General features: G+C 70.9%; 429 protein-coding genes, 3 tRNA genes and 4 riboswitches (1 of these 436 only partly in view). Of the genes, 130 read left to right on the forward strand and 302 right to left on the reverse strand.

Annotated elements, in window-relative coordinates; genetic code table 11:
- Positions 1-309: 309 nt before the first annotated feature.
- Together QFW96_RS06630 and QFW96_RS06635 are read left to right on the forward strand one after the other, a co-directional pair.
- Positions 310-2,673 (forward strand): ATP-binding protein, encoded by a 2,364-nt coding sequence (locus QFW96_RS06630; RefSeq protein ID WP_281454661.1) that lies wholly within the window; start codon positions 310-312, stop codon positions 2,671-2,673.
- Between the two features lie 129 nt (positions 2,674-2,802).
- Positions 2,803-3,606 (forward strand): transglycosylase SLT domain-containing protein, encoded by an 804-nt coding sequence (locus QFW96_RS06635; protein ID WP_281454662.1) that lies wholly within the window; start codon positions 2,803-2,805, stop codon positions 3,604-3,606.
- 98 nt (positions 3,607-3,704) lie between these two features.
- Here the strand turns inward: QFW96_RS06635 and QFW96_RS06640 are convergent, their stop codons facing one another.
- Complete coding sequence (locus QFW96_RS06640) at positions 3,705-4,397, reverse strand: FadR/GntR family transcriptional regulator (protein WP_281454663.1); 693 nt, start codon at positions 4,395-4,397, stop codon at positions 3,705-3,707.
- 169 nt (positions 4,398-4,566) lie between these two features.
- Here QFW96_RS06640 and QFW96_RS06645 point away from each other — a divergent pair, with 169 nt between their 5' ends.
- Positions 4,567-5,955, forward strand: a complete 1,389-nt coding sequence (locus tag QFW96_RS06645; protein WP_281454664.1) for a GntT/GntP/DsdX family permease — start codon at positions 4,567-4,569, stop codon at positions 5,953-5,955.
- 272 nt (positions 5,956-6,227) lie between these two features.
- A complete protein-coding gene (locus QFW96_RS06650) occupies positions 6,228-8,528 on the forward strand; it encodes a HelD family protein (RefSeq protein WP_281454665.1) in 2,301 nt (766 codons plus the stop codon).
- Between the two features lie 3 nt (positions 8,529-8,531).
- Here the strand turns inward: QFW96_RS06650 and QFW96_RS06655 are convergent, their stop codons facing one another.
- From QFW96_RS06655 to gltB, 3 genes are all read right to left on the reverse strand, one after another.
- Entirely contained in the window at positions 8,532-9,032 is a 501-nt protein-coding gene (locus tag QFW96_RS06655; RefSeq protein ID WP_281454666.1) for a hypothetical protein, read from the reverse strand.
- A 319-nt stretch (positions 9,033-9,351) separates the two neighbouring features.
- Positions 9,352-10,854 carry a glutamate synthase subunit beta gene (locus QFW96_RS06660; RefSeq protein ID WP_281454667.1) on the reverse strand — a complete coding sequence of 501 codons (1,503 nt, stop codon included), beginning with the start codon at positions 10,852-10,854 and terminating at the stop codon, positions 9,352-9,354.
- Positions 10,847-15,397: a glutamate synthase large subunit gene (gene gltB, locus QFW96_RS06665; RefSeq protein ID WP_281454668.1), complete on the reverse strand. Its 4,551-nt coding sequence runs from the start codon at positions 15,395-15,397 to the stop codon at positions 10,847-10,849. Before gltB ends, QFW96_RS06660 begins: the two co-directional genes overlap by 8 nt.
- 541 nt (positions 15,398-15,938) lie before the next feature.
- On the opposite strand from gltB, the gene QFW96_RS06670 reads away from it, so the two are divergent.
- The 3 genes from QFW96_RS06670 to QFW96_RS06680 are packed head-to-tail and all read left to right on the forward strand — an operon-like array spanning position 15,939 to position 18,710.
- A complete protein-coding gene (locus QFW96_RS06670; RefSeq protein ID WP_281454669.1) occupies positions 15,939-16,916 on the forward strand; it encodes an ABC transporter substrate-binding protein in 978 nt (325 codons plus the stop codon).
- A gap of 13 nt (positions 16,917-16,929) precedes the next feature.
- On the forward strand, positions 16,930-17,943 hold the full coding sequence (locus QFW96_RS06675; protein WP_425524723.1) for a FecCD family ABC transporter permease: 1,014 nt from the start codon (positions 16,930-16,932) through the stop codon (positions 17,941-17,943).
- Positions 17,940-18,710, forward strand: a complete 771-nt coding sequence (locus QFW96_RS06680) for an ABC transporter ATP-binding protein (RefSeq protein ID WP_281454671.1) — start codon at positions 17,940-17,942, stop codon at positions 18,708-18,710. Before QFW96_RS06675 ends, QFW96_RS06680 begins: the two co-directional genes overlap by 4 nt.
- On the opposite strand, the gene asnB (QFW96_RS06685) is transcribed toward QFW96_RS06680, so the two are convergent.
- Positions 18,707-20,209 carry an asparagine synthase (glutamine-hydrolyzing) gene (asnB, locus tag QFW96_RS06685; RefSeq protein WP_281454672.1) on the reverse strand — a complete coding sequence of 501 codons (1,503 nt, stop codon included), beginning with the start codon at positions 20,207-20,209 and terminating at the stop codon, positions 18,707-18,709. The two genes, QFW96_RS06680 and asnB (QFW96_RS06685), sit on opposite strands and share 4 nt — an antisense overlap.
- Positions 20,210-20,287: 78 nt before the next feature.
- On the opposite strand from asnB (QFW96_RS06685), the gene QFW96_RS06690 reads away from it, so the two are divergent.
- Positions 20,288-21,043, forward strand: a complete 756-nt coding sequence (locus tag QFW96_RS06690; RefSeq protein ID WP_281454673.1) for an IclR family transcriptional regulator — start codon at positions 20,288-20,290, stop codon at positions 21,041-21,043.
- A 256-nt stretch (positions 21,044-21,299) separates the two neighbouring features.
- Here QFW96_RS06690 and lgt read toward each other — a convergent pair whose 3' ends face one another.
- From lgt to QFW96_RS06720, 6 genes are all read right to left on the reverse strand, one after another.
- On the reverse strand, positions 21,300-22,421 hold the full coding sequence (gene lgt, locus QFW96_RS06695) for a prolipoprotein diacylglyceryl transferase (protein ID WP_281454674.1): 1,122 nt from the start codon (positions 22,419-22,421) through the stop codon (positions 21,300-21,302).
- A 49-nt stretch (positions 22,422-22,470) separates the two neighbouring features.
- Positions 22,471-23,250, reverse strand: a complete 780-nt coding sequence (trpA, locus tag QFW96_RS06700) for a tryptophan synthase subunit alpha (RefSeq protein WP_281454675.1) — start codon at positions 23,248-23,250, stop codon at positions 22,471-22,473.
- Positions 23,247-24,512, reverse strand: a complete 1,266-nt coding sequence (gene trpB, locus QFW96_RS06705) for a tryptophan synthase subunit beta (RefSeq protein ID WP_281454676.1) — start codon at positions 24,510-24,512, stop codon at positions 23,247-23,249. The genes trpA and trpB overlap by 4 nt, the downstream gene beginning before the upstream one ends.
- Positions 24,513-24,552: 40 nt before the next feature.
- Positions 24,553-25,365: an indole-3-glycerol phosphate synthase TrpC gene (gene trpC / locus QFW96_RS06710; protein WP_281454677.1), complete on the reverse strand. Its 813-nt coding sequence runs from the start codon at positions 25,363-25,365 to the stop codon at positions 24,553-24,555.
- Positions 25,366-25,631: 266 nt separating this feature from the next.
- Positions 25,632-26,237, reverse strand: a complete 606-nt coding sequence (locus QFW96_RS06715) for a Trp biosynthesis-associated membrane protein (RefSeq protein ID WP_281454678.1) — start codon at positions 26,235-26,237, stop codon at positions 25,632-25,634.
- Positions 26,221-27,783: an anthranilate synthase component I gene (locus tag QFW96_RS06720; protein ID WP_281454679.1), complete on the reverse strand. Its 1,563-nt coding sequence runs from the start codon at positions 27,781-27,783 to the stop codon at positions 26,221-26,223. The genes QFW96_RS06715 and QFW96_RS06720 overlap by 17 nt, the downstream gene beginning before the upstream one ends.
- 125 nt (positions 27,784-27,908) lie before the next feature.
- Here QFW96_RS06720 and QFW96_RS06725 point away from each other — a divergent pair, with 125 nt between their 5' ends.
- Positions 27,909-28,514: a TetR/AcrR family transcriptional regulator gene (locus QFW96_RS06725; protein WP_281454680.1), complete on the forward strand. Its 606-nt coding sequence runs from the start codon at positions 27,909-27,911 to the stop codon at positions 28,512-28,514.
- A 24-nt stretch (positions 28,515-28,538) separates the two neighbouring features.
- Here the strand turns inward: QFW96_RS06725 and hisI are convergent, their stop codons facing one another.
- Genes hisI through QFW96_RS06760 form a run of 7 tightly spaced genes read right to left on the reverse strand, consistent with a single transcriptional unit; the run spans position 28,539 to position 32,910 of the window.
- Complete coding sequence (hisI, locus tag QFW96_RS06730) at positions 28,539-28,886, reverse strand: phosphoribosyl-AMP cyclohydrolase (RefSeq protein WP_281454681.1); 348 nt, start codon at positions 28,884-28,886, stop codon at positions 28,539-28,541.
- Entirely contained in the window at positions 28,883-29,656 is a 774-nt protein-coding gene (hisF, locus tag QFW96_RS06735; RefSeq protein WP_281454682.1) for an imidazole glycerol phosphate synthase subunit HisF, read from the reverse strand. Before hisF ends, hisI begins: the two co-directional genes overlap by 4 nt.
- A gap of 24 nt (positions 29,657-29,680) precedes the next feature.
- Positions 29,681-30,412: a bifunctional 1-(5-phosphoribosyl)-5-((5-phosphoribosylamino)methylideneamino)imidazole-4-carboxamide isomerase/phosphoribosylanthranilate isomerase PriA gene (gene priA, locus QFW96_RS06740; protein ID WP_281454683.1), complete on the reverse strand. Its 732-nt coding sequence runs from the start codon at positions 30,410-30,412 to the stop codon at positions 29,681-29,683.
- Positions 30,413-30,460: 48 nt separating this feature from the next.
- The gene (locus QFW96_RS06745; RefSeq protein ID WP_281454684.1) at positions 30,461-30,661 is read right to left on the reverse strand and encodes a hypothetical protein; all 201 of its coding nucleotides are present in this window, start codon (positions 30,659-30,661) and stop codon (positions 30,461-30,463) included.
- A complete protein-coding gene (hisH, locus tag QFW96_RS06750) occupies positions 30,658-31,287 on the reverse strand; it encodes an imidazole glycerol phosphate synthase subunit HisH (protein ID WP_281454685.1) in 630 nt (209 codons plus the stop codon). Before hisH ends, QFW96_RS06745 begins: the two co-directional genes overlap by 4 nt.
- Before the next feature lie 4 nt (positions 31,288-31,291).
- The gene (locus tag QFW96_RS06755) at positions 31,292-32,212 is read right to left on the reverse strand and encodes a transketolase family protein (RefSeq protein WP_281454686.1); all 921 of its coding nucleotides are present in this window, start codon (positions 32,210-32,212) and stop codon (positions 31,292-31,294) included.
- Positions 32,209-32,910: a thiamine pyrophosphate-dependent enzyme gene (locus QFW96_RS06760; RefSeq protein WP_281454687.1), complete on the reverse strand. Its 702-nt coding sequence runs from the start codon at positions 32,908-32,910 to the stop codon at positions 32,209-32,211. Before QFW96_RS06760 ends, QFW96_RS06755 begins: the two co-directional genes overlap by 4 nt.
- 78 nt (positions 32,911-32,988) lie before the next feature.
- Here QFW96_RS06760 and soxR point away from each other — a divergent pair, with 78 nt between their 5' ends.
- On the forward strand, positions 32,989-33,450 hold the full coding sequence (gene soxR, locus QFW96_RS06765) for a redox-sensitive transcriptional activator SoxR (RefSeq protein WP_281454688.1): 462 nt from the start codon (positions 32,989-32,991) through the stop codon (positions 33,448-33,450).
- A gap of 119 nt (positions 33,451-33,569) precedes the next feature.
- On the opposite strand, the gene QFW96_RS06770 is transcribed toward soxR, so the two are convergent.
- Both QFW96_RS06770 and QFW96_RS06775 read right to left on the reverse strand, forming a co-directional pair.
- On the reverse strand, positions 33,570-34,250 hold the full coding sequence (locus QFW96_RS06770; RefSeq protein WP_281454689.1) for a response regulator: 681 nt from the start codon (positions 34,248-34,250) through the stop codon (positions 33,570-33,572).
- 16 nt (positions 34,251-34,266) lie between these two features.
- Positions 34,267-35,844 (reverse strand): sensor histidine kinase, encoded by a 1,578-nt coding sequence (locus tag QFW96_RS06775; protein ID WP_281454690.1) that lies wholly within the window; start codon positions 35,842-35,844, stop codon positions 34,267-34,269.
- Positions 35,845-36,000: 156 nt separating this feature from the next.
- On the opposite strand from QFW96_RS06775, the gene QFW96_RS06780 reads away from it, so the two are divergent.
- Positions 36,001-37,362: a cation:dicarboxylate symporter family transporter gene (locus QFW96_RS06780; protein WP_281454691.1), complete on the forward strand. Its 1,362-nt coding sequence runs from the start codon at positions 36,001-36,003 to the stop codon at positions 37,360-37,362.
- 167 nt (positions 37,363-37,529) lie between these two features.
- On the opposite strand, the gene QFW96_RS06785 is transcribed toward QFW96_RS06780, so the two are convergent.
- The 4 genes from QFW96_RS06785 to hisD form a co-directional block, all read right to left on the reverse strand.
- Positions 37,530-38,084: a phospholipase domain-containing protein gene (locus QFW96_RS06785; RefSeq protein WP_281454692.1), complete on the reverse strand. Its 555-nt coding sequence runs from the start codon at positions 38,082-38,084 to the stop codon at positions 37,530-37,532.
- A 135-nt stretch (positions 38,085-38,219) separates the two neighbouring features.
- Positions 38,220-38,840 (reverse strand): imidazoleglycerol-phosphate dehydratase HisB, encoded by a 621-nt coding sequence (gene hisB, locus QFW96_RS06790; RefSeq protein ID WP_281454693.1) that lies wholly within the window; start codon positions 38,838-38,840, stop codon positions 38,220-38,222.
- Positions 38,837-39,955 carry a histidinol-phosphate transaminase gene (locus QFW96_RS06795; protein ID WP_281454694.1) on the reverse strand — a complete coding sequence of 373 codons (1,119 nt, stop codon included), beginning with the start codon at positions 39,953-39,955 and terminating at the stop codon, positions 38,837-38,839. Before QFW96_RS06795 ends, hisB begins: the two co-directional genes overlap by 4 nt.
- Before the next feature lie 22 nt (positions 39,956-39,977).
- Positions 39,978-41,288, reverse strand: a complete 1,311-nt coding sequence (hisD, locus tag QFW96_RS06800) for a histidinol dehydrogenase (RefSeq protein WP_281454695.1) — start codon at positions 41,286-41,288, stop codon at positions 39,978-39,980.
- Between the two features lie 226 nt (positions 41,289-41,514).
- Between hisD and QFW96_RS06805 the strand changes: the two genes are divergently transcribed.
- Positions 41,515-42,780, forward strand: a complete 1,266-nt coding sequence (locus QFW96_RS06805) for a M14 family metallopeptidase (RefSeq protein WP_281454696.1) — start codon at positions 41,515-41,517, stop codon at positions 42,778-42,780.
- 73 nt (positions 42,781-42,853) lie between these two features.
- A complete protein-coding gene (locus QFW96_RS06810) occupies positions 42,854-43,528 on the forward strand; it encodes a YqeB family protein (RefSeq protein WP_281454697.1) in 675 nt (224 codons plus the stop codon).
- Between the two features lie 200 nt (positions 43,529-43,728).
- Here the strand turns inward: QFW96_RS06810 and QFW96_RS06815 are convergent, their stop codons facing one another.
- From QFW96_RS06815 to QFW96_RS06845, 7 genes are all read right to left on the reverse strand, one after another.
- Entirely contained in the window at positions 43,729-43,887 is a 159-nt protein-coding gene (locus QFW96_RS06815) for a hypothetical protein (protein WP_281454698.1), read from the reverse strand.
- Positions 43,888-43,954: 67 nt separating this feature from the next.
- On the reverse strand, positions 43,955-44,617 hold the full coding sequence (locus QFW96_RS06820) for an ABC transporter ATP-binding protein (RefSeq protein WP_281454699.1): 663 nt from the start codon (positions 44,615-44,617) through the stop codon (positions 43,955-43,957).
- Positions 44,590-45,555, reverse strand: a complete 966-nt coding sequence (locus QFW96_RS06825) for an ABC transporter ATP-binding protein (protein WP_281454700.1) — start codon at positions 45,553-45,555, stop codon at positions 44,590-44,592. The genes QFW96_RS06820 and QFW96_RS06825 overlap by 28 nt, the downstream gene beginning before the upstream one ends.
- Positions 45,552-46,418 (reverse strand): ABC transporter permease, encoded by an 867-nt coding sequence (locus tag QFW96_RS06830; RefSeq protein WP_281454701.1) that lies wholly within the window; start codon positions 46,416-46,418, stop codon positions 45,552-45,554. Before QFW96_RS06830 ends, QFW96_RS06825 begins: the two co-directional genes overlap by 4 nt.
- A complete protein-coding gene (locus QFW96_RS06835) occupies positions 46,411-47,418 on the reverse strand; it encodes an ABC transporter permease (RefSeq protein WP_281454702.1) in 1,008 nt (335 codons plus the stop codon). Before QFW96_RS06835 ends, QFW96_RS06830 begins: the two co-directional genes overlap by 8 nt.
- Positions 47,382-48,866, reverse strand: coding sequence for an ABC transporter substrate-binding protein (locus tag QFW96_RS06840; RefSeq protein WP_281454703.1), 1,485 nt, complete (start codon positions 48,864-48,866; stop codon positions 47,382-47,384). Before QFW96_RS06840 ends, QFW96_RS06835 begins: the two co-directional genes overlap by 37 nt.
- A gap of 301 nt (positions 48,867-49,167) precedes the next feature.
- The gene (locus QFW96_RS06845) at positions 49,168-49,836 is read right to left on the reverse strand and encodes a DUF2848 domain-containing protein (protein WP_281454704.1); all 669 of its coding nucleotides are present in this window, start codon (positions 49,834-49,836) and stop codon (positions 49,168-49,170) included.
- Between the two features lie 81 nt (positions 49,837-49,917).
- Between QFW96_RS06845 and QFW96_RS06850 the strand changes: the two genes are divergently transcribed.
- Positions 49,918-51,213, forward strand: a complete 1,296-nt coding sequence (locus QFW96_RS06850) for an MFS transporter (RefSeq protein ID WP_281454705.1) — start codon at positions 49,918-49,920, stop codon at positions 51,211-51,213.
- On the opposite strand, the gene QFW96_RS06855 is transcribed toward QFW96_RS06850, so the two are convergent.
- Positions 51,179-51,802 (reverse strand): GntR family transcriptional regulator, encoded by a 624-nt coding sequence (locus QFW96_RS06855; RefSeq protein WP_281454706.1) that lies wholly within the window; start codon positions 51,800-51,802, stop codon positions 51,179-51,181. The genes QFW96_RS06850 and QFW96_RS06855 overlap by 35 nt on opposite strands.
- Before the next feature lie 148 nt (positions 51,803-51,950).
- Between QFW96_RS06855 and QFW96_RS06860 the strand changes: the two genes are divergently transcribed.
- Positions 51,951-52,742: a carbon-nitrogen hydrolase family protein gene (locus QFW96_RS06860; protein WP_281454707.1), complete on the forward strand. Its 792-nt coding sequence runs from the start codon at positions 51,951-51,953 to the stop codon at positions 52,740-52,742.
- On the opposite strand, the gene QFW96_RS06865 is transcribed toward QFW96_RS06860, so the two are convergent.
- From QFW96_RS06865 to nadA, 4 genes are all read right to left on the reverse strand, one after another.
- On the reverse strand, positions 52,706-53,599 hold the full coding sequence (locus QFW96_RS06865; RefSeq protein ID WP_281454708.1) for a CPBP family intramembrane glutamic endopeptidase: 894 nt from the start codon (positions 53,597-53,599) through the stop codon (positions 52,706-52,708). The two genes, QFW96_RS06860 and QFW96_RS06865, sit on opposite strands and share 37 nt — an antisense overlap.
- Before the next feature lie 120 nt (positions 53,600-53,719).
- Positions 53,720-54,568, reverse strand: a complete 849-nt coding sequence (gene nadC, locus QFW96_RS06870; protein ID WP_281454709.1) for a carboxylating nicotinate-nucleotide diphosphorylase — start codon at positions 54,566-54,568, stop codon at positions 53,720-53,722.
- Positions 54,565-56,187, reverse strand: coding sequence for an L-aspartate oxidase (locus QFW96_RS06875; protein WP_281454710.1), 1,623 nt, complete (start codon positions 56,185-56,187; stop codon positions 54,565-54,567). Before QFW96_RS06875 ends, nadC begins: the two co-directional genes overlap by 4 nt.
- Positions 56,184-57,197, reverse strand: a complete 1,014-nt coding sequence (gene nadA / locus QFW96_RS06880) for a quinolinate synthase NadA (protein ID WP_281454711.1) — start codon at positions 57,195-57,197, stop codon at positions 56,184-56,186. The genes QFW96_RS06875 and nadA overlap by 4 nt, the downstream gene beginning before the upstream one ends.
- Before the next feature lie 146 nt (positions 57,198-57,343).
- Here nadA and QFW96_RS06885 point away from each other — a divergent pair, with 146 nt between their 5' ends.
- The 3 genes from QFW96_RS06885 (at position 57,344) to QFW96_RS06895 (ending at position 59,580) form a co-directional block, all read left to right on the forward strand.
- Positions 57,344-57,994, forward strand: coding sequence for an NUDIX hydrolase (locus QFW96_RS06885; protein ID WP_281455151.1), 651 nt, complete (start codon positions 57,344-57,346; stop codon positions 57,992-57,994).
- Positions 57,995-58,038: 44 nt separating this feature from the next.
- Positions 58,039-58,719, forward strand: a complete 681-nt coding sequence (locus QFW96_RS06890; RefSeq protein WP_406689160.1) for an LON peptidase substrate-binding domain-containing protein — start codon at positions 58,039-58,041, stop codon at positions 58,717-58,719.
- A gap of 81 nt (positions 58,720-58,800) precedes the next feature.
- Positions 58,801-59,580 (forward strand): DUF8017 domain-containing protein, encoded by a 780-nt coding sequence (locus QFW96_RS06895; RefSeq protein WP_281454712.1) that lies wholly within the window; start codon positions 58,801-58,803, stop codon positions 59,578-59,580.
- A gap of 83 nt (positions 59,581-59,663) precedes the next feature.
- Here QFW96_RS06895 and QFW96_RS06900 read toward each other — a convergent pair whose 3' ends face one another.
- Complete coding sequence (locus tag QFW96_RS06900; protein WP_281454713.1) at positions 59,664-60,287, reverse strand: DUF2567 domain-containing protein; 624 nt, start codon at positions 60,285-60,287, stop codon at positions 59,664-59,666.
- Positions 60,288-60,541: 254 nt separating this feature from the next.
- Between QFW96_RS06900 and QFW96_RS06905 the strand changes: the two genes are divergently transcribed.
- Positions 60,542-62,512 carry an arabinofuranosyltransferase gene (locus tag QFW96_RS06905; RefSeq protein WP_281454714.1) on the forward strand — a complete coding sequence of 657 codons (1,971 nt, stop codon included), beginning with the start codon at positions 60,542-60,544 and terminating at the stop codon, positions 62,510-62,512.
- Between the two features lie 13 nt (positions 62,513-62,525).
- Here QFW96_RS06905 and QFW96_RS06910 read toward each other — a convergent pair whose 3' ends face one another.
- Positions 62,526-63,761: a cytochrome P450 family protein gene (locus QFW96_RS06910; RefSeq protein ID WP_281454715.1), complete on the reverse strand. Its 1,236-nt coding sequence runs from the start codon at positions 63,759-63,761 to the stop codon at positions 62,526-62,528.
- A gap of 162 nt (positions 63,762-63,923) precedes the next feature.
- Positions 63,924-65,138, reverse strand: coding sequence for a cytochrome P450 family protein (locus QFW96_RS06915; protein ID WP_281454716.1), 1,215 nt, complete (start codon positions 65,136-65,138; stop codon positions 63,924-63,926).
- 183 nt (positions 65,139-65,321) lie between these two features.
- On the opposite strand from QFW96_RS06915, the gene QFW96_RS06920 reads away from it, so the two are divergent.
- Entirely contained in the window at positions 65,322-66,230 is a 909-nt protein-coding gene (locus tag QFW96_RS06920) for an AsnC family protein (protein WP_281454717.1), read from the forward strand.
- On the opposite strand, the gene QFW96_RS06925 is transcribed toward QFW96_RS06920, so the two are convergent.
- The 12 genes from QFW96_RS06925 to ftsZ all read right to left on the reverse strand — a co-directional run bounded on the left by QFW96_RS06925 (position 66,227) and on the right by ftsZ (position 79,016).
- On the reverse strand, positions 66,227-66,514 hold the full coding sequence (locus QFW96_RS06925) for a hypothetical protein (RefSeq protein ID WP_281454718.1): 288 nt from the start codon (positions 66,512-66,514) through the stop codon (positions 66,227-66,229). The genes QFW96_RS06920 and QFW96_RS06925 overlap by 4 nt on opposite strands.
- Positions 66,515-66,760: 246 nt before the next feature.
- Complete coding sequence (locus QFW96_RS06930; RefSeq protein WP_281455153.1) at positions 66,761-67,645, reverse strand: RluA family pseudouridine synthase; 885 nt, start codon at positions 67,643-67,645, stop codon at positions 66,761-66,763.
- Positions 67,646-67,686: 41 nt separating this feature from the next.
- On the reverse strand, positions 67,687-68,298 hold the full coding sequence (lspA, locus tag QFW96_RS06935; RefSeq protein ID WP_281454719.1) for a signal peptidase II: 612 nt from the start codon (positions 68,296-68,298) through the stop codon (positions 67,687-67,689).
- 57 nt (positions 68,299-68,355) lie between these two features.
- Complete coding sequence (locus QFW96_RS06940; RefSeq protein ID WP_281454720.1) at positions 68,356-69,678, reverse strand: aminotransferase class V-fold PLP-dependent enzyme; 1,323 nt, start codon at positions 69,676-69,678, stop codon at positions 68,356-68,358.
- A 34-nt stretch (positions 69,679-69,712) separates the two neighbouring features.
- A riboswitch (SAM riboswitch) is annotated at positions 69,713-69,828 on the reverse strand.
- 286 nt (positions 69,829-70,114) lie between these two features.
- On the reverse strand, positions 70,115-73,267 hold the full coding sequence (ileS, locus tag QFW96_RS06945; RefSeq protein WP_281454721.1) for an isoleucine--tRNA ligase: 3,153 nt from the start codon (positions 73,265-73,267) through the stop codon (positions 70,115-70,117).
- 256 nt (positions 73,268-73,523) lie between these two features.
- Positions 73,524-73,967, reverse strand: coding sequence for a hypothetical protein (locus QFW96_RS06950; protein WP_281454722.1), 444 nt, complete (start codon positions 73,965-73,967; stop codon positions 73,524-73,526).
- A gap of 96 nt (positions 73,968-74,063) precedes the next feature.
- On the reverse strand, positions 74,064-74,918 hold the full coding sequence (wag31, locus tag QFW96_RS06955) for a DivIVA-like cell division protein Wag31 (protein WP_281454723.1): 855 nt from the start codon (positions 74,916-74,918) through the stop codon (positions 74,064-74,066).
- 51 nt (positions 74,919-74,969) lie between these two features.
- On the reverse strand, positions 74,970-75,257 hold the full coding sequence (locus tag QFW96_RS06960; protein WP_093413156.1) for a YggT family protein: 288 nt from the start codon (positions 75,255-75,257) through the stop codon (positions 74,970-74,972).
- 19 nt (positions 75,258-75,276) lie between these two features.
- The gene (locus tag QFW96_RS06965; protein WP_281454724.1) at positions 75,277-75,933 is read right to left on the reverse strand and encodes a cell division protein SepF; all 657 of its coding nucleotides are present in this window, start codon (positions 75,931-75,933) and stop codon (positions 75,277-75,279) included.
- Positions 75,934-76,004: 71 nt separating this feature from the next.
- Positions 76,005-76,739: a YggS family pyridoxal phosphate-dependent enzyme gene (locus QFW96_RS06970; protein WP_281454725.1), complete on the reverse strand. Its 735-nt coding sequence runs from the start codon at positions 76,737-76,739 to the stop codon at positions 76,005-76,007.
- Positions 76,736-77,446, reverse strand: a complete 711-nt coding sequence (gene pgeF / locus QFW96_RS06975; protein ID WP_281454726.1) for a peptidoglycan editing factor PgeF — start codon at positions 77,444-77,446, stop codon at positions 76,736-76,738. The genes QFW96_RS06970 and pgeF overlap by 4 nt, the downstream gene beginning before the upstream one ends.
- Before the next feature lie 73 nt (positions 77,447-77,519).
- Complete coding sequence (gene ftsZ, locus QFW96_RS06980) at positions 77,520-79,016, reverse strand: cell division protein FtsZ (protein ID WP_281454727.1); 1,497 nt, start codon at positions 79,014-79,016, stop codon at positions 77,520-77,522.
- 490 nt (positions 79,017-79,506) lie between these two features.
- Between ftsZ and QFW96_RS06985 the strand changes: the two genes are divergently transcribed.
- Entirely contained in the window at positions 79,507-80,424 is a 918-nt protein-coding gene (locus QFW96_RS06985; RefSeq protein ID WP_281454728.1) for an SDR family oxidoreductase, read from the forward strand.
- Here QFW96_RS06985 and QFW96_RS06990 read toward each other — a convergent pair.
- The 13 genes from QFW96_RS06990 to QFW96_RS07050 form a co-directional block, all read right to left on the reverse strand.
- A complete protein-coding gene (locus QFW96_RS06990; RefSeq protein WP_343231360.1) occupies positions 80,415-81,377 on the reverse strand; it encodes a helix-turn-helix transcriptional regulator in 963 nt (320 codons plus the stop codon). The genes QFW96_RS06985 and QFW96_RS06990 overlap by 10 nt on opposite strands.
- A gap of 168 nt (positions 81,378-81,545) precedes the next feature.
- Positions 81,546-82,340: a carbohydrate ABC transporter permease gene (locus QFW96_RS06995; RefSeq protein ID WP_281454729.1), complete on the reverse strand. Its 795-nt coding sequence runs from the start codon at positions 82,338-82,340 to the stop codon at positions 81,546-81,548.
- The gene (locus tag QFW96_RS07000; RefSeq protein WP_281454730.1) at positions 82,333-83,211 is read right to left on the reverse strand and encodes a carbohydrate ABC transporter permease; all 879 of its coding nucleotides are present in this window, start codon (positions 83,209-83,211) and stop codon (positions 82,333-82,335) included. The genes QFW96_RS06995 and QFW96_RS07000 overlap by 8 nt, the downstream gene beginning before the upstream one ends.
- Positions 83,208-84,488, reverse strand: a complete 1,281-nt coding sequence (locus QFW96_RS07005; RefSeq protein WP_281454731.1) for an ABC transporter substrate-binding protein — start codon at positions 84,486-84,488, stop codon at positions 83,208-83,210. The genes QFW96_RS07000 and QFW96_RS07005 overlap by 4 nt, the downstream gene beginning before the upstream one ends.
- A 282-nt stretch (positions 84,489-84,770) precedes the next feature.
- On the reverse strand, positions 84,771-85,925 hold the full coding sequence (locus tag QFW96_RS07010) for a nitric oxide synthase oxygenase (protein WP_281454732.1): 1,155 nt from the start codon (positions 85,923-85,925) through the stop codon (positions 84,771-84,773).
- Between the two features lie 143 nt (positions 85,926-86,068).
- Complete coding sequence (locus QFW96_RS07015; protein WP_281454733.1) at positions 86,069-86,794, reverse strand: cell division protein FtsQ/DivIB; 726 nt, start codon at positions 86,792-86,794, stop codon at positions 86,069-86,071.
- Positions 86,791-88,248 carry a UDP-N-acetylmuramate--L-alanine ligase gene (murC, locus tag QFW96_RS07020; protein WP_281454734.1) on the reverse strand — a complete coding sequence of 486 codons (1,458 nt, stop codon included), beginning with the start codon at positions 88,246-88,248 and terminating at the stop codon, positions 86,791-86,793. The genes QFW96_RS07015 and murC overlap by 4 nt, the downstream gene beginning before the upstream one ends.
- The gene (gene murG, locus QFW96_RS07025) at positions 88,245-89,360 is read right to left on the reverse strand and encodes an undecaprenyldiphospho-muramoylpentapeptide beta-N-acetylglucosaminyltransferase (RefSeq protein WP_281455155.1); all 1,116 of its coding nucleotides are present in this window, start codon (positions 89,358-89,360) and stop codon (positions 88,245-88,247) included. Before murG ends, murC begins: the two co-directional genes overlap by 4 nt.
- A gap of 29 nt (positions 89,361-89,389) precedes the next feature.
- The gene (gene ftsW / locus QFW96_RS07030) at positions 89,390-90,811 is read right to left on the reverse strand and encodes a putative lipid II flippase FtsW (RefSeq protein WP_425524724.1); all 1,422 of its coding nucleotides are present in this window, start codon (positions 90,809-90,811) and stop codon (positions 89,390-89,392) included.
- 4 nt (positions 90,812-90,815) lie between these two features.
- Positions 90,816-92,261 carry a UDP-N-acetylmuramoyl-L-alanine--D-glutamate ligase gene (gene murD, locus QFW96_RS07035; protein WP_425524733.1) on the reverse strand — a complete coding sequence of 482 codons (1,446 nt, stop codon included), beginning with the start codon at positions 92,259-92,261 and terminating at the stop codon, positions 90,816-90,818.
- A gap of 178 nt (positions 92,262-92,439) precedes the next feature.
- Entirely contained in the window at positions 92,440-93,507 is a 1,068-nt protein-coding gene (mraY, locus tag QFW96_RS07040) for a phospho-N-acetylmuramoyl-pentapeptide-transferase (RefSeq protein ID WP_281454736.1), read from the reverse strand.
- On the reverse strand, positions 93,504-94,976 hold the full coding sequence (locus tag QFW96_RS07045) for a UDP-N-acetylmuramoyl-tripeptide--D-alanyl-D-alanine ligase (protein WP_281454737.1): 1,473 nt from the start codon (positions 94,974-94,976) through the stop codon (positions 93,504-93,506). The genes mraY and QFW96_RS07045 overlap by 4 nt, the downstream gene beginning before the upstream one ends.
- Positions 94,977-95,066: 90 nt before the next feature.
- Positions 95,067-96,713 carry a UDP-N-acetylmuramoyl-L-alanyl-D-glutamate--2,6-diaminopimelate ligase gene (locus QFW96_RS07050; RefSeq protein ID WP_281454738.1) on the reverse strand — a complete coding sequence of 549 codons (1,647 nt, stop codon included), beginning with the start codon at positions 96,711-96,713 and terminating at the stop codon, positions 95,067-95,069.
- Positions 96,714-96,975: 262 nt separating this feature from the next.
- On the opposite strand from QFW96_RS07050, the gene QFW96_RS07055 reads away from it, so the two are divergent.
- On the forward strand, positions 96,976-97,491 hold the full coding sequence (locus QFW96_RS07055) for a CHAP domain-containing protein (protein WP_281454739.1): 516 nt from the start codon (positions 96,976-96,978) through the stop codon (positions 97,489-97,491).
- Between the two features lie 201 nt (positions 97,492-97,692).
- Here the strand turns inward: QFW96_RS07055 and QFW96_RS07060 are convergent, their stop codons facing one another.
- Complete coding sequence (locus QFW96_RS07060) at positions 97,693-99,411, reverse strand: IlvD/Edd family dehydratase (protein WP_281454740.1); 1,719 nt, start codon at positions 99,409-99,411, stop codon at positions 97,693-97,695.
- 200 nt (positions 99,412-99,611) lie between these two features.
- Here QFW96_RS07060 and QFW96_RS07065 point away from each other — a divergent pair, with 200 nt between their 5' ends.
- On the forward strand, positions 99,612-100,934 hold the full coding sequence (locus QFW96_RS07065) for an MFS transporter (RefSeq protein ID WP_281454741.1): 1,323 nt from the start codon (positions 99,612-99,614) through the stop codon (positions 100,932-100,934).
- Between the two features lie 170 nt (positions 100,935-101,104).
- Here the strand turns inward: QFW96_RS07065 and QFW96_RS07070 are convergent, their stop codons facing one another.
- The 4 genes from QFW96_RS07070 to mraZ all read right to left on the reverse strand — a co-directional run bounded on the left by QFW96_RS07070 (position 101,105) and on the right by mraZ (position 105,407).
- Positions 101,105-102,946 (reverse strand): peptidoglycan D,D-transpeptidase FtsI family protein, encoded by a 1,842-nt coding sequence (locus QFW96_RS07070; RefSeq protein WP_281454742.1) that lies wholly within the window; start codon positions 102,944-102,946, stop codon positions 101,105-101,107.
- Entirely contained in the window at positions 102,946-103,770 is an 825-nt protein-coding gene (gene ftsL, locus QFW96_RS07075) for a cell division protein FtsL (protein WP_281454743.1), read from the reverse strand. The genes QFW96_RS07070 and ftsL overlap by 1 nt, the downstream gene beginning before the upstream one ends.
- The gene (rsmH, locus tag QFW96_RS07080) at positions 103,767-104,765 is read right to left on the reverse strand and encodes a 16S rRNA (cytosine(1402)-N(4))-methyltransferase RsmH (RefSeq protein ID WP_281454744.1); all 999 of its coding nucleotides are present in this window, start codon (positions 104,763-104,765) and stop codon (positions 103,767-103,769) included. Before rsmH ends, ftsL begins: the two co-directional genes overlap by 4 nt.
- 210 nt (positions 104,766-104,975) lie before the next feature.
- The gene (gene mraZ, locus QFW96_RS07085; protein ID WP_093413177.1) at positions 104,976-105,407 is read right to left on the reverse strand and encodes a division/cell wall cluster transcriptional repressor MraZ; all 432 of its coding nucleotides are present in this window, start codon (positions 105,405-105,407) and stop codon (positions 104,976-104,978) included.
- 508 nt (positions 105,408-105,915) lie between these two features.
- Here mraZ and QFW96_RS07090 point away from each other — a divergent pair.
- From QFW96_RS07090 to QFW96_RS07100, 3 genes are read left to right on the forward strand one after another with little or no spacing between them, the layout of a single operon-like run.
- The gene (locus QFW96_RS07090) at positions 105,916-106,947 is read left to right on the forward strand and encodes an AAA family ATPase (RefSeq protein WP_406689128.1); all 1,032 of its coding nucleotides are present in this window, start codon (positions 105,916-105,918) and stop codon (positions 106,945-106,947) included.
- 1 nt (position 106,948) lies between these two features.
- Entirely contained in the window at positions 106,949-108,217 is a 1,269-nt protein-coding gene (locus QFW96_RS07095; protein ID WP_281454745.1) for a DUF58 domain-containing protein, read from the forward strand.
- Complete coding sequence (locus QFW96_RS07100) at positions 108,214-110,463, forward strand: transglutaminase TgpA family protein (RefSeq protein WP_281454746.1); 2,250 nt, start codon at positions 108,214-108,216, stop codon at positions 110,461-110,463. Before QFW96_RS07095 ends, QFW96_RS07100 begins: the two co-directional genes overlap by 4 nt.
- Positions 110,464-110,588: 125 nt before the next feature.
- Here QFW96_RS07100 and QFW96_RS07105 read toward each other — a convergent pair whose 3' ends face one another.
- Together QFW96_RS07105 and QFW96_RS07110 are read right to left on the reverse strand one after the other, a co-directional pair.
- Complete coding sequence (locus QFW96_RS07105; RefSeq protein ID WP_281454747.1) at positions 110,589-111,008, reverse strand: DUF3040 domain-containing protein; 420 nt, start codon at positions 111,006-111,008, stop codon at positions 110,589-110,591.
- A 292-nt stretch (positions 111,009-111,300) separates the two neighbouring features.
- Entirely contained in the window at positions 111,301-112,029 is a 729-nt protein-coding gene (locus QFW96_RS07110) for a class I SAM-dependent methyltransferase (protein WP_281454748.1), read from the reverse strand.
- Between the two features lie 223 nt (positions 112,030-112,252).
- Here QFW96_RS07110 and QFW96_RS07115 point away from each other — a divergent pair, with 223 nt between their 5' ends.
- On the forward strand, positions 112,253-113,089 hold the full coding sequence (locus QFW96_RS07115; RefSeq protein WP_281454749.1) for a ParA family protein: 837 nt from the start codon (positions 112,253-112,255) through the stop codon (positions 113,087-113,089).
- 4 nt (positions 113,090-113,093) lie between these two features.
- The gene (locus tag QFW96_RS07120; RefSeq protein ID WP_281454750.1) at positions 113,094-113,873 is read left to right on the forward strand and encodes a DNA-formamidopyrimidine glycosylase family protein; all 780 of its coding nucleotides are present in this window, start codon (positions 113,094-113,096) and stop codon (positions 113,871-113,873) included.
- A gap of 155 nt (positions 113,874-114,028) precedes the next feature.
- On the opposite strand, the gene QFW96_RS07125 is transcribed toward QFW96_RS07120, so the two are convergent.
- The 7 genes from QFW96_RS07125 to rimO all read right to left on the reverse strand — a co-directional run bounded on the left by QFW96_RS07125 (position 114,029) and on the right by rimO (position 120,548).
- Positions 114,029-115,297, reverse strand: coding sequence for a uracil-xanthine permease family protein (locus tag QFW96_RS07125; RefSeq protein WP_281454751.1), 1,269 nt, complete (start codon positions 115,295-115,297; stop codon positions 114,029-114,031).
- Between the two features lie 160 nt (positions 115,298-115,457).
- Positions 115,458-116,270: a phage shock envelope stress response protein PspM gene (pspM, locus tag QFW96_RS07130; protein ID WP_281454752.1), complete on the reverse strand. Its 813-nt coding sequence runs from the start codon at positions 116,268-116,270 to the stop codon at positions 115,458-115,460.
- A 19-nt stretch (positions 116,271-116,289) separates the two neighbouring features.
- Positions 116,290-117,117, reverse strand: coding sequence for a PspA/IM30 family protein (locus QFW96_RS07135; RefSeq protein ID WP_281454753.1), 828 nt, complete (start codon positions 117,115-117,117; stop codon positions 116,290-116,292).
- Positions 117,118-117,426: 309 nt separating this feature from the next.
- The gene (locus QFW96_RS07140; protein WP_281454754.1) at positions 117,427-117,858 is read right to left on the reverse strand and encodes a helix-turn-helix domain-containing protein; all 432 of its coding nucleotides are present in this window, start codon (positions 117,856-117,858) and stop codon (positions 117,427-117,429) included.
- Positions 117,859-118,063: 205 nt separating this feature from the next.
- The gene (locus QFW96_RS07145; protein ID WP_281454755.1) at positions 118,064-118,555 is read right to left on the reverse strand and encodes a CinA family protein; all 492 of its coding nucleotides are present in this window, start codon (positions 118,553-118,555) and stop codon (positions 118,064-118,066) included.
- The gene (gene pgsA, locus QFW96_RS07150; protein WP_281454756.1) at positions 118,552-119,133 is read right to left on the reverse strand and encodes a CDP-diacylglycerol--glycerol-3-phosphate 3-phosphatidyltransferase; all 582 of its coding nucleotides are present in this window, start codon (positions 119,131-119,133) and stop codon (positions 118,552-118,554) included. Before pgsA ends, QFW96_RS07145 begins: the two co-directional genes overlap by 4 nt.
- Positions 119,130-120,548 (reverse strand): 30S ribosomal protein S12 methylthiotransferase RimO, encoded by a 1,419-nt coding sequence (rimO, locus tag QFW96_RS07155; RefSeq protein WP_281454757.1) that lies wholly within the window; start codon positions 120,546-120,548, stop codon positions 119,130-119,132. Before rimO ends, pgsA begins: the two co-directional genes overlap by 4 nt.
- A 132-nt stretch (positions 120,549-120,680) precedes the next feature.
- Between rimO and QFW96_RS07160 the strand changes: the two genes are divergently transcribed.
- The 3 genes from QFW96_RS07160 to QFW96_RS07170 all read left to right on the forward strand — a co-directional run bounded on the left by QFW96_RS07160 (position 120,681) and on the right by QFW96_RS07170 (position 122,534).
- Positions 120,681-121,181 (forward strand): amino-acid N-acetyltransferase, encoded by a 501-nt coding sequence (locus QFW96_RS07160; protein ID WP_281454758.1) that lies wholly within the window; start codon positions 120,681-120,683, stop codon positions 121,179-121,181.
- Positions 121,182-121,221: 40 nt separating this feature from the next.
- A complete protein-coding gene (locus QFW96_RS07165; protein WP_281454759.1) occupies positions 121,222-121,740 on the forward strand; it encodes an amino-acid N-acetyltransferase in 519 nt (172 codons plus the stop codon).
- Between the two features lie 287 nt (positions 121,741-122,027).
- Positions 122,028-122,534 (forward strand): phospholipase, encoded by a 507-nt coding sequence (locus QFW96_RS07170; protein ID WP_281454760.1) that lies wholly within the window; start codon positions 122,028-122,030, stop codon positions 122,532-122,534.
- 186 nt (positions 122,535-122,720) lie between these two features.
- On the opposite strand, the gene QFW96_RS07175 is transcribed toward QFW96_RS07170, so the two are convergent.
- Positions 122,721-123,968, reverse strand: coding sequence for a sialidase family protein (locus QFW96_RS07175; protein ID WP_281455158.1), 1,248 nt, complete (start codon positions 123,966-123,968; stop codon positions 122,721-122,723).
- A gap of 245 nt (positions 123,969-124,213) precedes the next feature.
- Positions 124,214-126,733: an FtsK/SpoIIIE family DNA translocase gene (locus QFW96_RS07180; protein ID WP_281454761.1), complete on the reverse strand. Its 2,520-nt coding sequence runs from the start codon at positions 126,731-126,733 to the stop codon at positions 124,214-124,216.
- Positions 126,734-126,916: 183 nt separating this feature from the next.
- On the opposite strand from QFW96_RS07180, the gene QFW96_RS07185 reads away from it, so the two are divergent.
- The 6 genes from QFW96_RS07185 to QFW96_RS07210 all read left to right on the forward strand — a co-directional run bounded on the left by QFW96_RS07185 (position 126,917) and on the right by QFW96_RS07210 (position 132,699).
- Positions 126,917-127,663, forward strand: a complete 747-nt coding sequence (locus QFW96_RS07185; RefSeq protein ID WP_281455159.1) for a lysophospholipid acyltransferase family protein — start codon at positions 126,917-126,919, stop codon at positions 127,661-127,663.
- A 125-nt stretch (positions 127,664-127,788) separates the two neighbouring features.
- Positions 127,789-129,363 carry an alpha/beta hydrolase gene (locus QFW96_RS07190; RefSeq protein ID WP_425524725.1) on the forward strand — a complete coding sequence of 525 codons (1,575 nt, stop codon included), beginning with the start codon at positions 127,789-127,791 and terminating at the stop codon, positions 129,361-129,363.
- 362 nt (positions 129,364-129,725) lie between these two features.
- Positions 129,726-130,046, forward strand: a complete 321-nt coding sequence (locus QFW96_RS07195) for a hypothetical protein (protein ID WP_281454762.1) — start codon at positions 129,726-129,728, stop codon at positions 130,044-130,046.
- Positions 130,047-130,083: 37 nt separating this feature from the next.
- Positions 130,084-130,650 (forward strand): DUF3558 family protein, encoded by a 567-nt coding sequence (locus QFW96_RS07200; protein WP_281454763.1) that lies wholly within the window; start codon positions 130,084-130,086, stop codon positions 130,648-130,650.
- Positions 130,651-130,677: 27 nt separating this feature from the next.
- Positions 130,678-131,871 carry a hypothetical protein gene (locus tag QFW96_RS07205; RefSeq protein WP_281454764.1) on the forward strand — a complete coding sequence of 398 codons (1,194 nt, stop codon included), beginning with the start codon at positions 130,678-130,680 and terminating at the stop codon, positions 131,869-131,871.
- A 3-nt stretch (positions 131,872-131,874) separates the two neighbouring features.
- Entirely contained in the window at positions 131,875-132,699 is an 825-nt protein-coding gene (locus tag QFW96_RS07210; RefSeq protein WP_281454765.1) for an ESX secretion-associated protein EspG, read from the forward strand.
- Between the two features lie 51 nt (positions 132,700-132,750).
- Here QFW96_RS07210 and QFW96_RS07215 read toward each other — a convergent pair whose 3' ends face one another.
- From QFW96_RS07215 to thyX, 5 genes are all read right to left on the reverse strand, one after another.
- On the reverse strand, positions 132,751-132,990 hold the full coding sequence (locus tag QFW96_RS07215) for a hypothetical protein (RefSeq protein WP_281454766.1): 240 nt from the start codon (positions 132,988-132,990) through the stop codon (positions 132,751-132,753).
- Between the two features lie 328 nt (positions 132,991-133,318).
- Positions 133,319-135,007, reverse strand: coding sequence for a ribonuclease J (locus tag QFW96_RS07220; protein WP_281455161.1), 1,689 nt, complete (start codon positions 135,005-135,007; stop codon positions 133,319-133,321).
- A 43-nt stretch (positions 135,008-135,050) separates the two neighbouring features.
- The gene (gene dapA, locus QFW96_RS07225; protein ID WP_281454767.1) at positions 135,051-135,983 is read right to left on the reverse strand and encodes a 4-hydroxy-tetrahydrodipicolinate synthase; all 933 of its coding nucleotides are present in this window, start codon (positions 135,981-135,983) and stop codon (positions 135,051-135,053) included.
- Between the two features lie 156 nt (positions 135,984-136,139).
- Complete coding sequence (locus tag QFW96_RS07230) at positions 136,140-136,766, reverse strand: TIGR03085 family metal-binding protein (protein ID WP_281454768.1); 627 nt, start codon at positions 136,764-136,766, stop codon at positions 136,140-136,142.
- A gap of 89 nt (positions 136,767-136,855) precedes the next feature.
- Positions 136,856-137,608 (reverse strand): FAD-dependent thymidylate synthase, encoded by a 753-nt coding sequence (thyX, locus tag QFW96_RS07235; protein WP_281454769.1) that lies wholly within the window; start codon positions 137,606-137,608, stop codon positions 136,856-136,858.
- 135 nt (positions 137,609-137,743) lie between these two features.
- On the opposite strand from thyX, the gene QFW96_RS07240 reads away from it, so the two are divergent.
- The gene (locus QFW96_RS07240; protein WP_281454770.1) at positions 137,744-138,373 is read left to right on the forward strand and encodes a toxin-antitoxin system HicB family antitoxin; all 630 of its coding nucleotides are present in this window, start codon (positions 137,744-137,746) and stop codon (positions 138,371-138,373) included.
- A 28-nt stretch (positions 138,374-138,401) separates the two neighbouring features.
- On the forward strand, positions 138,402-139,376 hold the full coding sequence (locus tag QFW96_RS07245) for a DUF4097 family beta strand repeat-containing protein (protein ID WP_281454771.1): 975 nt from the start codon (positions 138,402-138,404) through the stop codon (positions 139,374-139,376).
- A 201-nt stretch (positions 139,377-139,577) separates the two neighbouring features.
- Here the strand turns inward: QFW96_RS07245 and QFW96_RS07250 are convergent, their stop codons facing one another.
- The gene (locus QFW96_RS07250) at positions 139,578-140,801 is read right to left on the reverse strand and encodes a winged helix-turn-helix domain-containing protein (protein ID WP_281454772.1); all 1,224 of its coding nucleotides are present in this window, start codon (positions 140,799-140,801) and stop codon (positions 139,578-139,580) included.
- A 118-nt stretch (positions 140,802-140,919) separates the two neighbouring features.
- Here QFW96_RS07250 and QFW96_RS07255 point away from each other — a divergent pair, with 118 nt between their 5' ends.
- Together QFW96_RS07255 and QFW96_RS07260 are read left to right on the forward strand one after the other, a co-directional pair.
- Positions 140,920-141,483, forward strand: a complete 564-nt coding sequence (locus QFW96_RS07255) for a GNAT family N-acetyltransferase (RefSeq protein ID WP_281454773.1) — start codon at positions 140,920-140,922, stop codon at positions 141,481-141,483.
- 25 nt (positions 141,484-141,508) lie between these two features.
- A complete protein-coding gene (locus tag QFW96_RS07260; protein WP_281454774.1) occupies positions 141,509-142,000 on the forward strand; it encodes a hypothetical protein in 492 nt (163 codons plus the stop codon).
- A 115-nt stretch (positions 142,001-142,115) separates the two neighbouring features.
- On the opposite strand, the gene QFW96_RS07265 is transcribed toward QFW96_RS07260, so the two are convergent.
- From QFW96_RS07265 to QFW96_RS07290, 6 genes are all read right to left on the reverse strand, one after another.
- Positions 142,116-142,397, reverse strand: coding sequence for a hypothetical protein (locus tag QFW96_RS07265; protein ID WP_281454775.1), 282 nt, complete (start codon positions 142,395-142,397; stop codon positions 142,116-142,118).
- Positions 142,398-142,472: 75 nt separating this feature from the next.
- A complete protein-coding gene (locus QFW96_RS07270) occupies positions 142,473-142,664 on the reverse strand; it encodes a hypothetical protein (protein WP_281454776.1) in 192 nt (63 codons plus the stop codon).
- A 52-nt stretch (positions 142,665-142,716) separates the two neighbouring features.
- Positions 142,717-143,955, reverse strand: coding sequence for a YeeE/YedE family protein (locus QFW96_RS07275; protein WP_281454777.1), 1,239 nt, complete (start codon positions 143,953-143,955; stop codon positions 142,717-142,719).
- A gap of 11 nt (positions 143,956-143,966) precedes the next feature.
- A complete protein-coding gene (locus QFW96_RS07280) occupies positions 143,967-145,598 on the reverse strand; it encodes a hypothetical protein (RefSeq protein ID WP_281454778.1) in 1,632 nt (543 codons plus the stop codon).
- Between the two features lie 112 nt (positions 145,599-145,710).
- Positions 145,711-147,531, reverse strand: coding sequence for a hypothetical protein (locus tag QFW96_RS07285; protein ID WP_281454779.1), 1,821 nt, complete (start codon positions 147,529-147,531; stop codon positions 145,711-145,713).
- A gap of 361 nt (positions 147,532-147,892) precedes the next feature.
- The gene (locus tag QFW96_RS07290; RefSeq protein ID WP_281454780.1) at positions 147,893-148,465 is read right to left on the reverse strand and encodes a TetR/AcrR family transcriptional regulator; all 573 of its coding nucleotides are present in this window, start codon (positions 148,463-148,465) and stop codon (positions 147,893-147,895) included.
- Positions 148,466-148,565: 100 nt separating this feature from the next.
- On the opposite strand from QFW96_RS07290, the gene QFW96_RS07295 reads away from it, so the two are divergent.
- The gene (locus QFW96_RS07295; RefSeq protein WP_281454781.1) at positions 148,566-149,726 is read left to right on the forward strand and encodes an FAD-dependent monooxygenase; all 1,161 of its coding nucleotides are present in this window, start codon (positions 148,566-148,568) and stop codon (positions 149,724-149,726) included.
- 166 nt (positions 149,727-149,892) lie between these two features.
- On the opposite strand, the gene QFW96_RS07300 is transcribed toward QFW96_RS07295, so the two are convergent.
- The 10 genes from QFW96_RS07300 to QFW96_RS07345 all read right to left on the reverse strand — a co-directional run bounded on the left by QFW96_RS07300 (position 149,893) and on the right by QFW96_RS07345 (position 160,385).
- On the reverse strand, positions 149,893-150,339 hold the full coding sequence (locus tag QFW96_RS07300) for a hypothetical protein (RefSeq protein WP_425524734.1): 447 nt from the start codon (positions 150,337-150,339) through the stop codon (positions 149,893-149,895).
- 16 nt (positions 150,340-150,355) lie between these two features.
- A complete protein-coding gene (dapB, locus tag QFW96_RS07305) occupies positions 150,356-151,099 on the reverse strand; it encodes a 4-hydroxy-tetrahydrodipicolinate reductase (RefSeq protein ID WP_281454782.1) in 744 nt (247 codons plus the stop codon).
- Between the two features lie 215 nt (positions 151,100-151,314).
- Complete coding sequence (locus QFW96_RS07310) at positions 151,315-152,655, reverse strand: M16 family metallopeptidase (RefSeq protein WP_281454783.1); 1,341 nt, start codon at positions 152,653-152,655, stop codon at positions 151,315-151,317.
- A gap of 98 nt (positions 152,656-152,753) precedes the next feature.
- Complete coding sequence (locus QFW96_RS07315; RefSeq protein WP_281454784.1) at positions 152,754-154,997, reverse strand: polyribonucleotide nucleotidyltransferase; 2,244 nt, start codon at positions 154,995-154,997, stop codon at positions 152,754-152,756.
- A gap of 255 nt (positions 154,998-155,252) precedes the next feature.
- Positions 155,253-155,522, reverse strand: coding sequence for a 30S ribosomal protein S15 (gene rpsO / locus QFW96_RS07320; RefSeq protein ID WP_281454785.1), 270 nt, complete (start codon positions 155,520-155,522; stop codon positions 155,253-155,255).
- 151 nt (positions 155,523-155,673) lie between these two features.
- Positions 155,674-156,234, reverse strand: a complete 561-nt coding sequence (gene thpR / locus QFW96_RS07325) for an RNA 2',3'-cyclic phosphodiesterase (RefSeq protein ID WP_281454786.1) — start codon at positions 156,232-156,234, stop codon at positions 155,674-155,676.
- 219 nt (positions 156,235-156,453) lie between these two features.
- The gene (locus QFW96_RS07330; RefSeq protein ID WP_281454787.1) at positions 156,454-156,936 is read right to left on the reverse strand and encodes a helix-turn-helix domain-containing protein; all 483 of its coding nucleotides are present in this window, start codon (positions 156,934-156,936) and stop codon (positions 156,454-156,456) included.
- Positions 156,937-157,058: 122 nt separating this feature from the next.
- Positions 157,059-158,045, reverse strand: a complete 987-nt coding sequence (locus QFW96_RS07335) for a bifunctional riboflavin kinase/FAD synthetase (protein ID WP_281454788.1) — start codon at positions 158,043-158,045, stop codon at positions 157,059-157,061.
- A 76-nt stretch (positions 158,046-158,121) separates the two neighbouring features.
- Positions 158,122-159,030 (reverse strand): tRNA pseudouridine(55) synthase TruB, encoded by a 909-nt coding sequence (gene truB, locus QFW96_RS07340; RefSeq protein ID WP_281454789.1) that lies wholly within the window; start codon positions 159,028-159,030, stop codon positions 158,122-158,124.
- Between the two features lie 26 nt (positions 159,031-159,056).
- Entirely contained in the window at positions 159,057-160,385 is a 1,329-nt protein-coding gene (locus QFW96_RS07345; protein ID WP_281454790.1) for an MATE family efflux transporter, read from the reverse strand.
- A gap of 67 nt (positions 160,386-160,452) precedes the next feature.
- On the opposite strand from QFW96_RS07345, the gene QFW96_RS07350 reads away from it, so the two are divergent.
- Positions 160,453-161,031 carry a CGNR zinc finger domain-containing protein gene (locus tag QFW96_RS07350; protein ID WP_281454791.1) on the forward strand — a complete coding sequence of 193 codons (579 nt, stop codon included), beginning with the start codon at positions 160,453-160,455 and terminating at the stop codon, positions 161,029-161,031.
- Between the two features lie 9 nt (positions 161,032-161,040).
- On the opposite strand, the gene QFW96_RS07355 is transcribed toward QFW96_RS07350, so the two are convergent.
- The 7 genes from QFW96_RS07355 to rimP all read right to left on the reverse strand — a co-directional run bounded on the left by QFW96_RS07355 (position 161,041) and on the right by rimP (position 168,398).
- A complete protein-coding gene (locus QFW96_RS07355; RefSeq protein ID WP_425524726.1) occupies positions 161,041-162,084 on the reverse strand; it encodes a DHH family phosphoesterase in 1,044 nt (347 codons plus the stop codon).
- Positions 162,085-162,155: 71 nt separating this feature from the next.
- Positions 162,156-162,656: a 30S ribosome-binding factor RbfA gene (gene rbfA / locus QFW96_RS07360; RefSeq protein ID WP_281454792.1), complete on the reverse strand. Its 501-nt coding sequence runs from the start codon at positions 162,654-162,656 to the stop codon at positions 162,156-162,158.
- Between the two features lie 247 nt (positions 162,657-162,903).
- Positions 162,904-163,197: a DUF503 domain-containing protein gene (locus QFW96_RS07365; protein ID WP_281454793.1), complete on the reverse strand. Its 294-nt coding sequence runs from the start codon at positions 163,195-163,197 to the stop codon at positions 162,904-162,906.
- A 64-nt stretch (positions 163,198-163,261) separates the two neighbouring features.
- A complete protein-coding gene (gene infB / locus QFW96_RS07370) occupies positions 163,262-166,252 on the reverse strand; it encodes a translation initiation factor IF-2 (protein WP_281454794.1) in 2,991 nt (996 codons plus the stop codon).
- A 92-nt stretch (positions 166,253-166,344) separates the two neighbouring features.
- Positions 166,345-166,686, reverse strand: a complete 342-nt coding sequence (locus QFW96_RS07375) for a YlxR family protein (protein ID WP_343231361.1) — start codon at positions 166,684-166,686, stop codon at positions 166,345-166,347.
- An 87-nt stretch (positions 166,687-166,773) separates the two neighbouring features.
- Positions 166,774-167,844 carry a transcription termination factor NusA gene (gene nusA / locus QFW96_RS07380; protein ID WP_281454795.1) on the reverse strand — a complete coding sequence of 357 codons (1,071 nt, stop codon included), beginning with the start codon at positions 167,842-167,844 and terminating at the stop codon, positions 166,774-166,776.
- Positions 167,841-168,398: a ribosome maturation factor RimP gene (gene rimP / locus QFW96_RS07385; protein WP_281454796.1), complete on the reverse strand. Its 558-nt coding sequence runs from the start codon at positions 168,396-168,398 to the stop codon at positions 167,841-167,843. Before rimP ends, nusA begins: the two co-directional genes overlap by 4 nt.
- A gap of 310 nt (positions 168,399-168,708) precedes the next feature.
- Here rimP and QFW96_RS07390 point away from each other — a divergent pair, with 310 nt between their 5' ends.
- Positions 168,709-169,152 (forward strand): hypothetical protein, encoded by a 444-nt coding sequence (locus QFW96_RS07390; RefSeq protein WP_281454797.1) that lies wholly within the window; start codon positions 168,709-168,711, stop codon positions 169,150-169,152.
- Entirely contained in the window at positions 169,149-169,595 is a 447-nt protein-coding gene (locus QFW96_RS07395) for a ferritin-like domain-containing protein (RefSeq protein ID WP_281454798.1), read from the forward strand. The genes QFW96_RS07390 and QFW96_RS07395 overlap by 4 nt, the downstream gene beginning before the upstream one ends.
- A 48-nt stretch (positions 169,596-169,643) precedes the next feature.
- Here QFW96_RS07395 and QFW96_RS07400 read toward each other — a convergent pair whose 3' ends face one another.
- Together QFW96_RS07400 and QFW96_RS07405 are read right to left on the reverse strand one after the other, a co-directional pair.
- On the reverse strand, positions 169,644-170,483 hold the full coding sequence (locus tag QFW96_RS07400; protein ID WP_281454799.1) for a hypothetical protein: 840 nt from the start codon (positions 170,481-170,483) through the stop codon (positions 169,644-169,646).
- A 61-nt stretch (positions 170,484-170,544) separates the two neighbouring features.
- Entirely contained in the window at positions 170,545-171,570 is a 1,026-nt protein-coding gene (locus tag QFW96_RS07405; RefSeq protein ID WP_281455165.1) for an aminotransferase class V-fold PLP-dependent enzyme, read from the reverse strand.
- Between the two features lie 58 nt (positions 171,571-171,628).
- Here QFW96_RS07405 and QFW96_RS07410 point away from each other — a divergent pair, with 58 nt between their 5' ends.
- A complete protein-coding gene (locus tag QFW96_RS07410) occupies positions 171,629-172,039 on the forward strand; it encodes a secondary thiamine-phosphate synthase enzyme YjbQ (protein ID WP_281454800.1) in 411 nt (136 codons plus the stop codon).
- Between the two features lie 114 nt (positions 172,040-172,153).
- Here QFW96_RS07410 and QFW96_RS07415 read toward each other — a convergent pair whose 3' ends face one another.
- Together QFW96_RS07415 and QFW96_RS07420 are read right to left on the reverse strand one after the other, a co-directional pair.
- Positions 172,154-172,975 (reverse strand): phosphatidylinositol-specific phospholipase C/glycerophosphodiester phosphodiesterase family protein, encoded by an 822-nt coding sequence (locus QFW96_RS07415; protein WP_281454801.1) that lies wholly within the window; start codon positions 172,973-172,975, stop codon positions 172,154-172,156.
- A gap of 83 nt (positions 172,976-173,058) precedes the next feature.
- Complete coding sequence (locus QFW96_RS07420) at positions 173,059-174,804, reverse strand: proline--tRNA ligase (protein ID WP_281454802.1); 1,746 nt, start codon at positions 174,802-174,804, stop codon at positions 173,059-173,061.
- A 334-nt stretch (positions 174,805-175,138) separates the two neighbouring features.
- Between QFW96_RS07420 and QFW96_RS07425 the strand changes: the two genes are divergently transcribed.
- The 3 genes from QFW96_RS07425 to QFW96_RS07435 all read left to right on the forward strand — a co-directional run bounded on the left by QFW96_RS07425 (position 175,139) and on the right by QFW96_RS07435 (position 178,534).
- The gene (locus QFW96_RS07425) at positions 175,139-176,032 is read left to right on the forward strand and encodes an endonuclease domain-containing protein (RefSeq protein ID WP_281454803.1); all 894 of its coding nucleotides are present in this window, start codon (positions 175,139-175,141) and stop codon (positions 176,030-176,032) included.
- A 17-nt stretch (positions 176,033-176,049) separates the two neighbouring features.
- Complete coding sequence (yaaA, locus tag QFW96_RS07430) at positions 176,050-176,793, forward strand: peroxide stress protein YaaA (RefSeq protein ID WP_281454804.1); 744 nt, start codon at positions 176,050-176,052, stop codon at positions 176,791-176,793.
- 217 nt (positions 176,794-177,010) lie between these two features.
- On the forward strand, positions 177,011-178,534 hold the full coding sequence (locus tag QFW96_RS07435; RefSeq protein ID WP_281454805.1) for a DEAD/DEAH box helicase: 1,524 nt from the start codon (positions 177,011-177,013) through the stop codon (positions 178,532-178,534).
- A 227-nt stretch (positions 178,535-178,761) separates the two neighbouring features.
- Here the strand turns inward: QFW96_RS07435 and cobA are convergent, their stop codons facing one another.
- Genes cobA through QFW96_RS07455 form a run of 4 tightly spaced genes read right to left on the reverse strand, consistent with a single transcriptional unit; the run spans position 178,762 to position 182,517 of the window.
- Positions 178,762-179,973, reverse strand: a complete 1,212-nt coding sequence (gene cobA / locus QFW96_RS07440) for a uroporphyrinogen-III C-methyltransferase (RefSeq protein WP_281454806.1) — start codon at positions 179,971-179,973, stop codon at positions 178,762-178,764.
- On the reverse strand, positions 179,954-180,859 hold the full coding sequence (locus QFW96_RS07445; protein WP_281454807.1) for a sirohydrochlorin chelatase: 906 nt from the start codon (positions 180,857-180,859) through the stop codon (positions 179,954-179,956). Before QFW96_RS07445 ends, cobA begins: the two co-directional genes overlap by 20 nt.
- Positions 180,856-181,467 (reverse strand): precorrin-8X methylmutase, encoded by a 612-nt coding sequence (locus QFW96_RS07450; RefSeq protein WP_281454808.1) that lies wholly within the window; start codon positions 181,465-181,467, stop codon positions 180,856-180,858. The genes QFW96_RS07445 and QFW96_RS07450 overlap by 4 nt, the downstream gene beginning before the upstream one ends.
- Before the next feature lie 15 nt (positions 181,468-181,482).
- Complete coding sequence (locus tag QFW96_RS07455; RefSeq protein WP_281454809.1) at positions 181,483-182,517, reverse strand: HoxN/HupN/NixA family nickel/cobalt transporter; 1,035 nt, start codon at positions 182,515-182,517, stop codon at positions 181,483-181,485.
- 97 nt (positions 182,518-182,614) lie between these two features.
- Positions 182,615-182,739, reverse strand: a riboswitch (cobalamin riboswitch).
- A gap of 182 nt (positions 182,740-182,921) precedes the next feature.
- On the opposite strand from QFW96_RS07455, the gene QFW96_RS07460 reads away from it, so the two are divergent.
- Complete coding sequence (locus QFW96_RS07460) at positions 182,922-183,191, forward strand: DUF1876 domain-containing protein (protein ID WP_281454810.1); 270 nt, start codon at positions 182,922-182,924, stop codon at positions 183,189-183,191.
- Positions 183,192-183,513: 322 nt separating this feature from the next.
- On the opposite strand, the gene QFW96_RS07465 is transcribed toward QFW96_RS07460, so the two are convergent.
- On the reverse strand, positions 183,514-184,368 hold the full coding sequence (locus QFW96_RS07465) for a LysR substrate-binding domain-containing protein (protein ID WP_281454811.1): 855 nt from the start codon (positions 184,366-184,368) through the stop codon (positions 183,514-183,516).
- 92 nt (positions 184,369-184,460) lie between these two features.
- On the opposite strand from QFW96_RS07465, the gene QFW96_RS07470 reads away from it, so the two are divergent.
- Positions 184,461-185,348, forward strand: a complete 888-nt coding sequence (locus tag QFW96_RS07470; protein ID WP_281454812.1) for a DMT family transporter — start codon at positions 184,461-184,463, stop codon at positions 185,346-185,348.
- On the opposite strand, the gene QFW96_RS07475 is transcribed toward QFW96_RS07470, so the two are convergent.
- From QFW96_RS07475 to cobO, 9 genes are all read right to left on the reverse strand, one after another.
- Positions 185,327-186,751: an aminotransferase class I/II-fold pyridoxal phosphate-dependent enzyme gene (locus QFW96_RS07475; protein WP_281455166.1), complete on the reverse strand. Its 1,425-nt coding sequence runs from the start codon at positions 186,749-186,751 to the stop codon at positions 185,327-185,329. The genes QFW96_RS07470 and QFW96_RS07475 overlap by 22 nt on opposite strands.
- Before the next feature lie 39 nt (positions 186,752-186,790).
- On the reverse strand, positions 186,791-186,973 hold the full coding sequence (locus tag QFW96_RS07480; protein ID WP_281454813.1) for a DUF362 domain-containing protein: 183 nt from the start codon (positions 186,971-186,973) through the stop codon (positions 186,791-186,793).
- Entirely contained in the window at positions 186,963-188,717 is a 1,755-nt protein-coding gene (cobJ, locus tag QFW96_RS07485) for a precorrin-3B C(17)-methyltransferase (RefSeq protein ID WP_281454814.1), read from the reverse strand. The genes QFW96_RS07480 and cobJ overlap by 11 nt, the downstream gene beginning before the upstream one ends.
- A 185-nt stretch (positions 188,718-188,902) precedes the next feature.
- Positions 188,903-190,102 carry a precorrin-6y C5,15-methyltransferase (decarboxylating) subunit CbiE gene (cbiE, locus tag QFW96_RS07490; RefSeq protein ID WP_281454815.1) on the reverse strand — a complete coding sequence of 400 codons (1,200 nt, stop codon included), beginning with the start codon at positions 190,100-190,102 and terminating at the stop codon, positions 188,903-188,905.
- The gene (locus tag QFW96_RS07495) at positions 190,087-191,250 is read right to left on the reverse strand and encodes a cobalt-precorrin-5B (C(1))-methyltransferase (RefSeq protein ID WP_281454816.1); all 1,164 of its coding nucleotides are present in this window, start codon (positions 191,248-191,250) and stop codon (positions 190,087-190,089) included. The genes cbiE and QFW96_RS07495 overlap by 16 nt, the downstream gene beginning before the upstream one ends.
- Positions 191,234-192,517, reverse strand: coding sequence for a precorrin-4 C(11)-methyltransferase (gene cobM, locus QFW96_RS07500; protein WP_425524727.1), 1,284 nt, complete (start codon positions 192,515-192,517; stop codon positions 191,234-191,236). Before cobM ends, QFW96_RS07495 begins: the two co-directional genes overlap by 17 nt.
- The gene (cobI, locus tag QFW96_RS07505; RefSeq protein ID WP_281454818.1) at positions 192,511-193,248 is read right to left on the reverse strand and encodes a precorrin-2 C(20)-methyltransferase; all 738 of its coding nucleotides are present in this window, start codon (positions 193,246-193,248) and stop codon (positions 192,511-192,513) included. Before cobI ends, cobM begins: the two co-directional genes overlap by 7 nt.
- A complete protein-coding gene (locus QFW96_RS07510; RefSeq protein WP_281454819.1) occupies positions 193,245-194,603 on the reverse strand; it encodes a cobyrinic acid a,c-diamide synthase CobB in 1,359 nt (452 codons plus the stop codon). The genes cobI and QFW96_RS07510 overlap by 4 nt, the downstream gene beginning before the upstream one ends.
- Positions 194,597-195,211: a cob(I)yrinic acid a,c-diamide adenosyltransferase gene (gene cobO, locus QFW96_RS07515; protein ID WP_281454820.1), complete on the reverse strand. Its 615-nt coding sequence runs from the start codon at positions 195,209-195,211 to the stop codon at positions 194,597-194,599. The genes QFW96_RS07510 and cobO overlap by 7 nt, the downstream gene beginning before the upstream one ends.
- A 122-nt stretch (positions 195,212-195,333) precedes the next feature.
- Between cobO and QFW96_RS07520 the strand changes: the two genes are divergently transcribed.
- Positions 195,334-196,497: an MFS transporter gene (locus QFW96_RS07520; RefSeq protein ID WP_281454821.1), complete on the forward strand. Its 1,164-nt coding sequence runs from the start codon at positions 195,334-195,336 to the stop codon at positions 196,495-196,497.
- A gap of 354 nt (positions 196,498-196,851) precedes the next feature.
- On the opposite strand, the gene QFW96_RS07525 is transcribed toward QFW96_RS07520, so the two are convergent.
- The 3 genes from QFW96_RS07525 to QFW96_RS07535 form a co-directional block, all read right to left on the reverse strand.
- Positions 196,852-198,876 carry a putative cobaltochelatase gene (locus QFW96_RS07525; protein ID WP_281454822.1) on the reverse strand — a complete coding sequence of 675 codons (2,025 nt, stop codon included), beginning with the start codon at positions 198,874-198,876 and terminating at the stop codon, positions 196,852-196,854.
- 35 nt (positions 198,877-198,911) lie between these two features.
- A riboswitch (cobalamin riboswitch) is annotated at positions 198,912-199,084 on the reverse strand.
- Between the two features lie 260 nt (positions 199,085-199,344).
- Complete coding sequence (locus tag QFW96_RS07530; protein ID WP_281454823.1) at positions 199,345-199,827, reverse strand: GNAT family N-acetyltransferase; 483 nt, start codon at positions 199,825-199,827, stop codon at positions 199,345-199,347.
- 78 nt (positions 199,828-199,905) lie between these two features.
- Entirely contained in the window at positions 199,906-200,724 is an 819-nt protein-coding gene (locus QFW96_RS07535; RefSeq protein WP_281454824.1) for a S1 family peptidase, read from the reverse strand.
- A gap of 300 nt (positions 200,725-201,024) precedes the next feature.
- Here QFW96_RS07535 and QFW96_RS07540 point away from each other — a divergent pair, with 300 nt between their 5' ends.
- Positions 201,025-201,651, forward strand: a complete 627-nt coding sequence (locus tag QFW96_RS07540; RefSeq protein WP_281454825.1) for a LysE family translocator — start codon at positions 201,025-201,027, stop codon at positions 201,649-201,651.
- Here QFW96_RS07540 and QFW96_RS07545 read toward each other — a convergent pair.
- Positions 201,565-202,770, reverse strand: coding sequence for an MFS transporter (locus QFW96_RS07545; protein ID WP_281454826.1), 1,206 nt, complete (start codon positions 202,768-202,770; stop codon positions 201,565-201,567). The two genes, QFW96_RS07540 and QFW96_RS07545, sit on opposite strands and share 87 nt — an antisense overlap.
- A 76-nt stretch (positions 202,771-202,846) precedes the next feature.
- The gene (locus tag QFW96_RS07550) at positions 202,847-203,017 is read right to left on the reverse strand and encodes a hypothetical protein (protein ID WP_281454827.1); all 171 of its coding nucleotides are present in this window, start codon (positions 203,015-203,017) and stop codon (positions 202,847-202,849) included.
- 72 nt (positions 203,018-203,089) lie between these two features.
- Between QFW96_RS07550 and QFW96_RS07555 the strand changes: the two genes are divergently transcribed.
- Both QFW96_RS07555 and QFW96_RS07560 read left to right on the forward strand, forming a co-directional pair.
- Positions 203,090-203,683, forward strand: a complete 594-nt coding sequence (locus QFW96_RS07555; protein ID WP_281454828.1) for a hypothetical protein — start codon at positions 203,090-203,092, stop codon at positions 203,681-203,683.
- 237 nt (positions 203,684-203,920) lie between these two features.
- Entirely contained in the window at positions 203,921-204,817 is an 897-nt protein-coding gene (locus QFW96_RS07560; RefSeq protein ID WP_281454829.1) for a LysR family transcriptional regulator, read from the forward strand.
- A gap of 16 nt (positions 204,818-204,833) precedes the next feature.
- On the opposite strand, the gene QFW96_RS07565 is transcribed toward QFW96_RS07560, so the two are convergent.
- The 5 genes from QFW96_RS07565 to QFW96_RS07585 all read right to left on the reverse strand — a co-directional run bounded on the left by QFW96_RS07565 (position 204,834) and on the right by QFW96_RS07585 (position 212,521).
- On the reverse strand, positions 204,834-205,637 hold the full coding sequence (locus QFW96_RS07565; RefSeq protein WP_281454830.1) for a S1 family peptidase: 804 nt from the start codon (positions 205,635-205,637) through the stop codon (positions 204,834-204,836).
- A 243-nt stretch (positions 205,638-205,880) separates the two neighbouring features.
- Positions 205,881-209,558, reverse strand: a complete 3,678-nt coding sequence (cobN, locus tag QFW96_RS07570) for a cobaltochelatase subunit CobN (RefSeq protein ID WP_281454831.1) — start codon at positions 209,556-209,558, stop codon at positions 205,881-205,883.
- A 26-nt stretch (positions 209,559-209,584) separates the two neighbouring features.
- Positions 209,585-209,772: riboswitch (cobalamin riboswitch) on the reverse strand.
- Positions 209,773-209,821: 49 nt separating this feature from the next.
- Positions 209,822-210,733 (reverse strand): D-isomer specific 2-hydroxyacid dehydrogenase family protein, encoded by a 912-nt coding sequence (locus QFW96_RS07575; protein WP_281454832.1) that lies wholly within the window; start codon positions 210,731-210,733, stop codon positions 209,822-209,824.
- Between the two features lie 222 nt (positions 210,734-210,955).
- On the reverse strand, positions 210,956-211,549 hold the full coding sequence (locus QFW96_RS07580; protein ID WP_281454833.1) for a bifunctional 4-hydroxy-2-oxoglutarate aldolase/2-dehydro-3-deoxy-phosphogluconate aldolase: 594 nt from the start codon (positions 211,547-211,549) through the stop codon (positions 210,956-210,958).
- A gap of 3 nt (positions 211,550-211,552) precedes the next feature.
- Positions 211,553-212,521, reverse strand: a complete 969-nt coding sequence (locus tag QFW96_RS07585; protein ID WP_281454834.1) for a sugar kinase — start codon at positions 212,519-212,521, stop codon at positions 211,553-211,555.
- 193 nt (positions 212,522-212,714) lie between these two features.
- On the opposite strand from QFW96_RS07585, the gene QFW96_RS07590 reads away from it, so the two are divergent.
- The 3 genes from QFW96_RS07590 to QFW96_RS07600 all read left to right on the forward strand — a co-directional run bounded on the left by QFW96_RS07590 (position 212,715) and on the right by QFW96_RS07600 (position 215,791).
- Positions 212,715-213,260 carry a YbhB/YbcL family Raf kinase inhibitor-like protein gene (locus QFW96_RS07590; RefSeq protein ID WP_281454835.1) on the forward strand — a complete coding sequence of 182 codons (546 nt, stop codon included), beginning with the start codon at positions 212,715-212,717 and terminating at the stop codon, positions 213,258-213,260.
- A 120-nt stretch (positions 213,261-213,380) separates the two neighbouring features.
- Positions 213,381-214,379: a VanZ family protein gene (locus QFW96_RS07595; protein WP_281454836.1), complete on the forward strand. Its 999-nt coding sequence runs from the start codon at positions 213,381-213,383 to the stop codon at positions 214,377-214,379.
- 14 nt (positions 214,380-214,393) lie between these two features.
- Complete coding sequence (locus QFW96_RS07600; RefSeq protein WP_281454837.1) at positions 214,394-215,791, forward strand: mycothione reductase; 1,398 nt, start codon at positions 214,394-214,396, stop codon at positions 215,789-215,791.
- A 9-nt stretch (positions 215,792-215,800) separates the two neighbouring features.
- Here the strand turns inward: QFW96_RS07600 and QFW96_RS07605 are convergent, their stop codons facing one another.
- The 3 genes from QFW96_RS07605 to QFW96_RS07615 all read right to left on the reverse strand — a co-directional run bounded on the left by QFW96_RS07605 (position 215,801) and on the right by QFW96_RS07615 (position 218,442).
- Entirely contained in the window at positions 215,801-216,532 is a 732-nt protein-coding gene (locus QFW96_RS07605) for a Type 1 glutamine amidotransferase-like domain-containing protein (protein WP_281454838.1), read from the reverse strand.
- 44 nt (positions 216,533-216,576) lie between these two features.
- Positions 216,577-216,828: a type II toxin-antitoxin system Phd/YefM family antitoxin gene (locus QFW96_RS07610; protein WP_281454839.1), complete on the reverse strand. Its 252-nt coding sequence runs from the start codon at positions 216,826-216,828 to the stop codon at positions 216,577-216,579.
- A gap of 66 nt (positions 216,829-216,894) precedes the next feature.
- Positions 216,895-218,442, reverse strand: coding sequence for a cobyric acid synthase (locus QFW96_RS07615; protein WP_281454840.1), 1,548 nt, complete (start codon positions 218,440-218,442; stop codon positions 216,895-216,897).
- Positions 218,443-218,559: 117 nt separating this feature from the next.
- Here QFW96_RS07615 and QFW96_RS07620 point away from each other — a divergent pair, with 117 nt between their 5' ends.
- The 4 genes from QFW96_RS07620 to QFW96_RS07635 are packed head-to-tail and all read left to right on the forward strand — an operon-like array spanning position 218,560 to position 221,049.
- A complete protein-coding gene (locus QFW96_RS07620; RefSeq protein WP_281454841.1) occupies positions 218,560-219,003 on the forward strand; it encodes a YbaB/EbfC family nucleoid-associated protein in 444 nt (147 codons plus the stop codon).
- Entirely contained in the window at positions 219,000-219,311 is a 312-nt protein-coding gene (locus QFW96_RS07625; RefSeq protein WP_281454842.1) for a type VII secretion target, read from the forward strand. Before QFW96_RS07620 ends, QFW96_RS07625 begins: the two co-directional genes overlap by 4 nt.
- Positions 219,301-220,401 carry a WXG100 family type VII secretion target gene (locus tag QFW96_RS07630; protein WP_281454843.1) on the forward strand — a complete coding sequence of 367 codons (1,101 nt, stop codon included), beginning with the start codon at positions 219,301-219,303 and terminating at the stop codon, positions 220,399-220,401. The genes QFW96_RS07625 and QFW96_RS07630 overlap by 11 nt, the downstream gene beginning before the upstream one ends.
- Positions 220,402-220,410: 9 nt before the next feature.
- Complete coding sequence (locus tag QFW96_RS07635) at positions 220,411-221,049, forward strand: DUF6346 domain-containing protein (RefSeq protein WP_281454844.1); 639 nt, start codon at positions 220,411-220,413, stop codon at positions 221,047-221,049.
- 33 nt (positions 221,050-221,082) lie between these two features.
- On the opposite strand, the gene QFW96_RS07640 is transcribed toward QFW96_RS07635, so the two are convergent.
- The 8 genes from QFW96_RS07640 to dxr all read right to left on the reverse strand — a co-directional run bounded on the left by QFW96_RS07640 (position 221,083) and on the right by dxr (position 230,301).
- Positions 221,083-221,643 (reverse strand): hypothetical protein, encoded by a 561-nt coding sequence (locus tag QFW96_RS07640; protein ID WP_281454845.1) that lies wholly within the window; start codon positions 221,641-221,643, stop codon positions 221,083-221,085.
- 69 nt (positions 221,644-221,712) lie between these two features.
- A complete protein-coding gene (gene map / locus QFW96_RS07645; protein WP_281454846.1) occupies positions 221,713-222,570 on the reverse strand; it encodes a type I methionyl aminopeptidase in 858 nt (285 codons plus the stop codon).
- Between the two features lie 99 nt (positions 222,571-222,669).
- Positions 222,670-223,059 (reverse strand): type II toxin-antitoxin system VapC family toxin, encoded by a 390-nt coding sequence (locus QFW96_RS07650; protein ID WP_281454847.1) that lies wholly within the window; start codon positions 223,057-223,059, stop codon positions 222,670-222,672.
- A 406-nt stretch (positions 223,060-223,465) separates the two neighbouring features.
- Positions 223,466-225,250 (reverse strand): penicillin-binding transpeptidase domain-containing protein, encoded by a 1,785-nt coding sequence (locus QFW96_RS07655; protein WP_281454848.1) that lies wholly within the window; start codon positions 225,248-225,250, stop codon positions 223,466-223,468.
- A gap of 88 nt (positions 225,251-225,338) precedes the next feature.
- Positions 225,339-226,175 (reverse strand): GNAT family N-acetyltransferase, encoded by an 837-nt coding sequence (locus tag QFW96_RS07660; protein WP_281454849.1) that lies wholly within the window; start codon positions 226,173-226,175, stop codon positions 225,339-225,341.
- A gap of 153 nt (positions 226,176-226,328) precedes the next feature.
- The gene (gene ispG / locus QFW96_RS07665) at positions 226,329-227,483 is read right to left on the reverse strand and encodes a flavodoxin-dependent (E)-4-hydroxy-3-methylbut-2-enyl-diphosphate synthase (RefSeq protein ID WP_281454850.1); all 1,155 of its coding nucleotides are present in this window, start codon (positions 227,481-227,483) and stop codon (positions 226,329-226,331) included.
- A gap of 292 nt (positions 227,484-227,775) precedes the next feature.
- Positions 227,776-229,059 carry a M50 family metallopeptidase gene (locus QFW96_RS07670; protein ID WP_281454851.1) on the reverse strand — a complete coding sequence of 428 codons (1,284 nt, stop codon included), beginning with the start codon at positions 229,057-229,059 and terminating at the stop codon, positions 227,776-227,778.
- Positions 229,060-230,301: a 1-deoxy-D-xylulose-5-phosphate reductoisomerase gene (gene dxr, locus QFW96_RS07675; RefSeq protein WP_281454852.1), complete on the reverse strand. Its 1,242-nt coding sequence runs from the start codon at positions 230,299-230,301 to the stop codon at positions 229,060-229,062.
- 102 nt (positions 230,302-230,403) lie between these two features.
- Here dxr and QFW96_RS07680 point away from each other — a divergent pair, with 102 nt between their 5' ends.
- Both QFW96_RS07680 and QFW96_RS07685 read left to right on the forward strand, forming a co-directional pair.
- Positions 230,404-230,673 (forward strand): GlsB/YeaQ/YmgE family stress response membrane protein, encoded by a 270-nt coding sequence (locus QFW96_RS07680; protein WP_281454853.1) that lies wholly within the window; start codon positions 230,404-230,406, stop codon positions 230,671-230,673.
- Positions 230,674-230,877: 204 nt separating this feature from the next.
- A complete protein-coding gene (locus QFW96_RS07685; RefSeq protein ID WP_281454854.1) occupies positions 230,878-231,156 on the forward strand; it encodes a DUF2631 domain-containing protein in 279 nt (92 codons plus the stop codon).
- 200 nt (positions 231,157-231,356) lie between these two features.
- Here QFW96_RS07685 and QFW96_RS07690 read toward each other — a convergent pair whose 3' ends face one another.
- Both QFW96_RS07690 and rlmN read right to left on the reverse strand, forming a co-directional pair.
- Entirely contained in the window at positions 231,357-232,139 is a 783-nt protein-coding gene (locus QFW96_RS07690) for a CE1 family esterase (RefSeq protein ID WP_343231362.1), read from the reverse strand.
- A 302-nt stretch (positions 232,140-232,441) separates the two neighbouring features.
- Entirely contained in the window at positions 232,442-233,554 is a 1,113-nt protein-coding gene (gene rlmN, locus QFW96_RS07695) for a dual-specificity RNA methyltransferase RlmN (protein WP_281454856.1), read from the reverse strand.
- A gap of 99 nt (positions 233,555-233,653) precedes the next feature.
- Here rlmN and QFW96_RS07700 point away from each other — a divergent pair, with 99 nt between their 5' ends.
- Genes QFW96_RS07700 through QFW96_RS07715 form a run of 4 tightly spaced genes read left to right on the forward strand, consistent with a single transcriptional unit; the run spans position 233,654 to position 236,913 of the window.
- Positions 233,654-234,580, forward strand: coding sequence for a metal ABC transporter substrate-binding protein (locus QFW96_RS07700; protein ID WP_343231363.1), 927 nt, complete (start codon positions 233,654-233,656; stop codon positions 234,578-234,580).
- Entirely contained in the window at positions 234,577-235,338 is a 762-nt protein-coding gene (locus QFW96_RS07705) for a metal ABC transporter ATP-binding protein (protein ID WP_425524728.1), read from the forward strand. Before QFW96_RS07700 ends, QFW96_RS07705 begins: the two co-directional genes overlap by 4 nt.
- Positions 235,335-236,222, forward strand: a complete 888-nt coding sequence (locus tag QFW96_RS07710) for a metal ABC transporter permease (RefSeq protein WP_281454857.1) — start codon at positions 235,335-235,337, stop codon at positions 236,220-236,222. Before QFW96_RS07705 ends, QFW96_RS07710 begins: the two co-directional genes overlap by 4 nt.
- Before the next feature lie 4 nt (positions 236,223-236,226).
- Entirely contained in the window at positions 236,227-236,913 is a 687-nt protein-coding gene (locus QFW96_RS07715; RefSeq protein WP_281454858.1) for a metal-dependent transcriptional regulator, read from the forward strand.
- Positions 236,914-237,050: 137 nt separating this feature from the next.
- Here the strand turns inward: QFW96_RS07715 and QFW96_RS07720 are convergent, their stop codons facing one another.
- Positions 237,051-237,521: a hypothetical protein gene (locus QFW96_RS07720; RefSeq protein WP_281454859.1), complete on the reverse strand. Its 471-nt coding sequence runs from the start codon at positions 237,519-237,521 to the stop codon at positions 237,051-237,053.
- 160 nt (positions 237,522-237,681) lie between these two features.
- Between QFW96_RS07720 and QFW96_RS07725 the strand changes: the two genes are divergently transcribed.
- Positions 237,682-238,446, forward strand: coding sequence for a VOC family protein (locus QFW96_RS07725; RefSeq protein ID WP_281454860.1), 765 nt, complete (start codon positions 237,682-237,684; stop codon positions 238,444-238,446).
- Between the two features lies 1 nt (position 238,447).
- Here the strand turns inward: QFW96_RS07725 and QFW96_RS07730 are convergent, their stop codons facing one another.
- Positions 238,448-239,332 (reverse strand): sigma-70 family RNA polymerase sigma factor, encoded by an 885-nt coding sequence (locus tag QFW96_RS07730; RefSeq protein ID WP_281454861.1) that lies wholly within the window; start codon positions 239,330-239,332, stop codon positions 238,448-238,450.
- A 75-nt stretch (positions 239,333-239,407) separates the two neighbouring features.
- On the opposite strand from QFW96_RS07730, the gene QFW96_RS07735 reads away from it, so the two are divergent.
- A complete protein-coding gene (locus QFW96_RS07735; RefSeq protein WP_281454862.1) occupies positions 239,408-239,863 on the forward strand; it encodes a carboxymuconolactone decarboxylase family protein in 456 nt (151 codons plus the stop codon).
- A gap of 203 nt (positions 239,864-240,066) precedes the next feature.
- Here the strand turns inward: QFW96_RS07735 and QFW96_RS07740 are convergent, their stop codons facing one another.
- From QFW96_RS07740 to rpsB, 6 genes are all read right to left on the reverse strand, one after another.
- Positions 240,067-240,798 carry a class I SAM-dependent methyltransferase gene (locus QFW96_RS07740; protein WP_281454863.1) on the reverse strand — a complete coding sequence of 244 codons (732 nt, stop codon included), beginning with the start codon at positions 240,796-240,798 and terminating at the stop codon, positions 240,067-240,069.
- Positions 240,798-241,646 (reverse strand): phosphatidate cytidylyltransferase, encoded by an 849-nt coding sequence (locus QFW96_RS07745; protein WP_281454864.1) that lies wholly within the window; start codon positions 241,644-241,646, stop codon positions 240,798-240,800. The genes QFW96_RS07740 and QFW96_RS07745 overlap by 1 nt, the downstream gene beginning before the upstream one ends.
- 36 nt (positions 241,647-241,682) lie before the next feature.
- A complete protein-coding gene (gene frr, locus QFW96_RS07750; protein WP_281454865.1) occupies positions 241,683-242,240 on the reverse strand; it encodes a ribosome recycling factor in 558 nt (185 codons plus the stop codon).
- A 101-nt stretch (positions 242,241-242,341) separates the two neighbouring features.
- Positions 242,342-243,091 (reverse strand): UMP kinase, encoded by a 750-nt coding sequence (pyrH, locus tag QFW96_RS07755; protein WP_281454866.1) that lies wholly within the window; start codon positions 243,089-243,091, stop codon positions 242,342-242,344.
- 279 nt (positions 243,092-243,370) lie between these two features.
- The gene (gene tsf / locus QFW96_RS07760) at positions 243,371-244,186 is read right to left on the reverse strand and encodes a translation elongation factor Ts (protein ID WP_281454867.1); all 816 of its coding nucleotides are present in this window, start codon (positions 244,184-244,186) and stop codon (positions 243,371-243,373) included.
- 191 nt (positions 244,187-244,377) lie between these two features.
- Entirely contained in the window at positions 244,378-245,208 is an 831-nt protein-coding gene (rpsB, locus tag QFW96_RS07765) for a 30S ribosomal protein S2 (RefSeq protein ID WP_281454868.1), read from the reverse strand.
- A 370-nt stretch (positions 245,209-245,578) separates the two neighbouring features.
- Here rpsB and QFW96_RS07770 point away from each other — a divergent pair, with 370 nt between their 5' ends.
- A complete protein-coding gene (locus QFW96_RS07770; RefSeq protein WP_281454869.1) occupies positions 245,579-246,085 on the forward strand; it encodes a M23 family metallopeptidase in 507 nt (168 codons plus the stop codon).
- Positions 246,086-246,098: 13 nt separating this feature from the next.
- Here the strand turns inward: QFW96_RS07770 and whiG are convergent, their stop codons facing one another.
- The 23 genes from whiG to ftsY form a co-directional block, all read right to left on the reverse strand.
- On the reverse strand, positions 246,099-247,049 hold the full coding sequence (gene whiG, locus QFW96_RS07775) for an RNA polymerase sigma factor WhiG (protein ID WP_281454870.1): 951 nt from the start codon (positions 247,047-247,049) through the stop codon (positions 246,099-246,101).
- Positions 247,024-247,995, reverse strand: a complete 972-nt coding sequence (locus tag QFW96_RS07780; protein WP_281455169.1) for a tyrosine recombinase XerC — start codon at positions 247,993-247,995, stop codon at positions 247,024-247,026. Before QFW96_RS07780 ends, whiG begins: the two co-directional genes overlap by 26 nt.
- 211 nt (positions 247,996-248,206) lie before the next feature.
- Positions 248,207-249,367: a DNA-processing protein DprA gene (gene dprA, locus QFW96_RS07785; protein ID WP_281454871.1), complete on the reverse strand. Its 1,161-nt coding sequence runs from the start codon at positions 249,365-249,367 to the stop codon at positions 248,207-248,209.
- Positions 249,367-250,878: a YifB family Mg chelatase-like AAA ATPase gene (locus QFW96_RS07790; protein WP_281454872.1), complete on the reverse strand. Its 1,512-nt coding sequence runs from the start codon at positions 250,876-250,878 to the stop codon at positions 249,367-249,369. Before QFW96_RS07790 ends, dprA begins: the two co-directional genes overlap by 1 nt.
- On the reverse strand, positions 250,879-251,280 hold the full coding sequence (locus QFW96_RS07795) for a YraN family protein (RefSeq protein ID WP_281454873.1): 402 nt from the start codon (positions 251,278-251,280) through the stop codon (positions 250,879-250,881).
- A gap of 297 nt (positions 251,281-251,577) precedes the next feature.
- Complete coding sequence (locus tag QFW96_RS07800) at positions 251,578-251,901, reverse strand: DUF2469 domain-containing protein (protein ID WP_093413373.1); 324 nt, start codon at positions 251,899-251,901, stop codon at positions 251,578-251,580.
- Between the two features lie 33 nt (positions 251,902-251,934).
- On the reverse strand, positions 251,935-252,687 hold the full coding sequence (locus QFW96_RS07805; RefSeq protein WP_281454874.1) for a ribonuclease HII: 753 nt from the start codon (positions 252,685-252,687) through the stop codon (positions 251,935-251,937).
- A 7-nt stretch (positions 252,688-252,694) separates the two neighbouring features.
- Entirely contained in the window at positions 252,695-253,588 is an 894-nt protein-coding gene (lepB, locus tag QFW96_RS07810; RefSeq protein WP_425524736.1) for a signal peptidase I, read from the reverse strand.
- A 240-nt stretch (positions 253,589-253,828) separates the two neighbouring features.
- Positions 253,829-254,185: a 50S ribosomal protein L19 gene (gene rplS, locus QFW96_RS07815; protein ID WP_093413378.1), complete on the reverse strand. Its 357-nt coding sequence runs from the start codon at positions 254,183-254,185 to the stop codon at positions 253,829-253,831.
- Positions 254,186-254,394: 209 nt separating this feature from the next.
- Positions 254,395-255,186 carry a tRNA (guanosine(37)-N1)-methyltransferase TrmD gene (trmD, locus tag QFW96_RS07820; RefSeq protein ID WP_281454876.1) on the reverse strand — a complete coding sequence of 264 codons (792 nt, stop codon included), beginning with the start codon at positions 255,184-255,186 and terminating at the stop codon, positions 254,395-254,397.
- Positions 255,187-255,419: 233 nt separating this feature from the next.
- Positions 255,420-255,989 (reverse strand): ribosome maturation factor RimM, encoded by a 570-nt coding sequence (gene rimM, locus QFW96_RS07825; RefSeq protein ID WP_281454877.1) that lies wholly within the window; start codon positions 255,987-255,989, stop codon positions 255,420-255,422.
- A gap of 5 nt (positions 255,990-255,994) precedes the next feature.
- Positions 255,995-256,234: an RNA-binding protein gene (locus QFW96_RS07830; protein WP_093413382.1), complete on the reverse strand. Its 240-nt coding sequence runs from the start codon at positions 256,232-256,234 to the stop codon at positions 255,995-255,997.
- Positions 256,231-256,728, reverse strand: coding sequence for a 30S ribosomal protein S16 (rpsP, locus tag QFW96_RS07835; RefSeq protein WP_281454878.1), 498 nt, complete (start codon positions 256,726-256,728; stop codon positions 256,231-256,233). Before rpsP ends, QFW96_RS07830 begins: the two co-directional genes overlap by 4 nt.
- 255 nt (positions 256,729-256,983) lie before the next feature.
- The gene (locus QFW96_RS07840) at positions 256,984-257,793 is read right to left on the reverse strand and encodes a CPBP family intramembrane glutamic endopeptidase (protein WP_281454879.1); all 810 of its coding nucleotides are present in this window, start codon (positions 257,791-257,793) and stop codon (positions 256,984-256,986) included.
- Positions 257,794-257,911: 118 nt separating this feature from the next.
- A complete protein-coding gene (locus QFW96_RS07845; RefSeq protein WP_281454880.1) occupies positions 257,912-258,670 on the reverse strand; it encodes a CPBP family intramembrane glutamic endopeptidase in 759 nt (252 codons plus the stop codon).
- Between the two features lie 143 nt (positions 258,671-258,813).
- Positions 258,814-259,884, reverse strand: a complete 1,071-nt coding sequence (locus QFW96_RS07850) for a metal-dependent hydrolase family protein (protein ID WP_281454881.1) — start codon at positions 259,882-259,884, stop codon at positions 258,814-258,816.
- Entirely contained in the window at positions 259,881-261,437 is a 1,557-nt protein-coding gene (gene ffh / locus QFW96_RS07855) for a signal recognition particle protein (RefSeq protein WP_281454882.1), read from the reverse strand. Before ffh ends, QFW96_RS07850 begins: the two co-directional genes overlap by 4 nt.
- Before the next feature lie 124 nt (positions 261,438-261,561).
- Positions 261,562-263,304 carry a DEAD/DEAH box helicase gene (locus tag QFW96_RS07860; RefSeq protein WP_281454883.1) on the reverse strand — a complete coding sequence of 581 codons (1,743 nt, stop codon included), beginning with the start codon at positions 263,302-263,304 and terminating at the stop codon, positions 261,562-261,564.
- A gap of 299 nt (positions 263,305-263,603) precedes the next feature.
- Positions 263,604-264,185: an AAA family ATPase gene (locus QFW96_RS07865; RefSeq protein WP_281454884.1), complete on the reverse strand. Its 582-nt coding sequence runs from the start codon at positions 264,183-264,185 to the stop codon at positions 263,604-263,606.
- 420 nt (positions 264,186-264,605) lie between these two features.
- A complete protein-coding gene (locus QFW96_RS07870; protein WP_281454885.1) occupies positions 264,606-264,944 on the reverse strand; it encodes a P-II family nitrogen regulator in 339 nt (112 codons plus the stop codon).
- The gene (locus tag QFW96_RS07875) at positions 264,941-266,281 is read right to left on the reverse strand and encodes an ammonium transporter (protein WP_281454886.1); all 1,341 of its coding nucleotides are present in this window, start codon (positions 266,279-266,281) and stop codon (positions 264,941-264,943) included. Before QFW96_RS07875 ends, QFW96_RS07870 begins: the two co-directional genes overlap by 4 nt.
- A 122-nt stretch (positions 266,282-266,403) precedes the next feature.
- Complete coding sequence (locus QFW96_RS07880) at positions 266,404-267,624, reverse strand: CynX/NimT family MFS transporter (RefSeq protein WP_281454887.1); 1,221 nt, start codon at positions 267,622-267,624, stop codon at positions 266,404-266,406.
- Positions 267,625-267,866: 242 nt separating this feature from the next.
- Positions 267,867-269,333: a signal recognition particle-docking protein FtsY gene (ftsY, locus tag QFW96_RS07885; protein ID WP_281454888.1), complete on the reverse strand. Its 1,467-nt coding sequence runs from the start codon at positions 269,331-269,333 to the stop codon at positions 267,867-267,869.
- Positions 269,334-269,459: 126 nt separating this feature from the next.
- On the opposite strand from ftsY, the gene QFW96_RS07890 reads away from it, so the two are divergent.
- Complete coding sequence (locus QFW96_RS07890) at positions 269,460-270,635, forward strand: anhydro-N-acetylmuramic acid kinase (protein ID WP_281454889.1); 1,176 nt, start codon at positions 269,460-269,462, stop codon at positions 270,633-270,635.
- Between the two features lie 8 nt (positions 270,636-270,643).
- The gene (locus QFW96_RS07895; protein WP_281454890.1) at positions 270,644-272,140 is read left to right on the forward strand and encodes a sodium:solute symporter; all 1,497 of its coding nucleotides are present in this window, start codon (positions 270,644-270,646) and stop codon (positions 272,138-272,140) included.
- A 54-nt stretch (positions 272,141-272,194) separates the two neighbouring features.
- Here the strand turns inward: QFW96_RS07895 and QFW96_RS07900 are convergent, their stop codons facing one another.
- Positions 272,195-272,857 carry a hypothetical protein gene (locus QFW96_RS07900; RefSeq protein WP_281454891.1) on the reverse strand — a complete coding sequence of 221 codons (663 nt, stop codon included), beginning with the start codon at positions 272,855-272,857 and terminating at the stop codon, positions 272,195-272,197.
- A 133-nt stretch (positions 272,858-272,990) separates the two neighbouring features.
- Between QFW96_RS07900 and QFW96_RS07905 the strand changes: the two genes are divergently transcribed.
- Positions 272,991-273,317, forward strand: coding sequence for a zf-HC2 domain-containing protein (locus tag QFW96_RS07905; protein WP_281454892.1), 327 nt, complete (start codon positions 272,991-272,993; stop codon positions 273,315-273,317).
- Positions 273,318-273,367: 50 nt separating this feature from the next.
- Here QFW96_RS07905 and smc read toward each other — a convergent pair whose 3' ends face one another.
- Positions 273,368-277,024 (reverse strand): chromosome segregation protein SMC, encoded by a 3,657-nt coding sequence (gene smc / locus QFW96_RS07910; protein WP_281454893.1) that lies wholly within the window; start codon positions 277,022-277,024, stop codon positions 273,368-273,370.
- A 90-nt stretch (positions 277,025-277,114) separates the two neighbouring features.
- Positions 277,115-277,399 carry an acylphosphatase gene (locus QFW96_RS07915; protein WP_281454894.1) on the reverse strand — a complete coding sequence of 95 codons (285 nt, stop codon included), beginning with the start codon at positions 277,397-277,399 and terminating at the stop codon, positions 277,115-277,117.
- Positions 277,400-277,730: 331 nt separating this feature from the next.
- Between QFW96_RS07915 and QFW96_RS07920 the strand changes: the two genes are divergently transcribed.
- Complete coding sequence (locus QFW96_RS07920; RefSeq protein WP_281454895.1) at positions 277,731-278,210, forward strand: hypothetical protein; 480 nt, start codon at positions 277,731-277,733, stop codon at positions 278,208-278,210.
- Positions 278,211-278,213: 3 nt separating this feature from the next.
- Here QFW96_RS07920 and QFW96_RS07925 read toward each other — a convergent pair whose 3' ends face one another.
- From QFW96_RS07925 to kdpF, 11 genes are all read right to left on the reverse strand, one after another.
- Complete coding sequence (locus tag QFW96_RS07925) at positions 278,214-278,828, reverse strand: nucleoside/nucleotide kinase family protein (protein ID WP_281454896.1); 615 nt, start codon at positions 278,826-278,828, stop codon at positions 278,214-278,216.
- A gap of 277 nt (positions 278,829-279,105) precedes the next feature.
- Positions 279,106-279,960, reverse strand: a complete 855-nt coding sequence (locus tag QFW96_RS07930) for an ESX secretion-associated protein EspG (RefSeq protein ID WP_281454897.1) — start codon at positions 279,958-279,960, stop codon at positions 279,106-279,108.
- A gap of 2 nt (positions 279,961-279,962) precedes the next feature.
- Entirely contained in the window at positions 279,963-281,273 is a 1,311-nt protein-coding gene (locus QFW96_RS07935) for a PPE domain-containing protein (protein WP_281454898.1), read from the reverse strand.
- A gap of 9 nt (positions 281,274-281,282) precedes the next feature.
- Positions 281,283-281,882, reverse strand: coding sequence for a DUF3558 family protein (locus tag QFW96_RS07940; RefSeq protein WP_281454899.1), 600 nt, complete (start codon positions 281,880-281,882; stop codon positions 281,283-281,285).
- A gap of 11 nt (positions 281,883-281,893) precedes the next feature.
- Entirely contained in the window at positions 281,894-282,268 is a 375-nt protein-coding gene (locus QFW96_RS07945; RefSeq protein WP_281454900.1) for a hypothetical protein, read from the reverse strand.
- A 129-nt stretch (positions 282,269-282,397) separates the two neighbouring features.
- Positions 282,398-283,078: a response regulator gene (locus QFW96_RS07950; RefSeq protein WP_281454901.1), complete on the reverse strand. Its 681-nt coding sequence runs from the start codon at positions 283,076-283,078 to the stop codon at positions 282,398-282,400.
- Complete coding sequence (locus tag QFW96_RS07955) at positions 283,079-285,613, reverse strand: DUF4118 domain-containing protein (RefSeq protein ID WP_281454902.1); 2,535 nt, start codon at positions 285,611-285,613, stop codon at positions 283,079-283,081. It abuts the gene before it with no gap.
- A gap of 344 nt (positions 285,614-285,957) precedes the next feature.
- Complete coding sequence (locus QFW96_RS07960) at positions 285,958-286,560, reverse strand: potassium-transporting ATPase subunit C (RefSeq protein ID WP_281454903.1); 603 nt, start codon at positions 286,558-286,560, stop codon at positions 285,958-285,960.
- Positions 286,561-286,565: 5 nt separating this feature from the next.
- Positions 286,566-288,620, reverse strand: coding sequence for a potassium-transporting ATPase subunit KdpB (gene kdpB, locus QFW96_RS07965; protein ID WP_281454904.1), 2,055 nt, complete (start codon positions 288,618-288,620; stop codon positions 286,566-286,568).
- Positions 288,617-290,263 (reverse strand): potassium-transporting ATPase subunit KdpA, encoded by a 1,647-nt coding sequence (gene kdpA / locus QFW96_RS07970; protein WP_281454905.1) that lies wholly within the window; start codon positions 290,261-290,263, stop codon positions 288,617-288,619. The genes kdpB and kdpA overlap by 4 nt, the downstream gene beginning before the upstream one ends.
- Positions 290,263-290,358, reverse strand: coding sequence for a K(+)-transporting ATPase subunit F (gene kdpF / locus QFW96_RS07975; protein WP_281454906.1), 96 nt, complete (start codon positions 290,356-290,358; stop codon positions 290,263-290,265). The genes kdpA and kdpF overlap by 1 nt, the downstream gene beginning before the upstream one ends.
- A 385-nt stretch (positions 290,359-290,743) precedes the next feature.
- On the opposite strand from kdpF, the gene asnB (QFW96_RS07980) reads away from it, so the two are divergent.
- Positions 290,744-292,570 (forward strand): asparagine synthase (glutamine-hydrolyzing), encoded by a 1,827-nt coding sequence (gene asnB, locus QFW96_RS07980; protein WP_281454907.1) that lies wholly within the window; start codon positions 290,744-290,746, stop codon positions 292,568-292,570.
- Between the two features lie 43 nt (positions 292,571-292,613).
- Here the strand turns inward: asnB (QFW96_RS07980) and QFW96_RS07985 are convergent, their stop codons facing one another.
- The 4 genes from QFW96_RS07985 to QFW96_RS08000 form a co-directional block, all read right to left on the reverse strand.
- Positions 292,614-294,056, reverse strand: a complete 1,443-nt coding sequence (locus QFW96_RS07985; RefSeq protein WP_281454908.1) for a sensor histidine kinase — start codon at positions 294,054-294,056, stop codon at positions 292,614-292,616.
- 5 nt (positions 294,057-294,061) lie between these two features.
- Positions 294,062-294,778 carry a response regulator transcription factor gene (locus tag QFW96_RS07990; protein ID WP_281454909.1) on the reverse strand — a complete coding sequence of 239 codons (717 nt, stop codon included), beginning with the start codon at positions 294,776-294,778 and terminating at the stop codon, positions 294,062-294,064.
- Positions 294,779-295,023: 245 nt separating this feature from the next.
- Positions 295,024-297,201, reverse strand: a complete 2,178-nt coding sequence (locus QFW96_RS07995; RefSeq protein WP_281454910.1) for a glycosyltransferase family 39 protein — start codon at positions 297,199-297,201, stop codon at positions 295,024-295,026.
- Positions 297,198-298,454 (reverse strand): bifunctional glycosyltransferase family 2/GtrA family protein, encoded by a 1,257-nt coding sequence (locus tag QFW96_RS08000; protein WP_281454911.1) that lies wholly within the window; start codon positions 298,452-298,454, stop codon positions 297,198-297,200. The genes QFW96_RS07995 and QFW96_RS08000 overlap by 4 nt, the downstream gene beginning before the upstream one ends.
- A gap of 182 nt (positions 298,455-298,636) precedes the next feature.
- Between QFW96_RS08000 and QFW96_RS08005 the strand changes: the two genes are divergently transcribed.
- The gene (locus QFW96_RS08005; protein WP_281454912.1) at positions 298,637-300,745 is read left to right on the forward strand and encodes an ArnT family glycosyltransferase; all 2,109 of its coding nucleotides are present in this window, start codon (positions 298,637-298,639) and stop codon (positions 300,743-300,745) included.
- Positions 300,746-300,794: 49 nt separating this feature from the next.
- Here the strand turns inward: QFW96_RS08005 and QFW96_RS08010 are convergent, their stop codons facing one another.
- From QFW96_RS08010 to QFW96_RS08035, 6 genes are all read right to left on the reverse strand, one after another.
- Entirely contained in the window at positions 300,795-301,391 is a 597-nt protein-coding gene (locus QFW96_RS08010; RefSeq protein ID WP_281454913.1) for an RloB family protein, read from the reverse strand.
- Positions 301,392-301,393: 2 nt separating this feature from the next.
- Positions 301,394-302,734 (reverse strand): AAA family ATPase, encoded by a 1,341-nt coding sequence (locus tag QFW96_RS08015; protein ID WP_281454914.1) that lies wholly within the window; start codon positions 302,732-302,734, stop codon positions 301,394-301,396.
- 95 nt (positions 302,735-302,829) lie between these two features.
- Positions 302,830-303,714 (reverse strand): bifunctional DNA-formamidopyrimidine glycosylase/DNA-(apurinic or apyrimidinic site) lyase, encoded by an 885-nt coding sequence (gene mutM / locus QFW96_RS08020; protein WP_281454915.1) that lies wholly within the window; start codon positions 303,712-303,714, stop codon positions 302,830-302,832.
- 150 nt (positions 303,715-303,864) lie between these two features.
- Complete coding sequence (rnc, locus tag QFW96_RS08025; RefSeq protein ID WP_281454916.1) at positions 303,865-304,629, reverse strand: ribonuclease III; 765 nt, start codon at positions 304,627-304,629, stop codon at positions 303,865-303,867.
- Positions 304,630-304,643: 14 nt separating this feature from the next.
- Complete coding sequence (rpmF, locus tag QFW96_RS08030; RefSeq protein WP_093413438.1) at positions 304,644-304,826, reverse strand: 50S ribosomal protein L32; 183 nt, start codon at positions 304,824-304,826, stop codon at positions 304,644-304,646.
- A 2-nt stretch (positions 304,827-304,828) separates the two neighbouring features.
- A complete protein-coding gene (locus QFW96_RS08035; protein ID WP_281454917.1) occupies positions 304,829-305,401 on the reverse strand; it encodes a YceD family protein in 573 nt (190 codons plus the stop codon).
- A 279-nt stretch (positions 305,402-305,680) separates the two neighbouring features.
- On the opposite strand from QFW96_RS08035, the gene QFW96_RS08040 reads away from it, so the two are divergent.
- A complete protein-coding gene (locus QFW96_RS08040; RefSeq protein ID WP_281454918.1) occupies positions 305,681-306,226 on the forward strand; it encodes a hypothetical protein in 546 nt (181 codons plus the stop codon).
- On the opposite strand, the gene QFW96_RS08045 is transcribed toward QFW96_RS08040, so the two are convergent.
- The 4 genes from QFW96_RS08045 to rsmD all read right to left on the reverse strand — a co-directional run bounded on the left by QFW96_RS08045 (position 306,209) and on the right by rsmD (position 308,772).
- Positions 306,209-306,937, reverse strand: coding sequence for a DivIVA domain-containing protein (locus QFW96_RS08045; RefSeq protein WP_281455170.1), 729 nt, complete (start codon positions 306,935-306,937; stop codon positions 306,209-306,211). The genes QFW96_RS08040 and QFW96_RS08045 overlap by 18 nt on opposite strands.
- A gap of 211 nt (positions 306,938-307,148) precedes the next feature.
- Positions 307,149-307,565 (reverse strand): guanyl-specific ribonuclease, encoded by a 417-nt coding sequence (locus QFW96_RS08050; protein WP_281454919.1) that lies wholly within the window; start codon positions 307,563-307,565, stop codon positions 307,149-307,151.
- Between the two features lie 109 nt (positions 307,566-307,674).
- Positions 307,675-308,157 (reverse strand): pantetheine-phosphate adenylyltransferase, encoded by a 483-nt coding sequence (gene coaD, locus QFW96_RS08055; protein ID WP_281454920.1) that lies wholly within the window; start codon positions 308,155-308,157, stop codon positions 307,675-307,677.
- A gap of 54 nt (positions 308,158-308,211) precedes the next feature.
- Complete coding sequence (rsmD, locus tag QFW96_RS08060) at positions 308,212-308,772, reverse strand: 16S rRNA (guanine(966)-N(2))-methyltransferase RsmD (protein ID WP_281454921.1); 561 nt, start codon at positions 308,770-308,772, stop codon at positions 308,212-308,214.
- Positions 308,773-308,942: 170 nt separating this feature from the next.
- Here rsmD and QFW96_RS08065 point away from each other — a divergent pair, with 170 nt between their 5' ends.
- Positions 308,943-311,006 carry a HelD family protein gene (locus QFW96_RS08065; protein ID WP_281454922.1) on the forward strand — a complete coding sequence of 688 codons (2,064 nt, stop codon included), beginning with the start codon at positions 308,943-308,945 and terminating at the stop codon, positions 311,004-311,006.
- A 116-nt stretch (positions 311,007-311,122) separates the two neighbouring features.
- Entirely contained in the window at positions 311,123-312,466 is a 1,344-nt protein-coding gene (locus QFW96_RS08070) for an MFS transporter (protein WP_281454923.1), read from the forward strand.
- Here QFW96_RS08070 and QFW96_RS08075 read toward each other — a convergent pair whose 3' ends face one another.
- Positions 312,467-313,159 (reverse strand): GntR family transcriptional regulator, encoded by a 693-nt coding sequence (locus QFW96_RS08075; RefSeq protein WP_281454924.1) that lies wholly within the window; start codon positions 313,157-313,159, stop codon positions 312,467-312,469.
- 116 nt (positions 313,160-313,275) lie between these two features.
- Between QFW96_RS08075 and QFW96_RS08080 the strand changes: the two genes are divergently transcribed.
- Positions 313,276-314,841, forward strand: coding sequence for a thiamine pyrophosphate-binding protein (locus QFW96_RS08080; protein WP_281454925.1), 1,566 nt, complete (start codon positions 313,276-313,278; stop codon positions 314,839-314,841).
- Here the strand turns inward: QFW96_RS08080 and QFW96_RS08085 are convergent.
- Complete coding sequence (locus tag QFW96_RS08085) at positions 314,838-315,908, reverse strand: Ldh family oxidoreductase (RefSeq protein ID WP_343231364.1); 1,071 nt, start codon at positions 315,906-315,908, stop codon at positions 314,838-314,840. The genes QFW96_RS08080 and QFW96_RS08085 overlap by 4 nt on opposite strands.
- Before the next feature lie 36 nt (positions 315,909-315,944).
- The gene (locus QFW96_RS08090; RefSeq protein ID WP_281454927.1) at positions 315,945-316,688 is read right to left on the reverse strand and encodes a ribonuclease activity regulator RraA; all 744 of its coding nucleotides are present in this window, start codon (positions 316,686-316,688) and stop codon (positions 315,945-315,947) included.
- Positions 316,689-316,816: 128 nt separating this feature from the next.
- On the opposite strand from QFW96_RS08090, the gene araD reads away from it, so the two are divergent.
- Both araD and QFW96_RS08100 read left to right on the forward strand, forming a co-directional pair.
- Positions 316,817-318,547 carry an L-arabinonate dehydratase gene (gene araD, locus QFW96_RS08095; RefSeq protein WP_281454928.1) on the forward strand — a complete coding sequence of 577 codons (1,731 nt, stop codon included), beginning with the start codon at positions 316,817-316,819 and terminating at the stop codon, positions 318,545-318,547.
- Between the two features lie 50 nt (positions 318,548-318,597).
- The gene (locus tag QFW96_RS08100; protein WP_281454929.1) at positions 318,598-319,500 is read left to right on the forward strand and encodes a dihydrodipicolinate synthase family protein; all 903 of its coding nucleotides are present in this window, start codon (positions 318,598-318,600) and stop codon (positions 319,498-319,500) included.
- Positions 319,501-319,685: 185 nt separating this feature from the next.
- On the opposite strand, the gene QFW96_RS08105 is transcribed toward QFW96_RS08100, so the two are convergent.
- The 6 genes from QFW96_RS08105 to QFW96_RS08130 form a co-directional block, all read right to left on the reverse strand.
- Positions 319,686-323,063, reverse strand: coding sequence for a pyruvate carboxylase (locus tag QFW96_RS08105; RefSeq protein ID WP_281454930.1), 3,378 nt, complete (start codon positions 323,061-323,063; stop codon positions 319,686-319,688).
- A gap of 331 nt (positions 323,064-323,394) precedes the next feature.
- Positions 323,395-325,632: an ATP-dependent DNA helicase RecG gene (gene recG, locus QFW96_RS08110; protein WP_281454931.1), complete on the reverse strand. Its 2,238-nt coding sequence runs from the start codon at positions 325,630-325,632 to the stop codon at positions 323,395-323,397.
- A gap of 39 nt (positions 325,633-325,671) precedes the next feature.
- The gene (locus tag QFW96_RS08115; RefSeq protein ID WP_281454932.1) at positions 325,672-326,130 is read right to left on the reverse strand and encodes a hypothetical protein; all 459 of its coding nucleotides are present in this window, start codon (positions 326,128-326,130) and stop codon (positions 325,672-325,674) included.
- Between the two features lie 183 nt (positions 326,131-326,313).
- Positions 326,314-327,258, reverse strand: a complete 945-nt coding sequence (locus QFW96_RS08120; RefSeq protein WP_281454933.1) for a DUF1648 domain-containing protein — start codon at positions 327,256-327,258, stop codon at positions 326,314-326,316.
- The gene (locus tag QFW96_RS08125; protein ID WP_281454934.1) at positions 327,255-327,602 is read right to left on the reverse strand and encodes a GntR family transcriptional regulator; all 348 of its coding nucleotides are present in this window, start codon (positions 327,600-327,602) and stop codon (positions 327,255-327,257) included. The genes QFW96_RS08120 and QFW96_RS08125 overlap by 4 nt, the downstream gene beginning before the upstream one ends.
- Before the next feature lie 96 nt (positions 327,603-327,698).
- Positions 327,699-329,258: a DAK2 domain-containing protein gene (locus tag QFW96_RS08130; protein WP_281454935.1), complete on the reverse strand. Its 1,560-nt coding sequence runs from the start codon at positions 329,256-329,258 to the stop codon at positions 327,699-327,701.
- Between the two features lie 292 nt (positions 329,259-329,550).
- Between QFW96_RS08130 and rpmB the strand changes: the two genes are divergently transcribed.
- Positions 329,551-329,742 (forward strand): 50S ribosomal protein L28, encoded by a 192-nt coding sequence (gene rpmB / locus QFW96_RS08135; RefSeq protein WP_281454936.1) that lies wholly within the window; start codon positions 329,551-329,553, stop codon positions 329,740-329,742.
- 278 nt (positions 329,743-330,020) lie between these two features.
- On the opposite strand, the gene QFW96_RS08140 is transcribed toward rpmB, so the two are convergent.
- Positions 330,021-330,695, reverse strand: a complete 675-nt coding sequence (locus QFW96_RS08140) for a uracil-DNA glycosylase (RefSeq protein WP_281454937.1) — start codon at positions 330,693-330,695, stop codon at positions 330,021-330,023.
- Between the two features lie 361 nt (positions 330,696-331,056).
- On the opposite strand from QFW96_RS08140, the gene QFW96_RS08145 reads away from it, so the two are divergent.
- Positions 331,057-332,385: an MFS transporter gene (locus QFW96_RS08145; protein ID WP_281454938.1), complete on the forward strand. Its 1,329-nt coding sequence runs from the start codon at positions 331,057-331,059 to the stop codon at positions 332,383-332,385.
- Between the two features lie 59 nt (positions 332,386-332,444).
- On the opposite strand, the gene QFW96_RS08150 is transcribed toward QFW96_RS08145, so the two are convergent.
- Positions 332,445-333,434, reverse strand: coding sequence for a thiamine-phosphate kinase (locus QFW96_RS08150; protein ID WP_281454939.1), 990 nt, complete (start codon positions 333,432-333,434; stop codon positions 332,445-332,447).
- A 73-nt stretch (positions 333,435-333,507) separates the two neighbouring features.
- On the opposite strand from QFW96_RS08150, the gene QFW96_RS08155 reads away from it, so the two are divergent.
- On the forward strand, positions 333,508-333,741 hold the full coding sequence (locus tag QFW96_RS08155; RefSeq protein ID WP_281454940.1) for an Lrp/AsnC ligand binding domain-containing protein: 234 nt from the start codon (positions 333,508-333,510) through the stop codon (positions 333,739-333,741).
- Positions 333,742-333,788: 47 nt separating this feature from the next.
- A complete protein-coding gene (locus tag QFW96_RS08160) occupies positions 333,789-334,367 on the forward strand; it encodes a DUF3515 domain-containing protein (protein ID WP_281454941.1) in 579 nt (192 codons plus the stop codon).
- A 67-nt stretch (positions 334,368-334,434) separates the two neighbouring features.
- Here QFW96_RS08160 and QFW96_RS08165 read toward each other — a convergent pair whose 3' ends face one another.
- Both QFW96_RS08165 and pdxR read right to left on the reverse strand, forming a co-directional pair.
- Entirely contained in the window at positions 334,435-335,526 is a 1,092-nt protein-coding gene (locus QFW96_RS08165; RefSeq protein WP_281454942.1) for a D-alanine--D-alanine ligase family protein, read from the reverse strand.
- Positions 335,527-335,596: 70 nt separating this feature from the next.
- Positions 335,597-337,012: a MocR-like pyridoxine biosynthesis transcription factor PdxR gene (gene pdxR, locus QFW96_RS08170; RefSeq protein WP_281454943.1), complete on the reverse strand. Its 1,416-nt coding sequence runs from the start codon at positions 337,010-337,012 to the stop codon at positions 335,597-335,599.
- Positions 337,013-337,072: 60 nt separating this feature from the next.
- Between pdxR and QFW96_RS08175 the strand changes: the two genes are divergently transcribed.
- Entirely contained in the window at positions 337,073-337,717 is a 645-nt protein-coding gene (locus tag QFW96_RS08175) for a pyridoxamine 5'-phosphate oxidase family protein (protein WP_281454944.1), read from the forward strand.
- On the opposite strand, the gene QFW96_RS08180 is transcribed toward QFW96_RS08175, so the two are convergent.
- From QFW96_RS08180 to QFW96_RS08195, 4 genes are all read right to left on the reverse strand, one after another.
- Positions 337,718-338,155, reverse strand: coding sequence for a cysteine dioxygenase (locus tag QFW96_RS08180; RefSeq protein WP_281454945.1), 438 nt, complete (start codon positions 338,153-338,155; stop codon positions 337,718-337,720).
- 405 nt (positions 338,156-338,560) lie between these two features.
- Positions 338,561-339,667 (reverse strand): cystathionine gamma-lyase, encoded by a 1,107-nt coding sequence (locus tag QFW96_RS08185; protein ID WP_281454946.1) that lies wholly within the window; start codon positions 339,665-339,667, stop codon positions 338,561-338,563.
- Between the two features lie 46 nt (positions 339,668-339,713).
- A complete protein-coding gene (locus tag QFW96_RS08190) occupies positions 339,714-340,721 on the reverse strand; it encodes an NAD(P)H-dependent glycerol-3-phosphate dehydrogenase (RefSeq protein WP_281454947.1) in 1,008 nt (335 codons plus the stop codon).
- The gene (locus QFW96_RS08195; RefSeq protein ID WP_281454948.1) at positions 340,708-341,427 is read right to left on the reverse strand and encodes a lysophospholipid acyltransferase family protein; all 720 of its coding nucleotides are present in this window, start codon (positions 341,425-341,427) and stop codon (positions 340,708-340,710) included. The genes QFW96_RS08190 and QFW96_RS08195 overlap by 14 nt, the downstream gene beginning before the upstream one ends.
- A 181-nt stretch (positions 341,428-341,608) precedes the next feature.
- On the opposite strand from QFW96_RS08195, the gene cofC reads away from it, so the two are divergent.
- The 3 genes from cofC to QFW96_RS08210 all read left to right on the forward strand — a co-directional run bounded on the left by cofC (position 341,609) and on the right by QFW96_RS08210 (position 345,913).
- A complete protein-coding gene (gene cofC, locus QFW96_RS08200) occupies positions 341,609-342,253 on the forward strand; it encodes a 2-phospho-L-lactate guanylyltransferase (RefSeq protein ID WP_281454949.1) in 645 nt (214 codons plus the stop codon).
- A gap of 209 nt (positions 342,254-342,462) precedes the next feature.
- Positions 342,463-344,832 carry an RNA degradosome polyphosphate kinase gene (locus QFW96_RS08205; RefSeq protein WP_281454950.1) on the forward strand — a complete coding sequence of 790 codons (2,370 nt, stop codon included), beginning with the start codon at positions 342,463-342,465 and terminating at the stop codon, positions 344,830-344,832.
- A 106-nt stretch (positions 344,833-344,938) separates the two neighbouring features.
- Positions 344,939-345,913 carry an NUDIX hydrolase gene (locus QFW96_RS08210; RefSeq protein ID WP_281455171.1) on the forward strand — a complete coding sequence of 325 codons (975 nt, stop codon included), beginning with the start codon at positions 344,939-344,941 and terminating at the stop codon, positions 345,911-345,913.
- Positions 345,914-346,176: 263 nt separating this feature from the next.
- Here the strand turns inward: QFW96_RS08210 and QFW96_RS08215 are convergent, their stop codons facing one another.
- From QFW96_RS08215 to leuC, 3 genes are all read right to left on the reverse strand, one after another.
- A complete protein-coding gene (locus QFW96_RS08215; protein WP_281454951.1) occupies positions 346,177-346,884 on the reverse strand; it encodes an HU family DNA-binding protein in 708 nt (235 codons plus the stop codon).
- A 231-nt stretch (positions 346,885-347,115) separates the two neighbouring features.
- The gene (gene leuD / locus QFW96_RS08220) at positions 347,116-347,718 is read right to left on the reverse strand and encodes a 3-isopropylmalate dehydratase small subunit (protein ID WP_281454952.1); all 603 of its coding nucleotides are present in this window, start codon (positions 347,716-347,718) and stop codon (positions 347,116-347,118) included.
- Between the two features lie 26 nt (positions 347,719-347,744).
- The gene (leuC, locus tag QFW96_RS08225; protein WP_281454953.1) at positions 347,745-349,148 is read right to left on the reverse strand and encodes a 3-isopropylmalate dehydratase large subunit; all 1,404 of its coding nucleotides are present in this window, start codon (positions 349,146-349,148) and stop codon (positions 347,745-347,747) included.
- 89 nt (positions 349,149-349,237) lie between these two features.
- On the opposite strand from leuC, the gene QFW96_RS08230 reads away from it, so the two are divergent.
- Entirely contained in the window at positions 349,238-349,939 is a 702-nt protein-coding gene (locus QFW96_RS08230) for an IclR family transcriptional regulator (protein WP_281454954.1), read from the forward strand.
- Positions 349,940-350,013: 74 nt separating this feature from the next.
- Here QFW96_RS08230 and QFW96_RS08235 read toward each other — a convergent pair.
- The 5 genes from QFW96_RS08235 to gltX form a co-directional block, all read right to left on the reverse strand.
- Positions 350,014-350,086 (reverse strand) — tRNA-Glu (locus QFW96_RS08235).
- A gap of 486 nt (positions 350,087-350,572) precedes the next feature.
- A tRNA-Glu gene (locus QFW96_RS08240) sits at positions 350,573-350,645 on the reverse strand.
- A gap of 30 nt (positions 350,646-350,675) precedes the next feature.
- Positions 350,676-350,747: transfer RNA gene (locus tag QFW96_RS08245), tRNA-Gln, on the reverse strand.
- Positions 350,748-350,903: 156 nt separating this feature from the next.
- On the reverse strand, positions 350,904-351,731 hold the full coding sequence (locus tag QFW96_RS08250; protein WP_281454955.1) for an HAD family hydrolase: 828 nt from the start codon (positions 351,729-351,731) through the stop codon (positions 350,904-350,906).
- Between the two features lie 212 nt (positions 351,732-351,943).
- Entirely contained in the window at positions 351,944-353,452 is a 1,509-nt protein-coding gene (gene gltX, locus QFW96_RS08255; protein WP_281454956.1) for a glutamate--tRNA ligase, read from the reverse strand.
- A 95-nt stretch (positions 353,453-353,547) separates the two neighbouring features.
- On the opposite strand from gltX, the gene QFW96_RS08260 reads away from it, so the two are divergent.
- Positions 353,548-354,798, forward strand: a complete 1,251-nt coding sequence (locus QFW96_RS08260) for an FAD-dependent oxidoreductase (RefSeq protein WP_281454957.1) — start codon at positions 353,548-353,550, stop codon at positions 354,796-354,798.
- Between the two features lie 126 nt (positions 354,799-354,924).
- Here QFW96_RS08260 and QFW96_RS08265 read toward each other — a convergent pair whose 3' ends face one another.
- The 8 genes from QFW96_RS08265 to QFW96_RS08300 all read right to left on the reverse strand — a co-directional run bounded on the left by QFW96_RS08265 (position 354,925) and on the right by QFW96_RS08300 (position 364,719).
- A complete protein-coding gene (locus QFW96_RS08265; protein ID WP_281454958.1) occupies positions 354,925-355,707 on the reverse strand; it encodes a fumarylacetoacetate hydrolase family protein in 783 nt (260 codons plus the stop codon).
- 78 nt (positions 355,708-355,785) lie between these two features.
- Entirely contained in the window at positions 355,786-357,405 is a 1,620-nt protein-coding gene (gene cimA / locus QFW96_RS08270) for a citramalate synthase (RefSeq protein ID WP_281454959.1), read from the reverse strand.
- Positions 357,406-357,677: 272 nt separating this feature from the next.
- Positions 357,678-358,721, reverse strand: coding sequence for a 3-isopropylmalate dehydrogenase (locus QFW96_RS08275; RefSeq protein WP_281454960.1), 1,044 nt, complete (start codon positions 358,719-358,721; stop codon positions 357,678-357,680).
- A 282-nt stretch (positions 358,722-359,003) separates the two neighbouring features.
- Positions 359,004-360,599 carry a phosphoglycerate dehydrogenase gene (gene serA, locus QFW96_RS08280; RefSeq protein ID WP_281454961.1) on the reverse strand — a complete coding sequence of 532 codons (1,596 nt, stop codon included), beginning with the start codon at positions 360,597-360,599 and terminating at the stop codon, positions 359,004-359,006.
- Positions 360,600-360,866: 267 nt separating this feature from the next.
- On the reverse strand, positions 360,867-361,112 hold the full coding sequence (locus QFW96_RS08285) for a DUF397 domain-containing protein (RefSeq protein ID WP_281455172.1): 246 nt from the start codon (positions 361,110-361,112) through the stop codon (positions 360,867-360,869).
- 172 nt (positions 361,113-361,284) lie between these two features.
- Positions 361,285-362,280, reverse strand: coding sequence for a ketol-acid reductoisomerase (ilvC, locus tag QFW96_RS08290; RefSeq protein ID WP_281454962.1), 996 nt, complete (start codon positions 362,278-362,280; stop codon positions 361,285-361,287).
- A gap of 103 nt (positions 362,281-362,383) precedes the next feature.
- Positions 362,384-362,890 (reverse strand): acetolactate synthase small subunit, encoded by a 507-nt coding sequence (ilvN, locus tag QFW96_RS08295; RefSeq protein ID WP_093413489.1) that lies wholly within the window; start codon positions 362,888-362,890, stop codon positions 362,384-362,386.
- The gene (locus QFW96_RS08300) at positions 362,887-364,719 is read right to left on the reverse strand and encodes an acetolactate synthase large subunit (RefSeq protein WP_281454963.1); all 1,833 of its coding nucleotides are present in this window, start codon (positions 364,717-364,719) and stop codon (positions 362,887-362,889) included. Before QFW96_RS08300 ends, ilvN begins: the two co-directional genes overlap by 4 nt.
- A 388-nt stretch (positions 364,720-365,107) precedes the next feature.
- Here QFW96_RS08300 and QFW96_RS08305 point away from each other — a divergent pair, with 388 nt between their 5' ends.
- Positions 365,108-365,662: a PH domain-containing protein gene (locus tag QFW96_RS08305; protein ID WP_281454964.1), complete on the forward strand. Its 555-nt coding sequence runs from the start codon at positions 365,108-365,110 to the stop codon at positions 365,660-365,662.
- 195 nt (positions 365,663-365,857) lie between these two features.
- Positions 365,858-367,702: a dihydroxy-acid dehydratase gene (gene ilvD / locus QFW96_RS08310; RefSeq protein WP_281454965.1), complete on the forward strand. Its 1,845-nt coding sequence runs from the start codon at positions 365,858-365,860 to the stop codon at positions 367,700-367,702.
- Positions 367,703-367,870: 168 nt separating this feature from the next.
- On the opposite strand, the gene QFW96_RS08315 is transcribed toward ilvD, so the two are convergent.
- Complete coding sequence (locus QFW96_RS08315; RefSeq protein ID WP_281454966.1) at positions 367,871-368,617, reverse strand: DoxX family protein; 747 nt, start codon at positions 368,615-368,617, stop codon at positions 367,871-367,873.
- A gap of 113 nt (positions 368,618-368,730) precedes the next feature.
- Between QFW96_RS08315 and QFW96_RS08320 the strand changes: the two genes are divergently transcribed.
- Positions 368,731-369,717 carry an alpha/beta fold hydrolase gene (locus QFW96_RS08320; RefSeq protein WP_281454967.1) on the forward strand — a complete coding sequence of 329 codons (987 nt, stop codon included), beginning with the start codon at positions 368,731-368,733 and terminating at the stop codon, positions 369,715-369,717.
- A gap of 92 nt (positions 369,718-369,809) precedes the next feature.
- Entirely contained in the window at positions 369,810-370,961 is a 1,152-nt protein-coding gene (locus tag QFW96_RS08325; protein WP_281454968.1) for a PQQ-dependent sugar dehydrogenase, read from the forward strand.
- 104 nt (positions 370,962-371,065) lie between these two features.
- Here the strand turns inward: QFW96_RS08325 and QFW96_RS08330 are convergent, their stop codons facing one another.
- Positions 371,066-371,653, reverse strand: coding sequence for a TetR/AcrR family transcriptional regulator (locus tag QFW96_RS08330; protein WP_281454969.1), 588 nt, complete (start codon positions 371,651-371,653; stop codon positions 371,066-371,068).
- 90 nt (positions 371,654-371,743) lie between these two features.
- Here QFW96_RS08330 and QFW96_RS08335 point away from each other — a divergent pair, with 90 nt between their 5' ends.
- Positions 371,744-373,165 carry an FAD-dependent monooxygenase gene (locus tag QFW96_RS08335; protein WP_281454970.1) on the forward strand — a complete coding sequence of 474 codons (1,422 nt, stop codon included), beginning with the start codon at positions 371,744-371,746 and terminating at the stop codon, positions 373,163-373,165.
- Positions 373,166-373,444: 279 nt separating this feature from the next.
- On the opposite strand, the gene gatB is transcribed toward QFW96_RS08335, so the two are convergent.
- Genes gatB through gatC form a run of 4 tightly spaced genes read right to left on the reverse strand, consistent with a single transcriptional unit; the run spans position 373,445 to position 376,990 of the window.
- Complete coding sequence (gene gatB, locus QFW96_RS08340) at positions 373,445-374,950, reverse strand: Asp-tRNA(Asn)/Glu-tRNA(Gln) amidotransferase subunit GatB (RefSeq protein WP_281454971.1); 1,506 nt, start codon at positions 374,948-374,950, stop codon at positions 373,445-373,447.
- On the reverse strand, positions 374,947-375,144 hold the full coding sequence (locus tag QFW96_RS08345; RefSeq protein ID WP_093413503.1) for a hypothetical protein: 198 nt from the start codon (positions 375,142-375,144) through the stop codon (positions 374,947-374,949). Before QFW96_RS08345 ends, gatB begins: the two co-directional genes overlap by 4 nt.
- A gap of 35 nt (positions 375,145-375,179) precedes the next feature.
- Positions 375,180-376,691, reverse strand: a complete 1,512-nt coding sequence (gatA, locus tag QFW96_RS08350) for an Asp-tRNA(Asn)/Glu-tRNA(Gln) amidotransferase subunit GatA (protein WP_281454972.1) — start codon at positions 376,689-376,691, stop codon at positions 375,180-375,182.
- Positions 376,691-376,990, reverse strand: coding sequence for an Asp-tRNA(Asn)/Glu-tRNA(Gln) amidotransferase subunit GatC (gene gatC / locus QFW96_RS08355; protein WP_093413507.1), 300 nt, complete (start codon positions 376,988-376,990; stop codon positions 376,691-376,693). The genes gatA and gatC overlap by 1 nt, the downstream gene beginning before the upstream one ends.
- Positions 376,991-377,274: 284 nt before the next feature.
- Here gatC and QFW96_RS08360 point away from each other — a divergent pair, with 284 nt between their 5' ends.
- Complete coding sequence (locus QFW96_RS08360) at positions 377,275-377,928, forward strand: ACT domain-containing protein (RefSeq protein WP_281455173.1); 654 nt, start codon at positions 377,275-377,277, stop codon at positions 377,926-377,928.
- A gap of 178 nt (positions 377,929-378,106) precedes the next feature.
- Here the strand turns inward: QFW96_RS08360 and QFW96_RS08365 are convergent, their stop codons facing one another.
- From QFW96_RS08365 to QFW96_RS08395, 7 genes are all read right to left on the reverse strand, one after another.
- On the reverse strand, positions 378,107-378,586 hold the full coding sequence (locus QFW96_RS08365; protein WP_281454973.1) for a GNAT family N-acetyltransferase: 480 nt from the start codon (positions 378,584-378,586) through the stop codon (positions 378,107-378,109).
- Between the two features lie 34 nt (positions 378,587-378,620).
- Positions 378,621-380,792 carry an NAD-dependent DNA ligase LigA gene (gene ligA, locus QFW96_RS08370; protein WP_425524729.1) on the reverse strand — a complete coding sequence of 724 codons (2,172 nt, stop codon included), beginning with the start codon at positions 380,790-380,792 and terminating at the stop codon, positions 378,621-378,623.
- A 43-nt stretch (positions 380,793-380,835) separates the two neighbouring features.
- Positions 380,836-381,537 (reverse strand): hypothetical protein, encoded by a 702-nt coding sequence (locus QFW96_RS08375; protein WP_281454974.1) that lies wholly within the window; start codon positions 381,535-381,537, stop codon positions 380,836-380,838.
- Between the two features lie 50 nt (positions 381,538-381,587).
- Positions 381,588-382,574, reverse strand: coding sequence for a DUF6461 domain-containing protein (locus QFW96_RS08380; RefSeq protein ID WP_281454975.1), 987 nt, complete (start codon positions 382,572-382,574; stop codon positions 381,588-381,590).
- Positions 382,575-382,754: 180 nt separating this feature from the next.
- Positions 382,755-383,786 (reverse strand): methionine synthase, encoded by a 1,032-nt coding sequence (locus tag QFW96_RS08385; protein WP_281454976.1) that lies wholly within the window; start codon positions 383,784-383,786, stop codon positions 382,755-382,757.
- 55 nt (positions 383,787-383,841) lie between these two features.
- On the reverse strand, positions 383,842-385,371 hold the full coding sequence (locus QFW96_RS08390; protein ID WP_281454977.1) for a fatty acyl-CoA synthetase: 1,530 nt from the start codon (positions 385,369-385,371) through the stop codon (positions 383,842-383,844).
- 161 nt (positions 385,372-385,532) lie between these two features.
- Positions 385,533-386,060: a TetR/AcrR family transcriptional regulator gene (locus QFW96_RS08395; RefSeq protein ID WP_281454978.1), complete on the reverse strand. Its 528-nt coding sequence runs from the start codon at positions 386,058-386,060 to the stop codon at positions 385,533-385,535.
- Between the two features lie 87 nt (positions 386,061-386,147).
- Here QFW96_RS08395 and QFW96_RS08400 point away from each other — a divergent pair, with 87 nt between their 5' ends.
- Entirely contained in the window at positions 386,148-387,365 is a 1,218-nt protein-coding gene (locus QFW96_RS08400) for an FAD-dependent monooxygenase (protein WP_281454979.1), read from the forward strand.
- Here QFW96_RS08400 and QFW96_RS08405 read toward each other — a convergent pair.
- Positions 387,328-387,528 (reverse strand): DUF397 domain-containing protein, encoded by a 201-nt coding sequence (locus QFW96_RS08405; protein ID WP_281454980.1) that lies wholly within the window; start codon positions 387,526-387,528, stop codon positions 387,328-387,330. The genes QFW96_RS08400 and QFW96_RS08405 overlap by 38 nt on opposite strands.
- Positions 387,468-388,379: a helix-turn-helix domain-containing protein gene (locus tag QFW96_RS08410; RefSeq protein ID WP_343231365.1), complete on the reverse strand. Its 912-nt coding sequence runs from the start codon at positions 388,377-388,379 to the stop codon at positions 387,468-387,470. Before QFW96_RS08410 ends, QFW96_RS08405 begins: the two co-directional genes overlap by 61 nt.
- 99 nt (positions 388,380-388,478) lie before the next feature.
- Here QFW96_RS08410 and QFW96_RS08415 point away from each other — a divergent pair, with 99 nt between their 5' ends.
- Together QFW96_RS08415 and QFW96_RS08420 are read left to right on the forward strand one after the other, a co-directional pair.
- The gene (locus QFW96_RS08415) at positions 388,479-388,691 is read left to right on the forward strand and encodes an HC3 family zinc finger protein (RefSeq protein WP_281454981.1); all 213 of its coding nucleotides are present in this window, start codon (positions 388,479-388,481) and stop codon (positions 388,689-388,691) included.
- A complete protein-coding gene (locus QFW96_RS08420; protein WP_281454982.1) occupies positions 388,688-388,957 on the forward strand; it encodes a hypothetical protein in 270 nt (89 codons plus the stop codon). The genes QFW96_RS08415 and QFW96_RS08420 overlap by 4 nt, the downstream gene beginning before the upstream one ends.
- On the opposite strand, the gene QFW96_RS08425 is transcribed toward QFW96_RS08420, so the two are convergent.
- The 5 genes from QFW96_RS08425 to QFW96_RS08445 all read right to left on the reverse strand — a co-directional run bounded on the left by QFW96_RS08425 (position 388,954) and on the right by QFW96_RS08445 (position 394,038).
- Complete coding sequence (locus tag QFW96_RS08425; protein WP_281454983.1) at positions 388,954-389,727, reverse strand: alpha/beta fold hydrolase; 774 nt, start codon at positions 389,725-389,727, stop codon at positions 388,954-388,956. The two genes, QFW96_RS08420 and QFW96_RS08425, sit on opposite strands and share 4 nt — an antisense overlap.
- 57 nt (positions 389,728-389,784) lie before the next feature.
- The gene (gene mnmA, locus QFW96_RS08430; protein WP_281454984.1) at positions 389,785-390,873 is read right to left on the reverse strand and encodes a tRNA 2-thiouridine(34) synthase MnmA; all 1,089 of its coding nucleotides are present in this window, start codon (positions 390,871-390,873) and stop codon (positions 389,785-389,787) included.
- A gap of 3 nt (positions 390,874-390,876) precedes the next feature.
- Positions 390,877-392,103: a cysteine desulfurase family protein gene (locus QFW96_RS08435; RefSeq protein WP_281454985.1), complete on the reverse strand. Its 1,227-nt coding sequence runs from the start codon at positions 392,101-392,103 to the stop codon at positions 390,877-390,879.
- Between the two features lie 349 nt (positions 392,104-392,452).
- Positions 392,453-393,277 carry a lysophospholipid acyltransferase family protein gene (locus QFW96_RS08440; RefSeq protein WP_281454986.1) on the reverse strand — a complete coding sequence of 275 codons (825 nt, stop codon included), beginning with the start codon at positions 393,275-393,277 and terminating at the stop codon, positions 392,453-392,455.
- Positions 393,274-394,038 (reverse strand): GNAT family N-acetyltransferase, encoded by a 765-nt coding sequence (locus tag QFW96_RS08445; protein ID WP_281454987.1) that lies wholly within the window; start codon positions 394,036-394,038, stop codon positions 393,274-393,276. Before QFW96_RS08445 ends, QFW96_RS08440 begins: the two co-directional genes overlap by 4 nt.
- Positions 394,039-394,485: 447 nt before the next feature.
- Between QFW96_RS08445 and rnhA the strand changes: the two genes are divergently transcribed.
- Positions 394,486-394,932, forward strand: a complete 447-nt coding sequence (rnhA, locus tag QFW96_RS08450) for a ribonuclease HI (protein ID WP_093413535.1) — start codon at positions 394,486-394,488, stop codon at positions 394,930-394,932.
- A 57-nt stretch (positions 394,933-394,989) separates the two neighbouring features.
- Here rnhA and QFW96_RS08455 read toward each other — a convergent pair whose 3' ends face one another.
- Positions 394,990-395,940, reverse strand: coding sequence for an electron transfer flavoprotein subunit alpha/FixB family protein (locus QFW96_RS08455; protein ID WP_281454988.1), 951 nt, complete (start codon positions 395,938-395,940; stop codon positions 394,990-394,992).
- A gap of 30 nt (positions 395,941-395,970) precedes the next feature.
- Complete coding sequence (locus tag QFW96_RS08460; RefSeq protein ID WP_281454989.1) at positions 395,971-396,753, reverse strand: electron transfer flavoprotein subunit beta/FixA family protein; 783 nt, start codon at positions 396,751-396,753, stop codon at positions 395,971-395,973.
- 294 nt (positions 396,754-397,047) lie between these two features.
- On the opposite strand from QFW96_RS08460, the gene QFW96_RS08465 reads away from it, so the two are divergent.
- Positions 397,048-397,896, forward strand: coding sequence for a DegV family protein (locus QFW96_RS08465; RefSeq protein ID WP_281454990.1), 849 nt, complete (start codon positions 397,048-397,050; stop codon positions 397,894-397,896).
- Positions 397,897-398,204: 308 nt separating this feature from the next.
- Here the strand turns inward: QFW96_RS08465 and hrpA are convergent, their stop codons facing one another.
- From hrpA to QFW96_RS08485, 4 genes are all read right to left on the reverse strand, one after another.
- Entirely contained in the window at positions 398,205-402,113 is a 3,909-nt protein-coding gene (gene hrpA, locus QFW96_RS08470; RefSeq protein WP_425524730.1) for an ATP-dependent RNA helicase HrpA, read from the reverse strand.
- Positions 402,114-402,284: 171 nt separating this feature from the next.
- Complete coding sequence (locus tag QFW96_RS08475; RefSeq protein WP_281454992.1) at positions 402,285-403,463, reverse strand: THUMP-like domain-containing protein; 1,179 nt, start codon at positions 403,461-403,463, stop codon at positions 402,285-402,287.
- A 101-nt stretch (positions 403,464-403,564) separates the two neighbouring features.
- Positions 403,565-404,347 carry an enoyl-CoA hydratase/isomerase family protein gene (locus tag QFW96_RS08480; protein WP_281454993.1) on the reverse strand — a complete coding sequence of 261 codons (783 nt, stop codon included), beginning with the start codon at positions 404,345-404,347 and terminating at the stop codon, positions 403,565-403,567.
- 125 nt (positions 404,348-404,472) lie between these two features.
- A complete protein-coding gene (locus QFW96_RS08485) occupies positions 404,473-405,240 on the reverse strand; it encodes an ABC transporter ATP-binding protein (protein WP_281455176.1) in 768 nt (255 codons plus the stop codon).
- A 496-nt stretch (positions 405,241-405,736) separates the two neighbouring features.
- Here QFW96_RS08485 and QFW96_RS08490 point away from each other — a divergent pair, with 496 nt between their 5' ends.
- The 3 genes from QFW96_RS08490 (at position 405,737) to QFW96_RS08500 (ending at position 408,055) form a co-directional block, all read left to right on the forward strand.
- On the forward strand, positions 405,737-406,333 hold the full coding sequence (locus QFW96_RS08490) for a cysteine dioxygenase (protein ID WP_281454994.1): 597 nt from the start codon (positions 405,737-405,739) through the stop codon (positions 406,331-406,333).
- Positions 406,330-406,755, forward strand: a complete 426-nt coding sequence (locus QFW96_RS08495) for a rhodanese-like domain-containing protein (protein WP_281454995.1) — start codon at positions 406,330-406,332, stop codon at positions 406,753-406,755. Before QFW96_RS08490 ends, QFW96_RS08495 begins: the two co-directional genes overlap by 4 nt.
- A 160-nt stretch (positions 406,756-406,915) precedes the next feature.
- On the forward strand, positions 406,916-408,055 hold the full coding sequence (locus QFW96_RS08500; RefSeq protein WP_281454996.1) for a hypothetical protein: 1,140 nt from the start codon (positions 406,916-406,918) through the stop codon (positions 408,053-408,055).
- A gap of 64 nt (positions 408,056-408,119) precedes the next feature.
- On the opposite strand, the gene QFW96_RS08505 is transcribed toward QFW96_RS08500, so the two are convergent.
- On the reverse strand, positions 408,120-409,064 hold the full coding sequence (locus QFW96_RS08505) for an NADP-dependent oxidoreductase (RefSeq protein WP_281454997.1): 945 nt from the start codon (positions 409,062-409,064) through the stop codon (positions 408,120-408,122).
- A gap of 69 nt (positions 409,065-409,133) precedes the next feature.
- Here QFW96_RS08505 and QFW96_RS08510 point away from each other — a divergent pair, with 69 nt between their 5' ends.
- Positions 409,134-410,081: a GlxA family transcriptional regulator gene (locus QFW96_RS08510; protein ID WP_281454998.1), complete on the forward strand. Its 948-nt coding sequence runs from the start codon at positions 409,134-409,136 to the stop codon at positions 410,079-410,081.
- Between the two features lie 138 nt (positions 410,082-410,219).
- Here QFW96_RS08510 and QFW96_RS08515 read toward each other — a convergent pair whose 3' ends face one another.
- On the reverse strand, positions 410,220-410,792 hold the full coding sequence (locus QFW96_RS08515) for a TetR/AcrR family transcriptional regulator (protein WP_281454999.1): 573 nt from the start codon (positions 410,790-410,792) through the stop codon (positions 410,220-410,222).
- 105 nt (positions 410,793-410,897) lie between these two features.
- Here QFW96_RS08515 and QFW96_RS08520 point away from each other — a divergent pair, with 105 nt between their 5' ends.
- Positions 410,898-412,070, forward strand: coding sequence for an MFS transporter (locus tag QFW96_RS08520; protein ID WP_281455000.1), 1,173 nt, complete (start codon positions 410,898-410,900; stop codon positions 412,068-412,070).
- A 7-nt stretch (positions 412,071-412,077) separates the two neighbouring features.
- On the opposite strand, the gene glgP is transcribed toward QFW96_RS08520, so the two are convergent.
- Positions 412,078-414,627, reverse strand: a complete 2,550-nt coding sequence (glgP, locus tag QFW96_RS08525) for an alpha-glucan family phosphorylase (RefSeq protein ID WP_281455001.1) — start codon at positions 414,625-414,627, stop codon at positions 412,078-412,080.
- Positions 414,628-414,716: 89 nt separating this feature from the next.
- On the opposite strand from glgP, the gene QFW96_RS08530 reads away from it, so the two are divergent.
- From QFW96_RS08530 to QFW96_RS08540, 3 genes are all read left to right on the forward strand, one after another.
- The gene (locus tag QFW96_RS08530; RefSeq protein WP_281455002.1) at positions 414,717-415,937 is read left to right on the forward strand and encodes a neutral zinc metallopeptidase; all 1,221 of its coding nucleotides are present in this window, start codon (positions 414,717-414,719) and stop codon (positions 415,935-415,937) included.
- 285 nt (positions 415,938-416,222) lie between these two features.
- Complete coding sequence (locus QFW96_RS08535) at positions 416,223-417,647, forward strand: neutral zinc metallopeptidase (RefSeq protein ID WP_281455003.1); 1,425 nt, start codon at positions 416,223-416,225, stop codon at positions 417,645-417,647.
- A 44-nt stretch (positions 417,648-417,691) separates the two neighbouring features.
- A complete protein-coding gene (locus QFW96_RS08540; RefSeq protein ID WP_281455004.1) occupies positions 417,692-418,411 on the forward strand; it encodes a tyrosine-protein phosphatase in 720 nt (239 codons plus the stop codon).
- A gap of 95 nt (positions 418,412-418,506) precedes the next feature.
- On the opposite strand, the gene QFW96_RS08545 is transcribed toward QFW96_RS08540, so the two are convergent.
- Entirely contained in the window at positions 418,507-419,427 is a 921-nt protein-coding gene (locus tag QFW96_RS08545; RefSeq protein WP_425524737.1) for a tetratricopeptide repeat protein, read from the reverse strand.
- A 376-nt stretch (positions 419,428-419,803) separates the two neighbouring features.
- Between QFW96_RS08545 and QFW96_RS08550 the strand changes: the two genes are divergently transcribed.
- Complete coding sequence (locus QFW96_RS08550) at positions 419,804-420,058, forward strand: hypothetical protein (protein WP_281455005.1); 255 nt, start codon at positions 419,804-419,806, stop codon at positions 420,056-420,058.
- Positions 420,059-420,128: 70 nt separating this feature from the next.
- On the opposite strand, the gene QFW96_RS08555 is transcribed toward QFW96_RS08550, so the two are convergent.
- Positions 420,129-420,431, reverse strand: coding sequence for an MTH1187 family thiamine-binding protein (locus QFW96_RS08555; RefSeq protein WP_093413563.1), 303 nt, complete (start codon positions 420,429-420,431; stop codon positions 420,129-420,131).
- 101 nt (positions 420,432-420,532) lie between these two features.
- On the opposite strand from QFW96_RS08555, the gene QFW96_RS08560 reads away from it, so the two are divergent.
- Positions 420,533-421,033 carry a MarR family winged helix-turn-helix transcriptional regulator gene (locus QFW96_RS08560; protein WP_281455006.1) on the forward strand — a complete coding sequence of 167 codons (501 nt, stop codon included), beginning with the start codon at positions 420,533-420,535 and terminating at the stop codon, positions 421,031-421,033.
- On the opposite strand, the gene QFW96_RS08565 is transcribed toward QFW96_RS08560, so the two are convergent.
- From QFW96_RS08565 to QFW96_RS08575, 3 genes are all read right to left on the reverse strand, one after another.
- Complete coding sequence (locus QFW96_RS08565) at positions 421,030-421,389, reverse strand: DUF3817 domain-containing protein (RefSeq protein WP_281455007.1); 360 nt, start codon at positions 421,387-421,389, stop codon at positions 421,030-421,032. The two genes, QFW96_RS08560 and QFW96_RS08565, sit on opposite strands and share 4 nt — an antisense overlap.
- Positions 421,390-421,446: 57 nt before the next feature.
- Complete coding sequence (gene cutA, locus QFW96_RS08570) at positions 421,447-421,773, reverse strand: divalent-cation tolerance protein CutA (protein WP_281455008.1); 327 nt, start codon at positions 421,771-421,773, stop codon at positions 421,447-421,449.
- A gap of 80 nt (positions 421,774-421,853) precedes the next feature.
- On the reverse strand, positions 421,854-423,239 hold the full coding sequence (locus tag QFW96_RS08575; protein WP_281455009.1) for a glycoside hydrolase family 47 protein: 1,386 nt from the start codon (positions 423,237-423,239) through the stop codon (positions 421,854-421,856).
- A 383-nt stretch (positions 423,240-423,622) separates the two neighbouring features.
- Between QFW96_RS08575 and QFW96_RS08580 the strand changes: the two genes are divergently transcribed.
- The 8 genes from QFW96_RS08580 (at position 423,623) to QFW96_RS08615 (ending at position 430,963) form a co-directional block, all read left to right on the forward strand.
- The gene (locus tag QFW96_RS08580; RefSeq protein ID WP_281455178.1) at positions 423,623-424,597 is read left to right on the forward strand and encodes a LacI family DNA-binding transcriptional regulator; all 975 of its coding nucleotides are present in this window, start codon (positions 423,623-423,625) and stop codon (positions 424,595-424,597) included.
- A complete protein-coding gene (locus QFW96_RS08585) occupies positions 424,594-425,637 on the forward strand; it encodes a class I mannose-6-phosphate isomerase (RefSeq protein ID WP_281455010.1) in 1,044 nt (347 codons plus the stop codon). Before QFW96_RS08580 ends, QFW96_RS08585 begins: the two co-directional genes overlap by 4 nt.
- Positions 425,634-426,398 (forward strand): ATP-binding cassette domain-containing protein, encoded by a 765-nt coding sequence (locus QFW96_RS08590; protein ID WP_281455011.1) that lies wholly within the window; start codon positions 425,634-425,636, stop codon positions 426,396-426,398. Before QFW96_RS08585 ends, QFW96_RS08590 begins: the two co-directional genes overlap by 4 nt.
- A complete protein-coding gene (locus QFW96_RS08595; RefSeq protein WP_281455012.1) occupies positions 426,398-427,450 on the forward strand; it encodes an ABC transporter permease in 1,053 nt (350 codons plus the stop codon). Before QFW96_RS08590 ends, QFW96_RS08595 begins: the two co-directional genes overlap by 1 nt.
- A 77-nt stretch (positions 427,451-427,527) precedes the next feature.
- Entirely contained in the window at positions 427,528-428,505 is a 978-nt protein-coding gene (locus QFW96_RS08600) for an ABC transporter substrate-binding protein (RefSeq protein ID WP_281455013.1), read from the forward strand.
- 138 nt (positions 428,506-428,643) lie between these two features.
- Positions 428,644-428,826 (forward strand): hypothetical protein, encoded by a 183-nt coding sequence (locus tag QFW96_RS08605; protein ID WP_281455014.1) that lies wholly within the window; start codon positions 428,644-428,646, stop codon positions 428,824-428,826.
- 193 nt (positions 428,827-429,019) lie between these two features.
- Entirely contained in the window at positions 429,020-429,436 is a 417-nt protein-coding gene (locus QFW96_RS08610; RefSeq protein ID WP_281455015.1) for a TipAS antibiotic-recognition domain-containing protein, read from the forward strand.
- A 141-nt stretch (positions 429,437-429,577) separates the two neighbouring features.
- Positions 429,578-430,963 (forward strand): DNA polymerase IV, encoded by a 1,386-nt coding sequence (locus tag QFW96_RS08615; protein WP_281455016.1) that lies wholly within the window; start codon positions 429,578-429,580, stop codon positions 430,961-430,963.
- Here the strand turns inward: QFW96_RS08615 and QFW96_RS08620 are convergent.
- The 3 genes from QFW96_RS08620 to QFW96_RS08630 all read right to left on the reverse strand — a co-directional run bounded on the left by QFW96_RS08620 (position 430,893) and on the right by QFW96_RS08630 (position 434,141).
- Positions 430,893-431,618: a hypothetical protein gene (locus QFW96_RS08620; RefSeq protein ID WP_281455017.1), complete on the reverse strand. Its 726-nt coding sequence runs from the start codon at positions 431,616-431,618 to the stop codon at positions 430,893-430,895. The genes QFW96_RS08615 and QFW96_RS08620 overlap by 71 nt on opposite strands.
- A 90-nt stretch (positions 431,619-431,708) precedes the next feature.
- The gene (locus tag QFW96_RS08625) at positions 431,709-432,896 is read right to left on the reverse strand and encodes an acetyl-CoA C-acetyltransferase (protein WP_281455018.1); all 1,188 of its coding nucleotides are present in this window, start codon (positions 432,894-432,896) and stop codon (positions 431,709-431,711) included.
- A gap of 240 nt (positions 432,897-433,136) precedes the next feature.
- The gene (locus QFW96_RS08630; protein ID WP_281455019.1) at positions 433,137-434,141 is read right to left on the reverse strand and encodes a hypothetical protein; all 1,005 of its coding nucleotides are present in this window, start codon (positions 434,139-434,141) and stop codon (positions 433,137-433,139) included.
- A gap of 133 nt (positions 434,142-434,274) precedes the next feature.
- On the opposite strand from QFW96_RS08630, the gene mce reads away from it, so the two are divergent.
- Positions 434,275-434,724 (forward strand): methylmalonyl-CoA epimerase, encoded by a 450-nt coding sequence (mce, locus tag QFW96_RS08635; RefSeq protein ID WP_281455020.1) that lies wholly within the window; start codon positions 434,275-434,277, stop codon positions 434,722-434,724.
- A 76-nt stretch (positions 434,725-434,800) separates the two neighbouring features.
- On the opposite strand, the gene QFW96_RS08640 is transcribed toward mce, so the two are convergent.
- The 3 genes from QFW96_RS08640 to QFW96_RS08650 all read right to left on the reverse strand — a co-directional run bounded on the left by QFW96_RS08640 (position 434,801) and on the right by QFW96_RS08650 (position 438,427).
- Positions 434,801-437,104, reverse strand: coding sequence for a penicillin acylase family protein (locus QFW96_RS08640; protein ID WP_281455021.1), 2,304 nt, complete (start codon positions 437,102-437,104; stop codon positions 434,801-434,803).
- A 151-nt stretch (positions 437,105-437,255) separates the two neighbouring features.
- Positions 437,256-437,888, reverse strand: a complete 633-nt coding sequence (locus QFW96_RS08645; protein WP_281455022.1) for a TetR/AcrR family transcriptional regulator — start codon at positions 437,886-437,888, stop codon at positions 437,256-437,258.
- 155 nt (positions 437,889-438,043) lie between these two features.
- Positions 438,044-438,427, reverse strand: a complete 384-nt coding sequence (locus tag QFW96_RS08650) for an SPW repeat protein (protein ID WP_406688920.1) — start codon at positions 438,425-438,427, stop codon at positions 438,044-438,046.
- A 176-nt stretch (positions 438,428-438,603) separates the two neighbouring features.
- Here QFW96_RS08650 and QFW96_RS08655 point away from each other — a divergent pair, with 176 nt between their 5' ends.
- Together QFW96_RS08655 and QFW96_RS08660 are read left to right on the forward strand one after the other, a co-directional pair.
- Positions 438,604-440,160, forward strand: coding sequence for a coiled-coil domain-containing protein (locus QFW96_RS08655; protein WP_281455024.1), 1,557 nt, complete (start codon positions 438,604-438,606; stop codon positions 440,158-440,160).
- 104 nt (positions 440,161-440,264) lie between these two features.
- Complete coding sequence (locus tag QFW96_RS08660; RefSeq protein WP_281455025.1) at positions 440,265-440,438, forward strand: hypothetical protein; 174 nt, start codon at positions 440,265-440,267, stop codon at positions 440,436-440,438.
- Between the two features lie 3 nt (positions 440,439-440,441).
- Here QFW96_RS08660 and QFW96_RS08665 read toward each other — a convergent pair whose 3' ends face one another.
- On the reverse strand, positions 440,442-441,260 hold the full coding sequence (locus QFW96_RS08665) for an alpha/beta fold hydrolase (protein WP_281455026.1): 819 nt from the start codon (positions 441,258-441,260) through the stop codon (positions 440,442-440,444).
- A gap of 158 nt (positions 441,261-441,418) precedes the next feature.
- On the opposite strand from QFW96_RS08665, the gene QFW96_RS08670 reads away from it, so the two are divergent.
- Complete coding sequence (locus QFW96_RS08670) at positions 441,419-441,946, forward strand: GNAT family N-acetyltransferase (RefSeq protein WP_281455027.1); 528 nt, start codon at positions 441,419-441,421, stop codon at positions 441,944-441,946.
- A gap of 33 nt (positions 441,947-441,979) precedes the next feature.
- Here QFW96_RS08670 and QFW96_RS08675 read toward each other — a convergent pair whose 3' ends face one another.
- The 9 genes from QFW96_RS08675 to QFW96_RS08715 all read right to left on the reverse strand — a co-directional run bounded on the left by QFW96_RS08675 (position 441,980) and on the right by QFW96_RS08715 (position 450,562).
- Positions 441,980-442,729, reverse strand: a complete 750-nt coding sequence (locus QFW96_RS08675; RefSeq protein WP_281455028.1) for an alpha/beta hydrolase — start codon at positions 442,727-442,729, stop codon at positions 441,980-441,982.
- A gap of 63 nt (positions 442,730-442,792) precedes the next feature.
- Positions 442,793-443,107 carry a hypothetical protein gene (locus QFW96_RS08680; RefSeq protein WP_281455029.1) on the reverse strand — a complete coding sequence of 105 codons (315 nt, stop codon included), beginning with the start codon at positions 443,105-443,107 and terminating at the stop codon, positions 442,793-442,795.
- Between the two features lie 26 nt (positions 443,108-443,133).
- Positions 443,134-444,108 (reverse strand): DUF3558 family protein, encoded by a 975-nt coding sequence (locus QFW96_RS08685; RefSeq protein ID WP_281455030.1) that lies wholly within the window; start codon positions 444,106-444,108, stop codon positions 443,134-443,136.
- Between the two features lie 143 nt (positions 444,109-444,251).
- Complete coding sequence (gene dhaM / locus QFW96_RS08690; RefSeq protein WP_281455031.1) at positions 444,252-444,938, reverse strand: dihydroxyacetone kinase phosphoryl donor subunit DhaM; 687 nt, start codon at positions 444,936-444,938, stop codon at positions 444,252-444,254.
- Positions 444,935-445,573, reverse strand: coding sequence for a dihydroxyacetone kinase subunit DhaL (gene dhaL, locus QFW96_RS08695; protein ID WP_281455032.1), 639 nt, complete (start codon positions 445,571-445,573; stop codon positions 444,935-444,937). The genes dhaM and dhaL overlap by 4 nt, the downstream gene beginning before the upstream one ends.
- 14 nt (positions 445,574-445,587) lie before the next feature.
- Positions 445,588-446,583 (reverse strand): dihydroxyacetone kinase subunit DhaK, encoded by a 996-nt coding sequence (dhaK, locus tag QFW96_RS08700; RefSeq protein ID WP_281455033.1) that lies wholly within the window; start codon positions 446,581-446,583, stop codon positions 445,588-445,590.
- 197 nt (positions 446,584-446,780) lie between these two features.
- Positions 446,781-448,289 carry an aldehyde dehydrogenase family protein gene (locus QFW96_RS08705; RefSeq protein ID WP_281455034.1) on the reverse strand — a complete coding sequence of 503 codons (1,509 nt, stop codon included), beginning with the start codon at positions 448,287-448,289 and terminating at the stop codon, positions 446,781-446,783.
- Positions 448,290-448,554: 265 nt separating this feature from the next.
- Positions 448,555-448,812 carry a hypothetical protein gene (locus tag QFW96_RS08710; protein WP_281455035.1) on the reverse strand — a complete coding sequence of 86 codons (258 nt, stop codon included), beginning with the start codon at positions 448,810-448,812 and terminating at the stop codon, positions 448,555-448,557.
- A gap of 22 nt (positions 448,813-448,834) precedes the next feature.
- Positions 448,835-450,562: a sodium:solute symporter family protein gene (locus QFW96_RS08715; protein ID WP_406688909.1), complete on the reverse strand. Its 1,728-nt coding sequence runs from the start codon at positions 450,560-450,562 to the stop codon at positions 448,835-448,837.
- A 253-nt stretch (positions 450,563-450,815) separates the two neighbouring features.
- Here QFW96_RS08715 and QFW96_RS08720 point away from each other — a divergent pair, with 253 nt between their 5' ends.
- Entirely contained in the window at positions 450,816-451,007 is a 192-nt protein-coding gene (locus QFW96_RS08720) for a hypothetical protein (protein ID WP_281455036.1), read from the forward strand.
- 327 nt (positions 451,008-451,334) lie between these two features.
- On the opposite strand, the gene nucS is transcribed toward QFW96_RS08720, so the two are convergent.
- Positions 451,335-451,994, reverse strand: coding sequence for an endonuclease NucS (gene nucS, locus QFW96_RS08725; protein ID WP_281455037.1), 660 nt, complete (start codon positions 451,992-451,994; stop codon positions 451,335-451,337).
- Positions 451,995-452,114: 120 nt separating this feature from the next.
- On the opposite strand from nucS, the gene QFW96_RS08730 reads away from it, so the two are divergent.
- Positions 452,115-453,515, forward strand: coding sequence for an amino acid permease (locus QFW96_RS08730; protein ID WP_281455038.1), 1,401 nt, complete (start codon positions 452,115-452,117; stop codon positions 453,513-453,515).
- A 107-nt stretch (positions 453,516-453,622) separates the two neighbouring features.
- Positions 453,623-454,159, forward strand: a complete 537-nt coding sequence (locus tag QFW96_RS08735; protein WP_281455039.1) for an NUDIX domain-containing protein — start codon at positions 453,623-453,625, stop codon at positions 454,157-454,159.
- A 45-nt stretch (positions 454,160-454,204) separates the two neighbouring features.
- On the opposite strand, the gene QFW96_RS08740 is transcribed toward QFW96_RS08735, so the two are convergent.
- Together QFW96_RS08740 and murA are read right to left on the reverse strand one after the other, a co-directional pair.
- A complete protein-coding gene (locus QFW96_RS08740; RefSeq protein ID WP_281455040.1) occupies positions 454,205-454,528 on the reverse strand; it encodes a putative quinol monooxygenase in 324 nt (107 codons plus the stop codon).
- A gap of 143 nt (positions 454,529-454,671) precedes the next feature.
- The gene (gene murA / locus QFW96_RS08745; protein ID WP_281455041.1) at positions 454,672-455,928 is read right to left on the reverse strand and encodes a UDP-N-acetylglucosamine 1-carboxyvinyltransferase; all 1,257 of its coding nucleotides are present in this window, start codon (positions 455,926-455,928) and stop codon (positions 454,672-454,674) included.
- A gap of 172 nt (positions 455,929-456,100) precedes the next feature.
- On the opposite strand from murA, the gene QFW96_RS08750 reads away from it, so the two are divergent.
- On the forward strand, positions 456,101-456,673 hold the full coding sequence (locus QFW96_RS08750) for a cob(I)yrinic acid a,c-diamide adenosyltransferase (RefSeq protein ID WP_281455042.1): 573 nt from the start codon (positions 456,101-456,103) through the stop codon (positions 456,671-456,673).
- On the opposite strand, the gene QFW96_RS08755 is transcribed toward QFW96_RS08750, so the two are convergent.
- The 7 genes from QFW96_RS08755 to atpA all read right to left on the reverse strand — a co-directional run.
- Complete coding sequence (locus QFW96_RS08755; RefSeq protein WP_281455043.1) at positions 456,670-457,140, reverse strand: GNAT family N-acetyltransferase; 471 nt, start codon at positions 457,138-457,140, stop codon at positions 456,670-456,672. The genes QFW96_RS08750 and QFW96_RS08755 overlap by 4 nt on opposite strands.
- Before the next feature lie 29 nt (positions 457,141-457,169).
- A complete protein-coding gene (locus tag QFW96_RS08760) occupies positions 457,170-457,640 on the reverse strand; it encodes a GNAT family N-acetyltransferase (RefSeq protein ID WP_281455044.1) in 471 nt (156 codons plus the stop codon).
- A gap of 203 nt (positions 457,641-457,843) precedes the next feature.
- Positions 457,844-458,278, reverse strand: a complete 435-nt coding sequence (locus QFW96_RS08765; protein ID WP_281455045.1) for a DUF2550 domain-containing protein — start codon at positions 458,276-458,278, stop codon at positions 457,844-457,846.
- A 10-nt stretch (positions 458,279-458,288) separates the two neighbouring features.
- Positions 458,289-458,654 carry a F0F1 ATP synthase subunit epsilon gene (locus QFW96_RS08770; RefSeq protein ID WP_281455046.1) on the reverse strand — a complete coding sequence of 122 codons (366 nt, stop codon included), beginning with the start codon at positions 458,652-458,654 and terminating at the stop codon, positions 458,289-458,291.
- A gap of 167 nt (positions 458,655-458,821) precedes the next feature.
- Positions 458,822-460,252: a F0F1 ATP synthase subunit beta gene (gene atpD / locus QFW96_RS08775; RefSeq protein WP_281455047.1), complete on the reverse strand. Its 1,431-nt coding sequence runs from the start codon at positions 460,250-460,252 to the stop codon at positions 458,822-458,824.
- Between the two features lies 1 nt (position 460,253).
- Positions 460,254-461,174 (reverse strand): F0F1 ATP synthase subunit gamma, encoded by a 921-nt coding sequence (locus QFW96_RS08780; protein ID WP_281455048.1) that lies wholly within the window; start codon positions 461,172-461,174, stop codon positions 460,254-460,256.
- An 11-nt stretch (positions 461,175-461,185) separates the two neighbouring features.
- Positions 461,186-461,373, reverse strand: the 3' end of a protein-coding gene (gene atpA / locus QFW96_RS08785) for a F0F1 ATP synthase subunit alpha (protein WP_281455049.1). Its footprint extends 1,456 nt past the window's final position; the window shows 188 of its 1,644 coding nt (coding positions 1,457-1,644); the start codon falls outside the window, past its right edge — the gene reads right to left on this strand; its stop codon occupies positions 461,186-461,188.

Below are 461,373 nucleotides of genomic sequence, written 5' to 3' on the forward strand. Positions count from 1 at the left end.
GGTGAGCAGATCGGTCTGCGGCGGCAGCCCACCGGCAGGCGCGAAGTACGACGGCTCGCTCAACTCCAGCTCCCCACTCGCTTAAACATTTTGTTGAATTCACCGTCGAGCTTAGGCACCCGACGCCGATTCCGGAAGGGCTCCAGCAGACGCGCCTCGCACCCGGATCGCCACCGCGGAACCCCCGTCCGGGTGGAGTCCGCGACTACCGCCCGTCGGCTGATCTTCGAAATCCCCTCGAACGAGCGACAGCGGCCGCCGAGAACAAGATCCCAGGTCAGCGGCCGATTCGCGAGCTAAGCTCGAATCGTGGTCTCCACTGCCAACGCCCGCGCGGGCGAGTCCGCGGGCAACCTCCCGGCCGACGTGACGAGCTTCGTCGGCCGGCGTCGTGAGATCACCCTCACCAAGCGGCTGTTCGCCGAGGCCCGCGTGGTCACCCTCACCGGGCCCGGCGGCGTCGGCAAGACGCGGCTGGCCGTGCGCGTCGCCAACAACATGCGCCGGTCGTTCCGGGACAAGGCCTGGTTCGTCGAGCTGGAGAACCTCGACGACGGCGCGCTGGTGCTCGACGCCGTCATCGAGCAGCTCAGCCTCGGCGGACCGTCCTCGGCGGCGAGCCTGGAGACCATCGTCGACCAGCTCAAGAACCGCGAGATGCTGCTGGTCCTGGACAACTGCGAGCACGTCATCGAGGACGTCGCACTGCTGGTCGACGCCCTGATGCGCTGGTGCCCGGGCGTGCGCGTGCTGGCCACCAGCCGGCAGTCGCTGGGCGTGGCCGGCGAGTCCACCGTCGTCGTGCCGCCGATGCAGGTGCCCGACCCGGACCACCTGCCACCCGCCGAGGCCGTCGAGCAGTTCTCCTCGGTCCGGCTGTTCGTCGACCGCGCCAAGGCCGCCGTGCCGGAGTTCGAGGTCACCGAGGACAACGCGGGCGCGCTGATGCGCCTGTGCCACCACCTCGACGGCAACCCGCTGGCCATCGAGCTGGCCGCGGTCCGGCTGCGGTCGCTGTCGCTGCAGCAGCTGGAGGAGCGCATCGCCGAGCGCTACGACCTGCTCACCGAGGGCCGCCGCGGCGCTCCCCCGCGCCAGCAGACGCTGCGCGCGCTGATCGACTGGAGCTACGAGCTCCTCGACGAGCGCGACCGGCGGGCCTGGGCGCGGATGTCGGTGTTCTCCGGCAGCTTCGACCTCGCCGCCGCCGAGCACGTCGCCGGTGAGGGCAAGGGCGTGGACATCCTCACCGCCGTGCACTCGCTGGTCGACAAGTCGGTGCTGATGCGCGAGGAGGACGGCGGCGAGGTCCGCTACCGCCTGCCGCACACGCTGCGCGACTACGGCCTGGCCAAGCTCGCCGACCACGGCGAGACGGGCAAGGTCCGCCACCGGCACTGCGCGTTCTTCGCCGAGCTCGCCGAGCGGTTCGCCGCCGAGTGGATCGGGCCCGAGCAGGCGGCCTGGGTGCAGCGGCTGCGCCACGAGCAGGACAACCTGCGCGCGGCCCTGCGGTACGCCGCCGAGGGTTCGGAGACCGGCGGGACGGCGTTGCGCCTGGTCACCGACCTCTGGCAGTACTGGGGCATCCGCGGGCTCAACACCGAGGCGCGGCACTGGCTCGACGAGGTCCTCGACCACACCCCGCGCGACCTGCCGGAACGGGCGCGGGCGCTGCGGATCAGCGCCTGGTTCTCACTGCTGCAGGGGCACCTGGACAAGGCGATGCCGAAGCTGGAGCGGGCGACCGTGCTGGCCACCCAGCGCGGCGACGAGGTCGAGCGCGCCTACCTGACGCTGCTGCACGGACTCGTCGCGTTCTTCCAGGACGACCAGCGGCGCGGCGTCGACCTGGTCGGCGAGGCGCTGGAGAAGTTCCGCCGCACCGAGGTGCTGGCCGGTGAGCTGTGGTCGCTGCACGCGCTGGGCCTGATCAAGGGCATGGGCGACGACGCCGACGGCGGGCTGCGGCTGCTCGCGGAGTGCATCCAGCTCTCCACCGAGCACAGCGAGCTGTACTGGCGCTCCTACGCGCAGTGGGCGACCGCGCAGGTGCAGATGCGCCGGGATCGCGCCGATCGCGCGGAGAACTCGGTGAAGGAGGCGCTGCGGCTGCAGCGCGAGCTCGACAACCGGCTGGGCATCGCCTTCAGCCTGGACACCCTGGCGTGGATCGCGCACCGGCAGCAGCGCTTCGAGCGCGCGGCCCGGCTGCTGGGCACCTCGTCGGCGCTGTGGGACGCGGTCCGCTCGGCGCCGGGGTTCTGGGCGCGCTTCGCGGGCGACCACGACCAGCACCTGATGCAGATCCGCACGGCGCTGGGGCCGGAGGCGTTCGACGAGCACTACGAGCGCGGCCGGGAGATGTCGCTGGGGCACGCCGTGGACTACGCGCTGGAGATCAAGCGGCACAGCAGGCGCTCCACCGCCGAGTCCGCGGAGGACAACGTGCACCCGATGCCGCTGACCCGGCGGGAGCGGCAGATCGCCGACCTGGTCGCCGAGGGGCGCACCAACAAGGACATCGCCGAGAACCTGGTGATCGCCCAGCGGACGGTCGAGGGGCACGTGCAGAACATCCTGACCAAGCTCGACTTCACCTCCCGCGCGCAGATCGCGGGATGGGTCGCGGGTCAGCGTTCGGGTGACGGAGCCGACAGCCCGGCCCTGTAACGTTCTTGCCCACTATCACAACGGGTAGTCAAAAACGTTCTTGATGGCGCCCAAATGGCTCAATCTAGGTAGTCGACCCCGTAGAAACCACCATGCAGGGTAACTCTCCGTTCCGGAGTCTGGTTCCTCGTGACCCCCGACGAGACGAAGAACCCCGACCAGATCACCCCCGACACCCCGCAGGACCGGAAGACCGGTGGGCACCGTTGGGAGAGGACGGTGCCCTTCGGCAGCCGGCTGCGCGCGACCTTCCTCGGAGAGCGCGCCGACCGCGCGCACCGCGTCGCCCCCAAGGTGCGCTCGCTGCAGGTGGGCGCCGCCGTCGCAGCGTTCGGCGTGCTCGGCGTCTTCACCGCCGCCGCAGGTGGCGACGACGTGAAGACCGAGTCCGCGCCCGTCCACCAGGCCGCCGAGATCGCCCCGCTGGTCGCCCCGGCCCCGCAGGCGCACGTCCCCGCGCCCGCACCGGCCGTCCAGCCCCAGGCCCCCGCCCCGGCAGCTGCCCCCGCTCCGGCCGCCGTCCCCGCCCCGGCCGCGCAGCCCGCCCCCGCTGCGGTGCCGGAGGAGAAGCCGAAGGACCAGGTCGACGCCTGGATCAAGGAAGCCGTCAAGGTCATGGAGGCCAACGGCATCTCGCGCCACCAGATCGACCAGGAAGCCATCCGGACGATCATCATGAAGGAGTCGAACGGCGACCCCAGCGCCACCAACAACTGGGACTCCAACGCCGCGGCCGGCACCCCGTCGATCGGTCTGATGCAGACCATCGAGCCGACCTTCGAGTCCTTCGCGCTGCCTGGCCACCAGGACATCTACAACCCGGTCGACAACATCATCGCCGCCACCCGCTACTCGATCGACCGCTACGGCTCGCTCTCCGAGGTGCCGGGCATCGCGGGCCTGCGCTCCGGCGGCAGCTACCAGGGCTACTGATCCCACCCCGACGAGGGAAAATCCCGCAGTCGGATCCCCCGCAGTCGAATCCCCCGCAGTCCCTCCCCCGAGACCGCGGGGGATTCTCTTGCGCGGGCTCAGGAATCGAGGCCGGAGAGGGTGCCCTCCAGGGCTTCGGCGACGAGCTCGCGCATGGCCCACTCGGCGCGGACGCGGTCGCCCGCGCGGATGCACTCGGCGATCTCGCAGTGCAGCCGGACCGCGACCGGGCGCGGGTGGACCGGCATCAGGCCGTGCCCGGCGCGCCAGCGCAGCAGCTCCTCGACGACCTCGTGGAGCTGGGCGAACATCTCGTTGCCGGAGGCGGTCAGGATCAGCCGGTGGAACTCGACGTCGGCGTCCATGAACGCGTCCAGGTCGCCGGCGCGCGAGGTCGCCACCATCCGCTCGGACAGCGCGACCAGCCGGGCGACGTGGTCGTCGGCGGCGCGGTCGGCGGCGACCGCGGCGGCCACCGGCTCGACGGCGGTGCGCAGCTCGGCGAGGGTCTTGAGCTCGCCGGCGCGGTCGGCGGCCAGCCGCCAGCGGATCAGCATCGGGTCGAAGCTGTTCCACTCCTCGCGCGGCCGGACCACGATCCCGACCCGCTTGCGCCCTACGACGAGCCGGATCGAGGCGAGCGTGCGGACGACCTCGCGGGCGACGCTGCGCGAGATCCCGAACCGGTCCTCCAGCTCATCGATGCGCAGCACGCTGCCGGGCGCGTGGGTGCCCTCGGCGATCTCCTGGCCGAGCACTTCCAGCACCTTGCCGTGCAACCCGCCGCCCATCCGCACACGCTCCTTCGCCGGTGAAAAACGCGTTCGATCGATTCCCGAGAGTAGGGCCAGAACCCGGGTGACGGGTGTAACAGTCATACTTAATCGGTCAGGATAAGCAAAAAGTATGACTTAATGCTTAGGCTGTGGCGCGCACCAGCTGCTCAACGAGGAGCCCCTCATGCTTTCCAGCCTCTCCGTCCCGCTCGCCCAGGCCGCGACCTGGACCGCGCAGGACACGCGCCTGCTGAGCGCAGCCGTCGCGGGCATCGCCGTGATCGTGCTGCTGATCAGCTGGGCGAAGCTGCACCCCTTCCTGTCGCTGGCGCTCGGCGCGACCACGCTCGGCGTGGTGGCCGGGATGCCCTTCGCCGACCTGGTCGACACCTTCACCGAAGGCCTCGGCAAGACCGTCGGCGACGTCGGCCTGCTCGTCGCGCTCGGCGCGATGCTCGGCAAGCTGCTCACCGACAGCGGCGGCGCCGACCAGGTCGTCGAGACCGTCATGCGCCGCACCACCAGCAAGACCCTGCCGTGGGCGATGGTGTTCATCGCCGCGCTGCTGGGCCTGCCGATGTTCTTCGAGGTCGGCGTCGTCCTGCTGGTCCCGGTCGTGGTCATGGTCGCCGCCCGGACCGAGCAGCCGATGCTGCGGGTCGGCATCCCGGCCCTGGCCGGTCTGTCGATCCTGCACGGTCTCGTCCCGCCGCACCCCGGCCCGCTGGCCGCCGTCGACGCGCTGCACGTCGACCTCGGTCTGACGCTGGCGCTGGGCATCGTCGTCGCGATCCCGACCGCGATCGTGGCCGGCCCGGTGTTCGGGTCGTTCATCGCCAAGCGCGTCGACCTGCCGCCGGCCACCCACCTGCTGGGCTCGACGCCCGCGCGGGAGGAGCAGCAGCACCGGCCGAGCTTCGTGGCCGCCGTGGCGATGCTGCTGCTGCCGGTCGTGCTGATGCTGTGCAAGTCGGTCGCCGACCTGACGCTGACCGAGGACACGCTCGGTTACACGATCCTCGACACCGTCGGCACGCCGGTCGTGGCGATGATGCTGACCGTGCTGATCGCCATCGTGGTGCTCGGCCGCGGCGCCCGGTTCTCCCGCGACCGGCTCTCCGACGTCGTCGGCGGGTCGCTGCCCGCGATCGCCGGGATCATCCTCATCGTCGGCGCCGGCGGCGGTTTCAAGCAGACGCTGGTCGACTCGGGCGTCAACGACGTGATCACCGACCTGGCCGCCGGGGCGAGCCTGTCGCCGCTGGTGCTGGGCTGGCTGATCGCGGTCGGCATCCGCGTCGCGACGGGTTCGGCGACGGTGGCCACGATCTCGGCCGCCGGCATGGTCGCCCCGCTGGTCATGGGCCTGCCGCCCACCCAGGGCGCCCTGGTCGCCCTCGCGATCGGCTCCGGCTCGCTGTTCCTGTCGCACGTCAACGACGCCGGCTTCTGGCTGGTCAAGGAGTACTTCGGCATGACGGTCGGCCAGACCCTCAAGACCTGGTCGGCCATGGAGACGATCCTCTCCGTCGTCTCCTTCGCCGTCATCCTCCTCCTCTCCGCCGTCGTCTAGGCACCCCCGCGAAGAACCCCCGGGCCGCACCAGACCCGGGGGTTCTTCCCTGCCGTCACCCCACCCTCGCCTCGGGTGACCGGATTTCAACGGAAGTCGGGAACCCCATCTCCATTGAAATCGGGTGCCCGGTTTCCATTGAAATCGCGTCCGGCACCGGGCGGGCCGCTCCTGGGCGCGAGCCGGACCCCGACTTCGGGGGCGCGGTATATTGGCTGGTCGGGCCTTGGGGGTCCGGTTGTTCTGTCCGCGCCTGGTTTTGAGGTGGCTCATTGTCCGACGCCCGAGTTGATCGGGAAACCGCCCGCGCCGAGGAGATCGCGGCCGAGCAGCGCTACCTGAACGTGCTGTACGGCAAGCTCGACGATCTCCGAGCGGAGACCACCCAGCGGCTCAAGGCCACGCTGCGCGACAGCGGAGGACCACCGCAGGCGCGCACCGAGCGCGACATCTCCACCCGCATGTACACCGACAAGCTGACCCAGCTCAGCGCCGTCGAGCACGGCATGTGCTTCGGCCGCCTGGACCTCGACAGCGGCGAGACCTTCCGCGTCGGCCGTCTCGGCCTCTTCGACGAGGACAACGAGTACGAACCGCTGCTGCTGGACTGGCGCGCCCCGGCCGCGCGGCCGTTCTACCTGGCCACGGCCGCCGCGCGGGACGGCGTGCACCGCCGCAGGCACCTCAAGACCAGCTGGCGCAAGGTCCTGGACTACGAGGACGAGGTCCTCGACCTGGACGCCGCCGAGCAGGGCAGCGACCTGGGCCTGGCCGGTGAGGCGACGCTGCTGGCGCGGCTGGACGCCCGGCGCACCGGGCAGATGCAGGACATCGTCTCCACGATCCAGGCCGAGCAGGACCGCATCATCCGCGCGGGCATGAACGGCGTGCTGGTCGTGCAGGGCGGTCCCGGCACCGGCAAGACCGCCGTGGCGCTGCACCGCGCGGCCTACCTGCTCTACACGTTCCGCGAGCAGCTGTCCAAGCGCGGCGTGCTCGTCGTCGGCCCGAACCCGACGTTCCTGCACTACATCGGCCAGGTGCTGCCGTCGCTGGGCGAGACCGGCGTGCTGCTGTCCACTGTGGGCGGTCTGTACCCCGGGATCACCGCCACCGCGGTCGAATCTGCGCGCACCGCCGAGATCAAGGGCCGGGCGGGCATGACCGACGTGCTCACCGCCGCGGTCCGCGACCGGCAGCAGGTGCCCCGCGACCACGTCGAGGTCACCTTCGACCGCGAACCGCTGTTCCTCAAGCGCAAGGACGCCACCGCCGCGCGCACCCGGGCGCGCCGCACGCGCCGCCCGCACAACCTGGCCCGCCGGGTGTTCCAGGACGAGATGTACCGGTCGCTGACGCTGCAGGTCGGCGAGCGGCTGGGCCTGGACCTGCTGGACCGCCGCGACCTCGACGAGATCAACGCCGAGCTGCGCGCCGACCCGGCGGTGAGCACCGCGCTCGACGCCCTGTGGCCGGAGATGACCCCGCAGCGGTTGCTGGACGAGCTGCTGAGCTCGCCGGAACGCCTGGCCACCGCCACCGCCAAGGTCCTCGGCGTCGGCGCCGACGAGCGCGACGCGCTGCTGCGCGCGGCGGGCGAGCCGTGGACGCCCGCCGACGTGCCGCTGCTGGACGAGCTCGCCGAGCTGCTCGGCGAGGACGACGCGGCCGCGCGCGCCGAGCAGGAGCGCCAGGAGCGCGAGGAACTCGCCTACGCCCAGGGCGTGCTGCACATCATGGAGCAGGACGAGGAGATCGCCGACGAGGAGCGGCTGCGGGTCTCCGACGTCCTCGACGCGGAGCTGCTGGCCGAGCGGTTCCGCACCCGCAGCGACCTGTCGGCCGCCGAGCGGGCGGCCGAGGACCGCACCTGGACGTTCGGTCACGTCATCGTCGACGAGGCCCAGGAGCTCTCCGAGATGGCGTGGCGGGTTCTGATGCGGCGCTGCCCGAGCCGGTCGATGACGCTGGTCGGCGACGTGGCGCAGACGGGCGCGCTGAGCGGCACGAGCTCGTGGGACGAGGTGCTCAGCCCGTACGTGCAGGACCGCTGGAAGCTGGCGGAGCTGACGGTGAACTACCGGACCCCGGCGGAGATCATGGACGTCGCCGCCGAGGTCCTGTCCGACATGGACACCGAGCTGGAGCCGCCGCAGTCGGTGCGCACCACCGGGAACCCGCCGTGGTCGCAGCAGATCGCGCCCGAGGACCTGGTTTCCGAGCTCCCCCAGGTGGTTTCGGAGGAGCTGGCGGAGGTCGCCGACGGTCGCCTGGCGGTGCTGATGCCGCCGGAGCTGCTGGCCGAGATCGGGCCGCGGCTGGCGGAGTCGCTGCCGGAGGCGGTGGTCGGCACCCGGCCCGACGACCTGGAGTCGCCGGTGGTGCTGCTGACGGTGGACGAGGCCAAGGGCCTGGAGTTCGACGCGGTGCTGCTGGTGCGGCCGGAGGCCGTGGCCGAGGAGTCGGACCGCGGCCTCAACGACCTCTACGTGGCCCTCACCCGATCCACCCAGCGCCTCGGCATCGTCCACTGCGACGACCTGCCGCCGTCGCTGGCCCGGTCGTTCGAGTAGGTCTCAGCGCAGCACGGGTGCGGCGTACCGGCCCAGCGCCTGGGTGAGCTGCTCGTCGGACTCGCGGAGGTCGGACGTGTCGATCAGGCGGTAACCGGTCCAGCCGTCGTTCTGGAACATCCAGTCCTGCGGCACTCCCGGATTCAGGCCGCCCTGCGTCCACACCACCAGGTAGGTGGCGGTGTTCCGGTCGTCGCGGCGCTTGCGCAGCGTCGTCACCGAGACCCCGGCGACGTACTGCCAGCCCAGCGCCACCTTGACCCTCTCGGCCGGGTGCTCGATCAGGATGCCGCGCTCGTCGATGCGCATCGTCAGCCGCCGCAGGTTCTTGATCAGCAGCACCAGCCCCGCGATGACCCCGATGGGCGCCACGAAGAAGATGCCGTGGATCCGCACTCCCTCATCGCTGGTCAGACCGCCGACGAGCATCACCGTCCCGAGCACGCCGAGCGCGATCAGGATCAGCGGCGGGATCAGATTGATCCGGTTCTTGTGGAAGTCCACGCGTTCTTCCCATCCATTGTGGACGTTCAAGGGCCGTTCACGACCCGGGAGAAGACCCTAGAGATCAACACCGCGCGATGAACCCGATTCCCCGCGAAACCCCCGTGAACTACCCCACGTCCCCACCTCCAGACCCGACACACCACCCGAAGCCGGTCACGGGAACCCGGAATACCGCCGTAATCCGTCAACGGAATACCGCCGTATTCGGCTCCAACACGGATTACCGCCGTAATCGGGGACCGGAATACCGGAGTAATCCGGTCCCCGACGGCGGGGTGGGGTGGGGTTGGGGTGGAAGTGACTGTGGTGGAGGGGATCAGACCGCTAGGGGGAGGGCGGTCGGGTGGACCGGGTTGGGGAGTTCCGAGGTGCCCATGAGGTGGGCGTCGACGGCGTGGGCGACCGAGCGGCCCTCGGCGATGGCCCAGACGACCAGCGAGGCGCCGCGGTGGGCGTCGCCGCAGACGAACACGCCCGGGGCGGTGGTCTCCCAGTTCGAACCGGAACCGATGGTGCCGCGGCGGGTGAGCTCGATGCCCAGGCCGCCCAGCAGCGGCATGTGCTCGACGCCCTCGAACCCGATCGCCAGCAGCGCCAGGTCGCAGGGCAGCTCCTCGACCTCGTCGGAGACCGGAACCACCTGGCGGCGCCCGTTCTCGTCGCGGCGGACCTGCACGTGGCGCAGCCGCACCGCGCGCACGTTGCCGTCCTCGTCGCCCACGAACGACTCGATCGCCACCGCGAACTTCCGCTCACCGGCCTCCTGGTGCGCCGGGTAGGTGCGCAGGATGTACGGCCAGGTCGGCCAGGGCGAGATGTCGTCGTCGCGCTCGGTCGGCGGCTGCGGGTAGTTGTCCAGCTGCGTCACCGACAGCGCGCCCTGCCGGGTCGCGGTGCCGTAGCAGTCGGCGCCGGTGTCGCCGCCGCCGAGGATGATGACGTGCTTGCCCTCGGCCGAGATCGGCGACGGGCCGTCGCCCTCGACCTCCTTGTTGGCGGGCACCAGGTGCTCCATCGCCAGGTGCACGCCGCCGAGCTCGCGGCCCGGGATGGTGGTGTCGTCGCGGCCGCGCAGCGCGCCCACCGCCAGCACCACCGCGTCGTAGCCGGCGCGCAGGTCCTCGACGGTGAGGTCCGAGCCGACCTCGCAGCCGGTGATGAACTTCGTGCCCTCGTCGCGCATCTGCGCCAGACGCCGGTCCAGGACGGACTTCTCCATCTTGAACTCGGGGATCCCGTAGCGCAGCAGGCCGCCGATGCGGTCGTCGCGCTCGTAGACGGTCACCTCGTGGCCCGCGCGGGTGAGCTGCTGGGCGGCGGCCAGCCCGGCCGGGCCCGAGCCGACGACGGCGACGCGCTTGCCGGTGTGCTCCTCCGGCGTGCGCGGCGAGACGTAGTCGTTCTCCCAGCTGACCTCGGCGATGGTCTCCTCGACCCGCTTGATCGCCACCGCTCCCCCGGCCTCCGGCGAGATCGCCAGCACGCAGCCGGCCTCGCACGGCGCCGGGCACAGCTTCCCGGTGAACTCCGGGAAGTTGTTGGTGGCGTGCAGCCGGTCGCTGGCCGCCTCCCACTGGCCGCGGCGGACCATGTTGTTCCACTCCGGGATCAGGTTGCCGAGCGGGCAACCCGACGAACCCGAGTGGCAGAACGGGATTCCGCAGTCCATGCAGCGCGCGGCCTGGGTGGAGACCTGCTCGTTGCGGTCCTCCGCGGACAGCGCCGCGTAGACCTCGTGCCAGTCGCCCAGCCGGTCGTCGACGGGACGCTTGGGGGCCTCGGCCCGCGCGTACTTCAGAAAGCCCTTGGGGTCAGCCACGGGAAGCCTCCATGATCGCCTCGTTCACGTCCCGGCCCTCGATCTTGGCCATCCGCGTTGCGTCCAGGACCCGCTGGAAGTCGCGCGGCATCACCTTCGTGAACGCCGCCGAACGCCGCGGCCAGTCGCCCAGCAGCGACGCGGCCACCGCCGACCCGGTCAGCTCGTGGTGCCGCTGCACGACCTCGTGCAGCCACTTCAGCTCCTTGGCGCCGCACGGCTTGAGGTCGACCATCGCCGTGTTCACCCGCACCGGGTCCAGGTCCAGCACGTAGGCGATGCCGCCGGACATGCCCGCGCCGACGTTGCGGCCGGTACCGCCGAGCACGATCGCCCGGCCGCCGGTCATGTACTCGAAGGCGTGGTCACCGACGCCCTCGCAGACCAGCTGCGCGCCGGAGTTGCGGACGGCGAAGCGCTCGCCGACCTGACCGCGCAGGTAGATCTCACCGCTCGTCGCGCCGTAGCCGATCACGTTGCCCGCGATGACCTGGTCCTCGGCGCGGAACGTCGAGGCCGGGTCGGGGCGCACCACGATCCGGCCGCCGGACAGGCCCTTGCCGACGTAGTCGTTGGTGTCGCCCACCATGTCGAGCGTGATGCCGCTGGGCAGGAACGCGCCCAGCGACTGACCGGCCGAGCCCTCCAGCTCCACGTGGATCGTGTCGTCGGGCAGCCCGTCACCGCCGTAGCGGCGCGAGACCTCCGCGCCCAGCAGCGTGCCGACGGTGCGGTTGACGTTGCGCACCGGCAGCCGCAGCGTCACCGGGCGGGCGTCCTCCAGCGCCGCCTCGGCGAGCTGGATGAGCGTGCGGTCCAGGGCCTGGTCGAGGCCGTGGTCCTGCTCCCGCACCCGGCGGCGCACCGTCGAGTACGGCGTCCGCGGCTCGGCGAACACCGGCTCCAGGTCCAGGCCGCGAGACTTCCAGTGCTGCACGGCCTTGTCGCGCTTGAGCGCCGAGACCTGGCCGATCGCCTCGTCCAGCGTCCGGAATCCCAGCTGCGCCAGGTACTCCCGCACCTCCTGGGCGACGAACTCGAAGAAGTTCACCACGTGCTCGACCTGGCCGGTGAACCGCTTGCGCAGATCCGGGTTCTGGGTCGCGACGCCGACCGGGCAGGTGTCGAGGTGGCAGACGCGCATCATCACGCAGCCCTCGACGACCAGCGGAGCGGTGGCGAAGCCGTACTCCTCGGCGCCCAGCAGCGCGGCGACCACGACGTCGCGGCCGGTCTTGAAGCCGCCGTCGCACTGCACGGTGATCCGGTCGCGCAGGCCGTTGAGCAGCAGCGTCTGCTGCGTCTCGGCCAGCCCCACCTCCCACGGCGTGCCCGCGTGCTTGAGCGAGGTCAGCGGCGCGGCACCGGTGCCGCCGTCGTGACCGGAGATGAGCACGACGTCGGCGTGGGCCTTGGACACGCCCGCCGCGACCGTGCCGACGCCGACCTCGCTGACCAGCTTGACGTGCACGCGGGCCTGCTCGTTGGCGTTCTTCAGGTCGTGGATGAGCTGCGCCAGGTCCTCGATCGAGTAGATGTCGTGGTGCGGCGGCGGCGAGATCAGCCCGACGCCGGGCGTGGAGTGCCGGGTCTTGGCGATCCACGGGTACACCTTGTGCGCGGGCAGCTGGCCGCCCTCACCGGGCTTGGCGCCCTGCGCCATCTTGATCTGGATGTCGCTGGCGTTGACCAGGTATTCGCTGGTCACGCCGAAGCGGCCGGAGGCGACCTGCTTGACCGCCGAGCGGCGCTCCGGGTCGTAGAGCCGGTCGACGTCCTCGCCGCCCTCACCGGAGTTGGACTTGCCGCCGATGCGGTTCATCGCGATCGCCAGCACCTCGTGGGCCTCGGCGGAGATCGCGCCGTAGCTCATCGCGCCGGTGGAGAACCGCTTCATGATCTCCGAGATCGGCTCGACCTCGTCGATGTCGATCGGATCGCGCCCGCTGTCGAGCTCGAACAGCCCGCGCAGCGTGCCGCCCTCGGCCGACAGCCGGTCGCACTCGGCGGTGTACTCGCGGTACTTGTCGTACCGGCCGGTCTTGGTCGAGTGCTGCAGCAGGAACACCGTTTCCGGCGTGAACAGGTGCAGCTCGCCCTCGCGGCGGTAGGAGTAGTCGCCGCCGACCTCCAGCTTGCGGTGCACCCGCTCGGTCGGGTTGTCCGGGTAGGCGCGGCGGTGCCGCTGCGCGACCTCCTCGGCGAGCTCGTCGAGGCCGACGCCGCCGAGCTTGGAGGTGGTGCCCTGGAAGTAGGCGTCGACGACGTCCTGCGAGAGCCCGACGGCCTCGAAGACCTGCGCGGCGGTGTAGGCGCCGACGGTGGAGATGCCCATCTTCGACATCACCTTGAGCACGCCCTTGACCAGCGCCTGCACGTAGTTCCGGACGGCGATCTTGGGCCGCACGCCGGAGATCTGGCCGGTCGAGATCATGTCCTCGATGGCCTCGAACGCCAGGTACGGGTTGACCGCCGCGGCGCCGTAGCCCAGCAGGGCCGCGACGTGGTGCACCTCGCGGGCGTCACCGGACTCCACGACCAGCGCGACGCGCAGCCGCTCCTTGGTGCCGATGAGGTACTGGTGCACCGCCGAGGTCAGCAGCAGCGACGGGATCGGCGCCATCTCGTGGTTCGAGTCGCGGTCGGAGAGCACCAGCACGCGCGCGCCCTGGGCGATGGCCTCGGAGGCCTCGCGCTGGACCCGCTCGATCGCCTCGGCCAGAGCCGGACCGCCACCGTCCACTTCGTACAGGCCGGAGAGCACCGCCGAGGAGAACCCGGGCAGGTCGCCGTCGTCGTTGATGTGGATGAGCTTGGCCAGCTCGTCGTTGTCGATCACCGGGTTGGGCAGCACGATGTGCCGGCACGACGCCGGCGACGGGGTGAGCAGGTTCTGCTCCGGGCCCATGATCCGGGCGACCGAGGTGACGATCTCCTCGCGGATCGCGTCCAGCGGCGGGTTCGTGACCTGCGCGAACTGCTGCACGAAGTAGTCGTAGAGCATCCGCGAGCGCTGCGAGAGCGGCGCGGGCGGGGTGTCGGCGCCCATCGAGCCCAGCGGCTCGGCGCCGCCGGTGGCCATCGGCGCGAGCAGCAGCGCCAGCTCCTCCTCGGTGTAGCCGAACGACAGCTCGCGGCGCACCACCGACTCGTGGGTGCTGACCACGTGCTCGCGGTCGGCGAGCTCGTCGAGGTTGAGCAGACCGGCGTGCAGCCACTCGTCGTAGGCGTGCTCGGCGGCCAGCTCCGACTTGAACTCCTCGTCGTCGAGGATCCGGCCCTGCTCGGTGTCCACCAGGAACATCCGGCCCGGCTGCAGGCGGCCCTTGGCCACCACCTCGGACGGGTCGAGGCCCAGCACACCGGACTCGCTGGCCAGCACCACGCGGTCGTCGGCGGTCCGCCACCAGCGGGCCGGGCGCAGACCGTTGCGGTCCAGCACCGCGCCGACCAGCGCGCCGTCGGTGAAGGTGACGCAGGCCGGGCCGTCCCACGGCTCCATCAGGCTCGCGTGGAACTGGTAGAAGGCCTTGCGCTTCGGGTCCATCTCGGCGTGGTTCTCCCACGCCTCGGGCACCATCATCAGCACCGCGTGCGGCAGCGACCGGCCGCCCAGGTGCAGCAGCTCCAGCACCTCGTCGAACGACGCCGAGTCCGAGCCGTCGTCGGCGCAGATCGGGTACAGCCGGGACAGCTCGCCCGGGATGAGGTCGGAGGCCAGCAGCGCCTCGCGGGACCGCATCCGGTTGCGGTTGCCGCGAATCGTGTTGATCTCACCGTTGTGCGCGACGTAGCGGAACGGGTGCGCCAGCGGCCACGACGGGAACGTGTTGGTCGAGAACCGGCTGTGCACCACGGCGATCGCGCTGGCGATCCGCTCGTCGGTGAGGTCCGGGAAGAACGCGGGCAGCTGCGCGGTGGTCAGCATTCCCTTGTAGACGAAGGTGCGACCCGACAGCGACGGGAAGTACAGCTCGGAGCCCTCCCGCGCGGCCTCGCGCTCGGCGCGCTTGCGCAGGCAGAAGGCCAGCCGGTCCAGCGCCAGGCCGGACTCGCCGCCGTTGCCCGCGACCATCAGCGTCGCGAAGTGCGGCATGCAACCGCGGGCCGTGGTGCCCACGTCCGCCGCGTCCGGCGTGGTGGGCACGTCGCGCCAGCCCAGGACGGTGAGGTCCTCCTCGGCGGCGATGCGCTCGACCAGCGCCACGACCCGCTCGCGCTCGGCGGCGTCGGCGGGCAGGAAGGCCATGCCCGCCGCGTAGCGGCTCTCGCCGTCGGCGGTGGGCTCGGGGAGGGACACGCCCGCGGTGGCGCGCAGCAGGGCGTCGGGCAGCTGCAGCAGGATGCCCGCGCCGTCGCCGCTGGTGGGCTCGGCGCCGGCGGCGCCGCGATGCTCCAGGTTCGCCAGGGCGGTCAGCGCATCCGCGACGATTCCATGCGAACGCCGACCTCGAATGTCGGCGACCATGGCCACGCCGCAGGAATCCTGCTCGGCGGCCGGGTCGTACAGGCCCTGGGCCGCTGGGATCGCGGAGAAGACCACTGCAGACCTCCCTCGTCATGCTCGTGCTTGGAAGTCGGTGGTCGGCCGTTGACCTGACTTCTACGACTTCTGGGCACGGGACGGCATTGGCCCGCAGATAAAAGATCCGGTTGTGCCGTGGAAGATTTCGGGCGCGCTCGCCCGTTCGCTGTAACCGGAGCGTTTAGCAGACTTTAACAGCCAGGATACCCGGAAGCAGCAAGCCAAACGTGATGCTGACCATCTTGTTGTCACGCCACTCGCTGGGTACGCGCCCGCGATTCGGCTGGTTCAGCCCACCACGCGCACGAGCACGGCCGGTGTGGCGGCTGACCACATCGCACGGCCCCGATCCGACCGGCCCGCGGCTCGCGCAGGCGAACCGCACGTCGGCGGACACGGTCCGTCATCGAATCTACCCGCTGCGTCTACCGCTGGGTACCTCTCTCCGGACGATGCTCCCTCCGGCGGCGGCCCACGACGATCTTTGCTGATATCTTTCCTGCTCAGCGCCCCTCGCTACGGTGGGTGCTCGTTCGCCAGCTCCGACCCGAGGGAAGACATGACCGGGTTCCGCCGCCTCGCCGCCCTGATGATGGCCGCGTTCGCCCTGCTCACCCTGATGACGGCGTGCGCGACCCGCCAGCACTCCCCGGTTCCGGAGGTGCCCGACGATCCCGCCTCGGCGTTCCCGGCCAAGGTCTCGCTGCCCGGCGGGCAGCCGGTGACGCTGCTGCAGCAGCCCAAGCGGATCGTGTCGCTGTCGCCCTCGGCCACCGAGACGCTCTTCACGCTCGGCGCCGGCGACCAGGTCGTGGCCGTCGACCAGTTCTCGAACTACCCGGCCAACGCGCCGCGCACCGAGCTGACCGGCTTCACCGCCGACGCCGCGGCCGTGGCCGACAAGAAGCCGGACCTGGTCATCGCCCCCGACAACGCCACCCAGCTCGCCGAGGGCCTCAAGGTCGTCGACGTGCCGGTGCTGCTGACCCCCTCCGCCGCCAGCCTGGAGGACGCCTACCAGCAGATCCAGGTCATCGGGCAGGCCACCGGGCACGGCAACCAGGCCACCGCGATGGTGCAGAAGATGCGCGCCGACATCGCCGACATCGTGGCCAGGACGCCCAAGCCCCCGCAGCCGCTGACCTACTTCCACGAGGTCAGCCCCGATCTCTACACCGCGACCTCGCAGAGCTTCGTGGGCAGCGTCTACTCGCAGTTCGGCATGGTCAACATTGCTGACCCGGCGGGCGGGGCCGACCCGGCGGGCGGGGCCGACCCGGCGGGCGGGCCGTTCCCGCAGCTCTCGCAGGAGCACGTGGTGCAGGCCAACCCGAACCTGATCTTCGCCGCCGACACCAAGTGCTGCGGCGTCAACGCCGCCGCGATCGCCGCGCGGCCCGGCTGGAACACCGTCGACGCCGTGCGGCGCAACCACGTCGTCGAGCTCGACGACGACGTCGCCAGCCGCTGGGGTCCGCGCGTGGTGGACTTCGTGCGCGCGATCAGCGACGCGGTCGGCAAGGCCCAGCAGGGATGACGGGCCAGCAGGTTTGATCTCGGCCACCCGGCTTCGCCCGCGGCATCTCGCCGTCGGCGTGTCCGCGCTGGTGGTGGGCGTGCTGCTGTCGGTGCTGCTGGGCGCCGCCGAGCTCGGCTGGCAGCGGGTGCTCGGCGAGATCGTCGCGCAGCTGACCGGCGGGGTCTCGCCGCTGTCGGAGCGCGAGGCGGCGATCCTGTGGCAGCTGCGGGTGCCCCGCACCGTGCTCGGCGTGCTGGTGGGGGCCGCGCTGGCGGTGTCCGGCGCGGCGTTCCAGGGCGTCTTCCGCAACCCGCTCGCCGACCCCTACCTGCTCGGTTCCGCCGCCGGAGCGGGCCTGGCCGTCACGGCCGTGATCACCGCGGCCCCGCAGGCCGGGCTGTCGATCCCGGTGCAGGCGGCGGCGTTCGCCGGAGCTCTCGGCGGGGTCGCGCTGACCTGGCTGGTGGGCCGCTCGGCGGGCCGGGACACCGCGACGCTGGTGCTGGCCGGGGTCGCGGTGGGCGCGTTCCTCACGGCCGGTCAGACGTTCCTGCAGCAGCTGCGGGTGGACTCGCTGCAGCAGGTCTACCTGTGGATCCTGGGGCGGCTGTCCACCACCGGCTGGCGCGAAGTGCTGGTCGTGCTGCCCTACGTGGTGGTCTCGGCGGTGGTGCTGTGCCTGTGCGCGCGGCTGCTGGACCTGCTGGGCACCGGTGACGAGGAGGCCGCCTCGCTCGGCGTGCACCCCGGCCGGGTGCGGGCGCTGGTGCTGGTCGCGGCCTCGCTGGCCACCGCCGCGGCGGTGAGCGTCGCCGGGCTGATCGGGTTCGTCGGGCTCGTCGTACCGCACCTGGTGCGGCTGGCGCTGGGCGGCGGGTTCCGGATCATCGTGCCGATGTCGCTGCTGTTCGGCGGGGTGTTCCTGGTGCTGGCCGACATGCTCGCGCGCACCCTGCTGGCTCCGGCGGAGCTCCCCATCGGCGTGATCACCGCGTTCACCGGCGCCCCGTTCTTCGCGGTCCTGCTGCACCGGAGCCGGGGATGAGCCGCCTCGAAGTCCGCGACCTGGCGGCCGGGTACCGGCGCCACCGAGTCGTTTCCGGCGTCTCGACCACTGTGGACGGTGGCGGCTGGCTGGGCATCATCGGCCCCAACGGGGCCGGCAAGTCCACGCTGCTCAAGGCCATCGCCGGACTGCTCGCGCACACCGGCGAGGTGCGGGTGGGCGGCCGCGCGCTGGCGTCGCTGCCGCGCCGGGAACGCGCCCGCACCCTCGCCTACGCCCCGCAGATCCCGCAGCTGCCGATGGGGCTGACCGTCACCGACTACGTGCTGCTCGGCCGCACCCCGCACCTCGGCCCGCTCGGCCGGGAGGGCCGCCGCGACCGGGAGGTCGTCGAGGAGCTGCTCGCCCGCCTGGACCTGACGGACCTGGCCGGGCGCGCGCTGCGCACCCTCTCCGGCGGCGAGCGGCAGCGCACCGTCCTGGCCCGTGCGCTGGCGCAGCGCGCCGGGGTGCTGCTCCTCGACGAGCCCACCACCGGTCTCGACATCGGTCATGCCCAGGCGCTGCTCGACCTCGTCGACGAACTCCGCGCCGAGCTGGGCACCACGGTCATCACGACGCTGCACGACCTGACGCTGGCCGCCCAGTACTCCGAGCGCGTGCTGCTCCTCGACGACGGCGCGGTGGCCGCCGAGGGCACGCCGAGCGAGGTCCTCACCCCGGCGTCCCTCGCCGAGCGCTACGCCGCCCGCGTCACGGTCCTGCACACACCCGATGGCTCCCCCGTCATCGCCCCGACTCGCTAGGCCGTGGCGAAGCGGGTGAGGACCGCTTCGGGGCGGATCCCGTCGAGGTGTCTGCGGAAGGTGCGGTGGTAGGCCAGTTCCTCGCGGGTGCGCACCGGGGCGTCGGTGGCGGCGAGCTCGGACGGGGTGACGCGCTGCTCCCAGTACGGGGTGAGCAGGTCCTGGGCTCCGCTGCCGGTGCCGAACTGCGCCTTGCGCCGCCACAGCAGCTCCTCGGGCAGCCGGCCGGTGAAAGCCCTTCGCAGATGGGCCTTTTCGACGCCGCCCTGCAGCGCCTTGAGCTCCTCCGGCAGCGACATCGCGTGCGCGACGACCTCGGTGTCGAGGAACGGGACGCGGGCCTCCAGGCCGTGCGCCATCGTGATCCGGTCGCAGCGCTGCAGGTTGAGCCCGTGCAGCGCGCCGAGCGTGCGGGCGAGCTCGTCCTGCAGGTCCTCGGCGTGCGCGCGGTGGTAGTAGCCGTAGCCGGCGAACAGCTCGTCCGCTCCCTCCCCGGTCAGCACCGCCTTGACGTGCTGGGCGGCGAGCTCGGCGAGGAACCAGTTGGGCACGGCGCTGCGGACCAGGCTCGCGTCGAAGGACTCCACCGAGGCCACCACGTCGTCGAGCGCCGCCACCGCCCGCCGCGCGTCGAAGATCGCCTCGTGGTGCTCGGTCCCCAGGTGCTCGGCCGCAGCGCGCGCCGCGAGCAGGTCAGGTGAATCCGCGGTGCCGACCGCGAAGGTCTTCAGCCTCGTGCCCGCCTCGGCGCACTCGGCGGCGGCGATCGCGGCCACCACGCTGGAGTCCAGTCCGCCGGAGAGGAACACGCCTACCTCGACATCGGCCATCAGGTGCCGCCGCACCGAGTCGACCAGCACCTCCCGCGTCGCCTTCTCGACGACCTCCGGCGCCAGACCCTCCCAGCTCGGCAGCTCGGCGGGATCCGGCATCGGGTCGGCGAAGCGGACCAGGCCGTCCTCCGGGGTCCACCAGCAGCCGGGCGGGAAGGTCTCCACCGCGGGCCGCACGGCGGCCGGGAACGCCCGCAGCTCGGAGGCGAAGTACCGGACACCGCCGGACTCGGCCCAGTACAGCGGCTTGATGCCGAGCCGGTCGCGGGCGGCGACGAAGCGGCCGTCGGGCGCGGCCGCGCACAGCGCCCACATGCCCCGCAGCCGCGTCAGCGCGGCGGGACCGCGTCGGCGCAGCAGCACCAGCGCGGCCTCGCTGTCCGAGGACGTCCGGAACTCGTGCTCGCCGAGCTCCGCGCGCAGGTCGGCGTGGTCGTAGATCTCCCCGTTGCAGACCAGCGCCCACCCGTCGGCCGAGGTGAGCGGCTGCCGACCGCCGTCCAGGTCGACCAGCGACAGCCGGGTGTGCCCGAGCCACGCGTGCGCACCGACCGGCAGCTGAGCGCGGTCGTCCGGCCCGCGGTGCGCCAGCTCGGCGAGCATCCGCTCCCCGGTGGTCGCGGCGGGTCCGGTCTGCGGGTGGTGAAGGGCGGCGATTCCACACATGGGATCCGACCGTAGACAGGCCGGGCTCACTGAGCAACGCTTGTTGCTCCATGCGCACGATCATGCCATCGTGGGCCTGTGACCACCGAGAACTTGAGCAGCGTCCACCGCGCGCTCGACGTGCTGCGGGCCCTGGGATCCGGGCCGCTGCGCGTGCAGTCCGTCGCCGACGCGCTCGGCAAGGAGAAGACCCAGGTCTCCCGCACCCTGAAGGCCCTCGCCGAGAGCGGGTTCGTGGAGCGCGACCCCGACAGCCTGGAGTACCGGCTGGGCTGGCAGCTGTTCGCGCTGGCCGGAGCCGCCAGCGACAGCCGCCTGCTGCAGCAGGCCGCGCCCGTGCTGCGCTCCCTCGTGCGGGCGGTCGGCGAGGCCGCCTACCTGACCGTGCTCAGCGGCAACGCGGCCGTCACCGTGCTCGCCGAACGCCCCGGGCGCGCGCTGCAGGCGCACGAGTGGATCGGCCGCCTCTCCCCGCTCAACTGCACGTCCAGCGGCCGGGCCCTGCTGATCGGGCGCCCCGACGACGAGGTCGACGCCCTGCTCGCGGCCCAACCCGACCCGCTCCCCGGCACCGAGCGCGCCCCGCGCACCCCCGACGACGTCCGCGCCCGCATGGCCGTCGAGCGCGAGGCCGGCCACAGCACGGCCGTCGAGGAGACCGAACCGGGTCTCGTCGCCGTCGCCGCCCCGGTCCGCGACTTCACCGGCACCACGATCGCCGCCCTCAACATCTCGGGCCCGATCTTCCGCCTCCCCCCGAACGACCTCACCGCCGCCGCCACCGCGGTCACCACCGCCGCCAACAACCTCTCCCACGCCCTCGGCGCCCCCTGACCCCCACGCCCTCGCTCGGCCCCGGCATCCCGATCTCCACTGAAAACCGGAGTCCCGACTTCCACTGAAATCGGGTCCCTCGCGGCGTGAGTGGTTGGCAGGGGACAGTTTTAGCCAGAATCGCCCGGGAACTGAGGGGTCGAACCCCGGGCGATTCTGGCTAAAACTGTCCCCTCCGCGGCGTCACCGCTCCCGGGACCACGACGAAGAGGCCGCGGCTCCGCACGGGAGTCCGCGGCCTCTGCGGGTGCCGGGGTCAGGACTGGCTCTTGGCGTCCTTGTCGGATGGCGCCGACGAGGCCTCGTCCTCGTCCGAGCCGGAGCTGTCCTGGTCGGGCGAGGTTTCGCCCGGTGGTTCGGTGTTCGAGTCCTTCGAGTCCGGAGCGGCCTCGTCCTCGGTGGTCTTGGAATCGCCGGAGTTCGGCCCGCCTGACTTCGACTCCTCGGACTTCGACTCGTCCGACTTGGGCTCGACCGTGGAGGGGAGGTCCTCCGGGTAGGGCTTGCCCGCGAGGAGGGCCGGGTCCTCCCGCTTGCCCCGGACGACCAGGAGGTAGATGACGGCGGCGAGGAACACCAGCAGCGAGGTGAAGACGTTGATGCGGATGCCCAGGATGTGGGTGGCCTCGTCGCTGCGCATCATCTCGATCCACACGCGACCGGCCGTGTACCCGGCGACGTAGAGCGCGAACACGCGACCGTGGCCCATCCGGAACTTGCGGTCCGCCCACAGCACGAGCAGGAACACGCCCACGTTCCAGACCAGCTCGTAGAGGAACGTCGGGTGCACGACGGTGATCGGCGTCGGGTCGACGGCGACGCCCGCGATCGGGTCGGCCAGCCCGGTCTCCGGGTCGATGCGGCGGTAGATCTCCAGGCCCCACGGCACGGTCGTCGGACCGCCGTAGAGCTCCTGGTTGAACCAGTTCCCGAGACGCCCGACGGCCTGCGCGAGCACCAGGCCCGGCGCGACGGTGTCGGCGAACGCGGGCAGCGGGACACCGCGCTGGCGGCAGCCGATCCAGGCGCCCACGGCGCCGAGCGCGACCGCGCCCCAGATGCCGAGGCCGCCCTCCCACACCTTCAGCGCGTCCAGCGGGTTCTTGTCCGGCCCGAAGTACTTGTACCAGTCCGTGGCCACGTGGTAGAGCCGCCCGCCGATGAGTCCGAACGGCACCGCCCACACGGCCACGTCGACGACGGTGCCCTCCCGGCCACCGCGCGCGATCCAGCGGCGGTTGCTGATCCACACCGCCAGCACGATGCCGGCGATGATGCACAGCGCGTACGCGCGCAGCGGAATCGGACCGATGTACCAAACCCCCTGCGGAGGGCTGGGAATGTTGGCCAGGAAGGGACTCGCCGAGGCAGCACTCACGGTGCTTACGGTATCGGGCGCCGCACCAGCGGTGAGCACCCCCCGCGCGTCAGGCCCCGCGCACTCCCGCGGCCAGGTCCGCCGCCAGCGCCCGGACGCCGTCGGGGCCGTCCTGCTCGGCCCGGGTGACGAACGCCGAGCCGACGATCACGCCGTCGGCGAAGCGCGCCACCTCGGCCGCCTGCTCGCGCGAGCGCACGCCCAAGCCGACGCCGATCGGCAGGTCGGTGTGCGCGCGGGTGCGCTCCACCAGCCCGGCCGCGGCGGAGCCGACCGAGTCGCGCGCACCGGTCACGCCCATCACGGAGGTGGCGTAGACGAAGCCGCTGCTGGACTTGGCGGTCAGCGCCAGCCGCTCCTCGGTGGACGACGGCGCGACCAGGAAGATCCGGTCCAGCCCGTGCGCGTCGGTGGCGGCGATCCAGTCCTCGCCCTCGTCCGGGATGAGGTCCGGGGTGATCACGCCGAGCCCGCCCGCGGCCTTGAGGTCGCGGGCGAAGGCGTCCACGCCGTAGTGGTGCACCGGGTTCCAGTAGGTCATCACGACCGCCTGACCACCGGCTTCGGCGATGCTGGAGACGACGTCGAAGACCTGCCGCACGCGGAAGCCCGCCCGCAGCGCGGTCTCGCTGGCGGCCTGGATCGTCGGCCCGTCCATCACCGGGTCGGAGAACGGCAGGCCGACCTCGACGATGTCGCAGCCGCCCTCGACCATCGCCTTGAGCAGCTCCTGGCTGCCCTCGACGGTCGGGTACCCGGCGGGCAGGTAGCCGATCAGCGCTGCCCGCGACTCGGCACGGCACGCCTGGAAAACGTCACGCAGGCTCACGACTCTCCCCGCTCCTCGTCGACGAGCCCGAAGTACTTCGCCGCGGTGTCCATGTCCTTGTCGCCCCGACCCGAGAGGCTGACGACGATGAGCCCGTCCGGCCCGATCTCCTGGCCGAGCTTGATCGCCCCGGCCAGGGCGTGCGCGGACTCGATCGCCGGGATGATGCCCTCGGTCCGCGACAGCAGCTGGAAGGCCTGCATCGCCTCGTCGTCGGTGACCGAGCGGTACTCCGCGCGGCCGGTGTCCTTGAGGTAGGAGTGCTCCGGGCCGACGCCCGGGTAGTCCAGCCCCGCCGAGATCGAGTAGGCCTCGATGACCTGCCCGTCCTCGTCCTGCAGCAGGTAGGAGCGGGCGCCGTGCAGCGTGCCCGGGGTGCCCTCGCCGAGGGTGACGCCGTGCTCGCCGGACTCGATGCCGTGACCGGCGGGTTCGAAGCCGACCAGCCGCACGTCGGCGTCGTCGATGAAGCCGTGGAAGATGCCGATCGCGTTGGAGCCGCCGCCGACGCAGGCCAGGACCGCGTCCGGCAGCCGACCGGTCATCGCCAGGGTCTGCTCGCGGGCCTCGTCGCCGATGACCCGGTGGAAGTTGCGCACCATCACCGGGAACGGGTGCGCCCCGGCGGCGGTGCCCAGCAGGTAGTGGGTGTGGTCGACGTTGGCGACCCAGTCGCGCAGCGCCTCGTTGATGGCGTCCTTGAGCGTCGCCGAGCCGTTGGCGACCGGGATGACCTCGGCGCCCAGCAGCCGCATCCGCGCGACGTTGAGGGCTTGGCGCTCGGTGTCGACCTTGCCCATGTAGACCACGCACTCCAGGCCCAGCAGCGCGCAGGCCGTCGCGGTGGCCACGCCGTGCTGACCGGCACCGGTCTCGGCGATGACGCGGCGCTTGCCCATCCGCTTGACCAGGAGCGCCTGCCCCAGCACGTTGTTGATCTTGTGCGAGCCGGTGTGGTTGAGGTCCTCGCGCTTGAGCAGCACGCGAGCCCCGCCCGCGTGCTCGGCGAAGCGCTTGGCCTCGGTCAGCAGCGACGGGCGGCCCGCGTAGTTGCGCAGCAGCTCGTCGAGCTCGGCGAGGAACGCCGGGTCCTGCTGGGCCTTGGCGTACTCGGCGGCGAGCTCGTCCTGCGCCGCGATCAGCGCCTCGGGCATGAACCGGCCGCCGTAGTCGCCGAAGTGCCCGCGCCCGTCCGGATCGTGCCCCTCGGGCACGGGGGTGCCCTGGCGGTGGGCGCGCGCGGCGTCAGCCCCGACGGTCATTGCCTTACCTCCTGTGCTTCGCACGCCGCGCCGCCGAGCCTCAGCGGCTCGGACGCGGACATGCCGGGTGCGACCCGGCGGTCACCAGCTGGTTCACCGCCGACTTCGGGTTGTCGCTGGTCACCAGGCCCTCGCCGACCAGAACGGCGTCGGCACCGGAACCCGCGTAGGCCATCAGGTCGCTGGGTCCGCGCACTCCGGACTCGGCGACCTTGATGACGTCCTGCGGCAGCCCCGGAGCGATCCGGCCGAAGACGTCGCGGTCGACTTCGAGCGTATGCAGGTTGCGGGCGTTGATGCCAATGATTTTCGCGCCCGCCTCCAGCGCCCGGTCGGACTCCTCGGCGGTGTGCACCTCGACCAGCGCGGCCATGCCCAGCGACTCGACCCGGTCGAGCAGCGCTTCCAGCACGTTCTGCTCCAGGGCGGCCACGATGAGCAGCACCATGTCCGCGCCGTGCGCGCGGGCCTCGTGCACCTGGTACGGGCTGACCACGAAGTCCTTGCGCAGGACCGGCGTGCCCGGGACGCGCTTGCGCACGGCGTCCAGGTCGGCCAGCGAACCGCCGAAGCGGCGCTGCTCGGTGAGCACGCTGATCACCCGGGCACCCGCGTCGGCGTAGTCGGCGGCGAGATCGGCCGGTTCGGCGATCTCGGCCAGCTCGCCCTTGGACGGGCTGCGCCGTTTGACCTCGGCGATGACGCCGACGCCCTGCGCCTTGAGCGCGGCCAGCACGTCGTGCGGCGGCGCGGCGGCCGCCGACAGCTGCTTGATCTCGTCGAACGGAATCGCCGATTCGCGGACCGCGAGATCCTCGCGGACGCCTTCGATGATGTCTTCCAGAACGGTCACGCGAACACCTCGCCGGCTGTGCCCCGAACACTCACCCGCAATGCCCAGACCCTGCTGAATGCGCGGTTGAACTCATTGCGCTCGATCACGACACTCCCCTTCCCGCCGTGCCGTCGCATGGCCGATGCTAAACCTCACCAATCGACCCCCTTACCAAGGGGTGGGCCCGGAGTCCCAGCGCAACAAGGACCTTCGGCCCTGTTGCGATCCGGGGCGACCGGCTCCGGACGACGTCGAACAGCGGTTTTGGTGACGCTGGAGATCCTTCAGCGATCGTCTTCGTCCGTGGGATCGCGTCCGGCGTCCAGCTCGTTCCACAACCGCCTGTCCGGATCCTGGGACACCCGCTCCTTCGCGGCGCCCGGCGCGGCGTAGCGCGCGCCCATCGCCGGCATCCGACCCGCGCGCACCACCACCAGCACACCCGCGATCACCAGCAGCAACGCACCGAGCACCATCAGCAGCGGCCCGAACGGCGAGGTGGACAGCTCCCCCGCCGGAACGCTGCCCGCGGGCACGTCGAGGTCGCTGCCACCGCCGGTGAACTGCTGGAAGGCGCGCCAGACCAGCAGCGCACCGGCCAGCGCGATGAGCACGCCGACCAGGCGCCGCAGCAGCCCGCCGGTCGCCAGCACGGCGGCGACGGCGGCCAGCGCCGCCAGCGCCATCGGCACCAGCTCAGGCCGCGCCTCCGCACCGGTCGCGGCGCTGACCGTCTCGGTGCCGATCGGGGTGCGGAACGGCTGGCTCATCCAGGTCAGGCCCGAGGCGCCCCACAAAGCTCCGGCCCCGGCCAGCACCAGCAGCAGCACCGACCAGAGCAGGCCCTTGGACCGGGTCGGGGCCGGGTCCTGCTCAGACGCGCTGGTCAAGGCGCGCCTCCTGCTCGGCGGGCGCCGTCAGCGTCCCGGCGGTGGCGACCGCGTTGAGCACCGCGCGGGCCTTGTTCAGGCACTCCTGGTCCTCGGCCACCGGGTCGGAGTCGGCCACGATGCCGCCACCGGCCTGCACGTAGGCGCGGCCGTCGCGCACCAGGGCGGTGCGGATCGCGATGGCGGTGTCGGCGTTGCCCGCGAAGTCCAGGTAGCCGACCACGCCGCCGTACTGGGCGCGCCGCGTCGGCTCCAGCTCCTCGATCAGCTCCAGCGCGCGCGGCTTCGGCGCGCCCGACAGCGTGCCCGCCGGGAAGCAGGCCGCCACCGCGTCGAAGGCGGTCTTGCCCTCGGCGAGCTGCCCGGTGACGGTGGAGACGATGTGCATGACGTGGCTGTAGCGCTCGATGCGGAAGAAGTCGACCACCCGCACCGACCCCGGCCTGCACACCCGGCCCAGGTCGTTGCGGCCCAGGTCGACCAGCATCAGGTGCTCGGCGCGCTCCTTCTCGTCGCTGAGCAGGTCCTTCTCCAGCAGCGCGTCCTCGTCCTCGTCCGCGCCGCGCCAGCGGGTGCCCGCGATCGGGTGCGTGGTGGCCTGCCCGTCCTGCACGGTGACCAGCGATTCCGGGCTGGAGCCGACGATGTCGAACGGGCTGCCGCCGTCGGGGTCGTCCAGCCGCAGCAGGTACATGTACGGGCTCGGGTTGGTGGTGCGCAGGATCCGGTAGATGTCCAGCGAGTCGGCGTCGGTGTCCATCTCGAACCGCTGCGAGACGACCACCTGGAACGCCTCGCCAGCGCGGATGGCCTCCTTGGCCTTCTCCACAGCCGCGTGGTGCTCCTCGGGCCGGCGCTTGCGGCGGAAGTCCGCGGCGGGCCGGGAGAACGTCGCCACCGTCGGCGCCGCCGGGGTCTGCAGCCGCTCGGTCATCTCGTCGAGGCGGCGCACCGCGTCGTCGTAGGCCGCGTCGACCCGCTCCGGGCTGTCGTCCCAGTTCACCGCGTTGGCGATGAGCGTGATCGTGCCCTCGTGGTGGTCCAGCGCCGCCAGGTCGGTGGCCAGCAGCATCACCATCTCGGGGATCTGCAGGTCGTCCTCGGTCAGGTTGGGCAGCCGCTCCAGCCTGCGCACGGTGTCGTAGCCCATGTAGCCGACCATCCCGCCGGTCAGCGGCGGCAGGCCGGGCAGCGGGTCGGTGTGCAGCAGCCGGACCGTCTCGCGCAGCGCCTCCAGCGGGTCGCCGCTGGAGGGCAGGCCGACCGGCGGCGTGCCGGTCCAGTGGGCCTCGCCGTCGCGGACGGTGAGGGCGGCGGCGCTGCGGGCCCCGACGAAGGACCATCGCGACCAGGAACGACCGTTCTCGGCGGACTCGAACAGGAACGTGCCGGGGCGGTTCCCGGCGAGCTTGCGGTAGACCCCCAGCGGGGTCTCGTCGTCCGCGAGCAACCGCCGCACCACCGGGATCACCCGGTGTTCCGCCGCCAGGCTCCGGAACTCCTCGCGTCCTGGGCTCACACTGCCGATCTCACCATCGCCGACCATGCCCGTCATTGTGCCGCGCAGTCCTCGGCGCCCGGTGCGGGACCTCCGCTTTGCCCCTCCGCCCTGCCCCTCCGCTTTGCCCCTCCGCTTTGCCACTGCGGCGTCGGTGCCGCGAGGATGGACGGGTGAGCACGACCGAACCGAAGCGGCGAGGCCGCAGGCCCCAAGGCGCCGACACCAAGGAGGCGCTGCTGACCTCGGCCCGCGAGGTGTTCGCCGAGCAGGGCTACGACGCCGCCACCGTCCGCGCGATCGCCGGCGGCGCGGGCGTCGACCCGGCGATGGTCAACCACTGGTTCGGCGGCAAGGAAGGACTGTTCACCGCGGCGGTGCAGATCCCGGTCAACCCGGCCGAGATCCTCCGCGAGGTGCTCGACGGGCCGCGCGAGCAGATCGGCGAGCGGATCATCCGGCGGTTCGTCGCCGCCTGGGACGGTGTCGGCGGCGGCCAGTTCGCGGCCCTGATGCGCAGCGTCGCCAGCAACGAGCAGGCGGTGGCGATGCTCCGCGAGTTCGTGCAGAACGTGCTGTTCAACCGCCTGGTCGCGGTCCTGGAGGTCGACCGCGGCGAGATGCGGGTGGCGCTGTGCGGCTCCCAGCTCGTCGGCCTCGGCATGGCCCGCTACGTCGTCCGCATCGAACCGCTGGCCTCGGCCGACGCCGACACCGTCGCGGCCACCATCGGCCCCAACCTCCAGCGCTACCTCACCGGGGACCTGGGCCTCGCCTGACCGCGCGGAGCCCGGAACCCCGGGTCAGTCCGCGGGCAGCAGGACGTCGGCGTCGAAGCAGGTTCGGTCGCCGGTGTGGCAGGCCGCGCCCTGCTGGTCGACCGAGAGCAGGATCGTGTCGCCGTCGCAGTCCAGTCGGACCTCGTGGACGTGCTGGGTGTGGCCCGACGTCTCGCCCTTGACCCAGTAGCTGCCGCGGCTGCGGGAGAAGTAGGTGGCGCGGCGGGTGGTGAGGGTGCGGTGCAGCGCCTCGTCGTCCATCCACGCCATCATCAGCACCTCGCCGGTGCCGCGCTGCTGCGCGATCGCGGCGACCAGCCCGTCGGCGTTGCGCTTGAGCCGGTCGGCGATCGCCGGGTCGAGCTCGCTCATCGGACCGTGATCCCTTCCGCGCGCATGGCGTCCTTGACCTCGCCGATGCGCAGCTGCCCGAAGTGGAAGACGCTGGCGGCCAGCACCGCGTCGGCTCCGGCGTGCACGGCGGGCGCGAAGTGCTCGACGGCACCGGCGCCACCGCTGGCGATCAGCGGCACGTCGACGACCTCGCGCACCTGGCGGATCATCTCCAGGTCGAACCCGGCCTTGGTGCCGTCGGCGTCCATCGAGTTCAGCAGGATCTCGCCGACGCCCAGCTCCTGGCCCTTGCGCGCCCACTCGACGGCGCAGATCCCGGTGCCCTTGCGGCCGCCGTGCGTGGTGACCTCGAAACCGGACGGCGTCGGCTGCCCGCCCTCGGGCACCCGCCGGGCGTCGACCGACAGCACCACGCACTGCGCGCCGAAGCGCTTCGAGGACTCGTTGAGCAGCTCGGGACGCGCGATCGCGGCGGTGTTCAGGCTGACCTTGTCGGCCCCGGCCCGCAGCAGCCGGTCGATGTCCTCGGGGCTGCGCACGCCGCCGCCGACGGTCAGCGGGATGAACACCTGCTCGGCCGTGCGGCGCACCACGTCGAAGGTCGTCTCGCGATCCGACGACGAGGCCGTGACGTCCAGGAAGGTCAGCTCGTCGGCGCCTTCGGTGTTGTAGGCCGAGGCCAGTTCCACCGGATCACCGGCGTCCCGGAGGTCGGTGAAGTTGACTCCCTTGACGACCCGCCCCTGGTCCACGTCCAGGCACGGGATCACACGCACAGCGACACCCATGCCCACCAGGGTAGAGAGCCGGGCTCAGCGGACGGCGGCGAGGGCTTCTTCCAGGGTGAAGTTCTGGGCGTAGAGGGCCTTGCCGACGATGGAGCCCTCCAGGCCGGCCGGGGCCAGCTTCGACAGGGCGACCAGGTCGTCCACGCTGGACACGCCGCCGGAGGCGATGACCGCGGCGTCGGTGCGCTCGCAGACCTGGCGCAGCAGCTCGGTGTTCGGGCCCTGCAGCGTGCCGTCCTTGCTGACGTCGGTGACGACGTAGCGGCGGCAGCCCGCGGCGTCGAGGCGGGCCAGCACCTCCCACAGGTCACCGCCGTCCTTGGTCCAGCCGCGGGCGGCCAGGCGGTGGCCCTGCTCGGTGATGCGCACGTCCAGGCCGACGGCCACGCGGTCGCCGTACTCGGCGACGACGCGGTCGGCCCACTCCGGGTTCTCCAGCGCGGCGGTGCCGAGGTTGACGCGGGCGCAGCCGGTGGCCAGCGCGGCCTCCAGGGAGGTGTCGTCGCGGATGCCGCCGGAGAGCTCGACCTGCACGTCCAGCTTGGCGGTGACCTCGGCCAGCAGCTCGCGGTTGCTGCCGCGGCCGAAGGCGGCGTCGAGGTCGACCAGGTGGACCCACTCCGCGCCCGCGCGCTGCCACGTCAGCGCGGCCTCCAGCGGATCACCGTAGGAGGTCTCGGTTCCGGCGGCGCCCTGCACGAGGCGGACGGCCTGCCCATCGGCAACGTCAACAGCGGGAAGCAGAGTGAAGCTCACGCCCACAACCCTAATGACGTCACCTCGGCGGCGAGCACCCGGGACCGCTCAGCGGCGTGACTTCTCGCTGCGCACGATCGCCACCACCGGCACGCCCAGGACCACCAGGCTCAGCGCGATCACGCCGAGCAGCGGCACCCCGGCCTGGATCAGGTAGGGGCCGCCGACGGTGAAGGCGATGCCGACGGCGAGCACCAGCGCGATGACGCGGACCGCGTTCGGGCCGAACAGGCCGTGCCGCCGGCTCACAGCACGTCCAGCCAGTTGCGCAGCAGCCGGGCGCCGGCGTCGCCGGACTTCTCCGGGTGGAACTGGGTGGCCATCAGCGCCCCGTTCTCCACCCCGGCCACGAACGGCTCGCCGTGCTCGGCCCAGGTCACCCGCGGCGGGGTGATCGAGTCGGAGCTCTCCAGCTCCCACTTGCGGACCGCGAAGGAGTGCACGAAGTAGAAGCGCGTCTCGGGGTCCAGACCGGCGAACAGCACGCTGTCGGTCGGCGCCTGCACGGTGTTCCAGCCCATGTGCGGGAGCACGTCGGCGTTGAGCCGCTCGACGGTGCCGGGCCACTGGCCGCAGCCGTCGGCCCGCACCCCGTGCTCGACGCCCTGGTCGAACAGCACCTGCATGCCCACGCAGATGCCCAGCACCGGGCGGTCCCCGGCCAGCCGCTGATCGATGATCTTGTCGCCGCCGACGCCCAGCAGCCCGTCCATGCAGGCCGCGAACGCGCCGACGCCGGGCACCACCAGACCCTGCGCCTCGACGGCGGCACGATGGTCGGCGGTCACCTCGACGTCGGCGCCCGCGCGCTGCAGAGCGCGCTCGGCGGAGCGGAGGTTGCCTGATCCGTAGTCCAAGATGACGACTCGTGCCACGCGCTCAGGCTACCGGGCTCGCGCCACCCGATTGGTCCTGCCCGCGCAGGAAGTGGGCGATCTCGCCCGCGAGCCCGCTCGGACCGAGGCCGTGGGCGGCCTCGTGCTCGTCGGCGGTGCCGTAGGCCCGCAGCTCGCGATCCCGCCGCACGCCCAGCGACAGGACCCGGTGCGGGACGTCGGCCAGCGCGGCGGTGACCTCGTGCGTCGAGGTGCCGCGCAGGTAGGGCTCGACGAGCACCACGTCCGGGCGCGCCGCGCGCACCGCGGCGCGCAACCCGCCGGTGTCGAAGGGCCTGATGGTGGCGGTGTAGAGGACGGTGACGTCCATCGCGGCGGTGGCGGCCAGCACCGGTGCCAGCATCGGGCCGACGGCCAGCACCACGCCCTCGCGACCGTGCCGCACCCGGCGCCAGCCGGGGCCGCCCACCAGCGGCTCGGCGTTGACCCGATCGGAAAGCCGCAGGTAGACGGGGCCGTCGTGGGCGAACTCGCGACTCAGCAGGGCGTCGACCTCGGCCGGGTGGCCGGGCACGTGCACGGTCCAGCCGGGCAGCGTGTCGATCAGCGCGACGTCGCCGGGAGCCATGTGCGTGCGGCCCGCCGTCGGGTAGTCGTAGGAGGCGCCGGTGCTGACCGCGATCGCCCCCACTCCCTGGTGGGAGAGGTCGAGCTTGAGCTGCTCGAAGGGCCGTTCCACGACGAAGGGCGTGATCGAGTGCAGCACCGGCCGCATCCCGGCCAGCGCCAATCCCCCGGCGACGCCGACCATCGCCTGCTCGCGGATGCCGACGTTGAAGATCCGGTCGGCGTGGCGGGGTTCGGTGAAGCGGTCGGACGAGATCTCGGCCAGCACCAGCGCGATCCTCGGATCGGCGTCCATCGCCTCGGTGGTGGTGCGCACGAACTGCTCGCGCATGCTCATCGGGTTCCTCCTCGCGGTTCGACCTCGGCGACGACCGCGAGCGGGCGGTCCTCGGAAGTGGCGGTCAGGGCCTGGGCCAGGGCGGTGTGGTCGCGACCGTCGACGACGCGGGTCGCCCAGCCCTCGCGGGCGAAGCGGTCGGCGATGCCGCCGGGCCAGCCGGTGCTCGACGAGCGGTTGTCGACCACCACGGTGGTCAGCCTTCCCAGCCCCCAGCGGCCGGCGACCTGGATCGCCTCGTGGTTGCTGCCCTCGTCGAGCTCGGCGTCGCCGACGAGCACCACCACGCGCGGCTCGTCGATCCCCTGCGCGCGCAGCCCGAGGGTGAGGCCGAGCGCGAGCGGGAGGCCGTGGCCGAGCGAACCGCTGCCGATCTCCACGCCGGGCACGAGCACCCGGTCCGGGTGGAAGCCGAGGCGGGAGTCGAACTCCCCGAAGCGGTCCAGGTCGGACGGGTCGAGGAAGCCCTTGGCCGCCAGGACCGCGTAGTAGGCCATCGGGCCGTGACCCTTGGACAGCAGGAAGCGGTCGCGCCGCGGGTCGTCGACGCGGTCCGGGCTCACCGACAGGACCTGGTCGTGGAGCACCCAGAGCACGTCGAGGGTGGAGGTGGCGGCGGAGTCGTGCTTCTCGTCGCCGGTCATCCGGGTCATCAGCGGACGCAGGTCCGCGTACTGGAGTTCCGTCGTGATCGCCATGCCGCCCAGGATTCAACTTCGAGTTAAGTCGAAGTCAACGGCTCCACCATTGTGGAGGTCTCGGCTAGCCTGGCGAACGTGACGAAACTACCCGCGCTGCTGACCATCGGGGAGGTCGCGCACCGCAGCGGTGTCGCCCAGACCGCGCTGCGCTTCTACGAGGAGCGCGGCCTGATCACCTCGACCCGCACCACCGGCAACCAGCGCCGCTACCAGCGAGCCGTGCTGCGCAGGCTCGCGTTCATCCGCGCAGCCCAGCGGGTGGGGCTGAGCCTGGAGCAGATCTCCGACGCCCTCGCCACCCTCCCCGACGACCACGCCCCCACCAAGGCCGACTGGACGAGGCTCTCGAAGCGCTGGCGCGACGAGCTCGACGCCCGCATCGACGGCCTGCAGCGCCTCCGCGACAACCTCACCGGTTGCATCGGCTGCGGCTGCCTCTCGCTGCGCACCTGCATCCTCCACAACCCCGACGACCGCTTCGCCGAACTCGGCCCCGGTGCTCCCCTCCTCCGGCCCAAATCCGACCCGAAGGCCTGACCACGCCACCCCTCCCGCGCGGTCCCCACGATTTCCATGGAAGTCGGGATCCCGATTTCCATGGAGATCAGGGGTCCGACTTCCATCGAAATCGGGTTCCTGGAGGTGACCGGGTGGGGTCAGGACTCCCCGACCCAGGTGTAGGTCATCTCGGGGCGGCCGACCGCGCCGTAGGTGGGGAGGCGTTCGACCATGCCCGTGCCGGAGAGGTATTCGAGGTACCGGCGGGCGGTGACGCGGGAAACGCCGGCGGCCTCGCCGACCGCGCCCGCCGAACCTCCGGAGGGCATGGCTCGGAGGGCGGTGATGACGGCGGCGAGGGTTTCCTCGCCCATGCCCTTCGGGAGCGCCTGGCGGTCCACGCCGCGCAGGGTGGAGAAGGCGCGGTCGATCTCGGCTTGGCCCTGCACCTCGCGGTCCTGGCCGAGGGTGGCGCGAAAACGCGCGTAGTGCTCCAGCTTCTCCCGCATCGCGGCGAAGGTGAACGGCTTGAGCAAGTACTGCACGACGCCGCTGGAGACCGCCGCGCGCACCACCTTCAGGTCCCGGGCCGAGGTCACCGCGATGACGTCGATCGGCAGTCCGGCGGTGCGCAGCGCGCGCGCCACCTGCAGCCCGTCCATGTCGGGCAGCCGCAGGTCCAGCAGCACCAGGTCCACCGAGGTGTGCTCGACGAACCGCAGCGCCGCCTGCCCGGTGCGCACCCGCCCGGCGACGCTGAAGCCCTCCACCCGGTTGACGTAGGCCTCGTGCGCCTCCCCGGCAACCGGGTCGTCCTCGACCACCAGCACGGAGATCATCGCGCCACCCCCGGGATCATCGCGCCACCCCCGGCAACCGCACGGTGAACACCGCGCCGTCCTCGCCGCCGACGTCGATGGTGCCGCCGTGCCGCCGCACGCTCTGCCCGACCAGCGCCAGCCCGAGCCCGCGGTCCCCGGGCTTCGTCGACCAGCCGCGCCGGAACAGCTCGTCGGCGTCGGCGGGCACGCCGGGACCGTTGTCGGCGACCCGGATCAGCACACCGTCCGATGTGGACCGCAACGTGACCTCGACGCGCGGGTTCGGCCGGTCGGCCACCGCTTCCACGGCGTTGTCGATGAGGTTGCCCAGGATCGTCACCAGGTCCCGGGTTTCGAGGTGCTCCAGCGCCGCGTCGTCGACCTCGGTGTCCTCGCCGAGCACGACCTCCACGCCGCGCTCCCCCGCCTCGGCGCTCTTGCCCAGCAGCAGCGCCGCCAGCACCGGCTCGCCGACGGCGCCGACGACCTGATCCGTGAGCCGCTGCGCGAGGTCCAGTTCGGAGGTGGCGAACCCGACGGCCTCCTCGGTGCGGCCGAGCTCGATCAGCGAGACGACGGTGTGCAGCCGGTTCGCGGACTCGTGGGCCTGCGAGCGCAGCGACTCGGCGAAGCCGCGCATCGAGTCGAGCTCGCCGCTGAGCGCCTGCAGCTCGGTGTGGTCCCGCAGCGTCACGACGGTGCCGAGCTCGCGGCCGTCGCTGCGCACCGGGGACACGTTGACCAGCAGCACGCGGTCGTCGGTGAGGTGCACCTCGTCGCGGACCGCGCGGCGGCCGAGGGCGTCCACCAGGGACGGCGGCAGGTCCAGCGCGGACACCTGCTCGCCCTCGACCTCGGCGGAATCCAGCGACAGCAGCACAGCGGCGCCATCGTTGCACAAGGTCACGCGCCCGTCCGGCGCCACCAGCAGCAGTCCTTCGCGGACCGCGTGCAGGATCGCGTCGTGGTACTCGTACATCCGGGACAGCTCCGCCGGGCGCATGCCGTGGGTGTGCCGCCGGATCCGCGCGTTCACCAGGTAGGTCAGCACCCCGCCGAGCAGCAGCGCACCGCCCGCCACGAGCAGCAGCACGGTCAGCTGCCTGCGCAGCTCGTCGGTGAGCACGCGCACGGTGATGCCGTCGGCCACCAGTCCCACCAGCCGGGAATCGCGGTAGACGGGCACGACCGCGCGCACCGACGGGCCGAGCGTGCCGGTGTAGGTCTCGACGAGCATCCGGGTCGGGTCGATGTTGCCGCGGAACGGCTTCCCGATCCGGGACGGGTCGGGGTGGGTGTAGCGGATGCCCTGCGGGGACATGATCGTGATGAAGTCGACCCGGGTGTCGGCGCGGATCCGCTCGGCCAGCGGCTGCAGGGTCGCGGTCGGGTCCGGCCCGACCAGGGCGTCGGCCACCGCGGGCTGGTCGGCCAGCGTGCGGGCCACGGCCACGACCTCGCCGCGCGCGGCCTCGGTGGTGCGGCGGTCGGCGTCGTACCAGGCCAGACCCGCTCCGGCGAGCACGACGACGGCCACGACGACGATCTGGAGCACGAACAGCTGGCGGGCCAGGCTCCACCTCGGGGCGAACCGGTTTCGGTATCTGGACATCACTCACTCATGTCGCCGGTGTGAACACAATGAACAGAAGCGAGACGGCGTTGATACAAAGCTCGCATAGTCTCCGACCAGATCTTCCCGTGACCTGGGACACGCACGGTGAGTCGTCCGTGACCCGGAGGCACCGGCCCCGCAAGGAGTTCAACAGTGGCAAGCAATGATGCTGCGCCGACGAAACGTCGGGACAGAACGCATTACCTCTACATCGCGGTGATCGTCGCCGTGGTGGCGGGCATCGTCGTCGGATTCGTCGCCCCCGACGTCGGCAAGGCCCTCAAACCGCTGGGCACCGGCTTCGTCAACCTGATCAAGATGATGATCTCGCCGATCATCTTCTGCACGATCGTGCTCGGCGTCGGCTCCGTCCGCAAGGCCGCCAAGGTCGGCCGGGTGGGCGGCCTGGCGCTCGCCTACTTCATGATCATGTCGGTGGTCGCGCTGGTCATCGGCCTGATCGTCGGCAACGTGCTGCACCCGGGAGAGGGCCTGCAGATCACCGACGCGCTGCGCGGCTCGGGCGCCGAGCAGGCCGGTGAGGAATCGCAGAGCACCACCGAGTTCCTGATCGGGATCATCCCGAAGACGCTGGTCTCGGCCCTGACCGAGGGCGAGGTGCTGCAGACGCTGCTGGTGGCGCTGCTGGCCGGGTTCGCGCTGCAGGGCATGGGCTCCAAGGGCGAGCCGATCCTGCGCGGCATCGAGCACGTCCAGCGCCTGGTGTTCAAGATCCTGGCGATGGTCATGTGGGCCGCCCCGGTCGGCGCGTTCGGCGCCATCGCCGCGGTGGTCGGCGCCACGGGCGTGGACGCCCTCAAGGGCCTCGCGGTGATCATGCTGGGCTTCTACACGACGTGCGCGGTGTTCATCTTCGTCGTGCTGGGCGCGGTGCTGTGGCTGTTCGCGCGGGTCAACATCTTCTCGCTGCTGCGCTACCTGGGCCGCGAGTTCCTGCTGATCCTGTCGACGTCCTCGTCGGAGGCGGCGCTGCCGCGGCTGATCGCGAAGATGGAGCACCTGGGCGTGAGCAAGCCGGTCGTGGGCATCACGGTGCCCACCGGCTACTCGTTCAACCTCGACGGCACGATGATCTACCTGACGATGTCGTCGCTGTTCATCGCCAGCGCCCTGGGCGACCCGCTGTCGATCGGCGAGCAGGTCGGCCTGCTGCTGTTCATGATGATCGCGTCGAAGGGCGCGGCGGGCGTCAGCGGCGCCGGTCTGGCCACCCTGGCCGGCGGCCTGCAGTCGCACCGGCCGGAGCTGCTAGACGGCGTCGGCCTGATCGTGGGCATCGACCGGTTCATGTCCGAGGCCCGCGCGCTGACGAACTTCGCGGGCAACGCGGTGGCCACGGTCCTCATCGGCTCCTGGACCAAGGAGCTGGACCGCGACCAGATGCAGCAGGTGTTCACCGGGAACTCGCCGTTCAACGAGCAGACGTTCGTCGACGACGGTGTCTCCGCCCCCGAGGAGAACACCCCGGAGGAGAAGACCCCCGAGAAGGTCTGACCCCCGACGTGGAACCGCCCCTCGCCTCCGCGTGGGGCGGTTCCACGTTTTCGGAGTTGCGGTCCCGCTGGTGGACCCCTCACCAGGGGACAGTTTTAGCCATAATTGACCGGATAAAACGGACTTCGATCATGGGTGATTATGGCTAAAACCGTCCCCTGGTGACGCTAAGCACCGAGGCCGGGCACCGCCTTGCCGAGGATCCTGCGGTGGAACGTCGCGTCCTCCGCCACCACCGCCTCCAGGTCGTAGTGACCGTGCGGCGCGGGCCAGAACAGCGGCAGCGCACCGCCCGCCGCGACCTGGACGTGCGTCTCGTGCTCGATGTGCGCGAGAGCCCGCAGCTCCAGCTGAACCTCGTGCGGACCGCCGTTGCGGAGTTCGAGCGCGAGCCCCCGCTCGGTGTGCCGGGCCTGGACGTCGACCGCGGCCGCGTGACCGCGCTGCGAGCCGCTGAGCTCCATCCGGATGCCGCCGGGTCCTTCGACCACGACGTGGTAGTCCCCGCCGAACCGGACGGGCACGTACTTCTCGCCGAGCACGTCCACGTGCAGCGGCTCAGCGGACCCGCCGCGAACGGCGAAGCGCGCGAAATCCGGCCCCACGTAGCCGAGGCGCAGCGCGACGACCTCCCCGTCCACGACACCACCGACCTGCGGCAACGACGCCGCCCCAGCAGCGGTGTCGAGGGCTGCGGGGTCGGGTCGGGAGGAACCTGGCACACCCCGATCGTCACCCCGTCAGGACACGCGGAAGCTGCCCGGAGGTGGCCGGGAGGTGAACCGCACCTCGACGAGGAACGACGTGACCCTCCGCCGCACCGCGGCCACCTGCGGTGATGGCCTGCGGCGGGGAGGTTACAGCGCGCCCTTCGTGGAGGGGACGACTCCGGCGAAGCGGGGATCGGGCTCGACGGCGGCGCGCAGGGCCCGGGCGATCGCCTTGTACTCGGCCTCGGCGATGTGGTGCGGGTCCCGGCCGTGGATCACCCGCGTGTGCAGGTTGATCTGCGAGTGGAACGCCAGCGACTCGAACACGTGCCGGTTCAGCACGAACGGGTAGTTCCCGCCGATGGTGAAGGTGTTGTACTCCTCCGGCTCACCCGTCATCACGCAGTACGAGCGGCCCGAGACGTCCACCGCGGCGTGCGCGAGGGTCTCGTCCATCGGGATCCAGGCGTCGCCGAAGCGGCGGATGCCCTTCTTGTCGCCCAGCGCCTGCCGCAGCGCCTGCCCGAGCACGATCGCGGTGTCCTCGACGGTGTGGTGCGCGTCGATGTGGATGTCACCGGTCGACTTGACCTTGAGGTCGAACGCCGCGTGCGTGCCCAGGGCGGTGAGCATGTGGTCGTAGAACGGGACCGTGGTGTCGATGTCGACCTGGCCGGTGCCGTCGAGGTCGAGCTCGACCAGCACCGACGACTCCTTGGTGGTGCGCTCGACGCGGCCGACCCGCGTGCCGGGCTGGAAAGTGCTCACCGTGCGATCTCCTCGATGACTGCCTTGCTCGCCGCCAGGAACGCGTCGTTCTCGGCGGGCGTGCCGATGGTGACCCGCAGGTGACCGGGGATCCCGACGTCGCGGATCAGCACGTCGGAGTCCAAGTAGCGCTGCCAGGCGCGGTGCGCGTCGGCGAAGCGCCCGAACAGCACGAAGTTGGCGTCGCTGGGCGCCGGGGTGAAGCCGAGCTCGGTCAGCGCGGCCACGACCCGCTCGCGCTCGTCGATCAGCGCCCGCACCGACCCCAGCGTCGCCTCGGCGTGCCGCAGCGACGCGCGGGCGGCGGCCTGGGTGACCGCCGAGAGGTGGTACGGCAGCCTGACCAGCAGCAACGCCTCGATCATCGCCGGCGCGGCGGCCAGGTAGCCCAGGCGTCCGCCGGCGAAGGCGAAGGCCTTGCTCATGGTGCGGCTGACGATGACCTTCGCCGGGAACCGCTCGATCAGCTCCACCGCGCTGGCCTGCGCGGAGAACTCGGCGTAGGCCTCGTCCACCACGACCACGCCCGGAGCGACCTCCAGGACCGCCAGCAGGTCCTCGGGCGCGATGGACTGCCCGGTCGGGTTGTTCGGGCTGGTCACGAACACCACGTCGGGCTGCTTCTCGGCGACCAGCCGGGCCGCCTCGGCACCGTCGAGGCTGAAGTCCTCCCGGCGCGGCGCGGGCAGCCAGTCGGTGCGGGTGCCCGCCGACAGGATCGGGTGCATCGAGTAGGAGGGCTCGAAGCCCAGCGCCGTGCGCCCCGGCCCGCCGAACGCCTGCAGGATCTGCTGCAGCACCTCGTTGGAACCGTTGGCGGCCCAGACGTTCTCGGTCGCCAGCGCGACGCCCGTCGCCTCCGTCAGGTAGGCGGCGAGGTCGGCGCGCAGGGCCGTGGCGTCGCGGTCCGGGTACCGGTGCAGGTCGGTGGCCGCCTCCTGGACCGCGGCGGTCACGTCGGCGACCAGCTCCGGCGGCGGCGGGTAGGGGTTCTCGTTGGTGTTGAGCCGGACGGAGACGTCCAGCTGCGGCGCCCCGTAGGGGCTGCGGCCGCGCAGGTCGTCCCGCAGCGGCAGGTCGGCCAGCGTCGTGTCGGCGCCGAGCACGTCACTCATGGGTGTCCTTCGGAGGGGGAGATCAGAAGCGGGCGGTCACGGCCTGGCCGTGGGCGGGCAGGTCCTCGGCGTCGGCCAGGGCGACGACCTGGTCGGCGACGTCGCGCAGGGCCTGCTCGCTGTAGGAGATGACGTGGATGCCGCGCAGGAAGCTCTGCACGCTCAGTCCCGAGGAGTGCCGGGCGCAGCCACCGGTGGGCAGCACGTGGTTGGAGCCCGCGCAGTAGTCGCCGAGCGAGACCGGGGCGTACGGGCCGACGAAGATCGCGCCCGCGTTGCGGATCCGCGCGGCGACCGCCTCGGCGTCGGCGGTCTGGATCTCCAGGTGCTCGGCCGCGTAGGCGTCGACCACCCGGACGCCGTCGTCGATGCCGGAGACGAGGATGCAGCCGGACTGCCGCCCGGTCAGGGCGGTGCGGATGCGCTCGACGTGCTTGGTCTGGGCGACCTGGCGCTCCAGCTCGGCGTCGACGGCGTCGGCCAGCTCCTCGGAGGTCGTCACCAGCACGCTGGCGGCCAGCGTGTCGTGCTCGGCCTGGCTGATCAGGTCGGCGGCCACGTGCACCGGGTCGGCGGTGCCGTCGGCCAGCACGGCGATCTCGGTGGGCCCGGCCTCCGAGTCGATGCCGATCAGGCTGCGCAGGTGCCGCTTGGCGGCGGTGACGTAGACGTTGCCGGGGCCGGTGACCATGTCGGCGGGCAGCAGCTCCGCGCCGTCGGTGTCGTGACCGCCGTAGGCCAGCAGCGCCACCGCCTGCGCACCGCCGACCGCCCAGACCTCCTCGACGCCGAGCAGCTGCGCGGCGGCCAGGATCGTCGGGTGCGGCAGGCCGCCGAACTCGGCCTGCGGCGGGCTGCACACCACCAGCGACTCGACACCCGCGGTCTGGGCCGGGACCACGTTCATGATCACGCTCGACGGGTAGACCGCCAGCCCGCCCGGCGCGTACAGGCCGACGCGGGCGACCGGCACCCAGCGCTCCGTGACGGTGCCGCCGGGCACGACCTGGGTGGTGCTGTCGGTGCGGCGCTGGTCGGCGTGCACCCGGCGGGCGCGCGCGATCGACTCCTCCAGAGCGGAGCGCACGGTCGGGTCGAGCTCGTCGAGCGCGCGGGCCAGCTCCTCGGCGGGCACGCGCACCCGCTCGGGGCGGACGCCGTCGAACTTCTCGGTGTGGTCGAGCACCGCGTCGACGCCGCGGTCGCGGATGTCGTCGATCACCGGCCGGACCCGATGCAGCACGTGCTCGACGTCCATCTCGGCGCGCGGCAGCGTGGCGCGCAGCTCGACGGTGGACGGAACACGACCGCGCAGGTCGGAGCGGGTGAGCATGAGCAACCTTTCCGAGCGGGGAACTACACCGACCAGGGTAATCGCAGCCCACCCGCGGTGTCCGCGAACCCGGCCCGGGGTCACACCGACACACCGGCGGCGTGTCGGGACCAGCTGTGAAATGGGAAAACGCTCAACCGGAGGCCATAGTTCGCCATGCGGTTGCCCTGGGCCCCCACCTCTTGGACTCTTCCGTGGTCACCTCCAGTGATCGATCGGAGTTCCGATGTTCAGTTCACGGCGCAAGGCAGCGCTGGTCGCCGCGGCGGCCGGGCTCGTCCTGCTGGCACCGGTTCAGGCCGGCCTGGCCGCAGAACCGACCGACACGTCCGCTCAAGAGCGGGCCGTCTACTCGGTCCCGCACACCGACAGCGCATCCCGGACGGAGATCAACCGCAGCGGCGCGGAGGTCCTCGGGGTCACCAAGGACCAGGTCGCCAGCGTGGAGGCGACGGCAGCGGAAGCCGAGCAGCTGCGCGCTCGCGGTTTCCAGCTCACCGAGCAGACCAAGGTCGCCGACTCGCTGCAGCGCCGCAACGGCGCGCAGCCCAAGGCCCCGGGCGACTTCCCGCCCGGTGATGAGGCGTACCACAACTACGACGAGATGGTCGCCGAGCTCGACAAGACGGTGGCCGACCACCCGGACCTCGCCGCGAAGGTCAGCGCGGGCAAGTCCTTCGAGGGCCGCGACATCCCGGTGCTCAAGATCAGCGACAACGTGGCCACCGACGAGGACGAGCCCGAGGTCCTCTTCGACTGCAACCAGCACGCGCGCGAGCACCTGACCACCGAGATGTGCCTGCACATCGCCCAGCGGTTCACCGACAACTACTCGGACCCGGCGGTCAAGGAGTCGGTCGACAACCGGGAGATCTGGATCATCCCGTCGGTCAACCCGGACGGCTCGTCCTACGACGTGGAGTCCGGTGAGTACCAGGGCTGGCGCAAGAACCGCCAGGCCCAGGGCACCGACATCAACCGCAACTGGGGCTTCAAGTGGGGCTGCTGCGGCGGCGCCAGCGACGACCCCGCCGACGAGACCTACCGGGGCACCGAGGCCTGGTCCTCGCCGGAGGCCGCGGCGATGCGCGACTTCATCGACTCCCGCGTGGTCGGCGGCGCCCAGCAGATCAAGGCGGCGGTGGACTTCCACACCTACTCCGAGCTGGTGCTGTGGCCCTTCGGCCACACCTCCGACGACGTCACCGAGGGCATGACCCAGCAGGAGTACGACCGCTTCGCCCGCGTCGGCACCGAGATGGCCGGCACCAACGGCTACACCCCGCAGCAGTCCAGCGACCTCTACGTCACCGACGGCGACAGCCTCGACTGGATGTGGGGGCAGCACAAGATCCTGGCGTTCACCTTCGAGATGTACCCGTCCAACGGCGGCGGTCTCGACGGCTTCTACCCACCTGGTGACGTGATCGAGCGGGAGACCGCTCGCAACGACGCCGCGGTGGACGTCCTGCTCCGGGAGGCAGGCGCCTGATCCGACCAGGAGGGGGATCAGGAGGGCCCGGGGTGTGCGCACCCCGGGCCCTTTCTCCCGCGATAATGGCGCCATGACCACCGCGACGACGATCCGCCCGCCCGCGCTGGTGCGCCGGGGCTCGTGGATCTACTGCCCCTTGCTCGGCGCGGCGGCGGGGTTCCTGCTGCGGGTCGTGGCGGCGTGGGTGGCGGGCCTGCCGTGGGCACCGTTCCAGGGCGTGTTCGAGCTCGCCGCCTCCGGCGCGGACCCGTGGGGGATGCTGGTGGCCATCGCGCTGGGCGCGCTCATCGGCCTGGGCTTCGCGGGCCTGTTCGCGCAGGAGCGGCTGACGGTGACGGTGGGCGGCGAGCAGGTGGTGCTGGCGACCGGGCGGCACGCGCACGAGATCCCCGGCGGCGACGTCGACGCGGTGTTCACCGAACGCGGGCACCTGGTCCTGCTGGACGACACCGGCGCCGAGCTGGCGCGCCGGAAGTCGGGCCTGGACCGGCTGGCGCTGCGCGACGCGTTCCGCGCGCACGGCTACGCCTGGCGCGATTCCGACCCCTACGCGGGCCGCTACGAGCTCTGGACCGAGGAGACCCCGAAGCTCTCGCTGCGGGTGAACACCCTCATGGCCGAGCGCGACCGGGCGTTGCGCAGGCGCGACCACAAGGAGGCCGCGCTACTGCGAACTCAACTAGCGGAACAGGGAATCGTCCTCCGCGACGGCCACAAGAAGCAGCACTGGCGCAAGGTCGACTGATCCGTCGGGCAAGCGGCGAAGCCGCTCTCTCCTTGCCCCGAGCGAGCAACCGGCACCGCCGCGGGTTCTGACACGTCTTCTGGTGAGGACAGCCGCAGCGCCGCGTACTGGACGTACATCAGTCGCGGATCCCGGAGCCGGAAGGCGTGTCAGGTTCCGCTACCCGCGCCGCCAAGCACATCGCTCGATTTGAAGAAGAATCAGGACAGCATCAGGACGATGGTGCCGACGAGGATCCCGGTGACCACGACAGCGGCCGCCACCATCATGATCAGGCGCATCTGCGGGTTGCCACCGTCGGATTCGGTGTGCACGCGCTCTCGCCACTGGACGAAGGTGGTGCCTTCTTGCTCGCTCACGTCATGCTCCTGAGGGTCGTTCGTACTTCTTCGAGCGGCTCCCCGAGCACCGCATTGCGCCACAATGTCATATCAACTCGGATACTTGAAGCACACGGTCCGCCCATCGGGTCAGCAGCGCCTCGTCGTGGCTGATGGCCAGCACCCCCGTGTCGTGTTCCCGGGTTTGCCGGTCCACGACGCGCACGAGAGCGGCGGTCGTGGAGGCGTCGAGCATGGCCGTCATCTCGTCGCACACCAGGTAGCGGGGCCGCGGGGCCAGCGCGCGGGCCAGGCAGGCGCGCTGCAGCTGGCCGTCGCTGACCTCGTGCGGCCGACGCGTGAGGAGCTCGTCGGTGAGGCCCACCTCGTCGGCGATCTCGGCGATGTCACCGGTTTCGCCGCGAGCGCGCAGCGGTTCGGCGATGATGTCGCGGAGCGTGAAACGGGGATCGACGGCCGGACGCGGGTGCTGGAAGACGATGCCGATCGCCTTTCGCGTTTCCGGAGGTGTGCGGTGCCGGAAACCCGTGATGTCAGCGCCATCGAGCGACACCCGTCCGGACCACGGCCGGTGCAGCAGCGCCAGCACGCGCCCCAGCGTCGACTTGCCCGACCCGCTGGGGCCCGCCAGCCCCAGCACCTCGCCCTCGGCGAGATCGATGCTCGCGCCGTCGAGGACCGGCCTGCCGCGCCGGTACCCGACCACGACGTCGGTGGCGCTCAGCACGGCGCGTGGGCGGCGATCCACCGCTCGCCGCGGTTGAGCAGTTCCGGATCTCCCGTGCAGGGCGCGAATCCGGGCTGGTCCGGACGGCGTTGGCAGTACACGCAGCCCCACTCCCCTTCGATGCGGTCGAGTTCGGTCAACGACGGCGGGTGGCCCGGGATCGGCTCGAAACCGCCCTCCGGCAGGGCCGCGAGCAGCCCCGCGGTGTAGGGGTGCCAGGGCTCGCCCAGCACCTCCTCGGCCGGTCCCGCCTCGACGATGCGGCTGGCGTACATCACGGCGACGTCGGTGGCCACGCGCCGCGCGGCGGCCAGGTCGTGGGTGATGAGCAGGACCGCGCGGCCGTCGGCGGCGGCCTCGGCCAGCAGGTCGACGGTGCGGTGCACCAGCGGCCGGTCCAGCCCGGTGGTCGGCTCGTCGGCCAGGACGATCCGCGGATCTCCGGCCAGGGCCAGCGCGAGCGCGACCCGCTGCGCCATCCCGCCGGAGAGCTCGTGCGGGTAGCGGTCCAGGTCGGCGGGGTCGAGGCCGACCCGGCGGGCGAGCTCGTCGGCGTCGGCGGGTCCGCGCAGCGCCTGCGCGGTCTCGGCGAGCTGGGCGCGCGCGGTCCGCACCGGCGTGAGGTGCGTGCTCGCCGACTGGGGCACCAAGCCGATGCGGCGACCACGGATCCTCCCGGCCAGCAGCGGTTCCGGGGCCGACAGCAGATCGGTGCCGTCGTCGAGCAGGGCCTGGCCGCGGGTTTCGGCGTTGCCGGGCAGCAGTCCCAGCAGCGCCGAGGCCAGAACCGACTTGCCGCAACCGGATTCGCCGACGAGCGCCAGCACGCGACCGGGCCGCAACCGCAGCGCGGCGTCGCTGACGGCGCGCACCAGCACCCCGCGCGGCAGCCGGAACCGGACCGAGAGGCGTTGCAGCGTCAGCAGATCCGTCGTCTCGGGGGCACGCAGGTCGGTCACAGCGACAGCTCCGATCGTCGACGCGGCACGATCCGGTCCCGCCAGGTCGCCGCCAGGCCGGACACCGCCAGCGTGGTGGCCACCAACAGGGCCGACGGGAACAGCACGATCCACCAGGCGCCCAGCAGCACGGCGTCGCGGCCGTCGCCGAGGAGGGTTCCGATGCTGGCCAGGTGCGGCGGCAGTCCCAGGCCCAGGAAGCTCAGCGCGGTCTCGTGCCACACGGCGTGCGGCACCAGCAGCACCGCCGAGAGCGCCGCCTGCGGCACGATCGCCGGCAGCAGGTGCCTGCGCAGGATCCGCGCCCGCGACGACCCGCCCGCGATGGCGGCGTCGACGTGCGGCCGCTGCCGCAGCGACAGCACCTCGGAGCGCACGACCCGCGCCACCGTGGTCCAGTGCGTCAGCGCGATCGAGCAGATCACCGCCACCAAGCTCCCTCGGTAGAGCGCGACGATGACGACGCCGAGCAGCAGGTGCGGCACCGAGTTCACGGTGTCGACCAGCCGCATCAGCAGCCGGTCGGGCCAGCCGCCGAGACCGCCCGCCACCACGCCGACCAGCGATCCGAGCACCGTGGACACCAGCGCGCTGAACGCGGCCACCAGCAGCGACACCCGCAGCCCGGCCATCGACTGGGCGAACAGGTCTCGGCCGTTGGAGTCGGTGCCGAAGGGATGCGCGAGGCCCGGTGCGAGGCGGATCTCCTCGTAGCTCACCGCCCGGCCGCCCAGCAGCACCGGCACGACCGCGGCGCCGAGCACCAGCAGCGCCAGGACCGCCAGCGACGCGCGCAACCGGGTGCGCGGGCGGGCGCGGGTGACGCCGGCGCGGCCCGCGGGTTTCCAGGTCAGCTCAGCCATCGGCGGCCACCCTCGGGTCGGCCGCGATCGCGGCGACGTCGGCCAGCAGCGAGCCCAGCAGCACCGCCGCGGTGGCCACCAGCGTGACCATCGCCAGCAGCGGGTAGTCCACGGCGGTCGCGGCGGTGACCACGGCTCCGGCCAGGCCCGGCCAGGAGAAGACCTCCTCGACCAGCACCGTTCCGGTGACCAGCTCCGGGATGCGGGCGCCGACGAGGGTCACGAACGGCAGCAGCGCGGTGGGCAGGGCGTGGCGCAGCACCACGACCCGCTCGGCGAGACCGCGCGCCCGGGCCCCGGTGACGTGGTCCTCGGCCAGCGAGCTCAGCATCGACTGCCGGACGTGCAGCACCAGCCACGGGGTCTGCGAGATCCCGAGCACCAGCGCGGGCAGCACTAGGTGCTCGGCGATCTGCGCGAACGTCGCCTGCTCACCGGCGTCGGTCAGGCCCGCCACCGGCAGCCAGCCCAGGCCCAGCGAGAACACCGCGATCGACAGCAGCGCCAGCACGAACGGCGGCACGCCCTCCAGGGCGTGGCCGACCGCGGTGACCAGCCGGTCGACGGCACCTCCCTGGCGCCAGGCCGCGATCGTGCCGCCGACCAGCGCGAACACCACCGCGAACGCGAGCCCGGTGGCCGCCAGCAGCGCCGTCCACGGCAACCGCTCGGCGACGACCTGCGCGACCGGTTGGCGCATCGACCGCGACACCCCGAGGTCGCCGGTGAGCACTCCGCCGAACCACTGCCAGAACTGCACCAGCACCGGCCGGTCGAGGCCGAGCTCGGCGCGCACCCGCGCCACGTCGGCGGCCGAGGCGGTGAACAACCGCACCCCGAAGTACTGGTCGACCGGGTCGAACGGCGAGGCCGCGGCGAGCAGGAACACGCCGAGCGCGACGATCACCAGCACCGGGACGGCGAACGCGAGGCGCCGCAGCACCAGGCGCCCGATGGCCCGGGTCATGCGCGCGGCTTCCAGGTCTCGACGTTCCACCACGGACCCCAGGTGGTGCCGTGGGTGTGCGGCTCGACCGGCGCCTGGTAGCCGGTGTGGTCGCCGTCGCGCAGCACGTAGCTGTGGTCGATGAACGCCAGGTACACCAGGCCCGGGTCGGCGACGTAGGCGCGCTGGGCCTGCCGGTAGAACTCGGCGCGGCGGGCCGGGTCCAGTTCGCGGCGGGCCGAGTCCAGCGCGGCGTCGACCTCGGCGTTGCGGTACTGACCAGGGTTGTTGTAGGTCCCGGTGCCGATCACCGAGGAGCTCAGGCTGGAGTACACCTGGGCGTCCGGGTCGATCGGGTTGCCGCCGCCGAGCACGATGCCGTCGGTGTTCAACCGGCCGGCGACCGCGGAGCGGTCCACCCCGGCGAGCTCGACCTCGATGCCGATCTCGCGGGCGTCGGAGGCGAAACCCGTTGCCAGGTCGCGGCGGAGGCTGTCGTCGGCGAAGTACAGGACGGTGAACTTCGCGCGGGTGCCGTTGCGCTCGCGGATGCCGTCGGAGCCGACGCGCCAGCCCGCGTCGTCGAGGATCCGGGCCGCCTGCCGCGGGTCGTGCGGGAAGGTCGCGGCGGGCTCGTGGCTGGCGCCCATCGACGGCGGGATCGGGGCGTGGGCGGGTTTTCCGTGACCGCCGAGCAGCGCCTTGATCATGCCCTCGCGGTCCACGGCGAGGTTCAGCGCCGTGCGCACGGCGCGGTCACCGGCGACGGGGTGGCCGTTGGGCAGCGCGATGCTGCGGTAGTCGGCGGTTTCGTGGTGCACGACGCGGAAGCCGTCGCGCGCGGCGGATTCGGCGAGCACCGGGGGCAGCACGGTGCCGTCGAACTCACCGGCCGCTAATCGCTGGGCGCGGGTGTTGTCGTCCTTGGCGAACACGACGGTGATGTCGTGCACGGCCGGCGGGCCGCCCCAGTAGCCGGGGTTGGCGCGCCAGGTCATCTGGTCGCCTTGGCGCCACTCGACGAGCTGGTACGGACCGGTACCGACGGGACGCGTGTTCAGCGGCGAGTTCTCCTGCGGGGCGGGGGTTTTCAGCGCCTCGTCCGGGAGGATGCCCAGCACCAGCTTCGACGGCCAGGCCGAGTAGGGGAACTTCAGGTCGAAGCGCACGGTGTGCGGGTCGACGGCCTGGACGTCGGCGAGCATGTCGTAGTCGGAGGACACGGTCGAGGCGTAGGCCGGGTCGATCGCGGCCCGGTAGGTGGCCACGACGTCCTCGGCGTCGAATGGGGTCCCGTCGTGGAACCGCACGCCGTCCCGCAGCTTCACGGTCCAGCTGGTGGCGTCGGCGTTGGCCTGCGGCGCTTCGGTCGCGAGAGCGGGCCGCAACTCCTCCCGCCCGTCGAAGGCCAGCAGCCCGTCGTAGAACTTCGCGGCCCCCTCGACCCCGTACCCGAGCAGCGGGTTCAAGCTCTCCGGCTCGTACCCGTCGGCCAGCAACATCGCCCCGGCCCCCTCACCCGATCCGGGCTCCGAAGGAACCGAACACCCGGCGACGACGACCCCCACCACCGATAACCCGACGACCCAACTCCGACGTTTCAGCACACACGCACCATAAGGGCTATTGCAAAACTTTCTCAATAACCATGAGATCTTCCTCCCCCAACCCCCGGCCGCGGGCGAGCGCCGGATTACTCCCGTTTTCCGGCCCCGGATTACTCCCGGAATCCGGGTCCGGAAAACGGGAGTAATCCGGCCACCGAGCCGGGGACGTTCCGAACAGGACTGATCGCGGGGACCGTCAGGCCACGGGTCGTGGCATCTGGTGCACCTCGTAGGAGCAGGTGATGGTGTCCGAGGTGCGGGGGTCGGTGAGGTCGACCCGCCAGGTGGGGGCGAACTGGTCGACGTCGGGGGTCATCGGGATGGTGCCGGAGATGAGGACGGTGCCGGGTTCGGCGAGACCCCGGGCGCGGAGCTCGTCGAGCCAGTAGCGCGGGGTGAGGAGGTCCGCGAGGGTGCCGTCCTGGATCTTCTCGCCGCCCGCCCAGGCCGTGAGGGTGATCTCGTCGAGGTGGTCCTCGACGTCGGCCAGGCGCCAGGCCTTCCGGCCGAGGACGTCGGGGCCGGCCTGCTTGCTCCAGGCGACTCCGTGCACCTCCAGCTCGCGGTCGGTGTGGTCGCAGGCGACCGTGAGCAGCACGTCGTCGTCGGTGATCACCAGCGCCCACTCGGCCTCGCCGGAGGTCCGGCCGTGCTGGACCGGGACCACGTCGGCCTGCATCGCCAGGTACGGCGCCACGGGGTACAGGCAGGGCGTGCGGGTCGGGGCGGGCACGCCGAGCTCGGCGAGCTCGGCGACGTGAGCGGCCACGTCCTCCTGGCTGCGACCGGCGTAACCGGCGTTGAGCAGCGTCTTCACCGTGACCTCGACGGTCCGGCCTGCGACGTCGAAACGAAGCGGAAACACAGCAACCCTCCCATTCGGCATACTTCTTGTATACAGTTCGTATCACACTTTGCCGGTGCACCTGGAAAATCGAGGGAGCCCATGACGAACGCGACAGCCGCCAGACCGGCGCGCAAGGACCTGATCAAGGCCTTCGTGGCGAGCCTGAGCGGAACGTCCCTGGAGTGGTACGACTTCGCCGCCTACTCCGTCGCCTCGGCCCTGGTGTTCGGCCAGCTGTTCTTCCCCAGCCACGACCCGCTGTCGGGAACCCTGCTGGCGTTCTCCACCTACGCCGTCGGCTACGTCTCCCGCCCGCTGGGCGGATTCGTCTTCGGCCGGCTCGGCGACGTCCTCGGCCGCAAGCAGGTCCTGGTGATCACGCTGCTGATCACCGGGATCTCCACCGTCCTCATCGGACTGCTGCCCACCCACGGCCAGGTCGGCGCGCTCGGCGCGGTGCTGCTGGTCGTGCTGCGCTTCGCCCAGGGCGTGGGCATCGGCGGCGAGTGGGGCGGCGCGGTGCTGCTGTCCAGCGAGTACGGCAGCGACGAGCACCGCGGCTTCTGGGCCTCGGCCGCCCAGATCGGCCCGCCCGCCGGGAACCTCCTCGCCAACGGCGTCCTCGCCGGACTGGCCGCGGGACTGACCTCCGAGCAGTTCATGTCCTGGGGCTGGCGCGTGGCGTTCCTGCTCTCGGCCGTGCTGGTGGTCTTCGGCCTGTGGATCCGCGTCAAGCTGGAGGAAACCCCTGTCTTCCAGGAGATCCAGCAGAAGGGCGAGCAGGCGGGAGCCCCGGTGCGCGAGGTCCTCACCCGCGAACCCCGCGCGCTGATCTCCGGCATCCTCTCCCGCGTCGGCCCGGACGTGCTCTACGCGCTGTTCACCGTCTTCGTGCTCACCTACGCCACCCAGCAGCTGGACGTGCCCAAGAGCTGGGCGGTCACCGGCGTCATGCTCGGCTCCTCGCTGCAGCTGTTCCTGATGCCGCTGGCGGGCGCGCTGTCGGACCGGTTCGGACGCCGGCGGATCTACGCGATCGGCGCGGTCGGCGGACTGGTGTGGCCGTTCGTCTTCTTCCCGCTGGTCGGCGGCGGTTCCGCCGGGCCGCTGATCTTCGGCGTGATCGTCGGGCTGATCTGGCACGCGCTGATGTACGGGCCGCAGGCGGCGTTCATCGCCGAGCAGTTCAGCCCGGAGCTGCGCGCCACCGGGTCCTCGCTCGCCTACACGCTGGCCGGGATCATCGGCGGAGCGCTGGCGCCGCTGCTTTTCACCTCGCTCTACGCCTACTTCGACACCTGGGTCGCGCCCGCCTGCTACCTGGCGGCGACCTGCGTGGTGACGCTGGTGGGCCTGGTGCTCAGCCGGACTGCAGCACCTGCCGGGTCGCGCTGAGGTGCTCGGTGATCGCCGCGGTCGCGGCCTCCGGGTCGCCCGCGGCGAGCGCCGAGACGATCGCCTCGTGCTCGGCCAGCACGGACTTGCGCCGCCCGTCGGACCGGAACAGCGCCTCGACGCCGGCCCGGACCTGGCGGGCGCGCAGGCCGTCGTAGGTCTTGGACAGCATCTCGTTGCCGACGGCCGCCACCAGCGCCGAGTGGAAGCGGTGGTCGTGGTCGATGAACTCGCGCGCCTGCTCCTCGCCGAGCTCGCGCTGCTCGTCGAGGTGCCTGCGCATCTCCTCCAGCGGCACCGCGTCGAGCTCGACGGCCCGGCGCGCGGCGTAGCACTCGATCATCGCCCGGATCTCGAACAGCTCGCCGATCTCCCGGCCGCCGACGGGCGCGATGTAGGCCCCGCGCTTGGGCACCAGCTGCACCAGCTCCTCGGCGGCCAGCAGCAGCAGGGCTTCGCGGATGGGCGTGCGCGACACGCCGATCTCGTCGGCGAGGGCCTGTTCGTTGACGAACTGCCCCTGCATGCTGGGGTCGCTCAGGACGGTGTCCTTGAGGTGGGCGTAAGCGACTTCACGTCCGGACGGCAACACGAACCCCTTGCTTGCATATCGTCGGTATACAAGCATCATATCGGCCTCAGAGCGGTACCACTCATTTTGCGTGCGAGAGCACTCGCCGAAGGAGAAAGTGGCTCCGCCACGTGAGAACAGACCTCGTCGAAGGATGGTTGTGGTTATGCGGATCGCGTTGTGCCAGATCGTGTCGGGTCCGGAGCCGGAGGCGAACCTGGAGCTGATCGCCGATGGCATCCGGCAGGCCGCGGAGGAGGGCGCCGATCTCGCGGTGTTCCCGGAGGCCGCGATGGCCTGCTTCGGCGTGAAGCTGGGGCCGCTGGCCGAGCCGCTCGACGGGCCGTGGGCGACGGAGGTCCGCCGCCTCGCCGACGAGGCCGGCATCGCCGTGGTCGCCGGGATGTTCACCCCCGCCGACGACGGCCGGGTCACCAACACGCTGCTCATCACCGGCCGCGGGCTGGACACCTCCTACGACAAGATCCACCTGTTCGACGCGTTCGGCTTCGCCGAATCCCGCACCGTCGCCCCCGGCTCGAAGCCGGTCGTGGTGACCCTCGACGGCGTCGGTGTCGGCTTCACCACCTGCTACGACGTCCGGTTCCCCGGCCTGTTCCAGAAGCTCGCCGACGAGGGCGCATCGGTGATCGTCACGCCAGCCTCGTGGGGTTCCGGCGAGGGCAAGGTCGAGCAGTGGGAGCTGCTGGTGCGCGCCCGCGCGCTGGACTCCACCTCCTGGATCGTGGCCTGCGGCCAGGGGGACCCGCGCAGTATCGGCCGCGAACCCTCCGGCAAGGCCCCGACCGGCGTCGGCCACAGCCTCGTCGCCACCCCGCTCGGCCTGGTCCACGCCCAGCTCGGCGCCGAACCCGAGGTCAGGATCGTCGACATCGACCCCACCTCGGTCGAAGGAGCCCGTCAGGCGGTCCCGGTGCTCACCAACCGGCGTTTCTGAAGGGCTCGGTAGGCCAGGACCGTCGTGGTGAGGAGGGCGGCCGTGGTGACGAGGCTGCCCTCGATGCCGAAGGCGCCGCCGGTGAGGAGGGCGGCGGCGCCCGGGAGCGGGTCGAGGCTCAGCAGCGTGGCCTGGATGTCCATCCCGGACACCTCGATCCCGGCCACGTTGCCCTGACACCAGTTCCACACCACGTGGAACGCGCACACGCCCCACAGCGATCCCTCCGCCACAGCCCACATCCCGAGCGTCAGCCCGATCAGCAGGATGTTGACCAGCGGCAGCACGCCGACCTGGAAGTTGGCGCCGTGCAGCAACGCGAAGACCACCGCCTGGAACACGAGCGCCGCGGTGAGCCCCCACTTCCGGTAGGCGGTCTGCAGCAGGTAGCCGCGGTTGAGGACCTCCTCCGTGCACGCCTGAACGGCGAACCCGACCAGCGCGAGCAGCACGGCACCCGCCTGCGCGAACCGGACCGGCCCGACCAGGTACTGGCCGGCGGCGAGGTTCACGACCACGGGGATCACCAGCAGCACCACGGCGGCACCGGCGCCGAACCCCAGGTGCGCGCCGATCCGGGTGGCCGGGAAGAACCCCAGGCTCGCCAGCGGACGTCTCTCCTTGGCCAGCACCCAGACGGCGAGCAGGCCGCTCGCTCCCAGGAAACCCAGCAGCAGCACCATCTGGGTCCCGATCGCCATCGGCCCGCCCACCAGGGCCATCGGCGACACGCCGAACACCGGCACCAGCGCCAGCGTCACCACCGCGGGCCCCACCAGCAGGCAGACGACGACCACCAGCAGCCCCAGCACCGGCCCGGTGGGGCGCCGCGCCGTCGACGCACCGTTCAAGACCACCGAATTCACCACGCACCTCCCCATCGCCGCCCGATCATGCCGGACCACCGGCGCTGCCCGGCGACTCCGGGCACCCGCGCGAGTCGTAGCAGGCCGGAGAGGCCGCGTGACGCTTTCGGGTCACATGTCGAGGCCGAGGTCGAGGGATGGGGAGGAGTGGGTGAGAGCGCCCACCGCGAGGTAGTGGACTCCGGTGTCGGCGTAGGCCCGGGCGACGTCGAGGGTGAGGCCGCCGGAGGCTTCGAGCTCCGTGCCCGGAGAGGTGGTTCGGGTGCGGGAGACCGCCTCGGCGCACTGGTCCGGGGTGAAGTTGTCCAGCAGGACCAGGGAGACGTCCTCCGCGAGGACCTCTTCGAGCTCGTCGAGGTCGCCGACCTCGACCTCCATCGGGAGATCCGGGGCGTGCGCGCGGCAGGCGCGGACCGCGGCGGCGGCAGAACCCGCGGCGACCACGTGGTTGTCCTTGATCAGGATCGCGTCGCCCAGCGCCATCCGGTGGTTCACGCCGCCACCGCAGCGGACCGCGTACTTCTGCAGGTCGCGCAGGCCCGGGAGGGTCTTGCGGCTGTCCCGGATCCGACAGCCCGTGCCGTCCACGGCGTCGACCCAGCGCGAGGTCGCGGTGGCGATGCCGGACAGGTGCGTCACCAGGTTCAGCGCCGTGCGCTCGGCGGTGAGCAGACCCCGGACCGGGGCCTTCACCCGCAGCGCGCAGTCACCCGGAGCGAGGCGGTCGCCGTCGGTTCGCTCGTCGAGGACCTGGTAGGAGTCGGCGCCCAGCACCTCGTCGAGGACCAGCCGGACCAGCGGAAGTCCCGCGAGCACACCGGCTTCGCGCGTGTTGAAGCCCGCTTCGGCGATCGCGCCGCCGGGCACCGTGGCCTCGGTGGTGGCGTCCGGGCCGTAGCGCAGGTCCTCGGCCAGGGCCGTGCGGACGATCTCGCGAGCCCCGTCGAAGTCGAAGGTCATGCCGCTGTCCTCGCAATCCCCGTCCCGGCGTGGAACAGCCACCCCGAGGCGTCCAGCCGGAGCACCGCGCTGCGCCGCCAGCGCAGGTCGTCGGTCTCCGGGAAATCCGTGCGGCGGTGGCATCCTCGCGATTCCTCGCGCAGCCGCGCCGCGGCCAGCAGAGCTTGAGCGGTCAGCGTCAGCGACGCGTCCTCGACCGCCTGGCGCGTCCGCAGCGGACGCACCACCGAGTTCCGGTCCAGCACCGCGCTCGCCTCGGCCATGCCGTCCTCGCTGCGCCCGATGCCCGCGTGCCGGCTCATGGTGCGCTGCAGCAGATCTCGCTCCACCACCGCGAACGCGGGCGGCTCGACCTCACCCACCGACGAGCGCGACAGCAGGCCGCGACCGAGGTCCTTGGCCACCGCCGACGCTGCCCTGCCGCCCACGACCAGGCCCTCCAGCAGGCTGTTGGAGGCCAGCCGGTTCGCGCCGTGCAAGCCGGTGCAAGCGACCTCGCCCGCCGCGTACAGACCGGTCACCGCCGTGCGCCCGTCCACATCGGACACCACGCCGCCGCACGAGTAGTGCGCCGCGCTGGCCACCGGGATCGGCTCGGAGCGCGGATCGATCCCCGCCTCGCGGCACGACGCGTGCACCGTCGGGAAGCGCTCGGCGAAACCGGGAATCCCGGTGGCGTCCAGGAACACGTGCTCGGCGCCCGTCTCGGCGGCGCGGCGGGTGATCGCCGCCGACACCACGTCGCGCGGCGCCAGATCGCCCAGCGGGTGCACCCCGTCCATCACGCGATCCCCGCGCACGTCGAGAAGCACCGCGCCCTCGCCGCGCACCGCCTCTGTCACCAGCGGACGCCGACCGCGCGCCTCCCCCGCCGCGTAGAGGACGGTCGGGTGGAACTGCACGAACTCCAGGTCCGCCACGCCCGCACCGGCCCGCAGCGCCAGCGCGACACCGTCCGCCGTGGACACCTCCGGGTTCGTCGTCGCCGCGTAGAGCTGCCCCAGACCACCCGTGGCCAGCAGCACCGCGGGCGCGTGCAGCACACCGGGGCGGCTGCGCGAATCCATCGCCAGCGCACCGGCGATCGCGCCGCCCTCACCGCGCAGCAGCTCGACCACGCAGTGCTCCTCCAGCACCGGGATGCCGCCGCCGCGCACCGCCGCGACCAGCGCCCGCTGCACCTCGGCTCCGGTGGCGTCCCCGCCCGCGTGGATCACGCGGAACGCCTGGTGACCGCCCTCCCGGGTGCGCGCCAGGGCGCCGCCGACGGCGTCAGACCCGGCGCGGGCCGCGCGGTCGAACTCGGCCCCCGCCGCGCGCAACCGGCCGATGGCCTCCGCGCCGTCGGCGAGGATCTCGCGCACCGCCTCCGGCGCGCACAGGCCGACCCCGGCGGTCAGCGTGTCCTCGACGTGCTTGTGCAGGCTGTCGCCGGGATCGAGCTCGTCGGGCCGGACCACGGCGATGCCGCCCTGCGCCCAGCCGGTGTTGCCCGCCGACACCGAGTCCTTGCTCACCACCAGCACCCGCAGCCCGGCCTCGCGGGCGCGCAGCGCGGCGGTCAGCCCGGCCACGCCGGTGCCGACGACCAGCAGGTCGGCCCCGGCCTCCCAGGTCACTCGCCACCGCCGGGCTTGCCGATGGCGATCATCCGCTCCACCGAGGCGCGGGCGCGGTCGGCGACGTCGGTGGGCACGTGCACCTCGTCGGCGCCCTCGCGCAGGCAGCGCAGCAGCGCCGCCGGGGTGATCATCTTCATGTACCGGCAGGAGGCGCGGTCGTTCACCGCGCGGAAGTCGATCTCCGGGGCGGCCTGCCGCAGCTGGTGCAGCATCCCGACCTCGGTGGCCACCAGCACCGACCTCGCGCCGGTCTCCTTGGCGGCGGTGAGCATGTCGCCGGTCGAGAGGATCTTCACCCGCTCCGGCTCCACGGTCCCCTCGCCCGCGAGGTAGAGCGCGGAGGTCGCGCAGCCGCACTCGGGGTGGATGAACAGGTCCGCCTCCGGCGAGGCGGCGGCGCGCTCGGCCAGCTCGGGCCCGTTGATCCCGGCGTGCACGTGGCACTCACCGGCCCAGATGTGCAGGTTCTCCCGGCCGGTCTCGCGCTTGACGTGCGCGCCCAGGAACTGGTCCGGGCAGAACAGCACCTCGCGGTCCTCGGGGATCGAGCGCACGACGTCCACCGCGTTGGAGGAGGTGCAGCAGATGTCGGTCTCGGCCTTCACCTCGGCGGTGGTGTTGACGTAGGAGACCACGACCGCGCCCGGGTGCTCGGCCTTCCAGGCGCGCAGCTGCTCGGCGGTGATCGAGTCGGCCAGCGAGCAGCCCGCCCGCTCGTCCGGGATGAGCACCGTCTTGTCCGGGCCGAGGATCTTGGCGGTCTCGGCCATGAAGTGCACGCCGCAGAAGACGATCGTGCTCGCGTCGCTGTTGGCCGCGATCCGGCTCAGCGCCAGCGAGTCACCGGTGTGGTGGGCGACGTCCTGGATCTCCGGCAGCTGGTAGTTGTGCGCCAGCAGCACGGCGTCGCGCTCCTCGGCGAGCCGCCGGACCTCCTCGGCCCAGGCGGCGTCGGCCTCGACGCCGGTGAAGCCGGCATCGGTCCGCTGCCACGTCGCAGTCGCCATCTCGTCCTCCTCGTCGGGCCCCGAGACGTTCCGGAGGCCCGCTTTCCACCCCGGATCAACGGCCCCGAGGTTTTCGCCTTAGAATCGAAAACGTGCCACATCGTAACACCGGAGCCGCGGCCGACGGCAGAGACGCGGGCCACGAAGTGCTCGCCGGAGTCCTGCAGATCCGCGACGAGCGGCTGCAGGTGATGCTCTGGCAGCGCGCCAAGGAGCCTGCCCTGCACCGCTGGTCGCTCCCCCGCGGATGGCTCGCGCCCGACGAGGACGTCGAGGAATCGATCCGGCGGCAGCTCGCCGAGAAGGTCGACGTGCACAAGCTCTCCCACGTCGAGCAGCTGTCGGTGTTCAGCGCGCCCGGCCGGGTCCCCGACCGGCGCGTCGTGGGCACCGCGTTCCTGTGCCTGGTGCCCGCCGACGTCGACCCGGAGGTCCCCGCCGACACCCGCTGGTTCCCGGTCGACGACCTGCCCGCGACCGCCTTCGACCACGAGGAGATCGTGCTCGCCGCGCGAGACCGGCTGCGCGCCAAGCTCTCCTACACCAACATCGGGTTCGCGCTGGCGCCCGCCGAGTTCACCGTCTCCGAGCTGCGCGGCATCTACTCGGGCGCCCTCGGCTACCAGGTGGCGGCCACGAACCTGCAGCGCGTGCTGTCCCGGCGCGGCGTCCTGGAGGCCACCGGCCGCACCGTCCCGGCCGGGCGCTCCGGCGGCAGGCCGCCCGCGCTGTTCCGCTTCACCTCGCGAGACCTGCAGGTCACGGACCCGTTCGCGGTCTTCCGGCCGCCGAGCTGAGGCAGAACGAGTCCCGAAGCGCTTTCTTGAGTAGTTTTGGGGACGTGTTGGACACGTTGCCTTTGTTCCCCCTGGGGTCCGTGCTGTTCCCGGGAGGGCACCTCCCGCTGCACATCTTCGAGCCGCGCTACCGCGAGCTCGTGCAGGACCTGCTCAACGAGGACGTGCCCGACCGCCGGTTCGGCGTGGTCACCATCCGGCAGGGGTGGGAGGTCGGCGAGGACAACGTCGACTCGATGTACGACGTCGGCTGCACGGCGGTGCTCGACCAGGCCCGCCAGCTGCCCGGCGGCCGCTACGACGTCACCGCCTTCGGCGAGCGGCGGTTCCGGCTGCTGCAGATCGACCGCGAGTCCGCCCCCTACCTGCTGGCCCGCGTGCAGTGGCTGCCCGACACCGCCCCGGAACCCGACAGCCCCGGACGCCGGGAGCGGCTGACCGCCGCGGCCCGCGACGCGCACCAGCGCTACCACGCCTCCGGGATGCGCAACGGCCCGCGCGAGGTCCCCGGCGAGGACGCCGACACCGGGGACCTGTCCTACCTGCTGGCCGACGACTGCGTGCTCACCACCGAGGACCGGCAGGACCTGCTCGCCGAGACCGACCCGCTGATCCGGCTGCGCAACGTCCGCAAGCTGCTGCTCCGCGAAGCCGAGTTCCTCCGCGAACTGCGCGCGGTCCCCGCCCCGCTCGCGGAGTTCGCCCAGCAGCCCAGCTTGAACTGAGAGCTGCTGCGGACTCGTCGCGCTCCTGGAGCAGGACCCAGCAGGGGTCGGTAGGGGGTGCTGCCGATCTAGGATCGGCGCATGTCCTCACCTGGCGACCCCCGGGGTCCGCAGCGGCAGCACCGGGGCTTCGGCGCGTTCCCGCAGCCCGAGCCGCCGCGCCCGAAGCGGCGGGGGCGGCTGATCACCGCGGTCGTGCTGGGCGCGGTCGTGCTGCTCGGCGCGATGGCCGCGGTGGTCGTCGTCGGGTTCCGGGGGCAGGACGTGCCGCCGGAGCCGGTCGCCGCCCCGGCGACCTCGTCCGGGGCGACGCCGCTGGTGCCCGGCTGGCAGGTGGTGGACGTCCCGAAGCGGCAGGCCGTCTACGACGTGCCGCAGGACTGGGAGCGCGACCCGAACCCCGACGCCGTGCACGCGGTCGGGCCGCCGGGGGACGCCATCGGGCTCACCGGGGTCGCGCACCGGCAGCGCGGTTTCTGCCCGGGGGACGACAACAGCTTCCGCGCGATGACCGGGGCCGGCGCCCGGCTCGGACCGGACAACAACGCGGTCGCGTCCGAGACGGCCGCGACGTTCATCGGCCACGCCTTCACCCGCGGCGGCCACGCCCCGGCGGTCGAGCAATCCCCGCCCGAACCGCTGACGCTCACCGGCGGAGTCCCGGCCGCTCGCGTCAACGCCCAGGTCACCCTGCCCGCCCCGACGGGATGCGACGCGAGGACCGTCGCGGTCTCGGTGGTCGCCACCAACAGCGACGGCCGCAGCTCGGTGGTCTTCGTCGCCGCCGCGGATCAGGGCATCCCGAACGCGGTGACCCCGGCGGCCCTGGACCGGGTCACCGCCTCGCTGCGCCCCAGGTGACGGTTCTTCCTCGAATCACCCATGATCGAAGTCCGTTTTATCGGGTTGATTCGAGGAAAAACCGTCCGCTGCCGGGGGGCGGCTCACCTGAGGCGTCGGCCGAGGTCGTCGAAGCCGTTCCAGGACGTGGCGATGCCGTAGCCGAGGGAGAGGGCGAGGGGCATCGCGACCAGCACCCACTTCGTGGTGATCTCCGGGGCGATGGTGATCAGGTCGCCGAGCTGCGGGTTCGGCGGCATCGGGTACAGGCCGGAGGCGAACGAGCCGCCCATCTGGATCCCCAGCCAGGACGCCACCAGCGATCCCAGCACCGCGCCGATGAGCAGCACCGGGCCGCGCCTGCCGCGCAGCCGCCACAGCACCGCCGCCGTGAGCAGACCCGTCGCGAAGGCCAGCAGCGAGAAGATCGCGATGCCGTCGAACTCGTGGTAGCTCTCCACCAGCAGCGGTGTCACCGAGCCGCCCTGGCCCAGCACGCTCTCCTGCGGCGGCGCCAGCCGCGACCACACCCATCCCACCGGCAACCCCAGCAACGCGATGAGCGAGATCGCGCTGATCGCCGGGAGCAGGTCCGCCTTGACCACGACCTTCGGCCGCGGCGGGGCCAGGACCGGGAACAGCGGGGCGTCCTCGGGCTCGATCCGCTCCGGGAGGGCGCGCGTCGTCGCGTCGCGCTCCGGCCCGCCGTCCGCCACCTCGCCATCCACGGTGCTTCCGTGCACTGGGCCGCCGTCCACTGGGTTGCCGTCCACTGGGCTGTCGGACACCCGCCGACCTCCTCCTCGCGTTCGCCGCCACCGGTCCGGCCTGCGAAATTTTCCGGCCACCATAGCGTTTCCTCGCACCCGTCCCCCTCACCCGCCGGGCGGGCACGGGTCGCACATCAACTATTCTGCGCGAGCCCTCATGTCGGCTACGCCGAAGGACGAGTGAAGTGGTGGGAATCCTGCCGTCTCCCCAGTTGACCGGACCGAGCCCGATCGACGAGCCGCGGCAGGCCTCGGCCGTTCGGCTCCCGTTGCGCACCACGGTAGCCGAGCTCCTGGGCGGTTCCGCGGTTGCCGTCGTGGTGAGCATGGTGCTGCAGTTCGCCGCCGCGCGGTTGAGCATCAGCGAACCCAGCTACGCGCCCGAAGCCCTCACGATGCTGTCCAGCACGCTGGTGCTGGCCGCGCTGTTCGTGCTGCTGGCCTTCGGCTACCGCGCCGCGCGCATCGGCCGCTGGGGCAAGGTGATCGCGACCTGGGTGGCGCTGAGCGCCTTCAGCACGCTGTCGCTGGCGATCCCGCTGCAGTCGACGCGCTTCTACTACGGCGGTTCCTCCACCGACAACGGCTTCCGCATGCAGCTCATGACGCGGATGGCCTCCGCGCTGAGCCTGTCGGACATGAACTACGCCGACACCGCGCCCTACTACCCCAGCGGCTGGTTCTGGCTCGGCGGCCGGTTCGCGAACCTCCTGGGCTGGGAGGGCTGGGCCGCCTACAAGCTCTACGCGCTGTGCTGGGTCGCGGTGACCACGGTCGTGGCGTTCACGCTCTGGAGCGTGGTGCTGCGCCGCAGGCTCGCCCTGCTGGCCGCGGTGGTGACCGCCCTGTCCGGCATGCTGCACGGCATCGTCGAGCCCTACGCGTGGCCGTCGGCCGCGTGGCTGGTCCCGGTCGCGGTGCTGGCCTGGACCGCTCTGCGGCAGGCCGACGGCGCGCCGCGCTGGACGCTGCTGTGCATCGGCGGCTACGTCGGGTTCGCCGCGATCACCTACACCCTGCACTTCGGCTTCGCCGTGGCGATGATCATGCTGATGGCGCTGATCACCGGCGTGGACCAGGTCCGGCGCGGTGCCCGCGTGGTCCCGGTGCTCAAGGGCCTGTTCCTGCGCCTCCTGCCGATCGGGCTGGTCAGCCTGGTCATCGCGCTGCTGGTGTGGCTGCCCTACCTGATCTCCACGAAGTTCCTGCTGGACAACCCGCGCAGCGCCGCCCAGCACTACCTGCCGGAGGACGGCGCGTTCCTGCCGGTGCCGATGACCCAGGCCTCCGCGTTCGGCGCGCTGTGCCTGGTGGGATTCGTGTGGCTGCTGCTGCGCTTCCGGCACAGCCGGATCGCGGCGGCGATGTTCGTGCTCGTGCTGGCCATCTACGGCTGGTTCGCGCTGTCCACGCTGGCCCTGCTGGCCAAGACGACGCTGCTGGCCTTCCGGCTCAACGTCGTCCTGGACCTGGTCCTGCCGCTCGCCGGCGTGCTCGGGCTGCTGGAGCTCATCGGCTACCTGCGCCACAAGGTCGACCCGCGCTACGGCGTCCAGATCACGCTCGTCGCCTGCGCGCTGAGCCTGGTCGGCGCGGTGAGCATCAGCCAGCAGGCGATCAACGAGAAGCTGCTGGGCTACACCGAGCAGGCCTACACCGACTACTACCCGACCGGTGACAACGCCAAGGGGCAGAAGGACCCGCAGCAGCGCGGCTCCTGGTTCGACGACGAGATCCGCGCGATCTCCTCGCTCACCGGCCGCCCGGCCGACCAGAACGTGCTGCTCAGCACCGACTACAAGGTGATGTCCTTCCAGCCGTACTGGGGTTTTCAGCAGGAGACCCCGCACTACGCCAACCCGCTGGCCGACTACGACGGGCGCAGCGCCGAGGTCCAGCGCTGGGCGAAGGCCAAGAGCCCCGACGAGCTGCTGCGGATGCTGCGGGACTCGGAGTTCAAGAGCCCCACGGTGTTCGTCCTCGACAACCCGCGGAGCCGGTACTCCCAGGTCGAGACCCCGCCGGAGCACGAGGGCGATCTCGCGCTGCAGCTCAAGGGGGACGCGTTCCCGCAGAACCCGAACGTGCGCGACTACTACGTCTACTTCGACCGCGCGGTGTTCGACTCCCCCGCCTTCGTCCAACGCGACGTCGGCCCGTACACGATCATCGCCCTCCGCTGACCCGGTGCGCCCCTCAGGAACCCGAGGGGCGCACCGGCAGCGACTGCAGGCCGTGGATGAGGCTGGAGTTGCGGCGGGTCAGGTCCTCCGGCGCGGTGGCCAGTTCGAGGCCGGGGAAGTGCGCGAGGAGACCGCGGAGCGCGACCTGGGCTTCCATCCGGGCCAGCGGGGCGCCGAGGCAGAAGTGGATGCCGTGGCCGAAAGCCAGGTGGCCCTGGGTGTCCCGGGTGATGTCGAAGGCATCGCCTTCGGGGAAGCGCCGCGAGTCGCGGTCGGCCGCGGCCAGGCCCGCCCACACGAACTCGCCGGCCGGGATCTCGGTGCCGCCGACGGTGATCGGTTCGGTGGTGAAGCGGAACGTGGTGTGCATGAGCGGCCCGTCGAACCGCAGCATCTCCTCCACGGCCGCGTCCACCAGGCCCGGGTCGGCGCGCAGCCGGGCGAACTGGTCCGGGTGGGTCAGCAGCGCCAGGACCCCGTTGCCGATCAGGTTCACCGTGGTCTCGTGCCCGGCCACCAGCAGCAGGAACACCATCGAGATCAGCTCGGCCTCGCTGAGCCGGTCCTCGTCCTCGGACACCTCGATCAACGCCGTGAGCAGGTCGTCGCCCGGGTGCTCGCGCTTGGTCGCCAGGAGTTCGGCGAGGTACTGCGCCATCTCGCTCGCGGCCTGCACCGAGGCCTCGGCGTCGAGGTCGTCGAGCAGCCGGTTGGTCCAGAGCCGGAAGTCGTCGCGGCGGCTCTCGTCCACGCCCAGCAGCTCGCAGATCACGCGGATCGGCAGCGGGAACGCGAAGGCGTCCAGGAAGTCCACTTCGGACTGGTCGGCCATCGCCGACAGCAGTTCCTCGGTGATCTCCTCGATCCGCGGGCGCAGCGCCTCGATGCGGCGGGCGGTGAAGGCCTTGACCACCAGCTTGCGCAACCGGGTGTGGTCCGGCGGGTCCATGTTGAGCATGTGCATGTCGAACCCGGCCCCGGCGAACCGGCCGTCATCCGACCCCGGCTGCTCGGAGTCAGGTGCGAAGCGGTCCATGACCAGCCGGAAGATGGTCTGCGCGTCCTTTCCCAGACGCGGATCGGCGAGCAGCGCGCGGGCCTCGTCGTAGCGGGTCACCACCCACACGGGGAGCCCGCTCTCGTTGACCAGCCGGTGCACCGGACCGGCCTCCCGCAGTTCCGCGTAGCGGGCGTGCAGGTTCTGCGCGAACGCCGAGTCGAACGGCACCGGGTCGGTGTGCGCTGTCATGGAACCCCCATCCACGAGACGTGGTTCCAGTAAACCTCGCCCGCACCGACCCGCGCCGGGCGTTTCGCCGATTCCCCGCAGATCCGATTTCAATGGAAACCAGGTCCCCGACTTCCGTTGAAATCGGGGACCCGACTTCCGTTGAAATCCTGGTGCTCGGGGTCAGCCCAACCGGACCGGGAGCCGCTGCAGGCCGTGGATCAGGGTCGAGAAGCGCCACTCGACGTCGTCGAGCGCCCCGCCCGCGCTGAGGTCCGGGAACCGCTCGGCGAGCTGGCGCACCGCGATCTGGGCCTCCATGCGGGCCAGCTGGGCGCCGAGGCAGAAGTGGATGCCGTGGCCGAACGACACGTGCCCCTGGGTGTCGCGGTGGATGTCGAACTTCTCCGGCTCCGGGAACTTCTCCGGGTCGTGGTTGGCCGAGGCCAGCCCGACCCACACGATCTCGCCCGCCGGGATCTCCACGTCGCCGAAGGTGACCGCGTCGGTGGTGTGCCGGAAGGTGCCGTGCATGACGGGACCGTCGAAGCGCAGCGCCTCCTCGACCACGCCGGTCACCAGCCGCGGGTCGGCCACCAGCTCCGCCCACTGGCCGGGGTTGCGCAGCAGGGCCAGCATCCCGTTGCCGATCAGGTTCACGGTCGTCTCGTGCCCGGCCACCAGCAGCAGGAACACCATCGAGATCAGCTCCGGCTCGCTGAGCCGGTCCTCGTCCTCGGACACCTCGATCAACGCCGTGAGCAGGTCGTCGCCCGGGTGCTGCCGCTTGGTGGCGACGAGCTCGATCAGGTAGGCGCCCATGGCCGAGGCTGCCTCGCCGCGCGACTCGTCGTCGGAGGCGTCGAGCAGCGTGTTGGTCCACCGGCGGAAGTCGTCGCGGCGGCTCTCGTCCACGCCCAACAGCTCGCAGATCACCTGGATCGGCAGCGGGAACGCCAGGGCGTCGAGCAGGTCGATCTCGTCGGATCCGGCCACCGCGTCGAGCAGGCCAGCGGTGATCTCCTCGACCCGGGGGCGCAGCGCCTCGATGCGGCGGGCGGTGAAGGCCTTGACCACCAGCTTGCGCAGCCGGGTGTGGTCCGGCGGGTCGAGGTTGAGCATCTGCTCGTTGAGGTCGTCGTTGAACGGGCGGCCGTTGCCGCCGGTCTTGGCGACGATGACCTCGCGGCTGCGGCGGAAGTCCTTGGCCAGGCGCGGATCGGTCAGCGCGGCCTTGACGTCGTCGTAGCGGGTGATCGTCCACACCGGGAGTCCGTGCGGGGTGAGCATCCGCTGAACCGGTGTCGCGGAACGGATCTCGCCGTAGCGGTCGTGCAGGTTCGCGACGAAATCGGCGTCGAAGGCAACGGGTTCGGCGTGCGCCTCAGTGGTGGGCATGGAGTTCCTTCGCGATCGTGGCGGGCGGTCCCCTCGCAATCCAGTGAACACCGTTCACACCGGCTTGTCACACGGGACTGAAGGCGCTCTCAGCGCAAACCCGACGAACCTCGCGTTCCTACCCTTGTCGAGAACCCGCGCCTGCGCCCCGCACGTCAGGGCGACCGGGTAGCGTGGCACGACGTGACTGGCCCTGATCCCGTGGACGTGCGACTCCTGAGCGCCGTCGCAGAGGTGGGCCGGGCGGCGGTCCCGGACATCGCCGGCCGGCTCGGCATGGACGTGCGCGAGGTCGCCGCGCGGCTCGCGGCGCTGTCCACGACCGGACTACCGCTGGTGGTCGGCGTCGAGTGCGACCAGCAGGGCATCCGCAACGCCGTCGCCGTCGCGCAGCAGTGGGCCGCGCAGAACGCCGCGAGCGGCCCCCACCCGACCGCCGGTTACAGCGGCCCGCACCCGATGTCCGGTCCCTACCCCGCATCCGGCCCCCACCCCGTGCCGGGCCCGCACCAGGGGCCGGTGTCCGGTCCCGCGCCCGTACCGGGCCCGCCGCCGATGCCGCAGCCTCCCGTCGCACCGCAGCCGCCGATGAGCACCTGGGGTCCGCCCGGATCGGCCGCGTGGGCGCGCGGCGACCAGCCCGCGCCCGTCCCGGCCCAGCCGCCGGCCGGCACGAGCACGATCGGCACCAAGCTGGACGTGCACGGCGTGTCGGGCGAGCGGATCAGCATCCAGCTCATCGAGGTCGTCGACCCGGCCGACTTCCTGTTCACCGCCGCCGGTCACGAGCTGCAGGAGGGTGAGCGCTCGGTCGTGGTGCACACCGAGCTGACCAACCACGGGCAGGTCCCGTTCTCGTCGCTGCCCGACATGTACCTGGAGCTGATCACCAAGGACGGCGCTCCGGTGACCAAGGCCCCGGTGTCGATGTCGTCCCGCCCGCCGCACCGGATGGGCGTGCAACCCGGCGAAACCGCGGGCGGCCACACGATCTACGTGCTGCCCGAGTCCACGGAGCTCTCGGCGGTCCGCTGGACCCCGCAGCCGGGAGATCAGCAGCGAACCCTGCTCTGGGACATCACGGGTCTCTAGGAATCGCGGCGGAAGAAGTCCAGCGGGTTGCGCCGCGGCTTCTCGTCGCGCTGCCTGCGGCGGTACTGCAGGGTCGGCCAGTCCCCCGCGTCGTCGCGCGGGCGCTCGGGTTCGGGCTCGCCGATGACCGAGGGCGTGGCCGGGCCGACGTCCTGAGCGCTGATCACGTCGCCGAGGCTGTGCAGCCCCTCCGGCGGGGTGTCCAGATCGGCCTGCGGGTCGATGACCGGCATGCCGCGTGGTGGGGTCGGTGCGTCCGAACCCTGAAACTCCTGCTGTGCCACCGGACCCCCTTCGTCGCGCGCCGATCCGATCACCACGGTACCCGGTCCAGCAGTGGAAACATGCGGCGAAGCCGCATTCTCTTCCACCACCCGAGCAACCTGCACCGCCGCGGGTTCTGAGCGCCTTCGTGGCGAGTACGCCGTGACGCCGCGTATTCACATACTCAAGGAGCGGCGCACGGAGTCCACGGAGGCGCTCAGGTTCCGCCACCCGCACCGCTGAGCAAAGCAACCACGAACCAGTCCCTACTCGTCCTGATCGCGCAATTCGTCCAGTGCGTGCTGCAGGTCATCCGGGTACTCGCTCTCGAACGAAACCCAGCCGCCCGAGGGGTGTTCGAAGGACAGGCTCCGGGCGTGCAGCCACTGGCGGCTGATGGCCAGGCGTCGCGCCAGCACCGGGTCGGCGCCGTAGGTGAGGTCGCCGACGCACGGGTGCTTGATCGCCGAGAAGTGCACCCGGATCTGGTGCGTGCGACCGGTTTCCAGCTTCACGTCGATCAGCGACGCGGCGCGGAACGCCTCCACCACCTCGTAGTGCGTGATGCTCGGCTTGCCGCCGGTGACCACGGCGAACTTGTAGTCGTGGCGCGGATGCCGGTCGATCGGGGCGTCGATGGTGCCTCGGCTCGGATCCGGCAGGCCCTGCACGACCGCGTGGTAGCGCTTCTCGACCGTGCGCTCCTTGAACGCGCGCTTGAGCACCGTGTAGGCGTGCTCGCTCTTGGCCACCACCATCACCCCGGTGGTGCCCGCGTCGAGGCGGTGCACGACGCCCTGGCGCTCGGCGGCGCCCGAGGTCGCGATCTGCACGCCCGCCGCGGCCAGGCCGCCGACGACGGTCGGACCCTCCCAGCCGGGGCTGGGGTGCACGGCGACGCCGATCGGCTTGTCGATCACGACGATGTCGTCGTCCTGGTGCAGGATCTTCATGCCCTCGACCGGCACGGCGACCACCTGGATCGGCTGCTCGGCCGCGGGCAGGGTCACCTCCAGCCAGGACCCGGCCATGAGGCGGTCGGACTTGCCCGCGGGAGCGCCGTCGACCAGCACGTCACCGGCCTCGGCGAGCCCGGCGACGGCGTTGCGGGACAGGCCCAGCAGCTTGGACAGACCGGCGTCGATCCGCATGCCGTCCAAGCCCTCGGGCACCGGGAGGGTTCGGAGTTCGCTCACGACCGGTCGGCCTTCTTCTGCTTGCGGTGGACGGTGCCGTCGTAGTCGCGCCCCAGCAGCGACAGCAGCACCACGAGGATGCCGCCGCAGGTGATGCAGCTGTCGGCGACGTTGAACACCGGGAACACCTGGCCGCCGGGGGCCAGGAACGACAGGAAGTCCACCACGTGGCCCTGCAGCGGACCGGGCGCGCGGAACAGCCGGTCGCCGAGGTTGCCGCAAGCACCACCGAGCACCAGGCCGAGGCCCACGGCCCAGCCCGGCGAGCGCAGCTTCGGCGCCAGCCACACGATCACGCCGACCACGGCGATCGCCAGCAGCGCCAGCAGCCAGGTCAGGCCGGTGGCCATCGAGAACGCGGCACCGGGGTTGCGCAGGACGTCCAGGTAGAACAGGCCGCCGAGCACCTTCAGCGGCGCGTTGCCCTCCAGGTGGGCGACCACGATGATCTTGGTGATCACGTCCAGGACCAGCCCCGCCGAGGCCACGCCGAACAGCAGCGCCAGCAGCTTCCCGGACCCGCCCTTCGGGGCGTCCGAGGCCGGGGTCGTCTCGGCGTCCTCCGACGAGGAGGCCGCCTGCTCAGGAGGGGGGTTCTCGGTGCTCACCCCGCCATTGTCCCCGACCCCGGCGACCGGCCGAGCACCAGGACCGCCAGTCGGACCTCACAGCAGGAACGGCGGCAGCGGGCGCGCGTCCTCGACGGGCTCCCAGCGGCCCTCGACCTTCCGGTACTGCGCCGCAGGACCGTCGCCGACCAGCGACTTCAGCGCCGCGACGAGGCGGTCGACGTGCTCGGTCGTGGTGCCCAGGCCGAGGCTCACGCGCAGCGCCCGCTCCGCGTCCGAGCCCGCCCTGCTCAGCAGGTTCCGGGTGCCGAGGTGGGCGCAGAACAGGCCGTCGCGGACACCGATGGCGTGCTCCGCCGACAGGGCTGCGGCCAGCAGGCCCGGGTCCTGGCCGTCGACGGTGAAGCTGACGACGCCGACCCGGTCGTGCTCCGGCCCGAACAGGCTCAGCTCGCGCAGGCCCGGGACCTCGGCCAGCCCGGCGCGCAGCCGCCGCAGCAACGCCGACTCGTGCTCGACGACGCCCTCCCAGCGGGAGGTGAACGTCCGGCAGGCCGTGGCCAGCGCGTGCACGCCGACGGTGTTCGGCGAGCCCGCCTCGTGCCGCTCGGGCCCGGTGGTCCAGCTGACCGCGCGCTCGTTGACCGCGCGCGTCGCGCCTCCCCCGGCCAGGTGGGGATCGGCGGCGTTGAGCCAGTCGGCGCGGCCGATCAGGGCGCCCGCGCCGAACGGCGCGTAGAGCTTGTGGCCGGACAGGGCCGCGTAGTCGACGTCGAGCTCGGCGAGCCGGACCGGCCGGTGCGGCGCGAGCTGCGCGGCGTCCAGCACCGTCCGGGCGCCCCGGCGGCGGGCGACGCGGGCCAGCTCGGCGACCGGCCACAGCTCACCGGTCACGTTGCAGGCCCCGGTGAGCACCGCCAGCCGCGGCCCCTCCGGGCACTCCGCCAGCGCCGCGTCCAGGGCGGCGACGGCGTCGGCGGGGCTCTCGGGAGCCGGGATCCGGCGCACGTTGCGCCAGGGCAGCAGGGCCGCGTGGTGGACGGTGTCGAACACGACCACCGACGTGCCGCGCGGCACCGCCGAGGCCAGCAGGTTCAGGGCGTCCGTGGTGTTGCGGGTGAACACGACCTCATCGCCCTGACGTGCGCCGACGAAGTCCAGCAGGACCTGCCGCGCGCCCTCGTAGACGCGGGTGCAGACCTGGGAGGCGAACCCGGCTCCCCGGTGGACGCTGGCGTAGTACGGGAGCAGCTCGTCGACCGCGTCCCGCACCGCCGACAGGCACGGAGCGCTCGCCGCGTGATCGAGGTTGGCGTAGTGCGCGGTGCCGCCGGTGACCAGCGGGACCCGCAATCCCGCTCCGACCACGCCGGGCACGGCGACGGACTGGCTCGGAACATCGATGACGGCTGAAGACATCGCGACCCTCCCGGGGCCTCAAGGGCCCTCGGCGGGCCCGCGCTTGCCGAGCCGCACCGCGCGACCGGCCAGGTCCTCACCCGGGGCACCCCACCGCGGTTGGAGGGTTGCCGGCCAGCAAGCCGGGGCTTCGCGCTGGCACTCATGACCTTCAGGTGGGGAGATTAGCGGGGTGTCTCGGGAGTTGGCAAGGGGGTTCCGCTTTGTGGGATGCCGCCCCAGGCGTCTTGTCCTTAAAAAGGACCACCTACGGGTACGTTTCGCCAGGCAGTGCCAATTTCGTACGAAATTGCCTACCACTCAACGCAACTCACGTCGTCAACGCGGGCAATTTCGTATGAAATTGGCACTCCGCACCCCAGCAGAAGGACCACAAGCCCAACCGCAGAGGGCCCTTCGGACGAAGTCCGAAGGGCCCTCTGCCGTAGTCGAGTCCTCAGACGCGAGTGACCGAGACCTTGATCTCGACGTTGTCGCCGACGGTCCCCGTCACGCAGTCGTCCGCGGTTCCCGTGGTGATCTCGTCCGCGAGGGTCTCGCCTGCGATGAAGTCGCGGTGGGTCGCCACTGCAGCAGCGACCTCGTCCGGGGCCTCGACGGTGACCTCGATGCGGTCCGAGACCTCGAAACCGGCGTCCTTGCGGGCGTTCTGGATCACTCGTACGACGTCTCGGGCCAGGCCCTCGGCTGCGAGCTCCGGGGTGACCTCCGTGTTGAGCACGACGAGGCCGTCGCCGTCCGGCAGGGCCGCCGCCGCGCCCGAGTCCGTCGAGACCAGCCGCTCGGTGAACTCGCCGTCCTGCAGCTCGATGCCTGCGGCGACCACAGTGGACCCGCGCCGCTCCCAATCACCGGACTTGACGGCCTTGATCACCTTCTGGACGTCCTTGCCCAGCCGCGGACCGGCCGCGCGGGCGTTCACCGCGATCTCGAAGCGGCCGTGGGCCGCCACGTCGGTGCTCAGCTCCAGACCCTTGACGTTGACCTCGTCGCTGATCAGGTCCGCGAACGGGCGCAGCGCCTCGGCCTCCGGCGTGGCCACCACCAGCGAGGACAGCGGCAGCCGGACCCGCAGCTTGTTGCCCTTGCGCAGCGCCAGCGCCGAGGAGCAGACCTGGCGGACCTGGTCCATCGCCGAGACCAGCGCCGCGTCCGCGGGCAGCTCGTCGACCAGCGGCCAGTCCGCCAAGTGCACCGAACGACCGCCGGTGAGCCCGCGCCAGACCGCCTCGGCGGTCAGCGGCAGCAGCGGCGCCACCACCCGGCAGGTCACCTCCAGCACCGTGTGCAGGGTGTCGATCGCGTCCTTGTCGCCCGCCCAGAACCGGTCCCGGGAGCGGCGGACGTACCAGTTCGTCAGCACCTCCAGGAACTCCCGCACGTTCGCGGTCGCGGTCGCCAGGTCCAGCGCGTCCATCGACGCCTGCACGTCGCCGACCAGCTCGTGGGTCTTGGCCAGCACGTACCGGTCCAGCACGTGCGCGCTGTCGGTGCGGAACTCACCGCTCACGCCCTCGGCGTTGGCGTACAGCGCCAGGAAGTACCACGAGTTCCACAGCGGCAGCACCGCCTGGCGCACCGCGTCCCGGATGCCCCGCTCGGTGACGACCAGGTCGCCACCCCGCAGGATCGGGCTCGACATCAGGAACCAGCGCATCGCGTCGGAACCGTCGCGGTCGAAGACCTCGTTGACGTCCGGGTAGTTCTTCTTGGACTTCGACATCTTCAGACCGTCGTGACCCAGCACGATGCCGTGCGCCACCACGTTGCTGAACGCCGGCCGGTCGAACAGCGCCGTCGCCAGCACGTGCAGCGTGTAGAACCAGCCGCGGGTCTGGCCGTGGTACTCCACGATGAAGTCACCCGGGAAGTGGTGCTCGAACCACTCCGCGTTCTCCATCGGGTAGTGGACCTGCGCGAACGGCATCGAACCCGACTCGAACCAGCAGTCCAGCACCTCCGGCACCCGGCGCATCGTGGACTTGCCGGTCGGGTCGTCCGGGTTCGGCCGGGTCAGCTCGTCGATCTCCGGGCGGTGCAGGTTCGTCGGCCGCACCCCGAAGTCGCGTTCGAGCTCGTCCAGCGAGCCGTAGACGTCCGTGCGCGGGTACTCCGGGTCGTCCGAGCACCACACCGGGATCGGCGAACCCCAGTACCGGTTCCGCGAGATGTTCCAGTCGCGGGCGTTCTCCAGCCACTTGCCGAACTGGCCGTCGCGGATGTGCGAAGGAACCCAGTTGATCTGCTTGTTCAGCTCGACCATCCGGTCCTTGAACTGGCTCACGGCCACGAACCAGGACGACACCGCCCGCTGGATCAGCGCGTTGTCGCAGCGCCAGCAGTGCGGGTACTGGTGGTCGTAGGTCTCGTGGCGCAGCAGCAGACCGCGGTCCTTGAGATCGCGGGCGATGTGCTTGTTCGCGTCGAAGACCTGCATGCCCTCGTACGGCGGCACCTCGGCGGTGAAGCGGCCGTGCGCGTCGACCGGCACGACCGGGACGATGTCGGCGGCGTCGGTGACGAGCTTGTCGTCCTCACCGAAAGCCGGTGCGATGTGCACGATCCCGGTGCCGTCGTCGGTCGTGACGTAGTCCGCGGCCAGCACCTGGTGCGCGTTCTCGCGACCCGCGAAGAAGTCGAACGGCGGCTGGTAGCGGGTGCCCAGAAGGTCCGAGCCCTTGTAGCGGGCCACCACGCGGTCGGCGACGTCCTCGCCCAGCTCGCGGGCGTAGGCCGACAGCCGCGCCTCGGCCAGCAGGTAGCGCTCGGTGCCCTGCGCGGGCGCGACCAGCGCGTAGTCGACGTCCGGGTGCACCGCGGCCGCCAGGTTCGACGGCAGCGTCCACGGGGTCGTCGTCCACACCAGCGCCAGCGCCCCGTCGAGCTCCGAACCCGGCGCGGTCAGCCGCAGGCCGACCGTCACCGCCGGGTCCTGGCGCGGCCGGTAGCCGTCGTCCATGCGGGTCTCGGTGTTCGACAGCGGCGTCTCGCAGCGCCAGCAGTACCAGAGCACCCGGTAGCCCTCGTAGACCAGACCCTTGTCCCACAGGGTCTTGAACGCCCACATGACGCTTTCCATGTAGTCCAGGTCGAGCGTCTTGTAGTCGTTCTCGAAGTCCACCCAGCGCGCCTGGCGGGTGACGTAGTCCTCCCACTCCGCGGTGTAGCGCAGCACCGAGGTCTTGCACGCCTCGTTGAACGCGGCGATGCCCATGCTGTCGATCTCGGCCTTGGAGGTGATGCCCAGCTGCTTCTCCGCCTCGACCTCGGCGGGCAGGCCGTGGGTGTCCCAGCCGAACCGGCGCTCGACGCGCTTGCCGCGCATCGTCTGGTAGCGCGGGACCGCGTCCTTGACGTAGCCGGTCAGCAGGTGGCCGTAGTGCGGCAGGCCGTTGGCGAACGGAGGACCGTCGTAGAAGACGTACTCGTTCGAGCCGTTGTGACCCGCCTCGCGCGCGTCGATGGAGGCGCGGAAGGTCTTGTCGTCGGCCCAGAAGTCCAGCACCTGGCGTTCGATCGCCGGGAACGCGGGCTGGGCCGCCACGCCGCGCTCGTCGGACGCGCCGAAGGAAACCTTGGGGTATGCCATCGCGGAGTGCTCCTAGCACTGAGTCGTTGCCGCCCAATTCTCGGACGGGGACGACTCCCGGACGCGCCGGGCACCGCGGTACCACCCCGCTTGCCGACGGCAGGAACGCCGACGGCCACTCGTTGCCGGCTGTGACGGGCCGGACCCGTCCGGTTCTACTGAGGCGCCCGCGAGCACCCGTTCTTCCGGAGGCTCCCCGGTGATGGCCGGATCAACGCCTGGTCCTATCAGAGTACCGGGATCGCGCCAGTGGTTTTCACCGGCTCCGGCGGGACTCCACCGCGATGGTCGCGTTGGGCGCGCACCGGGCGCACGGGGTGAACCCCAGTTCCCGCGCCTCACCCAGCTTCAGCGACAGCGTCTCGGCCTCGCCGAGCCACTCGCAGGTCCGCACGTGGTAGCGCGGACGTTCGTCGATCACCACGACCTCGGCGTCCTGATCGGCCGCCTCCGCCGCGTTGCTGCGCTCCTGCGCCGGCTCCGGTCCCGGAGCACCGGGCCGCTGCCCGGTTCGGTGCCGTCCGCCCCTGGCGGGTCTCGCCCCGCCCCGACGGGCCCTGATCCGGTCGACGACCAGCAGAGCCGCCCCGAGGGCGCTCGCCAGGACCGAGATCCACGCGAAGCCGGACCCCGCCCCGAGCACGGCGGCCACCAACGTCGCGGCGGCCACCAGGACCAGAAGCAGAACTACCAGCAGCACTCGTGTTCCCGTCTCTCGCCGACCCCCGCTCGGCAGAGACCGGCGGTGACGGGCAACGACCCATCACCGCCGGTTCGCCAAGTCTTGATCGGGGAATCAGCCCGCTTCGGCCGCCCTCGCCCCGAAGCTGTAGCTGGTGGCCTGCTGACCGGAGGAGCGGCTGCCGCTCCCGTTGCTCTCCGCCGGTGCGGCCGAGCCTCGGTCCTGCAGCTCTCGCAGCTGAGACTCCAGGTACGTCTGCAGCCGAGTGCGGTACTCGCGCTCGAACGTGCGGAGAGTCTCGATCTTCTTCTCGAGGGCGTTCTTCTCGTTGGTGATGTTGCCCATCACCTCTGCGTGCTTGCGCTGCGCGTCGCGCTCCAGGCTGGCTGCCTTGTCGCGCGCCTGCCGCTCCAGCGTCTCCGCCCGGGTGCGGGCGTCGTTGAGCATCGTCTCGGCACGGGTCCGGGACTCGTTGACCATGCTGTCGGACTTCGAACGAGCCTCCGACAGCAGCTGCTCGGACTTCGTCCGGGCCTCCGACAGCATGCCGTCGGCCTCGGCCTTGGCCTCACCGGTCAGCCGGTCGGCCATCTCCTGCGCGAGGCCGAGCACCTTGGCGGCCTGCACGTGGTGGTCGCCGCCGGGCGAGGTCTGCTCGGCAGCGGTCGGCGCCGGAACCGGGGTGAGCCGGCGCGGTTCCTCCGCGGGGGCGGCTGGAGCCGAGGCTGCGGCGGCCGACGCGGACGCAGCCTGGCTGCGAGCGTCGTCCAGGTCGACCTGGGCGGACTGCAGCTGGGTCTCCAGCTGCTCCACCTGGCCACGCAGGTCGTTGTTCTCCTCAACCAGCCGGGCAAGCTCGGCTTCAACCAGGTCGAGGAATGCATCCACCTCGTCCTCGTTGTAGCCCCGCTTGCCGATCGGAGGTTTGCTGAACGCGACGTTATGCACGTCGGCGGGGGTCAGGCCCACAAGATCACCTCACGCACTCCTTCGGCAGCTGCGGGTCGGTCGGGTTCCCCGTCACCCGGCCGGTTGCACCAGTCGCATCAGTATGAACACGACCAGCAGCAGCACCATAATCGATAGGTCCAGTCCGACGCCGCCGATCCGGACCGTCGGAATCACCCGACGCACCAACTTTACGGGTGGGTCGGTCACTGTGTAGATGCTCTCCAACGCGATTGCAACCCCCCCAACGGGCCGCCAGTCGCGAGCGAACACTCTAACGAGTTCCACCACGATACGCGCCGTGAGCAGGAGCCAGAAGAAGAACAGAACGTAGAACAGGACGATCTGCACCGGGTTCACGCCTCAACTGTGCCACCACTCACCCGTAGTTGAAAAAGGCCCCCTCTGCTAGCCGCCTCTTGTCCTCGGCCGCCACGTCCACATTGGGCGGTGAGAGCAAGAACACGCGGTTGGTGACCTTCTCGATCGAACCCCGCATCGCGAACGCCAGACCTGCGGCGAAGTCGACCAGGCGCTTGGCGTCGGCCTCCTCCATCTCGGTCAGGTTCATGATCACCGGCGTACCGTCCCGGTACTGCTCGCCGATGGTCCGCGCCTCGCTGTAGCTGCGCGGATGCAGAGTTGTGATCTTGCTCAAGTTGAACTGAGTACCGGTGTCGGTCACCGCCCGCAGACGCGAAACGCTCTCGCTTCGCGGCTGATCGTTGGGCAGAGTGCTGCGGGACGCCGTCTCCGGCGCCCACTGCCGACGGGGTCGCGGCGACTCGCGGAACTCCTCGGCGTAGGACTCGGTCTCCGCATCGGCCTGAAAACCGCCGCGGGTGCCCGCCGACCTGCGCCGGGGCGCACCCCGGTCGTCGTCGTACGCGGCCCGGTCGCCGTAGGTCGGACGGGAGTCGTACGCGGGACGGTCATCGTCGTACCGGTCCCGGTAGCCGATCTCGTCCTCGTACTCGTCCACCTCGTCGGCCGGGACCATGCCGAAGTAGGCCTTCAACTTGTGCAGAGCGCTCATCGGCATGCCCTTCCTCTGCGGCTCCCTGACACCGAGCACGAGGCGGCCGGCCTTCGACCCCCTTTTGACGGCTACGGCGAGGTTAACCGCCGCCCGCCGAGCAACGCGGTTCCGACACGCACCCTGGTCGAGCCGTGGGCAACGGCACTCTCCAGGTCACCGGACATCCCCGCCGACACCTCAACAGCTTCGGGGTGATCGACTCGCAAGCGCTCGGAGATCGACGAAAGTGTGGTGAACGCCACAACCGGGTCGCCTCCCAATGGAGCAACAGCCATCACGCCCCGCAGTCGAAGATCGCTCCTTCGAGCGATCATTTCTGCGAGCCGGTGAACGTCCTCGGGCGCGGCACCGCCCCGACCGGTCGTCCCGTCCAGGCTGACCTGCACCAACACGTCCAGCGGGCGCTCCCGCTCGCCCGCGTCGAGGGCGTTGGCCGCGGCGCGCGCGAGCGCCTCGGCGAGCCGCTCGCTGTCGACCGACTCGACGACGTCTGCCCACCGGGCCACCGCCCGCGCCTTGTTCCGCTGCAACTGCCCGACCATGTGCCAGCGCGACGCGGCCTCCGGACGCAGCTCCGCGAACTCGGCGACCTTGCCGCGCGCCTCCTGCTCCCGGTTCTCGGCGAACGCCGACAGGCCGAGATCGGAGAGAAGAGCCACATCGGATGCCGGGAAGGTCTTCGTCACAGCGAGCAGCTCGACCTCCTCGGGAGACCGGCCCGCGGCGCGGCAGGCCTTCGCGAGTCGCTCACGGACCTCCGCCAGCGACTCGGCCAGCTCGGCCCGGCGCTCCTCCGGAGTCACTCGTCCTCCATCCAGATCACCGACGCGAAGCGCCCGGTCCTGCCGTTGTCGCGGCGGTGGCTGTAGAGCTCCGGGGTCTCCATCGTGCAGCGCGGGTCGACGCCGATCTTGGCGATGCCGACCTGGGCGAGCTGCTCGAACAGCCCCGCGCGCAGGTCCAGTCCGGTGGTGCCCTTGCGGGTCTTGCAGGCGCTGCCCGGCAGGTGCTTCTCGACGTCGGCCTGCATCTCCGGCGGCACCTCGTAGCAGGCGCCGCAAGCGGCGGGCCCGATCAGCGCCTCCACCCGGTCGAGCCGAGCCCCGGCCTCGCGCATCGACTTCAGCGCTTCCAGCAGCACTCCCACGCGCGCGCCCACGCGTCCCGCGTGGACCGCGGAGATCACCCCGGCCTCGGGGTCGCCCAGCAGCACCGGAACGCAGTCCGCGGTCAGCGCCACCAGCGCCAGGCCAGGCCGCGCCGTGACCAGCGCGTCGGAGGCCTCCGCCGGGGCGTCCTGCGGACCGTCCACGGTGGTCGCGGTGCGGCCGTGGATCTGCTCCATCCACACCAGGTGGTCCTCGGGCAGACCGATGCCGTCGGCCAGCTTGCGCGTGTTGGCCGCGAGCGCCTCCGGCTCGTCACCGACCTTGCCGCCGAGGTTGAAGGAGTCGAACGGCGCCTTGGAGCTGCCGCCCTCCCGCGTGGTGGTCACGCGCCGAATCCGCACCTTGTCCATCCTCCTGAGAAAAGAAATCGACACCGGAGACGCTGGGTCTCCGGTGTCGATTCTCGCTCATCCGTCAGCGCCGCATGAACGGCGGAATGTCGACGTCGTCGTCGTTGTCGTCGCCCACCGGGACGGCCCGGTTCGGCAGCCCGCCCGAACGAGCCGGACCGGTCGAGTGCGTCGGGTAGCCGCTGGTGCGACCCGGCACCGACACGCCCTGCTGCCCGGTCGACGAACCGTCACCGCCGTAGGACCGCTGCTGCGGCTGGCTCGGCGCTGTCGGGTTCGACGGCTGGTAGCTCGACTGCTGCTGCGCCGACTGCTGGGGGGCCGCCTGCTGCTGCGCCGACTGCTGGGGCGCCGCCTGCTGCTCGACCTGCGGCGTCGCCGGCCGCTCCGGAACGGGCTCCGACTGCTGAACCGGCTGCGCGGGCTGAACGGGCTGAACCTGCTGAGCGGGTTGAGCCTGCTGCTCGGGCTGGGCCGGGACCGACTGCGCGGGAGCGCTGGTCGTGGTCTGCTGCGGAGCCTCGGTCGCGGGCTTGTCGGCCTTCGGCGCGGGCGCCTCGCCCTCGTCGCTGCGACCGCCGACCCGGGTCGGCTCGAGCTTCTTGTGCGTCGGCGTGCCGGAGTCGAAACCGGCCGCGATCACCGTGACCCGGACCTCGTCGCCGAGCGAGTCGTCGATGACCGTACCGAAGATGATGTTGGCCTCGGGGTGCGCGGACTCCTGGACCAGCGACGCCGACTCGTTGATCTCGAACAGGCCGAGGTCGGAACCACCCGCTATGGCCAGCAGAACTCCGTGGGCGCCCTCCATCGAGGCCTCCAGCAGGGGCGAGTTGATCGCCTTCTGCGCGGCTTCGACGGCTCTGCCATCACCCCTCGCCGAGCCGATGCCCATCAAGGCGCTTCCCGCACCGGACATGACGCTCTTGACGTCGGCGAAGTCGAGGTTGATCAGACCGGGCGTGGTGATCAGGTCGGTGATGCCCTGGACACCCGAGAGCAGCACCTCGTCGGCCGAGCGGAACGCGTCCATCAGGCTCACGCCGATGTCGCCGAGCTGCAGCAGCCGGTCGTTCGGGATGACGATCAGGGTGTCGCAGCAGTCGCGCAGCTCCTTGATGCCCTGCTCGGCCTGGGACGCGCGGCGCTTGCCCTCGAAGGAGAACGGCCGGGTGACCACACCGATGGTCAGCGCACCGAGCTTGCGCGCGATGTTGGCGACCACCGGGGCGCCACCGGTTCCGGTGCCGCCGCCTTCACCGGCGGTCACGAAGACCATGTCGGCGCCCTTGAGGACCTCTTCGATCTCCTCCGCGTGGTCCTCGGCGGCCTTGTGGCCGACCTCAGGCGCCGCACCGGCGCCGAGACCGCGGGTGAGCTCGCGCCCGATGTCGAGCTTGACGTCGGCATCGGACATCAGCAAGGCCTGCGCGTCGGTGTTCACCGCGATGAACTCAACACCTTTGAGCCCGACCTCGATCATGCGGTTCACGGCGTTGACGCCGCCGCCACCGATGCCGACGACTTTGATCACCGCGAGATAGTTGTGCGGGGGCGTCATCGGATCCGCCTTCCTGATCGTGGCTGGTGTGCTCTCTGCATCGACCGCCGGGACGGCCGCTGAGCCGGTGCCGCCGATGCGGCTCCCCCTGGTCGCCGGCACGGGAATTGCCGTACATCCGATCCCGTGCCCGGTCCGGACCGTAGGCGTGATCTCGCCCCTGCGTCCAGCAGCCACGCCGGTTTCGGTAGCAGCAGTTTTGTGCTGTGCACCTCGTCGTTTCCGCCCCGACGTCGTCCGTGTCGCTCAGCGGGTCCGCCCGTTGCCGCAGCGAGCCCAGTTTCTCGTTCCTCCCCGTGCGATGACCCCGTCGCGAACGTGATCACCACAACGAACACCGTACCTGGCCGCCCGCTCACCCGGTTGAGGCAGTCGCGAATCCACAACGCCTTTCTCGCAGCGGACAGCGCCGGAAATCCGGACCGCGGATGTCTGGTTGACCTGCCACCGTCGGCTCCGACGACGTGGAGAGAGCGGGAGGAACGCGGCCATGACCGGAGATCTGCGAGGAACCGTCGCCCTGGTGGCCGGCGCGACGCGAGGAGCTGGGCGCGGCATCGCCGTCGAGCTCGGCGCGGCGGGCGCGACGGTGTACTGCACGGGGCGCACCACGCGCACCCGGCGCTCGGACTACGACCGGCCCGAGACCATCGAGGACACCGCCGAGGCCGTCACCCGCGCGGGCGGCGAGGGGATCGCGGTCCGCGTCGACCACACCGTCCCCGACGAGGTGCGGGAACTGGTGCGGCGCATCGGTTCCGAGCGGGGAAAGCTGGACGTGCTGGTCAACGACCTCGGCGGCGAGCACCTGATGGACTGGGACAAGCCGATCTGGGAGCAGGACCTGACCAAGGGGCTGCAGCGGCTCCGCACCGGCATCGAGGCCCACATGATCACCGCCCACTTCGCGCTGGCGCTGCTGAGCGAGCGACCCGGTGGGCTGGTCGTGGAGCTCACCGACGGCACCGCCGAGGTCAACGACCGCTTCTACCGCAACGAGTGCGGCGCGTTCTTCGACATCGCCAAGACCGCGATGCACCGCCTCGCCCGCGCCGAGGGCGAGGAGCTCGCCCCGCTGGGCGGCACGGCGGTGTCGCTGACGCCGGGCTGGCTGCGCTCGGAGATGATGCTGGAGCACTACGAGGTCACCGAGGAGACCTGGCGCGAATCCACCATCGCCCCACCGGGTTTCGCGATCGCCGAATCCCCCGCCTACATCGGCCGAGCAGTGGTCGCGCTGGCGAGCGATCCCGAGGTGGCCCGCTGGAACACGCAATCGCTGTCCAGCGGTTTCCTGGCCCGGCAGTACGGCTTCACCGACACCGACGGCTCGCAGCCGGACTGCTGGCGGTTCGCGCTGGAGGTCGAGTGGGTCGGCGGCGAGGGGGACGCGGCCGACTACCGGTAGAGCGCCGCGAACCGCTCGGCGGCCCGGGCCAGGTCCTGGCGCAGCGCTTCCGGCACCAGGACCTCGGCTTCCGGCCCGAGCGCGAGGATCTGGGAGAACGCGACCTGCTGCGATTCGGCCTTGAAGGTGGTGCGGACCCAGCCGTGCTCGTCGGGTTCTCCGGCCCGCGCCTCGGCTCCGTCCACGGCGGCGGCGTCGATGGCGAAGCGCAGCCGGCGGAGTCCGGTGGGGCTCAAGCGAATCTCGACGTCGAGGGTGAGCAGCGAGCGCGCGAACTCCTCGGCGGTGCGCTCCCAGAACTCGGCCAGGTCGAAGGTCTCGTCGCGAGCGAACTCCTCCCCCGCTGCGACCTCGGCGAACCGGTCGACCCGGTAGGTCCGGAACCGCCCGTCGCAGCGCGCCGCGAGGTACCAGGTCCCGGCCTTGAGGACGAGCCCGTGCGGTTCGAGCTCCCGCCGGACGACCCGGTCTCCGCGCCGGTAATCGGCGGTGATCCGCAGGTCGCCCCACACGGCCCGGCCGATCTCGGCCAGCGCGGCGGGCGTCTCGGCTTCCCGGAACCAGCGGGGCGCGTCGAGGTGGAACCGCTGCCCCACCCGCTCCGGCGCGTCCTGGAACGGCGGAGCCAGCGCAGCCGCGGTCTTGCGACGCGCCGCCTCCACGGCCTCCCCCAGGCCCATCTCGACCGCGGCCCCGGGCACCCCGGACAGGAACAGCGCCTCGGCCTCCCGCCGGTGCAACCCGGTCAGCTTCGACCGGTACCCGCCGAGCAACCGGTACCCGCCGGCCCGCCCCCGCTCGGCGTACACCGGCACCCCGGCCTCGGCCAACGCCAGCACGTCCCGGGCCACGGTCCGCTCGGACACCTCCAGCTCACGCGCCAGCTCAGGCCCGGTCGCACACCCCCGCACCTGCAACAAGCACAACAACGACACCAACCGAGCCGCCCGCACACCCCCACGCTACGACCGACCCCCGACAGAGCGCGCCGCTCACCTCTCGAACCCCGATTACGCCGGTAATCGGGTCCCCGAATACCGCCGTAATCCGGTACCCGAATACCGCCGTAATCCGGTACCCGAATACGGCCGTAATCCGTGTTGTTGAGACTGCGTCGCTGTTCAGCGCAGGCCGGTGGTCTTGAGGGATTGGACGAGCCAGCGCTGCCCGAGGAGGAACACGAGGACCGTCGGCAGGGCGGCGAGAGCACCTGCGGCGATGACGTAGTGCATCTTCGAGGCGTACTGGCCTTGCAGGGAGGCGATGCCGACCTGGACCACGCGCAGCGACTCGTCCTGGGCGACGGCGAGCGGCCAGAGGAACGAGTTCCAGTTCGCCAGGAAGAACAGCACCGCCAGAGCGGCCAGCATCGGTCGGCTCAGCGGTAGGACCACGTGCCAGTAGATGCGCCAGTGGCCACAGCCGTCCAGCTGGGCCGCGTCCTCCAGTTCGCGGGGGATGCCCAGGTAGAACTGCCGCAGCAGGAAGACGCCGAAGGCGTTGAACAGGCCCGGCACGATCAGCCCCGCGTAGGTGTCGACCAGGCCCAAGGCCCGCACGACCATGAACAGCGGCACCAGAATCACCGGCAGCGAGATCAGCAACGTCGCCACCACCGAGGCGAACGCGACACCGCGTCCCCGGAACGACAGGCGGGCCAGCGCGTAGGCGGCCATCGAGTGCAGGAACAGGGCGATGACGGTGACCGTGACCGCGACGAACGCGCTGTTGGCGAGGTAGCGCAGGAACGGCACCTCGGTGAGCACGTAGGCGACGTTGGCCAGGGTGAGCTCGTGCGGCCAGCCGAGGCTGTAGAGCTCCGACTCCGGCCGAAAAGCGCTGAGCAGGAACCACAGCAGCGGCGCGACCGTGCCGAAGGCGATCAGGTACGCGGCGAGCACCCGGACTCTAGGCATCGAACCGCCCTCCCCTGGTCAGCGCGAACAGGACTCCGGTGATCGCTCCCAGCGCGACGACCAGCAGCGCGCAGATCGCCGAGGCGTAACCGAAGCGGCCGAACAGGAACGCCTGCTGGTAGGCGTAGTAGACGACCGTGGTGGTGGAGTTCGCCGGCCCGCCGGAGGTCAGCACGTAGACCAGGTCGAACACCTGCAGCCCGGTCACCGCGTTGATCAGCGAGGTGACCAGCACGAAGAAGCTAGTCGGCCGCAGCATCGGCCAGGTGACGTGCCGGAACCGCTGCCACGGCCCACCACCGTCCACAGTGGCCGCGTCGTAGTACTCGCGCGGGATGTCCTGCAGACCGCCCAGGAAGATGAGCATCTGGTAGCCCATCAGGAACCACACGCTGATCAGCACCAGCGTGAGCAGCGCCAGCGTCGGATCACCGAGCCAGGACACCTCGTCGAGACCGGTCAGCTTCGCCACCGCGCCGGTCTTGTCGGTGAGCAGGAACTGCCACAGCAGACCGATCACCACCAGGCTCACGGCGTTGGGCAGGAACAGCGCCGCCCGCACCACCGCCACGCCCGGGAAGTGGTCCGAGACGAGCAGCGCCAGGCCGAGCCCGGCGAAGAACGCCAGCGGCACGAACAGCACCGCGTAGCCGATCGTGATGCCGAAGCTCTTCCACAGCAGACCGTCCCCGATCATCAGGCGGAAGTTCTCCAGACCGGCCCACTCGATGTTGCCGAAGCCGTCGACCTGGAAGAAGCCCACGAGCAGCGCCAGCAGCGCGGGCAGGGCGATGAACAGCAGCAGCCCCAGCGCGTCCGGCGCCAGGAACGCGGCTGCGGCGGGGGCGTCGGAACTCCTCGTGCGGCTCAATTGATCTGCGCTCCGTCGTAGGTGGACAGGAACGTGTCGATCTGCTCGGCGGCCGCTCCGGCGGCTCCGGCCGGGTCACCGCCGCCGAGGTGGCAGGACTGCAGCGCGTCGGAGACGGCGCGGTAGACCTCCGGCGGGTAGCGCGGCTCCGGGCGGGCCTGCGCCATCACCTCGTCGGCGAAGACGCGCATCGGGCCGTCGTCGAACGCACCGCGCTCCTCGGCCGCGCGCCGCACGGAGTGGCGGGGCGGGATGTTGGTCTTGGCGACGGTGTTCCAGCGGCGCATCCGCTCGATGCACGACGGATCGGCCGATCCCAGCGCCCAGACGACGAACTCCGCTGCTGCGTCGGCGTTCTCGCTCATCGCGTTGGCGACCATCGCCCAGCTTCCCAGCGCGGTCGTGTAGGTGCCGCCCGGCGGGGTGGGCATGGGCAGGACGCCGTAGCGGAAATCCGGTGCCTGCTCGGCGATCTCGGCGATGCCCCAGATGCCGAGGTGCTGCATGGCGCAGTAGCCGTCGGCGATGTTGGAGATCGAGTCGTTGCCGCCGGTCCCCCGCACTCGACGAGGTGCGACGCCGCGAGTGACGGTGTCCTGCCAGAACTTCAGCGCCCGGTGGACTTCCGGGCTGTCGAAGGCGGAACTGCGGTGGTCGGGACTGAAGACTTCACCGCCGGCCATCCACATGGACTGGTAGAACGTGAAGTTTTCGTAGTAACCGGGGTTGGTCTCCAGGAGCAGGCCGAAGCGGTCCCGGTTCGTCAGGCGCTGGGACAGCTCCAGGAGCTGATCCCAGGTGCGCGGCAGGTCGCCTTCCGAGAGGCGTTCCTGCTCGAGGATCTCCTCGCTGTAGAACAGCGCCAGCGGCTCGATCTCCATCGGCAGCCCGTAGATCCGGCCGTCGACGAGCCGGGTCTCCATCACCTGCGGCAGGAAGTCCGCGCGCACCGCCGGGTCCAGGTGCGGGGTGAGGTCGGCGAGCGCTCCGCCGTTGTAGTAGCGCAGGAAATCGCCGGGGCTCAGCAGGAACACGTCCGGTCCGGCTCCGGCGCTGAACGACGTCTGCAGGGTCGGGCCGGACTTGTAGTCCTTGTTCGGGACGTAGCGCAGCCGGACCTTGATGTCGTGGGTGTCGTTCCACTCCTCGGCGAGCCGCACGAACCAGTCGCTCTGCGACTTCTGCTGCCCGCCGGGACCGTAGAAGTTCCACAGGCTCAGCTCGCGGGGTTTCGGCGCGCAGCTCACCAGCGCGGGCCCGGCCGCTGCTGCGGCCATGCCTCCTAAGAACGTCCGACGCCCCACCGATCCGGTCACTCGACCACCCCCAGCAGCCCAGCAAACGATTACCAGGCACGCTAGGTGGCCGCGATCACGCCGTCAATCCGCTCTCCGAGTGGGAGCCCTGCCGGGCCGCGGACAGTTTTAGCCATAATTGACCGGACAAAAGGGACATTGATCATGGGTGATTATGGCTAAAACTGTCCACTGGTGCGCACCTCGGGGCCCGGAACGCCGATGCCGACGGGATGGAGGCCGCAGCCGCGCACGAGCTTCGGCTCAGGCGAAGGCGGGTGGGCCTCCGGTGAGGGCTCGGTGGGTGGCGTCGTCGTCTCCGAAGTAGTTGGGGCCCGGGGCTTCCTCGTCGTAGTAGCGGTGGAAGACCGGGGTTTGGGAGCCCGACATCGGGGGGACGATCCAGGACCAGTCGACAGGGCACTTGCGGCCCGCCGACTCCTCCTTGGCCAGGTGCGTGAGGAAGCGGTGGGATTCCGTGTGGTGGTCGGTGATCGTCACGCCCGCCTGGTGGTAGGAGTGCAGGACGGCGCGGTTGAGCTCGACCACCGCGCGGTCGCGCCAGAGGGTGTCCTCCCGCGAGGTGTCCAGGCCGAGCCGCTCGGCCACCACCGGGACCAGGTTGTAGCGGTCGGTGTCGCCGAAGTTGCGGGCGCCGATCTCGGTTCCCATGTACCAGCCGTTGAACGGGGCTGCCGGGTACGAGATGCCGCCGATGCGCAACCGCATGTTGCTGATCACCGGGACGCCGTGCCAGCGCAGTCCGAGCTCGGCGAACCACGGCAGCTCCGGGTGCGTGATCGGCACCTCGTGCACCGCGTCCGGGGGCAGCGCGAACATGTGCGCGCCCTCCTCGCGGGTCTCCACCACCAGCGGCAGCGCGTCGAACCCGCTGCGCGCGGCCGGGGGCCGCCAGCCGAAGCCGGTGACGGCCTCGGTGAAGCGGGTGTAGCGGGGGTCGCCGAGCACCGATCCGTCGGAGTTGCGGTAGCCGGCGTAGCGGATGAGCTGCTCGTTCCAGATCCGCGGCGCCGGGCGCTGCGGGGTCTCCGGCGGGAAGACGCTGATCACCGGGCGGATCTTGCCGCCGTTGGTGGCCATCCGCAGGTGCTCGACGCAGTGCGCGGCCACACCGGAGACGGTGTGCACGTCGCGCAGGTCGCGGACCTTGAGGCTGCGCCAGTACAACCGGCCGATGCAGCGAGCGCTGTTGCGCCAGGCCACCTTCGCGCCGTAGGCCAGCTCGTCGGGGGTGTGCCGGTAGGTTCCGGTCGTGTCGACCTCGTAGCGCATCCGCGCGAGCCGCTGCTGGACCGGGGCGTCGACGCGGTTCTCGGCGTGGAACAGCCGCAGGAACTCCTCCGCCTCGGCGAGGTCGACCGCAGGCGCCCGGGGCGCGGGCGGCGGAGGAGGGGGCACGGGTCGTAAGCGGCGGGTTCGCTCCGCCGCACCGGCACCTCCGGAGAAGACCGCCTCCGGCGCTTCACCACTCACCCTGAACACGCTGCACACGGTAGCGCGAGCGGAACGATCTTGATCCGGTGCCGTTCGCTGACGGCCGTTCAGGCCACCGTGGGCAGCGCGGGCGTCGTAACGTCGTAGACCTTGCCGGGGCGGGTCAGCAGCGGCGGCAGGATCTGCGCCTTGCGCGCGGTCTCCTTCAGCGGGCCCCAGTCGACGCTGCGCCCCTCGGTGAGCTCCAGCTTCAGGTCGTCCGGGCCCTCCGCGACCACCGCGCGGACCTCCGCGCGCACCGGGACCGGCAGCGCGACCAGCACCGACAGGGCGGCGCGGGTGGTGGGGTCGTCGGCGGCGGCCTTCGGCGCGCGCAGCTCCGGGACCCCCGGAGGCGGGGCGGCGACGGTCTCGAACGGCACCCCGGCCACGTCGAGCAGCCGGACGCCGTCGGTGGCGCGGAAGTAGGCCGCAGGGACCCGCTCGGTGACCTGGATGCGGACCGTGGACGGCCAGTCCAGGACCGTCTGCGAGTCGGCGATCTTCGGCAGCGCGCGCAGGTTCTCGCGGATCTTCGCCGGATCCACCCGCAGCATCGGCGTGCCCTCGGTGACCTCCGCGGCCTGCAGCACCTTCTCGGAGTCCAGGCCCTGGTTGCCCTCGACCTGCACCGAGCGCACGCCCAGCAGCGGCGAGAAGTAGACGACGAGGAACCCGACGGTCGCCACCGCCAGCAAGCCCGGCAGCAGGAAGCGCCGCCAGGCCGGAGCGGGCGGCGCGCTCCGGCGCACCGGGCGGCGCCGCGCTCGCTCCGCCGCGCTCCGCTCGGTCACCCCTGCTCCTCCCCGTTGCCGTTGCCGCCGGAACCGGCGGCCCGGTCGAGTTCGCCGAGGATCTCGGGGCCGAGCATGGTCACGTCACCGGCGCCCATCGTCAGCACCAGGTCACCGGGCCGCACGAGGCCCGCGACGCGCGGTCCCGCGTCGGTGAACGACGGCTCGAAGTGCACGTGCTCGCCCGGCAGCGGGATGGCGTCGGAGATGAGCTTGCCGGTCACGCCCGGCTGCGGGTCCTCGCGGGCGCCGTAGACGTCGAGCACGACGACCTCGTCGGCCAGGCCCAGGGCCTCGGCGAACTCGGCCGCGAACGTCGCGGTGCGGGAGAACAGGTGCGGCTGGAACACCACGACGACCCGGCCTGCACCGGCGACCGGGCGGGCGGCGCGCAGCTGCGCGGCCACCTCGGTCGGGTGGTGGGCGTAGTCGTCGTAGACGCGGATGCCGTTGACGCGGCCCTTGAACTCGAAACGGCGCCGCACGCCGCCGAAAGCGGCGAGGCCCTCCAGCATGCCCTCGATCGGGGCTCCGAGCTCCAGACCGGCCAGCAGCGCGGCGACGGCGTTGCCCGCCATGTGCTCGCCGGGGACCGCGACCCGCACGTCGATCGGCTCGGGGGCCACGCCCACCAGCTCGACGGACACGACGCCGACGCCGTGCTCGGCGCGGTAGCCGGTCAGCCGCGCGTCGCCGTCGGCGCTGGCGCCGGAGCCGTAGCGGCGGACCCGCAGACCGGCGGATTCGGCCTTCCCGGCGAGGGTTTCGGCACCCGGGTCGTCGGAGCACACGATGAGCACGCCGCCGGGTTCGATGCGGCCGATGAAGTCCTCGAAGACCTTCGTGTAGGCCTCGGCGGTGCCGTGGTGGTCGAGGTGGTCGGGTTCGACGTTGGTCACCACGGCCACCGACGGCGCGAAGGACAGGAACGACCCGTCGCTCTCGTCGGCCTCGGCGACGAAGATGCCGCCGTCGCCGTGGTGCGCGTTGGCGCCGGACTCGTTGAGGTCGCCGCCGATGGCGAAAGACGGGTCCATCCGGCAGTGCTGCAGGGCGACGGTGAGCATCGACGTCGTCGAGGTCTTGCCGTGGGTTCCGGCGACGCAGGCGACGCGGTGGTCGGCCATCAGCCCGGCCAGCGCCTCGGCCCGGCGCAGCACGGTGATGCCGCGGTCCTCGGCGGCGACGAGCTCGGGGTTGTCCTGCCGGATCGCGGTGGAGACCACCACGGCGGTCGGTTCCTGTTCGAGCAGGTCGAGGTTCTCCGCGTGGTGCCCGATCCCGATGCCGGCGCCCTGGGCGCGCAGCGCCATGACGGTCCGGGAGTCGCGGGCGTCGGAGCCGGAGACCTGGCGTCCCCGGGCGAGCAGGATGCGGGCGATGCCGCTCATCCCGGCGCCGCCGATGCCCACGAGGTGGACCCGCTCCAGCAGTCGGTCCATGTCGGCGGTCATTGACCCGCCACCTCCATCACGATGCGGGCGAGCACCTGGTCGGCCTCGCGGTGACCGCTGCCCATGGTCGCCTGGCTCATCATCTGCAGCCGCTGCGGGTCGAGCGCCATCGGGATGATCTCGTCGATGACGCGCTGCGGGGTCAGTTCGCCGTCGGCGATGAGCCGGGCGCCGCCGTTGCTGACGACGGGCTGGGCGTTGAGCGCCTGCTCGCCGTTGCCGTGCGGCAGCGGTACGAACACCGCGGGCAGGCCGATGGCGGAGACCTCGGCGACGGTCATCGCGCCGGAGCGGCACACGACCAGGTCGGCGGCGGCGTAGGCGAGGTCCATCTGCTCCAGGTAGGGCACGGTCCGGTAGATCGGGGCGCCCATGACCTGCTGGATGGCGACGCTGTTCTTCGGCCCGTGCGCGTGCAGCACGCCGATGCCCGCGCGGCCGAGGGCCTGCGCGGCGCCGGAGAAGGCGGTGTTGAGGGTCTGCGCGCCCTGCGACCCGCCGAAGACCAGGATCGTCGGGGCGTGCGGGTGCAGCCCGAAGTGCTGGCGCGCCTGCATCCGCAGCTTCCAGCGGTCCAGGCGGGTGATCGACTCGCGCAGCGGGATGCCGATGGTCTGAGCGCCGGGCAGTCCGCTGTCCGGGGTGGCGGACAGGACTCGAGCGGCGAGCTTGGCGCCGACCTTGTTGGCCAGGCCCGCGCGCGCGTTGGCCTCGTGCACCACGATCGGCACCCGGCCGCGGGCGGCGAGGTAGGCGGGCAGCGAGACGTAGCCGCCGAAGCCGACGACCACGTGCGCCCCGACCTTGTCGAGCACGTCGCGGGTCTGGTGGACCGACTCGCGGACCTTCAGCGGCAGCTTGAGCAGGTCGGCGTTGGGCTTGCGGGGCATGGGCACCGGCGGGATCAGCTCCAGCGGGTAGCCCCGGGCCGGGACCAGCCGGTTCTCCAGGCCGCGTTCGGTGCCCAGCGCGGTGATCTGCGCGTCGGGGCGGACGCGTCGTACCGCGTCGGCCAGCGCCAGGGCCGGTTCGATGTGCCCCGCGGTGCCGCCTCCCGCGACCACCACCGACAGTCGGCGCGTGCCCATCGCAGCGCCCTGCGGCGCACCCATGTGCTGGATGCGGACCGTCTGGTCCCCGCTCAACGGTGTCCTCCTCGTGTCTGAGCCCGCGATCCGGGCCCGCTGCGCGCACCTCGTGCGCGGGGTTGTGCTCCGCTCCGGCGCGTTCCGGACGCGCCCGCGCTCTTGGCACCGGGCCGGGTCTTGGGAACGGGCCGGGAAGTCTTCCGCCTCGCCGGCGGACGGTAGGGCGCCGGGGTGGGCAATCGCAGCAGCCTGCCGACCCGCCCCGGTCCCAGAGACCGTAGCGCGGCGATGGCTTCGGGCTCGTGCCGGGCGAAGTTCGCGAGCAGGCCGAACACGAGCATGCTGGTGACCACCGAGGACCCGCCGGAGGAGATCAGCGGCAGCGGCAGTCCGGTGGTGGGCAGCAGGCCGACCACGTAGCCGATGTTGATCACGGCCTGGCCGATGAGCCAAGTCGTCAGGGTCGCCGCGACGAGCCGGATGAACGGGTCGGTGTTGCGGAACGCGATGCGCATGCCGACGTAGGCGGTGGTGGCGTAGAGCATGAGCACCACGGCGCAGCCGATGAACCCGAGCTCCTCGCCGATGACCGCGAAGATGTAGTCGTTGTGCACGTTGGGCAGGTACTGCCACTTCGACCAGCCCTGGCCGAGACCGCGTCCCATCAGCCCGCCGTCGGCGAGCGCGAACAGCGCCTGCATGGCCTGGTAGCCGTTGCCGGACGGGTCCGAGGCCGGGTCGAGGAACGACGTCAGCCGCGCCATCCGGTACTCGGCGATCATCGCCAGCATGATGCCGCCGGTGAGCGCGCCCAGAGCCATCATCCCGAACAGCCGCAGCGGCGCGCCCGCGAACCACAGCAGCGCGAGCAGCACCACGAACAGCGTGATCGTGGAGCCGAGGTCGGGCTGCAGCATCACGAGGGTGAACATCAGCAGCGCGGCGGGCACCACGGGCACCAGCAGGTGCCGGTACTGGGTCATCAGGCCGCGCTTGGTGACCAGCACGTGCGCGCCCCACAGCGCGAAGGCGACCTTGGCGAACTCGACGGGCTGGAAGGACACGCCGCCGACGACGAACCAGCTGCGGGCGCCGTTGAGCTCGGTGCCCACGCCGGGGATCAGCACGAACGCCAGCAGGCCGAGGCAGAAGGCGAGCAGCCCGAGGCTGTAGCGGCGCAGCAGCCGCACCGGCACGCGCAGCGCGATGTAGAACAGCACGAGTCCGGCGCCGCAGTACATGACCTGCTTGACGAACACGCTGTAGGACGAGCCGTCCTTGTTGAACGAGTCGACGCTGGACGCCGAGAGCACCATGACCAAGCCGAACACCGTGAGCAGGCCGAAGACGGCCAGCAGCAGGTGGAACGAGGCCAGCGGGCGGGTCAGCCAGGCCGTCAGGGTGGACAGCACGGTCACCCCGGCGCGCTTGCGGGGCTCTCGGTCGGCAGCGGTCTTCGTCGCGGCGGTGGCCACCCGATCACCCGCCGCGGGTCGTCGCCGGGGTTCCGGACAGCACCGCGCGCACCGCGTCGGCGAAGGCGCGACCGCGGTGGGCGTAGTCGGTGAACATGTCCATGGACGCGGCGGCGGGGGCGAGCAGGACCGCCGAACCGGGCCGCGCGTGGTCATGAGCGAGGCGAACCGCTTCGAGCATGCCCGCATCGTCCCCCGCTGCGACCTCGTCCACGGGCACATCGGGGGCGTGTCGGCCGAGTGCGGCGGAGAACTCGGCGCGGTCGCGGCCGATGAGCACCACCGAGGCGAGGCGGCCGGCGTTGGCGCGGACGAGCTCGTCGACGTCGGCGCCCTTGAGCAGGCCGCCCGCGATCCAGACGACCGAGTCGTGGGCGCGCAGGGCGGCGTCGGCGGCGTGCGGGTTGGTCGCCTTGGAATCGTCCACGTAGGACACCCCGGCGCTCTCGGCGACGACCACCGAGCGGTGCGCGCCGGGTTCGAAGGTGCGCAGACCCTCGGCCACGGCTTCGGGCGCGACGCCGTGCGCGCGGGCCAGCGAGGCCGCGGCCAGCGCGTTGGCGACGTTGTGCGGACCCGCCGGGCGGACCTCGGAGAGCTGGGCGAGCACGACGTCGGTGCCGACAGCTCCGGGACCGAAAGCGCGGTCCACCAGCCGGTCCTCGGCGACGCCGAGCTGCCCCTCGGCGGGGGCGTCGAGGGTGAACGACACGTGCCGCCCCTCGGCGGCGGCGACGAGCCGGGTCGACCAGGTGTCGTCGGCGTTGAACACCGCGACCTCGTTGCCCGCGAACACCTTCGCCTTCGCCTCGCCGTAGGACTCCAGCGAGCCGTGCCAGTCGAGGTGGTCGTCGGCGAGGTTGAGCACCGCGGCGGCCTTCGGGCGCAGCGCGGACTGCCAGTGCAGCTGGAAGCTGGAGAGCTCCACGGCCAGCACCCGGTTGCCGGCGCGGACCGCGTCCACCACCGGCAGTCCGACGTTCCCGCAGGCCACGACGTCCTCACCGGCGGCGCGCAGGATCGACTCCAGCATGCTCACGGTGGTGGTCTTGCCGTTGGTGCCGGTGACCGCGAGCCAGGTCGAGGGCCCTTCGGGCTTCTCCTGGTCGAGCCACCAGGCGAGCTCGACCTCGCCGATCACCTCGACCCCGGCGTCGGCGGCGGCCGACAGCAGCGGCGCGGTGGGCCGCCAGCCGGGGCTGGTGACCACCAGGTCGGTGCCCTCCTGCGGGGCGTCGAGGCCCGGAACCAGCCGCGCGCCCTGGGATTCCAGGGAGGCGAGGGCGGCGAGCCGATCGGCGGAACCGTCGGTCACCGTCACCTCCGCGCCCGCCGCCAGCAGCGCCTCCGCCGCCGACCGCCCGGACACCCCGGCACCGGCGACCAGCACCCGCTTCCCTCGGTACCGGCTCACGGCCCCGCCTCCCTGCTCGTCGAAAACCCGAACCATCGTCTTCAAGCGGCGAAGCCGCTCGGCACCACCCTAGGCACTCGCACCGCCGCGCGTTCTGAGCGGCTTCGTGGCGAGGACGGCCACTCCGCCGTGCATCGGACATGCATCAGGAGTGGCACCCGCGGTCCACGGAGCCGCTCAGGTTCCGCTGCGCAGGACGACCACGGACACATCATTACCGGGCCAGTGCCAGCCAGTCGGCGTAGAAGAGGCCGACGCCGAACATGCAGCTGATGCCCGCGAGCACCCAGAACCGGATGATGACCGTGGTCTCGGCCCAGCCCGCCAGCTCGAAGTGGTGGTGGAACGGGGCCATCCGGAACAGCCGTCGCCGGGTCGTCCGGAACACCACGATCTGCAGCACCACCGACAGCGCCTCGACGACGAACACACCGCCGATGATGATCATCAGCAGTTCGGTGCGGGTCGCCATCGACAGGCCGGCCAGCAGACCGCCCAGCGCCAGCGAACCGGTGTCACCCATGAAGATCTTCGCCGGTGCCGCGTTCCACCACAGGAACCCGACGCAGGCGGCCATCGCCGCCGCCGCGACCACCGCGATGTCCAGCGGGTCGCGGACCGTGTAGCAGCCCGGGGCCGGACCGGCGCCGAAGCAGTCGTTGCGCAGCTGCCAGAACGAGATCAGCACGTAGGTCGCCAGCACCATCGCCGCGGTGCCACCGGCCAGGCCGTCCATGCCGTCGGTGAAGTTCACGGCGTTGGACCAGCCGCTGATCGCGATGTAGGCGAAGATCACGAACCCGACCGCGCCGAACGAGATCACCGTGATGTCCCGCAGGAACGACAGGTCCACCGACGCCGGCGTGACGCCGTTGCGGTTCGGGAACTGGATCGCCAGGATCGCGAACAGCACCGAGGCCACCAGCTGGCCGACCAGCTTCGCGGTCTTGTTCAGACCGAGGTTGCGCTGCTTGCGGATCTTGATGAAGTCGTCGAGGAACCCGACGATGCCCAGCGCCGTGGTCAGCCCCAGCACCAGAAGCCCGGTGGCCGTGGGCTGATCGCCCATCACCAGGTGCGTCACCAGGTAGCCGCACCACATCGCGACCAGGATGGCCATGCCGCCCATCGTCGGCGTGCCGCGCTTGGCGGCGTGGGTGCCCTGCACCTCTTCGCGGATCTCCTGCCCGAAGCCCTGCCGGGAGAACACCCGGATCAGGTACGGCGTGAACAGGATCGAGACCACCAGCGCCACCGCGGCGGAAATCAGAATCGGCTTCACTGCTGCTGCTCTCCATTACCGCCATCGGCGAACAAGGCTTCCGCGACCCGCCACAGACCGGCGGAGTTGGACGCCTTGGTCAAGACCACATCACCGGGACGCAGCTCGGCGCGCAGCAGCGCGACGGCCGCGTCGATGTCCGGAACCAGCACCGATTCCTCTCCCCACGACCCCTCCAGCGATGCGGCCTGGTGCATCGCCTGGGCCTGTTCGCCGACCACCACGAGCCGGTCGATGTTCAAGCGGACGGCGAGCCGTCCGATCTCGTCGTGCGCCTCCACGTCGGCGTCGCCGAGCTCGGCCATCGGCCCGAGCACGGCCCACGCCCGCGCGGAGCGCCCCCGGGTCATCGCGGCCAGCGTCTTCAGCGCGGCGCGCACCGACTCGGGGTTGGCGTTGTAGGCGTCGTTGACGACGGTGACGCCGCCCGGGGTCTCGGCGACCTCCATGCGGCGGGCCGAGACGCGTTCGACCGAGCCGAGGCGCTCGGCGACCTGCGGCAGCGTCGCGCCGAGCTCCAGCGCGACGGCCGCGGCCGACAGCGCGTTGCCCACGTGGTGCTCGCCGAACAGCGGCAGCGTCACCCGCTCCTCACCGGCCGCGGTGACCAGCGTGAACGTGGGCCGCGCGAGCTCGTCGACGTCGATGTCCTCCGCGCGCACGTGCGCGTTCGGGGACTCGCCGACGAACACCACGCGCGCCCGGGTGCGCTCGGCCATCGCCGCCACCAGCGGGTCGTCGGCGTTGAGCACCGCGACGCCGTCCTCGGGCAGCGACTCGACGAGCTCGCCCTTGGCCTGCGCGACCGCCTCCTGCGAGCCGAACTCGCCGAGGTGCGCGTGACCGACGTTGAGCACCACGCCGATGCTCGGCGGCGCGACCTCGCAGAGCGCGGCGATGTGCCCGACGCCGCGAGCCGACAGCTCCAGCACCAGGTGCCGGGTGCTCTCGTCGGCGCGCAGCACGGTCCACGGGTGGCCCAGCTCGTTGTTGAACGAGCCGGGCGGCGCCACCGTCGGCCCCATCGGGGTCAGCAGCTGCGCGATCAGGTCCTTGGTGGACGTCTTGCCGGACGAGCCGGTGACGCCCACGACGGCCAGCTGCGGGAGCCGGTCCACGACGTGGCGGGCCAGCTTCGCCAGCCCGTTGAGCACCGCCGCTCCGGTGCCGTCGGTGTCACCCGCCAGCGCCATCGCGCCGGAGCGCTCCTCGACCGGTGCCGTCGGCACCAGCACTGCGGGGGCGTCCACCTCGCGCGCGGCGAGCACGCCGGTCGCGCCGTCGGCGATCGCCTGCGCGGCGAAGTCGTGCCCGTCGACGCGCTCTCCCGGCACGGCCACGAACAGCCCGCCCTCGGTGATCTTGCGCGAGTCGAACTCGACCCCGGCGCTGACGATCTCCGAACCTTCCGCACGGTGAAGCCTGCCGTCCACCGCCGAAGCGATGTCAGCGAGGCTGAGCCGGATCAACCTGCCTCCTCGGTGTTCTCGCGGGACACCCGCGCCCGGCAGGCCGGGTTCGCACCCGGCCTCCTGGTCTGCTGCCCAGCGTTGCGGCGCTCACGCGCCCGCTGTGGTGTCCCGCCCCCGACGATCTTGGGTTTCTTCGTTGCGGCCAAGCCTATGGCGCAGCGCGGCGGCCAACTCCTCCCGGTCCGAGAAGGGGTGCACCACGCCCGCCACCTCCTGTCCTGTCTCGTGGCCCTTGCCCGCGACGACCACGATGTCGCCGGGCTTGGCGCGTTCGACCGCGGCGACGATGGCCGCTCGGCGGTCACCGATCTCGATCACCTCACCACGCTCGCCGGTGGGCACCTCCTGGGCCCCCGCCAGCATCGCGGCCCGGATGTCGGCCGGGTCCTCGCTCCGCGGGTTGTCGTCGGTGACGATGAGCAGCGCGGACCGCCGTGCGGCGGCCTCGCCCATCAGCGGTCGCTTGGCGGTGTCGCGGTCACCTCCGCAGCCGAGGACGACGATGACGTCACCGTCGACCTGCGCCCGCGCGGCGTCCAGCACGGCCGAGACCGCGCCGGGCTTGTGCGAGTAGTCCACCACAGCGGTGAAGTCCTGCCCGAGCGCGACACGCTCCATGCGACCGGGCACGTCGACCTCGGCCAGGCCCTGCTCGATGGCGTCGACCGGCACCCCGGCGGCGTGCAGCACGCCGATCGCCAGCAGCGCGTTGGCCACGTTGAACGGGCCGGGCAGGCGCAGGCGGATCGGCAGCTCCAGGCCGTCGGGGCCGTGCGCGGTGAAGGTCTGCTCGCCGGTCGGGTACGCCGTGACGTCGGTGGCGGTCCAGTCGGCCTCACCGGGCTCGGTGGTGACGGTGATCGTGCCCGACTTGACCAGCCTGCGGCCCCAGTCGCCGTCCACGCAGACCACCTCGCGCTCGGCGCGGCCGTCGAACAGCAGCGCCTTGGCCTGGAAGTAGTCCTCCAGGTCGCGGTGGAAGTCCAGGTGGTCCTGGGACAGGTTGCTGAAGGCGCCGACGGCGAAGCGGGTGCCCGAGACGCGGCCCATCGCCAGCGCGTGGCTGGAGACCTCCATCGCGACCGCGCTGACGTCGTGCTCGACCATCACGGCCAGCAGCGCCTGCAGGTCGGGGGCCTCGGGCGTGGTGAAGGCGCTGTCCAGGCGCTCACCGGCGATGCGGGTCTCCACCGTGCCGATCTGGCCGGTGGTGAGCCCGGCGGCGTTGAGCGCGGACTCCAGCAGGTAGCTGGTGGTCGTCTTGCCGGAGGTGCCGGTGACGCCGAGGATCTGCAGCTTGCTGGACGGATCGCCGTAGATCAGCGCGGAGGCCGCGCCGAGGACGCCGCGCGGGTCGTCGTGCTCCAGCAGGGCGACGCGGCCCTCGCGCACGGCGGGGTGCTCGGTCAGCCCGGCGCGGAGGATGCCCTCGGCGTCGGTGAGCACCGCGTGCGCGCCCGCGTCCAGCGCCTGCTCGGCGAAGTCCGCGCCGTGCACGCGCACGCCGGGCAGGGCGGCGAAGACGTCGCCGGAACGCACGTGTTGAGCGCGGAGTGTGGCACCGGTGACCGCTACGTCGGCAGCGGGGCAACCGGGTGCGCGCACCACGCGCGCGCCGATCTCATCGGCGAGCTTTTTGATCGCCACCGGCTCGACGTGGGTGGGTCGAGGCGGGGCGGTCGCGACCGCGGAAGGCACGTCGCGCAAGGCTACCGGTACCACTGGCGGCCGCATCTCCATGGTCGCCCACCCGTTCGGCCGCCTCGTCGCTGCTCCGAAGCGAGCAACGCCCGGCCGGTCGCGACCCGGTTCGCGCGGCGGGTTTCGACACCCCGTGCACGACCGTTCCGAAGCGTGACCGGGCGAGCTCGTCGTGTCCGTTTCGCGGCTCGTAGGGGGCGTGGCGGGAACCTGCCGCACCCCTGGCTCGCGACATTCCGGACCTATAACGTTCCGGAGGACCGTGAGAGATTCACCGATCTCCGGGAGGCACTTCGTGAGAAGTCATCGAATCGGCCGGTGGGCGGCCACCTCGCTCGCCACCGCTCTGATCATCGCCCCGCTCGCCGCCGCACCGGCGCTCGCGTCACCCGCACCGGCCGTCCAGCCCGCTGCGCCCCAATCCGCCGGGGTCTTGCCCTTCTCCCCCGCCGACGGCACCGCGCAGGGCGCCGTCGAGTGGTTCGAGGCCAACGCCGGCAGCACCGACTACGAGGGGTTGTGCGAGATGGCCGCCGAGAACGCCTGGGGCGTCACCGGCGTCTGGCCCTCGGCCATCGATCACTGGAACGGCGCCGTCGCCGCGGGCAAGGCCCACACCGACGGTTCCACTCCCCCGGCAGGTGCCTTCGTCTACTGGAACATCAGCGAGTACGGCCACGTCGGCATCGCCGACGGCAACGGCGGCTTCCACTCCAGCAGCATCAACGGCGCCCTCGGCCACGCCGACAGCACCTCCTACTTCACCAACTACCTCGGCTGGAGCGACCCCCAAGTCCCCGCCGGATCCTGACCATCCCAGCGACCCCGCGGTCGAGAACCGCAGCTTTCGAGACGACGAAGCTGCGGTTGTCGGCACGACCGATCGCCGCGGACTTCGAACTCCCGATTACCGCAGTAATCGGGACGCGGAATACCGCAGTTCTCGGGCACCCGATTACGGCGGTAATCCGTCCACCGATTACGGCGGTAATCCGTGTCCTGGGGACGTGGGTCAGTGGCCGTCTCGGGGGACGTAGCGGCCGGACTTGCCGACGAGGAAGTCGAGGTCGGCTCCGTCGGAGGCCTGCAGCACGTGGTCGTAGTAGAGGCGCTGCCAGCCGCGCTCGTAGGGGTTGTCCGGGTCCTTCCACTCGGAGCGGCGGCGCTCCAGCTCCTCGTCGGGGATCTCCAGGTCCAGCGTCCGGTTGGGGACGTCGATGCTGATCGTGTCGCCGGTGCGGACGAAGGCCAGCGGACCGCCCGCAGCGGCCTCGGGCGTGACGTGCAGGATCACCGTGCCGTAGGCGGTGCCGGACATCCGCCCGTCGGAGATGCGGACGATGTCGTCGAACCCGGCGTCCTGCACCTTCTTCGGCACCGGCACGTTGGCGACCTCGGGCATGCCCGGGTAGCCCTTCGGTCCGGCGTTGCGCACCACCAGCACCGTGTTCTCGTCGACGTCGAGATCGTCGTCCTTGCAGACCGCGTAGTACTCGTCGACGTCCTCGAAGACCCGGGCCGTGCCCCGGTGCACCAGCAGCCTCGGCGAGGCCGCCGACTGCTTGATCACCGCGCCCCCGGGCGCCAGCGAGCCGCGCAGCACGGCGGTCCCGGTGCCCACGGCCTGGAACGGTTCGTCGAAGGACGTGATGACCTCGCGGTTGTGCACCTCGGCGTCGGCGATGTTCTCGCCCATCGTCCTGCCGTTGACGGTGATCGCCTCGCGGTCGACCAGGTCACCGAGCTCCTTGAGCACGGCCGGGAGCCCGCCCGCGTAGCAGAAGTCCTCCATCAGGAACTTGCCGCTGGGCTGCAGGTTCACCAGCGTCGGCACCTCGCGGCCGTCGAGGTCGAAGTCGTCGACGGTGAGCTCCACGCCCACCCGCTTGGCGATGGCGATCAGGTGCACCACGGCGTTGGTGGACCCGCCGATGGCGGCGTTGGCGCGGATGGCGTTGCGGAACGCCTCGCGGGTCAGCACGTCGGAGGGCTTGAGGTCCTCGGCGACCATCTCCACGATCCGCTGCCCGGTCTGCTGGGCGGTGGCGTAGCGGCGGGCGTCGACGGCCGGCCAGGACGCGGCGTAGGGCAGCTGCATGCCCAGCGCCTCGACGACGCAGGCCATGGTCGAGGCGGTGCCCATCGTCATGCAGTGCCCGTTGGAGCGGGACATGCAGCCCTCGATGAAGTAGCACTCCTCCTGGTCGATCTTGCCGGCGACCAGGTCGGCCTCGGCCTGCCACACGGCGGTGCCGGAGCCGATGTCGGTGCCCCGGTACTTGCCGTTGAGCATCGGACCGCCGGTGAGCATCACGGCGGGCAGGTCGACGCTGGACGCCGCCATCAGCAGTCCCGGCGTCGTCTTGTCGCAGCCGGACAGCAGCACCAGTCCGTCGAGCGGGTTGGCGCGGATGGTCTCCTCGGCCTGCATCGCCAGCAGGTTCCGGTAGAGCATCGTGGTCGGGCGCATCAGGGTCTCGCCGAGCGCCATGTTCGGGAACTCCAGCGGGAACCCGCCCGCCTGCCAGACGCCGCGCTTGACGGATTCCGCGATGCGCTGCTGGTGGGCGTTGCACGGGGCCAGTTCGGACCAGGTCGTGCCGATGCCGATGACCGGTCTCCCGTCGAACACCTCGTCGCTGTAGCCCTGGTTCTTCACCCAGGACCGGGCGGTCATGCCCGCGCGCCCGTGGGCCCCGAACCAGCTGGCGCTGCGCCGCGGCGTGCTCATCGCGTCCTCCCGTGCTGTGGTCTCCAGCGGATGTGGCCGACACAACCAGTTCGAACAGCCCCGCGCAATAGTTCATCCGCGATCTCGAACAGCGGTTGCCATTTCGAACACGGGCATTGACGCTGCTGATCGGCACTCCTACCCTCGTGATCCGCATCACGAACAACGTTCGGTATACCGAACCTCATCGAGGAGGCCGGGTGGAACCCGACACGCTGCAGTCAGCGGTACGGCGAGTCATGGTGCGGCTGATCCCGTTCCTGTTCCTCATGTACGTCATCGCGTTCCTGGACCGCGTCAACATCGGCTTCGCGAAGGAGGAGTTCCAGGCGCACGCCGGGATCTCCGACGCTGCCTACGCCTTGGGCGCGGGCCTGTTCTTCATCGGCTACGCGCTGTTCGAGGTGCCCAGCAACCTGATCATGACGCGGGTCGGCGCCCGCTGGTGGATGTGCCGCATCATGGTCACCTGGGGCGTCATCTCGGCGGCGATGTCGCTGGTCAACAGCGAGTTCCTGTTCTACCTGATGCGCTTCCTGCTCGGCGTCGCCGAAGCCGGGTTCTTCCCCGGCGTGATCCTCTACATCACCTACTGGGTCCCGCACGCGTTCCGCGCGCGCTGCAACGCGCTGTTCTACTTCGGCATCCCGCTGGCCTCGATGCTCGGCGCTCCGCTGTCCGGCGCGCTGCTGGAGCTCGACGGCGTCGCCGGAATCCTGGGCTGGCAGTGGATGTTCGCCGTCGAGGGCCTCATCGCCTGCGTCGTGGGCGTGTGGGCGCTGTTCTACCTCGACGACTCCCCCGAGCAGGCCGAGTGGCTCACCGAGGACCAGCGCAACGCCCTGCGAACCGCGCTCGACGCCGAGGCCGAGGCGAAACCCGGCCCGCACCGGCTCCTCTCGGGATTGCTCGACCCGCGGGTGCTGTACTTCTGCCTGATCTACTTCCTGATCCAGTGCAGTGTCTACGGCATGACCTTCTACCTGCCGACGCAGGTGTCCGAAGCCGTCGGCAGCGAGGTCGGGCTGCTGGTCGGTCTGATCACCGCGATCCCGTGGACGGTCGCGCTGATCGCCAACATCGTCGTCAACACGGCAGCCGACCGGCTGGTCCAGCCGAAGAAGCGGTTCGTCGCGGCGGCGAGCGTGGCGCTGGGTTCGGTCGGCATCGCGGCCTCGGCGACCTTCAGCAGCCCGGTCCTGGCCATCGCGGGCCTGTCGGTGGCGGCCGCGGGGTACATCGCCGTGCAGCCGGTGTTCTGGACGTTCCCCGCCGCCTACTTGACGGGAACCGCGGCGGCCGCCGGGATCGGCCTCATCAACTCCCTCGGCAACCTGGGCGGCTTCGTCGCCCCGGTCGCCAAGACCTGGATCGAGTCGACCCTCGGTTCCGACACCGCGGGCCTCCACCTCCTGGCCCTCTGCGGTTTCGCCGCCGCAGCCCTGTTCCTCACCCTCTCCCGGGCCCAGGACCCCTCACGCACCCCGAAATCCCAGGAGAGGGGAAGTTTTCATGAAAACTGACCCCACCCCAGAACCACCACCCCGACCAGCGACGTCAGGAAAACCCCAGCACAACCCGGGGTGACACCGTCCGTTCGGTCCTCAGGGGATCGAAGTTCTCATGAAAACTTCGACGGAGAGAGGTTCGTGGGTGGGGGAAGTTTTCATGAAAACTTCCCCCACCCACGGAGTCACTGGACCTGGAGCATCTGCACCGGAGACTGCTCCTTGGAGAGCGGGATCTGGTAGCGCTGGGTCAGGAAGCTGGCGATGGTGTTGAACAGCGGTGCCGCCGAGGTGGACTCGCGGGAGCCCGACGGCGCGTCGAGCATCAGGCCCACGACGAAGCGCGGGTTGTCGGCGGGAACCATGCCGGCGAAGGTGATCCAGTACTTCGACTGGCTGTAGCAGCGGCACGCCGGATCGATCTGCTGCGCCGTGCCCGTCTTGCCCGACACCTGGTAGCCCGGCAGCGCCGCGTCCGAACCCGTGCCGTCGTTGCGGCTGCCCGGACCGTCCTGCACCACCGCGCGCAGCATGTCCTTGACGGTGTGCGCGGTCTGCGGGCTCACCACCCGCACCGGCTCCGGGCGCGGGCGCTCGACGCGCTTGCCGTCCGGGCCGATCTCGGCCTCGATGATGCGCGGCGGCATCCGCACGCCGTCGTTGGCGATGGCCTGGTACATGCCCGCCATCTGCAGCACGGTCATCGACAGGCCCTGCCCGATCGGCAGGTTCGCGAACGACGACCCCGACCAGTTCTCCCGCGCCGGAAGGCTGCCGCCGCTCTCGCCGGGCAGCCCGATGCCGGTCGGCTTGCCGAGCCCGAACGCCTTGGCGAGGTCGTACCAGCGCTGCTCGCCGAGCTGCTGGGCCACCATCAGCGTGCCCACGTTCGACGACTTGCCCAGCACACCGGTGAAGGTCAGCCCGATCGTGCCGTGCTCCCAGGCGTCGCCGACCGTGCGGTCGGCGACCTTGATGTTGCCCGGCACCTGCAGCACCTGATCCGGCTTGACCAGGTTGTTCTCGATCGCTCCCGCCGCGGTGATCACCTTGTTCACCGAGCCGGGCTCGTAGGGCGTGGTCACCGCCGGGTTGCCGAGGTTGCCGACCCACGGCCCGCGCGGGTCGAAGGTCTTGTCGTTGGCCAGCGCGTAGACCTCACCGGTCTTGGCGTCGAGGACCACGGCGCTGGCGTTCTTCGCGCCCGCCCGCGCGGCGTAGTCCGACACCTCCCGCTGCACCATGTACTGCAGGTCCGAGTCCAGCGTCAGCTGCACGTCGGAACCCGGCGTGGCCGGTTCCAGCTCCCGCTCGGTGCCCGGGATGACCAGGCTGGAGCCCATCGCGGTGTCGGAGACCTTGGTCCCGTTGCGGCCGCCGAGGACGTCGTCCATCGCGGCCTCCAGGCCGATCTGGCCCTGGACCTTGCGCTCGTCCATCCGCCAGTTCGCGGCCCCTATGACGTTGGCCGCCAGGTTGCCCGCCGGGTACTCGCGGGTCGCGCGGTACTCGGCACCGATGTGCGGGTACTTCTCGGTGATCTGGTTGGCCTTGCTGGGGTCGATCTCCGGGCCGAAGTACGTGAACCCGGCGTCCTTGAACAGCGCGTCGAGCACTTCCTGCTCGGTGATCTGCCCGGGCAGCGTCTTGGCGATGAACCGGGCGATCTCCTGCTTGTACTGCGCCGACGTCGGCTTGCTCGGGTCCTTGGCGTGCTGTTCGTCGAAGGCCTTGGTGAGCTGGCGCGGGTTCGCGTAGAGCTGGCGCGCTTCGCTGGAGAAGGCGAGCACGTTGGTGTTGCGGTCCACGATGGACCCGCGGTCGGCGGGGATCGCGTCCTTGGTGATCCGCTGCTTCTCGGCCTGGCTGGACAGCGCACCGGCCTCCACGCCCTGGACCTGGACCAGCTTGGCGCCGGTCACCAGCAACGCGATGACCATGAGCAACCGCCCGACCAACAACCGCCGGTTGCTCCCGGCGACGTTGGTGCGGGCGGTGCGACCTCGTGCTTGGGGCCTGCGCGGCATCAGCGCCCCATCGCCTGCGCCGCGGCCGGGTCCTGCTGCGGAGCGGGAGCGGTCGGTTGCGCGGGCGCGGTCGGCTGGGCGGGCGCGGCGGGCGCGCCCGCCTGACCTGGGACGGGCTGGCCCGGCGCGGGCTGAACCGGCACGACCGGGGGCGCCGGCGGCGCGGGCGGCGGCGGGGCGACGGCCTTCTCCGGCTCACCCACGACCACGACCGAACCGTCCGGCTGCGGCACCAGGTGCGCGGGGGCCGGGGCCTTGACCATGCCCAGCTCCTGCTCCGCGCGCCGCTGGATCTCCGGCGTCGAACCCATCGTGCTCACGTCGCGCTGCAGCTGCTCCTTGTGCTCGTTGAGCGCGTTGAGCCGGGCTTCGCCCTCCTGCAGCCGGTAGCTGCCGGAGACCGCCGAGATCGACAGCCACAGGGTCGCGGCCAGACCGGTGGCCAGCACCACCATCACGACCACGACCAGCGGCAACCGGGCCAGCGTCGAGACGCGCTCGTGCACCAGCTGCTTGGCGCGCGGCATCGCCGCGACGGGGCGCCGCTCGTCGGCGCCCTGCCGGATCTGGCGCGGGCGGCGGGCCGACTGGTCGCGCCGCTCCTCGCGCCGCGCGTAGGCGCGCTCGGCGGCGGCCGAGCGGGTGCGTCGCTTGTCGGACTTCTTCGGCGACGGCTTCAGCCCCGAGGGCGGGGCACTCGTCTTCTCGTGGGTGCCCGTCTTCTCGTGGGTGCCCGTCTTCTCCTGGGTGCGGGTCTTCTCCGCGGTCTGGGCCTCGGCGGCCTCGGTTCGTGACGCCGCGTTGGCACGTGCAGGTGCAGTCATGTCGCCTCCTCGCCGTTGCCCCCGCGGATCCGCTCGGCGGCGCGAAGCCGCACCGAAGCCGCCCTGGGGTTGGTTTCGATCTCGTCGGCACCGGCCTGCTCGGCACCCCGGGTGAGCAGCCGGAACTCCGGCCCGTGCCCGGGGAGTTCGACCGGCAGGTCGACCGGGGTGCGGGACTTCACGCGATCGGCGAGCTCCCGCTTGGTGATCTTGTCCTCCAGCGAGTGGTAGGACATGACCGCGATCCGGCCGCCCGGGGCCAGCGAGTCCAGCGCCGCGGGCAGCGCCCGCTCCAGCACGTCGAGCTCGGCGTTGACCTCGATGCGCAGCGCCTGGAACGTCCGCTTCGCCGGGTGGCCGCCGGTGCGCCGGCTGGCGGCCGGGACCGCGCTGTAGAGCAGTTCGACCAGCCGCGCGCTGGTGCTGAAGGGTTCCTTGTCGCGCTCGCGGACGATCGCCGAGGCGATCTTGCCCGCGAACCTCTCCTCGCCGTAGACCCGCAGGATCCGCGCGAGGTCCTCGTGCGGGTAGGTGTTGAGGATGTCGGCCGCGGTGCGCAGCGCCCCCGAGTCCATCCGCATGTCCAGCGGCGCGTCCTGCGCGTAGGCGAAACCGCGTTCGGCCTCGTCCAGCTGCAGCGAGGACACGCCCAGGTCGAACAGCGCGGCGTCCACGGCGGACAGCCCGAGCTCGTCGAGCACCCGGTCCCACTCGTCGTAGACCGCGTGCACCAGGTCGATCCGGTCGGCGTACGGCGCGAGCCGCTCACCGGCCAGGCGCAGCGCGTCCGGGTCCCGGTCGAGCCCGATCAGGCGCAGCCCGGGGTGCGCGGCCAGCATCGCCTCGGAGTGCCCGCCCATGCCGAGCGTGGCGTCGACGACCACCGCCCCGTCCCGGGACAGCGCGGGCGCCAGCAGCTCCAGCGTGCGCTCCAGCAGCACCGGCACGTGCTTGTCGCGGGCGGAACCGCCCGTCTCATGCGGCTCGTCGGCCACTGCGGTCCCTCCCTCCCGCGTGCCGTTCTTGCTCAGAACCAGCGATCGGCGCGCACCCGTCAGTGCGCACCGACCGTCGTTGCGTAGATCCCCCTCCGGCGCCGGATCCCGTCAGGTCCCCGCCCGCCCGTCGCTTCCTGGTGCCGGGGAAGATGCACCAGGAGACGGAAGCCGAGCGGACCGAGGCCTCACGAAACCCGACCGTCACGCCTAGAACACGCCGGGCAGCACCTCCTCCTGCGCCTGGGCGTAGCCCTCCTCGTGCTCGTCGAGGTAGGTCTGCCACCTGTCCGCCTGCCAGATCTCCAGGCGGGTGATCGCGCCGATGACCACGCATTCCTTGTTCAGTTCCGCGTAGCGCCGCAGCTCCGGTGCGATGGAGATCCGCCCCTGCCCGTCGGGACGCTGCTCGTCGGTTCCGGCGAACAGGTACCGCTGGTAGGCGCGCACCGCCTCGTTGGTGAACGGAGCCTCGGCGACCTTGCGCGCCATCTGCTCGAACTCGTCGCGCGGGAAGACGTAGAGGCAGTGGTCCTGTCCCTTGGTGACCATCAGACCCCCCGCCAGTGCGTCCCGGAACTTCGCCGGCAGCGTCAAGCGCCCCTTGTCGTCGAGCTTGGGGTGATGGGTGCCGAGAAACATCCCGGTCCACCTCCCCCGGCCCGGATCCCCTCAGCCGACGACTGCTCCACGCGCCGGATCGACGCGGAACCAACTGCCGACGAAGGCAGCAGGACCCCCTTTTGCCCCACCGCGCCCCACAGTACCCCACTTCGCTCCACCGTCAACACGAAACGCCCCTCTCACCCCGGCGTGGTCGGAGACGTTTCCGCAGGTAGTGCGCCGTGGGGGCGAAGTGGGGGAAAACGGGGGCGCCGCGTCGCCCCCACCCCACCACGCACCACCACCGGCGCACCAGCCACGATGAGCGGGGATCTGGCGAAAACCGCCGGTCAGAACGCGTGTAGATCAACTGGGCGGGCGGCCGGTTATGCTCAGTCCGTTCGGGGCCCGGCAGCGACCGGACTCCCGTGGTGGGGTGAAGTGGGGCAGCGCGGCCCCGGCTCCGCCGGCCCGGTCCGGGTGTCCCTCCCGGCATCCCCGGTCCGCGGGCCCGACACGACCGGGAGGGCGAAATCCAGGAGGTGGCGTGACGCCGAAAACCCAGCTGACCGGTACCGCCGGTCCGACGACCGGCGCGTCAGCCCCGGCCGCGCCCGGCATCGACCGCGTGCACGGCACCATCCAGCGCATCGCCGCCAACGTCGAGCAGGTCCTCGTCGGCAAGCCCGAGGTGGTCCGGATCGCGCTGGTCACCCTGCTCGCCGAGGGCCACCTGCTGGTCGAGGACGTGCCCGGGGTCGGCAAGACCTCGCTGGCCAAGGCCCTCGCCCGCTCGATCGACTGCACCGTCAGCCGCATCCAGTTCACCCCGGACCTGCTGCCCAGCGACATCACCGGCGTGTCCATCTACAACCGGCAGACCGAGAACTTCGAGTTCCGGCCCGGACCGGTGTTCGCCAACGTCGTGGTGGGCGACGAGATCAACCGCGCCTCGCCGAAGACCCAGTCCGCGCTGCTGGAGTGCATGGAGGAGCAGCAGGTCACCGTCGACGGCGACACCTACGAGCTCGGCGCGCCGTTCATGGTCATCGCCACCCAGAACCCGGTCGAGATGGAGGGCACCTACGCCCTGCCCGAGGCCCAGCGCGACCGCTTCACCGCGCGGGTCTCCATCGGCTACCCCGACCGCAAGGCCGAGCTGGCGATGGTCGACGAGCACACCGGGCACGACCCGCTCGGCCAGCTGCGGCCGGTCGCCGACAGCACCGAGGTGCAGGAGCTGCTGCGCATCGTCGCCGCCGTGCACACCTCCACCGACATCCGCCGCTACGCGATCGACCTGGTCACCGCGACCCGCGAGCTCGCCGAGCTGCGGCTGGGCGCCTCCCCGCGCTCGACCCTGCAGCTGCTGCGCGCCGCCCGCGCCCAGGCCGCGCTCGCCGGCCGCGACTTCGTCGTCCCCGACGACCTGCAAGCCGTGTCGATCCCGGTGCTGGCGCACCGGCTGGTGCTGACCAGCGAGGCCCGCGCCGCCCGCCGCTCGGCGACCGACCTGGTGCGGCAGCTGCTGGAGCGCATCCCGGTGCCGCGCGGCGACACCCACGACGAACGAGGCTGACATGCTGTCCGGGCTGACCATCCGCGGCCGCTGCCTGCTGGCCGCGGGCGTGGCAGCCGGGATCTGCGCGCTGGTCCTCGACGAGCGGGACCTGCTGCGGGTCTCGGCCTTCGTGATCGCGTTGCCGCTGCTGTCGCTGCTGCTGTCCGGCCAGGTCCGGTTCGGCGTCGCCGCGCGCCGGGTGATCGACCCGCCGCGCGTTCCGGTCGGGTCGCGCGCCGACGTGGACCTGCACATCAGCGGCAGCGGCAGGCTGCCCGCCGACGGGCTGGTGCTGGAGGACGGCACCCCGCACGCGCTCGGCGACCGCCCCCGCTTCCGGCTACCCGTCGTGCCGCGCCACGGCGGCCAGGTGGTGACCTACCCGGTGACCCCGTCGCTGCGCGGCATCCACCACATCGGACCGCTGCGCACCTGGATCGTCGACCCGTTCGGGCTCGCCCAGTTCGAGCGCGAGCTGGCCGGGCGCTCCCGGCTGGTGGCCACCCCGCAGGTCGTCGAGCTGTCCGGGCTGCCCGCCGGTTCCGGGCTGGGCACCGGCGAGGACGGCACCGCGCGGTTGCGCGCCGGGCACGGCGAGGACGACGCGATGGTCCGCCAGTACCGGCAGGGCGACGACATCCGCCGGGTGCACTGGAAGTCCACCGCGCGGCGCGACGAGCTGATGGTGCGGGTGGAGGAGCGCCCCTGGCACGGCGGCGTCACGGTGCTGCTGGACCGCCGCTCGGCCGCGCACCGCGGCAACGGCCCGAACAACAGCGTCGAGTGGGCGATCTCCGCGGTCGCCAGCATCTGCCTGCAACTGGCCCAGCACGGCCAGCAGGTCCGGCTGGTCACCGAGGACGGGCAGCCGCTCACCCGCGACATCGGCGGTGACGGCGGCGCCCGCGACGAGGTGCTGCTCGACTCGCTGGCCGCCGTGCGCCCCTCCCCGCAGCGCGACCTGCAGTGCAGCCGCGACCCGGGTGACGGGCACGAGCTCATCGCCGTCCTCGGCGAGGTCACCACGGCGGGCGTGGCCGAGCTGACCAAGCTCCGCCCGCAGGAGACCCGCAGCCTCGCGGTGCTGCTGCAGGTCCGCTCGTGGAACGGCGACGGCGTCGGCGTGGACGTCGAGGACGCGGCGCGCACGCTGCGCGCCGCGGGGTGGACCGTCGTGGTGGCCGACGGGCCCTCGACCCCGATCTCCGAGGTGTGGCGGGATCTGTGCGGGCAGACCAGGTCGGTGGAGAGCACCTCGACCACGGACGGCACGGGACTGATGGCGTGAGCGCGGACAAGACCGGTTCCCTCGACACCTCGCTGGTGGCCGCGGCGGCCGCCGCGGTGGCGGTGCTGTGCGCCTCGGCGTCGTTCGCCGGGGTGCTGGCCGACGCGCGCTGGTTGCCTCCGGCGCTGGTCACCGTGCTGATCGTGGTGGGCGCGGGCGCGCTGGGCAGGCATCTGGGCTGGCCGACCGTCGGCGCGGTCGCCGCTCAGCTGGCGTCGCTGCTGATCACCCAGACGGTGCTGTTCGCCGGGTCGAGCGCGGTGCTGGGCGTGCTGCCCGGTCCGGCCGCGTTCGTCGAGCTGTCCCGGCTGCTGGGCGGGACGGGTGAGCTGATCCGCACCGGTGTGCCCCCGGTCCCCGCCGATCCGCCGCTGCAGGCGCTGGTGTGCCTGGGCCTGGGCGTGGTGGCGCTGCTGGTGGACCTGATCGCGGTGAGCATCGGGACGCCCGCGGTGACCGGGCTGGTGCTGCTGTGCGTGTTCGCGATCCCGGCGTCGCTGGCCGACAGGATGCTGCCCTGGTGGTCGTTCGCGCTGGGCGGCGCGGGCTACGCGCTGCTGCTCGCCGCCGGTGGTCATCACCGCAGGTGGCGGCGCTACGAGGAACCGGACCGGGTGGCCTACGCGCTGTTCGGGCGGACCACGGCGGTCGTCGCGGGCACCGCCGGGGTGATCGCGGTGCTGGCCGGGTCGGTGTTCACCGGGGTCGGCACCGAGGGGCGGCTGCCGGGGTCGGTTCCGGAGGAGTTCGGCGGCACCGACGGCATCGGTCTGCAGCCGTTCACCTCGCTGCGCGGGCAGCTCAACCGGGACCGGGTGGTGGAGCTCTTCCGGGTCCGGGGCCTGCAGCAGGACAGCTACCTGCGGGCGATGACGCTGCGCAAGTTCGACCCGCGCACCGGGTGGCAGCTCGACGGCCTCACGCAAGGCGTGGACGCCGGTGCCCCGCTGCCGCTGCCGGAGGGCACGACGATCGGGCGCGGCAGGCCCGAACGAATCGAGGTCCAGCCGATCGGCTACCGGGACCCGTGGCTGCCGGTGTTCGGAACCCCGGTCTCGGTGACGGGCATGGGCCGGCACTGGCGCTACGACCCGGCCGCCGGGATCGTGTTCACCCAGACCAACCAGGAGACCCGGCCCTACACCCAGCAGGTGATCGTCCCGGATCCCTCACCGGACGAGCTGCGCCGCGCGCGCGGGCCGATGCCGATCGACCCCGCCTACGTCGACGCATCCGGCATCTCGCCGCAGGTCGCGCAGCTGGCGCAGCAGCTGACGGCGGACGCGCCGACCGAGTTCGACAAGGCGGTGGCGGTCAACCGGTACTTCACCGATCCGGCCAACGGGTTCCGCTACGACCTGTCCACCGCGCCCTCGACCGGGCAGGACGCGCTGAGCGACTTCCTGTTCCGGGGCAAGCGCGGGTTCTGCGAGCAGTACGCGTCGTCGATGGCGGTGCTGCTGCGCTCGGTGGGCATCCCGTCGCGGGTGGCGGTCGGTTTCACCGCCGGGTACCAGGACGGCACCGAGCAGGTGATCACCACCGAGGACGCGCACGCGTGGGTGGAGGCCTACTTCCCGGGCTGGGGCTGGCAGACGTTCGACCCGACGCCGCTGAGCGACGGGCGCACGGCCCTGCCGCAGTTCCTGGACACCGCGCTGCACCCGCCGCAGGCTGCGGCGCCGGTGCCCGGTCAGCCGCTTCCGGCGCCGCAGCCGGGTGCGCCGGTTCCGCCGGCGGCCGGGGTGCCCGCCGACCAGCCCGACGTCCGCGACGTGCCGGAGCAGCGCCGCGAGCCCGCGGATCGCGGCTGGTCGGTGACGCTGCTGGTGCTGGTGGTGCTGCTGGCGTGCGCGGGCGCGGCGACGCCGCTGGCGGTCCGGGAGATCCGGCGCGGCCAGCGGCTGCAGGCGATCACCGAGGGCCGCGAGGGCGCGGCGAGCACGGCGTGGCGGGAGGTGCTCGACGAGTTCCGGGACCGGGGCGACCGGCCGCGCCCGACGGACACGGCGCGGCAGCTCGCGGACCGGCTGGTGGCCGACCACGAGCTCGACGCCACCGGCGCGGACGCGGTGAAGAACCTGGTCGCGGCCGTGGAGCGGGAGTGGTACGCCCCGGCCTCGCAGCCCGACGGCACGCTCGCGGAGACGGTCAAGACGATCACGGCGAGCCTGCGGGAGAGCGCGCCGCTGGACCTGCGGTCCCGCCTGTTCCCGCGGTCCGCGCTGCCGCCGTGGCGCAGCTGATCAGCCTCGGGTGATGCACCCCCGCCCGGTGAGCCCCGCCCGGTGAGCACCGCTGAGGTTCCGCGCGCATGAAGATCGCCGCCGGGTCCTCGCGGGCCCGGCGGCGATCTCGTAGAAGTGCGGTTCTACTGGTCGAAGCGCTTGCGGAAGCGCTCTTCCATGCGCTGGGCGAGGGAACCTCGCGCGGAGGAGCGACCGGAGCCGCCGCGCTTGGGCTTCTCGCCTCCGCCGCCGTTGTCCTCGGCCTCGGCCTCATCGCCACCACCGCGCAACGCGGACAGGACGATCACGGCTCCGCCGAACATCACGAGGAAGCCGACCACGCTCAGCACCGGGATTTCCGCCGGTCGCAGGGCGGGGATCACCGCGCCGACGACCAGCAGAGCAAGACCCAGCACGAAGACGGCGATGCCCTGCAGCCGCCGACGTCGAGATGGGCGTTGAAGCCGTCCTCCGCGCACGGTGGAGGCGAATTTGGGGTCCTCGGCGTAGAGCGCGCGCTCGATCTGCTCGAGCTGTCGCTGCTCGTGCTCGGAGAGTGGCATGACTCCTCCTCCGGCACAGGTAATCGGTGGCGCCGGGCTTGCCGACCGGCGAACGCTTGGGGGCGTCACCATCGAGGATACGGTTCCGGCGACGCGACGACTACCCGGTCCGGCCACCGGAAACCGGCGACATCGCGGACGTCATCGGATCGGGGCTGTGATCGACTTCGCGCACGGTGTCAACGACCAGCGGTAATCAACCGCCCCACCCTGGGTAGTCGCCGTCCGTGATCAATTTGTCACACCTGCGGCCGATCGGCGGAATTTCCGAAACCACCCGGTCCGCAGGGCCTCAGGCGGGCTTGCGGGCGATCGCGTGGAGGCGGGTGGCGATGTCACGCAGCGGTGAGCGGGTGGCCGCGGCCTGCTCCAGCTCCGCGACCGCGTCGGCGGTGCGCGGGTTGTCGTCGGTGACCGAGCCGGGCACGAGGTCGCTGAGCGCGCCCTGGCCCTGGATGACCTCGACGGTGAAGCCACCGGCGGCCAGGGTGTGCTGCAGGCCGTCGGAGTCGAACCGGCGCTGCAGGGTCTCGGACCCGGCGTCGAGCACGCCGTCGGCGTCGTTGAGCAGCCGCAGCGCCTCGCTCACCCGGCCGGCCAGCGCGCGGGCCAGCACCGCCGCGTAGCGGTTGGCGACCAGCACGGAGACGGCCCCGCCGGGAGCGGTGGAGGCGGCCAGCGCGGCGATCGCGGCCTCGACGTCGTCGACGACCTCCAGCAGGCCGTGGGCCAGCACGAGGTCCGCGCCGCCATCGGGGCTGAGCGCCGCCAGCGCCTCGGTGTCGCCCTGCAGCGGCGTCACGCGGTCGGCGACTCCGGCGTCCTCGGCGCGGCGCTGCAACGTCGCCAACGCGTTCGGGCTGGGGTCGATCACGGTCACCGCGCACCCGGCCTCGGCCAGCGGCACCGCCCACACCCCGCTGCCACCGCCGACGTCGAGCACGCGCGGGCGGCGACCCAGCCGCTCCGCCGCGCGGGCGATCTCGGTTTCCAGCACCTGGTGGACGGCGTCCGATCTCATGCCCCAAAGCGTAATGCCGCCGCACCCGCCCCTCGCACCGACGGGTCCCGACACGCGCACGGATCCCCGCGTCGAGAACCCGGTTTTCGTCGGGTCGATAACCCGCAGTTCTCAGCCCGGTGAAAACCGGGGTTCTTGACGGCGGGAACCAGGTGACGGAGGTGATGCGGGGAAATCTCGGACAGCACTGCTGCGGGGGAAGCAGGTTCCGTAGGCTACGTGCGTGCAGACGGTTGCGGTGCTGAGTCTCAAGGGTGGCGTGGGCAAGACGACCGTGGTGCTCGGGCTCGCCTCGGCGGCCATGCGGCGCGGCGTCCGGACGCTGGTGGTCGACCTCGACCCGCAGTGCAACGCGACCGCCGCCCTGGAACCGGAGAAGACGGCGAAGGGTCTGAGCGACGTCCTCGCCGACCCCCGCCCCGAGGTGGTGCGCGCGGCGGTCACCGGGAGCGCCTGGGGCGAGGAGGTCGACGTGCTCGTCGGCTCCGAGGACGCCGAGAACCTCAACGGGCACCAGCCCGACGGCGGCCACCTGTCCCGGCTCGACGAGGCGCTGTCCGAACTGGACGATCTGATCGCCGAGGGCGAACTCCCCTACCAGCTGGTGCTGCTGGACTGCCCGCCGTCGCTGGGCAGGCTGACCCGCTCGGCGCTGGTCGCGGCGGACCGGGCGCTGCTGGTGACCGAGCCGACGATCTTCGCGGTCTCCGGCGTGCAGCGCGCCTTCGAGGCCGTGCAGGCCGAGCGCAGCAACAACCCGGACCTGCAGCCGCTGGGCGTGATCGTCAACCGGGTGCGGCCGCGCTCGCACGAGCACCAGTACCGCATCGACGAGCTGCGCGACATCTTCGGCCCGCTGGTGATGCCGGTGGCGCTGCCGGACCGGCTCGCGGTGCAGCAGGCCCAGGGCGCGTGCATGCCGATCCACCAGTGGGGCACCCCGGGCGCCCGCGAGGTGGCGCTGGCGTTCAACCTGATCCTCGCCCGCACGCTGCGCGCGGGACGGCTCCGCCGCCCGGATCCGGAGGACGACGAGGACCTCGTCGAGGAAGCCGAGTGACCCGGTGCCCGAGGGCGACACGGTCTTCCTCACCTGCCACCGGCTGAACGAGGCGCTGGCGGGCCGGGATCTGGTCCGCGGCGAGCTCCGGCACCCCCGTCTGTCCACCGTGGACCTCGCGGGCCGGGTGGTGAGCGAGGTCCGCCCGGCGGGCAAGCACCTGCTGATGCGCTTCGAGCACGGCCGCACGCTGCACCACCACCTGCGCATGGACGGCTCCTGGCACCTCTACGCCCCCGGCGCGCGGTGGCGGCGTCCCGGGCACCAGGCCCGCGCGGTGCTGGCGACGGCGGAGCAGGTCGCGGTCGGATTCGCGCTGCACGACCTGCGCTGGATCCCCACCTCGCGGGAGTCGGAGCTCGTCGGCCACCTCGGCCCGGACCTGCTCTCGCCGGACTGGGGCCCGGACTCGGAGGCCGAGGCGGTTCGCGGGCTCACCGCCGACCCCGGACGCGAGATCGGACTGGCGCTGATGGACCAGCGGATCATGGCCGGGGTCGGCAACCTCTACAAGACCGAGGTGTGCTTCCTGCTCGGCCGCTCCCCCTGGACACCGGTCGCCGAGGTCGACGCGCGCGAGGCGGTCCGCCTCAGCCACGAGCTCCTGCTGCGCAACGCCTGGCACCCCGAGCAGACCACGACCAAGAGCCTCCGCCGCGGCGACCAGCACTGGGTCTACGGCCGGAAGTCCTGCCTCCGATGCGGGGGTCCGGTCCGCCGAGGCACCCAGGGCACTCCCCCGGACTCCCGCACCACCTACCACTGCCCCCGCTGCCAGCCCTGACCTCGCCGGTTTCGCACCGCTCGGCAGGGGACGGTTTTTCCTCGAATTGACCGGACAAAAGGGACATTGATCATGGGTGATTCGAGGAAAAACCGTCCCCTGGTGACGAACCCGCCCACCGAGGCAGAAGCGACGGCGCGGGACGGAAGACCGGGTCAGGGGAGGTTGCGGAGGTCGGCGAGGTTCCGCAGGAGGGGGTAGACGATGACGATGCCGATCGAGCCCCAGACCAGCCCGGTGATCCGGAGGTCACCGACCGAGAGCGTGAGGTCGCCGACGCCGGCGATGACGGCCGTGCCGAGGACCGCGAGGTTGACCGGATCGGCGAAGTCGACGCGGGCGTCCAGCCAGATGCGGACCCCGACCAGCGCCAGCATCCCGAACAGCACCAGGGTCGCGCCGCCGAGCACGCCCAGCGGCACCGTGTTGATCAGCGCGGCGAGCTTCGGCGAGAACGACAGCACGATCGCCGCCACCGCCGCCACCAGGCAGGACGCCGTGGAGTAGACGCGGGTCGCGGCCATCACGCCGATGTTCGCCGCGTAGCTGCTCACCGCCGAACCGCCCGCCGAGCCCGACAGCATCGTGGCCAGCCCGCCGCCGATCAGCGCGTCCCCGACGTAGGGGTCGAGATCGCGGCCGGACACCGCGGCGGTGGCCTTGAGGTGCGCGACGTGCTCGGCGACCAGCACTATCGCCAGCGGCAGCACGAACGGCACCACCGAGACGTGTATCTGCGGCGTGATCAGCTCCGGGAACCCGATCCACGGCGCCGCCGCCAGCTCGGCGACCCGCTCCGGCACCAGCTGGCCCATCATCGCCGCGTAGGTCCAGCCCACCAGGACCCCGATGAGCACCGACACCCGTCCCGCCATGCCGCGGCTGATGACGGTCAGCAGCACCACCGTGCCCAGGGTCAGCGCGGCCGGCACCCGCTGCTGGTCGAACGACGCCACCGACTGCGGGGCGAGGCTCAACCCGATCATGAGCACGATCGCGCCCGTCACCACCGGCGGCATCGCGGTCTCCATCAACCGCACGCCCAGCGCCTTGACAGCCACCCCGAACGCCAGCACCACCAGGCCGACCACCATGATCCCGCCGAGCAACGCCGCCGGACCGGCGCCGACCTCGCTGACCGCCGCGCTCATCGGCACCACGAACGCCACCGACGAGCCCAGGTAGCTGGGCACGCGGTTGCGGGTGATCATCAGGAAGAGCAGGGTTCCGATGCCGGAGAGCAGGAGCGTGGTGGCGACCGGGAAGCCGGTCAGCAGCGGCACCAGCGTCGTCGTGCCGAACATCGCGAGCAGGTGCTGCACGCCGAAGCCGATCGTGAGCGGCCAGCTCAGCCTCTCCTCGGAGGACACGACGGAATCGCGCAGCAGTCGTCGACCGTTGCCGTGCACGGCCCACAACGCCACACTGGCCTCCCCGAGCCACCCGATCAGGCGGATTCACTGTCACGGCATGTGATGACTGGGGAAAGATTACTATTCCGCATCGCGCAAGCAAGTCACCCGGTCCGTCGACCTTGAAAATATCGACTACCGCTAGTGACCCGCCTGCAGCGCGTCGTGAAAATCAGTGCTGAGCGGACCCGTCCGCTTCGCCGAAGACCTCGCGCATCCCGGCGGCCAGACCCGCCAACCGGTCGGTGGCGTCCTGCAGCTGGTGCCGCTGCTCGCCCGCACCGCTCGCCGCGACCGCCTTGCCCGCCGCGGCGACCACTCCGCCGTAGCTCGCCACGCCCTCGTCCAGCTCGGCCCGCAGCCGGTCGACGTCGGCCTTCAGATCCCGCTGCTCGGCCGGCGGCGCGTAGCGCATCGCCGACTCCACCGCGACCAGCCGCTGCGCGCCCCGGCGCAGCTCCCCGGCCGCTGTGTCGGCCGTCGCCCGCGCCTCCGCCGCCGACGCCCCCGCACCGGCCGAGGTCAGCTCGGCCAGCGCGGAGTGCAACGTCCGCTCGGCCTCCAGCAACCGCTGCATCGGCGGTCGCGCAGCCGAACCCGGTGCCGGGAGCAGCTCGGAGGCGCTGGGCTCCGGCAGCGGCGTGTTCTTCAGCTTCCGGTACTTCAGCCCGGCCTGGACCGCGCCCACACCGCCGACCACGGCGACGCCGCCGAGCCCGACGGCCGCCGTCTCCCCTGCGTACTGCCAGTAGAAGATCGTGTCCAGGACCGGCGTCATCCACGAGGCGACGGCGCCGAGCCCGAACACGCCAGCGGTGGCCGCGCTACCGCTGGCGATCCCCTTGGCGGTCCGGCGCCGCCGGATCAGCCGTGCCCGCGGATCGCGCCACCCCGCCCACTTGCGCCGCACCTCGGTCGCCACGGGCCCGCGCAGGGTTTCCAGAGCCGCCTCGCCCAGCTGCGCGAGCTCCTGCTTCCGCGACATGGCGCGCCCTCCGCCTCGGTCAGGCCTGGTCGGCCTGCGGCTTCTCCTGCTTCTTGGTCTCCGCCGGGGTCTCGCCGCTGGAGATCTGCTGCTGCGCACCGCCGGTGACCTGCTGCTGGTCGCTGCTGCTGCCCATCGAGGCGCGCAGCTGCGCGAGGCGGTTCGAGCCGGCGGCGTCGATCGAGGCCTGCTCGACCTCCATCATCCGCCCCTGCACGCTGTTCTGCGCCAGCTCGGCCTCGCCGAGGGCCGTGGTGTAGCGCTGCTCGATCTTGTCCCGGACCTCGTCCAGCGACGGCGTGTTGCCGGGGGCCGCGACCTCGGTCATCGACTTCATCGACGCCGAGACCTGCTCCTGCATCTTGGCCTGCTCCAGCTGGCTGAGCAGCTTGGTGCGCTCGGCGATCTTCTGCTGCAGGACCTGCGCGTTGCGCTCGACGGCCTGCTTGGCCTGCTCGGCGGCGCCCAGCGACTGGTCGTGCAGCGTCTTGAGGTCCTCGACGCCCTGCTCCGCGCTGACCAGCTGGCTGGCCAGCTGGGTGGCGGTCTCCTCGTACTTCTGGGCCTTGGCCTCGTCACCTTCGGCGCGGGCCTGGTCCGCCATGACCAGCGCCTGCTTGGCCGATGCCTGCAGCTTCTCGACCTCACCGAGCTGGCGGTTGAGCTTCATCTCCAGCTGACGCTGGTTGCCGATCACCGAGGCGGCCTGCTGGGAGAGCGTCTGGTGCTGCCGCTGGGCCTCTTCGATGGCCTGCTGGATCTGCACCTTCGGGTCCGCGTGCTCGTCGACCTTCGACGAGAAGGACGCCATCAGGTACTTCCAGGCCTTCACGAACGGGTTGGCCATCTCCTCCGCCTGCCTTCTTTCCGCTTGCCTGCCACGTGGCACTGCGAGCCGTCTGCCCCCAGCCGATCTCTCGCCGATACAACGCACCAAGAGCCCCGGCTGGTTCCATCGTGTCAGGTAGTCGTGTCCGCTTCCACCAAACACGGCAGATCTCCGGGTATTTCCCGGAGCGCTCAGCGTTGATCGAACCAGGCACGTCCGAACGCCGCCGCTCCGGGTGCATAACGGACATAGAACCGTGATCAACAAAAGCCGACCGCCCCGCGAACCGGCTGGTCACGCGGGGCGGTCGGGGTGTCGTCTAGTCGTTCAGGCGGCCACTACCTGCTTGCGCACCGGAGCGCTGATGCGCTGGCTGAGCACCGGCTGCAGCCCCGCGCGGGTCTCACCGGCTTCGGCGAACTGCTGCTCGGCGTCGGAGAGCTCGGCACCGATGAGGCTCGGCACCAGCTGACCGCCGTCGAGGTCCGCGGTCGCCGGCTCGTCGACCACCGATGGCACCACCATCGTCCTGTCGAGGTCACCGGCCACGGTCACCAACAGCTCTGGCAGCGGCAGGTCCAAGGCATCACAGATCGAGGACAGCAGCTCACTGGACGCCTCCTTGCGGCCCCGTTCGACCTCGGACAGGTATCCGAGGCTCACCCGGGCAGCGCGCGAAACGTCCCGCAACGTCCGAGACTGTGCGGTCCGGGCGCGGCGCAGCCGTTCACCGACCGCCTCCCGCAACAATACGGTCATCGCGCGCCTCCCTTCCTTCGTCGCCTTCCGCGTGCACTACGCGTGAACGCCCCCTACGTTACTCATCGATGGGCCGGAACGAGAACGATCGAGCGGAAGTCCGCCCAGGGCGAACGGTTCATGATCGATCGGACTAGTCCTCGCTGGGCCATGTTCACGCAGCGCACAGCGCAGCCGGACACATGACGGGCCCCTTGCAAATTGTTCAACGCAGCATCCCGGCGAAGTGTTCCAGAGCCACCCGAACGGCCGCCGAGCGCACCGCGTGACGATCACCGCCGAGCACCTCGGTGCGCACCTCAACACCTCGCGGCCCGGAGAACCCCAGGTGAACGGTGCCGGGCGCGACTCCGTCCTGCGGATCGGGCCCGGCGACGCCGGTCAGCCCGACGCCCCAGTCCGCGCCGCAGCGACCCGACGCGCCGACGGCGAGTTGGGACGCCACGTCCGGGTGGACCGCGCCGTGCTCGGCGAGCAGCTCAGGATCGACCCCGGCGAGCCGGTCCTTGAGGTCGGTGGCGTAGACGACCAGGCCGCCGCGCACCACCGCGCTCGACCCGGGCACCTCGGTCAGCGCCGCCGAGACCAGCCCGGCGGTCAGCGACTCGGCTGTCGCGACGGTCTCACCGCGCGCCCGCAGGGCGTCGATCAGCCCCGCTACCTGCGAGAACGGCAGGTCCAGCGCGTCGAGGATCATCGCGCACCCCCGGCCGCGCGCATCCGCAGCGCCCGGATCACGTAGTCCAGACCGGTCACCACGGTGGCGATGAGGGCGGCACCGAGCACGACCCAGCGCGGGATGTCGGCCCAGGAGCCCAGCGGCATCAGGTAGAGCCCGATGGCGATGGCCTGCAGCAACGTCTTGATCTTGCCGCCGTGGCTGGCCGCGATGACGCCGTGCCGGATCACCCAGAACCGCAGCAGCGTCACGCCCAGCTCGCGGACGATGATCACCCAGGTGGCCCACCACCACAGGTCGCCGAGCATGCTCAGCCCGACCAGCGCGGCACCGGTGAGCGCCTTGTCCGCGATCGGGTCGGCGATCTTGCCGAAGTCGGTGACCAGCCCGCGCCTGCGCGCCACCTCGCCGTCGATGCGGTCGGTGACCGAGGCCAGGACGAACACGCCGGTGGCGATCCAGCGCCACACGGTGTCGTGGCCGTCGGCCCAGAACAGCGCGACCAGGAACACCGGCACCAGCAGCAGCCGGGACATGGTCAGCACGTTGGCGATGTTGAGGACGGGGACCTGCGGTGCCTGCCCTTCGGCCGTCATGGCTGCTCCCCGGACTTCTCCACGGGGCGCACCACGAGGTCCACGCCGTCGCTGTCGATGACCTCGCAGCGCACCAGCTCGCCGACGGCCAGGTCGTCGGTGTCGACGATCAGGCACTCGCCGTCGACCTCGGGCCCCTGGTGGTCGGCGCGGCCGATCACGTCGTCCTCGTCGAAGCGCTCGACGAGGACGGTGACCTCGGTGCCGATCCGGTCCTCGGCGCGCTGCGCGATGAGCTCGTCGGCGAGGGCGGTCAGCTGCTCGACGCGCTCGTCGACCACGTCCTGGTCGAGCTTGCCGTCGAAGCCCTCGGCCTCGGTGCCGTCCTCGTCGGAGTAGCCGAACACGCCGACGGCGTCCAGCCGGGCCTCGGTCAGGAACTCCTGCAGCTCGGCGAAGTCGTCCTCGGTCTCACCGGGGAAGCCGACGATGAAGTTGCTGCGGATGCCCGCCTCCGGCGCCAGCTCCCGGATCTGCTCGATGAGCTGCAGGAACGACTCGGTGGAACCGAACCGGCGCATCCGGCGCAGCACGGACTCGCTGGAGTGCTGGAAGGACAGGTCGAAGTAGGTCGCGACACCGGGCGTGGTGGCGATGGTGCGCACCAGGTCGGGACGGGTCTCGGCGGGCTGCAGGTAGGACACCCGGACCCGCTCGACGCCGTCGAGCTCGGCCAGCTGAGGCAGCAGCGTCACCAGCGCGCGCTGGTCGGAGAGGTCCTTGCCGTAGGAGGTGGAGTTCTCGCTGACCAGGAACAGCTCCTTGGCGCCGTTCTTGGCCAGCCAGGCCCCTTCGCCCAGGACCTCTTCCGGCGGGCGGGAGAGGAAGGAGCCGCGGAAGGACGGGATCGCGCAGAACGAGCAGCGGCGGTCGCAGCCGGAGGCGAGCTTGAGCGCGGCGACCGGCGAGTCGTCGAGCCGGCGGCGCGAGATCTCGCGCGCGGCAGGCACCCAGCCGTGACCGGGCACCGCGACCTCGGCCGCGGCGGCAGGGCGGGACACCGGGCTGATCGGCAGCATCTTGCGCCGGTCCTGCGGCTGGTGGGATTCCAGCGCGCGGCCGGCGAGGACGTCGTCGAGCCGGTCGGCGAGGTTGCCGTAGTGGTCGAAGCCCAGGACGGCGTCGGCTTCGGGCATCTGCTCGGCGAGCTCGGCGCCGTAGCGCTCGGCCATGCAGCCGACGGCGACGACCTTCGCGCCGGTGTCGGAGGCGGCGAGCAGCGTGTCGACGGAGTCCTTCTTGGCGGACTCGACGAAGCCGCAGGTGTTGACCACGACCACTTCGGCCTCGTCGGGATCGACGAGATCCCAGCCGCGGCCGTGCAGGTTGCCCGCCAGCTCTTCGGAATCCACCTCGTTGCGCGCGCAACCGAGCGTGACCATGGCGACTCGGTGGTGTTGCTGCTCGGTTGACATGGGTCGAGCCTAACGTCCCTGCTGTCGCCCTCCGGCAACGAGCCTGCCACCCGGAAATGCGCCCGGGCGGTGGCCGAGATTACGGCCGTCCGGACGACCATCTTCCCGTTGTGATGGTTAGGCTTACCTAACGTGAATGCCATCGAGGTGCGACCGGCCCGAGTCCGCGACGCGCGAGCGATCAAGTCGTTGGTCGACCACTACGCGGGCAAGGTGGTGCTCGGCAAGGAGCTCGTGACCCTCTACGAGGACATCCAGGAGTTCGTGGTCGCCGAGGACGGTGGGAGCATCATCGGCTGCGGCGCGCTGCACGTGCTGTGGGAGGACCTCGCCGAGATCCGCACGGTGGCCGTCGACCCGATGGAGAAGGGGCGCGGCGTCGGGCACCTGATCGTGGAGCGGTTGATCGAGCACGCCGCCGAGCTGGGACTGTCGCGGATCTTCGTGCTCACCTTCGAGACGGACTTCTTCGGCCGCCACGGATTCCGGCCGATCGCCGACACCCCGGTCCCGCCGGAGGTCTACGCCGAGATCCGCCGCTCGCCCGACGAGGGCGTGGCGCAGTTCCTGGACCTGGCGCACGTCAAGCCGAACACCTTGGGCAACACCCGGATGCTGCTGCAACTGGCGTGACGGTCGCGCTGGGGCCCCGGCGCGGCGCTACGATGGATGCATGAATGGTTATGCGCCGTCGGAGATAGTGATTCGGCGGGCTCGGATCGCCGACGTCCCGACCATCAAGGCGCTGGTCGACACCTACGCGGGCGAGGTTCTCCTGGAGAAGGAGCTGGTCACCCTCTACGAGGACATCCAGGAGTTCTGGGTCGCCGAGGACGGCGGGCGCGTCGTCGGCTGCGGCGCGCTGCACGTGCTCTGGGAGGACCTCGCCGAGATCCGCACCGTGGCGATCGACCCGGCGGTCAAGGGCCGCGGCATCGGGCACCGGATCGTCCAGCGGCTCATCGGACTGGCCACCGACCTGGGTCTGACCAGGCTGTTCGTGCTCACCTTCGAGACGGACTTCTTCGGCCGCCACGGATTCCGCACCGTCGACGGCGCCCCGGTCAGCCCCGAGGTCTACGAGGAGATGCGCCGCTCGGTCGACGCCGGCGTCGCCGAGTTCCTGGACCTGGCCAACATCAAGCCCAACACCCTCGGCAACACCCGCATGCTCCTCGACCTGTCCCACTGAGCAGGTCTTCTTCAATCCTCATGCGTGGGCCCCAGCCTGCACCGCCGCGGGTTCTGAGCGGCTTCGTGGCGAGCACGCCGCGACTTGGACATGCATCAGGAGCGGCGCGCGGAGTCCACGGAGCCGCTCAGGTCCCCCTACCCGCACCGCTGAGCAAGGCGAGTTCGGCCCTCCGTTTCTGGTCGTTTATCAACCGTTCGCTTCGCAAGTTCGCAACTCTCTCACCGGTCACTCCGGGAACGGTTATAAACACCGGTGGTCATTCGTTCCACCCAGAGGAGACCACCTTGGAACGCACCCGTCGTCGCGGCCTCGTCGCCGCCGTGGCCGCCACCGGAGCCCTGCTGCTGAGCGGCGGCACCGCCTTCGCCGCCGACCTCACACCCGAGGAGCTGCAGAAGACCACCGACAGCTACCTGTTCGAGTACTCGCTGGACGAGTTCACCCAGACCAGAGGCGAGCAGCCGTACGCCGACCAGCTCGACTGGTCCTCCGACGGCTGCTCCTACTCCCCCGACGCGCCGTTCGGGTGGGAGTTCAAGGAGAGCTGCGACCGGCACGACTTCGGCTACCGCAACTACAAGCTGCAGGAGCGGTTCTCCGAGGACAACCGGCTGAAGATCGACGACAACTTCCGCGACGACATGTACTCGGCCTGCGACGGCGACGGCGCCTGCGAGGCCACCGCGGACCTCTACTACCAAGCGGTCCGCCAGTTCGGCGGCTCCGCCTCCTCGCTCGCCGAAGCCGTGGAGATGGCCGAGCTGCCGGACAAGGCCCGGGCTCAGCAGTGATCACCAGGTGACAGTTTTAGCCATAACTGACTCCGGCAAAACGGATATTTCACCTGATTTCCGGCGGGCAGTTATGGCTAAAACTGTCCCGACGCGGAGGACCCCCGCCCGGAGGGAGGACCATCTCTCCGGGCGGGGCGTTCTTCCCCCCGGGGCGGCCCCGGGTGCCAGAGGCCGATTCGGGTGTCAGCGGCCGATTCGGGTGTCCATCGGACGGGCTTCGGTCTGGGCCGTGGCCGCCGTGCCGGACTCGTCGATCGGGCCGACGCCGTAGAAGGCCTCGCAGGGACCGCCGATGTAGTGCTCGAAGTCCGTGGTCACGTGGATCATGGACTTGCCGTCGGAGGTCGGCAGCAGGGTCGGGCTGAAGTTCCGGCAAACGCTGCCCTGGTTGTAGCTGATCTGCACCGGTGCCGGGATCTCCTTCCACGGCCCGTCGAGCTTCCCCGGATCGTCGTTGACCATCACGGTCTTCCCGTTGCCCGGAGCCCAGCCGCCCTGGTCACCGCCGAGCATCTGGTAGCCCAGCAGCAGCCGTCCGTTCGGGTTCGGCCCCGGCGCGAGCGCGATGGTCGGCGTGCCGAGCGGCTGGCCGCCGGTGTCGGAGACGATCTCGGTGCCGAGGTCGTAGGGGTCGCCCCAGTCCCAGCCGTCGGAGGATTCGCGGATCCAGATCGTGCAGGTGTGCACCGGGTCGTAATTGCAGACCTCGTACACCATCACGTAGGTGCCGTCGGGCAGCTTGCGCACTCCCGACATTCCCGGGCGGACCCGGAACTCGTCGTTCTTCAGCATCTCCTTCGAATCGGTCCAATTTCGACCATCCGAAGAACGCACCTGCATCAGTTTCTGATCGTGCTTCGGGTCGCCGTCGTCGGAATAGAAGGCGACCAGATCACCCTGCTCCGAAACCGTGAACTCGGGTTCCCACACACCCGGTCCGACCGGGGCCCGCACGATGTCGGAGAGGTAGCTCCAGGTCTTGCCGTGATCGTCGCTGCGCCACACGCGGATGCTGGCCTGCCGCTCCTCCTCATCGGCGCCGACACCGGCCGTGCCCGCCCACAGCAGCGTCCCGGCGGGCATGTCGCCGACCTGCTGCGGCAGCTCGTACAGCGTCGAGCAGCACATCCCCTTGGTGTCCTCACCTGCGGGATCGTGGATCTCGGCGAGCGGTTGGAAGGTCTTGCCGTCGTCGCGGCTCTCCTGGATCGTCGCGAAGCCGGCGTTGTCGCGGTAGGTCGTCATGCTCGCCAGCACGCGGCCGTTGGCGTCCCCGGAGTGCTCCAGGCGCACCAGCCTCGGGTAGCTGGACCCGCCGACCCTGAGCAGCTCGCCCTTCTCCACGTCCTGCGTCCCGACGTCTCCGGGAGCGGGCGCGGATAACGCCATCTGCTGGAATCCGGCGGCGACCAATGCCGCCGAGAACAGCACGACCAACAAAGCGCGAACTTTTCGCACGACCATGCGCAATACCCCTCAACCGCAGGCGGATCAACCGTCAGCGGCGGAGAGGTTATCGCAGAAAACTTCTGAATCGAGCCCTCTGAGAATTCCGTTCAGAGCAATTGTCAGGTCGCAAACGGAGCAGTGGAAACAATGCGAAACAAATGGTGATGAACAAACGTGAAAAGTGCGGAGAAGAATCGGGCCCGCGGTGCGCACCGCGGGCCCGGGGATCACTCCTCCTCGTCGGGCGAGGGCCCGCCGCGGATCGCGTGGAGCGCGTTCTCCAGCTCGTCGGGCTTGACCAGCACGTCGCGCGCCTTGGACCCCTCCGAGGGACCGACGACGCCGCGCGATTCGAGCAGGTCCATCAGGCGACCGGCCTTGGCGAACCCGACGCGCAGCTTGCGCTGCAGCATCGAGGTCGACCCGAACTGGCTGGTCACGACGAGTTCCGCGGCCTGGAGCAGGACATCGAGATCGTCGCCGATGTCGGAGTCGATCTCCTTCTTGTCGCCCGACTTGCCCGCTGCGGTGACGCCGTCGGTGTAGTCCGGCTCGGCCTGGTCCTTGGTGTAGGCGACGATGCGGTGGATCTCGTCGTCGGCGACGAACGAGCCCTGCACGCGCACCGGCCGCGAGGCGCCCATCGGCAGGTACAGCGCGTCACCCATGCCGATCAGCTTCTCGGCGCCCGGCTGGTCCAGGATGACCCGCGAGTCGGTCAGCGACGAGGTCGCGAACGCCAGCCGCGACGGCACGTTGGTCTTGATCAGACCGGTGACGACGTCCACCGAGGGCCGCTGCGTGGCCAGCACCAGGTGGATGCCCGCGGCGCGGGCCTTCTGGGTGATCCGCACGATCGCGTCCTCGACGTCGCGCGGGGCGGTCATCATCAGGTCGGCGAGCTCGTCGACGATCGCCAGGATGTACGGGTAGGGCTTGTACTCGCGCTCGCTGCCCAGCGGCGCGGTGATCTCCCCGGAGCGCACCTTGGCGTTGAAGTCGTCGATGTGCCGAACCCGGTTGGCCTGCATGTCCTGATAGCGCTGCTCCATCTCCTCCACCAGCCAGGCCAGCGCGGCGGCGGCCTTCTTCGGCTGGGTGATGATGGGCGTGATCAGGTGCGGGATGCCCTCGTAGGGCGTCAGCTCCACCATCTTCGGGTCGATCAGGATCATCCTGACCTCCTGCGGGGTGGCCCGCGCCAGCAGCGACACCAGCATCGAGTTGACGAAGCTCGACTTACCGGAACCGGTCGAACCCGCGCACAGCAGGTGCGGCATCTTGGACAGGTTCGCGGTGACCATGTGGCCCTCGATGTCCTTGCCCAGGCCCATGACCAGCGGATGCGAGTCCTTGGCCGCCTCCGAGGACCGCAGCACGTCACCGAGCCGCACCATCTCCCGGTCGCTGTTGGGCACCTCGATGCCCACCGCGGACTTGCCGGGGATCGGCGCCAGCAGCCGCACGTTGTCGGTCGCGGCGGCGTAGGCGATGTTCTTGGTCAGCGCGGTGATCTTCTCGACCTTCACGCCCGGGCCCAGCTCGACCTCGTAGCGGGTGACGGTCGGGCCTCGGGTGAAGCCGGTGACCTGCGCGTCGATGTTGAACTGCTCCAGCACGGCCGTGATCGCCTCGATCATCGAGTCGTTGACCTTGCTGCGGCTCTTCGGCGGGTCGCCGTCGGTGAGCACGTCCAGCGGCGGCAGCTGGTAGTCGCCCTCGACGTCGCGGCTGATCAGCGGCGCGTCGCTCGTCTTCGCGGGTTTCTCGGGCTTCTCCGGCTTGGCGGCCGGGACCTCGGCGGCCTTCGGCTTGGCGGGCTTGGCCGGGGGTTCCCCGGGCACGTCGTCGAGGGAGAGCTGCTCGTCCTGCTCGGACATCGCCGCCTGGCGGCGCCGGGACGGGCGGCGCAGCTTGACGGTCGACGGGTCGCCCTCCAGCTCGGCCTTGCTGGGCGCGGGCTCGAAACCGTCCTCGTCGTCGTAGTCGTCGCCGCGCATCTTGGCGAGCACGTCGCGCACCGACGACCCGGTGAGCACGAGCAGTCCGAACAGCCCGGCGATGATCAGCACGGGGACGGCGACGTAGCCGGTCAGGCCGTAGGCCAGGGCGCCCCCGGCGACGAATCCGAGCGCGCCGCCCGCGGTGGGCCATGCTTCGGACTCCAGCGGGGCACCCGAGAGGACGTGGATGGTTCCCAGCGTGGCGAACACCAGCAGCACGGTCCCGATGACCACGCGCGGCCGGGCTTCGGGGCTGGTCTCGGTGCGCATCAGGATCACCGAGGTGATCAGCAGGACGATGGGCAGCACGACCGCGCCGATGCCGATGACCGAGCGCAGCGCCCAGTCGAACCAGTGACCGACCGGCCCGCCGGCCTGCCACCAGACGCCTGCGGCCACGACGACGGCCAGCGCGAGGTAGATCAGCGCGATCCCGTCGCGGCGGTGCGCGGGGTCGAGCTCGTGCGTTCTGCCGACCGCGCGGACCACGCCGCCGAGTCCGCCACCCCGCTTCCGGGTGGCAGGGGTCTTCTTGCTGCTCTTGGCGGGGGTGCGCTTCGCGGGCGTCTTGCGGGGCGCGTGCGTCGACCCGGCGCGCGGCTTGCTCTGCCCGCCGCCCTTGGATCCGCTGCTGGTCTTGGTGGACGCGGTGCTCTTGCCACGCTTCGCGGCGGTGCCGCTACGCTGCGTCGCCGCCTTGCCGCGCGACGAGCCCCGCCCCCCGTTCGATGTCCGGCTCGCCATGCCCCACACGGTATCGGCACCCGCCTCTCCCGTCACAACAACCACGGGGGTTTGCGCCCGCTGAACGCACGAGTCGTGAGACTCTTACCCATCATGGTTGCCCTGCCCAGCGGTCCGGAGCCGACACACCGGAGCGATCGCGAGACGCTGTTCCGCGCCACCCCGAGGCTGTGGCGCGCGCTGATGCGCGTGGACCGCGCGGTGATCGCGCTGACCGGACGACTCGTCGTCACCGGCGACGTGCCGGATGACCTGCGGGGACAGCCGGTGCTGATGGCGGCCAACCACATCGGCAACCTGGACCCGCTGGTGCTCATCGCCGCGTGCCGGCATCGGCGGATCGCGCCGCGCTTCGTCGCGACGGGCGGCCTGTTCGACGCGCCGGTGCTCGGTTCGATCATGCGCGCGGGACGGCACGTGCGCGCCGATCGCGGCAAGGCGACGGCGGCCGAGGCGCTGGACAAGGTCGTCGCTGCGCTCGCCGACGACGCGAACCCGGTTCTGGTCTACCCGGAGGGGCGGATCACGCTGGAGCCGAACATGTGGCCGGAGCACGGCAAGACCGGCGTGGCGCGGATGGCGCTCGCGGCGGGCACGAAGGTCATCCCGGTCAGCCAGTGGGGTGCGCACGAGGCCATGTGCTACGGCATGGTGCGCGTGGAGAGCGCCCGCGACCTGTGGATCCTGTTCTCCTCGTGGCTGCGGGCGATCGCGCGCAGGCCGACGATGCGGGTGCACTTCGGCGCCCCGGTGGACCTCTCCGACCTGTCGGCCGACCGCGTCGGCGACGCCGCGCGCGCCCGCGACCGCATCATGCGCGCGATCACCGAAGGCCTGGTCCGGCTGCGCGTCGACGAGCCCGACGCCCCGCTGCACCAGGACCGCACCCGCCCGGTCAGCGACAAGCGCTCGCCCTGGTTGGCCCGGTAACCGAACCGAAACGCGGTCGGCGCGACCATTTCTCGCCAACGCCGCGCCACGTTCTCGTCCGACCTCGTTAACTGTCCACACTGCATCGCCATCACCGGCGACAACCCGGACAGACGAGGACGATCGTGAGAAAAGCCGCCACCACCGCGCTGGCGCTCGGGCTGCTGATCGGCTTATCGCCGTCGGTCGGCTCGGCGTCGGCCGCACCAGCGCCCGAATTCACCCCTGCCCCGATCCAGTGGGGCCCGTGCGACAGCGAGACCCTGCAGAAGGCCGGTGCCGAGTGCGGCACGGTCTCGGTCCCGATGGACTACGCGGACCCGGCGGGCGAGCAGATCAAGCTCGCCGTCTCGCGCGTCAAGGCGACCGTTCCCGCCGACCAGTACCAGGGCGTCATGCTGGTCAACCCGGGTGGACCCGGCGGTTCCGGGCTGAACCTGAGCGTGCTCGGATCGGCGGTGCCGAAAAACGCCGGTGCCGCCTACGACTGGATCGGCTTCGACCCGCGCGGTGTGGGCAGCAGCGAACCGGCGTTGTCCTGCGACCCGAACTACTTCGGCTACAACAGGCCGCACTACGTGCCCGACGCCGAGCTGGAGAAGACCTGGCTGGACCGCGCCGAGGGCTACGCGAAGGCCTGCGGCAACGCGGGCAAGCTGCTCGACCACCTCAAGACCACCGACTCGGTCGAGGACATGGAGAGCATCCGCAAGGCCCTGGGTCAGGAGCAGATCAACTACTACGGCTTCTCCTACGGCACCTACCTCGGGCAGGTCTACGGCACCCTGCACCCGGAGCGGATGCGGCGGCTGGTGATGGACGGCGTGGTCAACGTCAACGACGTCTGGTACCAGGCGAACCTGAACCAGGACGTGGCCTTCGACCGCAACATCAAGATCTTCTTCGACTGGGTCGCCCGCAACGACGCGACCTACCACCTGGGCACCACCGCGGACGCCGTGGAGAAGCAGTACTACGACCAGCTCGCGAAGCTCGACGCGCAGCCGGCCGGTGACGTGATCGGCTCGGCGGAGTGGACGGACCTGTTCCTGCAGGCCGGGTACTCGACGTCGGTGTGGCCGGAGCGCGCGCAGGCGTTCTCCGCGTGGGTCAACAACGGCGACTGGGCCCCGGCCAAGGCGCTCTACGACGACACCAACGCCCCCGGCGACGACAACGGCTACGCGGTCTACACCGGCGTGCAGTGCACGGACGTGCAGTGGCCGACGGACTGGGAGCAGTGGCGCACCGACAACTGGGCCACCCACGAGAAGGCACCCTTCGAGACCTGGGGCAACGCCTGGTACAACGCCCCGTGCCTGACCTGGCCCGCGAAGGCGGGCAAGCCCGTCGAGGTCGACGGCAGCAAGGTCGAGGGAGCCCTGCTCATCAGCGAGGAGCTCGACGCGGCCACCCCGTTCCCGGGCGCCCTGGAAGCCCGCAAGCGCTTCCCGAACGCGAGCCTCATCAGCCTTCCCGGCGGCACCACCCACTCCGGCTCGCTGAGCGGAAACGCCTGCGAGGACGACAAGATCGCCGACTACCTGCTCACCGGCGCGCTCCCGCCCCGCCAGGACGGCGACGGCCCCGACACCACCTGCGAACCGCTCCCGCAGCCGACCCCGGACCAGGTCGGCACCCAGGCCACCCGCGGCCAACCGGCGGTCCTGCAGGAAGCCCTCCAGTCCAACCACCGCTGACCCGCTGACGAGAACGGGCCGGACTCCCCTGGGAGCCCGGCCCGTTCTCACTGCGCAACGCGCCCGGCGCTACAGAATCCCCGGTGACCTGCACGAAGACCTTGTCTCACTGCTCCACATCCAGTAGGAGACCGGGTCGCCCGCCACAGCCGCACTCCAGCACTGCTCAAGCACCGTGCTCCCTGAGCCGGCCACGTACCTGGGCGTTGCTACATACAGGTGATGGTTCGGGTGAAAGCGGTCGCTCAGTAGGGTGATCGCATTCATAATGTGCGCCGGTTCAAAACGCTGTGATCACCACCGGTGATCACCGAGGATGGACCGGAAGCCAGACGTCAGCCTGAAGTAGGGGGAACACCGCCGTGGCCGGGTTCGTAGTCGATCCTGCGGGACTGCAGAGCGCGATCAAACGCTTGGAGAAGATCCGGGATGACGCGCTCGCGATGGTCGACAGCGCGGCACGTGTCGAGCCTGGTGAGCTGACGGCCAAGGACAGCTACACGAACAAGGCGCGCCTGGCGATCACCGAACGCGCGGCTGGTGAAACGGGTTCGCTGCGGATGACTGCGCACGACCTCACCAAGAAGCTGCAGGAGAAGATCGACGCCTACAACGCGGTCCTCGCCGAATACCGGGCGGCCGACGAGCACGGGAGTGACGTCCAGCGCCATGTCGCGAGCTAATGTGCCGGACGTGATCCGAACCGTGACGAGGAGTGAAGTGGTCAAGCGCAGCGCGATCCTCTGTGCAGGTGCGGCTTTCGCCGGTGTCCTCACCGCCTGCGGTGGTGGCGGGACCGACGGCGCCCCGGCACCGGAGCCGCAGCAGCCGAGCGGGGTCACGATCGACGCCCCGAAGGACGCGATGGCGAAGGACCGATGCGGTCTGCTGCCTGCTGACGCCGCGGCCGGTCTGGGTCTCGCCGCGCAGGGCGAGGAGCAGTCGGATCCGCTGGACCCGGAGGCTCCCTCGCCGTGCGTGTGGAACTCCGCGGACGGCAAGAACCGCCTCTCGCTGACCCCGCTCGAAGGCCGCTCCATCCAGGCGTACTACGACAACAAGGCGAAGTACGCCGACTACCAGGAGCTCTCCATCGCGGGACACCCCGCCGCGCGAGCGAACCAGGGAGATCCCAAGCAGGACGGAACCTGCGACATCTTCCTCGCCACGAAGAACGACCAGATCCTGTCCGCGCAGGCCCACGTGATGGATACCAACCAAGACGCCTGCGGCATCGCGCAGAAGGCGCTCGAAGCCGCAGTTCCAACCCTGCCTGCTGCGCAGTAGTCACTGGGGGACAACACGATGCTCGACATGTGCTACGCGAGTAGCGCCAAGGAGTACCGCAAGCAGATGGGCGGCTCCCCGGACGCCGCCAGCCTGCCCGCGCCGACCGATGAAGGCGTCAAGCGCTGGGAGAACGCCGCGAAGGCGTTCGACCAGATGGTGGACGACATCGCCTCGGCGCTGCGGGACGCGGAGGCCGCCCACACCGGTGCCGCCGCCGACGCGGCCAAGTCGTCCATCGCCGAGATTCAGCCTCTTGCGAGGGCTGCTGCTGAGACTTCGCGTGGTGTGAAGGCGGCGTTGGAGGAGCAGAACTCCTACCAGCGGGAGGCTTTTCAGGCTCTTCCGATGAAGGACGACCCGTTGCCCAGCGGGCAGGGGGCTTTGCTCGATCCGCCGGAGAAGGGGTGGGTCGAGGACTGGGGGCTCGACTCGAACCCGGTGACCGGGTGGATGTCGGACTACGAAGAGCGCCAGCAGGCCTACGTGGACACCAACCAGCAGGCCAACCAGGTCATGGAGCGCTACAGCCAGCAGACCGAGGGCGTGATCGCGCGGCTGCCCGAGTTCCAGCCCGCCGACCAGCCGCCGCCGGCCGCTCCGCCCGCTGCGTCGTACCCGACGGCGAGCACGTATTCCGCTGGTGACGGCGGTTCTTCGCACTCGGGTGGCGGCTACTCCGCGCCCGCGAGCACGTCGTCCGCGTGGGCTTCGGCCCCGGCCGCCGCGCCCGCGCACGCTCCGTCGGCTCCGCCCGCCGCGTCGAACCCGTCGTGGGCGACTCCGTCCGGTCCCGGGCTTCCGCCCGGCGTCGTGCGCGGTCCCGACGGGACGCTGTTCCGGCAGAACCCGCAGACCGGGGCGTGGGAGCGGCAGAACCCCTACAACGGTCGCTGGGCTCCCTCCCCCAACGGCGGCCCGCGTGGCGGTCGCAGCGGCGAAGGCGCAAGTGCGCCGGTGGGTCGCGGTGCCGGTGGCCGGGCCGGGATGGGCGGTCTCGGTGGCTCCAGCGCCGGGAGCGGTGCCGGTGGTGCCGCCGGTGGTCGCCCCGGTCAGAACGGGGCTCCCGGTGGTGCCGGGGCCGGTCGCGGCAAGCAGGGCGAGGACGACGAGCAGGAGCACCAGCGCCCGGGCTGGTTGGTGGAGCAGGACGACGTGTTCACCAACGACATGCAGCGCACCGCTCCCGCCGTCTTCGGTGACGCCGACGCGGGCCGGTGATTCGTGGCCAGGCGTGAACTGAGCCTGCCTCCCGCCGCGGCGAACTACCTCTGCACCCGATTCGACCTGCAACTCCACCCGCTGCTGCGGGTGGGCTGGCTGCCGCTGGACGCCACCGAGTCCGACCGCCGCGAGGCGGCCGAGCTCGGTCGGCGCCAGCTCGTCCAGCAGAGCCTGTTCGACGGCGACGAGCTGCACCCGTTCGTCGAGGACGCCGTGCGCCTGCTCGCCCGGCCGCCGCTGGCGGTCGGCGTCGCGGTCCACGCGCGCGAAGGCGAGAACTTCAACGCGGTGCTCGTCGAATACGGCCGCAGCACGGTCCAGGCCTACCAGGCCGACGGTGAAACACCCGACGACCTGCGGGAAATCCGCATCAAGCGGCACGAGCACGGCGGTCCGGCGGGCAACGCCGTCAACCTGCTCGGCAAGATCACCGCCGCCGACGACGTCTCGGTGTCGCTGCCCTACGCGCACCTGGAGCAGGTGATCAAGCGGATGGGCGACTCGGCCCGGACCATGTCCGCGGCCCTGGGCTATGCGGGAGTGCGCGGGGCGCAGGGGAAAACGCTGATGCGGGCGTTCACCGCCAAGCGCAGCCTGGAAGGTCTCATCACCGCGCGGGCCTACGACCAGCAGGTCCGGCGCACCCGGTCGCTGCCGTTCAACGTGCAGTTCTTCGCCACCGAAGCCGGCTGCTACCTGGCGCAGCGCAAACCCGGCCGGGACGGCCAGGACTGGTACACGCTGGCACCGGCCGACTCCCGCAAGCTCATCGGCACCATCAACGAGATGATCCGGCTGCTCACCCACCCGGCCGCCCGCGTCTGAACGCGGAGGAGGGCCGGCCCCACCCCGGGGCCGGCCCTCCTGCCGAGCAGATCAGCCTTCCGTGATCGGCGCGTTCACGCAGCTGCTGTTCTGCGGGGACGCGATGGGCGCCGTGATCCCCAGCACCGCGGCGTTGTTGCCGCACAGCTGAACCGGCAGCACGCTCGCGTTGTTGTCGTTCAGCAGGTTGACCCCATCGTTGTCCGCGCTGTCAGCGAACGCCGGGCCGCCGATGGCCATGAGTGCCGTCGCCGCAGCGGCAGCGCCGAAAAGTCGAGCGGAAGTACGCACCTTCAGACCCCAATCTTGCGAGTGGTTTTTCCAGCGGAACGAAGTAGCTCGAACCGGCGAGATTCACCGTGGCAGCGGATCTGTCCGACAGCGCGGTGGGTCATTCCAAAGTGGCATGCCGTCCACCCGTGAGGTGTTCGAAACCACCCAGGGTGCACGGGAGAAACGGACATTCCCCGAGAACGACTGGCACGTCCGGGTAACGAGTGATCGGAAACGGGTACGGAAGCGGATCTTCGATCCCTCGCAGGCGGCTACCCGCGGTGATGCGAGAACGCGAACGGGGTGGCTCGGAAGGATTTCCGAGCCACCCCGTTCCAGCGAGAGATCAGGATCCGACGGGAAGCACGTTCGGCACGATCATGGGACGGCGGCGGTACTTCTCGGCGACCCAGCGGCCCACCACCCGGCGCACCGACTGCGCGATCCGGTGCGTGTCGGTGATGCCCTCGGCCTCGGTGCGCGCCAGCTCCATCTCCACCAGCGGCACCACGTCGTCCAGGGCCTTCGGGTCGTCGGAGAACCCGCGACCGGAGATCGTCGGCGGCGAGACCGCGCGCCCGTTCGTCACGTCCACCGCGACCGTGATCGCGATGAAACCGCCCTCGCCCAGCACCAACCGGTCCGACAGCGTCGACTCGCCCACGTCGCCCACCGACAGGCCGTCGACGTAGACGTGACCGACCTCGACCCGACCCGCGATGCTCGCGATGCCGTCGACCATGTCGACCACCACGCCGTCCTCGGCGATGACCACGCGATCCGCGGGCACCCCGGTCAGCCGGGCCAGCTCGGCGTTCGCGCGCAGGTGGCGCCACTCGCCGTGCACCGGCATCACGTTGCTCGGGCGCACCGCGTTGTACAGGTACAGCAGCTCACCGGCCGAAGCGTGCCCGGAGACGTGCACCTTGGCGTGCCCCTGGTGCACCACCTGGGCACCCAGCCGGACCAGGCCGTTGACCACGCCGAACACGGCGGTCTCGTTGCCCGGGATCAGCGAGCTCGCCAGCACCACCGTGTCACCGGCGCGGATGCCGATCTGCCGGTGCTCGCCCCGAGCCATCCGCGACAGCGCCGACAGCGGCTCGCCCTGCGAACCCGTCGAGACGAACGCGACCTCGTGCTCCGGCATCTCCAGCGCCTGGTCGAGGTCGACCAGCAGGCCGTCCGGCACGTTGAGCATGCCCAGATCGGCGGCGATGCCCATGTTGCGCACCATCGAACGGCCCACGAAGCAGACCTTGCGGCCGTGCGTCTCGGCGACCTCCAGCACCTGCTGCACGCGGTGCACGTGGCTGGCGAAGCAGGCCACGATGACCCGCTGCGTCGCCTTGCCGATCACCCGGTCCAGCACCGGGCCGATCTCGCGCTCCGGCGTGACGAAACCGGGCACCTCGGCGTTGGTGGAGTCGACCAGGAACAGGTCCACGCCCTCGTCGCCGAGGCGGGAGAACCCGGCCAGGTCGGTCAGCCGGCTGTCCAGCGGCAGCTGGTCCAGCTTGATGTCACCGGTGTGCAGCACGACCCCGGCGGGAGTGCGGATGGCGACCGCCAGCGCGTCCGGGATCGAGTGGTTGACCGCGAAGAACTCCAGCTCGAAGGCGCCGTGCGTGCTGCGCTGGCCCTCGGCGACCTCGATCAGCTCCGGGTTCAGCCGGTGCTCGCGGCACTTGGCCGCCAGCAGCGCGAGCGTGAACTTGGAGCCGACCACCGGCAGGTCCGGGCGCAACCGCAGCAGGAACGGCACGGCACCGATGTGATCCTCGTGACCGTGCGTGAGCACCAGGGCGTCGATGTCGTCCAGCCGGTCCTCGATCGCGCCGAAGTCCGGCAGGATCAGGTCGACGCCGGGCTGGTCGTCCTCCGGGAACAGCACGCCGCAGTCGACGATCAGCAACCGGCCCTCGTACTCGAAGACCGTCATGTTGCGGCCGACCTCGCCGATGCCACCGAGCGCGACGACCCTGAGACCACCTTCGGCCAACGGGCGTGGTGGTGCCGACGAAGTCGGCGTCACCGGGTGGTACTCGGTGGCTGTCGCCTGTGCGCTCAACGCTGTGTCACCTCTGTGCTGCGTCCGGGTTGACCAATACCAGGCCAGCATCCCACAGGTCGCTGGTGATCAGACGCACCTGCTCCTCCGTGGCGGCCGGCAGCGGCAGCCGCGGCTGGCCGGTCTCGTAGCCGCACAACCGCAGCGCGGTCTTGGCGAAGATGACGCCACCGACGAAGTTCATCGACCGGTACACCGGCAGGAGTCCCTTGTGGACCTCCATAGCGCCTGCGACATCACCGGATTCGTAGGAGTCGAGCATCTTGCGGAGCCGGTCGCCGACCACGTGACCGATCACGCTGACGAAGCCGACCGCGCCCACCGACAACCACGGCAGGTTCAGCGGGTCCTCGCCCGAGTAGTAGGCCAGCCCGGCGTCGTTCATCGCCTCGCTGCCCGCCCACAGGTCGTGCTTGGAGTCCTTCACCGCCACGATCTGCGGGTGCTCGGCGAGCCGCTTGAGGGTGTCGACCTGGATCGGCACGACGCTGCGCGGCGGGATGTCGTAGAGCATCACCGGCAGCTCGGTGGCGTCGGCGACCGTCCAGAAGTGCTGGTAGAGGCCTTCCTGCGGCGGCCGGGAGTAGTAGGGGGTCACGACCAGCAGGCCGTGCGCACCGGCCTTCTCGGCGGAGCGCGCCAGCTCCACGGAGTGCTCGGTGTTGTTCGTGCCGGCACCGGCGACGACGGTCGCCCGGTCGCCCACGGCCTCGACCACCGCGCGGAGCAGCTGCTCCTTCTCCTGGTCGGTCGTGGTCGGGCTCTCACCGGTGGTGCCGTTGACGACCAGCCCGTCGTTCCCGACGTTGTCGACCAGGTAGGCGGCGAGCTCCTGCGCCACTTTCAGGTCGACCTTCCCGTCCTCGTCGAACGGCGTGACCATGGCGGTCAGGACGCGGCCGAACGGGCGGCCCGGAATGGCGGTGGGGCAGTCGGTCATGGCCCTGACGCTACCTGGTCAGACGCCCGCCGAAGACAGCCGGACCGGGCTGAACCGAGCCCGCCGGAAAGGTGATTCCGACGAGCTCGAACAGACGTGTTTCTTTCGGTCTTCCAGGGCCCTGACGAGCAGTTCTTCAGATCGGCGGGCGGTTCTTCAGAACGAGCGGCGCAGGTCCTGCATCGCCATGATGTCGGCCTCGTTCCCCTCGAAGGTGACCTTCGCTTCGCTGCGGCCGAACGCGTAGAGCAGGAGCTCCGCGGTCTCACCGACGACGCGGACGGTGCGCGGGCCGCGCTTGGCCTGGATCTCGGTGCCGTCGGTGCGGCGCAGCACCACGCCCACCGGGCTGCGGCCGTAGAACATCCGCGCGACACGGCCCAGCGACTTCCACAGGACCTCGTCGCGCGTCTCGTCGGACGGGCGCGGCTGCCAGTTCGGCTGAGCGCGGCGGACGTCCTCGTGGTGCACGAAGAACTCGGCGGCGTTGACCGTCTCGTCGACCCCGCCGATGCTCATCGGGTTCCACTTCGGCGGTCCCTGCCGCACCTGGTCGACCAGCTCGGGCCAGGCCAGCTCGCGCAGCTCCTGCTCGGCGCGGTCGCCGCGCTCGGCCAGGGCCTTGATCAGCTTGCCCGCGAGTGCGTCCGGTCGGCGTTCGCGCACCACCAGGTGCACCGCGAGGTCCCGGGTCGCCCACCCCTCGCAGAGCGTCGGCGCGTCCGGGCCGACTCGCTCGAACAGCTCGCACAACAGCTGGCGTTCATCGCTGGCGACACCCATGGGCCCACTCTAAACGCCGATCAAGCCGAGCGGCCGCCGCATCGCGGATCGAGACGAAAACGGCACCCGGGGTTTCCCCGCCGGTGTGCTCAGCCCTCGGTGACCAGCGGGCTGGAGGCGACCTCGGTGCCGTCCTTGAGGGTGGTGATCTCGAAGTCGCTGAAGACGTTCGGCGCGGCCTTCTGCAGCTGCTTGAGGCATTCCACCGCCAGCGCGCGGATCTCCACGTCGGCGTGCTCGGAGGCGCGCATCGCCACGAAGTGCCGCCAGGCGCGGTAGTTGCCGGTGACGACGATGCGGGTCTCGGTGGCGTTGGGCAGCACCGAGCGAGCGGCCTGCCGGGCCTGCTTGCGGCGCAGCGTCATCGTCGGGTCGTCGGCGAACTTGTCCTCCAGCGCGGCCAGCAGCTCGGTGTAGGCCTGCGCGCTGGCCTCGGTGGCCTTCACGAACCGCTCGTGCAGCTCCGGGTCCTCGGCGATGACGTCGGGCTCGACCATCGCGGCGTCGCGCTCCGGGACGTAGCGCTGGGAGAGCTGCGAGTAGGAGAAGTGCCGGTGGCGGATCAGCTCGTGGGTCAGCGAGCGGGACATCCCGGTCAGGTAGAAAGACACCGACCCGTGCTCCAGCACGGACAGGTGACCCACCTCCAGGATGTGCTTGATGTAGCCGTCGTTGGTGGCCGTCGCCGGGTTCGGCTTGTGCCACGACTGGTAGCACGCCCGGCCCGCGAACTCGGCCAGCGCCTGCCCGCCGTCGGCGTCGGTGGACCAGTCCACGTCCTCCGGCGGGAAGAACTCGGTCTTGCCGACCAGCTGCACGTTCGGCCGCACGATCTCGGTCACGACGGGCGCGCCCCTTTCCTGCTCTCACGACTCCCCTGCCCGGAAGCCTAACGACCGGCGGCGACGCGATCGCCTGACGTCGGTTGACACCATCGTGTCGTTGCATGACGTCATCGATGACGGCATAGTGGTGTCATGGATCTGAACCCGTACATCGACCAGCTTCGCGAAGACCTCACCTCCGCCGCTGCCGCAGGCGACGACCAGACGCGGCAGACCGCGGCGGTGCTGTCCGGCGCGATCGAACCGGCCGCGCGGCTGGCGATCATGAACGCACTGTCCGACCTCGCCGCAGAGGTCACGACGAATCTCGACGGGCAGGTCGTCGACCTGCGACTGGACGGCCGCGACCTGCGCGTCGTGGTCAGCGGCGGAGGCACTCCGCCGAGCACCGAGACCGAGAGCGAACCACCACCTCCCCCGCCGCCCAGCGGCGACAACGGCGACATCAGCCGCATCACGCTGCGGTTGATGGAGGAGATCAAGTCCCAGGCCGAGCAGGCCGCGTCCGCCCAGGGCGTCTCGTTGAACACCTTCGTCGCGCAGGCGGTGCAGGGCGCGCTGCAGGGACGCGGCCGCGGCGGGCCGTGGGACCGGCCGCGACGCGGGCGCGGCGGTCGCGGACATGGCGGCCCCGGACATGGGGGTCACGGGCACGGCGGCCACGGCCGCGGGCGCGGCGGGCCGTGGGACGGCCCCGGCTTCGGCGGGTGGCCCGGCGGCGAGGGCGGCGGCTCCCGCATCCACGGCTGGGTGCAGGGCTGACCGGGCGATGGCGGAAAGGCGACTGGAGATGACCGACAACAACGAGGACCCGGACCTGGACCAGGAGTGGTCCGAGGCCGAGGAAGAGCTGACCGACCTGCTGCGCAGTCAGGACTTCGACACCGATGGCCCGCTGCGCATCGACATCGGCAACAACCGGGGCTCGGTCGTGGTCGAGCTGACGGACACGGCGGTCACGCACGTCGACGTCCGGCACGACCCGTCGTCGACCGGGCAGGACTGGCAGAACGGGCTGTCCGGGCTGCTGAGCTGGGTCAGCGAGCAGTTCGGCGCGAACGTTCCCGGCGGCGCGCGCGGAGTCGACCTGGGTTCCCTGCCGCGGGAGCCCCTCGTCGAGGCGGTGCGCCGCACGCGGATCGACCTCAGCGGAGGCCGGCTGGTCGTCCGCGCTCCGTCCACGGCGCCGCTGCGCGGGGTGCCGCTGGCGGTGCGGGTGACCGCGCCGACCGGCTCGGAGGTGAGCGTGCAGGGCGGTGGCTCGGAAGTGTCGCTGACGGGCACGGCCGGGAAGGTCAACGTGCAGGCCGGGGCGGGAGCCGTCGCGGTCGAGGAGGCGACCGACCGGGCCACCGTGCGCAGCAGTTCCGGGCACCTGCGGCTGGGTGCCATGCGCGGCGGGGTGCACGTGCGCTCCGGGCGCGGTGACATCGAGGTGGGCTCGCTCGCGGCGGCGTCCTCGGTGGGCAGCGGGTCCGGCAACATCTGGCTCGGCGAGGTGTCCGGCGACGTGCTGGTGCGCACCGGCAGCGGTGACATCACCGTGGCAGACGCCGTCGACGGGCAGGTCGAGCTGATCACCGGGTCCGGCGAGCTGCAGGTGTCGCTGCACCGCGGCACGGCCGCCGAGGTCGACCTGACCTCCTCCACCGGCACCGCGCGCAGCGACCTGGACGTGTCCGATCAACCACCGGAAACCGAACCGACGCTCAAGGTCTTCGGACGCACCGGCAGCGGTGACGCGGTCCTGGCCACCGCGAGCTGAGGGTCAATGGCCTGCGGTCGTCTTGCGCGGCGGTGCCGGTAGCGGAACCGGAGCGCCTCCGTGGACTCCCTGCGCCGCTCCTGACGCATGTCCAACGCACGGCGCCCCGGTGCGCTCGTCACGAAGCCGCTCGGAACCCGCAGCGGTGCCAGTTGTTCGGGCGGTGGAAGAGAGTGCGGCTCCGCCGCAGACTGAAAACCGCTACGTCGCAGCGAGTTCCGCGTTGAGGGGGCGGATGAGATCACCTCGTTCGCCCACCACGACGTCGTCGAGTCCGAGCCAGCCGGCCATGTCGCGCAGCGCGGCGGCCAGCTCGGGTGCGACGCGGGTGGCGTCGTGGCCGGGTTCGAGGAACGCGCCGGGGACCCGGAGCACGCCCGTGTTGCGGTCGGCCTTGATGTCCACGCGACCGACCAGCTCACCGTCGAGGAGGAAGGGGAAGACGTAGTAGCCGTACTGCCGCTTGGGTTCCGGGACGTAGATCTCGATGCGGTAGCGGAAACCGAAGATCCGCTCGGCGCGGGAACGCTCCCAGATCAGCGGGTCGAACGGGCACAGCAGAGCGCGGCCGGTGACCTTGCGGGGAACGCGGGCGTCGGTGTGCCGGTAGGCGGGCTGCCGCCATCCGTGCACCACCAGCGGTTCCAGCACGCCGTCCTCGACGAGCTCGGCGACCGCCTGCTTCGACTGCTCCGGCGACAGCCGGTAGTAGTCGCGCAGGTCGGTCTCGGTGCCCACGCCCACCGCCTCGGCCGAGCGCTCCACCAGGGCGCGGACGGCTTCGGCGTCCTCGGGTTCGTGGGCCAGGACCTCGGCGGGCAGCACGCGTTCCGGCAGGTCGTAGAGCCGCTCGAAGCCGCGGCGGGTTCCGGTGGTCAGCTCCCCCATCGCGAACAGCAGCTCGCAGACCCGCTTGGTGTCGGTGCGGTTCCACCACGGTCCGCGCCCCTGCCGCTCGCCACCGCCGAGCTCGCGCTCCAGCCGGCCTGCGCCGATGGGTCCCAGCTCCTTGACGGCGTTGAGGACGTCGTTGACCAGCTCGGGGTTCTGCTCCAGCAGGTCGCGGGAGCGCTTGCGCCACGCGCCGCCGTACTCGCGCATCCGCCACCGCAGCAGCGGCCAGTCGTCGACGGGGATCAGCGACGCCTCGTGCGCCCAGTACTCGACGAGCATCCGGGGCTGCCGGGTGGTGTGCGACCAGGCAGCGGTGTCGACCAGCTCCGCCGGGTAGGCGCCGAGCCTGCTGAACAGCGGCATGTAGTGGGCGCGCACCGCGACGTTCACCGAGTCCAGCTGCAGCAGCTTGGTCCTGGACAGGGCGCGCTGCAGGTGCCGTCGGGTCACCGCGCCTCGCGGCCGGGGGTCGGCGAAGCCCTGCGCTGCGAGGGCGATTCGGCGTGCCGTGTCGTTGCTGATGGTCTGCACCCGAGGAATCGTGCCAGCCGCCCCCGACAGCCCGACGACCAGCGACCACCTGCTGCGGCCTCCCACGGTGACGGGCTGGGTGCCCGGCGTGATCGCACGACGCGTTAGGTTGGCGCGCATGGCAGAAGCCGACGTGCGCGACGCGGTGGCGTCCGACGCCGCCGAGATCGCGCGCATCCAGGTCGAGACGTGGCAGACCGCCTACGCCGAGATCCTCCCGCCGGCCGTGCTCGCCGGGCTGGACAGCGCGGCGGCCGAGCAGGAGTGGCGCGAAGCCGTCACCTCGGGCTCGGCGACCGTGCTGCTCGCGATCGAGGGTCGCTGGACGGTGGGTTTCTGCGCCGCGGGTCCGGCGCCGGAACCCGAGGTCGCCGCGGCCGACGGGTCGCTGCCCGCGGACGCGTCGACGACGGTGCTGGTCAGCGCACTGCTGGTGGAGCCGCGCTGGGGTCGGCGCGGGCACGCCGGACGGCTGCTGGGCACGGTCGGGCGCCGGTACGCCGCAGCCGGTGCCACGCGCGGCATCGCCTGGGTCCCGGAGTCGGACTCGGCGTCGCTGTCGTTCTACCGCGCTGCGGGATGGTCACCGGACGGTACGGTGCGCACGTTGGACGCGGGTGGGCGCCCGCTGCGCGAGATGCGCCTGACCGGTCCGCTGGACTTCGAGTTCGAGCACCACTGACGCCTGCCCCCACCAGGAGCCGACCGTGCTGACCATCATCGGGTTGCTCTCCACCACCTTCGGAGTGTCGGTGGCCTCGGCGCTGCTCCCGCTGATCAGCGTCGAGCTGTTCGTGGTCGGGCTGGTCCTCAAGGAACCCGAGATCCCGTGGTGGGTGCTGGCGCTGGTCATCGCGGCCGGTCAGATCGGTGGCAAGCTGCTGCACTACTACGCCGCGCGCGGCAGCATCCGGCTTCCGGGGCTCGTGCGCCGCGAGCGCGAGGCGCCCAAGACCCGGGGACGCTGGCGGGCGTGGCTGGAGTCGTTCCGGGAGAACTGCCGCAGCCGCCCGGTCTGGGCGGGTGCGGTGCTGCTGATCAGCGCGGTGGCGAGCCTCCCGCCGTTCGCGGCGGTGGCGTTCGTCGCCGGGTGGGCCAAGGTGCCGGTCACCACGTTCCTGCTCACCGGTTTCGTCGGCCGCTTCGCCCGCTTCGGCGTTCTCGCCGCGGCTCCGACGGCGATGACGACCTGGCTGTGAACACCTCGGCCCGTGAAGTGCCCTCACGACGAGCGACCCGGAAAAGGGGACGTCCCCTCGCCGTGGGGGACGAGGGGACGTCGGGGGAGCCTGCTCCGCGTCAGGAACCTCTGGCTCAGAAGCTCGGCAGGCTGGGCAGCGCGGGCAGGCCGAGCCGTCCCGGGATTCCCAGGACCGAGTCGACCAGGCCGAAGACCGGGACGCCGATCGGCGCGAAGGTCCACTTGTCGTTGAGGTCGCCGGTGTCGGGCTCGTCGACGATCGCCGGCCCGTCCTGAGCCACGACGGCCGCCGGTGCCGGGGCCTCGGGACCGGCCAGGGCCGCCGGTGCGGTGGTGCACAGGGCCGCTCCGGCCAGGACGGCGGCGGTGATGGCGCGGGATGCGGTGCTGTTCATGCTGGTTCCCTTCGTTGGAGCCGACCTGCCGCGCGGTGCGCGGGCCGCGCAGCGGGTTGCGGACGCACTACCTGATCAACCCGCCAGCAGGGCGACGACCGGGGCGAGCAGCTGCGTCGGCAGCTGCACGGTCGGGGTGAGCACGGCACCGAGGTCGACCCCGGGCAGGACCCAGATCGCTTCGGCCTGGGCGACCCCGCCGGTGAGCAGGGCGGCGCTCACGGCCAGGGCCACCGCGGTGGCGGCGCGGCGGACGGATGCGGACATGTTCGTTCCTCCTTCTTCCTCACCACCGGCCGCGACCGCAGCCGGTGGACGATCAGCAGACGGCGTCCGACGGCTTGGGATTGCCGAGTCCGAACAGCGGTCGCAGCGCGACGCCGGCGTAGGTGCCGACGATGGCCATCACGCCCCACAGCCAGCCGTGCAGGCTGAACGAGGCGACCCCGGAGAAGTAGGCGCCGATGTTGCAGCCACCGGCGAACCGCGCGCCGATGCCCATCAGGATTCCGCCGAGGACGGCGCCGACGGCCATCTTCCAGGGGATCTTGCGGTGCAGGGTGAACGCACCGGCGAGCGCGGCGGCGACGAGGGCGCCGACCATGATTCCGAAGTCCATCACCGAGATCCGGTCGGTGAGCACCGACGAGGCGAGCTTCGCGGCGTTCTCCGGGTTCTGCCAGAACGGGGCGCCGGAGATGTCGACGCCGACCCAGCCGAGGATCTTCGCGCCCCACAGGCCGAACGCGGAGGTGATGCCCCAGGTGCCGCCGGAGACGAACAGCGTCGCGGCGTTGAGCGCGGCCAGCAGGACGGCGCCGACCCACAGCGGCCACGAGCCGCGCAGCGCGCGCAGGATGCCCTTGGCGACCGGCGGCTGGTCGATCGGCGGGGGCGTGCGGCGTCGCTCGACCAGCAGCGAGATCCCGACGACGGCGCCGATGATGAGCAGCGTGAACAGCACGCCGCCCGCGTAGCCGAGCGGGGTGTCGGCGAGCGAGACCGTCGGGCCGATGTTCTGCACGGTCTTGATGAACGGCGAGATGAACGCGGTGAACACCGAGCCGACGATGAAACCGCCGAGGGTGAACAGGATCGCGGTCTGCCCGCTGCCGACGGCGAACAGCGTGCCGGAGGCGCAGGAGCCGCCGACCTGCATGCCGACGCCGAACAGGAACGCGCCGAAGACGACGCCGAGCCCGGCGGGTTGGAGCTGCGCTTCGGGTGTGCCGGACAGCGAGAAGCCGCTGCCGAGGATGCCCGCGAACAGCACGGCGGCGACGCCGAGCATCAGCATGTGGGCGCGGATCGCCCGGCCCTGCCCGACGGTGATCAGCTGCCGCCAGGCGGAGGTGAAGCCGAAGCGGGAGTGGAACAGCACCAGGCCGAGCCCGAGGCTGATGAGGTAGACCACCAGCATCTTCCAGCCGGCCGCGTTGACCACGGCCAGGCCGAGCACGACGGCGACGGCGATGCCGATCGCGACGACTCCGCGTTGCGCGGGCGGCGCGGTGCGCACCGGTGGCGGTGCCGGTCTTTCAACGTCCACAACAGACATGTGCTGCTCTCCTACTTCTCCGTGAGCGGGCTCGACACGGCCACGATGGTCCCCTGCGGGATCCACTGGCCGCTGTTGCCGCCGTGCTGGTGTCCGCCCATCTGCATGACGTCGACCTGGGCGGACGCGTAGATGGTGACCTCTCCGCTGAGGTTCTCCCCTAGGACCCTCGCCCACTCCCGGTATCCGGACAGCGACGGCGGGTCGCCGAAGGCGCTGGACTGGGTCATGCCGTAGGTGAGGGCGTTGCGGTCGCGCGGGTCGAAGCGCAGCGGCACGGCCACACCGGGGGCCGAGGTGACCACCGGACCGTGCAACAGCCAGGGCGCGACGTGAATTCCGTACACGAACCACGCCCGTTCCAGATTCTGGGACGCCTGCGCCCAGCCGGAGACCTGCAGCAACGCGCCCTCCGAGCTGCCGCTCAGCGGTACTCCGCGGCGCGCGGCCTCGGCGCGCACGACCTCGACGGCGGCCTTGCTGCGGGGCGTGTCGTCGCCGTCGACGGCGAGCGAGGGCACCTTCATGTCGGCGAGGAAGGCCACGTTCTTGCGCAGCGCGTCGGCGTCCTCGGGCAGCAGCGCGGTGTCGGGGCAGGTCACCGGCGCGGGCGCGCCCGCGGCGACGGTTCCCAGCGCGGCGCTGGCGCATTCGGGTTCGGCGGTGCCGGGGACCTCGGGCAGGTCGCCGGTGTCGACGTCGACGCTGCCGGTCTCCTCGCCGCGCTGGATCACCAGGTCGCTGCGGCCGGGCGGCAGGTCGACCACGGCCCAGGTGCCGCTGGCGCCGGGCTTGGGTACCGCGCGGGAGATCGTGCCGCCGTGCTCGATGGTGATGCCCTGCCCCGCGCTCTCCGGGAAGTGCACCAGGTTGCGCCCTACGCGGTTCGGGCTGACCAGCACCGGGGTTCCGGCGGCCTGGTCGAGCCGGGCGACGCCGGGAACGGGCAGGTCCTGCGGCAGCGGCAGGCCGGGCAGGGTGGCCCAGGCCAGCACGACGGCGAGGACGCCGACGGCGCCGAAGCGGTAGGTGCGGCCGTCGTCGCGGATGACGAGCGTCACGGCGAGCACCGCGATCGCGCCGATCAGCAGCACCAGGACGGCGATGCCGTGGCCGGTGCTGAGCAGTCGGCGGTCGAGCAGGCCGGACAGCACCAGCTGCCCGATCCCGACGCCGAGGAGGGCGATCGCGGCGGTCAGCGCTATGGGCCGGGGGCGCAGTCCGCCGTCGGGGTTCCAGCTCTTGGCCAGGGCCAGGCCGAACCAGACGACGGCGACCGCGACGACGACCGTGTCGAGGAGGAAGGGGAGCGAGGTGTGGCCGAGGGCGGCCTCGGCGATGAGCAGCAGCGCCAGCCCGAATCCGAGGAAGGCGGCGGGTCCGCGCCAGCGCAGCGCGAGCGGCACCGCGATGGCGAGCGCGACGTGCGCGACCGCGAAGCCGGTGTTGATGTCCAGCACGACGGCCGACACCGCGGCCAGCGCGGCGGTGACGCCGCCGCAGGCCCAGGCGAGCAGCGGTCGCATCGCGGCGCCCGCGCGCAGCAGGCCGATGCCGGCGACGAGCGCCGTGCCGGTCAGCAGCAGGACGCGCAGCACCAGCGCCAGGTAGTCCACACTGGACACTCCGGTGTGGGTGTGCATGTCTTCCACGCTCGCTCTCGGTCGGGGGGCAGGGGTGGGTGGCCGCCGCAGGACGGCGGCCACCCGGTTCGCCACTGCGTCCAGGAATCCGGTGACGGCTCTTGAGAACCGGTTACTTCAGGTCGTTCTCGGCCACCACGAACAGCTGCGAGTGCGGTTTGGCGTTGCCGAACTCCCCGTGCGGCCAGGACCGCCGGTTGAAGTTGACGCCGACCTCGCCGGTCACCTCGTCGCGGAAGGTGTCGTCGACCTGGACCTTCCCGTCCGGCCCGAGGGTGACCATGTTGACCTTGTGGTCACCGTCGTTGCCGGTGCGCGCGACGAAGTAGTTCGACACCGCGAGCCGGCCCGGGACCTGGGTCTCGGCGTACTTGCCGTCCGGGCCCAGCTTGAAGTTGTCGTAGGCGCCCCAGTGCGGGCCACCGGTGGCCTTGCCGGGGTTGATCGGAGTCGTGCCCGCCACCGTCGGGCAGTCGGCCTCGGCGCCGCCCTTCTGGGATTCCTCGATGGTGTCGATGTTGCACTGGTAATCGGTGCCGGAGTTCACCAGCTTCTGGATGTCCAGCGTGTACACACCACCCGTGGTGCCCGGGTCGTCCTTGCCGAACGTGCCAGGCGCGCGCCCCTGGATCGCCCGGTACAGGAACCGGTCGTCCGGGCTGGTCTGCAGCCAGCCGCCGTTGGAGCTGCCACCGTTGGCGTCGTTGGCCGGGTCGAACCGCACCGCGGCGGCACCGTCGTCGAAGACCTGGCGCCAGTGCGGTTCCGGCGCGGTGATGTCCGGCGTGTAGAACACCGCACCGCCCTGCATGGTCTGGGCGAAGGCGCCCTTGTGACCGGGCAGGTTGGTCACCGTGGTCTCCATCGCGGCACGACTCTCGTTGTGCAGCGGGTCCTTCGGGTTCGCGCGCGGACCGTCGGGCAGGTAGGAGACCGCCTTGAGCTTCGGGTGGTTGCGGTCGGAGATGTCCCAGGTCCGCACCGTCGGCCGCCGCAGGTACGGCGACGGGGTCTTGACCGGGTCCAGGATGATGTTGCGCGGCTCGGCGTAGTCCGAGGTCACGAGGGTGTTGAGATCCTCGCGGGCCTGGACGCCGTGCGGGTTGGCGCAGGTCGGCGTGCCGATCCGCGGCAGGTTGTCGCACAGCTTCGCGTTGTCCCCGCCCGGCGTGGCCGCCGGGGATTCCGAGAGCACCTTGCCGTTCGGGTCGAACCGCACGACCTCACCGGGGCTTCCGGCGAAACCGTTGCCCAGGTGCGTCGATCCGTCGGAGTACCGGTACGGGCCGGGGACGACCGGGCCGCCCATGTAGGTGCCGTAGGCGGTGCCGTCCTTGAGCGTCCAGTAGGCGTCGGGGACGGAACCACCGGGCGTCTGGGTGGGCAGGCTGACGCCCTTGAGCTTGACGTTCGGCAGCGCCGAGACATCGAACGCGTAGGTGGCGCCGAGGAACAGCGCACCGGCGTAGATGGTGTCGCCCTTGTGCCACACGTACTGCATGTGGTGCGGCTCGTTCTCCACCAGCGGGCCGACCGTGATCGTGTTGACCACCTGCCCGTAGCCGGGCGAGCCCTTGGTCGCGTCGATGACGGCCAGGAAGTCCGGCCCCGGCAGGGCGTTGGCGACCTTGCCGGTGCCGCCCTTGAGCGAGCCGGGAAGGTTGCGGACGTCGGAAACCGCGGTGTCCGCGATGTTCTCGTCACCCGCCCAGACGACCAGCCACTCCTTCGGCTTGCCGTCCGATGTGGACTTCTCGAGCGCGCTCTTCACGACGTGGTTGGTGACGGTGTAGTCCTTGCCGTCGGCGCCCTTGACCGACTGCGTGGACACGTCGACGTCGGCGTGGGCGTCCGGCACCGGCAGCGTGATCGCGCTGACGGCCAAGGCTACGGCGGCCAGCCCGATGGGCAGCCGTCTCAGACTCTTCTTCATGTGTACTCCGGATTTTCGTGGAGAATTCCGAAATCGGGCACGGCGAATCGAGCTCGCCCGGAATTGCGCGAGTTTCCGGGCGAGCTTCGTCGTGAACTACTCGGAGGGAGAGAACGCCGTGCAGCGGCGGGAGAAAGAGGTCCTTATGCGTGACAGAGCGCGCTGGCCTGCTGTCGGAGATCGACGTGCAGGCGAGTCACCAGAGAGGCGAACCTGGACATGGCAGAAATGATCGGGAACTTCCCGAGACGTGTCAACGTTCAACCACGTTGTGGGAAACCATCCCACGAGCATTCTGAGAATCCCCTGGTAAGGAAGATCAGTAGACCGAACGGCGGTATGCGCCGAATCCGGTCCGGACTTACTCTTTCCGGTTCTCCACCGCCGTGGCCGCGCGGATGAGCGTTCCCGCGGCGCCCTCGATCCGCTCCTCGTCCCCGGTCACGATGCGGTCCTGGCACAGGCCGCGCAGACCCGAGATGAGCAGGCTCGCGCGAGAACGCGCCTCGGCCTCACCGAATCCGAGCTCTCGGAAGACGGGCACGAGCGGCTCCACCATCGCGGTGACCGCGTTGGCGGCGAGCGCGGCGTAGCGCTCCGGCTGCGTGGGGGCCAGGCTCAGCACCTGGAACAGGATCCGGATCGGGCGCTGCTGGCGACCTCGGGTGATGGCCTCCCACAGCTGCCACGCCGCCCGCTCCAGCTCGTCGGTGTCACCGACGTCGCGGAACAGGTCCGCGATGTCCGGGCGGCTGGCGGCGATCGCCTCGGCGATGAGCGCGTCGCGGCTGCCGAAGTAGTACAGCAGCATCCGCTTGCTGGTCCCCAGCTTCTCGGCCGTGGGCGCCAGCGACAGATCGGCGATGCCGTGCTCGGCAAGGTGGTCGACAACCCTGCGCAGCAGGTCAGCGCGCTTGTCGCCTCGTGAGCTCACCTCTTGACCGTACCGATCGGTACAACTAGCGTGCAACTCGCCGTACCGATCGGTACAACGACGACCGCAGGGGGCGCGCATGACGACGAGGACACCATCGGTGGCGATCATCGGAGCCGGGATCGGCGGGCTCACGCTCGCGATCGCACTGCGACGGCGGGGAATTCGCGCCGCGGTCTACGAGCGGGCCGACGAGCTGCGGGAAGTCGGCGCCGCGGTCGCGCTGTCGGCCAACGGCACCCGCGTGCTGCACGCCCTCGGACTCCGCGCACCCCTGGACGCCGCGAGCGCGGTGCCCACCGAGCTGATCTACCGGCACTGGCGCGAGGGCGGTCGCGTCGCCTCGTTCACGGCTGGCGAGGCGTACGCGGAGCGGTTCGGATCGCCCTACTGCGGCGTGCACCGGGCCGACCTGCAGGCCGTGCTGGCCGAGGCCTGCGGGCCGCAAGACCTCCACCTCGATCACCGGCTGGTGGGCATCTCGACCGAGAACCGGGGCCACGAGCTGGAATTCGCCAACGGCGTCGTCGCGCACGCCGATCTCGTCGTCGGGGCCGACGGCGTGCACTCCACCACCCGCCGGTGGGTCGCCGACGCCGAACCCGCCGCGTACTCCGGCACCAGCGGTTTTCGCGGGCTCATCCACCGCGAGGAGATGCCCTCCCTGCCCGATCCCGACGCCATCCAGTTCTGGATGGGGCCGGGCGCGCACGTGCTGCACTACCCGATCGGCGACGGCTCGTTCGTCAACTTCCTCGCCGTGGTGGACGATCCGGCCACCTGGCCGGGTTCCAGCTGGGTCGCCGACGTCTCACCGGACCTGCTCCGCGAACCCTTCACCGGATGGCACCCGGGCGTGCGCGAGATGATCGAGGCGACGAGCCTGCACAAGCGCTGGGCCCTGTTCGGGCAGAGCCCGCTGCGCCGCTGGCACCGGGACGGGATCGTGCTGCTCGGCGACGCCGCGCACGCGATGCTGCCGCACCACGGCCAGGGCGCGAACCAGTCCATCGAGGACGCGGCCACCCTCGCCTCGCTGCTGCACCGCTTCGCGCCGGAGCAGGCGCTCCCCCGCTACGAACGGCTGCGCCGCGCCCGAACCCGCGCGGTCCAGCGCAGTTCGTGGGTGGCCTCAGCCCTGCTGCACCTGCCCGACGGACCCGAGGCCGACGAACGCGACCGGCGGCTGGCCGCGATCCCGGACACCCTCCAGTGGATCCACGAGCACGACGCCGAAGCCGCGGCGAACGCCTGCGGCTAGGGGCTGTTCAGATGCGGCGGAGCCGCACCACCCGAGCAACCTGCACCGCCGCGGGTTCTGAGCGCTTTCGCGAGCACGCCGGGACGCCGCGTCGCGCATCAAGAGCGGCGCACGGAGACCGCGGAAGCGCTCGGTTTCGCCACCCGCAGAAGGACCACAAGGGTCCTCAGCGGTCGTCGCGTTCGAGCTCGATGGCCTTGCGCATCGCGCGGCGGCCGCGGTTGCGGTCGCCCGCCAGGTCGTAGGCCTGGGCGAGGGCGAACCAGCGGCGCCAGTCCTGCGGCGAGGACTCCAGCTCGGTCTGCTTGGCGTCGAACCACGCGTCGGCCGCGTCCCGCTCGACCCGGCCCGACGGGCGGCGCGGCAGGTGCGAGACGTCGGGCAGCGCGCCCTCGTCGTCGAGCCTGCGGGCCAGCCGCTCGGTGGACGCGCCGAAGCGCAGCTGGTCGGCGACCAGCACCGCGCCCAGCACCGGGAACACCAGGATCGCCAGGCCCAGCGCGATGAAGACCGGCTCGCCGCTGCTGATCATCGTGATCGCGCGGCCGCCCATCAGCACCAGGTAGACCAGCAGCACGAGCGCGACCACGAACGCGGCGGTGCGCGCGGTCAGCAGCGGCTTGGCCACCTCAGATCCCCATGAGCGAGTCGAGCCCCACGGTCAGGCCCGGCCGGCCACCGACTTCGCGCACGCCCAGCAGCACGCCGGGCATGAACGAGCGGCGGTCGTAGGAGTCGTGCCGGATGGTGAGCGTCTCGCCCTCGGTGCCGAAGATGACCTCCTGGTGCGCGACCAGGCCGGTCATCCGCACCGCGTGCACCCGCACCCCGTCGACCTCGGCGCCGCGAGCGCCGTCAGGGTCCTTGGTGGTGGCGTCGGGCATCTCGCCGAGCCCGGCCTCCTGGCGGGCCTGGCCGATGACGTGCGCGGTGCGGGCCGCGGTGCCCGAGGGCGCGTCGGCCTTCTTCGGGTGGTGCAGCTCGACGATCTCGGCGGAGTCGAAGTACTTGGCGGCCAGCTCGGCGAACCGCATCGACAGCACCGCGCCGATGGCGAAGTTCGGCGCCACGATCACGCCGACCTCCGGCTTGTCGGCCAGCCAGGAGCGGATCGAGTCCAGCTCGGCGGGGCCGAGACCGCTGGTGCCGACCACGACGTTGATGCCGTTCTCGACGCAGAAGCGGATGTTGCCCAGCACCGCGTCGGGGTGGGTGAGGTCCACGGCGACCTGAGCGCCGGACTCGACGAGCCGCTCGATCGGGTCGTCGTGGTCGACCTCGGCGACGACCTCGGTGTCGGCGGCCTCGCCGACGGCTCGCACGGCCTCGGACCCCATCCGCCCGCGGGCGCCCAGCACACCAACCTTGATCACCGTGGATACACCTCTCCGCAACGACGCTGCCGCCCCGGAGTCTAGGCACCCACCCCTCGCACGCCCGACGACCCACCCCGCGTGGTGACCGACACCATCTCGTGTGGGCCGACGTGCGCGCGCTCCTCCAGCATCGGGACGGTTTTAGTCATAATTGACCAGACAAAACGGACATTGATCATGGGCAATTATGACTAAAACTGTCCCCTGGTGAGCTACACGCCCTCCGGGAGGTCCTCTGGAGTCTTGTACGGCCCGACGACTGCGGTGGTGAAGGGGCGGTTGAGGAGGTCCCTGGCCAGCGCCGCGACATCGTCGGGGGTGACCGCCTCGATCTTGGCGAGGGTCTCCTCGACGGTGTAGTGGCGGCCGTAGTTGAGCTCGGTCTTGCCGATGCGGCTCATCCGGGCCGCGCTGTCCTCCAGACCCAGGACCAGACCGCCGCGCAGCTGACCGCGGCCGCGGTCGACCTCCTCCGGCGACAGGCCGTGGGCGGCGACGTCGGCGAGCACCGCGCGGATCACCGAGGCGACCTCGCCCAGGCGCTCCGGCGTGCACCCGGCGTACACCGAGAACGTGCCGGCGTCCGAGAAGGCCGAGCTCGACGAGTACACCGAGTACGCCAGGCCCCGGCTCTCCCGGATCTCCTGGAACAGCCGCGAACTCATGCCCCCACCCAGCGCCGCGTTGAGCACGCCGAGCGAGAACCGCCGCTCGTCGTAGCGGTCCAGCCCGCGGCAGCCCATCAGCAGGTGCGTCTGCTCGGTGTCGTCGGGGTGCAGCACCAGCGGTTCCTGCTTCGGCAGCCGCGCCCGTCCGCCGCGCGGCTCCTCCGGGTGCTCGTCGCCGGCCAGCCGGTCGCCCAGGGCCTTGCGGACCAGCCGCACCACCGTGGCGTGCTCGATGTTGCCCGCCACGGCCACGACCATCTTCGGCATCCGGTAGCTGCGCCGGTAGAAGCCGTGGACCCGGTTGCGGGTCATCTCGGTGATCGACTCCTCGGTGCCGAGCACCGACCGCCCCAGCGGGCTGTCGCCCAGCACCGCGGTGGAGAACAGCTCGTGCAGCAGGTCCTCGGGGTCGTCGTCGCGCATCGCGATCTCCTCGAGCACCACGCTGCGCTCGACGTCGACGTCGGCGGCGTCGTTGATCGCGTCGAAGACCACGTCGCAGAGCATGTCCACCGCCAGCGGCAGGTCCTCGTCCAGGACGTGCGCGTAGTAGCAGGTGTGCTCCTTGGACGTGAAGGCGTTGAGCTCACCGCCGACCGCGTCGATCTCCTGCGCGATGCCCACGGCGGTCCGCTTCGCGGTGCCCTTGAACAGCAGGTGCTCCAGGTAGTGCGCGGCACCGGCCTGCGCGCGGGTCTCGTCCCGGGACCCGACGCCGACCCAGATGCCCACCGACGCCGAGCGGACGCCGGGCACGGGTTCGGTGACCACCCGCAGCCCGCCCGGCAGGACCGTCCGCCGCACTTCGGCGGTCCCGTTGTGCCCGAGGACCCGGGTCGTCCCGGGACGTTGCAGGTGTCCGGCTGTCTGCTTCTGCTGCTTCATATCCCTGTTTCATCGCCTCTGCGCGCACCCCGCGCACCCACGACAATACGGCCCGCCCCGGCTGACCGGGACGGGCCGTATCGACGGATTTCAGCGGATCATTCGGCCGCGGTGGCCTCGGCCGGAGCCGCGTCGCCCTCCGAGGACTCCTCCTCGTCGTTGACCACGATGAGGCTGATCTTGCCGCGGTTGTCGATGTCGGCGATCTCCACGCGCAGCTTGTCGCCGACGTTCACGACGTCCTCGACCTTGCCGATGCGCTTGCCGTTGCCCAGCTTGGAGATGTGCACCAGGCCGTCCTTGCCCGGCAGCAGCGAGACGAACGCGCCGAAGGCCGCGGTCTTGACCACGGTGCCCAGGAAGCGCTCGCCGACCTTCGGCAGCTGCGGGTTCGCGATGGCGTTGATCTTGTCGATCGCCGCCTCCGCGGACGGGCCGTCGGCCGCACCCACGTAGATGGTGCCGTCGTCCTCGATGGTGATCTCGGCGCCGGTCTCCTCGGTGATCGAGTTGATCATCTTGCCCTTCGGGCCGATGACCTCGCCGATCTTGTCGACCGGGATGTTCACCGAGGTCACGCGCGGGGCGTGCGGGCTCATCTCGTCGGGCTTGCCGATCGCCTCGGCCATGACCTCCAGGATCGTGAACCGGGCGTCGCGCGCCTGGCCCAGCGCCTGCGCCAGCACCTCGGACGGGATGCCGTCCAGCTTGGTGTCCAGCTGCAGGGCGGTCACGAAGTCCTTCGTGCCCGCGACCTTGAAGTCCATGTCGCCGAACGCGTCCTCGGCACCGAGGATGTCGGTCAGCGCCACGTAGTGGGTCTTGCCGTCGACCTCGTCGGAGACCAGACCCATCGCGATGCCCGCGACCGGGGCCTTCAGCGGCACACCCGCGTTGAGCAGGGACAGCGTCGAGGCGCAGACCGAGCCCATCGAGGTCGAACCGTTGGAGCCCAGGGCCTCGGAGACCTGCCGGATGGCGTACGGGAACTCCTCGCGCGAGGGCAGCACCGGAACGAGCGCGCGCTCGGCCAGCGCACCGTGGCCGATCTCGCGACGCTTCGGGCTGCCCACCCGGCCGGTCTCACCGGTCGAGTACGGCGGGAAGTTGTAGTGGTGCATGTACCGCTTCGTCGTCTCCGGGGAGAGCGAGTCGATGGTCTGCTCCAGCCGCAGCATGTTCAGCGTGGAGACGCCCAGGATCTGGGTCTCGCCGCGCTCGAACAGCGCCGAACCGTGGGTCCGCGGGATCACGCCGACCTCGGCGGACAGGCTGCGGATGTCGGTCAGGCTGCGGCCGTCGATGCGGACCTGGTCGCGGATGATGCGCTGCCGGACCAGCTTCTTGGTCAGCGAGCGGAACGCCGCGCCGATCTCCTTCTCGCGGCCCTCGAAGGCCTCGCCCTCGCCGGTGCCGACCTTCTCCAGCAGCGACGCCTTGATCTCGTCGAGGCGGGTCTCGCGCTCCTGCTTGCCGGCGATCTTCAGCGCCTCGGCCAGCTCGGTGGAGGCGGCCTGCTCGACGGCGGTGAACGCGTCGTCCTGGTAGGCCGGGAAGACCGGGAAGTCCTGGGTCTCCTTGTTCACGGCCTGGGCCAGCTGCTGCTGGGCGACGCACAGGTTCCGGATGAACGGCTTGGCCGCCTCCAGACCCGCGGCCACGATCTCCTCGGTCGGCGCCTGGGCGCCGCCGTCGACGAGCTCGGCGGTCTTCTCGGTGGCCTCGGCCTCGACCATCATGATCGCGACGTCGTCACCGACGATGCGGCCCGCGACGACCATGTCGAACACGGCGCGCTCGAGCTGCTCGTGGTTCGGGAAGGCCACCCACTGGCCGTCGATCAGCGCCATGCGGGTGGCACCGATCGGGCCGGAGAACGGCAGGCCCGAGCCCTGGGTGGACGCCGACGCGGCGTTGATCGCCAGCACGTCGTAGAGGTCGCCCGGCTTGAGGCTCATGACGGTGACCACGACCTGGACCTCGTTGCGCAGGCCGTCGACGAACGACGGGCGCAGCGGACGGTCGATCAGGCGGCAGGTCAGGATCGCGTCGGTCGACGGACGCCCCTCGCGGCGGAAGAACGAGCCGGGGATGCGGCCCGCGGCGTACATCCGCTCTTCGACGTCGACGGTCAGCGGGAAGAAGTCGAAGTGCTCCTTCGGCTGCTTGGAGGCCGTGGTGGCCGACAGCAGCATGGTCTCGTCGTCGAGGTACGCGACGACGCTCCCGGCGGCCTGCTTCGCGAGCCGGCCGGTCTCGAAACGGACGGTACGGGTGCCGAACGCGCCGTTGTCCAGCACGGCGGTCGACTCGTACACGCCCTCTTCGATCGCTTCAGTCAAGGTGACTCCCTATCGTCACAACGCCCACGGCAGGAGCATCCGGATCGGTGATCCGACAAGGCCGGCCATCGATCGAAGCTCCCGGGACCGTCTCGTGACGACTTGCCCGGCAGCCACTACCGAGGACCGGCGGACGCCTGCACCCAGTGCTTGCCACCGTGAGCGCTCTATTGAGTTGCTGACGGCGCCGGTGAGGCACCGCCCGGTTTTACGCACCGGGGGGAGCGGCCCGCGGCCACTCCCCCCGGTGTCACGTCAACGACGCAGACCGAGTCGCTGGATCAGCGAACGGTAGCGTTCGATGTCCACCTTGGTCAGGTAGTTGAGCAGACGACGGCGGCGACCCACCATCAGCAGCAGGCCACGACGCGAGTGGTGGTCGTGCTTGTGCTGCTTGAGGTGCTCGGTGAGACCGGTGATCCGCTTGGTCAGCAGGGCCACCTGGGCCTCCGGCGAACCGGTGTCGCCGTCCTTCAGGCCGTACTCGGCCAGGATCGTCTTCTTCTCTTCAGTGGACAGCGCCACGAAATGCTCCTTCTCACGATGTCCCGTGTCGGTGGGCGGTGAACCGCCCGGGAGGAACCGCGCCACGAGGGCCGGTCACCTCGGAATTCGGCCACCACGGACTGCAGCCGATCCACAGGCCAGGATAACAGGGAAGCCCTGCTCGCCCCTGTTACCCCGACTCCTCGCGCGTCAGCGGCGCGCGGTGCACCACCCGGTGCACCGGAGCGCTTCCGCCCAGGTCACTGCGCATCACCGCGAGTTCGCCGGCCGTCCACCACGGACCCCGGTAGCCGGCCAGCAGGCCCGCCAGCGACCGCCGGTCCGCGCGACCCGCCGACCACCGGGCGACGGTCAGGTGCGCCCGGAACCGGGTCGGGTCGCCCCCGGCCGCGCCGACCAGCGCGCGCAGCGCCCGCCGATCCCCGTCGGTGGCCGGTTCGACCCCGGCCCACAGCACTCCCCGGAACGCGCCCGCCCCGCTCAGGCGCAGCGAGAGCGGCCCGGTGGCCACCCGCGCCAAGCGGCGGTCGAGGCGGTCGGCGACCTCCTGCGGGTCGGCGTCGTCTCCGTGGAACCGCAGCGTCAGGTGCCAGCGCTCGGCGGCGGTGAAGCGGAACCCGCGCAGACCCGCCGTCACCTCGCTCACCCGGACCGGGTCCAGGTCCGCGATCGTCCCGGCGAGGTGCCGCACCGCCTCCTCGGACGGTTGCAGCGCGGTGAACAGCCGCATCCGGCGAGTATCGCGCCTTGGAGCCGTTGAGCGATGCGGCGGAGCCGCATTCTCTTCCACCACCCCGGCAGCTCGCACCGCCGCAGGTTCTGATCGGCTTCGTGGCGAGCACACCGGGAGGCCGTGTATCGGCACACATCAGGAGCGCCGCACGGAGTCCACGGAGCCGATCAGGTTCTGCTGCCCGCACCGCCGAGCAAAGCAACTCCCGAACAGCCCTCACTCGCTGTCCGCGGCCCTCCGCAGCAGGCCCGCCAGTCTCGGGTAGCGGCCCTCCAGCAGCGAAGCGGCTGCCTCCAGCTCGGTGGGCTTGGCGGCCTCCAGCAGGACAGGCCAGGCGATCTGCTCGCCGTTGGCCACCTGCTTGACCGGCAGGTTGTCGCGCCCCACGGAGGGCTGCGACTGGCGCACGTCCTCCAGCGCCTGCTTGATCGCGTCCGACTCGCCCGCCGCCACGCCGGGGATGAGGACCTTGCGCTCCAGCATCACCAGCCGGGCCAGCACCTGCGGGTTGCCGATCTTGGCGCGGCGACCGCTCATCACCTGGCTGAGCATGGGCGCGCTGATGCCGAGCACGTCGGCCAGCTGGGCCTGCGAGATGCGGAAGGCCACGACCAGACGGCGCACCCGGTCCCCCAGCGGTTCGCCGTACCACTGCCGCTGCAGAGCCAGGTTCCGCTGGACGCTGCTGCTCTCCGACACCTTCACTCCCCCTGCGTGACCACCCGCCCGGCGAACCCGGACCGATTCGGACTCGAATCCTGCCAGCTCACCGGCCGCGCGGGGTCGAGAATCCGAAAACCTCTTCACCCGGGCGGCGGAGCTCACTCCCGCACCCCGAGGATCCGGCGGGTCTCGGCGACGTCGGCGTTCATCTGCTCCACCAGGGCCTCCACCGAGTCGTAGCGCTCCATCGGGCGCAGCCGCTGCACGAAGTCGAGGTCCACGTGCTCGCCGTAGAAGTCGGCGTCCACGTCGAGCACGAATGCCTCGACGGTGCGCTCGGTGCCGGAGAAGGTCGGGTTGCTGCCCACCGACACCGCGGCGGGCATCGCCGGGCTCGGCTGGTCGACACCGCGCGTGCGGTGGGTGAACCAGGCCGCGTAGACGCCGTCGGCGGGGATGGCGGAGTAGTCCGGAGTGGACAGGTTCGCGGTCGGGAAGCCGAGCTCCTTGCCGCCGCGGCCCGCGCCGCGCACCACGATGCCCTCCAACCGGTGGTACCGGCCCAGCGCCGAGGCCGCCGCGACGACGTCCCCCGCGTCGATGCAGGCGCGGATGTAGGTCGAGGAGAACGTCACCGAGGTCCCGTCGGAGGCGTCGGAGCGCTCCACCGGGCCCGAGACCAGCGCGTCGGAGGCGACCTCGAAGCCGAACCGCTCGCCGAGCTTGGCGAGCAGGTCGATGTTGCCCGCCGCCTTGTGGCCGAAGGTGAAGTTCTCGCCCACCACGACCTCGGCCGCGTGCAGCTTCTCCACCAGGACCTCGTGCGCGAAGCCCTCGGCGGGGACCTTCGACATCTCGCGGGTGAAGGGCAGCACGCAGAACACGTCCACACCGAGCTGCTCGACGAGCTCGGCCCGCCGCCGGAGGGTGGTCAGCTGCGCCGGGTGGCTGCCCGGGCGCACCACCTCCGCCGGGTGCGGGTCGAAGGTCATCAGCACGCACGGAACTCCGCGCCGCCGAGCCTGCTGCACCGCGTGCGCGATGAGTTTCTGATGCCCGCGGTGCACCCCGTCGAAGACACCGATGGTGACCACGCAACGGCCCCAACCACCGGGAAGCTGCTCCAAACCACGCCAACGCTGCACGGTCCAGAAGCCTACTTGCCGAGCCGAATCGAGCACCGAGCGGTGGACCACACCGAACGAACGGCCGACCTCGTGGTCAATTGCCCGGAACGATCACGAGGACTGCCTTGGCTGTGCGGCCGCGATCGCGCACGAGCGCCACGGCGCGGCCTTCGGGGTCGAACATGCCGTAGGTGCCCTCCACCCCGGCGGCCGTGACGACCTGGCCGTGGGACAGCGCACGAGCCGTCCTCGCGTCGACGTTGCGGCGCGGGAAGGCGGTCTCGACGGCCTGGTCCAGGCCCATCGAGAGCTCGGGGGTCTCCTCCAGCTGGTCGAGCGTCCGGGCCGTGGCCAGGCCGAACGGGCCGACGCGGGTGCGGCGCAGGGCCGTGAGGTGACCGCCGACTTCGAGCGCCTCGCCGAGGTCGCGGGCCAGCGCGCGCACGTAGGTGCCGGAGGAGCACTCGACCAGCACGTCGAGCTCGGTGGTCCGCTCGGTGCGGCGCAGCGCGAGCACGTCGAAGCGGGAGACGGTGACCGGCCGGGCGTCCAGTTCGACGGTCTCGCCGCTGCGGGCGATCTCGTAGGCGCGCCGCCCGTTGATCTTCACGGCGCTGACCGCGCTGGGCACCTGCTGCAGGTCGCCGGTGAGCGCGGCGACGCCCTCGCGGATCGCGGCCTCGTCCACCTCGGCGGCGTCGGTCGTGGACAGGACCTCGCCCTCGGCGTCATCGGTGCTGGTGGCGGCTCCGAGCGTGATCGTCGCCAGGTAGGCCTTGGTGTCCAGCGCGAGGTGGCCGAGCAGCTTGGTCGCCCGCTCCAGGCCGAGCACCAGCACGCCGGTCGCCATCGGGTCCAGCGTCCCGGCGTGCCCGACCTTGCGGGTGCCCATGATGCGGCGGACTCGGGAGACGACGTCGTGCGAGGTCATCCCCGCCGGCTTGTCGACGATCAGCAGGCCGGGAGGAACGGCGGGGCTCTGTTTGCGGGATTGCGCGGACACGGCGGACCATCATTCCCGACCACCGATCAGGCCGGTGCGGCGGCCTCGCGGGTCGCGCCGGTGACGGCCCACTTGCCGGAGCGCGCCCGCAGCAGCAGCGTCACCATCCGCAGCACCATGAACAGGCTCAGCCCGGTCCAGATCCCGGCCAGCCCCCAGCCGAACGCCAGCGCCAGCCAGATCAGCGGCAGGTAACCGATCACGGCGCTGAGGATCGTCGCGGTGCGCAGGTAGGCGGCGTCGCCCGCGCCGAGGAACACGCCGTCGAGCGCGAACACCACGCCCGCCACGGGCTGGACCGCGACGAAGAACCACCAGGCGTGCGGCATCTCGGCGAGCACGGCGGTGTCGGTGGTGAACAGCGACGGCAGCACCCCGGACACGGCGGTGAAGAACAGCGCCAGCCCGCAGCCGAACACCAGGCTGTACCAGGTGACCTGCTTGGCGACGGCCTTCGCGCGCGGCACCGATCCGCTGCCCAGGGCGGCTCCGACCAGCGACTGGGCGGCGATGGCCAGCGAGTCCAGCACCAGCGACTGGAACATCCACAGCTGCCAGACGACCTGGTGCGCGGCGGCGGTCTCGGCGCCGGTGCGCGCGGCCACCGAGGTCGCCGACAGGAAGCACACCTGGAAGGCCAGGGTGCGCAGCACCAGGTCGCGGCCCATGCCGAGCTGCGCGCGCATCTTGGCCCAGTCCGGGCGCAGCGGCGCCTTCTCGACGAGCAGGGCGCGGATGAACAGGGCGGCGGCGATGGTCTGGCCGATCAGGTTCGCGATCGCCGAGCCCTCCAGGCCCAGGCCCATCGGGTAGACCAGGATCGGGCAGAGCACGGCGGAGACGCCGTTGCCGATGAGCGTGTAGCGCAGCGGGCGGACGGTGTCCTGCACCCCGCGCATCCAGCCGTTGCCGGCCATCGTGATCAGCACGAGCGGGGCTCCGCACAGCGCGATGCGCAGCCAGGTCCCGGCTGCGTCGGCGACCGGGCCGGGCCCGGCGAGCAGCTCGGCGACGGGCGTGGCGACGAGCTGGGCGAGCAGCGAGAGGATCACGCCGACGGCCACGCCGAGCCAGGTGGCCTGCACGCCTTCGGCGACGGCCTCGGTGCGCCGCCCCGCGCCGTGCAGCCGCGCGGTGCGCGCGGTGGTGCCGTAGGTGAGGAACGTCAGCTGGCTGGAGATCAGCGTGAACAGGGTGCCGCCGAGCGCGAGACCGGCCAGCGGGACGGCGCCGAGGTGGCCGACCACAGCGGTGTCGACCAGCACGTACAGCGGCTCGGCGGCCAGCACGCCGAGCGCGGGGACCGCGAGTCCCAGCACCTTGCGCGGTGACACCCGTTCCCCGGCCTCGGACACGTCGCCTCCCTTGTAAGCTGCGATGGATGGGTTCGCCCCTGACACAGGGTAGCGGTAAGGAGCGTCAGTGGATAGCGCCGATTACACCGAGGTCGCCCTCCGGCTCGCCAACGCCGACCTGACCGACGTCGAGTCCGTCCGCGCCGCGCTGCACGAGGAGCCCTGGTGGGCCGACCGCGTCCGCGACTCCGACCTCCCGCTGCTGCGCGAGGTCGCCGAAGGCCTGCGCCGCGCGCTGTCGGCGATGGTCGACGCCCCGGATTCCGCCGACACCGACCCCGAGAGCCCCGACCCCGACGGCCCCGACCCCGACAACGCGGTCCGCGCGGAGGTCAACGCCCTGCTCGCCGCCCACCCCCCGCGCCCCCGGCTCTCCGGCCACGGCGGGCGCGACGGCACCCCGAACTGGCACGTCCACGTCGCGGGCCCGGACGCCCCCGCGGTCGACGAGGTCGTCGCCGCCGCGGCCTGGGGCCTGGCCCAGGGCATCGTCCACCACGGCACCCGGCGGTGGGGCCGCTGCCAGGCCGAGGACTGCCGGACCTACTTCCTCGACACCTCGACCAACCAGGCCAAGCGCTTCTGCTCCCCCCGCTGCGCCAACCGGGTCCACGTGGCGGCCTTCAGAGCCCGCAAACGCGCCTGATCGGCCGGGTCACGGGAGCAGCGGGGCCTCGTCGAGGGCCTTGCGGATCGCGGCGAGGATCTCGTGCTCCTCGCCCCGGGTGGTGAAACCCGCGGCGAGGCGGTGGCCACCGCCTCCGCAGGCGTTGGCGGCGCGGCTGACGTCGATGCGGCTGTCGGCGCGCAACGAGACCGACCAGTGGCCGGTGCCGATCTCCTTGAGGACCGCCGCGACCTCGGCCTCGGCGGTGGTGCGGATGATGTCGATGACGGTGTCGACGTCCTCGCTCCCCAGCCCGGCCGAATCGGCCTCGCGGACGGTGGCGTGCACGAAGCCCAGGCCGCGAGCGCCCGACGGCTCCAGCTCGGTCCTGCTCAGCACCCCGGCCAGCATCCCCATGAAGCCGAACGGATGGGTGTCGAGCAGCGGTTTCGCGGTGGCCTCCGGGTCGACGCCGGCCTCCAGCAGCCGGGCGGCGACCCGGTGCACCTCGGCCCCGGCGTGCCGGAACGAGCGGGTGTCGGTGACCAGCCCGGCGTAGAGGCAGCGGGCGATCGGCAGGTCCAGCTCCGCGCCGAGCTCGTCGAGCAGGCGCAGCACGATCAGGACCGTGGCCTCGGCGGACTCGTCGACGACGTGCAGCGTGCCGAAGCGGGTGTTGGCGACGTGGTGGTCGAGGACGATCACCTCGCCACCCGCGGCGATGGTGCCCTCGACCCGGTCGGCGAGCCCGCCCAACCGGCCCAGGCTGCCGGAGTCGCACACCACCAGCAGCGGCGGCGCGGCCGGCACCTCCGCAGGGGGCACGATCAGCCCGTCGACGTCGAGGTCGCGCAGCGAGCGCGCGGGCTTGTCCGGATGCCCGAACGACACCCGCACGGTGCTGCCGCGCTCGTGCAGCGCCCGGCCCAGCGCGAGCGCGCTGCCCAGGGCGTCGGCATCGGGGTTGACGTGCCCGAAGAGGGTCACGTCGGGTGCTGCCGCGAGCTTGGCCGCGACGGCCGCGAGGGACTCCGCCGGAGCCGCGCCCTCGGGGCTGTCCGGCGGTCCCGCGGTCTCGGGTTGCCCGCGCACACGTCACCTCCACGTCGTCGGCGACCTGATCGGGTCACCGACGACCAACGCACCCCATTCAGCGCCGCGACTCAACCACCTTGTGGGCCACGACGCACATCGGCGTCGGAAAAGTCCTCGTCATCGGCACCGTCGGTGTCCTCGTCGTCATCGTCGGTGCTCGTGCGGTACGGGTCGGCGTCACCGGCCGGAACGGCGCCCGAGGCGAGCCGGGCGACCTCGTCGTCGGCCTCCTTGGCCTTGGCGAGCAGCTCCTCCATCCGGCGGGCCTGGTCCGGGACGGTGTCGGCGACGAACGTCAGCGTCGGGGTGAACCGCACGCCGGTCTGGTCGCCGACGCGGGAGCGCAGCACGCCGGTGGCGCTGTTGAGCGCAGCCGCCGTCGACGCGTAGTCGGCGTCGTCGCCGAACACGGTGTAGTAGACCGTGGCGTCCCGCAGATCCGGGGTGACCCGCGCGTCGGTGATCGTCACCATCGCCAGCCGCGGGTCCTTGACCTCGTGCTCCAGCCCGGACGCCACGATCTGCGCGATGCGCTTGGCCAGCCTGCGGGCGCGCGCCGTATCAGCCACGACGCACCTCCTTCGTGCAAGAAAGCTTCGACACCCGCGGTGATCCGGCGGGCGGTCCTTCTCTTCAAGTGGCGAAGCCACTTTCTCTTCTCGGTGAGTGCCCCAGCAGCTGGCACCGCCGGGGGTTCTGAGCGGCTTCGTGGCGAGCACGCCGCGACGCCGTGCATCAGGAGTGGCGCGCGGAGTCCGCGGAGCCGCTCAGGTTCCCCCACCCGCACCGCTGAGCAGAGCAACCCCGGTACATCCCCTAGTCCTCCGGCCCCAGCATGCGCCGGCGGGCGGAGAGGAGTTCCACCTCTGGGCGGGCGGCGACCAGTCGCTCGCAGGCGTCCAGCAGGTCGCGGACGTGCGAGGCGTCGCCGGAGACCGCCGCGACTCCCAGCAGGGCGCGGCGGTGGAGGTCCTGGTCGCCCGCCTCGGAGACGGCGACCTCGAAGCGGCGGCGGAGCTCGGCCAGGATCGGCCGCACGACCGCGCGCTTCTGCTTCAACGAGTGGACGTCGCCCAGCAGCACGTCCAGCTCGAGTGCACCGACGTACATGGGCACATCCCCCGGCCGTTCCCGCGCAGGGGGCCCGATCCGGGCCCCCTGCGCAGGTTCGGTGTCAGGCGCGCGGCTTCTCGCGCATCTCGTACGGCTCGATGATGTCGCCGACCTTGAGGTCGTTGTACGACCCCAGGGTCAGACCGCACTCGAAACCGTCGCGGACCTCGGTGGCGTCGTCCTTGAACCGCTTCAGCGAGTTGATGCTGAGGTTCTCGGCGACCACCACGTTGTCCCGCAGCAGACGCGCCTTGGCGTTCCGCTTGACGATGCCGTCGGTGACCATGCAACCGGCGATCGTGCCGACCTTCGAGGACTTGAAGACCTCGCGGATCTCGGCGCGGCCGAGCTCGACTTCCTCGTACTCGGGCTTGAGCATGCCCTTGAGGGCCTGCTCGATGTCCTCGATGGCGCGGTAGATCACCGAGTAGTACCGGATCTCGACGCCCTCGCGGTTGGCGACCTCGGCCGCCTTGCCCTCGGCCCGGACGTTGAAGCCCAGGACGATGGTGTTCTCCGCGGTGGCGAGGTTGATGTCGGACTCGTTGATGCCACCGACGCCGCGGTGGATGACCCGCAGCTCGACCTCGTCGCCGACCTCGATCTTCATCAGGGACTCCTCGAGCGCCTCGACGGTACCCGAGTTGTCACCCTTGATGATCAGGTTCAGCTGGTTGGTCTCCTTGAGCACCTTGTCCAGGTCCTCGAGGCTGACCCGCTTGCGCTTGGCGGCGTTCTGCGCCTCGCGGATGCGGGCCCCGCGGCGGTCGGCGATCTGCCGGGCGACCCGGTCCTCGTCGACCACCAGGAAGGAGTCACCGGCACCCGGCACCGACGTGAAGCCGATGACCTGGACCGGCCGAGACGGCAGCGCCTCGGTGACGTCCTCGTCGTTCTCGTTGATCATGCGCCGGACGCGGCCGTAGGCGTCGCCGGCGACGACCGAGTCGCCGACCCGCAGCGTGCCGCGCTGGACCAGGACCGTGGCCACCGGGCCGCGACCGCGGTCCAGGTGCGCCTCGATCGCGACGCCCTGCGCCGACATGTCCGGGTTGGCCCGGAGGTCGAGCGAGGCGTCGGCGGTCAGCAGGATCGCCTCCAGCAGACCGTCGATGTTGGTGCCCTGCTTGGCGGAGATCTCGACGAACATCGTCTCGCCGCCGTACTCCTCGGCCACCAGGTTGTACTCGGTCAGCTGCTGGCGGATCTTGTCCGGGTTCGCGCCCTCGACGTCGATCTTGTTGACCGCGACCACGATCGGCACACCGGCGGCCTGGGCGTGGTTGATCGCCTCGACCGTCTGCGGCATGACGCCGTCGTCCGCGGCGACCACCAGCACGGCGATGTCCGTCGACTTCGCACCGCGGGCACGCATGGCGGTGAACGCCTCGTGACCCGGGGTGTCGATGAAGGTGACGGGCCGCTCGTTGCCCTCCAGCTCGGTGACGACCTGGTAGGCACCGATGTGCTGCGTGATGCCGCCGGCCTCGCCGGCCTGCACGTTCGCCTTCCGGATGGTGTCCAGCAGTCGCGTCTTACCGTGGTCGACGTGACCCATGACGGTCACGACCGGCGGACGCGCCGCCAGCTCCTCGTCGGAGGAGCCCGGGTCGCCGTAGCTGATGTCGAACGACTGCAGCAGCTCCCGGTCCTCGTCCTCGGGCGAGACCATCTCGACCTTGTAGTTCATCTCCTGGCCGAGGAGCTCGAGGATCTCGTCGGAGACGGACTGGGTCGCGGTGACCATCTCGCCGAGGTGGAACATCGCCTGCACCAGCGAGGCCGGGTTGGCGTTGATCTTCTCGGCGAAGTCGGTCAGCGAAGCACCGCGGCGCAGGCGAAGGACTTCGCCGTTACCGCGCGGGAGGCGGACGCCGCCGACCGACGGCGCCTGCATGTTCTCCATGTACTCCTGGCGCTTCTGCCGCTTCGACTTGCGACCGCGCTTCGCGGGCCCGCCGGGACGACCGAAGGCACCCGCGGTACCGCCGCGACCACCGGGCCCGCCCGGACGGCCACCGCCGCCGGGACGACCGCGGAAGCCACCGCCAGCCGGAGCTCCACCCGGAGCGCCACCGCCGCCACCGGGGCGGAATCCACCGCCACCGCCGCCGGGACGACCGCCGCCACCGGGACCGCGGCCACCGCCGCCGCCACCACCGGGACCGCCGCGACCGCGACCGCCACCGGGGCCGCCGTTGCCGCTGCGAGCAGGGCGGGGCGGCATCATGCCCGGGTTCGGGCGCGGCGGCATCATGCCCGGGTTCGGGCGCGAACCGCCGCCACCGCCGCCTTCACCGCGCGGGGCGTTGCCGCCACCGGCGGGAGCGGTGCCGGCACCCTGGCCGCCACCACCGCGGCGCTGGTCGTCACGACCGCGACCGGGGCCCTGCTGGCCACCGCGGTCCTGACGCGGGCCCGGACCGGGACGACCCGGGCGCTGCTGCGGAGCACCCTGGCCGACGCCGAACGGGTTGTTGCCGACGCGCGGGGCCTTCGGACCCGGCTTCGGCGCCTTCGGGCGCGCGGCGTCGCCGTCGCCACCGGGCTTCGGACCGGGCTTGGGGCCCGGCTTCGGGCCCGGCTTGGGCCGGTCGCCCTGGGACTCCGGCTTGGGCTGCTCGGTCTTGGGCTGCTCGAACCGGGGCTCTTCGACCTTGGGGGCCTGCTGCTTCGGCTCGGCCTGGGCGGCCGGGGCCGGCTCGGCCTTCGGTTCGGGCTTGGGAGTCGGTTTGGGACCCGGCTTCGGGCCGGGCTTGGGTGCCTCGGCGCGCGGGCCGGGCTTGGGTCCGGGCTTGGGCGCCGGGGTTCCGGCAGCCGCCCCTCCGGTACTGACCGCCTTCGACTCGCCCTGAGCGGGCTTGCCGCTGTCGCCGCCGCTCTTCTTCGACGACTTCGTGTAGGCGTCGCGAAGCCTGCGAGCCACCGGGGCTTCCACGGTGGACGACGCCGACTTGACGTACTCGCCCTGCTCGGCGAGCTTGTTCAGTACTTCCTTGCTGGTGACACCGAGCTCTTTCGCGAGCTCATGTACGCGGGCCTTGCCTGCCACTGCTCTCCTCATCTGGGTGAGGCCGGGCGGCAGTCCCGCTCGACCTCGTCCTATCGCCGATGCGCGTTCATGGCTTCAGCTTCACGGCTGATTCATGACGGGTCGACCTGCTTTCCTTCGGTTGCCTGGCGCGGGACGGATCCCGCGTCGGTCATGTCTTGAGCCGCGACGGACGGTTGTCCGGCACTCAAGTGGTCCTGCACAGCTGAGGTGTCGAGAGATCCCGGCACGCGAAGTGCCCGCGGAAAAGCCCGGCGCCGTTCGGCCAGACGAAGGCAAGCCGGATCGGGATGCAACCAGGCTCCCCGACCCGCTCGCCGATGCCGCGGATCGGGAACCACGAGGGGACCCGAACCACCGACCTCAGCCACCACGCGTAGCAGCTCAACGGCCGACGTCCGAGTACGACAACCCACACAGGTACGAACCGGCACATGGCGTCCGCCATTCCCGGGTGCACTGGTGTGGATTGATCGCTCCCCTCGCGTCGAGCCTCAGCTATCGATTCTAACCCGACGGCGTCACTCGGCCGAACCCACGGTGGGCAGTCCCTCAACCGCCGGGTCCGGACCGGTCGGCTGCACGGGCGCCTGACCGCTCGTGGTGGTCGGCGACGACGGGTCGGCATCGCTGCGGATGTCGATCCGCCAGCCGGTCAGCCGGGCCGCCAGCCGGGCGTTCTGGCCTTCCTTGCCGATCGCCAGCGACAGCTGGAAGTCCGGCACGATCACCCGCGCGGTCTTGGTCCGCTCGTCGACCACCTCGACCGAGACGACCTTGGCGGGCGAGAGCGCGTTGCCGACGAACGTGGCCGGGTCGTCCGAGTAGTCGATGATGTCGATCTTCTCGCCACCCAGCTCGCTCATCACGTTGCGCACCCGCGCGCCCATCGGGCCGATGCAGGCGCCCTTGGCGTTGACGCCGCTGACCGCGGACCGCACCGCGATCTTGGACCGGTGGCCGGCCTCCCGCGCCACGGCCGGGATCTCGACGGTGCCGTCGGCGATCTCCGGGACCTCCAGCGCGAACAGCCGCCGGACCAGGTTCGGGTGGGTGCGCGACAGCGAGATCTGCGGCCCGCGGGCGCTGCGCGCCACGCCGTAGACGTAGCACTTGATCCGCGTGCCGTGCTCGTAGTTCTCCCCCGGCACCTGCTCGGCGCCCGGGATGACGCCCTCGCTGTCACCGATCTGCACGATCACCATGCCGCGCGAGTTGGCCCGCGCGTCGCGCTGGATCACGCCGCCGATGATCTCGCCTTCCTTGGCGGCGAACTCGCCGAAGGTCCGCTCGTGCTCCGCGTCGCGCAACCGCTGCAGGATGACCTGCCGCGCGGTCGTCGCCGCGATCCGCCCGAACCCCTCCGGCGTGTCGTCCCACTCCTCCGAAACGCTGCCGTCGGCGTTGAGGGAGTGCGCGATGACCCGCACGATGCCGGTCTTGCGGTCGACCTCCACCCGCGCGTGCGGCTGGTGCCCCTCGGTGTGACGGTATGCGGTGAGCAGTGCCGATTCGATCGCTTCAAGGACCGTCTCGAACGGGATGTCCTTGTCGCGTTCGATCGCCCGCAGCGCCGCGATGTCGACGTTCACCTCGACTCCTCCGTGTCTTCCCGGTCGTCCCCCTGCTGGGAAACGCCGCTCGCAGCCCGCTCCAGCTTGCGCAACTCCTCCGCGGGTGGCTGCTGGAACTCCACCTCGACCACCGCGCGCTCCACCTCACGGTAGGCCACCTGGCGCAGCTCGGCGCCCACCAGCACCTGCACGCTCTCATCGCCGGCGTCGCCGACCCGCGCCACCAGCTGCTCGCCGCCGGTCAGCCGGATCTTGACCAGCCGGTAGCGGGCGCGCTTCCAGTGTCGCTGCTTGGTCAGGGGCCGGTCCACGCCGGGCGAGGTGACCTCCAGCGTGTAGGAACCGGCCAGCACGTGCTCGTGCGCGTCCAGGACCTTGGCGACCGAGCGGCTCACCTCGGTGATGTCGTCGAGGCCGACACCGCCATCGGAGTCGATGACGACCTTGACCAGTCGGCGACGACCGGCCTGCTGCACGTCGAGTTCTTCGAGGTCGAAGCCCTGCTCGGCCACGGCCTCGGCGACGACGGGCTCCAGCTGCGCGGTGATCTCACCACGCGGCGGGCTGGACACGTTGGCACTCCTAGGTTTCGGTTCTGGTCTGGTTCAGACCCCATGCGTGGCGACCCGGGCTCGTCCGCGGGCGCGATCGGCCCGCGTCCGGTGCACCCCGGCCGCGGTCGCCCAGGGTATCGCGTCCGCCCGCACCCGAGCGCGACGTGGGACCCCAACGATCGGCGGATCCCGCACGACCCCGAACGGGTCACCGGTTCGACCGCTCCCGCGGTGGCACCCAGGGTGCGGGCGATGATCGCGGGTGCTGGCAGGATAGGTCGGCGTGGAACTCTCCCGCGCATCCCGTTCGGTCGTCGAGCGTCGGCGCGTGCTGCGGTGGATCGCGGCGGCACCCGCGGTGGCCGCGCTGACCGCCTGCGGCACCGGCTCCGACGAGCCCGATCAGCTGCTCCCGCTGGCCGCGGCCGCCAAGGCCGACGCCGCGCTGGCCGACGCGATCGCGCGGACCCACTCCGGACTCGCCGAGACCGCCCGCGAGCTGGCGGCCGCGCGCACCGCGCACGCCACCGCGCTGCAGCGGGAGATCGACCGCCTCGCCCCGCGCGACCCCGAGGACCCGCCGTCGGTGCCCGACCCGGCGCCGAAGAAGGCGCCCTCCTCGGCGTCCGCGGCCGCCGACGCGCTGCGCACCGCGGCGCGCGAGGGGCAGCAGCAGGCGGCGAACCTCGTTCCCGGGCTGCCCGGCTACCGCGCGGGCCTGGTCGCCTCGATCTCGGCCGGCTGCGCGTGCTTGCAGGAGGTGCTGGGATGAGCGAGCTGTCCGAGCAGGCGGGCAAGGCGCTCGGTGACGCGCTGGGCGCCGAGCACGCCGCGCTGTGGGTCTACGGCCTGGCCAACGCCTTCATCGGCGAAACGCGGGTGCGCGACGCGGTCGAGGACTCCGTCGACCAGCACGAACGGCTGCGCGACACCGCCGAGCAGGCGATGCGGGAGGCCGGCCTGACGCCCACCCCCGCGCAGCCCGCCTACGACGTCGGTGGCGGTGTGCAGAACCAGTCGAGCGCGATCGAGCTGCTCATCACCGCCGAGGGCGACTGCGAGGTCGGCTGGCGCTCGGTGCTGGACAACACCGAGGACCCGGGCCTGCGCCGGACCGCCCTGGACGGGCTGACGACCTCGGCCGCCCGCGCCACCCGCTGGCGGCTGACGCTGGGACGCCAGCCCGCCGTGGAGCACTTCCCCGGCCAGCGCTGATTCGGGCCCGGCTCACTCCGGGGCCCGGCTCTCACTCCGGGGCCCGGCTCACTTCGGGGCTTGGTCCTGGGGCCAGCCCAGCTTGAGGGCCTCGTTGGTGACGTCGCTCAGCGCCGGGTCCTTCTTCGAGGACTTGCCGAAGAACGCCGAGTCGCCGATCACCACGAGCCGGTCCTGACGTCCCGAGGCGTAGGCCGCGTCGTCGAGGTCGGGCATGTCCTTGGTGCCGTCGCGCTCGTCGTCGACCAGGTCCCGGATGTTGCCGGTGCCGTCCTTGGTGGTGAGCTCGTTGAGCTGGCCCGCGACCTGCGGCGTCGGCATCAGCACGGTGATCACCGAGGTGAGCACGCGGCGGCCGTCGGGCAGCGTCGTGGTGTACAGGGCGCGGGTGAGGTGGTCGCACTCCTGCTTGGCGAAGTACTTCTGGATGTCGTCGGTGGAGACGCCCTTGCAGCCCTGGAACGCCTCTTCCTTGCGGACCAGGGTGAAGTCGTAGCGCAGCTGCGGCGGCGCGGGCGCGGCGACCTCGTCGTCGGGCTTGATGGCGCTCCAGATCAGACCGGACACCACCGCGACGAGCACCAGGACGAGCCCGCGCAGGGCCCAGCCCATCGGCGTGACCCGCTGCTGCGGGCGCTGCTGCGGTGGCGGCGGTGGCGCGGGCTGTCTGCTGGTGCCCGGGTAGGACTGCTGCGGTGCCTGGTGCGGCGGCTGCTGCGGCGTCGGCGGGTGCGTGATCACCGGCCGGGTCGCGTGGTCCGGGGTCGGCGTGGCCACCTGGCGGTCCTGCCTGATGTAGGAGTTGTCCCGCCGCAGCGGCGCCGTCTCGCGCTGCGTGTTGCCTTGCGCTCCCGTCACGTCCTCGGGCACACCCTGTCGGTCTGACACGAGTGCCTACGGTAGCGGTTACGGATTACGGGACGGATACCCCGATGCCCGGTTGCGCTGATCAGAGCAGTGCGCGCACCGCCCGTTCGACGTCGTCGGCGGTGTTGTAGAGGTGGAAGGACACCCTGGTCCGGCCGCCCCTGCTGGCGCACGCCAGACCGGCCCCGGTGAGCTTGGCCACCGCGTCGGGCCTGGCCAACGACACGATCGCCGAGCCGGCGGGTTCCTCGCCGAGCTCGGCGAGGAACCCGTCCGCCAGTCCCGTGCAGTGCGCGGCGATCTCGGCGAGATCCCGACAGGCCAGCCACTCCATCGACGCGGCCGCACCGACCTGCGCGAGCCACACCGGGGAGAGGTCCAGTCCGCGCGCGTCGTCGGCCAACCGCAGCGGCAGGCCGTAGGTGGCCTCCCACGGGTCGTCGGCGGCGTACCAGTTGGCGCTGTGCGGCACCGGGCGCGGCGCGTCGGGGTGCACGGCCAGCCACGCCGAGCCGCGCGGCGCCATCAGCCACTTGTAGCCCGCGGCGGCGACCCAGTCGGCCCAGTCCAGGCTCAGCGGCATCCAGCCCGCGGCCTGGGTGACGTCGAGCAGGACCCGGGTGCCGTGCTCGCGCCTGGCGAGTTCGAGGGCCTCGAAGTCGGCGATGCGGCCGTCCTTGGACTGCACGGCGCTGACGGCGACGACGTCGAAATCCGGTGCGCGCGCAGCGATCTCGTCCAGCTCGACCTCGGTGACGGTGACGCCCCGGTCGGCCTGCGCGGCGAACGGGAACAGCACGCTGGTGAAGTCGTCGGTGGCCACCAGCACCCGCGCCCCGTCCGGCACGCTCGCGGCCACGAGGCCGATCACCTGGGAAGCGCTGGCCCCGATGGCGACCCGGTCGGCGGGCACGCCGACGAGGCGGGCGAAGGCGTCGCGGGCGGTGGCGACGTGCTCGTCGAAGTCGCCGGGCCGGTCCAGGCCGCTGCCCCAGCGCTGCACGGCTTCGGCGACCTTGCGCACGGTCTCGGTCGGCGGGATGCCGATGCTGGCGGTGTTGAGATACCCGTCGGGAACGTCGAAAACCGCGTCGAAGGCCTTCCGCATGGTCGACATCCTCGCACCGATCGGGCCGTCGCGGGGAGGTCGAGCCTACGGTTGGGACATGCACAGCGAAGAGATCGAGATCCGCACCGGGAGCCGCGAGGTGGTTCGCGACCTGCGCGACGAGTGCGCGCGGTTCCTCGCTTCGGCCGGTGCCGGCGACGGGCTGCTCAACCTGTGGGTGCCGCACGCGACGGCGGGCCTGGCGATCATCGAGACCGGCGCGGGCAGCGACGACGACCTGCTCACCGCCCTGCGGGACCTGCTGCCGGGCGACGACCGCTGGCAGCACCGCCACGGTTCCCCCGGCCACGGCCGCGACCACGTCATGCCCGCGTTCGTCCCGCCCTACGCCACGATCCCGGTCCTCGACGGCCGCATGACCCTCGGCACCTGGCAATCGGTCTGCCTCGTGGACACCAACATCGACAACCCCACCCGCAAGATCCGCCTCAGCTACCTCCCCGGCTGAGCGACCCCCGATCGAAAACCGCAACTTTCATCGCGTCGAAAACCCCGGTTTTCGCGCGACGAATGTTGCGGTTTTCGCGCGATGAATATGGGAGTTTCCGACGCGGGTCGGGTTTCAGCTGGTCAGGAACTCCTGGAGGCCGGCCAGGTCGTCGGAGTTGATGTGGTCGACGCCGACCTCCCGCAGGACGCTCCAGACGGCATCGCGTTCGGCGCCCTCGCTGTCGGGGGTCGCCCAGAAGCGGACTCGCTGTCCTGCGGCGTGGGCGTCGCCGACGATCTGCTCCAGCTTCTCGCGCTCCTCGGCGGGCATGTCGCCGGAGCCGTTCCAGCCGAACACCTCGGTCCAGTCGTCCGAGACCAGCGGCACCAGGTTCGGGTCGGCACCGATCGAACCGCCGGTGCCGCCGTCGAGGAACGCGTAGCGGTCGGTCTGGCCCTCGACGTACTCGGTGGGCTTCTCGCCCGAGATCACCACGGTCACCGGGCCCTTCGTGACGGTGCCGTTGTCGTAGTGGGTGAACAGACCCGCGTACTCGTCGTCGCGCATGATCTCGTCGAGCCGCTTGTAGCCGTCCTCGCCGAAGGTCTTGAAGTCGACCAGCAGCTGGAAGTCGACGTCGTGGCCCGGGTAGAGGCCACCCGCGTTGACGCGCTCCACCAGCGGGTCGAGGTAGAGCGACTCGATGGTCCGGTCGGGGCGGAGCTGGAACGGGTCGTGGCCCACCAGCAGCTGATCGCCCAACGGGTAGATGTCGGCCTCGACGCTGGTGAAGCCGTGGTCGAGCGCGTCCAGCAGCGGGCGTTCGTGCAGGTAGTCGTTGTGCGCGTGCGCCTGGGCCAGCGGCTCGACCTCGGCCGGAGCGGCGTGGGCGCTGGGGGCGAGCAGGGTCAGCGCCGCGACCGCGGGTAACAGGAAACGCGTGGGGGAACGCATGGAAGAAGGCCTCCGGTGGTGATCGGTCGATCACCACCGGAGGCTAGTGCGCTCGCCCAGCTCAGCGGGCTCGCTGACGTGATTTACCCACGCACGACGCCGATGAGGTGCGACACGGCCTCGTCCGCGGCGACCTCGGTGCGCTCACCGGAGATCCGGTCGCGGACCTCGACGACGCCGTTGGCCAGGCCCTTGCCGACCACCAGGATCGACGGGATGCCGACGAGCTCAGCGTCGGCGAACTTGACGCCCGGCGAGACCGTGCGGTCGTCCAGCATCACCTGCACACCGGCCCGGTCGAGCTCGGCGGCCATCTCCTCGGCGCGGGAACGGACCGCCTCGTCCTTGCCCGCGATGACCACGTGCACGTCGGCCGGGGCGACCTCGCGCGGCCACGCCAGGCCCATGTCGTCGTGGCTCTGCTCGGCGATCGCCGCCACCAGGCGGGACACGCCGACGCCGTAGGAGCCCATCGTGATGCGCTTGGGCTTGCCGTCCTGCCCGAGCGCGTCCAGGCCGAACGCGTCGGAGTACTTGCGGCCCAGCTGGAAGATGTGGCCGATCTCGATGCCGCGCGCGGCGACCAGCGTGCCCTGGCCGTCGGGCGACGGGTCGCCCTCGCGGACCTCCGCGGCCTCGATCGTGCCGTCCGGGGTGAAGTCGCGGCCGCACACCAGGTCCAGCACGTGGTGATCGGTCTTGTCCGCGCCGGTCACCCACGCGGTGCCGGTGACCACGCGCGGGTCGACGACGTAGCGAACACCGTTGTCCTGCAGGGCCTTCGGGCCGATGTAGCCCTTGACCAGGAACGGGTTGGCAGCGAAGTCGGACTCCTCCAGCAGCGCCACCTCGGCGGGCTCGACGGCCGCCTCGAGGCGCTTCATGTCGACCTCGCGGTCGCCGGGGACGCCGATGGCCAGCAGCTCCCACTCCTGCGCACCCGGCCGGCGGGTCTTGACCAGCACGTTCTTCAGGGTGTCGGCGGCGGTGAACTTGCGGTCGGTGTTGGCGTTGAGGAAGTCGACCAGCGACTCGATCGTCGGCGTGCTGGGCGTGTGGTGGACCTCGGCGGCCGGCTTGTCCTCGACGGACTCCGCGGGCGGCGCGGGCGTGACCACGGCCTCGACGTTCGCGGCGAAGCCGGAGCCGGTGCTGCGGACGAAGGTGTCCTCACCGGTCTCGCTCTCGGCCAGGAACTCCTCGGAGGCCGACCCGCCCATCGCGCCCGAGGTGGCGGCCACGATCACGTAGCGCAGGCCCACCCGGTCGAAGATCCTGATGTAGGCGTCGCGGTGCTTGCGGTAGGACGCCGACAGGCCCTCGTCGTCGATGTCGAACGAGTAGGAGTCCTTCATCACGAACTCGCGGCCGCGCAGGATGCCCGCGCGCGGCCGCTCCTCGTCCCGGTACTTGGTCTGGATCTGGTAGAGCATGACCGGGTAGTCCTTGTAGGAGCTGTACTCGCCCTTGACGGTGAGCGTGAACAGCTCCTCGTGCGTCGGACCGAGGAGGTAGTCGGCGTTCTTGCGGTCCTTGAGGCGGAACAGGTTGGGGCCGTACTCGGTCCACCGGTTGGTCGCCTCGTAGGGCTCCTTGGGCAGCAGCGCCGGGAAGTGGATCTCCTGCGCGCCGATCGCGTCCATCTCCTGGCGCACGACCTCCTCGACGCGCCGCAGCACGCGCAGCCCCAGCGGCAACCACGAGTAGATGCCGGGCGCGATGCGCCGCACGTAGCCGGCCCGCACGAGCAGCTTGTGGCTCGGCACCTCGGCGTCGGCCGGATCCTCGCGCAACGTACGCAGGAACAACGTCGACATCCTCGTGATCACGGCTACCGGCTCCTAGTTCGACCGAAGTAAGGGAATACAGGCAGGGTAGCGACCCCCGTCACCAGCACGGCTGCGCGGTCACCCCAACCACCACCCCATCCTCCCCACCCCCAAACAACCAGGTCAAACCCATTTCCTCCCCACCTCCACTCCCCACATGTCAAAAACTGCAACATCCACCGCGCGAAAACCGCGGTTTTCGACACGTCAAAAACCGCGACATTCGTCGTGCGAAAACCGGGGTTTTCGTTCGGAGGTCACACGTTGGTGGGGTTTCCGTGGGGAGTTTGGGGTTCGGTGTATCTGACGGGGGTGGTTTCACCTCATTAACTGCGTGAGGAAATCTGAGCAGCCGCCGATCATCCCGGATGGCCCGATCTTCGTCTTCCGACGTTGCGAGGCCATCGCCGCGGAACTGAAGGACCGACATCTCAAGTATTGGTTCCTGCGCGTCATGCAGGGCGTGTACACGACCAAGGACACACCGCTCACCCACGAGCTCAAATGCGCGGCGGTGGCGAAGACCCTGCCCGAAGGGTCGGTCATCACCGGCTTGTCCGCCGCGACCCTGCGAGGAGTGCCGTTGGCGGACTTCTCGACGCCGGTGGAAGTCATCGTGCCGGCGAACGCGTTGATGATGCGCAGGAAGGGCGTGTCCTGTTCGTCGGTTCGCATCGGTGAGGCCGAGCACTCGCCGTGGCGCGGGGTGGGGGTTGCGGGGTTCGCGCGGATCGCGTTGGACCTGCTCAGGCAGCGGTCGATCAGCAGGGCGGTCGCCCAGGTCGATGCCCTGCTGCACGCCGGGGTCATCGGGGTCGACGCGATCGTGGCGTTCCTGGCCGGCCGGCACGACGCCGGGATCCGGCGCGCCTGGCTGCACGTCCCGTACCTCGACGAACGCGCGGAATCGCTTCCCGAATCGGTCCTGCGGGTCGAGTTCAACCTGAGCGGACTGCATCCCGAACCGCAGGTGGAGGTCTACGACGGGAACCGGTTCGTCGCGCGGCTGGATCTCGCGTTCGAGGAGGTCAAGGTGGCCGTGGAGTACAACGGCGGACTTCACGCCGAGCCCGAGCGGGCCGCGCGGGACCTGGAGCGCTACCGGCGGCTGCACGCGTTGGGGTGGCTGGTGTTCGTGGTGACCAACGAGGACCTCCGCGGCGACCTCGGGAAGGTCATCGCCGAGGTGGCGGCTGCTGTGAGGTGGCGGGGAGGGGTGGCTGCGTGAGCGCTTACCCTGGTGGAGTGTTGGTTCTGCTGCCTCCTTCGGAGACCAAGGCCGCGGGTGGGGACGGTGCTCCGCTGGAGCTGGACGCCCTGTCGCACCCGGAGCTGAACGGGACTCGCCGAGAGCTCGTCGACGCTCTGTCCACTTTGGCTGGTGATGTGCCGCGAAGCCTTGAGGTGCTGGGGATTTCCGAGCGCCAGGTCGACGAGGTCGAGCGCAACGCCGAGCTGTGGACGTCCCCGACGACGCCCGCGCTGGAGCGCTACACCGGTGTGCTCTACGACGCCCTGGACGTCGGCTCGCTGGAGCCCGCGCAGCGCAAGCAGGCCGATGCGCGGCTCGCGGTGGCCTCGGCGCTGTTCGGGCTGGTGCGCGGTACCGACTCGATCCCCGCCTACCGGCTCTCCGGCGGAGGTTCGCTGCCGGGCATGGGCACGTTGCGCAGCGTGTGGCGGCCGGTGCTGGAACCGGTGCTTGCCGCAGCCGACGATCTCGTGCTCGACCTGCGTTCGGGTGCCTACGCGGCGCTGGCCAAGGTCCCCGGCGCGGTCGAGGTGCGGGTGCTGTCCGAGGACGCCGCCGGCAAGCGCAAGGTCGTCAGCCACCACAACAAGTCGCACAAGGGACACCTGGCGCGGGCGCTGGCCTGCGCCGCGGAGGAACCGGCCACCGTCGAGGACGTCCTGGAGGTCGCCGCCGAGGCGGGACTGCGGGTGGAGCGCGAGGCCGACCGCAAGCTGTGCGTCGTCGTCACCGCTTGAGACGTTCCGCACAGCCGACTCCTGCGGCCCGGCGGCCGCGGCCGGTCGGATAGACTGCGGGATGTCCGCGGCCGGAACTCGGCCGCAATGCGAGCGGCGTCCGCCGCGTTCGCCCACCCATCGGCGCGAGATCGCGCCGGGCTCGTCCTCGTGATCGCCCGCGGAATGGCCCGCGAAGCTCTCCCCGTGACGTGCCTACTTCCGGGGAGTGCTCTTCGTGCCTTCTTCTTCCGCCACGCCCGCACGCCGCAACCAGCAGGGACGTCCGCGTCGACGTCGCCCGCAGGCCAAGGCGGGCAACGCCAAGCCGGCGAAGCGCAGCCTGTTCGACGAGGTCGGCGTGACCGCCGTCGACCCGGCGCCGTTCGCCGACCTGGGCCTGCCGAAGCGACTGGTGCGCGCCCTGCACGACAACGGCATGCGGGAGGCCTTCCCGATCCAGGCCGCCACGATCCCGGACGCGCTGACCGGCCGCGACGTGCTCGGCCGCGGCCAGACGGGATCCGGCAAGACGCTGGCGTTCGGGCTGCCGCTGCTGGCGATGCAGACCGAGAACGCGCGCCCGATGCGGCCGCGCGCGCTGGTCCTGGTGCCGACCCGCGAGCTGGCCACGCAGGTCACCGATTCGCTCAAGCCGCTGGCCAAGTCGCTGGGCCTCTACGTCCGCGAGGTCGTGGGCGGCACGTCGTTCAACCGGCAGGTCGACACGCTGCGGCGCGGCGTGGACGTCCTGGTTGCCACGCCCGGCCGGCTCAACGACCACCTGCGGCAGGGAACCTGCGATCTGTCCGAAGTGGAGCGCACCGCGCTCGACGAGGCCGACCAGATGGCCGACATGGGTTTTCTCCCGCAGGTGCGGGAAATCCTCGACCTGGTGCCCTCCGACGGTCAGCGGCTGCTGTTCTCGGCGACCCTCGACGGTGACGTCGACAAGCTGGTCGAGCGGTACATGACCGACCCGGTGGTGCACTCGCTGGCGCCGCCGTCGGCGAGCGTGGACAGCATGGAGCACCACCAGTTCCTGGTGTCGACGACCGACAAGCAGTCGGTGCTGGCCCGCATCGCCGCGCGCGACGGCCGGACCATCATGTTCGTGCGCACCAAGCACCACGCCGACCGGCTCGCCAAGAAGCTGCGCGCGGTCGGCGTCGAGGCCGGTGCGCTGCACGGCGGGAAGGCGCAGAACGCGCGCACCCGCATCCTCGACGAGTTCAAGAACGCCTCGTCGAGCACGCTGGTGGCCACCAACGTCGCGGCGCGCGGCATCCACATCGACGACGTGAGCCTGGTGGTGCACGTCGAGCCGCCGGCGGACCCGAAGGACTACCTGCACCGCGCCGGTCGCACCGCCCGCGCCGGTTCCAGCGGCACGGTGGTGACGCTGGTGACCGACGACCAGAAGCAGGCGTTCCGCGCGATGGCCAACCAGGCCGGTGTCACGGCCATCACGACCGAGATCCGGCCGCACGACGCCGAACTCGCCCGCCTCACCGGCGCCCGCGAACCGTCCGGCACCCCGCTGGCCGTCCCGCAGCGCCAGCAGCCCAAGCCCGCGAAGTCCCGCGGCGAACACCGCCCCCAGCGCGCCCCGCGGGGCACCGAACCCTCCCGCCGGGGCGGAGATTCGCCCCGCCGCGGCACCGGCTCGGGCTCCGGGAACAACCGCGCCCGCCGAGGCGGCACCAACGGCGGCCGCACGGGGGCTCAGCAACGGGCTCGCCGCTCCAACTCCCCCCGCTGACCCCTCCTCACCAACACGGGCGACCACGAATGCCGTCGTGGTCGCCCGTGTCCTGCCCGCTGCTCGTGTTTCACGATTTCAACGGAAGTCGGAACCCCGATTTCAATGGAGATCAGGCGTCTGAGTTCCATTGAAATCGTGAAACCCGGTGCGGGATCCCGAACGGCAGATGTCCCTGGCGAGTGAGTGCTCGCCAGGGACATCTGCCGTTGGGATCCGTTGTGCGGTCAGTCCTTGAGGGCCGCTACCGGGCCGATGACGATGACCGCCGGGGGTTTGATGTCGTGGGCGCGGACGTCGTCGGCGACCTGGGCGAGGGTGGTCTTCAGGGAGCGCTGGGTGTCGGTGGTGGCTTCCTGGACGACCGCGACCGGGGTGTCGGCCGGGCGGCCGTTCTTGATCAGCACCTCGGCGAACGCCTCGATGCGCTGGACCGCCATCAGCAGCACCAGGGTGCCGCGCAGCCGGGCCAGGGCCTCCCAGTCGACCAGCGAGCGCTCGTCGTCGGGGGCGACGTGGCCGGAGACCACGACCGCCTCGTGCGCCACCCCGCGGTGCGTGACCGGCACGTCGGCCATCGCCGGGGCCGAGAACGCGCTGGTGATGCCCGGGACGACCGTCACCGGCACACCGGCTTCGGCGCAGGCCAGCAGCTCCTCGAAGCCCCGCCCGAACAGGTACGGGTCGCCGCCCTTGAGCCGGGCGACGAACTTGCCCGCGCGGACCTTCTCGATCAGCGTCTCGTTGATCACCTGCTGGCTCGCCGAACGCCCGTAGGGGATCTTCGAGACGTCGATGACCTCGACGTGCGAGCCCAGTTCCTCCAGCAGCTCGCGCGGCGCCAGGTGGTCGGTGAGCACCACATCGGCCTTGGCCAGCAGCCGCCGCCCGCGCACCGTGATCAGGTCGGGGGCACCGGGCCCGCCGCCGATCAGCGCGACGCCGGGGGCGTGCGGTTCGGGGTGCTCGTCGACGACGCCGGACTGCACGGCCTCCAGCAGCGCGTCGCGGACGCCGGCGCTGCGGCGCGGCTTGCCGCCCGCGAGCACGCCGAGCAGCAGCCCGTCGTGCTCGGCGACGGCGGGCGTGACGGCACTGCCCTCGGTGGCGTTGTCAGAGCGGACGCAGAACACCCGGTCGCGCTCGGCTTCCGCACCGACGGCCGCGTTGACCTCGTCGGACGAGGTCGCGGCCACGGCGTACCAGGCGCCGTCGAGGTCGCCGTCGCGGTAGTCGCGACGATGCCAGGTGATCTCGCCTGCGTCGGCGAGCGCCTCGACCGCGGGCGTCGCCTGCGGGGCGATCACCTCGACGGCGGCGCCCGCCTTGATCAGCCGGGGAAGCCGTCGCTGCGCGACGGGCCCGGCACCGACCACCACGACGCGGCGACCGGTGAGGTCGAGTCCGGCGAGGTAGTGGTTATCCGATGGAGTGGCCATGTGCGTGTCCGTGTGCGTGACCGTGTCCGGTCGGGTCGTCGGGGTGGTGGTGCGGCGTCTGCGGCGCACCCAGTTTGTCCTCGAATCCCGGCAGCAGCACCCGGTACGCGCAGGTGTCGCAGTTCATCCGGATGTCGCCGTGGAGGGCCTCGTGGTAGCGCTCCACGACGAGGTCGACCAGGGCGTCGCAGTCTCCCAGGTATCCGGCGACCCGGACGTCGATGTCCTGCGCGGTGTCGGCCCACTCGCGCGCCTGCGTCACGACGCGCTGCGGCAGCACGCCGTCGAACAGGAAGTACGGGGCCACCACGACGCGCTTGGCCCCGAGCTTGCGAGCCCGGTCCAGCCCGCCGGGGACGTCCGGCGATGCCAGGGAGATGAACGCGGTCTCAACAGTGTCGAAGCCGCAGGTCTCCTGCAAGAGGCGTGAGACCTTGCACACCTCGGCGTTGGCGTCGGGGTCGGTGGAGCCGCGGCCGACGAGAACCACTGCGGTGTCGGCCCATTCCTCGCGCGGGACCTGCTCGGCGATCCGCTCGGCGAGCAGGTCCAGCAGGATCGGGTGCGGCCCGAGGGGACGGCCGAAGACGAACGACGTGCCCGGGTGGCGGCGGACCTCGCGCTCCAGCGCGGCGGGGATGTCGCCCTTGCCGTGGCCCGCGGCGACGAGCACCAGCGGCACGGCGGCCATCCGGCGGTGGCCCTTGTCGGTGAGCTCGGCCCAGGACTCGGTGACCGCGGGGGCGGACAGCTCGATGAAGCCGCCGGAGGCGTCGACTCCGGCGGCGGTCATGCGCGCCTTGAGCCGCTCCAGGAAGGAGTGGAACTCGGCCACTCCGCGCTCGTCCACCGTGCCGTGGCCCACGACCAGCAGCGGTTCGGTCACCGGTTACCTCCAGGTTCTGCCCAGTAGAGCAGGGCGTTGACGGCGGCTGCGGCGATCGCCGCGCCACCGCGTTCGGTCAGGGTGCTCACGGCCGGCAGGCCGCTGCGCCGCAGAGCGGCCTTGCTGTCGACGGCACCGACGAACCCGACGGGCACGCCGATGATCAGCGCCGGTTCCAGCTCGCCGTGGTCGGCGAGCCGGAGGAGCTCGGTGAGCGCGGTGGGTGCGTTGCCGACCGCCCACACCGCGCCGCGCGGGTGCTCCCGGGCGGCCAGCCGCATCCCGGCCGCGGAGCGGGTGAGCCCGTCGGACGCGGCCAGGTCGGCAACGCCCGGGAAGTCCAGTCCGATGGTGACCTCGCGGGCGGTGACGCCGGAGGCGACCATGCGCACGTCGGTGATCAGCGGCGCGCCGGACAGCAGGGCCTCGCGGCCCTGCCGCAGGGCGTCCTCGTCGGCGACGACCTCACCGGTCCAGCTGGGGTCGGCGGTGGTGTGCACGACGCGTTCGACGACCGCGCGGGTCAGCGGTGCGAACCGGTCGAAGTCGGCTCGGGACCGCATGATCCGGTAGGACTCGGTCTCGATCGGATGGACTGCGCGCCTCATGGTCTTCCCTGTTCCCTATCCGATTTCCGCGCTTTTTCGTGCGGTGAACCGCCACCACATCGCCGCACCGCCCCAGACCAGCAGGAACAGCGCCAAGGTCAGGTAGCCGAGCAGCTCGAACTGGTCCGAGATGGCCGCGATCCCGCTCAGGAAGTCCACGCCCAGGTCGGCCAGCAGGCCGCAGAGGACGACGAAGGCGACCAGGGCGGCGAGCCCGACGGTCAGCGCGGTGGTGGTGACGTTCACCCACAGCCGCCGCAGCGGGCGGGCCAGCGACCAGGTGTAGGCGCGGGACATCAGCATTCCGTCCACGCTGTCCACAGTGCACATCCCTGCGGCGAACAGCAGCGGGAGGCTCAGCACGGCGATGGCCGAGAGGTTCGCACCCGGGGTGACCATCGCCAGCACGGTGATCTCGGTGGCGGTCTGCATCCCGAGGCCGAACAGCAGGCCGATGCCGAACAGGTGCCAGGAGCGGGCGACGCCCTGCATCCGGCCGCGCAGCACGCGCGCGAGCAGTCCGCGCCGTCCTAGGACGAGTTCGACCTCGTCCTCGTCGACGGCGCCGCTGCGGGCGCGGCGCAGCAGCCGCCAGGCGTCGCGCAGCACGAGTCCGTTGAGCACCGCGAGGGTGGTCAGCACGATGACGACGATCAGGTGGACGAAGGTGGCCATCCGCACGCCGGTCTGCTCGGCCCACTGCTGGGCGGCGGGTCCGGCGATGAACGCGACGGCGCAGGCCAGCAGCAGCACGACGCTGGCGTGGCCGAGGGCGAACCACATGCCGGTGGACACCGGGCGCCTGCCGCGCTGCATGAGCAGCCGGGTGGCGTCGTCGATGACGGCGACGTGGTCGGCGTCGAAGCCGTGCCGCAGGCCTAGCAGGTAGGCGGTGGTGCCGGCGGCGGCGAGGCCCCCGGCGGCGCTGAACGCCTGTTCGTGCAGCAGGTAGGCACCCCAGCCCGCGAGGTGCAGTGCTCCGATGGCGGCCAGCAGGGCCGCTGATTTCCGGCGCTCGCGTGCGCCCCAGCCGGCGGTGCGCCGGCTCACTTCGGTATCCCGACTCATGGGATCTCCGACCTCCTGGGTTCTCCCGCCCGGGGTTCGGTGGCCGCGCGCCGCGGGTTCGCGGCACGGGGCCGGCGCGCAGTGTCCTGACTCCCGGATCGGCGTGGTTCCCCCGCCTTCCAGCTGGTGGCAGCCGTGGCGATGGGTGGGGACCACTCCCCGGTCACAGTGGCGGGACCGTCCCGGATTCGCACCGGGTTCCTGCACTGTCGGCGACAGTCATCCTTGCCTGATCTACGGTCCGAGGTCAAACCTGGTGAAATCGATCACGTTGCGTGATCTAGTCGGCCGCACCCTTCGACCGAAGGCGCTTTCAACCGGCTCGATCGGGGTACTCGGTCGGGTGAGCCCGTTGCTCCGGCTCGACGCGCGTCAAGGAGGCCATCATGAACGAGACGCACTCGATCACGCTGAACATGCAGGTCGTGGAGGCGGGAGCGAAGACGACGGCCGACGTCGGACTCACCACGCCGAGCGGGCAGCCGCTGCACGGTCACGGCACGGCGCGCAGGCACCCCGACGATCCCGAGGTACCGCAGATCGGCGATGAGATCGCCATCGCCCGCGCCCTGTTCGAGCTCGGCCACAAGCTCCTCGACCACGCCTCCGACGACATCGGGGACCGCCTCCACCGGCGGGTCCACCTCCCGGCCTGAGGCCGGACCTCACCCCACCCACAACGCGAGGTTTTCATGAAAACCTCCCCCACCCCAGGAGGTGAAATCCCCTCACGACCCCCTCAGAAGATCGAAGTTTTCATGAAAACTGTCACCCCTCAGGAACCGGGAGGTTTTCATGAAAACTTCCCCTCTCCCTCGTGAACGGAAGTCCGTCGGGAGGTGATCACCCTCGGTGGGGGGACAGTTTTCATGAAAACCTCCCGTTCCCGAGGACGGGACAGTTTTCATGAAAACTTCGGGGTCTCGGGGTGGGGACAGTTTTCATGAGAACTGTCCCCATCGAGTTCTCGGGTGGGGGTCATGCGACTTCGGTTAGGACGTCGCGGACCACTCGGGCGGCGGCCGCGGGGACGTCCGGAGATAGGCCCGGGCGGGCGCGGACGCGGAGGTCGACCGGGTCGAGGCGGGGCAGGTCGCGGCGTTCGAGCAGCCCTACCGGCCGGGTGCGGGTCGACGGCAGGAGCGTCACGCCCAGCCCGGCGCGGGTCGCCGCGAGGACGCCGGAGAGATCGGCGGCCTCGCACACCAGGTCTGGGCCGCGGCCGAGCGCGTCCACCGCCGCGATCGCGTGCCTGCGCAGGGTGCACGGTTGGTCGAACACCACCATCGGCAGCGGCCGGTCCTCGGTCGGCGGCTCCCAGCCCGGCGCGGAGAACCACTCCAGCCGGAACCGGCCCGCGTCGATGCTGCGCTCGTCGACGGTGTCGTCGATGAGCAGCGCGATGTCGATGCCACCGCGATCGACGGAGTCGGCAAGCCGGGCCGTGCGGTCGAGGCGGAAGCGGATCTCGCGGTCGGGGAACGCCGCGCGCAGCCCGGAGGCCAGCTCGGGCAGGAAGCGGTCGGCGGCGTGCTCGGTGGAGCCGAACACGAGCGTGCCGCGCCCCTCCGCGCCGAGCCTGCGCACCGCGTCGTCGTGCACGTCGAGGATGCGGCGGGCCTCGGCGAGCAGCAGTTCGCCCTCGGCGGTGAAGCGGGCCTGCCTGCCCTCGCGGACGACCAGCTTGCGGTCCAGGGTCCGCTCCAGCTTGCGCAGGTGCTGGCTGATCGCGGACTGCGTCAGGTACAGCGCCGCCGCGGCCCGGTGGAACCCGCCGCAGTCGGCGACGGCCACCAGGCTGCGCAGCGCGACGACGTCGAGCACTGCACTCATGCACCCAGCCTAGACCGATCAGCATCCGCGATCGATCGCGATCGCTTATCGTTGTTGGACGCCGAGCTGTTCGGGGCCGGATTCTGTTAGCCATGCAAACCTCGCGGTCGATCCCGCTCTCGCTGGCCGCCCCGATCGTCTTCTTCTGGGCCAGCGGCTACCCGACCGGAGCGCTGGGCGTGGCCGCCGCGTCGCCGTTCCTGCTCACCGCCGTCCGGCTGACGCTGGCCGCGGCGATCCTGTCGGTGATCGCGCTGGCCGGACGGGCCGTGTGGCCCAGCGGCGGGGCCGTCGGGCACAGCGCCGTGGCGGGACTGCTGACGCACGCCACGCAGTTCGGCGGCTGCTACGGCGGCATGGCCGCCGGGGTGCCCGCGTCGGTGACGGCCCTGGTGATCTCGATGAACCCGGTGCTCACGGCCGCGCTGGCGGCGCTGCTGCTGCGCGAGCGGCTGAGCCGGTCCCGGCTGCTCGGGCTCGTGCTGGGCGTGCTGGCGGTGCTGGTCACCCTCGGCGGGCAGGTGGCGGCCGAGGGCGAGTGGAACCCGGCGATCCTGCTGACGCTGCTGGGGCTGCTCGGCTTCTCGGCCGGCGGCCTCTACCAGCAGCGCTACTGCGGCGGCATCGACATCCGCTCCGGCGCCGCCGTGCAGACGATCGCCGGGGCGCTGGTCATCGCCGCCATCGCGGTCGTCGAGGACGGCCACGTGACGCAGTGGGCCCAGGCGGGGGTCGCGGTGCTGTGGCTGGTGATCACCGGGTCGGTGCTGGGCGTGAGCTGCTACCTGCGGGCGGTGGCGGTCGGCGGGGCGGCGCGGGCCAGCGCCCTGTTCAGCGCCGTACCGCCGCTGACCGCCGTGATCGCCTGGCCGGTGCTCGGCGAAACCCCTTCGCTCGCGGTGCTGCTCGGCATCGCCCTGGCGACCGCGGCGTGCGTGCTGGGCACTCGCGCACCGGTTCAGGCGGTGCGGCGGATCTGATCCCAGGCCGCTTCGACGTGCCTGCGCTCGGTGGCGGGCGAGCCGATGGCCAGCCGCAGCCACGTCCGGCCGTCGATCTTGGTGTGGGTGAGGAAGAGCTCGCCGGATTCGTTGAGCGCGTCCATCACCCGGTGGGTGCGCGCGTTGGCCTCCTCGACCGCCAGGTCCGGGTAGCGCGGCCGGAAGCACACCAGCCCGAGCGGATGCGGCTCCAGCAGCGCGAAATCGGGGTCGTCGCGCACCCATCCGGCGAACTCCTGGGCGAGCGCGACGGTGCCGCGGATGTGCTCGCGCAGCCCTTCGGCGCCGTACCAGCGCAGCACCGACCACAGCTTCAGGGACCGGAACCGGCGACCGAGCGGCACCTGCCAGTCCCGGTAGTCGATCACCTCGCCGGATTCGCTGGCCGCGTTGCGCAGGTACTCCGGCAGGATCGACAGCGCCTCGATCATCGGCGCCCGGTCGGCCAGCCACAGCGCGCTGCAGTCGAAGTTCGTCAGCAGCCACTTGTGCGGGTTGGTGCAGTAGGAGTCGGCGAACTCGCCGACGCCGTCGTTGATCCAGCGCAGCTCCGGGCACACCGCCGCCACGCCCGCGTAGGCGGCGTCGACGTGCAGCCACACCCCGCGCCTGCGGCAAACCTCACCGATCTCGCGCACCGGGTCGATCGCGGTGGTGGAAGTGGTGCCGATCGTCGCGCACACCATCGTCGGCACCGCACCGGATTCGAGGTCGGCGGCGATGAGCTCGTCGAGGTGGCGGGCGTCCATGCCGAGCGAGTCCGGGGCGGTGTCGACCACGCGCACGTTGTCGGCCCCGATCCCGGTCATCCGCGCGGCCCGCTCCAGCGAGGAGTGGGTGTGCGCGGAGACGTAGAGGACGTGGCGGCGGGTGATGCCGCGCCGCGCGACGTCCTCACCGGTCCGCTGCAGCGCCGCCAGGCAGGCCACGAGCACGGCGCTGGACGCGGAGTCCTGGATGACCCCGCCCCCGGCCGCGTCGGTGCGGAAGTGCGGTGGCAGACCGAGGAGTTCGACCAGCCAGTCCATCACGACGGTCTCCAGCTCGGTGCAGGCCGGGCTGGTCGCCCACACCATGCCCTGCACGCCGAGACCGCTGGAGAGCAGGTCGCCGAGGACGGAGGGACCGGTGGCGTTCGACGGGAAGTAGGCGAAGAACCCCGGGTGCTGCCAGTGCGTCACCCCCGGCAGGAGGATCTCGTCGAGGTCCCGGAGGACCTGATCGAACCCCCCACCGCGCTCCGGCGGGTGCGCGGGCAACTTCGCCCGCACCTCCCCCGGCCCCACCTGCGACCGCACCGGGAACGACTCGATCCCCGCCCGGTAGTCCGCGATCCAATCCACGACCTGCTTGCCCCAACGCCGGAACTCCTCCGGCGACATCTCCCCGGTCACCGAACCACCCTCCCACCCCGAACGAGCTCAGCGCAGCAGGTCGATGGCGTCCCTGGGGCAGATCTCGACGCATTCCCCGCAGGACGTGCAGGCTTCGGCGACTACCCGGGGGCGGCCCGGAGCCGGGCGGAGGGCGTGTTCCGGGCAGGTGAGCAGGCACGCGCCGCAGGCGGTGCAGGCGTCGGTGATCGTCAGCGGGTCAACGGACATCGCCCGCCATCCAGCGGTAGCCGCGCGGGGTGACCATCCGGCGACCGACCACGGTGGACTGCGAGGAGCCGACGACGACCGTGGTGAACATGTCCACCTCGGCCGGGTCGAACTCGGCGATCGGGGCGCACCAGACCTTCTCGTCCGCGCGGCTGGCCTGGCGGACCGCGCCGACCGGGGTGGTCGCCGGGCGGTGCTCGGCGAGGATCTCCAGGGCCCGGCCGAGCTGCCAGTGCCGCTGCACCGAACGCGGGTTGTAGAAGCACACCACGAGGTCGCCCTCGGCGGCGGCGCGCACCCGGCGCTCGATCATCTCCCACGGCGTGTGCAGGTCGGACAGGCTGATCAGGGCGTGGTCGTGGCCGAGCGGGGCGCCCAGCAGCGACGACGCCGACAGCGCCGCCGTCACGCCCGGAACGCCGACGACCTCGATGTCCACGTCGGCCTTCTCCAGCGCCGGGCTGGCCATCGCGTACACGCCCGCGTCGCCCGAGCCGATCAGCGCGACCGCGCGACCCTGCTTGGCGAGCTCCACCGCCTCGGCCGCGCGCGCCTCCTCGGCGCCCAGGCCGGTGGCGCGCTCCTCGGTGCCGGGGCGCAGCAGGTGCCGGACCTGGTCGAGGTACTGGTCCAGGCCCACGACCACCGAGGCGCGGCGCAGCTCGGCGTCGGCGCGCGGGGTGCGCAGGTCGGGAGCGCCGGGCCCGATGCCGACGATGGCGAGCCTGCCGCGCGGGCTGATGCGGGCCGCGGCGACGGTGACGTTCTCGCCCTTGATCTTGTCGGCGACCAGCTCGACCGGAGCGCCGTAGGCGAGCTCGTCGGCCGCGTGCAGCGCGGAGGCCTCGGCGACGCTGGGCGTGCCGACCTCGCTGCGCACCACCTCGCTCGGGTTCGGCACCTCGACCCCGGCCAGCACGTCGGCGGAGTAGGTCAGCAGCGACAGCTCCTCGCCCTCACCGGAGTGCCAGAAGCCCAGGTCCTGCACGGCGTCGAGGATGCCGGCCTCGTCCGCCTTGAGGTCGACGCTGGCGAAGGCGCGGATGGCGCGCGGGTCCAGCCCGTGCTCGCTGTCGAGCCGGGCGATGGTCTCGGTGACCGCGGTGCGCGAGACGCCGCGCGCGGACCCGACGCCGACGACCAGGGTGCGCGGGATGAGGCGCAGCGTGCGCTCCTCGTCCTCGACCGGGCGGCGGTCGTCGATCACCACCGTCCACGCCGGGTTCGCCACGTCGGCGGCGACGTTGGACGGCAAGGCGGGCAGCGGGAAGCCGTGCGGGTTGACCAGCCGGACCGGCTCGCCGTCGAGGATCGCCACCCCGCAGGACGGCAGGTCCCCGTCGACGGTCGCGTCGAGCTGGTCGACGAGCTCGTCCAGCGCGGTCGTGCCGGTGGAGTCGGTGGCGGTGGTGATGACCGGGGTGCAGCCGAAGACCTCGGCGACCTGCTCCGCCAGCTCGTTCGCGCCGCCGCCGTGGCCGCCGGCCAGGGCGATGGCGAAGCGCTGCGCCTCGTCGACGCTGACGATGCCCGGGTCGGTGTGCTTGTCCTGCAGCAGCGGCGCGACCAGGCGGATCGTGGCGCCGCTGGCGAGGAAGAACACCGCCGCGTCGAGGTGGTCCCAGAGCCGGCGGACGGCCGGTCCGATCGGACCGTCGGCGACCAGGGCTTCCGGCCCCAGCCGTCCGGCGAGTTCGGCGGCCGCCCGCCGTCCCGCCGCGGTCACCGCGAACAGACCGATCACTGCTACTCCCCTACCTCGTTCGTCTCGTTCCCCGGATCGGGTGAAAACACCCTACGACACTCCGAGCCGGGGGCAGTTTTCGCCAGAACTGCCCATGATCAATGTCCGTTTTGCCCGGACAGTTCTCACTAAAACTGTCCCCTGGTGACCGAGGCACGCGCGGAACCCGGCTCCCCGGACGGGAGTCAGGGCTTCTTGGTGCCTGTGAGGAGGACCACGGGGTTGGCGGCTTCCAGGCGGGAGGAGCCGTCCGGGAGTTCCGCGAGGCGGGAGGACGCGAGCTGGACGCCCTCGACCGCGTAGCCCGCCGAGCGCAGCGTCTCCCGGGACGGGCCGACCCGGTCCAGGGCCGCCAGGGCCACCACGACGCGCGACGCTCCCGCGTGGGCGCAGGCGGTGACGACCTCGTTGCCGCCGCCACCGACGAAGATCGCGTCCGGCTTGGGCAGCTCGCGCAGCGCCTGCGGCGCCTTGCCCTCCTCGATCCGCACGTCCACGCCGTGACCTGCGGCGTTGGTGACCATCCGGACCACCTGCGCCTCGTCGGACTCGACGGCGATGGTCGCCGCGCCCATCCGGGCGCACTCCACGGCCACCGAACCCGAGCCCGCACCGACGTCCCAGACCAGCACGCCCGGGCGCGGGGCCAGCCGGGCCAGCGCCACGGCGCGCACCTCGGCCTTGGTGATCATGCCGTCGCGGTGCGAGAACTCGTCCTCGGACAGGGCCCACCCGGTCGCGGGCGGGACCGGCTCGCCACCGGCCATCCAGCCGCGCTGCGGCACCTCGTCGGCATCGGCCAGGCACAGCACCACGTTCGGCTCGAACCAGGTGCGCTTGGCCGCGTCGGCCGGGTCGATGGTCACCACCGACTCGTTCGGCCCGCCCAGGTCCTCGCCGACGATCATGGTGCGCCGCCAGCCCGCCAGCCCGGACGCGATCTGCGCCGGACCCGACTTCGGCGCGGTCAGCACCGCCACCGCCGGGCGCGCCCGGCAGACGTTGATCGCCGCGCCCAGGTCGCGCCCGTGCGCGCTGACCACCACGACGTCGTCCCAGGACCGGCCCGCGCGCGCCATCAGCCGCTGCACGCTGGACGTCGCGGGCAGCACCGCGCACCGGACGCCGCGCTCGCGCAGCGCGCGCACCGCGCCGAAGAAGCCCGGGTCACCGGAGGCCAGCACCACGCCCTGCTCGTCGCCGGAGAGCGAGGACAGCGCGTTGAGCGCCGGTTCCAGCGGTCCGAGTTCGAGCCGCTTCGCGTGCTCGGGCGCGTGCGCGTCCAGGTGCCGCTTGCCTCCCACGACCAGCCGCGCCTGCTCCAGGACCTCCGCGCCACCCGGCGGCAGCGCTGCCCCGTCGACCCCGATCACCGTGACTGCCACGTCACCCACCTCGCCTCGGTGGCCGCGACCACGTGCTCACCCTCGAAGTCGACCATGGCGACCCGAACACGCAGCCTGCGACCGCACTCCTCGCTGAACCGCTCCAATACTGCTGCCACCAGCTCGCACAACCGGTGCGCACACGCCGAGAAGAAGTCACCGCGCTGCCACACCTCGTACGCGCGGCGGGCCGTGGCGGCCTCGCTGACCTCGGCGACGTCCTGCTCGCTGCCGCCGAACTCCGCCGTCAGCCGACCGAGCAGACCGGTGTCCACCTTGGACCGCGTGTAGTGCGTCATCACCACGCCGGAGGCGAGCTTGGTGAGCTTGCCGATCATGCCGACGAACACGACCTCCTCCAGCCCGTGCTCCACCGCCCGGCGCACGGCGGCGCCGGTGAAGTCGCCGACCTCGATGAAGGCGACCTCGGGTTCGTCGGGCAGCAGCCGCATCGCGACCCGCTCGGTGCGCCCGCCGGTGGACAGCACCGCCACCCGGCCCCGCTGCGCGGACAGCACCGACACGGCCTGCTCGACGCTGGAGCGCCACGACGCGGTGGAGAACGGCCGGACGATGCCGGTGGTGCCGAGGATCGAGATGCCGCCGAAGATGCCCAACCGCCGGTTGGTGGTCTTGTAGGCCATCTTCTCGCCGCCGGGCACCGTGATCGTGACGTCCGCGCCGCGCTCGCCGAGCACCTCGCGGACCGAGTCGGTGATCATCTGCCGGGGCACCGGGTTGATCGCCGGGCCGCCGACCTCCAGCCCCAGGCCGGGTTTGGTGACGGTGCCGACGCCCTCGCCACCGTGCAGCACGACCTCGCCGTCCTCGCGGGACGTCACGGTGACCGTCAGCCGCGCGCCGTGCGTGACGTCGGGATCGTCGCCCGCGTCCTTGACCACCACGGCCGTGGCGGGCTCGGCGCTGCCGGAGTCGACCGGGAAGCGCCGCCGCTTGCCGTCCGGGAAACCGATGTCCACGGTGGCCGGGAGCTCGCCGGTGACCAGCAGCTCGGCCGCCGCCCTGGCCGCCGCCGCAGAGCAGGCACCGGTGGTGAAACCGGTGCGCAGCGCCTTGGGCCGGACCTTCGCGGTGCGCGGGAGGTCCGGCTCGCGCAGCGGCGGCTGCGGATCACTCTGACTGCTCATCCGGCTTCGCCGCGGGCTTGCGCTTGGCAGGCTGTTTGGACTTCGCCGCCGGCTTGGCCGGGGCCTTGCGCTTGGTCGTGCCGGACTTCGCGGTGCCGGTCGACTTGCGCGCGGTACCGGTCTTGGCGGCCGTGCGAGTGGTCGTGACGGTCGATTCCGCCTGCGGCGCAGCGGTTTCCGGAGCCGCCTGCTCCGGTTCGGCCGCGTCCTCCGCGGTGAACAGCTCGGACTGCGACTCGTCGGCCTGGCGGATCGGGATGGAGCGGTTCGCGCCGAAGCGCGCCGCGCCGCGCGCGGTCTCCTGCCAGTCGCGCACGGCCCACCAGGCCGCGTCGGACTCCTTGAGCTGCGTGGCGGCGTCCGCCGCGGCCACGTCGGCCTTCGCCGTCTCGGCCTTCGTCGGGGCGGTCTCAGCCTTCGCCGGGGCCGGGTCGGGCTCCTGCGGCTTGTCGGCCCGGCGGGAGGAGCGCTCGGCGCGCAGCGCGCGGCGGGCCTCCTTGTCGGCCTTGCGGAAGGTGTGGAAGTGCCCGGCGTGGTACAGGTGCGAGCGCGTGCCACCGGCGGTGAGGCCCTTGCCGATGATGAACAGCGTGTGCCGCCACAGCTTGTGCTTCTTGCAGTCGGCCTCCAGCTGACCCAGCGTGCTGCGCACCAGCAGCTCGTCCGGCCAGGTCACCTTGTAGGCCACCAGCACCGGGGTGTCGTCCGGGTAGCCGCCCGCGCGCAGCTCCTCGACCAGCTGGCCGGTGCGCGCGGCGGACAGGAACAGCGCCATCGTGGTGCCGTGCTTGGCGAACTCGCGCACCTTCTCGCCGTCGGGCATCGGCGTCTTGCCGCCCTCCAGGCGGGTCAGCACCAGCGACTGGGCGACCTCCGGGACGGTCAGCTCGCGGCCGATGGACGCCGCGGCGGCGGAGAACGCTGCGACGCCGGGCACGATCTCGACTTCCAGGTTCATCTTGATCGCGGAGTCGTACTGCTCCTGCACCGCGCCCCACAGCGAGGGGTCACCGGAGTGCACGCGGGCGACGTTGAGCTTGTCGCGCTCAGCGCGCCGGTAGATCTCCAGCGCCTGCTCGTGGGTGAGCCGGGAGGAGTCGACGAGCTCGGCGTCCGAGCGCGCGTGCTCCTGCACGCACTCCGGCGTGACCAGGCTCGCGGCCCAGACCACGATGTCGGCTTCGGCGATTCGCTTGGCGCCGCGGACCGTGATCAGGTCGGCCGCGCCGGGTCCGGCGCCGATGAACGAGATCCGGCCAGTCACCATTGCTCTCCTCTTCCGCCTCGGGGTGGCAGCACTACCACTGTCGACAAGTAAGGCGCATCGTCCACATCGGACACTTCAGCAAGCGGTAGTACCCGCGCATCCGGCGTGCCCAGGTGCTCGGCGTAGACCGAGCGGTCCAGAGCTCCGCTCTCGCCGATCGCGTCGCGCAGCTCACCCAGGCGTCGCCCGCCTTTGTAGGCAACGACCGTACCGCGCGACCGCAACGCCTCCCGCAGCGCGGTGACGTCGCGCAGCACCGGCATCACGGTGAGTGGTTCCGAGCCCTCGGTGAGCGCGATGCCCGCCTGCGACGCGGTCGCCTGCATCGCGGTGATCCCGGGCACCGTCGCGATCTCGACCTCGGGCAACAGCTCGGCGACGGCCGCTGCCAGATAGCTGAAGGTGGAGTACACGGCGGGGTCGCCCAAGGTGGCGAAGGCCACCGTGCCGCCCTGATCACGCAGTCGCTTCGCGACGGTCTCGGCCGCGTCGTCCCAGTGCCTGCGGCGGCGTTCCTGCGGCCCGTCGACCGGGTCGGCGAGCGCGAACACGAGCCGCTGGACGCGGGTGTCCGCTCCCAGGTGCGCGCGCACGATCGCCTCGGCGCGCCCCTGCTCCTCGGGGGCGAGGACGGGCACGTACACGGTGTCGGCGTCGCGGATTTCGCGCAGCGCCTTCAGGGTCAGCATCTCCGGATCGCCGGGTCCGACCCCGACTCCGACGAGTCTCATCGCAGGCACCTCTCGACGAATCGGGCCACCGCGCCGGGATTCCCGGCCGGGTGGGTGTGCAGGTAGGAGGCGTGCACCCCGCCGCGGACGAATCCCTCGCGGTGCGCGCCGGAGGGACCGCGCCAGAACCAGGCCGGCGGATCGCCGTGGCCGGGTTCGGTTGCGGTGCGGTGGAATTCGTGGCCGCTCACGCGGGCCCCCTCGGCGAACAGCGGGGATTCGCCCGCGGCGACGGCGTCGCGGTAGCCGAGGGTGAGCCGCGGCGACATGGCCGCGCGCACCGGCAGCGCCCCGCACATCGGCTCGCCGTCGAGGGATTCGCCGAGGTAGAGCAGCCCGCCGCACTCGGCGTGCACGGGGGCACCGGAGTCGGCGAAGGCGCGGATCTCGTCGCGCAGCGCGGTGTTCGCCGACAGCGCGGAGGCGTGCTGCTCCGGGAACCCGCCCGGCAGCACGAGTCCGGCGGTGCTCTCGGGCAGTCGCTCGTCGCGCAGCGGGTCGACGAGCGCGACCTCGGCCCCGGCGGCTTCGAGGAGTTCGACGTGCTCGGCGTAGCCGAAGCTGAACGCGCGCCCGCCGGCCACGGCGACCACCGGTCGCCCCTGCGGGGTGACTTCGGCGGCCGGGTCCCAGGCGGATCCGGGCAGGTCACCGGCGGTGCGGGCGAGCGCGGTGACGGCGTCGAGGTCGACCGAGCGCTCGACGACGTCGGTCATCGCCTCCACGGCCCGCAGCGCTTCGGCGCCGTGCTCGACTGCGGTCACCAGGCCGAGGTGCCGCGAGGGCACCTCCAGGTCGTCGGTGCGCGGGATGGCGCCGAGCACCGGTAAGCCCGCGTTGTCGGCGGCGGTGCGCAGCACCTCCTCGTGACGCGGCGAGCCGACGCGGTTGAGCAGCACCCCGGCCACCCGCACCTGAGGCCGGTAGGCGCGGAAGCCGTGCAGCAGCGCGGCGAGGCTGTGGCTCTGCCCCTTGGCGTCGACGACGAGCACCACGGGTGCGTCGATGAGCTGCGAGACGTGCGCGGTCGAGCCGAAGGCGACCTCCTCGTCACCCCCTATGCGGCCGTCGAACAGGCCCATCACGCCTTCCACCACGGACAGGTCGGCCCCGGCCGACCCGTGGTGCAGCAGCGGTGCGATGCGGTCCGCGCCGACCAGCACGGGGTCGAGGTTGCGCGCGGTCCGGCCGGCGGCGATCCGGTGGTAGCCGGGGTCGATGTAGTCGGGGCCCACCTTGAAGGGCGCGACGCGGTCACCGCGTCTGCGCAGCGCACCGAGCAGGCCGGTCACCGCGGTGGTCTTGCCCTGCCCCGATGCCGGGGCGGCGAAGACCACCCGATCGGGGTTCACCACTCGATGCCCTTCTGGCCCTTCTGCCCGGCGTCCATCGGGTGCTTGACCTTGCCGGTCTCCATCACGAGGTCGGCGGCGTCGATGAGGGCCTGCGGCGCGTAGCGGCCGGTGATGACGACGTGCTGGTGGCCTTCGCGCTCGCGGAGCTTGGCGACGACCTCGTCGACGTCGACCCAGCCCCAGTGCAGCGGGTAGGTGAACTCGTCGAGGACGTAGAGGCCGTGGCGCTGCTCGTCGAGGCGGCGGGCGATCTCCTGCCAGCCTTCGAGCGCGGCGGCGGCGTGGTCCTCCTCGGTGCCCTTCTTGCGGGTCCAGGACCAGCCCTCGCCCATCTTGTGCCACTCGACCGGTCCGCCTTCGCCGGTCTCGTCGTGCAGGCGGCCGAGCGCCCGGAACGCGGACTCCTCGCCGACCTTCCACTTGGCGGACTTGACGAACTGGAAGACGCCGATGTCCCAGCCCTGGTTCCAGCCGCGCAGCGCGAGCCCGAACGCGGCGGTGGACTTGCCCTTCATCTCACCGGTGTGCACCACGACCAACGGCCGGTTGCGGCGCTGGCGAGTGGTCAGTCCATCGGCTGGCACGGAAGAAGGCTGTCCCTGAGGCATGCACTGACCCTAACCAAGAGCATCCCCAGCGCACGGCCCCGCATGAGGTGGGCAACTTCACCGCCGCATCCGGCGTTCGAGGCGTGAAGATGGACGAGCGTCCCAGAACTAGGAGCCGCCGCATGCCCACCAGACCGCCTCTGGTGTTGTCCACAGCCTCGTTCATCAGCAGTTTCGACCGGTTCGCCGTGACCCCGATGCTGGTGCTGATCGCGCTGAGCATGCACGTCCCGATGGCTTCGGCGGTGACGGTGGCCAGCGGCTACTTCCTGGCCTACGGCCTGTCGCAGCCGGTGTGGGGCATCCTGTCGGACCGCTTCGGCCGCATCCCGATCATGCGCGCGACGCTGCTGGCGGCGGCCGCGACCGGCCTGATCTCCACGTTCGCCCCGTCGCTGCCGGTGCTGATCGCGGCGCGGGTGCTGGCGGGCGCGTTCATGGGCGCGGTGGTTCCGACGACGCTGACCTACGTCGGCGACACGGTCTCCCAGGAGCGGAGGCAGGGCGCGCTGTCGGACCTGATGGCCGCTCAGGCGCTGGGCACGGCGATGGCGATGGCGGTGGGTGGCGTCCTGGCGCACTGGCTGGACTGGCGCGTGGTCTTCGCGGTCCCGGCGGTGTTCGCGGCGATCTGCGCGCTGCTGCTGCGGAAACTGCCGGAGCCGCAGCGGGCGGCGGTCACCGGCGGTGTGGGTGCCCACATCGGCGGCGTGCTCCGCAACCGCTGGGCCCTGCTGGTCTTCGGCCTGGTCTTCGTGGAGGGCGCGGTGCTGCTCGGCACCATGACGTTCCTGGCATCGGCCCTGGTCAGCGCGGGCCTGGACGTGGCGGTCGCGGGCCTGGCCACCGGCGCCTACGGCGTGGGCGTCCTGGTCTTCTCCCGCGTCGTCAAGGCGATCAACTCGAAGCTCCCGGTCTCCCGCCTGATCGCCATCGGCGGCACCCAGATGGTCGTCGGCTACGCCCTGGTCAGCCTCGACACGAACCTCACCACGACGATCATCACGGCCCTCCTGCTCGGCGGCGGCTGGTCCTTCATGCACTCCTCCCTCCAGGCCTGGGCCACCGAGGTCGCCCCGGAAGCGAGAGGAACAGCGGTGGCCCTCTTCGCCTGCGCCCTCTTCCTCGGCAGCGCAGCAGCCTCAGCAGCAGCGGGCCCCCTTGCGGACCAAGGCAACTACACGATCCTCTTCGCCACAGCAGGAGCAGCAGCAATCCCCCTGGTAGCCACAGCCACCTACGCGAGAAACCGCTACAAGCACAAGAAAACCCCACAACCAGCCTGAACACCGTCAGGCAAGCGCCGCAGGCGCTTTCTCCTTACCCCACCTGAGCAACTGGCACCGCCGGGGGTTCTCAGACGTCGCCTGGGGAGGACAGCCGACGTGCCGTGTATTGGCATACATAAGCCTCGGATCCCGTAGCCAGGCGGCGTCTGAGGTTCCCCTACCCGCACCGCCAAGCAAAACGACCCGAAGAACAACAAGAAAAGAGCCCCGCGCTCAACCGGCCTGGGGGTCGCTGGGAGCGCGGGGCACTTTGGAGGTCCACCCCTGGGGGTCAGGTGGACTGGTCGTCACCGTACCAATCCGACCGAAGGGTCGGTACTCGCAGGGTTGAATCTCGTAACCAAAACGAGACTAAGCCGCCAACCCGCTGTCACCGCTGACGGCCCGGACGACTCCGGCGACGTTCTCGGCGGAGAGCTCTTCGAGCCGCAGGCTGGGCCCGCCCAGGGCTGTGGCCAGCTGGTTCGCGAGTCCGAGCTTGACGGCACCGTTCTCGCAGTCGACGACGACGGAGGCGGTTCCGGTGCTCGCGAGGACGCGGGCGGCGCGCAGGGAGTCGTCGACGGCCTGCTTGGTGCCGGTGGTCCCGCCGACGCCGACGGTGGCCTTGCCGTCGGTGAGCAGCACGACGAGGGGCCGGCGCTGCGGGTCGCGGGTGGCTTCGGTGCGGATGACGTGCTGGGTGCGCAGCAGCCCGTCGGCGAGCGGTGTGCGTCCGCCGGTGCGGAGGCTGCGCAGCCGGGCGGCGGCGATGTCGACGGACGAGGTGGGCGGCAGGGCGAGTTCGGCCTTGTCGCCGCGGAAGGTGATCACGCCGACCTTGTCGCGCCGCTGGTAGGCGTCGCGCAGCAGGGACAGGACGGCGCCGCTGACGGCGCTCATCCGGTCGCGGGCGGCCATGGAGCCGGAGGCGTCGACGGCGAAGAGCACGAGGTTGCCCTCGCGGCCTTCGCGCAGGGCCCGGCGGACGTCGTCGGAGCGCAGGACCAGACCGGGTCCGCTGCGACCGCGCGCGGCCTGGTGGGGCGCGGCGGCGGCGAGGGTGGCGGTGACGTGCAGGCCGTGGCCGTCGACGGTGGTGGCGCGGGTGGTGCGTCCGCTGCGGGAGCGGGCGCGGGACCGGCGTCCGGGCGCGCCTTCGCCGAGCCCGGGCACTTCCAGCAGCCGGGCGCGGAAGGACTGCCCGGCGCCGACCGGGGAGCGTTCGGAGTCCCCACCTCCGGGCTGTTCCTGCTGCTCACCGCCTCCGCCGCCGTTCGGTCCGGTGGGCTCGTCCTGGGGTTCGCCGCCTCCACCGGGGCCGCCGTCGCCGCCTCCGTCGGGGTCGTCGTCGGGGTCTTCCGGCGCCTGGTCGTCGGCCTGCTCGGCGGCGTCGGACATCGCCTGCTGGAGCTGGTCCTCGGCCATGCCGGGCTCGTCGAACGGGTCGCGGCGGCGCCGGTGCGGCAGCGCGAGCCGGGCGGCGGCCTCGACGTCCTCCTCGGCGACGGCCTCGGCGCCGCGCCAGGCGGCGTGGGCGACGGCGGTGCGGGCGAGCACGAGGTCGGCGCGCATCCCGTCGACGTCGAAGGCGGCGCACAGCGCGGAGATCCGGCGCAGTTCGGAGTCGGGCAGCACGACGGTCTCGACGCGGTCGCGGGCGGCGCGGATGTGCTCGGCGAGTTCGGCGTCGGCGTCGGCCCACCGGGCGGCGAACCCGGCGGGGTCGGCTTCGAAGGCGAGCCTGCGGCGGACGACCTCGGTGCGGGTGCTGACCTCGCGGCTGGCGGCGACCTGCACGGTGAGGCCGAAGCGGTCGAGCAGCTGCGGCCGCAGCTCGCCTTCCTCGGGGTTCATGGTGCCGACGAGCAGGAACGACGCGGCGTGCGAGACGGAGACGCCGTCGCGCTCGACGTGCGCGCGGCCCATGGCGGCGGCGTCGAGCAGCAGGTCCACGAGGTGGTCGTGCAGCAGGTTGACCTCGTCGACGTAGAGGACGCCGCGGTGGGCTCCGGCGAGCAGGCCGGGCTGGAAGGCGCGGACGCCTTCGGTGAGCGCGCGTTCGAGGTCCAGGGAGCCGATGAGCCGGTCCTCGGTGGCGCCGACGGGAAGCTCGACGAGCTGCGCGGGCTTGCGGGTGGCGGTCTCGCCGTGCGGGGCGTCCGGGCACTGCGGGTCGGGGGCGGTGGGGTCGCAGCCGAAGCGGCAGTCGTCGACGACGTCGAGCGCGGGCAGCAGCGACGCCAGGGCGCGCACGACGGTCGACTTGGCCGTGCCCTTCTCGCCGCGCACCAGGACACCGCCGATGCGCGGGTGCACCGCGTTGAGCAGCAGCGCGAGCCGCAGGTCGTCGTGGCCGACCACGGCGGAGAAGGGGAAGCGGGGGGCAGCGGACATGCCGGTGTGGTTCCTTCCTCGGGGTGCGGACGCCCCGCTGTCGGGAACAAGGGGCCGCAGTGTCCTGACTCCCGGATCGTCACGTCCCTCCGGCCTTCCCAGGTCACCCCGGTGGCTCGCGCGGGAGGTCCGCTCCTCGGTCACAGTGGCGCCGACCGTGCCGGACTCGCACCGGCTTCCTGCCAACACCCCTTGCAAACGGATTCACCGACATCGTTCCAGACGGAGATCAAGCACCCAACCGCCCAGCGCGGGAACTCACAGTTTGATGGCATGCGGCGCAGCCGCATTCTCTTCCACCACGCCAGCAACTGGCACCGCCGCGGGTTCTGAGCGCTTTCGTGGCGAGTACGCCGTGACGCCGTGTATTGGCATACATCAGGAGCGGCGCACGGAGACCACGGAAGCGCTCAGGTTCCGCCACCCGCACCGCCACGCAAAACGACCACGGAATTCCTTGAAAGGATCTCAGCGACTGGCGGTGACGCTTGCTCGGCGGGGTTCGCGGCGCATGTCGACGTGCGGGATGCCGTCTTCGAGGTATTCGTCGCCGACCTCGACGAAGCCGAAGGACGCGTAGAAGCCCTTGGCGTAGGTCTGGGCGGACAGCACCGCGGGCGAGTTCTGCACCTCGGCGACGGCGGCGCGCATGAGCTTGCGGGCGATGCCGAGGCCGCGGGCGCTCTTGGCGGTGCAGACCCGGCCGATGCGGTAGGTGCCGTCGGGGTCCTCCAGCAGCCGGAGGTAGCCGAGCACGTAGTCGTCGGCGGAGTCGACCCAGAAGTGGCGGGTCGAGTCCTCCAGGTCGCGGCCGTCGAGCTCGGGGTACGGGCACTCCTGCTCGACCACGAAGACGTCGACGCGCAACCGCAGCATCCGGTAGAAGTCCGAGGCGTCGAGGTCTGCGGTGTAGGCGCGTTGCACGGCTGTCGCGAGCGGCTGAAGGGTCACCCTTACCTGGATATCACAGGGCTTCCCCGATCCCAGCATTCGCGGGCGCCGGGAGTTGTGCAGACCACTCGCCGCGCATCACGGCGCGTAGCTGGCCAGGCGGGTGTAGACGCCGGGCGTTCCGGGACGGCCGCAGCCGGTGCCGTAGGACACCACGCCGATGAGCCTGCCGTCGGCGACGATCGGGCCGCCGGAGTCGCCCGCGCACGCGTCGCGGCCGCCTTCGGGGTAACCGGCGCAGAACATGCTGCGCGGGTCGTAGGTCGGGTAGGCGGAGCGGCAGGAGTCGTCGGGGGCGACGGGCACCTCCACGGAGCGCAGCGTGTCGGAGGCGGGCCCGTCCTCGCTGGTGCGGCCCCAGCCGTAGACGCGCGCCGAGGTGCCCGGCTGGTACGGCTCGGTGTCGCCGGGGGCGACGACGGGCAGCGGGCGCTGCGGCAGCGGCGTGGCGAGTTCGAGCACGGCGAGGTCGTCGCCGGTGGTGAAGTCCTCGTAGCCGGGGTGCACCTTCACCTCGTCGACCTCGGCCTCGGTGCCCTCGGTGCTGCGCAGGTCGGTGCGCCCGGCGATCACGCGGATGTCCTTCGGGGAGCGCTCGGCCCCGGTGAGCGGGTCGTGCGCGCAGTGCGCGGCGGTGATGACCTCACCGGCGCGGATGAGGGTGCCGCCGCAGTACTGGTTGCCGTAGCGGTCGGTGAGCGCGACTGCCCACGGCGCGTCCTCGGTGCTGGCGCCGGATCCGCCGAGGATCCGGGACTGCGGCTGGTCGTCGCCGGTGATCGCCGGCCCGGCGTGGGCGACGGGGCTCCCGACTGCCATCGCGGTGACGGTTCCGGCGAGGGCGAGCGCGCGCAGCGCCCGGTTCTTGTCGATCGGTCCGTGGTCGTCGCGGCCCAATGCGGGTGCCTCCAGCTGTCGCGGTGATCGTGCGGAGCGGACACACCGTAATCACCCGCACACCGAAACATCACGAGGCGCAACTCACAGGTTCGCGGGAAAATATTTCGTTAAACTTGGATTCAGAAACAAATCCTTTCGCGCTTGTCGCCGTCGACCGGCGCGCCTCCATCCCGCGGCGACGCGGGCCCGGGGTCCCTCCACCACCGGCGTCCGCCGATTTCGCCTGACCGGATGACGAGATGAACCTGATCAAGCGACGCAGCAGCGGTTGCTGCCCGATTCGGAGAGGACTCCGCCGTGCTCCTGGACCTGACGCCGTTGCCCGCCTTCCTGCTGGCGAGCGCCGTCGTGATCATCACACCGGGAGTGGACGTCTTCCTTCTGCTGCGCACATCGCTCAACCACGGCCGCAAGGCCGGGCTGCTGGCGCTGGCCGGCATCCACACCGCCAGCGCGCTGCAGGTCGCGCTGGTCATCTCCGGGCTGGGGGCGCTGATCACCAGCGCGCCGGGCGTCATGGTGGCGCTGAAGTGGGTCGGCGCGGCCTACCTGCTCTACCTCGCGGCGACGATCGTGCGCGGCTACTGGCTGACCCGCCGCGAGACCGGCTCGCTGGACGTGCCGCCGCCGGAGGACGCCAACCCCTACCTGCGGGGACTGCTCAGCAACCTCACCAACCCGAAGATGCTGCTGTTCAGCCTCGCGTTCTTGCCGCAGTTCGTCGGCGCCTCGACGCAACCGGCGCTGCAGCTGGTCGCGCTGGGCGCGGTGTTCCTGCTGCTCGCCGCGATCTGGGAGGTGACGATCGTGCTCTCGGCCGCCGGGATCGCCGACCGGCTAAAGAACCCCCGAGTCTCGAAGTCGCTGGACGCGCTGAGCGCGACGGCCTTCGTGACCATCTCCATCGGCCTCGTCGCGAGCTGACAGCAGCGTCAGCAGCGCGAGCCCGGCCAGCACCAGCAGCACGACCGGCACCGACACCACCCCGGAGAGCAGGCTGATGACGAACGGCGTGCAGAAGCCCAGGTAGGCCAGCACCCACATGATCGCGGTCAGCCCGGCCAGCTCGGCGGGCCCGGCGATCCGGCCGACCATCGTCAGGCAGTAGGTCGACACGAAGCCGTAGCCGGTGCCCAGCGTCAGCGAGGCCAGCAGCCCCAGCCACGGCTGCACCTGCCACGCCGCGATCGCCGCCAGCACCAGCCCGGCGGCGATCGCCGGGAGCCCGAACACGGCCGTGGCCCGCACCCCGTTGCGGGCGATCCGGCGCGCCCACGGCTGCACGACCGCCCCGAAACCCGGCGCGCACAGCGTCGACAAGCCCGCGTAGAGCACCTCGAAGCCGGGCGCGTGGGCGGTGACCTGCGCGGGAAGGACCGCGAAACCGACGGTCGGGCACAGGAAGATCCACGGCGCCACCGGCGCCACCCGCCGCAGGAAGCGCGGGTCGCGCGCACCCCGCCCGCGCGGCGCCCCGGCCTCGTGCTCGACGCGGGTCTCCGGGCAGCGCCACGCCAGCGGCAGCGTCACCGCGCACAGCAGCAGGTGCGGAACGTAGGCGCTGACCAGCGGGAACGGACCCCAGGTCGCGACCAGCGCGGAGGCCAGCCCGCTCACGCTGAAGCCGACGGCCAGCAGCACCCCGGCCCGACGAGCACCGGCCCCGTCCTCGGTCGCGGTCCCGAACGGCGGGTGCGACAGGTCCCGCACCCACGCGCTCCCGGCGGCCAGCACGGCCCCGGTGCTCACCCCCACCAGCAACCGGCCGATCACCAGCCCCGGCACGACGTGCGCCCCGAGCATCAGCGCGACGGTGGCCGCAGCGTTGATCACGATGGACCAGAGCACCACCGGCCTGCGCCCCCGCCGGTCCGCCAGCGGACCCCCGAACAGCAACCCGGGCACGAGCCCCACGACGTACAACGCCAACAACCCGGTCGCCGCCGAGGGGCTCAACCCCAGCTCACCCCGATAAGCCCCCAGCAACGGCGAGAACTGGTTAGCACCCCACCCGGCCACCATCAGCAACAGACCAGCAGGCACCCAAACGCTTCGCACCCCTAACGTTCTACGGCCCCGAACCACCCCAATGCCCCCACCGTTCGGTTTTCCCGAACGACTACGCCTCTCCAAGACGCTCCAAGGCGCGTGCGAATCGATCGAGCCCCTCGTCGAGAACGGAATCGATCCGTCTCATCACGTCCTCCAGTTGGGAACCGTCGGTTCGCGGGTTCTCCACGATCGGCTCAGCTTCGAAGCCGCTGAGCTTCTCGCCATCCTCAAAACTCACTGATCGTCCACTCCTCCGTCTTGCGCTGTCGCCGAAATGGGTAGCTGACCAGCGCGGTTCTACGCTCCCCAAGTGATCACCCCATCACCCGGCGGCCTTCAGGCCTTCGCCGACGAATCGTTCCGCGAAGCCGAACTCGGCGGTTTCTACGTTTTGGCCGCAGCCGTCTTCGAACCCGGCGCCGAAGATGCCGCCCGCGACGCCATGCACGTTCTGCAAGGCAAACGCGCTCCGCTGAAGCTGCACTGGAACGAGATGAACCAACAGCTGCGGCACAACGCCGTCAAAACCATCGCTGATCTCGACGGCTTCTACGTCGTGGCCGTGGGCTCACCGGTCCCGGCACGACGCCAAGAGCGTGCGCGGGCCGCGTGTCTGGTCCAACTCACACTCGAACTCCACGGCCTGGGAGTAACAGAACTGCACATGGAATCGCGGACTCCCGAGCTGAATCAGCGCGATGTCAACACCGTCCGCGGCGCCCGATTCTGCTTACCCCGCCGATCGGTCTTCCACATCGACCACATTCCGGGAAAGCGAGAAGCGCTGTTGTGGGCCGCTGACATCGCCGCCGGAGCTGTTCGCGCCCAGCACGAGGGACGTGCCGATTATCAGCCGCTGCTGGGAGAAAGCCTTCACGAAATCGCCGTCACGACCGACTGCTGACCTGGTCCTGACATGCGTAGAGGCAGGGTCCCGGTCTACCCCGGGTGCACCTGCCCCTGCGACTCGCCCGACACCCACGATGCCGAGCTCCTGCGGCGAGCTTATCGCACTGGCCCAAGCCCTTTCCATGACACGATCGACTTACTCCGCTGCTGCGGGGGTTCGTCGTTATGCGTGCCTCTTTCGCTGGTTTTGGGGTATCGGCGGTCGTAGCTTGCTCGTATGGAGTTTCGGCGGTTGGAGACTTTGCTCGCGGTGGCCGAGGAGGGGCACTTCGGGCGGGCCGCTGAGCGGTTGTTCCTGGCGAAGGCGACCGTGACCGAGCACGTCAAGCAGCTGGAGCAGGACTTCGGGGTGCCGTTGCTGGAGCGCGGGCCGGTGCGGTTGACGCCCGCCGGGCACCGGCTCGCGCGGCACGCGCGAGCGCTCCTGGCCGCCGCCGAGCTCGCCCGCGAGGACGTCGCCGAGGCGGCGACGGCGCAGCCGGGCGTGCTGCGGGTCGGCGTGATGGGGCACGGCTCGGCCGAGCTGACCCCGGCGACCGTGCGGGCGTTCCGGACCGCCCACCCCGAGATCGACCTGCGGCTGGTGCCGCTGGACTTCACCGAGCACGTGTCGGCGCTGCTGGAGCACCGGGTGGACGTGGCCTTCGTGCGCCCGGCGCCGGAGGACGAGCGCGTCGAGATCGACGTGCTCACCACCGAGCGGCGGATCGTCGTCGTCTCGGCCCGCTGGGAACTGGCCGACGCGCCCGAGGTGCGGTTGGCCGACGTGCTCGACCTGCCGTTCATCCGGCTACCCGAGCGCACGCCGCGGCCGTTCACCGACTACCTGTACTTCACCGCGGCGCGGGGCGGGGAAGCCCCGCGCCGCGGTCGGGACGACGCCGTCACCCCGCACGAGGTGCTGGCCACCGCGGCCGCCGGGCGCGGGGCGGGTTCGGCGCTGGAGTCCTTCGAGCGCTTCTACCCGTGGCCCGGCACCCGGTGCGTGCCGGTGGCCGACGCGCCGTGGGAGCACAGCGTGCTGGTCAGCCGCGCCGGTGACCCGGACCCGCAGGTCCGGGCCTTCCGGACGCTGGCCGCCGGCCTCGCCCGGGAACTCGGCCCCGGACTGCGGCTGACCCCGGCTTGATCAGCACGACCGGTGGTCAGCGCTGCGCCGTGAGCTGGGCCTGGATGTCCGGCTGGTAGGCGGCGGTGCGGGTGTAGATGCCCGGGTTTCCCGGCCGGGCGCAGCCGTTGCCGGTGGAGACGATGCCGACGAGCTTGCCGTCGACCACCAGCGGGCCGCCGGAGTCGCCCTGGCAGCTGTCCACGCCGCCTTCGGGGAACCCGGCGCAGACCATCGCCTTCGGGTCGTACTGCTCGTAAGCCTTCTTGCAGTCGGCGTCCGAGGTCAGCGGCACCTCGGCCTTCTGCAGGGTCTCGGAGGCGTCGCCGCCCTCGGAGGTGGCGCCCCAGCCGAGCACGGCGGCCATCTTGCCCGGCTCGTAGGCGGCGGTGTCCTCCGGCGTGGCGACCGGCAGCGGGGCCTGGGGCAGTTCCTGGTCGAGGGTCAGCACCGCGACGTCGGAGCCGGTGTTGGCGTCCTGGTAGCCGGGGTGCACCCAGATGTCGGTGACCGCGGCTTCGACGCCCTCGGTGGTGGACTTGTCCTCCCGGCCCGCGACGACCTTGACCGCCGTGGGCTGCTCGCCCTCGACGCAGTGAGCGGCGGTGATGACCTTGTTGGCCGCGCCGATCGTGCCGCCGCAGAACTGGTTGCCCTGGTTGTCGGCCAGGAAGACCACCCACGGGTGGTCGGCGATCGGGGCCTGCTGCCCGCCGACGATCGGCGGTGCGGCCGCGCCCTGCTCGGAGGCGTGCGCGCTGGTCGTCAGCAGCCCGCCGAGCAGGCTCATCGCCGCGAGCGTTCCGGCCGCCGCCCGCGCCCCGAATTTCGTGTCCGACATGGTTCGTCTCCTCCCCCGGAACCTCCCCGGCGGCCGTCCGACCGCCGCTCCGGCTCGTCCAAAGTGTCCACGAGTAAGAGGAGATGAACCCCCTGTCAGATACACCTCGACCGGGAGCACAACACGAACGAGTGGAATTCTGCGGGACTTTCCACTCGAACGGCCCACCACCTCAGTCCACTGTGGAGAGACAGGAGAAGGTACATTCCGCCCGGGACCGGCGCCCCGGTCCCGGGCCGACGATCAGTCCTCCAGCTGGCCTTCCAACTCCAGGTACACCGACCGCAGGTCGTCGAGGACCTGCTCGTCCGGCTCGGCCCACAGGCCCCGGTCGGCGGCCTCCAGCAGGCGCTCGGTCATGCCGCGCAGCGCCCACGGGTTGGAGTTGCGCAGGAACTGCTGCACCTGCTCGTCGAAGACGTAGGACTCGGCCAGCTTGGTGTACATCCAGTCGTCGACGACCCCGGCGGTGGCGTCGAAGCCGAACAGGTAGTCCACGGTCGCCGCGAGCTCGAACGCGCCCTTGTAGCCGTGGCGCTGCATCGCCGAGATCCACTTCGGGTTGACCACCCGGGCCCGGAAGACCCGCTTGGTCTCCTCGCCCAGCGTCCGCGTCTTGACCGCGTGCGGCACCGCCGAGTCACCCACGTAGGCGGCCGGATTCTGCCCGGACAGCGAGCGCACCATCGCGACCATGCCGCCGTGGTACTGGAAGTAGTCGTCGGAGTCGGCGATGTCGTGCTCGCGGGTGTCGACGTTCTTGGCCGCCACCTGGATGCGCTTGAACGCCGTCTCCATGTCGCCGCGCGCCTCGCGCCCGTCCAGGCCCCGCCCGTAGGCGTAGCCGCCCCAGGTCGCGTAGACCTCGGCGAGGTCGGCGTCGCTGCGCCAGTTGCGGGCGTCGATCAGCGGCAGCAGACCGGCACCGTAGGCGCCCGGCTTCGAGCCGAAGATGCGGGTCGAGGCCCGGCGGTCGTCGCCGTGCTCGGCCCTGTCGGCGCGGTAGTGGGCGGCGACGTAGTTGTCCTCGTCGGGCTCGTCGAGGACGGCCACGGTCTGCACCGCGTCGTCGATCAGCGACACCACGTGCGGGAACGCGTCGCGGAAGAAGCCGGAGATGCGCACCACCACGTCGATGCGCGGGCGCCCCAGCTCGGCGACCGGGACGACCTCGAAGCCGGTGACCCGCCGGGACGCGTCGTCCCACTTCGGGCGGCAGCCCAGCAGCCACAGGATCTCGGCGATGTCGTCGCCCTGGGTCCGCATCGCCGAGGTGCCCCACACGGTCAGGCCGACCGAGCGCGGGTTCTCCCCGGTGTCGGCGACGTGCCGGGCGATCAGCGACTCGGCCAGCGCGGAGCCGACGTCGAAGGCGTTGCGGGACGGGATGGCCTTGGGGTCCACCGAGTAGAAGTTGCGGCCGGTCGGCAGCACCGAGATCAGACCGCGGGTCGGCGACCCGGACGGCCCAGCGGGCACGAAACCGCCGTCGAGCGCGTGCAGCACGTTGTCGACCTCGTCGGTGGTGCGCGCCAGCCGCGGCACCAGCTCGGCGCAGGCGAACCGCAGGATGCGGCCGACGTCGGCGATCTCGGCGCCGATCACGCCGGTGACGACCTCCTCGGCCCGCTCGGCGTCCCAGCCGGTGTCGGCGAGCGCCTCGACGAGCCTGCGCGCCAACGACTCCAGCAGGTCCACCGCGTCCGACGCCGAGGCCGACGGGCCCTCGACGAGCTTCGTCAGCTCGGCCGGGACGTCCGCGCGCGCACCGGGTTCGGCCAGCAGCGCCTGCTCGTCGAGTCCGAAGTGGCCCGACAGCGCGGAGCGCAGGCCGGGCAGCGCGCCGACCGTGCCGCCGAAGACCTGCTTGGCGCGCAGGATCGCCAGCACGTCGTTGACCAGCTCCTCGTCGCGCGGCGCGCGGCCGAGGATGTGCAGACCGTCGCGGATCTGCACGTCCTTGATCTCGCACAGGTAGCCGTCGACGTGCATCACGAAGTCGTCGAAGGACTCCTCGTCAGGCTGACCCTCCTGGTGCAGGTCGTGGTGCAGCTCGGCGTGGGTGATCAGCTCCCAGATCTGGTTGCGCAGCGCCGGCTTCTTCTCCGGGTCCAGGTCCGTGACCAGGGCGTACTCGTCGAGCAGCTGCTCCAGCTTGGCGATGTCGCCGTATGCGTCGGCGCGCGCCATCGGCGGGATCATGTGGTCGACCACGGTCGCGTGGCCGCGCCGCTTGGCCTGCGTGCCCTCGCCCGGGTCGTTGACGATGAACGGGTAGACGAACGGCATGTCGCCCAGCACCGCGTCCGGCGCGCAGTCCGCGGCCAGGCCCAGGCCCTTGCCGGGCAGCCACTCCAGGGTGCCGTGCTTGCCGAGGTGGATCACCGCGTCGGCGCCGAACTCCTCGTCCAGCCAGCGGTAGGCGGCCAGGTACTGGTGCGACGGCGGCAGGTCCGGGTCGTGGTAGATCGCGATCGGGTTCTCGCCGAACCCGCGCGGCGGCTGGATCAGGATCACCACGTTGCCGAAGCGCAGCGCGGCGACGTAGAGGTAGCCCTCGTCGTCGACGTAGAGGCTGCCGGGCGGGGCGCCCCAGTGCTCGGTCATCGACGCGCGCAGCTCCTCGGGCAGCGCGTCGAACCACTCGCGGTAGCGCGGCGCCGGGACGCGGATCGCGGCCTCGGCCATCTGCTCCTCGGTCAGCCACTCCACGTCGTGCCCACCTGCGGAGATGAGCCGGTGGATGAGGGTGTCGCCGTCCAGGCCGGCCACGTCCAGCCCGCCGAGGTCGTAGCCCGCGGCCTCCAGCGCGCGCAGCAGCACCACCGCGGAGGCCGGGGTGTCCAGGCCGACGGCGTTGCCGACGCGGGAGTGCTTGGTCGGGTAGGACGAGAGCACGACGCCGAGGCGCTTGGCGGAGTTGTCGACGTGCCGCAGCCGCGCCAGCGACACCGCGGTGGAGGCCACCCGCGCCGCGCGCTCGGCGTCGGCGACGTAGACCGGGATGCCCTCCGGGCCCTCCTCCTTGAAGGAGAACGGGACGCTGATCAACCGGCCGTCGAACTCCGGCACCGCGACCTGCATCGCGGCGTCCATCGGCGACAGCGCGGCGTCGCTGTCGGCCCACACCGCGCGGCTGGTCGTCAGGCACAGGCCCTGCAGCACCGGGATGTCGAGCTCGGCCAGCGCGCCCGCGTCCCAGGAGTCCTCGTCGCCGCCCGCGCTGGCGTCGGCGGCCACGGCACCGCCCGCGGCCAGGACGGTGGCGATCAGGGTGTCGCAGCCGGCCAGCAGCTCGCGCAGACCGGCGGCGTCGGACAGGCCGCGCAGCGAACCGCAGAACACCGGCACGACGTTGGCCCCGGCGGCTTCGACCTGGTCGGCGAGGGTGTCGACGAAGGCGGTGTTGCCCGACAGGGCGTGCGCCCGGTAGAAGACCACGCCGATCGTGGGCTTCGACGGGTCGTGGGCGCGCTCGCCGTGCAGCCCGAACTCGGGCATCGACTGCGGCTCGGTGAACCCGGTACCGGTCAGCAGCACGGTGTCGGACAGGAAGTTCGCCAGCTGCGCGAGGTTCTCCGGACCGCCTTCGACCAGGTAGGCCAGGGCCTGGGTGGACACACCGGCGGGCACCGTGGACAGCGTCATCAGCTCGGCGTCCGGGGTGGCCTCACCGCCCAGCGCCACGGTCGGGAGGCCGGAGGCCAGCACGGCGTCCAGGCCCTCCTCCCAGGCGCGACGGCCGCCGAGCAGGCGCACGACCACGACGTCGACGCCGTCGAGCAGCGCGGGAACGTCCTCGGCGGCCACCCGGGAGGGGTTGGCGACGCGGTAGTCGGCCTCGGCGGCGCGGGCGGCCAGCAGGTCGGTGTCCGCAGTGGACAGCAGCAGAACTCGGGCGTCGCGGGCAGGCTCGCTCACGGTGATCCTCTCTCGGGGTGCGCGCCCCGGCGGGGGTCACGGCGGCAGGAGTTCCTGGCTCCCGGATCCTCGCGGGGTCCCCGCCTTCCAGCCCGTCAGGGCCGTGGCTGCCAGGGGCCCGCTCCCCGGTCACAGTGGCGCGACCGCCCCGGCCTCACACCGGGTTCCTCCACGTCACCGCCGTACTGGCGAAGCCATCCTATCGATCGAGGGACCCCTCACCACCCACCGCGCGATTTCGCGAGAAAGATCTCGTTCCCCGCTCAGTACCCGGCGGTCACGTCGACCAGCCCGAGGAGGGGCTGACCTGCGATGTGGCGGCGGACGTTCTCCTCGACGCGGCGGGCCAGGGCCGGCATCTGCAGGTGCGGCGGGTTGGCCGTGTGCGGGGAGATCAGCGCGCGCGGGTGGCCGAACAGCGGGTGGCCGTCGAGCAGCGGCTCCGGGTCGGTGACGTCGAGCGCGGCACCGCCGATGCGGCCCGCGTCCAGGGCCTCGACCAGCGCGTCTGTGTCGACCAGGGAGCCGCGCGCGATGTTGATCAGCCACGCGTCGGACTTCATGGTCTCCAGCGCGGCGGCGTCGACGAGCTTCGAGGTGGCCGAGGTCGCCGGTGCCGCGACCACGACGAAGTCCGACTGGGCGAGCAGCTCCCGCGTCCCGTCGGCGTCGTCGGCGGGCCAGGTCCGCTCGGCGCCCAGCACCGGCTTGCCGGAGCGGTTCACCGCCAGCACCCGCACCTGGAAGGGGCGCAGCATCTCGATCAGCGCCTTGCCGATGCCACCGGCCCCGATGATGCCGACCGTCGATCCGGTGAGGCTGCGCATGCCCTCGGGACGCTGCCAGGTGGTGGCCCGCGCCATCGCGGCGAGCTGCCGCGCGCCGGACAGCATCAGGCCGAGGGTGTGCTCGGCGACGGTCTGGGCGAAGGTGCCCGCGGCGGAGGTGAAGGTCAGGTCCTCGCGCAGCACCCCGGAGGCCACCCAGGACTCGATGCCGGCCGAGGGCAGCTGCACCCACTCCAGCCCCGGGCGGTCGTACTCGGCGAACCGGTTCGGCTCAGCACCGAACCACACCAGCGCGTTCGCGTCCTCGGCGGAGCTCAGCTCGGCCCCCGCCGCCACCACGGCGGCCTCCAGATCGGGCTGCGACACCGGACCAACGTGGACCTTCACGACTTCTCCTCCATCACACGACGTTCCCGAGACCCCACCACGACCGAGTTGTGGGGACGGTTCTCATGAAAACCTCCCCTCGCCCAGACACCGGGAGGTTTTCATGAAAACTTCCCCCACCCCGCGACGAGACCCTCCGTGAGGTGGGAGAACGCCACCAGGTGTTCCCCACTCCACGTCGCACTCATCCGGGGTTGGGGGAGGTTTTCATGAAAACTTCCCCTACCTCTCCATGAGGTCGGCGAGGGCGGGGAGTTGGGTTTCATCTTCCAGGGCCGAGCCGACTGCGACGACGTCGGCTCCCGCGGCCAGGAACTCGGGGGCGTTGCGGGCGTTCATGCCGCCGGTGGCGACCACGCGCAGCGCGGGGAACGGGCCCTTCATCGCGCGGAACCAGCTGCTGCCCAGCTCGGCGGCGGGGAACGCCTTGACCCAGCTCAACCCGAGGCGCAGCGCCTGCTGGATCTCGCTGGGGGTGGCGACGCCGGGCACGTGCGGCAGGTCGAGTTCGGCGCTGAGCCGCACGATCTCGGCGTCGAGCCCGGGCGCGATGGTGAAGGCCGCGCCCAGGTCGCGGGCGGTGCGCAGCTGCACGGGGGTGACGATGGTGCCCGCGCCGACCGGACGGCCGCGCTCGGCTCCGGCGCGCACGGCGGCGGCCAGCGACGGTTCGGCCTTCGGCGTCTCGATCGGCACCTCGACGGCGTCGATGCCCAGGTCCCAGGCGCGTTCGGCGAGTTCGACCGTCCGCTGCGGGTCCATTCCGCGCAGGATCGCCATCACCGGCCGGGCGAAGAGGTCTTCCAGGAAGGGCACTTCTCACTCGCTCCCGTCGAATCGCAGTGCGCCCCAGCGCTGTTCGTCGAGCCCCAGCCAGCGCTCCAGCGACTCGGCGTCCGGCGCGGCGGCGTGGTCCTCGGTGCTGCGCAGGCTGTGCGCGGCCAGCAGGTGGCCGCGGCGCAGGCAGCGCTGGTCGTCCTCGCCGCGCAGCACGCCGGAGAGGAACCCGGCGGCGAAGGCGTCCCCGGCCCCGACCGGTTCGACGACCTCGACGGTCGGCGCGGGCACGACGGTGTTGCGCTCGCCGAGCGCGTAGGCCGCCTCGGCACCGTCCTTGACCACGACCGTGACCGGTCCGTCGAGGAGTTCCCGCACGTCATCGGCGGTCTTCACGCCCCACAGGGCGGCGGCCTCGTCGAGGCCGACGAAGACCACGTCGGCGAGCTGGGCGAGCTCGGCGAGGACCGGGGCGGCCCGGCGGGCCGACCACAGCGCGGGCCGGTGGTTGACGTCGAAGGAGATCGGGGCGCGGCGCGGCCGGGTCAGCAACCGCCGGATCAGCCGGTCGCAGCCCTCCGACAGGGCCGGGGTGATGCCGCTGATGTGCAGGACGCGCGCGGCGTCGACGACCTCGTCGGCGAGGAAGTCCTCATCCATCGTGGAGGCGGCCGAACCCGCGCGGTAGTAGTGCACGCGGGTGCCCTCGGGCCGGGGGTCCTTGAAGTAGACGCCGGTGGGCGCGTCGGCGCGCACCTCCACCAGGCCGGTGTCGACTCCGGCGGCGGCGATCGAGGCGACCAGGCGGCGTCCGAGCGGGTCGTCGCCGACGCGGCCGGCCCACTGCGCGCGGTGCCCGAGCGAGGCCAGGTGCACGGCCACGTTGGACTCGGCTCCCCCGGCGGAGAGCGTGAAGGAGGGGGCTCGTTCGAGCGGCGCCGGGGCGGCCGGAGCGACCAGCGACATCGTCTCGCCCAGGCACAACACCTCGGCCTCGTTGCCCGGCTGCACCACGTGTCCTCCCGTTCATCACTGGGTCGGGCGACAGCTTAGCCACACCGCGATGCAGGATGCACACTCCCCATTGCGCATCGCGCAACGAAGCCGATAGATCCGGCGCGCTCGGCCCGCGTGGGTTCTCCTAGGCTGGGCCCGGTGATCGCCGACGATCACCCCCTAGCCACAGGAAAAGGAGGATGCTCGCATGAGTCTGGAGCGCCCGATCGATCCTGATCCGTACTCGTTCCTGCCCGCGGTCCCCGAGTTCACCGTCACCTCCAGCGACGTGGCCGACGGCCGGGCGATGTCGAAGGCCCAGGCCTTCGACGGCATGGGAGCGGACGGTCAGAACCTCTCGCCGCAGCTGAGCTGGTCGGGGTTCCCGGAGACCGCGAAGAGCTTCGTGGTCACCTGCTTCGACCCGGACGCGCCGATCCCGGGCGGTTTCTGGCACTGGATCCTGGTCGACGTCCCGGCCGACGTCACCGAGCTGGCCACCGACGCGGGCAACCGCAGCGGCCAGAACATCCCAGCCGGTTCGTTCCACGTCTCCAACGACATGGGCGAGCGCGCCTTCGGCGGAGCCGCTCCGCCGCCCGGTGACCGGCCGCACCGCTACTACTTCGTGGTGCACGCGGTCGACACCGACAAGCTGGGCGTGGACGAGAACGCCTCGGCGGCGGTGGTCAGCTTCAACCTGGCCTTCCACACCGTCGGTCGCGCCGTCATCACCCCCACCTACCAGCACTGAGGCCGGTCCTCGTCGAGCCCGCCCGGAACGCTCCGGGCGGGCTCGACGTCGTTTTCACCCGTTCGAGATGTATTTCCGGAGGGGGTTCGCGCCTCTTTACAAGTGGGGGAGGTGCGAGAGATGAGTCTGCTGCCGGGGTCCGCCGCCGTCGTGATCGCGACCGGTGTCGCCGCGCTGCTGTTCCCGTCGTTCGTCGCCGGTCAGCACCGGCGGCACGGCGAGCTGCGCGCGGGCGAGGCCGTGCTGCGCTTCGCGGCGCTGCTCTACGCCATCGCGCTGGCCTGCTACGTGCTGCCGCCCGCGGGGACGACCTGCTTCGCGGCGCAGCTGCGACCGCTGGCGGGGCTGTCCAGCGCGGTCGGGTTCGGGCAGTTCGCCTGCAACGTCGTGCTGTTCGTCCCGCTGGGCGCGCTGCTGCGGCGGGCACCACCGGTGGCCGTGCTGGCCGGGGCGGGCCTGTCGGTGTTCATCGAGGTCACCCAGCTGACCGGGCTGTGGTTCCGCTTCCCGTGCCCGGTGCGGGTGTTCGACGTCGACGACGTCCTCGCCAACACCCTCGGCGCGGCGCTCGGCGGCCTGCTGGTCCCGCTGCTGCCTCGCCCCTCCCCCGTCACGGGACCGGCCGAAGCGCCACGTCCGGTGACGGCCGGGCGACGGCTGCTGGGGATGAGCTGCGACGGCCTCCTGCTGTGGTGGCTGGGCGCGGTCTGCGCGACCGCGACCGGTGCCGTGCTGCGCTGGTCCGGGGTCGTGGCCACGCCGCTGCTGCAGGTGGGCGCGACCTGGCTCGCCCCCGCGCTGATCCTGCTGGTCGCGAGCCTACGCGCGGACGGCACACCAGGTCAGCGGCTCGTGCTGCTGCGCGTCCGAGCGCCGAACCGGCGGTCGGTGGTGCTGCGCTGGGCGCTGGGGACCGGTGGCCTCGCTCTGCTGCAGGCGGGCTGCGAGCTGGTGCGCGGTGCGCCCGGCGCAGCGCTCGGCGTGCTGTGGTGCGCCGCGCACGCGCTCGGCGCGCTCCGGAACCAGCGCGGAATCACAGATCCGCGTGGAATCACCGGCAGGCTCGCCGGGTTGGAACTGACCGACGTCCGCGGACCGGCGACGGCCCGCACCCCGTGAGGCAGGATGGAACCGTGCGGCACTTCGACCTAGTCATCATCGGCTCCGGCTCCGGCAACTCGATCCTCGACGACCGGTTCGCCGACTGGAACGTGGCCATCGTCGAGAAGGGAATCGGCCCGAACGACGCCTACGGCGGCACCTGCCTCAACGTCGGCTGCATCCCGACGAAGATGTTCGTGCACACCGCGGACATCGCCGGCGCCCCCGACGCCGGTGCCGGGCTGGGGGTCGACCTGGAGCGCCGGGGCGTGCGCTGGCCGGAGATCCGGGACCGGATCTTCGGGCGCATCGACCCGATCTCCGAAGGAGGTCGCCAGTACCGCGCGGAGGGCTCGCCCAACGTCACGCTGCTGACCGGCAACGCCCGGTTCACCGACGTCAAGCAGCTCACGGTGCAGACCGCCGACGGCACCGAGACGATCACCGCCGACCGGTTCGTGGTAGCCGCGGGCGGCCGCCCGGTCATCCCGGCCGTCCCGGGCCTGGACCAGGTGGAGGTGCGCACCAGCGACACCGTGATGCGCCTGGACGAGCTGCCCAGCAGCATGATCATCATGGGCACCGGGTTCATCGGCGCCGAGTTCGCGCACGTCTTCAGCTCCCTCGGCGTGCGGGTCACCATGATCGGCCGGTCCGGCCGCGTGCTGCGCGCCGAAGACGAGGACGTCTCGGCCCGGTTCACGGAGATCGCCGACGGGCGCTGGGACCTGCGGCTCCACCGCAAGGTCGTCGCCGCCGAGAAGGTCGGCGGGCAGGTCCGGCTGAAGTTGGAGGGCCCGGACGGCGAGGAGACCGTCGAGGCCGAGGAGCTGCTGGTCGCGGTGGGCCGCACCCCCAACGCGGACCTGATCGACGCGGCCGCGGGCGGCCTGGAGCTCACCGACGACGGCAAGATCGCCGTCGACGACACCCAGCTCACCTCGGTGGAGGGCGTGTGGGCGCTCGGCGACATCAGCTCCGACCACGAGCTCAAGCACGTCGCCAACCACGAGACCCGCGTCGTGCAGCACAACCTGCTGCACCCGGACGCGCCGATCTCCTCCGACCACCGCTTCGTGCCGCACGCGGTGTTCTCGGGTCCGCAGATCGCCTCGGTCGGCCTCACCGAGCAGGAGGCCCGGGACAAGGGCGTCGACTACGTGACCTCCACCCAGGACTACGCGGGCATCGCCTACGGCTGGGCGATGGAGGACACGACCGGTTTCGCCAAGCTGCTGGCCGACCCGAGCAGCGGGCTGCTGATCGGCGCGCACATCATCGGCCCGCAGGCGCCGACGCTGCTGCAGCCGATCATCCAGGCGATGCACTTCGGTCTGGACGCGCGCAGCATGGCGCGCGGCCAGTACTGGATCCACCCGGCGATGCCGGAGCTGCTGGAGAACGCCCTCCTGAACCTTCCCCTGGGCTGAACCTGCCGCTCAGCTGAGTCGTCGCACGTCAAGCGGGGTTTCGACCGCGGTCCCGTCGGGCCCGCGGTCGACCCGGTAGGCCCCGGCCCGGCCCCTTTCGGCGAGCGCTTCGACGAGCTCGGTGCCCCGGTAGAGCAGACCGGCCCCGTCGTCGGTGGCGTAGCCGGGCGGCAGCGCGCCCTCGGCGATGAGCCGCTGGAACAGCGGGCGCCGCTGCGGCTCGCTGTCGTAGTGCACGCCGTTGGAGTGCGGCAGCAGGCCGAGCCCGTCGGTGATCGGCCGCAGGTCGGGGCCGAACGAGTCGGTGGTGCCGCCGATGTGCCAGCAGATCGATCCGGCCGACACCCCGGTGAGCACCACCCCCGCCTGCCACGCCTCGCGGAAGATCTCGTCGAGCCCGTGCAGCCGCCACATCGCCAGCAGCCCGGCGACGCTGCCGCCCCACACCCACACGACGTCCCTGCTCAGCAGGTGTTCCCGCACCTCGGCCAGGTTCGGCATCGGGAACAGCGCCAGGTGACTGGCCTGCCACCCCTCGGCGGCCGCGTTGGCGTAGAAGGTGCTGATCGTCTTCGGATCGTCGCCGACGGCGGTGGCCAGCAGGCACACGCGCGGCGCGCGGCCGCTGGTCCCGGCGAGGTCGACGGCGTGCCGGGTGAGCGGAGCGACCTCCCACGGCAGGCGTTGCGCCGCGCGCAGACCACCGCTGGTGGCGAGGATCGTCGGGGCGTCAGCGGGCATGGGCGGAGGCTATCCGGCTCGACGGGAGCATCGGCGCCGCTCGCTCACGCGGTCCCCGGATCGGACCAGTAGTCGGTCCCCACGTCGAAGCTCCCGCCGTCGTGCGGGGCGACCCACGAGGCGGCGACGACGCCGGCGGCGAAGGCACCGCCGCGCTGCGCGGGCACGGGTGACGGCTCCAGCGACACGGCGGGCGCGCCGAAACGCGTGATCACGACGTGCTCGCCGGCCTCGGCGCGGTCGATCAGCTCGGTCAGCCGCTCGCGGGCTTCGTCCACGGAAAACTCAACAGCCATGCCGACAAGTTACCCGCATCACACGGATGTTGAGACCATTTCGAGTAGTGGTGTGGGCAGTTCTACCTAGCCCGAAACAGACGAACGCGACATCTGGCCCAGTGAAGCGCGCACCTGCGGCAGCCCCTTCGGCGGGCCGTCGTCGAGGAGCCTGCGCAGCGCGTCGGTGTCGAGGTGCCGGGCGACGAGATCGCCGAGCAGGTCGAGCTGGGCGGCGCGGATGTCCGCGAAGACCGTGTCCTCGGCCGCCCGGAACCCGTCGCGTCCGGCGCGCAGCGCCGCCCAGGTCAAGAACTCGCGGCGGAACGCGTCGTTCTCGAACAGGCCGTGCCAGTGCGTGCCCAGGACGGGACCCGAGATGCCGCCCTCCCCTTCACCGTCGGGCAGGGTCACCAGCGGCGGCAGGTCGCCGCGCCGGACCGCGACGCCGTGGTGGATCTCGTACCCCGCGACGGCCTCGCCGAAGGCGGCACCGCGCGGTGTGGCCAGGGTCTTGTCCGGCGCGAAGTCGATCTCCAGGTCGAGCAGGCCGAGGCCGTCGACCGCGCCGGTGCGGGACTCGACCTCGTCGTGGATGCGCTGGGACAGCATTTGGAACCCGCCGCAGATCCCGGCGACCGGCAGTCCGGCGCGCGCGTGCTCGCGGATCGCTTCGGCCAGCCCGGTCTCCCGCAACCAGGCCAGGTCGGCGACGGTCGCCTTCGATCCGGGCAGCACCACCAGGTCGGCGTCGGACAGCCTCGACGGCTCGGTCACGAACCGCACGGCCACGCCGGGTTCGGCGGCGAGCGCCTCGACGTCGGTGGCGTTGGAGATCCGGGGCAGACGGGGCACGGCGACCCGCAGCCACTGCCCGCCGCGCGGCGGTGCCGGTCGGCCCACGACGCCGTCGGCGACGTAGGACAGCGAGTCCTCGGCGTCGAGCCACAGGTCCTCGGCCCACGGCAGCACTCCGTGCACGGGCCGCCCGGTCAGCGCCCGCAGCTGGTCCAGGCCCGGCCGCAGCAGCTCGGGGTCGCCGCGGAACTTGTTGATCACGAATCCGGCGACCAGCGCCTGATCGGCGGCGTCGAGCAGCGACAGGGTGCCGAAGAGCTGCGCGAACACGCCGCCCCGGTCGATGTCGCCGACGACGACCACCGGCAGCCGCGCGGCCTGCGCGAGCCCCATGTTGGCGATGTCGCTGGCCCGCAGGTTGATCTCCGCGGGCGACCCGGCCCCTTCGCAGATCACGTGGTCGTAGTCGCGCCGCAGATCATCCAAAGTGGACGAGACGGTTTCCAGCAGCGCTGCCTTGCGCTCCCGGTAGGACATCGCGGTCACCTCACCGGCGACCCGCCCCAGCACCACGACCTGCGACTGCCGGTCGCTGCCGGGCTTGAGCAGCACCGGGTTGAACCGCACCGAGGGCTCGATCCCGCACGCCGCGGCCTGCACCGCCTGCGCCCGCCCGATCTCCCCGCCGTCGGGCGTGACGACGGAGTTGTTCGACATGTTCTGCGCCTTGAACGGCGCCACGCGAGCCCCGGACCGGGCCAGCCACCGGCAGATCCCAGCGGTCACCACGCTCTTCCCAGCATCCGACGTCGTCCCAGCGACCAACAGCGCATTCACAACCACGTTCCTACCCCATGCACCTGGCACGGGGACCAACCCCCGAAACCCGGACACGGGACGAATCGCCTCAACTACTCTCCCGGTTGGCCCGACCACTCCGACCCACGGATTCCGATGACCACACCTGACGACTGGCTGAGCGACTACAACGCCAAGCTGCAGAAGATCAAGACCGACACCGACCGCGCCCAGCAGGAACTCACGCAGGTCGGAGCGTCCGCGACCTCGCCCGACGGGCAGATCACCGTACGGGTCAACAGCAGCGGCGTGCTCGAGGACATCCGCTTCGGCAACGGCTTCCAGCATCCGAAACCGGACCAGGTCGCCACCGCGATCATGGCCTGCGTTCGCGACGCCCAACGCCAAGCCGCAGGTCAGATGGTCGAGGTCATGCAGCAGTTCGTCGGTGACGGCGCCGCCCTCGACTTCGTCAAGAACAGCCTCCCCCACGGCTACGCGGGCGACGGCATGGACGAGGACCAGCCGCAGGCACCCGCTCGTCCCGCCACCCCGCCCGACGACGATGACGACTACTCCAACGGGAGCTTCCTGCGATGACCGACGGATTCCGCGCCGACGTCCCGGTGATCAAGCAGCACAGCAACCAGGTCCAAGGCTTCGCCGACCGCGTCAAGACCGCCCACAGCGCAGCGGAAACAACGATGGACACCAACGCCTTCGGCATCTTCGGCCAGTTCCTGGCCGCGCAGTGCATCGCCCAGGCCGAGGTGACGAAGTCCGTGATCGAGACCGGCGGTAAGTCCCTGGACCAGATCAAGACGGCCCTCGACGAGACCGCCGCCGAGTACGAGCGCACCGACCAGGAGAACAGCTCCATCATCGAGGGGATCAAGATTGACTTCTAAGGATGACCTGGTCGTAACCGCTGAAGAATCAGTCAAGGACTCCGAGCAGAAGAACACCTCCAACCCGGCCAGTGGAGCTGGTGGCGTCGAGAACGTCGTAGGTATCGCGCAGTCGATCCAGAACGGCGACTGGGATTCCCTCGGCCTTAACGCCTTGGGTGCAGGTGTGGATGCCGTCGGGCTGGCTGCAGATCCGCTCGCCACACTTGCCAGCTGGGGTGTGGGTTGGTTGATCGAGACCGTGCCGTTCCTGCGCGAACCGTTCGATGCCCTGATGGGGAACCCTGACGCGATCTCCGGCATGGCCGACAGCTGGGGAAACATCGGCGAAGAACTCAAGGGCGTCGGAAATGAGTACGGGCAGGCCGCCCAAAGCACCACTGGTTGGGAAGGCAGGGCCGGGGATGCGTACCGCAAACTCGGAGCTGACACCACGAAGACCATCGACGCGCTCGGCGAGGCTTGCAACGGTATGAAGGGCGCCGTTCAAGGAGCGGGCGCCGTGGTGGGCGCGGTGCGCGGCATCGTCCGCGACATGATCGCCGGCGCTGTCGGCGAGATCATCTCGATCGTTCTCAAATGGGGGCTCGCGGCCGCGTGCACCGCAGGAATCGCGGCGGGTGGCATGGTTGCCGAGGTGGTGCAGACGGCGATCAGCTGGGCGAACAAGATCTCCGGCTGGATGCAGAAACTGGCCGACGTCCTCAAGAACCTCTCCACGCACCTCGACAAGCTCGGTTCGGCGGGCAAGGCGATGAAGACCAAGGTCGATGACTTCTTCTCCGGTCTTGCGAACCCGCCGAGCGCCAGCCTCGTCAATCCGAATGCGAACAAGGCCTTCGACGGCCAGAAGCTGCAGCAACTCGGCGAGAGCGCGCAGGGCTCCGGCAGCGGCGTCAAGGACGCCTGGCAAGGGTTCAAGAGCGGCGGTGCCGAGTACAAGCCGTGGGCACAAGGGGACCTTTTCAAGCCGTCGGTCGACATGGGCCCCGACAACGGCGCCAACAAGTTCGGGTACGAGGTGGTCAAGGAGTCGGCCAAGCTCGACGACGGCAAAGACGAAGTTGAGAAGCAGCAGGAAGAGAAGTAGGCGATATCGGTGTGGAAATCGGACAATCCGCTCGTCCGCGTCCTGCGCGTGCTCATCGGGTTCGCCATCGTCGCGCTCATCGCGCTTACCGCGCTCACCGTCATCTTCGCGTTCCCGGCGAAAACCGGCGGGAGCAACGCGACAGCCGTTGCGAGATCGTGCGAGGACTACGGCCCGATCAGTCGCCGCGGCTTCGGGCACCACTGGGGATGTACCGCTCAGATCCGCGACGACAAAACTGGTGAGACGTGGACCGACGTGGTTGACATGAACGTGCTCCAGCCTCAAGACGTCGGACGGCAGGAACGCATCACCTGGGGCTTCAGCGGCGGTCGGGTCGGCAAGTCTGAGAACCGCGTGTACCGGTCGCCCGACGGCTACTCGGACGGCGTCAACTTGGCTGTCACCGTGGTGGTCGGTTTCGCCGCGCTCCTGGCAATGCTCTGGTTCTTCGCGAAGGCCGTCGTCTGGGGATTCACGCAAGAGGGCCAGCGGAAATTCTGGGAGAAGATCCACGGCAGCAATTGGGAGCGCGCCGCGAAGAAGCAGCACGAGCTCGAAGAACGGGAACGCCGTCGGCAGCGTTGGGCCGAGGTCAAGGCGCACCGGGAACAGGTGAAAGAAGAGAAACGACGTTCAGGTCGCTGACTCCGTGGACGTCGTCCGGGCCCGCTCCGACCGCTAGCGGAGAAGGTCCGGGCGGACGTCCGCGATCGCCCGGGTTAGGCGTTGGACGGCTCGCTCGCTGGGGAGCTTCAAGCGTGGGAAGTCCGAGGGCTCGGGGGCTGCGAGTTTCGGGTGCCGAGAGAGGAATCCGCTGTCGGCAGGCTGGAACAGCAGCCCGGCCGGGATCGGCTTCGAGTCCGGGTCGTCCTTGACCTTGGGTTGCGGCAGCCGGCCCTGCAGCGCGCTGATCTCGGTCCAGGCGACGAGCTCGAACTTCCCGTTGTCACGCAGCCAGATCCCGCGTTCATCGACGTGGACGCGCTCTGGCTTGGCGACCATGACGAAACCGACGAAGATCATCAGGACGCCGGGAACGAAGACCAGCACGGTGAAGGTCCAGCCGATCACTGAAGCCACAGACGGCGGGCTTCTCAGCGCTTCATCAGGATGCAGAGCGATGTAGAGGAACGCGCTTCCCACCAAGACCATGAAAGCGCCGCCGCCCACGCAGCCGAAGCCCTCGCGGTAGCGGACGATCTTCGCCGAGTCGCTGGGAACCCACAGTTCGGTGTGCACGGCAGTCACCCTAGGGAAACGCCCTGGAGCAGTTGGGGCGGTTCCGGGAGAACCGCCCCCTCCGTCGGCTCAGGGTTGGGTGAGGATCTCGTTGCCGTCTTCGGTGATGAGGATGGTGTGCTCGAACTGGGCGGTCCAGCTCTTGTCCTTGGTGGTGACCGTCCAGCCGTCGTCCCACATGTCGTACTCGTGGGTGCCGAGGGTGATCATCGGCTCGATGGTGAAGGTCATGCCGGGTTCGAGGACGGTCTGCACCGACGGCTCGTCGTAGTGCAGGATCACCAGTCCGCTGTGGAACGAGCGGCCGATGCCGTGGCCCGTGAAGTCGCGGACCACGCCGTAGCCGAAGCGCTTGGCGTAGGACTCGATGACGCGACCGATCACGTTGAGCTGGCGGCCCGGCTTGGCGGCCTTGATGCCGCGCATCGTCGCCTCGTGGGTGCGCTCGACCAGCAGGCGGGCCTCCTCGGAGACGTCGCCCGCCAGGAACGTCGCGTTCGTGTCGCCGTGCACGCCGCCGATGAAGCCGGTGACGTCGACGTTGACGATGTCGCCGTCCTCGATGATCGTCGAGTCCGGGATGCCGTGGCAGATCACCTCGTTGATCGAGGTGCAGCAGGACTTCTGGAAGCCCCGGTAACCCAGCGTCGACGGGTACGCACCGTGGTCGAGCAGGTACTCGTGCACCACGGCGTCGACGGAATCGGTGGTCACACCCGGTTCGATCGCCTTGCCCGCCTCGGCCAGGGCCTGCGCCGCGATCTTGCTCGCGTACCGCATCGCCTCGATGACCTCGGGCGGCTGCACGTCGGGGTCGGTGTTGCGCCGGGGAGCCGGTTTGTCCACGTACTCGGGACGCTCGATGTGCGCTGGGACTTGGCGGCGCGGCGTCGCAACGCCTGGCTTCAACGGGGCTCGAACCGGCATGCCCCCACTCTAACCACGCTCACCGGACCCGACTCCGGGCGGTAACCGCGGGTGGGCGAAGTTTCAGCGGGAACTCCGCCCACGCGGTCGGAACGACTCTCAGGCCGGGGACGCGGTGGCCAGGCCCGCTTCCTTGGCCGCTTCCAGCAGCGCCGGGTCGTAGGAGACGTAGGTCACCGGCTCGTTGCGGATGCCGCAGGCCGAGGCGAGGTGGATGGCCTCCACCGGGCCGAGGTCCGCGCGCAGCTCGCTGGCGCTGTCGAGCACCTCCTGCTGCACCGGCAGCGTGTCGAGCTTCGACACCACGATCGAGGCCAGGTCCTCGGCCGCCGGGCCCTGCTCGCGGAAGTTGCGCAGCACGTCGACCTTGGACAGCGCGCTGGTCACCCGCGGCTGCTCCCAGCGGTCGCGGATCCACTGGCTCAGCGCCTGGCTCTCCGGTTCGGGGGCGATCATCTTGATCAGCGCGGAAGAATCGAAGTAGATCAAAACCACTCCTGTTCACACCTGGGCGGCGCCGGCGACCTTCGGGGGAGGCGTTGCCGGCACGGTTCGTCGGGGATGCCCGCCGCCGGCGGAGCGGCGGCGCGATGCGCGTCCGGACCAGGCCGGACACCGGGCCGCCGTCACCCACAGCCGCAACGCAGCGTGGCGGCCGGATCGCGCGTCAGTGGCGCTCAACCGGTGACGACCCCACCGAGAACAGCAACGAGACCCCGCTGCTGCGCTCGATGGGCTACAACCTAGCACCCAACTGACCCTAAGTGATCACCCAATCACGTGAAGCGACCGCGTTTCCCCGCACGGCGGTGCCGGGCGGGAGAACGACGACGCCGCCCGGCTCTCCGAGAACCGGGCGGCGTCGCGATGATCAACCCTCAGGGGCGACCAACGGTCACAGGCCGCCGAGGAACCTCTTCGCCGCGTCGACCGACGGGCCCGAAGCGCCCGCGTCGGTGATGAGCACCGCGAACGCGACGTCGTCGCGGTAGCCGACGAACCAGCCGTGCGAGTGCGTGCCGTCGCCGAACTGCGCGGTACCGGTCTTGCCCCGGACCTCGCCCGACCCGGCCAGGCCGCGCGCCGTCCCGCCGGTGACGACCTCGCGCATCATCGAGCGGAGCTGGTCCAGCGCCGCGGGCGAGACCTTCTCCGGGGTGGCGTCGGCCTTGGTCTCCTGGCCGCGCATCAGCGTCGGCGTCGGCATGCCGCCGTTGGCCACCGACGCCGCGGCCAGCGCCATCCCGAACGGGCTGGCCAGCACCTTGCCCTGGCCGATGCCGTTCGCCGCGTGCTGGGTGACGGTCTCGGCGTTGGTGACCTTGCCGGTGATCGTCGTCGCGCCGGGCATGTCGAAGTCCACGCCCAGGCCGAACTTCTTGGCCTCCTTCGGCAGCGCGTCGTCGGGCAGGTCCACCGACAGCTGCGCGAACGTGGTGTTGCAGGACTGGGCGAACGCCGTGTGCAGCGGCACCCGGCCCAGGTCGAACTCCTTGTCGTTGGGCAGGGTCATGCCGTCGAAGACCTTCTTCGCCGGGCACTCCACCGGGGTGTCGGCGCGGACCTTGCCCGACTCCAGCGCGGCCGCGCCGGTGACCATCTTGAACGTCGACCCCGGCGGGTACTGCCCGGACAGCGCCATCGGACCCTGCGCGTCGGCCGGGTCGTTCTGCGCGACCGCCAGCACCTCGCCGTTGGAGGGCTTCATCGCCACGATCATCGCGGCCTGCGGGATCGGGTCCAGCGCCTTCTCGGCGGCGCGCTGGGTGCGGTCCGACAGCGTCACCGAGGTCGGCGGGACCGGCTTCTCGGCGACGGTGTGCAGCTTGCGGACCTCGGTGCCCTTGTCATCGGTGATGGCCACCTGCCACCCGGCGTTGGCCTTGACCTGCTCGTCGACCTTCTTCGACACGCCCGCCAGCACCTGGGAGGCGTAGCCGCGCTCAGCGGCGAGCAGCCGCATCTGCGCCGGGAACCGCACGCCCGGCAGGTCGTAGATGCTCGCGCGCACCTTGTCGTAGTCGGCCTGCCGCAGCGTGACGACCTGGTACGGCTGGCCGGGCGGGGTCTTGCCGACTCCCTCGACGATGGACTGCTGGGTGATCGCCGGTTCGATCGGGCTCAGCGCCTGGGCCAGCTTCCCGGCCACGCCCGGCACGTCACCGGCCTCCTGGCCGTTGAGGCTGACCGTCACCACCGGCTCCGGCCCCATCAGCTGCCGGCCCTCGGATCCCGTCACGGCTCCGGGAGCGGGCAGCACCTCGCTGTAGGCGAGCGTCTGACCGGGCTTGAGGTCGGGGTGCAGCACCGACGGCGCCCACAGCACCTTCCAGCCCTCGGACTCGTCGACGAGCTGCACGGTGCTGGTGTAGCGCCAGACCTTGCCCTCGCCGAAGTCCCAGGAGAGATCGACCTTCGCCGACGCGCCCTGCTCGTTCTCGGTGACCTGGCCGAGAGCGGCGTGCGAAGCGGTCGGGGCGAGGGTCTTGCGCGCCTGCTCCAGCCCGCGGCGCGCGGCGTCGGGATTGTTGGTCTGGGCCGCCGCGCCCGCCGCGTCACCTGCGGCGACGGCGTTGACGAACGAGGTGGCCACGTCCTTCTCGGATGGTCCGGTGCTGCACCCCGCCACTGGAACCAGCAGCAGTGCGGTGAGCCCGACCATGATCCGCGAGGCAAGCATGCCCGCGAGTATGCCGAACCTTTGTGCGGCACCGAATCCGGGTTCCGGCACACCGGGCGAAAACCGTCACGGGGACGTCCGGTTCAGGTCACAGCAGGACGGTCGCGAACTCCCCGACCCGGCGGAAGCCGACCTTCTCGTAAGCGGCCCGGGCGGCGACGTTGAAATCGTTGACGTACAGGCTCGCGGTCCGCCCCAGCCCCCGCACCAGCCGGTCGGCGACCGCCGCGGTGCCCGCGGTGCCAAGGCCCGTGCTGCGGCGGTCCGGGTGCACCCAGACGCCCTGGATCTGGCCGACCGTCGACGACAGCGCCCCGATCTCGGCCTTGAACACGACCTCGCCGTCCTCGAAGCGCGCGAACGCCCGCCCGGAGGTGATGAGATCGGCCACCCGCGCCCGGTAGCCCGCACCACCGCCGTCGGTGGAGGGGTCGACGCCGACCTCCTCGGTGAACATGGCCACCGCGGCCGGCAGGTAGCGCTCCAGCTCCTCCAGCCGCACCGGGCGGACCAGCGGGTCGGGCTGCACGCGGGGGCGCTCGGAGAGCACCATGAGCGGCTGCTCCGCGCGGACCTCCCGGGCGGGCCCCCACTGGGCCTCGACCTCGTCCCACAGCATCAGCACCTGCTCGGCGGGCCCGACCAGCGAGGAGCACACCCGGCGGCGGCGCAGCGCGCGGTCGGCGAACGCCCGCATCGCGTCCGCGCCACCGCGCAGCGGGACCAGGTTCGCCCCGGAGAAGCACATGCCGGTCAGCCGGGTTCCGTGGCCCCAGAGCTCGCCGCCGAGGCGCAGCGGATGCACCCCGGCCTCCTCGACGCGCGCGGCGACCATGCAGGCGGCGACGGGCGCGGAGTCCAGCACGGAGCGGACCAGGTTCGCGTCGCGTTCCTCCAGCAGGCGGGCACCGGCAACCTTGAGCACCAGCCAAGACTGCCAGAAATGCCACGCGAACGGCTGACCGGTGGAGATCCACCACATCCGGCACGACCGCGCTCACCCGTTCGGAGCAGCGGAAACGCCGTGGAAACGGATCAGCCGCCCGGAGCGCGTCCGGACGGCTGATCGGTGCGGGAGTCAGCTGACGGTGACGGTCGGGCTCGCGCCCTCCTCCACGGTCTCGCCCATGTCCTCGGCGATGCGCATGGCCTCCTCGATCAGGGTCTCGACGATCTGGTGCTCGGGCACGGTCTTGATGACCTCGCCCTTGACGAAGATCTGGCCCTTGCCGTTGCCGGAGGCCACGCCCAGGTCGGCCTCGCGGGCCTCACCGGGGCCGTTGACGACGCAGCCCATGACCGCGACGCGCAGCGGCACCTCCATGCCCTCCAGACCGGCGGTGACCTCGTCGGCGAGCTTGTAGACGTCGACCTGGGCGCGTCCGCAGGACGGGCAGGAGACGATCTCCAGCTTGCGCGGCCGCAGGTTCAGCGACTGCAGGATCTGGGCACCGACCTTGATCTCCTCGACCGGCGGGGCCGACAGGGAGACGCGGATCGTGTCGCCGATGCCCTGGCGCAGCAGCGCGCCGAAGGCGGTCGCCGACTTGATGGTGCCCTGGAAGGCCGGGCCGGCCTCGGTGACACCGAGGTGCAGCGGGTAGTCGCACTGCTCGGCGAGGATCTCGTAGGCGCGCACCATGACCACCGGGTCGTTGTGCTTCACCGAGATCTTGATGTCGTGGAAGTCGTGCTCGGCGAACAGGCCCGCTTCCCACAGCGCCGACTCGGCCAGCGCCTCGGGGGTGGCCTTGCCGTACTTCTCCATCAGGCGCGGGTCGAGGGAACCGGCGTTGACGCCGATCCGGATCGGCGTGCCGTGGTCCTTGGCGGCCTGCGCGATCTCCTTGACCTTGTCGTCGAACTTCTTGATGTTGCCGGGGTTCACGCGCACCGCCGCGCAGCCCGCCTCGATCGCCGCGAAGACGTACTTCGGCTGGAAGTGAATGTCGGCGATGACCGGGATCTGCGACTTCTTCGCGATGGCCGGCAGGGCTTCGGCGTCGTCGGCGCTCGGGCACGCGACCCGGACGATGTCGCAGCCCGCGGCGGTGAGTTCGGCGATCTGCTGCAGCGTGCTGTTGACGTCAGCGGTGACGGTCGTGGTCATGGTCTGCACGGAGATGGGGCTCTCGCTGCCCACTCCGACCGGTCCGACCTGCAACTGGCGAGTCTTGCGCCGCTCCGCGAGCACCGGGGCGGGGCCCGCGGGCATGCCCAGATCGACGGTCATCGATACCTCTCCACCTCTTCTGGTGTGCTTCGGACGGTGTCCCGCCCGCATTCCACGATACCGGCGCACCTTCATCCGGCTGGACGTCCGGGCGTCTGACGGATCACGTTGGGTGATCGACATCGGCCGTTCATGTCCCGTTCGGCCCACGAATTCGAGCCGCGGATCACCCTATCGGTGATCTTGCGCTCACAACGACGCACCACTGCCGTCGCTGAGCCCGACGCGCCCTCCCCCGCTGTGAACCCCCTCCACCACAGCGGTGAACTTTCCAGGCGAAATCTCCCGGCGGCTAGTACAGCGTCACCGGGTTCACGATGTCGGCCACCAGCACCAGCAGCGAGTACGCGATGAACACGAGGCTGACCGCGTAGGCCAGCGGCATCAGCCGAGCCGTGTCGAACGGGCCCGGGTCGGGGCGCCTGACCAGCTTGGCGAAGCCGCGCCGGATCGACTCCCACAGCGCGCCCGCGACGTGCCCGCCGTCCAGCGGCAGCAGCGGCAGCATGTTGAACACGAACAGCGACAGGTTCACGCCCGCGAGCAGGTTGAACATCAGGATGATCCGGTCGTCGACCGCGATCTGGTCCGTGGCCAGCACCTCACCGCCGAGGCGGCTGGCGCCGACGATGCCCACCGGCGAGTCCTTGTGACGCTCGCCTCCGAAGATGGCCGAGACCAGGTCCGGGATCCGCTGCGGCAGCTCGACGATCTTCTGCGCGGTCAGGCTGACGAAATCACCGATCGTGTTGGCCACGCCGCCGATGTCCTGCTTGACCAGCACCGACGTCGGCGACAGACCCAGGAAGCCGACCGTCTCGTACTCGCTGGTCGAGTTCAGCTTGGGCCGCTCGGTCTGCATCAGGTCGGCGGTCAGCGTCTGCCGGTGCCCCTCGCGCTCGACCACCACCGGGACCGTGCCCTTCGAGGTGCGGATCTCCTGCTGGAGGTCCTCCCACGTCTGGAACGGCTTGCCGTTGAACTCCAGGATCCGGTCACCCGGCTTGAACCCGGCCGCGGCGGCCGGCGAGGGCTTCGCGCCGGGCGGGCACTTCTGCGTGTCGGGGGCGTCGGCGGGCAGCACGCACTCGCTTACCGTGGACACCGTCAGCGTCGGGGTGTTGAGGCCGTGCCCCATCAGGATCGCGGCGAAGATGCCGACCGCCAGGATCAGGTTCATCACCGGGCCGGCCATCATCACGATGATCCGCTTCCACGGCGAGCGCTGGTAGAACTGCCGGTGCGCGTCCTCGGGCTTGACGTCCTCGGCCGACATCTGCCGCGCGTCGTCGATCATCGCCCGGAACGGCGAGGACGAAGCGGAGCGGCCCATCTCCTCGTCCTTCTGCGGCGGGAACATGCCGATCATGCGGATGTAGCCGCCGAACGGGATGAGCTTCACCCCGTACTCGGTCTCGCCCTTCTTGCGGGACCAGATGGTCCGACCGAAGCCCACCATGTACTCGGTGACCTTGACGCCGAACATCTTCGCGGTCGCCAGGTGCCCCAGCTCGTGCCACGCGATGGAGAACAGCAGCCCGAAGAAGAAGATCAGAATGCCAACGACGACCAGCACTTACTCCGCCTTCCCTCCGGCCAGCTCACGCGCCCGGGTCCGCGCCCACTCCTCGGCCGCGAAGACCTCGTCGAGCTCCGACGGTGCGCCGCGCCACTGGTCGGCTGCCCCGAGCGTGTCACTGACAGTCTGCACGATCTGCGGGAACCGGAGGCGACCGTCGACGAACGCCGCCAGCGCCTCCTCGTTCGCCGCGTTGTAGATGGCGGGCAGGCATCCCCCGCCGGAACCGGCCGCCCGGGCCAGCTCGACGGCCGGGAACGTCTCGTCGTCCAGCGGCTCGAAGGTCCACTCCTGGGCGTCGGCGAAGTCCAGCCGCGGCGCGACGCCGGGGACCCGGCGCGGCCACTCCAGGCCCATCGCGATCGGGATCTTCATGTTCGGCGGGCTGGCCTGGGCGATCGTGGCCCCGTCGGTGTAGGTGACCATCGAGTGCACGATCGACTGCGGGTGCACCACCACGTCGATGCGCGGGTACTCGATGCCGAACAGCAGGTGCGCCTCGATGAGCTCCAGGCCCTTGTTGACCAGGGTCGCGGAGTTGATCGTGACGACGTTGCCCATCGCCCACGTCGGGTGCGCCAGCGCCTGCTGCACGGTGACCTCGGCGAGGTCGTCGCGCTTGCGGCCCCGGAACGGGCCGCCGGAGGCGGTCAGCACCAACCGGTCCACGTCGGCGTTGTCGTTGCCCAGCAGGCACTGGGCAAGCGCGGAGTGCTCGGAGTCGACCGGCACCAGCTGCCCGGGCGCGGCCTTGTCCAGCACCAGCGCACCGCCCGCGACCAGCGATTCCTTGTTGGCCAGCGCGAGCTGGGCGCCGGTGTCCAGGGCGGCCAGCGTCAGCCGCAGGCCGCGCGAGCCGTCGACGCCGTTGAGCACCACGTCGGCCGGGGCGGCCTCGATGAGCTCCAGCGCGGACTCGGGCCCGGCCAGCAGCCGGGGGAGCTTGAACTCGCCCTCGGCGTAGCCCCGCTTCTGCGCCTCGGAGTAGAGGGCGAGCTGGACGTCCTCGGCGGCTGTGCCCTTGGCCACGGCCACGACCGGGACCTCGAACTCCAGCGCCTGCGCGGCCAGCGCCTGCGGGTCGCTCCCGCCCGCGGCCAGCCCCACGACCCGGAACCGGTCCGGGTTGTCGCGCATCACGTCGAGTGCCTGGGTGCCGATGGAACCGGTCGATCCGAGCACCAGAACGGTGCGCGGGGTGTCGCTCTGTGTGCTGGTGTCCGCGTGCATCGACGCCATTGTCCCCGAAGGAGGTGAGCCGGTGCCCCTCGCGGTGCACAAATCACCTTCCGGCGTCACGATCGGGGTATCGGCGCTGCCTGACGAATGAAGGAGGCCGTCATGGGCATCATCGGATGGATCGTTCTCGGCTTGATCGTGGGGGCCATCGCGAAGCTGATCATGCCGGGCAAGGACCCGGGCGGCATCATCGTCACCATGCTGCTCGGAGTCGTCGGGGCCTTCCTCGGCGGACTGCTCGGCCAGTGGCTCTTCGGCATCGGCCTCGAGACGTTCTGGTCGCTGCAGACCTGGATCGTGGCGATCATCGGATCGGTCGTCGTCCTCGGCATCTACCGCGTGATCGTCGGCCGCAAGGCGGTCAAGGGGTAGTCACCGCTGCACCGTTCACCGGGGTGCCGCGCGAGCCGGGTTCGCGCGGCACCTTTTTCGCTGCTGATGCCGGGCAGGTGGCCGACCGGGCCCCGATCGGGTGTGCGAGGATGAGGGCGATCGTGGATCGCCGTCCGGCGGTGCGCGAAACCCAAGCAACAGGCTTTCCGGCCGCGGGTGGCCGGTGTGGCGCAGGAGGGGAACGTGGCGAGCACCGAGCTGGAGAAGAAGCCCAGCCAGGCCATCGACCCGGCCGAGGAACCGTCGGTCGAGTGGGGCTGGCACGGCGGTTTCCCGAAGGGCACCCAGATCGCCGGCTGGTTCTCGGTCGTCGCGATCCTGCTCATGCTGATCGGCAACCACCAGGGCATCCTCAGCGGTGGCGGGCACTTCAAGATGGAGGACCTCTGGCTGATCGGCACCGCCGCGGTGCTGGCCGTCGGCCTCTTCTACGACCTGGCCAAGAACAAGCGCCGCCGCTGACCGCAACTCCGCGAAGAGCCGCCCCTCGGTTTCGAGGGGCGGCTCTTCGCCGTTTCGCACCCCGCGCAGCTGCGCCTCGCGGCTGTGGACGGGGTATCGCGTTCCGCGGTGCTCACCAGCGGACAGTTTTAGTCATAACTGTCCGGGCAAAACGGACATTGATCATGAGTGATTATGGCTAAAACTGTCCCCTGCCGCGCTCAGCGCAACGAGTGGCGCGAGAAGAAGTCCATGATCAGCGGTGTCGCGTCGATCGGAGCGGGAGCGTCGGAGTCCGGGTTGGGGTGCGTCGCGGGCCAGTCGTGGGCGACGGAGTCCATCCGGTAGTGCACGATCTCCGCACCGCCGTCGCAGCCGCGGTGCTCGACGCGGTGCACCCCGTCCCCCTCGTCGCGGGTGACGGGCTCAGCCTGGCAGCCGTTGCGCTCGGCCCACCCGGCCAGCCAGTCCGGGATCGGCGGGAGCCCTCGTTCCTCGTCACCGTCGTAGGGGATCGTCTCGTCGACCGCCCCGTGGAAGTCGAGGATCGGCGCCGGGCGATCCGGGTCGCACTCCCCGCCCTGCGGGTAGAAGGCCCCGGACACCGGCGCGAACGCGGCGATCCGGTCGCTCATCCGGCAGGCCAGCACACCGGTGAACCCGCCGCCGTTGGACTTGCCCGCCGCGTAGATCCGCGCCGGGTCGACGCACAGGTCGCGCTCCAGCTCGTCGAGCACGTCCCCGGTGAACCGAACGTCGTCGACGTCGGCCGAGTACGGCGCGCCCTGCCAGGCGGTCTCACCGTCGGTCCCGACGAGCCCCTGCGGGTAGACCGCGATGACGTCGGTGCCGGAGAACTCCGACAGCTCCTCCTGGTAGGCCGAGTCCCGCGAATGGCCGTGGAACGACAGCACCACCGGCGTCGGCCGCTCAGGCGCGTAGCTCTCCGGCACGTGCAGCAGGTAGCTGCGGGCGACCCCACCGGAGACGATCTCCCTGCTCACCGTCTCCCCCGTCCGCACGTCACCGCTCCCGCACCCCGACGTCCCGGGTGCCCCGGGCACTTCGGCGTGGGCGGGCGCGGCGAGCAGCACCACCGCCGCCGCGACGATCGAATGAACCGCAATGCCACGAACTCTCAGGTCAGGCACCGTTGCCTCCCAGCTCGACCACTCGGACCTGAGGATCATCGACCACCGGAAGCCGGCTCACCCGCTTCTGTTCATTGCGGTCACGAGATCAGGGACCGGAGAAGTCGCTCAGCCGCCGGGTTCGTGGTCGCCTGGCCGCCGGCAGCGTGGCCGGGTCACTCCTCGGCCGCGAGCTGGCCGCAGGCCGCTGCGATCTCCTGGCCCCGGGTGTCGCGGACCGTGCAGGAGACGCCGGATTCGCGGACCCGGCGGACGAACTCGCGCTCGACCGGCTTGGGGCTGGCGTCCCACTTGCTGCCCGGGGTCGGGTTCAGCGGGATCAGGTTGACGTGCGCGAACTGGCCGAGGTGCTTCTTGAGCAGCTTGCCGAGCAGGTCGGCTCGCCACGGCTGGTCGTTGATGTCGCGGATCAGCGCGTACTCGATCGAGACCCGGCGGCCGGTGTGGTCGGCGTAGGCGCGGGCCGCGTCGAGGACCTCGGCGACCTTCCAGCGGTTGTTGACCGGCACCAGCGTGTCGCGCAGCTCGTCGTCCGGGGTGTGCAGCGACACCGCGAGGGTGACGTGCAGGTCCTCGGCCGTCATCTTCCGGATCGCCGGGACCAGGCCGACCGTGGAGACCGTCACCGAGCGCTGCGACAGGCCCAGGCCGTCCGGCGCCGGGTCGCAGATGCGGTGCACCGCGTCGATCACCCGGCGGTAGTTCGCCAGCGGCTCGCCCATGCCCATGAACACGACGTTCGACAGCCGCCCCGGTCCGCCCGGGACGTCGCCGTCGCGCATCATCGCCGCCGCCGAGCGGACCTGGTCGACGATCTCGGCGGTGGACAGGTTCCGCTGCAGCCCGCCCTGGCCGGTCGCGCAGAACGGGCAGGCCATGCCGCACCCGGCCTGGCTGGAGATGCACACCGTCGCGCGGTCCGGGTAGCGCATCAGGACGCTCTCCAGCAGGGTCCCGTCGTGCGCCTTCCACAGCGTCTTGCGGGTCGTGCCCTCGTCGGTGTCGAGGTTGCGGACCGGGCTGAGCAGCTGCGGCAGCAGGGCTGCGCCCAGCGCCTCGCGGCTGCCCGCCGGGATGTCGGTCATCGACTCGACGTCGGCGTTGAGCCTGCCGAAGTAGTGGTTGGCGAGCTGCTTGGCGCGGAACGGCTTCTCCCCCAGCTCGGCGACGACGGCCTTCCGCTCCTCGGCGGAGAGGTCGGCGAGGTGGCGCGGCGGCTTGCCGCGGCGCGGGGCGTCGAAGACGAGCGGCAGGGATTTCGTAGACATAGCGCCCCACAGTGTCCCACGTCGGCGAACGATCTCTCCGGGCAGCCGGGGCACCGTCCGCCGTTGGACATTCCGGTGCGCCGAGGTAGGGTTTTCGGCGTGGCGAAACCTGAACTCACGAGCCGCCGAAACATGGCCGTGCTGGCCGTGCTCGCGATGCTCGTGTCGGGCTGCGGCACCGGGCTGAGCCGGCCCGACGACGACCGCAAGCACGTGGTCACCACCTTCACCGTGCTCGCCGACATGGCCCGCAACGTCGCCGGTGACGCGCTGGTCGTCGAGTCCATCACCAAGCCCGGCTCCGAGATCCACGAGTACGAGCCCACCCCCAGCGACATGCTCAAGGCCGCCAAGGCCGACGTGGTGCTGGACAACGGCCTCGGCCTGGAGCGCTGGTTCGACCGGTTCGTGCAGCGCAGCGAGGCCCGGCACGTGACGCTGACCGAAGGCGTCGAGCCCATCCCGATCCGCAGCGGCGAGTACCAGGGCAAGGCGAACCCGCACGCGTGGATGTCGCCGCGCACCGCCGCCACCTACGTCACCAACATCCGGGACGCCTTCATCCGGCTCGACCCCGCGCACGAGGCGACCTTCCGCGCGAACGCCGACGCCTACCTGGCCCGGCTCGCCGAGATCGACCGCTACCTGCACGACGAGCTCGCGTCGCTGCCCGCCTCGCAGCGCGCGCTGGTCAGCTGCGAGGGGGCCTTCTCCTACCTCGCGCGGGACGCGGGGCTCTCCGAGGCGTACCTGTGGCCGGTCAACAGCGAATCCGAGGGCACCCCGCGGCAGATCCGGTCCACCGCCGAGTTCGTGCAGGCCAACCGGGTTCCGACGGTGTTCTGCGAGTCCACCGTCAACGACGGGCCGCAGCGCCAGGTCGCCCGCGAGACCGGCGCCCGGCTGGGCGAGAAGCTCTACGTCGACTCGCTGTCCGGCCCCGAGGGGCCGGTGCCGACCTACCTGGACCTGCTGCGCCACGACGCGCGCGCCATCGTCTCCGGCCTGCGCGGAGGAGCCCCGTGAAACCGACCGACGCCGTGAAACCGACCAACGCCGCGAGCCCGAACGCCATCAGCGCCCACCACGTCACCGTCCGCTACGGCGACGTCCTCGCTCTCGACGACGTGTCGGTGGAGGTCGGCGAAGGACGCATCTGCGGCCTGCTCGGGATGAACGGGTCCGGCAAGTCCACCCTGTTCAAATCCCTGATGGGCCTGGTCAAGCCGGACACCGGCGACATCCGGATCATGGGCCGGAACCGCAAGCGGGCGCGGCGCGAAGGACTGCTCGCCTACGTGCCGCAGTCCGAGGCCGTGGACTGGACGTTCCCGGTGACGGTCGCCGACGTGGTGCTGATGGGCCGCTACGGGCACCTCGGCCTCACCCGCCGTCCCCGCCGCGCCGACAAGACCGCGATGCGCGCGGCCCTGACCCGGGTGGGGCTCACCGAGCTCGCCGACCGGCCCATCGGCGAGCTCTCCGGCGGCCAGCGCAAGCGGGCCTTCGTCGCGCGCGGCATCGCCCAGGACGCTCGGCTGCTCTTCCTCGACGAGCCCTTCGCCGGGGTCGACAAGAAGTCCGAGGCCATGATCAGCGCCCTGCTGCGGGAGCTGCGCGACGAAGGGCGCACCGTGATCATCTCCACCCACGACCTGGCCAGCGTCCCCGAGCTGTGCGACGAGGCGGTCCTGCTGCAGCAGCGGGTGATCGCCCACGGCCCGATCGACGAGGTGCTGGCGCCCGAGACGCTGGCCCGCACGTTCGGGGTGGAGGCGCGATGATCGAGTTCCTGCTCGAACCCCTCCAGTTCGGGTTCATGCAGCGCGCGCTGCTGGTCAGCCTCGCCGCCGGGCTGGTGTGCGCGGTGCTGTCGTGCTGGGTGACGCTGATCGGCTGGTCGCTGCTGGGCGACGCCGTCTCGCACGCCGTGCTGCCCGGGGTCGTGCTCGCCTACGTGCTGGGGATGCCGTTCTCGGTCGGCGCGTTCCTGTTCGGCGGCCTGGCGGTCGGGTTGATCGCGGGCGTGCGCAGCACCACGCGGCTCAAGGGCGACGCGGCGATCGGCGTGGTGTTCACCGGCCTGTTCGCGCTCGGGCTGGTGCTGGTGTCGCGGATCCCCAGCCAGGTCGACCTCAACCACATCCTGTTCGGGAACGTCCTGGGCGTCACCGACTTCGACATCGCGCAGGTGCTGATCATCGCCGCGGCGGTGCTGGCCGTGGCGGTGCTCAAGCGGCGCGACCTGACCCTCTACGCCTTCGACCCCACCCACGCGCACGCGGTCGGCATCTCGCCGCGCCGGGTCAGCGCGCTGCTGCTGACGATGCTGGCGCTGACGGTCGTGGTCGCGCTGCAGGCCGTCGGGGTCGTGCTGGTCACGGCCATGCTGATCACGCCGGGCGCGACCGCGTTCCTGCTGACCAAGCGCTTCCCGAAGATGCTGCTGACGGCTGCGGGCCTGTCGGTGCTGTGCGCGATCACCGGCACCTACCTGAGCTTCCACATCGACACCTCGACCGGCGGGATGATCGTGGTCTGCCAGGCCGCGTTGTTCGCGCTGGTCTACCTGCTGGCGCCGACGCAGGGCGTGATCCCCCGTGCGCTGCGACGACGCACGCTGATCGCCGACCGGACGACCGCGGGCACCGGCGCGCCCGTATCGTGAAAGTATGCCGAGCGAAACCGAGCGACCCTCGTCTTCGGTGGAGGACTACCTCCGAGCCATCTACGGCCTCCGCGAACGGGGCGAACAGGTCACCAACGCGACGCTGACGGCTCGCCTGGGACTCAGCCCCTCCTCGGTCTCCGGGATGATCAACAAGCTGGATCAGCTGGGCCTGGTCACCCACGTCCGCTACCGCAGCGTCGAACTCACCCCCGAAGGGCTCCGGCTCGCGCACGCCGTGCTGCGCAGGCACCGGCTGATCGAGCTGTTCCTGGTCGAGGAGCTCGACTACAGCTGGGACGCCGTGCACCGCGAAGCCGACGCGCTGGAGCACGCCGTCTCCGACGAGCTCGTCGAGCACATCGCCGCCAAGCTCGGCAACCCCACCACCGACCCGCACGGCGACCCGATCCCCACCGCCGACGGCGAGCTCGCCGCGCCCCGCACGCGCCAGCTCGACCAGATCGAACCCGGCACCACCGGCATCATCGCGCGCGTCTGGGACACCGACTCCGAGCTGCTGCGCTACCTCACCGAGCACGGGCTCACGCTCGGGGCGCGCATCGAGATCGTGGAGCGCAAGCCCTTCGGCGGCCCGCTCGTGGTGCGCGTCGGCGACCCCGAGAAGGCCGAAACCCACTTCGTGGGCGACGAGATCGCAGCAGCGCTGTCGATCAGCGTGCAGAGCTGAGAACTGTTGAGGACTTGCTCTGCTCCTTGAGCATTCGAATACGCGGCGTCACGGCGTACTCGCCACGTAGGCGCTCAGAACCCGCGCCGGTGCAGGTTGCTCGGGTGGTGGAAGAGAATGCGGCTCCGCCGCATGGATCAACAACCCCTAGGGTCGGCCGTCAAGCGCGAACCGACCGCGTGCGAGGGGACCACCTGCTGCGCGGGGGCCTCCGGCTCGACCTGGGCGATCTCCTCGCCGTAGATCTGCTCGGTGATCAGCCTGCTGTGCAGCTCATCGGTGCGGTGCGCGCCGAGCACCGCCATGAGCAGGTCGAAGCGGCTGTTGGTCAGCGTCACCGCGACGTAGCAGAAACCGCCCATGCCCGCGAAGACCAGGCTCGCCACGATCCAGATGTCGAATCCCTGCGCCAAGGTCATCACCGAGGCGCCCAGGGCCACGGCGGAACCGAAGGCGACACCGCGCGCGATCAGCGCCTGCCGGAACATCGACCGGAACACCGGGTACTGGTGGCACAGCTGGCGCACCAGGCGCGCGCGCTCACCGCGATCGAGTTGAGCGAGCCGGCTCAGACCCGCGGTCACCGGCTGCGCCGCGCGGAATGACATGGCCGCTCCCGAAGAAGACCCGTGTGCGTGCAGACGACGCTTCCCAGTCGATCACGTGGTTCGGCGGCTATCAAGGCGTCATTCGGGGGCTTCGCATTGCGGGCGGGCGGTGCAGACGTGACGCTGCCTACAACGACAGGGTTTGGCGGGGGTGATCGTCGTGGGCATCGCACCGGGAGCGCCCGGATGGGCCGATCTGGCATCGCACGAGACCGAAGCCGTGCACGAGTTCTACACGGGGTTGTTCGGCTGGCGCTGGGTGCAGCGCTGCGACTGCTCGGTGGCCCTGGCCGGGGACGTCCCGGTGGCCGGGCTGGTGCCACCGGAATCCGACGACGTCCCGGCCGCGTGGACGCTGTACCTGGAGTGCGGTTCGACCCGGCGCGCGACCGAGCAGGTCCGCGCGCTGGGCGGCAAGGTCATCGTGCCACCGACCGAAACCCCTGGTGACGAGATGTTCCTCGTCGCCGAGGACCCGACCGGCGCGGTCGTGGGCCTGTGGGAAGCACCGGAGAACGCGACGTTCGGCTGGGAGCGCGCGGGCGCGCTGTGCTGGGCCGAGCTGCACACCCGCGACGCCTCGGCCGCCGACCCGTTCTACGCCGACCTGCTGGGATACCGGCAGCAGCAGATCGGCGAGCCGGGCGGCGCCTTCGACTACGCGGTCTGGCAGGTCGGCGACCGGCCGCTGCTGGGTCGCCTCGACGCGAGCTCGTCGCTGCCGGACGGCGTTCCACCGCACTGGCAGCTGTACTTCCAGGTCGACCCCGATCACGACGCCGACTCGGCGGTCGGCAAGGTGCGGGCGCTGGGCGGCGAGGTGCTGCGCGAACCCACCGACTCCCCGCACGGCCGGCTGGCGGTCGTGCGCGACGTGGTGGGCGCGAGCTTCACCCTCATCGACACCTCGCAGCGCAGCGGCTGACCTACTCCAGCACCAGCGGGTCGAGTTCGGCGATGTGGTCGCGATCGGCGATCACCTCGATCTCGGTGATCCGGCCGTCGCGGAAGGTCAGCAGGAACACCGAGTGCGCCTTGCCGCGCGGCGCGTAGGCCGCACCGATGGTGTCGGCGATCAGCGCCGGGCGGGCCAGCTTCGCCCCGCCGTGGAAGACCTCGGCCACCGCGTTCGCGCCGCGCGCCTCGGCGGCGAGGTCCGGGGCACCGGCCTTGCGGGCGCGGGCGGCCAGGTCCACGGCCTGGTCGTCGGCGCGCAGCACCACGTCCGGGTCGAGCACGTGGAGCAGACCCTCGAAATCGCCTTCCCTGGCCGCGCGCAGGAAGGCCTCGACGACCTCGCGCTGAGCGAGCAGGTCCGGTTCGGGGCTGCCGCCGCTGCGGACCCGGCGGCGGGCGCGGCTGGCGAGCTGACGGGTGGCCGCCGGGCTGCGACCCACGATCGCGGCGATGTCGTCGAAGGGCACCGCGAACATGTCGTGCAGGACGAACGCCAGGCGCTCGGCCGGTTCGAGGGTGTCGAGGACGACGAACAGCGCCAGCCCCAGCGAATCGGCCATCACCGCCTCGGACTCCGGTGTTGGCCCCTCGGAGCGTTCCGGCAGCTCCTCGGCGGGCTGCTCGGGCCGGGAGCGGCGGGCGCGGAGCACGTCGAGGCAGATGCGGCCGACGATCGTGGTCAGCCAGCCGCCGAGGTTGGCGACGTCGTCGGCGCCCGCCCGGTCCACCCGCAACCACGCCTCCTGCACCGCGTCCTCGGCTTCGGCGTGGCTGCCGAGCATGCGCAGCGCCACCGCCTTCAACCGTGCGCGGTGCTGCTCGAACCGCCTGGCCAGGAACTCGCTGTCGTCCATCGGTCACATTCCCTCGTCGTCGGCCGTCATGGGGGTGGACGAGCCGGACACGGCTCTTGTGACAGGGAGGTCCCCATGCAAGCACGAGTGAACAACCCGGCGATGCTCCTTCCGGGCGCGTTCGAGGCGATCCAGGCGTTGATGAAGACCATTCACGCGGCTGACGTCCCGGCGGAGACGCTGGAGCTGGTGCACCTGCGGTCGAGCCAGATCAACGGGTGCAGCTTCTGCGCGCACTACAGCTCGAAGCAGCTCAAGCAGCTCGGGTGCGACGACGACCGGCTGTGGGCGGTGGCGGCGTGGCGGGAGGCCCCGTACTTCACCGACGCCGAGCGCGTCGCCCTGGAGCTCGCCGAGGCCACGACCCGCGTCGCCGACCGCGGAGACCCGGTCGGCGACGACCTCTGGAACCGCGTCACCGATCACTACACCGAGGAGCAGATCGCGGCCCTCACCCTCATGATCGGGCTGTCCAACCTCTTCAACCGCGTCAACGCCGTCACCCGGCAACCCGCGGGCCAAACCTTCTGAGCCCTCCGCCTCTCAACCCCCGGGTGCCTCGCGCTCGGGGGACGAGGGCGCGGCAGGGGACGGTTTTAGTGAGAACTGTCCCGACATTTCGGACATTGATCATGGGTGATTCGAGGAAAAACTGTCCCCTGCCCGGAAGGGCTCCCACCGGAACCCCACCGCTCGACGCTCAGGGCTCCCGCCGGAACCCCAGGGCACGAAGGTCAGGGTGAGATCAGGCCCGCGGGTTTTGTGCGGGTTCGGAGGCGGTAGGTGACCGGGAGGGTGCGGCCCGGGGACTCGGCGACCGCGCGGGCGGCGGTCTTGGCGGAGAACTCGATGCGCAGCACCGCTTCGAGGGTCTCGCGGTCGTGGAAGCGCCAGAGCGTGGAGACCGTCGTGCTGGTGAAGTGGTGGCGGGTGAAGAACGACTCGATGGCCACCGGATCGATCTGCGGGGCGTCGGCGCGCATCCAGTCGCCGTACGGCCGGGACGCCGTGTCCAGGTCGATGATCGCGAGCGTGCCGCCCGGCCGCAGCACCCGCTCCGCCTCGGCCAGACCCGGCTCGCAGCCCGGCCCGAAGAAGTACGCCGTCCGCGCGTGCAGCAGGTCCGCGCTGCCGTCGGCCAGCGGGAGCCGCTGTGCGGGAGCCACGCGCACGTCCACGCCCGGCGTGCCGGACATGCGGGTGCGCGCGCGCTCGGCCAGCGGTTCGTGCGGTTCCACCCCGATCACCGAACGCGCGGTGGCGGCGAAGAACGGCAGGTGGAAGCCGTCACCGCACCCGATGTCGACGACGTCCAGACCGGCCCAGTCGCGCTCGGCGCGCAACGCCGCCCACAGCGCGCCGGTCGAGTCCTGGGCGCGGTTCTCCGCCTCGTAGACCTCCGGCCAGTTCCAGATGTTCGGGCTCGGAGTGACCTCGGGAACCCGCTTCTCGCGCCAGGCCCGCATCAGCTCGGGATGAGCCAGAACAGCATCATCCAGGCCAGCGGAGCCGACGGCAGCAGAGAATCCATCCGGTCCATCAGACCGCCGTGCCCGGGCAGCAGGTTGCCCATGTCCTTGATGCCCAGATCGCGCTTGATCACCGACTCCATCAGGTCGCCGATCGTCGCGCTGCACACCAGCGCCGCGCCGACCAGCGCACCCATCCACCACTGGCCGTCGAGCATCAGCCACACCGACAGAACACCGGCCAGCACACCGCCGACCATCGACCCGCCGAAGCCCTCCCAGGACTTCTTCGGGCTGATCACCGGGGCCATCGGGTGCTTGCCGAACAGCACCCCGAACGCGTACCCGCCGGTGTCGGAGGCGACCACGCAGATCAAGAACACCAGCGCCCGGAAGGCTCCGTCCTCCGGGCGCACCAGCATCGCGGCGAACGCCGTGAACAGCGGCACGTAGGCCGCGGTGAACACCGACGCCGTGACGTCGCGCACGTAACCGTCGACGCCGTCGCGGAAACGCCAGACCAGGCAGCCCAGCACCGTGATCGTGAACGAGATGAGGATGCCGCGCAGCCCGAACGGCCAGGACAGCCACATCATGGCCTGCCCGCCGACCAGCACCGGGACCAGCGAGACACGGATGCCCGCCGCGCGTCGCACGGCTTGGGCCAGCTCGACGGTCGAGACCAGAGCGGCCGCTGCGGCGATGCCGATGAACACGAAACGGACCATCAGCAACGAGAGGATGACGGCCGCCCCGAGCACGACCCCGACGCCGATGGCGGCGCGGAGGTCACGACCGGCCCGGGATGGACGCGAAGGCGGGTCCGGAATGCCGTCGGCCGACATTCCGGACTCGTCTGCACACTGGCCGGGCGTCACCACTCAGACCTCGAGGAGTTCCGCTTCCTTGTGCTTGAGCAGCTCGTCGACCTGACCGGTGTAGCGGTGGGTCAGGTTCTCGAGTTCCTTCTCCGCACGCGAACCCTCGTCCTCGCCGGCTTCGCCGTCCTTGACGATGCGCTCGATCTCTTCCTTGACCTTGCGGCGGATGCCGCGGATGGTGACCCGGCCTTCCTCGCCCTTGCTCTTGGCGACCTTGACCATCTCCTTGCGGCGCTCCTCGGTCATCTGCGGGATCGCGACGCGGATGAGCTGACCGTCGTTGGAGGGGTTGACGCCGAGGTCGGAATCGCGGATCGCCTTCTCCATCGCCTGGATCTGGCTGCCGTCGTAGGGCTTGATGACGACCAGCCGCGCCTCCGGGACGGAGATGCTGGCGAGCTGGTTCAGCGGCGTCGGCGATCCGTAGTAGTCGACGACGATGCCGGAGAACATCGCGGGGTTCGCGCGACCGGTGCGGACGGAGGCCAGCTCGTCCTTGGCCACCTCCACAGCCTTTTGCATCTTCTCCTCGCCTTCGAGAAGAGCTTCGTCGATCACGGCTGCTCCTTAAGTCTGCCGACCAGTGGACTTTGCAAGTGTGGCGTGTCGCTCGGCCGGCCGAACCGGCGGCCCCGCGACCAGATCAGGATCCAGCACCGTCACAGCTTCTCGGCGCCCGGGGTGCTGACCAGCGTGCCGATCTTCTCACCGCCGACCGCGCGGGCGATGTTGCCTTCCTCCAGGAGGTTGAACACCAGGATGGGCATGTGGTTGTCCATGCACAGGCTGAACGCCGTCGCATCGGCGACCTTCAGGCCCTTCTCGAGCACCTCGCGGTGGGTGATGTGCTCGAACAGCTTCGCGTCCGGCGTGGTCTTGGGGTCGGCGGTGTAGACGCCGTCGACGGCCTTGGCCATCAGCACCACCTCGCAGCCGATCTCCAGGGCCCGCTGCGCGGCGGTGGTGTCGGTGGAGAAGTACGGCATGCCGGTGCCGGCGCCGAAGATGACGACGCGGCCCTTCTCCATGTGCCGCATCGCGCGCCGCGGGATGTAGGGCTCGGCGACCTGGCCCATGGTGATCGCGGTCATCACGCGGGTGTCGATGCCGTGCTCGCGTTCCAGGAAGTCCTGCAGCGCCAGGCAGTTCATCACGGTGCCCAGCATCGCCATGTAGTCGCCGCGCGCGCGGTCCATGCCGCGCTGCTGCAGCTCGGCGCCGCGGAAGAAGTTCCCGCCGCCGATCACGATGGCCACCTCGACCCCGTCGGCGACGATCTCACCGATCTGCCGGGCCACGGTGGCGACCACCTCGGGATCGATTCCGACGCTGCCGCCGCCGAACATCTCGCCGCCGAGCTTGAGCAGCACGCGACCGTAACCGCGCTTAGCCGGGCCGTCGTCGGTCACTTGAATCCTCCCGCGAGGTCTTGATTGTGCACGTCATCAGGTGTTGTGCGGGTCGTGAACCGGATACCCGCCTCGTGAGCGACCGATACCCGTCGCGGCCCCGCCGAAGCGGGACCGCCGTGTCGTGAAGCGCCCGGAGGCGGCAAAAGTGGCCACCTCTGCAAAAGCGCCCCGCCTCCGGGCTGAAGGCGGGGCGCGGTGCCGTCTTGCACGGCCGCCGGGGCCGGGTGCGCCGGCCGGCCCGTCACCGGGCGCGGCCGGCCTCCGCCGCGGCGTGGATCAGGCCTGGCCGACCTCGAACCGGACGAATCCGGTCACGGTCACGCCGGCCTCGTCCAGCAGGGCCTTGACGGTCTTCTTGTTGTCCTGCACGGACGGCTGGTCCAGCAGGCAGTTCTCCTTGAAGAAGCCGTTGAGGCGACCCTCGATGATCTTCGGCAGGGCCTTCTCCGGCTTGCCCTCCTCCTTGGCGGTCTCCTCGGCGATCCGGCGCTCGTTGGCCTGGATGTCCTCGGGGACCTCGTCGCGGGAGAGGTAGGTGGGCTTGAGCGCGGCGACCTGCATCGCGGCGCCGCGGGCGGCCTCCGCGTCGTCACCGGTGTACTCGACCAGCACGCCGACCGCCGGGGGCAGGTCCGCGGAACGGCGGTGCAGGTAGGTGGCCACCTGACCGTCGAACTTCTTGACCCGACGCAGCTCCAGCTTCTCACCGATCTTGGCGGAGAGCTCCTGGATGACGTCGGCGACGGTCTTGTCGTCGAGCTTGGCAGCCAGCGCCGAGTCAACGTCGGTCGCGCCCGCGGCGGCCGCGGCGGCGACGACCTTGTTGGCCAGCTCGATGAACTCGTCGTTCTTGGCGACGAAGTCGGTCTCGCTGTTGATCTCGATCAGCACGCCGCCCTCGGCGACGACCAGGCCCTCGGCGGTCGCGCGCTCGGCGCGCTTGCCGACGTCCTTGGCACCCTTGATGCGCAGGCTCTCGACGGCCTTGTCGAAGTCGCCCTCGTTCTGCTCAAGAGCCTTCTTGCAGTCCATCATGCCGGCGCCGGTCAGCTCGCGAAGACGCTTGACGTCGGCCGCACTGAAGTTCGCCATCGTGCGTAGTCCGTCCCTGTTGATACGGAATTGGAAGATCTTTCCGAAATGTCGGACCCGACACCGCGCGATGCGCCGCGATCAGCGGCCGTGCTCTCGGCCCGGCGTGGGTCGGTTGCCAGTGTGACTGGCGGGCAGCCTGATCGCGCTGCGCACCCGCCGAAGGTTCAGCGGGTGCGCAGCGCGGGTGATCAGGACTGCGCGGGCTGCTGCTCGCCGCCCTCGGCAGCCTGGCCGGAACCGGCCAGGAGCTCCTTCTCCCACTCGGCCAGCGGCTCGCCACCGGCCGGCTTCTCCTCGCCGCTCTCGGCGGCGGGGGAGCCGTTGTTGCGGCCGGAGCGGGCCATCAGGCCCTCGGCAACACCGTCGGCGACCACGCGGGTCAGCAGCGCGGCGGAGCGGATCGCGTCGTCGTTGCCCGGGATCGGGTAGTCGACCTCGTCGGGGTCGCAGTTGGTGTCCAGGATCGCGACGACCGGGATACCGAGCTTGCGAGCCTCGCCGACGGCGATGTGCTCCTTCTTGGTGTCCACGATCCACACGGCGCTGGGCACCTTGGACATGTCGCGGATACCGCCGAGCGTCTTCTCCAGCTTGTCCTTCTCGCGGGTCAGCATCAAGATCTCCTTCTTGGTGCGACCCTCGAAGCCACCGGTCTGCTCCATGGTCTCGAGTTCCTTGAGACGCTGCAGACGCTTGTGGACGGTCTGGAAGTTCGTCAGCATGCCGCCCAGCCAGCGCTGGTTGACGTACGGCATGCCGACCCGCAGGGCCTGCTCGGCGATCGCTTCCTGCGCCTGCTTCTTGGTGCCGACGAACAGGATCGTGCCGCCGTGGGCGACGGTCTGCTTGATGAAGTCGAACGCACCATCGATGTAGGTCAGCGTCTGCTGCAGGTCGATGATGTAGATGCCGTTGCGCTCGGTGAAGATGTAGCGCTTCATCTTCGGGTTCCAGCGACGGGTCTGGTGCCCGAAGTGCACGCCGCTGTCGAGCAGCTGCTTCATGGTGACGACGGCCATGGCCTGTGTTCACCTCTTGAGTCGGGCGCATCCCGGTCCGGGGACGCGCGTTGGGTTGCCGCGACGAGCCGGGTGACTCGCCGCCCTGGTGCCCGGCCCGGCTCCCCCACCCGCCCTGGAAGGGGCGGGACCGCGAGGGACCCGGCTGGTCTGCCGCGGGGACCCCGGAACGATCCGGAGGACCTGCGCGGCGACGTACGCGCGGGCACGCGTAGTCGGTTCGTGCGCACACGAAACCGCGTGGACAGTGTACTGGACGCGCAACCCACCACCCGATCGCGCACCGGCAGTTGTCCACAGCCGCCCGGTTTGTCCACAGATTCGCCGTCGGTCCTGGTCATCGCCGACGCGCGCGGGTCAGGTTGGAGGCATGCGCATCCTGATCGCGATCCTGCTCGGCGCCGCCCTCGCCTGCTCCGCCGGACTGGCCGTCGCCGCCGCTCCTTCCGCGCCCCCGGAACCGTCCGGACCGGTGGCGCTCGGGTGGCCGCTGGAACCGCCGGAGGTCCTCCGGCCGTTCGACGAGCCCGGCTCCGCGTTCGGTCCGGGTCATCGCGGGGTCGATCTGGCCGGGCGGCCGGGGCAACCGGTGCTGGCCTCCGCCGACGGCGTCGTCGCGCACGCGGGGTGGCTGGTGGACCGCGGCGTGGTCTCCGTCGAGCACGCCGCGGGACTGCGCACCAGCTACGAGCCGCTCGCGCCGACCGTCTCCCCCGGCGACCGCGTCACGCGCGGGCAGGTGATCGGCCACCTCGAAGCCGGGCATCCCGGCTGCGCGGCACCGGCCTGCCTGCACTGGGGCGCGCGGGAGGGCGATCGGTACCGGGATCCGCTCGAACTCGTCGCCGGCTCCCGGGCGCGGCTGCTGCCCTGGTGACCCCTCCGGGCGATCAGACCTGCTCGGTGAGCTTGGTCCGCAGGCGCAGGACGGCGCGGGTGTGCAGCTGGCAGACCCGCGACTCGGTGACGCCCAGGACCCGGCCGATCTCGGCGAGGGTCAGGTTCTCGAAGTAGTAGAGGGTGACGACGACCCGGTCGCGCTCGCTGAGCCGCTCGACGGCCTCGGCGAGCTGGCGGCGGCTGTCGCGGTCGACCAGCGCGGCCACCGGGTCCTCGGCGCGGTCGTCGGGCAGCGTCTCGGCCAGGGAGGACTGCGCGTGCCCGGCGCCGATCAGGTCGTCCAGCGCGACGACGCTGGTCATCTGCAGCTGGGCGAACAACTCGCGCAGCTCCTCGATTGACAGCTCCAGCTCTTCGGCCAGCTCCGAGTCGGTCGCGGTGCGCTGCAGCTTCGCCTCCAGCCGCTCCAGCGCGCGCTCCACGTCGCGGGCGCGGCTGCGCACCGAGCGCGGCACCCAGTCCTGGGCGCGCAGGTCGTCGAGGATCGCGCCGCGGATGCGCTGCATCGCGTAGGTCTCGAACTTCAACCCGCGCTCGGGCTCGAACTTCTCGATCGCGTCGACCAGGCCGAAGATCCCGGACTGGATCAGGTCCGAAACCTCCACGTGCGACGGCAGACCGGTGCCCACCCGCCCGGCGACGTACTTCACCAGCGGCGCGTAGTGCAGCACCAGCCGGTCGCGCAGCTCCTGGGTGGGTCGTTCCCCGAACGCCTGCCACAGCGCGACGATGCCCGCCTCGACCTCGTCACCGCTGCGCTGGCCGCCTGCGTCCCACGCCGACTCGACGGTGGCCAGAGCCAGCGCACCGGGGAGCTTCGGTCGGTGGCCATTGGCCGCACCGCCGTGGTCGCGGGCGTTCACCGGTGCCGAGTTCGCACTCGCGGCCACCGTGTCGGCGCCGCCCCCGGCATGGTCAGGAACGGGGGTGGGTTCGGTCATGGATCGCCTTCAGCCGTTCAACGGTCACGTGGGTGTAAAGCTGGGTCGTTGCGAGCGTAGCGTGACCAAGCAACTCCTGAACGCTACGGAGGTCTGCCCCACCTTCCAACAAATGGGTCGCAGCCGAGTGCCGAAGTCCGTGCGGCCCGAGATCGGGCGCGCCACCGACCGCGCCGACGGCGTCGTGCACGGTACGGCGCACTGCCCTGGGATCGAGCCGTCCACCCCGGACTCCCAGGAACAACGCGGTGTTCGACGGTTCCCGCAGCAGTTTAGGCCTTCCGTCGCGGAGCCATCGATCGAGTGCCGCATCGGCGGGTACACCGAACGGCACAACCCGCTCCTTGTCCCCTTTACCGATCACGCGCAGGACCCGTCGTTCGCGATCCACATCACCGACGTCCAACCCGCACAGCTCGGCGACCCGAACACCGGTGGCGTACAGGACCTCCACGACCGCGTGATCACGGAGAGCGACCGGATCGCCCTGCTCGGCGCCGGACGCCGAGGCGCTCATCGCCTCGCCCGCCTGGTCGGCGCGCAGCACCGGCGGCAACCTGCGCGGACGCGACGGCACCGCCAATCGCGGACCGGGGTCGGCGGGCAGCAGCCCGGCCTTGAACGCCCAGGCCGTGAAGGCCCGCGCCGACGCCGTCCGGCGAGCCAGCGTGGATCTGCTGACGCCCGCGCCGTGCTGCGCGGACAGCCATTCCCGCAGCACCGACAGGTCGAGGCCGCTCAGGCCCGCGTCACCCGCGACCTCGGCCACGCGGGCCAGCAGCGAGACGACGTCGGCCACGTAGCCGCGCACGGTGTGGACGGACAGACCGCGCTCGGCGGAGAGGTGCCGCTCGAAGGAGTCCACAGCGGAGCCCAGTTGTTCGGGCAGCCCGGCCCGGACCTCGCCGAGGTCGGGCCGACTGGCTCGCGGGCGTCCAGCGGTCATACCTCGACGCTCGTCGCAATCGATTCTCCGGTCAAGCATCGCCACGCGAATTCCGCTGTTTCCGAAGTCACGTTGCGAAATGATGCCATTACATGTTGTCACGAAATGCGCTGGGCACGACGACCGTCCATGCTGGAACTCGCTGATCGGAGTCGGTTCTCCCTTCCATTCCCCGGAATCCCTTTCATCGAGCTTTCATCCGTCTTTCTCTTCACCTCTTTGTCGCAGTCCACCCGCTTTCCGTTCGTCGCGCGAAGCCGTCGAGTTCCAGTTCGGGCAGCACCGCGCGCACCCGGCCGAGCCGCAGCCCGCAGTCGCGGGCCAGTTCCTCGTCGCTCGCCGAGTCCATTCCGGTCATCGCGTCGAGCACCCGCCGCGCGTCCGGGTGCAGCCGGTCCGTGGCGCGCGAGCACCCCTCCCGCTCCTCGGCCGGCCGCACGCCCAGCGGGCTGAGCAGCTCCACGATCTCCTCGGTGCGCGTGACCAGCACCGCCTGCCCGGACCGCACCATGCCGTGGCAGCCCACCGAGTTCTGCGAGGTCACCGGCCCCGGCACCGCCAGCAGCGGTCTCCCCAGCAGGTCCGCGGTGTTGGCCGTGTTCGCCGCGCCGCTGCGCGCCCCCGCCTCCACCACCACGGTGGCCTGGCCCATCGCGGCGATCAACCGGTTGCGCACCAGGAACCGGTGTTTGCGCGGCGGCGTTCCCGGCGGGTACTCGCTGACCACCGCGCCCTGATCGGCGATCGCGCGCAGCAGCCTGCCGTGCCCGGCCGGGTAGTCCAGGTCGGCGCCGCAGGCCAGGAACGCCACCGTGCGCCCGCCCGCCGACAGCGCGCCGCGATGCGCCGCCCCGTCGATGCCGTAGGCGGCCCCGGAGATCACCGCGAACCCAGCCTGCGACAGCCCGTGCCCGAACTCGGCGGCCACGTGCTCGCCGTACCCGGACGCCGCGCGGGCGCCCACGACCGCCACCGCCCGCTCGGCGAGCTCGGAGAGCTCGACCCGGCCTCGCACCCACAGCGCCAGCGGCTCGGCCATGTCCGGCAGCTCCACCTCCCGCGCCCCGGCGAGCTCGGCGAACGCCTCCTGCGGCCAGCCAGGGCCCTCCGGGACCAGCAGCCGCAACCCGGCCTCCTCCCCGGCCCGCAGCACACGCTCACCGGAGAGCTCACCGCGCCGCGACTCCACCTCCGCCAGCACCTGCGCGGGCGCCCGCTCGCGCAGGATCGCGTCCACGGCACCGCGCGCCCCGCGCTCGGCGACGAACCCGGCCAGCGCCTGCGCCGGTGGCTCGGCCACCGCCGACAGGAACGCCCTCGCGCGCAGCAGTTCCTGCCGGGTCTTCTCGCCCAGCGACGCCCACCTGCCCATCAGGCCGCCCTCCTGTCCCGGAACTCCAGCGCGGCGGCGACGTGGTCGGCCGCCGGCCGCGGACTGCCGTCGAGGTCGGCCAGCGTCCAGGCCACCCGCAGGCAGCGGTCGGCGCCGCGCGCGGTGATCGCCCCCGCTTCCAGACCTCGTTCCAGCAGGGCCGTGGTCTCCTCCGGCAGCGCGAACTCCTTGCGCAGCACCGGACCCGGCACCTCGGTGTTGGTCTGCCAGCCGTGGTCGGCCCACCGCTCGCGCGCCACCTCCCGCGCCCGCTCGACCCGCTCGCGGACCACCGCCGTGCTCTCCGGCTCGGCACCGACCGCGGTGCTCATCGCCGAGATCGGCCGGGTGCGCACCCGCAGGTCCACCCGGTCCAGCAGCGGACCGGACAGCTTGCCCAGGTAGCGCCGCCGCTGCTGCGGAGCGCACTGGCAGTCCAGCTCGCGCGCGGGCGCGCACGGGCACGGGTTGGTCGCCAGCACCAGCTGGAAGCGCGCCGGGTAGCGCAGCGTGCCGTCGCGGCGGGCCAGCCTGATCTCGCCCTCCTCCAGCGCCGTGCGCAACGCCTCCAGCCGCTTCGGCCCCAGCTCGCAGGCCTCGTCGAGCAGGAGGATGCCCCGGTGCGCGCGGCTGACCGCGCCTGGGCGGGCCAGGCCGGTCCCGCCGCCGATCAGCGCCGGGATCGACAGCGACGGGTGCGGGGCGACGAACGGTGGTCGGCGGACCAGGAACTCGGTGGACTCGTCCCCCAGCGAGCGCAGAGCCGTGACCTCCAGCGACTCCGCTCTCGTCAGCTCCGGCAGCAGCCCGCACAGCCGCTTGGCCAGCATCGTCTTGCCCGTCCCGGGCGGCCCCACCATGAGCAGGTGGTGCCCGCCGGCGGCGGCGACCTCCAGCGCCCACCGGGCCTCCGGCTGGCCGAGCACGTCGGCCAGGTCCGGCACCTCCTCTACCCGTGCCTCGGTCGGCGGCGGCGCGTCCTCGCGCAGGTCGGCGAGCTCGCGCAGCCAGGCGATCACCTCCCGCAGGTGGTCGGCGCCGAGGATCTCGATGCCGTCCACCAGGTGCGCCTCGGCCAGGCCCTCGACCGGCACCACCGCGCGCCGCACGCCGTAGCGGCGCGCCGCCAGCAGCGCGGGCAGCAGCCCGCACACCCGGCGCAGCCGTCCGTCCAGGGCGAGCTCGCCGAACAGGACCGTGCCCTGCAACCGGTGCGCGGGGACCTGCTCGCTGGCCGCCAGGACCGCGCACGCCAGCGCCAGGTCGTAGGTCGTGCCGCCCTTGGGCAGCGCGGCCGGGGACAGCGCGAGCGTGATGACCCGGTCCACGGGCCAGTCCTCCCGGCAGTTCTGGATCGCCGCCGCGACCCGGTTCTTGGCCTCCTTCAACGCGTTGTCCGGCAGGCCGATGAGCTGCACCGAGGGCAGCCCCGAGCGCACGTCGGCCTCGATCTCCACCAGCACGCCGTCGACCCCGAACAGCGCGATCGCCCACGTCTTGCGCAGCGCCACTCAGAACACCCCCTCCAGGTGCTCGACGCGCGCGGGCTCGCCCGGTGGCCACAGCACCGACACGACGTCGAAGCGCACCCGGCAACCGACCAGGTCGCGCTCGGCCAGCCAGGCTCGCGCCACGCTGCGGACGCGGGCAACCTTGTCCGGTCCGATCGCGCCCAGCGGGCCGCCGTAGTCCATCCCCGATCGGGCCTTGACCTCGCAGAACACCACCAGGTCGCCGTCGGTGGCGACGATGTCGAGCTCGCCGCGCGGACAGCTCCAGTTGCGGTCGAGCACGGTCAGCCCGGTGCTCTCCAGCAGCTCGGCGGCGATCCGCTCGCCGACCCTGCCCAGCTCGTGCCTGCGCCCGCCCACCAGGTGGTCGGACAGCGGCGCGGTGATCTTGTCGGTGCGCACGAGAACCTCCCCCGGATTCGACACGACTCCCGATCCCGGCGGCCGAAAGGAGTTCGGCACCAACGATTCCGGGAACGGGATGAGCACCACGCTGCCCACCAGGACCCGAAATGCCAAGCAGATTTCCGAATCTGTGGATGAATTCGTCTGCTGTGGACAAACACCACTCACACCTACGTGTGGTGGATTTCGTGTATCCGGGTATTCGTTCATCGAATCCGATCGCGCTGCGCGCACGAAAAAGCCCGGGCGGCCGAATTCGACCGCCCGGGCATCACATCTCGTGATCCTCGTTCGTCAGGAACCGAAGGGACCGTTCTCCGGCAACCGGAGGTCCGGCTTGTCGAGCTCCTCGACGTTGACGTCCTTGAAGGTGATCACCCGGACGTTCTTGACGAACCGAGCCGGGCGGTACATGTCCCAGACCCAGGCGTCGGACATCGACACCTCGAAGTAGACCTCCGAGTCGGAGTTGCGCACCTGCACGTCGACGACGTTGGCCAGGTAGAAGCGCCGTTCGGTCTCCACGACGTAGGTGAACTGACCGACGATGTCGCGGTACTCCTTGTAGAGCTGCAGCTCCATCTCGGTCTCGTACTTTTCGAGATCCTCGGCGCTCATCGGTGTGCGAGCCCTTCTGCGTTTCCGGTCGGACTACAAGGCCACATTGTCCACCACATCCCCCTCCGAGGCATCGAACAGACCGGGCTTGCTGGTCACAGCGCGCGGCGAGCGCATCCCGTGCCGCGTCGCGGCGGCCACGACGTTGGCGTAGGACCAGCGGTGCTGGACCGACGGACCGTGCTCGGTCAACCGCGCCGAGTGCAGCGGCGTGCTGTAGCCCTTGTGCACGTCGAAGGCGTACTCGGGGAATCGTTCGTGCAGCTCACCGGCCATCAGCCGGTCCCGGGTGACCTTCGCCAGCACCGACGCCGCCGCCACGCAGGCCGCCACCAGGTCGCCCTTGACGACCGCGACGCTCGGCGTCGCCAGGCCCTGCACCTTGAAACCGTCGGTGAGCACGTAGCCGGGGTGCTCGGTCAGCTGCGCCACCGAGCGGCGCATGCCCTCCAGGTTGGCCACGTGGATGCCCAGCGCGTCGACGTCCTCGGCCGGGATGACCACCGTCGACCAGCTCAGCGCGCGGGCGGTGATGCGGTCGTGGAGCCGATCCCGATCGGCCTCGCTGAGCACCTTGGAGTCGGTCAGACCGTCGAACCGCTTCCCGTCGCCCGGCTTGAGCACGCACGCGGCCACCACCAGCGGCCCGGCGCACGCGCCGCGCCCCGCCTCGTCGACGCCGGCGACCGGGCCCAGCCCCCGGCGGTCCAGGGCGCTCTGCAGCGCCCAGTTGCCGCTGCTGCGCCGGATCACCGACCGGGGTGGCCGGAACTCCGTCACCGTCACTTCGATGTCACTCCGAGTGCCGTCGCTTGCTCGCTGCACCGAGAAGCCTACGACCTGCCCAGACCGCGGGGAACGCCGCGGCGAAGCCCACGCCCAGCGGCAGCCCGTGCTGCCAGGCGGGCGCGCCCAGCGCCTGCGACTGCGGGTTGGGCTCCGGGATGCTCTGCCAGCGGGTCGGCGGCAGCACGATGACCTGCGCCTTGCCGATCACGTTGTCCACCGGGACGGCGCCGTTGGTGCCGCCGCCGCCCTGCACGCGGGAGTCGGCGGAGTCGTTGCGGTTGTCACCCATCACCCACAGGTGCCCCGGGGGCACCGTGACCGGCGCGAACTCGTCCTGGCCGACCCCGCGACCCGGCTCCCAGTAGACGTAGGGCTCGGTGAGCGGCTTGCCGTCGACCAGCACCCGGTTCTGCGCGTCGCAGCACTCGACGGTCTGGCCGCCGGTGGCGATGACGCGCTTGACGAAGTCCTTCTCGTCCGGGGCGCCGAAGCCCAGCAGCGAGGCCGCGCCCTGGAAGAAGCCGGCGACCGGGTTGGTGGACTCCTGGGCGGTGAACTCGTTCTGCACCCACGGCTGCGGGCCGCGGAAGACCACCACGTCGCCGGGTTCGGGGTCGGAGAACCGGTAGGAGACCTTGTCGACCAGCACCCGGTCGTTGCTGCACCCGGTGCAGCCGTGCAGGGTCTGCTCCATCGACTGCGACGGGATCACGTACACCCGGGCGAGGAACGCCTGGATGAGCACGGTGAGCACCAGGGCGGTCACGATCAGGATGGGCAACTCCACCCAGAAGGAAGACTTCTTCTTCCCCTTCGGCTTCCGGTTCTGAGCCGCTTCGCCGGGAGCACCCTCACGGTGCTCCGAGTCGTGGGGCTCTTCCGCTGATCCGCTGCGCATGACGTCGGCCACCCGGCCAGGCTACTCGAACCGCCTGCGGGCCCGTCGCGCTGCCCCGGCGCGGCGGGACGGAAAACCCGCCCGGTTACGACCCGATGACGTGCTCTTTTCCGCTTGATCCCGTTCCACCGGCACCTCCCGCATCCGTTGGGCCTGCATTGATCACCCGAAGGTGGAACAGCAGGAGGGCCCGAGCGCTGATCGCGCCCGGGCCCTCCGGTACTGCTCGTCTCGCGTCGATCAGGACGCAGCGGTCTCCCGCTTCTCCTTGATCTTCGCCGCCTTGCCGCGCCGGTCGCGCAGGTAGTACAGCTTCGCCCGCCGGACATCGCCGCGCGAGACGACCTCGATCTGCGCGATGTTCGGGGTGTGCACCGGGAAAGTCCGCTCCACACCGACACCGAAGGAAACCTTGCGCACGGTGAAGGTCTCCCGGATGCCATCGCCCTGGCGGCGGATGACTGCGCCCTGGAAGACCTGAGTCCGCTCGCGCGAACCCTCGATGACGCGGACGTGAACCTTCAGCGTGTCACCGGGCCGGAAGGCCGGGATGTCGGAACGCAGCGACTGGGCGTCCAACGCGTCCAGGGTGTTCATCGGTGGTCCGTCCTCATCCGTGTCGAAGGCACCCGTGTTCTCACATGTCGATGACCCGACCTGGAAGGTGGGCACCGCCCGACACGGGGTGAACTTGCTCTTTGCGCATGTCGAACCAGGTGGCTCGACTGCATCAACCTGTCCAGTGTGCCAGATCCGCATCTCGGCGCCTGATCCGGCCCCCAGCAGAGGGTCTCTGGAGAGGGCCGTCAGCGCGACGCGTCCCCGGTCTCACCGGAACCGCCGGAAGCTTCCGACTCCCGCAGTTTATCGAGCTGTTTCCGGTCGGCTTTATCCAGGTCCCCCTCCGGCAGCGCCGCGAGGAGCTCCGGCCGCCGGTGGAAGGTGCGCTCCAGCGCCTGATCGCGCCGCCAGCGGTCGATCGCCGCGTGGTTGCCGGAGCGCAGCACGTCCGGCACCGGCCGGCCGCGCCACACCTCGGGACGCGTGTAGCAGGGGCCTTCCAGCAGCCCGTCGGAGAAGGAGTCCTGCTCGGCCGACAGCGGGTTGCCCAGCACCCCGGGCAGCAGCCGCACCACGGCCTCGATCATGGTCAGCGCCGCGACCTCACCGCCGACCAGCACGTAGTCGCCGATCGAGACCTCCTCGACCGGCATCCTGGCCGCGGCGTCGTCGATGACCCGCTGGTCGATGCCCTCGTAGCGGCCGCAGGCGAACACCAGCCACGGGTCCTTCGACCAGCGCACCGCGGTCTTCTGGTCGAACGGGCGGCCCGCCGGGGTCGGCACGACCAGCCGGGGCGTGGCCTCCTGGGGACTGCAGACCTCGTCGAGGGCCTCGCCCCAGACGTCGGGCTTCATCACCATGCCCGGGCCGCCGCCGTAGGGGCTGTCGTCGACCGCGCGGTGCACGTCGTGGGTCCAGTCGCGCAGGTCGTGCACGCCCACCGAGATGCGCTCGCGCTCGATGGCCTTGCCCAGCAGCGCTTCCCGCAGCGGGTTCAGGTAGTCGGGGAAGATCGTGATGACGTCGATGCGCATGAGATGGCCTCGTCTGGAAGTGCCCGAAGACGTGTGTCCGGCGGTGGACCTTGCAAGCGGCGGAGCCGCTTTCTCCTCCACCACCCCAGCAGCTCGCACCGCCGCGGGTTCTGAGGTGGTTCTCCTGCGAGGACGCCGCGACGCCGTGCGGCCACACATCAGGAGTGGCGCCCGGAGCAGGAGGGCCGCCTCAGGTTCCGCAACCTGCGCCGCCCCGCAAGGCGACCACAACCTTATGCCTGGTCCAGCAGGCCTTCGGGCGGGTCCAGAACGACCCTGCCGTTGTCGAGGTCGACCTCGGGGACGATGGCGGAGACGAAGGGGACCAGGGCCTCCCGCTCGCCCTTGTCGGCCTCGGGATCGGGGATGGCGATCGCGAGGAGCTCGCCGGCGGGCGAGTGCAGCACGTCGCGCACCACGCCCACCTCGTCACCGGAGACCAGCTGCGCGCGCAGCCCGATCAGCTCGGTGTCGTGGAACTCGTCGGGGTCCTCGGGGGACTCGGCCTCGTCGGAGGACACCGTGAGCAGGGCGCCGCGCAGCTCCTCGGCGGCGTCGCGACCGTCCACGCCCTCCGCGCGCACCAGCAGCCGCCCGGCGTGGTGCCGGGCGGCTGTCACGGTGAGGCTCTGCGCGCTGGACTTCCTGCCTTGACCGGATCGGCGCTTCAGCCCGAGCACCGATCCGGGAACGAACCGCAGCTCCGGGCTGTCGGTGAGCACCTCGACGACGAGCTCGCCCCGCACGCCGTGCGGCCGCACCACGCGCCCCACTGCGAGGGCCTCCGGCTGGAGTTCGTTCATGCCGGTCAGCGGTCGGTGTCGACCACGTCGACCCGGATGCCGCGACCACCGATACCGGTCATCACGGTCCGCAGCGCGGTGGCGGTGCGCCCGCCCCGGCCGATGACCTTGCCCAGGTCATCCGGGTTGACGTGCACCTCGAGGGTGCGACCGCGCCGGGTCGTCAGCAGCTGGACGCGGACATCGTCGGGGTTGTCGACGATGCCGCGCACCAGGTGTTCAAGCGCGTCCGAGAGGACCGTCACGCCTGACCGTCCTCGGACTTCTGCTCGTCGGCCTTCTCCTCGGCCTTGGCCTCGTCAGCCTTGGCGTCGTCGGCCTTGGCGTCGTCGGCCTTGGCCTCGGACTTCTTGCCACCCTTCTTCTTCGGGGTGGTGGCCTCGACGGTGGGCTCCTCGCCGGCGGCGGCCAGGGCCTCCTCGAACAGCTCCTGCTTGGACTTCTTGGCCTCGGCGACCTTGAGGGTGCCCTCGGCGCCCGGCAGGCCCTTGTACTTCTGCCAGTCGCCGGTGATCTCCAGGATGTTGCGCACCGGCTCGGTCGGCTGCGCGCCGACACCCAGCCAGTACTGCGCCCGCTCCGAGTCGACGATGATGCCGCTCGGGTTCTCCTTCGGGTGGTACTGGCCGATCGTCTCGATGACCCGGCCGTTGCGACGGGTGCGGGCGTCCGCGATGACGATGCGGTAGTGCGGCTCCCGGATCTTGCCGATCCGCGCGAGCTTGATCTTCACAGCCACGGGTGCTGGTGCTCCTCAGACTCTCATTGATGCTCCGGTGAGCCATGCGCCAACGCGTGGGGCAGCGATCCGCAGGACTCCAGGTCAAATCGCCGGACGAGGAGTGAGAGGGACTCCTCGCAGCGAACAGCAACCCATTCTGCCAGACAGTTTTCCTCGATGACGACGGGGTCGGCTGCTCAGCGGTGCGGGTGGGGGAACCTCAGACGTCCTCCGGGTCCGGAGAAAGCGGCCGCCGCTTGCCTGACGATCGACTCAGGTCGGCATCAGGCCCAGGGACACCAGCAGCAGGCCCAGGGCGGGCAGGAAGTTGTTGACCTGGTGGGCGATCACGCTGGCGGTGAGGCGGCCGGTGACCATGCGGGCCACGCCGATCGGGATGGTGATCACCAGCAGCAGCCAGGTGCGGGCCGGCTCCAGGTGACCGATCGCGAACACCGCCGTGCTCAGCACGAACACGTTGAGCTGGCTCCAGCCCAGCCGCTCCATCGCACCCCACAGCAGGCCGCGGTAGAGCAGCTCCTCGCACAGCGGTGCGATCAGCCAGATGTGCAGGAACACCAGCACCGCCACCACCGGCGGCAACCGGACGCCGTCCAGGACGCTGCTGACCGTCGAGGTCTGACCGGGATCGGCCCACTGCGTCCACAGCATCGTGGCGATCGTGGTGGTGACCAGCCCGACACCGCCGATGGCCAGCCCGATCCGCACGTCCGACCATCGCCACTGCAACCCGAAGTCCAGCATCGGGCCGTTGCCCCGCACCACCGTGATGAGCACCGCGAGCCCGCCGGCCAGCACGGTCGGCAGCACCAGCATCAGCACGATCGACCAGACCCCGGGCGCGCCGAAGGCCGCGGCCAGCACCACCGAGGTCAGCACGAACACGGCCTCGGCCAGGAAGAACGCGCCCAGCCCCCAGCGGTGCGTGCGAACCGGCGGCACGGCCACCCAGGTGCGGCCCGCGGGTTCCCCCGCGACGTCGGATTCTTGCGTTGAGTGCACGAGCGCCTCCGTGATGCCGAGCAGCGGGTCGACGACCCGCGTGACGATGTCGGCGGACACCGGCGGAGCCGTCAGGCTATACCGGTCCCCCGCCCCACCACGATCAACACGAGGTGCGGCGGAGTGTTCATCGGGCCACAGCCGTTCCTCCGGCAGCAGCGATCCATCGGGTGGCGTTTCATCTCGCGACGGCGAACAGCAGCAGGGCGGGCAGGAAGTTGTTGGTGGCGTGGGCGACCATGCTCGCCGAGACCCGTCCGGTGATCATCCGGGCCATGCCGATGGCCAGGCCTCCCACGAACAGCACCGGCGTGCGCCAGACCTCCTGGTGGATCAGCGCGAAGATCACCGAGGTCAGGACGAGGATCACCACGCGCGGGATCCGGTAGTGCTCCAGCGCTCCCCACAGGGCGCCGCGCATCAGCAGCTCCTCGGTCAGCGGGGCGCCGAGGAACGCGAACAGGGCGAACAGGAACAGCCAGACCGTCCGGTCGCCCTGCATGAGCCGGGCCAGGTCCGTCTCCGGTGGCGGGCCGGAGACCGCGATGATCACCAACGTCACCGTCCACGACCCGACCAGCGCGCAGAGCCCGCAGATCAGGCCGATCTTGAGGTCGCGGCGGCGCGGCAGGATGCCGAAGTCGGCGCGCAGGCCGTGCCCACGCCACCAGGAGAAGACCGCCGGGACGAGTCCGAGCAGGACGTTCGGGGCGAACGCGAGCAGCAGCAGCGGACCGGTGTTGGGCGGCTGCGACGGGTCGAATCCGCCGTGGGGGTGGGGGCGCAGGGCGCCGAGGACGACCACGGCCAGGTAGTAGCCGCCGTAGCCGACGAAGAAGGCCGCGAAACCCCAGGCCAGCGAACCGCGTCTGGCCGCCTCCAGCTGCGCCTCCCAGAACGGGGGGTGCGCGTCGACGGCGTCGTCCACCCGGCGCATCGGCTGAAGGTAAGGATCCCGCTTCTCCCCCACAAGACGCTCCCCTCGACCCTTCAACCCTAAGGGGTCGCACAGGCCGACGCCGCTTTCACCGACGAGCGGTGAAAACGATTGCGAGAGCCGTTTTCAGCCTGTTCGAAGGGCTAGAAGACCCTGCCACCCAGCAGGATCCGCTCGGGGGCTCGCAGGACGTCGAGGTCCTTGCGGGGGTCGGCCTGGTAGCAGACCAGGTCGGCGACGGCGCCGTGCTCGACGCTCGACCAGCCCAGCCACTCGCGCGCGCCCCAGGAGGCGGCGGCCAGCGCCTGCTCGACCGACATGCCCACCCGGTGCAGCGCGGCGACCTCGTCGGCCAGCACACCGTGCGGGACGCCGCCGCCCGCGTCGGTGCCCGCGTAGACCGGGATGCCCGCCTCGATGGCCTTGCCGACCGTGCGGTCGGCGCGCTCGTAGAGGTCGGTCATGTGGGTGGCGTAGTCCGGGTACTTCGTCGCGGCGGCCGCGAAGCCCGGGAAGTTCTCCACGTTGACCAGGGTCGGGACCAGCGCGGTGCCGCGGGCGGCCATCAGTTCGACGGTCTCGTCGGTCAGGCCGGTGCCGTGCTCGATGCAGTCGATGCCCGCGTTGATCAGGCCCGGCAGCGCGTCCTCGCCGAACACGTGGGCGGTGACGCGGGCGCCGAGCCGGTGCGCGGTGTCGATGGCCTCGGCCAGCACCTCGTCGCTCCACAGCGGCGCGAGGTCCCCCACCGAGCGGTCGATCCAGTCTCCGACGAGCTTGATCCAGCCGTCGCCGTAGGCCGCCTGCTCGGCGACCGCGGCGGGCAGGTCCTGCTCGTCGTCGAGGTCGTCGGACAGCTTCGGGATGTAGCGCTTGGGCCGGGCCAGGTGCTTGCCCGCGCGGATGATGCGCGGCAGGTCGTCGCGCTGCTGCAGCGGCCGGGTGTCGATCGGCGCGCCGCAGTCGCGGATGAGCAGGGTGCCGGCGTCGCGGTCGGTCTCGGCCTGGGTGACGGCCTCGTCGAGCTCGACCGGGCCCTGCGTGCCGATGCCGACGTGGCAGTGCGCGTCGACCAGGCCGGGCAGCACGTAGCCGCCGTCGAAGACGGTCTCAGCTCCGGCGACCGGCTCCAGGGAGATCCGGCCGTCGGCGATCCAGAGGTCCCGCTGCGCGCCGTCGGGCAGCACGGTGGCGCGCAGGTGCAGCGCCGTCACTGGTCCTTCTTGCCGAAGTTGAGCTTGGACGGGTCGAAGCCGGGCGGCAGCTGGTTCGCCGTCGGGTCCAGTTTGGACAGGTCCGGGCCCGCGCCCATGCCGGGCATGCCGCCCGGGGGCAGGCCGGGGAAGCCGCCGGGCATGCCCTTCATGCCCTTCGGCGGGGTCGGGCCGCCCTTGCCCTTCTTCCCCTTCTTCCCCTTCTTGCCCTTGCGGTTCTTGGAACCGCCGCCTCCGCCGCCGAAGCCGCCGAACTGGCCGGCCATCCGCTGCATCATCTTGCGGGCCTCGAAGAACCGGTTGACCAGGTCGTTGATGTCGCCGACGGTCACACCCGAACCGCGCGCGATGCGCTGGCGGCGGGAAGCGTTGATGATCTTCGGGTCGGCGCGCTCGGCGGGGGTCATGCCGCGGATGATCGCCTGGATGCGGTCGAGCTGCTTCTCGTCGAAGTTGGCCAGCTGGTCCTTCATCTGGCCCGCGCCCGGCAGCATGCCCAGCAGGTTCTGCAGCGGACCCATCCGCCGCACCGCCTGCATCTGCTCCAGGAAGTCCTCCAGGGTCAGCTGGCCGGTGCCCAGCTTCTCCGCGGCCTTCTCGGCCTGCTCCTGGTCGAAGGCCTGCTCGGCCTGCTCGATCAGGGTCAGCACGTCGCCCATGCCCAGGATCCGGTTCGCCATCCGGTCCGGGTGGAAGACGTCGAAGTCCTCCAGCTTCTCGCCGCTGGAGGCGAACATGATCGGCTGGCCGGTGACCTCGCGGACCGACAGCGCGGCACCACCGCGGGCGTCGCCGTCGAGCTTGGTCAGCACCACGCCGGAGAAGCCGACGCCGTCGCGGAAGGCCTCGGCGGTGGTCACCGCGTCCTGACCGATCATCGCGTCCAGGACGAACAGGATCTCGTCCGGCGAGACCGCGTCCCGGATGTCGGCGGCCTGCTTCATCATCTCCTCGTCGACGCCCAGCCGGCCGGCGGTGTCGACGATGACGATGTCGTGCTGCGCGCGCTTGGCCTCGTCGATGCTGTCGCGGGAGACCTGCACCGGGTCGCCGACGCCGTTGCCCGGCTCGGGCGCGAACACCGGGACCCCGGCGCGCTCACCGACGACCTGCAGCTGGTTGACGGCGTTGGGGCGCTGCAGGTCGCAGGCCACCAGCATCGGCGTGTGCCCCTGGCCGGAGAGCCACTTGGCGAGCTTGCCCGCCAGCGTCGTCTTACCGGCACCCTGCAGACCCGCGAGCATGATCACCGTCGGCGGGTTCTTGGCCAGCTCGATCCGCCGGGTCTCCCCGCCGAGGACGGTGACCAGTTCCTCGTTGACGATCTTGACGACCTGCTGGGCCGGGTTCAGCGCCTGCGAGACCTCGGCACCCTTGGCCCGCTCCTTGACACCCTTGATGAACCCGCGCACGACGGGGAGCGCCACGTCCGCTTCGAGCAGGGCGATGCGGATCTCCCGCGCGGTGGCGTCGATGTCGGCTTCGGACAGCCGCCCCTTGCCGCGCAGGTTCGTCAGGACCGAGGTGAGCCGGTCGGAGAGAGTGTCGAACACGGGTTCACGGGCTCCAGAGTCGAGAGGATGTACCTGGGTACCTGTGCGAGGGTAGCCGGTCCGCGCCAGGACCTGGCGCGGACCGGCTACCTCAGCAGGCCCCGATCAATTCAGAAGCGGTGCTTCACGCCCCGGTGTGCCGCATTTCGCGCTTGGGACCGCGGTGCTGCTGCGGGGAGCGCTGACCACCGGTGCCCTGGCCCTTGCGGTGCGGGCGCGGCTTGTCGCCGCGGTCCCGGTTCCCGGCGGGGCGGCGCGGGCGGCGGGAGATGATCTCGCCGTCGGCGCGGGTGATCTTCAGGCCGCGACCGGCGACCTGCGTGGTGCGCAGCTTGCTGAGCAGCTCCTCGGGCAGGTCCGCGGGCAGCTCGATGAGCGTGTGCTCGTTGCGGATGTCGATGTGCCCGATGTTCTTGCTGGGCACCCCGCCCTCGTTGGCCAGCGCGCCGACCAGCGCGCGCGGCGTGACCCGGTTCCGGCGGCCGACCTCGACCCGGTAGGTCTCGGTGTCGGCGCTGCTGGTGTGGAACATCGGGCCGTCCCGGCGCGCGGGCTCCGGCTCGGGCTCCAGCAGCAGCGGGCGGTCGCCCTGGGCCATCGCGGCCAGCGCGGCGGCGATCTCCGCGGCGGGCACGTCGTGGGTGCGCTCGTACTCGGCGACCAGCTCCTGGAAGACCTCCAGGCCGCCCTTGGCCAGCGTGTCGGTGATGCTCTGCGCGAACTTGGCGAGCCTGCGGTCGTTGACCGCGTCGATGCTCGGCAGCTCCATCTGCGGAATCTGCTGGCGGGTGGCCCGCTCGATGGCGCGCAGCAGGTGGCGCTCGCGCGGGGAGACGAACAGGATCGCCTCGCCGCTGCGACCGGCACGACCGGTGCGGCCCACGCGGTGCACGTAGGACTCGGTGTCGTGCGGGATGTCGTAGTTGAGCACGTGCGAGATGCGCTCGACGTCGAGACCGCGGGCGGCGACGTCGGTGGCCACCAGGATGTCGATCTTGCCGTCGCGGAGGTGCCCGATGGTGCGCTCGCGCTGGGCCTGGGCGATGTCGCCGTTGATGGCCGAGGCGCTGAACCCGCGCGCCTGCAGCTTCTCCGCGAGCTCCTCGGTGAGCTGCTTGGTGCGCACGAACACGATCATCGCGTCGAAGTCCTCGACCTCGAGGATGCGGGTCATCGCGTCCAGCTTGTTGGACGCGCGCACCGGCACGTGCCGCTGGTTGATGTTGGTTGCCGTGGAGGTCTTGGTCTTGACCGAGATCTCCGCCGGGTTGTTCAGGTAGTTCTGCGTGATCTTGCGGATGCCCTGCGGCATGGTCGCCGAGAACAGCGCGACCTGGCGCTGGGAGGGCACCGACTGCAGGATCTTCTCGACGTCCTCGATGAAGCCCATGCGCAGCATCTCGTCGGCCTCGTCGAGCACCAGGTTCTTCAGCCCGGTCAGGTCCAGCGAACCCTTCTCCAGGTGGTCGATCAGGCGGCCCGGGGTGCCGACGACGACCTGCGCGCCGCGGCGCAGACCGGCCAGCTGCGGGCCGTAGCCGGTGCCGCCGTAGATCGGCAGCACGTGGAAGCCGGGCAGGTGCGAGGCGTAGCGCTGGAAGGCCTCGGAGACCTGGATCGCCAGCTCGCGCGTGGGCGCCAGCACCAGGGCCTGCGGCTTGGTGGCGTTGAGGTCCATCTTGGACAGGATCGGCAGCGCGAACGCGGCGGTCTTGCCGGTTCCGGTCTGCGCCAGGCCCAGCACGTCGCGGCCTTCCAGCAGCAGCGGGATCGTCTGCTCCTGGATCGGCGACGGGGCCTCGTACCCGATCTCGGCCAGCGTCTTCTGGACGCGCTCGTCGAGGTCGAGTTCAGCGAAAGTAGGCATGCGGAACGCAGGTCTCCCTAGGTGGGTCGGCGGGGGGCTGATCGCGGAAAGAGGTCCGGCGCCCACCCCGCGCGTGCTGACGGGGCGTTGCGTCCACTCGGCGGCGTGCGGCGAACCTGTGTCGACTCCGCTTGCGCTTGACGAACCGCGCGCTCCACCCGACGCACACCCTGTTGCCAGTGACCCGCAGCTCGAAAAATCTCAGCCTGGTACCACGACATCCGGCCGTGGCACCGGACATCCAGGGTAGTCATCGCGATCAGTTGATGTCGGGGCGCCCCCGCCCAACGGGACGCAGGTCACGTCTCGACGTCCAACCGCAGGCCACCGGCCACCTGCGCGCGGGTGAACAGGTGCACCCGGCGCCACCCGGGCAGCGTCTCCCCGGCCAGCAGCCTGCGGTGCATCCGCTCGGCGCGCAGCACGTGCCGCCGGAACGAACCGGAGCGGATCAGCCTGCCCCGCGCGCGCTGCCCGTCCAGCGCCGAGCCGGCGTCGGCGTGCAGCCACACCAGCACGGTGCGCCGCCCGGTGAGGCGGGCGAACACCAGCAGCAGCATCCGGGTGCTGGCCCGGGTGGCGGGCTCGTGCGCCACCACCGGACCCCGCGCGACCAGGCAGGACCAGGCGATCCGGGAGCGGTGCGCGAGGTGCACCAGCGGCCGGTAGTAGCGGTAGGCGACGCCGGGCGAGAGCGCCCGCAACCGGGCGCGGACCTGCTCGGAGTCCAGCCGGACGACGTCGGAGCTCGCGCGCAGCTTGGCCAGCACCGTGCTCTTGCCCGCACCGGGCACGCCCGCGAGCACGACCAGCGTGCGACGGCCCACCCGCACCGAGGGCGTGGGGTGGGCGGAAACCGGGGATGCGTCCGAAATGTCCACGACCGCTCCAGATTACGCGGAACCGATCATGGACGGGCGAGATCGTGATCACGCACGAGAAGAGGCGGCCCGCTCCCCCAAGGGCGGGCCGCCTCATCGGAACTCCCGGTGCGTTACGGGGTCCCGCACCCGGTCACCGCGTGGGAGGCACGTTCCCACCGCCTCCCACGCTCCCCCGCGATCGCGGAGCCCCCGGAAAGCCCGCCCGACCCCCAGTGCGGGCGCGTTCCCCGGCTCCTCCCTGATCACCGCGTCGCACTGAAGAGTCTGCCCGGACCAGCGGCGATGCGAGACCGTGACAATGCCCGAGTAGGGCTGCGTAGTTGTACGCATTCCGCCCCCGGGAACCTGCTGAGAACGCGCGAAGGGGCGCCTCCCGACTCGATCGGGAGGCGCCCCTTCGCGGACTGCTCCGCGAGATCAGATCGCGGCCACGCCGGTCTCGCCGGTGCGCACGCGCACCACGCTCTCCACGGCGGTCACCCAGACCTTCCCGTCGCCGACCTTGCCGGTGCGGGCGGCGTTGACGATCCCGTCCACCACCTTGTCGACGTCGGTCTCGTCGACCAGGACCTCCACGCGGGACTTCTCGACGAAGTCCACCGAGAACTCGGCGCCCCGGTAGACCTCGGTGTGGCCCTTCTGGCGGCCGTAGCCCTCAACAGCGCTGACGGTCATGCCCAGCACGCCGAGCTTGCCGAGCTCCTCCTTGAGATCGTCCACCTTCTGCGGCTGAACGATCGCGGTCACCAACTTCATGCGCGGCTGCCCTCCAGCTTGCGGTCATCGACGTCGCCGGCAGAAGCCGAGGCGCGGCGGGCGGATCGGCCGTCACCGAAGTGGTACGCGGTCTCCGCGTGCTCGGTCTCGTCGATGCCCTCGGCCTCGTCCTCCTCGCTCAGCCGGAAGCCGATGGTCGCCTTGACGATCAGCGCCAGGATGAGGCTGAGCACGAAGGAGTAAATCAGCACCGCGAAGGCTCCGACAGCCTGTCGCCACAACTGATCCACACCGCCGCCGTAGAACAGGCCCGCGACGCCCGCCGGGGCCTCCGCCGAGGCGAACAGGCCGACCAGCAGCGTGCCCATCAGACCACCGACGAGGTGGACGCCGACCACGTCGAGCGAGTCGTCGTAGCCGAACTTGAACTTCAGGCTCACCGCCAGCGCGCAGACCGCGCCGGTGATCGCGCCGACCGCGATGGCGCCCAGCGGCGTCACCGACGAGCAGGCCGGGGTGATGGCGACCAGACCGGCCACGATGCCCGACGCGGCGCCCAGCGTGGTGGCGTGGCCGTCGCGGATGCGCTCGATGAGCAGCCAGCCCAGCATCGCCGCGCTGGTGGCGACCAGGGTGTTGACCAGGGTGAAGGCCGCGGTGTTGTCGGCGGCCAGGGCCGAACCGGAGTTGAAGCCGAACCAGCCGAACCACAGCAGGCCGGCGCCGAGCACCACGAACGGCAGGTTGTGCGGCTTGCCGACGCCCTTGGGCCAGTTCCGGCGCTTGCCCAGCACCAGCACCAGGGCCAGCGCGGCGGCACCGGCGTTGATGTGGACCGCCGTGCCACCGGCGAAGTCGATCGCGGCCAGGCGGTTGGCGATCCAGCCGCCGACCGCGGTCACGTTGCCCGCGTCGTCGGTGTCGTCGAAGTCGAAGACCCAGTGCGCGACCGGGAAGTACACCACGACCGCCCACAGCGCGGCGAACAGCAGCCACGGGCCGAAGCGCGCGCGGTCGGCGATGGCTCCGGAGATCAGCGCGACCGTGAGGATCGCGAACATCGCCTGGAAACCGACGAACGCCAGCGACGGGATCGTGCCGGACAGCGAGTCCTCACCCAGCAGCCCCGACAGGCCGAAGTTCTCGAAGGGGTTCGCGAGCAGGCCCAGACCACCGAGGTCGGTGGAGAACGCCATCGAGTAGCCGAACAGCACCCACAGCACGCCGACCACGCCGATGGAGCCGAGGCTCATCATCAGCATGTTCAGCACGCCCCGGGACCGGACCATGCCGCCGTAGAAGAACGCCAGACCTGGTGTCATCAGTAGGACCAGAGCGGCGCTCACGAGCACCCATGCGGTGTCGCCTGAATTCACATTGCCTCCCCGTGCGGACCGAGTTGCGCCGCATCTTGGGAAATGGCTGTTTCAGGCGCACCGTTCTGGTGTTACGGGGGCGTGAAAAGGGGCCTGCCCGCGGTTACGCCGATGTTGACGCGTCAATTCCGTGTTACGCGGCCGATCACGGACGGGACCTGGACCGGTCGCCCGACCGATAGTCCGCACGCCAACCAGCCCGCTGAGCAGGCCAGGATCAGCACCAGCGGCACCGTCCAGGCATCGGTGAGGTCGTGCAGCAGACCGATCAGCAGCGGACCCGCCGCGGCGATGAGATATCCCCCACCTTGTGCCATACCGGACAAGGCGGTCGTGGTGTCGCTGTCCGGGGAGCGCAGGCCCAGCAGCGTCAGCGCCAGACCGAACGCCGCGCCCTGCGCGAGGCCCAGCACGACCACCGCGGGCCAGGCCAGCGACGGCGGGCCCAGCAGGATGCCGCCGAAACCGGCCATGAGCATCAGCGCCAGCACCACGATGATGCCCCGCTGGTCGCGCAGCCTCCGGCACAGCACCGGGATCGACATCGACCCGATCGCCTGGATCGCCGCCTGCACGCCCAGCGCCAGCCCCGCCAGCTCCGGGCTCATGCCGCGGCTCTGCAGCATCGTGGGCAGCCAGCCGAACACCACGTAGGCCAGCGAGGACTGCAGGCCCATGAAGAAGGTGACCTGCCAGGCCAGCGAGCTGCGCCAGAGGATGCCCGGGCTCACCGGCTTCGGGGCGGCGACGGCGCTGCCGCGCACCGCGACAAGGCTGATCACCAGGGCGACGAGCACCGGTACGGCCAGCAGGCCCAGCGGCGCCCGCCACGCCGAGCCCAGCGCCTCCCCGATCGGCACCACGGCGGCCGCGGCCATCGCGCCGCCCAGCGTCAGGCACATCGTGTAGACGGCGGTGACCACCGGGACCGTGTGCGGGAAGTCGCGCTTGATCAGGCCGGGAACGGCGACGTTGGCGACCGCGATGCCCGCGCCGACGACGACCGTGCCCGCCAGCAGCGTCGCGACGCTGCCGAAGGCGCGCAGCGAGTTGCCGATCAGCAGCACCACCAGGCAGCCCAGCAGCACCCGCTCGTCGCCGAAGCGCTGCCGCAGCTTCGGCGCGATGAACGCGAACGCGCCCAGGCACACCACCGGCAGCGTGGTCAGGACACCGCTGAACGTGCCGGACACGCCCAGGTCGTGCTGGATGCGCTCCAGCAGCGGCGCCACCGCGGTGAACGGCGGCCGCAACGCCAGCGCCACCAGCACCACCACGATCACGGTCACGATCGCGGTGACCCGCTGGGTCCGCGGCGTTCCCCCCTGGACTCCCGTGTCCACGCAACATCCCTTCGATGAAAAGAGCTGGTCCGCGACGAGATCCGCTCCCGGCGGCGTCGCGGGCACAACTCAACTACATGGAACGGCCGTACCACAAACTCTCCCGCAGTGAACCTCTGCACACCTGCCGCGGGAATACCCCCGAACAGCCCAAAACCCCCTCACCAGCCACGACGCGTCGTCCCCCGGGCACGAGCGAGCCCCCGGCGACGGGTCGCCGGGGGCTCGCTCCGGAAGCGGGATCAGTTCAGCAGGGCGTCGACGAAGGCACCCGGCTCGAACGGGGCCAGGTCGTCCGGCCCCTCGCCGAGGCCGACGAGCTTGACCGGGACGCCGAGCTCGCGCTGCACCTGGAAGACGATGCCGCCCTTGGCGGTGCCGTCGAGCTTGGTCAGCACGATCCCGGTGACGTCGACGACCTCGGAGAACACCCGGGCCTGCATGAGCCCGTTCTGGCCGGTCGTCGCGTCCAGCACCAGCAGGACCTCGTCGACCTGCGCCTTCTTCTCCACGACGCGCTTGACCTTGCCGAGCTCGTCCATCAGACCGGTCTTGGTGTGCAGCCGCCCGGCCGTGTCGACCAGGACCGCGTCCACGGCGCTGTCGCTGCCCCGGCTGACCGCCTCGAACGCCACGCTGGCCGGGTCGGCGCCCTCGTTGCCGCGGACCACCTCGGCACCGACGCGCTCGCCCCAGGTCGCCAGCTGCTCGACCGCGGCGGCGCGGAAGGTGTCGGCCGCGCCCAGCAGCACCGTGCGGCCGTCGGCGACCAGCACGCGGGCCAGCTTGCCGGTGGTGGTGGTCTTGCCGGTGCCGTTGACGCCCACGACCAGCAGCACCGCGGGCTTGCCGCCGTCGGCGGGGTCGCCGTGCGGCAGGGCCCGAACCGAGCGCTCCATGTCCTGGCCGAGCGCGTCGACGAGCACCTCGCGCAGGACCGCGCGGGCCTCCTCCGGGCTGCGGACGGCGCGGGAGGCGATCTCGCCGCGCAGCCGCTCGATGATCTCGGTGGTGGTGGCCGCGCCCAGGTCGGCCATCAGCAGGGTGTCCTCGATCTCCTCCCAGGAGTCCTCGTCGAGGTCACCCGCGCCGAGCAGGCCCAGCAGGCTCTGCCCGAAGGTCGTGCGGGAGCGGGAGAGCCGTCCGCGCAGCCGCTCCAGGCGACCGCTGGTGGGCTCGATCTCCTCCGGCTCGACCGCGGGTTTCTCCGGCTCCGGCGGCGCGACCGGTTCGGCGGCCGGCTCGGTCCCGGTGGGCTCGGGTGCCGCGGGCTGGGCCGGGACCTCGGGCTCGGTGAGCGGCTCGGCCGTCGCGGTGTCACCGGAACCGGCGGGCTCCTCGGGGAGCTCGACGTCGACGATGCCGCGCCGCTCGGTGTCGCGCGGGACCGCCGCGTCGTCACCGACGCCCGGCTGCCCCTCCACCTCGGTGCGCTCCTCGACCGGGTGCTCGGGCGCAGCTGTCTCGGCAGGCCCAGCTGTTTCAGCAGGCCCGGCGGTCTCGGGTTCGGCGGTGGCGGCGCCGCTGGCGAAGCTGATGCCCCCGCCCGCCTGGTAACCGCCGCCCTTGACCTCGGGGCGGGCTTCGGCTTCGTCCTTCTCGCGGAGGCTGATCCGCCGACGGCGGTTGAGCACCACACCGGCGACCACGGCGAGAGCCAGCACCAGCGCGACAACGACGACGATCGCAATCAGGGTTGAGGTGGTCACCCGGCCATCCTCCCACCTGCTCTAACCGCCTCGACCAGGCACCTGCCAGGCGGTTCCGTGAGCAATTCACCAACAATGCGTGCCAAGTGCTTGCTTTTTCATGTCCGTGTGCAATACACCACAGGTATGCGCTGGTGGCGAGTGGTGGGACTGCTCTCGGGGACCTCGATGGACGGCATCGACGTGGTCGCCGCCGAGATGGCCCTCGACGGCGAGGCGATCCTGCTCCGGCCGCTCGGCGACACCACCCTCGACTACCCCGCCGACCTGCGCGAACAGCTGCGCGACGCGCTGCCGCCCGGTGACGTCGACGCCGCGACCCTCTGCCGCCTCGACACGCACGTCGGCCAGGCCTTCGCCGACGCCGCCCGCCTCGGCGTCGAGCTCGCCGGTGGCGAGGCCGATTTCATCGCCTCGCTCGGCCAGACGCTCTACCACTGGGTCGAGGGCGACCGCGCCCTCGGCACCCTGCAGATCGGCCAGCCCTCCTGGATCGCCGAGGCCACCGGGCTGCCGGTGATCTCCGACCTGCGGACCCGCGACGTCGCCGCCTCCGGCCACGGCGCGCCGCTGGCCGGAGTCCTCGACGCCCTCTGGCTCGGCGGAGCGGAAACCCAGGTCGCGGTGAACATCGGCGGGATCGCGAACATCACGGTGGTCGGCGGGCCCGAACCGCTGGCCTACGACACCGGGCCCGGCAACGCGCTCATCGACCTCGCCGCGCACCAGCGGACCGGCCGCGCGCAGGACACCGACGGAGCCCTGGCCGCCTCCGGAACACCCGACGAGGACCTGCTCAAGCTCCTGCTCGACGAGCCCTACTACGCGCTGCCCGCGCCGAAGTCGACCGGCAAGGAGCACTTCAACGCCGCCCACCTCGACCGCGCCCTCACCGAGCTCGGCAGGCCGATCGACGACGGCGACCTGCTGGCGACCCTCACCGAGCTGACCGCGGCCACCGTCGCCGACGCCTGCCGCGCCGAGGGCGCCCACCGCGTCGTCGTCTCCGGCGGCGGCGTGCACAACCCCGTGCTGCTGGCGGCACTGCGCCGACGGCTGGACGTCCCGGTGCTGGTCAGCAACGATCTCGGGATGCCCGCCGACAGCAAGGAGGCCCTGCTGACCGCGCTGCTCGGCTTCCTCACCTGGCACGGCCTGCCCGGCAACACGCCCGGGACCACCGGAGCGGCCGGCCCCCGAATCCTCGGCAGCATCACCCCCGGCCGCACCGCACTGCGGCTGCCGGAACCCGCCACCACCCCGCCCCGGCGGCTGATCGTGCGATCAGCCGCGACGAACTAGGAGGCCAGATGCGATCGCTCGACCTCGTCGTGATCGGCTTGTACCTGATCGCGATGCCGGCGCTGGGATTGCTGCTCAGCGGCAAGCAGAGGAGTTCGCAGGACTACTTCGTCGGCGGCAGGCGACTGCCCTGGTGGGCGGTGTGCTTCTCGGTGGTGGCCACCGAGACCTCCACGCTGACCGTGATCAGCGTGCCGACGGTGGCCTACCTCGGCAGCTTCACCTACCTGCAGCTGGCGATCGGCTACCTCATCGGCCGCATCATCGTCTCGTTCGTGCTGCTGCCCCGGTACTTCGCCGGGAACCTGGTCAGCGCCTACGCGTTCCTCGGGCAGCGCTTCGGCAACGGGCTGCAGGGCACGGCGTCGGTGACGTTCCTGATCACCCGGCTGCTGGCCGACGGTCTGCGGCTGTTCGCCACCGCCATCCCGGTCAAGGTGATGCTGGCGGCCTTCGACGTCCACCTGGCGTACTGGCAGATCATCGCGCTGCTGTCGGTGCTCACCGTCGTCTACACCTACTTCGGCGGCATCCGGGCCGTGGTGTGGGTCGACGCGATCCAGATGATCGTCTACGTCGGCGGCGCCGTCGTCGCCGGGATCATCCTGTTCGGCGAGCTGCCCGGCGACTGGTTCTCCACGGCGATGGCCGAGGGCAAGCTCCAGCTCTTCGACTTCTCCTCGTCGATCATCACCGACCAGTACGCGTTCTTCACCGCCGTGATCGGTGGCGCGGTGTTCGCGATGGCCTCGCACGGCGCCGATCAGCTCATGGTGCAGCGGCTGCTGGCCTGCAAGGACCTCAAGGACGGTCGCCGCGCGCTGATCACCAGCGGTGTCGTGGTCGCGCTGCAGTTCGCGCTGTTCCTGTTCATCGGCACGATGCTGTGGGCCTTCTACAAGGGCGCCACCCCGGACTCGATGGGCCTGTCCAGCTCCGACGAGCTGTTCCCGCAGTTCATCGTCAACGACCTGCCGCCGGGCGTCTCGGGCCTGTTCATCGCGGGCATCCTCGCCGCCGCGATGAGCACCCTCGCGTCGTCGCTGAACTCGCTGTCGACCTCCACGGTCAGCGACCTCTACCAGCGGCTCTCGAAGAAGCCGCTCGACGACGCCTCGGTGCTGAGGATGGGCAAGTTGTGGACCCTGGTGTGGGCGGTCGTGTTCGTGGCGTTCGCGTCGATGTTCACCAGCACCGAGAACCCGGTCGTCGAGGTCGGTCTCAGCATCGCCAGCTACACCTACGGCGCGCTGCTGGGCTCGTTCCTGCTGGGATTGCTGGTCAAGCGGGCCCGGCAGGCGGACGCGATCATCGCGTTCGTCGCGACCCTCGCGGTGGTGCTGTACTTCGTCATCGGGGTGAGCTTCCCCGACGGCGAAGGAGGCGAGACGTCGCTGGCGTTCCCCTGGTACACGCCGCTCGGCGTGATCGTCACCCTCGTCGTCGGCGGCCTGCTGTCGCTGCGCCACAGCGACGAGGAGGAGCGGACGCCGGAAACCGTCTGACCACGACGCGGAACGGCCCCCGGTGCGATCACCGGGGGCCGTTCCGCTCGTGCGTCAGAGGGCCAGCGGGAGCAGGCCGACGAGCAGGACCAGGACGAACACGGCGATGCTGACGCCGATGGTCAGGCCCATGCCCGGGGTCGCCTGCGGGGTCGGGCCGATCGCGCCGTCGACGAAGACCATCGCGGGCGCCCGGTAGAAGACGTCGAGCTGCTGACCCGCGCCGACCGGGATCACCGCGGTCGCGTGGCCGATCTTCCACAGGTAGTTCACGTGCACCTGGATCTGGTGCTGTCCCGGCGGCAGGTCGATCGGGTTCTTGCCCCAGGTCAGCACCGGCCCCGGCTGGCCGTTGATCGTCACCTGCGGCTTGAACAGCAGGAACGCCCAGCCCAGCCAGTGGAACGAGCAGTCGATCAGCAACCGGCCCATGCCCGGCGGGGGCGGCGGGAACTGCGGCGGCATCTGCTGCTGCGGGGGCATCTGCTGGGGCGGCGGCTGCTGGGGCATCGGGCCGGACTGCGGGTAGCCCTGCAGCTGGGGGTATCCCTGCGGCGGCGACGGCGGCTGCTGCGGGTACCCCTGCTGCGGATAGCCCTGCTGGGGGTACCCGGGCGGCTGCTGCTGGGGCATCGGCCCGGACTGCGGGTAGCCGGGCGGCACGCCCTGCTGCGGGTATGGCGACTGCCCTGGCGGCGGGCCGTACGGGTTGGTCATCACGATCTCCTAGTGCCACGACGCCTCGCGGGATGCCGGATCGAACCCATCTTCGCGCATGCGTTCGGCGGTTCCCGCACCCCCGTCCGCTACAGCTCTTCAGGTTCGCGGTTCGGAAGCCGATCAAGGGGCAATGGGGATGTTCGTCCGCAGGCGGATCGGAGCGGGGACCGACCACGGGGAGTTCCAGCGCAGGCTCGACGCCTACGCGGCCGGTGAGCTCGACGACGTCGACTGGCTGATGATGCGCACGCACCTCGCCGAGTGCGCGCACTGCCGATCCCAGCTGTGCCGGCCCGCGCTGCTCAACCGCGCCGCACCGCAGCGCATCCTCGCCGACCACGCGCCCGGTCGGAGAACCATGCGCGACACCGCCCCCGGCTGGACCATCGTGCTCGGCGTCGTCCTGGTCGCGGCCCTGGTCGCCTTCAGCATCGGGTACGCCCTCGGCGGCGTCTAGTCATGCGGCGGAAGCCCTCGGGGTCCGCCCCCCGACCCACGAACCGGTTCTTAGTCCAGAACCGCTGCGACGTCGCCTTCTTCCGGGGTGCCTTCTTCCGGGGCGCCTTCGGGTTTCGGTTCGCCGTCCGACTTGCCCTTGAGGCGTTGTGAGATGACCTGGGTGATGCCGTCGCCGCGCATGGTGACGCCGTAGAGCGCGTCGGCGATCTCCATCGTCGGCTTCTGGTGCGTGATGATGATCAGCTGCGAGGTCGTGCGCAGCTGGTCCAGCAAGGTGATCAGGCGGCGCAGGTTGGTGTCGTCCAGCGCGGCCTCGACCTCGTCCATCACGTAGAACGGCGAGGGCCGGGCGCGGAAGATCGCCACCAGCATCGCCACCGCCGTCAGCGACTTCTCGCCACCGGACAGCAGCGACAGCCGCTTGACCTTCTTGCCCGGGGGACGCGCCTCGACCTCGACGCCGGTGGTCAGCATGTCCTCGGGATCGGTGAGCGTCAGGCGCCCGTCACCGCCGGGGAACAGGACCTTGAAGACGACCTCGAACTCCTTGGCCACGTCCTCGAACGCCGACGAGAAGACCTCCAGGATCTTCTCGTCGACCTCCTTGACGACGCTGAGCAGGTCGCGGCGGCTGTCCTTGAGGTCTTCGAGCTGGGTGGACAGGAACTTGTAGCGCTCCTCCAGCGCCGCGAACTCCTCCAGCGCCAGCGGGTTCACCTTGCCCAGCAGCGACAGGTCCTTCTCGGCGCGCTTGGCGCGGCGCTCCTGGGTGGCGCGGTCGTAGGGCACCGGCGGCGGGGCGCTGACCTCGTCGCCGCGCTCCTTGGCGGCCTCGTACTCGGCGACCTCGGCGGGGCTCGGCGGGACCGGGACGGTCGGGCCGTACTCGTCGACCAGGTCGTCCAAGCCGATGCCGAAGTCCTCGATGATCTTGGTTTCGAGCTGCTCGATGCGCAACCGCTGCTCGGCCCGCACGACCTCGTCGCGGTGCACGGCGTCGGTGAGCTTCTCCAGCTCGCCGGACAGCTCGCGCACCCGCGCGCGGATCACGCCGAGCGCCTGCTCGTGCTCGCTCTGCTTGGCCTGCGCGACGTCGCGCTCCTCGGTCGCGGCCTGCAGCGACACCGTGATCCGCTCCAGCGCGGTCTCGGCCCCGTCGACGACGACGCGGGTGACGCGGGCGGCGCGCTCGCGGGCCTCGCGAGCCGCTTCGGCGCGGGCGCGGGCCTCCCGCTCGTGGCGAGCGGCGCGGCGCAGCTGGTCGGCGCGGCCCTGCACGGCGCGGGCGCGTTCCTCCGCTGTCCGCTGCGTCAGCCGCGCGTCCATCTCCTGCTGCCGCACGCCGGTGAGCTCGGTGGAGAGCCGGTCGCGCTCATCGGTGTCGGGCTCGGCGGCCTCCTCCTGCTCGTTCTTGACCGCGTCGAGCCGCTCCTCCAGCTCGGCGAGCTTGGTCAGCGACTGGTCGCGGGTCTGCTCGACCTTGACGCGCTGCTCGGAGATCCGCTCGACCTCGGACGTGGCGTTGCGGGCGGCGCGCTGCAGGCTGGAGAGCCGCTCGGTGCTGCGGGCGCGGGCGACCTTGGCCTCGTTGATCTGCTCCTGCGCGGCGCGGGCCTCGGCCCGGCGCGATTCCTCCTCGGCGCGAGCGCCTTCCAACGCCGCCGAGTGCTGCTCAAGGCGCCGCTCGGCGGCGGCGAGCTCGGCCTCGGCCTCGTCGACGGCGGCCCGGACCTCGATGACGCTCTGCTCGTCGTCGGAACCACCGGTGGCCCAGTGCGCGCCGAGCACGTCACCCGCCGAGGTCACCGCCCGCACGCTGGGCTGGGCCTGCACCAGGTCCTTCGCCGCGTCCAGGGTGTCGACCACCGCGACCCGGTCCAGCGCGCTGAGCACCGCTCCGCGCAGCTCGTCCGGCGCGCTGACCAGGTCGACCGCCCAGCGGGCGGACCCGGTCAGCTGCGGCCATTGCGAGCGGTCGACGTCGGCGTCCGACCCGACGACCACGCCGGACCGCCCGGCGTCGTCGGACTTGAGCAGTTCCAGCGCGGTAACCGCGTCGGTGACGCCGCGGACCACGACGGCGTCGGCGACCGAGCCCAGCGCCGCGGCGAGCGCCGCCTCGGCACCGGTCTCGACGGTGAGCAGCGCGGCGACCGACCCGAGCAGACCGGGCACCCGGTCCCCGGCCGCGAGCAGGGCGCCCGCGCCGTCCTTGCGCTGCAAGCCCATCGACAGCGCTTCGACGCGGGCCTTCCAGGACGCGATCTCCCGCTCGGCGGCCCGCTCCTGCTTGACCAGCTCCTCCACCCGGGCTCGGGCGGCGTCGCGGGCCTGCGCGGCGGCCTCGCGGCGCTCCTGCAGGCCGGCGTCGTCGGAGTCCTGGCCGCCGCTCTCCTCCTCGGCGTCGGCGAGCGCGCTGTGCGCCTCCTCCGCGCGGGCGGTGGCCTCCTCCAGGGACTCGGAGAGCCGCTCGATCTCGTCGGCGCTGTCGCTGACCTTGCCGCGCAACGACTCGACCTGACCGGACAGCCGCGCGGCGCCCTCGCGCCGGTCGGCGATGGCCCGGACCGCGGCCATGTGGGCCTGCTCGGCCTGCTTGAGCTGCGATTCCAGCTCGGAGCGGCGCTGCACCACCTCCTGGAGGGCTTCGCGCGCCTCCTCGACCTGCTCGCGGAGCTCGATCTCCTGCTCGGCGGCCTCCTCGGCCTCGGCGTCGAGCTGGTCGGGGTCCCGGCCGGAGCGCTGCTCCTCGCCCTGCTCGGTGAGGTGCTTGTGCCGCTCGGCGGCCAGCCGCAGCGTGCCGCGCAGGCGCTCTTCCAGCGCGGACAGGCGGTACCAGGTCTCCTGCGCCTTGTTCAGGCGCGGCGCGTCGGCGGCGACGGCCTCTTCGAGGGTCTTCTCCTCGGACTGGGCGAACTGCAGGGCACGCTCGACCTCGGTGCGCTTGGCGCGCGCGGTCTCCTGGTCCGCCTCGTCGCGGGCCAGGTCGGCGCGGGCGGTGACCAGGTCGTCGGCGATCAGCCGCAGCCGCGCGTCGCGCAGGTCGGCTTGCACGGTCTGCGCCTTGCGGGCGATCTCGGCCTGCTTGCCCAGCGGTTTGAGCTGCCGCCGCAGCTCGCTGGTGAGGTCGGTCAGACGCGTCAGGTTGGCCTGCATCGCGTCGAGCTTGCGGAGCGCCTTCTCCTTGCGCTTGCGGTGCTTGAGCACACCCGCGGCCTCCTCGATGAGGCGGCGGTTCTCGTCGGGCTTGGCCTGCAGGATCGACGCGAGCTGGCCCTGACCGACGATGACGTGCATCTCGCGGCCGATGCCGGAGTCCGACAGCAGTTCCTGCACGTCCATCAACCGGCACGAGTTGCCGTTGATCTCGTACTCGCTGGCGCCGTCGCGGAACATCCGCCGCGTGATGGAGACCTCGGTGTACTCGATCGGCAGCGCGCCGTCGGCGTTGTCGATGGTCAGCGTGACCTCGGCGCGGCCCAGCGGGGCGCGACCCGCGGTGCCCGCGAAGATCACGTCCTCCATCTTGCCGCCGCGCAGGTCCTTGGCGCCCTGCTCGCCCATCACCCAGCGCAGCGCGTCGAGCACGTTGGACTTGCCCGAGCCGTTGGGGCCGACGACGCAGGTGATGCCGGGTTCGAAGCGCAGCGTGGTGGCCGAGGCGAAGGACTTGAACCCCTTCAGCGTCAGGCTCTTGAGATGCACGGCTGCCGTCGACCTTTCCCGTCGGTTACGCGACCACGTCCGGGAGACTCTACCGTCGATCGACCTCGACTCGACGCAGAACCGCTGGTTCTAGCGCTCGACGAAGCCGTCCAAACCGCCCTTGGCTTCCATCCAGAGCTCGGCGACGTGGTCCACGCGGCCGGGCGTGCGACCGGAACGCAGGGCTTCCAGGAGCTTCTCGCAGTCCTCCCGGGGCCCCTCGGCGACGACCTCGACGCGGTTGGCGGGCAGGTTGGTGGCGCTGCCGACCAGCCCCAGCTCCAGCGCGCGCGAACGCGTCCACCAGCGAAAACCCACGCCCTGCACGTGTCCGTGCACGCGTGCGAGCAGTCGTACCGGCTCCTGTTCCGTCACGGTCCCCGATGATGCCGCGCGCCCTCCGAGGTCACATCACCGGCTGTTGATCGGGGCGAATCCGGCCCCCGGTATGATCCGCCAGATCCCGGCGCGCCGGGACACCGGGGGACGAGGACGAACCGACACGAGTTGGGGCACCGATGGACCCGTTAGACGTGGAAGACCCGGACGCCCGGCCGAAGCGCCTGGTGATGCTCGCCGCGTCCGGCATCGCCGTCGCCACGATCTTCGCCACCACCGCCGTCGTCGTAGCCGGCTCCAGCCAGCAGCGGGAATCAGCCCAACCGGGCATCACGCTGCACCCCAGCACCTCTCGGACCACCACGTCGTGGACGACGGCGCCGCCGATGCCGCCGGGCCCGCCGATCACCGGCACCACCAGCTCGGAGACGACCAGCAGCGAGAGGACGTCGGCCACCCGCACGTCGACCTCCACCAGCCCGTCGTCGACGCTGCCGCCGCCTCCGCCGCCCACGACCACGACGCCGTCGTCGCCGCGCCCGACGCCGACCCGGCCGTCCCCGACGCGCCCGTCGCCGACGCCGACGTCCACGACCGAGCCCACGACGCCGGAGCCGACGCCCTCGCCCGGCCCGAGCGCGAGCACGACTTCCCACTGATGTCGCTGGCGGTGCACGCGTGCCGGTCGCTGTGCTCCTGGCACCGGACGCCCAAGGAGCTCAACGGTCTTCCGCTGCTGGCCTGCCGCGGCTGCGGTTCGCAGTGGATCCGCAGCGAGGCGTGGACGCCGATCGACCACACCGGCCGGATCCCCGACGACGTCCGCGCCGAGCTCCGCGAGCGCTGAGGTTCAGCTCGGGTCGCCGTCGATCACCAGGTCCGCGCGGTCGCGCGTGGCGGCCACGATCGCGGCGTTGCGCTCGTCGCTGCGCTGCACCCACTCCGCGGCCTCCTCGGGCGTGCGGCCGTAGTGGACGTGCCGGTCGACGAGGCGCTGCACGCGCTGCTCGTCGTCGGGGGCGAGGAACCAGCACTCGTCGAGCAGGCCGCGCACCGGCGCCCAGGGCGGGGTGTCGAGCAGCAGGTAGTTGCCCTCGGTGATGACCAGCGGAACCTCGGGGTCCACGGCGATCTCGGCCGCGAAGGACTCCTCGATCTCGCGGTGGAAGTTCGGTGCGAAGACGGTCTCGGCGCCTTCCCGGATCCGCCGCAGCAGCGCGACGTACCCGGCGGCGTCGAAGGTGTCCGGCGCCCCCTTGCGCTCGGCCCGCCCCAACCGCCGCAACTGCGCGTTCGCCAGGTGGAACCCGTCCATCGGAACGAGAACCGCGCGGTCCCCGAGCTCGGACATGACCCGCTCGGCCACGGTCCCCTTCCCGGCACCGGGCGCCCCGGCGATCCCGAGGACCCGCCGCTGCCCACCATCAGCGAGCCGCTTCGCCCGCGAGATCAACTCCGAGTACACGCCCCCACCCTAGTTCGCGTCCCGTCCCCACCCGGGTCACCACAGGACAGTTTTAGCCACAACTGTCCAGACAAAACGGACATTGATCATGGGTGATTATGGCTAAAACCGTCCCCTGCCCACCACCACTCCCACCGCCACCACGACCCCACTCCCCACCCCGCGCGCGAAAACCCCGGTTTTCATCGCGCGAAAACCCCGGTTTTCGCGCGACGAATGTTGCGGTTTTCGCGCGACGAATGTTGCGGTTTTTGACAGGGGGATGGGTGATCGGGTGTCAGGAGAAGGTGGGGGTGGTGAAGTCGTGGGGTGTTGTTGAGCCGTGGGTGGTGGGGTCGTCCCAGACTTCGGTGAGGAGTTCTCGGGTGTAGGTGGCCAGGCGGGCGTTGTCGGCCGGGGCGATGGTGCTCCAGGCGCGGCCGTCGCCGCTGGGGCGGACGACGTGCAGGTAGCGGCCTCGGTCGGTGTCGTGGAAGGCGACGACCCGACCGGCGCGGTCCGGTTTGCCGCGACCGGGGTTGCCCTCGGCGCCGAACTGGCCGCGAATCCCCATGTTGTCGGCCATGTTCGCGACGTCCGCGGCGTCGTCGTGGCCGATACCCAGGATCCGCAGCTCGTCGGTGAGCACCAGGGGCCCGCTGGCACCCGCGACTTCGGATGCCTTGCGCAGCACGTCGTGGGGCAGGCTCACCGCCCGTCCCGGCCCGGGCGGCACGTCGCCGGCCACCGACACGGCTGCCTCCGCCAGCGAGCCGCCGCGGATCGGGGTCATCTCGACCACGTCGCCGTCGACGACCGTCAGCAGCCCCTCACCACCGTTGGCGCAGGCCAGCGCGCGGATCGAGCGGTCCGCCCAGATCCGGACGTCGACGCTGCGCTGCGGCCGGTCCAGCAGGCCGAGCAGGTCGGCGAACTCGACCTCCACCCGATCCCGCTTCGCCTCGGCAAGGCGCTTGTGCCGCAACGACTCCCACGCCTGCGCGACCAGTTCAGCGCGCTCGGTGAAGGTCCTGCCGGGGCTGGGCACGTCGAGGACGATGTGCCGCCGCGCGTCGAGTCCCGCCGCCTCGCAGACGACGTCGAACTCCAGGACCGACAGGGTGATCGACTCGGATTCGGCTCCAGGGCGCACCGTCAGTCCCGCTTCTCCGGTTCGTCGTCCCCGTCCTCAGCCCCGTCGTCGGCGGCGTCCTCGGCCTTCGGCTCGACGTGCCCGAGCACGGCGGGAGCGACCAACCGGTCGTCGTCGAACGGGGTTTCCTCGGCGGTGTACTTGTTCTCGTGCTCGGCGTCCTCACCGGGCTTCTCGCCGCGCGTGGCCGCCGGCGACATCATCGACCCCGGCGCGGGCCTGCTGCCCGGAGTCCCGCCCGCGGCCTTGCCCGCCACGGTGTCACCCGGACCGCCGCCGATCGTCCCGCCGCGCGTCGCGGGAGCCTTCGGCTCGGCCCCCGGGACGACCTTGGGCCCGGCGGTCGCGGGGGCGCGGCCGCCGAGGGCCCGGCTGGCGGCGTACGCGCCGATCCCGGCCACGGCCGCGCCACCGGCGGCGACGCCGAGTACGGTGCCGGTGCTGATCCCGCCACCGGTGTCCGCGCCCGCCTGCGGGTCCGGCTCGGTGTCGAACTCGGCGGCGTGCTCGTCCTCGCCGTGATCCGGACGCTCTTCACCCGGACGCCGCTCACCGGGTCGCTGACCGGAAGGTGGTTGTGCCACAGGGGTTTTCGGATCTACCGGACGTTCCCCGCTGACCCGGCCACCGCCGACGCTGCCACCGCCGACCCGGCCGCCGACCACGGACCCGGAGACGTCCCCGGACCCGCCCGGAGCGGATCCGAACGATCCGATCCCTGCCGAGGGGACCGATCCGGCCGACGCCGCGGGCGCGACCACGGCCGCGGGCATCGTCGGCAGCGGCTGGTAGGCCTGCGCCTGCTCGACCGAGGTGTCGCGGTAGTTCGACAGCGCCGCCTGCGCGGCCTGCTTCTGCGCCTCGATCTGCTTGGCCTCCTGGTCGTAGTCGCTCTCGTACCCGAAAGCGCCTCCGGCCCACTCGAAGACGTTCTCCGACCGGCTGTGCCGCAGCTCCTCGGCGTTGGGCAGCGTGTGCCGCGCCGACTCGTACCCACCGGCCTGCGCGTCGACGCTGCTCGCCGACACCGCGAGCGGGTCGGGCGCGTCGCCGAGGGCCACGCTCTGCTGCCGGGTCGCCTCAGTCGCGAGACTTCCCGCGCTGCCCTCCCACTCGACCTGCAGCTTCGCGAGTTCGCGGCGCAGCGTGTCGTCGAGGTCGACGACGACCTGCACGCACTTGTCGAGCGCGCGCACGGCCCCCTGCATCGCCTGGGTGCCCTGACCCTGCTTGATCTGGGCGATCCACTGCTGCAGCTCGGGGATGTCCATCCCCTTGAAGCGGATGTCGCGGATCGGATCGATGTAGGTCACGCCAGCCCCCTAGCTCTGAGCCTGCACCGTGCTGACGACGGAATGCGCCGCCGTCTGGGCCTTCTCGCACATCTGGTCGTTGTTCATGGCGTTCGGCGTCTGCAGCTGCATGTTGATCCACACCGTCTGGCCCTGCGCCGCGTCGACGAACGCATCGCACCCGAGGCTCTCGCCGCCGTTGATCTGGGACTGCACGGCGCTGAAACCGTTGAGCGCGTAGACCTGCCGGGAACCCGGACTGGAGTTGATCTTGTCGAGGAACAGATCGATCGGCTCCGGCACGATGCGCACGCCGATCGCGAACCGCGCCGGACCGGTATCACCGAGGAAACCGCACCCGTTGTAGTTGTCGCCGTCCTTGATGACCGGCTGACCGCCCGCGACCTGCAGCGATCGCTGCTGCTCAGCGCTCAGCCAAGTGCACACGTCGTCGTCCTGCTTGCCCGCGACCGCCAGGTCCTTCGGTCGCGGCGGCAGCTTCACGTCCTCGTCGGCGGCGGGAGCGCTGCTGGGTGCCGGAGCCGGATCGGGACCGTTCACGGTGCAACCGGTCAGGATCAGCAGAGCCGCGGCGACCGTCGTCGCAGCGGACCAGGTACGCACTAGCACCGGGGTCGTCCTCACTTCGCTCCTCGCGTCAGCTGGAAGGAGGCGCTGATCTCCTCGTCGGTGTAGCCGTACTGCTTGGCGGCCTCACCGAGCTGCTCCCCGAGCTTCTCGACGTTGTCGACGTACTGCATGAGCCTGTTGAAGTGCGAATCCTGGTTGCCCAGCAGGTAAGCCGTCCAGGTCGTCGCGGCGTGCTTGCTGACCTCGTCATCCCCGGGCGGGGTGACCTGCAGGCTGGCGGCGAGGCCGTACAGCCGCTCGCGCGCGTCCTCGGCCGCGGACAGGATGGTCTTGCGGACCTCGAGGACGTTGTCCTCGTTGACCGTGATGGTCTGCGCGGCCGCTCCCGAATCCGGCGCGGGAGGCGGCGGCACTGGCGTCGTCATCGCGGAAACCCCCAGGTCGCGGCGGCATCTGATCACCGGGTCGGGACCGACAGTAGCAGCGCCCGAAGACGCCGAGCACCGGGTTCGGCGAACTTCCCACCCCTATTCGCAACCGCGCATGCGACGTCCTCAGGGCTCCAGCCGATACCCCATCCCGGGCTCGGTCAGCAGGTGGCGCGGGCGGCTCGGGTCGGGTTCCAGCTTCCGGCGGAGCTGGGCGAGGTAGACGCGCAGGTAGTGCGTCTCGTTGGCGTACTGCGGCCCCCAGACCTCGTGGAGCAGCTGCTTCTGCGCCACGAGACGACCCCGGTTGCGGGCCAGCAGTTCCAGCATTCCCCACTCGGTCGGCGTGAGGTGGATCTCGATGCCGTCGCGGAGGACCTTCTTCGCCGACAGGTCGACGGTGAAGGTCGCCGTCTCGACCACCGGCTGATCGGCGTCGCCGGTGGTGCTGGCCCGGCGGACCGCGGCGCGCAGCCGCGCCAGCAGCTCGTCCATCCCGAAGGGCTTGGTGACGTAGTCGTCGGCCCCGGCGTCGAGCGCGTGCACCTTGTCGGTCGAGTCGGTGCGCGCGGACAGCACGATGATGGGAACCGTCGTCCAACCGCGCAGCCCGGCGATCACCTCGCTGCCGTCGATGTCGGGGAGCCCCAGGTCGAGCACGACCACGTCGGGTTTGCCGTCCCCGGCGGCGCGCAGCGCCGAGGCGCCGTCGACGGCGGTGAGCACCTCGTACCCGCGTGCGGAGAGGTTGATGCGCAGGGCGCGCAGCAGCTGCGGTTCGTCGTCGACGACCAGCACCTTCGTCATCTATTCCCCCTGTTCCGCCGCGGGCAGCGCGACCACGATCGTCAATCCGCCGCCCGGGGTGTCCTCCGCGCGGATGGTTCCCCGCATCGCGTCCACGAAACCCTGCGCCACGTTCAACCCGAGCCCGACACCGGCCGGTCCGGAGTCGCCGCGCTCGCCGTGCTCGCCGAGCCGCTCGAAGGGAGCGAACGCGGTGTCGGCGGCCCCGGCGGGAAGTCCCGGACCGTGGTCGACGACCCGCAGTTCCACTCGCGCGGCGTGCTCGCTGGCGCTGACCCGGATGCGCCCTTCTTCCGGCCGCCCGTACTTGAGCGCGTTCTGCACGACGTTGGCCACCACCCGCTCCAGCAGCCCGGTGTCGGCCCGGACGCGCGGCAGGCGTTCGGAGATGTCGACGTCGACGAGGTGCCGTCCGTCGAGCCCGGCCAACGCGCGGGCCACGACCTCGTCGTAGCCGACGGGGTGCAGCTGCGGGGTGACGGCTCCGGTGGCCAGGCGCGAGGAATCCAGCAGGTTGTCGACGAGCTCGGTGAGCCGGTCGGCGGATTCCTCCACTCCCGCCAGCAGTTCGGCGGTGTCGTCGGGCGAGAGCCGCAGGTCGGGGGCGCGCAGGCTGCTCACCGAGGCCTTGATCGAGGCCAGCGGGGTGCGCAGGTCGTGGCCGACGGCCGACAGCAGGGCGGTGCGCAGCTCGTTGGCGTCGGCGCGGCGCTGGGCTTCGCGCGCGTCGTCGGCCATCCGCTGCTGCCGCAGGGCCAGCAGAGCCTGCCCCGCCGCGCCTTCCAGGACCACGCGGTCGGCGGCGGGAAGCGGCCGCTCACCGGCGCGGCGCAACGACAGGTGGGCGTCCTCGGTCACCTCGATGTCCACATCGGACTCATCGGGTCGCAGGCACGGGTCGACGCCGGTGCTGGCCGCGACCATCCAGCCGCCCTCGGTGCGCTCCAGCAGCGCGACCGAGGTGAGGTTGAAGTTCTCCGCGACCTTCTCCAGCAACCGCGCCAAGGGGTCGGGATGGGTCAGCACTGTGCGCGCGTAGGAGGCGAGCAAGGCCGCTTCCGTGCCGGCGCGCGCCGCCTGCTCGGCCAGCCGCGCGGCGCGGTCGACGGTGAAGGCCACCAGCACCCCGACCACCATCATCGCCACCAGCATGATCACGTTCTCCGGATCGGCCACCAGCAGCGTGTAACGGGGCTCGGTGAGGAAGAAGTTCAGCAGCCCGCCCGCCAGCAGCGCGGCCGCGATGGAGGGCGCCATCCCGCCCACCATCGCCACCACGATCGTGGCCAGGAAGTAGCCGACGACGTCGGTGGACAACGACACGCTGCTCGACGCGGTGCCGAGAACGGTGACCAGCGAAGGCAGCAGCGCGGCCAGCGCCCACCCCCACAGCCGGCGGCCCGGCGACAGCGGGCTGCGGGCCGGGCTCTTGGCCAGCCGCCGGGTTCCCGCCTCGTCGTGGGTGACCATGTGCACGTCGATCGGCCCCGACTTCTGCACAGTGGTGGCCCCGATGCCCTCGTCGAGCACCCGCGCCCAGCGCGATCGGCGGGAGGTTCCCACCACCAGCTGGGTGGCGTCGGCGGCGCGGGCGAACTCCAGCAGCGCCTCCGGCACGTCGTCGCCCACGACGGTGTGGAAGCTGGCGCCGAGCGCGTCGGCGACCTCGCGGGCCTTGGCCAGCGCGCGCGGTGACGCCCCGGCCAGGCCGTCACCGCGCAGCACGTGCACGCACTGCAGCTCCGCCCCGGCGCGGGAGGCGATCCGGCGGGCCCGGCGGATCAGGGTCTCGCTCTCCGGTCCGCCGGTCACCGCGACGACCACGCGCTCGCGGGCCTCCCAGGTGGCGGTGATCTGCTCCTCGGCCCGGTAGCGGCGCAGCGCCACGTCGACCTGGTCGGCCAGCCACAGCAGTGCCAGCTCGCGCAGCGCGGTGAGGTTGCCGGTGCGGAAGTAGTTGCCCAGCGCGGCGTCGACCCGCTCGGCCGGGTAGACGTTGCCGTGGGCCATGCGGCGGCGCAGCGCCTGCGGGGTGATGTCGACCAGCTCGATCTGCCCGGCGCGGCGGACGACCTCGTCGGGGACGGTTTCCCGCTGCCGCACGCCGGTGATGGTCTCCACGACGTCGTTGAGACCTTCGAGGTGCTGGACGTTGACCGTGGAGAGCACGGTGATGCCGGCGTCGAGGAGCTCGTCGACGTCCTTCCAGCGCTTGTCGTTGCGGCTGCCGGGCGCGTTGGTGTGGGCGAGTTCGTCGACCACGGCGACCTCGGGGGCGCGCGCGAGCATCCCGTCCACGTCGAACTCGGTCAGCGCGACTCCGCGATGCGTCACGGTCGCCCTCGGCAGCTCGTCGAGGCCGTCGAGCAGTGCCGCGGTCTTGGGCCGCCCGTGGTCCTCGACGAACCCGACGACCACGTCGGTCCCGCGCGCGACCCTGCGGTGCGCCTCGTTGAGCATCGCGTAGGTCTTGCCGACCCCTGGCGCCGCCCCGAGGTAGATCCGCAGCTCACCGCGCTTGCGCCCCTGCTCCACGACTCCAGTCTCCTACTGCCCGCTGCTATTAACGACGATCATCACCCACTACCAACGCCCACGCCGCACCGGCACCGGCACCGGTACCGGCACCGGGGAGGGATCCTCCCGACCTGGTGGGAGGAATCCTGTCACGACATGAGGAGCGAAGTTTTCATGAAAACTTCCCCACCCCGAAGGGGGAATCCCGTCCCGGGTCGAGGCGGAAGTTCCCACGACACCCCGATTCCGGAGGAACTCCTGTCCGGAGGTGGGGAACGTTTTCATGAAAACCTCCCGTTCCGGAGGGACCTCACGTCTGATAATGGGTGGGGAAGTTTTCATGAAAACTTCCCCACCTCAGGTCAGCGGGTGGCCGCGTGGACCGCTGCGTTGAGGGTGGTGACGTTGACGATCCGGGGTGAGAGGAAACCTCCCTCCTCGTTGTCGGAGACGAGGGCCTGGACCTGCGTGAAGGGGAGTCCCGTCACGCGGGCGACGCGCGGGGCTTGGAGGGCGGCGTAGGCGGAGCTGATGTGCGGGTCGACTCCGCTGGCGGAGGCGGTGACCGCGTCGGCCGGGACCGCGTCGAGGACGACTCCCTCGCGGGCCGCGATCGCCGCGCGGCGCTCCTGGACGACAGCGAGGAGCCCTTCGTCGAAGCCGCCGAGGTTGGTGCCGCCGGAGGTGGCCGGGTCGCCGGGACCGAGGGAACCTTCCGCCGACGCCGACGGGCGGGTGTGGAAGAAAGGATCCCTTGCTCCGCTCGCGGGCACGGGGTCGATCCCGATCAGCGACGAACCGACGACGCGGCCGTCGGCGACGATCTGCGAGCCCTCGGCCCTCCCCGCCAGGCCCGGCAGGTGGCCGACTCCCCAGATCGCCAGCGGGTAGCCGACGCCGAGCAGGACCGTGGCCACCAGCAGGAGCCGGAGACCGGCCCAGGTCTGCCGCAACAACGCGTTCACTCCCTTCACCCGATTCCGGGGACGAAACGGATCACCAGGTCGATCAGCCAGATCCCGGCGAACGGCGCGACCACCCCGCCCAGGCCGTAGACCAGCAGGTTCCGCCGCAGCAGGACGGCCGCGGTGGACGGGCGGTAGCGGACTCCGCGCAGCGCCAGCGGGATCAGCGCGACGATGATCAGCGCGTTGAACACCACCGCCGACAGCACCGCCGAGTCCGGGCTGGCCAGTCGCATCACGTTCAGCGCGTCGAGCTGCGGGTAGATCGCCACGAACAGCGCGGGCAGGATCGCGAAGTACTTGGCCAGGTCGTTGGCGATGCTGAAGGTCGTCAACGCACCGCGGGTGATGAGCAGCTGCTTGCCGATCTCGACGATCTCGATCAGCTTCGTCGGATCCGAGTCGAGGTCGACCATGTTGCCGGCCTCCTTGGCGGCGGCCGTGCCCGTGTTCATCGCGACCCCGACGTCGGCTTGGGCGAGGGCGGGGGCGTCGTTGGTGCCGTCGCCGGTCATGGCCACCATCCGCCCACCGGCCTGCTCGGCCTTGATCAAGGCCATCTTGTCCTCGGGCCGGGCTTCGGCGAGGTAGTCGTCCACCCCGGCCTCGGCCGCGATCGCGCGGGCGGTGAGCTCGTTGTCCCCGGTGATCATCACCGTGCGGATGCCCATCGCGCGCAGCTCGGCGAAACGTTCCCGCATCCCCGGTTTGACCACGTCGGACAACCGGATCACGCCCATCACCCGGTCGTCCTCGGCGATGACCAGCGGTGTCGCACCGGCCGCGGCGATCTCCTCGGCGCAGCGCACGACCTGATCGGGAAGTTCCCCGACCTGCTCCGCGACCGCGCCGGTGGCTCCCTTGCGGATGCGGCGGCCGTCGAGGTCGATGCCGCTCATCCGGGTCTGCGCGGTGAAGGGAACCTTCCGCGCACCGACCTCGGCACCGACGGGACCTTCGGGCAGTCCGAACTCGGCGGCGCAGAAGGCCACCACGCTGCTGCCCTCCGGCGTGGGGTCGGCGAGGCTCGACAGGCGGGCGACGTCCGCGAGCTGCGCGGGCGTGACGCCGTCGACGGGGACGATTTCGGTGCAGCGCCGGTTGCCGAAGGTGATGGTCCCGGTCTTGTCGAGCAGCAGCGTGTCCACGTCACCGGCGGCTTCCACCGCGCGACCGGACTTGGCCAGGACGTTGCGCTGCACGAGCCGGTCCATGCCCGCGATGCCGATCGCCGACAGCAGCGCACCGATCGTGGTGGGGATCAGGCACACCAGCAGCGCGGTCAGGGTGGTGACCTCGATGAGCGACCCGGAGTAGGCCGCCATCGGCTGCAGGGCGACCACCGCGAGCAGGAAGATGATCGTCAACGTGGACAGCAGGATCGTCAGCGCGATCTCGTTGGGCGTCTTCTGCCGCTGCGCACCTTCGACGAGCGCGATCATCCGGTCCACGAAGGTCTCGCCCGGCGCGGCGGTGATGCGCACGACGATCCGGTCCGACAGCACGGTGGTGCCCGCGGTGACGGCGGAGCGGTCGCCTCCTGATTCGCGGATGACGGGGGCGGATTCGCCGGTGATGGCCGACTCGTCGACGGTCGCGATGCCCTCGACGACGTCGCCGTCGCCGGGGATGGTCTCGCCCGCCTCGACCACGACGTGGTCGCCGACTGCCAGTGCGGTGCCGGGAACCTTCCGCTCACCGCCCTCGACGAGCTTGCGGGCGACGGCCTCGGTCCTGGTGCGCCGCAACGATTCCGCCTGCGCCCGACCGCGTCCCTCGGCGACGGCCTCGGCGAGGTTGGCGAACAGCACCGTGAACCACAGCCACGCGGCGACGGCGATGGCGAAGGCGCTCGGGGAGAACGCGGCCAGCACTGTGGTGAGCACCGAACCGGCCCAGACCACGAACATCACCGGGTTGCGCAGCTGGTGCCGCGGGTCGAGCTTGCGCAGCGCCTCGGGCGCGGAGGTGAGCAGTTGTCGTGGCCGGAAGGTTCCCGCTGCGGCGCGCTTGGGCGTCGTGATGGGAACGTCGAGATCGGGTTCGAGGGTGGTGGTCATGCCAGGGCCTCCGCGATCGGGCCGAGAGCGAGCGCGGGCAGGAACGTCAGCGCCGCGACGAGAACGACCGTGCCGCCGAGCAGGCCGGCGAACAGCGGTCCGGTGGTGGGCAGGGTTCCGGCGGTGGCGGGAATCCGCTGCTGCTGCGCGACGCAGCCGGCGAGCATGAGCACCGCCAGGATCGGCACGAACCTTCCCAGCAGCATCGCGATGCTCAGCGCGACCTGGAAGAACGGGCTGGTGACGGTGAGTCCGGCGAAGGCGCTGCCGTTGTTGTTGCCCGCTGAGGCGAACGCGTAGAGCACTTCGGAAAGACCGTGCGCGCCGGTGTTGTTCAGCGCGTCGCGGGTGGCGGGAAGCGCCATCGCGAGCCCGGCGCCGAGCAGCACGACCGTCGGCATCGCCAGCACCGACAGGGCGGCGGCCGTCACCTCGCGGCGGCCGAGCTTCTTGCCGAGGTACTCCGGTGTGCGGCCGACCATGAGACCCGCGAGGAACACGGCGATCACCGCGAGCACGAGGATCCCGTAGAGCCCGGCTCCGACGCCTCCGGGCGCGACCTCGCCGAGGAGCATGGTGAGCAGCACGGTCCCGCCACCGAGCCCGGTGAAGCTGTCGTGCATGGCGTTGACCGCTCCGGTGGAGGTCCCGGTCGTGCTCACCGCCCACAGCACCGAGGCGTCGATGCCGAAGCGCGCCTCCTTGCCCTCCATCGCGGCTCCGGCGGCCAGGGCGGCGGGCCCGTTGGGGTGCGCCTCGGCCCACCAGGTCACCGCCAGCATCGCCGACCACAGGGTTCCCATCACCGCGAGCAGCGCGTGGCCCTGCCTGCGGTCGCCGACCAGGACGCCGAAGGTGCGGGTCAGCGACACGGGGATGACCAGCAGCAGGAAGTTCTCCAGCAGGTTGGACGCGCCGCCGGGGTTGGACAGCGGGTGCGCGGAGTTGGCGTTGAGCACACCGCCGCCGTTGGTGCCGAGCTCCTTGATCGCCTCCTGGCTCGCGATCGGCGCGGTGGCGATGGTGTGCGCCTGCCCGTCGAGCCCGGTGACCTCGATGCCGGGCGCGAAGCTCATCGCCACGCCGAGCGCGATCAGCACGATCGCGGCCGCGGCGGCGACGGGCACCAGGACGCGGGTGCAGCCGCGGGTGATGTCGACCCACACGTTGCCGATCCGTCCGGTCCCGTCACCGGTGAAGCCGCGCACGAGGGCGACCGCCACGGCCATGCCGACCGCGGCCGACAGGAAGTTCTGCACGGTCAGCCCGGCCATCTGGACGCCGTGGCCGAGGACTTCCTCGGGCGCGTAGGACTGCCAGTTGGTGTTGGTGACGAAGCTGACCGCCGTGTTGAAGGCCATCTCCGGCGGCACCGCGCCGCGCCCGAGGTTCAGCGGCAACAGCGGTTGCAGCCGCTGCATCGCGTGGAGCAGGGCGATGGAGGCCATCGAGAGACCGAGCACGCCGGCGGCGTAGCTGGTCCAGCGCTGGCGCGCGGTGGGGTCGACGCCGACCAGGCGGTAGACGATCTTCTCGATCCGCCAGTCGGTTTCGCTCGTGTAGACGCGAGCCATGTAGTCCCCGAAGGGCTTGTGCGCGATCGCGAGGGCGGCGACGAGCAGGCCCGCTTGCAGCAACAACATCAGAACCTCTCCGGGCGGACGAGCGCGACGAACAGGTATCCGATGAGCAGCAGCGCCAGCACTCCGCCGGCGGCGTTGGCGATCACGACGCTCACAACCGCTCCAAACCGCGCAGCAGCAGCGCCAGGATCAGGAATCCGCCGACCAGCAACGCCGCGAAGGCGAGATCGACCACGACCGGTTCTCCTCTCGGGTTTTCTTCCTCGTGGTCCAGCCAAGTCCTTCACGAGGTGCGCGGTCGAGGCCCATGACGAGTCCTTGACGCGGCGGTGGGAGGCCTTGACGCATTTTTGATGTGAGTCGCTTTTCTTCCGCTTTCGGTGAATCTGAACGATTTGTGAGTGGGTGACTTCACTCGGTTAGTTGGTTTCACCGATGCAACGATCTCGTTACTCTCGCTAACAAGCCGTGGCGCTGAAATCTTCTGGAAAAGCGCCTGAAAACGGTAGGAAACAAACGAGATTGGGGATACGTCCGGAAATGTGCGGAATCTCCGGCTGGATCGACTTCCAGCGCGACCTGACCCAGCACCGCGCCACCGTCGACGCCATGTGCGAGACCATGACCTGCCGCGGCCCGGACGCCGGGGACACCTGGGTCAGCGCGCACGCCGCGCTCGGGCACCGGCGACTGGCCATCATCGACCTGCCCGGAGGCGCGCAGCCGATGGAGGCCGAGAGCGGCCAGGTCGCCATCGTCTACAGCGGTGAGGCCTACAACTTCACCGAGCTGCGCGACGAACTCCGCCGCCGCGGCCACCGCTTCGACACCGACAGCGACACCGAGGTCGTGCTGCACGGCTACCTCGAATGGGGCGCGCAGGTCGCCGAGCACCTGAACGGCATGTTCGCCTTCGCCGTCTGGGATTCCCGCGAGGACAAGCTGCTGCTCATCCGCGACCGGATGGGCATCAAGCCGCTGTACTACTACCCGACCGAGGACGGCGTGCTCTTCGGCTCCGAGCCCAAGGCCATCCTCGCCAACCCGCTGGCCGAGAAGGTCGTCGACGCCGACGGCATGCGCGAGCTGTTCGGCATGGTCAAGACCCCCGGCCAGGCCGTGTGGTCGGGCATGCGGGAGGTCGAGCCGGGCACGATCGTCACCCTCGACCGCAAGGGCCTGCGCGAGCAGGCCTACTGGAAGCTGCAGGCCACCGAGCACACCGACGACCAGCAGTCCTCGGTGTCGCACGTCCGCGAGCTCCTCGACGACATCGTGCAGCGCCAGCTCGTCTCCGACGTGCCGCGCTGCGTGCTGCTCTCCGGCGGCCTGGACTCCAGCGCCATCACCGCGCTGTCCGGACTTCACCTGGCCAAGAGCGGCGAGCAGGTGCGCAGCTTCGCGGTCGACTTCCTCGGCCAGACCGAGAACTTCGTCCCGGACCCGATGCGCGCCACCCCCGACGGGCCCTACGTGCGCGACGTCGCCGAGCACGTCGGCTCGCAGCACCAGGACATCGTGCTGGACCCCGACACCCTCGCCGACCCCGACGTGCGCCGCGCGACGGTGCAGGCGCGCGACTTCCCGATGGGCCTGGGCGACATGGACCAGTCGCTGTACCTGCTGTTCAAGGCGATCCGGCAGCACTCCACGGTGGCGCTGTCCGGTGAGTCCGCCGACGAGGTCTTCGGCGGCTACAAGTGGTTCCACGACCCGGACGTGCGCGCGGCCGACACCTTCCCGTGGCTGGCCGCCGTGCAGAGCCAGGGCCAGGGCTACGACATGCTCGACCCCGACGTCGCCGCCACGCTCGACATCCCGTCGTTCATCGCCGACGGCTACCGCACCGCGATCGGCGAGGTCCCGACCCTCGACGGGGAGAGCGACCTGGAGCGGCGGATGCGGGAGATCTGCTACCTGCACCTGACCCGCTTCGTGCGCATCCTGCTCGACCGCAAGGACCGGATGAGCATGGCCGTGGGCCTGGAGGTGCGCGTGCCCTTCTGCGACCACCGCCTGGTCGAGTACGTCTTCAACACCCCGTGGTCGCTGAAGACCTTCGACGGCCGCGAGAAGAGCCTGCTGCGCCACGCCACCGCCGACACGCTGCCCCGGTCGGTCGTCGAGCGCGTCAAGAGCCCGTACCCGTCGACCCAGGACCCCGAGTACGCGGCGGTGCTGCAGCGCCAGGTCCGCGACCTGGTCAAGGCCGACAGCCCGGCGCTGTCGCTGCTCAACAAGCAGTGGGTCGCCGAGGCCGTGGAGCAGGACCCGGCCCACATCGAGATGGCCGCCCGCTACACCTTCGAGCGCGCCCTCGACCTGGCGATGTGGTTCGACATCCACAACCCCACGGTCAAGCTCTGACCTGAAAAACCCAGGGGGAGCCGTCTTCCGCGACGGCTCCCCCTCAGGTCAGGGGGAGCAGCAGGCGGAACGTGCTGCCGCCGCCGGGCGCGGCGTGCAGTTCGAGGCGACCGTTGTGGGCCTGGGCGAGGGCCGCCGTGATGGCCAGGCCCAAGCCGCTGCCACCCGCCGCCCTCGTCCGGCCGTCGTCGACGCGGTAGAAGCGGTCGAAGATCCGCGCCGCGTGCTCCGGCGGGATGCCCGGGCCGCTGTCGCTCACCGACACCGCCGCCATCCGCGTTCCCGGGCCCGGCTCGGCGCCGACTGCCGCGATCGCCCGGTCGCTCGCGGCTTTGTGGCCGACGTCGACGGTGATCGGCGAGCCCGCGGGCGTGTGCACCAGAGCGTTGTTGACCAGGTTGGTCAGCACCTGCCGCAACCGCGCCCCGTCACCGAGAACGCGCAGGTCATCAGGGCTGTTCAAGGTGATCTCGCGCTCCGGGTCGCGAGCCCGGGCGTCGTGCACCACGTCGTCGGCCAGCGGCACCAGATCCAGCTCGACCAGGTCCGCGGTGCGCTCCCGGTCCAGCCGGGCCAGCAGCAGCATGTCCTCGACCAGGCCGCCCATCCGCACCGACTCCGACTCGATGCGGCCCATCATCATCCGCACGTCCTCCGGCCGGTGCTCCTCGCTGCGCCGGTAGAGCTCGGCGAAACCGCGGATCGAGGTCAGCGGCGTGCGCAGCTCGTGCGAGGCGTCGGCGACGAACCGGCGCAACCGGTCCTCGGAGCGCTCCCGCTGCTGCAGCGCGTCGGTGAGCCTGCCCAGCATCGTGTTCAGCGCCTCGCCCAACCGGCCCGTCTCCGTGCTCGGATCCTGATCCGGCACTCGACGATCCAGCTGACCTGCGGCGATGGCGTCGGCGGTGTCCTCGATGCGCGCCAGCGGGCGCAGGCTCAGCCGCACCGTGACCGCCGCGGCCAGCGCCAGCACCAGCAGCACGGCCCCGCCCACGGCCAGTTCGATGACCACCAGCTGGTGCACGGTGGCCTGGGCGGTGCCCAGCGACAGCGCCAGCACAGCGGTCCGCCCGTCCGGCAGCGCCACCCGGCGCACCCGCCAGTCGGTGCCGCCCGCCTTGTCCGGCACGGTGCCCACCTCCGGGCCCCGCTCGGGGTTGAGCACCACCGGGCCGCCGGCCTCGCCGTCCTCGGCACCGATCATGCCGCCCAGCTGCGCACCGGAGGAGTCGAAGATCAGCACCCGGAACTCGGTCGGCAGCTCGCCGCGCGTCGGCCCGTCGGGATGCCTGCGCGCCGGGTCAGGAGGCGGCATGCGCCCCTCCTCCCAGGGCATCGACATCTCGGCCAGCCGGTCGTCGGTGCGCTCCACCAGCGACCGGTTGAGCAGCGCGACGCTGGTGAAGCCCATCAGCAGCAGGCCGACGACCAGGGCGCCGACCAGCACGAGCACCAGCCGCCCGCGGAGCGTGCGCAGGAACGTCATCGGCCTCACCGGTTCTCGGGAGGCAGTCGCAGGACGTAGCCGACCCCGCGGATGGTGTGGATCAGCGGCGGCGACACCGAGTCGATCTTGCGCCGCAGGTAGCTGATGTAGGACTCGACGATCCGGGAATCCCCGCCGAACTCGTAGTTCCACACCCGGTCGAGGATCTGCACCTTGCTGACCACCTTCTCGGCGTTGATGAGCAGGTAGCGCAGCAGCTTGAACTCCGTCGGCGAGAGGCTGACCAGCTGCCCGGCCCGGCGGACCTCGTAGGTGTCCTCGTCGAGCTCCAGGTCCTGGTAGCGCAGCGTCGCGCCGTCGTCCTGCTCGGGACGGACCCGGCGCAGGATCGCGCGCAGCCGCAGCACCACCTCGTCCAGGCTGAACGGCTTGGTGACGTAGTCGTCGCCACCGGCGGTCAAACCGGCGATGCGGTCCTCCACCGCGTCGCGCGCGGTGAGGAACAGCACCGGGACGGTGTTGCCGCCGCCGCGCAGCTCGGTGGCCACGGAGAAGCCGTCGCGGTCCGGCAGCATCACGTCCAGCACCACGATGTCGGGGTGGAACTCGGCGGCCGCCCGCAACGCCTCCGCGCCCGTGGCCGCGCTGCGGACCTCGAAGCCGCTCAGGCGCAGCGCCGCGGCCAGCAGTTCCAGGATGTTCGGCTCGTCGTCGACGACGAGCACTCGCGCTCCGTTGCTCTCCACCACGCCCTCCAGCATCCCCGAGCTCCCTGGGAAAACCCTGGAAACCCGCTGAACACCTCGCCCCGTGTCGCCCATCGCTCGAAGGGGTGAACCGTGGACGGTTTTAGCCAGAATTGACCGGACAAAACGGTCACTCGCCCCGGGCGATTCTGGCTAAAACTGTCCACGGCCCCCGAAACGTCCCTCCCGGAAGCCCCGGGGTGGCCGGATTGCCGCCGCAATCCGCTGACCGGAATACGGCGGCAATCCGCCTCACCGGCTCACCCGCAGACGTAGAGCTGCTGGGAGGAGTCCGTCGAACCGCCGTAGGCGGCGGGGTCGACGAGGGTGCAGTTCTGCTTCACCCAGTTCTCCCTCACAGTGGACTCCTGGCCACCGGGGCCACCGCCCTGCATTCCAGGACCGCCCTGCATTCCAGGACCGCCCTGGGCCTGCCCGTCCTGGGCCTGCCCGTCCTGGGCCTGCCCGTCCTGGGCCTGCCCGTTCTGGGCCTGGCTCCGCATCCCACCCGGGCCGCCGCCCAGCAGGACGAAGCCGAGCCGGCCGCTCTGCTTCCACTCGGTGAGCTGAGCGACCGACGGCGCATCATCGGACCCCGTGAAGCCGCCCATGCCGACCACCGTCAGATCGGTGTTGATGATGTAGCTCGCCGCGCCGTTGGCACCGCCCGACACCGCCAGCGGGATCTCCTTGCCGCCCGCGTTGGCCTCGACGTAGTCGACGAGCTTCTGCTGGTCGGAGCTGAGCGCGGCACCGCCCATGCCGCCAGGCCCGCCGCCCATCCGACCTTGATCACCGGAGCCCGAGGACGCCTGACCCGACATGCCGGGCGGCATCTGGCCGGACATGCCCGGCGGCATCCCGTTCATCCGACCCGCGCGGTCGCCGTCCTGGCGGCCTCCGGGGCCGCCCATCGACGTCTGCGGCCCGGCCATCGGGTTCGTTCCGCCCATCATCCCGGTCGACCCGCCGACCGCGCCGATCGCGGACCAGGCCGTGGGCACCGCGAGCATCGCTGCGAGCGCGAGGGCGAACCCGGTCTTGGCCAGGCCCGCACGACCGCGGCGGCCGAGCAGCAGCACCACCAGCGCCAGCACGCCGAGCCCGACCGCGAGATAACCGGCCCACGCGTTCCAGCTCAGGTCCCGCGCGACCAGGACCATCGCCCAGGCCACGGTGATCGCGACCCCGACGGGCAGCAGCAACCACGCCTTGCCGCCCGGCTGCCGGTACCACTGCCAGAACCGCACCAGCCCGGCACCGACCACCGCGCCGATCGCGGGTGCCAGCATCGTCGTGTAGTAGGGGTGCATGGTGCCCTGCGCGAAGCTGAACATCACGCCGATGACGACCAGCCATCCTCCCCACAGCACCCAGCCCGCCGTCCGCTCGCGCTGCAGCGCACCACCGGACCGCCAGTGCCGGACGCCCAGCACGAGCATCGCGACCAGGATCAACGCGCACAGCGGCAACAACCAGCTGATCTGACCGGCCAGCTGTTCGTTGAACAGCCGCAGCACCCCGGCGGTCCCGGAGAAACCCCCGCCCCCGCCAGGTCCGCCCCCGCCACCGGGTCCTCCGCCGCCGGGTCCTCCGCCACCGTTGCCCTCGCTGTTGCCGAGGATCCGGCCGAAGCCGTTGTACCCGAAGATCAGGTCCAGAGCCGTGCCGTCGGTGCTGCCACCGATGTAGGGCTTGGGGGAAGGCCACAGCATGGTCGCCACCACCCACCAGAACGAGCTGACCAGCAGCACCACGGCCGCCACGCCGAGATCGAGAACCTTGCGCCCCCAACCGTTGCGGCTGCCGATCAAGTAGGCGGCGATGAACGCCGGCAGCACCATCCAGGCCTGCAGCATCTTGGTCATGAAGCCGCAGCCGACCAGGAACGCGGCGAGCGCGATCCAGCCGGTCGAGCGGCGGTCGGAACTCGCCCGCGTCATCGCGTAGGCGGCGGCCACCACCAGCAGCACCAGCAAGGTGTCCGGGTTGTTGTCGCGGTTGATCAGCACCGTGATCGGGCTCAGCGCCAGCACCAGCGACGCGATCAGCGCAGCGTTCTCCCCCGCCCACCGGCGCACCGCGCGGTGCAGCAGGAACACCGCGGCAACCCCGCACACGACCTGCGGGAACAGCACCGCGAACTGGTTGAACCCGAAGATCTTCACCGAGATGACCTGCAACCACAGGGCCATCGGGGGCTTGTCGACGGTGATCACGCCGGCCGCGTCGAACGATCCGAAGAAGAACGCCTCGAAGTTCGAGGCCATCGACTTCACGGCCGCCGTGTAGTAGCTGTTGCCCCAGGAACTCCCGATGCCCCACAGGTAGAGCACGGCCGCGAGCGCGCAGGTCCCGGCCAGTGCGAGGCGCCGCCACATCGGGGGGCTGCCGCCGCTCTCCGCCGTCCGCGGCGCAGCCTCTTCGACTGCGATCATGACATTTCCTTTTCCTTGACCGGGGCCGCGAAGACCCACGAGCGGAGCAGTACGAACCGCAGAGCGGTACCGACCACAGAGGACAGAATCAGAACCAGGACCTCCAGCCAGCGCGACGGATCCGCCGAGTAGGCCTGCAACCCGAGCAGCGCGCCGGAGGTGACGACGTAGTACAGCGCGAACACGATCAGCCCTTGCGCGTGCACCCGGCCGGACGAGCCGCGCTGCTGCAGGAACGTGTAGCGCCGGTTGGCCTCGGTGTTCCAGAGCGTGGTGACGGTCAGCGCCACCAGGTTCGCCAGCAGCGGCGGCCACCAACCGCGCAGCACCGCGTAGAGCACCGAGGTGAGCACTGTGGACACCAGGCCGATCGCGCCGAACGAGACCAGTTGCCACAGCAGGCCGTTCTCCCGCTTGGCCAGCACGGCCTGCGGGTGCGCGGCGCGCGGCTCCGGGCGTTGCGGAAGACCCTCGACCCGCGCGGTACCGGTGATCTTCGCGCGCGCCACCCGCACCAGTCCGGCGATGTCGTCGGTGGCGGTGCGCACCACGTTCACCCGCGTGTCGACGTCCTCGACCCAGTCCACCGGCACCTCGTGCACCCGCAGGCCGTTGTGCTCGGCCAGCAGCAGCAGTTCGGTGTCGAAGAACCACGAGTCGTCGCGCACCTGCCGCAGCAGCGGGCGGATGACGTCGGTGCGCGCCGCCTTGAACCCGCACTGGGCGTCGGTGAACCGCGCGCCGTGGCTCCACCGGATCATCTTGTTGTAGCCGCGGGAGATCATCTCCCGCTTCCCGCCCCGCACGGTGCGCGCGCCTGGCGCCAGCCGGGAACCGATGGCCAGGTCGGAGTGCCCGTTGACCAGCGGCGCGACCAGCGGCAGCAGGGCGTCCAGCCCCGTCGACAGGTCGACGTCCATGTAGACCACGACGTCGGCGTCGCTGTAGCCCCACGCGGTGCGCAGCGCCAGACCGCGTCCCTTGCGGTCCAGGTGGAGCACCCGCACGTTCGGGATCGACCGGGCCATCCCGTGCGCCACGTCCAGCGTCGCGTCGGTGCTCGCGTTGTCGACGACGGTGATCGACCACGAGAAGGGGAACCCCTCGCCCAGGTACCGGCTCAGCACCTCCAGGCACCCGGGAAGGGAACGTTCCTCGTTGTAGACCGGGATCACCACGTCGACCGTCGCGGTCCGGTTCGACCCGGCACCACCTCGCGCCGTCTCGGCGCCGAGCTGCGGCACGGCACTCATCTTCCACCACCTCTCATCCGGTTCCGCATCCATCAAGCCGGACGCAGGTGCGAGCCCCGTTGACGGAACCTGGGAATCGGCTGGGAGTCGGCACTCGGCGGACGTGCAGCGGACTCACACGGTCCTCCCAGCCGGAGCCGCCACCCTCGTCGCGGGAAGGTCCGCTCCGGAGAGGAATTCGCATGTCCGCTGCTCCACCGCCCGCCCGCGCCGGGGAACCGAGGTGGTCGCGTCCCGCTCGCTGGGCGGTCCTGGCGCTGGCCGCTTTCCTCAACACGTGGGCGCTGTCGATCAACGAGTGGGCCAACACCTACTACTCGGCCGCGGTGCTGGGGATGACGCAGAGCTGGAAGGCGTTCTTCTACGGCGCGATGGACGCGGGCTCGTTCATCACGGTCGACAAGCCGCCGCTGGCCCTGTGGGTGCAGGCGCTGTCGGCGCGGGTCTTCGGGTTCAACACCTGGAGCCTGCTGGTGCCGCAGGCCGTCGCGGGCGTGGCCGCGGTGTGGGTGGTGCAGCACGTGGTGCGCCGCGGCTTCGGGCCCGTGGCCGGCGTGCTGGCGGGCTCGGCGCTGGCGGTGACGCCGATCGCGGTGGTGATGGCCCGGCACAACAACCCGGACATGCTGCTGACCCTGCTGCTGGCGCTGTCGCTGTGGGCAGCCTCCAACGCGATCCGGTCGGGAAAGCTGATGCCGCTGGTGTGGTGCGCGGTCGCGACCGGTCTGGCGTTCAACGTCAAGATGCTGCAGGCGTTCTTCGCGGTCCCGGTGATCGTCCTGGTCTACCTGGTGGCGGCCCGTCCGGCGTGGCCGCGGAAGCTGCTCAACCTGGTCGTGGCGGGCGTCGCGCTGGCGGCGGTGAGCCTGTGGTGGCTGGTGGTGGTCGACCTCGTGCCGAGCTCGGCACGGCCGTACGTGGGCGGCAGCAGGGACAACACGGTCCTCGACCTGCTGCTGGGTTACAACGGCCTCGGCCGCGTGGAAGGGCAGGCCCAAATCATGTCGCCCGGGATGATGGGCGGCGGCGGATCGCCCGGCGGCGGGATGCCCAATGGTGGAATGCCCAGTGGCGGGATGCCAAGTGGCGGGACACCTCCGGCCGGTGGCGTGCCCCCGGGTGGTGGCGGACCCGGCGGTGGCGGGATGGACGGCGCCGGCCTGGCACGGCTGTTCAGCGGCGAGGTCGCCCCTCAGATCGGCTGGCTGTACCCGCTGGCGCTGTTCGGCGCGATCGCCGTGATCGTGCACCTCCGGCGCCGACCCCGGCACGACGCCCAGCGCGCCGATTTCCTGCTGTGGGCCGGAACCCTGCTGGTCACCGCAGGTGTGTTCACCTTCGCCTCCGGCATCTGGCACACCTACTACACGGTCGCCCTGGCCGCCCCGCTGGCCGCGGTCGTCGGCACGGGCGTGATCGCGATGTGGCGCCTGACCCGCGACACCGAGTGGTGGGGTCTGCTGCTCCCGGCCTCGATCATCACCACCGGCCTCTGGAGCGCCCACCTGCTCGGCCAGGACGAGGACTTCCTGCCGTGGATGGGAACCTTCGTCGCAGTCGTCTCGGTGATCGCCGGTGTTGCGATGACGGTTCCCCTGCTCCTGCCCCGCGAGCGGCGCGCTGGGAAGAACCGTGTCATCGCCGCCGGTGCGCTGGTGGGAATCCTCGCGTCACTGGCGGGACCGACTGCCTACGCGGTGACTCCGCTGTCGACCCCCGTGCAAGCAACGTTCCCCTCCGCCGGTCCCGGCAACAGCGGTCCCGGCGGCGGTCCGGGTGGAGGTCCGGGCGGCGGCGGCCGCGGGATGCCCGACGGCACAAGGCAAGCGGGCGGGATGCCGCCGGACGGCATGAGCGGGAACCGGCCGGACGGAACGCGGGGCGAACGCGGAGAGCGGTCGAGCGGCGAGCAGGTCAGCCCGCAGCTCATGCGCTATCTCACCGACCACCAGGAGAACGAGACGTGGCTGGTCGCGGTGGTGGGATCGATGGTCGCGGCCCCGGTGATCCTGGAGACGGGTCGGCCGGTGATGGCCGTCGGCGGCTACAACGGCAACGACCCCACCCCGACGGTCGAGCAGCTCGAGCAGCACATCGCCGACGGGGAGCTCCGCTACGTCTGGACCAGCGGCTCCTCAGGAGTCCAGAGCATGGGCGGCGACGTCGACACAGCGGTCGTCGACACCACGATGTCCTGGGTCGCCCACCACTGCCCAGTCGTCAACCCCACCGACTACGGCGGCAACCCCACAACCACCACCCAACTCCACGACTGCCGCGGCGCGGTGTGAGGTCACACGCGGGCCGCGAGGGGTGCAACCGCCTCTCGCAGCCCTGCTCTCACCGATCCGAGAGCAGGTCGACGAGGACCGGCATCGCCGAGGACGGGTCCGGCCCCACTCGTCCGGCCCGCAACTCGGGGTCCGCGCGGTATCCGATCTCGCACGCTTCGCCGACCTGGTGGAACGGGAAGCTCAGCGACAGCATCTTGTTGTTGACCAAACCCAGCTTGGCGGTGCGCTGATCGAGCTGCGCGGAGGTCAGCGCAGATCGATTCCCCTCGGCATGCCATCGCAGCCACATCTCGAACTTCACGTTGGAGACCAGCAGCAGGATCGACTCGCGCTGAGCGCGTTCGCAGGCACTCGGCAGCGCCTCGTGCCGATCGACGTCCACCAAGCAGACGCAGATGTCGAAGGGCTTGTCATCCCTCACCGCCTTGTCCCGGATCTCGATGCACTTCCGGACGACTCGGAGCGGATCCCTCCCCACACCGACGGGTTTGACGACCGCCGTCGAACCTCTGCTGCGCAGAAAGCTGTTCAGGCGCTCGACGTACTGCGGCTCGGTGAGAGTTCCTTCGGTGACGACGAGGATCCGCTTGGCGAGCTGCCTCGCCGGACGCCCCCGACGCCGCCTGTTCGGACGATCGGCCACCGTCAGCCCGCCTCGGATCCCACGAGCACGGCCAGAGAGCTCGGCGAGAGCCGCGGTGTCCCGCCGTACCGCCCTGTCAGGTACCGCTTGGCCACGTTCGCGTCCGGATGTCTCGGGAAGTCGGCGAGGCAGGACAGCTCGGTGACGCCCTCCCAGGACTTGTCGGTGAACCACACCTGCTCGGGCTCGAGCGCGACCTCGCTCAGGGGCGAGAGGAGGTATGACTCGTGACTGGTGAACACGAGTTGCGCCTGCTCGGTGTTGACCACCGGATCCGCGAACGCGCCGAGCAGCACGTCCAGCAGATGCGGGTGCAGGCTCGCGTCGATCTCGTCGACCACGAGCAATCCCCCGCCGCGCAAGGCTTCCAGCGCGGGCACCGCGATGGAGAGCCAGGCGATGGTCCCATCGCTCTCGTCGTGGATCGAGAACGAGGGGCGTTCCTCTGCAGTGCCGCGATGGGTGAACACGAGGTGCCGGATGACCTGCGCGAGCTGGTCGTCGTCCAGCTCGTCCTGCTCCTCGCGGTCGCCCTCAGCACCACCGGTCGAAGCGGCGTCCGCATCGTCGCCGCCTTGAACGTCTCGCACCCATCGACGAAGCGCCCGGCGGATGTGCTCCGGAATCTTGGTCTCCTCGATGTCGACCTTCACGACACCGATGTCGGCGACTTGGAGCAGCGCCTCGAGGTCGGCGAAGGTGATCGCCCCTTCTGCGAGCGAATCGGCGATGTTGGTCAGCCGCGCTTCGCGGTGGGAGTCCTTCACGAGGACGTAGTCGAAGCTCGACGTCAGGTCCTGCGCGATGGCGTGCAGCGGGGAGTCGTGCAGGAGGAGCGAGCGGCTGAGCACGAGCTCGCGCTTCGTCACCTCGATTCTGCGGAGGCTCGGGTGGAACGTCAGGACGTCACCGTCTCGGTCACGGTCCAGCAGCGTGCGCCATCGCGAACTCGGTACATCGCGCAACCACTCGCGTTTGATGCCCTCAACGTCGACTTCGAACCCGTACCGGTGACGGCGTCCCTCGTGGACGAAGTCGAGCTCGTAGGTGCTCGACGACGTGCGCGCGTCCCCGTCCAGCAGGAACGGTGCGCGCCGCATCCCCTTCGCCGCCTGCCAGGTCGTCGCCGAGTGGCCGATCGCCGCGAAGGCGTACCGGATCGCATCGAGCACCGCCGACTTGCCGGTGGCGTTACCTCCGAAGACACCTGCGAGCGGATACGTCGCTCCGGCCCAGTCATCGCCCCGGGGCCGGAGCGTGCGCAGCGACGGGTGAGCGAGGTCGATGGTGACCTCGTCGCGGATGCTGTTGTGGTTCCGCACCGTGAAGCTCAGCAGGAGCATGGCGCAACCATAGCATCTGAGCTAGGAGATATTTGCGATTTCCGAATGAGGGGCATCGCTCAGCATGAGGTTGCGACCCGAGAGAGACGCGAAGACTACAGGTGGGCGTTGCGGGGTTTGGGTTGGCAGTGGGGGCAGGTGTAGGCGGAGCGGTTCATCCACGGGTCTCGGCGGATCGAGGTGCCGCATCGCGGGCAGGGGCAGCCGCCTTGGCCGTAGACCGCCAGCGAGCGGTCGAAGTAGCCCGACTCGCCGTTGACGTTGACGTAGAGGGCGTCGAAGGAGGTCCCGCCGGCGTGCAGCGCTTCACCGATGACGTCGGTGACAGCCTCCATCAGCTCGCGCACCTTGGGGCGGGTCATGGTCGAGGTCGGGCGGGCCCAGTGCAGCTTGGCGCGCCACAGGGCCTCGTCGGCGTAGATGTTGCCGATGCCGGAGACCAGGCTCTGGTCCAGCAGCGCGCGCTTGATGCCGGTCCGGCGAGCGCGGAGCCGCTCCGTCAGCCGCGCCAGGTCGAACACCGGCTCCAGCGGGTCCGGGGCGATGTGGGCCACCGGCTCCGGCAGCAGCACGCCGTCGACCTCGACCAGGTCGGCCAGCTGCAGGCCCCCGAACGTGCGCTGGTCGACGAACCGCAGCTCAGGACCGCCGTCGGCGAAGCGCATCCGCACCCGCAGGTGCTTCTCGTCGGGCGCGTCGACGGGCTGCACGAGCAGCTGCCCGCTCATGCCGAGGTGCACGACGAGACCTTCGCCGTCGGGGTGCCCCGAGCTGTCGCCGAGCTCGATCCACAGGTACTTGCCGCGCCGCCGGGCGGCGGTGAGCACCCGCCCGGCCAGCCTGGCCGCCAGGTCCTGGGCGCCGAGGACGTGGCGGCGCACGGCGCGCGGGTGCAGGACTTCGACGCTGGAGAGCTTCCGGCTCACGGCGTGTTCGGCGACACCGCGGCGGACCACCTCGACCTCGGGCAACTCGGGCACGAGCACATCCTGTCCCACGCCCCGAACGCCCTCGACACCGGGAGGGACGTGAAACCCGCTCCAGGACGCGAAAAAGGGACATGATCAGGGGCCGGGCGGTTCTGCGAACCGGTCCCTGATCATGTCCCTCTCAGGCGTTGCCGCCCGACCTCACGACGAGGCGTCCGCCGAGCCCTCTTCCGCCGCCTTGGCGGCGTTGACCTGCTCGTCGAGCTGGCGCCAGGCCGCCTCGGCGGCCTTCTGCTCGGCTTCCTTCTTGGTGCTGCCGTCGCCGCGACCGTAGGTCTGCCCGCCGACGGAGACGAAGGCGCTGAACTCCTTGCGGTGGTCCGGCCCCTCCTCCTCGACGCGGTACTCGGGCACGCCGAGCGCCGCGGAGGCGGTGAGCTCCTGCAGGCTGGTCTTCCAGTCCAGGCCGGCACCGCGCCGCGGCGCCTCGGCCAGCAACGGCTGGAAGAGCTTGTGCACGACGGCGCGTGCGACGTCGATGCCCTCGGCCAGGTAGACGGCGCCGAGCACCGCTTCCAGACCGTCCGCGAGGATGCTCGCCTTGTCCCGGCCCCCCGTGAGCTCCTCGCCGCGCCCCAGCAGCAAGTACTCGCCGAGACCGCCCTCACCGAGCCCGCGCGCCACTCCGGCCAGCGCGTGCATGTTGACCACGCTGGCGCGCAGCTTCGCGAGCTGCCCCTCCGGCAGGTCGGGGTGCTCGTTGTAGAGGTGATCGGTGATCACCAGTCCGAGCACCGCGTCGCCGAGGAACTCAAGCCGCTCGTTCGGCGGAAGCCCGCCGTTCTCGTACGCGTACGAACGGTGGGTGAGGGCAAGGGTGAGCAGCTCGGCGTCCAACTCGACGCCGAGCGCTGCCAACAACGGGGCCCGGTCGATCTGACGGGCCCTCGACTGCTTTCCCCCCACTACGTGACCGCCGCTCAGGCGGGCTGGACGACCTGACGGCCGTCGTACTGACCGCAGGCCGGGCAGACGACGTGCGGCAGCTTCTGCTCGCGGCAGGAGCGGTTCGAGCACTCGGTCAGCGTCGGCGCCGAGGTCTTCCACGACGAACGGCGGTGACGGGTGTTGGCCCGGGACATCTTGCGCTTCGGGACGGCCACGACTACTTCTCCTCTTCGGTACCGCCGAACCGCTCTTGAAGCGCGGCCCAGCGAGGATCAATGGTCTCATGCGTGTGCTCGGGGGCGAGTTCGGCCCACTTCACGCCGCACCCGGAGCACAGCCCCTGGCAGTCCGGCGAGCACAACGGTGCCGAGGGAAGCGACAGCAGCATCGCGTCCCGCACCACCGGTTCGAGGTCGATCAGGTCGTCCACGACCCGCTCCACCTCGTCGTCATCGGTGCTGGTGTCGGTGGCGCTGTCCGGGTAGGCGAACAGCTCGCGGACCTCGACCTCGATCTCCTCGGAGACCGGGTCCAGGCAGCGGGAGCATTCGCCGGACAGCTCGGCCGAAGCAGTGCCGGACACCAGCACGCCCTCCACCACGGACTCGGCCAGCAGATCGAGTTCGACCGGCTCGCCTTCCGGCACCTTGATCATGTCCAGCCCGAAGCCGGCCGGTGCCGGGGCGTTGCGCGTGTAGGCACGGCTGCTGCCGGCCCGGTGGCCGATTTCCCGGGTGTCGATCACCCAAGGGCCGGCTTGCGCGGTGCGCGTTTCATGGCTCTGAGACATCACGAGTTTCGGTGCTTGATGAACGGGCATGGGGCCGACGTTGGGAACGACCCCCGACAGGATCGGGCACTGCGCCCCAAGTCAGCCCTCCCAGCGTACGTGACGCCCGGCCGCGAACGACACCAACCCCTGTTCAGCGCACCGCCACCCCACCCGAGCGGTTGGACCGTTCAGCGGAGTCCCTCGACCGGCGGGCAGAACTTCCCCTCCCGCCATCAGCGGATTAGGGTGCTGGGAAATCCATCGGTCGGGGAATTTCACGAGGCATGGACTGACCCCATGAACGAGGACGGATCCCGACTCACCACGCCCGTCTACCGGTTCGTCGACCTCACGCCCGAGGAATTGCGGCGGATCCGGAGCCAGTGCACGTGGCTGGGCTCGATCGCGACCGCGCTGAGCACCGCGGTCGGCGCGCTGATCCTGACCTGCGGCTACGGCGTGCCGAGCGCCACGGTCGCCACCCAGATCCTCACCGTCGGCCTGGGCACCGTGGCCACCGTCATGTGCCTGCTGAGCGCGCTGACCCTGCTCACCGGCGGGCGCAACGTCCGCACCGGCCGCTTCAACGCGGGCGAGGCCGCGCAGGCGCGTCAGGTGACCGTGGCCTACTGGATGATGACGCTGCTGACCTCGACGGTCTCGGCGCTGTCGTTCCACAGCGCGGTCCGGGTCGACGGCATCGCCTACGGCCACCACCTGGAGTACACGGCACCGGTGATGGCCTACCTGATGCTGCTGATCTCCCCGCTGCTGGTGGCCACCGCCACCACCGTCGCGGCCCACCAGGTCCTCAGGGCGCCGACCTCAGTTGGCACCCGCTGAGGGCTGCCACTCCTCGTAGTCGAACGGGGCGCCCATCGGGCTGCGGAGCTGCTGGCGACCCTTGCCGACGGTGCGCAGCGTGCGGCCGAGCAGGTCCTCGAAGTCGGCCAGCCGGGAGTCGACGTAGGCGTCGCACTCGCTGCGCAGCCGCTCCGCCTCCTCGCCGGCCTCCTCCGCGATGCGCTTGGCCTCGTTGTTCGCGGCCTGCACGACCTCGGTGTCGGTGACCAGGCGGGCCTGCTCGGTCTTGCCCTCGTGCACCGACTGCTCGTAGGCGGCGCGCCCGGCCTGCACCATGCGGTCCGCCTCGGACTGGGCCCGGCTCACGTAGTCCTCGTACTCGCGACGACCGGCGGTGACGGCCTGCTCGGCCTGACCGCGCGCGTCCGACAGCAGGTGGTCGGCCTGCTCCCGGGCCTCGGCCAGCAGCTGCTCGGCTTCCGCGCGGGCCTCGGCCAGCGTGCGCTGCGCCTCGGACTGGGCCTCCGCGACCGACTTGTCGGCCTCGGTCTGCGCCTTGGTGACCACCTCGTCGCGGTGGTCCAGGACGTCCTGCGCGTCGTCGAGCTCCTGCGGGATCGCGTCCCGCACGTCGTCGAGCAGCTCCAGCACGTCACCGCGGGGCACCACACAACCCGAGGTCATGGGGACGCCACGCGCCTCTTCGACGATCGTCACGAGCTCGTCGAGGGCCTCGAACACCCGGTACACCATGATCTCCCTGCAGTCGTCCAGCGCCGCGCCGCTCAAGCATCTCAGAACACCGCGCGATGCCGATCACGGGCCGTTCCCCGTCCAGTCTGCCTGCACGACCCCCGTACCCGGCGGAAATCCACCATCCGCGTGTCAAGCCCCGGACGCGAGGAGGGGAACCTCCCCGCCACCGAGGTGGCGGGGAGGTTCCCCCGCTGCGGTCACGACCTCACGCGTTGATGTCGGTGATGGAGAAGCTCTCGTAGTGGTCGTCGGTCCAGAAGAACTCCCCGTTCTCGCCCACGACGAAGCGGCGGGCACCGCGGTCGTCGCTGCCGGGGGTCTCGACGGTGTACTCCTTGTAGTAGCCCTCCGCGCAATCGGGCAGCAGCCCCTCGCGGTTGCCGAAGGTCTGCCCGTCCTCCGGGTACGGGAACGGCCCTCCGGCCTGGATGAGCTCGACCGTCTCCGCGGCCTCCGGCGGCAGCGACGACAGCGCGACCTGCTCGAAACCGGTGGTGTCGCCGCACTCGGCCTGCGCGACGGCAGCAGGGGCGGGTGCGACGGAGAAGGCGCTGGACTGGAAGCCGACGAGCCCCGCCACGGCGAGCAGGGCGGCCAGCAGGATCTGCATGGACTTCTTCATGCCGGTGACGCTAACGGCGCCGACCCACCCACCAGCGGAAATGGCGGGAATGCGAAGGGATCACCGCACGATCAGCGGAAGTTCGCGCGACCGGCGGACGTCGCGGAGGTTAACCGTTCTCGGCGAGGCGCTCGCGCAGCCGCTGCTCGATCGTCGCCGGGAGCAGGTTGGAGACGTCACCACCGTAGGTGGCGACCTCCTTGACCAGCGACGACGCCAGGAAGCTGTAGAGCGGGTTGGTCGACATGAACATCGTCTCGACCCCGGACAGCTGCTGGTTCATCTGCGCCATCTGCAGCTCGTAGTCGAAGTCGCTGACCGCGCGCAGACCCTTGACGATCGCGCCGATCTCGTTGGCCTTGCAGTAGTCGACCAGCAGACCGTGCCAGGAGTCGATGCGCACGTTCGGCCACGGGGCCGTGACCTCGCGCAGCATGTCGAGCCGCTCGTCGACCGAGAACAGGCCCTTCTTGCTCTTGTTGATCAGCACCGCGACGACGACCTCGTCGAACAGGCCGGACGCTCGCTCGATGATGTCCAGATGACCGTTGGTGACGGGGTCGTAGGAACCTGGACATACCGCACGCCTCATGGCCAGGGACGTTAGCAGCCGGATCAGCGAACCCCCAGGATGACGTGGCCCGCCTCACCGCTGTTCGATCACGGCCCAGTGCACCGCCGTGTCGCCGTAGCGCTTCGAACGCAACCCCTCAAGGGGAGCCGGCCAGTCCGGATCCCCGCTGCGGACCGCGCGCTCGACGATCACCACGCTGCCCGGTTCCACCCAGCCGTTCTCGACGAGCCCGTCCAGCACCCGCTGCAGCAGCTCGGCCGAGAGGTCGTAGGGCGGATCGGCCAGCACCACGTCGAACGGCTCGGCCGCAGGCGAGGCCGTCAGCGTCTCGGCCTTGGCCTGCTCCACCCGCACGTCGCGAAAACCCAGCGAAGCCGCGTTGCGCTTGAGGATCTGCGCCGCGCGGCGATCCGACTCGACGAACGTGGCGTGCCCGGCACCGCGCGAGAGCGCCTCCAGACCGAGCGCCCCCGAACCGCCGTAGAGGTCGAGCACCCGCACCCCGTCGATGTCGAGCATCGTCTCCAGCGAGTTGAACAGCGCCTCGCGCACCCGCTCCGAGGTCGGCCTGGTTCCCTTCGGGGGCACGTCCAGGCGTCGTCCGCCCGCGCTGCCCGCCACGATCCGAGTCACCGTCACATCGTCGCGCACCGCCGGTGGGCAGGTGTTTCGCGGGTGGTGAGCCACCGCGGATTCTACGCCCGGCGGCCTCCCCCGACGGCAGGCGGGACGCGTGGGGCCGCCCGGGATCGCGCGTAGTCTGTTAGGTCTGCCCACCGCGCCAGACCGGGAGAAAGTCACAGGTGTCCGAAGCATCCGAAAAGCAGGCCGAGATCGCGGTCGAGCAGGAGCACGTGGACCGCGTCTACGCCCGGCTCGACGAGCTGCGCTCCGACGCCGAGGCGATGCGCGACAAGAGCTACGAGTACGGCAAGGAGGCCACGCCCGAAGCGCTCAACGAGCGGGACGTGATGCTCCACCACGCCAACCGGACGCTGCAGGCCCTCAACGCCGAGTCCGAGGGCCTGGTGTTCGGCCGGCTGGACCTGGGAACCGGCGACGCGGTGCACATCGGCCGCCTGGGCATCCGCGACCAGCGCTTCGACAACCTGCTGGTGGACTGGCGCGCCCCGCTGGCCGCCGCCTTCTACCAGGCCACCCCCGAACACCCGCAGGACGTGATCCGGCGCCGCGTGATCCGCTGCTCCCGGGAGAACGTCGTCGACGTCTCCGACGACCTGCTCGACCCCGACCGCGCGCCGTCGGACATGCGCGTGATCGGCGACGGCGCGCTGATGGCGGCTCTGACCCGCTCGCGCGGCGAGACGATGCGCAACATCGTCGCCACCATCCAGAAGGAGCAGGACGAGGCGATCCGCGCTCCCGAGAGCGGCGTCACCGAGATCACCGGCGGACCGGGCACCGGCAAGACCGCCGTCGCGCTGCACCGCGCCGCCTACCTGCTCTACCGGGAGCAGCGCAAGCTCGGCGGGCCGGGCGTGCTGGTCATCGGCCCGTCACCGGTGTTCATGAGCTACATCTCGCGGGTGCTGCCGTCGATGGGTGAGCACAACGTGGAGCTGCGCGCGCTCGGCGAGGTGCTCGACGGCATCAGCACCGCCCGGATCGACGACCCGCGCACCGCCGAGATCAAGGGTTCCTCCCGGATGGTCAAGGTGCTGCGCCGCGCGCTGCGCCTGCCCCCGCCGGAAGCCCCCGAGGCGCTGCAGCTGTTCTACCGGGGCGCGGTGCTCAAGCTGGAGGCCGACGAGCTCAAGCGGATCCGCCGCACCCTGCACAACAAGGGTGGCCAGCCCAACAAGTTCCGGATGAAGGCCGCCGACGCGCTGCTGGAAGCCCTGTGGCAGCAGGCCAAGGGCCTGGCGGGCGGCGACTTCCAGCCCGACCGGGACCGGCTGATCAGCGAGATCGGCGAGCGCATCGAGTTCCACCGCTTCCTCGTCGCCTGGTGGCCCGCGCTGTACCCGATGCAGGTGCTGCGCTGGCTGTCGGACCCGGAGCGCCTGTCCCGCGCGGCCCGGCGGCTGCTGGCCGCCGAGGAGGTCGAGCTGCTGGCGAAGTCCTGGGCTTCCCTCAGCGATTCGGACGTCACCGAGTGGACGGTCGCCGACATCGCGCTGATCGACGAGCTGCGGACGATGATCGGACCGCCGCCGAAGCGCCCCGTCCGCACCGAGCCGGACGCCGAGCAGCCGCGCCGCGCCGTCAACTACGACGAGTACGCCCACGTCGTCATCGACGAGGCCCAGGACCTCTCGCCGATGCAGTGGCGGATGGTCGGCCGCCGCGGCAGGCACGCGAGCTGGACGATCGTCGGCGACCCGGTGCAGTCGTCGTGGCCGGACCCGGCCGAGGCGGCGACCGCGCGCGAGGAGGCGCTCAGCGCCCAGCGCACCCACCGCACGTTCACGCTGCGCACGAACTACCGGAACTCGGCGGAGATCTTCGAGCACGCCTGCGACGCGGTCCGCGACCTGGTCGACCCGGACGACCTGCCGACGGCGGTGCGCGCCACCGGCGTCGAGCCCGACGTCCGCGAGGTCGAGGCGGAGGAGCTGCCGGCCGCGGCCCGCGAGGCCGCGCTCGACCTGCTGCAGCGGGCGGAGGGCACGATCGGCGTCATCACCACGATGTCGCGCCGGGACGAGGTCCGCGCCTGGTTGTCCGATGTGGACGACCCGAGGCTGCGGGTGGTGGGCAGCCTCGATTCCAAGGGCATGGAGTACGACGCGGTCGCCGTCGTCGACCCCGACGGTCTGGCCACCGAGTCGACCACCGGCCGCAGGGCGCTCTACGTCGCCCTCAGCCGCGCCACGCAGTTCCTGACCGTGCTCAAACCCGCCTGACCTCGTCGGCTTCGAGTCGGTTCCCACCGGCTCGAAGCCGCCACCCCGTTGACCGCGCACGATGCGGCCACCTACTTTGGAATATCAGATATCATGCGGCACGACGGGGTGGTTGCATGCACGAACCCGTTCCCACCGCTTCCGGCGTGGAGGAGAAGCGGTCCGCGGGCAAGCGTTCCCAGATCCGCTGGTTGATGGTCGTCCTCGTCGCCCTGGCGACGGCCATCGCCTACATCGACCGGGCGAACCTCAGCGTCGCCAGCGATTCCATGCAGCAGGAGCTCCAGTTCTCCGACGAGCTCAAGGGAATCATGCTGTCGTCCTTCTTCTGGACCTACGCGATCTTCCAGCTGCCCGGCGGCTGGCTGGTGGACCGCTACGGACCGCGCGTGCTCTACGCGATCGCGGTGGTGTGGTGGTCGATCGGCACCGCGGCGACCGCGTTGACCAGGGGGTTCGCCGGGGTGATCGGGTGCAGGCTGGCGCTGGGCGTCGGCGAGGCACCCGTGCAGTCGGCCAACGCCCGCGTGGTCTCGGAGTGGTTCCCGCGCAAGGAGCGGGCCTTCGCGTCCTCGATCTTCGACACCGGTTCGGAGTTCGGCAGCGCGCTGTCGGTGCCGCTGGTGACGTTGCTGATCGCGCTCGTCGGCTGGCGCGGCTCCTTCGTGGTCACCGGTGCGCTCGGGCTGGTCTGGGTCGCGGTGTGGCTGCTGGTCTACCGCTCGCCGCGCAAGCAGCGCTGGGCCAACCGGGCCGAGATCGACTACATCGAGCAGGGCGGTGGCCGCACCGAGGAGAAGGAGCTCGAGGAGGGCGGCAAGGAACCGATGAAGTGGCGCGACCTGTTCCGCTACTCCACCACCTGGGCGCTGGTCGCGGGCTACACCTGTCGCGGTGTGATCATCTACTTCTTCATCACGTGGTACCCGGATTTCCTGGTCGACCAGCAGGGTTTCTCGCTGCTGGAGCTCGGATTGTTCGGCGCCATCCCCGGTTTGGCGGCGATGGTGGCGAACTGGCTCGGCGGGCTGTTCTCCGACTGGCTCGTGCGGCGCGGCACCCCGCTGGCGATGGCGCGCAAGATCCCGTTGGTCATCGGCATGCTCGGGGCCTCCACGATCGCGTTGGCCTCGATCGCGCCGAACCCCGTGTGGGCGCTGGTGTTCCTGACCGTCTCCTACTGCAGCGCGGCGGTGTCCACGGGAGCGCTGCTGTCGCTGCCGGCGGACGTGGCGCCGACGCCGCGCAACGTGGCCTCGCTGACCGGCGTGCAGAACTTCGGGTCGCAGCTGGGCGGCATCATCGGGCCGATCGTGATCGGATTCCTGCTGGGAACCGGGCAGTTCGCCTACGTGTGGCCGCTGGTCTTCGCGGGCGCGATGTGCGTGCTGGGCGCGTTCTTCTACGCGTTCGTGGTGCAGGTCAAGCCCTTGGACGAGCAGCGGCCGATGTTCGGCTGATCAGGACTCGGACTTCTCGGCGGCTTCGAGGTTGGTGAGCGAGCGCTGGATGTGCTCGCTCACCAGCCGTTCGGCCTCGTCGGCGTTGCCGTCGTTGACGGCCGCGAGGATCTCCGCGTGCTCGACGAACTCCTCCCGCCAGGTGGGCCAGCGGTCCCACAGCAGGTTGACCACGCCGAGGGCGGTGAGGTCCTGCAGGTCGTCGAGCTGGTCGATGACCAGGGCGTTGCCGCAGCCCGCGTAGAGCGCCCGGTGGAACCGGCGGTTGGCCATGCTCAGGTCGTGGTTGTTGCCCGCGCTGAGCAGCCCGGCGGCCTCGTTGAGCGCGTCCTGCGCGCGGTGCACGACGTCGGCGGCACCGGCGGTGGTGGTCATCCGGGCGGCCCACGGTTCGAGCAGCCTGCGGACCTCGTAGACCTTGCGGACGTCCTCCAGCGAGAGCGTGCGGACGGTGATCCCCTTGTTGGGCACGACGGTGACCAGGCCGGTGTGGGCCATGCCGATGAGCGCCTCGCGCACCGGCGTCTTCGACACGCCGAGCAGTTCCGACAGGCGCCGCTCGACCAGCGTCTCCCCGGGGCGCAGCTCGCCGGCCAGGATCGCGGTGCGGATGGAGTCCGCGACCAGGTCGGTGCGGCTGGCGGGCCCGCTGAGGGGACGCAGTCCGGAGGAATCGCTGGCCAGCTGTGTCACATCACCGATGATATATCACCGCCTCCCAACACACCCGGGCGACCTGCTGATTCCACTCCTCCTCGGCCCGCTGGTGTATGATATCTCAGAATCGAACCGGACATTGCGAGGGAACCATGCGCACAGTCGCTCAGGCCGTCGCCCGCGTGCTCGCCGACGCGGGGGTCGAACACGGCTTCACCGTGCCCGGCGAGTCGTTCTTGGGCCTGCTCGACGCGTTCGCCGAAGCCCCGGAGCTGACCTTGGTGTCGACGCGGCACGAGAGCGGCGCGTCCTTCATGGCCGAGGCGTGCGGCAAGCTGCGCGGCGTTCCAGCGGTGGCGATGGCCAGCCGGGGCCCGGGCGCGACGAACCTGTCCATCGGCGTGCACACGGCGCAGCAGGACGGCACCCCGATGGTGGTGCTGCTCGGCCAGGTCCCCTCGACCAAGCTGGGTCGCGAGAGCTTCCAGGAGGTCGACCTCGCCGCGATGTACGCACCGCTGGCCACCTACGCCACCCAGCCCGCCACGGCCGCCGAGGTGCCGGGGGCGGTCGCGGAGGCGCTCGCGCGAGCCACCGGACCACGTCCGGGACCTGCGGTGGTGGCGGTGCCGAGCGACTTCTGGGACGAGCCCTTCCCCGGCCCGCTCCCGGTGCCCGAACGCGCCGCGGATCCGGAACCCGACGTCGCCGGAGTGACCGAAAGGCTCGGCGCCGCGCGCAGTCCCGTGGTGATCACCGGTGCTCGCGACCCGGAGAGCCACCGCGAGCTCGTCGCCACCGCCGAAGCGCTCGGCCTCGCCGTCTACACCGGTTTCCGGCGGCAGGACTCCTTCCCGGAGGACCACCCGCAGTTCGCCGGGCACCTCGGGCTGTCGGTACCCGACGCGCAGCTCAAGGCCCTGGAGGACGCCGACGTCGTGCTCACCGTCGGGATGCGGCTCGACGAGGTGACCAGCCAGGGATTCCGCTTCCCGCTGCCCGAGCAGGAGCACCTCGCGCTGCCGTCGTCAGCGCTCGCCGAGCTGCGCGCGAAGACCCCGGCGCGGCGGCGGGACTGGTCGGTCGCGCACGAGGCGGTCCGGGAGTTCACGACCGCACCGGAGTTCGCCCCCGGCTCTCCCCTGCACCCGACGGAGGTGGTGCGCGCGCTTCGCCGGCTCGCGCCGCGCGACGCGGTGGTCACCAACGACGCGGGCAACTTCTCCGGGTTCGCGCACCGCTACTGGTGCTTCACCGAGCCGCGCACCCAGCTCGGCCCGTGCAACGGGGCGATGGGCTACGCGGTCCCCGCTGCGGTGGCCGCCCAGCTCCTCGAACCCCGGCGCGCGGTGATCGCGATGGTCGGCGACGGCGGCGCGCTGATGACCGGCCAGGAGATCGAGACCGCGGTTCGGCACGAGGCCCCGATCGTCGTCGTGGTGTTCCAGAACGGCCTGTACGGCACGATCGCGCTGCACCAGGTCAAGAGCAACCGACCGATGTCGGCGGTGGACATCGGCGCCGTGGACTTCGCCGGGTGGGCGCGGAGCCTCGGGGCGGCCGGGCACACCGTCGACACCCGCGAGCAGCTGGAACCGGCGATCAGCGCGGCGCTGGCCGAGCGGCGACCATGCGTGCTCGACGTCCGCACCGACCCCGACGTGCTCACCGCCGAGGCGAGGCTGGGTGACTTCCTGGAGAGCGGGGCGACTTCCTAGAGAGCTGACCGCACGCCGGCGCGCTCGGCGACACCGCGCAGCTGCTCGACGAGCGCGTCCGGTAGCGGAATCCCGTTCCGGGACCGCTCTCGTCGAGCGGCGGCCTGCGGATCTCCCGCCACCAGAACGGGTTCGTCCTCCTTGAGCGGTGGTGCGGCGTGGAGCTGGTCGACGGCGTCGTCGAGGTCGGCCTCGAACTCGCCGGGCGGGCGGAACCCGCTCGGGTCGAGGGCGAGGAAGAAGTGCCCGATGTTGTGCGGTTCCCCGGGTTCCCGGCTCGCCGGGAACGTCCCGCCGCACAGCGTCGCGGCCAGGACGTGGGCCATCATGCTCAGCCCGTACCCCTTGTGCGAGCCCATCTCCGGTGTGCCGCCGAGCGGGGTCAGCCCGCCGATGTCGTCGTGGCGCAGGATGCCCAGCGCCTCGTGGGCGTCGGTCACGGGCCGGTTGGCGGCGTCGACCACCCAGCCCTCGGGGAGGGGTTCGTCGTGGAAGTCGTAGACCTTGACCTTGTTCACGGCCGCGGTGGTGGTGGCGATGTCGAGCAGGAAGTGCGGGTTGCGCAGAGCGGGAGCGGCGAAGGCGATCGGGTTGGTGGCCAGCATCGGCACCACCGATCCGGTCGGTGGCGAGGCGGGCAGGTTCGCCGAGCTGGTGACCAGGCCGATCAGTCCCTGGCGCGCGGCCATCTCGGCGTAGTGGCCGGCGGCGCCGAAGTGGTGCGAGTTGACCACCGAGACCACGCCGACGGTGCCGGTCTTCGCCTTGTCGATGGCCCTGCGCATGGCGAACTCGCTCGCCGGGTGACCGATGCCGCCGCGGGCGTCGACCAGTGCCGACGCGGCGTTCTCGCGCACCACGGCGGGTCTGGCGCGCAGGTCGATCCGACCTTCGGATCGGAAGTTCTCGTAGGTCATCAGCATCGACGCTCCGTGCGAGTCGATGCCCGCCAGGTCGGTCTCGGCCATCACCTCGGCCGTGATGACGGCCAGGTCGTGGTCCATGCCCCACGCGGTGAGGACCTGGGTGATCAGTTCGCGCACTGCCTCGACGGAAACCCGCACCACATGACTCCCAACATCCGACGATGAGAAGAAAGAGCGCTAATGCCAGGGATTCTCGGCCGCCCACCGCTCGTACTCGGCCCGGGTGGACTCGTCCGGCGGGTACGTGCCGCGAAGCGGCAGGCCGGAGTCCACTTTGGAGAGCACGAACTCCTCGAGGTGCTCTTGCGCGGCAGCGGCTTCGGCGACCTCGTCGGCCAGGTGACGCGGGATGACCACGACGCCGTCGTGGTCGCCGACCAGCACGTCGCCCGGGTAGACGGCGACCTCACCGCACCCGATCGGCACCTGCGCGTCCACGGCGTGGTGCTGGATCAGGTTGGTGTTGGCCGAGGGGTTGCGCGCGAAGGTCGGCATCGCCAGCTCGGCGAAGCCGTCCGAGTCGCGCACCGAGCCGTCGGTGACCACGCCCGCGCACCCCCGGTGCAGCAGCCGGGTCGCCAGGATGTGGCCGAGCGAGGCGGCGCGCTGCTGCCCGCGCGAGTCGATGACCAGGACCTCGCCGGGGTTCACCGATTCCACGGCCTTGCGCTGCGGGTGGTCGTAGTCCTGGAACACCGCGAGCACGTCGACGTCCTCGCGCGCCGGGATGTAGCGCAGGGTGAAGGCGACGCCGACCATGCGGGACTGCTCGGGGTTGAGGGCCCGCAAGCCCTGCACGAGCTGGTTGCGCAGGCCCCGGGAGAGCAGCTGCGTGGTGATGGTCGCCGTGCTGGCGTAGCGCAGGGCGCGCAGGGTGCGCTCCGGCAGCGGATCGGAAGCCTGGATCGAGCTGTCCACCATCTTCGGCCCTTCGCATCGTCGGACGTCTGAGATATCATATACCGGACTGGCAAGGGGGCGTCCCGGACGATCTCCAGCCAAGCCCTGCGAACAGCGAGGTTCCAGACTCCGGAAGGGAGTTCGCGGCCATGTCCCGTCCCAGGCTCACCGCCGAGCAGCTGCGCAGTCACCGCTGGTTCGGCGTGGACACCATGCGCTCCTTCGGGCACAAGTCCCGCGCCAAGCAGATGGGCTACGACGCCGAGGACTACTCGGGCAAGCCGGTGATCGGCATCGTCAACACCTGGAGCGAGATCAACCCGTGCCACCGGCACTTCCGGGAGCGGGCCGAGGACGTCAAGCGCGGCGTCCTGCAGGCGGGCGGGTTCCCGCTGGAGCTGCCCGCGATGTCGCTGTCGGAGCCGTTCCAGAAGCCGACGACGATGCTCTACCGGAACATGCTCGCGATGGAGACCGAGGAGCTGCTGCGCTCCTACCCGGTCGACGGCTGCGTGCTCATGGGCGGCTGCGACAAGACCACACCGGGCCTGATCATGGGCGCGACCAGCGCGGACGTGCCGTCGATCTTCCTGCCTGCCGGGCCGATGCTCAAGGGGCGCTGGAAGGGCGTGACGCTGGGCAGCGGTTCGGACACCTGGAAGTACTGGGCGCAGCGGCGCGCGGGCACCCTCGGCGAGCGGGAGTGGGGCGAGATCGAGGACGGCATCGCCCGCTCCTCCGGTCACTGCATGACGATGGGCACGGCCTCGACGATGACGGCCGCGGCCGAGGCCCTGGGGCTGACGCTGACCGGCGGGTCCTCGATCCCGGCGGCGTTCTCGCACCACCCGCAGCTGGCCGTGGCCACCGGGCGCCGGATCGTCGATCTGGTCTGGGAGGACTTCCGGCCGCGCGAGTTCCTCACCCGGGAGGCGTTCGAGAACGCCGTCGCGGTGGTGATGGCGATGGGCGGTTCCACGAACGCGGTCATCCACCTGGTCGCGATGGCCGGCCGCGCGGAGGTCGAGCTGCCGCTGGAGGTCTTCGACGAGCTGTCCCGGAAGGTCCCGGCGCTGGCCAACATCCGCCCGTCGGGCGACTACCTGATGGAGGACTTCCACGACGCGGGCGGGCTGCGCGGGTTGATGGCCGAGCTCGGCGAGCTGCTGCACCGCGACGCGATCACGGTCACCGGCCGCGCGCTGGGCGAGGACCTCGACGGCGCGGAGGTCCACGACGCCGACGTGATCCGCCGCCGCGACGACCCCCTGTCCGAGCAGGGCGGGCTGGCCGTGCTGCGCGGGTCGCTGGCACCCGACGGCTGCGTGATCAAGACCAGCGCGGCCAGCCCCGAGCTGCTGCGGCACCGGGGCCGGGCGGTGGTGTTCGACTCCTACGAGGACATGGAGGCTCGCGTCGACGCCGACGACCTCGACGTCGACGCGAGCTCGGTGCTGATCCTGCGCGGCGCGGGCCCGCTGGGCGGCCCGGGCATGCCGGAGTGGGGCATGCTGCCGATCCCGAAGAAGCTGCTGCGCGAGGGCGTCACCGACATGGTGCGGATCTCCGACGCGCGGATGAGCGGCACCAGCTACGGCACCTGCGTGCTGCACGTGGCTCCGGAGTCGTTCGCGGGAGGCCCGTTGGCGCTGGTGCGCGACGGCGACGTCGTCGAGCTCGACGTCGACGGCCGGAGGCTGGACCTGCGCGTCGACGAGGCGGAGCTGGAGCGCAGGCGCGCGGAGTGGACGCCACCGGAACCGGTCTTCGCGCGCGGCTACGGGAAGTTGTTCGCCCAGCACATCACCCAGGCCGACCGGGGCTGCGACTTCGACTTCCTCGAAGGCTCCGGCGGGGCGCCCGAACCGGCCATCCACTGAGACGACCAGACAACCGAGACGACCAGCCACTGAGACGAGCGGAGACGACGATGGCGACCAGCGTCGACGCGCTGCGCGGGGTCACCGCGATCACCGTGACCCCGTTCGACGGGGCGGGCGCCCCGGACTGGTCCGGCTACGAGGCGATCGTGGCGCGGATGGGTGAGGCCGGGGTGCAGGTGATCACGCCCAACGGCAACACCAGCGAGTTCTACGCGCTGTCCCGCACCGAGTGGCAGCGGGCCAACGAGGTCACCGCGGCCGCGGCGGGCGCGTCGGTGGTGATGCCGGGTGTCGGCTACGACGTCGGCACCGCCAAGGACATGGCGGTGGCGGTGCAGCAGCTCGGGGCGCCGCTGGCGATGCTGCACCAGCCGGTGCACCCGCACCAGTCGGTGGCCGGGTGGGTCGCCTACAACCGGGAGATCGCCCAGTCCGCGCCCGGGCTCGGGTTCGTGCTCTACGTCAAGGACACCCGGATCGGCTCCGACGCGCTGGGCTCGCTGTTCGACGCCTGCCCGAACGTGGTCGGCATCAAGTACGCGGTGCCCGATCCGCTGCGCTTCGGCGAGATCTGCGCGTCGCTGGGCACGGACCGGGTGGCCTGGTCGTGCGGGCTGGCCGAGCGCTGGGCGCCGTCGTTCTGGCCGCTGGGCGCGGCCGGGTTCACCTCGGGCGGTGTCAACGTCGCACCGAGGTTGTCGCTGGACTACCTGGCCGCGCTGCGCTCCGGCGACCAGGGGGAGGTCCGGCGGCTGTGGGCGTTGATCGCGCCGTTCGAGGAGCTGCGCGCCGAGGACGCCACGGCCCGCAACGTCGCGGTGGTCAAGGAGGCGCTGGCCCAGCAGGGCCTGTGCGGGGCGACGGTGCGGCCACCGGCTGGTGACCTGTCGCCGCAGCAGCGGGAGCAGGTCACCGAGATCCTCGCGTCCTGGGCCGAGGCGGGTTACTGACCGCCGATCCGCACGAACACCGGGCCGACGAAGGGCAATCGGTGTTGCCTGGGGCGCTGAGGGGCTGAGAAGCGTTCAGGCACAAGAAGCGGGCCGCTCCCTCGGGGGAGGGAGCGGCCCGTTCCGGGGTCCGGCTCAGGTTGTGCGGTGGGGGGCTTTCTCCTGGATCGTCCCCCACCCCGGGATCAGCCGAGTTCGATGATGAGGTCTCCGCCCTCGACCTGCTGCACCGCACCGATGGCGAGGCGCTTGACCTGGCCGCTCTGCGGGGCGGTGATCGCGGCCTCCATCTTCATGGCCTCGATCGTGGCGACGGTCTGACCCGACTCGACGGCGTCGCCCTCGGCGACGGCCAGCGTGACCACGCCCGCGAACGGGGCGGGCACGTGACCCGGGTTGCCGCGGTCCGCCTTCTCGGCGACCGGCAGGTCGGTGGCCACCGAGCGGTCGCGGACCTGGATCGGCCGCAGCTGCCCGTTGAGCACCGCCATGACGGTGCGCATGCCGCGCTCGTCGGGTTCGCTGATGGCCTCCAGCCCGATGAGCAGCCGCACGCCGGGCTCCAGGTCCACCGAGTACTCCTCCCCCGGCTTGAGGCCGTAGAAGAAGTCCTTGCTGCGCAGCAGCGAGGTGTCGCCGTAGGCGTCGCGGTGGTCCTGGAACTCCTTGGTGGGCTTGGCGAACATCAGCCGGTTGAGCGTGTTGCGCCGGTCGTTGACCAGCCCGTCGCGGTCCTCGGTGGACAGTTCCGCGATCTTGCGGGTGCTGGTGCGGCCTTCCAGCGCGCGGGTGCGGAACGGCTCCGGCCACCCGGCGGGCGGGTCGCCCAGCTCGCCCTGCAGGAACCCGATCACCGAGTCGGGGATGTCGAACTTGCGCGGCTCGGCCTCGAAGTCGGACGGGTCGACGCCCGCACCGACCAGGTGCAGCGCCAGGTCACCGACGACCTTCGAGGACGGGGTGACCTTGACCAGCCGACCGAGGATGCGGTCCGCGGCGGCGTACATGGCCTCGATCTCCTCGAACTTGTCGCCGAGGCCGAGCGCCACCGCCTGGGTGCGCAGGTTGGACAGCTGACCGCCGGGGATCTCGTGCGAGTAGACGCGGCCGGTCGGCGAGGCCAGGCCGGCCTCGAAGGGCTGGTAGATCTTGCGGACCGATTCCCAGTAGGGCTCCAGGTCGCACACCGACTGCAGGTCCAGGCCGGTGGTGCGCTCGGTGTAGTCGGTCGCGGCCACCAGCGAGGACAGCGCGGGCTGCGAGGTGGTGCCCGCCATCGACGCGGTCGCCGCGTCCACGGCGTCCACACCGGACCGGATGGCGGCCGTGTAGGTGGCCAGCTGCCCGCCCGCGGTGTCGTGGGTGTGCAGGTGCACCGGCAGGTCGAACTCCTTGCGCAGCGCGGTGACCAGCTTCTCCGCGGCGGGGGCGCGCAGCAGTCCGGCCATGTCCTTGATGGCCAGCACGTGCGCACCGGCCTCGACGATCTGCTCCGCGAGGCGCAGGTAGTAGTCCAGTGTGTACAGCTTCTCGTCCGGGTTGGACAGATCAGCGGTGTAGCACAGCGCGACCTCGGCCACGGACTTTCCGGTGTTGCGCACGGCTTCGATGGCCGGGCGCATCTGCTCGACGTCGTTGAGCGCGTCGAAGATCCGGAAGATGTCGATGCCGGTGTCGGTGGCCTCCTGCACGAAGTGCTCGGTGACCTCCGTCGGGTACGGCGTGTAGCCGACGGTGTTGCGGCCGCGCAGCAGCATCTGCAGGCAGATGTTGGGGACGGCTTCGCGCAGCTTGGCCAGCCGCTCCCACGGGTCCTCGGCGAGGAACCGCAGCGCGACGTCGTAGGTGGCCCCGCCCCAGCACTCCAGCGACAGCAGGTCGGGGGTCATCCGGGCCACGTGCGGCGCGACGGCCAGCAGGTCCTTGCTGCGCACCCGGGTGGCCAGCAGCGACTGGTGGGCGTCGCGGAAGGTGGTGTCGGTGACGCCGACCTGGTTGGCCTCGCGCATCCACCGCGCGAAGCCCTCGGGGCCGAGCTCGGTGAGCTTCTGCTTGGAGCCGGGCAGCGGCGTGGCGGTGAGGTCGACCTCGGGGAGCTTGAAGCTCGGGTCGGCGGCGCTCGGGCGCGGACCGTTGGGCTGGTTGACCGTGACGTCGGCGAGGTAGCTGAGCATCCGCGTGCCGCGGTCGGCGGAGTGCCGGGCGGTGAGCAGGTGCGGGCGCTCGCCGATGAACGAGGTGGTGACGCGGCCCGCGCCGAAGTCGTCGTCGTCGAGCACCGCCTGCAGGAACGGGATGTTCGTGGCGACGCCGCGGATCCGGAACTCGGCGAGGGCGCGGCGGGCGCGGCCGACGGCGGTCGGGAAGTCCCGGCCACGGCAGGACAGCTTGACCAGCATCGAGTCGAAGTGCGCGCTGATGCTGGTGCCGGCGAAGGCGGTGCCGCCGTCGAGGCGGATGCCCGCTCCGCCGGGCGAGCGGTAAGCGCTGATCATGCCGGTGTCGGGGCGGAACCCGTTGGCCGGGTCCTCGGTGGTGATGCGGCACTGCAGGGCGGCGCCGCGCAGCCGGATCTTGTCCTGGGTCATGCCCAGGTCCTCCAGCGTCTCACCGGCCGCGATGCGCAGCTGCGACTGCACGAGGTCGGCGTCGGTGACCTCCTCGGTCACGGTGTGCTCGACCTGGATGCGCGGGTTCATCTCGATGAACACGTGGTTGCCGCGCTCGTCGACGAGGAACTCGACGGTTCCGGCGTTGACGTAGCCGATCTTGCGGGCGAAGGCGACCGCGTCGGCGCAGATCCGCTCCCGCAGCTGCGGGTCGAGGTTGGGGGCCGGGGCGATCTCGATGACCTTCTGGTGGCGCCGCTGCACCGAGCAGTCGCGCTCGAAGAGGTGCACGACGTTGCCGTGCCCGTCGGCGAGGATCTGCACCTCGATGTGCCGCGGGTTGACCACGGCCTGCTCCAGGAACACGGTCGGGTCGCCGAAGGCGGACTCGGCTTCGCGCATGGCGGCTTCGAGGGCCTCGCGCAGCGCGGGGGGCTCGTCGACGCGGCGCATGCCGCGACCGCCACCACCGGCGACGGCCTTGACGAAGACCGGGAAGGTCATCTGCTCGGACGCGGCGAGCAGTTCGTCGAGGTCGCGGGACGGCGCGGAGGAGTCCAGCACCGGGACGCCGGCTTCGCGCGCGGCGGCGACGGCGGTGGCCTTGTTGCCGGTCATCTCGAGGATCTGCTGGCGCGGGCCGACGAAGGTGATGCCGGCTTCGTGGCAGGCCTTGGCCAGCTCGGGGTTCTCCGAGAGGAAGCCGTAGCCCGGGTAGACCGCGTCGGCGCCCGCCTGGCGCGCGGCCTTGATGATCTCGTCGACGGAGAGGTAGGCCCGGACCGGGTGGCCGGGTTCGCCGATCTCGTACGACTCGTCGGCTTTCAGCCGGTGCAGCGAGTTGCGGTCTTCATGCGGGAAGACCGCGACGGTCCCCGCCCCCAGCTCGTAGGCGGCGCGAAAAGCGCGAATCGCAATCTCGCCGCGGTTCGCGACGAGCACCTTGCGGAACATGCCGGCTCCCTCGGATAACAGGCGTCGGTCGGTGCAGGAGACACTACCGCGAAAATTCCCCGTTACGGGAGAACCCGTCAGGTGACGAAGACCTCGACACCCCTTATGACCAGCCCAAACGCCGGTTGTGCACAAGCTGTAGCGGAAAGAAAATCATGCGAATTTTCCGCTGGCGGAACTTTCGCTCACCTATTCGAGGCTTGGAGGCCGCCGCGAGGCCACTCGCCGACGATTTTCGCCGCAATCGCCCGGTGTCGATCTTTTCCAAGATTCGGGCAGTTCTCGCCAGAACTGCCCAGCATCCGGGATTTTCACCCGATTCGGAAGATGATCACGACTTTTCGAGGTACTCCGCGCGCTCCTCGTCGACCACCTCGGCCACCATCCGCGCCAGTCCCGGATGCTCCCGCAACTCCGGATCCACCGCCACCACGCGGTCCGCCTCGTCACGCGCCTGGGCGATCACGTCCTCGTCCCGCAGCAGCGACAGCATCTTCAACCCGGACTTGCGACCGGACTGGGCCGCACCCAGGATGTCGCCTTCGCGGCGCAGCTCCAGGTCCAGCCGCGCCAGCTCGAAACCGTCCGTCGTGGAGGCGACCGCGTCCAGCCGCTCCCGCGTGGTGGTGCCGCCCATCGCCTCGGTGACCAGCAGGCACAGGCCCGGCGCGCTGCCCCGGCCGACCCGGCCGCGCAGCTGGTGCAGCTGCGAGACGCCGAACCGGTCCGCGTCCATGATCACCATGACGGTCGCGTTGGGGACGTTGACGCCGACCTCGATCACCGTGGTCGCCACCAGCACGTCCAGCTCGCCCGCGGCGAACGAGCGCATCACCGCGTCCTTGTCGTCGGGCGCGAGCCTGCCGTGCAGGATTCCCAGCCGCAGCCCCGAAAGCGGACCCGCCGCCAGCTGCTCGGCCACGTCGATCACCGCGACCGGCGGGCGCCGCTGCTCCCCGCCGTCGTCGTCCGGCGGCGGCTCCTCGCCGTCACCGTCATCCACAGTGGACTTCTTCTTCGACTTCTTGCCCTTGCCCGAGGGCTCCTCGTCGTCGCCGATGCGCGGGCACACCACGTACACCTGGTGCCCGGCGGCGACCTCCTCGTGGATCCGCGCCCACGCGCGGTCCAGCCACGCCGGCTTCTCCGACACCGGGACCACGCTGGTGCTGATCGGCGAACGCCCTTGCGGGAGCTCGCGCAGCGCCGAGGTCTCCAGATCGCCGTAGACCGTCATCGCCACCGTTCGCGGGATCGGCGTCGCCGTCATCACCAGCACGTGCGGCGCGGTCTCGTCGCCCCCGCGCGCCCGCAGCGCGTCGCGCTGCTCGACTCCGAAGCGGTGCTGCTCGTCGACCACCACCAGCCCGAGATCGGCGAAGGACACCTTGTCCTGGATCAACGCGTGCGTGCCGACCACGATCCCGGCCTCGCCCGAGGCCGCCTCCAGCATCGCCTGGCGCCGCTGCGCGGTGCTGAGCGAACCGGTCAGCAGCGTCACCCGGGTCGCGTTCTCCGCCCCGCCCAGCTCACCGGCCATGGCCAGCTCGCCGAGCAGCTCGCGCAGCGACCGCGCGTGCTGGGCGGCCAGGACCTCGGTCGGCGCGAGCATCGCCGCCTGCCGACCGGCGTCGACTACCTGCAGCATCGCGCGCAGCGCCACGATCGTCTTGCCGCTGCCGACCTCGCCCTGGACCAGGCGGTTCATCGGGTGCGCGGTGCCCAGGTCTGCGGCGATCTGCTCGCCGATCTCCTGCTGCCCCCGGGTGAGCTGGAACGGCATCCGCTCGTCGAAGGCCGCCCGCACCCCGTCGTCGCGGCGCTCGCACACCGGCGCCGGGCGCTCCTCGATGGCGCTGCGGCGCTGGGCGAGGATCAGCTGCACGGCCAGCGCCTCGTCCCACTTGAGCCGGTCCTGCGCAGCGGCGACCTCGCCGAAGTTCTGCGGCCGGTGGATCTTGCGGAGCGCGTCCTCCAACGAGGACATGCCCAGGCGCTCGCGCAGCTCGGTGGGCAGCGGGTCATCGGTGCCGTCCCAGACGTCGAGGACCTGACCGACGCAGCGGGCGATCGACCACGACGGCAGTCCCTGCGCCGACGGGTAGACCGGCAGCAGCGCGGCCGCGAACTCCTCGGCCGCCGCCCCCACGTCGGTGGCCTCCGAGTCGAACAGCTGGTACTCGGGGTGCGACAGCTGCAGCTGCTCGCGGAACGCGGTCACCTTGCCCGCGAACATGCCGCGCTTGCCCGGGATGAGCTCCCGCTCCCGCCATGCCTGGTTGAAGAACGTGCACGACAGCGAGCGGTGCCCGTCGGTGATGCGGGCCTCGACGATGGTGCCGCGGCGGGACTTCATGGTCCGCTTGGTGACCCGCTCGACCTTGGCCAGCACGGTCGCGTGCTCGCCGAGCTCCAGCCCGGCGATCGCGGTCAGCTCACCGCGCTCGGCGTAGCGGCGCGGGTAGTGCCGCAGCAGGTCGCCGACGGTGACCAGGCCCAGCGCGGATTCGAGCGCCTTACCGGTCTTGGCCCCCAACAGCCGGTCGAGCTTGGCGTCCAATGTGGTCACTGAAAGTCCTCCGCCTGCGTCCTCGGATGGCACCGCGAGCTACTCGGCGGTGCCCGCGGTCTCCCGGCCGCCGAACCGCCAGCCCGCCCACGCCATGGGCAGCGCCCCGAGCAGCAGCCAGCCCTCACCGGAGAGCTCACCGGCGTCGCGGAAGTCCGGCGCGTCGACGTTGGCCCACGTCGTCAGCACCACGGTCCCCAGCATCACCCAGCCGAACACCGCGATCACGGCCCCCGCCACCGCCGTGGCACGCGTCCGCAGCACACCCCGCAGCACCAGCGCACCCCACACGGCGGCGACCACCAGCCACCACACCAGCTTGCCGACCAGGAAATCGCGCAGCGAACTCGACGTCTCCGGCGTCCCGGTCGAGGTCCACTCGACGGCGATCGGCTCGGGCAACCGAGCCCGCAGCGCCATCGGCACGGCGAGCATCAGCACGGCCACGAGCAGCGTCCAGCCGGTGATCAACCACAGGTACCGGCTCCGGATTCGCACTGCTGGCTCCCTCGACGACTCGCACCGAGATTAGCGGCACACCCCGACGACCCGTCCCACCACCCGCGACGACGCGCGGACGACGACAGAAAGGTTCCCATCCCCAGGTGAGAGGAACGCCCCCTCCGCGGGTGACAGGAAAGCTCCCCTCCTCCCACCGGCGTGACAGGAAGGTTCCCGTGCTCACATCGAGCGCTCCGCGAGCAGGGCGTTGACCAGTTCGGCTCCGCGTTCGGGCTTGTCGACGCTGATGACGAAGTCGCGGCCGGAGGTCAGGCGCAGGACCAGGCACTCGCCGCCGCGCAGCATGATCGCCGTGGTGGCGGGGAGGACGCGGTAGCCCCAGCCACCGACTTCCAGGGCGCGGTGGTTCGCGACGCTCGCGACGCGGATCTGGTCGAGGCGGATGCGGCGGACCGGGTAGCGCTGCAGACCGAACGCGACGTGCACGCCTCGCTCGTCGACCCGGACCCGGGCCGAGGACAGGGCCGCCACCAGCAGCCCGATCAGCAGCACCGGTACGCCGACGGGCGGGTTCACCAGCAGGATCAGTCCCACCGCGACGAGCATCGTCGCCGCACCGACCGCGATGAGCACCGGGCTGGACACCGGCGAGATCCAGACCTCGCGCCGACCGGGTGCCAGGTCGAGCTCGCCGGCCGCCTCGGGTTCGGCGCCGGGCTCGTCGGGTCCCCGGTTGCCGAGCAGCCAGCCGATCCACGCGGCGACCGCCGCCCCGCCCAGCACCGGGAGCAGGTGCCACATCGGCAGACGAACGTCCTGCCAGGCGACGTGGTCGAGGTTGACCCACACCGTCGAGCCCAGAATTCCCGCGAAGAACAGGGCACCGGCACCCAGTACCGCGGCGCTGCCGGCTCGATGGACGCGGCGCTCACCGGCGGTTCCGGCGATCACCGCGAACACCGCCAGCAGCAGCCAGCCCGGCATCATGACCAGCGGGAACCGGGCCAGCGGGATGGAGTCGTCGGCGACGCCGTCGAAGCTCCAGTGGCTGGCGATCGGATCCGGAAGCCGGTCGCGCAGCAACACCAGCGGCGTGATCAGGGCGACCGTCACGAGCACCGACCACAGCAGCGAGACGACCAGGAACGTCTTCCGGTGGTTCACGATTCCTCCTCGATCCACCGCACGAGGTCGGCGGCGGTGTAGCCGTGGCGGTGCGCTTCGGCGAGCAGTTCGCGCGCCCGGGACCGCAGTGCCACCTCCGGGTCCGGCTTGCGCAGCACCGTCACCCCGCGGCCGCGGCGGAACTCCAGCAGTCCTTCGGCCCGCAGCTCGCGCAGCGCGCGCAGCACGGTGTTGGCGTTGACGCGCATCGCGTCGGCGAGATCGCGCGCGGGCGGCAACCGATCGCCCGGCTCGACCTCCCCGTCGGCGATGGCGCGCCGGATCGCGTCGGCGGCCTGCTCGTGCAGCGGCCGCTCGTCCTCAAGATCCAACGAGAGCAACATGGTGCTAATGACACTAGCACCATCGATGTCATCCTGGAACGAAGACGAGGGAACCTTCCTGCCGTGACAGAAAGGTTCCCTTCCTCGCAGAACGGGCTACTCGATGCCGATCAGCAGCAAGGCGTCCAGGGCACCCGCGGGGTAGGTGGCCATCTCCACCTCGGGGTGGGCGCGGCGGAGGTGAGCGGAAAGTTCCCCGGGCAGGTCAGCGGGAGTGTTGTCGCCCACCAGGGCGGTCAGCAGCTCGCCGCCGAGCGCCAGCATCCGGGTCAGCAGCTCCTGGGCCGTGACCGCGAGGTCCTCGCCGATGAGCACGACCTCGCCGTCGATCAGACCGAGGATGTCGCCGGGACGGCAGCGACCCACCCACGTCAGGGCCTCCACGTCGGCGACGTAGAGCTCCCCGCGCCGGGTCGCCGCGGCGGCCTCGGCCATCGCGACCTGGTCGTCGGCGCGACGCCGGTACGCGTCGTGCACCGCGAGCGCGGCCAGGCCCTGCACCGGCGAGGCCGTCGGCACCACCACGACCTCCGGCGCTCCCTTGGGCAGATCGGTGACCGCGCGCTCCACCACCAGAGCCGTGTCCAGGTCGTTGGGCAGCACCACCACGTGGCCCGCGCCGGTGCCGGTGAATGCCTCCCGCCACTCGGCCGGGACCGGCATCGACTCCACGACCAGCACGTCCGCGCCCTCGGCGGCGAAGATCTCGCCCAGGGCCTCACTGGGCACGCACGCCAGCACCGCCACGTCGCGGGGGTAGGCCTCCTGCTGATCGGCGAAGCGCGTCACCTTGATCCGGTGCACCCGGCCCGACTCGACGCCCGCCTCGATCGCTCCCCCGATCTCGTCGCAGTGCACGTGCACCGCCCACGACCCGGACCCGTCACCCACGACCGAAACGCAGTCGCCCAACTCCCCCAGCCGCTCGCGCAGCGCCTCCGCGCAGCCCGCGTCGGTGTCGGCCAGCAGGTACATGACCTCGTAGTCGAAGCTCGACTCGTGCTCCAGCAGATCCGCCTCCGCCGGAACCGGGGAGCTCGGAGCCAGCCACTCGCCGTCCCGGACCACCGCGTTCAACGCGTCCAGCAGGACCACCACGCCCCGACCGCCCGCGTCCACCACACCCGCGTCCGACAGCACCGGCAGCTGCGCCGGGGTCGCGGCCAGTGCCTCGACCGCGGCCCGGGTCGAACCCCGCACCACCTCGGCCAGCTCGTCGGTGCCCCGGGCACCGTGCGCGGCCGCGCGCAGCACCGACAGCACGGTTCCCTCCTGCGGTTCCGCGACCGCGCGGCGAGCCAGCTGCTCCGCCCGCGTCAACGCCTCCCGCCACAGCGGACCGTCGGCCGTGACCGCGTCCCGCAGCTGCTCGGCCACGCCCCGCAACGCCTGCGACAGCAGCATCCCGGAGTTCCCGCACGCCCCGCCCAGCGCGCCCTTCGCCAACGCGTCCAGCACACCGCCGAGCGTGTCCGGCGCGGACTCGTCCAAGGTCAGCACCGCCGCCCGCATCGTCTGCAGCAGGTTCGTGCCGGTGTCGCCGTCGGCGACCGGGAAGACGTTGATGCGGTCGATCGACTCGCGCTCGGCGGTCAACGCCGACAGGGCCAGGTCCGCCCAGCGGCGGGCAGCCGCCGCGTTCAGCGTCCGCAACACCCGGGAACCTCCCACGCACGTTACGATCGGTTGGAACCGAGACTATCCGCAGTCGGCGCGCTCGCGGTGCTCCGCCGCACATCGGCCCCCACCTCGGAAGGAGCCGGTGGCGGTGGGCTAGACTGACCCGGTCCCAGGGTGGCGATGACCCCGGGCGACCGGGTTCTCCGGGCTCAGGCCGCCGCACGGCGGTGAGCAGGAAGCGCTCCCGCAGGTGCCTCTCCGCTTCGGCGTGGCACGACTGCAGAGCTCTCATCGCTGTAACCGTCAAGCAAAGTAAGGGGTGTCTGACGTGGCTGCCGTCTGCGACGTCTGTGGCAAGGGACCAGGCTTCGGCAACTCGGTCTCGCACTCCCACCGGAAGACCAAGCGCCGGTGGAACCCGAACATTCAGACCGTGCACGCCAAGATCGGTCTGTCCCAGCGCAAGCGCATGAACGTCTGCACGTCCTGCATGAAGGCCGGCAAGATCGTCCGCGGCTGAGGGTTTTGAGTCTGGGAGCCCCGAGGTGGTTGCGCCTCGGGGTTTTCTGCTGTTCAGGGCAGGAAGGACGAGCTCGTCAGGCAACCGGCGAAGCCGGTTCCTCCTTGCCCCACCCTGGCAACCCGCACCGCCGCGGGTTCTCAGACGTCTTCTGGGGAGGACAGCCGACGTGTCGTGTATCGGCGCATACATAAGCCTCGGATCCCGGAGCCAGAAGGCGTCTGAGGTTCCGCTACCCGCACCGCCAAGCACGGGGACCACAGAGTAGTTGCTCTAGATCAGGGCAACTTCCAATCGATCGGCTCCCAGCCCTTGCTCTCCAAGATCTCGTTGGTCCTGGAGAAGGGCTTCGACCCGAAGAAGCCTCGGTCTGCTGACATGGGGCTCGGGTGCGGGGATTCGACGCACTCCACGCCGGGCATCAGGGGCCGGAGGTCTCGGGCGTCGCGGCCCCAGAGGATCGCCACCAGGGGCTCCTCCCGGGCGGCGAGGGCCTTGATGGCCTGGGCGGTGACCTGCTCCCAGCCCTTGCCGCGGTGCGAGCCGGGCTTGCCGGGGCTGACGGTGAGGGAGCGGTTGAGCAGCAGCACGCCGCGCTCGGTCCACGGGGTGAGGTCGCCGCTGGACGGCTTCGGGTGGCCGAGATCCTCGCAGTACTCCCGGAAGATGTTGACCAGGCTGCGCGGCGGCGCGACGCCCGGGGCGACCGAGAAGCTGAGCCCGACCGGGTGCCCCGGCGTCGGGTAGGGGTCCTGGCCCACGATCAGCACCCGCACGTCGTGGAACGGCTGCTGGAACGCGCGCAGCACGTTCTCCGGGGCGGGCAGGTAGGTGCGGCCCTCAGCGACCTCGGCGCGCAGGAAGTCCCCCATCGCCGCGATCTGATCCGCGACCGGCGCGAGTGCCTCCGCCCAGCCGGACTCGACGGTTTCGTGCAGTGGACGTGCTGCCATGCCGAGCAGATTAGCGATCGACTCCGAGGCGGTCGCGCACAGCCCCACGACCACCCAGAAGTGTCACACGTCACATACCGATGACGTAACGATGATCGCGAGTTCGCTCACATGCGTAATCGGAACTACTCCGAAAGCGCCATTTTCGCCCGTCATCGCGGAAATTCGTCTGTCAAATCAGTGACGCTGCGACAGGACGTTTCCGGCGCTCGGACAGCGCCGTTCCGCGAAAAGGAAATAACAGCGGAATGCTCGATCCAGCAGTTTTGGTGGCCTCGCCCAAGCCACTCGGCTAGGTTCTGGCGAAGTTCCAAATCGACCACGGCCGTGGAGACAAACACCCGGAGGTGGGCCGCACGTCATGACTTCTCAGCAACCAGCCGAAACAGAGGCCGAGCAGAAGTCGTTGCTGCGCCGCGCGGTCGGCGCAGCGGCAATCGGTAACTGCACGGAGTGGTACGACTTCGGCGTCTACGCCTACGTGGCCGCCTACGTCGGTCACCAGTTCTTCCCCGGCCCTTGGGAGACCGTCTCCGCGTTCGGCGTCTTCGCCATCTCCTTCCTGTTCCGACCGCTGGGCAGCCTGTTCTTCGGCCCGCTCGGCGACCGGATCGGCAGGCAGAAGGTGCTCGCCGTGACGATTCTGCTCATGTCGGGTTCGACGTTCCTCATCGGTCTGCTGCCGACCTACGGCGCCATCGGCATCGTCGCGCCGATGCTGCTGCTGTTGTGCCGGTTGGTGCAGGGCTTCTCCACCGGTGGCGAGTACGGCGGTGCCGCGACTTACATCGCCGAGTACGCCCCGGACCGCAAGCGCGGTTTCTGGGGTAGCTGGCTCGAATTCGGCACCCTGGTCGGATTCGGATTGGGCGCGCTGGTGCCGACGATCCTGATCCTGACGCTGGACAGCACCTCGATGGAGACCTGGGGCTGGCGCATTCCGTTCCTCATCGCCGGTCCGCTCGGCGGTGTCGGTCTGTACCTGCGGTCCAAGCTGGAGGACACCCCGGCGTTCAAGCAGCTGGAGAACACCCACCAGGTGGCCAAGTCTCCGCTGAAGGACCTGATCCGCGAGTGGTGGCGCCAACTGCTGATCCTGATGGGCATCGTGGTGCTCATCAACGTCGCCAACTACACGATCCTCACCTACATGGAGACCTACCTGTCGGACACGCTCGAAGTGCCCGACGGGCAGGAGCACCAGGTGCTGGTCCCGCTGCTGCTGACGGTCGTGTTCATGCTGGTCATCATCACGCCGGTCGGCGCGCTGTCGGACCGCATCGGCCGCAAGCCGCTGTTCGTGTCCGCGGCCATCTGCTTCCTGATCCTGCCGGTGCCCGCGTTCTGGCTCATCGGCCAGGGAACGGTGCTGACCACGATCCTGGGCCTGGCGCTGCTGGCGATCGGGCACGTGCAGCTGATCGGACCGCTGGCCGCGACGCTGCCGGCGATGTTCCCGACCAAGGTCCGCTACGCGGCCTTCTCGGTCGGCTATAACATCTCCACAGCCGCCTTCGGTGGTACTGCGCCGCTGATCAACGACGCTGTCGTGACCAACACCGGCAACAGCTACTTCCCCGCCTTCTACCTGATGGGCGCGGCACTGGTCGCACTGGTGCCGATCCTGCTCATGAAGGAGACCGCGAGGAAGCCGCTCATGCAGGACGCCCCGGCGGCGACGGCGAGCTGACGCCGAACCCACCACAGTCGAGAACGCCCCCGGATCTCATCCGGGGGCGTTCTCCACGCTCAGCGCCAGTGCTCCCAGCCGGTGGGGCCGACGTAGGGGTTGCCGTCGATGGTCACGCCCGTTCCCTCGGTCACGACGCCGATCTCGCGGAAGTCCGGCGGCAGCGGGCGGTTGGCGGGGAACGTCGCGATCAGGGCCTGGTCCTCACCGCCGGTGAGCACCCAGTGGCGGGCGTCGGCGCCGAGCGCGGAGGCGACCTCGGTGAGCCGCTGCGGCACCTCCACCTGCTCCATGCGCAGGTCGACGGCGACGCCGGAGGCGGTGGCGATGTGGCCGAGGTCGGCCAGCAGCCCGTCGGAGGTGTCCACCATGGACGTCGCGCCCGCGACGGCGGCCTGCGGGCCGGCGCCGTAGGGCGGTTCGGGCACGCGGTGCGCGCCGACGACGGCAACCGGGGAGCGGAAACCGCGCCCCAGCACGGCTAAGCCGGCCGCCGACCAGCCGAGCCTGCCGGCGACCGCGACGACGTCGCCCGGTCGGGCACCCGAGCGGGTGACGGGTTCCCTGCCCTGCAGATCACCTAGGGCTGTGATCGAGATCGTCAGTGACGGCGACGACACCATGTCACCGCCGACGATCCCGATCCCGGCCTGCTGTGCCTCTTCCCACAGGCCGTCGGACAGCTCGTCGACGACCGCCGCCGGGGTGTCCGGCGGACATCCGAGGCCGACCAGCACTCCGGTGGGCACCGCGCCCATCGCGTTGATGTCGGAGAGGTTCACGGCGACCGCCTTGCGGCCCACCTGGTGCGGCGTCGACCAGTCGAAACGGAAGTGGACCTGTTCCACCAGCACATCGGTGCTGGCCACCACGCGACCGTCGGGAGCGGCGAGCACCGCGGCGTCATCGCCGGGGCCGAGCAGCGTGCCCGGTGACTGCTGACGGCCGGCCGTCACTCGATCGATGAGATCGAACTCACCCACCTGGGAAATGGTCTGTGGTTCCTGGGACGAGTCAGGACCCAACTGGGACCTTCCTTCCTTGAGCATCAGCTCGGTCAGATGGGGTAGCTTTCTGCCAGTTTCCTACCCCGAGCACATGGGCTAGACGAAGGGGCACGCCGTGGTTCAGGCATACATCCTCATCCAGACCGAGGTCGGCAAGGCAGCCGCCGTCGCGGGCGAGATCTCCGGGTCAGCCGGCGTCATCAGCGCCGAGGACGTCACCGGTCCCTACGACGTCATCGTGCGCGCCGAGGCCGAGAACGTCGACCTCCTCGGCAAGATGGTCGTCGCGAAGATCCAGAACGTCGAGGGCATCACGCGGACGCTGACCTGTCCGGTGGTTCACCTCTGAGCTGACCCCATCGCGGTCGGTGCGCGGCGTGGTGCTGTAGTGGGAACGTGGTTGAGCACGAGGGTTCCGGCGTCCCCAAGCCGGTTTTGATCGTCGCGATCGCGCTCGGCGTGCTGCTCGCGGTCGGCGTGGCCGGTGTCGGCGTCTACGGCTGGTACGGCGAGCACCGGGCGCGGGAAGAGGCCGAGGCCGCTCAGGCCGCCCGCCGCACCGGCCCGCTGGCGGCCGCACCGATCCCGGCGCCGCGGGCCGAGTCACCGGAGTGCGCCTCGGTGATGTCCGCGCTGCCCGCCGAGCTGATGGTCGGCGGAGCCCCGGTGCCGCGCAGGCCCCTGGCCCAGCCCGCCCCGGCCGCGACGGTGGCGTGGGGCGACGCCGAGCACGACCCGATCACGGTGCGCTGCGGCATCGACGCCCCCGCCGAGCTCACCCCGACGTCGCAGCTCATGGACGTCTCCGGGGTCAGCTGGCTGGAGATCAACCAGGGCGGCGACTCCTCCTGGCTCGCCGTGGACCGCCCGGTCTACGTGGCGCTGAGCGCCCCCGCCGACACCGGCACGGGCCCCCTCCAGGACCTCTCCAAGCTCATCGGCACCAAGCTCCCGAAACAGCCCGTCTTCCCCTGACCCGGTGTCCCACGATCGAAAACCCCGGTTTTCGTCGCGTGAAAACCGGGGTTTTCGACAGGAGGGGTCAGCGGAGGCCGGTGCCCCGGGCTTGGGCCGTGTCGATCAGGGTGGTCAGCAGGGTGGGGTAATCGATGCCGCTGTGAGCCCACATGCGCGGGTAGAGCGAGATCGGGGTGAAGCCCGGCATCGTGTTGACCTCGTTGATGATCAGCGTGCCCTCGTCGGAGAGGAAGAAGTCCACGCGGGCCAGGCCCTGGCACTCCAGGGCGGCGAAGGCGCGGACGGCCATGTCGCGCAGCTGCGCGGTGTGCTCGTCGCTGATCTTGGCGGGCAGGTCGAACTCGGTGACGTCGTCGAGGTACTTCGACTCGTAGTCGTACCAGTCGGTCTCACCGGTGACGCGCAGCTCGGCGGGCTGCGAGGCCTCGACGCGGCCGTCGGGGAACTCCAGGACGCCGCACTCGATCTCGCGGCCGCTCACCCCGGTCTCGATGATGACCTTCGGGTCGGTCTTGCGGGCTTCGGCGATCGCGGCGTCCAGCTCGGACCAGTCACCGACCTTGGTGATGCCCAGCGACGAACCGGCGCGGGCGGGCTTGACGAACACCGGCAGCGTCAGCCGCTCGCGCTGCTCATCGGTCAGCGTCCGCTGGCCGCGCCGCAGCACCTCGTAGGTGCCGACCTCGATGCCCTCGGCCGCCAGCAGCTTCTTGGTGTACTCCTTGTCCATCGACACCGCGCTGGAGAGCACGCCCGGGCCCACGTAGGGCACGTCGGCCATCTCCAGCAGGCCCTGGATGGTGCCGTCCTCGCCGAAAGCGCCGTGCAGCACCGGGAAGACGACGTCGACGCCGGAGAGCACCTCGCCGCCCTTCTCGGGTTCGAGCAGGACCAGCTCCTGGCGCGTCGGGTCGCCCGGCAGGGCCAGCGCGGTGCCGGAGACGACCTCGGGTTCCTTGCGGTCGCGGATCTCCAGCTGCTTCGGGTCGTCGGTGCCGAGCACCCAGGCGCCTTCCTGGGTGATGCCCACCGGCACGATCTCGAAACGGTCCTGGTCCAGGTGGGCGAGAACGCTGCCACCGGAGACGCAGGAGATGCCGTGCTCGGTGCTGCGCCCGCCGAAAACGACGGCCACCCGGGTCTTGCGCGAAGTCATGCGCCGGACCATACCCCGCGTGCGCTCAGGTCGTTTTACGAAGCCCTCCCGCTGACGACACGATGCGGTATCAGGGCGTTCCGCGGCACAACCGGGCCACGATCGGCAGGGCCGATCGGAGCTCATCGCGACTGCAGGCGGCGTAGCCGAGGACCAGTCCGCACCAGCGCTGCGGTCCGTCGTGGTGCCGTCGCAGCCCGTCGAGGACCAGCCCCTCCTCCGCGCCGTCGTCGAGGACGCGCCGCTCGGTGCCGGCGTCGGGCAGCGGCAGCACGACGTGCGCGCCCGCGCGGTCGCCGAACACCTCGACGCCCTCGGCCGCGAGGCTCTCGACGACCAGCGCCCGGCGCTGCGACAGCTCGCGGCGCAACCGCCTCAGGTGCCGGCCGAGGTCGCCGTGGCGGGCGAACTCGACCAGCACGCGCTGGCCCGCCAGCGCCGGTCCCTGGCCGATGCGCTCGCGGTGCCGCTGCACGGCGGTGGTGATCGGCTCGGCGGCCAGCATCCAGCCGACGCCGAGCGTGGGAGTGAGGATCTTGCTGGTCGTGCCCAGGTGCACCACGACGTCGGGGGCCATCGACGCCAGCACCGGCAGCGGGGCGACGTCGTAGCGCAGCTCGCCGTCGTAGTCGTCCTCGACGATCAGCCACCCCTCGTCGCGGGCGCGCTCGATGAGCGCGATGCGGCGCTCGGCGGGCAGCCTGCCGCCGATCGGGAACTGGTGCGCCGGTGAGCAGTAGACGGCCGCGATCCCGCCGGGGATGTCGTCGACGACGAGCCCGGAGTGGTCGACGGGCGCGGGCACGACCTCCACGCCCGCGGCCTTGAGGGCACCGACCGCGCGCTGGTAGCCGGGTTCCTCGACGGCGACCTTCGCGCCGCGCGGCAGCACGGCGGCGGCGAGTTCGCCGAGCGCGGTGCTGGTGCCGCCGGTGGCCAGCACGTTCTCGGCGGTCCAGCCGCCGACGACCAGACCCCGGTGCCGCAGCAGGTGTTCCACGACGGCCTCGCGGTAGCTGAGCAGCCCCGCCCGCTGCGGTCGCAGGTCGGGGGCGGTGTCGGCGGCGGCGCGCCACGCCCGGCGCCACGCGGCGCGGTCGATCCCGTCCGCCCACGGGACCCCGGCGAACAGCTGCACCATCGGGCGTTCGGCGTGCTTGCGCTCCAGCACCGGCGGCGCGACGGCGTCGCTGCGGGCACCGGGCGGGCTGGTGGTGACGAAGGTGCCCGATCCGCGCCGTCCGACGATCCAGCCCTCGGCGTGCAGCTGCTCGTAGGCGGCGGCGGTGACGGTGCGGCTCACCGACAGGTGCCGGGCCAGGGCGCGCGTGGACGGCAGCCGGTCGCCGCCGCGCAGCTGGCCGATCGTGGCCGCGTGCCGCAGGGCGTCGGCGAGCTGGACCGCGAGCGGCAGATCACCGTCCCGGTGCAGGTCGATGGCCAGCTCCAGCAGCGGGGAGCTCGCCGCGGGCACGTCATGTGGCATTCTGGAATTCTCGCAGATTGGCACTTCGATGAGGCCACTTGTCCGGGTGATGCTGGCGACGTGACTACGCAGCTCTCCCCCACGGAACGCTCCACCGTCCGCCGCGGCGCCCACCGGGCCAGCACCGACCGCGCCGACCTGCACGCCACCCTCGACGCCGGGCTGATCTGCCACCTGGCGATGGTCGTCGACGGTTCCCCGCGCGTGCTGCCCACCGGCTACGGGCGCCACGACGACACCCTCTACCTGCACGGATCGAGCGGGGCCCGCAGCCTGCGGGAGGCCGATGAGGTGTGCGCGTCGGTGACCGTCGTGGACGGCGTCGTGTACTCGCGGGCGATGATGCACCACTCGATGAACTACCGGTCGGCGGTGATCCACGGCCGCGCCCGGCGCGTCACCGACCCCGGCGAGCGCTGGGAGGCGCTGCGGGTGATCACCGAGCACCTCGCCCCCGGTTCCTGGGACCACGCGCGGCAGCCGAACAAGAAGGAGCTCGCCGCCACCGCCGTGATCGCCCTCGACCTCGGCGAGTCCTCGGTGAAGATCCGCGCCGGAGGCCCCGGCGACGACGCCGAGGACGTCGAGGCGAACGCGGCGTGGGCCGGGGTCCTGCCGCTGCACCGGACCTGGGGCGAGCCGGTGCCTGCGGCCGACCTCGTCACCGACCTGCCCGTCCCCGAGCACGTGCTGCGCCGGAGCTGATCAGCCCCGGATCGTGCGGTTGGCGCGCTGCGGCCGGTAGACGTGGATCGTCACCGCCGGATCGACGCCGAGGTTGCTGACCTGGTGGGCGTAGTGCGGGCCGAACACCCGCGACTGGCCCGCGCTCAGCGAGTGCAGCACCTCCGCGTCTCCGGCGCGGGCGACCCGCTCGGTCAGAACCCCTTGCACGACGGTGAAAGCACCGGTGGCGCCGCCGTGATCGTGCAGATCGGTGCGCTGGCCGGGCAGCCAGCTCAGCAGCCACGCCTCGTAGGCGTCGGTGCGGGCGAGCAGCCCGGCCCAGCGCTCATCGGCGTCGTAGCGCAGCAGGTGCGCCCAGGACGCGCGGTCGGCGGCGAACTCTCGGGCGATGCGGGCCGGGTGCGCGATGGTCAGGTCGGCAGGCGCGGCCACGGTGTTGGGCGGAACGGCGAACACGGTTGTGGTCCTTCGGAGATCGTGAACGAACCCCGGGGCGCAGGCGCGCGAGGACGCCGCGATCAACCCGGGAACTGGATGAGATCGATCAACACGAAGAACACGAACACAGCGCGCTGGCGACGCGGTGCAGGTCGATGTGACCCCGTCGGCCGGTGATTGCGCGCTTCAACACGCCCAGCACTCAACCAGTCCCCCACCCTGCCGTCAACCAACTCCCCACCGCACCCCCACACCCAGCGACCCACTTCACACCCGACGGAGTGAGGGTGACCCGATTACGGCGGTTTCCGGGCCCCGATTACGGCGGTAATCCGTCCACAACCCGGATTACCGCCGTATTCGGTTGACGGATTACCGCCGTAATCGGGTCACCCCGAGCCGGAGGCGAGGGGACGGGTGGAGTCAGGAGAGGGCTTGGAGGACGTCTTGGACGAGGTCTTGGGGGTCTTCGCAGCCCGCTGAGAAGCGGAGGAAGCCCTCGGGGACCTGGTCGCCCCACTGGGCTCGGCGGTCCGCTGTGGAGTGGAGGCCGCCGAAGCTGGTGGCCGCGACGACGAGGCGGGACTTGGCGATGAACGCCTGCACCGCCTCGGCGTCGGCGAGTTCGAAGCGGAAGACGCCGCCGAATCGCCGCATCTGCTTGCTCGCCAGCTCGTGCGCCGGGTCCTGGGACCAGCCCGGCCAGCGCAGACCGCTCACCGCCGGGTGTCCCGAGAGGGCCTCGACCAGGGCGGCGGCGTTCTCGGCCTGCCGGGAGAGGCGCAGGTCGAGGGTGCCCATGCTGCGGTGCGCCAGCCACGTCTCGAACGGGCCCGGGATCGCGCCGGACAGCGACCGGGCGCGCACCAGCCGGTCGGCGAGCTCGTCGTCGCGGACCGAGACGTGCCCCAGCAGGATGTCGCTGTGCCCCGCCAGCGCCTTGGTGTCGCTGGCGATCACGATGTCCGCGCCCAGCTCCAGCGGGCGCTGCCCCAGCGGCGTCGCCGTGGTGTTGTCGACCGCCAGCAGCGCGCCCGCGGCGTGGGCGCGCTCGGCGAGCTCGGCGATGTCGCAGACGTCGCCGCCCGGGTTGGACGGGGTTTCCAGCAGCACCAGCCGGGCGCCGTCGAAGACGTCGTCGGTCCACGGCCCCGGCGTGGGGATCTCGCGCACGTCCAGGTCCAGCTCGCCCATCTCGTCGGCGACGAACTGGCGGGACGCGTAGTAGCCGTCCGAGGGCAGGACCAGCTTGTCGCCGGTGCGCAGCACCGAGCGCAGCAGCGTGCTGATCGCCGCCATGCCCGAGGGCAGCAGCACGCAGCGCCCGCCGTCGAGCTCGCCGATCGCCGACTCCAGCGCTCGCCAGGTGGGGTTGCCCGCGCGGCCGTAGAAGTCACCGCTCGGTCCGGACTCGCCCAGGTGGTACGGCGCGGCGAACACCGGCCCCGGCAGCAGCGGAGTTCCCGCCTCGGGCTCCGGGTGCCCGCCGTGCACGACGCGCGTCCCGTCGCCGAAATCCCCAAGATTCACTGTGGTCACTCCCGCACTCGCGATCGACGCGAGCGCGGCGACCGGATCATTCGGCCTTGCGCTCGCGTCCCAGCAGCTCCGCCGTGGCCGGGCCCGGCTCCAGCCCCTCGTGGCACACCCGGTGCACCACGTCGGTGATGGGCATCTCCACGCCGTGCCGGTCGGCCAGCTGGCGGATCGAGGAGCAGGATTTCACGCCCTCCGACACCTGGCCGTGGGCGGCCTCCTGCGCTTGGGCCAGCGTCTCTCCCCTGCCCAGCCGTTCGCCGAAGGTCCGGTTGCGGGACAGCGGCGACGAGCACGTCGCCACCAGGTCGCCCAGACCGGCCAGGCCGGCGAAGGTCATCGGGTCGGCGCCCAGCGCCACCCCGAGCCGCGTCGTCTCGGCCAGCCCCCGGGTGATCAGCGACGACATCGTGTTGTGCCCGAACCCGAGCCCCGCCGCGATGCCGCAGGCCAGGGCGATGACGTTCTTGCAGGCGCCCGAGATCTCGATGCCGACCATGTCGGTGTTGGTGTAGGGCCGGAAGTACGGCGTGAAGCAGGCCTTCTGCAGCGCCACCGCCCGCTCCTCGTCCGGGCAGGCCACGACCGTCGCGGTCGGCTGACCGGCGGCGATCTCCTTGGCCAGGTTCGGCCCGGACACCACGGCGACCTGCTGCATCGGCACGTCGGCGACCTCGCCGACGACCTGGCTCATCCGCTTGAGCGTGCTCAGTTCCACGCCCTTGGCCAGGCTCACCAGCGTCGCCTCCGCCGGCAGCAGCGGCTGCCAGCCCGCGAGGTTCTCGCGCAGCGTCTGGCTCGGCACCGCCAGCACCACGAACTCCGCGGCGTGCACGGCCTCCGCCGCGTCGTCGGTGGCGCGCAGCCGCTCCGGCAGCTCGATGCCCGGCAGGTAGGAACCGTTGCGCCGGGTCTCGTTGATCTCCTGCGCCACCTGCGGGCGCCGGGCCCACAGCGCGACGTCGTTGCCCGCGTCGGCCAGCACCTTCGCGAACGTCGTCCCCCAGGATCCGGCGCCCAGCACCGCGATCCGCTCAGGCTGCGCCATCGGTTCCCTTCTTCTTCTTGCGGGCGGGGGCGTAGAACTCGGTGGGCGGCTGCTCCTCGCGGATCTCGCCGAGCAGGTCGCGGACCCGGCTCATCACGAGGTTCGTGACCTCGCGGATCGTCTCCACGTCCGGGTCGCCGCCGCGGTAGGCCGACAGGTCCAGCGGTTCGCCGAAGACGTAGTTCACCGTCTTGCGCGGGAAGGGCCGGAACTTCTTGTTGTAGTGGTCGTAGAGCTCGCGGGTGCCGTAGCGGGCGGCCGGGATCACCGGGATGTCGTTGGCCAGCGCCAACCGGGCCACTCCGACCTTCGGCGTCATCGGCCAGCCGTCGGGGTCCTTGGTGATGGTGCCGTCCGGGTAGATCACCAGGACCTTGCCGTTCTCCAGCCCCGCGTGCGCGTCGCGCAGGCTCTTCTGCGCGTCCGCGGTGCCCCGGTAGACCGGGATCTGCTCGACGCCGACCAGCACGTTCTTGAGCACCGGCACGTTCCACAGGCTGTTCTTGGCCATGAACCGCGGCACCCGGGCCGCGCGGTGCACGGTGACCGCGTCGAAGATCGGGTCGAGGTGGGAGACGTGGTTGAGCACGATCAGCGCGCCGCCCTCGGCCGGGATGTGGTGCACCCCGCGCACCCGGACGCGCGCCAGCAGGCAGGTCAGCGGGTAGAACACCCAGCGGGCCAGGCCCAGCCAGAAGATGCCCATCCCGTGTGCCTTCTCGCTGGTCGTCCTCCGCCGGCGTCGGAGGTTCCTCGGTTCCACCACGGCCATTCCTCCAAGTCTCGAGCGCCCGTCAAATTACCCGGCACGGGGCACCGGCTCGTCAACCAGGCGGCAGTTGACCGGCCCGCCACCGCATCGGCGGACGTTGACGCAAGATGGACCCGTGACCGCCGCCGACACGCCCGACAGCACCGGGGTGCACCTGCTCGTCCCGCTCAAGCCCCTGAACCGCGCCAAGTCCCGGCTGCTGGCCGGGCGCGGACCCGCCGGGCACGCCGAGCTGGTCACCGCGATGGCGTTGGACACCGTCGCCGCCGCCCGCCGCGCCCGCGGGGTCGCCGGGGTCGTGGTGGTCTCCTCCGATCGCGCGCTGACAGAGTCCTTCACCGCGCTCGGCGTCGAGGTCCTGCCCGACGAACCGGCCGACGGCCTCAACGCCGCGCTGCGCCACGGCGACGAGGTGCTGCGCGCTCGCGGCGCGTTCCGCGTCGGCGCGCTGCAGGCCGACCTGCCCGCGCTGCGCTCCGGCGAACTCGGGTGGGCGCTGCGCGCGGCGGGAACCGATCGCTCGTTCTGCCCCGACCTGCCCGGCGACGGCACGACGCTGCTGCTGGCCGAACCCGGCCTGCCGCTGGACCCGCGCTTCGGCCCCGGCTCCGCCGAGGCCCACTCCGAGTCGGGCGCGAAAACCCTGCTCGGCCCGTGGGAGTCGCTGCGCCGCGACGTCGACACCGAAGCCGACCTGACCTCGGCGAAGACCACCGGCCTCGGCCCCCGCACCCGCGCCCGGGTCGCGTCGGCGGAGTGAGCGAAAGGTTCCCACGCACCGCTCGCGACGGTGGTGACACGAAGGTTCCCCTCCTCGCGCCGACCGCGTGAAGCGTCCCCTCCGGAGGCCCGGCGTGACAGGAAGGTTCCCTCGTGCACGTCACGCACGGTGCGGCTGTGCTCAGACGAACATCGCGTGAACGTCCGCGGCGGTCGATCTGAAACGGTTTTTTGAGTGACAATGGGTCGGTGAGCACGAACAGCAGCGACCCGTCGCCGAAGCGGCCCGCCAAGCGCACCTCGTCGTCCAGCGGCAAGGCGTCGTCCAGCGGCAAGGCGTCGTCCAGCGGCAAGGCCTCCACCGGGAAGACGTCCAGCGGGAGGGCCTCCTCCGCCAGGAGGTCCAACGGCGGGGCGGCCAACGGCAAGGCCGCGAACCGCGCGCCGCGTCCTGCTCGCCGCGCCGCCGGCTCCGACACCGCGCCGCCTCCGCCGGCCAACGACGGCGCGCGGGTTCCCTCCGCGCCGCCGGCCGTCACCCGGGCGGCGGCGACCACCGACCTGCCGGAGGACCGCTACCTCAACCGGGAGCTGTCCTGGCTGGACTTCAACGCGCGCGTGCTCGCCTTCGCCGAGGACCGGTCGCAGCCGGTGCTGGAGCGGGCGAAGTTCATGGCGATCTTCGCCTCCAACCTGGACGAGTTCTACATGGTGCGGGTGGCCGGGCTGAAGCGCCGCGAGGAGACCGGGCTGTCGGTGCGCAGCGCGGACGGGCTCACCCCGCACGAGCAGCTGGTGCGCATCGCCGCCCGCAACCAGGACCTGATGGAGAAGCTCGGGCGCGTGTTCGTCGACGAGCTGCTGCCGGAGCTCGACGCGAGCGGCATCCGCATCCTGGACTGGTCCGAGCTCGACGCCGACGACCAGGTCAAGCTCACCCGCTACTTCGAGGACCACATCTTCCCCGTCCTCACCCCGCTGGCCGTGGACCCGGCGCACCCGTTCCCCTACATCTCCGGGCTGTCGCTGAACCTCGCGGTGACGGTGACCGATCCGGACGCCGGGCTGCGCCGCTTCGCGCGCGTGAAGGTCCCCGACAACGTGCCCCGGCTGATCCGGGTGGAGGCCGACCGCGAGAACGAGCTGGCCACCTTCCTGCCGCTGGAAGAGCTCATCGCCGCGCACCTGGGCAAGCTGTTCCCGGGAATGCGGGTCTCCGAGCACCACATCTTCCGCGTCACCCGAAACGCCGACCTGGAGGTCGAGGAGGACCGCGACGAGGACCTCCTGCAAGCGATGGAGCGGGAGCTCGCGCGCCGCCGGTTCGGGCCGCCGGTGCGGCTGGAAGTCACCGACACCATGAGCGAGAACATGCTCGAACTCCTGCTGCGCGAGCTGGAGGTCGACCAGCACGACGTGGTGGAGGTCAAGGGGCTGCTCGACCTGTCCTGCCTGTTCCAGCTCGACAAGCTGCAGCGCCCGGACCTGAAGAACTCGCCGTTCGTGCCCGCCACGCACCCCGCGTTCGCCGAGGGCCAGACGCCCAAGAGCATCTTCTCCACGCTGCGCGAGGGCGACGTGCTGGTGCACCACCCCTACGACTCGTTCTCCACCTCGGTGCAGCGCTTCATCGAGCAGGCCGCCGCCGACCCGCACGTGCTGGCCATCAAGCAGACCCTCTACCGCACCTCCGGCGACTCGCCGATCGTGAACGCCCTCATCGACGCCGCCGAAGCGGGCAAGCAGGTGGTGGCGCTGGTGGAGCTCAAGGCGCGGTTCGACGAGCAGGCCAACATCCAGTGGGCGCGCACCCTGGAGCGCGCGGGCGTGCACGTCGTCTACGGCCTGGTCGGCTTGAAGACGCACTGCAAGACCTCGCTCGTGGTGCGCCAGGAGGGTTCGACGATTCGCCGCTACTGCCACCTGGGCACCGGCAACTACAACCCGAAGACCGCCCGCATCTACGAGGACCTGGGCCTGCTGACGGCCTCGCCGGAGATCGGCGCCGACCTCACCGACCTGTTCAACGTGCTCACCGGCTACGCCCGGCACGGCGACTACCGGAGGATCCTGGTGTCGCCGCAGGGCATCCGCACCGGCATCGTCGAGCGCATCGAGGCCGAGATCGAGCGCGCCCGGCAGGGTTTGAGCTGCGGCGTGCGGATGAAGGTGAACTCGCTGGTCGACGAGCAGATCATCGACGCCCTCTACCGCGCATCGCAGGCCGGGGTGCCGGTGCAGGTCGTGGTGCGCGGCATCTGCGCGCTCAAGGCCGGTGTCGACGGGCTCAGCGACAACATCGAGGTCCGGTCCATCCTGGGGCGTTTCCTGGAGCACTCGCGGGTGTTCCACTTCGTCGGCATCGACGAGCACTGGCTGGGCAGCGCCGACATGATGCACCGCAACCTGGACCGCCGCATCGAGACCCAGGTCCGCGTCACCGACCCGAAGCTGACCGCCCAGATGGACGCGATGATGGACTCCGCGCTGCACCCCTCGACCCGCTGCTGGGTGCTCAACGCCAAGGGCGACTGGGAAGCCTCCCCGCGCAGCGGCGAACAGGTCCGCGACCACCAGACCGAAATGCTCTCCGGCCACGGCGCCAAGGTTTCCCAGTGATGCTCCGCCCAGCGGTGCGGGCAGGAGGACCTGAGCGGCTCCGCGGACTGCCGGCGACAACTCGTTCCCAGGCTCGTTGAGGAAGTAGATCGTGACCGACATCCCGGTGACCGAAGCGGTGCGCGCCGCGGGGGCCGTGCTGTGGCGCCCCGGCCCGCAGGGCCCCGAGGTGGTGCTGGTGCACCGCCCCCGCTACGACGACTGGTCGCTGCCCAAGGGAAAGCTCGACCCGGGTGAGCTCGCCGCGCACGCCGCCGTGCGCGAGGTCGCCGAGGAGACGGGGTTTTCGACCGCGCTCACCCGTCCCCTCACGCAGGTGCGCTACACGGCGCCCGCGCGCGGCGGCCGGACCGCGCCGAAGGTCGTGGACTACTTCTCCGCGCACCTGCTCGGTGGCGAGTTCACGCCCAATGACGAAGTGGACGAACTCCGCTGGCTACCGTTGAAGGAGGCGCGAGCGGAGTTGACCTATCCGCATGATGCGCGAGTGCTCGACGCATTCGCCGAGTCCCGCTCCGAAACGGCGACCGTATTGCTGGTTAGGCACGCAAAAGCGGGCAAACGATCCGAATGGTCAGGAGATGACGCTCTTCGTCCGCTCAGCGAAGCGGGGCGCCGACAACGGGACGCATTGCATTCCCTGTTGCCGTTGTTCGCGCCTTCCCGCGTCTATTCCGCGCCTCGCGTGCGCTGCGAACAAACCGTGGCCCCGGTGGCCCGCGACCGCGGAATCGACGTCGTGAGCGAACCGCTGTTCTCCGAAGAGGTCTATTCCGCCGATCCCGACGCGGGCGTGCGGGCGATGCTGGAGGTGGCCGGCCGCGGCGGCACCAGCGTGGTGTGCAGCCAGGGCGGGGTCATCCCGGATCTGGTGACGCGGCTGGCCGATTCAGCGGGTCTGCGCCTGGACGAGGTCGCTGCGCGCAAGGGCAGCGTGTGGACCCTCTCGTTCCGGCCCGGCGAAGTGGGGCCCGGCGAAGTGGAGAACGGTGAACTGGGGAACGGCGCGATCTCGGGGAACGGTCAGGCACCGAACCTGAGCCTGGCGGCGGCCGATTACCTTCCGGATCCGCAGGCATGACCGTGAAGAACCCCTGACGGGCGCTGATCGCGCCGCTGCGCAGCGCTGCGGTCGCGTCCGCCGCAGGGGTCCGGCAACGCCGTTTCCGGCGCTCTGCGCGCTTCTCAGCGCGTCAACTCGGAACGGGATGCGACCCCCGCCGCCCGCGGTGCGGCGGGTTCTCGCGCGTCCCGAGCGCTGTGAGCGGGCGGCTGCACGCCCCGAAAGACGGGGCTATGCGGCCGCCCGCCCGGTCCACCTGAGCTCGCAAGCGAGGCGAGCGGTCACTTCTTGGTGGACTTGCGCGTCGTCGTGGCCTTCTTGGTGGCCGGGCGAGTGGTCTTCGCCGTGGTCTTCGGCGCCGCCTTGGTGGTGGCCTTGGCGGTGCTGGCCCGCTTGGTGGTGGAGGCCTTCGCCGGAGTCGCCTTGGCCGTGGAGGCCTTGGTGGTGGCGCGCTTCGGGGCCGCCTTGGCGGTGCTGGCCTTGGCCGTCGAGGCCTTGGCGGTGCTCGCCTTGGTGGTGGAGGCCTTGGTGGCCTTGGCGGTCGAAGCCTTCGCGGTGGAGGCCTTCGCCGTGGTGCGGGTGGCGGTCTTGCTGGCCGCGGCACGCGTGGTGGTGGCCTTGCGAGCGGTCGTGGTCTTGCTCGCCGAGGCGGTGCGCGTGGTCACGCCGCGCGTGGTGGCCGCCTTGCCCGAGGTGGTCGCGCGCGGGAGCTTCCGCTGGCCGCCCACGACTTCCTTGAACTGGGTGCCTGCGCGGAACGCGGGAACGTTGGTCTTCTTGACCTTCACGCTCTCACCGGTGCGCGGGTTGCGCGCGACGCGAGCCGCGCGAGCGCGCTTCTCGAAAACGCCAAAACCGGTGATGTTGACCTTCTCGCCTTTGTTGACGTTGCGAACGATGATGTCGACGACGTCTTCCACGGCCTGGCTGGCGGTCTTCTTGTCTCCGAGGCGTTCTGCCAGAGCCTCGATCAGTTGGGCCTTGTTCACTTCAGTCCCTCCCAGGACACAACAACGGCCCCGTTGGGCCGACTCAATGTCAACGGTAAAGCCCCGGAACAACAAATGCCATTCGCCACGCCCCATTTTTTCCTTGGGGCGCGGGCATTCGAGTCCGGGCAACGGGGTCCGAGCAGTGCTCCGAGCGAGTCTGGAGTTGTCCCTCCCGGGACGGATTTTTCCTGCTGTGAAAGGAAAAACCCGTCCCGGGCCGGGTTGGCCTCAGCCCTGGCGGGCGGGCAGCGTGGCGGGCTTGAAACTCTGGCGCCCGCGCTCAAAAGTGTCGATCGTCTCGGCGTGGCGCAGCGTCAAACCGATGTCGTCGAGGCCTTCCAGCAGCCGCCAGCGGGTGTAGTCGTCGATGCTGAAGGGCACTGTGAGGTCCTTGGCGTGCACGGTGAGTGCTTGAAGATCCACCGTGACAGCGGTACCGGGTTCGTTCTCCAGCAGCTTCCAGAGCAGTTCCACATCGGACTGCTCGCACTGGGCGGCCAGCAGGCCCTGCTTGCCCGAGTTCCCGCGGAAGATGTCGGCGAAACGGCTGGAGATGACCACTCGGAAGCCGTAGTCCTTCAACGCCCAGACGGCGTGCTCGCGGGACGAACCGGTGCCGAAGTCGGGCCCGGCGACCAGCACGCTGCCGTTCTTGAAGGGTTCCTGATTGAGGATGAAGTCCTCGTCACCGCGCCAGGCGGCGAACAGCGCGTCCTCGAAGCCGGTGCGCGAGACCCGCTTGAGGTAGACGGCGGGGATGATCTGGTCGGTGTCCACGTTGGACCGGCGCAGCGGGACGCCGACCCCGGTGTGCGTCTTGAACGGTTCCATCGTCACTGCTCCTGGTGGTGGGGCGGTCAGTCGAGGTCTTCGGGCGAGGACAGGGTTCCGCGCACGGCGGTCGCGGCGGCGACCAGCGGGGAGACCAGGTGGGTGCGGCCGCCCTTGCCCTGCCTGCCCTCGAAGTTGCGGTTGGAGGTCGAGGCGCTGCGCTCGCCCGGGTCCAGCTGATCCGGGTTCATGCCCAGGCACATCGAACAACCGGCCGAACGCCATTCCGCTCCGGCGGAGGTGAAAACCTCGTGGAGGCCTTCGCTCTCGGCCTGCATCCGGACCTTCATCGATCCGGGCACCACGAGCATCCGGGTGTCGGCGGCGACCTTGCGGCCCTTGATGACCTCCGCGGCGGCCCGCAGGTCCTCGATGCGGCCGTTGGTGCAGGAGCCGAGGAAGACCGTGTCGACTCTGACCTCGCGCAGCGGCATGCCCGCGGTCAAGCCCATGTAGTCCAACGCCTTTTCGGCGGCGTAGCGCTCGCCCTCGTCGGCGATGGTCGCGGGGTCCGGCACGTTCTCGCCCAGCGGCAGGCCCTGACCGGGGTTGGTGCCCCAGGTGACGAACGGGGTGAGCTCGTCGGCGTTGAGCGTGACCTCGGCGTCGAAGGTCGCGTCGTCGTCGGTGCGCAGCGTCTTCCAGTACTCGACGGCGGCGTCCCACTCGGCGCCCTCGGGGGCGTGCGGACGGCCCTTGATGTACTCGAAAGTCGTTTCGTCGGGCGCGATCATGCCCGCGCGCGCACCGGCTTCGATCGACATGTTGCAGATGGTCATGCGGGATTCCATCGACAGCTGCCGCACGGCCTCGCCGCGGTACTCCAGGACGTAGCCCTGGCCGCCGCCGGTGCCGATCTTGGCGATGACGGCGAGGATGACGTCCTTGCTCGTCACGCCGGGGCGCAGCGATCCCTCGATGTTGATGGCCATCGTCTTGAACGGCCGCAGCGGCAGCGTCTGGGTGGCCAACACGTGCTCGACCTCGGACGTGCCGATGCCGAAGGCCAGCGCGCCGAACGCGCCGTGCGTGGAGGTGTGGCTGTCACCGCAGACGACGGTGGTTCCGGGCTGGGTGAGGCCGAGTTGCGGGCCGACGACGTGCACGATGCCCTGCTCGGCGTCGCCCATCGGGTGCAGCCGGATGCCGAACTCGTCGCAGTTCTTGCGCAGCGTGTCGACCTGGGTGCGCGAGACCGGGTCCGCGATCGGCAGGTCGAGCCCCACGGTGGGGACGTTGTGGTCTTCGGTGGCGATCGTCAGGTCGGGGCGCCGCACCTCGCGGCCGGCCAGCCGGAGCCCTTCGAATGCCTGCGGGCTGGTGACTTCGTGCACCAGGTGGAGATCGATGTAGAGCAGGTCGGGCTCGTGCCCTTCACCCTGGCGCACGATGTGCGCTTCCCACACCTTCTCCGCGAGCGTTTTTCCCATCACTGCTCCAGTCGAGCGCGCCGAGACCCGAGGAAGGGGCCTCTCCCACAGAGTGGACTTCCCAGATGCCGGGAAGTTAGTATCGGTACGTGGGACAGCATAGCGGCATCGGAGTATTGGACAAGGCAGTGGCCGTTCTGCAGGCGGTGGCTCAGGAGCCGTGCGGCCTGGCGGAACTGTGCAGCCGTACGGGGCTGCCGCGCGCGACTGCGCACCGGTTGGCGGTGGGTCTGGAGACGCATCGCCTGCTGCGCCGCGGTTCGGATGGCCGGTGGCGGCCTGGCGCGGCTCTGGCGGAGCTGGCGGGCGGCGCGGTGGATCCGCTGCTGGAGGCGGCGTCCACGGTGCTGCCCAAACTCCGGGATGTCACCGGGGAAAGCGTCCAACTGTACCGCCGGGACGGGATGCAGCGCTTGTGCATCTCCTCGGCGGAGCCGCCGAGCGGTTTGCGGGACACGGTGCCGGTGGGCACGCCGCTGTCGATGACGGCGGGTTCGGGCGCGAAGGTCTTGGCGGCGTGGGCGGATCCGGCGACGCAGCGCGCGGTGCTCGCGGAGGCGGTGTTCGGTGAGCGCACGCTCCTGGAGGTTCGCCGGAGGGGCTGGGCCCAGAGCGTCGCGGAGCGGGAGGCGGGCGTGGCGAGCGTCTCAGCGCCCGTGCGGGACTCCCAGGGCACGGTCATCGCGGCCATCTCGGTCTCGGGCCCCATCGACCGCATGGGGAGGCGGCCGGGTGCGAGGTGGGCGGCGGACCTGCTGGCAGCAGCGGAGGGCCTGCAGAACAGGCTGTGAGCGACCCGGGAGAAGAGCAGGAGCGAGAACGAGAAGAGGGGCCTCCCGGCGAACCGGGAGGCCCCTCTGCGTTGTAGTCCCGACGGGATTTGAACCCGCGCTACCGCCTTGAGAGGGCGGCGTCCTAGGCCGCTAGACGACGGGACCGCGCAACGAACATAACTTTACAACACCCCCGAACCCCCATGAACACCCCCCCACCCCAACCCCAAGACCAGCAAAAACAACAACCCGAGTGACCCGAACGACAAGAAGGAAAGAACAGGAACCCCGAGCACCAACGAGCCCAAGACCAAAGAACAAAAGACGCAAGGAGGAGAACAGAACAACCGAACCCAACAGCAACACCCGCAGGCAAGCGAAGCGCAGCCAAGAAGCAAAGAAGCAAAGAACCAACCGAGGGGCGAAGCCCGAGCAACAGAAGCACAGCAGAGCAGGAGCGCAGAGCAGCAGAGCAACGGAACGGAACCGAGGATGGCTGGTCGGCAACCCAGGCCGGGAACGCCACGACAACCGAGGAGCACTCCCCACGCCACCACCGCACCGTGGGGGGCTTGGGGGGTTCGACCCCCCAATACAATGACGAAGGAGGCGCGGCCTGCGAAATCCGCAGGCACACGCCTCCCACCTCTGTAGTCCCGACGGGATTTGAACCCGCGCTACCGCCTTGAGAGGGCGGCGTCCTAGGCCGCTAGACGACGGGACCGCGTGAGAGATCACCGAAGTGATCCGCTCGCTGGGGTACCAGGACTCGAACCTAGACTAACTGAACCAGAATCAGTCGTGCTGCCGATTACACCATACCCCATGGTGACCGACGGCCAGTTGTCTGGAATTCCGATCTCCGCTGGGAGTTCGGGCTCCGGACTTCTGTCCGCCGCGTTGGTGAATATATTAGACCACCGTTGAGAGGCCCTTCCCGGCACCCCCCTCTTTTGGGGTTGCCGCAGGTGAAGGGCCGTTTTCAGGGTGCTTGGCCGACGAGGTCGGCGAGGTGGGGCGCGGCGATCTCGGTGACGAGGAGTTCGGGGAGTTCGCGGAGTCCGGCGATGGTCGCGACTTCCCCGGCGTCATGGGTGTCGGCGTCATGGGAGTCGGCGGCGCTGGCGTCGGCGTCGCGGGTTCGGGGTGCGGGGATCTGGTCGCGGTTGAGCCAGATGCCGCGGAGGCCGGCGCGGGTGGCGCCTCGGGCGTCGGTGCTGAGCCGGTCGCCGACGTGGGCGACTTCGCTCGGCTGGAGGCCGAGGCGTTCGCAGGCGGTGTGGAAGATCCGCGGGTCGGGTTTGGCGATGCCGATCTCGCCGGAGATGACGACGGCGTCGAAGGCGTCGGCGAGTCCGACGGCGGCGAGCTTCTTGCGCTGGTAGGCGCCGGGGGCGTTGGTGACGGCGGCGAGCTTGAGGCCGGTGGCGCGCATCCAGTCGAGGGTGTCGACGACGTCGTCGAAGAGGCCCCATGCGCGTTGCATGGCGGCCATGCGCCGGGTTTCGCGGCGGCGGGCTTCGTCGTGGTCGATGCGTTCGCCGAAGGCGGCGAAGAAGGCGCGGGTGCGTTCGACGCACATGTCGTCGAAGGTGAGCTGCCCGGTGACGAATCGCCCGTAGTAGCGGTCGGTGGTGCGCTGCCACACCGGCCACGCCCGGTCGGTGCCGAGGAGCTCCCTGAGGGAGCTGCGCGCTGCGCTCCGGCTGTCGAGCAAGGTGTCGTCGATGTCGAGGCAGACGGCCTTGATCTGCGCCGGATTGATCTGGGCGGGATTGCGGGGATTCGATTCGTCAGCCGCGGATGTCACCCCGAGAGGCTAGGCGTTCACGGACCGCGTCCGACTCTGCCAACCTAGTGAAGTCTGGTGTGGGAGTGCGAACACTGTGCAACCACCGGCGGGACTCATTCCGTCTTAGCAGTCGGGCTCGGACGCGTGGTGGACGATTCCGCTGGTGAGACGACGACGCCGCCGCGCGCTCAGGTGAGCGGTGCGGCGGCGTCGTGGTGTCGCGGGTTCGTTCAGCCGAGCGCCTTGCGGAGCCGGGTGAGCGAGACGTCGCGGCCGAGCAGTTCCATCGATTCGTACAGCGGCGGCGAGACGGTGCGGCCGGTGATGGCGACGCGGACGGGCGCGAACGCCTTGCGCGGCTTGATGCCGAGGCCGTCGACGACGGAGACCTTGAGGGCCTCTTCGATGGCGGCGGTGGTCCAGTCCGGGAGCGCTTCGAGCGAGCCGATGGCGGCTTCCAGGACGGGCCGGGCGTCTTCGCCGAGGGCCTTCTGCGCGGAGGCTTCCTCGGGCTGGAAGTCGTCGCCGGCGAACAGGAAGCCCATCATGCCGACGGCGTCGGAGAGCACGATGAGCCGCTCCTGCACCAGGGGCGCGGCGGCGCGGACGGTGGCCAGCTGCTCCTCGGTGGGTTGTGCGGGCAGCACTCCGCCGTCGACGAGGTAGGGCACGATCCGCTCGACGAAGTCGTCGGGCGCCAGGGCGCGCAGGTGCGCGGAGTTGATGGCGTCGGCCTTCTTCTGGTCGAAGCGGGCCGGGTTGGAGCTCACGCGGGAGATGTCGAAGGCTTCGACCATCTCGTCGAGGGTGAACACGTCGCGGTCGTCGCCGATGGACCAGCCGAGCAGCGCGAGGTAGTTGAGCAGGCCCTCGGGCAGGAAGCCGCGGTCGCGGTGGTGGAACAGGTTGGACTGCGGGTCGCGCTTGGACAGCTTCTTGTTGCCCTCGCCCATGACGAACGGCAGGTGCCCGAACTCGGGGGTGAAGCCGGTGACGCCGATGCGCTGCAGCGCCTCGTAGAGGGCGATCTGGCGGGGCGTGGACGACAGCAGGTCTTCACCGCGCAGCACGTGGGTGATCTGCATGAGCGCGTCGTCGACGGGGTTGGTGAGCGTGTAGAGCGGGTCGCCGTTGCCGCGCACCAGCACCGGGTCGGGGACGCTGCCCGCGGGGAAGGTGATCTCGCCGCGCACCAGGTCGGTGAAGGTGATGTCGCGGGCGGGCATCTTCAGGCGCAGCACGGGCTTGCGGCCTTCGGCCCGGTAGGCGTCGCGCTGCTCGTCGGTGAGGTCGCGGTCGTGGTTGTCGTAGCCGAGCTTGGGGTCGCGTCCGGCGGCCTTGTGGCGGGCTTCGACCTCGTCGGGGCTGGAGTAGGACTCGTAGAGCTCCCCTGCGGCGAGCAGGCGCTGGGCGACGTCGGTGTAGATGTCGCGCCGCTCGCTCTGCCGGTAGGGGCCGTACTCGCCGCCGACCTCGGGGCCTTCGTCCCAGTCGAGGCCCAGCCAGCGCAGCGCGTCGAGCAGCGCCTGGTAGGACTCCTCGCTGTCCCGGGCGGCGTCGGTGTCCTCGATGCGGAACACCAGCTTGCCCTTGTTGTGCCGGGCGAACGCCCAGTTGTAGAGGGCGGTGCGGATCAGGCCGACGTGCGGCGTTCCGGTCGGCGACGGGCAGAAGCGGGCGCGAACCTGCCCCGCTGCCCCTTCCTTGGCTGCGTCTGTGCTGGCTTCTGGCGTGCTCATAACGGATTCAGCGTAGCCAGGCGCTTGACCGGGGCACCCGGTAGGTGCATGCTGAGTTTATTCAACGGGCGTTGAAAACTCGGGAGGGGATCGCGATGGAGCGCACCACCTGCTGCGTCGTCGGCGGCGGACCCGCCGGCATGGTGCTCGGACTGCTGCTGGCCAGGGCCGGGGTCGACGTCGTCGTCCTGGAGAAGCACGGCGATTTCCTGCGCGACTTCCGCGGCGACACCGTGCACCCCTCGACCCTGCAGCTGCTCGACGACCTCGGCCTGGCGGAGCGCTTCGAGCAGCTCCCGCAGAGCCGGATCACCAAGATCCAGCTGCCGCTGGGGCCGGACGGGGCGTTGTTCACGATGGGCGACTTCGGGCTGCTGCGGATCAAGTACAACTACGTCGCGATGGTTCCGCAATGGGACCTGCTGGACATGCTCGCCGAGGAGGGCAAGGCCGAGCCGACGTTCGGGCTGCGGATGAACACCGAGGCCACCGAGCTCATCCGGGAGGGCGGCCGGGTGCGCGGCGTGCGCTACCGCACCGCCTCGGGCGAGACCGGGGAGCTGCGCGCCGACATCACGGTGGCCTGCGACGGCCGCAAGTCGTTCGTGCGCGACCTGCCGGAGCTGGAGCTGCGGGACTTCCCCACTCCGATGGACGTCCGCTGGTTCCGCCTGCCGCGCCAGGAGGGCGACCCGAGCGGCATCGTCGGGGTGCTGCGCACGCGGGCGTTCCAGGTGCTCATCGACCGGCGCGACTACTTCCAGGTCGCCTCGATCATCCACAAGGGCACCGACGGCGAGGGCCGGTCGGAGCCGGTCGAGGACTTCAACGCCCAGCTCAGGCGGGAGATCCCGTGGCTGGGCGACCGGGAGCTGGTGCGGTCCTGGGACGACGTGAAGCTGCTGCACGTGACGCTGGACCGGTTGCGCAAGTGGCACGTGCCGGGGTTGCTGTGCATCGGGGACGCGGCGCACGCGATGTCACCGGTCGGCGGCGTGGGCATCAACCTCGCGGTGCAGGACGCGGTCGCGGCGGCCCGCCACCTGGCCCGCCCGCTGCGCGAGCGACGGCTGCGCCGCAGGCACGTGGCGGCGATCCAGCGCCGCCGCTGGCTCACCACGGTGCTGATCCAGGGATTCCAGCGGCTGGTCCACGAGAACGTGGTCGGTCCGGCGCTGCGCGGCGAGGTCGACCTCGGCGACTCGGCCCGGCTGCCGCGCCCGGTGCGCGCGATCTCGCGCGTGCCCTACCTCCGCCGGTTCCCGCCCTACCTCCTCGCCTACGGCGCGCTCCGCGAGCGCCCACCCCGCGACGCCCTCCAGGGGAGCGCGCTGCGGGGCGCGTGAGCTCGGCAGTGGACAGTTTTAGCCACAATTGACCGGACAAAAGGGACATCAAGCCCGGGCGGTTCTGGCTAAAACTGTCCACTGCCCCACATCGCCACCCGAAGGTGACCACGTGGGGGCGGGAAGTCAGGCGTTCTGGACGGGGTTCGTGAGGGCGCCGAGGCCGTCGATGGCGACGGTGACCTTCTGGCCGTCGGTCATCGGGCCGACGCCGGCCGGGGTCCCGGTGAGGATGACGTCGCCGGGCAGCAGCGTCATGATCCGCGAGACCCACGAGACCAGGCCGCCGATGCCGTGCACCAGCTGCGAGGTGCGGCCGTCCTGCTGCACCTCGCCGTCCAGGTCGGTGCGGATCGACAGGTCCGACGGATCGATCTCGGTGTCGATCCACGGCCCCAGCGGGCAGAACGTGTCGTAGCCCTTGGCGCGGGTCCACTGCCCGTCGGCCTTCTGCTGGTCGCGGGCCGTGACGTCGTTGGCGATCGTGTAGCCCAGCAGCACCTCGGTGCCGCGAGCCTCCGGGACGTCCTTGCAGGGCTGGCCGATGATCGCGGCCAGCTCGCCCTCGAAGTCCACCCGCTCGGAGTTCGGCGGCAGCTTGATCGGCGAGTTCGGGCCGATCACCGACGTCGAGGGCTTCATGAAGATCAGCGGGTTCTCCGGCGCCTCGCTGCCCATCTCGGCGGCGTGGTCGGCGTAGTTCTTGCCGACGCAGATCACCTTGCTCGGCAGGATCGGCGCCAGCAGCCGCACGTCGGCCATCGGCCACTTGCGACCCGTGTACGTGGGCGTGCCGAACGGGTGCTGGTCGATCTCGACCGCGACGATCTTCTCGCGCGGCGCAGCCGGATCCGGCTCCAGCGCCACGAAGGACACCCCGTCAGAGTGGGCGACACGAGCCAACCGCAAGACAAAACCTCCGCACGATCTGCTGTGGACTCCGCCCAACATACTCGGCCACGCGCGCCCACCACCGCATTCGGGGGTTCAGCGCGAGGCAGCGGTCACGTTCCGGCGCAACGACTTGTAGCTCAGCGCATCGGACAGCGCCAGCCAGCTGGCCTCGACGATGTTGGCGTGCACGCCGACGGTGGTCCACTCCTGCTCGCCGTCGCGGGACTCCACCAGCACGCGGGTGACCGCGTCGGTGCCGGGTTCGTCGACGAGGATGCGGACCTTGTAATCGGCCAGCTCAACCGATTCCAGCCACGGCAGGCGCGGCACGAGGGCCTGGCGCAGCGCCGCGTCGAGGGCGTTGACGGGACCGTTGCCCTCGGCGGTGGCGATCACCCGCTCCCCCGACACGCTCACCCGCACGGTCGCCTCGGACACCACCTCGCCGTCGTCGCGGTGGTCGAGCAGCACCCGGTAGGACTCCAGCTCGAACGGCGCGTCGAGCGCCGCGTCGCCGCTCTCGCGGCGCAGCAGCAGTTCCAGCGACGCGTCGGCGGCCTCGAAGGACCAGCCGCGCGCCTCCAGCTCCTTGACCTTGCGCACGGCATCGCCGACGGCCTCCGGCGACAGCTCCAGCCCCAGCTCGGCTCCCTTGAGCTCCAGGCTGGCGCGACCGGCCATCTCCGTCACCAGGACCCGCATGTCGTTGCCGACATCGACCGGGTCGAGGTGGTTGTAGAGCTCGGGGTCCACTTTGATCGCGCTGGCGTGCAGACCCGCCTTGTGCGCGAAAGCCGAGTGCCCGACGTAGGCCTGGTGAGTGTCCGGGGCGAGGTTGGCGATCTCGGCCAGCGCGTGCGAAACCCGCGTCAGCTCGGCGAGTTTCCCTTCCGGCAGCACGGGTTTGCCGAGCTTCGCCCCGAGATTCCCCAGCACCGCGAACAGATCCGCGTTGCCCGCGCGCTCCCCGTAGCCGTTGGCGGTGCACTGCACGTGGCTGGCGCCGGCCTGCACGGCGGCGACGCTGTTGGCCACCGCGCACCCGGTGTCGTCCTGGCAGTGGATGCCGACGCGCAGGCCCGTGCGCGCGATGACCTCCTCGACCGTCTCGGCGAGCTGCAACGGGAGCTGACCGCCGTTGGTGTCGCACAGCACCACCACGTCGGCTCCGGCACCGGCGGCGGCGTCGAGCACGCGCAGCGAGGTGTCGGGGTCGAATGCGTAGCCGTCGAAGAAGTGCTCCGCGTCGAGGAACACGCGCCTGCCGTGCTCGACGAGGTACCGGACGGTGTCGGCGACCATCGCGCAGTTCTCGGCGACGTCGGTGCGCAGCGCGCGTTCGACGTGCCTGCGGTCCGATTTGGCCACCAACGTCACCACCGGAGCGCCGGAATCCAGCAGTGCCGCGACTTGACGATCTTCCTCCACTGTGGACCCGGCTCGGCGGGTGGAGCCGAACGCGACGAGAGCGGCGTGGTCGAGCTCCAGTTCCCCTTGCGCCGCGCGGTGGAAGAACTCGGTGTCCTTGGGAAGCGCTCCGGGCCAACCACCTTCGATGAACCCGACGCCGAGCCCGTCGAGCAGACGCGCCACGGCGAGCTTGTCGGTCACCGAGTACGAGATCCCCTCGCGCTGCGCGCCGTCCCGCAGCGTCGTGTCGTAGACGTGGAAGTCATCGCCCAGGGGCGTGCCTGCCGGGTGGGTGCGGGTCACTGGATCGTCTCCCGTCGAGAGGGGTCGGTTCGGGGTGGACTTGCAGCGGGCAACAAAAAAGACCCCCCGCGGGATGCGAGAGGTCAGCGCGTCGGGATGCGGAGATGTTTACCCGACGCGCTCGCCAATAATGATCACACTGCGGAGAGCCACGACCCCATGCTGCACACCTCGCGCCCCGATGTCCATCGAACGCGACGGACTTCTCACGATCCGGAAAAGCCGAAGGGCGCCTTCCCCACGGGGAAGACGCCCTTCGAGCGGGAAGAACATCAGGGCTGGGGCGCCACCTCGCGGGAGGACACCAGCGCCGCCAGCCGGTCGCCGATGGCGAACGTGGCGCCCGGCGACGAGTGGTCGCGGGTCGCCAGGTCGAAGGCCACGGAGGCCTCGACGCGCTTGCTGGCCTCGGTCAGCCCGACGTGGTCGAGCAGCATGGCGATCGACAGCACCGCGGCGGTCGGGTCGGCCACGCCCTGCCCGGCGATGTCCGGGGCACTGCCGTGCACCGGCTCGAACATGCTCGGGTTGCGGCGGGTGGCGTCGATGTTGCCGCTGGCCGCCAGGCCGATGCCACCGGTGATCGCGCCGGAGAGGTCGGTGATGATGTCGCCGAAGAGGTTGTCGGTGACGATCACGTCGAACCGGCCCGGGTCGGTGACCATGTGGATCGTGGTGGCGTCGACGTGCTGGTAGGCCACGGTGACGTCCGGGTACTGCAGCGAGACCTCTTCGACCACGCGCGACCACAACGAGCCGGCGTGGGTGAGCACGTTGGTCTTGTGCACCAGGGTCAGGTGCTTGCGCGGCCGCGAGGCGGCGCGGGCGAACGCGTCGCGCACGACCCGCTCGACGCCGAACGCGGTGTTGATGCTGACCTCGGTGGCGATCTCGTGCGTGGTGTCCTTGCGCAGCAGGCCGCCGTTGCCCGCGTACGGGCCCTCGGTCCCCTCGCGCACGATGACCATGTCGACCTCACCCGGGTCGGCCACCGGGCTCTTCACGCCCGGGTAGAGCCGCGCGGGGCGCAGGTTCACGTGGTGGTCGAGCTCGAAGCGCAGCCGCAGCAGCAGGCCGCGCTCCAGGATGCCGCTGGGCACCGACGGGTCGCCGACCGCACCGAGCAGGATCGCGTCGTGCTGGCGGAGCTCGCCGAGCACGGACTCGGGGAGCAGCTCCCCCGTCGCGTGCCAGCGAGCGGCGCCGAGGTCGTAACGGGTGATCTCGGTATCCGGCACCACCTCGCCGAGCACCTTGAGTGCCTCGGCAACGACCTCCGGCCCGATCCCGTCGCCGGGGATCACAGCGAGCCGCATCTACACACCTCCCGAGAACCACCCCGAACTGCGGGGCTCGAACTGTTGAGCCGAAGGCTACCGGCATGGCCGCGCGGCACGGCACGCCGGGCCCACCAAGTGGATGATAAGTCCCGAACTGTGGGACACCCAGATGGGTGAAGCACTGTTTCGGTCCAGGTACGCGTGAGGGGCCGTCCCAGAGAATGGAACGACCCCTCTTCACGCTTCCGAGTTATTCAGCGTGCGAACTCGGCGTCGAGCACCTACGCAGCGACACCTCGTTGCGCGCTCAAAACCCGCTCACTCGAAGCTGACCGTGCGCACGATCCGGGCGCCCACGGCGGCCCCGATCGGCTCCAGCACGCCCTGCTCGACCGGGCGGTCCACGCGCAGCAGCATGATCGCTTCCGAGCGCTCGGTGGTCTGGCTGACCGTGGCGGCCTCGATGTTCACGCCGACCTCGCCCAGCAGCGTGCCGACCTTGCCCATCACGCCAGGGCGGTCCGGGTACTCCAGCAGCAACACGTTGCCCTCGGCCCGCAGGTCGAAGTGGCGGCCGTTGACCTCGACCAGCTTCTCCACCTCGTTCGGGCCCGACAGGGCACCCGAGACGACCGAGGTGGTGCCGTCGGCCATGTGCGCGCGCAGCGACACGACGCTGCGGTGGTTCGGGCTCTCCGAGGTCGTCTTGACCTCGACCTGAACACCCAGCTCCTCGGCCAGCTGCGGAGCGTTGACGAAGGTCACCTGGCTCTCGACCGCGCCGGAGAACACGCCGCGCAGCGCCGCGAGCTGCAGCACCGAGACGTCCTCGTCGGCGAGCTCGCCGCGGGCCTCGATGGTCACCGAGCTCGGGGTGCCGCCCTGCAGCGCGGCCAGCAGCTGCCCCAGCTTCTGAGTCAGCGACAGGTACGGGCGGACCTCCTCGCCGACCGCGCCGCCCTGGACGTTGACCGCATCCGGCACGAAGTCGCCTCGCAGCGCCAGCCGCACCGACTTGGCCACGTCGGTGCCCGCCCGGTCCTGGGCCTCGGCGGTGGAGGCGCCCAGGTGCGGGGTGACCACGGCGTTGTCCAGCTCGAACAGCGGGCTGTCGGTGATCGGCTCGGACTTGAACACGTCGATGCCCGCACCGGCGATGGTGCCGTTGCGCAGGGCCTCGACCAGCGCGTCCTCGTCCACCAGACCACCGCGGGCGGCGTTGATGATGATGAGGTTCGGCTTGGCCTTCTTGAGCTCCTCGGCACCGATGAGCCCCAGGGTCTCCGCGGTCTTCGGGAGGTGGATCGACAGCGCGTCAGCGCGGGTGAGCAGCTCCTCCAGGGAGACCAGCTCGATGCCCAGCTGCGCGGCGCGGGCCGGCGACACGTAGGGGTCGTAGGCGATGAGCTTGGTGCCGAAGGCGGCGACGCGGGCGGCGAACAGCTGCCCGATCTTGCCGAGGCCGACAACACCGATGGTCTTGCCGTTGAGCTCGACGCCGCCGTAGGAGCTGCGCTTCCAGGCGCCGCCCTTCAGGCTCGCGTCGGCCTGCGGCACGTTGCGGGCGACCGCGAGCAGCAGCGCCATGGCGTGCTCGGCGGCGGAGACGATGTTGGAGGTGGGGGCGTTGACCACCATGACGCCGCGCTCGGTGGCGGCGGGGACCTCGACGTTGTCGAGCCCGACGCCGGCGCGGGCGACGACCTTGAGGTTCTTGGCGGCCGACAGGACTTCGGCATCGACCTTGGTTGCGGAACGGACCAGCAGCGCATCGGCGTCGGCGACAGCGTCGAGCAGCGCCGGACGGTCGGTGCCGTCCACGTTGCGGATCTCGACCTCTTCGCCGAGGGCGTCGATCACGGACGGGGCCAGCTTCTCGGCGAGAAGTACGACAGGACGGCTTGCGTTGGTCACGGGCGAACTCCAAGCTGGAAGATCACGATCGGCACGACGATGTGCCCGGACGTTGGGAGTTTAACGGGAGATTGAGAAAGCGTTCACAAGGGTGTAGCTCGGATCACCGCTCGATCCAACTCCTCGGTACCGCCCGCTCTTCCAGCATTCTCGCAGATCACCCGCCCTGCGAGGGCCTTCCGTTCCAGAGTGCGAGAAATGCGATCGCCACCCGAACGGGCCCGCACCGCCCTCCCCGACGGCACGAGACCCGAGCGGCGGCCGGACTCACGGTTCGTCGAATTCGCCGTCCTTGGCTCCCGCGACGAACGCGTCCCATTCCTCGGGGGTGAAAACGAGAACCGGCCCTTCCGGATCCGCCCCGTTCCGCATCCCGATATAACCGTCGACGAAGGCGATCTCCACGCCCGGTTCGTCCGGATCGTCGGTGCTCGTGATCCACTCTGCGACCGAGAAGTCCAGCTGGTCACGAATGTGCGCTTTGTCGTCGACGATCTCGTTCTCTGCACTCACGATGCGTACCGTATCCCTCACTCCTAGCGATATCCCGTTGTGGGAGACCCGCCCGGCGGAAACCTACCCACCACACCCGCGACGCGCGAGGCCCGGTAAAACCTCTTTCACAAGGTTTCACCGGGCCACGCGGAACACGGCTGCCGAGCGCTGGGAGCGCCCCGCGATCAACTCACTTGTTGGTCCAGGACATCAGCGAGCGCAGCTTCTTGCCGACCTCTTCGATCTGGTGGGCGTTGCCCTCGGCCTGCAGCTTGGTGAAGTTCGGGCGACCCGACTCGTCCTCGGCCACCCACTCCTTGGCGAAGGTGCCGTCCTGGATCTCGCCCAGCACCTTGCGCATCGATTCCTTGACGTGCGAGTCGATGACGCGCGGGCCCCGGGTGAGGTCGCCGTACTCGGCGGTGTCGGAGCAGGAGTAGCGCTGACCGGCGATGCCGCCCTCCCACATCAGGTCCACGATCAGCTTGAGCTCGTGCAGGACCTCGAAGTAGGCGATCTCCGGCTGGTAACCGGCCTCGACCAGCACCTCGAAGCCGTTCTGCACCAGCGCGGAGGCACCACCGCAGAGGACGGCCTGCTCACCGAACAGGTCGGTCTCGGTCTCCTCCTTGAAGGTGGTCTTGATGACGCCGGCGCGGGCACCGCCGATGGCGGCCGCGTAGGACAGCGCCAGGGCCTGGGCGCTGCCCGAGGCGTCCTGCTCGACGGCGATCAGGCACGGCACGCCCTTGCCGTCGACGAACTGGCGGCGGACCAGGTGACCCGGGCCCTTCGGCGCGACCATCGCGACGTCGACGTCGGCCGGCGGCTGGATCAGGCCGTAGCGGATGTTGAAGCCGTGGCCGAAGAACAGCGCGTCACCCTGCTTGAGGTTCGGGGCGACGTCGTTGGCGTAGATCTCGCGCTGCTTGGTGTCGGGCGCCAGGATCATGATCAGGTCGGCCTCGGCCGACGCCTCGGACGGGGTCAGGACCTTCAGGCCCTCCTCCTCCGCCTTGGCGCGGGACTTCGAGCCCTCCGGCAGGCCGATCCGCACGTCCACACCCGAGTCCCGGAGGCTCAGCGCGTGGGCGTGGCCCTGGCTGCCGTAGCCGATGACGGCGACCTTGCGGCCCTGCACGATGCCCAGGTCCGCGTCCGCGTCGTAGAAGATTTCAACTGCCATGGTGATTCAGCGTTTCCTTTCGGGACTTCATCGGTTGTCGGCCGTGGCTGGCAACCGCTAGCTCATGAGCCTGGTGGGCCCTGTGTGGCGGGGTCGCCGGTTGTCAGCGCACTGCGGTGGCCGTGATGGAGCGGGGGCCTCGGCCGATCGCGATCGTTCCCGACTGCACCATCTCGCGGACGCCGTAGGGTTCCAGCATTCGCAGCAACGCGTCGAGCTTATCGGCGGTGCCGGTGGCCTCGATCGTCAGCGCCTCGGGCGAGACGTCGACCACCTTCGCGCGGAACAGCTGCACGGTCTCCAGGACCTGGCTGCGCACCGAGGAGTCGGCGCGGACCTTGACCAGCAGCAGCTCGCGCTGCACCGCGGCGTCGTCCTCCAGCTCCACGATCTTGATCACGTTCACCAGCTTGTTGAGCTGCTTGGTGACCTGCTCCAGCGGCTGGTCGCTGACGGCGACCACGATCGTCATCCGGGAGATCTCCGGGTGCTCGGTCGGGCCGACCGCGAGCGACTCGATGTTGAAGCTGCGCCGCGAGAAGAGACCGCTCACCCGGGCGAGGACACCGGGCACGTTCTCGACCAGCACGCTCAAGGTATGCCTAGTCACGCCTCGTCCTCCTCGAAAAGCGGGCGGATCCCGCGTGCCGCCATGATCTCGTCGTTGCCGGTGCCCGCGGCCACCATCGGCCACACCTGGGCGTCCTTGCCCACCACGAAGTCGATCACGACCGGTCGGTCGTTGATCTCCATAGCCCGCTGGATGACGCTGTCGACGTCCTCTTTGGACTCACACCGCAGGCCTGCGCACCCGTAGGCGTCGGCGAGCAGCTTGAAGTCCGGGATGCGGTGCTTGTGGGTGCCGAGGTCGCTGTGTGAGTAACGCTCGGCGTAAAACAGGTTCTGCCACTGCCGGACCATACCGAGGTTGCCGTTGTTGATGACGGCGACCTTGATGGGGATGTCCTCGATCGCGCAGGTGGCGAGCTCCTGGTTGGTCATCTGGAAGCAGCCGTCGCCGTCGATCGCCCACACGACCTTGTCCGGCTCACCGGCCTTGGCGCCCATCGCGGCCGGGACCGCGTAGCCCATCGTGCCCAGGCCACCGGAGTTGAGCCAGGAGCGCGGGTTGTCGTAGCCGATGAACTGCGCGGCCCACATCTGGTGCTGGCCCACGCCCGCGGCGTAGATCGCGTCGGTGCCGGCGATCGCGCCCAGGCGCTCGATGACGTACTCCGGCGACAGGCTGCCGTCGTCGGGCTCGCTGTAGCCCAGCGGGAACCGACCGCGGATGTCGTCGAGCATCTCCCACCAGGGCTTGAGGTCGGCGGTGCCGTCCTCGGCCTCGGCGGCCTCGAAGGCGTCGGTCAGCTCGGCGATGACGTCCTTGCAGTCACCGACGATCGGCACGTCGGCGTAGCGGTTCTTGGAGATCTCGGCCGGGTCGATGTCCGCGTGCACGACCTTGGCGTCCGGCGCGAACGACGAGAGCTGCCCGGTGACCCGGTCGTCGAACCGGGCGCCCAGCGCGATCAGCAGGTCGGAGCGCTGCATCGCGGCCACCGCCGCGACCGTGCCGTGCATGCCCGGCATGCCCAGGTGCTGCGGGTGCGAGTCCGGGAACGCGCCGCGCGCCATGAGCGTGGTGACCACCGGGATGCCGGTCCGCTCGGCCAGCTTGCGCAGCTCGTCGTGCGCCTCGGCCTTGATGACCCCACCACCGACGTAGAACACCGGGTGCTTGGCCTCGACCATGAGCTTCGCGGCCTCGCGGACCTGCTTGCCGTGCGGCTTGCTGGTCGGCCGGTAGCCCGGCAGCTTCATCTCCGGCGGCCAGGAGAAGGACATGGTGGCCTGCTGGACGTCCTTGGGGATGTCGACCAGCACCGGTCCGGGACGGCCGCTGGCGGCGATGTAGAACGCCTCGGCGATGATCCGCGGGATGTCCTCGGGGTCGGTGACCAGGAAGTTGTGCTTGGTGATGGGCAGCGTGATGCCGCAGATGTCGGCTTCCTGGAAGGCGTCGGTGCCGATCAGGCCGGTGGCCTGCTGACCGGTGATCGCCACGACCGGGACCGAGTCCATGTGCGCGTCGGCGAGCGGGGTGACCAGGTTCGTCGCACCCGGACCCGAGGTCGCCATGCACACCCCGACCTTGCCGGTGGCCTGCGCGTACCCGGTCGCCGCGTGCCCGCCGCCCTGCTCGTGGCGCACCAGCACGTGCCGGACCTTCTCGGAGTCGAGCAGCGGGTCGTAGGACGGGAGGATGGTGCCACCCGGAATCCCGAAGACGACCTCGCAACCCACGGACTCCAGCGAGCGCACGAGCGCCTGCGCACCCGTCATCTTCACCGGGGCACCGCTGGGCGGCGCGGGCTTGGGTCGGCGTCCTGGCGGGGGCGCCGGGACCGGATTCTGCCTGGTATTGGCGCTGGTCATCGGGTCAACCTCGGTGGTTGGGAGTGGGACCGGACACGAAAAAACCCCCGCAGGCCACACAATGGCCCGACGAGGGTTGGCGCGTCGACGCTGCGGTACTTCCTCAGGCGTCGACGCGCCGGGGAAGTACGAGAATGTCGTGCAGTCGCAGCATGGCCAGGACGTTAATGGGATCGGGAGCGCCGCGTCAAACCATCCGGGACGATCGTCTCGGATGCTGGGCACCCGTTCGGGCTACCTCGATCTTGCCGTTCCGTGGTTTCCGCAGTTCAACAATGCCGTCTCGGCTCGATTTCCGGCCGGTGTGATGCGCGCCGCTCCCCTCGTCCCAGCGGGCGGGAAAGCGGTGCCCGTTCAACCGGATCGGGCCAGGTGAGACCATCGAGGCGTGAGCGAGACACCCCACGACGCCGGGCGGGACGACGACGCCGCCGAGCAGAGCACCGAATCCCACCCCGAGGAGAAGGCCCCGGACGAGACGGGCCAGACCGAGGCGGCCCAGGACGAGACGGGGCAGGACGAATCGGGGCAGGACGAGCAGCCGCTCGACATCCCGGAGTCGCTGAACTTCCGGGTTCCCCGGGTGTCGCTGCTGGCCGTGCTCGCGGTCGCGGCCTGCGCGGTGCCGCTGGCCACCACCTCCGGTCCGCTGGGCCCGCTGGTCTTCCTCATCCCGCTCGCCCTGCTGTGGCTCGTGCTGCGCCCGCGCACCACCGTCGACGCCGAGCGGATCAAGGTCCGCGGCCTGGTGAGCGGCCGCACCCTGCCGTGGGAATCGTTGCAGGGCCTGGCCATCGTCAAGCAGTCCCAGGTGCGCGCCAGCACCACCAAGGGCGGCGAGGTCACGCTGCCCAACGTGCGCCCGCGCGATCTCCCCGCGATCGCCCTGGTGTCCAGGGGACACCTCCCGGACCCCACCGCCGAGTCCTCCGACGAGGGCTGACACCGGCCCCCGCCGCGTAATCCGGACGACATGCGTGGTCAACCGCGCTGTTCGGAGGAGTAGGGTCACGAGCACACCACCACGCTTAGCGCCCACAAGGCGATGTCAGCGGGATGGGCCGATCGCGTCGAAGCTCCGCCTCCGCGCTCGGCACTGATCCGCACCACGAGCCTGGAATCGAAGAAGGTCTCCCAAATGCCCCAGCTGCGTTCCCGAACCACGACTCACGGCCGGAATGCCGCCGGCGCCCGTTCGCTGTGGCGCGCCACCGGCATGACCGACGACGACTTCGGCAAGCCGATCGTCGCCATCGCCAACTCCTACACCCAGTTCGTGCCCGGGCACGTGCACCTGCGCGATCTCGGTGACGTGGTGGCCGAGACGGTCCGCGAGTCCGGGGGCGTGCCGCGCGAGTTCCACACCATCGCCGTCGACGACGGCATCGCGATGGGCCACAGCGGCATGCTCTACTCGCTGCCCTCGCGCGAGATCATCGCCGACTCCGTGGAGTACATGGTCAACGCCCACCAGGCGGACGCGCTGGTGTGCATCTCCAACTGCGACAAGATCACCCCGGGGATGCTCAACGCCGCGATGCGGCTCAACATCCCGACGGTGTTCGTCTCCGGCGGGCCGATGGAGGCCGGCAAGGCCGTCGTGGTCGAGGGCGTCGCGCACGCGCCGACCGACCTGATCACCACCATCTCGGCCTCGGCGAACTCGGCGATCGACGACGAGGGCCTGTCCGAGGTGGAGCGCTCCGCGTGCCCGACCTGCGGTTCCTGCTCCGGCATGTTCACCGCGAACTCGATGAACTGCCTGACCGAGGCGCTGGGCCTGGCGCTGCCGGGCAACGGCTCGACGCTGGCCACCCACGCGCTGCGCCGCGAGCTGTTCCAGGAGGCCGGGCGCACGGTCGTCAACATCGCCAAGCGCTACTACCAGGACGACGACGAGACGGTCCTGCCGCGCTCGGTGGCGAGCAAGAAGGCCTTCGAGAACGCGATGGCGCTGGACATGGCGATGGGCGGCTCCACCAACACGGTGCTGCACACCCTCGCCGCCGCGCAGGAGGGCGAGATCGACTTCACCCTCGACGACATCGCCGAGACCAGCCGCCGCGTGCCGTGCCTGTCGAAGGTCGCGCCGAACTCGGACTACCACATGGAGGACGTGCACCGGGCCGGCGGCATCAGCGCGATCATGGGCGAGCTGGACCGCGCGGGCCTGCTGCACCGCGACGTGGCCTCGGTGCACAGCGCGAGCCTGACCGAGTGGCTGTCGACCTGGGACGTGCGCGGCGAATCGCCGTCGGAGAAGGCCCTCGAACTCTTCCACGCCGCCCCGGGCGGGGTGCGCACCACGCAGGCGTTCTCCACCGAGAACCGCTGGTCGTCGCTGGACACCGACGCCGCCAACGGCTGCATCCGCGACGTCGAGCACGCCTACACCGTCGACGGCGGACTGGCCGTGCTCAAGGGCAACCTGGCCACCGACGGCGCGGTCATCAAGGCGGCCGGCGTCGAGGAGGAGCTCTGGCACTTCCAGGGCCCGGCCCGCGTGCTGGAGAGCCAGGAGCAGGCGGTCTCGGCGATCCTGAACAAGGAGATCCAGCCCGGTGAGGTGCTGGTGATCCGCTACGAGGGACCCGCCGGTGGTCCCGGCATGCAGGAGATGCTGCACCCGACCGCGTTCCTCAAGGGCTCCGGCCTGGGCAAGAAGTGCGCGCTGATCACCGACGGCCGGTTCTCCGGCGGCTCCTCGGGTCTGTCGGTCGGCCACATCTCGCCGGAGGCCGCGGGCGGCGGCACGATCGGCCTGGTCGAGAACGGCGACCAGATCCTCATCGACGTCCACGAGCGCAAGCTGGAGCTGCTGGTCGACGAGCAGGTCCTGGCCGAGCGCCGCGCCAAGATGGAGGCCAGCGAGAACCCCTGGCACCCGGTCGGCCGCGAGCGCAAGGTCACCACCGCGCTGCGCGCCTACGCCAAGCTCGCCACCTCGGCGTCCTACGGCGCGGTCCGCGACGTGAACAAGTGATCTTCTTTATCCCGGTGGTCGCCTTGCTTGGCGGTGCGGGTAGGGGAACCTGAGCGGTGCCAGTGCCTCAGGTGGTGAAAGAGAAAGCGCCTCCGGCGCTTGCCTGACGTGAAATCGGGCCCCGCTCCTCGGTGGAGCGGGGCCCGATTCGTGTCGGTGCGCGTCGTGTCAGGGGCGGTGGAACAGGATCAGGATCGCCGCGGCCGCGCCAGCCGCGATGATCAGCCCGAAGAAGCCGAATCCCAACGGGCGGCGGAACCACACTCGCCCGTAGTCCAAGGCCACCCGGCCGGGACCGGTGAACAACAAGCCGATCCCGACGGCGCCGAGGATGGCGTCCATCTCGAAACCGCCGTCGGCGTTGAAGAAACCGGCACCCAGCTTGACGAACACCGCGCTGGCCATCAGCCCCACCACACCGGCCGCGGCGGCCGGCGTGAACAGGCCCAGGACCAGCAGCGCACCGGCACCGAGCTCGGTGCCGCCGGTCACCAGCGAGAGCGCCGCGCTCTGCTGGAAGCCCATGCCGGAGAGAACCTCCGCGAAGCCCTCCGGGCCCGGACCGCCGAACGCGCCGAACAGCTTCTGCGCGCCGTGCAGCAGGAAGACCCCGCCCAGCGCCAGTCGCAGGACCAGCAGTCCGAGATCGGTTCCCCCGTTCCAGGCGAACGGCTTGCGCTGCTTGCCGAGTTCCTCGGCGTAACCGGAGTCTTCACCGACGCCGCCCACCAGCGAGGTCGCTTCACCTGCGCTGTAGCCGTCGTCTTCGTCGTAGTAGTTGTGTTGGCGTGCGCCGAGGCTCTGCGTGCTCTTGGCCGCACCCTTCGCGCCGCGCGGCCGCTGGGCGTGCGCGCCGTAGCTGCGATCGTCGGGGGAGCCGCCCGCACCGCCGGGGCGATCGTCTTGGATCCTCACGCCGCAGGAGGCTAGGGCATCTTCACCCGATAGTGCGACCCCTGGGGAGAAAACCTTTCCCACACGTGACAGGTTCGATACCACTCGTCTCCGACCAGGGGGAAAATGTTCCGATGGAAGACCTGGAATTCCGCGAGCGCATGTCCGGAGATCTCGACGTCTCCGCAGGTCAGGAGCATTTCCGGGAAATCCGTGGCGATCGGCCGTGGAGCGTCACGGCTCCGCGGGCGGTTCTCGTGCTCCCCGAACTGGTTTCGGCGCCGGAATTGCTTCCGCTCGATTGCGCGACCCAGGTCCTGAATTGGTCCCCGGAACGCATTTCCTCCGGCACCACCGGTGATCGCATCGCCGACGTCCTCACCGTTCTCGACGACGCCGGTGCACCCGACTGCGTGGTCCTGGCCTGGTCCGGAGGCACCGCGCTCGCCGTGGAGCTCGCCGCCCGCCACCCCGACCGGGTGCGCGGGCTGCTGCTGCTCGCCGGCCCTCCCACCGCGGGCGCCGAAGCGCTGCTGGCCGGGATCGGCGTGCCCGGGCGGCTGCGGCGACTGCTCGCCGCCACCGGGTCGGCCTCGCTGCAGCTGACCGGTGACCTGGTGGAATCGGTGACTGCGCAGCTCCCCGTCGGCGACTGGCCGGGCCACCTGCTGCGCCAGGCCGGGCTGCTGCCCGCCGACTCCGACCACGCCGCCACCGCGGCCGCGCTGCGCAACCTCGTGCGGCGCGACTGGCGCACGCACGCCGAGCTCGCCCTGGCCTGGAGCTCCTCGGTCCGCGACGGCCTGCCCGGCATCACCTGCCCGCTCACCTTGCTGGCCGGGCGCTGGGACCCCCTCGGCGAGCCGCTGACCACCGCGAAGCAGGTCGGTTCCCTCCCGCAGGCCCGGGTGCGGATGTTGGAGACCTCGCACTTCATCCCGCTGGAGGCTCCCGACACCGTCCGCGCCGAGTTCGACCTGCTGCTGCGCCGCGTCGAGGCCGTCGAGTGCGCCCGCCGCGGCATCGACCCGCCACCCCCACCGGTCCGCAGGCTCCGCATCCCCCTGCCCCAACCCCGCCGACGCCGCAGAACCCTCCACCCACCACCCCACCACCGGTGACCCGATTTCGATGGAAGTCGGGTTCCTCGTGGGGACCGAGTCCTGGAGGCTCACCCCGGGTTCACCGGGGGACGGATAGGGTCGGGGGCGTGATGGGTCGGTCTCGTGTGCTGGTGGGCGCCTGCGCGGTGCTCGGTGTCGTGCTGAGCGGCTGCGCCGAGTTCCCGAACGAGCACACCCGGCCGTTCGCCGACCAGCCGTCGCTGGAACCGCAGGCCGGACCGCAACCGTCCTTCGAGAGCGAGCCGCCGCCGTCGGAGGCGCCCGGAGCGCCGCAACCGCAGCAGCCCCCGCAGGCGGTGGGCTGCGAGGACCCCGACCCGGCGGTGATCACGACCTGCCTGGACCCGGTCGGGGCGATCGCGGTGCTGCCGGACGGGCAGAGCGCGCTCGTCGGCGAGCGCACCACGGGCCGCGTGCTGCGCGTGCAGAAGGGCGCGGAACCCGTTGAGCTGGCCCGGATTCCGGTGGACTCCAGCAGCGGCGGCGGCCTCACCGGTCTCGCGCTGTCGCCGACCTACCACGAGGACGAGCTCTTCTACGCCTACATCACCACCGGTTCGGACAACCAGGTCGTGCGCGTGGCCAGCGGCGATCGGCCGAAACCGGTGCTGACCGGCATCCCGAAGGGCTCCACCGGCAACTCGGGCGCGCTGCTCGACGACGGCAAGGGCGCCCTGCTGGTGGCCACGGGCAGCGCCGGTGACCCGGGCAACGCGGCCGACCCGACGTCGCTGGCCGGGAAGCTGCTGCGCATCGACGGTTTCGGGAAGCCGGCCGAGGGCAACCCGAAGCAGGACTCGCCGGTGGTGACCTCGGGGCTGAACGAGCCGACCGGCCTCTGCGGCACGGCCGCGCTCGACATGTTCTGGGTGACCGACCGCAACGGCGGCCAGGACGCCCTGCACCGGGTGAAGTTCGGTGAGCCGCTGGGCGATCCGGCGTGGACCTGGTCGGACCGGCCGGGCGTGTCGGGCTGCGCGGCGGACCCGTCGACGGTGATCGTGGCGCTGCGCGACGCCTCCGCGCTCTACACGCTGCACCCGGCTCCGGACGGCAGCTTCACCGGTCAGCCCACCAAGGTCCTGGAGAACCGCTACGGCCGCTTCGCCACCGCGGCCCTGGCGCCGGACGGCCTGGTCTGGCTCGGCACCACCAACCGCGACGGCGACCGCCCGGTCCCCAGCGACGACCGGGTCCTCCGCCTGGAACCCCCGACCGGCGGAACCGCGGGCAAGGACTGAGGACCGGTCCGTGGTCGCGCTGCTCGGCGGTGCGGGTGGCGGAACCTGACCGGCGGCGGTTGCTCAGGTGGTGGAATGCGGCTCCCCGCGTGCGCGAACAGCCCCTACCCGTTGATGCCTCGGTCGATCATGCCCGTGAGCAGGTCGATCGCGTCCTCGTCGGTGAGCGCGGCGAGCAGGGGCTGTTCCTCGACGAGCTTGGTGTGGGCGAACTGCTGGCAGAGCCCGGCGATGGCCAGCGCCGTGGCCTCGGGCCGTTCGCAGTGCGCCAGGTGGTCGGCGAGGTGGTGCACGTCGGGTTCGAGGAGCTCGGCGGCGCGGTCGGCGAAGCGCTGGTCGATCAAGGCGGCCTGGCGCAGCGCGATGAGCACGGCCCGGTGCTCGCGGAAGAAGCCCCAGTACTGGGCGACGTGCCAGCGGATGGCGGCGCGGTCGCGCAGGTCCGCCGAGTGCTCCTCGGAGGTGAGCACGTCCTGGTCCCCGGCCTCCAGCAGGTCGGCGAGCAGTGATTCGAGGAGTTCTTCCTTGCTCCTGAAGTGGTTGTAGAAGGACCCGGCGGACCGGCCCGCTTCGGCGGTGATGTCGGTGATCTTGGTGTTGAGGTAGCCCTGCCGGTCGAAGACGCGCCCGGCCGCGGTCTTGAGCGCCGCCTCGGTTTCGGCCGCTTGCGCCTTGCGGATGCTTCCCGGCATCGCTTCTCCTCCCTCGCCGCTTGACGGGAAACCTAGCAAGCGGTTCACTGAATTCATATTCACTGAATCTCAGTTCACCAAGGAGTGCTGATGGACACCCGAGTGCTGATCGCCGGCGCCGGCCCCGCCGGGCTGACGCTGGCCATCGAACTGGCCCGTCGCGGCGTGCCCTGCCGGATCGTGGATGCCAGGGAGGAGCCCTTGCCCGGATCGCGCGGTGATGGCCTCCAACCGCGCACCCTGGAGGTCTTCGACGACCTGGGCGTGATCGACGAGATCGTGGCGGCCGGATTTCTCCCACCGCCCTTCCGCACCTACACCGACGGCGTGCCCACCGGCGAGGTCCGCATGGCCGAGCACGTCGAACCCAGCCCGCAGGTGCCGCATCCGAACGGGTGGATGGTTCCCCAGTGGCGCACCGAGGAGATCCTCCGCGACCGCCTCGCCGACCTCGGCGTGAAGGTCGAGCGCGGCAACGCCCTGCAGAGCCTGCGGCAGGACGACGACTCCGTGACGGCCACGCTGACCAGCGGCGACGTGCGCGCCGAGTACCTCGTCGGAGCCGACGGCGGCCGCAGCACCGTCCGCAAGCGGCTCGGCGTCGAGTTCCTCGGCGACACCGACGAGGCCACCAAGCTCGTCCTCTTCGACGCCCGGGTGACCGGCCTCGACCACCCCGAGCTCGCCCACCACTTCCAATCCGCCACCGAACCCGGCCACGGCGTCAGCCTCACACCCCTCGCGGGAACCGATGTGCTGCCGTGCGCAGCAAGGCCTCCCTCCACCCACGAGGCCCGGGAAGATTCCTCCCACGTGCAGGGCCTGCTGGACCACTTCGGCGCTTCGCACGTGCGGATCCGGGAGTTGACGTGGTCGACGATCTGGCGACCGAACTCACGACTGGCCGAGACCTTCCGCTCGGGCCGCGTGTTCCTCGCCGGGGACGCCGCGCACACGCACCCGCCGACCGGCGGTCAAGGGCTCAACACGAGCGTGCAGGACGCCTACAACCTGGGCTGGAAGCTCGCCGACGGCTCCCCCGAACTGCTCGACAGCTACGACGCCGAGCGCCGCCCGGTCGCCGCGAGCGTGCTCGGGCTCAGCGCGGACCTGCTGGACAAGACCCTGCGGGGAACTTCTGACGCACTGCGGCGCGGCGCCGCGACCAACCAGCTCGGAATCGGCTACCGCAACGGTCCCCTCACCACCGACGAGCGCCCGGAACCCGGCCGGGTCCGAGCAGGCGACCGCGCCCCCGGCGCCCTGCTGCGCACCCCCGACGGCGAGACGGTCGGCCTCTTCGACCTGCTGCGCGGAACCCACTGGACGCTGCTGTGCTTCGACAGGAAGGTTCCCCAGCACTCACCCCAGGTGCGGCCCCTGCACATCACCCGCCGCGAGAACCGGCAGGAAGGTTCCCTCACCGACGTCGACGCCTACACGACCTACGACGTCACCGAGGGCACCGAGGTCCTGATCCGCCCCGACGGCTACATCGCCCACATCCGCTGACCCCCGGAAAATCCGATCCCCACCCCGGAGAACGCGCAGTTTTCATGAAAACTGCACTCCACACGGGACGGGACAGTTTTCATGAAAACCTCACCCCCGTGAGGAACCGAGACCCCGAGGGAACCTTCGTCACTTGAGGGAGGGGGAAGTTTTCATGAAAACTTCGTCTCCCCCGGTGTGAGGAGGTTTTCATGAAAACTGTCCCTCCCCAAAAAGGCCCCGAGACGACGAGGAGCCCCCGGCTTCAAGCCGGGGGCTCTTCGGGGACGTGCGGGTGGGTTACTGGCCGCAGGCCTTGAGGACGAGTTCGCGGACTCGCTTGGCGTCGGCCTGGCCCTTGGTGGCCTTCATGACCGAGCCGACCACCGCACCGGCGGCCTGGACCTTGCCGCCGCGGATCTTCTCCGCGATGTCCGGCTGCGCCGCCAGCGCCTCGTCGATCGCCTTCTGCAGCGCCGAGTCGTCCGAGACGACCTCCAGACCGCGGGCGGCGACGACCTCGTCCGGCTCGCCCTCGCCGTCGAGGACGCCGTCGACGACCTGGCGGGCCAGCTTGTTGGTCAGCTTGCCCTCGCCGACCAGCGCCGCGACCCGGGCCACCTGCTTCGGCGTGATCGCCAGGTCGGCGAGCTCGACACCGCGGGTGTTGGCCTGCTGCGACAGGTACGCCACCCACCAGGAGCGGGCGTCGCCCGGCGCGGCACCGGCCTCGACGGTCTCGGCGATCAGCTCCAGCGCCCCGGCGTTGACCAGGTCGCGCAGCTCCTCGTCGGACAGGCCCCACTCCTCCTGGGCGCGCTTGCGGCGCTCCCACGGCAGCTCGGGCAGCGTCTTGGAGAGCTCGTCGACCCACTCGCGCGACGGCGCGATCGGAACCAGGTCCGGCTCCGGGAAGTACCGGTAGTCCTCCGAGGTCTCCTTCGGCCGACCGGCCGAGGTGGACCCGCTGGACTCGTCGAAGTGCCGCGTCTCCTGCAGGATCGACCCGCCGGAGGTCAGCACCGCCGCGTGCCGCTGCATCTCGTAGCGCACCGCGCGCTCGACGCTGCGCAGCGAGTTGACGTTCTTGGTCTCGGTGCGCGTGCCGAACTCGGTGGTGCCCTTGGGCATCAGCGAGACGTTCGCGTCGCAGCGCAGCGAGCCCTGGTCCATGCGCACGTCGGAGACGTTCAGCGCCCGCAGCAGGTCGCGCAGCGCGGCCACGTAGGCGCGGGCGACCTCGGGGGCGCGCTCACCGGCACCGGTGATCGGCTTGGTGACGATCTCGATCAGCGGCACGCCGGCCCGGTTGTAGTCCAGCAGCGAGTAGTCGGCGCCGTGGATGCGACCGGTGGCACCGCCCATGTGCAGCGACTTGCCGGTGTCCTCCTCCATGTGCGCCCGCTCGATGTCGACGCGGAAGGTCTCGCCGTCGTCGAGCACCACGTCGAGGTGACCGTCGAAGACGATCGGCTCGTCGTACTGCGAGGTCTGGAAGTTCTTCGGCATGTCCGGGTAGAAGTAGTTCTTCCGGGCGAACCGGCACCACTCGGCGACCTGGCAGTTCAGCGCCAGGCCGATCCGGATCGCGGCCTCGACGGCCTTGCCGTTGACCGCGGGCAGCGCACCCGGCAGGCCCAGGCACACCGGGCAGACCTGGGTGTTGGGCTCGGCGCCGAACGCGTTGGCGCAGCCGCAGAACATCTTGGTCTTGGTGGAGAGCTCGACGTGGACCTCGAGGCCCAGCACCGGGTCGAACCGGGCCAGGACCTCGTCGTAGTCCATGATCTCGGCGACGGCGGTCACTCCTCGTCACTCCCCTTGCGCAGCGCGCGCACCGCCAGAGCGGTACCCGTGATCAGACCGAGCGCCGTGATGATGACGTCGGCCAGTTCGAGCTTGTCGTTGTTCTCGCGGGCCGCCTTGTAGCTGGCCTTCAGCCCGAAGGCCGCCGAGACCACGGAAGCGAGCTGGAACGCGGCCTTCAACTTCGGGTTCACCTTGCGACCTCCTGCATCGGTGGCGTGGGAGCGACTCATACCGCCGCCTCCAGCTTCGGGACACGGTTGATCAGCGGACCGCCCTGCTCGGCGTCGCGGGCGACCTCGTAGGCCGCGCCGACCCGGTAGAGCCGGTCGTCGGCCATCGCCGGGGCCATGATCTGCAGACCCACCGGCAGACCGTCCTCATCGGACAGACCGCAGGGCAGGCTCATGGCGGCGTTGCCCGCCAGGTTCGACGGGATCGTGCACAGGTCGGCGAGGTACATCGCCATCGGGTCGTCGACCCGCTCGCCGATCTTGAACGCGGTGGTCGGGGTGGTGGGCGAGACCAGCACGTCGACCTGCTCGAACGCGGCGGTGAAGTCGCGGGTGATCAGCGTCCGCACCTTCTGCGCCTGGCCGTAGTAGGCGTCGTAGTAGCCCGAGGACAGCGCGTAGGTGCCGAGCATGATGCGGCGCTTGACCTCGGGGCCGAAGCCGGCCTCGCGGGTCATCGACATGACCTGCTCGGCGCTGTGCTCGCCGTCGTCGCCGACGCGCAGGCCGTAGCGCATCGAGTCGAAGCGGGCCAGGTTCGACGAGCACTCGCTCGGCGCGATCAGGTAGTAGGCGCCCAGCGCGTAGTCGAAGTGCGGGCAGGAGACCTCGACGACCTCGGCGCCCAGCTTCGACAGCTGCGCGACGGCGGCGTCGAACGCCCGCTGCACGCCCGGCTGGTAGCCGTCGCCGGAGAACTCGCGGACCACGCCGATCTTCACGCCGGTCAGGTCACCGCTGGCGCCCTGCTTGGCGGCCTCGACGACCTGCGGCACCGGCTGGTCGATGGAGGTGGAGTCCATCGGGTCGTGCCCGGCGATGACCTCGTGCAGCAGCGCCGCGTCCAGCACCGTCCGCGCGCACGGGCCCGGCTGGTCCAGCGACGAGGAGAACGCCACCAGGCCGTAGCGGGACACCCCGCCGTAGGTGGGCTTGACGCCCACGGTGCCGGTCACCGCGCCCGGCTGGCGGATGGAGCCGCCGGTGTCGGTGCCGATGGCCAGGGGTGCCTCGAACGCGGCCAGCGCCGCCGAGGAACCGCCGCCCGAACCGCCCGGGATGCGGTCGGTGTCCCACGGGTTGCGGGTCGGGCCGTAGGCGGAGTTCTCGGTGGACGAGCCCATCGCGAACTCGTCCATGTTGGTCTTGCCCAGCACGACCACACCGGCCTCGCGCAACTTGCGCGTCACCGTCGAGTCGTACGGCGCCATCCAGCCCTCGAGCATCTTGGAGCCGACGGTGGTGGGCATGTCGGTGGTGGTCAGCACGTCCTTGAGCGCCAGCGGCACACCGGCCAGCGGCGAGGCCGCCTTGCCCGCGGCCCGGTCCTCGTCGGCCTGGCGGGCGGCGGCGAGGGCGCCCTCGGCGTCGACGTGCAGGAACGCGTGGACCAGCGGGTCCACGGCGGCGATGCGGTCCAGGTGCGCCTGCGTCACCTCGACCGACGTGACCTCCCCTGCCGCCAGCTTGGCGGCCAGCTCGGACGCGGTCAGCCCGGTCAGGCTCATCAGGCCTCCTCAGTCAGGATGCGGGGAACGCGGAAGCGGTCCTCTTCGGCCGCGGGCGCCGCGGCGAGCGCCTGCTCGCGCGTCAGCCCGGGGCGGACCTCGTCCTCGCGGAAAACGTTGGTCACCGGCACGGCGTGCGACGTCGGTGGGATGTCGTCCGCAGCGACCTGCCCCACCTTCGCCACCGCGTCGAGGATCTGGTCGAGCTGGCCTGCGAAGGTGTCGAGCTCGGCCTCGGTGACGGCCAGCCGCGCCAGGCCGGCGAGGTGTGCGACCTCGTCGCGGGAGATCTTGGACACTGCGAAGGCTCCCTGGTCATGTCCGGTTTACGAGTACGTCCCAGTCTATGGCGGCCACGCTGCCAGACCGGGCAGGGGTCGTGCCTGGCGAGGCGCGCCCGGGAACTTTCCGGAATCCCCTGGTCGTTCTACACAGCGGACGGCTGTAGCAAGATGACTACGCGGCGTCTGACACAATTTCTCCGCGGTTGTCCTCGCACGAGCTGCCGCGCAAGCGGACGAGCACGCGAAGGAAACGCGCGGCCGGCGAGGTGTCGCGCACGAAACTGGAGGCGTTGAGTCCGGTGTCCTTCCTCATCCGGGTGCAGATACCGGACCGACCCGGCAATCTCGGGTCGGTGGCGAGCGCGCTCGGCGAGATCGGTGCCGACATCCTCAGCGTCGACGTGGTCGAACGCATCGGCGGCACGGCCATCGACGACCTCGTGGTGGAGCTGCCCTCGGGGCGCCCGCCGGACGTGCTGATCACCGCCGCGGAGTCCATCGACGGCGTCGAGGTCGACGCCGTCCGCCCCTACGCGGGCGTGCTTGACACGCACCGCGAGCTGGAGCTCGTCGAGGAGATCGCCGCCGAGCCCGGCCGCGGCCTGCAGATCTTCGCCGAAGGCGTCCCGAAGATCATCCGATCGGGTTGGGCGATCGTGTTCGGGCACCGCTCCGGCGGCGCCGAGCAGCTCGCCGCGAGCACCTCCGCGCCGCAGGAGGGCTACCTCGAACTCCCGTGGCTGCCGCTGCCGCGCGCCACGATCCTCGACGGCGACGAGACCTGGGTGCCGGAGACCTGGCAGGAGCTGGGCACGGAGCTCGCCGCCACCCCCATCGGCAAGCCCGATCGCGTGCTGCTCGCCGGACGCCCCGGCGGCCCCATGTTCCGCGCAGCGGAACTCGCGCGCCTCGCCCACCTCGCGGGCATCGTCTCCGTCGTCCTCGACGGCTGACCCCACCCCGTCTTGCCGGTCACGTCGAGCGCGTACGTCACCTGGTGACGGTTTTAGCCATAATTGACCGGGCAAAAGGGACATTGATCATGGGTGATTATGGCTAAAACTGTCCGCTGCCAACGACCATTGGCACCGTCACGCGCCCCCGAGAACCGCTGAGCACGCGGCTCGGCGCTCAGAGGTCGAGGCTGTGGCCGAGGAGGCGGACGCCCTCGGTGGGGCTCCAGTCGCGCTCGGGCATCCGCTGGAACCCCATCCGCTCGTAGAGCCGACGCGGCCGGTGCGCGGTCTCCGACACGCACAGCACGACACGCCCGACCCCTTCGGCCCGTGCCCGGTCCAGGACCGCCTCGACGAGCTCCCGGCCCACACCCCGGCAGCCGGAGGACGGATCGACCGCGAGCATCCGGAACTCCATCTCCCCGGGCAGCGCGATCTCCGAGTACGAATCACCTGGACGGATCACGGTCACCGTGCCCACCGGACGGCCCTCGTCGAGGGCGACCAGCAGTTCGGCGTTGGCTGCGCGGTCGGCGGCGTCGCGCAGCACCGGCAGGTAGTAGTCGGGCGCGTTGCCCGCGTCCGCGTAGGCCTTGGCCGAGATCTCCCCGATCGTCTCGTACTCCACCGGCAGGGCGGCTCGAATCGTTGCCATGGCACCGATCCTGCCACCCCGCACAGCGGTGTCCTCACTCCTCCGGCGGCAGCGCCCGCTCGGTGGCGGCCTCCGGGCCCTGCTGCAGCAGCACGGTGAACCCGTCCTCGTCGAGCACCGGCACCTTCAGCTGCATCGCCTTGTCGTACTTCGACCCCGGCGAGTCGCCGACCACGACGAACGCGGTCTTCTTCGACACCGAACCGGCCGCCCGGCCACCCCGAGCCATGATCGACTCCTTGGCCTCGTCCCGCGAGTACTGCTGCAGCGTGCCGGTGACCACGATCGACATGCCCTCCAACGTCCGGGGGATCGACTCGTCGCGCTCGTCGGCCATCCGCACCCCGGCCTCGCGCCACTTGCGCACGATCTCGCGGTGCCACTCCACGGCGAACCACTCGCGCACGGCGGTGGCGATCGTCGGACCGACCCCGTCGGTGTTGGCGATCTCCTCCTCGGTGGCTTCCTCGATGCGTTCCAGCGTCACGAACTCCCGCGCCAGCGCCTGCGCCGCCGTCGGCCCGACGTGCCGGATCGACAGCCCCACCAGCACCCGCCACAGCGGCTTCTGCTTGGCCTCCTCCAGGTTCGCCAGCAACTTCGCGCCGTTGGCCGAGAGGTTGCCCTCCTTGGTGGTGTAGAGCGGGGTCTTGAGCAGCTTCGCCTCGTCGAGGTCGAACAGGTCGCCCTCGTCGCCGAGCACACCGGCGCTCAGCAGCGCGGAAGCCCCTTCGTAGCCGAGCGCGTCGATGTCGAGGACCTTGCGGCTGGCCAGGTAGAACAGCCGTTCCCGCTGCTGACCGGGGCAGCCCTGGGAGTTCGGGCAGCGCAGGTCGACGTCGCCCTCCTTCTGCTGCGCCAGCCGGGCCCCGCACTCGGGGCAGGCCTCGGGCATGACGAACTCGCGCTCGTCGCCGGTGCGCACGTCGGCGACCGGGCCCAGCACCTCGGGGATGACGTCACCGGCCTTGCGGATGACGACGCGGTCGCCGATGAGCACGCCCTTGCGCCGCACCTCGTCGGCGTTGTGCAGGGTCGCCATCGACACCGTCGACCCGGCGACCTTGACCGGCGCCATCACCGCGTACGGCGTGACCCGGCCGGTGCGGCCGACGTTGACCTCGATGTTGAGCAGCTTCGTGGTGGCCTGCTCCGGTGGGTACTTGTAGGCGATGGCCCAGCGCGGCGCGCGGGAGGTGGCGCCGAGCCTGCGCTGCAGCGGCACCTCGTCGACCTTGATGACGATGCCGTCGATCTCGTGCTCGGCGGAGTCGCGGTTCTTGCCCCAGTGCTGGATGTGGCCGATCAGTTCATCCACAGTGGACAGAACGACGGTGTGCCGGGACACCGGCAGCCCCCACGCCTTCAGCGCCGCGTAGGACTCCGACTGCCGCTCCGGCTCGAAACCCTCGCGCCTGCCCAGTCCGTGGCAGATCAGCCGCAGCGGGCGGGACCGGCTCACCCGCGGGTCCTTCTGCCGCAGCGACCCGGCCGCGGCGTTGCGCGGGTTGGCGAAGGGTTCCTTGCCCGCGTCGACCAGCTTGGCGTTGAGCTCGGCGAACTCGTCGACCCGGAAGAAGATCTCGCCGCGCACCTCCACCAGCTCCGGCACCGGGTACTCGTCGGTGCCGGACAGCTGCTCCGGCACGTCGCCCATGGTGCGCACGTTGAGCGTGACGTCCTCACCGGTGCGGCCGTCACCGCGGGTCAGCGCCCGCTCCAGGTGCCCGTCGCGGTAGAGCAGGTTGACCGCCAGGCCGTCGATCTTGAGCTCGCACAGGTAGTGCGCGTCGCCGCCGACCTCGCGCTCCACCCGCTCGACCCACGCCCGCAGCTCCTCGGAGTCGAAGGCGTTGTCCAGGCTGAGCATCCGCTCCAGGTGCGCCACCGGGGTGAACGCGGTGGAGAAGGTGCCGCCGACGACCTGCGTGGGCGAGTCGTGCGCCTGCAGCGCCGGGTGCTCGGCCTCCATCCGCTGCAGACGCGTGAACAGCTCGTCGAACTCGCCGTCGGAGATCGTCGGCGAGTCCAGCACGTAGTAGCGGAACTGGTGGCCGCGAACCTCCTCGGCCAGTTCCGCGTACTGTTCGCGCACGTCGGGCGGCACGTCCTCGACGCCTTCGGCCGCACCGTGGGCGGCGGGGTCGGCGGGCACGCCCTCGGCGTCCTCGCTGGGATTGAGCTCGTCAACGTCCTTGCTGGTCACGCCCCGAGACTAGCGACCGGCACCGACACGAGCACGCAGCGGCTCAGCGCGCGTTGCGGTCCAGCTCGCGCACCAGCTCGCGCAGTTCGAGCAGGCCGATGGACCCTTCCGGCTCGGCCTCGGCGGTTTCGACCCGCCCCAGCCGGTCGGCGGCCAGCCGCTCACCGAGCGTGGCGTCCAGCGGCAGGAACGTCAGGGCCCGCCGCGCGTTCTCGTCGAGCGCGCCGAAGCCCGGGTGGTAGACGGCGACGTCGACCAGGCCCTCGGACTCGTCGACCTGCGCGACCACCCGCACCTGCTCCAACGGGTACTTCTCGCCGCGCAGGTTGACGGTGACCTGCGTCGGGTCCGGGACGGCCGGGACCGAGTCGTGGTACTCCCACAGCGTGTCGGCGGCGGGCGCGGCCGCCATCCACGCATCGGTGTAGGGACGCAGCCCGGGATCGGCCTGGCTGCTGATGACGAGCGCGAACGCGGCCTTCTCGCCGTGCTCGATGCTGAAGGTCAGGTCCGGGTGGACGCCGACGACCGCGTCGGCGACGAGGTTCTCGATGCGCTGGGGTTCGCTGTCGCCGAGCGCCGAGGCGATCTCGGGCAGGTTGTCGTCCCACCACGACCAGAACGCCGCCGCCCGCTCCGCCGCTTCGGCGGCCACGTCGGTCTCGGCCGACCCTCCCTCGGCCGCCCCTCCCTCGACCGACGGGGCGGGGGCTTCGGCATCACGGCGGCGCAGGAACCTGAACATGCGAACCATTGTGCCGTTCGGCCGAGCTCAGCGTGGCGGGACGAGAGAACTCACGGCAGCTCGTCCCGCACGAGGGCGGTGATGGCCCCCGGCTCGACACCGCGCACCGCCGTCACGCCGGTGAGCACGCCGGACAGTGCGTGGCGGGAGTCCTCGTGCATGATCTGCCGGATGACCTGCATGGCGTGCAGCCGGTTGCGGCTGACGAGAGCGGGCCGCTCCCAGATCCCGCTCCACACGAGTTCGCGCAGGGTCTGGTCGACTTCCGCGCACGGCGGCCGGTTCCCGGCGAGGATGTGCTGCACGACCGGGAGGTCGAGGCATTCGGCGGTGGTGGCGACGTAGCGCGCCAGCGACCGCAGCACCCGTCGCTGGTCCCGCTCGCCGGCCGCGCGCAGCGCGGTCAGCATCTCCGCCGGGTAGCCGTCGAGGTCGCCCAGCGGTTGCGACACCAGGTCGTCGGGCCAGGGCGCGACCGGGTAGGTGCAGAACTCTCCGGTCAGCCACTCCTCGCTGGGGACCTCACCGGTGATCCGCCCGGCCAGCGCCAGCATCAGCTGCACCGGGGACCCGTCCGACCAGGGGAGGTGTTCGCGGTGCTCCTCCAGCCCGTCGGGTTCGGCGCCCTCCCGGTACTCGGGGAGCACGGCCTCGAAGGACGTCTGGACGACGCCGTCGACGGCGTGCACGAACCGCGTGCGCACGTCCTCGTCCCAGTAGCAGGAGACCGCTTCGGGACGCGCGACGCGCCGCAGCACTTCGGGCCGGACGCCCTGCCCTCCGCTGTCCTCGACCACCAGGGTCCACTCCCCGACCGTCCGCAGCGCGATCATCGGGTGCTTCTCCTGGTAGGCGAAGGCCTCTTCGCAGAACTCGTCGATGTCCAGTGACCGGCCGTGCGACGTGACCGCACCGAACGACGCGGCCACCCGACCCAGGTCGCTGTCGCGGACCAGGGTCAGGCACGCCGCGTCCTGGATCGTGCTCCGCCCGATCCAGGCGACGCGGTCAAGCTCGCTGACGCAATGACTCCCCACAGGGCTCTTCCTACCAGCGCAAAGGTCAGACCACGGGCATTTCCGCAAAACATTCGGACAACGAGCCCACATCAACCGGTCCAAACGGACGCGCCGAACGTCGCTCCACAGTGGACTTCGGTTCGCCGGGAACCCCTGTTCGCCCAGCGATTCCCCGCCAGCACCGAGTGAGACCGGAGATCAGGATTCGGCTTCGTCGGCGAAGAGCTTGGCGAGGTCGTTGGTCAGGGAGATCGCGCGGCGGGCCCAGGCCGGGGACGCCCCGGCGAGACCGCAGGTGGGGGTGGGGACGGCTCGTTCGGCGAGGGTCTTCTTGCCGAAGCCGAGGCGCGTCGCGAGGTCGAACGCCGGTTGCGCGATGTCGCGCAGCTCCGCCTGCCCCGCGGGGTCGACGCTGGGGACGAGCCCGAGGAACAGCGTCGTGCCCTCCTCCCACGCCTCGCCGAGCTCGTCGGCGAAGCGGCCCGTGACCTCGCCCAGACCGGAGGCGTCCAGCGAGATCGCACCGGCCCCGGCCCGGCGCAGCAACTCCACCGGCGGGCGCTTGGCGCAGCAGTGCACGACGACGGGTTCCCCCGTCGCCGACCCGATCTCGTCGATCACCTCGCCGAGCAGCCGCTGCACGTCCGGCTCCGGCACGGCCGCGACGTTGCCGTACCCGGACGGCGTGGGCAGCGCACCCTTGAGCACGGCGGGCAGCGACGGCTCGTCCAGCTGCACCAGCACACGCGAACCGGTGCCCGCGGCGACCTGCCCGACGTGCCCGAGGAGACCTTCGGTGAGCGACTCGGTGAAGTCCCGCAGCGCGCCGTGATCGGTGAGCACCCGATGTCCGCGCGCCAGCTCGATCCCGGCCGCCAGCGTCCACGGCCCGGCGGCCTGCACCTTCACGACCTTCGGCGCACCGGCCTCGGTGACGGCCTGCTCCAACGCGTCGAGGTCCCAGCGCAGCAGGTCCACGGCCCGCCGGTGATCCATCCCGGGCGAGCTCGCCACGCGATACCCCGACGGCACGACCTCGACCGCCAGGTCGACCAGCAGCCCCGCGGTCCGGCCGAGGATGTCGGCCCCGACCCCGCGCGCGGGCAGCTCGGGCACCGGCATCAGCTCCGGCAGTTCCCCGACCGCGGTCCGCGCCGCCTCCACCGGATCGGTCCCGGGAAGCGACCCGACGGCGGTGGCCACACCCGGACCCCAAGCAGCATCAGTCACGAGTCCCATTATCGACCGCCGCACCTCGCTGCCCCGCTCGGGTGATCCCGGCGGTTCACGCCAGTTCGTCGCGGAGGACTCGTTTGAGGAGTTTTCCGGAACTGTTGCGAGGGAGGTCGTCGACGAAGCGGATCTGCTTGGGGATCTTGAACCCGGCCAGCGCGTTTCGGGCGTGGTCGAGGAGTTCCTGCTCGGTGATCTCGGCCTTGGTGACGACGACGGCCGCGATCCGCTCGATCCACTTCGGGTCCGGGACCGCGATGACGGCGACCTCCGCGACCGCCGGGTGCGTGTAGAGGGCGTCCTCGACCTCGCGGGAGGCGACCAGCACGCCCCCGGTGTTGATCACGTCCTTGATCCGGTCGACGACGAAGCAGTACCCGGCTTCGTCGCGTCGCACCAGGTCACCGGAGTGGAACCAGCCGCCGCGGAAGACCTCCTCGGTCTCCTCCGGCTTGTCCCAGTACCCCGTGCACAGCTGCGGCGAGCGGTAGACGATCTCGCCGAGCTCGCCCGGCGCGACCTCCTCGCCCTGGTCGTCGACGACCTTGGCCTCCACGAACAGCACCGGCCGACCGGCCGAGTCCGGCCGCTCGTCGTGCTCCTCCGGTCGCAGCACGGTCGCCAGCGGCGCGATCTCGGACTGCCCGAAGCAGTTGTAGAAACCCAGTTCCGGGAGCTGCTCGCGGAGTCGCCGCAGCACGGGACCGGGCATGATCGACGCCCCGTAGTAGGCCTTGCGCAGGGACTTCAGGTCGCGGGTCGCGAACTCCGCGTGGTTGGCAAGCGCCACCCACACCGTCGGCGCCGCGAAGAAGGACGTCACCTTCTCGCTCTCGACGCGGCGCAGGATGTCGGCCGGATCGGGCACTTCGACGAGGAGGTTGCGCGCCCCGATCATCAGGTGCGGCAGCAGGAACACGTGCATCTGCGCCGAGTGGTACAGCGGCATCACGTGCAGCGGCAGGTCGCCCTCGTCGAAGTCCAGCGCCTGCAGGCACGAAACGTACTCGTGCAGCAGCGCCCGGTGCGTCATCATCGCGCCCTTCGGCAGCGACGTCGTGCCCGAGGTGTAGAGCAGCTGCACCAGATCGTCATCGGCGACCTCGACGTCGATGGCAGGAACGTTCCCCTCAACGCTGCGCGACAGCAAGGATCCCTTCGCGTCGCGCAGCGGGATGACCTGCTGCAGGGAACTTTCCTCCCGCACCTCGTCGACGTTGCCGGCCAACGCGGGATCGACCAGCGCGAGGGAACTTCCCGACTGCGCGAGGAGGTAGGAGAGTTCCCCTCCGGTCAGGTTGTAGTTGATCGGCACGTGCACCAAGCCCGCCCTGGCACAGGCCAGGAAACCGATCAGGTAGGCGTCGGAGTTCTTGCCGTAGGCCGCGATCCGATCGCCCTTGACCGCCCCGGCCTCCAGCAGGAACCCGGCGGCCCGGCTGACCGCGGCGTCGAGCTCGGCGTAGCTCCAGACCCGCTCGTGACCACCGGAATCGACGAACCGCAGCGCCTCCCGATCGCCCACGCGCGCAGCGCTCCGCCGCACCACGTCCGCGACCGCACTCCCCCGAAGCTCCACCATCAGTCCTCCCACGCCATCGTGTGAGGCCAGACACTAACCCGGCAAACCGGTCGGCACTAGACGCCGGCGAGCTCGGACGGCCACACCTCCTCGCCGGGGCACGCCACTGTCGGAAATCACCGGAGGCAGCCGTGGCGCTTCCGTTCAGGAGCAGCGGCGAATCAGCTGGCCAGGGCTGCTCGGGCGGCTGCGAGGGCGGCGTCGCGGAAGTCGTCGGTGGGGGCGTCGGTCATGGCGCAGTCCTGGAGCCCGCCGACGGCGACGGTGGCCTTGGCGATCTCGGCCGGTGAGGCATCGGTTCCCACCAGCAGCGCGTAGACGCGGTCCCGCCAGGACAGGAGCTGCTCCACGACGTCCAGCTGGGCCAGCGCTCCGGCGTCGCGCACGATGAACTCGAAGATCTTCCGGTGCCGCAGCACGATCTCGAAGTAGTCCGCGAGGAACCGTCCCGCGTCGAGGGGCTCGGCCTCGCGTTCGGCCAGCAGGACCTCGACGTCGTCGACGAAGGGCTGCACGATGCCGCGCATCAGGTCGGTCTTCGACGGGAAGTGGTAGTAGAGCGCGGCTTTGGTGATGCCGAGACGTTCCGCGACCTCGCGCAGGCTGGTCTTGTCGTACCCCTGGCGCGCGAACAGCTCGGCGGCGACCTCGCGGATCTCCGATCGCGTGTCGACCCTGGCCCTCGGCATCGGCATCCTCCTCCAGCGGAAAACCCTACTGCTTGCCGACCGGTAAGCTACTTGTCGACCGGTAAGTAAGCGCGCTAGCGTGGGTTCATGGCCAAAACAGTCCTGATCTCGGGTGCGAGCATCGCCGGCCCCGCGCTGGCGTTCTGGCTGGACAAGTGGGGTTTCCGGCCGACCGTGGTGGAGCGGGCGCCGGGGATCCGCGACGGCGGCTACGCCATCGACGTCCGGGGCGCGGCCATCGAGGTGGCCGAGCGGATGGGCATCCTCGACGAGATCCGCGCGGCCCGGACCGGGATGCGCGGGCTGTCCCTGACCCGCGCCGACGGTCGTTCGTTCGCCGACATCGACATGTCACGGCTGGGCACCGCGGAGGGCGACGTCGAGCTCATGCGCGGCACGCTGGCCAAGCTCATCCACGAACGCACCGACGGCATCGAGCACCTGTTCGGCGATTCGATCGTCGACCTCACCGAGCACCCCGGCGGCGTCCAGGTGACCTTCGAGCACCACCCGCCGCGCGAGTTCGACCTGGTGGTCGGCGCCGACGGACTGCACTCGAACGTCCGGCGACTCGCCTTCGGCCCGGAGGAGAACTTCCGCCGCCACCTCGGCTACCACGTGTCGATCTTCAGCACGGACAACATCCTCGGCCTGGACCGCTGGACTGCGCTGTTCAACGAACCCGGCCGGATGGCGGGCTCCTATCGCGCGCAGACCGATCGAGGCGCGAAGGGGATCCTTTCGTTCGCCTCACCGGAGTTGGCTTTCGACCCGCGCGACGTGGCGAGTCAGCTCGCCCTGCTCGACGATGCCTTCAGCGGGATGGGAGGAATCGTCCCGCAGCTGCTCAACGCCGCCCGGGAAGCACCGGACTTCTACTTCGACTCGGTCGCGCAGATCCACCTCGACCGCTGGTCACGCGGCCGCGCCGTGCTGCTCGGCGACGCGGGGTACTGCCCGTCACCGCTGTCCGGCCAGGGATCGAGCCTCGCACTGGTGGGCGCCTACGTGCTGGCCGCCGAACTCCGCGACAGCGAGGGGAACCACTCGCTCGCCTTCGACCGCTACGAGAACCGGATGCGCGACTTCGTGCGCCAGAACCAGAAACTCGCCCCCGACGGCGCCAAGATCCTCATCCCGAAAACCCGAGCGTCCCTGCACCTCCGCAACGGACTCCTCCGCCTCGCACCCCACCTCCCGAAGAGCATCACCGTCCTGCAGCAGACCCAAACAGCGGCCAACGCAATCGATCTGCCGCCGGAAGACGTCAGCGGTCGAAGCGATCCGACTTCACGGCATCGATGAACAATCGCCACTGCCGCGAGGATGCGGTGAAGTACCCGGCGCCGACGTTCTTCGAATCCCGGACCGCAGCACCGGAATCGACCGCGCCGACCTCTACGCAGCTCACCTGGTGCCCGGAGTGACTGGATTTTCGCCATCCGACTGGTAACGCTCGATTCTGCATGTCCCCTCCAGCTCATCGGAGATCGTGGCGATCAACCTCGCTGAGGTTTCTTCATCCATCGCCACCTCCTGAAGGGTATCGACCGCACGTCGGTACGCAGCTACTTCTTTGGCATGCAAGAACGCTCCAGACGCGAAGTGCTCCAGGTGAACGATCGGATCGCCCTTGGGGAACTCGAAGAGGATGAACGCACCAGCATGCGCCGGATGCCACCGCTCGGAAACAGCAGGCAGAACGATGATCGTCACGTTCGGAAGTTCTGCCGCCTTGAGCAGGTGACGGAGCTGGTCGACCATGACCTCCGCTCCACCGATCCGCTGTCGCAGCGCGACTTCCGAGACGATCGCAACAAGGTTGGGAGCACCCTTGCGGTTGAGGATCGCTGCCCTCCCTACGCGCAACGCCACGCGCGCTTCGAGGTCCGCACCTGGAACCTCGCCCATGATGGCCCGCGCGTAGTCGGCCGTCTGAAGAAGTCCTGGGACGATGTTCGTCTCGACATCGACGATTCGTGTGGCGATGCGTTCGAACTCGATGACGGTCATCAACTCGCGCCGCAGACCGTTCACTCCGGTTTCCAACCAGTTCGACTGCTCCGCACCACGCGCCAGCTCGACGAGCTCCGAGTACCTCTGCCCTGCCACCCCGAGCGTTGCGAGCAGCTGTGCGGCGTCCTCGGGACGTGGCGAGCGCGTCCCGGTTTCATACCGTGAAATCGATACATGGCTGACGCCGATGCGTGCGGCGAGTTCGTGCTGCGTCAAACCGGCCTCAATCCGACATTCTCGGAGTTCCGCACCGAGCGCCCGAGCCTTTGGCGTGTGCTCTGATTTTCCAACCACGAAAATCACAGTAGCCCTCTGACCTGCAGAATTAATCCCTCCATCGGGTAATTGATCACCGCTGTGTACCGACGGGAGACTCTTACCGGTAAATCTGAAAGGAGTCCGATGTATCCGTTCCACTGGGTGCCGTGCGAGGGGCGGCGGCACGCGAGTCTCGACGAGCACCCGCACGGTCGCTCGTACCCGACCGGGACCGAGGTCACGACGTTGTGCGGGCAGGAGTTGACCGCGGAGAACAGCGAGTTCGGCTGGTTCTGGGACACCTGCCCGACCTGCTACCGGGAAGCGCTTCGCCTGGCGGGGATTCCGGCGCGATGACCAAGCAGTCCACGGCGCTGGCCGTGCGCCTCCGCCAAGCCCAGTGGCTCCTCGACGAACTCGCCTTCGACGCCGGCTCCGACCGCCTCGACGCCCACCAGATCGCCGAAGCCGTCGTCACCCTCTCCCAGCTCAACGCCCTGCTCAGCGGCGTTCACGCCACCATCGTCAGCGGGGTGGGTGGCGAAGTTTTCATGAAAACTTCCACCATCACCGAAACCGCCTGCGAATCACGGAAACGATCCGAGGTGGCCGACGACCACTAGCTTCGCCAGAAGCCGCGCAGCTTGTCGTTGACCACGTCCGCGCGCTGGCTGTGCGGCCAGTGCGAAGCACCGGGAACACGCAGCAGCTCGGCACCGATCCGCTGCGCCGTGACGCGGGCGCACTCCATGATCGGTTCGCCACCGTTGTCCCGGTAGGCCTGCGGCGCGACGTCCCAGGTTCCCGTGATCACCAAGGCCGGTTTCACCCGGGACAAGTCCTCAACCGGAATGGGAGCTTCCCACGTCGGCAGCTCGTTGAGGGCCGTGCGCGTGGCGCGGACGAGCTCCGGAGTGGCGTCCGGCGCCGGGAAACCGACGGATTCGTAGTTGAGCCGCACCAGATCTTCGTCCGGGATCTCAGCGGGCACCGCGGCGAGCGCGGCGCGGTTGCGTCGAATCGCCTCGGCCACGACCGGCACGTCGGCGGCAACCTGGAAGCAGGCGGGCTCGATCAGGGTCAGCGACCGCACCGCTTCCGGGTTGCGCAGCGCGGCGAGCATCGCGACCACGCCGCCCGACGAATGCCCGAGCAGATGGGCTCCCTCACCCAACAGCTCGGCGATGTCCTCGGCGTCGCGGCGGTAGTCGCTGCGGTCGACGTCCGGGCTGCCGCCGTAGCCGCGACGGTCCGGCAGCACCAGCCGGAACTCGTCGGCCAGCTCGCGTTGCGCGCCGAACCCGAAGGCGCGTTGCCCTGCTTCGGTCCCGGACCCGTGCACCAGCACGACTCGGTCCCCTTCACCGACCTCGGCCACATGAAGCACACCCATGCGTGAAGGGTGGCACGATCCCGTCGGGGGCGTGGACTTCGTCGGGAAACTCGCCCATCAACGGGTCGACGAGATGATCCCGCTGCCGAGGACGAGGTCTCCGGCTTCGTCCGGGCGGTAGAGGACGACCGCCTGGCCCGGGGCGACGCCCTGGAGCTCCTGGCGGAGCTGGATCTTGAGGTGCTCGCCGTCGAACTCGGCGACCGCGTCGGCCGTGCCGCCGTGGGCGCGGACCTGGACGACGCACTCGGTCGGGCCGTCGAGCGGCTGCTCCGACGGCCAGATCGGGCGCTTCGCGTCGATCTCGGTGACCGCCAGGCGATCGCGGGAACCGACCTTCACCGTGCCCGAAACCGGTTCCAGGGACAGCACGTAGCGCGGTTTCCCGTCCAGGGCGGGGGCGTCGATCCCGAGGCCCTTGCGCTGGCCGATCGTGAAGCCGTGCACGCCGGTGTGCTCGCCGAGCACCGCACCGGTCTCCTCGTCGACCAGCTGACCGGGGGTCTGGCCGAGCTTGTTCTCCAGGAAGCTCTTGGTGTCGCCGTCCGGGATGAAGCAGATGTCGTGGCTGTCGGGCTTCTTGGCGACCGCCAGGTCCTGCTCGGCGGCCTCCTCGCGGACCTCGGACTTCAGGGACCCGCCCAGCGGGAACATCGAGTGCCGCAGCTGCTCGGAGGTCAGCGACGCCAGCACGTACGACTGGTCCTTGCCCTCGTCACGGCTGCGGCGCAGCTCCGGAACACCGTCCACCGTGGACAGGCGGGCGTAGTGGCCGGTGCAGACCGCGTCGAAGCCCAGGGCCATCGCCTTCTCCAGCAACGCCTCGAACTTGATCTTCTCGTTGCAGGTCAGGCACGGGTTCGGGGTGCGGCCGGCCGCGTACTCGCCGACGAAGGTCTCGATGACCTCCTCGGTGAAGCGCTCGGCGAAGTCCCACACGTAGAACGGGATTCCCAGCAGGTCAGCGGCACGACGCGCGTCGTGCGAGTCCTCGATCGTGCAGCACCCGCGCGCACCCGTGCGCAACGTCCCCGGCTTGGCCGACAGCGCCAGGTGCACCCCGACCACGTCGTGACCTGCGGCGACCGCCCGGGCCGCCGCGACCGCGGAGTCCACTCCACCGCTCATGGCCGCCAGCACTCGCACGACTCACACCTCCGTGGCGGCCGCGGCCGCCGAAGATCGGCGCAGCCCGGCCAGCCCGGCGCTGCGCGCTCGTTGCACCACCGGCCCGATGGCCTCGGTCAGTGCCTGTACATCGGCCGCGGTCGAGCTGTGCCCCAGGGAGAAGCGCAGCGACCCGCGCGCGGCCTTCGGATCGGCCCCCATCGCCAGCAGCACGTGGCTGGGCTCGGACACGCCCGCCGTGCACGCCGATCCGGTGGAGCACTCGATGCCCTTGGCGTCCAGCAGCATCAGCAGGCTGTCGCCCTCGCAGCCGGGGAACGTGAAGTGCGCGTTGCCCGGCAGCCGCGACGGCCCACCCGCGATGATCCCGTCCCCGGGATCGCCGTTGACCACCACGTCCGGCACCGCCGCCCGGACCCCGCTGATCAGCTCGTCGCGCAGCTTCGTCAGCTGCGGCGCGTGCGACTCGCGCTCGGCGACCGCTTCGCGCACCGCCGCGGCCAGCCCCAGCACGCTCGGGGTGTCCAGCGTCCCGGACCGCACCTCGCGCTCCTGCCCGCCGCCGTGCAGCACCGGAGTGCACTTGACGTCGCGGGACAGCAGCAGCACACCGGCGCCGTAGGGACCGCCGACCTTGTGGCCGGTCATCGTCAGCGCCGAGGCGCCCGAGGCCGCGAAGTCCACCGGCAGCGTCTCCACCGCCTGCACCGCGTCGGTGTGCAGGGGGATGCCGTGCCGGTCGGCGATGGCGGCGAGCTCGGCGATGTCGTTGACCGTGCCGACCTCGTTGTTCGCCCACATCACCGTCGCCAGCGCCACATCGTCATCGCTGGTCAGGGCCGCCTCGAAGACCTCGGGGGTGATCCGGCCGAGCGCGTCGGCCTCCAGCCAGGTGACCTCGGCGCCCTCGTGCTCGGCCAGCCACTCCACGGCGTCGAGGACCGCGTGGTGCTCGACCGTGGCGGCCAGGATCCGACGGCGCGCCGGGTCGGCCGCGCGGCGCGCCCAGAAGATGCCCTTGACCGCGAGGTTGTCGCTCTCGGTGCCCCCGGCCGTGAACAGCACCTCCGAGGGCCGCGCGCCCAAGGCGTCGGCGATGTCCTCGCGGGACTCCTCGACCTGCCGCCGCGCCTGCCGACCCGAGGTGTGCAGGGACGAGGCGTTGCCGATCCGGGTCAACGCCTCGCTCATCGCGGCCACCGCTGCGGGCCGCATCGGGGTCGTAGCGGCGTGGTCGAGGTAAGTCATCGCTCATCCAGGGTAATGCAAGCCGCCCGCCACCTCCCCCGAGGTCCGACAGAAGACGCAGGTCAGACCGGTTCGACCCGCCCCGGCCGGACCAGCATCACACGCCACCACCAGCGCACCCGGCCTCCGACCGACCACCCGGGGGCCTGCGGGGCGGGGCGGTCCTCATGAGAATTCCCCACCCCCGACCCCCGACCAGCAGCACCCATCCGACCCCGTCCGATCCTCGCAACCCGGCCGACGAAGCCCCGGCGTCGAAAACCGCGGTTTTCGTCGATCGAAAACCGCGGTTGCTGACGTCGAGGCCGACCCCGTGTCATCGCCGGGGCAGTACGGATCGGTGCGTGGGTCAGGCGGCGAGGGCTTCGGCGGGCGCGGCGTGGGTGCGGCGTGCGCCGGTGGCTCCCGTGATCGCCTCCTGGGCCTGCCGGGCGAGGGTCTTGCGGTCGGTGCCGGTGAGCTCCGGCAGGACCACGACCTCCACCACCAGGTCGCGCATGCGCGCCACCGAGAACACCGAGTCCGCCAGGCTCGCGTCGCCCAGGAACGCCGCCGCGGTCGTCAACTTCCCGCGACCGTCGCGGAAGCGGACCGCGACCGGCTGCATCCGGGCACCCGCGTCCAGAGCCGCCTGGAACACCGCGGGACGGAAAGTCCCACCGGCAGCACCGCACCACGTGGTCCCTTCCGGGAACGTTCCGATCACCGAACCGGCCCGCAGCTCGTCAGCGATCGTGGCCACCGCGCCCGGCAAGGCCGACAACCGGTCGCGGTCGATGTACACCGTCCCGATCCGCCCGGCCAGAGAACCCAGCACCGGCCACGACCGGACCTCGACCTTCGCCAGCATCTTCATCGGGGTGAGCACCTGAAGGGCCACCACATCCAGCCACGAGACGTGGTTGCACACCACGAGCCCGCCACCGGGCGTCAAGGTGCCGTCGACCTCCAGGCGGATGCCCAGCCCCCGCAACAACATCCGGAACCACCGGGGCACCGCGCGCTGCCGCAGCGCGGACGGCAGCGCCAGCACCATCGCGCTGCCGATCAGCAGCAACCCGACGGTGATCCCGATGCGCAAGGCCAGCCGCAGCCGGCCGACCTCGGTGCCGGGGTCGCGCGGCGGGAGGCACTCCGGCCCGCACGGCGACTCCGGCATCCACGAGTGGTTCATGCCGCCTCTCCGAGGAAGAACCGCATGTATCTCTGATCGGCGCGTTCGAGGTCGACCAGCACGAAGAAGTCCGCCACCCCGAAGTCCGGGTCGTGCGCGGGCGGGCCGCACACCTCCGCACCCAGGCGCAGGTAGCCGCGCAGCAGCGGCGGGATCGTGGAGCGCTCGTCGCGCTCACCCGGCTCCCACGGCTGGTGCGGGTGCACGCGCCGCTCCTCGGGCGCGTAGTGCTTCTGCGACACCGTCCGCCACACGTGCGCGGCCTGCACACCACCGTCGTCCAGCGGCACCGAGGCGCAGCCGGCGAGCATGGTGTGCCCGTGCAGCAGCATGTAGCGGGCGATTCCCGTCCACACCAGACTCACCACGGCACCGTTGCGGTGATCCGGGTGCACGCACGAGCGGCCCGTCTCCACCAGGGAGGGGCGCAGCGGGTCGAGGGCGGAGAGGTCGAATTCGGTTTCCGAGTAGAGCATTCCGGCGGAGGCGGCGCGGTCGGGCGGCAGCATCCGGTAGGTGCCGACCACCTCGCCGCTGCGGTCCTCCCGCACGATCAGGTGGTCGCAGTGGTCGTCGAAGGAGTCCTGGTCGACGCCGAGCTCCCCGCCCTTGACCGTGGCGCCCATCTCCTCCGCGAACACCCGGTGGCGCAGGCGTTGTGCGGCGTGGACCTCATCGGCGTCACGAGCGACGAGAAGCGAGTAGTGGGCGTCGGCCGCCGCGTTCGGTGCGGCGCTGGCCAGCAGCTGCGTCTCGGACATGTCCCAGGTGTATCGCCGCGCGCCGAACGCCCAACACACCAGCGGATGACACGGAGCCGGAACTTTCGGTGAATGCCAGGTGCGTGCCAGCCCATCCGACCCCTCGATGCCGCCCATCGCAGCACGTCGGAGGGGACGCCCACCCTTCCCATCGGGCCTCGACCCGATGTTGATCTTACCCGCCGGCACGCCCTACGCGCCGCTGGTCCCCCACTTCCGGGAGCCGGGGAACTTTCGTGCCAGTCACCGACGTGAGCACGGGAACTTTCCTGTCACCCAGCCGATCGCCGACCTGCGCGCGGGAACCCCCTGTCACCGATCCGGCCGCCGAAGTGAGCATGGGAACCTTCCTGCCACCACACCCCGCAGCAGCGCCGGAGTGAGGAAGGGAACCTTCCTCGCACGGCGCTGCCCGATCATCCCGGGGACGGCGGCTAGATTCAGCGCATGCAGACCGAGCGCGTCGAACTCTTCACCGATGGCGCATGCAGCGGGAACCCCGGCCCGGGCGGCTGGGGCGTGGTGCTGCGCTATGGCGATCACGAGCGGGAGCTCTACGGGAAAGACCCGACCACGACCAACAACAAGATGGAGCTGATGGCCGTGATCGAGGGGCTGGCCGCCCTCACCCGGCCGATCCCGGTGGTGCGCGTCTACACCGACAGCACCTACGTGCTCAAGGGCATCACCGAGTGGATGCGCGGCTGGAAGCGCAACGGCTGGATGACATCGGCGAAGAAGCCGGTCAAGAACGCCGATCTGTGGCAGCGGCTGGACGCGGAGTGCTCCCGTCACGGCGAGGTCCAGTGGGAGTGGGTGAAGGGCCACGCCGGTCACCCGGAGAACGAACGCGCCGACAAGCTCGCCTGCCAGGGGCGCGACGAAGCGCGCTGAACTGAGAACGGGCCGCGCTCCGGTGGAGCGCGGCCCGTTCTCGTTGCGTGAAGGGGATCAGCCCTTGCGCTTGGTGACCTCGTCGGTCAGCTGCGGCGCGACCTTGAACAGGTCGCCCACGACGCCGTAGTCGGCGATCTCGAAGATCGGCGCCTCCGGGTCCTTGTTCACCGCGACGATCGTCTTCGACGTCTGCATGCCAGCCCGGTGCTGGATCGCACCGGAGATGCCCAGCGCGATGTAGAGCTGCGGCGAGACCGTCTTACCGGTCTGACCGACCTGGAACTGGTGCGGGTAGTAGCCGGAGTCGACCGCGGCACGCGAGGCACCCACGGCGGCACCCAGCGTGTCGGCCAGCTTCTCCACGACCTCGAACTGCTCGGCCGAACCGACACCGCGACCACCGGAGACCACGATGCTGGCCTCGGTGAGCTCGGGGCGGTCGCCGGCCTCGGCCGGCTGCCGACCGGTGATCTTGGCACCGGAGGAGGCCGGAACCTCGACCTGCTCGACCGCCGCGGCACCCGAAGCCTGCTCGGCCTCGATGGAACCGGGCAGCACGGTGATCACCGGGGTGCCCTTGGTGACCTTCGCCTTGGCGTCGTAGGTGCCACCGAACAGCGAGTGCGACGCCACGCCCTCACCGTCGACGTCCACGACCTCCGACAGCAGACCCGCCTCCAGGCGGATCGCCAGACGACCGGCGATCTCCTTGCCGTCGACCGACGCCGGAACCAGCACCGCCGCCGGGGACGCCGAACCGGCCAGCTTGGCCAGCACGTCGACCTGCGGGGTCACCAGGAACTCGGCGGCCTCGGCGGACTCGGCCGCGTAGACCTTCGCCGCGCCATAGGAACCCAGCGCCTCGGACAGCTTGCCCGCGGTGCCCGGCTCGCCGACCACGACGGCCGACGGCTCGCCGATGCGACGCGCGGCGGTCAGCAGCTCGTAGGTGACCTTTTTGACCTCGCCGTCCACGTGATCGACGAGGACCAGAACCTCAGCCATGAATTTGCCTCCTCGAAAACCGTGAACGACTCAGAGCAGCTTCTCGCCGGCCAGGAACTCGGCGACGCCAACGCCGCCTTCGCCCTCGTCGGTGACCTTCACACCGCCGGACTTCGGCGGCTTCGGAGCGGACTCGACGACCTGGGAGCCGGCGTTGGCCAGACCCACCTCGGAGGCGTCGATCCCCGCGTCGGCCAGCGACAGCGCGCTCACCGGCTTCTTCTTCGCGGCCATGATGCCCTTGAACGACGGGTACCGCGGCTCGTTGATCTTCTCCGTCACGCTCACCACAGCCGGCAGACCCGACTCGACGGTCAGGATGCCCGCGTCGGTCTCGCGCTCGACCTTCACCGACGATCCATCGGTCTCGACCTTGCGCGCGAAGGTCAGCTGCGGCCAGCCGAGCACCTCGGCGACCATGGCCGGCACCGCACCGGAGCGACCGTCGGTCGCCTCGTTGCCGGCGATGACCAGGTCGACACCCTCAACGGTGCCGATGACCTTCGCCAGCGCCTTGGCGGTGGCGGGCGCGTCGGTGCCGTGCAGCGCCTCGTCGGCGAGGTGCACCGCCTTGTCCGCGCCCATCGACAGCGCCTTGCGGATGGCATCCGTGGCGCGATCCGGGCCCATGCACACGACGGTCACTTCGCCGCCCTGAGCCTCCTTGATCAACAGCGCCTCCTCCACGGCGCGCTCGTTGATCTCATCCAACACGGCGTCCGCTGCTTCACGGTCCAACGTGTGATCCGCAGCAGACAGCTTCCGTTCGGAATACGTGTCGGGCACCTGCTTAACCAGGACGACGATGTTCATGGGCCCTCTTCGACCTCCTGCGGACTCAACTGACGCTCGCTGGTCCTCCAGCGGCTCTGCTTGTGGACCCGGCGCGTTCCGTCCGGGTTAGGTTGACCTTGCCATGCCCCCAGCGGGAAAGCACAGTGATGCCAACCACCAAGGATGTTACTTGCCAGTAGCCCGGGTGCAACCAGGTCCCACCCGTGACAGTACTCACCCTCCCCCGACGAAGATGATCGACCTTCGCAAAAGCGGGAACGGGTCATCCGGAAAGTATGTGAACGAACCTTACGTATTAGTAGCCTTGCCGCCATGAGAAGACGCGTCGCCATCGTGACCGATTCGACGGCTTCCGTTCCGCTCGACGTGGCCGACCGGCTGGGAATCTCCATCGTGCAGTTGGAGCTGACGGTCGGTGCTGAACAGAACGACGAGCGACGGGTGCTGCACCCCCAGATGGCCGAGGCAATGCGAAACAACGTCCCGGTCTCCACCAACCCTCCCCCTCCTCCCGCCTTCTACTGGAATTACGCCGATGCCGCGGCATCGGGAGTCGAAGCGATCATTTCGATCCACATTTCCGAGGGAATGTCCCAAACGTGCCAATCCGCGCGCATCGCCGCGGCCGAGATCGGCGTGCCGGTCTACGTCGTGGACGCGCGCCTGACCGGGCTGAGCCTCGGATTCCCGGTGATCGCCGCGGCCGAGGCCGCCGCGGCCGGCGCCACGCCGCACGGCGTGATGAACGTCCTGGAGCACCGGCTGCGCAGCACCACGCAGCTGCTCTACGTCGACACCCTCGAATACCTGCAGCGCAGCGGCCGGATCGGCCGCGCTCAGGCGTGGGTCGGCCAAGCGCTGTCGATCAAACCGGTGCTGATCATGAAGGACGGCGTGATCGACCAGCTGGCCAAGGGCATCGGCGAGGAGCGCGCGCTGCGCAAGGCCATCGCCACCGCCGTGGAGCGGGCCGGCCGAGGCCCGGTCGACGTGGGCGTGGAGCACTTCGAGGCCGCCGACCGCGCCAAGGAGGTCCTCGACGCGCTCTGCTCGCGGCTGCCGCAGGTGCGCCGGGTCACGCTGGAGGAGACCAGCGCGATCATCGGAGCGCACACGGGCCCGGGAGCGCTCGGCATCGCGGTCTCGCCCGCCAACCCCTGAGGCGCTCGCCCCGCCGCGAAGTCCGGTGCGGGGACCGGACTCGCCTCGGCGACGCAGCGACCACCGAAGAGCGAATTCCTTTCACGAGACGACCTTTTCGCTCGCCGTCTCGCAGTTTCGCCTGTTTTTCCCTTGCTCTTCCACCCTTTTGAGTGGTGCGAACGCGCGTTCGATCGCGGATACTCGTTGTCACCGGCCCCGAAACCTCTCGCACGGGACCGAATTCCGCATCCGCTGATCTACAGCACCATCACTCGGGGGGAATCATGCGCGCCACGACGATTGCCGAGCCGTACCGCTCACCGATCTCAGTCCTGGAGCTTGTCCATCGCTCGGTGCACGCGCTTGACCGATACCGGTCTCGGCGTTCCCAACGACTGCGCGAACAAGCTCACGCGCAACTCCTCGACCATCCACCCCACGTCGAGCAGGGCCTCGCTGGGCGAACGCCCCTGCGGCACCCGGGACAGCAGATCCCGATAGCGCTGCCGAACCTCGTCCACCTGATACATCCACTCCCGGTCGCGCTGCGGCTGGTGCTGCGCCTTGTCCAGCCGCTGCTCGATCGCGCGCAGGTAGCGGACCAGGTCGCGGAGCCGATCGAAGCCGGTCTCGGTGACGAAGCCGGGATGCAGCAGGCCTTCCAGCTGCTCCCGGATGTCGGCCAGCGACTCCGCCGACACGCCCTTGGGGCGGTCGGCGAGCACCGCCTCGACGTGCTGCGCGGCCACCAGGACCCGCTCCACCTCGGCCAGCACGGCCACGGTGTACTCGCCCAGACCGGCGCGGACCTTCGCCTCCAGCGAGGCGTAGGCCTCGCCGTCCCACACGGGCCCGCCGTTGTCGAGCATCAGCTTGTCCACGGCGCAGCGCACGCAGTCGTCGAGGATCGAGCCGAGATCGCCGTACTGGCTGCCGCCGAGCACCAGGCGGCTGGTCGCGGTCATGCCGCGCTGGATCGACTTGGCCGGCGAGGGCACGTTGAGCAGCAACAACCGGCGCGTGCCGTTCCACAGCGCGCGCCGCTGTTCCCGCTCGGTGTCGAACATGCGCACCGCGACCGTCTCGCCCTCGTCCACCAGCGCCGGGTAGGCCTTCACGGCGTGCCCCGAGCGCTGCTGGGAGAAGGTGCGCGGCAGCTCGCCGAAGTTCCAGGAGCGCAACCCGCTCTGCTCGACGTCGTCGGCCGCGGCCGAGATCTCCTCGCGCACCTTGGGTTTGAGCCGCAGCTTGAGCTCGTCGAGATCCTTGGACTCGGCCAGCTTCCGGCCGCGGCGGCCCACCACGCGGAAGGTCATCTTGAGGTGGTCGGGAACCTTGTCCGGGTCCCACTCCGAGCTCGGCACCTCGACGCCGGTGAGCTGGCGGAGGCTGCGCTGCAGGGTCTCCAGCAGCGGCCCGTCGTCCGGTCCGACGCGGGAGAGCACGGCCTTGGCGAAGTCCGGCGCGGGCACGAAGTTGCGCCGCGTCTGCTTCGGCAGCGATTTGAGCAGCGTGGTCACCAGCTCTTCCCGCAGGCCGGGGATCTGCCAGTCGAAGCCCTCGGGGTCGATCTGGTTGAGCACCTGCAGCGGGATGTGCGCGGTGACGCCGTCGGCGTCGGCTCCCGGCTCGAACTGGTAGGTCAGCTTCAGCCGGTGGTCGCCGTAGGTCCAGTGGTCCGGGTAGTCCTGATCGCTGACCTGCGCCGAGCGCTCGTTGATCAGCATCGACTTCTCGAAGTTGAGCAGGTCGGGCTGGTCGCGGCGGGTCTTCTTCCACCAGGTGTCGAAGTGCCTGCCCGAGACCACCTCCGAGCCGATGCGCTGGTCGTAGAAGTCGAACAGCGTCTCGTCGTCGACGAGGATGTCGCGGCGGCGGGCGCGCTCCTCGAGGTCCCCGACCTCGTCGAGCAGCGCCCGGTTCTGGCGGAAGAACTCGTGCCGGGTGTCCCAGTCGCCCTCGACCAGGGCGTGCCGGATGAACAGCTCGCGGCTGACCTCGGGGTCGATGCGCCCGTAGTTGACCTTGCGGTCGACCACCAGCGGAACGCCGTAGAGCGTGACGCGTTCGGTGGCGACCACGGCTGCGCGGTCCTTCTCCCAGTGCGGCTCGCTGTAGTTGCGCTTGACCAGGTGCTCGGCGAGCCGCTCGATCCACTCCGGTTCCACGCGGGCCGCGATCCGAGCCCACAGGCGGGAGGTCTCGACGAGTTCGGCAGCCATCACCCAGCGCGGCGGCTTCTTGAACAACGACGACCCGGGGAACACCGCGAACCGGGCGTTGCGGGCTCCCTGGTACTCGTTGGCGCCGCGCCCGGGCGGCCCGGAACGCTGTGCGCCGTTGCGCTTCTCGACGTCCTTGAGACCGACGTGCGAGAGCAGCCCGGCCAGCAGCGACTGGTGGATGCGGGTGGCGTCGGCCGGCTGATCGGCCAGCGTCATGCCCATCGACTTGACCATCTGGCGCAGCTGGCCGAACAGGTCCTGCCACTCGCGCACCCGCAGGTAGTTGAGGAACTCGTTGCGGCAGAGCTTGCGGAACTGGTTGGAGGACAGCTCCTTCTGCTGGGTCCGCAAGTACTCCCACATCCGCAGGAAGGAGAGGAAGTCGGATTCGGCGTCCTTGTCGACGAAGCGCGCGTGCTTCTGGTCGGCGGCCTGCTGGTGCTCGGCGGGTCGTTCCCGCGGGTCCTGGATGGACAGCGCGGCCACGATCACCAGCACCTCGCGCAGGCAGCCGTTGCGCTCGGCCTCCAGCACCATCCGCGCCAGGCGCGGGTCGATGGGCAGCTGGGCGAGGCTGCGGCCGATGCGGGTGAGCTTGCGGTCGGCGGCGGACTTGGTGCTCTCCAGCGCGCCGAGCTCGTGCAGCAGGGAGACGCCGTCGGTGATCTGCCTGCGGTCCGGTGGTTCCAGGAACGGGAAGGACTCGATCTCGCCCAGCCCCAGCGACGTCATCTGCAGGATGACCGAGGCCAGGTGGGTGCGCAGGATCTCCGGGTCGGTGAACTCCGGCCGGGCCTCGAAGTCGTCCTCGGAGTACAGCCGGACGCAGATGCCCTCGGAGACGCGGCCGCAGCGGCCCTTGCGCTGGTTGGCGGATGCCTGCGAGATCGGCTCGATCGGCAGCCGCTGCACCTTGGTGCGGAAGCTGTAGCGGGAGATGCGCGCCGTGCCGGGGTCGATGACGTACTTGATGCCGGGCACGGTCAACGAGGTCTCGGCGACGTTGGTCGACAGCACGATCCGGCGGCCGGTGTGGCGCTGGAACACCCGGTGCTGCTCGGCGGCGCTCAACCGCGCGAACAGCGGGAGGATCTCGGTGTCGCGGAGGTTGAGCTGGCCGAGGGCGTCGGCGGCGTCGCGGATCTCCCGCTCGCCGCTGAGGAACACCAGGATGTCGCCGGGTCCCTCGGCGGACAGCTCGCCCACCGCGTCGCAGATGGCCTGCGGCTGGTCGCGCACCTCGGTCGTGGGGTCCTCCGGATCGTCGGAGTCCTCCAGCAGCGGTCGGTAGCGCACCTCCACGGGGTAGGTGCGTCCGGAGACCTCGATGACCGGTGCGTCGTCGAAGTGCCGGGAGAACCGCTCCGGGTCGATCGTCGCCGAGGTGATGATGACCTTGAGGTCGGGACGGCGCGGCAGCAGCTGCTTGAGGTAGCCGAGGATGAAGTCGATGTTGAGGCTGCGCTCGTGGGCCTCGTCGATGATCAGGGTGTCGTAGCGGCGCAGCAGCCGGTCGTGCTGGATCTCGGCGAGCAGGATGCCGTCGGTCATCAGCTTGACCAGCGTGTCGTCGCCGGTGCGCTCGGTGAAGCGCACCTGGTAGCCGATGGCTCCCCCGATCTCGGTGCCCAGTTCCTCGGCGACGCGTTCGGCCACCGTGCGCGCCGCGAGCCTGCGCGGCTGGGTGTGCCCGATGACGCCGTGGACGCCGCGACCGAGCTCCATGCACATCTTGGGCAGCTGCGTGGTCTTCCCGGAACCGGTCTCCCCGGCGACGATGACGACCTGGTTGTCCCGGATGGCTTCGAGCAGGTCGTCCCGGCGCTGGCTGACCGGCAGGCTCTCCGGGTAGGTGATCTCGGGACGGGCGTCGCGGCGGTTCTGCACCCGCAGCTCGGCGGTCTCGACGTCGCCGGCGATCTCCGCGGTGACCGACTTCAGGGCCTCGGGATCGCGGATCTTGCGGGCACCCTCGATGCGACGGCGCAGCCGACGCTGGTCCTGCAGCATCAGCTCGGGCAAACGTTCCCGCAGATCAGCGAGCGGAGATTTCACAGACGACGTACCCATACTCCGCACAAGCATAGAGAAGGCGTCGGCGGCGCTGCCTCCCAATTTCGCCGTGCTCACAACCGGCACCCGATCAGTGACGCACATCACCAACCGTGGGGGCGTGGTCGTTCAGGTGCGCTCCGCCCGGCACAGGTAGGCCACCGCCTGGTCACCGACCCTGGTGATCACGACGCTGGCCTCCTGCGAACCCTTGGGCTTGAGCCTGCGCCGCAACGCGTCGGGATCCACGTCGACACCGCGCACGAGGATCTCCAACCGGCCCACGTCGTGCTTGCGCAGCAGCGTGCGCAGAGCCTTCTCGTTGAACCGGCCGTGCTCGACGACCCGGAACGCCCGCACCCCGGGCGGCGGGACGTCGCCGGTGAGGTAGGCGATGCGCGGATCGAGCTGCACCAGCCCGTGCCGCGCCGCGTAGTGGCGGACCAGGCCTGCGCGCACCACCGCGCCATCGGGGTCGACGATCCACTCGCGGACGTCCTCGGCCGGGCAGTCGTCGGACTCGGCATCGGTGATGGTCCACGCGCTGCCGTCCGAGCGCAGCACGCTCGCCCGGCGGCGCGCGGTCGGGTCCGCGAGCGAACCGAACCACAGCGCGGCCTCCCGCACACCGCCGTCGAGCGAGATCACCTCGGCCTCGACGTCGTCGGGCACCGCCGCGAAGTCCAAGCCCGGGGCGCACTTGATCACCAGGTCGCGGCCCGCGTAGACGCCCACGAGCTCGTCCAGCGGGGGCACCAGATCGGCGGGGTCCCAGCGCCGCCTACCGCCTTCGTCGCGGCGCGCCGGATCGGCCACCACCACGGTGTCGCGGGTGACCGGGCGCAGGGCGTCGGCCTCCACGACCGCCGCGTCGAGACCGGCCGCAGCCAGGTTGTGGCGGGCCATGAGCAGCCGAACCCGGTCCACGTCGGAGCCGACGCTGCGCCGCGCGACCGCCGCTACCGCGGCCAGGTCGGCGCCGATCGAGCAGGTCACGTCGTGCACATCGCGTCCGGCAAGGCGCTGAGCTCGGTGCCGGGCGACGACGCTCGCGGTGGCCTGCTGCAACGCGGAATCGGTGAACAACCAGTCGCCGCCACCGTCCAACTTGGACTCGGCTTTGCGGCGCAGCACCGCGGTTTCCAGAGCCGCTGCCGCGAACCGCTCGCCCACCAGTCGCCGCGCCGCGGCGACGTCGAACAACCGGGACTTGCCGGTGAGCGCGAGCCCGGACAGCTCGGCGACGGCCGCGCACCCCTCCGCCGAGCGCAGGAACAGCACGTCGTCGAGGTCGAACGAGTACCCCACCACCGCCTCCTAGCGCGCACCCGAGGCGCGCGACCGGCGCGAACCGGGGACCGGGTGGTGGGGTGTGCTCGTCACGACCGCTTCCGCTGCTTCCTGCCGGGTCAGCGCCCGGTGAACTTCGCCTTGCCGGGACCGTTCTCGATGAACGACCGCATGCCGATCGTCTGGTCCTCGGTCGCGAAAGTACCGGCGAACAGGTGCGTTTCGAGCTTCAGACCGTTGTCCAGGTCCACGTCGAGACCACCGTCGATCGCGGCCTTCGCCGCCGCCAGGGCACGCGCCGCGCCACCGGTGAACTGCTCGGCCCAGCGCTTCGCCGTCTCGTAGACCTCGGCGGAGGGCACGATCTCGTCGACCATGCCCAGCGACAGCGCCTCCTGCGCCTCGACGAACCGGCCGGTGTAGATGATGTCCTTGGCCTTGCTCGGCCCGATCAGCCGCGCCAACCGCTGCGTGCCACCGGCGCCCGGGATGACGCCGAGCAGGATCTCCGGCTGGCCGACCTTGATGTCGTCCGCGGCGATGCGCCGGTCGCAGGACAGCGCCAGCTCGAAACCGCCGCCCAGCGCGTAGCCGGTGAGCGCCGCGACCGTGGGCTTCGGGATGGCCGCGACCTGGCTCATCGCGTCGGAGAGCCCGCGCTGCTCCTTGCCGGCCATGTCCGCGTAGGACATGTCGGCCATCTCCTTGATGTCCGCGCCCGCGGCGAAGACCTTCTCCCCGCCGTAGACGATCACGGCACGGATGTCGTCGCGCTCGGCGGCCTCGATCGCCACGTCGCGCAGCTCGGTCTCGATCTGCCTGTTCAGCGCGTTCATCTTCGGCCGATCCAGCCGGATCGTGCCGATCGCACCTTCGACCTCAAGCCTGACGAACTCGCCCACGCAGCAACCTCCTCGTCGAACCACCGCTTGCCGCGGGGAGGCTATCGCGCCCCACCCGAAATCTGCTGTGTCACCGATCTCAACCCGCCGCGGCACCGGCCGGAACCGGACGCTTCCCCTGCTGGTCAGGGCCTGCGTCGGGCGAAGTAGCGGTCTCCGGCGCGCTGCAGTTCGAGGTTCTGGTCGAAGGTCTTGGACAGGTTGTCCTCGGTGAGCACGTCCTCGAGCAACCCCTGCGCGACGATGCTGCCCTCCCGCAGCAGCAGGCAGTGCGTGAAACCGGGCGGGATCTCCTCGACGTGGTGGGTGACCAGCACCGATGCGGGAGCGTCCGGGTCCAGCGCCAGGGTCGACAGCCGACTGACGAGGTCTTCGCGGCCACCGAGGTCCAGCCCGGCGGCGGGCTCGTCGAGCAGCAGCAGCTCGGGGTCGGTCATCAGCGCGCGGGAGATCATGGCCCGCTTGCGCTCGCCCTCGGACAGGGTGCCGAACTCGCGGTCGGCGAGGTGCGCGACACCGAGCAGCTCCAGCAGTTCCACCGCGCGATCGGTGTCGAGGTCGTCGTACTCCTCGCGCCACCGGCCGAACACCGAATACCCGGCGCTGACCACGACGTCGCGGACGATCTCGTCGCCGGGAACGCGGTTGACAAGCGCACCCGAGCACAACCCGATCAGCGGGCGGATGTCGAACACGTTGGTCTTGCCGAGCCGCTCGCCCAGCACGTCGACGGTGCCGGTGGTCGGGTGCATCTCGGTGCTGGCCATCTTCAGCAGCGTCGTCTTGCCGGCCCCGTTGGGGCCCAGCACGACCCAGCGCTCGTCGAGTTCGACCGACCAGTTCACGTCGGCCAGCAGCGTCGTCTTGCCCCGCCGGACACCGACGCCATCCATCTGGATGACCAGGTCGTCCACGTCTACCTCCCAGCCGTGACTGACCGCGGCGGCGCAACCAGGCGCGCACTCGGCGTTCGTCTTCGTCGCGGGACCGCCGCAGGTTCCGGCGGATCCCCTCCCGGGGGACATTCTTCCCGCCGCAACCGCACCGCCTGCGAGCGGGATGCCGCTGACCACTCGCCCGCCCGGGTGAACCTGATCATCCCTGCGCATCCAGGTCGTCCACATCCCGGGAGCCCTGGTCCCGGCGGCGGCCCGGTGCCAGGATCAGCGGCGTGTCCGATTCGTTTCTCACCCGCGATCGCGTGATCGACCTGTTCCGGGTCGTCGCCTCCGCCTGTCGCTGAAAGCGGTCCGAGGGACCACTCCCGCTTCCCGACGTCATCGCGGCACGACGAATCGTCACAACACCTGTCTCTTCTTCGAGGAACTCCCCTGTCCCGGGGAGAGGTGTGTCGTGCCGGTGCCACACCGCAACACACCTGGAGACACCATGAGCATCACGCAGCCCGAGAACCCGTCCGCCCCGCTGTCCGCCTACACCCCGACCGCACCGGTGCCCGCGCCCGGCGACGCCGAACTGCACCCGTCGCTGAACCAACCGCTGCTGCGCGACCTGATCCGCCCGGACCACCTCCACTGGAGCGCGCGCGAACTCCGCGACCTCACCGGACTGGTCGCAGGAGAGCTGACCTCCGACCTGATGAACATCGTGCGCGTCGACGAGCAGGAGCGGTGGTGGGCCAAACTCGCCCTCACCGCCGGGGTCGAGCTGTGGCTGCTGTCGTGGGCACCCGGCCAGGGAACACCTGCCCACGACCACGGTGGCGCCTCCGGTTCGTTCTCGGTCCTGTTCGGCGCGCTGCGCGAGGACTACCGCTACCCGAGCGGCCCGGTCCGCACCCAGCACCACGACCTCGGCACCGGGATCGGCTTCGGCCCCGGCCGCGCGCACCAGGTCACCAACGTCAGCTCGGTCAACTCGGCCAGCGTGCACGCCTATTCGCCGCCGCTGCTTCCGGTGAACTACTACGCCGACCTCGCCGAGATCCCCGCAGTCCCGCCGCAGCGAATCGAGGGAACCCGATGACCGTCCCCGAACCCCGCACCGAGTCCATCGGCCTCGGCCCGTACGGGATCGAGCACCTGCTGGCCGAATCCCGCGAGAAACTCGCCCGCGTCAGCCCGCAGGAAGCGTTCGAGATCCAGCGAGACGGCGGGCTGATCATCGACATCCGACCGGAGTCCGACCGGCTCAGGCATGGCGAGATCCCGGGAGCGCTCACGGTGGAACGCATCGTCCTGGAATGGCGTCTCGACCCGGCCGGCCCGCACCGCCTCACCGGCCTGCACCCGCAGCGCCCGGTCGTGCTGATCTGCAACGAGGGCTACGCCTCCAGCCTCGCCGCCGCCCAAGCCCAGGAACTCGGTCTCACCAGAGCCACCGACCTGGCAGGCGGCTTCCACGCGTGGAAGCGAGCGGGCCTTCCCACCACCGCCGCCATCGCCTGACCTGAGCAAGGGAACCTTCCTGTCACCGACCGGCGGCGTGGATGACAGGAAGGTTCCCTTGCTCACTTCACGGCCCTGCGGGCGCAGGAGCGCGAGCAAAGCGCCTCCCCGGTGGGCGCGGGTCCCGTAGGCTCCGGGCCTTGTGCGAGCGCAGAGCCTCTTGTTACGCCCGTGGGTGCTGGTCACCGTGGTGGGCGCGGTTGTCCTAGCGGTGGTCGAGCTGGTCCTGGGGACCGGTGTCGCCGGTGTCGCGGCCGGTTGGGCGGGCGGTGTGGTGGGAGCGATCCTGCTGCCGGTGGCCACGCAGATCGGGTTGCTCCTGGGATCGGTGCTGTTCGGACTGCGCGTGCGGCAGGTGGTCTTCGGCGCGATGCGGGAGGTCGCCTCGTTCCGGCGCGGCAGCACGACTTTCACGTTCCGGGCGCTCCCGGTGACGTTGCGGGCGCAGATCGGGCCGTGGCGGTCGCCGGTGATCCTGCGCTGCTGGCTGGCCGGGTTGGTCTCGGCGCTGGCGGGTTTCGCCGCCGTGGCCGTGGCGTGGCTGGTGGTCCCCGGGGCGTTCGGGCGCGGTCTCGCGCTGGTGATGAGCGCGTTCATGCTCGTCAAGCTGTGGCCGAAGCGAGTTCCGCTGACGACCTCGACCGGTTGGTTGCTGTTCTCGTTACCGCGCATGCCGGAGCAGGAGCGTTCGGACTTCCTCGCGGCCCCGTTGGCGGCGCGCGCCTACGAGGCGCTGCGGGCCGGTGATCTCGACGTGGCGCAGGCCCGCGCCGACGAGCTCGCCGAGCGCTTCCCCGGCATCAACGCGACGGTGTCCTGCCAGATCGCGGTGCTGGAGTCGCGCGGGCTCTACGCGCCCGGTGTGCTGCTGCTGTTGAAGTTCCTGTCCGACAACGACGTTCCGCCGCGGAAGATGGCCTACTTGCTGGCCGGACTGGCGGGTTTGGGCTTCAAAGCCGTTGAGTCGGGGCAGATGCCGGCCGAAAGCCTGCTGCCGACGGCGAAGAAGGCCCTTGAGGACGCCGTGCAGCTCGGCTATCCGGAGTTCGAGCTCAACGGCACGAACGGCCTGCTGGCGTTGATCGAGGGCAACGCGGACGACGCGGTCCGGCTGGCCACCAGCGGAGCCGAGTACAACCACTCGCCGCTGTCCCGCGCCGACGACTTCGCGACCCTCGCCCGCGCGCACATGGCGTTGCACGACAACGCCGCGGCCCGCACCGCCCTGGATCGCGCCGAGGAACTGGCGCCGTGGTCGCCGCGCGTCACCGAGACCCGCCAGCGCCTGTCGGTGAGCTGAAGCAGGGGAACCTTCCTGCCACCTGCGTGACAGGAAGGTTCCCCTGCACCGGTCGGAGCGGGTGTCAGTCGATGGTCAGGACGAGCTTGCCCTGGGTGCGGCCGGTCTCGCCCTGGGCGTGAGCCTTGGCGGCGTCGGCCAGCGGGAAGGTGCCGGCGATCTCGGCGCGCAGCTTGCCCGACTCGACCAGTTCGCGGACGGCCTGCATGCCGGCCTGGTCGGCTTCGACGAGCATGAGCTCGGCGCGAACGCCCAGCTCCTCGGCTTCGGCGACGAGCTCTTCGCGGTCGTAGGGCAGGATCGACACGAGGATGCCGCCCTTGCGCAGCACCTGCAGCGAGCGGCTGCGGTAGTCGGCGGCGATCGGGTCGAGCACGACGTCGACGTCCTTGACCGCCTCGGTGAAGTCGGTCTCGGTGTAGTCGATGAGCTCGTCGACGCCGAGCCCGGTCAGGAACTCGTGCTTGCTCTTGCTGGCGGTCGCGATCACGTAGGCGCCCTTGGCCTTGGCGATCTGCACCGCGAGGTGCCCGACGCCGCCCGCGGCCGCGTGGATCAGGATCCGCTGCCCGGACTGCAGGTTCGCGGTGTCGTTGAGGGCCTGCCACGCGGTGAGCGCGGCGAGCGGGATCGCACCGGCCTGCACGTGGTCGGTCCCGGACGGCTTCGGGGCGAACGCCCGGGCCGGGCCGGTGACGTACTCGGCGTGGGAGCCGAGGCCGAACGGGTAGGGCAGCATGCCGAAGACCTCGTCACCGGGCTTGTGCAGGGTGACGCCGGTGCCGATGGCCTCGACGACGCCGGAGACGTCCCAGCCGAGGATGCGCGGGGGCTCGGAGAGGAACCCCTGACCAGCGCGGTGCTTCCAGTCGGTGGGGTTGACGCCCGCGGCGTGCACGCGGATGAGGACCTCGCTGGGTCCCGGCTCGGGCTTGTCCAACTGCGCCTCGCGCAGCACCTCGGGACCGCCGTAGGAGTCCTGGGTGATGGCACGCATGGTTTCACTCATGCCCCCACCCTGCCTCATCTGCACCGATCTCGAAATGGCAGGAAGGACAACATTCGATAGGATCGTGCCATGCATCGCGTCGTCGTTCTCGCACTGGACGGTGTGTACCCGTTCGAGCTGGGCATCCCGCAGCGCGTGTTCGGCAGCGCCGACGGCCTCTACGAGATCATGACCTGCACGGTCGACGGCGCCCCGGTGCGCAGCAACGCCGACTTCATGGTCTCGGTCGAGCACGGGCCGGAGCTGCTGACCACCGCCGACACCGTGATCATCCCGCCGTTCGACGTGGCCCTGATCTCGCCGGAAATCCCCGATCCGGTGATGCGCGCCCTGACCGCGATCAGGGCCGGGACCCGGATCGTGTCCATCTGCACCGGGGCGTTCATGCTCGCCGCCGCCGGGCTGCTCGACGGAAGGCCCGCCACCACCCACTGGCTGCTGGCCGACGACTTCCGCCGCCTGTTCCCCTCGGTGCAGCTGGACCCGGACGTGCTGTTCGTCGAGGACGGTGACGTGCTCACCTCGGCCGGCGCCGCTTCCGGCATCGACGTGTGCCTGCACCTGGTGCGTTCCGACCACGGCAGCCAGATCGCCAACCAAGTGGCGCGGCGCTGCGTGGTGCCGCCGTTCCGCGATGGCGGCCAGGCCCAGTACATCGAGCAGCCCGTCCCCGAACCGGGCGACCAGGGCACGGCGGCGGCCAGGGCGTGGGCGCTGGAGAACCTGCACCGGCCGTTGACCGTGGCCGACCTGGCCGAGCAGGCGCGGATGAGCAACCGCACGTTCGCCCGCCGCTTCCGCGACGAGGTCGGGGCCAGCCCTGGCCGGTGGCTGACGCAACAGCGGCTGGCTCGCGCGCGACAGCTGCTGGAGACCAGCGACCTGTCGATCGACCAGATCGCCGGTCAGGTCGGGTTCGCCACCGCCGCATCGCTGCGCCAGCACCTGCACGCGGCGATCGGGGTCGCCCCCGTGACCTATCGGCGCACCTTCCGGACCGGCGCGGCGGCGAGCTGAGCCAGGGAACCTTCCTGCCACCCCCGCCCGGTGGAGCCGAAGAAGGGAACCTTCCTGTCACCGACCTGCCGGGCGTCGTGAGCAAGGGAACCTTCCTGTCATCGGCGTGAGCGAAAGGTTCCCATGCACCGCGTCGGCTCAGTCGGGGTTGGTGAGGCGGCGGACCGCTTCGCGGGAGGCCGCGCGCAGGTCGTCTACGTCGGTGTCGCCGAGGATCAGCCGGCTCAGCTGCGGGACGACGAGGGGCCAGCTGACCGCGCCGAGGGCGAGCAGGACGAGCACGCCCGGGTCGAGATTGCCGGTGACGGCGCCGGTGCGCTGGGCGCGGCGGACGGCGTCGACCTTGTGGCGGTAGTGCTCGACGCGTTCGGATTCGGCGACGACGCCGCTGTCGCCGCGCTCCAGCGACTCCCACATGAGCAGGCGCAGGACGTGCGGGTTGGCCGAGTGGTAGGCGGCGAGCCGGTCGGCGTAGCCGGGCAGGTCCTCGCCGTCGATGGGAACCTCGGCGGCGAGTTCGGCCATCGCCGCTTCCAGCACGGCCGTGAACAGGGCGTCCTTGCTGCCGAAGTAGGCGTAGATCAGCTGCTTGTTGGCCTGGGCCTGCTTGGCGATGCGATCGACCCGGGCACCGGCGATGCCGTGCGCGGCGAACTCGGTCGTCGCGGCCTGGAAGATCCGGGCCTTGGTGGCTTCGGCGTTGCGGGACACAGCCGCACCATACCGCCGTGACCAACCGGTCGGTTGACACGCGCGAGGGCCGCCACCACACTGTAACCAACCAGTTGGTTACATCATTGTCCCTGCGGAGAGCTCATGACCGCCGTCGCCCCCGACACCGGGCGTCTCAGCCGCGCGCTGCTGTTCGCCGCCGCGCTGTGCGCCGGGATCACCGTCGCCAACATCTACCTCGCGCAGCCGATCATCGGCCCCATCGCCGAGACCTTCGGCGCCTCGCCGCAGAGCGCGGGAATCGTGGTGACCGCGGCGATGCTCGGCTACTCCGCCGGGCTGCTGTTCGTCATCCCCCTCGGCGACAGCCTCGACCGCCGCAAGATGGTCGGCACGCTCAGCGTCCTCACCGCCCTGCTGCTGGTGGGAAGTTCCCTCGCACCGTCGCTGCCGGTGCTGGCCGTGCTCGCCGGGCTGGCGGCCGTGACCACCGTCGTGCCGCAGATCCTGATCCCGCTCGTCGTGCAGCTGGCCGACCCTGCGCAGCGAGGCACCGCCATGTCCTGGGTCCAGGCCGGCCTGATCACCGGGATCATGGGTGCCCGCGTCGTGTCCGGGCAGCTGGCCGGGTTGATGGGGTGGCGGTCCGTGTTCGCCGTCGGCGCCGCGCTGACGCTCGTCGTCGGCCTGTGGACGGTGCGCGCGCTGCCCGGCGACGGCGAGCGGGAACCGGTGAACTACTGGTCGCTGTTGCGGTCGCTCCCCGGCTACCTGCGACGCGAACCCGGCCTTCGCCGCGCCTGCCTGCGCCAGGCCGGTGGTTTCGCGGCCTTCAACGCCATCTGGACCACCCTCGCCCTCGTGCTCACCGCACCACCGCACGGCTTCACGGTCGCCGAATCCGGACTTTTCGGACTCCTCGGGCTGATCAGCGCAGCGCTCGCACCCGTCGCCGGGAAGATGGTCGACCGGCGCGGCCCCCGCCTCGTCGGCGCGCTGGGCCTCGGCGTGCTCGCGTTCGCAGCGCTCGTGATGATCCTCGGCACGAACTCGCTGATCGCGCTCCTCATCGGCACCGCAGCGGTCCCGATCGGCCTGCAGGTCGGTCAGGCCGCCAACCAGAACGCGGCGCTGTCGGTCAACCCCGCCGCAGGCGGAAGGCTGAACACGATCTTCATGCTCTCGACGTTCCTGGCGGGCGCCCTCGGCTCCGCCCTGGGCAGCGCCGCCTACGGCGCCTACGGGTGGCCGGGCGTGTGCGTCACCGCGCTGGTCTTCCTCGCCCTCGGCACCTTCGGCATCCGCCGCGTGCGATGAAGGTTCCCTAGCCCGCCAGGACCACCTTGCCGAGCTCGGCCGGTTCCGACAGCAGCGGGTGCCGCGGCAGGACCCGCACGTTGTAGCCGGCCGGGCCCGCGTGCGGCAGGGTCACCGCCGCCGCGTAGCGGTCCTCGCCGATCGGCTTCATCGACGCGGTGACGAAGTCGTGCAGGACGTCGTTGTCATCGACCCGGCCCACCACGACCTCGACGTCCACGTCGGACGGGTCCAGACCGGCCAGGTCCACCCGGGCGCGCACCGTGACCTGCCCGCCGAGCAGCGGCGTCCCGTGATCCACCGACATCTCGGTGTCCCCGACCCGGACCCGGCTCCAAGCCGCCTGCAACCGCGCCCGGTAGTCGGCGATCTCCCGCGCCCCGCGGAAGTCGTCCGCGGACATCGCGCGCATCGACTGCGCAGCCGGCGTGTAGTGCACGTCGACGTACTCGCGGATCATCCGCGACGCCTGCACCCTCGGCCCCAAGGTCGCCAGGGTGTGCCGCACCATCGACATCCACTTGCCCGGCACGCCGTCGCTGTTGCGCTCGTAGTACATCGGCGCCACGTGCTCGGAGATCAGCTCGTAGAGCGCGGCCGCCTCCAGGTCATCGCGCCGGTTCGGGTCGCTGACGCCGTCGGCCGTGGGAATCGCCCACCCGTTGCGGCCGTCGTACATCTCGTCCCACCAGCCGTCGCGCACCGACAGGTTCAGCACCCCGTTGAGCGCGGCCTTCATCCCCGACGTGCCGCACGCCTCCAACGAACGCACAGGGTTGTTCAACCACACGTCGCACCCCGTCACCAGGTAGCGGGCCAGCGACATGTCGTAGTCCGGCAGGAACACGATGCGATGCCGCACATCGGCGCTGTCGGCGAAGCGCACGATCCGCTGGATCATCGCCTTGCCGCCCTCGTCCGCCGGGTGGGACTTGCCCGCCACCACGATCTGCACCGGGCGCCGGGAATCCAGCAGCAACTCCCGCAGGCGCTCGGTGTCGCGCAGCATCAACGTGGCGCGCTTGTAGGTGGGAACCCGCCGCGCGAAACCGATGGTGAGCACCTCGGGATCGAAAACCGAGTCGCACCAGCCCAGTTCCAGGTCCGAGGCGCCGCGCTGCTTCCAGGCCACGCGCAGCCTCCGCCGCACCTCGTCGATCAGCCGCTGCCGCAGCGAGCACCGCAGCTCCCACAGCAGCGAATCGCTGACCGGTTCCATCCCGCGCAACCCGGCACCGCTGTCCATCTCGGACTCGCCCAGCAGCTTGCCCAGCTCCCGCGCCGACCACGTGGGCCCGTGCACACCGTTGGTGACCGAACGGATCGGGACCTCCTCGACCCCGAACCCCGGCCACAGGTTGCGGAACATCTTGCGGATCACTTCGCCGTGCAGCTCCGAGACCCCGTTGGCGCGCTGCGCCAACCGCAACCCCATGTGGGCCATGTTGAACATGCCCGGGTTGTCCTCGGCGCCCAGCGCCAGCACCCGCTCCGACGGCACGCCCGGCAGCAACGGCCGCTCAGCACCGTCGTCGAAGTAGTGCCGCACCAGGTCCACCGGGAACCGGTCGATCCCGGCCGGAACCGGGGTGTGCGTGGTGAACACCGTCCCCGCCCGCACCGCCGCGGTGGCCTGGTCGAACTCCAGCCCCGGGTCGGCCTGCAGCTCGCGGATCCGCTCCAGCCCCAGAAAACCGGCGTGGCCCTCGTTGGTGTGGAACACCTCGGGCTGCGGGTGCCCGGTGATCCGGCAGTAGGCGCGCACCGCCCGCACCCCGCCGATGCCGGCGAGGATCTGCTGGCGGATCTTGTGCTCGGCGTCGCCGCCGTAGAGGCGGTCGGTGGTGCCGCGCAGGTCGTCGTCGTTGTCCGGCAGATCGCTGTCGAGCAGCAGCAGCGGAACCCGCCCGACCTGCGCCTTCCACACCCTCGCGTGCAGCGTGCGGCCCGCGGGCATCGCGACCTCCACCACGACCGGGCGGTTGTCGGCGTCGGTGAGCACCTCCAGCGGCAGGCCGCGCGGGTCGATCACCGGGTAGTGCTCGACCTGCCAGCCCTCCGACGACAACCCCTGCCGGAAGTAGCCCGAGCGGTACAGCAGCCCGACGCCGATGAGGGGAACCCCCAGGTCGGACGCGGACTTGAGGTGATCACCCGCGAGCACGCCCAGGCCGCCCGAGTAGTTCGGCAGCGCCTCGGTCAGCCCGAACTCCATCGAGAAGTAGGCGATGGAGGCGGGAAGTTCGGCGCCCTCGTCCTGCCGCTGCTGGTACCAGCGCGGCACCGTCAGGTAGCGGCGCAGGTCGTCGCCCACCGCGCGGGTGCGCGCCAGGAAGTCCTCGTCGGCGGCCAGCTGGCGCAACCGCTCCGCGGGCACCTCGGACAGCATCCGCAGCGGATCGGCTCCCACCGCCGCCCACACCTGCGGGTCTACCGCCGAGAACAGGTCCTGGGTCGGCGGGTGCCAGGCCCAGCGCAGGTTGGTGGCCAGCTTGCCCAGAGCGGCGAGCGGCTCGGGCAGGTGGGCCCGGACGGTGAAGCGGTGGACTGCTCTCACGGGAGCGGACCCTATCTCGCTCGACACGCTCGCGTGCGACGCGCACCGACGCCGCCGAGACCCCGGAGACGGGTGGGAAGCTGGGGTACGTGCGTGCATTCGGACTCGTCGCGGTGACCATCGCGCTGATCATCAGCGCCTGCTCCACACCCGCTGCGCCACCGCCGGGTGTGGCGGAACCCACGGTCGATCCGGGGTTCGTGCACGGCACCGACGGCGGCGGCACCGACCGGTTGGCGGCCACCGTCGTCACCGACGTGCAGCGCTACTGGGCGCAGGCCTACCCCGAGACGTTCGGTTCCCCGTGGCGGGATCTCGACGGCGGGTTCTTCTCGGTCGACACCAACAACGCCACAGGAACCGCGCCGCCCTGCGCGTCCGACCCGCGGGAGGTGGAGGGCAACGCCTACTACTGCCAGTCGGTGGACGCCATCGCCTGGGACCGCGCGGCGCTGCTGCCGGTGCTGCGCGAGCACTACGGGGACACGGCCGTGGCGGTCGTCCTCTCCCACGAGATCGGGCACGCCGTGCAGCAGCGAGCCGGGCTCGCCGACGGCGAACCGCTGCGGCTGGAGTCGATGGCCGACTGCTACGCGGGATCGTTCCTGCGCTGGGTCTCCGACGGCCGCGCCCCGCACCTGCGCACCAGCCCGGACCGGCTCGACGACGCGCTGCGCGCCATCACGGTCTTCCGCGACCCGGTGGGCACCTCCGGTCACGGCACCGCGTTCGACCGGGTGACGGCGTTCCAGCAGGGCTTCGACAGCGGGCCGCGCGGCTGCACCCAGGTGCGCGAGAGCGAGGTGGCCGAGCCGACCGACGCCGACCCGAACGCTCCCCTCGCCTCGGTCCTGGACACGACCGCGATCGCCGACCACTTCGGCGACGTCGTCACCGAACGCGGCGGGCGATGGGTTCCCCCGGCCCGCGCGGCCCGCTGCCCAGGCGCCAGCGGGCCGGTCGGCTTCTGCCCCTCGCCCCCGACGGTCGCCGCGGACCCGGCCGCGCTCGCCGGCACCCACGACGACGTCGGCGACCAGGCCGTCACCACCCTCATCGCCTCCCGCTACGCCCTGGCCGCGCTGACCGAACTCGGCCACCGCCCGACCGGGGCCGCGATCTCCTGCCTGACGGGAGCGTTCACCGCAGCCCAACCGCACCTGTCCCCCGGCGACCTGGACGAGGCGGTGCGGATCGTCCTGGAATCCGACGCGGTGTCACGCGGCGGAGGGACCCCGATGAGCGGCTTCGACCGGATCGCGTCCTTCCGCGAGGGCGTCCGCTCCGGCTCCGGCGGGTGCCTGACGTGAGCAAGGGAACCTTCCTGCCGCAGCGGCCAGGCCCGTGAGCTGAGCAAGGGAACCTTCCTGCCACTCCCGTCGGCCCGGCGGGCGGGGCGTGGGAACCTTCCTGTCATTCCTTGATCGGCGGCCTCCGAGATCGGACGTGACGAAGATCGGTCACCCGATAGGCTGCTGCGCGACGACCGGGCCGCGCGACCAGCCCGGTGCGAACGAATTCGGTACCGGCGGCGAGATGGGGCGCGTGGAGTGGTGGCGACGGCAAGTTCGCGGCGGAGGCGGATCCTCGGTGCCGTGATCTCGGCATTCACCTGCGCATCGCTGGTCAGCGGGTGTTCTCAGGTCATCAGCGGTGTTCCCACCACGTTGGGCGGCTATTCGACGACCAGCGTGGCCGGGCTGCCCGCCGCCGACGGGCCGAGCGGGCCGAAGGACGGTGCGCCGCAGGCCCCGCTTCCGGTGGAAGGCACCGACAACGGCGAGATGGACAAGATCGCGCGCAACGCGGTCGCCGACGTCGACGCCTACTGGGCCGAAGCCTTCCCGGACGCGTTCCGCGGCAAGAAGTTCGAGCCCCTCAAACGCCTGATCTCCTACGACTCGGGTGCTCCCGGCGGCCCGTTGTGCGGGCAGAACACCGCGGGCATGGTCAACGCCTTCTACTGCCCGTCCGAGGACCTCGTCGCCTGGGACCGCGGAACGCTGCTGCCGCAGCTCAACAACAGCTTCGGACCGCTGGCGGTGGTGACCGTGCTGGCGCACGAGATGGGTCACGCCGTGCAGCACCGGGCGGGCACCGTTGAGCAGAACGATCCCGTCATCGTGCTGGAGCAGCAGGCGGACTGCTTCACCGGCGCCTACTTCCGGCACGTCGCCGAGGGGTCGTCGCAGTACTTCCAGGTGTCCACCGGTTCGGGCCTCAACGAGGTCATGGGCGTGCTCAACTTCATCCGGGACTCCCCGGGGACCTCGGACTTCACCGGCAGCAACGCGCACGGCACCGCTTTCGACCGGGTCAGCGCCTTCCAGTACGGGTTCAGCGACGGTCCGCAGCGCTGCGCGGAGATGACCAACGAGGAGGTCACCCAGCGCACGACGCTGTTCCAGAACTGGAAGCCCGCCCAGCAGGAGACCGAGCTGCCCATCGACGACCGGAGCCTGCGGGCGGTCGCGGACAGCCTGCACGCGGTCTTCCGGGACACCGGGGTCGAGCCGCCGGAGATCGTGAACGACCCCAAGACGTGCTCCGGCCGGCAACCGACGTCTCCCGCCTCGTACTGCTCGGAGACGAACACGATCTCGCTGAACGTGCCGGAGCTGCGCGAGATCGCGACCCCGCCGAGCAAGAACAGCCAGTCCGCCGGGTACGGCGACTTCGCCGCCTACGCCCAGGTCGCCTCCCGGTACGCGCTGTCGGTGCAGAAGGCGGCGGGATACTCCCTCGACGACGAGGCCGCCGGGCTGCGCACGGCGTGCATGGTGGGCGCGTGGAGCGGGCTGCTGGTGGAAGATCCGATCGGCCAGCGCAACCCCGTCGGCAAGCTGCGGATCGTGCCGCAGGACATCGACGAGGGCGTGTCCGCGCTGCTCGGTGACGAGAGCCTGATCTCGGCGAACGTCAACGGTGACCAGGTTCCGGTCGGTTTCGCCCGGGTGGAGGCGTTCCGCGTCGGCGTGCAGGAGGGCCTGTCCCCCTGCACCACGAAGTACGACGGCTGAGGCGTTCTCGGACAACCCCGCGCGGGCCGGCACGTCCCCAGAACATGAGCCGACAGCGGATCCTGGACTTCGACGGTCTCGTCAACGCCCGCGACCTGGGCGGTCTGCCCGCTGCGGGCGGGCGGACCCGCTGGGGTGCGGTGGTGCGCGCCGAACACCCGGCGAAGTTGAGCGCATCGGGCTGGGGCGACGTTCAGCGGCACGGGGTGCGCACGATCATCGACCTGACCGGCGAGGACGAGGCCGAACCCGATCGGGGCCCGCGCCCGGCCGGGATGACCACCATCCGGATCCCGCTGGACGATCTGTCCGACATCGAGTTCTGGGACCGGTGGGGCGGGGTGTTCAGCGGCACGCCCCTGTACTACGGGCCGTTCCTGGACCGGTTCCCCGGACGCGTCGCCGAGGTCGTCGACGCGCTGGTCCGCGCCGAGCCGGGCGGCGTGCTGGTGCACTGCGGCGGCGGCCGGGACCGCACCGGGCTGATCGTGCTGGTCCTGCTCGCCTCGCTCGGGGTGCGCCCGGCCGACATCGCCGAGGACTACGCGCTGAGCCACCAGCGCCGCGCGGAGTTGTGCGCGAGGGCGGGGCTGGGCGACGACACCCCGAAGATCCGGGCATTCCTCGCCGAGCACGGCACCACCGAGGGCCGGGCCCTCGACGAGGTCCTCGGCGGCCGCGACTTCACCGACTACCTGCGCACCGCCGGGCTCGGCGAGGAGGGGTTGGCCGCGCTCCGCGAACGCCTGCTGGACCCGGCGTGAGCGGTGGAAGGGAACATTTCTCTCACTTGACGTGCGAAAGCCCCCGACACCGGTGGTGGTGCCGAGGGCGTTCGCGCGCTGGAAAGGCGCGCTGATCAGAACAGGGCGCTGGCGAGGTTGCGGCGGGCCTTGGTGACCCGCTCGTCGCCGTCCGGGAAGATCTCGAACATCTCGACCAGGTGCGTGCGCACGCGGTCGCGGTCGTCGCCCGAGGTGCGCTTGACGGTCTGGATCAGGCGCGTGAAGCCCTCCTCGACCTTGCCGAACGCGACCTCCGCGTCGGCTGCGGCGAGCTGGGCGTCGATGTCGTCCGGGGCCGCGTCGGCGCGTTCGACGGCCGACGGGTCGGCCTGCTCGGCGCGCGCCATGAACCGCACCTGCATGAGGGCGGCCTTGGCCTGCTCGTTGTTCGGCTCGCTGTCGAGGATCTGCTGGTAGGCGGCCTCGGCCGCGGCGTAGTCGCCGTTCTCCAGGGCGTCCTCGGCGGCGGTGAACCGCGGGTCCTCGGGCTCCTCTTCGGGCTCGGCCGCCGCGGCGCCCTCCTCGGCCGCGCGGATGCCGGGCAGCTGGTCGCGCAGGGCGTTGAGCAGCGAGCTGATCCACTCGCGCAGCTGCGGCTCGGGCTGCGCTCCGGCGAACCCGTCGACCGGCTGGCCGCCGGCAACCGCGATCACCATCGGCACCGACTGCACCTGGAACAGCTGCGCGATGCGCGGGTTGGCGTCGACGTCGATCTTGGCCAGCACCCAGGAACCGTTGCCTTCGCGCGCGAGCTTCTCCAGCGCGGGGGACAGCTGCTTGCACGGCTCGCACCAGGTGGCCCACAGGTCGACGACGACCGGGACCTGCAGGGACCGCTCGACCACCTCGGCCTGGAAGTCGGCCTCGGTGACCTCGATGATCGCCGGGTGGGCTTGCCCGGCCGCGCCGTCGCCACCACCGGGCGGCTGGGCGGCGGAGTTCGCGGCGGCCTCGGCACGGTTCTTGAGTGCCGACAGGTCGACTGCGCCCGACATCGCGGCGGACATGGCTGCTGCGTTCTGGCGTGGATCCGGCCTCGTCACGCGTCCATCCTGACACGTCCGACCAGCGGCGTGGTGCGTGGGCGGGCGATGCGGGGAACCTTTCTCGCACGGCGCGCCCCAAGGTCACGTCCGGGCGGCGGCCGGATCACCGAATGCGCTCGACCCGACACGCCGAGAACATCAGAGATCAATTCGAACCGGTGAACGAAGCCACTCGAAAAGGTGGTGTTGGCGATCAACCCCTCAGGTATCCCCGCAGTGATCGCCGAAGAGGACACAGAGCCCACGAGGGACTGCTGTCCTCCGTGGGTTGCGGGGTCTCTCGTGGGGGACCTTCGGCCAGTAGTTCAACGAGAGGTTCGAAACAGTGCGTATTGCAACTCGTGTTGCCGGTGCCGCCGGCGTCGCCGCCCTCAGCATCGTGACCCTGGGCAGCGCCGCGTTCGCTGACACCGCCGACAACGACGGCGTCAACCTGCTGGACGACAACAACATCAGCGCCGTCCCGGTGCAGGCCTGCGGCAACAACGTGGGTGCCGCCATCGGCGTCGTCGTCCCGGTCCTGTCGCCGCAGAGCAGCGAGTGCGTCAACGCCCCGGTGGTCGACCACCCGCAGGGCTGACGTCAGTCGCAAGCCTGACGTGACAACGGGGGTGGTGTCGATGACGACACCACCCCCGTTCCGCGTTCACCTACTGTTCCCGGAGATGTTGCTCGACCCGCTCGACCTTCTCCCGCAGCTGCCCGGTGTGCCCGGGGCGGATGTCGGCCTTGAGCACCAGGCTGGTGCGCGGCGCGTGCGCCGAGACCGCCTCCGTGGCCCGCTTGACCACGTCCATGACCTCGTCCCACTCGCCCTCGATCGTGGTGAACATCGAGGTCGTCTCGTGCGGCAGACCGGAATCCCGCACCACCTTCACCGCGGCTGCGACCGCCTCGCTGACGCTGTCGCTCTCACCGGCACCGCTCGGGGCAACACTGAAGGCCACCAGCACGTCCGCTCCCATCGCCTGATCCACGTTGACATGAGTCCTAGAAAAAGTACTAGCAGCACAGCCATCGGGCTCGCACTCTCGCGCTGCTAGCGTCGGTGGTTATGAGCTCCCGTGGTCCACTGCCCTTCGACCCCATCGCGCGCGCGGCCGAGACCTGGGCAGAGCGGATCGGCCCGTCCACGACGATGGCCGCGGTGACCAGCGTGATGCGCGTGCAGCAGATCCTGCAGTCCGCCGTCGACAACGCGCTGCGCCCGCACAACCTGACCTTCGCGCGTTACGAAGCGCTGGTGCTGCTGACCTTCTCCAAGCGCGGCAGCCTGCCGATGCGCGTCATGGGTGACCGGCTGCAGCTGCACCCCACCAGCGTCACCAACATCGTCGACCGGCTCGAGCAGGACGGACTGGTCCGCCGCGTCCCGCACCCGACCGATCGGCGCACCACCCTGGTGGAGATCACCGAGGAGGGCCGCAACCTCATGCAGAAGGCCACCGACGCGGTCAACCAGATCGACTTCGGGCTCGGCGGCATCACCGAGCGCCAGACCCAGCAGCTGACCGAACTCCTCGGCAAGGTCCGCCACGCGGCGGGCGACTTCTAGTTCAGCTCCTTGAGGGCGTAGCGGACCTGCCCCCAGAAGGTCGGTGCGTCGGACTCCGGTTCGGTGAGCAGGCCCTTCCGCTGGGCCCAGCGCTCGAACCACACGGTGGCCAGCGGCGGCACCGAGGCCACCAGGGCGAGCGCCAACGTCCAGAAGCGCCACCGCAGCGGGCTGAACACGACCAGCGTGATCAGCACGTACGCGGTGAACATGGCTCCGTGCACGGAACCCATGATGGTCACGCCCAGCGGCCAGCCGAGCCCGTACTTGAACGCCATCGCCACCAGCAGACCCGCCCAGGAGAACGCCTCGGCGATCGCCACCAGCCGGAACCACCCGCCATAGCTACGCGGCACGTCGACCCCACTTCCGATTGCACGGCACCTCCTAGCGAGTGTGCCTGGTGGCGCGCGTCACGGGGACGGCGGAGTGGTCTGCTCGTCGACCCACGTCAGGTAGTCCGGGTTCCCGCCGACGATCGGCGTCGCGATGATCTCGGGCACGTCGTAGCCGTGATGGGCCTTCAGGTGCGCGATGAGGGGGTCCAACCTGCCACCGGAGGTCTTGATCTGCAGCTGCCACTCCGGGTCGTCCTGAGCTGCGCCGTCCCACACGTAGAAGCTGCGGATCGGCACGACCTGCACGCACGCCCCCAACCGCGCCTCCACGACACCCCGCGCGAGCTCGGCGGCGGATTCCTCGGAATCGGTGGTGGTCACCACCAGCACGTGATCGGCCATGACACCAGCGTATCCGCGCGGCGCAGCGCACATGGGAACCTTCCTGTCACCGCGGTGGCAGGAAGGTTCCCATGCTCAGGTCAGCGCCGCGCTCCCCGCAGCAGGTTCGCCTCGGTGCTCAGGTAGTTGTCCCGGTAGTCGAGGCGCGGGGTGTCTGAGAACAGCAGCCAGTAGTACTTCATCTGCTCCGACCACCAGTAGCCCGGGCACGTGTCCTCTTGGGACGGTGGCGTGGCCGTCACGTCGGCCAGGGACGCGAAACCGTAGGTCGTCTTGGACGTGCTCCGCATGTTCTCGAAGTGGGTGCGGGCGCGTTCGCGGAACACCTCGTCGCCGGTGGCCAGCCACAGCATCAGCGCCGAGTCCGCGAACTCCGGGCGCAGCGCGTTGTCGACGCGCGTGGCGGTCATCGTCGAGTAGTCCACGAAGGTCGGGATCACGCCGAAGCGGTCCTGCACGACGGAGAACGCGTCGTGGTAGGCGCGGCCTTCGGCGAGATGGCCGGATTCGGCGAGCAGTCCCGCGTAGAAACCGGCGAGGACGCTCTGCTCGCGGCTGAGCACCTCCCCGGTGAACGCGTCGACCTGCGGGAACCACAACAGCCCGTCCCGCCGTTCGGCCTGCCGCGTCAGGATCGCCTCGGTGAGGGTGTCGTACCACTGCTTGAGGTCGGGGTCGCCGAAGAGCCGGTACCCGTCCCAGAGGTACTCGTAGTAGGAGTCGCCGGGCGGACCGATGGTGGCCTGCCGGTTGCGCCACCGCCCGGTCTCGGCGTTGATGTCGTGCGGCAGCAGGCCGAGTTCGGTGCGGTTGTCGTAGGCGACGCGCATCGCCCGCTTCGCCAGGTCGTAGTAGCGGGAATCCCCGGTCCACTGCGTGAGGACGCCGAATTCGGCGATGTAGGTGCCGATCTCGACGATGTTGGTCTCGGGGTCGCTGACCTGCCCGGTCGCCAGGTTCACGTACCGGTAGGGCAGTCCCGTCGGTGACCGGGTGAAGGCCGGCAGCAGCCGGTCGGCGATGTCCTTGGCGCGGTCGAGCAGCCGGGAATCACCGGTGCAGTGGTAGGCGGCGGCGAGCCCGCCGACCATGCGGATGTTGGTCTCGAAGACCTGGAACGGCGCGTCGACGTCGAAGTCCAGGTGGTCGACGATCCACTGCACGGCAAGGGCGACCTCGTCGTCGGCCTCCATCAGCCACAGCGTGTCGACCGCCTCGACCAGGCTCAACCCCACCGAGTGGCCCTCGACGAAGAAGTCCTCCCGACCACCGGAGATCGGCTTGATGTGATCGGCGCCGAGAGCGCGATCGACGTAGTGGCGCCACGCCCACAGGTATTCCTCGCGGACGGTGTCGGCGACCGGTTTCCAGCTCCCCTGAGCCGAAACCGGACCGGCCGTGGTCGAGATCGTCCCACCTGCCACCGCGACGGCACCCAACGCGCGCAACACGGACCTTCTGGACATGCCTGGAAGCATCGTCATCTCCGCACCTGGACAACCTTGTCAAGCCACGCAGCACCACCGTCGCGGGCCGTCGCCGACCAGGTCAACGTGCAGCGCCGTTCCTGTCGTTTTTGGACACGGCGAGCATCGATCAGCTGCACCGGTTGCCACCGACGGGCGCCTTGACCACGACCTTCGCGCCGTCGAAACGGGAGCGAGGGAACCTTTCTCCCATCTCCCGCGCGCGAAAAGCGCCCTTCCACCGGCTGGGCCGAGCGGAGCATTCCGCGCATCCGGCTGCAGCAGGTTCGGCCTCCTGGCGTTGACACGGCGATCTTCCGCGGGGTCCAATCCGCGACATCATGACAACGTTGTCTGATTCGAGGAACGTTCGTCGTGCCACCATGACCGACGTGGCGCGGCTGGCCGGCGTGAGCGTCAAAACGGTCTCCCGCGTCGTCAACGCCGAGGCCGGCGTGCACCCGGTGACCGCGCAGCGCGTGCTGTCGGCGATCGACCAGCTCGGTTTCCGCCGCAACGTCAGCGCCCGAAACCTGCGCCGCGGCACCGGAACCGGAACGCTCGGCCTGGTCCTGGAAGACCTGGCCAACCCCTTCTACTCAGTGCTGACCCGCGCGGTGGAGGAAGTCGCCCGCGTCCAGGGCAAGCAGGTGCTCACCGGTTCCTCCGACGAGGACCCCACCCGCGAGCGGGAGCTGGTCCTGGAGTTCTGCTCGCGGCGCGTCGACGGGCTCGTCGTCGTTCCCGCAGGTCACCAGCACGGCTACATCGCGCACGAGATCAACGCCGGAACACCGGTGGTGTTCGTCGACCGGCCACCGGGCAACCTCGACGCCGATGCGGTGCTCATCGACAACGCCGGCGGCACCGCGCAGGCGGCGCGGCACCTCGCCGACCACGGGCACCGCCGCATCGCGTTCCTCGGGGACTCCCCCGACATCCACACCGCGGCTGAGCGGCTGCGCGGGTTCCGGGAAGGCTGTGCCCAGGCCGGTGTTCCCTTCGACGCAGGCCTGGTCGTGATGGGCCCGCACGACGACACCACCGTCGCCGAGGCCCTGTCCGGGCCGCTGCGCGACGCCACCGCGCTGGTCACCGGCAACAACCGGATCACCGTGCACGCGCTGCGGGCGCTGGCCGGACGGCCGGGCCGCCCGGCGCTGGTCGGCTTCGACGACTTCGAGCTGGCCGACCTGCTGGATCCACCGATCACCGTGGTCACCCACGACACCTGGGCGTTGGGCAAGTCCGCGGCCGAGTTGCTGTTCGCACGGCTGGACGGCGACGCCTCGCCGCCCGGTCGCGTGGTCGTCCCGACCAGGCTGCTGGTCCGAGGCTCTGGAGAGGTAGTGCGTTGAGTTCCGTCCACAGCTCACCTCCCGCGCGGGTCACGGCCCTGCCGGCGAACCAGCCCCGGCAGTTCTACCGGGGTGGCGCGTCGATCGCCGCGCTGCGCGGCGGTGGTCACGACAGCGAGTTCGGCCCCGAGGACTGGGTCGCCTCCACCACGGCCCGCTTCGGGCACGACGAGTCCGGGCTCTCCCGCCTGCCCGACGGGAGGCTGCTGCGCGACGCCGTCAGCGCCGACCCGCGGGCCTGGCTGGGAGCCGAGCACACCTCGACCTTCGGCGACAGCACCGCGCTGCTGGTGAAGCTGCTCGACGCCGGGCAGCGGCTGCCGGTGCACTGCCACCCCGACAACGGTTTCGCCCAGCAGCACCTGGGTTCGCGCTTCGGCAAGACCGAGGCGTGGATCGTGGTGGGAACCAGCGGTCCGAACCCCGTGGTGCACCTGGGTTTCCGGGACGACGTGTCACCGGAGACCGTCGCCGCGTGGGTGCGCACCCAGGACTCCACGGCGATGCTGGCCTCGCTGAACGAGATCCCGGTCAAACCGGGCGACACGGTGCACGTGCCCGCGGGCACACCGCACGCCATCGGCGCCGGGGTGTTCATCGTCGAGCTGCAGCAACCCACCGACTTCTCGATCACCTTGGAATGGCGGGGATTCCTGTCCGACGCCGAGAGCGCGTTCCTCGGCCTGGAGACCGCCACCGCCCTGGAAACCGTCAACCGCACCCGGTTCGACGACGCCCTCCTGTCGTCGTTGATCAAGCGCACCGGCGATGCGGGTGAAGGACGCGTTCCGCTGCTGGCCGACGACGCCGCACCGTTCTTCCGCGCGGACCGCCTGCACGGATCGGCCGAACTGGACCCGTCCTTCGGGGTGCTGATCGTCCTCGACGGCAGCGGCGAACTGCACTGCGCGGAAGGTTCCCCTCTGCAGCTCAGCCCGGGCACCACCGCCGTCGTGCCGCACGCCGCGGGGGCGACCCGACTCGAAGGCGACCTCACCACCGTGCTGTGCAGACCTCCGTCAGCTGGGAGCCACGCATGACCGAACCCCTTCTCGAAGCACGCGACCTCGTCAAGCGCTACGGCAGCGTGGAGGCGCTGCGCGGAGCGTCCTTCACCGTGCACCCCGGTGAAGTGGTGGCGCTCATCGGCGACAACGGTGCGGGCAAGTCGACCCTGGTGAAGTGCCTGTCCGGGGTGGAACAGCCCGACTCGGGCCAGATCCTGGTCGACGGCGAACCGGTGTCGCTGGACTCCCCGACCGCCGCCCGCGGTCACGGGATCGAAACCGCCTACCAGGACCTGGCCGTGGCGCCGGACCTGGATCCGGCCGCGAACCTGTTCCTCGGCCGCGAGATCTGCAAACCGGGTTTGCTCGGCAAGCTCGGGATGCTGGACAAGGCGAAGATGCGCGCCGAAGCCACCGAGCAGTTCGCCAAGTTCGGGGTGTCGCTGCAGGACCTGTCGGTGCCGATCGGCTCCCTCTCCGGCGGCCAGCGCCAGAGCGTCGCGGTGGCGCGCTCGGTGGCGTGGGCGAGCCGGTTGGTGTTCCTCGACGAACCCACCGCCGCGCTGGGTGTGGTGCAGCGCGAACGCGTCCTCGACGTGGTCCGCCGCGTCCGCGACACCGGCATGGCCGTCGTGCTGATCAGCCACAACATGCCCGAGGTGCTCTCGGTCGCCGACCGCGTCGAGGTGCTGCGCCTGGGCAGCCGCGTCGCCCGGTTCAAGGCCGCCGAAGCCCAGTTGGAGGACCTGGTCGGTGCGATGACCGGGGCCCTGGCCCAGGAGGACGCGAGCTGATGCCCACTCCGCAGAAGACCTCCGCCGAGACCCCGGTGCAGCAGACGCCGGACGACAAGGCCGCGAGCCTTCGCTCGCGGCTGGCCGGCTCCAACACGGTGTGGACCGGTCTGGTGCTGGTGGCGTTGTGCGTGCTGTTCGGCGCGCTGCGCCCGGACGCGTTCCTGACCCTGTTCAACGTGCAGAACCTGCTGGTGCAGGCCGCTCCGCTGCTGATGCTCGCGGTCGGCATGACCTTCGTGATCATCACCTCCGGGATCGACCTGTCGGTGGGGTCGGTGCTGGTGTTCGCCGGGGTCGTCTCGGCCATGACAATGGAAGCGCTCAGCGGCGGTGACGCCACCGGCGCCGGATGGGGCGTGATCGCCGTCGGCCTGATCGTGTCGCTGCTCGGCGGCGCGGTGTGGGGTCTGCTCAACGGCCTGCTGGTGGCGGTGGCGCGGGTGCCCGCGCTGATCGTCACGCTCGGCTCGTTCGGCGCGGCGCTGGGTGCTGCGCAGCTGCTGACCAACGGCGTCGACGTGCGCACGGTCCCCTCGGTGCTGCGCACCACGCTGGGCACCGGAACGTCGTTCGGGGTGGTGCCGAACCTGGTGATCCTGGCCGCGATCATCACGCTGCTGGCGTGGTGGCTGCTGCACACCACGGTTTTCGGCCGCTACACCTACGCGATCGGGTCCAACGCCGAGGCCGCGCGGCGCAGCGGCATCAAGGTGACCCGCCACCTCGTGGTGGTCTACGCGCTGACCGGTGTGCTGGCGGGTCTGGCCGGGTTCATGTCGTTGGCCTACTTCGGCACGACCACGATCAGCGGTCACAGCAACGACAACCTCAACTCGATCGCCGCGGTGGTGCTCGGCGGGACCAGCCTGTTCGGCGGCATCGGGTCGATTCTCGGCAGCGTCATCGGCATCTTCATCCCGGCGGTGCTCGACGCCGGGTTCGTGATGGCCGGTGTTCGCCCGTTCTGGCAGCCGATCGCCGTCGGGGCGGTCCTGGTCGCCGCGGTCTACCTGGACCAGCGGCGGCGTCGAGCCCGCAACAGCCGGTGAGAACCCCAGCTCGTTGACAAACCGATTCCTTGGAACCGAAGCCTTTTTCAACACAGAGTCGTGTGGAGGTCGTTTCGATGAGAACGCACAAGGGACTGCTGGCGCTGGGCGCTGCGGCACTGCTGCTGGCCGGCTGCGGTTCCGGGCAGATCGGTGATTCGGGCGGGCAGACCGACCCGAACAACAAGAACCTGGCCCTGATCACCGGGCAGCGAGGGGAACCGTTCTACGTCTCCGTCGAGTGCGCCGCGCAGCAGGAGGCCGCGGCGCAGGGCTACCAGCTCAACGCGCAGGCGCCGGAGAAGTTCGAGCAGGCCGAGCAGTCGCAGATCCTCGGCGGCATCGTCAGCAGCAAGCCGGGCGCGGTGATCATCGCTCCGACCGACGACAAGGCGTTGGCGGCTCCGCTGCAGCAGGCGAAGGGCAACGGCATCCAGGTCGTGGAGGTCGACACCGCGCTGGAGGACCGGTCCGTCGCGGTCACCTCGCTGTCCTCGGACAACTACGCCGGTGGGCAGCTGGCGGCGCAGACGCTGGTGCAGCTGCTGGGCGGCAAGGGCGGTTCGGTCCTGGCGCTCAACACCAAGGCCGGCACTTCCACCACCGACGAGCGCGCCAAGGGTTTCGAGGACGAGATCCGCAAGCACCCGAACCTGAAGCTGCTGCCCACCCAGTACACCGAGAACGAGCCGGCGACCGCCGCGCAGATCGTGTCCTCGACCCTGGCGGCCAACCCGGACCTGGTGGGCGTGTTCGGCACGAACCTCAACACCGGTGAGGGCGCGGGCACGGCGCTGTCGAACGCGGGCAAATCCGGCCAGGTGCAGCTGGTGGGCTTCGACGCCAGCCCCAAGCAGGTCGACGACCTGCGCAACGGTCGGGTGCAGGCCCTCATCGCGCAGAACCCCGGCAAGATCGGCCAGGAGGGCGTCAAGCGCGCCATCTCGGCGATCAAGGGTCAGCCGGTGGAGCGGGAGACCAAGACGGAGATGATCTCCATCACCCGCGAGAACATGGACCAGCAGGCCCAGTACTTCTACAAGTCGCAGTGCTGATCCCGATCGGTTGATCGGGAGGTGCCCGTCTCGCCGCGGTGAGGCGGGCACCTTCGTCCCGCGGGCCGGGCGGGCGCGAGCACGGGAACCTTCCTGTCACACCTGCGTGTCGTCGCAGCTCGCGGTTACCGTGGGGGCATGGCCGCAATCGGTGAGATGTTCCCCGGTCGCAAGCTCAAGCACGAGGGCGATCAGGACGGCGTGTCCCGGAAGCACGATCCCGGGGGTCCGCTGGACCTGGACAAGGGCGTGGTGTTCCTCGCACCGCGCGAACCCGCCGCGAAGCAGGACCAGGAGCAGGACGACCGCAGGCAGGACTGACCTCCGCTGCTCGGACTCCGCGTGGCAGTCACAGACTGGTCGCGGATCCGGTGGATCACGCACTGCGTCCGATCGCCTCCGCTACTGTGCCACGGGCAGTTGACGCAATTCGCTCGAAAGAGTCCTCGGTCGTCACTGCCCGTTGACCGTGTGGAACGCGTGGTGCGCGCGTGATCGAAGCAAGGGGGATGCCGTGCAGCCGAACAACCTGTCCGGGAGCGCCGCTCTCGAACAGACCGAGGCGGTCGAGGACGGCACCGCGCTGATCGGAAGCCTCACCCCCGCCGGCGCCGGGAACATCAGCCCCGCGCAGAAGCAGGCCATCGCACGCAAGATCGGCCAGGACTGGCAGCGGATCAGCTCCGCGGTCGCCGAGCTGTTCGCCACCGGCGTCCCCAGCAACGACCCCCGCACCCAGCAGGTCGTGCACGACCACTACCAGTGGCTCGGCCACTTCTGGACCCCCGACCGCGCCTCGTACCTGCGGCTGGCCGAGATGTACGTCAACCAGCCGAAGTTCCGGCACCGCATCGAACGCCGCAAGCCCAAGGGCATGGCCGCCTACCTCCGAGACGCCATGACCACCTACGCCTGGGCGCGCCTGCGCTGATCCCGCCGGGCCGCAGCGTGACAGGAAGGTTCCCCTGCACCGGTCACGCTGATCGCGAGGTTCCCCCGATCCGGATCCGGGACGGCGCTCACGGCCGTGCCTTGCGGGCCGTTGTCGGTCCGTTCGAGTTCAATGAACCCCATGAGGTGGGTGCTGCACATGGACATGGACGCGTTCTTCGCGTCCGTGGAGCAGCTCACCCGGCCCACCGTGCGGGGACGTCCGGTGCTGGTGGGCGGGCTCGGGCCGCGGGGCACCGTCGCCGGCGCCAGCTACGAGGCCCGCGAGTACGGGGCGAAGTCGGCGATGCCGATGGGCGAGGCGCGCCGCCGCTGCCCGATCGCGGTGGTGCTGCCGCCGCGCTTCCGCGTCTACCAAGCGGTGAGCCGGCACGTGCTGGAGATCGTGCGGGAGGTCTCCGACGTGGTGCAGCAGGTGTCGGTCGACGAGGCGTTCCTCGAACCCACCGAGCTTTCCGGGGCCTCGACCCGGCAGGTCGAGGAATTCGCGGCCGCGCTGCGCGCCCGCGTGCAGCGGGAGGTCGGGGTGGTGGCCTCGATCGGCGCGGGCCCCGGCAAGCAGCTGGCGAAGATCGCGTCCGGACTGGCCAAACCCGACGGCATGCTGGTGGTGCCGCCCGAGGAGCAGCTGGAACTGCTGTGGGCGCTGCCGGTGCGCAAGATGTGGGGCATCGGTCCGGTCACCGAGTCCAAGCTGCACCGCATCGGCGTCAGCACCATCGGTGAGCTCGCCGCGCTGCACCCGCAGGACGTGACCTCGCTCCTCGGGCAGGCGGTCGGCGGTGAGCTGCACCGCCTGGCCCAGGGCATCGACGACCACCCGGTGGCCGAGCGCGCCGAGGCGAAGCAGGTCAGCGCGGAAACGACCTTCGACACCGACATCACCGACCGCGCAACGCTGCTCGCCGAGGTGATGGGGCAGGCCGAGAACGCGCACCGGCGGCTGGTGTCGTCCGGGCGCGCCGCGCGCACGGTGACGCTGAAGGTGCGCGACTCGGACTTCACCACGATCAGCCGGGCCGAGACGTTCTCCTCCGCGACCAGCGAACTCCACACCCTCTCGACCGCGGCACGCCGCCTCCTGCCGATCGCCGTGCCACCGGGCACGCCCGTGCGGCTGGTGGGCGTCTCGTACTCGGGTCTGGCGACCTCCGAGCAGGAGTCGTTGTTCGACCACCCCGCCGATCCGGACGACGCCGCGCAGCCGGAGGCCGAAGCGCCCGACCCGGTCGAGACCCCGGAGCCCGCGACGCGGCAGTGGCGGGCCGGTGACGACGTCCACCACGCCGAACGCGGTCACGGCTGGGTGCAGGGCGCCGGGCACGGCCGGGTCACGGTCCGCTTCGAGACCGCGGCCACCGGCCGGGGCGTGGCGCGGACTTTCTCGGTCGACGACCCGCAGCTGGTCACCGCCGACCCGATCGACAGCCTGGGGCTCAGCCCTGCGGCGGACGAGGCAGGTGACGCCGGTACTGGCCGACCCACTTCTGCGGAGCGATGTCCTTGATCGCGGCTTCGAGGTCCTTCGGGAGCCTGCTGAACGGCGGCAGGTGGAAGCGGTAGCGGTCCGGCGGCAGCCCCTGCACGGTCGGCGGCTCCTCGACCCACCAGCGGTCGAGCTCGGGGTGCCGTTCGGCGAAGCCCGCGTCGGCCGGGTAGATCTCCAGCGCACGACGGCGCTCCGGGTTCACCGGGCGCTTGTTCTCCACCCACGGCAGCGCTCCGATGCCCACGGCCTGGATCTCGCGCCAGTCGACGCCGACGACCTCGCCCATGGTGCGCGCGTAGAAGCCGCTGCGGTCGATCAGGAAGCCGCGTCCGCGCAGCATGCCGCGCGAGCCCATCACGAACCACAGGAAAGCGACGCCGAAGACCAGCTGCCAGAACCACATGCCCGCGGTGCTGCCGTTGTTGACCAGCGTCGCCGCGATCAGCACGGTGCCCAGGCCGCTGATGCCGCCGCCGATGAGCAGCGAGCGGAAACCCGCGGCGCTGACGTCGACGTCGTGGGCGTCGGCACCGAGCAGCGTGGGCGCCCCGGCCGGCGGGCGGTGCGGCTCCGCCGCCGGGCGCCCCGAGGTGTAGCGAGCGGTGCCGCGCGGGATCGTGCGCGTCGGCTCGCTCCAGTCAGCTCGTTGCCATCCGCCTGGAAGCCATCTCATGCGTTCCAGGGTAGCCACGAAACAGACAGTTGATCATGGAGGTGGGCAAATCCCCGGGTCCCTCTCAGGGACTAACCGGGGAAACCCGGATCAGGCGGACGGGACGTTCAGCAGCAGCGCGTCACCCTGGCCACCGCCGCCGCACAGCGCGGCGGCACCCGTGCCGCCCCCGCGCCGCTTGAGCTCGAGAGCCAGGTGCAGGGCCAGCCGGGCACCGGACATGCCGATCGGATGCCCCAGCGCGATCGCGCCGCCGTTGACGTTGACCTTGTCCTCGTCGATGCCCAGCTGGCGGGTCGAGACGATGCCGACCGCCGCGAAAGCCTCGTTGATCTCCACGAGGTCCAGGTCACCGGCCTCGACCCCGGCCTTGCGGCAGGCCTTGGCGATGGCGTTGGACGGCTGCTCGTGCAGGCTCGCGTCCGGTCCGGCGACCACGCCGTGCGCGCCGATCTCGGCCAGGTAGTCCAGACCCAGCTCCTGCGCCTTGGCCTTGCTCATCACCACGACGGCGGCGGCGCCGTCGGAGATCTGCGAGGCCGAGCCCGCGGTGATCGTGCCGTCGGCGGCGAAGGCCGGGCGAAGCTTGGCGAGGGTCTCGGTGGTGGTGTTGCCGCGCACGCCCTCGTCGGTGTCGAACACCACCGGGTCACCCTTGCGCTGCGGGATCTCGACCGGGGTGATCTCCTCGGCGAACGCTCCGGAGGCGATCGCTGCCGCCGCGCGCTGGTGGGAACGGGCGGAGAACGCGTCCTGCTCCTCGCGGGTCAGCCCGTGGCGCGAGTTGTGCTTCTCCGTCGAAACACCCATCGCGACCTGGTCGAACGCGCAGAACAGACCGTCGTGGGCCATGTGGTCGAGCATCGTGGTGTCGCCGTACTTGAAGCCCTCGCGGGACCCGGTGAGCAGGTGCGGCGCCTGGGTCATCGACTCCTGGCCACCGGCCACGACGATGTCGAACTCACCGGCGCGCACGAGCTGGTCGGCCAGCGCGATCGCGTCGAGCCCGGACAGGCAGACCTTGTTGATGGTCAGCGCGGGCACGTCCATCGGGATGCCGGCGGCCACGGCTGCCTGGCGGGCCGGGATCTGACCGGCTCCGGCGGTCAGCACCTGGCCCATGATCGTGTACTCGACCTGCTCGGGCGCGACACCGGCGCGCTCCAGCGCGGCCTTGATCGCGACCCCGCCCAGCTGCGCACCGGAGAAGTCCTTGAGCGAACCGAGCAGTCGTCCCATCGGGGTCCGCGCGCCCGCAACGATCACAGAACCACTCACGACTGCCTCCCGGTCATCGTCGACACAACACGTTCTCGGCTTCGCACCCATCATCACCCGCGAACGCCCTGGGGACCATACCCGCGAACCGCGCGGGCACCGCCTGTGACGACCGCCATAAGCGCGGTGGGCAGGTGAGCGAAAGGTTCCCGTCCTGCGGTTTCGCCGGGACCGGGGTGACAGGAAGGTTCCCATGCTCACACCGGCCCCGGGCCCCGCGGCGGCTCGGGAGGAACGGGCTCAGCAGTTGCCGGTTCCGGTCGTGGTGTCGCACAGCGACGACTCCTCCGCCCAGGAGAGCTCGCTGCGCGCGTCCACGCCCAGTTCCCGGGAGGCGGACACGTCGGTGTCGGCGCCGGAGTCGCCCTTGAGCCAGTAGCGGACCTCGTAGTCGACGCCGTCCTCGGTGTAGGTGAAGGCGTAGAAGGGGGCGGGCACCGGGGCGGGCCCGTAGTCGGGGGAGGTCCAGGCGTCCTCGCCCTGGGCTTCGGCCGGGTCGACGTAGAGGCAGTCGTACTCGGAGCCTTCGAAGGTGCAGGTGCGCATCTCGGCGCCGCCGTAGCGGTCGACTCCGTCGTCCTTGGTGACGCCGTCGGAGCTGAGCCGCTGGTAGACGTCCTCGCAGGCGCCGGAGTCGCAGGCGTGCCAGTCACCCCAGGCGGCGGCGCGCGCCTGGGCTTCGCTGTTGCCGGCGTTGATCGCCGAGCAGTACTTGCCGACCATGCGGGGAGCCATCGCGGCGGCCGCGCTGGAGCTGTCGATGGCGGTGGCGGCCGTTTCCTTCGCACCGAGCCCCGCGGAGTCGAGCTGCCAGATTCCGACTCCGGGGTTGAAGAACAGTCCTTCGGCCCGCTGCTCGGGGTCGGCCAGCGAGGCCTGGTCGTCGTAGCGGGACAGCGTCATCGGCGATGGGGACGCCCCGGACGGGGACACTTCCGGCCAGGTCGTGGACAGCGTCAGGTAGGTGGCGGCGGTGGTGCTGATGCTGCAGTCTGCCTCCCCCGCCGCGGTGGCGGCCGCGGTCTCGACCGCCTCGTACGGCTCGGCACCGAAGTGCAGCGGTGCGAGGGGAACGACCCAGCCGCGATCGCGGCTCATCTGCTCGGCGCGCGGGTTGGGCCCACCACCGCCGCTGATGGTCCCGTCATCGCCGGCCGCGTGAGCGAGGGGAGCCGTTGTCGCGGCGGCGATGCCGAAGGCGAGGACTACCCCGGCGAGTCTGCGTTTCCGTTGCGTCTTGACCACTTCAACCCCTTCCACGTGAATGGTCCACATGCTCGCCTCTGGATCAGAGCACCCGACTCCGCCTGTTGGGGCAATCCGATCTTCGGATTTCGCCGCTTTTCCCACGGTTTCCGCGACGGTTACGCTGCGACCCATGCGAGCGGAACTGAACGACCTGGTCACGGCAATCGATCACGTGGGCATCGCGGTCCCCGACCTCGACGAGGCCATCGCGTTCCAGCGCGACACCTTCGGCCTGGAGGTGGCGCACTCCGAGGAGAACGAGGAGCAGGGCGTCCGCGAAGCGATGCTGCGCGCCCCGGGCGATGTCACCGGTGCGACCCAGATCCAGCTGCTCGCACCGCTGCGCGAGGACTCCACGATCGCCAAGTTCCTCGACAAGAACGGCCCCGGCCTGCAGCAGCTGGCCTACCGGGTCACCGACGTCGAGGCCGCGATGGCCGCGCTGAAGGCCAAGGGCCTGCGCCTCCTCTACGACGCACCCCGCCGCGGCACCGCGGACAGCCGCATCAACTTCGTCCACCCCAAGGACGCCGGCGGAGTTCTCGTCGAACTCGTCGAACCGGCCGCCACCGGCCGCTGATCTCCGAACGCGGACGGCGGGTCCGAAGAGGACCCGCCGCCGTCACGTCTCCTCCCCGTCACGTCGTGAGCCCCATCTACGCCGGGACGAGGAGGATTCGTCGTTCCGCGAGGCTTTCGACCGCGTCCCGGGTGTAGGCGAGTGGGAAGTAGGTTCCCTTGCGCCAGCGCTCGGCGAGGTCCCGGTAGTGCGGGTCGGACGGGTTGCCGGATTGGCCCGGTGTGTTCACCGCGACCGAGCGGTCCCAGTCGCCGACGTCGAGGACCATCCGGAACGACGGACCGTTGGTCTGGCGGAAATCCTTGACGCGGTATGCGGACTGGTTCACCGTCGCCGACGAACCGCCGCGCGGGAACGGGCCGACGTCGAAGCGGGCGCGCTGGAGCTCGCTGAAAGCGCCCGAGGCGGGGTGCGCGAAGTAGCTGTGGTGCAGTCGTCCCCACCGCCACGTGGTCTCGGCGTGGCCCAAGCGCTCGCGCACCTCGGCGTAGGCGGTGCGCAGGGTGTCCAGCAGCAGCCGGTCGCGGGCCGCGGCGTCGGGCAGCCAGCGTCCCGGCCTCTCCAGCTCGGCGAGCATGACGAGGTCGTCGACGGCCTCGATGTGCGCGGCGGCCTTCGGGACCGCGGCGCGCGCGAAACCCGGCCCCAGGTGCTTGGACCTCCACACCTCGAACAGGGCCGCCGCCGCGGAATCCGCCCCCAGCACCGCGTCCCAGTCGCGCAGCAGCCGCAGCGCGCGGCGCAGATCCGCCTCGCCGCTGTCCACACCGGACAGCAGCGCCTGGATCCGGCGGGCGGGCAGCGACAACTGGTCGTTCTGCAGCAGTTCCGAGTCCCGGACCGCGTGCCGGCGCTGGCCGGAGAGGACCTCCACGATCCGCTGGTGGCGGAACGGGTTGGTCCACTCGTAGCCGAGCCCCAGGTTCTGATGCCCGGCGGGCAGGTTGAACTGGTTGGCGGTCGCGATGAACCCCTCATCCGGGTTGAGCACCCGCGGCAGGTCGTCGCCCGAGTGGAAACCGTCCCACTCGTAGCGACCGTCGCCGGGAACCGGCAGCAGCCCGTCGTAGCCGACGCGCTTGGGCGCCAGACCACCCGGGACCCAACCGATGTTTCCCGCCACGTCGGCGTAGACCTGGTTCTCGGTGGGCGCGCCCCAGTTGCGCATGGCGCGGGTGAACTCGGTGAAGTTCCGCGCCCGCATGTAGGCGATGCTGCCGAAGTAGGGCGACATGCCCGGTTCCAGCCACGCGGTGCGCACCGCGTAGGCGAGGTTGCGCTGCCGGTCGACGCGGATGACCGGACCGTGCCGGGTGAAGGCCAGTTCCACCTCGCGATCGGCTTCGCCGCGCACCCGGACCGGTTCGCGCAGCACCGTCATCGACTCCCAGCCCGAGCCGTAGCGGTAGCGGGTCGCGTCGGCCGGGTCGAGCTCGTAGACGTAGAGGTCCTCCTGATCCATCGGGAAGATCGTGAGCCCGAAGGCGATCGTGCCGTTGTGGCCGATGGAGATGCCGGGCAGCGCGGGCTCCCCCGCGCCGATCACGTCCAGCCCCGGCGCGGACAGGTGCGCGATGTAGCGCAACGAAGGCGTCGAGTAGGCGCGGTGCGGGTCGTTGGCCAGCACGGGACGTCCGGTCGCGGTGCGCTCGCCGCCGACGACCCAGTTGTTGCTGCCCTCGCTGGTGGCGTCGCGGGGGACGCGGCGAACGGAACCTTCCCGGAACTCGACGTCCTGGGTGGCCAGTTCGAACACGTCCAGCACGTCGTCGGGCAACGCGCAGGGGTCGAACCCGTCCGGGACGACGGTGCGGTGCTCGGGCTGCAGGCCCTGGCGGACGAGGTCGGCCTCCACGCCCGCCGCGCAGACCACGCGGGAGCGCTCGACCTCGCTCTCCAGGTTGCGGGTGAGACCGTGGCTGCGGATGCGCACCACATCGGCCGGTTCCCAGCGCGCGGGCCGGTAGCCGAGGACGCCGAACTCCTCGGGGATCCGCTCGGGGTGCTCGTCGAGCCAGTCGAGGAAGGCGTTGATGCCCCGGGTGAACCGGGTGGCGACGAGCCGGGCGTCGTCGGAGTAGCGCGCCCACTCGGCGTCCATGTCGCCGCGGTAGAGGAACAGCCTGGTCGCGCGGTCCTGCTCGACGTAGTCGGCGCCGAGCACCTCGGCGAGCCGGCCCAGGCCGCGCCGGCGCCACAGGTCGATCTGGAAGAGACGTTCCCTCGCCGCGTTGAAGCCCTGCGCGAGGAACAGGTCCTCCTCGCTGCGGGCGTAGAGGTGCGGAACGCCGTAGCGGTCCTCGATGAGCTCGACCGGCTCGGCCAGCCCGGTCACGGGGTAGGACGCCGGGTCGGGCGTCGCGTCACCGACCGAGGTCATCGCACCCGCCCCGGCGATGCCGAATCCGGTCGCGATGAGTCCTTGCCGACGGGAAAAGCGAACGCGCCCAATGCCCACCCCAACCTCCCGCAGTGATCACCTGCCGGAATGTCTAGTGCCGCGAACGTCCGGCCACAAGGGCGAGACCGCGTCAGGCGGGCTCGACCGCAGCGCCGAGTTCGAGGGCCTTGGCGATGAACCCGATCTCGCGGTCCAGCTCGTCGTCCTCGGTGCGGTGGCGGGCGACCGAGTGCCGGTGGTTGATCACCCGGGCGAGCAGCATGGCGGCCGCCTCGATGTCGCAGCCCGCCAGCCCGCGCGGCATGGCCAGCTCGATGACCCGGCGGATCTGCTCGACGACGACGCCGAAGCGCTGCTGCATGGCTCGGCGCACCGCGTCGTGGGTGTCGGCTTCCCGCCACAGCAGGTGGCTGAGCAGCATCGACGACTCCAGGCGGGCGTCGAGCTCGCTCACCAGCCGCCGGAGGCTGCCCGCGACGTCGCCGCGCACGACGAGGGCGTCGGACTCCACCTCTTCGTCGGGCAGCCGTTCCACGAGCGCGGCCAGCAGGTCCTGCTTGCGGCGGAAGTAGTAGTGGATGAGTCCCTTGGGGACCTCGGCGCGCTCGGCGATGCGGGAGGTCGGGGTCGCGTTGAAACCGTGCTCGGCGAACAGCTCACCGGCCGCGGTGAGGATGCGCTCGCGGGTGCTCGCACCGCGATCGTCGTCGGGGTCCGAAGTGGACGGGCGTCGACGGGCTCGTTCGCCCACCTCGTTCGACATGTGCGCCCGACCTCCTCCTGGCGGGTTGAACGCGAAAGCGCGGCCCGGAGGTTACCGCCGGGCCGCGCGATTGTCGCAACCGTGCACTTCCTGCTCGTCACCGCTTCGCACCCGCGCCGAACGCTTCGCGGGAAGGAGCGGTGCGGTGGTGGGGATCAGTGCTGCCCCGCGATTCCGCGGTGGCTCGCATTGGCTTCGGGTAGTGCCGCCGCACCGGCGATCACGGCCAGCACGCCGACGATCCACGAGGTCCACGACGCCGCCATCATCTCGGTGTAGCCGAGGACCCACGGGGAGATGAACAGCAGGACGCCGAGCAGCATGTGGCTGTACTCGCTGGTCATCGATCCCGGCATCGCCAGCGACCACACGCTCGCGATGAGCAGCAGCGCGCCCAGCACGATCATCGCCGACATCGCGGAACCGTTCGTCGACGTCCACATGGTGGCGAGGATGAGGTAGGCGCCGAGAACGACCCCGGCCCAGTCCTGCCAGCGAACCCACGGCTTCGAAGCCGAAGCGCTCGACCTGTCGGCCACGTCGATCACCTCCGTTATGTCCGAGTTGACCAGTCCATGTTCACTCTTGGTTGGCCAGCCGGTCAATAGCGGGTTTTTCGCGGGTCGCGACCCCGACCACCCGAGGTGAGGAAAATCCTCCCGAGACCCAGCCGCACCTCCCACAACAACGTCGGCTACCAGGTAGCTTGGTTGTCATGGGCCTTGCCGACGACCGCGATTTGCTGCCACTGGGATCGGGCTTCGATCTCGCTCGCAAGAACGGCTACGACCGCGCCCAGGTCGACGAGCACCTCGAGCGCCTGGACGCCGACATCCGCATCCTCACCTCCGACCGGGATGCCGCGGTGTCGCAGGCCGGCGACCTCTCCAAGCAGCTCGAAGCGGCCCGCTCGGAGATCGAGAGCCTGCGCGGTCAGGTCGATCGGCTGGCCAAGCCGCCGACAACCCTCGAAGGCCTCAGCGAGCGGCTGCAGCGGATGCTGCGCCTGGCCCAGGACGAGGCCGCCGACATCCGCTCCCGCGCCGAAGGCGACGCCGCCCAGATCCGCGCCCGCTCCGAAGCCGAGGCCGTCAACCTGCGCACCCGCTACGAGCGGCTGATCAGCGAGGTCGACAACCGGCGCAGCGAGATGGAGACCGAGCACCGGTCGCTGATGGAAGGCGCCAAGGCCGAGGCCGAACGCATCACCCGCGAAGCCGAGGAGAACCGCAAGCGCGCCGACCAGGAGTCCGAAGCCCACCGCACCCAGGTGGAGGAGGACTTCGAGATCGCGATGTCGGCCCGCCGCACCGAGTCCATGCGGGCCCTCGCCGAGCAGGAAGCCACCAGCAAGTCCGAGGCCGAACGCCGCGTCCGCGAGGCCACCGAGGAGGCCAACCGCAGGCTGCGCGAAGGCACCAACGAGGCCCACCGCCGCGTCCAGGAAGCCACCGACCAGGCGACCACGCTGGTCAGCGACGCCACCGCCAAGGCCGAGAAGCTCGAGAAGGACTCCACCGAGGCCGCCGAGAAGCTCGAGCGCGAATCGACCGAGGCCGCCCACGCGCGCGAGGCCTCCAGCAAGGAAGCAGCGCAGCGCCGCATCCAGGAGGCCAAGCAGGAAGCCGAGCGCCTCGTCGGCGACGCCACCGAGAAGTCCGAGCGGATGATCCGCGAGTGCACCGAGGAAGCCACCCGGCGCATCGACGTCGCCACCCGCGAGGCCAAGCGCCTGGTCGCCGCCACCCGCGCCGACGCGCAGCGCAGGCTCGGCGCCACCACCGAGGAGGTGCAGCGCAGGCTCGCCCAGGCCGACGAGCACGTCCACTCGCTCACCCAGCTCCGCGACACCGTCGCCAAGAAGCTCCGCGACGCCGCGGAACTGCTCGGCCAGACCACGCCGCTGCTGGAACGCCTCGACCTCGAGGACGCCGAGGAGGAGAAGCTCCGCAAGGCCGCGGTGGAAGCCCGCGAACAGGCCCGCAAGGACGCCGAGGAGGCCATCGCCCGCGACGGACGCGAAACCGGCGAGGTCCACGACGCCCCCAGCGCGCCCGAGCAGACCGTCACCGAATCGGGCCTGCCCAAGCGCACGCCGGGTCAGGGCGGTTCACCGCGACCGTCGGTCGACCAGTCCACCGACAAGATCCAGCGCAAGCAGCTCTCCGCGGACGAACCGACCCGCCGCATCCAGCTCCCGGTGCCCGGCGAGCAGCAGTCCGAGCAGCACTCGCAGGACTCGGACCGGGTGAACGCCAACCAGCAGAGCTGATCGCGTTACCACTGGTCAGGTGACCGCGCGTCATCGTTCCGGAGCAGCGCTCTCTCTATGGGCGAGGTCGGCCGTGAGCCGGCGCCCCAGGAGAGGACCAATCGATGGCGGACAACGACCCCGGAAGTGACACCACCGGCACCCGGTCGCGTGGACAGCGCGACTCGGGCCGGTACTTCATGTTGCCCAGCGAGACCGCGGAGCGGTTCCGGCGCGAGGAGCGCCAGCCGGAAACCACCCAGCACGCGAAGGACGACGAACGCGGCCGCGATGACTAGCGCTCACACGTCGATGCTCGCCAACCACGGCAGCAGCACCTGAGCCAGAGCGTCCGGTGCCTCCAGCGACGGCAGGTGCCCCACCCCGGACAGCTCGACCAGCTCGCCGTTCGGCAACGCATCGACCATCTCCCGAGCCGCCTCCGGCGGGGTGATGGTGTCCTCGGAACCGACGACGACCATCGCCGGCCCGTCGAACCCGCGCAGCGCGGCGAGGCTGTCAGGCCGAGACGCCATCGCGCGCTGCGCCCAAGCCACCCCGTCGGCGGGCTGCGCCTCGATCAGCGCCCGGAGCTCCTCCACGACCTCCGGGCGCCGCTGGCGCGTGCTCGCACCCAGCAGGTTCGGCAGCATGCTCTCGGCCAACCACCCGGAAATGCCCTCCTGCTCGGCACGTGCGGCCACGTTGAGCCGATTGGCCCGCTGCCCCTCGGTGTCGGCGGGCGCCTTGGTGTCCACCAGCAGCAGCCCCGCGACCCGCTGCGGCGCGGCGCGCAGCACCGCCGAGGCCACGTACCCGCCCATCGAGCAGCCGCCCAGCACCACCCGCGGCAACTCCAACCGGTCGAGCAGCTCCACCACGTCCGCGGCGGCCACGTCGATACCGGGACGGTCGACGATCAGCGAGGCCGACCGCTCGTCGACCATGCCGCGCGCCGACAACCCGTCCAGCGCGCTCTCCCCCAACCCCCGCTGATCGGGCGCGATGATCCGAACCTGCTCCTCCAACCGCCCGCGCAGCGGATCCCACATGCGCGCGTCGACGGGGAAGGCGTGCAGCAGCACGACGGGCGTTCCGGCTCCGGATTCGATGTAGTGCACGGGAACCATCCTGCCGGACGGCCCCCACCTCGGACACCCACCGAGCCGCGCCGACGTGGGGCCGCGCCGAGCATGGGAACCTTCCTGTCACTTTCACGCCTGCGGCAACCCGGAAAATCGGCTGCAGGGCGACCATCACGCCCACTAGCGTGCGGAAGGTGTCCGTCCCCTCGGAGATCCGCACCCGCCGGCTGCTGCTGCGACGTCCGCTGCCCGCAGACACCGAACCGTTCGTCGAGGTGCACACCAGCCCCGACACGCACGTCTTCCCCGGGGTCGCACCGCGCGACCGAGCCCAGTCGCTGCGGTTGCTGGACGGCATCCAGAGCGACTGGGACGCCCGCGGCGTCGGCTACTGGACGGTGCTGTCGGTGACTTCCGGCGACGTGCTGGGCTTCGGTGGCCTGCGGGAATGCGTCGACGACGCCGAGGACGTGCTCAACCTGTACTTCCGGTTCCTGCCCGCGGCTTGGGGGCGCGGCTACGCGCCGGAGATGGGCCACGCGGCGCTGCGGTGGGCGCACCGCAACCGCCCCGGGCTGCCCGTCGTCATCGCCACGTCCGTTCGCAACGCCCCGGCGATCCGGGTCGCCGACAAGCTCGGCTTCGGACGAGTCCGGGAACGCCTCCACGAAGGCGTCCCCGAAGTCCTCTACCGGTGGTCGGTTCCCGAGCCTCTGAGGTGAGATGGGAGCCTTCCTGCCACCCCACCGCCTGGTTCAGGAGTTGACGATGGTGACCTGTCGGGTCTCCGACGGACCGTCCCAAGTGCGGGGCAGCGGGGTGTCGACGTCGGGCGCGACGGCCTGCACGATGGCGTCCAGCGCGGCCTCCGCCTTGCCGACCCACAGGTGCTTGGTGTCGGTGAAGCCGGTGACCTCCGCCTGGGGGATGAGGGAGAAGCGCTCGCGGGCCTCCTCCGGCCGCAGGTAGTCGTCGAACTCCGGGATCAGGGCGTGCACCGGTTTGCCCGAATCACCCCAGGCGCGCAGGTGGTCCTCGGTGCTCCAGCGCAGCGGCGGCGAGATCAGCACCGCGCCCTCCACCAGCGGATCCAGGCCGTGCACCAGGGTCAGGTCGGTGCCGAAGGACCAGCCGACCAGCCACACGTTCGGCAGGTCGTGGAACTCCGCGTACTCCAGGGCGGCCGCCACGTCGAAGCGCTCCGAGTCGCCGTTGTCGAAACTGCCCTGGCTGCGTCCGGCCTCGCTGGCGGTGCCGCGGGTGTTGAAGCGCAGCACCGCGATGTCGGCCAGAGCCGGAAGCCGGAACGCGGCCTTGCGGTAGATGTGCGAGTCCATCATGCCGCCGTGGGTGGGCAGCGGGTGCAGGCAGACCAGCGTGGCCCGCGGCTGCCCGGACTCGGGAAGGGCCAGCTCACCGATCAGTTCCAGCCCGTCAGCGGTGTGCAGGGTGATCTGCTCGCGACGGGCGGGCAGCATCGTGTTGGCGCGGATCTCGGTGCTCATCGAACCTGATCCTGCCACGAACGGGTGGCATGCTCGTGGTGACCTGCTCTGCTGTGGTGCGGACTACGACCAGCGACGAGTCGGCCCGCGTCGGGCGCGGGCCTTCCAGCAGCCGGTGTGCCAGTGCCTGCGCTCGTCGACGCCGCCGAGCTCCGCTTCCGGCCACGCCACCACGTGGGCGATGCCCGCCTGGATCTCGTGGTCGCAGCCCGGGCAGCGGTAGATCTTGGTGGCCTGCGCCGCGGGAACGGTGCGCACCATCCAGTCACCGTCCGGTCCCTGCTCGACGCGGGACGCCCCGTAGGCGGTGCCGGCTCCGCGATGGCTGGTGTCCGCGCGGAGACCCTTGTGGCGCTGCTGTCGATTGCGTCGAGGCACGACAACAACGGTAACCGGTTCGGCGCTCAGGGATTCGCAGGCGGCAGGCTCGGCCACGCCAAGCGCGCCAGGCCCCGGGCGTAGGCGCAGGCGTCGGGACCGGTCTCACCGGGCACCGCGACGACGAGCTGAGCGACCTCGACCTGCCCCGCGACGGTCCCGAACGGGATGTGCGCGGTCTCCGCCGAGCACAGGGGAACCTGCGGGTCACCGCCCACGACGCTGAGCACGGTGGGACGCCCGTCCACCGGTTCTTCCACCGCGGCCCCGTGCAGGATCCTGGGCGGTTCACCCGCGGTGTGCTGCAGCTGCACGCGCGGGGAGTCCGCGGACTGCTCGCCCCACGAGCACTGGTGGCCGCCGACGGCCGGTCGGGGGCGCGCTTCTTCCAGACCCGGCACCTGGTTCACGGCGGCCGTGTCCAGCACGGTGCACGGGTCGACGAGGGCCAGCGAGTTCGGCGGGTAGTCGCGGTGCCCGGCCCTGCCCTGCTGAACCGCGTCGGCAACCGACTCGGCCCCGGCATCGGCGATGCCGCACAGCCCGGCACCGGGTTCACCACCGAGCAGATCGGCGCTGACCTGCAGGGAAACACCGTCGCCGAACCGCACCTGGCGCGTGCAGTGCCCGGGGACGGGCGCGTTCTGCGCGATGCGCAGCGCTCCCCGTTGCACGACGGGATCCCCCGGCCGGCTGGTGTCGGGCCCGGTCAGCTCGCCGACGGCCAGCTGGACGAGCGTGCCGTCGTCGGGTTTGACGTGCAGCAGGCAGTAGTCCAGCGACACCGTCCCCGCGTTCGACACCGCGCCGAAGCGCTGCAGCGCTTCGGTATCGGTGAGCGTGCAGGGATCGAGGGTGCGGAGGTCACCGAGCATCGCGCGCGCACTCGTGTCGACCGGTCTGGAACCGCCGGTCGGAGTGGTGGGCTGCGCGGTGCACGCGGCGAGCAGCACCCAGCACAGCACCAGCAGCAGCATGCCTCGGTGGCGACGCGGCGACATCGACTCAGCCTAGCCCTCGATGACCTTGGAACACAGCGACCGACACCGGCGTGAGCGAGGGAACCTTCGTGTCACCACCACGCGCACGAGGGAACCTCCCTGCCGGGGAGATGACAGGAAGGTTCCCTCGCACTGGTCCGGGGCTACTCGTCGAAGTCGCGGCGGGCGAGGTCGATGATGCGCTCGACCGCTTGGACCGCGTCGGGACCGTCGGCGGTCAGCGTGAGGTGGTCGCCCTTGCGGGCGCCGAGACCCATCAGGCCGAGGACGCTGGCCGCGTCCGCCTGCTTGTCGCCGAGGGCGATCTTGACCGTGGCCTGCAGTCCGGTGAGGCTGCGGGCCAGCAGCGCGGCCGGGCGTGCGTGCAGACCGACCTCGTTGGTCAGTTCCAGCTCGCGGGTGACCTGGCCGGACTCCGGTGCCGAACCGGCCGGTTCGGCAGCTGCGGAGTCCGCGCTGCCGCGGGCGCTTTCCGCCGCCCGAGCCACGGTCTTCATGTCGTTGCCGCCCTGGGCCGACACGGCTGCGGCAACGGCTCCCTCCACCAGCGGGGCGTCCACGACCAGCGCGCTGTCGGGATCGCCCAGCGTCTCCACTGCGAGATCGGCGACCATCTGCGCGCTGCCCAGGTCGTAGAGCACGACAGCGCCCGATCCGGTGTCGGCGTCCGACAGCGCGGCCGAGACCTTCTCGAAGTCGGTGCCGATCCCGCCGTCGGGCAACCCGCCTGCCGGGACGATGCGCACCTCGGGGGCCATCTGCGCGGCGAGTTCCGCGACTCCCTCCGCGAGGCCGGTGCTGTGCGAGACGACGACCAGTCCCACGCTCATGAACGGGCTCCTGCGGCTTCGGCGAACGCGGTCAACAGCAGCGCGGTGGAACGCGCACCGGGGTCGATGTGCCCGGCGCTGCGCTCTCCCAGGTAGGAGGCGCGTCCCTTGCGGGCGACGAGCCCTTCGGTGTCCTGGGCGCCCTGGTGCGCGGCCTCGGCTGCGGCCGCCAGCACCTTGGCCCCGTCGGCTCCGGACTCGGCCGCGTTGCGGGCGGACTCGACGGCGGGCGCGAGCGCGTCGATCATCGTCTTGTCGCCGACCTCGGCGCGGCCGCGCCCGACGACGCCCTCCATCCCGGCCTGCAGCGCCGCGGCCACGGCCCGGCCGTCGAGCTCGGTCTCGTCACCGACCGCCGTGGCCGCGCGCAGGAACGCCGTGCCGTAGAGGGGACCCGATGCCCCGCCGACGGTGGAGATGAGGACCGTGGCGGCGAGCTTCAACGTGGCGGCCGGGGTTTCCGGGCCGGCCGTCTCCAGCTTCGCGATGACCGCGCGGAACCCGCGGTCCATGTTCTCGCCGTGGTCGGCGTCGCCGATCTCGCGGTCCAGCTGGATCAGCTCGTCGCGGTGCTCGGCGACCACGGCGGCACCCGCCCGCAGCGCCGAGGCGATGTCCTGTGCTGTGCAACCCATTCCGGGACTCCTCCTCACCAGTGCAGCGCCGCGGTGTGCACGGGCGCGTCCCAGAGCTCGGTGAGCTCGTCGTCCAGTTTCAGCAGCGTCAGGGTCATGCCCTGCATCTCCAGGCTCGTCACGTACGGGCCGACGAGTCGCCGGCGCACGGTGATGCCGCGCTCGGCGAGCAGCCGCTCGGCGACGCCGTGCGCGAGGTACAGCTCCAGCTGCGGGGTGCCGCCCATGGAGTTGGTGAACAGCAGCACCTCGTCGCCCTCGGCGAAGGGCAGGTCCTCCAGGATCGGGTCGAGCAGCTGCGCCACGATCTCGTCGGCGGTTCCCATCGGCACCCGGGCCCGGCCGGGTTCGCCGTGGATGCCGATGCCGATCTCCATCTCGTCGTCGGCGAGCTCGAAGCTCGGCTGCCCGGCGTGCGGCACGGTGGGGGCGCTCAGCGCCATGCCCATCGACCGCACCTGGGAAACGACCTTGCGGGCGAGTTCCTCGCACTTGTCGAGGCCGTCGCCTCGCGCGGCCGCAGCACCGACGATCTTCTCGACCATCACCGTCCCGCCGACCCCGCGACGTCCGGCCGTGTGCGTGGAGTCCTTGACGGCGACGTCGTCGTCGATGACGACGCTGCGCACGTCGATGTCCTCGATGCCGGCGAGTTCGGCGGCGGTCTCGAAGTTGAGGACGTCCCCGGTGTAGTTCTTGACCAGCAGCAGCGCACCGGCACCGCCGTGGGTGGCGGTGATGGCCGCCTGCACCGCGTCCGGGGTCGGGGAGGTGAACACCGCGCCCGGCACGGCCGCGGCGAGCATGCCCGCGCCGACGAAACCGCCGTGCAGCGGCTCGTGGCCCGAACCGCCACCGGAGATGACCGCGACCTGCCCCGCCACCGGGGCGTCGGCGCGGACGATCACCGCCGGATCGGTCTGCACCCGGAGCAGTTCGGGGTGGGCCGCAGCCACGCCCCGCAACGCTTCGGCGACCACGTCCGCCGGATCGTTGATGATCTTCTTCACCCGCTGGCCTCCCTGCCTGCGCTCCCGCCGCCGAAGTCACCTGAAGGACTCGGCGCGATCAACCGTGCGCGGTCAACTCTGCACGGGACGAGCGCCCGCGCGCATCCCCCTCGGTCAGGGAGGGGGATGCGAGCAAGGGAACCTTCCTGTCACCACGGGCGCAAGCCAAAACACCGACCGCGGTGGTCCCGATCCGCTCAGCGACCGCGCATGACCTTGATGAGCTTGACGACGGTGCGGACGGTGCCCTTGGGGCGGGCGAAGCTCATCGGGTTGAGCGGGATCTTGAACTTGGTGCGGGTGACCGACTGCGGGCGGGCGAACTCGCGCAGGCCGTCGGCACCGTGGATCCGGCCGAAGCCGGAGTCGCCGACACCGCCGAACGGCAGCGCGGGCACGCCGGCGAAGGCGATCACCGAGTTGACCGCGACCATGCCGCTGCGCAGCCGGCGCGCCAGTTCCAGGCCGCGGGCGCGGGAGAAGACGGTGGCGCCCAGCCCGTACTTGGTGGCGTTGGCGAGGGTGACGGCCTCGTCCACGTCACGCACCCGCTGCACCACCAGGGTCGGGCCGAAGGTCTCCTCGGTGACGGCGGCGGAGTCCTCGGGGGCATCGGCGATCACCACGGGCTCGACGAACGGCGGGCGCACCGAGTCCCGGCCGCCGATCACGGCGCGGCCGCCGCGGTTGATGGCGTCGTCGATGTGGTCTCGGATGATGTTGACCTGCGAGGCCATCGTGATCGGGCCGAAGTCGGCGCCGGGCTCACCGCCCGGGCGCAGCTTGGCGGCGCGGTCGCTGACCATCTTCAGGTACCGGTCGGCGACGGCTTCGTGCACGTAGACGCGCTCTACGCCGATGCAGGTCTGGCCCGCGTTGGACATCGCGCCCCACACCGCCGCGTCGGCGGCGGCGGCGAGGTCGGCGTCGGAGTCGACGATGAGGGCGTCCTTGCCGCCGCACTCGACGAGCACCGGGACGAGGTTCTCCGCGCAGGAGGCCATCACGCGCTTGCCGGTGGCGGTGGACCCGGTGAATGCCACCTTGTTCACACCGGCCTGGCACAGGGCGGCGCCGGTCTGCCCGAACCCGGTCACCAGCTGGAACACCGGGTGCTCGGGTACGGCCTCGGCGAAGCTCTTGACCAGCCACTCCCCGACCCCGGGGGTGAGCTCGCTGGGCTTGAACACCACGGCGTTGCCCGCGGCGAGCGCGTAGGCGATGGAGCCCATGGGCGTGAACGCCGGGTAGTTCCAGGGGCCGATGACGCCGACAACGCCGTACGGGAGGTACTCGACCGTGGCGGTCTGGTTGGACATCAGCACGCCGGGCGAGACCTTGCGGCGCTTGAGGACCTTCTCGGCGTTGGAGGTGGCCCAGGCGAGGTGGTCGATGACCAGGACCAGTTCGAGCTTGGCGTCTTCGAGCGGCTTGCCGGTCTCGGCGCAGATCACGCCCGCGAGCTCATCAAGGCGTTTGACCAGCAGTTTCCGCCAGCGATCGAGATGCTGCTTGCGGCCGGAGAAGCCGAGCGCATCCCACGCCGCCTGCGCTTCGCGAGCTGCCGCGACCCGGTTGCCGACCGTCTCCGCGTCGTGGATCGGATGCTCGCCCACCACTTCACCGGTGCGCGGATCGATCGACTCGAACGTCTCGAACCGCGCGTCGGCGATTTCCTCGACGTTCCCACGGGCGGTCTGGGTCATGGCCGGCCTCCCACCATTACGACGGTCATTGTCACGATGCAGCCTACGAAATCACGGGTCGGGAAAGAACCGTCCTGTACCGCCCGACTCATGTGCTGGACACGGGGCGTTGACCACTGGTCCACTTGTCAGCTGCGTTCCGGCCGCCACCGTAGCCAGCGGATCTTGAAATGCGGGCGGGAACCGGGGAATCGGTGCCGAAATGCAAGACGGCGCCCGCGCTCACCGGGAGCTCGGACGCCGTCTCGGGCGATCTCAGGTCACGTCATTCGGCGGTGGTGCCGCCTTCGACGTCGTCGGGAACCGTGATCGGGCGCAGTCGCGCCCAGGCGACGAACACCGCCGCGAACACCACCATGCCGACACCGGCCCACAGGTTGATGTTGATTCCCGCGGACTTCTCGACCTCGGGCTGGACGAAGCCGAGCACGACCAGAACGACGCCGTAGATGCCGAACAGCAGCGCGATCACCGTGCGAATGTCGAAGGCACCTGCGCTGTGCCCCGAACCTCCACTAGCCATGAGATTTCCTCCCAGTCCTGGCTCAGCCGAAGATGATGTTGAGGGCGATGATCAGGATCAGCGCGATGCCTGCCAGCAGGCCCGGCCGCCGGTACCAACCGGCGTCCTCACCCGTGGTGGACGCCTGCAGGTTCTCCTTCGGCGTCAGCGACCACACGAGACCGACCAGCTGCTCCTCGGTCTTGGGCTTGGTGGCCAACGAGACCACGACGCTGACGATGACGTCGACCACGAAGGCGACACCGGCACCGACGAAGCTCGCGCCCTGACCGGGCAGGTCCCACACCCCGCTCTCAGCCAGAGCGTAGACCGCGATGGCCGAGGCCGTACCGAACACCAGACCGGACCAACCGGCGTGGGCGGTCATCCTCTTCCAGAACATGCCGAGGATGAAGGTCGCGAACAGCGGTGCGTTGAAGAACGAGAACAGCTGCTGGAGGTAGTCCATCAGGTTCTCGTAGCCGGAGGCGATGAACGCCGTGCCGACGGCCGCGAGGGTGGCGCCGACGGTGACCCAGCGGCCCATCTGCAGGTAGTAGTGGTCCGGCTTGTCCTTGACGACGTAGGCCTGCCAGATGTCGTAGGTGAACACCGTGTTGAACGACGACAAGTTCGCGGCCATACCGGCCATGAACGACGCCAGCAGACCGGCGAGCGCGATGCCGAGGATGCCGTTGGGCAGCAGGTCTCGCATCATCAGCAGGATCGCGTCGTTGTAGTCGTACGGACCCTGCTCGGTCAGCTTGTAGTTGGTCATCTCCGGGATGATCACCGCGGCGATCATGCCGGGGATGATCACGATGAACGGGATGAACATCTTCGGGAAGGCGCCGATGATCGGGGTCCGCTGCGCGGCCGACATCGACTTGGAGGCCATCGCGCGCTGGACCTCGACGAAGTTCGTGGTCCAGTAACCGAAGGACAGCACGAAGCCGAGACCGAAGATCATGCCGATGACGCTGAGGACCGGGTTGTCGAAGCCGGTCAGCTCAGCACCCGGCCAGGCGGTCAGCTGCTCGGCGCCGCCCTTGCTGGCGGTGACCTTGTCGACCAGGCCCTGCACACCGCCGACCTTGACCAGGCCGACGATGGTCAGCGGCAGCAGCGCCGCGACGATCACGAAGAACTGCAGCACCTCGTTGTAGATGGCGGCGGACAGGCCGCCCAGCGCGGTGTAGGAGAGCACGATCAGGGCGGCGATCAGGACCGACACCCACAGCGGCCAGCCCAGCAGCGCGTTGACGATGCTGGCCAGCAGGAAGAGGTTCACGCCTGCGATGAGCACCTGGGCCAGGGCGAAGGAGATGCCGTTGACCAGGTGCGCCGCTTTGCCGAATCGGCGGAGCATGAATTCGGGAACGCTTCGGACCTTGGAGCCGTAGTAGAACGGCATCATGACCACGCCGAGGAACAGCATGGCCGGGACTGCACCGATCCAGAAGTAGTGCATCGTCGGCATGCCGTATTCGGCGCCGTTGGCCGACATGCCGATGATTTCGATGGCGCCGAGGTTCGCCGAGATGAACGCCAGACCCGTCACCCACGCGGGCAGCGCGCGCCCGGAGAGGAAGAAGTCAAGACTGGTGGAAACGGCCCGCCTCGCGAGCCAGCCGATTCCCAGTACGAACGCGAAATACAGCGCCAACAACGCGTAGTCGACGCCGTTCGCGTCGAGTAGCTGACCTTGGGCTAGCAGCACTGCCGCCCCACCTCCCACAGACCCAACAAAGTCAAACGAGAACCACCACATTCGCGATAGCGGTCGGACAGTACCGCACAGATGAGGCGGTGGTCGTAAGCCGATATCAATTCGTTGGAGAAGACACTAAATCGATCACGGAACTTCCGCCGAGTGGCGTCACGCAGGAGACTTTCCGGTCGTACGCGTGTGCACCCCGTGAGCACCCGGGTCCATGCGAGTGATATACGCATTGCCCCGCCGATTTCGACTCACCGTGACTGTATCGTCACGGTATGCATTCGCAACGCTGCGGGGAGGAATCGTGAACGCCCGGATCGATTTGGCGATCAGCGCCGGACTCGCGGAATACCCGATCGAGGAATCGCGGTCCGGCGACATCGCGCCGACCGAATTCCGCCGCGAAGGACTGCTCCACCAGCTGACGGCAGTGCTCGCACCGCTGACCGCACGGCGCCTGCACCCCTGCGACTGCCCCGGCCACGCGCACCGCTGACCCCGCCGGCTACCCGCATCAAGTCCCGCTCGCTTCGCCGCGGGGACGCGAGCACGGGAACCTTTCTGCCACTCCCCGACGAACGGCGACCATCATCGACCCGGCGAAGCCGTCTAGATCAATTCTTCGGCCCGTGAGCGCGGTGAGAGGGGAACCTTCCTGTCATCGCCAGATCCGCACCACCGCCGGATCAAGATCGACTTTTGGCGCGGTGCGATCCTCCGGAAAGCCATCGCGAAACGATCGTTCCCCCGATGACCTGAGGAAGGGAACCTTCCTGTCACTCCAGCGCCGAACGCCCCCGCGACGACGGGAGCGCTCGTGCGATCAGAACAGGCGGTACTCGTCGGGCTCGATGCCGCGGAGCTTGTCGTAGTCCAGGACGACGCAGCGGATACCGCGGTCCTCGGCCAGCGTCCGCGCCTGCGGCTTGATCTGCTGCGCGGCGAACACACCCGAGACCGGTGCCAGCAACGGGTCGCGGTTGAGCAGTTCGAGGTAGCGGGTCAGCTGCTCGACACCATCGATCTCGCCGCGACGCTTGATCTCCACGGCGACGCTCTTGCCCGCGTCGTCGCGGCACATCAGGTCGACCGGCCCGATCGCGGTCGGGAACTCCCTGCGCACCAGCGACCACCCGTCACCCAGGGTCGTCACGTGCTCGGCCAGCAGCTCCTGCAGGTGCGACTCCACGCCGTCCTTGACCAGGCCCGGCTCCGCACCCAGCTCGTGCTTGGAGTCGTGCAGCACCTCGGCGACGGTGATCACCAGCTTCTCGCCGGCCTTGTTCTGCACCGTCCACACGTCGGGGTCCTCGATGAGCCAGCACGGCGGGCTCATCCAGTTCAACGGCTTGTAGGCGCGGTCGTCGGAGTGCACCGACACCGAACCGTCGGCCTTCACCAGCAGCAGTCGCTGCGCCATCGGCAGGTGCGCGGTGAGGCGTCCGACGTAGTCCACCTGGCAGCGGGCAATCACGAGTCGCACCCGGCACAGAGTACGGGCGTGGTGATCGATGTCGAGCACCCCCACGGGTGATCAAGCTCGGTCACCCGGTCAGGACCCGCTCCACCAGGCCTCCCACCACCGGAGTTACCGTTACCGCTCGTGTCTTTCGCCCGCAGCCTGCTCCGCGTCAAACCAGCCGAACAGCTCTCCAGCGAGGGCTCGCACAGCGAGTTGAACCGGACCCTCGGCCTGGTCCCGCTGGTGGCGCTGTCCGTGGGCGCGACGCTGGGAACCGGCATCTTCGTGGTGCTCGCCGAGGCCGCACCGGCGGCCGGTCCGGCCGTCGTCGTCTCGTTCGTTCTCGCGGGTCTGGCCGCGCTGTGCTCGGCGCTGTCCTACGCCGAGCTCGCGGGCAGCGTCCCCGTCTCCGGGTCCGCCTACTCCTACACCTACGCGACCCTCGGCGAGATCGTCGCCTGGATCTGCGGCTGGTGCCTGCTGCTGGAGTACGGGGTGTCGGTCGCCGCCGTCGCGGTCGGCTGGGGCGGCTACCTCAACGAATTCCTGCAGGGCACCATCGGCGTGACCATCCCGGACGCGCTGGCGGCACCGCCCGGTGAGGGCGGGGTCATCAACGTGCCCGCCGCGATCGTCGTGCTGCTGGCCACCGCCGTCCTGCTGCGGGGCGTGCGCGAGAGCGCGTGGGCCACGACCATCACCACGGTGCTCAAGATCGCGGTGCTGGTGTTCTTCGTCGCGGTCGCCCTCACCGCGTTCAACTCCGGCAACCTCACCCCGTTCGCTCCGGCGGGCATCGCGGGCATCTCGGTCGGGGCCTCGGCCGTGTTCTTCTCCTTCATCGGCTTCGACGCCGCCTCCACCGCAGGTGAGGAGGCCCGCAACCCGAAGCGCGACCTGCCCAGGGCGATCATCCTGTCGCTGATCATCGTCACCGCGATCTACGTGCTCGTGGCCTTCGCCGCAGTCGGCGCGGTCGGCGCCGGGACGCTGGGAGAGTCCGACGCATCGCTGGCCACCGCCCTGCGCATGGTCACCGGCCAGGGCTGGCCCGCCGTCGTGCTCGCCCTCGGAGCGGTCATCGCCATCGCCTCGGTCGTGCTCACCGTCCTGTACGGGCAGACCCGCATCCTGGTGTCGATGTCGCGCGACGGACTCGTCCCGCCGATGCTCTCGAAGGTCAACCACCGCGCGGTCCCGGCCCGCAACACCCTCCTGGTCGGCGTGCTCGTCGCGCTGCTGGCTGCGGTCGTGCCGCTCAACCAGCTCGCCGAGGCCACCAGCATCGGCACGCTCGTCGCGTTCGGCCTGGTCAACATCGGTGTGGTGGTGCTGCGGCGAACCCGCCCGGAACTGCCCCGCAGCTTCCGCACCCCGCTCATGCCGTTCGTGCCGCTGCTCGGCCTGGCCCTGTGCGCCTACCTGATCACCGGCCTGGACGCGGTCACCTGGCTCACCTTCGCGATCTGGACGCTGCTCGGCCTGGCCGTCTACTTCGGCTACGGCCGCCGCGCATCACGCCTCCACGACGCCGCGGAGTAGGGGAACCTTCCTGTCACCACAGCCCCGACCAGCGGATTCGCCGGGCCGGGTTGGCAGGAAGGTTCCCATGCGCACGTCACCGCCCCGTCGACGGCACGATGGAGCGCATGGAGCAGACCAGCAGCCGCGAGGTGTACGCGAATCCGTGGATGACCGTGCGGGAGGACGGCGTCCGCCGCGACGACGGGTCCGACGGGATCTACGGGGTCATCGACAAGCCGGACTACGCGCTGGTGATCCCGCTCGACGGGGATCGCGTGCACCTCGTCGAGCAGTTCCGCTACCCGCTGGGCCTGCGCCGCTGGGAGTTCCCGCAGGGCACCGCGCCGGACCGGGCCGATGTCGAGGCCGGTGAGCTCGCGGCGCGCGAACTGCGGGAGGAGACCGGGCTGCGCGCGGCCACCATGCGCGAGCTGGGGCTGCTCGACGTCGCCCCCGGCATGTCCAGCCAGCGCGGGCGCGTGTTCGTCGCGACAGACCTGACTGAAGGAGCGCACGAACGCGAGCACGAGGAGCAGGACATGCGCACCGCGTGGTTCAGCCGCGCCGAGTTCGAGAAGATGATCGCCGCAGGTGAGGTCACCGACGCCCAGTCCGTCGCCGCCTACGCACTGCTCCTGCTGCACGAGCGCCGCGACGGCTGAGGTCCCGGCAGCCCGACCAGCGGGGCCGGACCTGAAGGGGTCGGTTCAGAGGCCGACGCCGCCGAGCGCGTCCAGGTCGATCTGCTCCGGCGGCTCGGCCAGCATCCCCAGCACCGCGTTGAGGTCGATGTCGCGGTGAGTGGCCACGGTGGTGGCCAGGGCCGCGTCGGCGCTGGCAAAATCCGTCCACGCCTCCACGACGCGCACCGTGTCGGGAGCTTCCGCGTCACGGCTGACCAGGTAGAGCTCGCAGCCGAACGAACCGCGCAGGCCTTCGGCCACCTGCATCATGATCGAAGCCAACTCCGCGCCCCTGCCGGGCGTCGCGGTGAAGGTCATGATTCGGCCGACCCGCGCGGTGGTGCTCATCGGTTCCCTTTCCGGATTCTCACCAGGACCACGAGGACTCTAGCCACGTGACCGGAGCCGATGATCACGATCCCCGGCACGACCGTGCACTGCGGCCGGCACCCCCGGTCCGAAACGGGGCACCGGCCGCAGGACAGGCGAAATCAGTCGGCGACGCGCTCGATGTCGGCGCCCAGCGCGCGCAGGTTCTCCACGAAGTTCGGATACCCGCGGTCGATGTGGAAGACATCCCACACCTCGGTGTCGCCGTCGGCGCACAAACCGGCCAGCACCAGGCCCACGCCCGCGCGGATGTCCGTGGCCCACACCGGCGCGCTGGACAACCGATCCAGTCCGCGCACCACGGCGTGGTGGCCATCGGTGCGCGCGTCGGCACCCATCCGCACCAGTTCCTCGATGAACCGGAACCGGGACTCGAACAGGTTCTCGGTGATCATCGACGTGCCGTCGGCCACTGCCGACAGGGCCAGCGCCATCGGCTGCAGGTCCGTCGGGAAACCCGGGTAGGGCAGCGTCACGTAGTCCACGGCCTTCGGACGTTCCGGCATGACCACCCGGAAGCTCTCCTCGTCGGTGATCACCTCCGCGCCCGCGCTGCGCAGCTTCTCCAGCATCAGGTTGGTGTGCCGGGGGTCGACGCCGTTGACCGTGATGTCACCGCGCGTCGCCGCCGCGGCGAACGCCCAGGTCGCACCGACGATCCGGTCGCCGATCACGCGGTGCTCCACCGCGCGCAGCGAGGACACGCCGTGCACCGTCAGCGTGGAGGTGCCCGCGCCCTCGATCTTGGCGCCCATCTGCTGCAGCATCACGCACAGGTCGACGATCTCCGGCTCACGAGCCGCGTTGTCGATCACCGTGGTGCCTTCCGCCAGCACCGAGGCCATCAGGATGTTCTCGGTGGCACCCACGCTCGGGAAGTCCAGCCAGATCTGCGCGCCCTGCAGGTTCTCGGCCTCGGCGACCACGGCGCCGTGCTCGATGTGGCTGGTCGCACCCAGCTTGCGCAGCCCGTTCTGGTGCATGTCCAGCGGCCGCGAGCCGATCGCGTCGCCACCGGGCAGCGTGACGACCGCCCGGCGGCAGCGCGCCACCAGCGGCCCCAGCACGCACACCGAGGCGCGCAGTTTGCCCATCGACGGCGAGACGGCCTCGTGGCTGATCGAGGCGGGCGTGGTGATGCGCACCGTGCCGCCGTCGATGGTCACCTCGCAGCCGAGGCTGCGCAGCACGTCGGCCATCAGCGGAACGTCCAGGATCTCGGGACAGTTCACGATCGTCGTCGTGCCCTCGGCCAGCAGCGCCGCCGCCATCAGCTTCAGCACGCTGTTCTTCGCCCCGACCACGTCCACCGCGCCGACGAGGCGGGCTCCGCCGCGTACCCGGAAGTGCTCACTCACGAGCATCGAGGTTACGGCCCCGGCGTGGCGCGCATCGGAGCGGGTCACGAGCGAGTGAGGGAACCTTCCGCCCACCGGATGGGAGGAAGAGAACCTCCCACCCGCACCCGCGTGATGATGGGAACCTTCCTGCCACTCTCCACCCGGCCCCGGCGCGCCTAGGGTGTGGGGCATGGCAGTCCACCTGACGAAGATCTACACGCGGGCCGGGGATGCGGGCACCACGCGGTTGTCGGACAACTCGAAGGTTCACAAGACCGATCCGCGCCTGGTCGCCTACGCCGACGTGGACGAGGCGAACTCGGTGCTGGGAGTGGCGCTGGCGACCGCTGAGCTCGCCGACGACGTCGTGACCGTGCTGCGGGCCGTGCAGAACGACCTGTTCGACGTGGGCGCGGACCTGTCCACTCCCGTGGTGGAGGCTCCCGAGTACCCGCCGTTGCGCGTCACCCAGTCCTACGTCGACCGGCTCGAGGGCTGGTGCGACGAGTTCAACGAGCGGCTCGGCAAGCTCGACTCGTTCATCCTGCCCGGCGGCACCCCCGGTGCTGCCCTGCTGCACCAGGCACGCTGCGTGGCGCGTCGCGCAGAGCGCTCCGCCTGGGCCTTGCAGGACGCCGACGCCGAGCGCACCTCACCCCTGCCCGCGAAGTACCTCAACCGGCTCTCGGACCTGCTGTTCATCCTGGCCAGGGTCGCGAACCCGGACGGCGACGTGCTGTGGAGGCCGGGCGGCAACGCCTAGAGGTCCTTGGCGAAGCAGCGGCTCCGCGGATCGTCGCGGTAGACGCCGAAGTTGTCGATCTGCTCGTACCCGGACGACGTGTAGAGCGCGACGGCCTCGGGCTGCTCGGTGCCGGTCTCCAGCACCACGCGCTTGCGCCCGGCCAGCGCGGCGGTGGACTCCAGTTCGGCGAGCATCCGCCTGGACCATCCGTTGCCGCGCTGATCAGGGGCGATGTACATCCGCTTGAGCTCGGCATCGCCGTCGCGGAAGTCCTCCTCGCCGGACTCGTGCGCCCGCCAACCACCGGACGCGACCGGCTCGTCGCCGAGGTAACCGAGCAGGAACAGACCCTGAGGCGGGGAGAACTCGGCCGGGTCCACGGGAGTGATGTCGGCTTCGCCGTAGCGCACGACGTACTCCTGCTGCAGATCCTCGATCAACCGCTGTGAATGGGGGTGGTCGTAGTCGACGATCTCGATGCGCACACCCGCAGCGTAATCGGCTCCGGACCAGGTCAGCCAAGGCTCTTCTCGAACCAGTGCGCGGCGTACGGGTTGTCGTTGTAGGCGGGGATCTCGACGTACCCGGCCTTCGCGTACATCGCCCGCGCCTCCCCCAGCTCGGCCGCCGTGTCCAGCCGCACCCGGGAGAAACCCAACCGCCGCGCCTGCTCCTCCAGCGCGCTCAGCAGCGCGCGGCCGGCGCCCCTGCCGCGCAGCTCCGGCGAAACCCACATCCGCTTGATCTCCGCAATGCCCGCGGACTCGGTCCGCACCCCACCGCAGCCCAGCACCGCCCCGTCCCGGCGCAGCAGCAGGAACACGCCCTTCGGCGGCGTGAAAGCGTCCTCAACGGGCCGCGCACCCCTATCCGGATCGAACCCATCCGGAAAGCGCGCCACGAGCTCAGCGACGTACTGGGCCAACGCCCACCGGGCGTCGGCGCTGTCGGACGGTTCCGGGGCGATCGCGAAGTCCTCAGCCACGCCCACCAGTTTCGGCGAAACCTGCCGCAGGACGGCGCGCGGGTCGCTGCGAGCGTGGGAACTTTCCTGTCACCACCGGCGCGATCAGGGCAACGTACCCGCCCCTCATCCGGGCTGGAGTGACACGAAGGTTCCCACGCTCCCACCCCCGGACGCGAAAAAGCGGGGCCCGTGGTGGGCCCCGCTGTTGTTCGTCGGGCGTGCTACGACGCCCACGGCACCGATCGTCCCGGTGGCGCCGATTCGAGCCAGGAGAGGAAACCGGTCAGCGCGTCGCTGTTCATTGCCAGCTCCAGGTCCGGTCCCGTGAGGTCCAGGACGGTGGAGCCGCTCGGCATCGCGTACGCCTCGGCGACCGAGGGTTCGCGGCGCTGGGCGATGTCCACGGTTCGCCGGTTGATCACCCAGTTCGGGCCGGAGCGAAGGCTCAGGATGCGGTACCAGGCGAACTCCTCGCCCCGGTAGTGCGCCACACCCAGCTGCCAGCCGCGTCCCTTGCCATCGGTGGCGCGCAGCGCCACGTCGATGCCTCCGACCCGCAGTTCGCGCACTCGTCGCCACGCGAGCAGGCCCACCACCGCAGCAGCGAGCACCAGCAGCGTCAACGCTGCGACGAGCACCACGACCGGCGACCCCATGCTGGCCCGATCAGTCCGCTTGGCCCGCTGCTCGCAATCGGGCGGACGCCTGCGTTCTGGCCAGCTCGTCGTCGCTCTTGGCGTCCTGACGGGCCTGGGCCACGTCGATCTCCTGGGCCAGCTCAGCGGACTCGGCGAGCACGCTCACGCCGGCACCGGTCACCGAGAGGAAGCCACCGTGCACCGCAGCGGTCACGGTCTCCTTGTCGGTGGTGGTGATGCGCACGACGCCACCCTCCACCAGCTGCCCGAGCAGCGGCTCGTGACCCGGCAGGATGCCGATCTCTCCCTCGGTGGTCTGCGCGACCACCGTGGTCGCCTCCCCGGACCACAGCAGGCGCTCGACGGCGACCAGTTGGACGGACATGTTGGCCACGCGCGTCTCCTTTGTCGGGTGTGTGCCCGCAGTCTAGCCAACGCCACCGGGGCGATCGTGACTGCCGGGCTGGAAGTGCCTAGTGGCAAAGGGGGTCGGGACCGCTCCGGGTCCCGACCCCGCTCGCCGGTCTCACCACGCCCCGCCGCGCTCGGCGGGGCGGGCGATCACTGCTCGGTGAGCTTCTTGTACGACGCCTCGAGGTCGTCGAGACCACCGATGGACAGGAACGCCTGCTCCGGGTAGTGGTCGAAGTCGCCCTTGCACAGCTTGTCGAAGGCCTCGATGGTCTCCTTCACCGGGACGAAGGAGCCCTCCTGGCCGGTGAACTGCTTCGCGACGAAGAAGTTCTGCGACAGGTAGCGCTGGATGCGACGCGCCCGCTGCACCGTCACCTTGTCCTCTTCGGACAGCTCGTCCATACCGAGGATGGCGATGATGTCCTGCAGCTCCTTGTACTTCTGCAGGATCCGCTTGACCTCCTGGGCCACGCGGTAGTGCTCGTCACCCACGATCGACGGGTCGAGGATGGTGGAGCTGGAGGTCAGCGGGTCGACCGCCGGGTAGATACCCATCTGGGAGATCGGACGGGAGAGCTCCGTCGTCGCGTCCAGGTGGGCGAAGGTCGTCGCCGGCGCCGGGTCGGTGTAGTCGTCCGCGGGCACGTAGATCGCCTGCATCGAGGTGATCGAACGACCCCGGGTCGAGGTGATGCGCTCCTGCAGCTCACCCATCTCGTCGGCCAGCGTCGGCTGGTAACCCACGGCCGAAGGCATGCGGCCCAGCAGGGTCGAGACCTCCTGGCCGGCCTGGGTGAACCGGAAGATGTTGTCGATGAACAGCAGCACGTCCTGGTTCTGCACGTCGCGGAAGTACTCCGCCATCGTCAGAGCGGACAGCGCCACGCGCATACGGGTGCCCGGCGGCTCGTCCATCTGACCGAACACCAGGGCGGTGTCGGCGAGAACGCCGGACTCGTCCATCTCCACCCAGAGGTCGTTGCCCTCACGGGTGCGCTCGCCGACACCGGCGAACACGGAGGTACCACCGAAGTTCTTGGCGACTCGGCGGATCATCTCCTGGATCAGAACGGTCTTGCCGACACCGGCACCACCGAACAGACCGATCTTGCCACCCTGCACGTACGGGGTGAGCAGGTCGATCACCTTGATGCCGGTCTCCAGCACCTCGGTCTTGCCCTCGAGCTGGTCGAAGGCCGGCGCCTTGCGGTGGATCGCCCAGCGCTCGGCGTCCGAGCCGTAGCCCGGCTCGTCCAGGCAGTGGCCCAGCGCGTTCCACACGTGGCCCTTGACCTTGTCGCCGACCGGGACGGAGATGGCGGCGCCGCTGTCCACGACGTTGACGCCGCGGACCAGGCCCTGGGTGGGCTGCATGGAGACCGTGCGCACCACGCTGTCACCCAGGTGCTGGGCGACCTCCAGGGTCAGGGTCTTGGCCATGCCCTCCGCCGTGATCTCGGCGGTGAGGGCGTTGTTCAGGTCCGGCACCTGGTCACGCGGGAACTCGACGTCCACGACCGGGCCGAGCACCCGGACGACGCGGCCCGTGCCAGTGCTGGTGGCAGTAGCAGCAGTCATGTCACTCACTTCCTGCGGACGAGAGCGCCTCGACACCGCCGACGATCTCGCTGATTTCCTGGGTGATCTGGGCCTGGCGGGCCTGGTTGGCCTCGCGGCTGAGGTTGCGGATCAACTCGTCCGCGTTGTCCGTCGCCGACTTCATCGCGGTCCGCCGCGCCGCGTGCTCCGACGCCGCCGAGTCCAGCAGACCCGCGAACAGGCGGGTCTTGATGTACTTCGGCAGCAGGGCGGAGAACAGCGTCTCGGCGTCCGGCTCGAACTCGAAGACGGGCTTGAGCTTGCGCTCGTCGGTGTACTCGACCTCCAGCGGAGCGATCCGCCGGACCGCCGGCTTCTGCGTCAGCATCGACACGAAGTCGGTGCTGACGAGGTGGAGCTCGTCCACACCCAGCTTACCGTCCGGACCACCGTCGTCGAGGTAGTCGTCGGCGCCCGCCAGGAACGCCTTGACCAGGGTCTCGCCGACCTCGGAGGCGTTGGCGTACTCGGGCCGGTCGCTGAAACCGGACCAGCTGGCCTCGATCTCGCGCTGCCGGAACCGGTAGTACGACTCGCCCTTGCGGCCGATGACGTAGAGCACCGGCTGCTTGCCCTGCTCGCGGAGCAGGGCCTGCAGCTCTTCCGCCGCCTTGATGACGTTGGCGTTGTACCCACCGCAGAAACCCCGGTCACTGGTCACGACCAGCACCCCGGCCCGCTTGGGGTTCGAGCGCTCGGTCAGCAGCGGGTGGTCCAGCGTGCTCACGTCGGCCAGCGCGGACAGGACGTTGGTGATCTCCTCGGCGTACGGCCGCGAAGCCTCGACCCTGGCCTGCGCCTTGGTGATGCGCGAGGTAGCGATCAGCTCCTGCGCCTTGGTGATCTTCCGGGTCGATTTCACCGACCGGATGCGATCCCGGAGTTCCCGAAGGTTGGCCATGGCTTATCTGGTCACTCCTTCGGGGCGGGCTTGGCGACCTTCACGGTCTCCTGCCCGACCTCGTCGGCGGCCAGAGCCTCGGCGTCCGGGCCGCTCGGGGCGGCCGAACCGGCGGAACCGGTGAAGCTCTTCTTGAACTCCTCCACCGCGTCGACGATGACCTTCTCGCCGTCGGCCGACAGCTTGCCGGTCTCGACGA

Source organism: Saccharopolyspora ipomoeae, from assembly GCF_029952525.1.
Taxonomy (GTDB): Bacteria; Actinomycetota; Actinomycetes; order Mycobacteriales; family Pseudonocardiaceae; genus Saccharopolyspora; species Saccharopolyspora ipomoeae.

Bases quoted from the DNA above. Each gene is read 5' to 3' on its own strand.
- QFW96_RS06640 (WP_281454663.1), bottom strand. From the start codon at position 4,397: ATGGGCGGCGGGTTGCACGGCAAGGTGCTGGAAGTGCTCGGCCAGGAG.
- QFW96_RS06645 (WP_281454664.1), top strand. From the start codon at position 4,567: ATGCTTTCCAGCCTCTCCGTCCCGCTCGCCCAGGCCGCGACCTGGACC.
- QFW96_RS06670 (WP_281454669.1), top strand. From the start codon at position 15,939: ATGACCGGGTTCCGCCGCCTCGCCGCCCTGATGATGGCCGCGTTCGCC.
- QFW96_RS06680 (WP_281454671.1), top strand. From the start codon at position 17,940: ATGAGCCGCCTCGAAGTCCGCGACCTGGCGGCCGGGTACCGGCGCCAC.
- asnB (WP_281454672.1), bottom strand. From the start codon at position 20,209: ATGTGTGGAATCGCCGCCCTTCACCACCCGCAGACCGGACCCGCCGCG.
- trpB (WP_281454676.1), bottom strand. From the start codon at position 24,512: ATGACCGTCGGGGCTGACGCCGCGCGCGCCCACCGCCAGGGCACCCCC.
- QFW96_RS06720 (WP_281454679.1), bottom strand. From the start codon at position 27,783: ATGGTCGGCGATGGTGAGATCGGCAGTGTGAGCCCAGGACGCGAGGAG.
- hisI (WP_281454681.1), bottom strand. From the start codon at position 28,886: ATGAGCGAGCTCGACCCGGCGATCGCCGACCGGCTCAAGCGCAACGCC.
- hisF (WP_281454682.1), bottom strand. From the start codon at position 29,656: ATGGGTGTCGCTGTGCGTGTGATCCCGTGCCTGGACGTGGACCAGGGG.
- QFW96_RS06755 (WP_281454686.1), bottom strand. From the start codon at position 32,212: ATGAGCATGCGCGAGCAGTTCGTGCGCACCACCACCGAGGCGATGGAC.
- QFW96_RS06760 (WP_281454687.1), bottom strand. From the start codon at position 32,910: ATGGCGATCACGACGGAACTCCAGTACGCGGACCTGCGTCCGCTGATG.
- QFW96_RS06770 (WP_281454689.1), bottom strand. From the start codon at position 34,250: ATGATCTCCGTGCTGGTGGTCGAGGACGACCCGGTTGCCGGGGAGGCG.
- QFW96_RS06775 (WP_281454690.1), bottom strand. From the start codon at position 35,844: ATGTCCAGATACCGAAACCGGTTCGCCCCGAGGTGGAGCCTGGCCCGC.
- QFW96_RS06795 (WP_281454694.1), bottom strand. From the start codon at position 39,955: ATGAGTGACGTGCTCGGCGCCGACACGACGCTGGCCGACCTGCCGCTG.
- hisD (WP_281454695.1), bottom strand. From the start codon at position 41,288: ATGCTCACCCGCTCCGACCTGCGCGGTCGTGTTCCGTCCACCGTCGAG.
- QFW96_RS06805 (WP_281454696.1), top strand. From the start codon at position 41,515: ATGTTCAGTTCACGGCGCAAGGCAGCGCTGGTCGCCGCGGCGGCCGGG.
- QFW96_RS06810 (WP_281454697.1), top strand. From the start codon at position 42,854: ATGACCACCGCGACGACGATCCGCCCGCCCGCGCTGGTGCGCCGGGGC.
- QFW96_RS06830 (WP_281454701.1), bottom strand. From the start codon at position 46,418: ATGGCTGAGCTGACCTGGAAACCCGCGGGCCGCGCCGGCGTCACCCGC.
- QFW96_RS06840 (WP_281454703.1), bottom strand. From the start codon at position 48,866: ATGTTGCTGGCCGACGGGTACGAGCCGGAGAGCTTGAACCCGCTGCTC.
- QFW96_RS06850 (WP_281454705.1), top strand. From the start codon at position 49,918: ATGACGAACGCGACAGCCGCCAGACCGGCGCGCAAGGACCTGATCAAG.
- QFW96_RS06860 (WP_281454707.1), top strand. From the start codon at position 51,951: ATGCGGATCGCGTTGTGCCAGATCGTGTCGGGTCCGGAGCCGGAGGCG.
- nadC (WP_281454709.1), bottom strand. From the start codon at position 54,568: ATGACCTTCGACTTCGACGGGGCTCGCGAGATCGTCCGCACGGCCCTG.
- nadA (WP_281454711.1), bottom strand. From the start codon at position 57,197: ATGGCGACTGCGACGTGGCAGCGGACCGATGCCGGCTTCACCGGCGTC.
- QFW96_RS06895 (WP_281454712.1), top strand. From the start codon at position 58,801: ATGTCCTCACCTGGCGACCCCCGGGGTCCGCAGCGGCAGCACCGGGGC.
- QFW96_RS06910 (WP_281454715.1), bottom strand. From the start codon at position 63,761: ATGACAGCGCACACCGACCCGGTGCCGTTCGACTCGGCGTTCGCGCAG.
- QFW96_RS06915 (WP_281454716.1), bottom strand. From the start codon at position 65,138: ATGCCCACCACTGAGGCGCACGCCGAACCCGTTGCCTTCGACGCCGAT.
- QFW96_RS06930 (WP_281455153.1), bottom strand. From the start codon at position 67,645: ATGCGGATCGACGCCGGTCTGTCCAAGCTGCTGGGCCTGTCCCGCAAC.
- QFW96_RS06940 (WP_281454720.1), bottom strand. From the start codon at position 69,678: ATGTCTTCAGCCGTCATCGATGTTCCGAGCCAGTCCGTCGCCGTGCCC.
- ileS (WP_281454721.1), bottom strand. From the start codon at position 73,267: ATGGCATACCCCAAGGTTTCCTTCGGCGCGTCCGACGAGCGCGGCGTG.
- QFW96_RS06965 (WP_281454724.1), bottom strand. From the start codon at position 75,933: ATGAGCGCTCTGCACAAGTTGAAGGCCTACTTCGGCATGGTCCCGGCC.
- ftsZ (WP_281454727.1), bottom strand. From the start codon at position 79,016: ATGACGCCCCCGCACAACTATCTCGCGGTGATCAAAGTCGTCGGCATC.
- QFW96_RS06985 (WP_281454728.1), top strand. From the start codon at position 79,507: ATGACCGGAGATCTGCGAGGAACCGTCGCCCTGGTGGCCGGCGCGACG.
- QFW96_RS06995 (WP_281454729.1), bottom strand. From the start codon at position 82,340: ATGCCTAGAGTCCGGGTGCTCGCCGCGTACCTGATCGCCTTCGGCACG.
- QFW96_RS07005 (WP_281454731.1), bottom strand. From the start codon at position 84,488: ATGGCCGCAGCAGCGGCCGGGCCCGCGCTGGTGAGCTGCGCGCCGAAA.
- murC (WP_281454734.1), bottom strand. From the start codon at position 88,248: ATGACCGCCGACATGGACCGACTGCTGGAGCGGGTCCACCTCGTGGGC.
- murG (WP_281455155.1), bottom strand. From the start codon at position 89,360: ATGGGTGCGCCGCAGGGCGCTGCGATGGGCACGCGCCGACTGTCGGTG.
- murD (WP_425524733.1), bottom strand. From the start codon at position 92,261: ATGGTTCGGGTTTTCGACGAGCAGGGAGGCGGGGCCGTGAGCCGGTAC.
- QFW96_RS07050 (WP_281454738.1), bottom strand. From the start codon at position 96,713: ATGCGGCCGCCAGTGGTACCGGTAGCCTTGCGCGACGTGCCTTCCGCG.
- QFW96_RS07060 (WP_281454740.1), bottom strand. From the start codon at position 99,411: ATGAGCACGCCGCGGCGCAGCGCCAGCTGGTTCGGGGCCCACGGGCGC.
- QFW96_RS07070 (WP_281454742.1), bottom strand. From the start codon at position 102,946: ATGCCGCGCAGGCCCCAAGCACGAGGTCGCACCGCCCGCACCAACGTC.
- ftsL (WP_281454743.1), bottom strand. From the start codon at position 103,770: ATGACTGCACCTGCACGTGCCAACGCGGCGTCACGAACCGAGGCCGCC.
- mraZ (WP_093413177.1), bottom strand. From the start codon at position 105,407: ATGTTTCTCGGCACCCATCACCCCAAGCTCGACGACAAGGGGCGCTTG.
- QFW96_RS07095 (WP_281454745.1), top strand. From the start codon at position 106,949: ATGCTGTCCGGGCTGACCATCCGCGGCCGCTGCCTGCTGGCCGCGGGC.
- QFW96_RS07105 (WP_281454747.1), bottom strand. From the start codon at position 111,008: ATGCCACTCTCCGAGCACGAGCAGCGACAGCTCGAGCAGATCGAGCGC.
- QFW96_RS07110 (WP_281454748.1), bottom strand. From the start codon at position 112,029: ATGAGATCGGACGCCGTCCACCAGGTGCTGGAAACCGAGATCGCCCGC.
- pspM (WP_281454752.1), bottom strand. From the start codon at position 116,270: ATGTCGCGGAAGCAGGAGCTCGCGCAGCTGGGCGAGGCGGCTCTGGAA.
- QFW96_RS07135 (WP_281454753.1), bottom strand. From the start codon at position 117,117: ATGGCCAACCCGTTCGTGAAGGCCTGGAAGTACCTGATGGCGTCCTTC.
- QFW96_RS07140 (WP_281454754.1), bottom strand. From the start codon at position 117,858: ATGACCGTATTGTTGCGGGAGGCGGTCGGTGAACGGCTGCGCCGCGCC.
- QFW96_RS07145 (WP_281454755.1), bottom strand. From the start codon at position 118,555: ATGATCCTCGACGCGCTGGACCTGCCGTTCTCGCAGGTAGCGGGGCTG.
- pgsA (WP_281454756.1), bottom strand. From the start codon at position 119,133: ATGACGGCCGAAGGGCAGGCACCGCAGGTCCCCGTCCTCAACATCGCC.
- rimO (WP_281454757.1), bottom strand. From the start codon at position 120,548: ATGTCAACCGAGCAGCAACACCACCGAGTCGCCATGGTCACGCTCGGT.
- QFW96_RS07165 (WP_281454759.1), top strand. From the start codon at position 121,222: ATGAATGGTTATGCGCCGTCGGAGATAGTGATTCGGCGGGCTCGGATC.
- QFW96_RS07180 (WP_281454761.1), bottom strand. From the start codon at position 126,733: ATGGCGAGCCGGACATCGAACGGGGGGCGGGGCTCGTCGCGCGGCAAG.
- QFW96_RS07185 (WP_281455159.1), top strand. From the start codon at position 126,917: ATGCGCGTGGACCGCGCGGTGATCGCGCTGACCGGACGACTCGTCGTC.
- QFW96_RS07205 (WP_281454764.1), top strand. From the start codon at position 130,678: ATGTGCTACGCGAGTAGCGCCAAGGAGTACCGCAAGCAGATGGGCGGC.
- dapA (WP_281454767.1), bottom strand. From the start codon at position 135,983: ATGACCGACTGCCCCACCGCCATTCCGGGCCGCCCGTTCGGCCGCGTC.
- QFW96_RS07230 (WP_281454768.1), bottom strand. From the start codon at position 136,766: ATGGGTGTCGCCAGCGATGAACGCCAGCTGTTGTGCGAGCTGTTCGAG.
- QFW96_RS07240 (WP_281454770.1), top strand. From the start codon at position 137,744: ATGGATCTGAACCCGTACATCGACCAGCTTCGCGAAGACCTCACCTCC.
- QFW96_RS07245 (WP_281454771.1), top strand. From the start codon at position 138,402: ATGACCGACAACAACGAGGACCCGGACCTGGACCAGGAGTGGTCCGAG.
- QFW96_RS07255 (WP_281454773.1), top strand. From the start codon at position 140,920: ATGGCAGAAGCCGACGTGCGCGACGCGGTGGCGTCCGACGCCGCCGAG.
- QFW96_RS07265 (WP_281454775.1), bottom strand. From the start codon at position 142,397: ATGAACAGCACCGCATCCCGCGCCATCACCGCCGCCGTCCTGGCCGGA.
- QFW96_RS07270 (WP_281454776.1), bottom strand. From the start codon at position 142,664: ATGTCCGCATCCGTCCGCCGCGCCGCCACCGCGGTGGCCCTGGCCGTG.
- QFW96_RS07275 (WP_281454777.1), bottom strand. From the start codon at position 143,955: ATGTCTGTTGTGGACGTTGAAAGACCGGCACCGCCACCGGTGCGCACC.
- QFW96_RS07280 (WP_281454778.1), bottom strand. From the start codon at position 145,598: ATGCACACCCACACCGGAGTGTCCAGTGTGGACTACCTGGCGCTGGTG.
- QFW96_RS07285 (WP_281454779.1), bottom strand. From the start codon at position 147,531: ATGAAGAAGAGTCTGAGACGGCTGCCCATCGGGCTGGCCGCCGTAGCC.
- QFW96_RS07310 (WP_281454783.1), bottom strand. From the start codon at position 152,655: ATGAAGCAGCAGAAGCAGACAGCCGGACACCTGCAACGTCCCGGGACG.
- thpR (WP_281454786.1), bottom strand. From the start codon at position 156,234: ATGCGGCTGTTCACCGCGCTGCAACCGTCCGAGGAGGCGGTGCGGCAC.
- QFW96_RS07365 (WP_281454793.1), bottom strand. From the start codon at position 163,197: ATGTACGTCGGTGCACTCGAGCTGGACGTGCTGCTGGGCGACGTCCAC.
- QFW96_RS07395 (WP_281454798.1), top strand. From the start codon at position 169,149: ATGAGCGAGCTGTCCGAGCAGGCGGGCAAGGCGCTCGGTGACGCGCTG.
- QFW96_RS07405 (WP_281455165.1), bottom strand. From the start codon at position 171,570: ATGCGGAAGGCCTTCGACGCGGTTTTCGACGTTCCCGACGGGTATCTC.
- QFW96_RS07410 (WP_281454800.1), top strand. From the start codon at position 171,629: ATGCACAGCGAAGAGATCGAGATCCGCACCGGGAGCCGCGAGGTGGTT.
- QFW96_RS07415 (WP_281454801.1), bottom strand. From the start codon at position 172,975: ATGCGTTCCCCCACGCGTTTCCTGTTACCCGCGGTCGCGGCGCTGACC.
- cobA (WP_281454806.1), bottom strand. From the start codon at position 179,973: ATGGCCACTCCATCGGATAACCACTACCTCGCCGGACTCGACCTCACC.
- QFW96_RS07450 (WP_281454808.1), bottom strand. From the start codon at position 181,467: ATGAGGCGCGCAGTCCATCCGATCGAGACCGAGTCCTACCGGATCATG.
- QFW96_RS07460 (WP_281454810.1), top strand. From the start codon at position 182,922: ATGAACGAGACGCACTCGATCACGCTGAACATGCAGGTCGTGGAGGCG.
- QFW96_RS07465 (WP_281454811.1), bottom strand. From the start codon at position 184,368: ATGAGTGCAGTGCTCGACGTCGTCGCGCTGCGCAGCCTGGTGGCCGTC.
- QFW96_RS07470 (WP_281454812.1), top strand. From the start codon at position 184,461: ATGCAAACCTCGCGGTCGATCCCGCTCTCGCTGGCCGCCCCGATCGTC.
- QFW96_RS07475 (WP_281455166.1), bottom strand. From the start codon at position 186,751: ATGTCGCCGGAGGAGTTCCGGCGTTGGGGCAAGCAGGTCGTGGATTGG.
- QFW96_RS07480 (WP_281454813.1), bottom strand. From the start codon at position 186,973: ATGTCCGTTGACCCGCTGACGATCACCGACGCCTGCACCGCCTGCGGC.
- QFW96_RS07495 (WP_281454816.1), bottom strand. From the start codon at position 191,250: ATGAGCAGTCAGAGTGATCCGCAGCCGCCGCTGCGCGAGCCGGACCTC.
- cobM (WP_425524727.1), bottom strand. From the start codon at position 192,517: ATGGTGACTGGCCGGATCTCGTTCATCGGCGCCGGACCCGGCGCGGCC.
- cobI (WP_281454818.1), bottom strand. From the start codon at position 193,248: ATGAGACTCGTCGGAGTCGGGGTCGGACCCGGCGATCCGGAGATGCTG.
- cobO (WP_281454820.1), bottom strand. From the start codon at position 195,211: ATGCCTCAGGGACAGCCTTCTTCCGTGCCAGCCGATGGACTGACCACT.
- QFW96_RS07520 (WP_281454821.1), top strand. From the start codon at position 195,334: ATGCCCACCAGACCGCCTCTGGTGTTGTCCACAGCCTCGTTCATCAGC.
- QFW96_RS07525 (WP_281454822.1), bottom strand. From the start codon at position 198,876: ATGTCCGCTGCCCCCCGCTTCCCCTTCTCCGCCGTGGTCGGCCACGAC.
- QFW96_RS07565 (WP_281454830.1), bottom strand. From the start codon at position 205,637: ATGTCGGACACGAAATTCGGGGCGCGGGCGGCGGCCGGAACGCTCGCG.
- QFW96_RS07590 (WP_281454835.1), top strand. From the start codon at position 212,715: ATGAGTCTGGAGCGCCCGATCGATCCTGATCCGTACTCGTTCCTGCCC.
- QFW96_RS07595 (WP_281454836.1), top strand. From the start codon at position 213,381: ATGAGTCTGCTGCCGGGGTCCGCCGCCGTCGTGATCGCGACCGGTGTC.
- QFW96_RS07605 (WP_281454838.1), bottom strand. From the start codon at position 216,532: ATGCCCGCTGACGCCCCGACGATCCTCGCCACCAGCGGTGGTCTGCGC.
- QFW96_RS07610 (WP_281454839.1), bottom strand. From the start codon at position 216,828: ATGGCTGTTGAGTTTTCCGTGGACGAAGCCCGCGAGCGGCTGACCGAG.
- QFW96_RS07620 (WP_281454841.1), top strand. From the start codon at position 218,560: ATGACCACACCTGACGACTGGCTGAGCGACTACAACGCCAAGCTGCAG.
- QFW96_RS07625 (WP_281454842.1), top strand. From the start codon at position 219,000: ATGACCGACGGATTCCGCGCCGACGTCCCGGTGATCAAGCAGCACAGC.
- map (WP_281454846.1), bottom strand. From the start codon at position 222,570: ATGCCGGTTCGAGCCCCGTTGAAGCCAGGCGTTGCGACGCCGCGCCGC.
- QFW96_RS07655 (WP_281454848.1), bottom strand. From the start codon at position 225,250: ATGCTTGCCTCGCGGATCATGGTCGGGCTCACCGCACTGCTGCTGGTT.
- ispG (WP_281454850.1), bottom strand. From the start codon at position 227,483: ATGACCGTCGATCTGGGCATGCCCGCGGGCCCCGCCCCGGTGCTCGCG.
- dxr (WP_281454852.1), bottom strand. From the start codon at position 230,301: ATGGCGTCGATGCACGCGGACACCAGCACACAGAGCGACACCCCGCGC.
- QFW96_RS07680 (WP_281454853.1), top strand. From the start codon at position 230,404: ATGGGCATCATCGGATGGATCGTTCTCGGCTTGATCGTGGGGGCCATC.
- rlmN (WP_281454856.1), bottom strand. From the start codon at position 233,554: ATGTCTACGAAATCCCTGCCGCTCGTCTTCGACGCCCCGCGCCGCGGC.
- QFW96_RS07710 (WP_281454857.1), top strand. From the start codon at position 235,335: ATGATCGAGTTCCTGCTCGAACCCCTCCAGTTCGGGTTCATGCAGCGC.
- QFW96_RS07715 (WP_281454858.1), top strand. From the start codon at position 236,227: ATGCCGAGCGAAACCGAGCGACCCTCGTCTTCGGTGGAGGACTACCTC.
- QFW96_RS07720 (WP_281454859.1), bottom strand. From the start codon at position 237,521: ATGTCATTCCGCGCGGCGCAGCCGGTGACCGCGGGTCTGAGCCGGCTC.
- QFW96_RS07730 (WP_281454861.1), bottom strand. From the start codon at position 239,332: ATGGACGACAGCGAGTTCCTGGCCAGGCGGTTCGAGCAGCACCGCGCA.
- QFW96_RS07735 (WP_281454862.1), top strand. From the start codon at position 239,408: ATGCAAGCACGAGTGAACAACCCGGCGATGCTCCTTCCGGGCGCGTTC.
- QFW96_RS07740 (WP_281454863.1), bottom strand. From the start codon at position 240,798: ATGCGGGCCTGGCGCGAGAAGCGGGTTCCCGAGGTCACTCCGAGCCCG.
- QFW96_RS07745 (WP_281454864.1), bottom strand. From the start codon at position 241,646: ATGTCGGCCGACGGCATTCCGGACCCGCCTTCGCGTCCATCCCGGGCC.
- tsf (WP_281454867.1), bottom strand. From the start codon at position 244,186: ATGGCGAACTTCAGTGCGGCCGACGTCAAGCGTCTTCGCGAGCTGACC.
- rpsB (WP_281454868.1), bottom strand. From the start codon at position 245,208: ATGGCCGTCGTCACCATGAAGCAGCTGCTCGACAGCGGCGTGCACTTC.
- QFW96_RS07770 (WP_281454869.1), top strand. From the start codon at position 245,579: ATGCGCATCCTGATCGCGATCCTGCTCGGCGCCGCCCTCGCCTGCTCC.
- whiG (WP_281454870.1), bottom strand. From the start codon at position 247,049: ATGACCGAACCCACCCCCGTTCCTGACCATGCCGGGGGCGGCGCCGAC.
- QFW96_RS07780 (WP_281455169.1), bottom strand. From the start codon at position 247,995: ATGACCGCTGGACGCCCGCGAGCCAGTCGGCCCGACCTCGGCGAGGTC.
- dprA (WP_281454871.1), bottom strand. From the start codon at position 249,367: ATGGGCAGGTGGGCGTCGCTGGGCGAGAAGACCCGGCAGGAACTGCTG.
- QFW96_RS07800 (WP_093413373.1), bottom strand. From the start codon at position 251,901: ATGAGCGCCGAGGATCTCGAAAAGTACGAGACCGAGATGGAGCTGCAG.
- lepB (WP_425524736.1), bottom strand. From the start codon at position 253,588: ATGCGCAGCGGATCAGCGGAAGAGCCCCACGACTCGGAGCACCGTGAG.
- rplS (WP_093413378.1), bottom strand. From the start codon at position 254,185: ATGAACACCCTGGACGCGTTGGACGCCCAGTCGCTGCGTTCCGACATC.
- trmD (WP_281454876.1), bottom strand. From the start codon at position 255,186: ATGCGCATCGACGTCATCACGATCTTCCCCGACTACCTGAACCCGCTG.
- rimM (WP_281454877.1), bottom strand. From the start codon at position 255,989: ATGAACGAACTCCAGCCGGAGGCCCTCGCAGTGGGGCGCGTGGTGCGG.
- QFW96_RS07845 (WP_281454880.1), bottom strand. From the start codon at position 258,670: ATGCGCCGGGTGGACGACGCCGTCGACGCGCACCCCCCGTTCTGGGAG.
- QFW96_RS07860 (WP_281454883.1), bottom strand. From the start codon at position 263,304: ATGCCTACTTTCGCTGAACTCGACCTCGACGAGCGCGTCCAGAAGACG.
- QFW96_RS07870 (WP_281454885.1), bottom strand. From the start codon at position 264,944: ATGAAGTTGGTGACCGCGATCGTTCAGCCGCAGAAGGTGGACGATCTC.
- QFW96_RS07890 (WP_281454889.1), top strand. From the start codon at position 269,460: ATGCGCTGGTGGCGAGTGGTGGGACTGCTCTCGGGGACCTCGATGGAC.
- QFW96_RS07895 (WP_281454890.1), top strand. From the start codon at position 270,644: ATGCGATCGCTCGACCTCGTCGTGATCGGCTTGTACCTGATCGCGATG.
- QFW96_RS07900 (WP_281454891.1), bottom strand. From the start codon at position 272,857: ATGACCAACCCGTACGGCCCGCCGCCAGGGCAGTCGCCATACCCGCAG.
- QFW96_RS07905 (WP_281454892.1), top strand. From the start codon at position 272,991: ATGGGGATGTTCGTCCGCAGGCGGATCGGAGCGGGGACCGACCACGGG.
- QFW96_RS07945 (WP_281454900.1), bottom strand. From the start codon at position 282,268: ATGACGACGCCAGTGCCGCCGCCTCCCGCGCCGGATTCGGGAGCGGCC.
- QFW96_RS07950 (WP_281454901.1), bottom strand. From the start codon at position 283,078: ATGACGAAGGTGCTGGTCGTCGACGACGAACCGCAGCTGCTGCGCGCC.
- kdpB (WP_281454904.1), bottom strand. From the start codon at position 288,620: ATGACCACCACCCTCGAACCCGATCTCGACGTTCCCATCACGACGCCC.
- kdpA (WP_281454905.1), bottom strand. From the start codon at position 290,263: ATGTTGTTGCTGCAAGCGGGCCTGCTCGTCGCCGCCCTCGCGATCGCG.
- asnB (WP_281454907.1), top strand. From the start codon at position 290,744: ATGTGCGGAATCTCCGGCTGGATCGACTTCCAGCGCGACCTGACCCAG.
- QFW96_RS07985 (WP_281454908.1), bottom strand. From the start codon at position 294,056: ATGACGTTCCTGCGCACGCTCCGCGGGCGGCTGGTGCTCGTGCTGGTC.
- QFW96_RS07990 (WP_281454909.1), bottom strand. From the start codon at position 294,778: ATGCTGGAGGGCGTGGTGGAGAGCAACGGAGCGCGAGTGCTCGTCGTC.
- QFW96_RS07995 (WP_281454910.1), bottom strand. From the start codon at position 297,201: ATGATCGCAGTCGAAGAGGCTGCGCCGCGGACGGCGGAGAGCGGCGGC.
- QFW96_RS08000 (WP_281454911.1), bottom strand. From the start codon at position 298,454: ATGAGTGCCGTGCCGCAGCTCGGCGCCGAGACGGCGCGAGGTGGTGCC.
- QFW96_RS08005 (WP_281454912.1), top strand. From the start codon at position 298,637: ATGTCCGCTGCTCCACCGCCCGCCCGCGCCGGGGAACCGAGGTGGTCG.
- QFW96_RS08015 (WP_281454914.1), bottom strand. From the start codon at position 302,734: ATGCTCCTGCTGAGCTTCACGGTGCGGAACCACAACAGCATCCGCGAC.
- QFW96_RS08035 (WP_281454917.1), bottom strand. From the start codon at position 305,401: ATGTCTCAGAGCCATGAAACGCGCACCGCGCAAGCCGGCCCTTGGGTG.
- QFW96_RS08040 (WP_281454918.1), top strand. From the start codon at position 305,681: ATGAACGAGGACGGATCCCGACTCACCACGCCCGTCTACCGGTTCGTC.
- QFW96_RS08050 (WP_281454919.1), bottom strand. From the start codon at position 307,565: ATGAAGAAGTCCATGCAGATCCTGCTGGCCGCCCTGCTCGCCGTGGCG.
- coaD (WP_281454920.1), bottom strand. From the start codon at position 308,157: ATGAGGCGTGCGGTATGTCCAGGTTCCTACGACCCCGTCACCAACGGT.
- QFW96_RS08070 (WP_281454923.1), top strand. From the start codon at position 311,123: ATGCACGAACCCGTTCCCACCGCTTCCGGCGTGGAGGAGAAGCGGTCC.
- QFW96_RS08080 (WP_281454925.1), top strand. From the start codon at position 313,276: ATGCGCACAGTCGCTCAGGCCGTCGCCCGCGTGCTCGCCGACGCGGGG.
- QFW96_RS08090 (WP_281454927.1), bottom strand. From the start codon at position 316,688: ATGGTGGACAGCTCGATCCAGGCTTCCGATCCGCTGCCGGAGCGCACC.
- araD (WP_281454928.1), top strand. From the start codon at position 316,817: ATGTCCCGTCCCAGGCTCACCGCCGAGCAGCTGCGCAGTCACCGCTGG.
- QFW96_RS08100 (WP_281454929.1), top strand. From the start codon at position 318,598: ATGGCGACCAGCGTCGACGCGCTGCGCGGGGTCACCGCGATCACCGTG.
- QFW96_RS08105 (WP_281454930.1), bottom strand. From the start codon at position 323,063: ATGTTCCGCAAGGTGCTCGTCGCGAACCGCGGCGAGATTGCGATTCGC.
- QFW96_RS08125 (WP_281454934.1), bottom strand. From the start codon at position 327,602: ATGTTGCTCTCGTTGGATCTTGAGGACGAGCGGCCGCTGCACGAGCAG.
- QFW96_RS08140 (WP_281454937.1), bottom strand. From the start codon at position 330,695: ATGGCAGCACGTCCACTGCACGAAACCGTCGAGTCCGGCTGGGCGGAG.
- QFW96_RS08145 (WP_281454938.1), top strand. From the start codon at position 331,057: ATGACTTCTCAGCAACCAGCCGAAACAGAGGCCGAGCAGAAGTCGTTG.
- QFW96_RS08150 (WP_281454939.1), bottom strand. From the start codon at position 333,434: ATGCTCAAGGAAGGAAGGTCCCAGTTGGGTCCTGACTCGTCCCAGGAA.
- QFW96_RS08165 (WP_281454942.1), bottom strand. From the start codon at position 335,526: ATGACTTCGCGCAAGACCCGGGTGGCCGTCGTTTTCGGCGGGCGCAGC.
- pdxR (WP_281454943.1), bottom strand. From the start codon at position 337,012: ATGCCACATGACGTGCCCGCGGCGAGCTCCCCGCTGCTGGAGCTGGCC.
- QFW96_RS08190 (WP_281454947.1), bottom strand. From the start codon at position 340,721: ATGGCGCAGCCTGAGCGGATCGCGGTGCTGGGCGCCGGATCCTGGGGG.
- QFW96_RS08195 (WP_281454948.1), bottom strand. From the start codon at position 341,427: ATGGGCATCTTCTGGCTGGGCCTGGCCCGCTGGGTGTTCTACCCGCTG.
- leuD (WP_281454952.1), bottom strand. From the start codon at position 347,718: ATGGAACCGTTCAAGACGCACACCGGGGTCGGCGTCCCGCTGCGCCGG.
- leuC (WP_281454953.1), bottom strand. From the start codon at position 349,148: ATGGGAAAAACGCTCGCGGAGAAGGTGTGGGAAGCGCACATCGTGCGC.
- gltX (WP_281454956.1), bottom strand. From the start codon at position 353,452: ATGAGCACGCCAGAAGCCAGCACAGACGCAGCCAAGGAAGGGGCAGCG.
- QFW96_RS08260 (WP_281454957.1), top strand. From the start codon at position 353,548: ATGGAGCGCACCACCTGCTGCGTCGTCGGCGGCGGACCCGCCGGCATG.
- QFW96_RS08275 (WP_281454960.1), bottom strand. From the start codon at position 358,721: ATGCGGCTCGCTGTGATCCCCGGCGACGGGATCGGGCCGGAGGTCGTT.
- ilvC (WP_281454962.1), bottom strand. From the start codon at position 362,280: ATGGCAGTTGAAATCTTCTACGACGCGGACGCGGACCTGGGCATCGTG.
- QFW96_RS08300 (WP_281454963.1), bottom strand. From the start codon at position 364,719: ATGACCAGCGCCAATACCAGGCAGAATCCGGTCCCGGCGCCCCCGCCA.
- ilvD (WP_281454965.1), top strand. From the start codon at position 365,858: ATGCCCCAGCTGCGTTCCCGAACCACGACTCACGGCCGGAATGCCGCC.
- QFW96_RS08320 (WP_281454967.1), top strand. From the start codon at position 368,731: ATGGAAGACCTGGAATTCCGCGAGCGCATGTCCGGAGATCTCGACGTC.
- QFW96_RS08325 (WP_281454968.1), top strand. From the start codon at position 369,810: ATGGGTCGGTCTCGTGTGCTGGTGGGCGCCTGCGCGGTGCTCGGTGTC.
- QFW96_RS08330 (WP_281454969.1), bottom strand. From the start codon at position 371,653: ATGCCGGGAAGCATCCGCAAGGCGCAAGCGGCCGAAACCGAGGCGGCG.
- QFW96_RS08335 (WP_281454970.1), top strand. From the start codon at position 371,744: ATGGACACCCGAGTGCTGATCGCCGGCGCCGGCCCCGCCGGGCTGACG.
- gatA (WP_281454972.1), bottom strand. From the start codon at position 376,691: ATGAGCCTGACCGGGCTGACCGCGTCCGAGCTGGCCGCCAAGCTGGCG.
- QFW96_RS08365 (WP_281454973.1), bottom strand. From the start codon at position 378,586: ATGGCAACGATTCGAGCCGCCCTGCCGGTGGAGTACGAGACGATCGGG.
- QFW96_RS08375 (WP_281454974.1), bottom strand. From the start codon at position 381,537: ATGTTCAGGTTCCTGCGCCGCCGTGATGCCGAAGCCCCCGCCCCGTCG.
- QFW96_RS08390 (WP_281454977.1), bottom strand. From the start codon at position 385,371: ATGGTGGAGCTTCGGGGGAGTGCGGTCGCGGACGTGGTGCGGCGGAGC.
- QFW96_RS08395 (WP_281454978.1), bottom strand. From the start codon at position 386,060: ATGCCGAGGGCCAGGGTCGACACGCGATCGGAGATCCGCGAGGTCGCC.
- QFW96_RS08400 (WP_281454979.1), top strand. From the start codon at position 386,148: ATGGCCAAAACAGTCCTGATCTCGGGTGCGAGCATCGCCGGCCCCGCG.
- QFW96_RS08405 (WP_281454980.1), bottom strand. From the start codon at position 387,528: ATGCAGAATCGAGCGTTACCAGTCGGATGGCGAAAATCCAGTCACTCC.
- QFW96_RS08415 (WP_281454981.1), top strand. From the start codon at position 388,479: ATGTATCCGTTCCACTGGGTGCCGTGCGAGGGGCGGCGGCACGCGAGT.
- QFW96_RS08420 (WP_281454982.1), top strand. From the start codon at position 388,688: ATGACCAAGCAGTCCACGGCGCTGGCCGTGCGCCTCCGCCAAGCCCAG.
- QFW96_RS08425 (WP_281454983.1), bottom strand. From the start codon at position 389,727: ATGGGTGTGCTTCATGTGGCCGAGGTCGGTGAAGGGGACCGAGTCGTG.
- QFW96_RS08435 (WP_281454985.1), bottom strand. From the start codon at position 392,103: ATGACTTACCTCGACCACGCCGCTACGACCCCGATGCGGCCCGCAGCG.
- QFW96_RS08440 (WP_281454986.1), bottom strand. From the start codon at position 393,277: ATGAACCACTCGTGGATGCCGGAGTCGCCGTGCGGGCCGGAGTGCCTC.
- QFW96_RS08445 (WP_281454987.1), bottom strand. From the start codon at position 394,038: ATGTCCGAGACGCAGCTGCTGGCCAGCGCCGCACCGAACGCGGCGGCC.
- rnhA (WP_093413535.1), top strand. From the start codon at position 394,486: ATGCAGACCGAGCGCGTCGAACTCTTCACCGATGGCGCATGCAGCGGG.
- QFW96_RS08455 (WP_281454988.1), bottom strand. From the start codon at position 395,940: ATGGCTGAGGTTCTGGTCCTCGTCGATCACGTGGACGGCGAGGTCAAA.
- QFW96_RS08460 (WP_281454989.1), bottom strand. From the start codon at position 396,753: ATGAACATCGTCGTCCTGGTTAAGCAGGTGCCCGACACGTATTCCGAA.
- QFW96_RS08465 (WP_281454990.1), top strand. From the start codon at position 397,048: ATGAGAAGACGCGTCGCCATCGTGACCGATTCGACGGCTTCCGTTCCG.
- hrpA (WP_425524730.1), bottom strand. From the start codon at position 402,113: ATGCTGCAGGACCAGCGTCGGCTGCGCCGTCGCATCGAGGGTGCCCGC.
- QFW96_RS08485 (WP_281455176.1), bottom strand. From the start codon at position 405,240: ATGGATGGCGTCGGTGTCCGGCGGGGCAAGACGACGCTGCTGGCCGAC.
- QFW96_RS08490 (WP_281454994.1), top strand. From the start codon at position 405,737: ATGAGCATCACGCAGCCCGAGAACCCGTCCGCCCCGCTGTCCGCCTAC.
- QFW96_RS08495 (WP_281454995.1), top strand. From the start codon at position 406,330: ATGACCGTCCCCGAACCCCGCACCGAGTCCATCGGCCTCGGCCCGTAC.
- QFW96_RS08505 (WP_281454997.1), bottom strand. From the start codon at position 409,064: ATGAGTGAAACCATGCGTGCCATCACCCAGGACTCCTACGGCGGTCCC.
- QFW96_RS08510 (WP_281454998.1), top strand. From the start codon at position 409,134: ATGCATCGCGTCGTCGTTCTCGCACTGGACGGTGTGTACCCGTTCGAG.
- QFW96_RS08520 (WP_281455000.1), top strand. From the start codon at position 410,898: ATGACCGCCGTCGCCCCCGACACCGGGCGTCTCAGCCGCGCGCTGCTG.
- QFW96_RS08540 (WP_281455004.1), top strand. From the start codon at position 417,692: ATGAGCCGACAGCGGATCCTGGACTTCGACGGTCTCGTCAACGCCCGC.
- QFW96_RS08545 (WP_425524737.1), bottom strand. From the start codon at position 419,427: ATGTCGGGCGCAGTCGACCTGTCGGCACTCAAGAACCGTGCCGAGGCC.
- QFW96_RS08560 (WP_281455006.1), top strand. From the start codon at position 420,533: ATGAGCTCCCGTGGTCCACTGCCCTTCGACCCCATCGCGCGCGCGGCC.
- cutA (WP_281455008.1), bottom strand. From the start codon at position 421,773: ATGGCCGATCACGTGCTGGTGGTGACCACCACCGATTCCGAGGAATCC.
- QFW96_RS08575 (WP_281455009.1), bottom strand. From the start codon at position 423,239: ATGTCCAGAAGGTCCGTGTTGCGCGCGTTGGGTGCCGTCGCGGTGGCA.
- QFW96_RS08580 (WP_281455178.1), top strand. From the start codon at position 423,623: ATGACCGACGTGGCGCGGCTGGCCGGCGTGAGCGTCAAAACGGTCTCC.
- QFW96_RS08590 (WP_281455011.1), top strand. From the start codon at position 425,634: ATGACCGAACCCCTTCTCGAAGCACGCGACCTCGTCAAGCGCTACGGC.
- QFW96_RS08595 (WP_281455012.1), top strand. From the start codon at position 426,398: ATGCCCACTCCGCAGAAGACCTCCGCCGAGACCCCGGTGCAGCAGACG.
- QFW96_RS08600 (WP_281455013.1), top strand. From the start codon at position 427,528: ATGAGAACGCACAAGGGACTGCTGGCGCTGGGCGCTGCGGCACTGCTG.
- QFW96_RS08605 (WP_281455014.1), top strand. From the start codon at position 428,644: ATGGCCGCAATCGGTGAGATGTTCCCCGGTCGCAAGCTCAAGCACGAG.
- QFW96_RS08615 (WP_281455016.1), top strand. From the start codon at position 429,578: ATGAGGTGGGTGCTGCACATGGACATGGACGCGTTCTTCGCGTCCGTG.
- QFW96_RS08620 (WP_281455017.1), bottom strand. From the start codon at position 431,618: ATGAGATGGCTTCCAGGCGGATGGCAACGAGCTGACTGGAGCGAGCCG.
- mce (WP_281455020.1), top strand. From the start codon at position 434,275: ATGCGAGCGGAACTGAACGACCTGGTCACGGCAATCGATCACGTGGGC.
- QFW96_RS08640 (WP_281455021.1), bottom strand. From the start codon at position 437,104: ATGACCTCGGTCGGTGACGCGACGCCCGACCCGGCGTCCTACCCCGTG.
- QFW96_RS08645 (WP_281455022.1), bottom strand. From the start codon at position 437,888: ATGTCGAACGAGGTGGGCGAACGAGCCCGTCGACGCCCGTCCACTTCG.
- QFW96_RS08655 (WP_281455024.1), top strand. From the start codon at position 438,604: ATGGGCCTTGCCGACGACCGCGATTTGCTGCCACTGGGATCGGGCTTC.
- QFW96_RS08660 (WP_281455025.1), top strand. From the start codon at position 440,265: ATGGCGGACAACGACCCCGGAAGTGACACCACCGGCACCCGGTCGCGT.
- QFW96_RS08675 (WP_281455028.1), bottom strand. From the start codon at position 442,729: ATGAGCACCGAGATCCGCGCCAACACGATGCTGCCCGCCCGTCGCGAG.
- QFW96_RS08685 (WP_281455030.1), bottom strand. From the start codon at position 444,108: ATGTCGCCGCGTCGCCACCGAGGCATGCTGCTGCTGGTGCTGTGCTGG.
- dhaM (WP_281455031.1), bottom strand. From the start codon at position 444,938: ATGAGCGTGGGACTGGTCGTCGTCTCGCACAGCACCGGCCTCGCGGAG.
- dhaL (WP_281455032.1), bottom strand. From the start codon at position 445,573: ATGGGTTGCACAGCACAGGACATCGCCTCGGCGCTGCGGGCGGGTGCC.
- QFW96_RS08705 (WP_281455034.1), bottom strand. From the start codon at position 448,289: ATGACCCAGACCGCCCGTGGGAACGTCGAGGAAATCGCCGACGCGCGG.
- QFW96_RS08710 (WP_281455035.1), bottom strand. From the start codon at position 448,812: ATGGCTAGTGGAGGTTCGGGGCACAGCGCAGGTGCCTTCGACATTCGC.
- QFW96_RS08715 (WP_406688909.1), bottom strand. From the start codon at position 450,562: ATGTGGTGGTTCTCGTTTGACTTTGTTGGGTCTGTGGGAGGTGGGGCG.
- QFW96_RS08735 (WP_281455039.1), top strand. From the start codon at position 453,623: ATGGAGCAGACCAGCAGCCGCGAGGTGTACGCGAATCCGTGGATGACC.
- QFW96_RS08740 (WP_281455040.1), bottom strand. From the start codon at position 454,528: ATGAGCACCACCGCGCGGGTCGGCCGAATCATGACCTTCACCGCGACG.
- QFW96_RS08750 (WP_281455042.1), top strand. From the start codon at position 456,101: ATGGCAGTCCACCTGACGAAGATCTACACGCGGGCCGGGGATGCGGGC.
- QFW96_RS08765 (WP_281455045.1), bottom strand. From the start codon at position 458,278: ATGGGGTCGCCGGTCGTGGTGCTCGTCGCAGCGTTGACGCTGCTGGTG.
- atpD (WP_281455047.1), bottom strand. From the start codon at position 460,252: ATGACTGCTGCTACTGCCACCAGCACTGGCACGGGCCGCGTCGTCCGG.
- QFW96_RS08780 (WP_281455048.1), bottom strand. From the start codon at position 461,174: ATGGCCAACCTTCGGGAACTCCGGGATCGCATCCGGTCGGTGAAATCG.